417 protein-coding genes, 5 tRNA genes, 18 pseudogenes and 2 riboswitches (2 of these 442 only partly in view) are annotated in these 461,373 nt (G+C 69.0%); of the genes and pseudogenes, 240 read left to right on the top strand and 200 right to left on the bottom strand.

Annotated elements, in window-relative coordinates; translation table 11 throughout:
• The 5 genes from ATK36_RS19675 to ATK36_RS19695 all read right to left on the bottom strand — a co-directional run.
• Positions 1–734, bottom strand: the 5' portion of a protein-coding gene (locus tag ATK36_RS19675; RefSeq protein WP_098512878.1) for an ABC transporter substrate-binding protein. Its footprint begins 748 nt before the window's first position; the window shows 734 of its 1,482 coding nt (coding positions 1–734); it begins with the start codon at positions 732–734; its stop codon lies off the left edge, out of view.
• Positions 731–2,728, bottom strand: coding sequence for a hypothetical protein (locus ATK36_RS19680; protein ID WP_098512879.1), 1,998 nt, complete (start codon positions 2,726–2,728; stop codon positions 731–733). The genes ATK36_RS19675 and ATK36_RS19680 overlap by 4 nt, the downstream gene beginning before the upstream one ends.
• A gap of 145 nt (positions 2,729–2,873) precedes the next feature.
• Positions 2,874–3,368, bottom strand: coding sequence for a 2-C-methyl-D-erythritol 2,4-cyclodiphosphate synthase (gene ispF / locus ATK36_RS19685; RefSeq protein ID WP_098515019.1), 495 nt, complete (start codon positions 3,366–3,368; stop codon positions 2,874–2,876).
• A gap of 5 nt (positions 3,369–3,373) precedes the next feature.
• Positions 3,374–4,033 (bottom strand): IspD/TarI family cytidylyltransferase, encoded by a 660-nt coding sequence (locus ATK36_RS19690; protein WP_342752039.1) that lies wholly within the window; start codon positions 4,031–4,033, stop codon positions 3,374–3,376.
• A 114-nt stretch (positions 4,034–4,147) separates the two neighbouring features.
• On the bottom strand, positions 4,148–4,639 hold the full coding sequence (locus ATK36_RS19695) for a CarD family transcriptional regulator (protein WP_009084200.1): 492 nt from the start codon (positions 4,637–4,639) through the stop codon (positions 4,148–4,150).
• A gap of 284 nt (positions 4,640–4,923) precedes the next feature.
• Between ATK36_RS19695 and ATK36_RS19700 the strand changes: the two genes are divergently transcribed.
• A complete protein-coding gene (locus ATK36_RS19700; protein ID WP_098512880.1) occupies positions 4,924–5,556 on the top strand; it encodes a copper chaperone PCu(A)C domain-containing protein in 633 nt (210 codons plus the stop codon).
• A 46-nt stretch (positions 5,557–5,602) separates the two neighbouring features.
• The gene (radA, locus tag ATK36_RS19705; protein ID WP_098512881.1) at positions 5,603–6,964 is read left to right on the top strand and encodes a DNA repair protein RadA; all 1,362 of its coding nucleotides are present in this window, start codon (positions 5,603–5,605) and stop codon (positions 6,962–6,964) included.
• Between the two features lie 370 nt (positions 6,965–7,334).
• Here the strand turns inward: radA and ATK36_RS19710 are convergent, their stop codons facing one another.
• The 7 genes from ATK36_RS19710 to ATK36_RS19740 form a co-directional block, all read right to left on the bottom strand.
• Complete coding sequence (locus tag ATK36_RS19710; protein WP_098512882.1) at positions 7,335–7,868, bottom strand: hypothetical protein; 534 nt, start codon at positions 7,866–7,868, stop codon at positions 7,335–7,337.
• A 128-nt stretch (positions 7,869–7,996) separates the two neighbouring features.
• Entirely contained in the window at positions 7,997–10,531 is a 2,535-nt protein-coding gene (otsB, locus tag ATK36_RS19715; protein ID WP_170069808.1) for a trehalose-phosphatase, read from the bottom strand.
• Between the two features lie 37 nt (positions 10,532–10,568).
• A complete protein-coding gene (locus ATK36_RS19720; protein WP_098512884.1) occupies positions 10,569–12,020 on the bottom strand; it encodes an alpha,alpha-trehalose-phosphate synthase (UDP-forming) in 1,452 nt (483 codons plus the stop codon).
• A gap of 81 nt (positions 12,021–12,101) precedes the next feature.
• Positions 12,102–13,607 carry a threonine/serine exporter family protein gene (locus tag ATK36_RS19725; RefSeq protein ID WP_098512885.1) on the bottom strand — a complete coding sequence of 502 codons (1,506 nt, stop codon included), beginning with the start codon at positions 13,605–13,607 and terminating at the stop codon, positions 12,102–12,104.
• Positions 13,608–13,793: 186 nt separating this feature from the next.
• Positions 13,794–13,866, bottom strand: a tRNA-Thr gene (locus ATK36_RS19730).
• 294 nt (positions 13,867–14,160) lie between these two features.
• A complete protein-coding gene (locus ATK36_RS19735; RefSeq protein ID WP_098512886.1) occupies positions 14,161–14,754 on the bottom strand; it encodes a hypothetical protein in 594 nt (197 codons plus the stop codon).
• A 208-nt stretch (positions 14,755–14,962) separates the two neighbouring features.
• Positions 14,963–15,676 (bottom strand): sensor histidine kinase, encoded by a 714-nt coding sequence (locus ATK36_RS19740; RefSeq protein ID WP_098512887.1) that lies wholly within the window; start codon positions 15,674–15,676, stop codon positions 14,963–14,965.
• Here ATK36_RS19740 and ATK36_RS19745 point away from each other — a divergent pair.
• Complete coding sequence (locus tag ATK36_RS19745; protein ID WP_098512888.1) at positions 15,675–15,899, top strand: hypothetical protein; 225 nt, start codon at positions 15,675–15,677, stop codon at positions 15,897–15,899. The two genes, ATK36_RS19740 and ATK36_RS19745, sit on opposite strands and share 2 nt — an antisense overlap.
• A 736-nt stretch (positions 15,900–16,635) precedes the next feature.
• Here ATK36_RS19745 and ATK36_RS19750 read toward each other — a convergent pair.
• Positions 16,636–16,842 carry a hypothetical protein gene (locus ATK36_RS19750; RefSeq protein ID WP_098512889.1) on the bottom strand — a complete coding sequence of 69 codons (207 nt, stop codon included), beginning with the start codon at positions 16,840–16,842 and terminating at the stop codon, positions 16,636–16,638.
• 253 nt (positions 16,843–17,095) lie between these two features.
• Between ATK36_RS19750 and ATK36_RS19755 the strand changes: the two genes are divergently transcribed.
• Positions 17,096–17,650 carry a hypothetical protein gene (locus ATK36_RS19755; protein WP_098512890.1) on the top strand — a complete coding sequence of 185 codons (555 nt, stop codon included), beginning with the start codon at positions 17,096–17,098 and terminating at the stop codon, positions 17,648–17,650.
• A 32-nt stretch (positions 17,651–17,682) separates the two neighbouring features.
• On the opposite strand, the gene ATK36_RS19760 is transcribed toward ATK36_RS19755, so the two are convergent.
• Entirely contained in the window at positions 17,683–18,504 is an 822-nt protein-coding gene (locus tag ATK36_RS19760; protein WP_098512891.1) for an acyl-CoA thioesterase, read from the bottom strand.
• Between the two features lie 67 nt (positions 18,505–18,571).
• On the opposite strand from ATK36_RS19760, the gene ATK36_RS19765 reads away from it, so the two are divergent.
• Entirely contained in the window at positions 18,572–19,843 is a 1,272-nt protein-coding gene (locus ATK36_RS19765) for a cytochrome P450 (RefSeq protein WP_098512892.1), read from the top strand.
• Between the two features lie 121 nt (positions 19,844–19,964).
• On the opposite strand, the gene ATK36_RS19770 is transcribed toward ATK36_RS19765, so the two are convergent.
• Entirely contained in the window at positions 19,965–20,963 is a 999-nt protein-coding gene (locus ATK36_RS19770) for a small ribosomal subunit Rsm22 family protein (RefSeq protein WP_098512893.1), read from the bottom strand.
• A 135-nt stretch (positions 20,964–21,098) separates the two neighbouring features.
• On the opposite strand from ATK36_RS19770, the gene ATK36_RS19775 reads away from it, so the two are divergent.
• The 3 genes from ATK36_RS19775 to ATK36_RS19785 all read left to right on the top strand — a co-directional run bounded on the left by ATK36_RS19775 (position 21,099) and on the right by ATK36_RS19785 (position 23,401).
• Positions 21,099–21,527, top strand: coding sequence for a YciI family protein (locus tag ATK36_RS19775; RefSeq protein ID WP_098512894.1), 429 nt, complete (start codon positions 21,099–21,101; stop codon positions 21,525–21,527).
• 203 nt (positions 21,528–21,730) lie between these two features.
• Positions 21,731–22,066: a YciI family protein gene (locus ATK36_RS19780; protein WP_245914908.1), complete on the top strand. Its 336-nt coding sequence runs from the start codon at positions 21,731–21,733 to the stop codon at positions 22,064–22,066.
• A gap of 54 nt (positions 22,067–22,120) precedes the next feature.
• Positions 22,121–23,401 (top strand): RNA polymerase sigma factor, encoded by a 1,281-nt coding sequence (locus ATK36_RS19785; protein ID WP_281259074.1) that lies wholly within the window; start codon positions 22,121–22,123, stop codon positions 23,399–23,401.
• 186 nt (positions 23,402–23,587) lie between these two features.
• On the opposite strand, the gene ATK36_RS19790 is transcribed toward ATK36_RS19785, so the two are convergent.
• The gene (locus ATK36_RS19790) at positions 23,588–24,364 is read right to left on the bottom strand and encodes an IclR family transcriptional regulator (protein WP_098512895.1); all 777 of its coding nucleotides are present in this window, start codon (positions 24,362–24,364) and stop codon (positions 23,588–23,590) included.
• Between the two features lie 231 nt (positions 24,365–24,595).
• Between ATK36_RS19790 and ATK36_RS19795 the strand changes: the two genes are divergently transcribed.
• The 4 genes from ATK36_RS19795 (at position 24,596) to ATK36_RS19810 (ending at position 28,608) form a co-directional block, all read left to right on the top strand.
• A complete protein-coding gene (locus ATK36_RS19795; RefSeq protein WP_098515023.1) occupies positions 24,596–25,819 on the top strand; it encodes a MurT ligase domain-containing protein in 1,224 nt (407 codons plus the stop codon).
• On the top strand, positions 25,812–26,519 hold the full coding sequence (locus ATK36_RS19800) for a type 1 glutamine amidotransferase (protein ID WP_098512896.1): 708 nt from the start codon (positions 25,812–25,814) through the stop codon (positions 26,517–26,519). Before ATK36_RS19795 ends, ATK36_RS19800 begins: the two co-directional genes overlap by 8 nt.
• Positions 26,520–27,010: 491 nt before the next feature.
• Positions 27,011–27,937 carry a HAMP domain-containing sensor histidine kinase gene (locus ATK36_RS19805; RefSeq protein WP_245914911.1) on the top strand — a complete coding sequence of 309 codons (927 nt, stop codon included), beginning with the start codon at positions 27,011–27,013 and terminating at the stop codon, positions 27,935–27,937.
• A 2-nt stretch (positions 27,938–27,939) separates the two neighbouring features.
• Complete coding sequence (locus ATK36_RS19810; RefSeq protein ID WP_098512898.1) at positions 27,940–28,608, top strand: response regulator transcription factor; 669 nt, start codon at positions 27,940–27,942, stop codon at positions 28,606–28,608.
• Positions 28,609–28,847: 239 nt separating this feature from the next.
• Here ATK36_RS19810 and ATK36_RS19815 read toward each other — a convergent pair whose 3' ends face one another.
• The 5 genes from ATK36_RS19815 to ATK36_RS19835 all read right to left on the bottom strand — a co-directional run bounded on the left by ATK36_RS19815 (position 28,848) and on the right by ATK36_RS19835 (position 31,826).
• Complete coding sequence (locus ATK36_RS19815) at positions 28,848–29,249, bottom strand: CoA-binding protein (RefSeq protein ID WP_098512899.1); 402 nt, start codon at positions 29,247–29,249, stop codon at positions 28,848–28,850.
• Between the two features lie 35 nt (positions 29,250–29,284).
• Positions 29,285–29,851 (bottom strand): hypothetical protein, encoded by a 567-nt coding sequence (locus ATK36_RS19820; protein ID WP_098512900.1) that lies wholly within the window; start codon positions 29,849–29,851, stop codon positions 29,285–29,287.
• Between the two features lie 47 nt (positions 29,852–29,898).
• Positions 29,899–30,402 (bottom strand): VOC family protein, encoded by a 504-nt coding sequence (locus ATK36_RS19825; RefSeq protein WP_098512901.1) that lies wholly within the window; start codon positions 30,400–30,402, stop codon positions 29,899–29,901.
• Positions 30,403–30,501: 99 nt separating this feature from the next.
• Positions 30,502–31,359, bottom strand: a complete 858-nt coding sequence (locus ATK36_RS19830) for an alpha/beta fold hydrolase (protein WP_098512902.1) — start codon at positions 31,357–31,359, stop codon at positions 30,502–30,504.
• Positions 31,356–31,826: a DUF1579 family protein gene (locus ATK36_RS19835; protein WP_098512903.1), complete on the bottom strand. Its 471-nt coding sequence runs from the start codon at positions 31,824–31,826 to the stop codon at positions 31,356–31,358. The genes ATK36_RS19830 and ATK36_RS19835 overlap by 4 nt, the downstream gene beginning before the upstream one ends.
• A gap of 151 nt (positions 31,827–31,977) precedes the next feature.
• Between ATK36_RS19835 and ATK36_RS19840 the strand changes: the two genes are divergently transcribed.
• The 6 genes from ATK36_RS19840 to ATK36_RS19865 all read left to right on the top strand — a co-directional run bounded on the left by ATK36_RS19840 (position 31,978) and on the right by ATK36_RS19865 (position 38,533).
• Positions 31,978–32,403 carry a hypothetical protein gene (locus ATK36_RS19840; protein ID WP_098512904.1) on the top strand — a complete coding sequence of 142 codons (426 nt, stop codon included), beginning with the start codon at positions 31,978–31,980 and terminating at the stop codon, positions 32,401–32,403.
• 31 nt (positions 32,404–32,434) lie between these two features.
• Positions 32,435–34,072, top strand: coding sequence for a 2,3-epoxybenzoyl-CoA dihydrolase (gene boxC, locus ATK36_RS19845; RefSeq protein ID WP_098512905.1), 1,638 nt, complete (start codon positions 32,435–32,437; stop codon positions 34,070–34,072).
• Positions 34,073–34,076: 4 nt separating this feature from the next.
• Positions 34,077–35,498 (top strand): benzoyl-CoA 2,3-epoxidase subunit BoxB, encoded by a 1,422-nt coding sequence (boxB, locus tag ATK36_RS19850; RefSeq protein WP_098512906.1) that lies wholly within the window; start codon positions 34,077–34,079, stop codon positions 35,496–35,498.
• A 10-nt stretch (positions 35,499–35,508) separates the two neighbouring features.
• Positions 35,509–37,074, top strand: a complete 1,566-nt coding sequence (locus tag ATK36_RS19855) for a benzoate-CoA ligase family protein (RefSeq protein WP_098512907.1) — start codon at positions 35,509–35,511, stop codon at positions 37,072–37,074.
• Positions 37,071–37,925, top strand: a complete 855-nt coding sequence (locus tag ATK36_RS19860; protein WP_098512908.1) for an amidohydrolase family protein — start codon at positions 37,071–37,073, stop codon at positions 37,923–37,925. The genes ATK36_RS19855 and ATK36_RS19860 overlap by 4 nt, the downstream gene beginning before the upstream one ends.
• 122 nt (positions 37,926–38,047) lie before the next feature.
• The gene (locus tag ATK36_RS19865; protein ID WP_098512909.1) at positions 38,048–38,533 is read left to right on the top strand and encodes an RNA polymerase sigma factor; all 486 of its coding nucleotides are present in this window, start codon (positions 38,048–38,050) and stop codon (positions 38,531–38,533) included.
• Positions 38,534–39,062: 529 nt separating this feature from the next.
• Here the strand turns inward: ATK36_RS19865 and ATK36_RS19870 are convergent.
• Positions 39,063–39,515: a MarR family winged helix-turn-helix transcriptional regulator gene (locus tag ATK36_RS19870; protein ID WP_098512910.1), complete on the bottom strand. Its 453-nt coding sequence runs from the start codon at positions 39,513–39,515 to the stop codon at positions 39,063–39,065.
• 159 nt (positions 39,516–39,674) lie between these two features.
• Here ATK36_RS19870 and ATK36_RS19875 point away from each other — a divergent pair, with 159 nt between their 5' ends.
• Together ATK36_RS19875 and ATK36_RS19880 are read left to right on the top strand one after the other, a co-directional pair.
• The gene (locus ATK36_RS19875) at positions 39,675–40,811 is read left to right on the top strand and encodes a dipeptidase (RefSeq protein ID WP_098512911.1); all 1,137 of its coding nucleotides are present in this window, start codon (positions 39,675–39,677) and stop codon (positions 40,809–40,811) included.
• Positions 40,812–40,858: 47 nt separating this feature from the next.
• Positions 40,859–41,263: a LapA family protein gene (locus tag ATK36_RS19880; protein WP_098512912.1), complete on the top strand. Its 405-nt coding sequence runs from the start codon at positions 40,859–40,861 to the stop codon at positions 41,261–41,263.
• A gap of 54 nt (positions 41,264–41,317) precedes the next feature.
• Here ATK36_RS19880 and ATK36_RS19885 read toward each other — a convergent pair whose 3' ends face one another.
• Positions 41,318–42,079: a hypothetical protein gene (locus tag ATK36_RS19885; RefSeq protein WP_245914913.1), complete on the bottom strand. Its 762-nt coding sequence runs from the start codon at positions 42,077–42,079 to the stop codon at positions 41,318–41,320.
• A gap of 87 nt (positions 42,080–42,166) precedes the next feature.
• Between ATK36_RS19885 and ATK36_RS19890 the strand changes: the two genes are divergently transcribed.
• The 8 genes from ATK36_RS19890 (at position 42,167) to ATK36_RS19925 (ending at position 53,850) form a co-directional block, all read left to right on the top strand.
• Positions 42,167–42,958 (top strand): Abi-alpha family protein, encoded by a 792-nt coding sequence (locus ATK36_RS19890; protein WP_098512914.1) that lies wholly within the window; start codon positions 42,167–42,169, stop codon positions 42,956–42,958.
• A 5-nt stretch (positions 42,959–42,963) separates the two neighbouring features.
• Positions 42,964–44,208, top strand: a complete 1,245-nt coding sequence (locus tag ATK36_RS19895; RefSeq protein ID WP_098512915.1) for a DUF445 domain-containing protein — start codon at positions 42,964–42,966, stop codon at positions 44,206–44,208.
• A gap of 111 nt (positions 44,209–44,319) precedes the next feature.
• Positions 44,320–47,307, top strand: coding sequence for a patatin-like protein (locus tag ATK36_RS19900; RefSeq protein ID WP_098512916.1), 2,988 nt, complete (start codon positions 44,320–44,322; stop codon positions 47,305–47,307).
• A gap of 213 nt (positions 47,308–47,520) precedes the next feature.
• Positions 47,521–48,021 (top strand): diaminobutyrate acetyltransferase, encoded by a 501-nt coding sequence (gene ectA, locus ATK36_RS19905; RefSeq protein ID WP_170069809.1) that lies wholly within the window; start codon positions 47,521–47,523, stop codon positions 48,019–48,021.
• Between the two features lie 39 nt (positions 48,022–48,060).
• On the top strand, positions 48,061–49,308 hold the full coding sequence (gene ectB / locus ATK36_RS19910) for a diaminobutyrate--2-oxoglutarate transaminase (RefSeq protein ID WP_098512918.1): 1,248 nt from the start codon (positions 48,061–48,063) through the stop codon (positions 49,306–49,308).
• Between the two features lie 29 nt (positions 49,309–49,337).
• A complete protein-coding gene (locus ATK36_RS19915; RefSeq protein WP_098512919.1) occupies positions 49,338–49,733 on the top strand; it encodes an ectoine synthase in 396 nt (131 codons plus the stop codon).
• A gap of 66 nt (positions 49,734–49,799) precedes the next feature.
• Entirely contained in the window at positions 49,800–50,702 is a 903-nt protein-coding gene (gene thpD, locus ATK36_RS19920; protein ID WP_098512920.1) for an ectoine hydroxylase, read from the top strand.
• A gap of 364 nt (positions 50,703–51,066) precedes the next feature.
• On the top strand, positions 51,067–53,850 hold the full coding sequence (locus tag ATK36_RS19925; RefSeq protein WP_098512921.1) for an AfsR/SARP family transcriptional regulator: 2,784 nt from the start codon (positions 51,067–51,069) through the stop codon (positions 53,848–53,850).
• Between the two features lie 238 nt (positions 53,851–54,088).
• Here the strand turns inward: ATK36_RS19925 and ATK36_RS19930 are convergent, their stop codons facing one another.
• The 6 genes from ATK36_RS19930 to ATK36_RS19955 form a co-directional block, all read right to left on the bottom strand.
• Positions 54,089–54,631 carry a hypothetical protein gene (locus ATK36_RS19930; protein WP_098512922.1) on the bottom strand — a complete coding sequence of 181 codons (543 nt, stop codon included), beginning with the start codon at positions 54,629–54,631 and terminating at the stop codon, positions 54,089–54,091.
• 353 nt (positions 54,632–54,984) lie between these two features.
• On the bottom strand, positions 54,985–55,869 hold the full coding sequence (locus tag ATK36_RS19935) for a hypothetical protein (RefSeq protein ID WP_098512923.1): 885 nt from the start codon (positions 55,867–55,869) through the stop codon (positions 54,985–54,987).
• A complete protein-coding gene (locus tag ATK36_RS19940; protein ID WP_098512924.1) occupies positions 55,866–56,342 on the bottom strand; it encodes a DUF6932 family protein in 477 nt (158 codons plus the stop codon). Before ATK36_RS19940 ends, ATK36_RS19935 begins: the two co-directional genes overlap by 4 nt.
• A gap of 72 nt (positions 56,343–56,414) precedes the next feature.
• Positions 56,415–56,891 (bottom strand): hypothetical protein, encoded by a 477-nt coding sequence (locus ATK36_RS19945; protein WP_098512925.1) that lies wholly within the window; start codon positions 56,889–56,891, stop codon positions 56,415–56,417.
• A gap of 6 nt (positions 56,892–56,897) precedes the next feature.
• Positions 56,898–57,644, bottom strand: a complete 747-nt coding sequence (locus tag ATK36_RS19950) for an OmpA family protein (RefSeq protein WP_098512926.1) — start codon at positions 57,642–57,644, stop codon at positions 56,898–56,900.
• Between the two features lie 187 nt (positions 57,645–57,831).
• Positions 57,832–58,644, bottom strand: coding sequence for an SGNH/GDSL hydrolase family protein (locus tag ATK36_RS19955; RefSeq protein WP_098512927.1), 813 nt, complete (start codon positions 58,642–58,644; stop codon positions 57,832–57,834).
• A gap of 801 nt (positions 58,645–59,445) precedes the next feature.
• On the opposite strand from ATK36_RS19955, the gene ATK36_RS19960 reads away from it, so the two are divergent.
• Positions 59,446–60,060, top strand: coding sequence for a DUF3159 domain-containing protein (locus ATK36_RS19960; protein ID WP_098515024.1), 615 nt, complete (start codon positions 59,446–59,448; stop codon positions 60,058–60,060).
• Between the two features lie 123 nt (positions 60,061–60,183).
• Here ATK36_RS19960 and ATK36_RS19965 read toward each other — a convergent pair whose 3' ends face one another.
• Positions 60,184–61,143, bottom strand: coding sequence for an N-acetylglucosamine kinase (locus tag ATK36_RS19965; RefSeq protein ID WP_098512928.1), 960 nt, complete (start codon positions 61,141–61,143; stop codon positions 60,184–60,186).
• Positions 61,140–62,183, bottom strand: coding sequence for an SIS domain-containing protein (locus ATK36_RS19970; protein WP_170069810.1), 1,044 nt, complete (start codon positions 62,181–62,183; stop codon positions 61,140–61,142). The genes ATK36_RS19965 and ATK36_RS19970 overlap by 4 nt, the downstream gene beginning before the upstream one ends.
• Positions 62,184–62,339: 156 nt before the next feature.
• On the opposite strand from ATK36_RS19970, the gene ATK36_RS19975 reads away from it, so the two are divergent.
• Positions 62,340–63,095, top strand: coding sequence for a GntR family transcriptional regulator (locus ATK36_RS19975; protein WP_098512930.1), 756 nt, complete (start codon positions 62,340–62,342; stop codon positions 63,093–63,095).
• A 10-nt stretch (positions 63,096–63,105) separates the two neighbouring features.
• Positions 63,106–64,641: an MFS transporter gene (locus ATK36_RS19980; RefSeq protein ID WP_211291910.1), complete on the top strand. Its 1,536-nt coding sequence runs from the start codon at positions 63,106–63,108 to the stop codon at positions 64,639–64,641.
• Between the two features lie 613 nt (positions 64,642–65,254).
• Here the strand turns inward: ATK36_RS19980 and ATK36_RS19990 are convergent.
• Entirely contained in the window at positions 65,255–66,199 is a 945-nt protein-coding gene (locus ATK36_RS19990) for a threonine ammonia-lyase (RefSeq protein WP_098512933.1), read from the bottom strand.
• A gap of 154 nt (positions 66,200–66,353) precedes the next feature.
• Here ATK36_RS19990 and ATK36_RS32345 point away from each other — a divergent pair, with 154 nt between their 5' ends.
• Complete coding sequence (locus ATK36_RS32345) at positions 66,354–67,160, top strand: hypothetical protein (RefSeq protein WP_245914915.1); 807 nt, start codon at positions 66,354–66,356, stop codon at positions 67,158–67,160.
• A gap of 3 nt (positions 67,161–67,163) precedes the next feature.
• Here the strand turns inward: ATK36_RS32345 and thiE are convergent, their stop codons facing one another.
• Positions 67,164–67,829 carry a thiamine phosphate synthase gene (thiE, locus tag ATK36_RS20000; RefSeq protein WP_098512934.1) on the bottom strand — a complete coding sequence of 222 codons (666 nt, stop codon included), beginning with the start codon at positions 67,827–67,829 and terminating at the stop codon, positions 67,164–67,166.
• Between the two features lie 30 nt (positions 67,830–67,859).
• A riboswitch (TPP riboswitch) is annotated at positions 67,860–67,965 on the top strand.
• On the opposite strand from thiE, the gene thiO reads away from it, so the two are divergent.
• From thiO to thiG, 3 genes are all read left to right on the top strand, one after another.
• Positions 67,957–69,045: a glycine oxidase ThiO gene (gene thiO / locus ATK36_RS20005; protein ID WP_098515025.1), complete on the top strand. Its 1,089-nt coding sequence runs from the start codon at positions 67,957–67,959 to the stop codon at positions 69,043–69,045. (Overlaps the previous riboswitch by 9 nt.)
• A complete protein-coding gene (thiS, locus tag ATK36_RS20010) occupies positions 69,045–69,245 on the top strand; it encodes a sulfur carrier protein ThiS (protein ID WP_098512935.1) in 201 nt (66 codons plus the stop codon). The genes thiO and thiS overlap by 1 nt, the downstream gene beginning before the upstream one ends.
• A 2-nt stretch (positions 69,246–69,247) precedes the next feature.
• Positions 69,248–70,000, top strand: a complete 753-nt coding sequence (thiG, locus tag ATK36_RS20015) for a thiazole synthase (RefSeq protein ID WP_098512936.1) — start codon at positions 69,248–69,250, stop codon at positions 69,998–70,000.
• Positions 70,001–70,093: 93 nt separating this feature from the next.
• Here thiG and ATK36_RS20020 read toward each other — a convergent pair whose 3' ends face one another.
• Together ATK36_RS20020 and ATK36_RS20025 are read right to left on the bottom strand one after the other, a co-directional pair.
• The gene (locus ATK36_RS20020) at positions 70,094–71,023 is read right to left on the bottom strand and encodes an NAD(P)-dependent alcohol dehydrogenase (RefSeq protein WP_245914917.1); all 930 of its coding nucleotides are present in this window, start codon (positions 71,021–71,023) and stop codon (positions 70,094–70,096) included.
• 105 nt (positions 71,024–71,128) lie between these two features.
• Positions 71,129–71,629, bottom strand: a complete 501-nt coding sequence (locus tag ATK36_RS20025; protein WP_098512938.1) for an anthrone oxygenase family protein — start codon at positions 71,627–71,629, stop codon at positions 71,129–71,131.
• A gap of 539 nt (positions 71,630–72,168) precedes the next feature.
• Here ATK36_RS20025 and ATK36_RS20035 point away from each other — a divergent pair.
• Entirely contained in the window at positions 72,169–73,107 is a 939-nt protein-coding gene (locus ATK36_RS20035; protein WP_098512939.1) for an AraC family transcriptional regulator, read from the top strand.
• Positions 73,108–73,275: 168 nt separating this feature from the next.
• A complete protein-coding gene (locus ATK36_RS20040; RefSeq protein ID WP_098512940.1) occupies positions 73,276–73,707 on the top strand; it encodes a MarR family winged helix-turn-helix transcriptional regulator in 432 nt (143 codons plus the stop codon).
• A 1-nt stretch (position 73,708) separates the two neighbouring features.
• Here ATK36_RS20040 and thiD (ATK36_RS20045) read toward each other — a convergent pair whose 3' ends face one another.
• The 3 genes from thiD (ATK36_RS20045) to thiC all read right to left on the bottom strand — a co-directional run bounded on the left by thiD (ATK36_RS20045) (position 73,709) and on the right by thiC (position 77,087).
• On the bottom strand, positions 73,709–74,542 hold the full coding sequence (gene thiD, locus ATK36_RS20045) for a bifunctional hydroxymethylpyrimidine kinase/phosphomethylpyrimidine kinase (protein WP_098512941.1): 834 nt from the start codon (positions 74,540–74,542) through the stop codon (positions 73,709–73,711).
• Positions 74,543–74,610: 68 nt separating this feature from the next.
• On the bottom strand, positions 74,611–75,432 hold the full coding sequence (gene thiD, locus ATK36_RS20050; RefSeq protein WP_098512942.1) for a bifunctional hydroxymethylpyrimidine kinase/phosphomethylpyrimidine kinase: 822 nt from the start codon (positions 75,430–75,432) through the stop codon (positions 74,611–74,613).
• On the bottom strand, positions 75,429–77,087 hold the full coding sequence (gene thiC, locus ATK36_RS20055; RefSeq protein WP_281259076.1) for a phosphomethylpyrimidine synthase ThiC: 1,659 nt from the start codon (positions 77,085–77,087) through the stop codon (positions 75,429–75,431). The genes thiD (ATK36_RS20050) and thiC overlap by 4 nt, the downstream gene beginning before the upstream one ends.
• Before the next feature lie 289 nt (positions 77,088–77,376).
• On the opposite strand from thiC, the gene ATK36_RS20060 reads away from it, so the two are divergent.
• Entirely contained in the window at positions 77,377–79,530 is a 2,154-nt protein-coding gene (locus tag ATK36_RS20060) for a glycoside hydrolase family 15 protein (RefSeq protein ID WP_098512943.1), read from the top strand.
• 61 nt (positions 79,531–79,591) lie between these two features.
• Here the strand turns inward: ATK36_RS20060 and ATK36_RS20065 are convergent, their stop codons facing one another.
• Complete coding sequence (locus ATK36_RS20065; RefSeq protein WP_098515027.1) at positions 79,592–80,158, bottom strand: peptide deformylase; 567 nt, start codon at positions 80,156–80,158, stop codon at positions 79,592–79,594.
• A 140-nt stretch (positions 80,159–80,298) separates the two neighbouring features.
• On the opposite strand from ATK36_RS20065, the gene ATK36_RS20070 reads away from it, so the two are divergent.
• Positions 80,299–80,607 carry a DUF3263 domain-containing protein gene (locus tag ATK36_RS20070; protein WP_098515028.1) on the top strand — a complete coding sequence of 103 codons (309 nt, stop codon included), beginning with the start codon at positions 80,299–80,301 and terminating at the stop codon, positions 80,605–80,607.
• A complete protein-coding gene (locus ATK36_RS20075) occupies positions 80,604–81,245 on the top strand; it encodes a LytR C-terminal domain-containing protein (RefSeq protein ID WP_098512944.1) in 642 nt (213 codons plus the stop codon). The genes ATK36_RS20070 and ATK36_RS20075 overlap by 4 nt, the downstream gene beginning before the upstream one ends.
• Before the next feature lie 78 nt (positions 81,246–81,323).
• Here the strand turns inward: ATK36_RS20075 and ATK36_RS20080 are convergent, their stop codons facing one another.
• From ATK36_RS20080 to ATK36_RS20090, 3 genes are all read right to left on the bottom strand, one after another.
• Complete coding sequence (locus ATK36_RS20080; RefSeq protein ID WP_098512945.1) at positions 81,324–83,615, bottom strand: AAA family ATPase; 2,292 nt, start codon at positions 83,613–83,615, stop codon at positions 81,324–81,326.
• Positions 83,616–83,705: 90 nt separating this feature from the next.
• Positions 83,706–84,689 (bottom strand): CDP-diacylglycerol--serine O-phosphatidyltransferase, encoded by a 984-nt coding sequence (pssA, locus tag ATK36_RS20085; protein ID WP_098512946.1) that lies wholly within the window; start codon positions 84,687–84,689, stop codon positions 83,706–83,708.
• A gap of 2 nt (positions 84,690–84,691) precedes the next feature.
• Positions 84,692–85,405, bottom strand: coding sequence for a phosphatidylserine decarboxylase (locus ATK36_RS20090; RefSeq protein ID WP_098512947.1), 714 nt, complete (start codon positions 85,403–85,405; stop codon positions 84,692–84,694).
• A 258-nt stretch (positions 85,406–85,663) separates the two neighbouring features.
• Between ATK36_RS20090 and ATK36_RS32350 the strand changes: the two genes are divergently transcribed.
• Positions 85,664–85,840: a hypothetical protein gene (locus tag ATK36_RS32350; protein ID WP_170069811.1), complete on the top strand. Its 177-nt coding sequence runs from the start codon at positions 85,664–85,666 to the stop codon at positions 85,838–85,840.
• A 38-nt stretch (positions 85,841–85,878) separates the two neighbouring features.
• On the opposite strand, the gene ATK36_RS20095 is transcribed toward ATK36_RS32350, so the two are convergent.
• Together ATK36_RS20095 and moeA are read right to left on the bottom strand one after the other, a co-directional pair.
• Positions 85,879–86,169 carry a GlsB/YeaQ/YmgE family stress response membrane protein gene (locus tag ATK36_RS20095; RefSeq protein ID WP_098512948.1) on the bottom strand — a complete coding sequence of 97 codons (291 nt, stop codon included), beginning with the start codon at positions 86,167–86,169 and terminating at the stop codon, positions 85,879–85,881.
• Between the two features lie 375 nt (positions 86,170–86,544).
• The gene (moeA, locus tag ATK36_RS20100; protein WP_098512949.1) at positions 86,545–87,738 is read right to left on the bottom strand and encodes a molybdopterin molybdotransferase MoeA; all 1,194 of its coding nucleotides are present in this window, start codon (positions 87,736–87,738) and stop codon (positions 86,545–86,547) included.
• A 142-nt stretch (positions 87,739–87,880) separates the two neighbouring features.
• Between moeA and ATK36_RS20105 the strand changes: the two genes are divergently transcribed.
• From ATK36_RS20105 to groL, 4 genes are all read left to right on the top strand, one after another.
• Positions 87,881–88,495, top strand: coding sequence for an AIM24 family protein (locus ATK36_RS20105; RefSeq protein ID WP_098512950.1), 615 nt, complete (start codon positions 87,881–87,883; stop codon positions 88,493–88,495).
• Positions 88,496–88,602: 107 nt separating this feature from the next.
• Positions 88,603–88,809, top strand: a complete 207-nt coding sequence (locus ATK36_RS20110; RefSeq protein ID WP_098515029.1) for a cold-shock protein — start codon at positions 88,603–88,605, stop codon at positions 88,807–88,809.
• 68 nt (positions 88,810–88,877) lie between these two features.
• The gene (locus ATK36_RS20115) at positions 88,878–90,533 is read left to right on the top strand and encodes a serine/threonine-protein kinase (RefSeq protein WP_245914919.1); all 1,656 of its coding nucleotides are present in this window, start codon (positions 88,878–88,880) and stop codon (positions 90,531–90,533) included.
• A gap of 549 nt (positions 90,534–91,082) precedes the next feature.
• Complete coding sequence (gene groL, locus ATK36_RS20120) at positions 91,083–92,711, top strand: chaperonin GroEL (RefSeq protein WP_098512951.1); 1,629 nt, start codon at positions 91,083–91,085, stop codon at positions 92,709–92,711.
• Between the two features lie 934 nt (positions 92,712–93,645).
• Here groL and ATK36_RS20125 read toward each other — a convergent pair.
• Entirely contained in the window at positions 93,646–93,864 is a 219-nt protein-coding gene (locus ATK36_RS20125; RefSeq protein ID WP_098512952.1) for a PspC domain-containing protein, read from the bottom strand.
• Positions 93,865–93,976: 112 nt separating this feature from the next.
• Here ATK36_RS20125 and ATK36_RS20130 point away from each other — a divergent pair, with 112 nt between their 5' ends.
• Complete coding sequence (locus ATK36_RS20130; protein ID WP_098512953.1) at positions 93,977–94,756, top strand: transporter substrate-binding domain-containing protein; 780 nt, start codon at positions 93,977–93,979, stop codon at positions 94,754–94,756.
• A gap of 5 nt (positions 94,757–94,761) precedes the next feature.
• On the opposite strand, the gene ATK36_RS20135 is transcribed toward ATK36_RS20130, so the two are convergent.
• Positions 94,762–95,703 (bottom strand): o-succinylbenzoate synthase, encoded by a 942-nt coding sequence (locus ATK36_RS20135; protein ID WP_098512954.1) that lies wholly within the window; start codon positions 95,701–95,703, stop codon positions 94,762–94,764.
• Positions 95,704–95,760: 57 nt separating this feature from the next.
• Here ATK36_RS20135 and ATK36_RS20140 point away from each other — a divergent pair, with 57 nt between their 5' ends.
• On the top strand, positions 95,761–98,538 hold the full coding sequence (locus ATK36_RS20140) for an AfsR/SARP family transcriptional regulator (RefSeq protein WP_098512955.1): 2,778 nt from the start codon (positions 95,761–95,763) through the stop codon (positions 98,536–98,538).
• Between the two features lie 1,102 nt (positions 98,539–99,640).
• Here the strand turns inward: ATK36_RS20140 and ATK36_RS20145 are convergent.
• Positions 99,641–100,420, bottom strand: coding sequence for a DUF4253 domain-containing protein (locus ATK36_RS20145; RefSeq protein ID WP_098515031.1), 780 nt, complete (start codon positions 100,418–100,420; stop codon positions 99,641–99,643).
• A gap of 365 nt (positions 100,421–100,785) precedes the next feature.
• Positions 100,786–102,432 (bottom strand): DNA repair helicase XPB, encoded by a 1,647-nt coding sequence (locus ATK36_RS20150; RefSeq protein WP_098512956.1) that lies wholly within the window; start codon positions 102,430–102,432, stop codon positions 100,786–100,788.
• A 79-nt stretch (positions 102,433–102,511) separates the two neighbouring features.
• On the opposite strand from ATK36_RS20150, the gene ATK36_RS20155 reads away from it, so the two are divergent.
• Complete coding sequence (locus ATK36_RS20155; protein ID WP_098512957.1) at positions 102,512–103,132, top strand: LppU/SCO3897 family protein; 621 nt, start codon at positions 102,512–102,514, stop codon at positions 103,130–103,132.
• Here the strand turns inward: ATK36_RS20155 and ATK36_RS20160 are convergent, their stop codons facing one another.
• Positions 103,133–104,098 (bottom strand): ABC transporter substrate-binding protein, encoded by a 966-nt coding sequence (locus tag ATK36_RS20160; protein ID WP_098512958.1) that lies wholly within the window; start codon positions 104,096–104,098, stop codon positions 103,133–103,135.
• 195 nt (positions 104,099–104,293) lie between these two features.
• Between ATK36_RS20160 and ATK36_RS20165 the strand changes: the two genes are divergently transcribed.
• From ATK36_RS20165 to ATK36_RS20185, 5 genes are all read left to right on the top strand, one after another.
• Positions 104,294–107,113 (top strand): sensor histidine kinase, encoded by a 2,820-nt coding sequence (locus ATK36_RS20165; RefSeq protein WP_098512959.1) that lies wholly within the window; start codon positions 104,294–104,296, stop codon positions 107,111–107,113.
• A gap of 13 nt (positions 107,114–107,126) precedes the next feature.
• On the top strand, positions 107,127–107,804 hold the full coding sequence (locus ATK36_RS20170) for a copper homeostasis protein CutC (RefSeq protein WP_098512960.1): 678 nt from the start codon (positions 107,127–107,129) through the stop codon (positions 107,802–107,804).
• Positions 107,805–108,028: 224 nt separating this feature from the next.
• Positions 108,029–109,615: a benzoylformate decarboxylase gene (mdlC, locus tag ATK36_RS20175; RefSeq protein WP_098512961.1), complete on the top strand. Its 1,587-nt coding sequence runs from the start codon at positions 108,029–108,031 to the stop codon at positions 109,613–109,615.
• A gap of 45 nt (positions 109,616–109,660) precedes the next feature.
• Complete coding sequence (locus ATK36_RS20180; protein WP_098512962.1) at positions 109,661–110,878, top strand: acyl-CoA dehydrogenase family protein; 1,218 nt, start codon at positions 109,661–109,663, stop codon at positions 110,876–110,878.
• A gap of 104 nt (positions 110,879–110,982) precedes the next feature.
• Positions 110,983–111,699, top strand: a complete 717-nt coding sequence (locus ATK36_RS20185) for a hypothetical protein (RefSeq protein WP_245914921.1) — start codon at positions 110,983–110,985, stop codon at positions 111,697–111,699.
• On the opposite strand, the gene ATK36_RS20190 is transcribed toward ATK36_RS20185, so the two are convergent.
• The 4 genes from ATK36_RS20190 to ATK36_RS20205 form a co-directional block, all read right to left on the bottom strand.
• Positions 111,700–112,500 (bottom strand): ABC transporter ATP-binding protein, encoded by an 801-nt coding sequence (locus ATK36_RS20190; protein WP_098512963.1) that lies wholly within the window; start codon positions 112,498–112,500, stop codon positions 111,700–111,702.
• 74 nt (positions 112,501–112,574) lie between these two features.
• On the bottom strand, positions 112,575–113,405 hold the full coding sequence (locus ATK36_RS20195) for an ABC transporter permease (RefSeq protein ID WP_170070037.1): 831 nt from the start codon (positions 113,403–113,405) through the stop codon (positions 112,575–112,577).
• Positions 113,406–113,407: 2 nt separating this feature from the next.
• On the bottom strand, positions 113,408–114,175 hold the full coding sequence (locus ATK36_RS20200) for an ABC transporter permease (RefSeq protein WP_098512965.1): 768 nt from the start codon (positions 114,173–114,175) through the stop codon (positions 113,408–113,410).
• 1 nt (position 114,176) lies between these two features.
• Positions 114,177–115,139, bottom strand: a complete 963-nt coding sequence (locus tag ATK36_RS20205) for an ABC transporter substrate-binding protein (protein ID WP_098512966.1) — start codon at positions 115,137–115,139, stop codon at positions 114,177–114,179.
• 714 nt (positions 115,140–115,853) lie between these two features.
• Between ATK36_RS20205 and ATK36_RS20210 the strand changes: the two genes are divergently transcribed.
• From ATK36_RS20210 to ATK36_RS20235, 6 genes are all read left to right on the top strand, one after another.
• Positions 115,854–118,871 (top strand): sensor histidine kinase, encoded by a 3,018-nt coding sequence (locus tag ATK36_RS20210; RefSeq protein WP_098515033.1) that lies wholly within the window; start codon positions 115,854–115,856, stop codon positions 118,869–118,871.
• Entirely contained in the window at positions 118,868–119,344 is a 477-nt protein-coding gene (locus ATK36_RS20215) for a roadblock/LC7 domain-containing protein (protein WP_386998515.1), read from the top strand. The genes ATK36_RS20210 and ATK36_RS20215 overlap by 4 nt, the downstream gene beginning before the upstream one ends.
• A 24-nt stretch (positions 119,345–119,368) precedes the next feature.
• On the top strand, positions 119,369–120,145 hold the full coding sequence (locus ATK36_RS20220; RefSeq protein WP_098512968.1) for a DUF742 domain-containing protein: 777 nt from the start codon (positions 119,369–119,371) through the stop codon (positions 120,143–120,145).
• Positions 120,126–120,731: a GTP-binding protein gene (locus ATK36_RS20225; protein WP_098512969.1), complete on the top strand. Its 606-nt coding sequence runs from the start codon at positions 120,126–120,128 to the stop codon at positions 120,729–120,731. Before ATK36_RS20220 ends, ATK36_RS20225 begins: the two co-directional genes overlap by 20 nt.
• 390 nt (positions 120,732–121,121) lie before the next feature.
• Positions 121,122–121,562, top strand: a complete 441-nt coding sequence (locus ATK36_RS20230; protein WP_098512970.1) for a roadblock/LC7 domain-containing protein — start codon at positions 121,122–121,124, stop codon at positions 121,560–121,562.
• A complete protein-coding gene (locus tag ATK36_RS20235; protein ID WP_098512971.1) occupies positions 121,559–122,485 on the top strand; it encodes a DUF742 domain-containing protein in 927 nt (308 codons plus the stop codon). Before ATK36_RS20230 ends, ATK36_RS20235 begins: the two co-directional genes overlap by 4 nt.
• A 74-nt stretch (positions 122,486–122,559) precedes the next feature.
• Here ATK36_RS20235 and ATK36_RS20240 read toward each other — a convergent pair whose 3' ends face one another.
• Positions 122,560–122,868: a putative immunity protein gene (locus tag ATK36_RS20240; RefSeq protein WP_211291911.1), complete on the bottom strand. Its 309-nt coding sequence runs from the start codon at positions 122,866–122,868 to the stop codon at positions 122,560–122,562.
• 6 nt (positions 122,869–122,874) lie between these two features.
• Positions 122,875–125,112, bottom strand: a complete 2,238-nt coding sequence (locus ATK36_RS20245) for a helicase-associated domain-containing protein (protein ID WP_098512972.1) — start codon at positions 125,110–125,112, stop codon at positions 122,875–122,877.
• A 90-nt stretch (positions 125,113–125,202) separates the two neighbouring features.
• Between ATK36_RS20245 and ATK36_RS20250 the strand changes: the two genes are divergently transcribed.
• The 4 genes from ATK36_RS20250 (at position 125,203) to ATK36_RS20265 (ending at position 128,436) form a co-directional block, all read left to right on the top strand.
• Complete coding sequence (locus ATK36_RS20250; protein ID WP_098512973.1) at positions 125,203–125,388, top strand: hypothetical protein; 186 nt, start codon at positions 125,203–125,205, stop codon at positions 125,386–125,388.
• Between the two features lie 106 nt (positions 125,389–125,494).
• Positions 125,495–126,889: an NAD-dependent malic enzyme gene (locus ATK36_RS20255; RefSeq protein ID WP_098512974.1), complete on the top strand. Its 1,395-nt coding sequence runs from the start codon at positions 125,495–125,497 to the stop codon at positions 126,887–126,889.
• Positions 126,890–126,899: 10 nt separating this feature from the next.
• Positions 126,900–127,373 (top strand): cyclic pyranopterin monophosphate synthase MoaC, encoded by a 474-nt coding sequence (gene moaC / locus ATK36_RS20260; RefSeq protein ID WP_098512975.1) that lies wholly within the window; start codon positions 126,900–126,902, stop codon positions 127,371–127,373.
• A 142-nt stretch (positions 127,374–127,515) separates the two neighbouring features.
• Positions 127,516–128,436 carry a molybdenum cofactor biosynthesis protein MoaE gene (locus tag ATK36_RS20265; protein WP_098512976.1) on the top strand — a complete coding sequence of 307 codons (921 nt, stop codon included), beginning with the start codon at positions 127,516–127,518 and terminating at the stop codon, positions 128,434–128,436.
• Positions 128,437–128,553: 117 nt separating this feature from the next.
• Here the strand turns inward: ATK36_RS20265 and ATK36_RS20270 are convergent, their stop codons facing one another.
• From ATK36_RS20270 to moaA, 3 genes are all read right to left on the bottom strand, one after another.
• On the bottom strand, positions 128,554–129,213 hold the full coding sequence (locus ATK36_RS20270; RefSeq protein WP_098512977.1) for a transglycosylase family protein: 660 nt from the start codon (positions 129,211–129,213) through the stop codon (positions 128,554–128,556).
• A gap of 666 nt (positions 129,214–129,879) precedes the next feature.
• Positions 129,880–130,185 carry a MoaD/ThiS family protein gene (locus ATK36_RS20275; protein WP_245914923.1) on the bottom strand — a complete coding sequence of 102 codons (306 nt, stop codon included), beginning with the start codon at positions 130,183–130,185 and terminating at the stop codon, positions 129,880–129,882.
• The gene (moaA, locus tag ATK36_RS20280) at positions 130,182–131,246 is read right to left on the bottom strand and encodes a GTP 3',8-cyclase MoaA (protein ID WP_170069812.1); all 1,065 of its coding nucleotides are present in this window, start codon (positions 131,244–131,246) and stop codon (positions 130,182–130,184) included. Before moaA ends, ATK36_RS20275 begins: the two co-directional genes overlap by 4 nt.
• A gap of 215 nt (positions 131,247–131,461) precedes the next feature.
• Here moaA and ATK36_RS20285 point away from each other — a divergent pair, with 215 nt between their 5' ends.
• The 7 genes and pseudogenes from ATK36_RS20285 (at position 131,462) to ATK36_RS20310 (ending at position 136,581) form a co-directional block, all read left to right on the top strand.
• The gene (locus tag ATK36_RS20285) at positions 131,462–131,866 is read left to right on the top strand and encodes a TOBE domain-containing protein (RefSeq protein ID WP_098512980.1); all 405 of its coding nucleotides are present in this window, start codon (positions 131,462–131,464) and stop codon (positions 131,864–131,866) included.
• A gap of 338 nt (positions 131,867–132,204) precedes the next feature.
• Positions 132,205–133,005, top strand: a complete 801-nt coding sequence (modA, locus tag ATK36_RS20290) for a molybdate ABC transporter substrate-binding protein (RefSeq protein WP_170069813.1) — start codon at positions 132,205–132,207, stop codon at positions 133,003–133,005.
• Between the two features lie 55 nt (positions 133,006–133,060).
• Positions 133,061–133,828 carry an ABC transporter permease gene (locus ATK36_RS20295; protein WP_098512981.1) on the top strand — a complete coding sequence of 256 codons (768 nt, stop codon included), beginning with the start codon at positions 133,061–133,063 and terminating at the stop codon, positions 133,826–133,828.
• Positions 133,825–134,319: pseudogene (locus ATK36_RS34725) on the top strand (ATP-binding cassette domain-containing protein); the annotation flags it as partial. The gene ATK36_RS20295 and the pseudogene ATK36_RS34725, both read left to right, overlap by 4 nt.
• A 342-nt stretch (positions 134,320–134,661) precedes the next feature.
• The gene (locus tag ATK36_RS34730; protein WP_423682642.1) at positions 134,662–134,904 is read left to right on the top strand and encodes a TOBE domain-containing protein; all 243 of its coding nucleotides are present in this window, start codon (positions 134,662–134,664) and stop codon (positions 134,902–134,904) included.
• A gap of 50 nt (positions 134,905–134,954) precedes the next feature.
• Positions 134,955–135,749 carry an HAD-IIA family hydrolase gene (locus tag ATK36_RS20305; protein ID WP_098512983.1) on the top strand — a complete coding sequence of 265 codons (795 nt, stop codon included), beginning with the start codon at positions 134,955–134,957 and terminating at the stop codon, positions 135,747–135,749.
• Between the two features lie 37 nt (positions 135,750–135,786).
• Positions 135,787–136,581 carry a metallophosphoesterase gene (locus ATK36_RS20310; protein ID WP_098512984.1) on the top strand — a complete coding sequence of 265 codons (795 nt, stop codon included), beginning with the start codon at positions 135,787–135,789 and terminating at the stop codon, positions 136,579–136,581.
• A gap of 20 nt (positions 136,582–136,601) precedes the next feature.
• On the opposite strand, the gene ATK36_RS20315 is transcribed toward ATK36_RS20310, so the two are convergent.
• From ATK36_RS20315 to ATK36_RS20325, 3 genes are all read right to left on the bottom strand, one after another.
• Complete coding sequence (locus ATK36_RS20315) at positions 136,602–136,976, bottom strand: YccF domain-containing protein (protein WP_098512985.1); 375 nt, start codon at positions 136,974–136,976, stop codon at positions 136,602–136,604.
• Complete coding sequence (locus ATK36_RS20320) at positions 136,976–137,734, bottom strand: PhzF family phenazine biosynthesis protein (protein ID WP_098512986.1); 759 nt, start codon at positions 137,732–137,734, stop codon at positions 136,976–136,978. The genes ATK36_RS20315 and ATK36_RS20320 overlap by 1 nt, the downstream gene beginning before the upstream one ends.
• A 65-nt stretch (positions 137,735–137,799) precedes the next feature.
• Entirely contained in the window at positions 137,800–138,579 is a 780-nt protein-coding gene (locus ATK36_RS20325) for an ESX secretion-associated protein EspG (protein ID WP_245914924.1), read from the bottom strand.
• A 94-nt stretch (positions 138,580–138,673) separates the two neighbouring features.
• On the opposite strand from ATK36_RS20325, the gene ATK36_RS20330 reads away from it, so the two are divergent.
• From ATK36_RS20330 to ATK36_RS20340, 3 genes are all read left to right on the top strand, one after another.
• A complete protein-coding gene (locus tag ATK36_RS20330) occupies positions 138,674–138,934 on the top strand; it encodes a hypothetical protein (RefSeq protein ID WP_098512987.1) in 261 nt (86 codons plus the stop codon).
• 586 nt (positions 138,935–139,520) lie between these two features.
• Positions 139,521–140,621, top strand: coding sequence for a hypothetical protein (locus ATK36_RS20335; protein ID WP_098512988.1), 1,101 nt, complete (start codon positions 139,521–139,523; stop codon positions 140,619–140,621).
• Between the two features lie 38 nt (positions 140,622–140,659).
• Positions 140,660–142,318: an AMP-binding protein gene (locus ATK36_RS20340; protein ID WP_098512989.1), complete on the top strand. Its 1,659-nt coding sequence runs from the start codon at positions 140,660–140,662 to the stop codon at positions 142,316–142,318.
• 46 nt (positions 142,319–142,364) lie between these two features.
• On the opposite strand, the gene ATK36_RS20345 is transcribed toward ATK36_RS20340, so the two are convergent.
• Both ATK36_RS20345 and ATK36_RS20350 read right to left on the bottom strand, forming a co-directional pair.
• Positions 142,365–143,336, bottom strand: a complete 972-nt coding sequence (locus ATK36_RS20345; RefSeq protein ID WP_098512990.1) for a R2-like ligand-binding oxidase — start codon at positions 143,334–143,336, stop codon at positions 142,365–142,367.
• Complete coding sequence (locus ATK36_RS20350; RefSeq protein WP_098512991.1) at positions 143,333–143,944, bottom strand: TetR/AcrR family transcriptional regulator; 612 nt, start codon at positions 143,942–143,944, stop codon at positions 143,333–143,335. Before ATK36_RS20350 ends, ATK36_RS20345 begins: the two co-directional genes overlap by 4 nt.
• A gap of 106 nt (positions 143,945–144,050) precedes the next feature.
• On the opposite strand from ATK36_RS20350, the gene ATK36_RS20355 reads away from it, so the two are divergent.
• Positions 144,051–144,671 (top strand): HAD family hydrolase, encoded by a 621-nt coding sequence (locus ATK36_RS20355; RefSeq protein ID WP_098515036.1) that lies wholly within the window; start codon positions 144,051–144,053, stop codon positions 144,669–144,671.
• A 44-nt stretch (positions 144,672–144,715) separates the two neighbouring features.
• Here ATK36_RS20355 and ATK36_RS20360 read toward each other — a convergent pair whose 3' ends face one another.
• Entirely contained in the window at positions 144,716–144,952 is a 237-nt protein-coding gene (locus ATK36_RS20360; protein ID WP_098512992.1) for a hypothetical protein, read from the bottom strand.
• Between the two features lie 133 nt (positions 144,953–145,085).
• Between ATK36_RS20360 and ATK36_RS20365 the strand changes: the two genes are divergently transcribed.
• Complete coding sequence (locus ATK36_RS20365; RefSeq protein ID WP_098515037.1) at positions 145,086–145,472, top strand: cold-shock protein; 387 nt, start codon at positions 145,086–145,088, stop codon at positions 145,470–145,472.
• Positions 145,473–145,683: 211 nt separating this feature from the next.
• On the opposite strand, the gene ATK36_RS20370 is transcribed toward ATK36_RS20365, so the two are convergent.
• The 3 genes from ATK36_RS20370 to ATK36_RS20380 are packed head-to-tail and all read right to left on the bottom strand — an operon-like array spanning position 145,684 to position 149,101.
• Positions 145,684–146,160 (bottom strand): DUF2771 family protein, encoded by a 477-nt coding sequence (locus ATK36_RS20370; protein ID WP_211291912.1) that lies wholly within the window; start codon positions 146,158–146,160, stop codon positions 145,684–145,686.
• 10 nt (positions 146,161–146,170) lie between these two features.
• On the bottom strand, positions 146,171–148,288 hold the full coding sequence (locus ATK36_RS20375; protein WP_245914926.1) for an MFS transporter: 2,118 nt from the start codon (positions 148,286–148,288) through the stop codon (positions 146,171–146,173).
• Positions 148,289–148,327: 39 nt separating this feature from the next.
• Positions 148,328–149,101 (bottom strand): glutaminyl-peptide cyclotransferase, encoded by a 774-nt coding sequence (locus ATK36_RS20380; RefSeq protein ID WP_098512993.1) that lies wholly within the window; start codon positions 149,099–149,101, stop codon positions 148,328–148,330.
• 51 nt (positions 149,102–149,152) lie between these two features.
• Between ATK36_RS20380 and ATK36_RS33660 the strand changes: the two genes are divergently transcribed.
• Both ATK36_RS33660 and ATK36_RS20390 read left to right on the top strand, forming a co-directional pair.
• The gene (locus tag ATK36_RS33660; RefSeq protein ID WP_245914928.1) at positions 149,153–151,009 is read left to right on the top strand and encodes a DUF3027 domain-containing protein; all 1,857 of its coding nucleotides are present in this window, start codon (positions 149,153–149,155) and stop codon (positions 151,007–151,009) included.
• Positions 151,006–153,798: a sacsin N-terminal ATP-binding-like domain-containing protein gene (locus ATK36_RS20390; protein ID WP_098512994.1), complete on the top strand. Its 2,793-nt coding sequence runs from the start codon at positions 151,006–151,008 to the stop codon at positions 153,796–153,798. The genes ATK36_RS33660 and ATK36_RS20390 overlap by 4 nt, the downstream gene beginning before the upstream one ends.
• Positions 153,799–153,914: 116 nt before the next feature.
• Here ATK36_RS20390 and ATK36_RS20395 read toward each other — a convergent pair whose 3' ends face one another.
• Positions 153,915–154,142 (bottom strand): DUF2530 domain-containing protein, encoded by a 228-nt coding sequence (locus ATK36_RS20395; protein ID WP_098515040.1) that lies wholly within the window; start codon positions 154,140–154,142, stop codon positions 153,915–153,917.
• A 238-nt stretch (positions 154,143–154,380) separates the two neighbouring features.
• Between ATK36_RS20395 and ATK36_RS20400 the strand changes: the two genes are divergently transcribed.
• Both ATK36_RS20400 and ATK36_RS20405 read left to right on the top strand, forming a co-directional pair.
• A complete protein-coding gene (locus ATK36_RS20400) occupies positions 154,381–154,812 on the top strand; it encodes a MarR family winged helix-turn-helix transcriptional regulator (protein WP_098512995.1) in 432 nt (143 codons plus the stop codon).
• Between the two features lie 143 nt (positions 154,813–154,955).
• The gene (locus ATK36_RS20405) at positions 154,956–156,206 is read left to right on the top strand and encodes an MFS transporter (RefSeq protein ID WP_098512996.1); all 1,251 of its coding nucleotides are present in this window, start codon (positions 154,956–154,958) and stop codon (positions 156,204–156,206) included.
• Between the two features lie 208 nt (positions 156,207–156,414).
• Here the strand turns inward: ATK36_RS20405 and ATK36_RS20410 are convergent, their stop codons facing one another.
• The 5 genes from ATK36_RS20410 to ATK36_RS20430 form a co-directional block, all read right to left on the bottom strand.
• Positions 156,415–157,227, bottom strand: a complete 813-nt coding sequence (locus ATK36_RS20410) for an arylamine N-acetyltransferase family protein (RefSeq protein WP_098512997.1) — start codon at positions 157,225–157,227, stop codon at positions 156,415–156,417.
• A 98-nt stretch (positions 157,228–157,325) separates the two neighbouring features.
• On the bottom strand, positions 157,326–157,949 hold the full coding sequence (locus ATK36_RS20415) for a superoxide dismutase (RefSeq protein WP_098512998.1): 624 nt from the start codon (positions 157,947–157,949) through the stop codon (positions 157,326–157,328).
• Positions 157,950–158,124: 175 nt separating this feature from the next.
• Positions 158,125–158,790, bottom strand: a complete 666-nt coding sequence (locus tag ATK36_RS20420) for a biliverdin-producing heme oxygenase (protein ID WP_098512999.1) — start codon at positions 158,788–158,790, stop codon at positions 158,125–158,127.
• Between the two features lie 84 nt (positions 158,791–158,874).
• A complete protein-coding gene (locus ATK36_RS20425) occupies positions 158,875–159,480 on the bottom strand; it encodes a TetR/AcrR family transcriptional regulator (RefSeq protein WP_098515041.1) in 606 nt (201 codons plus the stop codon).
• 49 nt (positions 159,481–159,529) lie between these two features.
• Positions 159,530–161,026, bottom strand: a complete 1,497-nt coding sequence (locus ATK36_RS20430; protein ID WP_098513000.1) for a glutamate-cysteine ligase family protein — start codon at positions 161,024–161,026, stop codon at positions 159,530–159,532.
• Positions 161,027–161,241: 215 nt separating this feature from the next.
• On the opposite strand from ATK36_RS20430, the gene ATK36_RS20435 reads away from it, so the two are divergent.
• From ATK36_RS20435 to ATK36_RS20445, 3 genes are all read left to right on the top strand, one after another.
• Positions 161,242–162,048 (top strand): TrmH family RNA methyltransferase, encoded by an 807-nt coding sequence (locus tag ATK36_RS20435; RefSeq protein WP_098513001.1) that lies wholly within the window; start codon positions 161,242–161,244, stop codon positions 162,046–162,048.
• A gap of 505 nt (positions 162,049–162,553) precedes the next feature.
• A complete protein-coding gene (locus ATK36_RS20440) occupies positions 162,554–163,144 on the top strand; it encodes a DUF2537 domain-containing protein (RefSeq protein WP_098513002.1) in 591 nt (196 codons plus the stop codon).
• A 19-nt stretch (positions 163,145–163,163) separates the two neighbouring features.
• Positions 163,164–163,517: an MmcQ/YjbR family DNA-binding protein gene (locus ATK36_RS20445; RefSeq protein ID WP_098513003.1), complete on the top strand. Its 354-nt coding sequence runs from the start codon at positions 163,164–163,166 to the stop codon at positions 163,515–163,517.
• 3 nt (positions 163,518–163,520) lie between these two features.
• Here ATK36_RS20445 and sepH read toward each other — a convergent pair whose 3' ends face one another.
• Positions 163,521–164,357 (bottom strand): septation protein SepH, encoded by an 837-nt coding sequence (sepH, locus tag ATK36_RS20450; RefSeq protein WP_098513004.1) that lies wholly within the window; start codon positions 164,355–164,357, stop codon positions 163,521–163,523.
• A gap of 254 nt (positions 164,358–164,611) precedes the next feature.
• A complete protein-coding gene (gene serC, locus ATK36_RS20455; protein ID WP_098513005.1) occupies positions 164,612–165,736 on the bottom strand; it encodes a phosphoserine transaminase in 1,125 nt (374 codons plus the stop codon).
• Positions 165,737–165,802: 66 nt separating this feature from the next.
• Between serC and ATK36_RS20460 the strand changes: the two genes are divergently transcribed.
• Complete coding sequence (locus ATK36_RS20460) at positions 165,803–167,059, top strand: hypothetical protein (protein ID WP_098513006.1); 1,257 nt, start codon at positions 165,803–165,805, stop codon at positions 167,057–167,059.
• Here ATK36_RS20460 and ATK36_RS20465 read toward each other — a convergent pair.
• From ATK36_RS20465 to ATK36_RS20485, 5 genes are read right to left on the bottom strand one after another with little or no spacing between them, the layout of a single operon-like run.
• On the bottom strand, positions 167,005–168,351 hold the full coding sequence (locus ATK36_RS20465; protein WP_098513007.1) for a serine hydrolase domain-containing protein: 1,347 nt from the start codon (positions 168,349–168,351) through the stop codon (positions 167,005–167,007). The two genes, ATK36_RS20460 and ATK36_RS20465, sit on opposite strands and share 55 nt — an antisense overlap.
• Positions 168,352–168,374: 23 nt before the next feature.
• The gene (locus ATK36_RS20470; RefSeq protein ID WP_098513008.1) at positions 168,375–168,998 is read right to left on the bottom strand and encodes a response regulator; all 624 of its coding nucleotides are present in this window, start codon (positions 168,996–168,998) and stop codon (positions 168,375–168,377) included.
• A complete protein-coding gene (locus tag ATK36_RS20475) occupies positions 168,995–170,185 on the bottom strand; it encodes a sensor histidine kinase (RefSeq protein ID WP_245914932.1) in 1,191 nt (396 codons plus the stop codon). The genes ATK36_RS20470 and ATK36_RS20475 overlap by 4 nt, the downstream gene beginning before the upstream one ends.
• Positions 170,164–170,976, bottom strand: coding sequence for an ABC transporter permease (locus ATK36_RS20480; RefSeq protein WP_386998517.1), 813 nt, complete (start codon positions 170,974–170,976; stop codon positions 170,164–170,166). Before ATK36_RS20480 ends, ATK36_RS20475 begins: the two co-directional genes overlap by 22 nt.
• Positions 170,973–171,812, bottom strand: coding sequence for an ABC transporter ATP-binding protein (locus ATK36_RS20485; RefSeq protein ID WP_098513010.1), 840 nt, complete (start codon positions 171,810–171,812; stop codon positions 170,973–170,975). Before ATK36_RS20485 ends, ATK36_RS20480 begins: the two co-directional genes overlap by 4 nt.
• 242 nt (positions 171,813–172,054) lie before the next feature.
• On the opposite strand from ATK36_RS20485, the gene ATK36_RS20490 reads away from it, so the two are divergent.
• Together ATK36_RS20490 and ATK36_RS20495 are read left to right on the top strand one after the other, a co-directional pair.
• Positions 172,055–173,779, top strand: a complete 1,725-nt coding sequence (locus ATK36_RS20490; protein WP_098513011.1) for an SDR family oxidoreductase — start codon at positions 172,055–172,057, stop codon at positions 173,777–173,779.
• A gap of 14 nt (positions 173,780–173,793) precedes the next feature.
• A complete protein-coding gene (locus tag ATK36_RS20495; protein WP_098513012.1) occupies positions 173,794–174,366 on the top strand; it encodes a TetR/AcrR family transcriptional regulator in 573 nt (190 codons plus the stop codon).
• A gap of 66 nt (positions 174,367–174,432) precedes the next feature.
• Here the strand turns inward: ATK36_RS20495 and ATK36_RS20500 are convergent, their stop codons facing one another.
• Positions 174,433–175,572: a citrate synthase 2 gene (locus ATK36_RS20500; RefSeq protein ID WP_098513013.1), complete on the bottom strand. Its 1,140-nt coding sequence runs from the start codon at positions 175,570–175,572 to the stop codon at positions 174,433–174,435.
• Between the two features lie 489 nt (positions 175,573–176,061).
• Here ATK36_RS20500 and ATK36_RS20505 point away from each other — a divergent pair.
• From ATK36_RS20505 to ATK36_RS20535, 7 genes and pseudogenes are all read left to right on the top strand, one after another.
• Positions 176,062–176,193 (top strand): annotated as a pseudogene (locus tag ATK36_RS20505) (urease subunit beta); the annotation flags it as partial.
• The gene (gene ureC / locus ATK36_RS20510; protein ID WP_170069814.1) at positions 176,193–177,620 is read left to right on the top strand and encodes an urease subunit alpha; all 1,428 of its coding nucleotides are present in this window, start codon (positions 176,193–176,195) and stop codon (positions 177,618–177,620) included. The pseudogene ATK36_RS20505 and the gene ureC, both read left to right, overlap by 1 nt.
• Positions 177,617–178,319: pseudogene (locus tag ATK36_RS20515) on the top strand (urease accessory protein UreD). Before ureC ends, ATK36_RS20515 begins: the two are co-directional and overlap by 4 nt.
• 12 nt (positions 178,320–178,331) lie before the next feature.
• Positions 178,332–178,949: a TetR family transcriptional regulator gene (locus ATK36_RS20520; protein ID WP_098513014.1), complete on the top strand. Its 618-nt coding sequence runs from the start codon at positions 178,332–178,334 to the stop codon at positions 178,947–178,949.
• Between the two features lie 139 nt (positions 178,950–179,088).
• Positions 179,089–179,772, top strand: coding sequence for a pyridoxamine 5'-phosphate oxidase (pdxH, locus tag ATK36_RS20525; protein ID WP_098513015.1), 684 nt, complete (start codon positions 179,089–179,091; stop codon positions 179,770–179,772).
• A gap of 425 nt (positions 179,773–180,197) precedes the next feature.
• Complete coding sequence (locus ATK36_RS20530) at positions 180,198–181,469, top strand: MFS transporter (RefSeq protein ID WP_098513016.1); 1,272 nt, start codon at positions 180,198–180,200, stop codon at positions 181,467–181,469.
• Positions 181,470–181,526: 57 nt separating this feature from the next.
• Positions 181,527–182,075 (top strand): DUF3558 domain-containing protein, encoded by a 549-nt coding sequence (locus ATK36_RS20535; RefSeq protein ID WP_170069815.1) that lies wholly within the window; start codon positions 181,527–181,529, stop codon positions 182,073–182,075.
• Positions 182,076–182,203: 128 nt separating this feature from the next.
• Here ATK36_RS20535 and ATK36_RS20540 read toward each other — a convergent pair whose 3' ends face one another.
• Both ATK36_RS20540 and ATK36_RS20545 read right to left on the bottom strand, forming a co-directional pair.
• Complete coding sequence (locus tag ATK36_RS20540; RefSeq protein WP_098513017.1) at positions 182,204–183,049, bottom strand: MBL fold metallo-hydrolase; 846 nt, start codon at positions 183,047–183,049, stop codon at positions 182,204–182,206.
• The gene (locus ATK36_RS20545) at positions 183,049–183,276 is read right to left on the bottom strand and encodes a hypothetical protein (RefSeq protein ID WP_141544490.1); all 228 of its coding nucleotides are present in this window, start codon (positions 183,274–183,276) and stop codon (positions 183,049–183,051) included. Before ATK36_RS20545 ends, ATK36_RS20540 begins: the two co-directional genes overlap by 1 nt.
• An 82-nt stretch (positions 183,277–183,358) precedes the next feature.
• On the opposite strand from ATK36_RS20545, the gene ATK36_RS20550 reads away from it, so the two are divergent.
• From ATK36_RS20550 to ATK36_RS20560, 3 genes are read left to right on the top strand one after another with little or no spacing between them, the layout of a single operon-like run.
• Positions 183,359–184,264 carry an aldose 1-epimerase family protein gene (locus ATK36_RS20550; protein ID WP_098513019.1) on the top strand — a complete coding sequence of 302 codons (906 nt, stop codon included), beginning with the start codon at positions 183,359–183,361 and terminating at the stop codon, positions 184,262–184,264.
• Positions 184,231–184,728: a GNAT family N-acetyltransferase gene (locus ATK36_RS20555; protein ID WP_098513020.1), complete on the top strand. Its 498-nt coding sequence runs from the start codon at positions 184,231–184,233 to the stop codon at positions 184,726–184,728. Before ATK36_RS20550 ends, ATK36_RS20555 begins: the two co-directional genes overlap by 34 nt.
• Positions 184,729–184,748: 20 nt before the next feature.
• On the top strand, positions 184,749–185,969 hold the full coding sequence (locus tag ATK36_RS20560; RefSeq protein ID WP_098513021.1) for an amidohydrolase: 1,221 nt from the start codon (positions 184,749–184,751) through the stop codon (positions 185,967–185,969).
• Positions 185,970–185,972: 3 nt separating this feature from the next.
• On the opposite strand, the gene ATK36_RS20565 is transcribed toward ATK36_RS20560, so the two are convergent.
• A complete protein-coding gene (locus ATK36_RS20565; protein WP_245914934.1) occupies positions 185,973–186,581 on the bottom strand; it encodes a Uma2 family endonuclease in 609 nt (202 codons plus the stop codon).
• Between the two features lie 91 nt (positions 186,582–186,672).
• Positions 186,673–187,818 carry an acyl-CoA dehydrogenase family protein gene (locus tag ATK36_RS20570; protein WP_098513022.1) on the bottom strand — a complete coding sequence of 382 codons (1,146 nt, stop codon included), beginning with the start codon at positions 187,816–187,818 and terminating at the stop codon, positions 186,673–186,675.
• Between the two features lie 99 nt (positions 187,819–187,917).
• Here ATK36_RS20570 and ATK36_RS20575 point away from each other — a divergent pair, with 99 nt between their 5' ends.
• From ATK36_RS20575 to ATK36_RS20590, 4 genes are all read left to right on the top strand, one after another.
• Positions 187,918–188,508, top strand: coding sequence for a TetR/AcrR family transcriptional regulator (locus ATK36_RS20575; RefSeq protein ID WP_098513023.1), 591 nt, complete (start codon positions 187,918–187,920; stop codon positions 188,506–188,508).
• A 284-nt stretch (positions 188,509–188,792) separates the two neighbouring features.
• Complete coding sequence (locus ATK36_RS20580; RefSeq protein ID WP_098513024.1) at positions 188,793–189,734, top strand: carbohydrate kinase family protein; 942 nt, start codon at positions 188,793–188,795, stop codon at positions 189,732–189,734.
• Between the two features lie 192 nt (positions 189,735–189,926).
• Positions 189,927–191,243: a citrate synthase gene (locus ATK36_RS20585; protein WP_098513025.1), complete on the top strand. Its 1,317-nt coding sequence runs from the start codon at positions 189,927–189,929 to the stop codon at positions 191,241–191,243.
• A gap of 60 nt (positions 191,244–191,303) precedes the next feature.
• Positions 191,304–192,728, top strand: coding sequence for a cryptochrome/photolyase family protein (locus ATK36_RS20590; RefSeq protein WP_098513026.1), 1,425 nt, complete (start codon positions 191,304–191,306; stop codon positions 192,726–192,728).
• Between the two features lie 16 nt (positions 192,729–192,744).
• On the opposite strand, the gene ATK36_RS32355 is transcribed toward ATK36_RS20590, so the two are convergent.
• Positions 192,745–192,975: a hypothetical protein gene (locus ATK36_RS32355; protein WP_170069634.1), complete on the bottom strand. Its 231-nt coding sequence runs from the start codon at positions 192,973–192,975 to the stop codon at positions 192,745–192,747.
• Between the two features lie 45 nt (positions 192,976–193,020).
• Here ATK36_RS32355 and ATK36_RS34735 point away from each other — a divergent pair.
• A pseudogene (locus tag ATK36_RS34735) lies at positions 193,021–193,125 on the top strand (TetR/AcrR family transcriptional regulator); the annotation flags it as partial.
• A gap of 31 nt (positions 193,126–193,156) precedes the next feature.
• On the opposite strand, the pseudogene ATK36_RS32930 reads toward ATK36_RS34735, so the two are convergent.
• From ATK36_RS32930 to ATK36_RS20640, 9 genes and pseudogenes are all read right to left on the bottom strand, one after another.
• Positions 193,157–193,378 (bottom strand): annotated as a pseudogene (locus ATK36_RS32930) (FAD-dependent oxidoreductase); the annotation flags it as partial.
• Entirely contained in the window at positions 193,375–193,938 is a 564-nt protein-coding gene (locus ATK36_RS20605; protein ID WP_098515045.1) for a TetR/AcrR family transcriptional regulator, read from the bottom strand. The gene ATK36_RS20605 and the pseudogene ATK36_RS32930, both read right to left, overlap by 4 nt.
• Positions 193,939–194,111: 173 nt before the next feature.
• Positions 194,112–194,723 carry a gamma-glutamylcyclotransferase gene (locus ATK36_RS20610; protein WP_386998522.1) on the bottom strand — a complete coding sequence of 204 codons (612 nt, stop codon included), beginning with the start codon at positions 194,721–194,723 and terminating at the stop codon, positions 194,112–194,114.
• Positions 194,717–195,814: an S-(hydroxymethyl)mycothiol dehydrogenase gene (locus ATK36_RS20615; protein ID WP_098513027.1), complete on the bottom strand. Its 1,098-nt coding sequence runs from the start codon at positions 195,812–195,814 to the stop codon at positions 194,717–194,719. Before ATK36_RS20615 ends, ATK36_RS20610 begins: the two co-directional genes overlap by 7 nt.
• A gap of 73 nt (positions 195,815–195,887) precedes the next feature.
• Positions 195,888–197,096: a peptidase C39 family protein gene (locus ATK36_RS20620; RefSeq protein ID WP_245914936.1), complete on the bottom strand. Its 1,209-nt coding sequence runs from the start codon at positions 197,094–197,096 to the stop codon at positions 195,888–195,890.
• A gap of 217 nt (positions 197,097–197,313) precedes the next feature.
• Positions 197,314–197,718: a DUF4190 domain-containing protein gene (locus tag ATK36_RS20625; protein ID WP_098513029.1), complete on the bottom strand. Its 405-nt coding sequence runs from the start codon at positions 197,716–197,718 to the stop codon at positions 197,314–197,316.
• A 102-nt stretch (positions 197,719–197,820) separates the two neighbouring features.
• A complete protein-coding gene (locus tag ATK36_RS20630; protein ID WP_170069818.1) occupies positions 197,821–198,639 on the bottom strand; it encodes a carbohydrate ABC transporter permease in 819 nt (272 codons plus the stop codon).
• Positions 198,636–199,547 carry a carbohydrate ABC transporter permease gene (locus ATK36_RS20635; protein WP_098513030.1) on the bottom strand — a complete coding sequence of 304 codons (912 nt, stop codon included), beginning with the start codon at positions 199,545–199,547 and terminating at the stop codon, positions 198,636–198,638. Before ATK36_RS20635 ends, ATK36_RS20630 begins: the two co-directional genes overlap by 4 nt.
• Complete coding sequence (locus ATK36_RS20640) at positions 199,544–200,848, bottom strand: ABC transporter substrate-binding protein (RefSeq protein WP_098513031.1); 1,305 nt, start codon at positions 200,846–200,848, stop codon at positions 199,544–199,546. The genes ATK36_RS20635 and ATK36_RS20640 overlap by 4 nt, the downstream gene beginning before the upstream one ends.
• Before the next feature lie 882 nt (positions 200,849–201,730).
• Between ATK36_RS20640 and ATK36_RS20645 the strand changes: the two genes are divergently transcribed.
• Positions 201,731–202,693 carry an acyltransferase domain-containing protein gene (locus ATK36_RS20645; RefSeq protein WP_245915384.1) on the top strand — a complete coding sequence of 321 codons (963 nt, stop codon included), beginning with the start codon at positions 201,731–201,733 and terminating at the stop codon, positions 202,691–202,693.
• 487 nt (positions 202,694–203,180) lie between these two features.
• Here the strand turns inward: ATK36_RS20645 and ATK36_RS20650 are convergent, their stop codons facing one another.
• Positions 203,181–204,809, bottom strand: coding sequence for a long-chain fatty acid--CoA ligase (locus ATK36_RS20650; RefSeq protein ID WP_098513033.1), 1,629 nt, complete (start codon positions 204,807–204,809; stop codon positions 203,181–203,183).
• Positions 204,810–205,270: 461 nt separating this feature from the next.
• Here ATK36_RS20650 and mihF point away from each other — a divergent pair, with 461 nt between their 5' ends.
• Positions 205,271–205,582 (top strand): integration host factor, actinobacterial type, encoded by a 312-nt coding sequence (gene mihF, locus ATK36_RS20655; RefSeq protein ID WP_170069819.1) that lies wholly within the window; start codon positions 205,271–205,273, stop codon positions 205,580–205,582.
• A gap of 104 nt (positions 205,583–205,686) precedes the next feature.
• A complete protein-coding gene (locus ATK36_RS20660) occupies positions 205,687–206,853 on the top strand; it encodes an isochorismate synthase (RefSeq protein WP_098513035.1) in 1,167 nt (388 codons plus the stop codon).
• 219 nt (positions 206,854–207,072) lie between these two features.
• Here ATK36_RS20660 and ATK36_RS20665 read toward each other — a convergent pair whose 3' ends face one another.
• From ATK36_RS20665 to ATK36_RS20685, 5 genes are all read right to left on the bottom strand, one after another.
• Complete coding sequence (locus ATK36_RS20665) at positions 207,073–207,762, bottom strand: 4'-phosphopantetheinyl transferase family protein (RefSeq protein ID WP_098513036.1); 690 nt, start codon at positions 207,760–207,762, stop codon at positions 207,073–207,075.
• Between the two features lie 148 nt (positions 207,763–207,910).
• Entirely contained in the window at positions 207,911–208,231 is a 321-nt protein-coding gene (locus ATK36_RS20670; RefSeq protein ID WP_098513037.1) for a hypothetical protein, read from the bottom strand.
• A 46-nt stretch (positions 208,232–208,277) separates the two neighbouring features.
• Entirely contained in the window at positions 208,278–208,925 is a 648-nt protein-coding gene (locus ATK36_RS20675) for a TetR/AcrR family transcriptional regulator (RefSeq protein WP_098515048.1), read from the bottom strand.
• A complete protein-coding gene (locus ATK36_RS20680; protein WP_245914938.1) occupies positions 208,922–210,442 on the bottom strand; it encodes an ATP-dependent acyl-CoA ligase in 1,521 nt (506 codons plus the stop codon). The genes ATK36_RS20675 and ATK36_RS20680 overlap by 4 nt, the downstream gene beginning before the upstream one ends.
• Positions 210,439–211,182, bottom strand: coding sequence for an enoyl-CoA hydratase/isomerase family protein (locus ATK36_RS20685; protein WP_098513039.1), 744 nt, complete (start codon positions 211,180–211,182; stop codon positions 210,439–210,441). The genes ATK36_RS20680 and ATK36_RS20685 overlap by 4 nt, the downstream gene beginning before the upstream one ends.
• Before the next feature lie 47 nt (positions 211,183–211,229).
• On the opposite strand from ATK36_RS20685, the gene ATK36_RS20690 reads away from it, so the two are divergent.
• Positions 211,230–212,807, top strand: coding sequence for an amidohydrolase (locus ATK36_RS20690; protein WP_098513040.1), 1,578 nt, complete (start codon positions 211,230–211,232; stop codon positions 212,805–212,807).
• A 16-nt stretch (positions 212,808–212,823) separates the two neighbouring features.
• Here the strand turns inward: ATK36_RS20690 and ATK36_RS20695 are convergent, their stop codons facing one another.
• Positions 212,824–213,153, bottom strand: a complete 330-nt coding sequence (locus ATK36_RS20695; protein ID WP_098515049.1) for an MmcQ/YjbR family DNA-binding protein — start codon at positions 213,151–213,153, stop codon at positions 212,824–212,826.
• Positions 213,154–213,207: 54 nt separating this feature from the next.
• On the opposite strand from ATK36_RS20695, the gene ATK36_RS20700 reads away from it, so the two are divergent.
• From ATK36_RS20700 to ATK36_RS20720, 5 genes are all read left to right on the top strand, one after another.
• Positions 213,208–213,648: a GNAT family N-acetyltransferase gene (locus ATK36_RS20700; RefSeq protein ID WP_098513041.1), complete on the top strand. Its 441-nt coding sequence runs from the start codon at positions 213,208–213,210 to the stop codon at positions 213,646–213,648.
• Positions 213,649–213,703: 55 nt separating this feature from the next.
• A complete protein-coding gene (locus ATK36_RS20705) occupies positions 213,704–214,387 on the top strand; it encodes a metal-dependent transcriptional regulator (protein ID WP_098513042.1) in 684 nt (227 codons plus the stop codon).
• Between the two features lie 78 nt (positions 214,388–214,465).
• Positions 214,466–215,281 carry an LLM class flavin-dependent oxidoreductase gene (locus ATK36_RS20710; RefSeq protein ID WP_098515050.1) on the top strand — a complete coding sequence of 272 codons (816 nt, stop codon included), beginning with the start codon at positions 214,466–214,468 and terminating at the stop codon, positions 215,279–215,281.
• Positions 215,282–215,358: 77 nt separating this feature from the next.
• Positions 215,359–215,694 carry a transcriptional regulator gene (locus ATK36_RS20715; protein WP_098513043.1) on the top strand — a complete coding sequence of 112 codons (336 nt, stop codon included), beginning with the start codon at positions 215,359–215,361 and terminating at the stop codon, positions 215,692–215,694.
• Positions 215,695–216,265: 571 nt separating this feature from the next.
• Positions 216,266–216,907: an alpha-ketoglutarate-dependent dioxygenase AlkB family protein gene (locus ATK36_RS20720; RefSeq protein WP_098513044.1), complete on the top strand. Its 642-nt coding sequence runs from the start codon at positions 216,266–216,268 to the stop codon at positions 216,905–216,907.
• Here ATK36_RS20720 and ATK36_RS32935 read toward each other — a convergent pair.
• From ATK36_RS32935 to ATK36_RS20745, 5 genes and pseudogenes are all read right to left on the bottom strand, one after another.
• A pseudogene (locus ATK36_RS32935) lies at positions 216,876–217,748 on the bottom strand (5-oxoprolinase subunit C family protein). The gene ATK36_RS20720 and the pseudogene ATK36_RS32935 sit on opposite strands and share 32 nt — an antisense overlap.
• Positions 217,745–218,347, bottom strand: a complete 603-nt coding sequence (locus tag ATK36_RS20730) for a 5-oxoprolinase subunit B family protein (protein WP_098513045.1) — start codon at positions 218,345–218,347, stop codon at positions 217,745–217,747. The pseudogene ATK36_RS32935 and the gene ATK36_RS20730 overlap by 4 nt, the downstream one beginning before the upstream one ends.
• Positions 218,347–219,096 (bottom strand): LamB/YcsF family protein, encoded by a 750-nt coding sequence (locus ATK36_RS20735; RefSeq protein ID WP_098513046.1) that lies wholly within the window; start codon positions 219,094–219,096, stop codon positions 218,347–218,349. Before ATK36_RS20735 ends, ATK36_RS20730 begins: the two co-directional genes overlap by 1 nt.
• 7 nt (positions 219,097–219,103) lie before the next feature.
• Positions 219,104–219,366: pseudogene (locus tag ATK36_RS20740) on the bottom strand (D-glutamate cyclase family protein); the annotation flags it as partial.
• 7 nt (positions 219,367–219,373) lie between these two features.
• Positions 219,374–220,244 (bottom strand): annotated as a pseudogene (locus ATK36_RS20745) (MFS transporter); the annotation flags it as partial.
• A 126-nt stretch (positions 220,245–220,370) separates the two neighbouring features.
• On the opposite strand from ATK36_RS20745, the gene ATK36_RS20750 reads away from it, so the two are divergent.
• From ATK36_RS20750 to ATK36_RS20760, 3 genes are all read left to right on the top strand, one after another.
• On the top strand, positions 220,371–221,069 hold the full coding sequence (locus ATK36_RS20750) for a GntR family transcriptional regulator (RefSeq protein ID WP_098513047.1): 699 nt from the start codon (positions 220,371–220,373) through the stop codon (positions 221,067–221,069).
• A 623-nt stretch (positions 221,070–221,692) separates the two neighbouring features.
• Positions 221,693–221,893: a type II toxin-antitoxin system HicA family toxin gene (locus tag ATK36_RS20755; protein WP_098513048.1), complete on the top strand. Its 201-nt coding sequence runs from the start codon at positions 221,693–221,695 to the stop codon at positions 221,891–221,893.
• A complete protein-coding gene (locus tag ATK36_RS20760; protein ID WP_098513049.1) occupies positions 221,890–222,270 on the top strand; it encodes a HicB family toxin-antitoxin system in 381 nt (126 codons plus the stop codon). The genes ATK36_RS20755 and ATK36_RS20760 overlap by 4 nt, the downstream gene beginning before the upstream one ends.
• 89 nt (positions 222,271–222,359) lie before the next feature.
• Here the strand turns inward: ATK36_RS20760 and ATK36_RS20765 are convergent, their stop codons facing one another.
• Together ATK36_RS20765 and ATK36_RS20770 are read right to left on the bottom strand one after the other, a co-directional pair.
• Complete coding sequence (locus tag ATK36_RS20765) at positions 222,360–223,520, bottom strand: acyl-CoA dehydrogenase family protein (RefSeq protein ID WP_098513050.1); 1,161 nt, start codon at positions 223,518–223,520, stop codon at positions 222,360–222,362.
• Positions 223,517–225,868: a bifunctional salicylyl-CoA 5-hydroxylase/oxidoreductase gene (locus tag ATK36_RS20770; RefSeq protein ID WP_098513051.1), complete on the bottom strand. Its 2,352-nt coding sequence runs from the start codon at positions 225,866–225,868 to the stop codon at positions 223,517–223,519. Before ATK36_RS20770 ends, ATK36_RS20765 begins: the two co-directional genes overlap by 4 nt.
• A gap of 67 nt (positions 225,869–225,935) precedes the next feature.
• Here ATK36_RS20770 and ATK36_RS20775 point away from each other — a divergent pair, with 67 nt between their 5' ends.
• Positions 225,936–226,328 carry a RidA family protein gene (locus ATK36_RS20775; protein ID WP_098513052.1) on the top strand — a complete coding sequence of 131 codons (393 nt, stop codon included), beginning with the start codon at positions 225,936–225,938 and terminating at the stop codon, positions 226,326–226,328.
• On the opposite strand, the gene ATK36_RS20780 is transcribed toward ATK36_RS20775, so the two are convergent.
• Positions 226,318–227,166 carry a PaaX family transcriptional regulator gene (locus ATK36_RS20780; protein WP_098513053.1) on the bottom strand — a complete coding sequence of 283 codons (849 nt, stop codon included), beginning with the start codon at positions 227,164–227,166 and terminating at the stop codon, positions 226,318–226,320. The genes ATK36_RS20775 and ATK36_RS20780 overlap by 11 nt on opposite strands.
• Before the next feature lie 118 nt (positions 227,167–227,284).
• On the opposite strand from ATK36_RS20780, the gene ATK36_RS20785 reads away from it, so the two are divergent.
• From ATK36_RS20785 to ATK36_RS20800, 3 genes are all read left to right on the top strand, one after another.
• Positions 227,285–227,941 (top strand): GNAT family N-acetyltransferase, encoded by a 657-nt coding sequence (locus ATK36_RS20785; RefSeq protein WP_098515051.1) that lies wholly within the window; start codon positions 227,285–227,287, stop codon positions 227,939–227,941.
• A gap of 58 nt (positions 227,942–227,999) precedes the next feature.
• Positions 228,000–228,404, top strand: coding sequence for a nitroreductase family deazaflavin-dependent oxidoreductase (locus ATK36_RS20790; protein ID WP_098513054.1), 405 nt, complete (start codon positions 228,000–228,002; stop codon positions 228,402–228,404).
• 232 nt (positions 228,405–228,636) lie between these two features.
• Positions 228,637–229,602 carry a DNA polymerase domain-containing protein gene (locus ATK36_RS20800; protein ID WP_098513055.1) on the top strand — a complete coding sequence of 322 codons (966 nt, stop codon included), beginning with the start codon at positions 228,637–228,639 and terminating at the stop codon, positions 229,600–229,602.
• A gap of 5 nt (positions 229,603–229,607) precedes the next feature.
• Here ATK36_RS20800 and ATK36_RS20805 read toward each other — a convergent pair whose 3' ends face one another.
• From ATK36_RS20805 to ATK36_RS34440, 5 genes and pseudogenes are all read right to left on the bottom strand, one after another.
• On the bottom strand, positions 229,608–230,009 hold the full coding sequence (locus ATK36_RS20805; protein WP_098513056.1) for a VOC family protein: 402 nt from the start codon (positions 230,007–230,009) through the stop codon (positions 229,608–229,610).
• Positions 230,010–230,040: 31 nt separating this feature from the next.
• Entirely contained in the window at positions 230,041–230,667 is a 627-nt protein-coding gene (locus ATK36_RS20810; RefSeq protein ID WP_245914942.1) for a TetR/AcrR family transcriptional regulator, read from the bottom strand.
• Positions 230,668–230,708: 41 nt separating this feature from the next.
• Positions 230,709–232,109, bottom strand: a complete 1,401-nt coding sequence (locus tag ATK36_RS20815) for a fatty acid desaturase (RefSeq protein ID WP_098513057.1) — start codon at positions 232,107–232,109, stop codon at positions 230,709–230,711.
• A 96-nt stretch (positions 232,110–232,205) separates the two neighbouring features.
• Positions 232,206–233,072: a LysR family transcriptional regulator gene (locus tag ATK36_RS20820; RefSeq protein ID WP_098513058.1), complete on the bottom strand. Its 867-nt coding sequence runs from the start codon at positions 233,070–233,072 to the stop codon at positions 232,206–232,208.
• Positions 233,073–233,082: 10 nt separating this feature from the next.
• Positions 233,083–233,843, bottom strand: a pseudogene (locus ATK36_RS34440) (zinc-binding dehydrogenase).
• Between the two features lie 224 nt (positions 233,844–234,067).
• On the opposite strand from ATK36_RS34440, the gene ATK36_RS20830 reads away from it, so the two are divergent.
• From ATK36_RS20830 to ATK36_RS20845, 5 genes are all read left to right on the top strand, one after another.
• Entirely contained in the window at positions 234,068–235,240 is a 1,173-nt protein-coding gene (locus ATK36_RS20830; RefSeq protein ID WP_098513059.1) for an acyl-CoA dehydrogenase family protein, read from the top strand.
• A gap of 15 nt (positions 235,241–235,255) precedes the next feature.
• Positions 235,256–236,413 carry an acyl-CoA dehydrogenase family protein gene (locus ATK36_RS20835; RefSeq protein ID WP_098513060.1) on the top strand — a complete coding sequence of 386 codons (1,158 nt, stop codon included), beginning with the start codon at positions 235,256–235,258 and terminating at the stop codon, positions 236,411–236,413.
• Positions 236,414–236,620: 207 nt separating this feature from the next.
• Positions 236,621–236,968, top strand: a complete 348-nt coding sequence (locus tag ATK36_RS20840; protein ID WP_211291913.1) for a hypothetical protein — start codon at positions 236,621–236,623, stop codon at positions 236,966–236,968.
• The gene (locus ATK36_RS32940; RefSeq protein WP_211291914.1) at positions 236,965–237,105 is read left to right on the top strand and encodes a hypothetical protein; all 141 of its coding nucleotides are present in this window, start codon (positions 236,965–236,967) and stop codon (positions 237,103–237,105) included. The genes ATK36_RS20840 and ATK36_RS32940 overlap by 4 nt, the downstream gene beginning before the upstream one ends.
• 2 nt (positions 237,106–237,107) lie before the next feature.
• Complete coding sequence (locus ATK36_RS20845; protein WP_098513061.1) at positions 237,108–237,308, top strand: hypothetical protein; 201 nt, start codon at positions 237,108–237,110, stop codon at positions 237,306–237,308.
• 12 nt (positions 237,309–237,320) lie between these two features.
• Here the strand turns inward: ATK36_RS20845 and ATK36_RS20850 are convergent, their stop codons facing one another.
• On the bottom strand, positions 237,321–237,563 hold the full coding sequence (locus tag ATK36_RS20850; RefSeq protein WP_245914946.1) for a hypothetical protein: 243 nt from the start codon (positions 237,561–237,563) through the stop codon (positions 237,321–237,323).
• Positions 237,564–237,641: 78 nt separating this feature from the next.
• On the opposite strand from ATK36_RS20850, the gene ATK36_RS20855 reads away from it, so the two are divergent.
• The 3 genes and pseudogenes from ATK36_RS20855 to ATK36_RS20865 all read left to right on the top strand — a co-directional run bounded on the left by ATK36_RS20855 (position 237,642) and on the right by ATK36_RS20865 (position 239,928).
• Positions 237,642–238,241: a TetR/AcrR family transcriptional regulator gene (locus ATK36_RS20855; RefSeq protein ID WP_098513062.1), complete on the top strand. Its 600-nt coding sequence runs from the start codon at positions 237,642–237,644 to the stop codon at positions 238,239–238,241.
• A 239-nt stretch (positions 238,242–238,480) separates the two neighbouring features.
• Positions 238,481–238,819, top strand: coding sequence for a phosphopantetheine-binding protein (locus ATK36_RS20860; RefSeq protein WP_281259113.1), 339 nt, complete (start codon positions 238,481–238,483; stop codon positions 238,817–238,819).
• A 354-nt stretch (positions 238,820–239,173) separates the two neighbouring features.
• Positions 239,174–239,928 (top strand): annotated as a pseudogene (locus tag ATK36_RS20865) (chorismate-binding protein).
• A 22-nt stretch (positions 239,929–239,950) separates the two neighbouring features.
• On the opposite strand, the gene ATK36_RS20870 reads toward ATK36_RS20865, so the two are convergent.
• Entirely contained in the window at positions 239,951–241,135 is a 1,185-nt protein-coding gene (locus ATK36_RS20870; protein WP_170069821.1) for an FAD-dependent monooxygenase, read from the bottom strand.
• Between the two features lie 349 nt (positions 241,136–241,484).
• On the opposite strand from ATK36_RS20870, the gene ATK36_RS20875 reads away from it, so the two are divergent.
• Positions 241,485–243,002, top strand: coding sequence for an MFS transporter (locus ATK36_RS20875; RefSeq protein ID WP_170069822.1), 1,518 nt, complete (start codon positions 241,485–241,487; stop codon positions 243,000–243,002).
• 341 nt (positions 243,003–243,343) lie between these two features.
• Positions 243,344–244,972 (top strand): long-chain fatty acid--CoA ligase, encoded by a 1,629-nt coding sequence (locus ATK36_RS20880; RefSeq protein ID WP_098513065.1) that lies wholly within the window; start codon positions 243,344–243,346, stop codon positions 244,970–244,972.
• Positions 244,973–245,339: 367 nt separating this feature from the next.
• Here the strand turns inward: ATK36_RS20880 and ATK36_RS20885 are convergent, their stop codons facing one another.
• Complete coding sequence (locus tag ATK36_RS20885; RefSeq protein WP_098513066.1) at positions 245,340–246,080, bottom strand: SDR family NAD(P)-dependent oxidoreductase; 741 nt, start codon at positions 246,078–246,080, stop codon at positions 245,340–245,342.
• 218 nt (positions 246,081–246,298) lie between these two features.
• Between ATK36_RS20885 and ATK36_RS20890 the strand changes: the two genes are divergently transcribed.
• A complete protein-coding gene (locus ATK36_RS20890; RefSeq protein ID WP_170069823.1) occupies positions 246,299–246,937 on the top strand; it encodes a TetR/AcrR family transcriptional regulator in 639 nt (212 codons plus the stop codon).
• Positions 246,938–246,950: 13 nt separating this feature from the next.
• On the opposite strand, the gene ATK36_RS20895 is transcribed toward ATK36_RS20890, so the two are convergent.
• Together ATK36_RS20895 and ATK36_RS20900 are read right to left on the bottom strand one after the other, a co-directional pair.
• The gene (locus tag ATK36_RS20895) at positions 246,951–247,976 is read right to left on the bottom strand and encodes a phosphotransferase family protein (protein WP_098513068.1); all 1,026 of its coding nucleotides are present in this window, start codon (positions 247,974–247,976) and stop codon (positions 246,951–246,953) included.
• A complete protein-coding gene (locus ATK36_RS20900) occupies positions 247,973–249,187 on the bottom strand; it encodes an acyl-CoA dehydrogenase family protein (protein WP_098513069.1) in 1,215 nt (404 codons plus the stop codon). Before ATK36_RS20900 ends, ATK36_RS20895 begins: the two co-directional genes overlap by 4 nt.
• Positions 249,188–249,395: 208 nt before the next feature.
• Between ATK36_RS20900 and ATK36_RS20905 the strand changes: the two genes are divergently transcribed.
• Genes ATK36_RS20905 through ATK36_RS20915 form a run of 3 tightly spaced genes read left to right on the top strand, consistent with a single transcriptional unit; the run spans position 249,396 to position 252,604 of the window.
• A complete protein-coding gene (locus ATK36_RS20905; RefSeq protein WP_098513070.1) occupies positions 249,396–251,012 on the top strand; it encodes an AMP-binding protein in 1,617 nt (538 codons plus the stop codon).
• Between the two features lie 23 nt (positions 251,013–251,035).
• Positions 251,036–251,800 carry an enoyl-CoA hydratase/isomerase family protein gene (locus ATK36_RS20910; RefSeq protein ID WP_211291915.1) on the top strand — a complete coding sequence of 255 codons (765 nt, stop codon included), beginning with the start codon at positions 251,036–251,038 and terminating at the stop codon, positions 251,798–251,800.
• A 30-nt stretch (positions 251,801–251,830) separates the two neighbouring features.
• Positions 251,831–252,604: an enoyl-CoA hydratase/isomerase family protein gene (locus tag ATK36_RS20915; protein WP_098513072.1), complete on the top strand. Its 774-nt coding sequence runs from the start codon at positions 251,831–251,833 to the stop codon at positions 252,602–252,604.
• A 265-nt stretch (positions 252,605–252,869) separates the two neighbouring features.
• On the opposite strand, the gene ATK36_RS20920 is transcribed toward ATK36_RS20915, so the two are convergent.
• The gene (locus tag ATK36_RS20920) at positions 252,870–253,733 is read right to left on the bottom strand and encodes an aspartate/glutamate racemase family protein (RefSeq protein WP_098513073.1); all 864 of its coding nucleotides are present in this window, start codon (positions 253,731–253,733) and stop codon (positions 252,870–252,872) included.
• A 485-nt stretch (positions 253,734–254,218) separates the two neighbouring features.
• Positions 254,219–255,112: an NADP-dependent oxidoreductase gene (locus ATK36_RS20925; RefSeq protein WP_098513074.1), complete on the bottom strand. Its 894-nt coding sequence runs from the start codon at positions 255,110–255,112 to the stop codon at positions 254,219–254,221.
• Between the two features lie 70 nt (positions 255,113–255,182).
• Between ATK36_RS20925 and ATK36_RS20930 the strand changes: the two are divergent.
• The 3 genes and pseudogenes from ATK36_RS20930 to ATK36_RS32370 all read left to right on the top strand — a co-directional run.
• Positions 255,183–255,752 (top strand): annotated as a pseudogene (locus ATK36_RS20930) (TetR/AcrR family transcriptional regulator); the annotation flags it as partial.
• A 357-nt stretch (positions 255,753–256,109) separates the two neighbouring features.
• The gene (locus tag ATK36_RS20935) at positions 256,110–257,867 is read left to right on the top strand and encodes a CocE/NonD family hydrolase (RefSeq protein WP_098513076.1); all 1,758 of its coding nucleotides are present in this window, start codon (positions 256,110–256,112) and stop codon (positions 257,865–257,867) included.
• Between the two features lie 28 nt (positions 257,868–257,895).
• Entirely contained in the window at positions 257,896–258,249 is a 354-nt protein-coding gene (locus ATK36_RS32370; protein WP_170069824.1) for a putative quinol monooxygenase, read from the top strand.
• 639 nt (positions 258,250–258,888) lie between these two features.
• Here the strand turns inward: ATK36_RS32370 and ATK36_RS20945 are convergent.
• On the bottom strand, positions 258,889–259,743 hold the full coding sequence (locus tag ATK36_RS20945; RefSeq protein ID WP_098513078.1) for an alpha/beta hydrolase: 855 nt from the start codon (positions 259,741–259,743) through the stop codon (positions 258,889–258,891).
• A 64-nt stretch (positions 259,744–259,807) separates the two neighbouring features.
• Positions 259,808–260,707: pseudogene (locus ATK36_RS20950) on the bottom strand (alpha/beta hydrolase); the annotation flags it as partial.
• A 153-nt stretch (positions 260,708–260,860) separates the two neighbouring features.
• Between ATK36_RS20950 and ATK36_RS32945 the strand changes: the two are divergent.
• The 4 genes from ATK36_RS32945 to ATK36_RS20970 all read left to right on the top strand — a co-directional run bounded on the left by ATK36_RS32945 (position 260,861) and on the right by ATK36_RS20970 (position 269,475).
• Positions 260,861–262,006: a PucR family transcriptional regulator gene (locus ATK36_RS32945; RefSeq protein ID WP_211291916.1), complete on the top strand. Its 1,146-nt coding sequence runs from the start codon at positions 260,861–260,863 to the stop codon at positions 262,004–262,006.
• A gap of 743 nt (positions 262,007–262,749) precedes the next feature.
• A complete protein-coding gene (locus ATK36_RS20960) occupies positions 262,750–264,147 on the top strand; it encodes a hypothetical protein (RefSeq protein WP_098513079.1) in 1,398 nt (465 codons plus the stop codon).
• Between the two features lie 15 nt (positions 264,148–264,162).
• Positions 264,163–265,512, top strand: a complete 1,350-nt coding sequence (locus ATK36_RS33690) for a DUF2786 domain-containing protein (RefSeq protein WP_098513080.1) — start codon at positions 264,163–264,165, stop codon at positions 265,510–265,512.
• 639 nt (positions 265,513–266,151) lie between these two features.
• Positions 266,152–269,475 (top strand): DEAD/DEAH box helicase, encoded by a 3,324-nt coding sequence (locus ATK36_RS20970; protein WP_098513081.1) that lies wholly within the window; start codon positions 266,152–266,154, stop codon positions 269,473–269,475.
• 317 nt (positions 269,476–269,792) lie between these two features.
• On the opposite strand, the gene ATK36_RS20980 is transcribed toward ATK36_RS20970, so the two are convergent.
• From ATK36_RS20980 to ATK36_RS20990, 3 genes are all read right to left on the bottom strand, one after another.
• Entirely contained in the window at positions 269,793–269,933 is a 141-nt protein-coding gene (locus ATK36_RS20980) for a hypothetical protein (RefSeq protein ID WP_211291917.1), read from the bottom strand.
• Positions 269,934–270,235: 302 nt separating this feature from the next.
• Positions 270,236–270,308 (bottom strand) — tRNA-Arg (locus tag ATK36_RS20985).
• A 68-nt stretch (positions 270,309–270,376) separates the two neighbouring features.
• Entirely contained in the window at positions 270,377–271,531 is a 1,155-nt protein-coding gene (locus tag ATK36_RS20990) for an acyl-CoA dehydrogenase family protein (protein WP_098513082.1), read from the bottom strand.
• 266 nt (positions 271,532–271,797) lie between these two features.
• On the opposite strand from ATK36_RS20990, the gene ATK36_RS20995 reads away from it, so the two are divergent.
• From ATK36_RS20995 to ATK36_RS32375, 10 genes are all read left to right on the top strand, one after another.
• The gene (locus tag ATK36_RS20995) at positions 271,798–272,451 is read left to right on the top strand and encodes a response regulator (protein ID WP_098513083.1); all 654 of its coding nucleotides are present in this window, start codon (positions 271,798–271,800) and stop codon (positions 272,449–272,451) included.
• 112 nt (positions 272,452–272,563) lie between these two features.
• Complete coding sequence (locus ATK36_RS21000; RefSeq protein WP_098513084.1) at positions 272,564–272,968, top strand: cold-shock protein; 405 nt, start codon at positions 272,564–272,566, stop codon at positions 272,966–272,968.
• Positions 272,969–273,061: 93 nt separating this feature from the next.
• Positions 273,062–273,682 carry a trimeric intracellular cation channel family protein gene (locus ATK36_RS21005; protein ID WP_098513085.1) on the top strand — a complete coding sequence of 207 codons (621 nt, stop codon included), beginning with the start codon at positions 273,062–273,064 and terminating at the stop codon, positions 273,680–273,682.
• Between the two features lie 52 nt (positions 273,683–273,734).
• Positions 273,735–274,427: a response regulator transcription factor gene (locus ATK36_RS21010; RefSeq protein WP_098513086.1), complete on the top strand. Its 693-nt coding sequence runs from the start codon at positions 273,735–273,737 to the stop codon at positions 274,425–274,427.
• Positions 274,428–274,441: 14 nt separating this feature from the next.
• A complete protein-coding gene (locus ATK36_RS21015) occupies positions 274,442–275,845 on the top strand; it encodes a HAMP domain-containing sensor histidine kinase (RefSeq protein WP_098515056.1) in 1,404 nt (467 codons plus the stop codon).
• Between the two features lie 108 nt (positions 275,846–275,953).
• Positions 275,954–276,754, top strand: coding sequence for a DeoR/GlpR family DNA-binding transcription regulator (locus tag ATK36_RS21020; RefSeq protein ID WP_098515057.1), 801 nt, complete (start codon positions 275,954–275,956; stop codon positions 276,752–276,754).
• Positions 276,751–277,833 (top strand): galactose-1-phosphate uridylyltransferase, encoded by a 1,083-nt coding sequence (gene galT / locus ATK36_RS21025; RefSeq protein ID WP_098513087.1) that lies wholly within the window; start codon positions 276,751–276,753, stop codon positions 277,831–277,833. Before ATK36_RS21020 ends, galT begins: the two co-directional genes overlap by 4 nt.
• A 562-nt stretch (positions 277,834–278,395) precedes the next feature.
• On the top strand, positions 278,396–279,706 hold the full coding sequence (locus tag ATK36_RS21030; RefSeq protein WP_342752042.1) for a S1C family serine protease: 1,311 nt from the start codon (positions 278,396–278,398) through the stop codon (positions 279,704–279,706).
• Between the two features lie 710 nt (positions 279,707–280,416).
• The gene (locus ATK36_RS21035) at positions 280,417–280,917 is read left to right on the top strand and encodes a MogA/MoaB family molybdenum cofactor biosynthesis protein (RefSeq protein ID WP_098513089.1); all 501 of its coding nucleotides are present in this window, start codon (positions 280,417–280,419) and stop codon (positions 280,915–280,917) included.
• 64 nt (positions 280,918–280,981) lie between these two features.
• Positions 280,982–281,152, top strand: a complete 171-nt coding sequence (locus ATK36_RS32375; RefSeq protein ID WP_170069827.1) for a hypothetical protein — start codon at positions 280,982–280,984, stop codon at positions 281,150–281,152.
• A gap of 3 nt (positions 281,153–281,155) precedes the next feature.
• Here ATK36_RS32375 and mscL read toward each other — a convergent pair whose 3' ends face one another.
• Both mscL and ATK36_RS21045 read right to left on the bottom strand, forming a co-directional pair.
• Positions 281,156–281,572 (bottom strand): large-conductance mechanosensitive channel protein MscL, encoded by a 417-nt coding sequence (mscL, locus tag ATK36_RS21040; RefSeq protein ID WP_098513090.1) that lies wholly within the window; start codon positions 281,570–281,572, stop codon positions 281,156–281,158.
• Positions 281,573–281,644: 72 nt separating this feature from the next.
• Positions 281,645–282,304, bottom strand: coding sequence for an SAF domain-containing protein (locus ATK36_RS21045; protein WP_245914949.1), 660 nt, complete (start codon positions 282,302–282,304; stop codon positions 281,645–281,647).
• 149 nt (positions 282,305–282,453) lie between these two features.
• Here ATK36_RS21045 and ATK36_RS34740 point away from each other — a divergent pair, with 149 nt between their 5' ends.
• Positions 282,454–282,636, top strand: coding sequence for a hypothetical protein (locus ATK36_RS34740; protein WP_386998534.1), 183 nt, complete (start codon positions 282,454–282,456; stop codon positions 282,634–282,636).
• 14 nt (positions 282,637–282,650) lie between these two features.
• Here ATK36_RS34740 and ATK36_RS34745 read toward each other — a convergent pair.
• Both ATK36_RS34745 and ATK36_RS21055 read right to left on the bottom strand, forming a co-directional pair.
• Positions 282,651–282,806: pseudogene (locus tag ATK36_RS34745) on the bottom strand (FmdB family zinc ribbon protein); the annotation flags it as partial.
• A 79-nt stretch (positions 282,807–282,885) separates the two neighbouring features.
• A complete protein-coding gene (locus tag ATK36_RS21055; RefSeq protein ID WP_098513092.1) occupies positions 282,886–283,470 on the bottom strand; it encodes a 5-formyltetrahydrofolate cyclo-ligase in 585 nt (194 codons plus the stop codon).
• A 24-nt stretch (positions 283,471–283,494) separates the two neighbouring features.
• Here ATK36_RS21055 and ATK36_RS21060 point away from each other — a divergent pair, with 24 nt between their 5' ends.
• The 5 genes from ATK36_RS21060 to ATK36_RS21080 all read left to right on the top strand — a co-directional run bounded on the left by ATK36_RS21060 (position 283,495) and on the right by ATK36_RS21080 (position 287,594).
• The gene (locus ATK36_RS21060; protein ID WP_098513093.1) at positions 283,495–284,400 is read left to right on the top strand and encodes a UTP--glucose-1-phosphate uridylyltransferase; all 906 of its coding nucleotides are present in this window, start codon (positions 283,495–283,497) and stop codon (positions 284,398–284,400) included.
• Positions 284,397–285,752: a molybdotransferase-like divisome protein Glp gene (gene glp / locus ATK36_RS21065; protein WP_245914951.1), complete on the top strand. Its 1,356-nt coding sequence runs from the start codon at positions 284,397–284,399 to the stop codon at positions 285,750–285,752. Before ATK36_RS21060 ends, glp begins: the two co-directional genes overlap by 4 nt.
• Positions 285,753–285,764: 12 nt before the next feature.
• On the top strand, positions 285,765–286,424 hold the full coding sequence (locus tag ATK36_RS21070; RefSeq protein ID WP_098513094.1) for a GNAT family N-acetyltransferase: 660 nt from the start codon (positions 285,765–285,767) through the stop codon (positions 286,422–286,424).
• A gap of 161 nt (positions 286,425–286,585) precedes the next feature.
• Positions 286,586–287,449 carry a divisome protein SepX/GlpR gene (gene sepX, locus ATK36_RS21075; protein ID WP_098513095.1) on the top strand — a complete coding sequence of 288 codons (864 nt, stop codon included), beginning with the start codon at positions 286,586–286,588 and terminating at the stop codon, positions 287,447–287,449.
• Between the two features lie 72 nt (positions 287,450–287,521).
• A tRNA-Ala gene (locus tag ATK36_RS21080) sits at positions 287,522–287,594 on the top strand.
• A gap of 322 nt (positions 287,595–287,916) precedes the next feature.
• Here ATK36_RS21080 and ATK36_RS21085 read toward each other — a convergent pair.
• The gene (locus tag ATK36_RS21085; protein ID WP_098513096.1) at positions 287,917–289,281 is read right to left on the bottom strand and encodes a hypothetical protein; all 1,365 of its coding nucleotides are present in this window, start codon (positions 289,279–289,281) and stop codon (positions 287,917–287,919) included.
• A gap of 257 nt (positions 289,282–289,538) precedes the next feature.
• Between ATK36_RS21085 and ATK36_RS21090 the strand changes: the two genes are divergently transcribed.
• The 4 genes from ATK36_RS21090 (at position 289,539) to ATK36_RS21105 (ending at position 292,796) form a co-directional block, all read left to right on the top strand.
• A complete protein-coding gene (locus ATK36_RS21090; protein ID WP_098513097.1) occupies positions 289,539–290,339 on the top strand; it encodes a 2OG-Fe dioxygenase family protein in 801 nt (266 codons plus the stop codon).
• Positions 290,340–290,367: 28 nt separating this feature from the next.
• Positions 290,368–291,366: a diiron oxygenase gene (locus ATK36_RS21095; protein WP_098513098.1), complete on the top strand. Its 999-nt coding sequence runs from the start codon at positions 290,368–290,370 to the stop codon at positions 291,364–291,366.
• A 383-nt stretch (positions 291,367–291,749) separates the two neighbouring features.
• A complete protein-coding gene (locus ATK36_RS21100; RefSeq protein WP_170069828.1) occupies positions 291,750–292,448 on the top strand; it encodes an LmbU family transcriptional regulator in 699 nt (232 codons plus the stop codon).
• Between the two features lie 54 nt (positions 292,449–292,502).
• Positions 292,503–292,796, top strand: a complete 294-nt coding sequence (locus ATK36_RS21105) for a hypothetical protein (protein ID WP_098513099.1) — start codon at positions 292,503–292,505, stop codon at positions 292,794–292,796.
• Between the two features lie 61 nt (positions 292,797–292,857).
• On the opposite strand, the gene ATK36_RS21110 is transcribed toward ATK36_RS21105, so the two are convergent.
• Positions 292,858–293,682 carry a type 1 glutamine amidotransferase gene (locus ATK36_RS21110; RefSeq protein ID WP_098513100.1) on the bottom strand — a complete coding sequence of 275 codons (825 nt, stop codon included), beginning with the start codon at positions 293,680–293,682 and terminating at the stop codon, positions 292,858–292,860.
• Positions 293,683–293,801: 119 nt separating this feature from the next.
• Between ATK36_RS21110 and fdxA the strand changes: the two genes are divergently transcribed.
• The 5 genes from fdxA (at position 293,802) to ATK36_RS33695 (ending at position 298,648) form a co-directional block, all read left to right on the top strand.
• Complete coding sequence (gene fdxA / locus ATK36_RS21115; protein ID WP_098513101.1) at positions 293,802–294,146, top strand: ferredoxin; 345 nt, start codon at positions 293,802–293,804, stop codon at positions 294,144–294,146.
• Positions 294,143–295,594, top strand: coding sequence for an AmmeMemoRadiSam system radical SAM enzyme (gene amrS, locus ATK36_RS21120; RefSeq protein WP_098513102.1), 1,452 nt, complete (start codon positions 294,143–294,145; stop codon positions 295,592–295,594). The genes fdxA and amrS overlap by 4 nt, the downstream gene beginning before the upstream one ends.
• A gap of 1 nt (position 295,595) precedes the next feature.
• Complete coding sequence (locus ATK36_RS21125) at positions 295,596–296,015, top strand: cupin domain-containing protein (RefSeq protein ID WP_098513103.1); 420 nt, start codon at positions 295,596–295,598, stop codon at positions 296,013–296,015.
• A 71-nt stretch (positions 296,016–296,086) separates the two neighbouring features.
• The gene (locus tag ATK36_RS21130; protein ID WP_098513104.1) at positions 296,087–297,751 is read left to right on the top strand and encodes a DUF6198 family protein; all 1,665 of its coding nucleotides are present in this window, start codon (positions 296,087–296,089) and stop codon (positions 297,749–297,751) included.
• Positions 297,752–297,830: 79 nt separating this feature from the next.
• Positions 297,831–298,648, top strand: a protein-coding gene (locus ATK36_RS33695; protein ID WP_386998523.1) for an IS5 family transposase whose coding sequence is annotated in 2 segments (ribosomal slippage) — positions 297,831–298,164 and positions 298,164–298,648 — 819 coding nt in all. Because the reading frame shifts where the segments join, the coding sequence is not laid out codon by codon here.
• A 369-nt stretch (positions 298,649–299,017) separates the two neighbouring features.
• On the opposite strand, the gene ATK36_RS21145 is transcribed toward ATK36_RS33695, so the two are convergent.
• Positions 299,018–299,956 carry a diiron oxygenase gene (locus ATK36_RS21145; protein WP_170069829.1) on the bottom strand — a complete coding sequence of 313 codons (939 nt, stop codon included), beginning with the start codon at positions 299,954–299,956 and terminating at the stop codon, positions 299,018–299,020.
• A gap of 188 nt (positions 299,957–300,144) precedes the next feature.
• On the opposite strand from ATK36_RS21145, the gene ATK36_RS21150 reads away from it, so the two are divergent.
• From ATK36_RS21150 to ATK36_RS21185, 8 genes are all read left to right on the top strand, one after another.
• Positions 300,145–301,659, top strand: coding sequence for an RraA family protein (locus ATK36_RS21150; protein ID WP_098513108.1), 1,515 nt, complete (start codon positions 300,145–300,147; stop codon positions 301,657–301,659).
• Positions 301,660–301,717: 58 nt separating this feature from the next.
• A complete protein-coding gene (locus ATK36_RS34750) occupies positions 301,718–302,026 on the top strand; it encodes a 2Fe-2S iron-sulfur cluster-binding protein (RefSeq protein WP_386998525.1) in 309 nt (102 codons plus the stop codon).
• A gap of 204 nt (positions 302,027–302,230) precedes the next feature.
• Positions 302,231–302,728, top strand: coding sequence for an Nramp family divalent metal transporter (locus ATK36_RS21160; RefSeq protein WP_098513110.1), 498 nt, complete (start codon positions 302,231–302,233; stop codon positions 302,726–302,728).
• Positions 302,729–302,957: 229 nt separating this feature from the next.
• Complete coding sequence (locus tag ATK36_RS34755) at positions 302,958–303,299, top strand: divalent metal cation transporter (protein ID WP_386998527.1); 342 nt, start codon at positions 302,958–302,960, stop codon at positions 303,297–303,299.
• On the top strand, positions 303,199–304,341 hold the full coding sequence (locus tag ATK36_RS21170; protein WP_141544492.1) for a pyridoxal-phosphate-dependent aminotransferase family protein: 1,143 nt from the start codon (positions 303,199–303,201) through the stop codon (positions 304,339–304,341). Before ATK36_RS34755 ends, ATK36_RS21170 begins: the two co-directional genes overlap by 101 nt.
• Before the next feature lie 16 nt (positions 304,342–304,357).
• Positions 304,358–304,870, top strand: coding sequence for a hypothetical protein (locus ATK36_RS21175; protein ID WP_098513113.1), 513 nt, complete (start codon positions 304,358–304,360; stop codon positions 304,868–304,870).
• Complete coding sequence (locus tag ATK36_RS21180) at positions 304,870–305,838, top strand: ketopantoate reductase family protein (protein WP_098513114.1); 969 nt, start codon at positions 304,870–304,872, stop codon at positions 305,836–305,838. The genes ATK36_RS21175 and ATK36_RS21180 overlap by 1 nt, the downstream gene beginning before the upstream one ends.
• Positions 305,816–307,141, top strand: coding sequence for a hypothetical protein (locus tag ATK36_RS21185; RefSeq protein ID WP_098513115.1), 1,326 nt, complete (start codon positions 305,816–305,818; stop codon positions 307,139–307,141). The genes ATK36_RS21180 and ATK36_RS21185 overlap by 23 nt, the downstream gene beginning before the upstream one ends.
• Positions 307,142–307,145: 4 nt before the next feature.
• Here ATK36_RS21185 and argS read toward each other — a convergent pair whose 3' ends face one another.
• The 3 genes from argS to ATK36_RS32380 all read right to left on the bottom strand — a co-directional run bounded on the left by argS (position 307,146) and on the right by ATK36_RS32380 (position 311,813).
• Positions 307,146–308,885, bottom strand: coding sequence for an arginine--tRNA ligase (gene argS, locus ATK36_RS21190; RefSeq protein WP_245914958.1), 1,740 nt, complete (start codon positions 308,883–308,885; stop codon positions 307,146–307,148).
• A gap of 38 nt (positions 308,886–308,923) precedes the next feature.
• On the bottom strand, positions 308,924–311,086 hold the full coding sequence (locus ATK36_RS21195; protein WP_098513116.1) for a hypothetical protein: 2,163 nt from the start codon (positions 311,084–311,086) through the stop codon (positions 308,924–308,926).
• Positions 311,087–311,174: 88 nt separating this feature from the next.
• Positions 311,175–311,813 carry a GNAT family N-acetyltransferase gene (locus tag ATK36_RS32380; RefSeq protein ID WP_170069832.1) on the bottom strand — a complete coding sequence of 213 codons (639 nt, stop codon included), beginning with the start codon at positions 311,811–311,813 and terminating at the stop codon, positions 311,175–311,177.
• 455 nt (positions 311,814–312,268) lie between these two features.
• On the opposite strand from ATK36_RS32380, the gene ATK36_RS21205 reads away from it, so the two are divergent.
• Positions 312,269–313,690 (top strand): IS1380 family transposase, encoded by a 1,422-nt coding sequence (locus tag ATK36_RS21205; protein ID WP_211291919.1) that lies wholly within the window; start codon positions 312,269–312,271, stop codon positions 313,688–313,690.
• Positions 313,691–313,712: 22 nt separating this feature from the next.
• Positions 313,713–314,881, top strand: a protein-coding gene (locus tag ATK36_RS21210; RefSeq protein WP_098513117.1) for an IS3 family transposase whose coding sequence is annotated in 2 segments (ribosomal slippage) — positions 313,713–314,000 and positions 314,003–314,881 — 1,167 coding nt in all. Because the reading frame shifts where the segments join, the coding sequence is not laid out codon by codon here.
• Positions 314,882–315,877: 996 nt separating this feature from the next.
• On the opposite strand, the gene ATK36_RS34445 is transcribed toward ATK36_RS21210, so the two are convergent.
• Together ATK36_RS34445 and ATK36_RS21215 are read right to left on the bottom strand one after the other, a co-directional pair.
• Entirely contained in the window at positions 315,878–316,477 is a 600-nt protein-coding gene (locus ATK36_RS34445; RefSeq protein WP_342752043.1) for an HNH endonuclease, read from the bottom strand.
• Between the two features lie 122 nt (positions 316,478–316,599).
• Complete coding sequence (locus tag ATK36_RS21215) at positions 316,600–317,694, bottom strand: peptidogalycan biosysnthesis protein (RefSeq protein WP_170069833.1); 1,095 nt, start codon at positions 317,692–317,694, stop codon at positions 316,600–316,602.
• 722 nt (positions 317,695–318,416) lie between these two features.
• Between ATK36_RS21215 and ATK36_RS34760 the strand changes: the two are divergent.
• From ATK36_RS34760 to ATK36_RS34450, 4 genes and pseudogenes are all read left to right on the top strand, one after another.
• A pseudogene (locus tag ATK36_RS34760) lies at positions 318,417–318,632 on the top strand (transposase); the annotation flags it as partial.
• Positions 318,633–318,894: 262 nt separating this feature from the next.
• A tRNA-Ser gene (locus ATK36_RS21220) sits at positions 318,895–318,979 on the top strand.
• 345 nt (positions 318,980–319,324) lie between these two features.
• Positions 319,325–320,617, top strand: a complete 1,293-nt coding sequence (locus ATK36_RS21225; protein WP_170069834.1) for an MFS transporter — start codon at positions 319,325–319,327, stop codon at positions 320,615–320,617.
• Between the two features lie 379 nt (positions 320,618–320,996).
• Positions 320,997–321,203 (top strand): hypothetical protein, encoded by a 207-nt coding sequence (locus ATK36_RS34450; RefSeq protein WP_098513120.1) that lies wholly within the window; start codon positions 320,997–320,999, stop codon positions 321,201–321,203.
• Here the strand turns inward: ATK36_RS34450 and ATK36_RS21240 are convergent.
• Positions 321,200–323,014 (bottom strand): recombinase family protein, encoded by a 1,815-nt coding sequence (locus tag ATK36_RS21240; RefSeq protein WP_245914960.1) that lies wholly within the window; start codon positions 323,012–323,014, stop codon positions 321,200–321,202. The genes ATK36_RS34450 and ATK36_RS21240 overlap by 4 nt on opposite strands.
• Before the next feature lie 83 nt (positions 323,015–323,097).
• A complete protein-coding gene (locus tag ATK36_RS21245; protein WP_098513122.1) occupies positions 323,098–323,607 on the bottom strand; it encodes a recombinase family protein in 510 nt (169 codons plus the stop codon).
• A gap of 57 nt (positions 323,608–323,664) precedes the next feature.
• On the opposite strand from ATK36_RS21245, the gene ATK36_RS21250 reads away from it, so the two are divergent.
• On the top strand, positions 323,665–323,943 hold the full coding sequence (locus ATK36_RS21250) for a helix-turn-helix domain-containing protein (protein ID WP_098513123.1): 279 nt from the start codon (positions 323,665–323,667) through the stop codon (positions 323,941–323,943).
• Between the two features lie 31 nt (positions 323,944–323,974).
• On the opposite strand, the gene ATK36_RS21255 is transcribed toward ATK36_RS21250, so the two are convergent.
• Positions 323,975–324,604, bottom strand: coding sequence for a deazapurine DNA modification protein DpdA family protein (locus ATK36_RS21255; protein WP_245915385.1), 630 nt, complete (start codon positions 324,602–324,604; stop codon positions 323,975–323,977).
• On the opposite strand from ATK36_RS21255, the gene ATK36_RS32955 reads away from it, so the two are divergent.
• The 3 genes from ATK36_RS32955 (at position 324,489) to ATK36_RS31585 (ending at position 326,525) form a co-directional block, all read left to right on the top strand.
• A complete protein-coding gene (locus tag ATK36_RS32955) occupies positions 324,489–325,193 on the top strand; it encodes a phosphotransferase (protein ID WP_245914962.1) in 705 nt (234 codons plus the stop codon). The two genes, ATK36_RS21255 and ATK36_RS32955, sit on opposite strands and share 116 nt — an antisense overlap.
• A 31-nt stretch (positions 325,194–325,224) precedes the next feature.
• Entirely contained in the window at positions 325,225–325,575 is a 351-nt protein-coding gene (locus ATK36_RS21265; RefSeq protein ID WP_086784451.1) for a PadR family transcriptional regulator, read from the top strand.
• 602 nt (positions 325,576–326,177) lie between these two features.
• Positions 326,178–326,525, top strand: coding sequence for a hypothetical protein (locus tag ATK36_RS31585; RefSeq protein ID WP_141544493.1), 348 nt, complete (start codon positions 326,178–326,180; stop codon positions 326,523–326,525).
• 93 nt (positions 326,526–326,618) lie between these two features.
• On the opposite strand, the gene ATK36_RS33705 is transcribed toward ATK36_RS31585, so the two are convergent.
• On the bottom strand, positions 326,619–327,584 hold the full coding sequence (locus ATK36_RS33705; RefSeq protein WP_245914964.1) for a hypothetical protein: 966 nt from the start codon (positions 327,582–327,584) through the stop codon (positions 326,619–326,621).
• A 221-nt stretch (positions 327,585–327,805) separates the two neighbouring features.
• Here ATK36_RS33705 and ATK36_RS21275 point away from each other — a divergent pair, with 221 nt between their 5' ends.
• Entirely contained in the window at positions 327,806–328,576 is a 771-nt protein-coding gene (locus tag ATK36_RS21275) for an NYN domain-containing protein (protein ID WP_098513124.1), read from the top strand.
• 81 nt (positions 328,577–328,657) lie between these two features.
• Positions 328,658–328,981 carry a hypothetical protein gene (locus ATK36_RS32960; RefSeq protein WP_141544494.1) on the top strand — a complete coding sequence of 108 codons (324 nt, stop codon included), beginning with the start codon at positions 328,658–328,660 and terminating at the stop codon, positions 328,979–328,981.
• Between the two features lie 224 nt (positions 328,982–329,205).
• Here ATK36_RS32960 and ATK36_RS21280 read toward each other — a convergent pair whose 3' ends face one another.
• Genes ATK36_RS21280 through ATK36_RS21295 form a run of 3 tightly spaced genes read right to left on the bottom strand, consistent with a single transcriptional unit; the run spans position 329,206 to position 334,704 of the window.
• Positions 329,206–330,699: a class I SAM-dependent DNA methyltransferase gene (locus ATK36_RS21280; protein WP_098513125.1), complete on the bottom strand. Its 1,494-nt coding sequence runs from the start codon at positions 330,697–330,699 to the stop codon at positions 329,206–329,208.
• Positions 330,686–331,954: a restriction endonuclease subunit S gene (locus ATK36_RS31595; protein WP_141544495.1), complete on the bottom strand. Its 1,269-nt coding sequence runs from the start codon at positions 331,952–331,954 to the stop codon at positions 330,686–330,688. Before ATK36_RS31595 ends, ATK36_RS21280 begins: the two co-directional genes overlap by 14 nt.
• On the bottom strand, positions 331,951–334,704 hold the full coding sequence (locus ATK36_RS21295; RefSeq protein WP_211291921.1) for a type I restriction endonuclease subunit R: 2,754 nt from the start codon (positions 334,702–334,704) through the stop codon (positions 331,951–331,953). Before ATK36_RS21295 ends, ATK36_RS31595 begins: the two co-directional genes overlap by 4 nt.
• Before the next feature lie 335 nt (positions 334,705–335,039).
• On the opposite strand from ATK36_RS21295, the gene ATK36_RS21300 reads away from it, so the two are divergent.
• From ATK36_RS21300 to ATK36_RS21315, 4 genes are all read left to right on the top strand, one after another.
• A complete protein-coding gene (locus ATK36_RS21300; protein WP_141544496.1) occupies positions 335,040–336,185 on the top strand; it encodes a restriction endonuclease-related protein in 1,146 nt (381 codons plus the stop codon).
• Entirely contained in the window at positions 336,182–339,535 is a 3,354-nt protein-coding gene (locus ATK36_RS21305; RefSeq protein ID WP_098513129.1) for a pPIWI_RE_Z domain-containing protein, read from the top strand. Before ATK36_RS21300 ends, ATK36_RS21305 begins: the two co-directional genes overlap by 4 nt.
• Positions 339,536–339,539: 4 nt before the next feature.
• Entirely contained in the window at positions 339,540–342,269 is a 2,730-nt protein-coding gene (locus tag ATK36_RS21310) for an RNaseH domain-containing protein (RefSeq protein ID WP_098513130.1), read from the top strand.
• 91 nt (positions 342,270–342,360) lie between these two features.
• A complete protein-coding gene (locus tag ATK36_RS21315) occupies positions 342,361–343,455 on the top strand; it encodes a hypothetical protein (protein WP_098513131.1) in 1,095 nt (364 codons plus the stop codon).
• Positions 343,456–343,903: 448 nt separating this feature from the next.
• On the opposite strand, the gene ATK36_RS21325 is transcribed toward ATK36_RS21315, so the two are convergent.
• The 5 genes from ATK36_RS21325 to ATK36_RS21345 all read right to left on the bottom strand — a co-directional run bounded on the left by ATK36_RS21325 (position 343,904) and on the right by ATK36_RS21345 (position 348,185).
• Complete coding sequence (locus ATK36_RS21325; RefSeq protein WP_098513133.1) at positions 343,904–345,028, bottom strand: serine/threonine-protein kinase; 1,125 nt, start codon at positions 345,026–345,028, stop codon at positions 343,904–343,906.
• Positions 345,029–345,031: 3 nt separating this feature from the next.
• A complete protein-coding gene (locus tag ATK36_RS21330) occupies positions 345,032–345,481 on the bottom strand; it encodes a hypothetical protein (RefSeq protein ID WP_098513134.1) in 450 nt (149 codons plus the stop codon).
• 198 nt (positions 345,482–345,679) lie between these two features.
• Positions 345,680–345,931: a hypothetical protein gene (locus ATK36_RS33710; protein WP_245914966.1), complete on the bottom strand. Its 252-nt coding sequence runs from the start codon at positions 345,929–345,931 to the stop codon at positions 345,680–345,682.
• A 412-nt stretch (positions 345,932–346,343) separates the two neighbouring features.
• Complete coding sequence (locus ATK36_RS21340; protein WP_098513136.1) at positions 346,344–347,375, bottom strand: cyclase family protein; 1,032 nt, start codon at positions 347,373–347,375, stop codon at positions 346,344–346,346.
• A 24-nt stretch (positions 347,376–347,399) separates the two neighbouring features.
• Entirely contained in the window at positions 347,400–348,185 is a 786-nt protein-coding gene (locus tag ATK36_RS21345) for an IclR family transcriptional regulator domain-containing protein (protein ID WP_211291922.1), read from the bottom strand.
• Between the two features lie 104 nt (positions 348,186–348,289).
• Here ATK36_RS21345 and ATK36_RS21350 point away from each other — a divergent pair, with 104 nt between their 5' ends.
• From ATK36_RS21350 to ATK36_RS21375, 6 genes are read left to right on the top strand one after another with little or no spacing between them, the layout of a single operon-like run.
• A complete protein-coding gene (locus tag ATK36_RS21350) occupies positions 348,290–349,081 on the top strand; it encodes a dioxygenase family protein (RefSeq protein WP_098513137.1) in 792 nt (263 codons plus the stop codon).
• Complete coding sequence (locus ATK36_RS21355) at positions 349,074–350,213, top strand: muconate/chloromuconate family cycloisomerase (protein ID WP_098513138.1); 1,140 nt, start codon at positions 349,074–349,076, stop codon at positions 350,211–350,213. The genes ATK36_RS21350 and ATK36_RS21355 overlap by 8 nt, the downstream gene beginning before the upstream one ends.
• Positions 350,200–351,216, top strand: a complete 1,017-nt coding sequence (locus tag ATK36_RS21360) for an iron-containing alcohol dehydrogenase (protein ID WP_098513139.1) — start codon at positions 350,200–350,202, stop codon at positions 351,214–351,216. Before ATK36_RS21355 ends, ATK36_RS21360 begins: the two co-directional genes overlap by 14 nt.
• The gene (locus tag ATK36_RS21365; RefSeq protein ID WP_245914968.1) at positions 351,213–351,812 is read left to right on the top strand and encodes a flavin reductase family protein; all 600 of its coding nucleotides are present in this window, start codon (positions 351,213–351,215) and stop codon (positions 351,810–351,812) included. Before ATK36_RS21360 ends, ATK36_RS21365 begins: the two co-directional genes overlap by 4 nt.
• A gap of 33 nt (positions 351,813–351,845) precedes the next feature.
• Positions 351,846–353,132, top strand: coding sequence for an LLM class flavin-dependent oxidoreductase (locus ATK36_RS21370; RefSeq protein WP_098513140.1), 1,287 nt, complete (start codon positions 351,846–351,848; stop codon positions 353,130–353,132).
• A complete protein-coding gene (locus ATK36_RS21375) occupies positions 353,129–353,926 on the top strand; it encodes an alpha/beta fold hydrolase (RefSeq protein ID WP_098513141.1) in 798 nt (265 codons plus the stop codon). Before ATK36_RS21370 ends, ATK36_RS21375 begins: the two co-directional genes overlap by 4 nt.
• Positions 353,927–354,019: 93 nt before the next feature.
• Here the strand turns inward: ATK36_RS21375 and ATK36_RS21380 are convergent, their stop codons facing one another.
• A complete protein-coding gene (locus ATK36_RS21380; RefSeq protein ID WP_141544497.1) occupies positions 354,020–354,973 on the bottom strand; it encodes a LysR substrate-binding domain-containing protein in 954 nt (317 codons plus the stop codon).
• A 113-nt stretch (positions 354,974–355,086) separates the two neighbouring features.
• Between ATK36_RS21380 and ATK36_RS21385 the strand changes: the two genes are divergently transcribed.
• Genes ATK36_RS21385 through catC form a run of 6 tightly spaced genes read left to right on the top strand, consistent with a single transcriptional unit; the run spans position 355,087 to position 360,165 of the window.
• A complete protein-coding gene (locus ATK36_RS21385) occupies positions 355,087–355,707 on the top strand; it encodes a flavin reductase family protein (RefSeq protein WP_098513143.1) in 621 nt (206 codons plus the stop codon).
• A gap of 45 nt (positions 355,708–355,752) precedes the next feature.
• Positions 355,753–357,054, top strand: coding sequence for an LLM class flavin-dependent oxidoreductase (locus ATK36_RS21390; protein WP_098513144.1), 1,302 nt, complete (start codon positions 355,753–355,755; stop codon positions 357,052–357,054).
• The gene (locus tag ATK36_RS21395) at positions 357,054–357,869 is read left to right on the top strand and encodes an alpha/beta fold hydrolase (RefSeq protein WP_098513145.1); all 816 of its coding nucleotides are present in this window, start codon (positions 357,054–357,056) and stop codon (positions 357,867–357,869) included. The genes ATK36_RS21390 and ATK36_RS21395 overlap by 1 nt, the downstream gene beginning before the upstream one ends.
• A gap of 20 nt (positions 357,870–357,889) precedes the next feature.
• Complete coding sequence (gene catA / locus ATK36_RS21400; protein ID WP_098513146.1) at positions 357,890–358,738, top strand: catechol 1,2-dioxygenase; 849 nt, start codon at positions 357,890–357,892, stop codon at positions 358,736–358,738.
• Complete coding sequence (locus tag ATK36_RS21405; RefSeq protein WP_098513147.1) at positions 358,738–359,862, top strand: muconate/chloromuconate family cycloisomerase; 1,125 nt, start codon at positions 358,738–358,740, stop codon at positions 359,860–359,862. The genes catA and ATK36_RS21405 overlap by 1 nt, the downstream gene beginning before the upstream one ends.
• Before the next feature lie 6 nt (positions 359,863–359,868).
• Complete coding sequence (gene catC, locus ATK36_RS21410; protein WP_098513148.1) at positions 359,869–360,165, top strand: muconolactone Delta-isomerase; 297 nt, start codon at positions 359,869–359,871, stop codon at positions 360,163–360,165.
• Positions 360,166–360,751: 586 nt separating this feature from the next.
• Here the strand turns inward: catC and ATK36_RS21420 are convergent.
• The 13 genes and pseudogenes from ATK36_RS21420 to ATK36_RS21490 all read right to left on the bottom strand — a co-directional run bounded on the left by ATK36_RS21420 (position 360,752) and on the right by ATK36_RS21490 (position 374,118).
• Positions 360,752–361,909, bottom strand: a complete 1,158-nt coding sequence (locus ATK36_RS21420; RefSeq protein ID WP_141544498.1) for a hypothetical protein — start codon at positions 361,907–361,909, stop codon at positions 360,752–360,754.
• 1,163 nt (positions 361,910–363,072) lie between these two features.
• Entirely contained in the window at positions 363,073–363,399 is a 327-nt protein-coding gene (locus ATK36_RS21430; protein ID WP_211291924.1) for a helix-turn-helix domain-containing protein, read from the bottom strand.
• Positions 363,396–364,652, bottom strand: a complete 1,257-nt coding sequence (locus ATK36_RS21435; protein ID WP_245914969.1) for a tyrosine-type recombinase/integrase — start codon at positions 364,650–364,652, stop codon at positions 363,396–363,398. The genes ATK36_RS21430 and ATK36_RS21435 overlap by 4 nt, the downstream gene beginning before the upstream one ends.
• Before the next feature lie 38 nt (positions 364,653–364,690).
• Positions 364,691–365,068, bottom strand: a pseudogene (locus tag ATK36_RS21440) (hypothetical protein); the annotation flags it as partial.
• 14 nt (positions 365,069–365,082) lie between these two features.
• A complete protein-coding gene (locus ATK36_RS21445; protein WP_098513151.1) occupies positions 365,083–365,541 on the bottom strand; it encodes a helix-turn-helix domain-containing protein in 459 nt (152 codons plus the stop codon).
• Between the two features lie 488 nt (positions 365,542–366,029).
• Entirely contained in the window at positions 366,030–366,644 is a 615-nt protein-coding gene (locus tag ATK36_RS21450) for a PIN domain-containing protein (RefSeq protein WP_098513152.1), read from the bottom strand.
• Positions 366,641–367,507 carry an ImmA/IrrE family metallo-endopeptidase gene (locus tag ATK36_RS21455; protein ID WP_098513153.1) on the bottom strand — a complete coding sequence of 289 codons (867 nt, stop codon included), beginning with the start codon at positions 367,505–367,507 and terminating at the stop codon, positions 366,641–366,643. Before ATK36_RS21455 ends, ATK36_RS21450 begins: the two co-directional genes overlap by 4 nt.
• Positions 367,508–367,522: 15 nt before the next feature.
• Entirely contained in the window at positions 367,523–367,858 is a 336-nt protein-coding gene (locus ATK36_RS21460) for a helix-turn-helix domain-containing protein (RefSeq protein WP_098513154.1), read from the bottom strand.
• Positions 367,859–368,065: 207 nt separating this feature from the next.
• Entirely contained in the window at positions 368,066–370,459 is a 2,394-nt protein-coding gene (locus ATK36_RS21465) for a DEAD/DEAH box helicase (RefSeq protein ID WP_211291925.1), read from the bottom strand.
• Between the two features lie 19 nt (positions 370,460–370,478).
• The gene (locus ATK36_RS21470) at positions 370,479–371,531 is read right to left on the bottom strand and encodes a hypothetical protein (RefSeq protein ID WP_245914971.1); all 1,053 of its coding nucleotides are present in this window, start codon (positions 371,529–371,531) and stop codon (positions 370,479–370,481) included.
• Between the two features lie 110 nt (positions 371,532–371,641).
• Entirely contained in the window at positions 371,642–372,013 is a 372-nt protein-coding gene (locus ATK36_RS21475) for a hypothetical protein (RefSeq protein WP_211291926.1), read from the bottom strand.
• 631 nt (positions 372,014–372,644) lie between these two features.
• Positions 372,645–372,794 (bottom strand): annotated as a pseudogene (locus ATK36_RS34765) (winged helix-turn-helix transcriptional regulator); the annotation flags it as partial.
• A 142-nt stretch (positions 372,795–372,936) separates the two neighbouring features.
• Complete coding sequence (locus ATK36_RS21490; RefSeq protein ID WP_098513159.1) at positions 372,937–374,118, bottom strand: hypothetical protein; 1,182 nt, start codon at positions 374,116–374,118, stop codon at positions 372,937–372,939.
• Positions 374,119–374,334: 216 nt separating this feature from the next.
• Between ATK36_RS21490 and ATK36_RS21495 the strand changes: the two genes are divergently transcribed.
• The 7 genes from ATK36_RS21495 to ATK36_RS21525 all read left to right on the top strand — a co-directional run bounded on the left by ATK36_RS21495 (position 374,335) and on the right by ATK36_RS21525 (position 383,689).
• A complete protein-coding gene (locus ATK36_RS21495) occupies positions 374,335–375,789 on the top strand; it encodes a DUF3375 domain-containing protein (RefSeq protein ID WP_098513160.1) in 1,455 nt (484 codons plus the stop codon).
• 10 nt (positions 375,790–375,799) lie between these two features.
• Positions 375,800–376,405: a DUF4194 domain-containing protein gene (locus ATK36_RS21500; RefSeq protein WP_098515067.1), complete on the top strand. Its 606-nt coding sequence runs from the start codon at positions 375,800–375,802 to the stop codon at positions 376,403–376,405.
• Complete coding sequence (locus ATK36_RS21505; protein ID WP_098513161.1) at positions 376,405–379,797, top strand: ATP-binding protein; 3,393 nt, start codon at positions 376,405–376,407, stop codon at positions 379,795–379,797. Before ATK36_RS21500 ends, ATK36_RS21505 begins: the two co-directional genes overlap by 1 nt.
• 1 nt (position 379,798) lies before the next feature.
• The gene (locus ATK36_RS21510; protein ID WP_098513162.1) at positions 379,799–380,962 is read left to right on the top strand and encodes a DUF3322 domain-containing protein; all 1,164 of its coding nucleotides are present in this window, start codon (positions 379,799–379,801) and stop codon (positions 380,960–380,962) included.
• Positions 380,963–381,634: 672 nt separating this feature from the next.
• Complete coding sequence (locus ATK36_RS21520; RefSeq protein WP_098513164.1) at positions 381,635–382,867, top strand: cytochrome P450; 1,233 nt, start codon at positions 381,635–381,637, stop codon at positions 382,865–382,867.
• Complete coding sequence (locus tag ATK36_RS32390; RefSeq protein WP_170069835.1) at positions 382,864–383,100, top strand: hypothetical protein; 237 nt, start codon at positions 382,864–382,866, stop codon at positions 383,098–383,100. The genes ATK36_RS21520 and ATK36_RS32390 overlap by 4 nt, the downstream gene beginning before the upstream one ends.
• Positions 383,066–383,689 carry a cupin domain-containing protein gene (locus tag ATK36_RS21525; RefSeq protein ID WP_281259114.1) on the top strand — a complete coding sequence of 208 codons (624 nt, stop codon included), beginning with the start codon at positions 383,066–383,068 and terminating at the stop codon, positions 383,687–383,689. The genes ATK36_RS32390 and ATK36_RS21525 overlap by 35 nt, the downstream gene beginning before the upstream one ends.
• Before the next feature lie 507 nt (positions 383,690–384,196).
• Here ATK36_RS21525 and ATK36_RS21530 read toward each other — a convergent pair.
• The 9 genes from ATK36_RS21530 to ATK36_RS21570 form a co-directional block, all read right to left on the bottom strand.
• Complete coding sequence (locus ATK36_RS21530) at positions 384,197–385,408, bottom strand: hypothetical protein (protein ID WP_098513166.1); 1,212 nt, start codon at positions 385,406–385,408, stop codon at positions 384,197–384,199.
• A 374-nt stretch (positions 385,409–385,782) separates the two neighbouring features.
• Positions 385,783–386,340, bottom strand: a complete 558-nt coding sequence (locus tag ATK36_RS21535; protein ID WP_141544499.1) for a hypothetical protein — start codon at positions 386,338–386,340, stop codon at positions 385,783–385,785.
• 476 nt (positions 386,341–386,816) lie between these two features.
• Positions 386,817–387,737 (bottom strand): hydroxymethylglutaryl-CoA lyase, encoded by a 921-nt coding sequence (locus ATK36_RS21540; protein WP_098513168.1) that lies wholly within the window; start codon positions 387,735–387,737, stop codon positions 386,817–386,819.
• A gap of 9 nt (positions 387,738–387,746) precedes the next feature.
• Positions 387,747–388,946, bottom strand: a complete 1,200-nt coding sequence (locus ATK36_RS21545) for a CaiB/BaiF CoA transferase family protein (protein WP_098515068.1) — start codon at positions 388,944–388,946, stop codon at positions 387,747–387,749.
• Positions 388,947–388,984: 38 nt separating this feature from the next.
• Positions 388,985–389,842 (bottom strand): oxygen-binding di-iron domain-containing protein, encoded by an 858-nt coding sequence (locus tag ATK36_RS21550; RefSeq protein ID WP_098513169.1) that lies wholly within the window; start codon positions 389,840–389,842, stop codon positions 388,985–388,987.
• A gap of 19 nt (positions 389,843–389,861) precedes the next feature.
• Entirely contained in the window at positions 389,862–391,370 is a 1,509-nt protein-coding gene (locus ATK36_RS21555; protein ID WP_098513170.1) for an AMP-binding protein, read from the bottom strand.
• Between the two features lie 237 nt (positions 391,371–391,607).
• The gene (locus tag ATK36_RS21560) at positions 391,608–391,835 is read right to left on the bottom strand and encodes a hypothetical protein (RefSeq protein WP_098513171.1); all 228 of its coding nucleotides are present in this window, start codon (positions 391,833–391,835) and stop codon (positions 391,608–391,610) included.
• A 35-nt stretch (positions 391,836–391,870) separates the two neighbouring features.
• On the bottom strand, positions 391,871–392,413 hold the full coding sequence (locus ATK36_RS21565) for a nuclear transport factor 2 family protein (RefSeq protein ID WP_098513172.1): 543 nt from the start codon (positions 392,411–392,413) through the stop codon (positions 391,871–391,873).
• Positions 392,414–392,657: 244 nt separating this feature from the next.
• Positions 392,658–393,362 carry a GntR family transcriptional regulator gene (locus ATK36_RS21570; RefSeq protein ID WP_170069839.1) on the bottom strand — a complete coding sequence of 235 codons (705 nt, stop codon included), beginning with the start codon at positions 393,360–393,362 and terminating at the stop codon, positions 392,658–392,660.
• A gap of 327 nt (positions 393,363–393,689) precedes the next feature.
• Here ATK36_RS21570 and ATK36_RS21575 point away from each other — a divergent pair, with 327 nt between their 5' ends.
• The 4 genes from ATK36_RS21575 (at position 393,690) to ATK36_RS21590 (ending at position 396,723) form a co-directional block, all read left to right on the top strand.
• On the top strand, positions 393,690–393,950 hold the full coding sequence (locus tag ATK36_RS21575; protein ID WP_170069840.1) for a VOC family protein: 261 nt from the start codon (positions 393,690–393,692) through the stop codon (positions 393,948–393,950).
• A 2-nt stretch (positions 393,951–393,952) separates the two neighbouring features.
• Positions 393,953–394,723, top strand: coding sequence for a citryl-CoA lyase (locus ATK36_RS21580; RefSeq protein ID WP_211291927.1), 771 nt, complete (start codon positions 393,953–393,955; stop codon positions 394,721–394,723).
• A 24-nt stretch (positions 394,724–394,747) separates the two neighbouring features.
• On the top strand, positions 394,748–395,332 hold the full coding sequence (locus ATK36_RS21585; protein ID WP_098513175.1) for an MBL fold metallo-hydrolase: 585 nt from the start codon (positions 394,748–394,750) through the stop codon (positions 395,330–395,332).
• Positions 395,333–395,439: 107 nt separating this feature from the next.
• Entirely contained in the window at positions 395,440–396,723 is a 1,284-nt protein-coding gene (locus tag ATK36_RS21590; RefSeq protein WP_098513176.1) for an MFS transporter, read from the top strand.
• A gap of 248 nt (positions 396,724–396,971) precedes the next feature.
• On the opposite strand, the gene ATK36_RS21595 is transcribed toward ATK36_RS21590, so the two are convergent.
• Complete coding sequence (locus tag ATK36_RS21595; RefSeq protein ID WP_098513177.1) at positions 396,972–397,706, bottom strand: DUF2786 domain-containing protein; 735 nt, start codon at positions 397,704–397,706, stop codon at positions 396,972–396,974.
• Positions 397,707–397,842: 136 nt separating this feature from the next.
• Here ATK36_RS21595 and ATK36_RS21600 point away from each other — a divergent pair, with 136 nt between their 5' ends.
• Positions 397,843–399,273: a phytoene desaturase family protein gene (locus ATK36_RS21600; protein ID WP_098515070.1), complete on the top strand. Its 1,431-nt coding sequence runs from the start codon at positions 397,843–397,845 to the stop codon at positions 399,271–399,273.
• Between the two features lie 13 nt (positions 399,274–399,286).
• Here ATK36_RS21600 and ATK36_RS21605 read toward each other — a convergent pair whose 3' ends face one another.
• From ATK36_RS21605 to ATK36_RS21615, 3 genes are all read right to left on the bottom strand, one after another.
• Positions 399,287–399,871, bottom strand: a complete 585-nt coding sequence (locus ATK36_RS21605) for a TetR/AcrR family transcriptional regulator (protein ID WP_098513178.1) — start codon at positions 399,869–399,871, stop codon at positions 399,287–399,289.
• Positions 399,868–400,653 (bottom strand): SGNH/GDSL hydrolase family protein, encoded by a 786-nt coding sequence (locus tag ATK36_RS21610; RefSeq protein WP_098513179.1) that lies wholly within the window; start codon positions 400,651–400,653, stop codon positions 399,868–399,870. The genes ATK36_RS21605 and ATK36_RS21610 overlap by 4 nt, the downstream gene beginning before the upstream one ends.
• Positions 400,654–401,004: 351 nt before the next feature.
• The gene (locus tag ATK36_RS21615; protein ID WP_245914973.1) at positions 401,005–402,477 is read right to left on the bottom strand and encodes a helix-turn-helix domain-containing protein; all 1,473 of its coding nucleotides are present in this window, start codon (positions 402,475–402,477) and stop codon (positions 401,005–401,007) included.
• Positions 402,478–402,583: 106 nt separating this feature from the next.
• On the opposite strand from ATK36_RS21615, the gene exaC reads away from it, so the two are divergent.
• From exaC to ATK36_RS21630, 3 genes and pseudogenes are all read left to right on the top strand, one after another.
• Positions 402,584–404,107, top strand: coding sequence for an acetaldehyde dehydrogenase ExaC (gene exaC, locus ATK36_RS21620; RefSeq protein ID WP_098515072.1), 1,524 nt, complete (start codon positions 402,584–402,586; stop codon positions 404,105–404,107).
• The gene (locus ATK36_RS21625; protein WP_098513180.1) at positions 404,107–404,478 is read left to right on the top strand and encodes a DUF779 domain-containing protein; all 372 of its coding nucleotides are present in this window, start codon (positions 404,107–404,109) and stop codon (positions 404,476–404,478) included. The genes exaC and ATK36_RS21625 overlap by 1 nt, the downstream gene beginning before the upstream one ends.
• A gap of 66 nt (positions 404,479–404,544) precedes the next feature.
• A pseudogene (locus tag ATK36_RS21630) lies at positions 404,545–404,907 on the top strand (MOSC domain-containing protein); the annotation flags it as partial.
• Between the two features lie 479 nt (positions 404,908–405,386).
• Here ATK36_RS21630 and ATK36_RS21635 read toward each other — a convergent pair.
• Together ATK36_RS21635 and ATK36_RS21640 are read right to left on the bottom strand one after the other, a co-directional pair.
• Positions 405,387–406,961, bottom strand: a complete 1,575-nt coding sequence (locus tag ATK36_RS21635; RefSeq protein WP_098513181.1) for a beta-N-acetylhexosaminidase — start codon at positions 406,959–406,961, stop codon at positions 405,387–405,389.
• Positions 406,962–407,026: 65 nt separating this feature from the next.
• Positions 407,027–408,901, bottom strand: a complete 1,875-nt coding sequence (locus ATK36_RS21640; protein WP_098513182.1) for a propionyl-CoA synthetase — start codon at positions 408,899–408,901, stop codon at positions 407,027–407,029.
• A gap of 274 nt (positions 408,902–409,175) precedes the next feature.
• On the opposite strand from ATK36_RS21640, the gene ATK36_RS21645 reads away from it, so the two are divergent.
• Both ATK36_RS21645 and ATK36_RS21650 read left to right on the top strand, forming a co-directional pair.
• Positions 409,176–410,861: a serine/threonine-protein kinase gene (locus ATK36_RS21645; RefSeq protein WP_098513183.1), complete on the top strand. Its 1,686-nt coding sequence runs from the start codon at positions 409,176–409,178 to the stop codon at positions 410,859–410,861.
• 184 nt (positions 410,862–411,045) lie between these two features.
• Complete coding sequence (locus tag ATK36_RS21650; protein ID WP_098515074.1) at positions 411,046–411,810, top strand: AraC family transcriptional regulator; 765 nt, start codon at positions 411,046–411,048, stop codon at positions 411,808–411,810.
• On the opposite strand, the gene ATK36_RS21655 is transcribed toward ATK36_RS21650, so the two are convergent.
• Positions 411,761–413,329 (bottom strand): dolichyl-phosphate-mannose--protein mannosyltransferase, encoded by a 1,569-nt coding sequence (locus tag ATK36_RS21655; protein ID WP_098513184.1) that lies wholly within the window; start codon positions 413,327–413,329, stop codon positions 411,761–411,763. The genes ATK36_RS21650 and ATK36_RS21655 overlap by 50 nt on opposite strands.
• Before the next feature lie 364 nt (positions 413,330–413,693).
• On the opposite strand from ATK36_RS21655, the gene wecB reads away from it, so the two are divergent.
• The 9 genes from wecB to rsmI are packed head-to-tail and all read left to right on the top strand — an operon-like array spanning position 413,694 to position 423,174.
• Positions 413,694–414,815: a non-hydrolyzing UDP-N-acetylglucosamine 2-epimerase gene (gene wecB, locus ATK36_RS21660; protein ID WP_098513185.1), complete on the top strand. Its 1,122-nt coding sequence runs from the start codon at positions 413,694–413,696 to the stop codon at positions 414,813–414,815.
• Entirely contained in the window at positions 414,815–415,504 is a 690-nt protein-coding gene (gene rffC, locus ATK36_RS21665; RefSeq protein ID WP_098513186.1) for a dTDP-4-amino-4,6-dideoxy-D-galactose acyltransferase, read from the top strand. The genes wecB and rffC overlap by 1 nt, the downstream gene beginning before the upstream one ends.
• Entirely contained in the window at positions 415,501–416,631 is a 1,131-nt protein-coding gene (gene rffA / locus ATK36_RS21670; RefSeq protein ID WP_098513187.1) for a dTDP-4-amino-4,6-dideoxygalactose transaminase, read from the top strand. The genes rffC and rffA overlap by 4 nt, the downstream gene beginning before the upstream one ends.
• Positions 416,632–416,641: 10 nt before the next feature.
• On the top strand, positions 416,642–417,901 hold the full coding sequence (wzxE, locus tag ATK36_RS21675) for a lipid III flippase WzxE (protein ID WP_245914975.1): 1,260 nt from the start codon (positions 416,642–416,644) through the stop codon (positions 417,899–417,901).
• The gene (locus ATK36_RS21680) at positions 417,898–418,965 is read left to right on the top strand and encodes a TDP-N-acetylfucosamine:lipid II N-acetylfucosaminyltransferase family protein (RefSeq protein WP_098515076.1); all 1,068 of its coding nucleotides are present in this window, start codon (positions 417,898–417,900) and stop codon (positions 418,963–418,965) included. The genes wzxE and ATK36_RS21680 overlap by 4 nt, the downstream gene beginning before the upstream one ends.
• Positions 418,952–420,262: a WzyE family oligosaccharide polymerase gene (locus ATK36_RS21685; RefSeq protein ID WP_098513188.1), complete on the top strand. Its 1,311-nt coding sequence runs from the start codon at positions 418,952–418,954 to the stop codon at positions 420,260–420,262. The genes ATK36_RS21680 and ATK36_RS21685 overlap by 14 nt, the downstream gene beginning before the upstream one ends.
• A complete protein-coding gene (locus ATK36_RS21690; protein WP_098513189.1) occupies positions 420,259–420,987 on the top strand; it encodes a WecB/TagA/CpsF family glycosyltransferase in 729 nt (242 codons plus the stop codon). Before ATK36_RS21685 ends, ATK36_RS21690 begins: the two co-directional genes overlap by 4 nt.
• Positions 420,988–421,036: 49 nt before the next feature.
• Positions 421,037–422,296 carry a nucleotide sugar dehydrogenase gene (locus ATK36_RS21695; protein WP_098513190.1) on the top strand — a complete coding sequence of 420 codons (1,260 nt, stop codon included), beginning with the start codon at positions 421,037–421,039 and terminating at the stop codon, positions 422,294–422,296.
• A gap of 38 nt (positions 422,297–422,334) precedes the next feature.
• On the top strand, positions 422,335–423,174 hold the full coding sequence (rsmI, locus tag ATK36_RS21700; RefSeq protein WP_098513191.1) for a 16S rRNA (cytidine(1402)-2'-O)-methyltransferase: 840 nt from the start codon (positions 422,335–422,337) through the stop codon (positions 423,172–423,174).
• On the opposite strand, the gene ATK36_RS21705 is transcribed toward rsmI, so the two are convergent.
• On the bottom strand, positions 423,144–423,644 hold the full coding sequence (locus tag ATK36_RS21705; RefSeq protein ID WP_098513192.1) for a QsdR family transcriptional regulator: 501 nt from the start codon (positions 423,642–423,644) through the stop codon (positions 423,144–423,146). The two genes, rsmI and ATK36_RS21705, sit on opposite strands and share 31 nt — an antisense overlap.
• A 177-nt stretch (positions 423,645–423,821) precedes the next feature.
• Between ATK36_RS21705 and ATK36_RS21710 the strand changes: the two genes are divergently transcribed.
• Entirely contained in the window at positions 423,822–424,781 is a 960-nt protein-coding gene (locus ATK36_RS21710) for a quinone oxidoreductase family protein (RefSeq protein ID WP_098513193.1), read from the top strand.
• Positions 424,782–425,487: 706 nt separating this feature from the next.
• Here the strand turns inward: ATK36_RS21710 and ATK36_RS21715 are convergent.
• The 5 genes from ATK36_RS21715 to ATK36_RS21735 all read right to left on the bottom strand — a co-directional run bounded on the left by ATK36_RS21715 (position 425,488) and on the right by ATK36_RS21735 (position 430,005).
• Positions 425,488–426,726 carry an aminodeoxychorismate synthase component I gene (locus ATK36_RS21715; RefSeq protein WP_098513194.1) on the bottom strand — a complete coding sequence of 413 codons (1,239 nt, stop codon included), beginning with the start codon at positions 426,724–426,726 and terminating at the stop codon, positions 425,488–425,490.
• Between the two features lie 161 nt (positions 426,727–426,887).
• Entirely contained in the window at positions 426,888–427,502 is a 615-nt protein-coding gene (locus ATK36_RS21720; protein WP_098513195.1) for a glycoside hydrolase family 25 protein, read from the bottom strand.
• Positions 427,503–427,597: 95 nt separating this feature from the next.
• On the bottom strand, positions 427,598–428,362 hold the full coding sequence (locus ATK36_RS21725; protein ID WP_098513196.1) for an ABC transporter permease: 765 nt from the start codon (positions 428,360–428,362) through the stop codon (positions 427,598–427,600).
• Positions 428,352–429,350 carry an ATP-binding cassette domain-containing protein gene (locus ATK36_RS21730; RefSeq protein WP_098513197.1) on the bottom strand — a complete coding sequence of 333 codons (999 nt, stop codon included), beginning with the start codon at positions 429,348–429,350 and terminating at the stop codon, positions 428,352–428,354. Before ATK36_RS21730 ends, ATK36_RS21725 begins: the two co-directional genes overlap by 11 nt.
• Positions 429,351–429,432: 82 nt before the next feature.
• Positions 429,433–430,005 (bottom strand): PadR family transcriptional regulator, encoded by a 573-nt coding sequence (locus ATK36_RS21735; RefSeq protein WP_098513198.1) that lies wholly within the window; start codon positions 430,003–430,005, stop codon positions 429,433–429,435.
• Between the two features lie 60 nt (positions 430,006–430,065).
• Here ATK36_RS21735 and metG point away from each other — a divergent pair, with 60 nt between their 5' ends.
• From metG to rsmA, 4 genes are all read left to right on the top strand, one after another.
• The gene (metG, locus tag ATK36_RS21740; RefSeq protein ID WP_211291929.1) at positions 430,066–431,874 is read left to right on the top strand and encodes a methionine--tRNA ligase; all 1,809 of its coding nucleotides are present in this window, start codon (positions 430,066–430,068) and stop codon (positions 431,872–431,874) included.
• A gap of 104 nt (positions 431,875–431,978) precedes the next feature.
• Positions 431,979–432,806, top strand: coding sequence for a TatD family hydrolase (locus tag ATK36_RS21745; protein WP_098513200.1), 828 nt, complete (start codon positions 431,979–431,981; stop codon positions 432,804–432,806).
• A gap of 348 nt (positions 432,807–433,154) precedes the next feature.
• Positions 433,155–434,612, top strand: a complete 1,458-nt coding sequence (locus ATK36_RS21750) for a resuscitation-promoting factor (protein ID WP_387000802.1) — start codon at positions 433,155–433,157, stop codon at positions 434,610–434,612.
• 394 nt (positions 434,613–435,006) lie between these two features.
• Entirely contained in the window at positions 435,007–435,849 is an 843-nt protein-coding gene (rsmA, locus tag ATK36_RS21755; protein ID WP_098513201.1) for a 16S rRNA (adenine(1518)-N(6)/adenine(1519)-N(6))-dimethyltransferase RsmA, read from the top strand.
• A 10-nt stretch (positions 435,850–435,859) separates the two neighbouring features.
• On the opposite strand, the gene ATK36_RS21760 is transcribed toward rsmA, so the two are convergent.
• The gene (locus tag ATK36_RS21760; RefSeq protein ID WP_098513202.1) at positions 435,860–436,444 is read right to left on the bottom strand and encodes a TetR/AcrR family transcriptional regulator; all 585 of its coding nucleotides are present in this window, start codon (positions 436,442–436,444) and stop codon (positions 435,860–435,862) included.
• Positions 436,445–436,769: 325 nt separating this feature from the next.
• A riboswitch (SAM riboswitch) is annotated at positions 436,770–436,861 on the top strand.
• A gap of 213 nt (positions 436,862–437,074) precedes the next feature.
• Here ATK36_RS21760 and ATK36_RS21765 point away from each other — a divergent pair.
• Positions 437,075–438,091 carry a methionine ABC transporter ATP-binding protein gene (locus tag ATK36_RS21765; protein WP_098513203.1) on the top strand — a complete coding sequence of 339 codons (1,017 nt, stop codon included), beginning with the start codon at positions 437,075–437,077 and terminating at the stop codon, positions 438,089–438,091.
• A 253-nt stretch (positions 438,092–438,344) separates the two neighbouring features.
• Here the strand turns inward: ATK36_RS21765 and ATK36_RS21770 are convergent, their stop codons facing one another.
• Positions 438,345–438,824: a hypothetical protein gene (locus tag ATK36_RS21770; protein WP_098513204.1), complete on the bottom strand. Its 480-nt coding sequence runs from the start codon at positions 438,822–438,824 to the stop codon at positions 438,345–438,347.
• A 104-nt stretch (positions 438,825–438,928) separates the two neighbouring features.
• Between ATK36_RS21770 and ATK36_RS21775 the strand changes: the two genes are divergently transcribed.
• From ATK36_RS21775 to ATK36_RS21785, 3 genes are read left to right on the top strand one after another with little or no spacing between them, the layout of a single operon-like run.
• Positions 438,929–439,897 (top strand): 4-(cytidine 5'-diphospho)-2-C-methyl-D-erythritol kinase, encoded by a 969-nt coding sequence (locus tag ATK36_RS21775; RefSeq protein ID WP_098513205.1) that lies wholly within the window; start codon positions 438,929–438,931, stop codon positions 439,895–439,897.
• Positions 439,898–439,934: 37 nt separating this feature from the next.
• Positions 439,935–441,701 (top strand): ABC-F family ATP-binding cassette domain-containing protein, encoded by a 1,767-nt coding sequence (locus ATK36_RS21780; protein ID WP_098513206.1) that lies wholly within the window; start codon positions 439,935–439,937, stop codon positions 441,699–441,701.
• A gap of 55 nt (positions 441,702–441,756) precedes the next feature.
• Entirely contained in the window at positions 441,757–443,445 is a 1,689-nt protein-coding gene (locus tag ATK36_RS21785) for a fatty acyl-AMP ligase (RefSeq protein ID WP_098513207.1), read from the top strand.
• 64 nt (positions 443,446–443,509) lie between these two features.
• On the opposite strand, the gene ATK36_RS21790 is transcribed toward ATK36_RS21785, so the two are convergent.
• The 5 genes from ATK36_RS21790 to ATK36_RS21810 form a co-directional block, all read right to left on the bottom strand.
• Positions 443,510–444,007, bottom strand: a complete 498-nt coding sequence (locus tag ATK36_RS21790; RefSeq protein WP_211291930.1) for a GNAT family N-acetyltransferase — start codon at positions 444,005–444,007, stop codon at positions 443,510–443,512.
• Complete coding sequence (locus ATK36_RS21795) at positions 444,004–444,273, bottom strand: type II toxin-antitoxin system TacA family antitoxin (protein WP_098513208.1); 270 nt, start codon at positions 444,271–444,273, stop codon at positions 444,004–444,006. Before ATK36_RS21795 ends, ATK36_RS21790 begins: the two co-directional genes overlap by 4 nt.
• Before the next feature lie 233 nt (positions 444,274–444,506).
• Positions 444,507–444,872, bottom strand: a complete 366-nt coding sequence (locus tag ATK36_RS21800; protein WP_098513209.1) for a DivIVA domain-containing protein — start codon at positions 444,870–444,872, stop codon at positions 444,507–444,509.
• 183 nt (positions 444,873–445,055) lie between these two features.
• Positions 445,056–445,649, bottom strand: a complete 594-nt coding sequence (pth, locus tag ATK36_RS21805; RefSeq protein WP_098513210.1) for an aminoacyl-tRNA hydrolase — start codon at positions 445,647–445,649, stop codon at positions 445,056–445,058.
• A gap of 9 nt (positions 445,650–445,658) precedes the next feature.
• Positions 445,659–446,261, bottom strand: coding sequence for a 50S ribosomal protein L25/general stress protein Ctc (locus tag ATK36_RS21810; RefSeq protein ID WP_098513211.1), 603 nt, complete (start codon positions 446,259–446,261; stop codon positions 445,659–445,661).
• A 318-nt stretch (positions 446,262–446,579) separates the two neighbouring features.
• Between ATK36_RS21810 and ATK36_RS21815 the strand changes: the two genes are divergently transcribed.
• Entirely contained in the window at positions 446,580–447,704 is a 1,125-nt protein-coding gene (locus ATK36_RS21815; protein ID WP_098513212.1) for a hypothetical protein, read from the top strand.
• Between the two features lie 100 nt (positions 447,705–447,804).
• Positions 447,805–448,449, top strand: a complete 645-nt coding sequence (locus tag ATK36_RS21820; RefSeq protein WP_098513213.1) for an NAD(P)-dependent oxidoreductase — start codon at positions 447,805–447,807, stop codon at positions 448,447–448,449.
• A gap of 124 nt (positions 448,450–448,573) precedes the next feature.
• Here the strand turns inward: ATK36_RS21820 and ATK36_RS21825 are convergent, their stop codons facing one another.
• The 4 genes from ATK36_RS21825 to ATK36_RS21840 form a co-directional block, all read right to left on the bottom strand.
• Positions 448,574–449,554, bottom strand: a complete 981-nt coding sequence (locus ATK36_RS21825) for a ribose-phosphate diphosphokinase (RefSeq protein ID WP_098513214.1) — start codon at positions 449,552–449,554, stop codon at positions 448,574–448,576.
• Positions 449,551–451,041 (bottom strand): bifunctional UDP-N-acetylglucosamine diphosphorylase/glucosamine-1-phosphate N-acetyltransferase GlmU, encoded by a 1,491-nt coding sequence (gene glmU / locus ATK36_RS21830; protein ID WP_098513215.1) that lies wholly within the window; start codon positions 451,039–451,041, stop codon positions 449,551–449,553. Before glmU ends, ATK36_RS21825 begins: the two co-directional genes overlap by 4 nt.
• A gap of 45 nt (positions 451,042–451,086) precedes the next feature.
• Positions 451,087–452,766, bottom strand: a complete 1,680-nt coding sequence (locus ATK36_RS21835; protein ID WP_098513216.1) for a GGDEF domain-containing protein — start codon at positions 452,764–452,766, stop codon at positions 451,087–451,089.
• Between the two features lie 102 nt (positions 452,767–452,868).
• A tRNA-Gln gene (locus ATK36_RS21840) sits at positions 452,869–452,940 on the bottom strand.
• A 210-nt stretch (positions 452,941–453,150) separates the two neighbouring features.
• Here ATK36_RS21840 and ATK36_RS21845 point away from each other — a divergent pair.
• Entirely contained in the window at positions 453,151–454,110 is a 960-nt protein-coding gene (locus ATK36_RS21845; RefSeq protein WP_098513217.1) for an acyl-CoA desaturase, read from the top strand.
• Positions 454,111–454,206: 96 nt separating this feature from the next.
• On the top strand, positions 454,207–454,797 hold the full coding sequence (locus tag ATK36_RS21850; protein WP_141544589.1) for a TetR/AcrR family transcriptional regulator: 591 nt from the start codon (positions 454,207–454,209) through the stop codon (positions 454,795–454,797).
• Between the two features lie 6 nt (positions 454,798–454,803).
• On the opposite strand, the gene ATK36_RS21855 is transcribed toward ATK36_RS21850, so the two are convergent.
• Positions 454,804–455,220, bottom strand: a complete 417-nt coding sequence (locus tag ATK36_RS21855) for an NUDIX hydrolase (protein ID WP_098513219.1) — start codon at positions 455,218–455,220, stop codon at positions 454,804–454,806.
• Positions 455,221–455,569: 349 nt separating this feature from the next.
• Between ATK36_RS21855 and ATK36_RS33720 the strand changes: the two are divergent.
• A pseudogene (locus ATK36_RS33720) lies at positions 455,570–455,857 on the top strand (SDR family oxidoreductase); the annotation flags it as partial.
• On the opposite strand, the gene ATK36_RS21865 reads toward ATK36_RS33720, so the two are convergent.
• Positions 455,845–457,017, bottom strand: a complete 1,173-nt coding sequence (locus ATK36_RS21865) for a PQQ-dependent sugar dehydrogenase (protein WP_098513221.1) — start codon at positions 457,015–457,017, stop codon at positions 455,845–455,847. The pseudogene ATK36_RS33720 and the gene ATK36_RS21865 overlap by 13 nt on opposite strands.
• Before the next feature lie 448 nt (positions 457,018–457,465).
• On the opposite strand from ATK36_RS21865, the gene ATK36_RS21875 reads away from it, so the two are divergent.
• Together ATK36_RS21875 and mfd are read left to right on the top strand one after the other, a co-directional pair.
• A complete protein-coding gene (locus ATK36_RS21875; RefSeq protein ID WP_245914977.1) occupies positions 457,466–457,966 on the top strand; it encodes a DedA family protein in 501 nt (166 codons plus the stop codon).
• Between the two features lie 175 nt (positions 457,967–458,141).
• Positions 458,142–461,373, top strand: partial view of a transcription-repair coupling factor gene (gene mfd, locus ATK36_RS21880; protein ID WP_098515080.1) — the 5' portion only. It continues 344 nt past the right edge of the window; only the first 3,232 of its 3,576 coding nucleotides appear in the window; its start codon is at positions 458,142–458,144; the stop codon falls past the right edge of the window.

A 461,373-nucleotide genomic window follows, 5' to 3' on the forward strand; every position in this document is an offset into this window, starting at 1 on the left:
ACCAGGGTGGCCGTGCGCGCGGTCGGCTTCACGAACGCGGCCAGCGCGGTGCCGTAGGTGGAGCTGGTCGGCGACACCCGCATGAACCCGGGGATCCGGGAGAACTCCTCGGCCGCCAGATGGGAGGCGACCACCGGGATCTGATGATCGGAGAGCCGCTGTACCGCCTGCTGGGAGGTGCTCAGGCTCAGCCCGATCCCGGTCACCGCGATCACCTGATCCGGCCCGCTCCGGCCGATCAGGTCGTCCACCACCGGTTCCCACTGCTTGAGCTGGCTGCCGGGATTGGCCAGCAGCAACCGGATCTGTGGATCCTTGGCGCCCCAGGACTCCGTGGTGTTCGCCCGATGTTGCGCGATGTAGGCGCCTTCGAGCTGATGCCGGACCCACTCGCGGGACACCTGGTCCGGCTCGACCAGCGTCATCGGCAGGAGCACCGCGATGTTCACGTAAGGCTTGCCGGACCCGGTGACGGTGGTGTTCTCCTGGTGGATGCGCTGCTGCACGTCCGCGAGGTCGTCGGCGAACACGAACGAACCGTCGGTGACTCCAGTGCATTCGGAGTTGTCGCCACGTTCGCGCACGCCGTCTCCGCAGGAGTGGCTGGCGTCGCTGATCGCCGGGACGACCACGAACACCGCGACCAGCACCACCGCGAGCAGCACGATCACGCCACCGCCCCACAGCCATTTGATCCAGGACGGACGTGGCGGCCGGATCCGTTCGCTGGTCATCGGTAGTACTCCGCCCGCTCGTGCAACAGCATCGATCCTCGCCCTCTGCCCTGCGCCAGGTGGTGGAAACTGCTTTCGATGGTGGAATTCAGCGTGCCGCCCGGGTCGCCGAGCGGATCGCGGGAGAGCCACAGCGAAACGACCAGCCAGGCCAGCGTGGTCTCCTGCTCCTCCGGCCATTCGCCGACGTACTGCTGGACCTGCGCGTACGGGTCCACGTCCTGCACCAGCCGGTTCGGCGCGGCGGTGATGGTGTCCAGTTGGTCCAGCCAGGACTGCGCGGCGGACAGGTCGAACTCGGCGGGCTGGGCGCCGAGCCGGGCGCTGAGATGGGTGATCACCGCGGGTACGTTGCCCAGCGCGAGATCGTGGTAGCGGGCGTCGGCCACCCGGTCCATCCGGTCGTAGAAATCCCGGCACCGGGTGTGCACACGGTCCCAGCTCAGCGGGTGGTCCTCGGCGCGGGAGGCCAGCTTCCGCAGCAGCAGCCTGCGCAGCCACGGATGCAGCCGGTACCGCGAGTCGTCGTCCGGATCCACCCGCAGCCACAGCTGATCGGCCAGCTGCTTGAACAGCGGGCCCTCGCCCATCGGATTGCGCAGATCGAGGATTTCCTTGTGGAACAGCATTTCCGCCTCGGCCGCGGCGCTCGCGGTGACCAGTTCCTGGCGGCTGGCGGTGGAGAAGTCCTGCAGCAGGTTCTCATACATCTCGGCGAGCAGAGTGGACTCACTGCCGTCCGGGGCGAACACCTTGGTGTACAAGGTGTTCCGCAGCGAGTTCGGCCTGCCGGACTGGTAGTGGTCCGCGATCGCGGGCAGGATTTCCCGCACTGCGCCGGGATGTCCGTCGGTGAGCCGGGACAGGAACTTCGGCAGCCGGGAGGTCGGGTGCACGTCGTGCTCGGCCGCGATGTCGACCACGTCCGCGCCGGAGAGCGCGCCCAGCTCCAGCAGATACCAAGGGCGCCAACGGCTTTCCGGATGTTCGGCGGCCCAGTCGGCCTCCACGTCGGCGGGCCGCCGCGGCGGCGGCCAGATCAGGTCGCCGGTCCGGTGTTCCGGGTTGCGCGGGTGTTCGAGATCGGCGCCGTGGTGCGTGGTGGCCGGCGACCAGCTCTCGTTCCAGTCCGGATTCCAGGTGCGGCTGGTGGCGACCACCACCAGCGGGTCCGCCTCGTCCGGGAAGTGCCGGCGGGACTCGATCAGCGCGCGCAGGAAGGCCCGGCCGCCCGGCGCGTGCGCGTTGTCGAGCAGGATCAGGCAGTTCATCGTGCGCCGGGTGCCGGAAAGCCCGGAGTAGGCACGGCGGAGGTCTGCGAGGAAGGCGTCACAGATGATCGCGTCGACCGCGGCCCGGTCCTCGTCGTCGCCCTGGGCCTGCTTGGCGATCCCGAGCAGGAAGTCGTGCTGATCGCCGGGCCCGGTGGGCATCGTCTTGACCTTGCCGACCAGCCGCCGCCGGTCGTACCAGCTCAGCCCGCGCAACAGCAGGTCGGTCGCCTCTTTCCAGCCGGGCAGCTGGTTGCCCGAGGTGACCCCGCCGACCAGGTCGACGACGTCCCCGATGGCCTCCTTGTTGCGTTCCAGCGGCTGGTTCTGCGCGATCAGCTCCTTGAGCTTGCGCATCGCGGTCCGCCGGTCGCTGACCTCCACCGGGGAACCGAGCACCAGCATGCACAGCCAGAGCCGGGGAAAGGCGATCCGGCCGAATTGCGGCCAGTGCCTGCCGAGCTCGAAGGCGAGATGCCCGAGCAGTTCCCGCGGCTGGATGTGCTCCCAGTCGCGGCGTTCGAAATCGACGAGTGCGTGCGGCAGATCCGCGCAGCGCTCGCTCAGCTCGTCCAGCAGCGCGGTCTTTCCCGACCCGCGCACGCCGAGCCCCACGACCACCGGCAGCGGTCTGCTCCGTCCCTCCGGACGGGACAGCAGTTCCTCGGCCAGCCTGCCGGTGATCGGCCGTACTCCGGACAATCGATGCGCATCGGTGGGCATCGTCCCCCTTCGCCCCAGTGCGGCCCCAGAATCCGGCCGCGCGAAACCTCGCCAAATAACTATAGAGAAGCGCGCGCCACAATGCAGAATGAAACGCGGAATTCCGCGAGAAATCCTGGCCGGTGCCCGAAAAGAGTGGCGAGTGTCAGCCGGCAACCGCCGGATGGCGGAATTGCCCGTCGCGAATCAGTAACGCTGTCGCCACCGCTGCGACACCCTCGCCGCGGCCGGTCAGACCGAGCCCGTCGGTGGTCGTGCCCGCCACGCTGACCGGCCCGCCGACGGCCTCGCCGAGCACCTGCTGCGCCTCGTCGCGGCGCTTTCCGATCCGCGGCCGGTTGCCGATGACCTGCACCGTCGCGTTGGCCACCTGCCACCCTTCGGCCGCGAGCAACGCGCGGACCTCGGCCAGCATGTCCGTGCCGCGCGCGCCGTCCATCCGCGGGTCTCCGGTACCGAACACCGCGCCGAGATCGCCGAGCCCGGCCGCGGAGAGCAGCGCGTCGCACAGTGCGTGCGCGGCCACGTCGCCGTCGGAATGCCCGGCACAGCCGTCCACTCCCGGCCAGCGCAGCCCGGCGAGCCAGCATTCACGGCCGGGTTCGATCGGGTGGACGTCGACTCCGTTGCCTACGCGCAGGTCGTTCACAGTGGATCCTCCCGATCGCCGCCGGCTACCAGAGCCTCGGCCAGTGTGCGTTCGAAGGCGCTCGCGACGCGCATCGCGTCCGGATCGCCGGGGACAGTGGCCGCGCCCGCCGTGTCGGCGACGCCGGGGTTCGCCGCGCCGGCCAGCGCGGACCGGAACGCGGTGGGGGAGAACCCGATCGGCGTTTGCGCGCTCCGCAGGCCCGCACGGTCGACGGTGGCGGTGATGACACCGTCCGGATCGGTCGTCTTCACCGTGTCGGACATCGGCAGTACCGGGACGACCAGCTCGGCGCCTTCCCGCAGGGCGGCCAATACCTGCCGGAAGGTGCGCTGTGGCGCGAAGGCGCGGAGCGCGTCGTGCACCAGCACGGCGGAATCCGGGGAAAGCAGCGGTGCGATTTCCGCGAATGCGTCCCGGAGAGAAATCGCGGTGACCATTCGGCACCGGCTGGAATGCGGTAATACCGCGGAAAAAGCTTGCGCACACCGCGGGGGAACGACCACGGCCACCAGATCGATCTCCGATGTGCCGAGCAATTCCCGCACGGTGTGCGCGAGTAGAGCTTCACCCTGTACCGACGCGAGCGCGAGCTCGGGATCGGCCGGATGGTGTGCGACAGTCACGAACGCGACGCAACGCAGTGGATTCTTCATCGAGTCGCGATCGTAGGGGAACCGGTTGCCACCATGGAATACGCCACTCTGGAATACGCCGCAGTGGATCGTGCCGCCGACGGGATACCCGCCGCGAACCGGTGGAGCCCGGGGTCAGACCGTCGCGGTTTCCAGAACTTCGTCGAGCAGCGTCTCCGCTTTGCCCTCGTCGGTGCCTTCCGCCAGTGCCAGCTCGCTGACCAGAATCTGCCGCGCTTTCGCCAGCATCCGCTTCTCGCCGGCTGAGAGCCCGCGGTCCTTCTCACGCCGCCAGAGGTCGCGCACCACTTCGGCCACCTTGTTCACATCGCCGGAGGCGAGTTTCTCCAGGTTGGCCTTGTACCGACGAGACCAGTTCGTGGGCTCCTCGGTGTGCGGTGCCCGAAGCACGTCGAAAACCTTGTCCAGTCCTTCTTGCCCGACGACATCGCGCACGCCGACGATCTCGGCGTTGTCTGCGGGCACGCGAACCGTGAGATCACCCTGCGCGACCTTGAGGACGAGGTACTTCTTTTCCTCGCCCTTGATCACCCGGGTTTCAATGGCTTCGATGAGTGCGGCACCGTGGTGCGGGTAGACGACGGTCTCTCCGACCTTGAAAACCATGTGTCCTCTGCCCCTTTCGCTGAGTCCATCCTAGCACGGTCCGTCGGCGGCCACCTAGCGGCCAGGGCTGTCGCCGCAGGTCAGCGGCCTGAGTCGGGCTTGACAAACGCGTTTGCCCCGTGCTCACGCAGGTGAGGTGCGAGGCGCTGATCGGCGCCCGTAAAATCCTTTGTGGACGGTTGCGCTCGGTGTGCGGACGCCGGGCAACCCCCTCGGTTCCGCGCGCGGGAAGCCGCCCGGCTAGTCTTCGTCCGGACGAGGCCGTGAGATGGAAGGACTCCGACGTGAGGCTGCAGAATCGTCGCGTGCTCGGCGCAGGCGTGTCGGCGCTCGGCGCCGCGCTCGTGCTCGCCGGTTGCGGGGCAGGCCAGATCACCCAGACCGACACGCAGCAGCCCGCGGTCAACGGCACGTACGCCCAGGTGCAGACGCTGGTGCTGCGCAATGCCGCGGTCCAGTACCAGGCCAAGGGCGCCGGCTACGCGGCCGGCGATGCCGCGCCGCTCACACTGGCCATCGTCAACCAGGGGCAGCGTGACGACAAGCTGGTCTCGGTGACCTCGGCGGGCACCACCTCGCCCGCGACCGTCACCGGGGACACCGCGATCGTCGCCGGGCACTCGCTGGTGATCGGGCCCGCGGACGCGGTGGAGTCGACCAACGAGCAGAACGCGCCCGGCTCATCGAGTCCCGCCGTTCCGCCGTCCTCGAACCCGCCTTCGAGTTCTGCGCCGTCGTCGGCCGCCGCGGCTTCGTCCTCGGCCGCAGCGAAGCCCGGCGTCGCCACGGTGGTGCTGCAGGGCCTCAAGCAGCCGCTGTGGTCCGGGATGACCATCCCGGTCACCTTCACCTTCCAGAACGCCGGGCCGATCGTGGTCGACCTGCCGGTGGCCGCGCCGGCGCACGCGCGTTCCTGACTCGCGCCTGCGCGGTTTTGTCGGTGCTCGCCGATAGCCTCGCGGGGTGGTGAAGAAGGCCAGCACCGTCCACCGGTGCGCGGAATGCGGATACGAGACGGCGAAGTGGGTCGGGCGCTGCCCGGAATGCCAGGCGTGGGGCACGCTCGAAGAACGTGGCGCGGCCAAACCGGCGATCGCCCGGGTCGCCGCCGGCGCACCCAGTGCACCCGCTCGTCCGATCGCGGAAGTCGACATCGAGACGTCCCGGGCGAAGTGCACCGGGGTGGCCGAGCTGGACCGCGTGCTCGGCGGCGGGCTGGTACCGGGTGCGGTGGTGCTGCTCGCCGGGGAACCCGGGGTCGGCAAGTCGACTTTGCTGCTCGAAGTGGCCTATCAGTGGGCGGTCACCGCCGGGCGGTCGCTGTACGTCACCGGTGAGGAGTCGGCCGGGCAGGTCCGGCTGCGGGCCGAGCGCACCGGCAATGTGCACGGGGAGATGTTCCTCGCCGCGGAGAGCGACCTGTCCGCGATCCTCGGGCATGTGGACGCGGTCAAGCCGGGGGTGCTGATCGTCGATTCGGTGCAGACCATGGCGTCGCCGCAGGTGGAGGGCTCACCGGGTGGGGTGACGCAGGTCCGCGCGGTCACCGCGGGGCTGGTCGCGCTGGCCAAGGAGCGTGGGCTGCCGGTCGTGCTGGTGGGACATGTCACCAAGGACGGGTCGGTGGCCGGCCCACGCGTGCTGGAGCACCTGGTCGACGTGGTCCTGCAGTTCGAGGGGGACAAGCACTCCACCCTGCGCATGGTGCGCGGGATCAAGAACCGGTTCGGCGCGGCGGACGAGATCGGCTGCTTCGAGCTGACCGAGGAGGGCATCGTCGGGGTGCCCGATCCGTCCGGGCTGTTCCTCAGCCGCACCGCCGAACCGGTGCCCGGCACCGCGGTCACGGTCTCGGTGGAGGGCAAACGCCCGTTGCTCGGCGAGGTGCAGGCGCTGGTGTCGAGCAGCGGGATGCCCCAGCCCCGGCGCGCGGTGAGCGGCCTCGATTCGGCGCGGGTGGCGATGGTGCTCGCGGTGATGGAGAAGCGCGGCCGGATGAAGGTCGGCGACAAGGACGTCTACGTCGCGACTGTGGGCGGTATGAAGATCACCGAACCGGGCATCGACCTGGCGCTGGTCCTCGCCCTCACCTCCTCCCTGCACGAGGTGGCGCTGTCCCCGCGGCTGGTCGCCGTCGGTGAGGTCGGGCTCGCCGGGGAGATCCGCCGGGTCCCGAACGTCGGCAGGCGGCTGTCCGAGGCCGCCCGGCTCGGCTTCACGCACGCACTGGTCCCGCCGGACTCGGGCAAGATCCCGGACGGGATCCGGGTGCTGGAGGTCCCGGACGTGGCGAGCGCGCTGAACGCGGCCAACCACGCGCAGTAAGGCTTCCGGCCGGGAGCGGGGCAGGCCGGAGTGGTCCCGGCCGCGGGCTGAGTCCTGCCCGATCGGACGGACGGAGTGCAGTGCCTGGCCGAGGTGCATTGCCTGGCCGAAACGCGGTCGGTAGTCGCAGGGCCGGGTTGACCGATCAGCCCCCCGACCGTGCAGACGCACGACCGGAGCCCGGTCCAAGGCTGTGAAGGGGCCCTTCACAGACCCGGAGTCCGTGAAGGGCCCCTTCACGGACTTGCACGGACCTCCGCGGTCGGCGAAGGGCCCCTCACGCCGACTTTGCCGACACCCTGGACGCTGAGGCTGTGAAGGACCCCTTCACAGCTTGAAAGTGGGCGGGGTCAGAGGGGGTACGCCGTGGTCACCAGATGGGATGGTCGCTGAACTTCTCCAGGGTGCGGACCGACGGGCGGACGTACCAGAGGCCTGCGCCGTGGCCGATGGTGCCGAGGGCGAAGTTCGCTAAGGTCGCCAAGAGGTCGGTGAGGCCGAGCCGGCCGTGGTCGCCCCAGACGTCGATGAGGGCGGAGATGGTCAGGGCCAGCAGGCAGCTGATGCTCAGCGTGGCAAAACAGATGGTCAGCGCGGTGCGCGTGGTGCGGGCGCGGGCGGTCACCAGGTAGTCGCCGCGCAGGCAGCGGCGGGCGGTCAGCACGACTATCGCGGTGGCGATGACGGACAGCGCCGGCAGCGCGAGGCCCAAGGTGCCGAGCCCGGCGCGGGGCAGGCTCTGGCCGTGCAGCGGCCGGTTGACGAACGCGGTGAGGCCGAGCACCAGCAGCGTGCCGACGAGCAGCGCGACGCCGGTGACCACCGAACCAGTCCGGACCCGCACCGCGAACTGGGTGGGCAGCGGGAGGTATTCAGCGGCCGGCTGCCCGTAGTACTGCCTCACGTTACCTCCGCGCCGACCCGGTCGAGTGAACGTGCAGATGCTCGTGAAGGCCACCATAAGGGAATCGGATTCCCTCATGGTGGTCTTCACTGCCGCATTCACCGAGGTGTGCTACCGCGGTTCGCCCGTCAGGACTTCTCCGCCAGCAGGTTCGCGCAGCGGATCAGCCCGAGATGGGAGTACGCCTGCGGGTGATTGCCGAGCGAGCGTTCGGCGATCGGGTCGAACTGCTCGGGCAGCAGCCCGGTCGGACCGGCCGCGTCGACGATCTGGGTGAACAGCTCCTCGGCCTCGTCCCGGCGGCCGGTGAGCAGATAGGCCTCGATCAGCCAGGCCGCGCAGATGTGGAAGCCGCCCTCCCCGCCGGGAAGGCCGTCGTCGCGGCGGTAGCGGTACACCGTGGAACCACTGCGCAGCTCCGCCTCGATCGCGGTCACGGTCTGCTGGAAGCGCTCGTCGGCCGGGTCGATCAGGCCGGTCAGGCCGACGAACAGGGACGCCGCATCGAGATCGGTGCCGTCGTAGGCGGTGGTGAACGCCTGCACCTGGTCGTTCCAGCCGTGTTCCAGCACATCGGCCTTGATCCGGTCACGCAGCAGCGGCCAGGCAGCGGGGACGTCGCGGCCGTACTCGTGGCCGAGCTTCACCGCACGGTCGACGGTCACCCAGCACATCACCCGCGAGTACACCCGGTGGCGCGGCACATGCCGCTCCTCCCAGATGCCGTGGTCCGGCTCGTTCCAGCGCCGGGTGACCGCCTCGGTCATCGCGCGCACCATCTGCCAGTCCTCGTCGCGCAGCTCGCCGCGGACCTCGGCCAGCGTGCCGACCAGCTCCACCACCGGGCCGAATACGTCCAGCTGCACCTGGTGGTTGGCCAGGTTGCCGACCCGGACCGGTCGCGAACCGGCGTACCCGGGCAGCGATTCGATCACCGCCTCGGCGCCGATCACGCTGCCCGCCAAGGTGTAGAGCGGGTGCAGCCGTTCCGGTCCGGCCAAAGTGGACAGTACGCCGTGCAGCCAGCGCAGGTAGCCTTCGGCTTCCTCGTGCGAGCCGAGGTGCACCAGCTCCCGCACGGTCATCGCCGCGTCGCGGATCCAGCAATAGCGGTAGTCCCAGTTGCGGACGCCGCCGATCTCCTCCGGCAGCGACGAGGTCGCGGCCGCGAGCACCCCGCCCGTGTCGGTGTTGACCAGTCCGCGCAGGGTGAGTGCGGAACGGCGGACCAGCTCGGTCTGCACCGAGGGCAGCTTCAGCTTCGCTGCCCAGTCGCTCCAGTACCGGCCCGCCCGGTCCCGACGGTCCATTTCGGACAGTTCGTGGGTGCCGAGATCCGTGGTGCCGCAACGGAGTTCGAGCACCACCGGCGCTTCCTTTGCCGGTTGCACGAGGGCGGTCGCGGTGTCGTGCAACCCATCGGAGGTGATCGTCCAGTCCACGCCGGGGGCGCGCAGCACGAACGGCTCCGAGGTGCCGAGCACGCGCAGGCCGTCCGGCTCGGCGACCAGCTTCACCGGCACGCCGCCGAACTCCGGCCGCGGTGCGAAGACCACCTGGGCCGCCGCCTCGCCGGAGATCACCCGCACGATGTCGGTGCGGTGCGCCGGGCTCTCCGGCTCCAGGTAGTCCGTGACCAGCAGCCGGGACCAGCGCGTCTCCACGGTCATCGTGTTCGGCAGGTAGCGCTGGCCGAGCGGCAGCCCGTTGCGGTCCGGTTTGATCGCGAAGTTCCCGGCGCCGGGGCCGCCGAGCAGATCGGCGAACACCGCGGGGGCGTCCGGGCCGGGGTGGCACAGCCAGGTGAGCTTGGCGTCCGGGGTGAGCAGTGCCACGGACCGCTCGTTGGCCAGCATGGACAGCCGCTCGATCGGCGGCGCGGACTCGCCGTAGAGCCAGTTCCGGCGCTCCTCCAGCATGAACGCGAGCACCAGCGCGACGTCCACGGTGTCCGGCACCCGGTAGGCGGCCAGGGATTCGCCCTCGCCGACCTTCACCCCGAGGTCCGGCCCGGCGAGCCGGGCGAACGCCTTCTCGTCGGTCACGTCGTCGCCGAGGAACACCGCGGCGGTCGCGCCGACCTGGTGGCGCAGGGTGTCGAGCGCACGGCCCTTGTCCGTCTGCACGACCGCGAGCTCGACCACCTCCTTGCCGTCGGTGGTGGTCACGCCCGGCCAGGTGCACGGGCCCTGGTGCACGGCCGCCAGCACCCGGCGGCCCGCCTCGTGCTCGGCACGGCGCACGTGCACCGCGATGCTCGCGGGCTTGACCTCGAGCGACACCCCGGGCACGTCGAGCACCAGCTGCTCCAGCTCCGACTCGATGCGCCGGTGCAGTGCCCGCGCCCGCTCGTCGAGGGCGTGGATGAAGCCGATGTCGAACTCCGATCCGTGACTGCCGACGAGGTTCACCTCGGCGGGCAGCCGGGACAGCGTGGCCAGGTCGCGCAGCGCCCGGCCGGAGATCACGGCGGTGGTGGTCTCGTGCAGGCCGGCCAGCGATCTGAGCGCCCCGACGGACTCGGGCAGCGGGCGTGCCTCGTCCGGGTTCGCGGTGATCGGGGCCAATGTGCCATCGTAGTCGCAGGCGACCAGCAGGCGCGGGGTACGGGCGATCTGCACGATCGCGCGGCGTAGCTCCGCGGGCAACGCCTCGGCGGTCAACACTTCTCCTCGGGAGTCCAGCGCGGTACGGGGAGGTTCAGTCGACTGGCTCGGCACCCAGCGCCTGCAGGAACGAGCGTGCCCACCGGTCGACGTCGTGGGTGAGGACCTGGCGACGCATGGCGCGCATCCTGCGTCGGCCCTCGGCGGGGTCGAGCGTAATGGCAGCCTCCAACGCGTTCTTCACCCCGTCCAGATCATGCGGATTGACGAGAAATGCGCTGGTCAGCTCGGAGGCGGCGCCGGCGAACTCGCTCAGCACCAGCGCCCCGCCCAGGTCCGCCCTGGTCGCGACGTACTCCTTGCAGACCAGGTTCATCCCGTCGCGCAGCGGCGTCACCACCATCACGTCGGCCGCGGAGAAGAACGCGGCCAGCTCGGTCCGGTCGACCGACTGGTGCAGGTAGTGCACGACCGGATGACCGACGCGGGCGAACTCGCCGTTGATCCGGCCGACCATCTGCTCGATCTCGCCCCGCATCCGCTGGTAGTGCTCGACCCGTTCCCGGCTCGGCGTGGCCAGCTGCACGAAGGTCACGTCCTCGGGCTTGACCCGTTCCTCGTGCAGCAGCTCGTGCAGCGCCTGCAGCCGCAGGTCGATGCCCTTGGTGTAGTCGAGCCGGTCGACGCCGAGCAGCACCGCCTTCGGGTTGCCGAGGTCGGCGCGGAGCTGCTTCGCGCGCTCCACCACGCTCTTCGACCGGGCCAGCGTGTCCAGCCCGGCCGCGTCGATGGAGATCGGGAACGCGCCGACCCGCACCGTGCGGTCGCCGACCTGCACCATGCCGGGCCGGGACCGCACACCGACCGCGCCGCGCGTCGGTTCGAGACCGACCAGCTGACGGGCCAGCCACAGGAAGTTCTGCGCGCCACCGGGGCGGTGGAAGCCGATCAGGTCGGCGCCGATCAGCCCGCGTACGATCTCCGCCCGCCAGGGCAGCTGCATGAACAGCTCCACCGGCGGGAACGGGATGTGCAGGAAGAACCCGATCCGCAGGTCCGGTCGCAGCTCGCGGAGCATGGCCGGCACCAGTTGCAGCTGGTAATCCTGAATCCACACGGTGGCGCCGTGCGCGGCGACCGCGGCACTCGCCTCGGCGAAGCGGCGATTCACCCGCACGTAGCTGTCCCACCACGAGCGGTCGAACACCGGCGGGGCGACCACGTCGTGGTACAGCGGCCAGAGCGTGGCGTTGGAGAAGCCTTCGTAGTAGTCGCGGACCTCGGCCGCGGTGAGCGAAACCGGATGCAGTACAAGGCCGTCGTCGTCGAACTCCGCCACTTCGACGTCCGGCACACCGGGCCAGCCGACCCAGGCTCCCTTGCGGGAGCGCAGGAACGGCTCCAATGCGGACACCAGCCCGCCCGGGCTGGCCGTCCAGCGGCGCTCCCCGTCCACTCCGTGGTCCAGGTCGACCGGCAACCGGTTGGCCACCACCACGAAATCGGCGGACGGTGCGCTCGTGGTCCCGGCAATCGCGTCAGTCACTCAGCTGCTCCCTCGTCTCGGCGGGTCGCGGCCCCAAGGAAACCCTAGCGCGCGAACAGTGACCGGACGGTGACCAACCGGTTACTCCAAACGTCGTTCGCTCGGCTCCATCGGCCCGGCCATGCGTGGCCCGGCGAGCCTGCGCTCCAGCCTGCCCAGCCCGGTGCGGACCGGCTGCGCGAGGTATTCGCCCAGGACAACACCGGCGGCGAGGGCGAGGCCGACGGTGACCGCGGTGATCAGCGTGGAGATGTTGCCGCCGGGCTCGACCCCTAATTGGTATAGACCACGATAGGTGGAAAGGCCGGGCAACAGGGGCGTGATCCCGGACACGGCGACCACGAGCGGAGTAACCCGCAGCCGCCGGGCGAGTACGCCACCGCAGAACCCGACGAGCGTCGCCGCGATCGCGGACGAACTCACGGCGTCCAGCTGGAGCACCATCAGTCCGCCGTATACGAACGCACCGATCGAACCGGCCGCCGCGGCGACGAGCATCGCGCGCATCGTGGAGTACGACGCGATCGCGAAGCAGGCGGCCGCGCCGGTCCCGCCGATGACCACGATCGGCAGCTGCTGCAGGGTCGAGGTGGGGACTTCGGGCAGCGGCGTGCGCGGAAGTTCCAGCATCACCGCGATCTTCAGCGCGAGCACCACCCCGGTGATCAGACCGGCACTCATCATCGCCACTTCCGTGGTGCGCCCGGCGGCGGTCACGTTGTAGCCGGTGATCGCGTCCTGCACCGCGGAAACGGTGGACAACCCGGACAGCAGCACGGTCACCGCCGCGGCGACCACGAGCGTCGGCCGGTCGGTGGTGAGGATGTCGCTGCTGACCACGGCCATCGCCGAGAGCGTGGCGAACAGCCCGCCCACCACCTGCTGGAAAAAGAACGGCAGGTTGTAGCGGTTGAGCAGGCGGCCGATCCGGTCGATCAGCGCCGAGATGACGAACGCGACCAGTGCGATGTCGAGCTTTCCGCCGAGCAGCAGGGTGATGAACGCGGCCAGCCCGCCCCACGCGATGGTGGCGACCCATCGCGGGTACGGGTGCGGCGCGGACGTGATGCGGTTGAGTTCGGTGTGTGCCTCTTCGGCGCCCATGTGCCCGCGGGTGATCTTGCGGACCAGCGCCTCGGCTTCGGTGAGCCGGGTGTAGTCGAGGCTGCGCGTGCGGACCACCCGCAGCGCGGTGACCGGGGCGAGTTCGGTCCCGCGGTGACAGGTCGCGGTGATCGAGGTGAAGATCACGTCGACCTCGCAATGCGGGAGCCCGAGCGCGGCGGTGAGCGCGATGATGGTGGCGGTGACGTCGGAAGCGCCTGCGCCGCTGGCCATCTGCACTTCGCCGATGCGCAGGGCGAGGTCGAGCACGAAGTTGACCGTCGCGTCGTCCGGCGGCTTCGGGCCGAGTGCCTCACCGGTCTCCACGGCAGGTTGCTGCGCTGTCGGCGCTTCCAGGATGTGCCAGGCGCGGCGGCGCAGCAGATTCGGCCGGTAACGCTGCTGGGAACGCGGCTGCGGAGGCTCGAGGATCGGCCACTTTCTCCGCGTAGCGCCCTGGCCGGCACGTTCGTTGATCTTCACGATCGATCCCCACCTCCTCATCGGTTCCCGGGGACCATCGGCCGACCCGGCGCGGCCGTTGCAGTGGTGTGCGCCACAGCTGCCGACGATCGTGCCGCACCTCGCTCGATTGTGCCGCGCACAGCGCCTGAGCTGGGTTTTGCCCGCGATACGGGGACACCGGGAGAGGACCCGGGTGGAGAGGGGAGCCGGCAAGGGGACTCGAACCCCTGACCTACTGCTTACAAGGCAGTTGCTCTACCAACTGAGCTATGCCGGCGATGCCTGGATCAGGCGGGACCGAGTATATCGGCGGGTCCGCGGCTCCGGCGGACCCGGCCGGTCTTCCCGCGCGAACGGCCCCTCCCCGCGGTCGTGGCGGAGAGGGGCCGGAGTGAACGGGGCGGGGTCAGCCGCGGCCGCCCTTGCCGACATTGGGGTCGCCGGGGTTGCCCTTGCCCACGTTGGGGTCGCCCGGGTTGCCCTTGCTCACGTTCGGGCCGCCGGGGTTGCCCTTGCCGATGGTGTTGTCGCCGGGGCCGGAGTTGACCGCGAAGCCCGCCGCGCGGCTGGGCTAGACGCCCGGTGCACCGCTGGGGATGACGCCCGGGACGCCGCTGGGGACGACGCCGGGTGCGCCGCTGGGGATGACGCCCGGGACGCCGCTGGGGACGACGCCGGGTGCGCCGCTGGGGACGACGCCCGGGACGCCGCTGGGGACGACGCCGGGTGCGCCGCTGGGGACGACGCCCGGGACGCCGCTCGGCACAACGCCCGGGACGCCGCTCGGGGCGAAGCCCTGGGTCGGAATCGGGCGGCCGTGGTGCGGCGGGGTGGGAACGTCCGCCCGGACGGCTGCGGTGGGGGGCTGGACCCCGCCGGGCGCCGGGGGCGGCGAGACGTCGCCGGGTGCGCCGGGGGGCGGGACGTCGAGGGGCGCGGCGGACAGGTGCCCGATGATCGGCTTGGTCGGCCAGGTGGGCAGCTGGCCGAGATTGGGCTTGGTCGGGCGGGCGGGCAAGGGGTCGTGGTTGGGCTTCGTCGGGTTGTCCGAGGCCTGAACGGCCGTCGCGGGCGTGGCGGCCAGCGCGATCGACGAGGCCGCGGTCACGCCGAACGCCGCCATCGCGGCCACGGCGCACGCTTGGGCCAACCGGGTCTTCTTCATCGAAAAGCCTCCATCGGATCAGGTTGACGTGAAAGAAAAAGGTGGTGTGCTCGTGGATAGTTCCTAGAGCATTGACGAAGGCGGCGCGATGGTCCGGGACCGAACCGGACGGGGGTCTGCCTGAAATTACCGCGCAAGGAGCCAGGATTTGCTCGCAGTGCGAACGAATGTATTCACATGATGGGAATACTGGGCCACAGTGGATTGATCAGCCCGGTATACGCGCCTCGACCGCCCAGCCACCGGAATCGGTGGGGCACGCTCGCACGGTGCCGCCCAATACTGCGATGCGTTCGCGCATCGCGGTCAAACCCAGTCCGGTCCAACCACGGTCGGCCGGTGTGTGTCCGGTGGCCGCTGCCGAGTTCGTGACGACCAGATGCACTGCGTCGGCGGTGTAGCCGAGGTCGATGCGGCGGGTGGCGCCGGGTGCGTGTTTGGCCGCGTTGGCAAGCGCTTCCTGCGTCGCGCGGAGCAACGCGTGGGTCACGTCCGGGGTGGCCGGCCGAGCCTCTCCGGTACAGGTGAACGGGACAGCTTCGTTGTCCGCCAACGTTTTCAGCGCCTCGGACAGGCTTTGGCTGTCGTCTCGCAAGGCCAGCACCGCTGCACGCATCTGCGTCACGCTGTCCACCGCGATCGACCGTGTCCGCAACACGACACTGTTCGCTTCCTCGCTTCGGCCCCTGGTGGCGAGCGCGTCCGCGAGATCGAGTTGCATGGCAATGCCGGTGAGCGAGTGACCGAGAACGTCGTGCAGCTCGCGGGCGATCCGGTTGCGTTCGAGCAGAGCGGCTTCCCGCGCCTCGGACGCGGCTGCGCGCTGTGCCTCCACGGCGGCGCGTTCGGCGTTGGTCAGCGCATCACGCCGGTCCTGGCGCGACATTCCGATGTTCGTCAACGTCGGTGTGAAGTTCGGCATGAGCTTCTTGATGAACGTGGTCGCCCCGGATCACCCGCAGGCGGGCAATACGACGATGCTGACCGTGGGCGTCAGCCTGTTGCTGGAGGGCTTGGTCACCATGGCGAAGGCCTCGCGCAGCGAGTACCGCATCCCGTGGGACAAGCGCCGCGACGGAGCCGCCCGCCCCTCACTGGGGCGGCCCGACCAGCAACGCCCTGACCAGCGACGTCCCGACCAGTGACGTCCCGACCAGTGACGTCCCGACCAGTGACGTCCCGGCCAGCGACGCCCGGATCGGCAACGTCCCGTCCGGCAGCGCCGGATGGCGACCGCTCGCGCCGGAGCGCGCTGGAACACCACGGGTGCCGACGAGGCGGGCTGGCCCTCGGCACGCCGTCGCCGCCGTCGTTGCTGGTGAGACGGGAATGGGTCGGTTTCGACCGATCCCGCGGGGTGTGGCCCGGTCCTGATGGACCGGGCCTCTTCGTTTCGGCCGGTATCAGCGGTAATTGCTCAGCCAGGTCCGGTTTGTGTCGTCTCGCTCTCCAGGTCGTGGGGCGACTTTCGTTGCCCTGTCTCGCTTCCCACTGCCGGTACGACACTGCCGCGACCTCTGCAGACGCGCGGTCTCGGCGCAGTCATCCGATGCGGCAAGCGTTTTCGTGGACTCCCCTCTCCGCACGGAACGAGTGTCCGGTGGGTTTCTTCGTGGAACGAGCACCGCTTGGCGGCTGCGTTTGTCGCGTTGTCAGTAGAACGGGTGTCGCCCACAAGGTGTGTTCTCCGCGGCGCGGGCTTTGCCTGACGAACACGCTTCCCCGCGCCCCGCGCCCCGCGCCCCGCGCCCCGCGCCCCGCGCGGGCCGGTGACCGGCGCCTTTCCCAGTGTTGCCGAAGTGGCCCCAGTAATCGGGCCGGTGACCGGCCTCTTCCCCAGCGTTGCCGAAATGACCCCAGTAGTTGCCGAAGTGGTGCTGTTCAGGAGGCCAGCCGCACCCGGCGGTCCCGGGCGTAGGAGACCAGTTCGCGGACCTCGTCGGTGGTCATGATGCAGACCGCGTCGTCCTGTACCTCGGCCGTGGCCACCTGCAGTTGCCACGACCGCAGGCCCGGCGCGGGTTCGTGCCAGAACCACTGGCCCTGCGTGAGGTCCTCGGCGGCGACGGTGAGCTCGTCGATTTTCATGCCCGAAGCCTAACCTGGACCACCGACAAAAAATCGCGCTCCCGCCCAGTCCGCGGAAACTGTCCGAGGGCGGGCCGGGTTCCTTGCGTGGGAACCGGAAACCGGCTTGTTCCTCGGGTTTGTCGCAGGTCAGCGCCTTGGACGGGGACCCGGTCGGGCGAAGGCAGGTTTTGCATGCCCGTGCGGGCTGTCTTAGGCTTCGCCGATCACCGCCGCATACCCGGGGTGTCCCCGGGAGAAGAGGAACGGCGCGATGCCCCTGCTCGACCCCAAGTTCTACCGTGACGTCGACTTGCGGACGATTCTCCGGATGGAACGGCGATTGCCCTGGTACGGATGGCCGCATCTGCCGCTCGGCCTGCTCGTCTGCGTCGCCGCGATCCTTGCGGCGTATCGGGTGCCGGGGTCCGCGCACATCACCACTGCACTGGTCGCGGGCGGCGGGGTGGTCGGCGGGTTCTCCGGCTACGGCTGCGGTCTGGTCATGGTGAGCACCCCGGACCTGGTGCAGACCGGCTACCTGCACTGGCGACGTACCCGGACGTTGTGGGTGCTGGTGATCGTGCTCGGCGCACTCTCGGCCGCGTCGATGATCGTGGTCGTGGTGTGCCACATCGTCCTGCTGGCCGGGGCGTCCGGGCCGCATCCGTTCACGCTCTCCGTCCAGGCCGGGCTGTACCTGCTGCTCGTGGTGGTGAACACAGTGCTCGCCGGGCTGGAGGCATGGCAGCTGTCGAAAGTGTTGTACCGGCCGGTCACCGGCCCCGCTGCCGCGCCGTCCCGCTCGGTTCGCGCCCGGCTGGGCTGAACTGTCCTCATTGGACAGAGCACAAAGGATTGTCAGTGGTGGCGCATCAGCACTTCCTGGGTGACCGAGGCAACCAGGCGTCCGTCGGTGGTGTAGAACTCGCCGTGGGTCAGTCCGCGGTTGCTTGCGTAGCTTGGGCTCTCCATGTCGAACAGCAGCCACTCGTCGGCACGGAACGTGCGATGGAACCACACCGCGTGGTCGAGTGAGGTCAGGTGCGGCACGCCCGGCTCGTCGCGGTGCGGCAGCCAGACCGTGCCGGCCAGCCGGATGTCGGAGATGTAGGTGAGGGCGCAGACGTGTGCCAGCGGGGTGTCCGGTAGTGCGTCCTTCGCCCGCACCCACATCCGCTGCCGCGGGCCGCGGCCGTTGTCCGGCAGGCCGGTCTGCGGATCGCTGACGAAGCGCACCTCGATGGCGGAGAGCATCGTCGACGACTTTTCCTGCTCGTCGGTGACCGCCGCGTCCGGCGCCGGTGCTTCGGGCATCCGGGCCTGGTGTTCGCTGCCGTCTGCTTCGAGCTGGAACGACGCGGACAGGCTGAAGATGCTTTCGCCGTTCTGGATCGCCACGACTCGGCGAGTGGTGAACGAGCCCCCGTCGCGAGTGCGCTCGACCTCGTAGATGATCGGCATGTCGGTGCGCCCGCCGCGGATGAAGTAGCCGTGCAGCGAATGCACGTGCCGCTCCGGGGGCACGGTCGCGCCGGCCGCGGTGAGTGCCTGCGCCGCCACCTGGCCGCCGAACGCGCGTTGCGGGGAGCCCTGATGACACCAGCCGCGGTACAGGTTCAGTTCGAGTGGTTCGAGCTCGAGCAGCTGGCTGAGTACGAGATGCGTGGAGTCGAGGGTCACCGGGCCAGTCTAGGCAACCATTCGTCGCCGGTGCGGGCTCAGCGTCGTTCCGGGCTAGGGTCGGCTGGTGCCGAGTGCTGAGATCGCCGACCCGGACACCTACGTCACGGGCGTGCCCCACGAGCTGCTCGCCCGGCTGCGCCGGGAAACCCCGGTGGCTCGGATCGGTGATTTCTGGGCCGTGTTCCGGCACGCCGACGTGCGGCAGGTGCTCCGGAACCCGGCGTTGTTCTCGTCGCAGGCGGGCGGCACGCAGATCCGCGATCCGGCGACCGCGGACGATCTGCGTTACGTGCGGCGGATGATGCTCAACATGGATCCGCCGGAGCACGGGCGCCTGCGCGGCCTGCTCACGAAGGCGTTCACGCCGAGGGCGATCGCGCGCCTGACCGAACGGATCGAGGGCTGGGCGGCAGGACTGGTCGAAGCGGTGGCCGACCGCGGGGAATGCGATTTCGCCAAGGACGTGGCCGCGGATCTGCCCTTGCTCACGCTGGCCGAGGTGTTCGGCATCCCGGAACGCGACCGGCGGCTGATGTTCGACTGGAGCAACCGCGTGATCGGCTACCAGGACGCCGAGTACGCGGCGAGCGCGACAGTGCGTGCGGAGGACGTGACCGAACTGGCCAAGGCCGCGCTCGCGGTGCGCCCGGCGCCCGGACCGGGCGGCACGATGCCGGATCCGCGCACCCGCGCCGGAATGCCCGACCTGTACGCCTATGCGCACGCACTCGGCGAGCACAAACGCGCTCATCCCGGCGACGACGTGATGAGCAACCTGATGCGCCACGTCGGCGACGACGGCGGACGCGTGTCGATCGAGGAGTTCGAGAACCTGTTCTGGCTGTTTTCCGTGGCCGGCAACGAAACCCTGCGCAACGGCCTGCCCGGGGGAATGGCCGCGCTGCTCGCGCATCCCGCGCAGTACCGGAGACTGATCGAGGACCGGTCGCTGCTGCCCGGCGCGGTCGAGGAGATGCTGCGCTGGTGGACACCGGTGATGAACTTCCGCCGCACCGCGGTCCGCGGCGCTCGTCTGTCCGATGTGGACATCAATCCGGGCGACAAGGTGGTGGTGTGGTTCTCCTCGGCGAACCGCGATGAGACGGTGTTTCCCGATCCGGCCACCTTCGACGTGACGCGGGCGCCGGGCGAGCATCTGACCTTCGGTCATGGCCCGCATTTCTGCCTCGGCGCGAACCTGGCGCGGGTGCAGATGCGGGCGTTGTTCGCCGCGGTACTGGACCGGCTGGGCGAGGTTCGCCTCGCGGGCGAACCCCGTCGATTGCGGTCCAATTTCCAGAACGGGCTCAAAAGCCTGCCGATCCGCTGGGACTGACCCCGTGGCCCACGACCGCGGGCCGCGGTCGGCTGGACGTGCAGTGCCGCATTCCTTTCGCCGGGCCGGCCAAGAGTGTGCGGGCCGGGCAGCCCGGCGAGACGAGTGGTCGCGCGGTGGACTATTCAGCGGTCCACGCGTCGCCCCATTCCGCGGACCTTGCGGCGCGGTAGCGGGGCCCGTGGCGCTTGGACACGACGGTGGCCGGGGCCAGGCCATCGGTGGTGCAGAGGTCCAGGTGCACGAAGCCCTTGTGCTTGCGCGGGTGGCGGATGATCCGGGCTTCCGGGCGGTCGATCGGGGCGGTTGTGGCGGCGACGTAGGCGAACTTCTCGTCTTCGAAGCCGAGGGTGCTCGACTTGATGCGTCGGTGGAGGCTGCTGCGGGGCAGCCTCGCGGCGAAGTGGCACCAGTCCTCGCCGGGGCTGATCGGGCAGGCGCCGTCGTGCGGGCAAGGGGCGACGATCGGGCGGTCCAGCTCGCGCAGGATGTCCCGGGCGGCGCGGATGCGGGCGAAACCGGCGGGGGTGCCGGGCTCGACGAGCACGACGGTACCGGCTTCGGCAGCGAGCCAGCGGACCACCTCCGTGCGGCCGCGCTCGGGGAGTTCGCCGAGCACATAGGACAGCGTGACGAGGTCGGCGCGGGGTGCGGCGCCCGCGGGGTCGATCGAACCGCGTTGCCAGGTCGCCGAGCGGACCGCGGGTTCATCGGCTTTCGCGGCCAGTTTCCGGCCGAGGGTGAGTGCTCCGGCGACCTGCTCGACCACGGTGCACTTCTCCAGCGAAGGCCACGTTCCGGCGGCGGCCCACACTGCGGCGCCCGTCCCGCCACCGAGGTCGATCTGCGTTCGCGGGGCGAAGGTGGGTGCGGCCGCGGCGACCTCGGCCAGGGCCGCCGCGACCGCCGCGTAGGTCGCCGGCATTCGATACCCGGCATAGGCGGCGACGTCCGGCTCGGAGGCCAGAATCGGCGCGGTCGCCGAGTCGCCTTGTCGATAACGCTTGCTGAGCCGGTCGACCGTCTGGGTGAGCCGGGTTTCGGGGAACCGGCCGAGCTCGTCGTCGAGCGCGGTGCGGAGATCGTCGGGAAGGTGGGCCACGGGCACCGATTCTCCCATGTCCGATTTACCCGGCTCAGCGCTCCTGGCCTGCTAGTTTCGGGGCGGGGAAAAAATTTCGGCGGGGGTGTCGATCCGGCCCTCGCCCGTTCGACGCAAGGGTGCAGGCACACCACTAGCGAAAGGTTCAGGCTGATGCGGTTCATGGTGATCATGAAGGCCAGTGAGGAGAGCGAATCGGGCCAGCTGCCCAGCACCGAGCTGCTGACCGAGATGGGCAAGTTCAACGAGGAGCTCGTCCAGGCCGGGGTGATGCTCTCGGGGGAGGGCCTGCAGCCCAGCTCCGAGGGCGCGCGGGTGCGGTTCGGGGGCACGGCCGAGCCGACGGTGCTGGACGGTCCGTTCGCGGAGACGAAGGAACTGGTCGCCGGGTTCTGGATCCTGCAGGTCGGCTCGCTCGCGGAGGCGGTCGAGTGGGTCAAGCGGGTCCCGAACACCGACGGCGCGCACCACGAGATCGAGATCCGGCGGATCTTCGAGGCCGAGGACTTCGGCGAGAACTTCACCCCGGAGCTGCGGGAGGCCGAGGAGAAGCTGCGGAAGGAAGCCGAGAAGAACGCATGAGGTTCATGGGGCTGGTGAAGGCCGACGCGGATTCGGAGGCGGGCCAGGGTGTCGGCAAAGTCGGTGTGGAGGTCCGTGAAGGGCCCCTTCACGGACTCTGAGTCCGTGAAGGGCCCCTTCACGGACCCTAAACCGGTCCGGCGCACGCCACGAGGTGGCCGCACACGCCTCCGCATCGTCCGCCGCCGGGTACCCGACCAACTTTGCCGGAACCCTGCCCGGAGGCGGGCATTCCGCCCAGCACCGAGCTGATCGAGCAGATGGGCCGATTCAACGAGCAGCTCGCCGCCTCGGGGCATCTGGTGCAGGCCGCCGGGCTCACCCCGAGCGCGACGGGCGCCCGGCTGGTGTGGTCGGCCGGGCAGCCGGAGCCCGCCGTGGTGGACGGCCCGTTCGCCGAGACGAAGGAACTGGTCGCCGGGGTCTGGGTGCTGGAGGGCTCCTCGGTCGAGGAGATCGTCGAGCTGATGCGGCGGGCACCGAACCCGCAGCTGCGGGCGGGCACGATCGAGATCCGCCCGGTGGCGGCCTCGCTCTGACCCTGCGCCCGCCCGAGGGTTGCCTCGGGCGGGCCGGGCCTTTCTGATGGGCCCGTGAGCACGCACGGAGCGGTCGAAGCGGTCTGGCGGATCGAGTCGGCACGGGTGATCGCCGGGCTCGCGCGAATGGTGCGCGACGTCGGGCTCGCCGAGGAGCTGGCGCAGGACGCGCTGGTCGCCGCGCTCGAACAGTGGCCGGAGACCGGAGTCCCGCGCAATCCCGGCGCATGGCTGATGACCACCGCGAAGCGGCGGGCCGTCGACCTGTTCCGGCGCAACGAGACGCTGGGCCGCAAGCTCGGCGAACTCGGCCGTGCGCAGGAGCAGCTCGGCGAGGGCGTGCTGCCGGACTTCGACGCGATCCTGGACGACGAGCACATCGAGGACGACCTGCTGCGGCTCGTGTTCACCGCCTGTCACCCGGTGTTGCCGATGCAAGGCCGGGTGGCGCTCACCCTGCGCATGCTCGGCGGGCTCTCCACGGACGAGATCGCTCGCGCGTTCCTGGTGAAGGATTCCGCGGTCGCGCAGCGAATCGTCCGGGCGAAGAAGGCGCTTGCCGACGCGCAGGTGCCGTTCGAGGTCCCGGTGGGCGAGGAGCGGATGGCGCGGCTGCCCGCCGTGCTCGAAGTGATCTACCTGATCTTCAACGAAGGCTATTCCGCGACGCGCGGTGACGACTGGATGCGGCCGGCGCTGTGTGCGGATGCGCTGCGTCTGGGCCGGGTGCTGGCCGGGCTGATGCCGACCGAGCCGGAAGTGCATGGATTGGTGGCGCTGCTGGAGATCCAGGCTTCGCGGTCGGCGGCGCGCACCGGGCCGAACGGCGAGCCGGTGCTGTTGCTGGAGCAGGACCGCAGCCGGTGGGACCGGTTGCTGATCAAACGAGGGCTGGACGCGCTGACGCGGTCCGAAGAGCTTGCCGAAGGCGCGTACGGCCCGTATTCGGCGCAGGCCGCGATTGCCGCCTGTCACGCTCGGGCGCTCGCCCCGGAAGACACCGATTGGACCCGGATCGCCTTGCTGTACGAAGGTCTCGCACAGCTCACTCCGTCGCCGGTGATCGAGCTGAACCGGGCGGTCGCGGTGTCCATGGCCTCCGGGCCTGCGGCCGGCCTGGCGCTGGTGGACCGGCTCGTGGATGAATCGGCGCTGAAGAATTACCACCTGCTGCCGAGTGTGCGCGGCGATCTCCTGGAAAAGCTGGGTCGCCATGACGAGGCGCGCGCGGAGTTCGAACGTGCGGCGGAAATGACGGGGAACGCTCGGGAGCGAGCCTTGCTGCGGGACAGGGCGGCATCGTGCGCGCAGGAGGCGGCCGGGGTGCAGTCGTGACGCCGGGGCCGTCGGCCGGCTGAGCGGGGTGGCGGGGTGCGGGGTGATCGGCATGGTTTCGACAGTGCCTGAACGAACCGACAGAACCGGCTTCAGAAGGCGTTGAGGGCGCTGGTTGTGCACAACTTCGATGGGCTGTGGACAGTCCGGTCATTCGCCGCGAGTGAGGCCCGTTGATCAGGGCCATCACCGACTGCGGACGTACCCCAATCGCAGGGACAACGCCGCTGCCGTGCCGGCCACTGTGGGGCCGAGTTCCTCGACGCGCCGCAGCACGCGTGGAGCAGGTCCGGCAATGCTGATCGCCGCGATCGGCCGTCCGGAGTGATCACGGACGGCAGCTGCGACACAGCCGATGTCGGGCTCGTTCTCGATGTCATCGACCGCCCAACCACGGCGGTGGGTGCGGGCGAGATCGTCGAGAAGTCGTGCAGGGTCGCTGATGGTCTTGAGCGTGAGACTGTCCAGCCTCATCCGCCGTACGCGCGCGACGCGGTCTGGCTCGGGTAGCGCGGCGAGCCACGCCTTTCCGAGCGACGTCGTGTGCTGTGGTCGTCGCGTACCCAGACGGGACGCGAGCGTGACCGCATTGGAGCTGCGCTCAGTCGCGACATAGACCATGGCATCGTTGTCAGGCACCGCGAGGTACGTCGTTTCGCCGGATCGCTCAGCCAGCGCCGATAGGTAGCGCGATGCGCAACGGTGCAGGTCAGTCGCCGCCATAGCGCGCGCACCCAGCTCCACGAGACGGGTGCCCAGCCGTACACGTCCGGTGGCGCTGTCCGCCTCCAGGTACTCAAGCTGTTTCAGGGTGCCGACGATCCGGTATGTGGCGCTGCGCGAGAGACCGAGTTGCCGCGCGATCGCGTTCGTCGAGAGCTCTTGGTGCTGTCCGACGTGCTCCAGCACCGCGAGCCCCCGCTCGAGGGTGCCGCTCTGGTCGAGTCCGCGTGCTTCGTCCACGCCCACCTCCGCGTATGCCAGGCAACCGTACGTGGTGTCGTTAGGCGGGTTGGACGGTAACACCTCCGATGTATGTGCGAAAGATCTTGACCAACCTTCGTCGTATGTCGGCAACAGGGGGTGCAGAAATGGTCCAACCTCCGATCAGTAGGCGCGGCTGACGTACCGCAGCGGAGAGCAGGGTCACGCTCTCAGGAAATTCACAGCGCATACAGCGCACCGTTCATGTCGATGTCCATACGTCTGCGTACCCGGGCGTCAGTCGCCGCGGGGCGGCTGACTGCGTGGTTTTCGCGTACCGCCGGGCTGGGACGCGGTGGGGTGATCGGCGGGCGGGTCACCCTCCGGCTCGACCCTGCTGTCCTCCGCCGCCTCGGCCAGGAACGCACGGTCGTGCTGGTCACCGGCACGAACGGCAAAACCACCACAGCACTGATGATCACGCGCTCCCTCGAAGCCCTCGCCGAGGTCGCGCACAACGGCGACGGCGCGAACATGCCGGACGGCCTGGTGGCCGCGCTGGCAGCGAGCCCCGAAGCGCCGTACGCGGTGCTGGAGGTGGATGAGACGTACGTGCCGTGGGTAGCTATGCAAGTCCAGCCTGCGGCGCTCGTGTTGCTGAACCTCAGTCGCGACCAGCTGGACCGTGTCGGCGAGGTACGCATGCTGGAACGCGATCTGCGTACCGCCTTCGCCAATTTGCCACGCACGGTCGTGATCGCCAACTGTGACGACATCCTGGTCACGTCCGCGGCGTCGGCGGCGGCACGCGCTGTGTGGGTCGGTACCGGACGACGGTGGTCCGGAGACTCCGGGGCGTGCCCGCGTTGCGGTGGGGCCGTAGACCACGCTGATCGCAGCTGGAGCTGCGCGTGCGGTTTTGAACGCCCCAACCCGACGTGGTCGCTTGAGGGCGGCCTGGTGACGACGCCCGGTGGCCGCGCGGTGGATCTCGACCTACGGCTGCCCGGTGAGGCCAACCGTGCCAACGCTGCGCTCGCGCTCGCCGCCGCGCAATGCGTCGGCGTACCGCCGCACACGGCCGCCGCGCGGTTGCGCACCATCACCGACATCGGCGGGCGCTACCGCACAGTACGGCGTACGCGGCATTCGGTGCGGCTGATGCTCGCCAAGAATCCGGCGGGGTGGGCGGAAACGCTGCGGGTACTGGACGAGGACACCCCGGTGGTCGTCGCGGTCAATGCCCAGGAAGCCGACGGCCGGGACCTGTCCTGGCTCTGGGACGTGCATTTCGAACGGTTGCGGGGCCGCCAGGTGGTGGTCACCGGGGAACGCTCGGCGGATCTCGCGGTGCGCCTGTGCTACGCCGAAGTGGCGCACTGGTCGGCGCCGGATCCGGTGCAGGCGATCGACACGTTGCCCCCGGGTGGCGTGGAGATCGTCGCGAACTACACCGCCTTCCGCGATCTGGTCGGCCGGCTGCCCGATGCGTGATTCCACTGTCCGCATCGGACTGCTGCTGCCCGAGGTGCTCGGCACCTACGGTGATTCCGGCAACGCGCAGGTGCTCTGCAAACGCCTGCAGTGGCGTGGGCAGGACGCCGAGGTGGTACCGATCTCGCTCTCCTCGTCCGTACCCTCCACATTGGACTTGTACCTGCTCGGCGGCGGCGAGGACGGGGCGCAGGTACTGGCCGCGGAGTTCCTTCGCGAGGCGACCGGGCTGCGCCGGGCCGCGGCCGCGGGCACCCCGGTGTTCGGGGTGTGCGCGGGCCTGCAGATCCTCGGCACCCGGTTCCACGGCTCGGACGGCCTGGACCACTCCGGCCTCGGGCTGCTCGACGCGACGACGAAACCGGCGTCGCGGCGTGCGGTGTCCGAACTGGTCGCAAGCCCAGAGCTGTTCGACGCACCGCTCACGGGGTTCGAGAACCACCAAGGGGAGACGACGCGGGGGCCGGACAGCGCACCGCTGGGCCGCGTCGTTCGCGGCACCGGCAACGGTGACGGCACCGAAGGCGCGGTGACCGGCCACGTTATCGGTACCTACCTGCACGGACCGGCGCTGGCGCGGAATCCGGCATTGGCCGATCTGCTGCTGTCCTGGGTGCTCGGGCATCCGCCGAAGCCATTGGAGCTGAGCGAGGTCGAAGTCCTGCGGGCTGAGCGGCTGAGTGCGCGCCGGTCACGATGAGCGCACTGTCTCCTCGTTACGCTGCGTACGTGAGACTCGTCGCCGCCGCAGGCGTCCGGATGCGGACCACTGTCGTCGCAGTGTTTGCGCTGGCTTTGGCCATCGCAACTGCCTGTGTCGTCGTTGTGCTGCTACTAGACGAGTCGCTCGACCGCAGTGTGACCGAGAGTGCGCGCGGTACGGCGCGACAGGTCGCTATCCAGCTCGTCCGCGAAGGAGCGCGAGACCTGTCTGCGAGCGATGTCGCCAGCACAGGTGACACCGAAGCAGTGACGCAGGTGCTTGGCTCCAATACGCGTCCAATCGCCAGCGACCCGTCCATCGTCGGACATCCGCCGCTCACTGGCGCGCGCCCACTGCCTGGGCAGGAAATCGTCGAGACTCTGCCACTCGGGCTGAACGGCGACGGCGCCGAGTACAGGGTGGTGTCGCAGGGCGTACGTGGCCCTGGCGGACCGTACACGGTGATTTCCGCTCGGTCGTTGGAGCCGGTGGCTGAGGCGTCGACGCGGCTGACGCTGCTGCTGGCGTTGATCTCGCTGCCGCTGCTGGCCATCGCCGGCTTCGCGGTGTATCGCGCGGTGGGGTCGGCACTACGGCCGGTGGAACGCATGCGCCGTACGGTCGCGGAGATCTCCACCCGTGACCTCGCTTCACGCGTGCCGTTGCCGCCCGGCGGGGACGAGGTACACCGGCTGGCCGTGACGTTGAATGAGATGCTCGGCCGGCTAGCCTCCGCACAGTCCGCGCAACGCCGGTTCGTCGCCGACGCCAGCCACGAACTACGCTCGCCGCTGTCGACCATCAGCACCGCACTCGACGTGTCGAGCCAGCACCCGGAAACGACCGACGAGCTGGTCCCGGTGATCACCCGCGAAACCGTGCGGTTGCGGGAACTCGTCGACGACCTGCTGATGCTTGCGCGCACGGACGACACCACCGACCGTCCGGCGCAGACCGAGGTGGACCTCGACGACATCGTGCGCGCCGAGGCGGAACGGGTGCGGGCGGAAACGCCGGTGGAGATCGAGGTGCGGGCCAGGCCGGCGAAGGTGTGCGGCAGCGAGGCACAGCTTCGGCGGGCTGTGCGCAACCTGGTGGACAATGCGTGCGGGCACGCCCGGGAGCGGGTCCGGATCGCCAGCTCGGTGCGGGGCGGGCTCGCGCTGGTGGAGGTCAGCGACGACGGTCCCGGGGTCGCCGAGGCCGATCGGGAGCGGGTGTTCGAACGGTTCGTGCGGCTGGACGCGTCCCGGCGGCGCGGCGGGACCGGGCTCGGCCTGCCGATCGTGGCCGGGATCGCGGCCCGGCACGGGGGCCGGGCGCAGTACGTCGACCTCCCCGACCCGAGCTACCCGGGCGCGCATTTCCGCATCGAGCTGCCTCAGATCGAACTGCCCCGGATCGGACAGGAGTGACCATGCGACTGTTGATCGTCGAGGACGAAATGGAGTTCGCGGAGACCCTGCGTCGCGGACTGATCGCCGAAGGCTTCACCGTGGACGTCGCGCACACCGGCCGGGACGGGCTGTGGTCGGCGACCGAACACGACTACGACGCCGTGGTGCTGGACATCATGCTGCCCGAGCTGTCCGGCTACGAGGTGCTGAAACGCTTGCGCGCGGCGGAAAACTGGACGCCGGTGCTGATGCTCACGGCGAAGGACGGCGAGTACGACGAGGCCGACGCGTTCGACCTCGGCGCGGACGACTACCTGTCCAAGCCCTTCTCCTTCGTGGTTCTGCTCGCCCGCCTGCGCGCGTTGCTCCGCCGTGGTGCGCCGGCTCGTCCGGCGGTGCTGACCGTACGCGATCTGCAGCTCGATCCGGCGGCCCGCACTGTCCACCGTGGAGAGACGCGGATCCAGCTGACTGCGCGGGAATTCGGGTTGCTGGAATTCCTGTTGCGGCGGCAGGGCGCGGCGCTGACCAAGAACGAAATCCTCGGCCACGTCTGGGATGCGCACTATGAAGGCGACGAGAACGTGGTCGAGGTGTACGTCGGTTACCTGCGGCGGAAGATCGATGCACCCTTCGGGACCCAAACCATCGAAACGGTGCGTGGGGTGGGTTACCGCGTGATTCCGTGACCGGTAGTGAAGGGACCCTTCACAGGTGGGTGCTCACGGGGTGTCGGCAAAGTCGGTGTGAGGGGGCGCAGACTGCGGAGGTCTGTGAAGGGGCCCTTCACGGACTCTGAGTCTGTGAAGGGGCCCTTCACGGACCCGGGACAGGTCTGGCGCGTGTCGTCGATGATGACGCGGCAGCCACGGCTCTCGCTGCTGATCACGGGTCCTCGACCGACTTTGCCGGGACCCTAGGGGGATGCTCAGGTGAAGGAGATCCGTCCGATTGCGCGAACCACGGCGGTGCATCGGTTCTCGACGTACGCCAGCCCTGCCTCCTCGGCGATGCGCCGGGCTTTCTCGGACACGATCCCTTGTTGCAGCCAGAGCGCTTTCGCGCCGATGGCGACTGCCGAGCGGGCCACCTCGGGGGTTTCCACGGACGGGCGGAAGACGTCGACCAGGTCCACCGGTTCCGGAATGTCCTCCAGCTTCCGGTACACCTTCTCGCCGAGCAGCTCGGTCGCCGACGGGTGCACCGGGATGATCCGGAACCCGTGCGCCTGCAGCACGGCCGGCACGGCGTGTGCCTCCTTCGACGGGTCGCGGCTGAGGCCGACCACGGCGATCGTGCGGGCACCGGCGAGGATTTCTTCTGGCGTCATATCGCTAGAACGTTCGCGCGGCGTCGGTGATTCCGTCACAGCCGCCACAGGCGCAGGCCGCGAACCCGATAGACCGGCCACAGCACGTGCCACGGCGATCGACGGAGGAACGCAGCACTGCAAGCCAGAATGTTGCGGGCGGAGGTGATCGCCACCTCTTGGCGGTCCGGCCACGCCTCGCCGCGACCGCCGATCGACAGCCGGAAGACGGTGAGCAGCCCGCGTCCTTGCAGGTCGTAGCGCGCACCGGTGTCCCCGCTGTCCGGGTTCAACCGGGCAATCTCCGCGCCGTATGCGCGCGGTGATTCGAATCCGGCGGGTACGTCTGCCACGCTGCCAGCGATCGTCTTGCCGTGTAGTCGCTGTACGAAGCGACGCAGCAGTCGGCGCTCCCACCACGGCAGCAACCGCCGGTGTGCGAGCAACGCCGCGCATTCGGTGTGGCCTAGCGAAAACACCGTGGCCGGCTCGTCGTACTGGCTCACTGTGGCCGGCTCGGCGAGGTGTACGCGCACTTCGTAACGTACGTGTGCGACGAGTTCGTCGAGCACTTCACGCCGGTCGAGTCGTGCTTTTGCCCGTGATGCCGCCCAGTCGCCCATGGCTCTCCCTCGGGTCGGGATGTCTCCCGCGCACCGTAGCCGCAGGCTTAGCCGATTTTCGAGCCGTACATCTCACCGAGGTCGTCAGCGATCAGCTCGATGCGCGCGCCGTCCGGGTCGGCGAAGTAGATCGACGTGCCGCTCTCCTCCTGGTACTGCACGCCCGCCTGGTCCAGCCGCTCCCGCGCGCCTGCCCACGCTTCCGGAGTCAGCGACAGCGCGAGGTGATGCAGCCCGCCGAGTACCTCCGCGTACGGGCCGAGATCCAGGCCCGGCAGGTCGAAGAAGGCCACTGCGTTGCCATTGCCCACGTCGAAGAAGAAGTGGCTGGAACCCGGGTAGTCGCGGTTTTCGATCAGCTCGGTGAGTGGGAAGCCCAGCACGTCCTGGTAGAAGGTGATGGTCTGTTCGACGTTGCTGGACAGCAGTGCGGTGTGGTGGATCCCGCGCCCGACCGTCGGCTGCCGGGTCACCGCGGGGTGCAGGTGCTTGTCCCGCAGCCGGTCGCGGGCCTCGGTGAGCTGGGCGATCTCGGTCTGGGTGGGTGCCATTTCGGTCACGTCCTCTCTGGGAGCCAATACCGGGAACGGTACGCCCACAGTATCTCGCACGCAAGAGGTTTTCTGGCGAGATAATCCAAGGGGTGACGATCAGTGGCCGGCGATCCGCCGGACACCGGCGACCACCCGTGGCCACACCTGCGGCGGCAGATCGTGTCCCATCCCCGGCACCAAGTCGAGGTCGGCGCCCAGCGCCCGTGCGGTCGCCCGTCCGCCGGACACGCGCACCAGCGGGTCTTTCGTGCCGTGCACCACCAACGCCGGCAGGGAAAGGCGACGCAATCCGGCGGTGCGATCCGACGCGGAGAGGATGGCGCTGAGCTGCCGCGCCGCCCCGCTTGGGTTCACGCCCCGGTCGTAGGTGCGCTCGGCACGTGCCCGCATGCGCTCCTCGTCGAACGGATAGCCGGGCGAGCCGAGCATCCGGAACGTGTTCAGCGCCCGCGAGACGTACTCCTCGCGGGTCCGCGCTGCCGGGGCGAGCATCGCGGCCGCGGCGCGGAAACTCGGCGTCCCCACGAACCGGGCTCCGGTCGTGGACATGATGGAGGTGAGCGACCGGACCCGATCGGGACGGCGGATCGCCAGCTCCTGCGCGACCATTCCGCCCATCGAGGCGCCGACGACGTGCGCCTGTTCGATATCGAGCGCGTCGAGCAGGGCGGCCGCGTCGTCCGCGAGGTCGCCGAGTGAGTACGGCGCGGAATGAAGCAGCAGCGCCCGCGCGAGGCCGGCCCGCCCGGACACCCACGACGAGCGCCCGACGTCGCGGTTGTCGAAGCGGATCACCCGGAACCCGGCTTCGGTGAACTGCGCACAGAGCTCGTCGTCCCACCAGATCATCGGCGCGGCGAGGCCCATCACCAGCAGCAGCGGCGGGTCCGCGGGATCGCCGAACGTCTCGAAGCACAGCTTCAGACCGTTCGCTTCGATCTGCTGCTCGGTCATCGCGTGGCCGTTTTCGTGTAGCGCGCCCGCAGGAACGGGCTGAATTCGAGGTCGTCGCCGAACCGCACATCGATCTCGTGGGTCAGGACGTCGCCATCCGGGGTCAGGCGGTGCTGCGCGACCCCGCGGTCGGTGTGCTTCTCCAGGTGCAGGGTGCCCTCGTGCCAGCTGCCGCGGGCGGGTGCGGCGGGTGGGAAACCGTAGCTGTCGAAGCCGTACCAGAGCGTCTCGCCGGTGTTCGGATCGACCGTGAAAACGTTGTGCCCCAACAGTTGTGAGCCGTCTTCGCGAGTCTGGACATAGTCCTGGACGAGTGCGAAACCATCGAGCGAGCAGCGGTAGTCGCAGGTGGCGGTGGCCGTCGAGGCGGGCGCCCACGGCGCTTCGGCGAGCTCTTCGGTGCCGGTCCATTCGCCGGCGAAGGCGGTGAGAGCTTCGTGCTCCGGGCCGCGGGTGGGCAGATCCATCGGACTCCCTCCATTTCGACAGGCGCTCGACGGGCGCCTGTCCAAGGTGACATTAGCGAGTCGCTCCGGCGCCGATGGGTGTCTTGCCTGGGCCGCGTGATGCGCGGTACCGTCGCTAGAGCGATCTATCAAATCGGCAAGGGGGCCCGTGATGGATGTGCTTCGCGAAAAGGGACTCGCACCGCTGCGGGTGATCCTGGCGTTCTCGGTGCTCAGCACCGGTTTTCACTACTGGCACATGGTCGCCCGGCCGCGGGCGTACCCGTCAATCCCGGGGCTCGACGAGACCGTCGGCCAGGTCGGGGTCGGCGTGGCCTGGGTCGTCTTCACCGTCGTCGCGGTGCTCGGTTACCGCGCTTACCTGCAGGAACGCTATCGGCGGGCACTCGTACTGCTGCTCGTCTACTCGCTTTCCGGGCTGGTCACGGCGGGGCATTTCCTGATCGGATTCCCCGATTTGCCGCGAGTCTGGCTCATTCCGCTGGTCGGGGACACGGTGGCCGCCGTGGCGCTGTGGGCGTTCGTGAGCTGGGCCTGGGCGGCGCTCAACCGGGTACGAGTCTCTACACAACATTGACGCTCGTCGAGTTCGTGTAGACAATCGGAGGGTGACCACCACGACACCTGTCACCTTCGAGCGCCATCCGGACCGCTACCGGCACTGGCGGCTGACCGTCGAAGGCGAGGTTGCCTGGCTCGAGATGGACGTCGATGCCGAGGGCGGGCTGGTGCCGGGATACGAGCTGAAGCTGAACTCCTACGACCTCGGCGTCGACATCGAGTTCTACGACGCCACCCAGCGGCTGCGCTTCGAGTACCCGCAGGTGCGCGCGGTGATCGTGACCAGCGCCAAGGACAAGGTCTTCTGTGCCGGCGCGAACATCAGGATGCTGGCGGCCTCGCCGCACGAGTGGAAGGTGAACTTCTGCAAGTTCACCAACGAGACCCGCAACGGGATGGAGGACGCCACCGAGTTCTCCGGCCAGACCTACCTGGCCGCGGTGAACGGCAGCTGCGCGGGCGGTGGCTACGAGATCGCGCTGGCCTGCGAGAAGATCCTACTGGTGGACGACAATTCGGCCACGGTCGCGTTACCGGAGGTGCCTCTGCTCGGGGTGCTGCCGGGGACCGGTGGGCTGACCCGGCTGGTGGACAAACGCCGGGTCCGCCGCGACCTCGCGGACGTGTTCGCCACCCGGCCGGACGGGTTCAAGGGCCGGACCGCCCTCGACTGGCGGCTGGTGGACGAGCTGGTGCCGCGTGCAGGGTTCCGGGAAAAGGTGCTGGCCCGAGCGCGTGAACTGGCCGCCGAGTCCGGCCGGTTGCCCGCGGAGGAAGGTGTCGAGCTGGCCCCGTTGGCCCCGGCGGTGACCGAGGGGGGCATCGAGTACCGGCACGTCCAGGTCGTCTACGACCGGCCGAATTCGCTGGTCACCATCACCGTGCGCGGCCCGTCCGGCGAGCCTGGGCTTGACGGCTGGTTGCTGCGGCTGACGCGCGAACTCGACGACGCGATCCTGCGGCTGCGCACGAACGAACCGGACCTCGGCACCTGGGTGCTGCGCACGGCAGGCGATCCGGCGCAGGTGCTCGCGCACGAAGAGCCGGTGCTCATCGGGAAAGACTGGCTGAGCAACGAGATCCGGCACTATTTCAAGCGCACACTGAAACGGCTGGACGTCACCAGCCGAACCTTGGTCGCGTTGATCGAGCCGGGCAGTTGTTTCGCCGGGACGCTGCTGGAGATCGCGCTCGCCGCCGATCGTCAGTACATGTTGGACGGTCCGCCGATCGATGATGAGGGCTCCCCGGAACGTGCGTCGATCATGTTGTCCGAAGCCAACTTCGGCCTCTTCCCGATGGGAAATGGGCTGTCCCGGCTGCAATCCCGGTTCTACGGCGACGAGGACCACTTGGCGTGGCTCGCGCGGGAACGCGGCCACGTACTCGACGCCGCCGAGGCCGTGGAGCTGGGTCTGGTCACCGACGCGCCGGACGATCTCGATTGGACGGACGAGATCCGGCTCGCGCTGGAGGGCCGTGCCTCGCTGTCGCCGGACGCGCTCACCGGGATGGAGGCCAACCACCGTTTCGTCGGCCCGGAAACCCTGGAGACCAAGATCTTCGGGCGGCTCACCGCCTGGCAGAACTGGATTTTCACCCGGCCGAACGCCGCGGGCCCGGAGGGTGCGCTGCGGCGCTACGGCACCGGGCAGAAGGCGGTCTTCGACAGGAAGCGGGTCTGAACCGATGCCGGAAACAATCGACTACGACGCCAAGATCCCGAACAACGTGCACCTCGCCGACGACCGGCGGCTGCAGCGCGCGCTGGAGGGCTGGCAGCCGAAGTTCCTGAACTGGTGGGGCGAGATGGGTCCGACGCTGGCGACCGAGGGCGTGTACCTGCGCACCGCGGTCAGCGTCGGCCGCGAGGGCTGGGCGCACTTCGACCATGTGAACGTGCCGGACTACCGGTGGGGGATCTTCCTCGCCGAACGGGACCCGGGCAGGCAGATCGCGTTCGGCGAACACCAGGGCGAGCCGGTGTGGCAGCAGGTGCCCGGCGAGTACCGGGCGGATCTGCAGCGGCTGATCGTGATCCAGGGCGACACCGAGCCGGCGTCGGTGGAGCAGCAGCGGCTGCTCGGGCTGACCGCGCCTTCGTTGTATGACCTGAGAAACCTGTTCCAAGTCAATGTGGAAGAGGGCAGGCACCTGTGGGCGATGGTGTACCTGCTGCACGCCTATTTCGGCCGGGAGGGCCGGGACGAGGCCGAGGGGCTGCTGCTGCGCAACTCCGGCAGCCCGGACGCGCCGCGGATCCTCGGCGCGTTCAACGAGGAGACGGCGGACTGGCTGGCCTTCTACATGTTCACCTACTTCACCGACCGGGACGGCAAGTATCAGCTCGGCACGTTGAAGGAGAGTTCGTTCGACCCGTTGTCGCGAACGTGTGAGTTCATGCTGAAGGAGGAGGCGCACCACATGATGGTGGGCACCACCGGCGTGGACCGGGTGGTGCAGCGCAGTGCCGAGCTGATCCACGAGCACGACACGTACGACATCGCCGCGCACGGCGGAATTCCGCTCGAAATGATCCAGCGGTATCTGAACTTCCATTACACCGTTTCGCTGGATCTGTTCGGCAGCGAGACCTCCACCAACGCGGCCAACTATTACACCGCCGGGCTCAAAGGCCGCTGGCAGGAGACCCGGTGCAAGGACGATCACAAGCTCACCGACGACGCGCGAATGCTGGACCGTCCGCGCGACGACGGTACCTGGACCACCGACGAACTGCAGGCGATCCTGCTGCTCAACCTCGATCTGCGCGCGGAGTACACCGCGGACTGCCAGACCGGGGTGAACCGCTGGAACAAGATCCTCTCCGACGCGGGCATCGACTTCCGGTTCCGGCTGCCGCACCCTGGCTTCAACCGCGACGTGGGCATAAACTCCGGCCACCACGTGACTCCGGACGGCACGCTCGTCGACGAGGCCACGTGGGAGGCGGCCCGGCACCAATGGCTGCCGACGGCGGAGGACCTGACGTTCGTCCGCTCGCTCATGTACCCGGTGTACGAGCGGGGGAAGATCGCGAGCTGGGTCGCGCCGCCGCGGCAGGGCATCAACGGGAAGCCGTTCGACTACGAGTACGTGCACCTCACCTGAGGGGGACGACATGACGGTTCCCGGGGGCTTCAACGCCGCGGAGTTCCTGCTCGCCCAGGGGCGACCGGACGCGACCGCGGTGGTGTCGGTGCGGCGGACGCTGAGCTATGCCGAGCTTTCCGCGGAGGTGCACCGGGTCGCCGCGGGACTGCGGAAGCTGGGGGTGCGGCCGGAGGAACGCGTGATGTTCTGCATGGTCGACGACGTGGAGCTGCTGACCGGGATTCTCGGCGCGATGCTCGCCAGCGCGGTCGCCGTCCCGGTGTCCACTATGGTCACCGGGCTTGAGCTGGGAAAGGTGCTGGCGGATTCGCGGGCCAGGGTGCTGTGCGTGTCCGGGGAGTTCGCCGAGTCCGCGGCGGCCGCGCTCACCAGTGCGCCCGAGGTCGCCGACCTGGTACTGGACCGGGCGGACCCGGCCGCGTTCCCCTCCGGGCCGCGGGTGCACCGATGGGCCGAAGTGGCCACAGTGGACGAATCTTTCCAGGTGTCCACTTGGGACGATTCACCGGCGTTGTGGCTGTACACCTCCGGCACCACCGGACAGCCGAAGGGCGCGATGCATCGGCATGCTTCGATCCGGGCGATATGCGAGACGTACGCGCATCAGGTGCTGGACACCACGTCGTCGGACCGTTTTCTGTCGGTGCCGAAGCTTTTCTTCGCCTACGGGCTGGGGAACTCGGCGTTCTTCCCGCTCGCCGCGGGGGCCATCACCCTGCTCGAACCGGCTCGCCCGACGCCCGCGCTGTTCGCCGCGCGTGCCAAGGCGGATCGGCCGACGCTGTTCTTCGGGGTGCCGACGTTCTTCGCCGCGCTGCTGGCCAGCGACGTTCCGGATGATTCGTTTTCCTCGGTACGGTGCGCGATTTCGGCCGGTGAACCGTTGCCCGCGTCGTTGTTCAACCGGTTCCGCGCACGGTTCGGGGTGGAGATCCTGGACGGGATCGGGTCGACCGAGGCGTTGCACATCTTCCTTTCGAACCGGCCGGATCTCGTCCGGCCGGGCAGTACCGGGGTGGCGGTGCCGGGGTATCGGATCCAGCTGCGAGACGAGCGGGGAGTGTCGATCGAGGAGGCGGGGAAGCCGGGCGAGCTGTACGTGTCCGGTCCGTCGATCGCGACCGGATACTGGGCTCGGTATGCGGCCACGAAACAGGTGTTTCAAGGAGAATGGCTGCGGACCGGGGACAGTTACGTCCGCAACGCCGATGGCACCTACACTTGTCTCGGCCGGTTCGGGGACATGCTGAAGGCGGGCGGGATCTGGGTGTCACCGTCCGAAGTGGAGGAACGCTTGCTGGAGCATCCCGCGGTGGCGGAGGTCGCGGTGGTGGCCGCGCCGGACGCCGACGGGCTGGACAAGCCGGTGGCGTGCGTGGTCGCGGCGCCGTCCTCGGCGGTGCCCGCCGAGGAACTGATCGAGTTCTGCCGGTCCGGGCTCGCCGCGTTCAAGCGGCCGCGCGCCGTGGTGGAGCTGGCGGAGCTGCCGAAGACCGCGACCGGGAAGATCCGCCGCAACGTGCTCCGTCAGCTGGTCCGGGAATCGCTGCAGCAGCCGCAGCCGCAATCATGATCGACGGTCACTTCGTGGTGGACGCCCACGTGCACACGCCGCGGCTGCCTACGCTCAAACCCGCGTGGCTGGACTGGGCCCGCGATTACGCCGGGGACTACCCGTGGCGCACCGTCTATGACGAAGCCGGTTCGGTGATTCCGTCCGCAATGGACGATCTGATGGCGCGTGAAGGCGTCGACCGGGTGCTGCTCTTCTGCGACTACAGCCCGCGGGCTACCGGAATACAGTCCATTGAGGACAATCTGCCGCTGGTGGAGTACAACCCGGAGCGTTTCCGGTTGGTGGCGAACGTGAACCCACACCTGCACCACCCGCTGCGCGACGAGGTGCGACGACAACTCGCCCTCGGCGCGGTAGCATTGAAGATCCACCCGGTGCACGGCGCGTTCTCCCCGGCGGACAAGGAACTCTACCCGGTCTACGACCTGTGCGCCGACCGTGGGGTACCGGTGATCCTCCATTCCGGACTGTCGGTTTTCCCTGGCTCTCGGTCGAGTTTCGGGGATCCGCAGCTACTGTCCGATGTGGTCGAAGACTTTCCGTCGGTGAATTTCGTTTTCGCTCACGGCGGCCGTGGCTGGTGGTACGACGTGGCTGCGTTCATGGCCCAGTCAAGGCCGAACGTGTGGCTGGACTTGGCTGGGCTGCCGCCGAAGAAGCTGCCGGAGTACTACGCCCGGTTCGATCTCGTGCGGCTGGCCCGGAAATGGGTTTTCGGCACCGATTGGCCGGGCGTCCCCGGCACCGCGGCGAACGTGCGTGCCGTCGCGGATCTCGGCCTGCCGGTGGAGATCCTGAAGAACGTCCTGTCCGGCAATGCCGTGCGGCTGATGCCCGGCCTTTCCTGAGCCGCGAGCGGCCGCCTGGATACCATGATCACCTGATCTGGCGTTATGCCTGCTTTAGTGGATCCGTCCGCTCGCCCGCCCTCGTCAATGTCGGCAATGGCTTTCGACGAAGGGATCCCGGAATGCTGCATGACGACGAAGTTCGCAGATTCGGCTCACGCGTCGCCCGCGTACTCGCGACGACTCCGGGCTTCCGCACCGATGCCGAGGACGCCTGCCAGGCCGCGTGGCTGGAATTCCTGACCTGCCACAGCCAGATCCGAGACCGGGACCGCCTCGGCGCCTGGCTGACCACCGTCGCCCGCCGGCACGCGATCCGCGCCATGATCCGCCGAACGCGGGCCACCTACCTGCCCGCACCCGACGAACCGTCCCCCGAAACCACCCTGCTCGACGACGAGCGAGCTGCCGCCCTGTGGTGCGCTGTAGCCGAACTTCCCGAACGCGCTCGGCGCCTGCTGTTGCTGATCGCCCACCACCCGGAACTGAAACCCGCCGAACTGGCCGCCGAGGTGGGCATTTCCCCGGCCAGCGTGAGCAAGCTGCGCCGCCGCTACCTGGACCAGGTCCGGCGGAAACTGGAGATCCAAGGGTTTCACCATGCTTGACTTCGGGGTTTGTGGCGGGTGCTTGTGTGGGTTTTTGTGCGGCTTTGGGGCTGTTGCCGCGGGTTGTTACTCACGTCCCGGAGCTGGTTTCTGCCGTGTCAGGCTGCTTTCCGGCACTCCCGGCCCGGCCTTCCGGCGGGTCTGGCGCTGTCTCGTGCCGCGCGTGGCCCTGACCCGCGCGTGGTCCCAACTTCAGGCGTCGCGCCTTCACGGACCTGCTGCTCAGGACGTCAATCCACAACTCCAGGCGGCTGTGGATCACCGGGTCTGCAGGCCAAGAACGCGGGGGGTGGGGCGGTACGCTGGAGGAGGGACGCCCCCGGGAGGGTGGGGGTTTGTCCGGGCGGGGGAGAGCCGCGAGGCGACCAATTGTCGGCCGTGGGTGACGGCGGGTGAAGTCGGCGGGATGGCGGCTTCTGTGACCTGCGACGCGCGGCCGGTGTGGCTGGCGGCGTTGGCTGAGGACTGTGGTCGAGTCCGCCGCCGCGAGGGGCCGCAAGCCAATTACCCGATTGTGCACCCGCGGGGGTTAGCCGTTCACCGACCGCAAGGTTCGCATGGCGTTGGCCAGGGCGGCGGCATCCTCGCCGAGGGGGGTCAGGACGATGCGGCGCAGGATTTCCGCGCAGGCGGCTCTGGCTCGGGTCGCCACGTCGAGGCCGTGTTCGGTGAGGGCGGCGTAGGTGACTCGGCGGTCGTCGGGGCTGGGGATGCGGCAGAGGAGGTCGGCGGCGGCGAGGCGGTCGGCGACTTTGGTGAAACCGCCGCTGGACAGGGCTGCTTCGGTGGCGAGGCGGGTCATCGGCATGCGGTGTTCCGGTGAGCGCACCAGGCGCATCAGGATGTCGAAGGAAGCGGGGGCCAGATCGAATCGGGTGGCCAGTTCGGCCATCAGGGTGTCCTGGGTGGCCAGGTAGCCCTCGATCACGAGGCCCCACCAGGTCACGATCTCATCGTCGTCGGTGTGTGGATCGGGGGTCACCGGGCGAAGTCTACCGTATAACTCTCTCCTGAATATATCTTCTATAGAAGATGTTATCTTGGAAGCAACCCTGCGGAGGTGCTAGCGAGAACACCCCGGCTCGCGCATGACCCCGAAAGCGAGCAGGACCGCCCGGTTCTGGCTCGCTACGGTCTGATCATGACTTCCACAGACCTGGCGCGCGCGACGAACCTGCTGGACAAAGTGATCCTGGCCGACGGTCACAACGATCTGCCCTGGGCGTTGCGGTTGCAGGCCGGTCCGAATCCGGTCGACGCCGCGGCCGGGCTCGACCTGACGGCGCGGCAGCCGGGGCTGCACACCGACTTTCCCAAACTGGCGGAGGGGCGGCTCGGCCTGCAGTTCTGGTCGGTCTACGTGCCGTGCGAGTTCGAGGGCGACAGCGCGGTGACCGCCGTTCTCGAACAGATCGAAGTGGTGTACCAGCTCGCCGAGCGCTACCCGGATCGCCTGCGCCTGGTGCGCACCGCGGACGAAGCCGAAGCCGCGCACGCCGACGGGCGGATCGCGTCGATGCTCGGTGCCGAAGGTGGGCATAGCATTGCCGAATCGCTTGGTGTGCTGAGGATTCTGCGGCGCCTCGGGGTGCGGTACCTGACCCTCACGCACAACCTCAACACCACCTGGGCGGACTCCGGCACCGACGAACCGGCACACGGCGGGCTGACCGATTTCGGCCGGGATGTCGTACGCGAGATGAACCGGATCGGCATGCTCGTCGACCTTTCGCACGTCGCACCCAGCACCATGCGGGACGCACTGAAAGTCACCGACGCTCCGGTGATCTTCAGCCATTCGTCGTGTCGCGCGGTGAACGACCACCCCCGCAACATCCCCGACGACGTACTCGCGCAGCTGCCCGGTAACGGCGGCGTCGCGATGGTCACGTTCGTGCCGTCGTTCGTCTCCGCGGCGGCCACCGCCTGGGACGAGCGGCTCAAGGCCGCGATGACCGAAGCCGGACAGGACTTCCGCGACCTCGGCCGGCGCACGCGTTTCGCCGAAACCTGGGACGCGCCACCCAAGCCGAGGTCGACCGTCGAGGACGTCGTGGCGCACGTCGAGCACGCGCGTGAGGTGGCCGGGATCGACCACATCGGGCTCGGCGGCGACTACGACGGGGTCGGGGCTTTGCCGGAGGGGCTGGAGGACGTGTCCAAGTACCCGGTGTTGTTCGCCGCGTTGACGGCTCGCGGCTGGAGTGACGAGGACTGCGCGAAACTGGCCGGGCAGAACACGCTGCGCGTACTGCGGGACACCGACCTCACCCATTAGGGGGACACGAACTGGCGAAACCTCGCGCGCGGGCGGACGATCGTGGTATGTCGCACGCGCGAGGCGACGACCCTGGCTGGGTCGCGAAATCGGAGACTCCCGAGGTGCCGGGCGGCGAGGTGCCCGGCGCGCCCGGACCGGCCGGTTCCGGCCCTGGTCCGGGCTCAGCCGAGCCGCCCCCGCAGGCCAAGGCACGCAAGCTCAAGCCCACTCGAATCAGCGGCACCTGGATCGCGGTGATCGTCGCGATCGCCGTGCTGGCGCTGCTGTTGATCTTCATCCTGCAGAACCTGGACCCGGCGACCGTGAACTTCCTCGGCGCCGCCGGCAGCATGCCCCTCGCGGTGGCGATGCTCTTCGCCGCGATCGCCGGCGCCGCCTTGGTCGCCCTGGTCGGCGGGGCGCGCATTCTGCAACTACGCAAACAGGCCCGGCGACGACACCGCCGCTGACCGGCAAGGCTGTGAAGGGGCCCTTCACGGAATCAGAGTCCGTGAAGGGCCCCTTCACAGCCCTTCAGCGGGCGCCCGCCACGTGAGGAATGCGATGGCAGCGGCAGGGGAGCCGGTGGTCTGGAGACGGTCGGCGACCGTCGTCCCGGTGCAATGGCGCCAGAGCGCGTCTGCGTCGGTGGACAGGGTCGCCAGTGGCGAACGGGAAGTGGCGGCCCCCGGGGCGATAGTCCAGCCGGCAACGGTCGCCCGCGCGGTCCACTGGCCGGCATCGGTCACGCGGCAAGCCACCTGACGGCCGGGACGAGCAGTGATCTCCCGCAAAGCCGACGGCAGGCCGCGCAGCAACGTGTCCACGACCGGTGTCCGGAATTCCGGCTCATCCAGCAACGAGGCGTCCACCGCCTCGCGGATCTGCTGCTGCCGCATCCAAGACCACGAGTAGTCGCGCGCCAGGATCAGCCAGACCGGCACATCCTCCACCAGTTCGTCCGCGTCTCGGTGCTTCCACAGGTCGGTCAGCTGCGCGGTGCTGTCCACGAGCATCGAGAACAGGACTTCCGGCGACAGGCGGCTCACCGCGGGCAGCCAGTGCCCGGCGAAACCGTCTCCCGGTGGATGATCGTCGCGGACGCGGGACAAGCGGACGAGTTTCGCCCCCAGGATCCGGGCGGCCAGCTCGTGCACGGTCGCCCCGGCGGCCGGGGTGGCCCAGTCGTCGCGGCTCAGGCCGGACAGGACGGCGACCAGCGCCTGCTCCTCCCTGGCCAGCAGGGGCAGCACATCGATCGGCGGGCCCCACGGTGACGTGGTCATGCCGGACATCCAACACGGTCGCCGTTCCGGGGCGGCTCCGGCTACCCGCAGGTAGCATCAGCGCGGACTGCGAGAAGGAGCACGACCGTGGACTACCAGCGACCGAACGGCCGGGCCACGGCCGAGGACGTGGCCAATCTGGCTCGCCGGGCCGGGAAACTGGCGGGCTGGGCGGCGCGCACCGGCTTCGAGCTGACCAGGAAGCTGCCTGGCATCGACACTGCCGAGCGTGGCCTGCGCCAGGTCGAGCGCGGTCTGCTGAGCGAACTTCGCCGGCGCCTCGACGAGGTCGACGACCCGTACCACGCTGCGCTCGCCGCGGCCTCGGCGATGAACCGCTCCGACTCCACAGGCCGCGTCGTGGAGGCCTCGGTGATGCTCGTGCCTTCGCGCGCGCACACGGAACCGCTGCGTGCGGCGATGGCCGAATTGCTCAACCATTCCATCAGCTTCGGCCGCGACCGGGCTCGCGAATATCTCTACGCGATCATCCTCCGCCAGCTCACCCCGGACGAAGCACGCATCCTCGCCGCGCTGTCCGACGGTTCGCCGTTTCCCGCGGTGGACGTCGCCGAGCGCACCGGGATCGGGGGCACCGGCCGGACAGTGCTGCGCAACGCGTCCACGGTCGGCAAGGCGGCCGGGGTCGCGCTGCCGGACCAGGTGCCCGCCTACCTGACCCGGCTGATCGGGCTCGGCCTGGTCGACCTCGACGAGGAGGTGCCCGCGCTGGAGACCCAGTACGAGATCCTGCTGACCGACGAGACCGTGCGCGCGGCCGAGGAACAGGTCAAGCGCTGCAAGGTGATCCGCCGGACGGTGCACATCTCCCGGTTCGGCGCGCAGTTCTGGCACGCCTGCGACCCGAGCCTGGGCTGAGGCCGATGGGCGCGTTCCTCGCCGGCGTGCTCGACGACTTCGCCCGGCACTGGCCGCTCTATGTCTCGATCCCGGTCGTCGCCGCGCTGATCGGCTACGGCACCAAGCTGGTCGCCATCCGGATGATGTTCGCCCCGGTCGAGTTCATCGGCATCAAGCCGTTCCTCGGCTGGCAGGGCATCGTGCCCAAACGGGCCGCGCGGATGGCCAGCATCGCCTGCGACACGATGACCGAGCAGCTGATCGAACCGGCCGAGGTGATCGACCGCCTGGACGCCCGGCGGATCGCCAAGGAGATCGAAGAGCCGATGCTCGCCGCGGTCGAGGACATCGTGCGCGAGGTCGCCGGGCAGTACCAGGCGCAGCTGTGGGAATCGCTGCCGGACCAGGTGCAGCGGCTGGTGATCCAGCGGGTGCAGGCCGAGGCGCCGCGGATGATCGAGGCCGTGCTGGCCCTGATCCGGTCCGATGTGGACAGTGTGTTCGACCTCAAGGGCATGGTGGTCACCAGCCTGGTCAAGGACAAGCGGCTGCTGAACCGGATCTTCCAGGAGGCCGGTGATCAGGAATTCACGTTCATCGCACGCTCCGGGCTGGTCTTCGGCGGGCTGATCGGGGTGATCCAGATGATCGCCTGGGTGCTGTTCAAATTCCCGCCGATCATGCCGCTGTTCGGCCTGTTCACCGGCTGGTTCACCGACTGGCTCGCGCTGCGGATGATCTTCTACCCGATCGAGCCGAGGAAATACTTCGGCATCACCTGGCAGGGCCTGTTCCTCAAGCGCCGGGCCGAGGTCGCCGAGGCCTACGGTGCGCTGATCGCCAAGGAGATCATCACCCCGCACAACGTGATCGAGGCGGTGCTGCGCGGCCCGCTGTCGGACCGGGTGCTCGCGCTGATCCAGCGGCAGCTGGACATCGAGCTGGGCCGGGCGGGGACGCTGGCCAGACCGCTGCTGGTGTTCGCCATCGGCAGCCGCCACTACCAGGACATGAAACTGGCCATCTCCGAGCAGATCATGGCCCGGCTGCCGGAGACCATGAGCTATCTGGAGGACTACGCCACCGACGCGATGGACATCCGGAACGTCTTGGTGAGCAAGATGAAGGAACTGTCCCCACAGGAATTCGAGCAACTGCTGCGCCCGGCCTTCCAGCAGGACGAGTGGATCCTGATCGCGACCGGCGCGGTGCTCGGTTTCGCCGTCGGCGAGGCCCAGGTGCTCCTGCTGGAGCACCTCGCCGCCTGACTCGCGCCGCAGGGCTGTGAAGGGTCCCTTCACGGACTCAGCGTCCCTGAAGTGTCCCTTCACGGACTTGGCTCTTGTGGTGTGCCGCTGCGGCCGAGGACACTGACCGCTATGGGTGACTCGGGGGTGCCGTGGCCGCAGGAGATCCGGATCGCGATGACCATGGTCGGGGGGTCCAGCCTCGCCGTGTGGATGGGCGGAATCGCCACCGAGACGTCCGCGCTGCTGACCGCCTCCCGCACCGCGGGGCAGCGCAGCGGCTACCGGCAGGTGCTCGATCTGCTGCACGCGACGGTGCGCCTGGACGTGCTGACCGGGACGAGCGCGGGCGGGATCAACGCGGCCTGCCTCGGCCTCGCCGAGGCCTACCGCTCCAGTCCCGCGATACTGCGGGACACCTGGCTCAGCGTGGGTTCGCTGGAGAACCTCATCCGCGATCCGGGGGAGGCGCAACCACGTTCGCTGCTGGACGGCGACCGCGTCCTGCTCGGTGAACTGGAGCGGTCGCTGCACGACATCACCGGCGCCGGGGTCGTCCCCGCGGAGCCGCCGGACGTCACCGTGCTGCTCACCGGGAGCATGATCGACGGGGAGGCCACCCGCTACGACGACGCGCTCGGCAATCTGGTGCGCGACACCGAACACCGCATGCTGTACCGGTTCGACGGTCCACTGTGGAACAACCAGGTGCACGGACCGCTGGCGCTGGCCGCGCGCTCCAGCGCCTCGTTCCCCGGCGCGTTCGAGCTGTCGCGCACGCCGATCGGCGCCGAGGCGGCCGACCGGATGCACCCGGACATGACCGATTACACCGACTTGGTGCGCTCGCACTGGATCACCGACGGCGGCGTGCTGGTCAACAAGCCGCTGGGGCCGGCGCTGGAGGAGATCTTCGAACGGTCCTCCTCCTCGGACGTGCGGCGGCTGCTGCTCTACGTGGTGCCCGCGGTGGACGCGGACGCCGCGGAGGTGCCGTGCGATCCGGCCGCCCCGCCGTTGCTCGGTTCGGCGCTGGCGAAGGTCCTCTCCACCGTGCTCAGCCAGACCATCAGCACCGAACTCGACGCACTCACCCGGCACAACGAATCCGTGGTCCGGGCCCGGGACACCCGGGTGGCGCTGGCCTCGTTCGGGGTGCGCTGCGGGGAGCTGGTGGACGAGCGGGTGCTGCGTGCCTTCCGGCAGCGGCGGGTGGCCGAGGACGCCGCGGATCTGGTCCGGGCCGCGGGCCGCCGGTATGCACTGTCTGAAAAGGACAGTGGGTGGGCGACCGGGACGTCCGCCCGGCTGTTCGACATCGCCGCGGACGGGCTTCGCCACGGCATGCCCGACACGATGCCCGCGGACGCCTGCCCGGCCGTCGAGATGGCGCGCTACCGCACGACCGCGCTGGACGATTCGGTCGCCACCGGCCTGCAGCTGATCAACGCCGGGTTCCGGCTGTTCCCGGACACCGGGCAGGCCGAACAGCTCAACGCGGCACGGGCGCGGCTGCACGAGGCCCGCAAAGCCGCCGCTCGTGGCGTGCGGTTGTCCGCGTGGGTGGCCCGCCACGATCCGCCTGCCGCGGGCATCAGCCTCCCGGACTGGATCGCGCAGCTCGCCCGGGAATGGGCAGAGCTGGGCGTTTCGGACGACCTGCGCGAAGCGTGGCCGAAACTCGTCGACGCGCTGCGCTCCGCCGCCCCGGTACTGCGAACGCTGGCGGGGGAGGAAGGCCGTTCGAAGGACGCGGCGGACATCGTCGTGACGTTGCTGGACTGGTTCGAACTCGACGATCGCACGCCGTCCGACGAGGTGGTGCAGTCCCGGCTGCTCCTGCTGCACGTGGCGACCCGCGGGCTGCTCGCCGAAGCGCCTTCGGTGGACCAGCGGGTGGATCTGGTGCAGGTCAGCGCGGACACCAGGACGCTGCTGGACCTGTCCCGGACACGCTGCGAGGACAAGCTGACCGGCACGCAGGCAAGCAATTTCGGCGCGTTCTACAAATCCTCGTGGCGGGCCAGCGACTGGATGTGGGGCCGGATCGACGGCTCGGGCTGGCTGATGCAGTGCCTGCTCGACCCGGTCCGCCTGAAGATGCTGCGGGACACCCTCGGCCGGGAGCAGTTCCGCGAGCAGGTCCGCGCCACCTTCACCGCGATCGGCTGGCAGCCCCCGAGCGCGGCCGACAACCCGGTGGCGGGCGAGCTCCCCGGCCTGCTCGCGCAGCTGGGTGAGGAGCTGGCGTTCCTCGGTCTCGACGCCGCGCTGGAGCCGGTCGATTTCGGCGAGGACCTGCCGTCCTCCCTCCCCGTCACCGCGATGGTGCTGGCCCGCGCCCGGCAGGCCGAGATCGCCCGCGAGGAGCTGCCCACGGTGGCGAAGCAGGCGGGGAAAGACGCCGCGGAAGGAAATGGGAAACCGTCCGAAAGCTTCCGGAAATTAATGGCGGCGCGGCCCCTGAAAAACGATCCGGAAGAATCCGGCGTGGTCGCGAATTCGGCCGCGCAACGTGCTTTTCAGGCCTGCCGGGTATCCGCGGAACGGTTCGACGGCGAACTCGGCTCGATGCTGCTCACGAAAACACTGGTCAAGGCCGGCGCCGCCGGGCTGAACGCGGCAGCCACCGCCACCCGGGTGCCGAAGACCCTGCAACCAGCGGCGAAGTTCGCGCGGACCGGCGGGCGCGGCGCGTGGTGGGTGACGCAGGGCGCGAACGGGCTCGGCCGGCCGTGGAACCTCCTCGTCGCGGCGATCACCGTGGTCGCCGGGCTCGTGCTCAGCGGCGAAGGCGGCGCGGTCCTGCAGTGGGTCGGGCTGCCGGTGGCCGCGGGGGCGCTGGTGTTCCTGCTGGTGAGCTTGCTGACGCTGCGGCGCAGGTGGCGCATGGTGCTCACGGTGCTTGCGGTGCTCGTTGTGGCGGGCCTGCTGTTCGCCGCGTTCCTGCCGCCGCTGGCGCACCCGCTGTTCGGCTGGCTGGGCTCGGTCGTCGAAGGCTGGCGCCAGGGACAGGCACCGGTGTGGTGGCTCGTCGTAGTGCTGCTGCTCGTCCTGCCCGCGGCCTGGACCCCGCTCGCCGCGGCCGGCCGGCGCATCCGCCCAGGTCGGCGGCGGTGAAGTTGCGCCGGAGCGGAAGACAAAGCATCGTCGGAGGCGACACGGCCGCTCACTATGGGTGAGCGGCCCAGCCGCACGTCATTCCCCGGATGGCGGTAGCTCAAACGTTTTTGTGGTCCTGATCACCGGTGAATTCGCGTCCTCGCAGGTGGGCGGGGTGCGAGTGGTGTGCGTCGCTGGCAGGGTGAAAATTCTCTGTTACGTTTCCTAAGTATGTCCGGAAAGCACTTGATCGAATCGCCGACCAAGGCCGATGGCGCCGCGCTTTGGCGAATCGCGCGTGATTCGCAGAAGCTGGATCTCAACACCCCGTACGCGTACCTGTTGTGGTGCCGGGATTTTGCCGAGAGTTCCGTGGTGGCCAAGGTGGACGGCGAAGCGGTGGGATTTGTGATCGCTTACCGGAGGCCCTCGGAGCCCGCCGCGGCGCTCGTCTGGCAGGTCGCGGTCGACGCCTCGCAGCGGGGGAAGGGCCTGGCCGGGCAGCTGCTGGACGCGCTGTTCACGCGGCTGTCCGCGGACGGCGTGCGGTACCTGGAGACCACCATCACCCCGGACAACGAGGCGTCCATCCGGCTGTTCTCGTCGTTCGCGAAGCGCTGGAACGTGGCACTGGAGTCGCGCCGGCTGTTCGAGTCCGCGGATTTTCCGGACGGCGGGGGCGGGCACGAGCCCGAGGACCTCTACCGCATCGGACCGTTGCTGCGTAACTGATCCGTCAATTTCGCCGAGTAGGAGCGAAAGAACAACGTCATGAGCATCTTCGAAGAGCTCGAATCGGAAGTCCGCAGCTACAGCAGGGGGTGGCCGGTCGTGTTCGACCGGGCACAGGGCAGCTGGCTCTACCGCGAGGACGGCAAGCCCTATCTCGACTTCTTCGCCGGCGCCGGCGCACTCAACTACGGGCACAACAACCCGGCGCTCAAACAAGCCCTGATCGATTATCTGCAGCGCGACGGCGTCACCCACGCGCTGGACATGTTCACCGCGGCCAAACGGGATTTCCTGGAGATCTTCAAGGAAAAGATCCTCGGCCCGCGCGAGCTGGACTACAAGATCGTCTTCCCCGGCCCCGGCGGCGCCAACGCGGTGGAAGCCGCGCTGAAGCTGGCCCGCAAGGTGACCGGCAAGGAAGCGGTCATCAACTTCACCAACGCCTTCCACGGGATGACGCTGGGCGCGCTGTCGGTGACCGGCAACTCGATGAAGCGCGGCGGGGCCGGTGTCCCGCTGGTGCACGCCACGCCGATGCCCTACGACCAGTACTTCGACGGCGCGTACCCGGACTTCCTCTACTTCGAGAAGCTGCTGGAGGACTCCGGTAGCGGCCTGAACGAACCGGCCGCGGTGATCGTCGAAGGCGTGCAGGGCGAGGGCGGGATCAACGCCGCGCGCCTGGAATGGCTGCGCGGTCTCGACGACCTGTGCAAGCGGCACGGCATCCTGCTCATCCTCGACGACGTGCAGATGGGCTGTGGCCGCACCGGCCCGTTCTTCAGCTTCGAGGACGCGGGCATCAAGCCGGACATGATCTGCCTGTCCAAGTCCATCGGCGGGTACGGCATCCCGATGGCGCTCACGCTGATCAAACCCGAGCTGGACGTGTGGGAACCGGGCGAGCACAACGGCACCTTCCGCGGGATCAGCCCGGCGTTCGTCACCGCGGCCGAGGCGCTGCGCGTGTACTGGAGCGACGACGAGCTGGAGAAGTCCACGAAGGCCAAGGGCGAGCGCGTCGCCGAGGCTTTCGCCGGCCTGATCAAGCGCTACCCCGAAGCCAACCTGGTCGCCAAGGGCCGCGGCCTTGCCCGCGGGATGGAGTTCGCCGACGGCAAGCTGGCCGGCGCGGTGTGCAAGGAAGCCTTCGACCGCGGTCTGCTGATGGAGACCTCCGGTCCGGACGGCGAAGTGATGAAGCTGCTGCCGCCGCTTACCCTCACCGACGACGAACTCGGCACGGGCCTGTCGATCATCGACGAGTCCGTCGCCGCCGTCCTCTGATACCCCAGTTTTCCGACAAGGAGCCGATTTTGCTGGTCCGCACGCTCGACGAGATCACCGACACCGACGCCGACATCAAGACCCCCAACTGGCGGAGCAAGCGCATCATCCTCGCCAAGGAGGGTGCCGGCTTCTCGGTGCACGAGACCACGCTGTACGCGGGCACGGTCAACGATTTCTGGTACGCCAACCACATCGAGGCCGTTTTCATCACTTCGGGTGAAGGCGAGATCGAGGACAAGACGACCGGCGAGGTGCACCAGCTCAAGCCCGGTTCGCTGTACCTGCTCAACAACCACGACAAGCACCAGGTCCGGCCGCGCACCGAGATGAAGACGGTGTGCGTGTTCAACCCGCCGGTCACCGGCCGCGAGGTGCACGACGAGAACGGGGTGTACCCCCTGGTCGCCGAAGAGACCGCCTGAGAGTTACCCCGGCCGCCGCCGCTCCCGCCACCGGATCGAGGGGAACCCGCCCGAAGGAGGCATGCTGTGACGCTGATGGACACCCGGGTCGATGACGGATATCCGACCCGGATCACCGGCACGCCGGAGAGACTTCCGCGCGTGCATCCGACGGTGTGGGGCACCGAGGCCGAAGGCCCGCTCGACGCCGCGACACTGGCCGCCCACGACGCCAAGGGCTACACGGTGATCGAGGGCCTGCTGTCCCCCGGTGAGGTCCAGACCTACTGGCAGGAGCTGGTCCGGCTGTCCTCGAAAGAGGCGGCGGCCGGGGACGAACGGGTGATCACCGAGGCGCGCACCGGGGAGGTCCGGTCGGTCTTCGACGTGCACGAGACCTCCGAGCTGATCGCCGAACTGGTGCGCGACCCGCGCGTGCTCGACCGGGCCCGGCAGCTGCTCGGCTCGGAGGTCTACGTGCACCAGAGCCGGATCAACTACATGCCGGGGTTCCGGGGCACCGGCTTCTACTGGCACTCGGACTTCGAGACCTGGCACGCCGAGGACGGGATGCCGGTCCCGCGCGCGGTCAGCTGCTCGATCGCGCTCACCGACAACTACGTGTTCAACGGCGGGCTGATGGTGATGCCGGGCTCTCAGCGCACCTTCGTGCAGTGCGCGGGCGAGACCCCGGAGGACAACTACCGCAGCTCGCTCAAGGACCAGCGGGTCGGGGTGCCGGACGAAGACGACATCGTCGCGCTGGCCGCCGAGCACGGGATCGATCAGTTCACCGGCGCGGCCGGATCCGCACTCTGGTTCGACTCGAACATCATGCACGGCTCGTCGAACAACATCACCCCGTATCCACGGTCGAACATCTTCCTGGTCTTCAACAGCGTGGAGAACGCGCTGCGGGAGCCGTTCGCGGCCAGCGCGCCGCGGCCCTCGTTCATCGCGGGGCGGGACAGCACGCCGGTCACACGGTGACCAGCGCCACGGTGGCCCTGCGGTGGGTCGCCGGTAGCGGGGAATGTGCTCCCTGTTACGTTGACCGCACTCGCTCCGGTGCCGGTGGGCTCCGGAGCGGAGCAAGGTTGCCTTTCGCGGCCCGGGTTCTTCGCTCGGGGTGAGCCCACCCGTGCCACGGGGCAGCCGGAGATCGGGTGGACCGCGCCCCCTGGCGGCCCGGCCGATGTTCACCGAGCCCGGCCCCGCGCCATCAGATCGGGACTGATGACGCGGAGCCGGGCTCGTTTGTCCTCCGCGCCCGGAGAGCCGGTGCTTCCCGGCGGAGCGTGCCCGGTACCTTGATCATTCCGGCTGGGGACGAGCCTGGGAGGTGCGCGCGAGCATGGCCGATGCCGGCGCCCGGATCGAACTGCTCGGTCCGGTGCGGTTGTTCGACGGCGACCGGGTCGTCCCGATCGGCGGTCCCGGGGTCAAGGGACTGCTCGCGCTGCTCGCCCTGCGGGTGGGCAAGGTCGTTCCGCTCGAAGAGATCATCGACGCGCTGTGGGGCCACGATCCGCCCGCCACCGCCCGGACCATCGTGCAGGGCAACGTTTCGCACCTGCGGCGGATCCTGCGGCAGTTCGGCGACGGCCCGGTGACGGAGATCCGCACCAGCCCGCCCGGGTACCAGCTCGCCGCCGAACCGGAACGGATCGACGTGCACCACGCGCGGGCGTTGTTCGACCGGGCCGTGCCCGCCCCGCCCGAACGAGCCGCCACGCTGCTGGCCGAAGCACTCGCGCTGTGGCAGGGCCCGGCGTTGTCCGGAGTGCCGGATTCGGTGCGTGCGCCGGAATTGGCGGAGCTGCGGCTGGCGATCCACGGCGCCCGGGTGGACGCGGACCTGGCGCTGGGCCGGTACAGCGAACTGATCGTGGAGCTGAGCCCCATCGTGCGGGGCGACCCGCTGGCCGAACGGACCGCGGCTCAGCTGATGCGCGCGCTCTACCACGCCGGCCGCCGCGGCGAGGCCCTTGAGCTTTACCGCACGGTTTCCCGCGCCACCCTCCGCACGCTCGGCATGGAACCAGGTGCGGATCTGCGGTGGCTGCACGAACGGGTGCTCCACGACGACCTCCCGGCCCGGGAACACGCGATGCCACCGTCGGGTGCCGCGCCGTCGCAGCTGCCGCCCGCGTTGCCTGCGCTCGCCGGACGGGCGGCTGACCTGGCCTGGCTGGACGGGCTCACCGGCGGCGTGGCCGTCGTATCGGGGACGGCCGGAGTCGGCAAGAGCGCGCTGGTGCTCTGGTGGGCGCACCGGGCGGCACCGCACTTCCCGGACGGGGTGTTGTTCGCGGCCCTGCACGGCTTCGATCCGCACCACCCGCCGGCGGCACCGGGCGATCTGCTGGCCCAGTTCCTGCTCGGGCTCGGGGTGCCCGCCGACGAAGTGCCCGAGGCACTGCACGAGCGGGCCGCGCTGTACCGCTCGACGATCGCCGGCCGCCGGATGCTCGTGGTGCTCGACGACGCGCGCTCGGCCGAGCAGGTGCGGCCGCTGCTGCCGCCGGGGGCGGGCTCGCGCACGGTGGTCACCAGCCGGTCGCGGATGGAGGGGCTGGCCGTGTCCGACGCGGCGCAGTTGCGGGTGCTCGGCACGCTCGAACCGGCGGACGCGGTCCAGGTGATCGAGGAGCTGGCCGGACCGGCGGACTTCGACCTCAACCACGCGCTCGCCCGGCTGTGCGGCTATCTCCCGCTCGCCCTGCGGATCGCCGGCGCCCGGCTCGCTGCCAGTCCACAGTGGACTATCGAGGGACTGGTGGCGGAGCTGGGCAACGAACGCACCCGGCTGGCCGCGCTGGACGTGACCGGCGCCGAGGACGACGGGGTGCGCGCGGCGTTCGACGTCTCCTTCCGCAGACTGCCCTCCGAGCTTGCGCGCACGCTGGTACGGCTCGGCGCGGTCCCCGGCCGGCAATTCGGGCCGTACCTGGCCGCGGCGGTCGCGGAGATCCCGGTGACGCAGGCTCGGCGCGAGCTGCGCACGCTCACCGCGCACAGCCTGCTGACCGAGACAGCTCGTGACGTCTTCGCGCCGCACGATCTCGTCCGGCTGTACCTGCGCGAGCTGGCGGAAACGGAGCTGTCCCGCCAAGAGCGGGCCGTGGTCCTCGATCGGGCGGTGCGCTACCACCAGGCCGCTTCGGACACCGCGCGGCGGCGGATGCTGCGGATCGTCGACCCGCTCGACTTCACCGGTCTCGTACCGTCCGACGGGCTGCCTCCGCTGCGCACGTTCGACGAGGCGCAGGACTGGTTCGCCGCGGAATGGCCGACGCTGCTGGCGGTCTTGAACGCCGCGTACGCCGAAGCGCGGTACGTCGAAGTGTGGCGGCTGGCGCGAGTGGCGCACACCTACCGGGTCGTATGCCCGCTGTACGAGGACTGGCTGCAGCTGGTCGATCTCGGGCTGGCCGCCGCCGAGGCCGCGGATGAACCGCTCGGGCAGTGCTGGATGCTCATCTCGCGGTGTGCGATCGCGCTGACTTTCGAGCTGTCACAAGGCAGTCTCGCGGACGCCGAACGGGCGGTGGAGCTGGCGGGCAAGCTGCCGGAGTCGCGTTCGCTCGCCGTGGCGCGGATCCACCTCGGCAGTGTGCTGACCCTGCTCGGCCGCTACGCGGAGGCGACCGCCTGCCTGCTGGAAACGGCCGCCGAGGCCGAGCAGGCCGGTGATCTGGAGCTGCGTGGGCAGGCGCTGAACAACTGTGCCGAAACCGAGAAGCGCGCCGGCCGCCCGGTCGAGGCGATCGGCCACGAGCTGGCCTCCCTGGAGATCGACCGCGAACTCGGCGACGACAGCTACGCCGTGGTCTCCATGAACAACCTCGCCGAGCTGTACCTGGACATCGGCGAACTGGATACCGCGCAACGCTACGCGACAGAGGCGGTCTCGCTGGCCGTTACGCGGCAGTTCGAACTGCAGGAAGGCATCCTGCGCGTCACGCTGGCCCGGATCCTGCAGGCGAAACTCGCGCTCGAACCGGCCCGCGCGGAGTACGACCGCGCGATCGCGCTGTACGAGCGGATGCACCCACGTCGGCTCGAAGCGCTGAAGAAGGAGGCGGCGGAGCTGGGACAAGGCCTTCCCGAGCCTCCGCCGCCAGTACCGGAGTGAGGCTGTTTACGCAGGTCAGCCCTACTCTGGCGGGGTATCCTTAGTGAGTTCTTAGCGGCTCGCCGCCGCGCCCAAGTAGGGTCGGCGGGGTCGCCGGTGGAGCCCTCGGGGAGGGGCAGGCAGGGAAACCGGCGACGGGCCCGCGCGCGAGCGGACGGGCCCGCAGAACCGCGGGGAGCGGTTCGGTGGCGGTTGGCCGGCCGAGATGGGGGCGCGGCCGGCCGGCCGCCAGGCGGGATCAGCCGACGTTGGCCGTGCAGAGCGCGATCGTCGTCCCGCTGTTCTGGGCGATCGTCTTACCGTCGACCACGATCGCGCACCTGATCTCATTCGTCACGCCGGCGTTGGTGGTGTTCGCGGTGAGCGTGAGCGTTGGCTTGCCGCCGTCGTAGGAGGCGCGTCCGTGCCACTGGTCGGTGCTGGCCGGGGCGGTATCGGTGCGCTGAGCGTCCAGCGTGCCGTAGCGCACGATCGCCCCGCCGGCCGAGGACACCACGAAATCGACCGCGTGGGCGTCCTTGGTGACCGGCGGGATGTGCAGCTGACTGGACTGCGAAATGCCGAACGTGGACGGGTACAGCAGGATCGCGCCGTAGAGCAGCGCGGCCAGCACCGAGATGACCACCCCGATCGACGCGATACCCCGGCCGCGCATCCGGCCGGGCACGGCCAGCACCACGCCGGCGACTCCGGCCACCAGCCCGATTCCGGCCAGTAGCAAGGCGAAGTACCCCTGCTCGGGCAGGAACGCCACACCGGCCGCGGCCAGCCCACAGATCACCGAGACGCCGCCGGGCAGGTTGGCCCGGAGCCTTCCTTGCGGTGGGTTGCCGGTGCTGCCCGGTGGCGTGGCTGGGCCGTGGGATGCCGGCGGCGGGTTCCTCCGGGGTGCCGCACCCGTGCCGGGGGGCGGGTCCTCTCGACGAGGCGGCCTGGCGGGGACGTCCGGCCGGCCGTGCCGCGGTGGTCTGGACGGTCGCGGCTGCGGGGTCGTCATGCGGGCGCCTTCCGGGTCGGAGTGCGAAGACGCTAACGCAGATGCCGCCGCCCTGTCCGGAATCGTTACCGACTACTGATGTCATTACCGACCGCAAACCCGGCATCACTGGCTGATCCCGGCGGCCGGGCTGCCCCTCACTGGTCGAAAAGATTGACCTCGGGCGCGATCTCCAGCAGTTCGTGCACCGGGCGGCCACGCCGGCCGTCGATCGTCGTGGTGCGCACGACGCGGAGCCGCGCGGTCACCGGACGATCCAGATTCTCCTTGATCTGGTCGAGCAGATCCGGGGCCACCGCACCCTGGATCGTGCCGCCGGATTCGCGTTCCAGGTAGAAGATCCGCCGCCGGGTGCGCACGCCGTCGAGCCGCCCGGTCACCGTTTCGTAGCCCACTGCTTCACGCGATTCGCGCAGGCTGCTCTGCAGGATCTTGGCCTGATCGGCGGTCATGCTGCGGGTGATCAGCTCGCCGGCGGTAGGGGTGAGCGCCATGCCGATCCCGGCGTGCTTGCTGACCGCGTTGACGATGTCGCTCACCGCGTTGCGCACGGTGTCGCGCTGCAGCAGCACCGCGTCCAGCGCGCCGTCGTCGGAACCGTTGGCGGGCAGGATTTCGCAGAGTTCCTTCACCGCGCGCTCGGACAGCGTCTCGATGCCGTCGTGGATCAGCGCGTCCTCGAAGGCCGGCTCCGGGAAACCGAAGAAGATCGCGTTGCCCGCCTGTCCTTTTTGGATCAACGGCGCCTTGTCCCGGTCGGTCTGCTGGACGAAGGTGACCTCATTGGACGGATTGCGGATGATGTGCCCGACCTTCGCGGTGGCGTCCTGCAACGCGCGGCTGATGTCGGAAAAGGTGTACGCGTCCAGGTGCGACTCGCCGATCACCGACACGTGCAGCAGCGGGGAGCGCGCAGTGCGCTCGAATTTCGCGTTCGCCGCCATCGCCGAGGCCCGGGCCAGATCGTCCAGCCAGGTACCGCCGGGGATCTCGTCGGCGATCCGCCGGAACTCGTTTCTCACCAGACCATCTCCGGAATACCGCGGCCGCCGCCGGCCCACACCGATTCCCACACGTCCTCGTCGCCGGGACGGCACAGGAAGCCGTCGAGCATCCCGCCCACCGGCTGGATCTGGTCGAGGTACATCGCGGGCTGCCCGACGATCACGCCACGCAGCGTGAGCAGCCCGTACAACGCGGTCCGCCCGGCGTCGTCGAGCCGTTTGAGCGCACCCCAGTCGTCCGGGAGCAGCACCACGTCGACGCCGGGCGGCGGGTAGGCGGTGCGGGTCACGAACGCGCCGCCGAGCCAGGCCCGGCCGGAGGTGATCACCCGCTGGGCGACACCGAGGTAACTGTTGAGCGCACTGAACAGTATTTCGCGCTCGTTCTGATGCGGGGCGTCGTAGACCAGCCGCTCGTAGACGTCGGCGAGATCGGCTTCGTGGCGGCCTGGGGGCAGCAGGTGCTGGGGAGTCCAGTGCGGGAGCGCCATCGGACCTCCTGACCTAGTCCGGGCGCCGTCGGTGCCCGCTCACCGTACGTAGCCGAATCTACCAGGTGGGTGTCAGCCTCCGCGTCCAGGGCGTCGCGCGGGCTGGTCCGCCCGTGGCCGGTCCGGCGGCGGGTAGTCCCGCGCCGAGGGCCAGTTCAGCTCCCCGGACAGCCGTGGTTCCGGGTCCGGCAGCGGATATCCGCCGGAGTCCTGCGGCTGGTACGGCTCGTCCGGATCGACGTCCGGGTAGTCGTTGTAGACGCGTTCGGGCTCGTCGTCGTGGTACTCGTAATGCTCGTAATGGTGGTCTGCGCGGTGGTCGTCGTGGTGGTCGTAGTGCGCGGGTTCCGCGGCAGGCGCGAAGTGCTGGGTCCGCTCGGCCTCGACCGGCGCGGGCGGCTCCGCGGGCGGGCGCGGTGGTTCCGGCTCGGCCACGGCAGCGCGCGGCCGGCTTCTCGGGACCGCCTGGGTGAGCCCCCACATCACCGCCGCCCCCAGCAGAAACGAGATGAGCAGCCACAGCCAGATCTGCCCGAAGAGCCACAGCATTCGCCATCACCTCTGTTCCACGGCGATCTCGACGCGCCGATCGTCGTCACCTGAGCCGGAATTGCCTGGCGCACTGCTGCTGCCGATCGCGAGCAGCCGGTCGGACGGCACGTCTTCGCGGGTCAGCAGCCGCACCACGGTCAATGCGCGGTTGCGGGAAAGTTTGCGCGCGGCACTGCGCCCGCCCGGACCGTCCGCGACGCGCCCGGTGATGCGGTACCGCAAGCTGTCCGGGGCATCGCGGAGCAACGGCGCGACGTCGCGTGCGGCCTTTTCGCCTTCGTCGGTCAGCTTCGCGCTGTCCGGTTCGAAGGTGATCGGCGCGTCCGCGAGCCGCCGGTCGAGTTCGTCCTGGACGCCGGCGCGATCGGCCGGCGGCGCGGACGGCTCGGGCGATGTGCTGGACGTGCTGGGCGGCGCGCTGCTCGGCGGGACGCTGGTGCTCGGCGCGGGTGCGGAGGTGGCCGGCCCGATCCCGCCGGACGCCTGTGCCGATTGGACCCCGTCGACGCCTTGCACGATGCCGAGCGCGCGGCCGGCCTGTTCGGCCGGGAATCCGGCAAGCGTGGCCTGCCTGCCGGAGAACCGGACGTCGCCGTTGTGGATCCCCGCCGCGTCCAGCGCGGCCCGCGACCGGCTCGCCAGGTCGCCCTCGATACCGTCCGCCCGCAGCCACATGGTGAGCCCCGAGAGCAGTGCCGTGACCAGCACCGCGATCGGGATCAGGCGTAGCCATCCACGTGCACCGGACATAGCGGAACCCTATGCCGGGCAAGCTGCGTTGGCGACCTGGTGAGCGCCGCCGTTCGGGTGGCAGCCGGCGGGTTCGGCGGGTGATCTCCGTGCCGGGTGAGGGAGTGACCGGCTCCGGCTACGAAGCGTTGCCGGGCAATGGTCCAGTCCGGTGACGGTGTTCCCAGCGGCCCGCTCGCAGGGCGGGTCAGGACGCGGCGGCGTTGTCCCGCAACTCGATGGCCGCCGTCTCCATGGGCAGCAACGGGGACAGCTGCGGGCGCTTCGGAGACAGCCCGTCGCCCATCGACTCGCCGCGCAGCTGGCGGCGGATCCACGGCAGCAGGTGCAGCTTGGTCCAGGCGAGATCCGAACGGCGGGAGCTGATCCAGTTCGCCGGTTCGGCGCTCGACGGGTACGGCTCGCGCCAGTCCTCGGTCACCGGGACGCCCAGCACCTCGGCGGTGAGCAGGGCGATCCGGCGATGCGCGTCCGTGGTGAAGTGCAGGCGGTCGTCGCTCCACGCGCGGCGGTCGTGCAGCGGGGCCATCGTCCACAGGTCGACCATCTTCGCGCCGTGCCGGGCCGCGATCGCCCACAGATGCGTGTTGTAGATGGCCACCTTGCCGCGGAGCACGCTCATCACCGACAGCGCCTTGGTGTCCGGGCCGTTGAAGATCACCACCGGGATCCCCGCCTCGCGCAGCGCGGCCACGCCCGCCTCCAGCCGCGCGGCGATCGCGTCCACGTCCGCGCCGGGCACGATCACGTCGTTGCCGCCCGCGCACAGGGTGACCAGATCGGGTTTGAGCTCCAGCGCCTGCGGCAGCTGCTCGGCCATGATCTCGTCGAGCATCTTCCCGCGCAGCGCCAGGTTGGCGTACTGGAAGCCGGGCTCGCCGGCGGCCAGCATCTCGGCGAGGCGGTCGGCCCAGCCGCGGAACGTGCCGTCCGCCCGCTTGTCGTTGAGGCCTTCGGTGAAACTGTCACCGATCGCCACGTAGCTGTCGATCCCGTACACGCTGGGTCCCCTTTCCCGCCGCCACGCCCTGTCCCCGGTAGTCGTTGTACACCACAACTAACAGTGGGAAGTCCCCGTATCCTTCCTTCCGGCCACCCCTGGTTCAGTCGCAGGTCACAGTTTCTTACCCGGCAGGCCGGTTCCGCTAGTGCATTACCGCCCGTTCGAGCTGCCGGAATCACCGGAAAGCCGGACAATTCGGGCTCCGGTTGTGGCAAAGATCTCGGGTTCTGGGGACGACCACGGCGAATGCGGCAGGGTGGGAATGTGACGGACGAAACCGGCGCGCCCGGGACCGAGGCGGCCGCGAACCATGCCGACGCGGCTGGACGCGGGGCGTTTCCGGGGGCCTCCGGCCCGGGCGCGGCCCCGGATCCTTCGGACACGGACGGCTCCGTCGAGGCTTCGGAGCGTGCGAATCGAGAGGTGGAAGGCGCGCACATCGGCGACCGGGGAACCATCGGACAGGACGCCGCGACCTCCGGCGCTGTGGCCCAGAACGCCGCTACTCCGGACGCCGCCCCGGATATCCCGACCTCGGACTCCGCGACCTCGGACGCTGCCGCCCTGGAAACCGGGACCTCGGACATCGCGGCCTCGGACACCACGGTCCCCGACCTCGCCGCACCGGACGCGGCAAGGCCGGGCGCTGCAGCCCTCAACGACGCGGCCCCGGATACCGCGGCCCCGGATACCGCGACCCCGGGAACCGCAACCTCGGATACCACCTCGGGAACCACCACCTCGGGAACCGCGGACTCGGCAACCACGGCCAAGCCCGAGCGGGAGTCGCTCACGCAGATTCTCGGCGGCCGCAGAGGCGCGATCGACGCCAGCGTCCCGCCGCTGGCCTTCGTGATCGGGTGGCTGGCGACCGGACGGTCCGTCTCCTGGGGAGCGATCGTCGCGATCGGGGTCGCGGTGGTGCTCGGGGGTTACCGGGTGCTGCGGGGGGACAAGGCGCGGGCGGTGGTGGTGAGCCTCGCCGCGGTCGTGATCGCGGCGTTGATCGCCCTGCACACCGGGCGGGCGGAGGACTTCTTCCTGCTGCAGCTGCTTTCCAACGCGGCCAGCGCACTGCTGTTCGCGGCGAGCGTGGTCGTGCGATGGCCGTTGCTCGGGGTGATCGTCGGGTTGCTGCTCGGGCAGAAAACGCGGTGGCGCCGGGATCCGGCACTGCTGCGGGCCTACTCCTGGGCGAGCTGGGTGTGGGTGCTGCAGTACCTGCTGCGGGTGGTGATCTACGGGCTGCTCTGGTCCGCCGGGCAGGTGGTCGCGCTCGGGGTGGCGCGCACGGTGCTCTCCTGGCCCCTGGTCGCCGCGACGGTGGCGGTGAGTGGCTGGGTGCTGTACAAGACGTTGCCTGACGATCATCCGGGGCTACGGCCGGCCCGCGGCGAACAGCCGCGAGCCTGACCGGCCCGGAACATGAGGCGGCCCCCGGCGAGGGGGGAGGGTCCGGGGGCCGGGTCCTACGTTACCCGGCGCGGAGGGGTTGAGTCGACGGTTTCGGCCCAACCGGTCGGTTTTCGGTCGCACTCATCCGCGACGGGGCCGCGGCGCGGCTTCGCCCCAGGCCGCCACAGCGGCCAGCCAAGCTGCGCCGAGTACACCATCGGAGCTGGTCAGGACGTCGAGCCCGGCCAGTCGGGCGCGAACCTGTGCCCCTACGGGGCTGTCCTCGGACAGTACGCTGCCGACGAGCACGATCGGAGTTTTTTCTTTCGGCTCCCGCGTGGCGCGCGCCGTTTCGACCAGGTGCGTGGCGGCTTCGGCCACGATTTCACTCGCAACGGGGTCCCCCGTACGGGTGGCCGCACTCACCAGCGGGGCGAACCGGGCCAGCCGTACCGGCGCTTCGGCGTTGACTCGCGTGATCAACGTCCTCGCCACCGTGAGCCGCGCCGGACCGTCCGAAGTGGTCTGGTCCATTGCGGACGGTCCGAGTGCTTCGCCCAGCACGGCCGCCGCCAGCCCGTCCGTCGGATGCCCGCGTTCCAGCGCGGTCAGTGTGGCCCGGACCGCTTCGCGGCCGAGCCAGAAGGCGGAGCCTTCGTCGCCGAGCAGCCAGCCGTGTCCGCCGGCGGTGCCGGTCATCCGCCGGGACCGGATGCGCCCGGCGATCGAACCGGTGCCCGCGACGAGCACCGTGCCGTCCGGCGCGGAGGTCGCCGAGGCGTAGGCCACCTCGGCATCGGTGACGGTCCGGACGATTTCGCCGAGCCCGATCCGCTGCCAGGCAGCGGCGAATTCCGCGGCGACGGACGGGTCGCACAGCTTGCTCACCCCGGCCATCCCGACCACGGCGGCGGCCACGTCCCGCCGCCCGGCCAGCGCCGCGGAGATCGCCCCGGCGATGCGCGCGGCCGCCTCGGCGGGCGGGTGCGCGTGGGGATTCGCTCCACCTGCGGAGGCCGAGCCCAGTACGGCACCGGAGGCGTCGATCACGATCGCGCGGGTCGACGTGCCACCGGCGTCCACGCCAACGACGGAACTCACCGTGTTTTGGTCACCTTCAGCAAGCCCCGTGGGCTGTCCGGGTCACCGCCGCGGGCAAGGGAAAGCCCGAGCGCGATCCGCTGAATCGGCAGCACTTCCAGCACCGGCGCCAGTTCCTCGGCGCTCGGCGCGACCGGGATGCGCAGCGCGGCGGGCACATCGTGGGCCGCGGAACCGACCGCGAGCACGTCCGCGCCCCGCTCGTTGACCGCCTCCAGCACCTCGCGCATCGCTTCGCCACCACGACCCGCGCTGGTCGCCGCGAGCACCGCGGTCTCGCCGTCGACTGCTGCGACGGGGCCGTGCAACAGGTCTGCGCCGCTGTACGCGCGGGCGGCCAGATAGCTCGTCTCGGCCAGCTTGAGCGAACCTTCGAGCGCGGTCGCGTAGGAGTAGCCGCGGCCGGTGGTCAGCACCCGATCCACGAAGCGGTACCGGTCCACCGCGCGCTGCACGCCTTCGGCTGCGCCTTCGAGGGTCTGCTGCGCCAGCTCGCCGATCCGCTCGGCCTCCTCGCCCTTGCCGCCGCGGACAGCGTCGATGAACAGGTACAGCGCGAGCAGTGTCGCAGAGTACGTCTTGGTCGCGGCCACTGCCTTTTCCACGCCGGCGCCGATGTCCACGCCGAGTTCCGCGGCCGCGCGCAGCGGTGAATCCGGGGTGTTCGTGACGGACACGGTCAGCGCGCCCTGACGCCGGGCGGTCTCGGTGATCTCGATCAGATCGGGCGAACCGCCGCTCTGGCTGACCGTGACGAACAGCACATCGCGTAGGTCGGGACGAGCCCCGTAGAGCGTCGCGGTGGACGGGGAAACCAATCCCGCGGGAAGGCCGAGAAGTACCTCGATCAGGTATTTCGCGTACAACGCCGCGTGATCACTGGAACCGCGGGCGGCGAGGAGCGCGAACCGCGGCGGATTTTGTGAAATCTTTTCGGCTACGTCCGCTATTCCGGCCCGCCGCTCGACGAGTCCGGCCAATACGGCAGGCTGCTCGGAGATTTCCGCGGCCATGTGCTCGCCGGGATGGTGTCGGGTCATCACTTTCCTCTCCGTCGGGACGAGGTGTCCCGGAAGGTCTGCGCGGCGTGCGATCAGGTCTAGACCAATGTTAGCCGGGCACGGCACCCGCGGAAAAGGGTACGTTTCTTCACGGGGACGTGGCTCATTGGTGAGGCGAAACTGAGGGAGTCGGTCATGCTGGAGACATCCCCCGCGGGCGAGGCGGGGACGACGACGGGAGTGCGCGGACAGCGCGAACCCAAATACTGGGCGTTGAAGCAGCATCTGCTGGACCTGCTCGACGCGTTGCCGCCGGGTTCGCCGATCCCGACCGAGCGCGCGCTGGCCGGGGAGTTCACCGTGTCCCGCACCACCGTGCGGCAGGCGCTGGCGGACCTGACCGCGGAAGGGCGCCTGCACCGCGTGCAGGGCAAGGGCACCTTCGCCGCGGAGCCGAAACTCGCGCAGCGGCTGCAGCTGTCCTCCTACACCGAGGACATGCGCAAACAGGGCCTGAAGCCCTCGTCGAAACTGCTCGAACTGGAGGAATTGCCGGTAGAGGGCGAACTGGCGAAACTGCTCGGGATCCGCACCGGCGCGAAGATGCTCCGGCTGCGCCGGTTGCGGCTGGCCGATGCCCAGCCGATGGCGCTGGAGACCACGCACCTGCCGCTGGGCCGGTTCCGCGGGCTGCGCAAGCACATCACCGCGGGCGGTTCGCTGTACGCGGTGCTGCGGGAGCATTACGGAGTGGAGCTGGAGCGCGCGGAGGAGACCATCGAGACCTCGCTCGCCGGTCCGCCGGAGGCCGAGATGCTCGGCTCGGACGTCGGCATGCCGGTCCTGATGCTCACCCGGCATTCCTTCGCCACGGACGGGAAACCGGTCGAGTTCGCGCGCGCGGTCTACCGCGGCGACCGGTACAAGTTCACCACCACGCTGCTGCCGTGACCGCGTGCCGGTGAGCGCGCCCGGGATCCGGTGGGGCACCGGCGCCGCGCGCGGAGTACTGGCCACCACCATCCTCGGCTCGGGGATGGCGATGCTCGACGGCACCATCGTGAACGTCGCGCTGCCCCGGATCGGCGAGGAGCTGGGTGCCTCGGTGGCCGGGCTGCAGTGGATCCTGGACGGGTACCTGCTCGCGCTCGCCGCGCTGATCCTGGTGGCCGGCATGCTCGGCGATCGCTACGGCCGTCGCCGGGTGTACCTGATCGGCGTGGTCTGGTTCGGGCTCGCGTCCGGGCTGTGCGCGGTGGCGCCGTCCACCGAGCTGCTGGTGGCGTTCCGGGTCCTGCAGGGCGTCGGCGGTGCCCTGCTCACGCCGGGCTCGCTGGCGATCCTGCAGTCCTCGTTCGTGCCGGCCGACCGGGCCCGCGCGATCGGTGCGTGGTCCGGGCTCGGCGGGCTGGCCGCCGCGGTCGGTCCGCTGGTCGGCGGGCTGCTCGTGCAGGCCTGGTCGTGGCGGCTGGCGTTCCTGATCAATCTGCCGCTGGCCGTCGCCGTGGTGCTGATGGCGCAGCGGTTCGTGCCGGAGTCCCGCGATCCGGCGGCCACCGGGCAGCCGGACTACCGGGCCGCGGCGATCGGCGCGCTCGGGCTCGCCGGGCTGACCGGGGCGCTGGTCGAGGCGCCGGTCCGCGGGATCGGTGACCCGGTGGTGCTGCTGGCTCTGCTGGCCGGCGTGCTTGGGCTCGGCTTGTTCGTGCTGCTGCAGCATCGGTCGGCCGAACCACTGGTGCCGCCCATGTTGTTCCGCGACCGCACGTTCACGCTGTCCAACGCGCTGACTTTCGTGGTCTACGCGGCGCTCGGCGGCGTGATGATGTTGCTGGTGCTGCAGTTGCAGGTCTCGCTCGGGTACCCGCCGACCCTGGCCGGGCTCGCCGGGCTGCCGATCACCATCCTCATGCTGCTGCTGTCCAGCCGTTCCGGGGCGTTGGCGCAGCGGATCGGCCCGCGGGCCCAGCTGGTGGCCGGGCCGATCGTGATCGGCGCCGGGATGTTGCTGCTGACCAGGGTCGGACCGGGGTCCTCGTACGTGGGGTCGGTGCTGCCCGCGGTCGTGGTGTTCGGCCTCGGGCTGGCCACGGTGGTCGCCCCGGTGACCGCGACAGTGCTCGCCGCAGCCCCGGACCGCTACGCCGGCGTGGCCTCCGGGGTGAACAACGCGATCGCCCGATCGGGTGGGTTGCTGGCGGTGGCGGTGCTGCCCGCGGCGGCCGGGCTGACCGGGGCCGCCTACCGCGATCCGGTCGCGCTCACCGCGGGCTGGCGGACCGCGCTGGTGATCTGCGCCGTGCTCGCGGTGGCCGGCGGGCTGATCGCGCTGGGCATCCACAACGGCGTGCTCGGCCGTGCGGACCAGCCGGACGAGGCGCCGCACCCGGACGACAGCCCGCACCCGGGCGAATGCCTGCACTGCGGGGTCGAAGGCCCGCCGACGCATGTCCACCCGGGCCACTCCACGACGCCCGGCGGGTCACATGGGCGGTGAGTGGCCGGGCACCGTTCTGGGCTCGGGATGGTGGCGGTATCGGGATGGTGAGGCGGGGTGGTGACGGGTTCGGGATGGTAGGGCGGATGGCGTGGGGATGGGGATGGCGGCTCGGGATGGTGGCGGCATCGGGATGGTGAGGCGGGGTGATGAGGGGCTCGGGATCGCGGGGCGGGGTGGTGGCGGCATCGGGATGGTGAGGCGGGGTGGTGGCCGCATCGGGATGGTGAGGCGGGATGGTGACGGGTTTGGGTTGGCGGATCGGGATGGTGAGTCGGGATGGCGAGGGGCTCGCGATGGTGAGGCGGAATGGCGAGGGATGGGGATGGCGGATCGGGATGGCGAGGGCATCGGGATGGTAGGGCGGGATGGCGAGGGCATCGGGGGATCGGGATGGTGATGGGATGGGGATGGCGAGGGACGGCGATGGCGATGGCGATGGATGCGGGTACATGGTCTTGCCATCTCGATGGACCCCGTTGAAGCAGGTGCATATGGTCTGAACATCTCGATCCCGAAGATCGCTACGCAGTGCTTGAAGTACTTGAAGTGCTTGAAGCACTTGGCGTTCGGCGGGCGAGCCGGTCAGGGCCGCCCGGACCATCTCGCGGGGCTACCCGAGGAGTTCGCTCAGTAACTCCGGGTCGATGTTGCCGCCGGAGACGATCGCGACCGTCCGGCCGCCGGGCAGCTCGTCCGCGTGGTGCAGGTACGCCGCGGGCGCGGTGGCTCCGCTTGGCTCGACCACCAGCCGGGACCGGTGCGCCAGGGTCCGCACGGTCCGGCGGATCTCGTCCTCGGTCACCGTGATGATCCCGTCGAGTACGCGCTGTAAGTGGGCGAACGTGAGTTCGGACGGCTGTGCGCGTTGGCCGTCCGCGATCGTGCGCGCGAGGTCGGCCGTCGGCCACTCCACCCGCCGTCCCGCGCGGAGGCTCTCCGCGGTGTCCGCGGCTAGCTCCGGTTCCACGCCGTAGACCTTCACCCCCGGGCACCGCGCCTTGAGTGCGACGCCGACCCCCGAAGCGAAGCCGCCACCACTGACCGGCACCAGCACGGTGTCCACACCCGGCAGGTCGGCGGCGATTTCCAGGCCCGCCGTACCCTGCCCGGCGATCACCTCCGGATGGTCGAACGGCGGGATCAGCGTCAGCCCGCGTTCGCGGGCGAGCCGGTCGGCGACCACCTCGCGATCGGCGATCGGCACTTCGATCACCTCCGCGCCCCAGCCACGGGTAGCCGCGACCTTGACCCGGGGAGTCACGTCCGGCACCACGATCACCGCCGGGATCCCGAAGGTCTGCGCGCAGTACGCGACCGCTTGAGCATGGTTGCCACTGGAGTGCGCGACCACTCCGCGTGCCCGCTCGGCTTCGCTCAGCGCCGCGATCGCGTTGTAGGCGCCGCGAATCTTGAACGCGCCGATCGGTTGCAGGCTTTCCGGTTTCAGCCAGAGCTGCCCTTCGGCCCAGTGCTGGCGCAGCAACGGAGTGTGCACCGCGGTGCCGTTCACTCGTTCGGCCGCCGCCTCGATATCGGTGATCGTCACGAATCGCATGTGGTGAGTATGTCAGGAAAGTGTGAGCTATAGACAATCCACTGTGGACAGTCAACGTGGTCTCGCTCACGACCGCGCAACGAGGGGAGTCATCCAGACGACTTACTCGTTGGAACGAGCAGCATCAGGGTGGGAATCGAAACAGATCGGAATCATGGGCGAGGAGCAGAAGACAGCGCCGGAGCAGGCCGAGAAGAAGGGTCTGCGGCCGGCTTCGGTGGCCGCGGCGGCACTCGCCGCGGTCACCGCGGCATTGCTGGGTTCGAAGCTGGGTGTGGCGGGCACGGTGCTCGGTGCCGGGCTGGCGAGCGTGATCACCAGCGTCGGTGGCGAGCTGTACTTGCGCTCGCTGCACCGGACGCGCGACGCGGCGATGAAGGCACGCGACAAGCTCGCGACCGCCGGCCGCTCGCGGGACGGGCTGGACGCGGTCGGCAACCCGGCGGAAGCGCCGACCATGGTGTTGTCCACCGATCCGTCCGAGCTGCCGACGGTGCGGATCTCGCAACTGCGACCGAACGATCTGGCCGAGCCCGATGACGGCGGGGGCTTCGTCGACCGGCTCCGGAAGCTGCGCTGGCCGTTGGTGATCGGCACCAGCGCGGCCGCCTTCGTCGGGGCGCTGGTCGTGCTCTTCACCGTCGACTGGGGCACCGGTGGTGCCGCGAACACCGGCCTGTACCCGCGCCAGAACACGAGCCAGCAGGAAACCACGCACGAGAACAAGCCGACCCAGTCGCAGAACGCTCCGGCCACCAATACCCCGTCGAACACGCCGACCACGAAGCCTGCGACGCCCACCACCTCGTCGAGCACGAGTACGTCGCAGACCGAGCAACAGGGCGCGCCTTCGACCACCGATTCGTCTCCGCCGCCGACCACGCAAAAGCAGCAGCAGACCCAGACCCAGACCCAGACGCAGCAACCGAAGCAGCCGCAGCAGTCGAACCCGGGTAACTGAGCCTCAGGCGAGCCGGGCGCGCAACGTCTCGGCGGCGGCCTTCGGGTCCTCGGCTTCGGTGAGCGCGCGGACCACGACGATCCGTGACGCGCCGGCGTCGAGTACCTCGGCCAGCCGTGCCTGATCGATGCCGCCGATGGCGAACCACGGCCGGGCAGTGCCGCTCGCCGCGGTGCTGCGCACCAGGTCCAGGCCCGGTGCGTGGCGGCCCGGCTTGGTCGGCGTCGGCCAGCACGGTCCGGTGCAGAAGTAGTCCACGCCGTCCTCGGCGGCGGCCGCGGCGGCCTGTTCGGCGGAATGGGTGGACCGGCCGATGACCACGTCGTCGCCGAGCACGCGCCGGGCCAGCGGCACCGGGATGTCGTCCTGGCCCAGGTGCAGCACGTCGGCGCCGACGGCGAGCGCGACGTCCGCGCGGTCGTTCACCGACAGCAGCGCGCCGTAGCGGGCACACGCATCGGCCAGTACTTCCAGCGCGGCGATCTCCTGCTTCGCTTCCAGCGGGCCGCCACCGGTCTTGTCCCGCAGCTGCACGATGTCGACGCCGCCGGACAGCACCGCGTCGGCGAATTCGGCGAGGTCGCCACGGCCGGTGCGGGCGTCGGTGCACAGGTACAGCCGGGCGTCGCTGAGGCGGGCGCGGATCTGGTCTCCGGTCAAGGCGGGCATGGCGGTGACGGTACCCGCGCGCTACGGTGGGGTGGTCCGCACGGGAGCCCGAGGCACGGGCTGAGAGGGAGCTGCCGCTCCGACCGTGGAACCTGATCCGGGTCATGCCGGCGCAGGGAGCGTGAAGGTGAATTCCGACAGCACAATCCTGACCGTCGTCGGTGGCGGCGTGATCGGTCTTTCCGTGGCGTGGCGGGCCGCGGCGCGCGGCCGGCGGGTCACCGTGGTCGATCCGGAACCGGTGCGTGGTGGTGCTTCCTGGCTGGCCGGCGGCATGCTCGCGCCGGTGACCGAGGCGTGGCCCGGCGAGGAGGAGGTGCTCCTGCTGGGCGAGGCGTCGTTGCGGCGGTGGCCCGGCTTCGCGCGCGATCTCGCCGCCGAAGGCACCGATCCCGGGCTGGCCGGGCACGGCACGATCGTGCTCGCGTTCGACGCTGCTGATGCTGGGTATCTGGACGTTCTCGCCGGGCATCTTCAGTCGCTCGGCCGGGGTGTGGAGACGTTGACCGGCCGGGAGGCCCGTCGGCTCGCGCCTGGGATCGGCGCGGTGCGCAGTGGGTTGCACGTGCCGGGCGATCTGGCGGTGGACAACCGGAAGTTGCTCACTGCGCTGGCCGAAGCGGGTGCTCGCCGCGGGGTCGAGTTTCGCCGGGAACGGTTGTCGAGCCTGGACAACGTGACCGGTCCGGTCGTGCTCGCTGCGGGCGCGTGGACCGGGCAGCTGTGTACGCGGCTGGAGCACGCTGTACGTCCGCTCAAGGGGGAAATCCTGCGGTTGCGGCCTAGGCGTGGTTGTCTGCCGCCTCCGCCGTACACGGTGCGCGCGATCGTCGAAGGCCGCCCGATCTACCTCGTGCCGCGCGCGGACGGTGAACTCGTACTGGGTGCGACGCAGTACGAAGCAGGCTTCGACGAAGCGGTGACCGCACGCGGCGTACGTGAGCTTCTGGAGGGCGCGGAGCGGATTCTGCCGGGCATCACTGAATATGAGTTGGTGGAGACTGCTGCCGGGTTGCGTGCGGGGAGCCGGGATGCGTTGCCGTACATCGGTGAAGTCGGCGAAGGCGTGTACGCAGCGACAGGACATCACCGCAATGGGCTGCTGATGGCGCCGGTGACTGCGGACGCGGTGCTGGCGTGGCTGTCCGGTGAAGCACCGCCGGCGGAGGTCGCTGCGGCGTCGCCTGCCCGTCTGGCGGAAAGGGAGCGAGTCTGATGGAGATCAAGTTCAACGGCCAGTGGCGGGAATTTCCCGACGACAGCACCGTGATCGAGGTGCTCGACGCGGTCGGCGCGAGCCGGCAGGGCGTGGCCGTGGCGGTGAACGGCGAGGTCGTGCGCCGCGGGGACTGGGCCGCTGCCGTCGTGCCGAAGGGCGCGAACTTCGACGTGCTGACCGCGGTGCAGGGAGGCTGATCATGGACGACCTGATCATCGGGAGCCACAAGTACTCCTCGCGGCTGATCATCGGCACCGGCGGCGCGGCGAACCTCGAAGTGCTGGAACGGGCATTGGTCGCGTCCGGCACCGAACTCACCACCGTGGCGTTGCGCCGGGCGGACGCCGAGGGCGGCTCCGGGGTGCTGGAATTGTTGCGGCGCTTGGACATTCAGCTGCTGCCGAACACCGCGGGCTGCCGGACCGCGGCCGAGGCGGTGCTCACCGCGCAGCTCGCGCGCGAGGCGCTGGACACGGATCTGGTGAAGCTGGAGGTGCACGCGGACGATCGCACCCTGCTGCCCGATCCGATCGAAACGCTCGAAGCCGCCGAACGGCTCGTGGCCGACGGATTCACCGTGTTCGCCTACACCAACGACGATCCGGTGCTCGCGCTTCGCCTGGAGGAGGCGGGCTGCGCGGCGGTGATGCCGCTCGGCGCGCCGATCGGCACCGGGCTCGGTATCCGGAATCCGCACAACATCGAGCTGATCGTGGCGCGTGCGTCGGTCCCGGTGGTGCTCGACGCGGGTATCGGCACGGCCTCGGACGCCACGCTGGCCATGGAACTCGGCTGCGCCGCGGTACTTCTGTCGACCGCGGTGACGCGGGCCGCGGATCCGGAACGCATGGCCGCGGCGATGCGTGCCGCGGTCGAGGCGGGGTACCTCGCCCGCGGCGCCGGCCGGGTGCCACAACGGTTCTGGGCGCACGCGTCGAGCCCACCGCGCTGATACTGGGCAAAGGGCTGTGAAGGGGCCCTTGACGGACTCTGATTCTGTGAAGGGCCCCTTCACAGCCCTTGCAGCGGGGGGAAGGAAGCCGCGTTAGATCTTGACGACGATCTTGCCCTGGACTCCGCCGAGTTCCAGCGCGCGGTGCGCTTCGGCGATCTGCGCGAGCGGGAATACCCGGTCCACCTGCGGACGGAGTTCGCCGGTGCGGACCAGCCTGCCCAGTTCGGCGATCAACGGGCTGTGGGGATTGCCGCTGAAGAACCGGATCGGCCGGGTACGGCGCCGGGAATGCAGCAACGCGTAGCCCACCGTGGCGAGCAGCCGATCGGGGTTGAAGGCGATCTCGACCAAACGCCCGCGCGGGGTGAGCAGCCGATGGAACGCGGGCAGGTCGGTGCCGGCCGTGTCCAGGATCACGTCGAACCGGCCGAGTTCCCCCGGCGCGCGGTAGTCGATCGCCTCGTCGGCGCCGAGTTCCCGCACCAGGTCCAGGTTCTTCGCCCCGGCCAGCCCGGTCACGTGCGCTCCCAGCGTCTTGCCGAACTGCACCGCGACGAAGCCGACGCCGCCGGTCGCGCCGCGGACCAGAAGCCGTTCACCGGGCGCCAGCGCGGCCTTGTCCCGGAGCGCGGTGATCGCGGTGCTGCCTATGATCAGCGACGCCGCTTGTACCGAGTCCAGTCCGTCCGGCACGTGGTCGAGCCGGTCGGCGGAGACCGCGACGTACTCCGCTGCGCTGCCCATCCGGCGGCCGAACATGCCCCACACGTGGTCCCCGGCGGCGAACCGGCTCGCGCCCGGGTCAACGATCTCGCCGACCAGGTCGGTGCCGAGCCGCTTGGGGAACCTTCTGCCGCTGAACGGCCGCATCGCCCCGGAACGCAGGGCCAACTCCGCACTGTTGACCGAAACCGCGCGCACCCGCACCAGCACTTCCCCAGGGCCTACCGGAGGCAGCGGGCCGGTCGTCTCGTACAGCACGTCGGTCGGCCCGTAGCGGTCGAAAGCAGCGAATCGCATTGAAGTTGAGGGCATGGCTCCACTCGTAGCCGGGAAACCGGACGGGGTCATCCGTTTCGGGTCAAGCGAGAAACCCCCGGGTGCCGAACTCCTCGGTTCGCGCGGCTAGCTCACCGTGGTCCGCCCGTGCACCACCAGCGCCCAGGTCAGGCAGGTGAGGGCGGCAGTGCTGACGAGCACGCGCACGAGATTCCACATCCGCCATTTCGCCTCGTCGAACGCCACCCTGATCGCGGCGAGATCCGTGGCGCGCTCGGGCAGGCCCGCCGCCTTGATCGCGTTGTTGAGCGGCACGTTGACCACGATCGTGATTACGAAGGCGACCAGGTAGAGCGCGAGCGCGGCCGCGATCCACGGAAAGGCCGGACGGCCGAGCTGGGTGAACGTCGCGGCAAGCGTGCAGATCAGGGCACCGGCGAAACCACTGATCATGAACCACGGGTTGATGATCGCCTTGTCGATCGACTGGAACGCGCTGACGAACGTCCGGTCGTCGGTCGTGGCGAGGCCGGGCATGATCGCGTGCCAGAACACGGCGAACGCGCCGGTGATCATGCCCATCGTCAGCGTCGCCAGGATCAGCGACAGCGTCCGTACCGTGTCCATTGCGGACCTCCGATGCTGCGGGTGTGGTTGGCCTCTTGTCGCAGGTCAGGTCGCCGACCATGCGCAGGTCTTCGCGGTGGGCCTCGCCCAGGCGGTGAAGTCGCGGGGAGCCCGGCCGATCCAGGACGACGTACCGGATCGGCCGGCCGGTCGCGGTGGTCAACGCGTCGGCGACCTCGGCCAATCGCGTACTCACGCAGGAAGTCCTCGCTGAAGTTCTGCTTGAACCAGGCCGGCCGGACGATGGTCCAGTCCGTTCCGCTGGTCTTGACGGCGTGCGGCCGGGGCTGCCGACGCCGTGGCCGGACCGCAACACCACCCGGCGCAGGCCTTCGTCGGCGGCTTGCTTGACGAACCGGCCGGCCTGGGTACGCCCTGCGACGTCAGCCGTGCCGCCACGCGGCGCCCGGTCTTGCCCATGTCACCCAGGAGGAGAATCGGTGCGGTGGTCATGGGAGTAGTTCACCTCGGCTCGTCGAGATAAACCATGGCTTTCTGGCGCATTTCCATGTCTGTGCGTCTCAGCTAGCGTGCTCGCTGTGGACGTTCTCGACGACCTGCTCGCCTCCACCCGAGCCAGGGGAGGGGTAGTCAACCTGACGATCCTGGACCCGCCGTGGAGCCTGGACATCCGTGACGAAGCGCAGCTCGCCCTGGCCACCCTCGTGCGCGGCTGCGGGTGGATCATCCGCGAAGGACAGGAACCAGTCCGGCTGGGAGAGCGTGACGTCGCGGTGCTGGCCGGGCCAGAGCCGTACGTCGTGGCCGACGACCCGGGGACCGCGCCGCAGCTGCGCATCCATCCCGGCGGCGTCTGCGAGCCGTTGCCGGGCGCGCCCGTCGACTACAGCGCCCGGCTCGGCGTCCGGACCCACGGTGGCCGGCCCGAGGGCGAGGTGATGGTCGTCAGCGGCACCTACCAGCTGGACAGCGACGTCAGCCGCCGGCTGCTCGCCGCGTTGCCGCCGGTGCTGGTGGTACCGGCCGAAAACGTCGCCGGGCACGTGATGGACCTGGTGCTCGGCGAGATCCAGCGCGACGAACCGGGCCAGCAGAGCGTGCTCGACCGCTGGCTCGATCTCGCCCTCATCGTCACCCTGCGCGCGTGGTTCGCCCGGCCCGGGTCGCACCCGCCGGGGTGGTATCGCGCGCAGAGCGATCCCGTAGCGGGCCGGGCATTGCGGCTGCTGCACGAGGATCCGGCGGATCGGTGGAGCGTCGCCGCACTCGCCGATCGGACCGGCGTTTCCCGCGCTGCCCTTGCCCGCCGGTTCACCGCTCTGGTCGGCGAAGCGCCGATGACCTACCTGACCGGCTGGCGGCTCACGCTGGCGGCGGACCTGTTGCGCGAGACGAACGACACCGTGGAATCCATCGCCCACCGGGTCGGTTACGCCAACGCCTTCGCGCTGTCGGTCGCGTTCAAGCGCGTCCGTGGGCTCAGCCCGACCGCGCATCGACGCAACGCCGCCGCCTGAACCGCGGCCTTCGCTGGACCGGTGGAGCCCGGTCCGGCCGCGCGGAAAGCGTCTTCAGGTGATTCCGCCCGCGCTTGACGCGGACTGAGCATCGGCAGGCCGTATGGTTGACGGCACCTTTCCGGCACGCCTTCGCGGCGGGCCCCCATCGGCAGGAGGAGCCGAACCGTGACTCTTTCCCCGGTCCAGGACGTATCCGGCAGGCTGTACCTGGCGGTCGGGCGGCTGTCCCGATCCTTGCGGCAGGCCGGCGTACCGGGGCCCGGCCATGGCGCGATCTCCGCGCTGGCCACCCTGGTGCACTTCGGCGAGCTGCGGCTCGGCGATCTCGCGGCCAAGGAGGGGGTCGCGGCGGCGACCATGTCGCGCATCGTGGCCACGCTCGTGGAGGCGGGCTACGTCACCCGCGAATCCGATCCGGTCGACCGCCGGGCCTGGCTGGCCCGCGCCACCGAGGAGGGCGAACGGCTGGTGTCCGGCGTGCGGTCCACCCGCGTGCAGGAGCTCAACCGGCGGCTCACCCGGCTCACCCCGGAGGCGCGGGAGGCGCTGATCGCCGCGTTGCCCGCGCTGGAAGCCCTCATCTCCGACGAGACCTGAGCTACCGTTCTTCCGGCGCCAGCCGCCAGAACGCGGATACCGGGCCGACCTTCGCGCCCATCGGGTACGAGCGTTCGACCGCCTGCGAAACGAACCACTTGCCGTACCGCGCGGCTTCCACCATCGGCATGCCCTTGGCCAGCCCCGCGGTGAGCGCGGAGGCCATCGTGTCGCCGGCTCCGTGCGTGTGCGGGGTCCGGTGCCGCGGGCCGGGCAGCTCGACGAACGTGGTGCCGTCGAACAGCAGGTCCACGCACTCCGGATCGGACACCAGGTGGCCGCTCTTCACGAGCACGTACTTCGGGCCCATCCGGTGCAGCACCACGGCCGCCGTGCGCATGCCCGCGCGGTCGGTCACGGTCATCCCGGTGAGCAGCCGTACTTCGTCGAGATTCGGGGTTACCAAGGTGGCGCGCGGCAACAGCTCGTTGCGTAGTGCCGTGAGTCCGCCCTGGTCGAACAACGGGTGCCCGGTCATCGACGCGGCCACGGGGTCGACCACGAACGGCACCGCGGCGTCGCGGCCGATGCCCGCGTCGTCACAGGCCGCCGCGACCGCGTGGATGATCTCGGCGGAGGCGAGCATGCCGGTCTTCGCCGCCTGCACGCCCATGTCCGAGGCCACCGCCTCGATCTGGCCGGCCACGATGTGCGGCGGCAGGTCCGCACGGTCGTGCACGCCGAGGGTGTTCTGCACGGTCACAGCGGTGACGGCGACCAGTCCGTGCACCCCGCAGGTGAGGAAGGTGCGCAGATCGGCCTGCAGCCCGGCGGCGCCGCCGGAGTCCGAACCGGCGATGGTGAGAGCCGACGGCGGGCTCGGAGTTTCCTGCATGTGCCCACCATATGTCCGTGAAGGGGCCCTTCACGGACTCAGAGTCCGTGAAGGGCCCATTCACAGCTTTACCCGCGAAGCCGCCAGAAGGGCGACACCGGGCCGACCCCGGCGCCGAGGGGATACGCCTCGGCCACGCAGCGCTCGATGAACCGCTTCGCCGCGCTTACCGCGGCCGGCACGTCGGCGCCGTTCGCGAGGCCTGAGGTGATTGCCGACGCCATGGTGTCGCCGCCGCCGTGCGTGTTCTTCGTCGCGATGCGCGGGCCGGAAAGCTCGATCGTCTCGGCGCCGTCGGTGAGCAAGTCCACGCAATCCTCGGCGTCGTACAGGTGCCCGCCCTTGACCAGTACCCACGCCGAACCGAACTCCAGCAACGCTTCCGCTGCCCGGCGCTGACTCGCGCCGTCCGTCACCTCGACGCCGGTGAGCAGCCGTACCTCGTCGAGATTGGGCGTGATCAGCGTCGCGCGGGGGAAAAGCTCGGTGCGGATCGCCTCCAGCGCTTCTTCCCGCAGCAAGGCGTGGCCGGTCATGGACGCCGCCACCGGATCGACCACGAACGGGGTGTCCGTACCGCGTCCGATGTGGACTTCGTCGAGGGTATCGGCGACGGTGTGGATGATCTCGGCGGTGGCGAGCATGCCGGTCTTCGCCGCGTCCACACCCATGTCGGACGCGACGGCCTTGATCTGCGCGCGCACGACGTCGGCCGGGATCTCGGTGAAACCCTGCACGCCCAGGGAGTTCTGCACGGTGACCGCGGTCAGCGCGACCAGCCCGTGTACGCCGTGCGCGAAGAAGGTGCGCAGATCGGCCTGCACACCCGCACCACCGCCGGAGTCGGATCCGGCGATGGTGAGGGCGGTGTGCGGTGCGACGTTCGTCACTGCCCGACCACGGGCAGGTAGACCTTGTTGCCACGCTCGGCGAACTCGTCCGACTTCTCCGCCATTCCGGCCTCGATGGCCTCCACAGTGGACAGACCGTGCTCCTCGGCGTACTTGCGCACGTCCTGGGTGATCCGCATGGAGCAGAACTTCGGCCCGCACATGGAGCAGAAGTGCGCGGTCTTCGCCGGTTCCGCGGGCAGTGTCTCGTCGTGATAGGACCGCGCGGTGTCCGGGTCGAGCGACAGGTTGAACTGGTCGTTCCAGCGGAATTCGAAGCGGGCCTTGGACAGCTCGTCGTCCCACTCCTGCGCGTGCGGATGGCCCTTGGCCAGGTCCGCGGCGTGCGCGGCGATCTTGTAGGTGATCACCCCGGTCTTCACGTCGTCGCGGTTGGGCAGGCCGAGGTGCTCCTTCGGCGTGACGTAGCACAGCATCGCGGTGCCGTACCAGCCGATCTGCGCCGCACCGATCGCGGAGGTGATGTGGTCGTAGGCCGGCGCGATGTCCGTCGCGAGTGGACCGAGGGTGTAGAACGGCGCCTCGCCGGTGAGCTTCTCCTCCAGCTCCACGTTCTCCTTGATCTTGTGCATCGGCACGTGGCCGGGGCCCTCGATCATCACCTGCACGTCGTGTTCGCGGGCGATGTGCGTCAGCTCGCCGAGGGTTTCCAGCTCGGCGAACTGCGCGCGGTCGTTCGCGTCCGCGATCGAGCCCGGGCGGAGGCCGTCGCCCAGGGAGAACGTGACGTCGTACTCGCGCAGGATCTCGCACAGCTCGGAGAAATGCGTGTACAGGAAGGATTCCTGGTGGTGCGCCAGGCACCAGGCGGCCATGATGGACCCGCCGCGGCTGACGATGCCGGTGACCCGCCGCGCGGTGAGCGGCACGTACCGCAGCAGCACGCCGGCGTGCACGGTCATGTAGTCCACACCCTGCTCGCACTGTTCGAGCACGGTCTCCCGGTAGACCTCCCAGGACAGTTTTTCCGGGTCCCCGTTGACCTTTTCCAGCGCCTGGTACATCGGCACGGTGCCGACCGGTACCGGGGAGTTGCGCAGCAGCCACTCCCGGGTCTCGTGGATCCGCTTGCCGGTGGACAGGTCCATGATGGTGTCCGCGCCCCAGCGGGTGGCCCAGACCATCTTGTCCACCTCCTCCTCCACAGAGGACCAGACGGCCGAGTTGCCCATGTTGGCGTTGACCTTCACCAGGAATTTCTTGCCGATGATCATCGGCTCGCTCTCCGGGTGCCTGCGGTTGACCGGGATGACCGCGCGGCCGCGGGCCACCTCGTCGCGCACGAACTCCGCCGTGCACCGCTCACGGGCGGCGATGAACTCCATCTCCCGGGTGATCACCCCGGCTTTCGCCCAGCCGAGCTGGGTGTTGTGTGCCCGCCCGTCGGCCCAGCCCGCCCGCAGCGGATGAAGTCCACTGTGGACATCGATGGTGGCTTCCGGATCGGTGTACGGGCCCGACGTGTCGTACACGTCGAAGTGCTCCCCGTTCGACAGGTCGATCCGCCGGGCGGGTACCCGCAGGCCGGATTCGGTCCGGTGGTGGATCTTGCGGGAACCGGTGATCGGGCCGGTGGTCACCGAAGGCGTGATCGCCCGGTCCTCGTCCGCACTCGCGTTTTCCAGCGTCGTCAACGACGTTCACTCCCTACGCCGGCATTACCCGGTCAGGTTCCTGCGGTCGGCGGCACCGGGTGTCCACGAGACAGACACCAGCCGCCCTCTCAGCCCGCCAAGGCGCGAGCTCCCGCGTTGTGTTGAATGGGGTTGCCCTCCGACCATGCCACGCCGGATCGGGTCCGCACAAGCCTGTCGCCTTGTCGACTCGGAGTGGCTTCACCGGATCGGAGCACTGGGCGGCCGGGGTGCGCAGGGGTGAGAATCGCAGTGCGTTCCGTGACGAATCGCACTATGCGGGGTGGAAATGCGAAAGGTCCTTCTTCCGGCGCTTACCGCGCTGCTGGTGACGAGTGCGGTACCGGCGGTCGCGGCGGCGCCGGGGGAGGCACCCGGGCGCCCCGGCGCGCACCCGAGCTGGCTGCCGGCGGACAAGACCGGGTTCGGCACGGCGCGCGAACGCGGCAGCAATGTGTGGTTCACCTTGCAGGGCGCCCGGATGTCGGAGGTCTACTACCCGGACCTGTCGACGCCGAGTGTGCGCTCGCTGGATCTGGTGGTGAGCGACGGCCGGACCTTCGCGACGGTCGACTCCTCCGCGCGTGCCCAGCGAGTCCGGCGTGTGGACGGCTCCAGTCTCGGCTATGAGCAGACGATCACCGACGATCAGCACCGGTGGCGGCTGACCAAGACGTACGTGACCGATCCGGCGCGCGCCACGGTGTTGGTACAGGTCGATTTCACTTCACTCACCGGCCGTCCGTACCAGCTTTACGCGGTCGCTGATCCGAACCTGACCAATGATGGCAGTGACGATTCTGCGCAAGCCACCGGTTCCGAACTGACCGCGAATGACGGCAAGACCGCGGCCGCGTTCACCGCCTCGCCCGCGTTTTCCCGCACCAGCGTTGGCTACTCCGGCGTGTCCGACGGGATCACGCAGCTGACCACGAACCGCGCACTGATCCCGTACTCCTCCGCGAGCAAGGGAAACATTGTCCTCAGCGGACAAACCACAGTGGACGGTGTTGGGGTGCGACGGGTCACGCTTGCCCTCGGTATGGCGGCGGATCCGGCCGCCGCCAGTCGTGCTGCGAATGCGTCGCAACGGCGTGGTTTCTCTTCGGTGCAGGGGGATTACGATCGTGGCTGGTATGACTACCTGCGCACCGTGAGTGCTCCGCCGTCGCCGGCGGATCGCGATCTGTACCTCGCTTCGGTGCTTACCTTGGCGGCCAGCGAGGACAAACGGCACCCGGGTGCGTTCATCGCGTCGCCGAGCATGCCGTGGCGATTCGGGAACAACGATCCGGAATTCTCGCCGTCGGGTACTTATCATCTGGTGTGGCCGCGGGACCTCTACCAGATCGCCACCGGGCTCCTGGCGGCCGGCGATCGCGGTGCGGCGGACCGTTCCGTGGACTACCTGTTCGGCACCCAGCAAGTACCGGACGGCCATCTACCCCAGAACACCACTGTGGACGGAACGCCGTACTGGAAGTCGATCCAGCTCGACGAGACTGCGCTCCCGATCGTGCTGGCGCAGCAGCTCGGGCGGACGGATCTGTGGCCGGGCGTTCGCCGGGCGGCGGAGTTCCTGCTGAACTGGCGCGCGGACAACGGCAAGACTTCTCCGTACAGCCAGCAGGAACGGTGGGAAGAGCAGGACGGGTACTCGCCGTCGACCATCGCGGCCGTGATCGCCGGCCTGGTTTGCGCCGCGGATCTCGCACACCGCACCGGCGCCGCGGCCGACGCCGGTCGTTACCTCGCCGCGGCCGACCGGTTCAAGGCCTCGGTGCCGAAGTGGACGGTGACCATCAACGGTCCACTGTCGAAAGACCCGTACTTCGTTCGTCTCACCAAGGATGGAAACGCGAACGCGGGCACCGAGTACAACCTGGGCAATTCATCGGTGACAATGGATCAACGCGCGGTCACCGACGCGGGCTTCCTTGAGTTGGTCCGCCTTGGCATCTACGCGCCGGATGATCCGGTGATCCGCAACAGCGTGCGCGTCACCGACGCGGACATCTCGTACCGCACGCCGAACGGGCAGTTCTGGCACCGGTACACAAAGGACGGTTACGGTGAACAGGCTGACGGCGCGCCGTGGGACAACACCTTCCCGGCCGGCAGCCGCTCTACCTTCGGTCGGCTGTGGCCGTTGCTGGCGGGCGAGCGCGGTGAGTACGAACTGGCCACCGGTGACCGCGCCGCTGCTGCCGGCAGGCTCCGCGACCTCACGCGCGTGGCAAGCCCGGCGGACACCCTGCCGGAGCAGGTGTGGGACGAGAACCCGCCGTCCGGAACCGCAGGGCACGCGCCGGGCACCCCGACCGCTTCGGCGACCCCGCTCGCCTGGACGCACGCCCAGTACGTCCGGCTGGCCTGGGCTGTCCGCAGTGGCCGGGTGATCGAGCAGCCCGCAGTGGTGCGCTGCCACTTCCTAGGCTGCTGACCTGCACGGGAGCTGCTCGGAGTGATGCCGTGAAGGACCCCGTCACGGAGCATCTGCAAGGTCAGGCGTCAGCCGGAGTCTTCGGGGGTAGCCAGGTCAGCCCCGGGACACCCCACTTGTTGTGCTTGAGCATCTTCTTCGCCGCGCGGGCGTGGCGGCCGATCAGGCGATCCAGGTAGAGGTAGCCGTCCAGGTGGTCGGTCTCGTGTTGCAGGCAGCGGGCGAAATAGCCGGTGCCTTCGACCTCGATCGGGGTGCCGTCCACGTCGGCGCCGGTCACCTTGGCCCAGCTCGCCCGGCCGGTCGGGTAGGACTCGCCGGGGGCGGACAGGCAGCCCTCCCAGTCGTCGTCCGGGTCGGGCATGGTCTCCGGGATCTCCGAGGTCTCCAGCTTCGGGTTGACCACGACGCCGCGGTGCTGCACGCCCTCGTCGTCCGGGCAGTCGTAGACGAACAGGCGCAGGTCGAGGCCGACCTGGTTGGCCGCGAGGCCCACGCCCTCGGCCGCGTACATCGTTTCGAACATGTCCTCGACGAGCGTGCGCAGCTTTTCGTCGAACTCGGTGATCTCGCGAGTCGGCTGGTGCAGCACGGGTTCGCCGGCGATGCAGATGGGGAGGACGCTCACGAGCACCGAGTTTAGTCGGACCCACCTGATACACCTGGAACCGACCGTGACGCGCCGTGCCGGATACCCAAGTGGAAGGGGTGTTCCGTGGTTGAATGGCGCCCGCGGAAGCGACAGCCGACACCGATTGCGAGGACCGCATGGACGCCGCGGAGTCGATGGCTGAGGATCAGCCGTCGCGGCCGGACCCCGTAACGGGGCTGACGGAGCGTGAGCTGGACATCCTCGCGTTCGAGCGGCAATGGTGGCGGCACGCCGGCGCCAAGGAGAACGCCGTCCGCGAGCGGTTCGGGCTCTCCTCCACCCGCTACTACCAGCTGCTGAACGCGCTGCTGGCGAAGCCGGAGGCGGCGGCCGCGGACCCGATGCTGGTCAAGCGGCTGCGCAAGACCCGCGCGGCGCGGCAGCGCAAACGCGGCGCACGCCGGCTGGGGATCGAGCTGTCATGAGCTTCTTCTCCGGACTGTCCCGCCCGCTGCGGGCCGCGGGCGTCGCGCTGATCGGGGTCGCCGTGGTGTCCGCGGTGGTCGGCGGCGTGACCGTGCTCAACACCTCCAATTCGAGCCGCGAAGACAAGGCCTCCCCGGCCACGTCGAGCGCGCCCAGCGAAGGCCCGACGTCCAGCCCGGCGCCGACCTCGACGTCCTCCTCCGCGCCGCCGTCCTCGTCGTCCGTGCCGCCGTCGTCACCGCCAACCTCGTCGACCGCGGCGGAGGGCCAGCCCGGTGCGCAGCCGGGCCAATCGGGCGGACAGCCCGGTCAGGCGGGTAATGGCGAGCAGGCCTCGAACAAGTGGGTCACCCTGCGGGTCTACAACAACTCGCTGGTCAAGCACCTCGCCGAGCAGGCCGCCGCGGACTTCCGCGCCTCGGGCTGGAACGTGGCCGAGGTCGGCAACTACGCCGAGGGCACGATCCCGAAGACCACCGCCTACTTCCGCCCGGGCACCGACGAGGAGGCCGCGGCCAAGCAGCTGGGCACCGAGTTCGGCTTCGCCGTGCAGCCGCGGTTCGACGGCATCCAGGGCTCCAGCCCCGGAGTCATCGTGATCATCACCAAGGACTACCACGGCCACCAGGGCAGCTGAAAGCTGTGAAGGGGCCCTTCACGGACTCAGAGTCCGTGAAGGGCCCCTTCACAGCCCTCAACCTTGGTACCGGGATCCTCAGCGTTCCTGTTGTGCTTGCGCGTAGGCGGCCAGTTGGGCCAGCTGAGCCGGATCGAGGGACGGCCGCACGACCGTGCGGGCCTTCTCCAGATGTGCGGCGGTGACCTCGCGTGCTTCGAGTGACTCGCGCATCGCGGTGAGCGCGGCCTCCCGGATCAACGCCGCGCAGTCCGCCGCCGAGTAGCCTGCCATCTCCCCGGCCACCGCGTTCAGGTCCACATCGGATGCCAGCGGGGTGTTCTTCGCGGTCGCGGTGAGGATCGCGGCGCGAGACTCCGCGTCCGGCGGCGGCACGTAGACCCGCCGCTCCAGCCTGCCGGGGCGCAGCAGCGCCGGGTCGACCAGCTCGGGCCGGTTGGTCGCGCCGAGCACGACGACCTCGCGCATCGGCTCCACCCCGTCCAGCTCGGTGAGCAGTGCGGCGACCACCCGGTCGGCCACCCCGGAGTCCGAGGACTGGCCACGGCGCGGGGCCAGCGCGTCGATCTCGTCCAGGAAGATCAGCGAGGGCGCGGCTTCCGCGGCGCGGCGGAACAGGTCCCGCACCGCGCGCTCGGACTCGCCGACCCATTTGTCCAGCAGCTCGGCACCCTTGATCGCGAACACGTTCAGCGCGCCGGTGCCGGCGAGCGCCCGGACCAGGAACGTCTTCCCGCCGCCAGGGGGGCCGTAGAGCAGCACCCCGCGAGGCGGCTCCACCCCGAGCCGGGCGAACGAATCGGGGTAGCGCAACGGCCACAGCACCGTTTCGGTCAGCGCTTCCTTCACCGCGGTCATGTTCCCGACGTCGTCGAGGGTGAGCCCGCCGGTGGCCAGGTTGTCCGATGTGGACAGTGAGATCGGCCGGACGGTGGCGAGCGCGTCCAGCAGATCCTGCTGGGAGATCCGCGGCTCGGCGGCCTCGCGCTGGCGCAACGCGGCCCGCAAAGCCGCATCCCGGCGCAGGGCGAGCAGGTCGGCGGCGACGAAGCCGGGCGTGCGCTCGGCGAGTACGCCGAGGTCGGCGCCCGGTTCGACCGGGGCGTCGCGCAGCAGGATGCGCAACAGCTCGACGCGGGTCTTCGCGTCCGGCAGCGGCAGGCTCAGCTCGCGATCGAGCAGGTCGGCGGCGCGCAACCGCGGGTCGACCGACTCGGCACGCGCCGTCGTGGCCACCACCGCGAGGCCTTCGCGGCGCAGCGCGCCTCGCAGCTCTTCCAGCACCACCGTGGCGACCGGCGGCGGCTGAGACGCCGGCAGCAACGCGTCGATGTCGTTGATCAGCAGCACCCCGGGGCCTTCTCCCTTGGTGGCACGCTCGACCGCTTCCCGGAACCGGGTGTAGGCCGCGCCCGGTTCCAGCACGGCGATGTTCGGCGCGGTCAGCACGACCACACGCACGTCCTCGGCCTTCGCGACCGACCGCACCAGCGTGGCCTTGCCGACGCCTTCCGGCCCGGACAGCAGGACGCCCAGCTGCGCCGAAGTGCCGAGCCGCGTCAACAGCTCCGGACGGCGGAAGGCGAGGTCGAACCATTCGGCGAGCTTCCGCGCCGCGCCCTCCGCGCCCGCGAGGTCGGTGACCGGCGGGACCGGTTCGACGACCTCCTGGACCTCGGTGATCACTTCCTCGACGATCTCCGCTTCGAGGTAGTCCTCCTCCGCGGTAACCGCGGTGCTGCGCACCAGAGCGGTCGCACTCCGCGTCGACGGCCGCGATGCGCTCGCCGGCTCGCCGGTGCGTGCGCCGTCCCGCCAACTGACCACTGTGGATGGTCCGACCGCGACCGCGCCGTCCGGCTCGGTGGCCGTGACGGTCAGCAGCTCGTTGGTCCAGGTCGCCCCGATCACCCGGGACAGCTGCCCGCGCACGGCCGCGACGTCCGAACCCGGTGCGGGCACAAGATCCTGCGGCAGCAGCGAAACCGCGTCTCCCCGGGTGAGCACCTTGCCGGTGAGTGCGAGCCGCAACGTCTGCGGGGACACCGCCACCGACGCCAGCCGTGAACCGGCGACGGTGACCGTCCGCGCCGCGGCGACCTCGGCCGGGGCGACCACGACCTCACCGCCCTCGGCGATCCCGAGGTTCGACATCGTCACGTCGTCGGTCAGCACCACCCCGGGCAGCCCCGCCTTGTCGGCCGGCGCGGCCAGCGCGGCGCTACGGCGCGCCCCGATGAGGTGCACCGCGTCCCAGGCCCGCAGGCCCAGCGCGTCGAGCACCTCCGGGTGCAACCGCACGACCCCCCGCCGGGAATCGAGCGCGGACGACGTGTGCCGGACGGTCAACGTGATCTGCGGATCGCTCACGACGCCAAACTACCGTGTGTCCCGGCTAGACGAGCGAGGATCACCGTGCCTCAGAACTCCGGCCGCCGCCCGCGTAGCGGGCTCACCGGGCTAGCGGCGCCGGATGCCGATCCGCCGCCAGCTCCGCCGCCGCTGCCCAGGACCGGACGACGGGGGCGGAGTGTTGCTGTGATCGCGTTCGCGCAGGGTGCGCGTGCGGACGAGATCACCGGCCGAGAGCGGACGCCGGACCGCGCGCATCGCGGCACCGGCGACCCGGCGCGAGGCCGGCTGCAGACGCAAGCGGCGCTGACTGCGTGCCCGCCGGATCGCCCTGCGTTCACGCGGCGGCACCGCCCACGCCTCGGGATGCGCGGCGAGCCAGCGATTCCGGTACACCGCGTACGGGATGTGCAGCAGGTAGAGCACGAGCGCCGCGGCCAGCGCCACCAGCGGGAACTGGATGATCGCCGCGGCCAGCAGGCCGACCCCGACCAGCAGCGGCGCGATCGCCTTCGCGGGCACCTTGATGGTCTTGAGCGACAGCGTCGGGATGCGGCTGATCAGAAGCGCGGCGACCGCGATCGTCCAGATCAGCACCACGTACTGCTCCGACCACCAGCCCTCGCCCCATTGCAGGCTGAGGATCAGCGGCAGCATCGCGACCAGCCCACCGGCCGGCGCGGGCACACCGACGAAGAATTCCGAGGCGTACGCCGGCTTGTCGGTTTCGTCGAGCAGGGTGTTGAACCGGGCCAGCCGCAGGATCATGCACACGGCGAAGATCAGCGACGCGACCCAGCCGATCCGGTCGTCGTGCGCTTGCCACACGTAGAGCACGAGTGCCGGGGCGACGCCGAAGGAAATGCCGTCGGACAGCGAATCCAGCTCGGCACCCATTTTCGACGTGGCGTCGAGCAGCCGGGCGATCCGGCCGTCGAGGCTGTCGAGCACCGCGGCGATCCCGATCGAGGCGATCGCCATCGGGTAGTTGCCGGTGAGCGCGAACTGCACCGAGGACAGCCCGGCGCACAACGCGAGCACAGTGATGGCGTTCGGCAGCAGCCGAATGCCGGGGGTGGTCACGCGGACCATGGTCAGCCTTCTCCCAGCGGGGGCAGTTCGGCGAGCACGGTCTCCCCTCCGACCGTCCGCTGGCCCTTGGCCACCACGACCTTGCTGCCCTCGGGCAGGTACAGGTCGACCCGCGAGCCGAACCGGATGATGCCGTAGGTCTGGCCCGCGGCCACCTTCTCGCCCTCGGCCACGTCACACCGGATCCGGCGGGCGACGAGACCGGCGATCTGCACGACGACGAGCTCGTGGCCCTCGGTCGTGCGCAGCAGTACGGAGTTGCGCTCGTTGTCCTCGCTCGCCTTGTCCAGGTCCGCGGAGAGGAATTTGCCCGGCCGGTAGGCCACCTTCTCCACCACACCCGCGGACGGCGTGCGCTGGACGTGCACGTCGAATACGGACAGGAACACACTCACCCGCATCCGCGGCCGGGCGGACAGGCCCAGTTCGGGCGGCGGCACGGCCTTCTCGATCAGCGAGACGAGCCCGTCCCCCGAGGCGATCGCCACGTTCTCCCGGGGCGGCGGCACGCGCTTGGGCTCGCGGAAGAACGCCGCGGTGGCGGCGGTGGCGAGTGCGCCGGCCACGCCGAGCGGCTTCCACAGCCTCCGCAGCAGCAGCGTCGCGGCCAGACCGCCGAGTACGAACGGACGGCCCGCCGGATGCATCGGCGGGATGGTCTCGCGGGCGAGCTGGACGGCGTGCGCGAGGGGGTTGCCGGTGGGCTGGCCGCTCATAGGGTCGGTTCCCCGCAGTTCGTTTCGGTCGGTGGGATCAGACGGTGTACCCGTACGATTCGGGTGGTCTCCACGCTACCGCCCGGCGGTGGGGGGACACGCCCGCCCCTGGCCACGCGGGGTCCCGGGTGCCCCGCAGGGGTGCGCCGATTCGGGTGGTCATGCCCACAACCGGTAACGACGCGTCGAACTCCCCGATAACAACCGGTAGTCGACGCCGCTCGGGGCCGGTGCCCGGGCCGGGAGGGCGAGGAAGCGATGGTGGGAGCCGATCTGCTTGCCCGCATGTTGTGCGCCTGGCGCCGGGACATCGTTTCGGTGCCGGTGCCCCAGCTGGTGGATGCCGAGCACGGCGCACGGCTCGTGCGCGAAGCCGCCCGGGTGCATGCGTCCCCCGACGATGCACGCACCCGGGCGCGGAACGGATCAGTCTAGCCCGTCCGCGCCCGCGAGGACAGGCCGTTGGAGCAGGTTCACCGGTGGTCCCGGTGCCGGCTGCGGTCCACCACGGCGTTGACCAGCTGCACCACCAGCAGCAGCCCGATCGCGCCGAGGATGGCCACCCCGAAGCTGGGAAAGTCGAAGTCGAACTGCCGCTGCTCGCCGGTCGCGAGCCGGTAGACGAACCCGCCGACGGCCGCGCCGAGCACCCCGACGACGACACTGACCAGGCAGCCCTGCCGGCGCCGCCGTGGCCCGCCGACCACCAGGTTCGCCAGCCACCCGACCAGCGCGCCGAAGACGATCCACAGGATGATGCCCACACCCCGAGCCTACTTCCCCGCTCACCAAGGCCACGGCTGTGAAGGGCCCCTTCACGGACTGCGTCCAGGGTGTCGGCAAAGTCGGTGTGAGGGGCCCTGCGCCGACCGTGGAGGTCCGTTGAAGGTCCGTGAAGGGGCCCTTCACGGACTCTGAGTCTGTGAAGGGTCCCTTCACAGACCCGGGACAGGTCCGGCGCACAGCGCGAGGTGGTCGCACACATCTCCGCTTCGCCTGCTGCCGGGCGTGATCGACGAAGATGGCAGGTGTCGTCGATGATGACGCGGCAGCCACGGCTCTCTCTGCTGATCACGGGTCCTCGACCAACTCTGCCGGGACCCTGGACTCTGCGTCCGTGAAGGACCCCTTCACAGCTTTCAGAGGAGCAGGACGTCGACCTCGCCGCCGCGGGGTGCGGAGGTGACCTCTTCCGGCAGCACGATCAGGCAGTTGGCCTGGGTGAACGCAGCGAGCAGGTGGGATCCGGGGCCACCGCGCGGGCCGACCTCGCCGGTCACCTGGCCCTCGGCCTGGGTGTAGTAGCCGCGCCGGAACTGCCGCCGCCCCGGCGGCGAGGACAGCTCCTCGGTGAGCCGCGCCCGGACCCGGCGGCGTTCGGGATCGGGGTGCCCCATCGCGGTGAGCAGCGCCGGGCGCAGAAACGCCTCGAACGACACCAGCACGCTCACCGGGTTCCCCGGCAGCGTCACCACCGGCACGCCGTTCCACCGGCCACAGCCCTGTGGCCCGCCCGGTTGCATCGCGATCTTGCGGAACTCGACGCCCTGGGTGCTCAGCGCGTCCTTCACCACTTCGTACGCGCCGGCGGAGACCCCGCCCGAGGTGATCAGCAGATCCGCGTGGGCGAGCTTCGGTTCGACGATCTTGCGGAACTCCCCGACGTCGTCGACCACACTGCGCACCACCTCGACCCGGCAGCCGAGACCGCTGAGCGCGGCCGCGAGCATCACACTGTTGGACTCGTAGATCTGCCCGTGCCGCAACGGTTCCGGGGCAGTCACCAGTTCGGTGCCGGTGGACACGACGAGTACCGACAGCGGTTCATGCACCGGCAGCTCGGCCAAGCCGATCGCGGCCGCGAGGCCCAGCTGCGCATGCCCGAGGACGGTGCCCGCGTGCAGGGCGAGGCTGCCCTTCGTCACGTCCTCGCCGGTGCGGCGCACGTGGTCGCCCACCGCCGCGACGCGGTCGATCCGGACGTCGGTGGTGCCGCCGTCGGTGTGCTCGACCATCACCACCGCATCCGCGCCGGGCGGCAGCGGGGCGCCGGTCATGATCCGGTGCGCGGTGCCTGGCGCCAGCGGCGCGACGTCCACCCGCCCGGCCGGGATGTCGTCCGCCACCGGAAGCGTGACCGGTGTCTCCGCGACGTCGGCCGCGCGCACCGCGTAGCCGTCCATCGCCGAGTTGTCGAACGGGGGCAGGGCCACCTCCGCGGACAGGTCGGCGGCCAGCACCCGCCCGGCGGCGCGGGCCAGCGGAACAGTGGTGATCCGGGCGTGGCCGAGCAGGTCGGTCACGATCCCCCGGTATGCGTCGACGGAGATCACCGGACCATCCTGCCTCCGTTACCCGATCGTGCAACACTCTCCCGGCACAGTCGGGGAACACCGGGAGTACGAATGCAGGTCAAGGTTCGGCAGCAGCCGTCGTCCGCCATCGCCAGCGTCGCGTTGTTCCCCGCGCGCTGACATGCGGGTGCACACCAGGCACACCCCCGGGTTCGGCGTGGCGAGGGTGCTGCTGGCCTCGGGCGAAGCGGTGCAGTCGGCCACCGAAACCATGCTGGCGAGCAGTTTCGGCGTGGTCGAGTCGAGCGCTGCCCGTGGCGGCCGCAAATCCGGCCGGACGGTGTTCACCGCGCCGCAGGGCGGTGGCTGGGTCGACCTCGCTCCGGACGGTCCCGGCGACGTCTACCCGCTCGAACTGACCGGCGGCACCGGATGGTCGGTGCACCGGGACGCGGTGCTCGCCCGGCCGAGTTCGGTGCGGCACGACGCCGCCTGGGCACCGTTGCAGCAGCTCTTCGGCGCGGACTCCGGGTTCCTGGAGCACTACAGCGGGACCGGGCCGCTGGTGCTGACCTCGCCCGGTCCGGTGGATTCGTTCACGCTCTCGCCGGGCGAGCTGGTGACCGTCCGCCCGGAGTACGTGCTGGCGTATCCGGATGCGGTGCAGGCCCGGTTGCGTGCGGTCGATCCGAGTGGCCCGCAGTCGTTGCGCACCGGGGAGGGGCTGGTGCTCGACTTCGCCGGTCCGGGCACGGTGCTGGTCACCGCGCGCTGCCAAAGGGTGTCGCGCGGCTAGCTGATTCCGCTCGATTGCCCATTGCCGACGGCGCTGATTCCGGTAGCGTGAACTGCACTTCCGGCCTGCTGGAAGCGCAGCAGGTTTTCACACCGTGGGAGGGCGCCGTGGCTGTCGGCACCGTCAAGTGGTTCAACTCGGAAAAGGGCTACGGGTTCATCGAATCCCCCGAAGGGCCGGATGTGTTCGTGCACTATTCGGCGATCCAGGCGGAGGGCTTCCGCACCCTCGACGAAGGGGACCGGGTCGAGTTCGAGATCCAGTCCGGGCGGGACGGCCGCAGCCAGGCCGCCGAGGTCCGGAAGGTGTCCTGAGGCATCCTTGTTGACCGGTTGGGCGAACCGGCAGTGGCAGCGGATACCGGCGCGTTAAGCTGCGCAGCGTGACAGGCGATGTGTCGGGGGACCTCACCGGTCGGCGGCTGGGCCACTACCGCATCGACTCGGTGCTCGGCAAGGGCGGCATGAGCGTGACCTACCAGGCCACGGACGTGCGGCTGGGCCGCAAGGTGGCACTGAAGGTCATCGGTGACCACCTCGGCACGGACGCCGAGTTCCGCGAGCGGTTCGTCGACGAGGCCCGCAACACCTCCGCGATCGACCACGCCAACGTCGTGCCGCTGTACGACTTCGGCGAGCTGGACGGGATGCTCTACATCGCCATGCGGATGGTCGACGGCGGGGATCTCGCCGGCCTGATCTCCGGGGGCCCGATCGCCCCCGCCCGTGCGCTGACCCTGCTCGACCAGGTCGCCGACGCATTGGACACCCTGCACAGCCACGGCTTGGTGCACCTCGACGTGAAACCGGCCAACGTCCTGGTCACCAGCCGCGAAACCTCCCGCGAGCACGTGTATGTCGCCGATTTCGGCCTGACTCGTCGTGGCGCCACCGGCCATCGCACCCGCGGTGGCGACTTCCTCGGCTCGCCCACCTACGCCGCCCCCGAGCACCTGCGTGGCGAACCTCTCGACGGCCGCACCGACCAGTACGCCCTCACCTGCGTGCTGTTCGCCTGTCTCACCGGGAACCCGCCGTTCCGCGGCGACGTGCCGACGGTCATCAAGGGCCATCTCGCCGGGGAACCGCCGTCGGTGTCCCTCGCCGTGGCCTTGCCATCCGCGCTGGACGAGGTCGTCCGCAAGGGCATGGCCAAGGCGCCCGCCGACCGTTACCCGAGCTGTGTGGCGATGATCGAGGCGGCACGGGTGGCGCTGGGGCCGCTCGCCGCCTCCGTCACCGCGCCCGGCCAGGGCGGCCCCGGTGGCATCGGTGCGGGCGGGTTCGCCGCCGCGAACGGCTCGGGCAATCCCGGGAACCCTGCAGGGCTGGGGAACTCGGCGGTCCCCGGCGGTGGTCCCGATGCACAGGGGACTCCGGCGGGCCAGGTTTATCCCGCAGGGCAAGGAAATCCGGCGTCGGGCAATCCCGCGGACCAGAACAACCCTGTCGCGCCAGGTACTTTCGCAAGCCCGGGGAACCCGGCCGCCCAGGCGAATCCGGTCGGACCGGGGAACCCCGCCGTGGGTGGTCCCGGCACCTGGGGCGCGCCGCCCGGTCCGGGTGGTTACGGCGCCCCGGCGGCCTACGGTGCTCCCGGCGGTCTGGCTCAGCCCGGCTACTCCGGGATGCCGGGCGGCTACGGAACCGGCTACCCCGCGCAGCAGAACCCGGCCGGTCACCCCAGCTACGGCTACCCCGGTCAGCCGCAACAGTCGCCCGGTTACGGCTACCCGAACCAGGTCTACGGCGATCCGGTGCGGGTGCGCCCGCCGTCACCGGTCGCCGGGGACGAGGCGTTCCAGCCCGCAGGCAGGGGCGGCGGGCTCAAGTGGCTGTGGATCGTGCTCGGCGTCGTCGTGGCGGCCGGGCTGGTGATCGGCGCGATCCTGCTCTTCGGCGGGGACGACAGCGGCGGCAGCAGCACGCCCACTTCGACCGCGCCGAACATCCCGGTCGGACCGGGTGGGCAGGGCAGCACCGGACCGTCCTCGCTGCGCCCGCCGCCCTCGTCGATCCCGATCCAGCCGAGCCGCTGACCCCCGCTCGTGCCGGGGTGCCCGCCCCGACCGCGGGGTGATCCGCACGACTTCAGCCGGTGCCCGGCCGTGCCGCCGAGGCCTGGCCTCCGCCTCGCCGATGCGCACCGCATTCTCCCGCGCCTGAGGCACATGCCGTGAAGGGGCCCTTCACGGACTCAGAGTCCGTGAAGGACCCCTTCACGGACCTCCGCAGTCTGCGCAGGGCACCTCGCACCGACATTGCCGACACCCTGGACTCAGCGTCTGTGAAGGGTCCCTTCACAGCCCTAAGCGGGGCCTGCCGTGCAGCTGTTCGGGCGAACGACGCAGGGCACTGACCTGGGCTCCTTGCACTCGCCCGGGGAGAGTGCTAAACACGGCATTGGCACTCGACGCCGTCGAGTGCCAGGCGGCGGTCACCGATCGCCCGCCTGAAGGCCGGGACGGTGAGGCTGACCATCCGGTCGGTCGTCCGTCGCGGGCACCGAGCCTGGCCTAGGACGTGTCCTGCTGCCGCCCCTGGAAACAGTGCGGCGGTGGCGCCCAATACCGGAGGACCACACCGCAATGGCCAAACTGATCGCGTTCGACGAGGACGCCCGCCGCGGTCTTGAGCGCGGCTTGAACACCCTCGCCGAAGCCGTCAAGGTGACCCTCGGCCCGCGGGGCCGGAACGTCGTGCTCGAAAAGAAGTGGGGCGCGCCGACGATCACCAACGACGGTGTCTCCATCGCCAAGGAGATCGAGCTCGAGGACCCGTGGGAGAAGATCGGGGCCGAGCTCGTCAAGGAAGTTGCCAAGAAGACCGACGACGTCGCGGGTGACGGCACCACCACCGCCACCGTGCTGGCCCAGGCGCTCGTGCGCGAGGGCCTGCGCAACGTCGCCGCGGGTGCCGACCCGATCAGCCTCAAGCGCGGCATCGAGGCGGCCGTCGAGGCCGTCACCGAGCAGCTGCACAAGGCTGCCGTGCAGATCGAGACCAAGGAGCAGATCGCGGCCACCGCCTCGATCTCCGCCGCGGACCGCACCATCGGCGAGCTGATCGCCGAGGCGCTGGACAAGGTCGGCAAGGAAGGCGTCGTCACCGTCGAGGAGAGCAACACCTTCGGGCTCGAGCTGGAGCTCACCGAGGGCATGCGCTTCGACAAGGGCTACATCTCCGGCTACTTCGTCACCGACCCCGAGCGTCAGGAAGCCGAGCTGGAGGACCCGTACGTCCTGCTCTTCGGCTCCAAGATCGCCAACGTCAAGGACGTGCTGCCGCTGCTGGAGAAGGTCATCCAGTCCGGCAAGCCGCTGCTGATCATCGCCGAGGACGTCGAGGGCGAGGCCCTGGCGACCCTGGTGGTCAACAAGATCCGCGGCACCTTCAAGTCCGTTGCCGTCAAGGCCCCGGGCTTCGGTGACCGCCGCAAGGCCATCCTGCAGGACATCGCGATCCTGACCGGTGGCCAGGTCATCTCGGAAGAGGTCGGCCTCAGCCTGGACAAGGCGGACCTGTCGTGGCTCGGCCGCGCGCGCAAGGCCGTCATCACCAAGGACGAGACCACCATCGTCGAGGGCGCGGGCGACGCCGACCAGATCCAGGGTCGCGTCAACCAGATCCGCGCGGAGATCGAGAACTCGGACTCCGACTACGACCGTGAGAAGCTGCAGGAGCGGCTCGCGAAGCTGGCCGGCGGCGTCGCCGTCATCAAGGCCGGTGCCGCGACCGAGGTCGAGCTCAAGGAGCGCAAGCACCGCATCGAGGACGCGGTGCGCAACGCCAAGGCCGCCGTGGAAGAGGGCATCGTCGCCGGTGGTGGCGTGGCCCTGATCCAGGCCGCCGAGGCCGCGTTCGCGGGCCTGAAGCTCGAAGGCGACGAGGCCACCGGTGCCAACATCGTCAAGGTGGCCGTCGAGGCCCCGCTCAAGCAGATCGCGATCAACGCCGGTCTCGAGGGCGGCGTCGTGGCGGAGAAGGTCAAGGGCCTGCCGCAGGGCCACGGCCTCAACGCCGCCACCGGCGTGTACGAGGACCTGCTCGCGGCCGGCGTGCCGGACCCGACCAAGGTCACCCGTTCCGCGTTGCAGAACGCCGCGTCCATCGCGGCGCTGTTCCTGACCACCGAAGCGGTCGTGGCGGACAAGCCGGAGAAGGCCTCCGCGGCCCCGGCCGACCCGTCCGGCGGCATGGGCGGCATGGACTTCTGAGTTCGGCTGCACAACACCCCGGCGAAGCCCGGTCCACCTTGTTCGGTGGGCCGGGCTTCGCCCGTTTCCGGGGCCGGATCCCCGTTGCTGCGGCTGGTGGTGCCGGGCGGGCACGTCGGCGCGAGTGCGGGCTGCCGCTGCGTTTCCAGCGTTCCCTTTGCTGAGGCCGTTCGCGGGGAACGGCGCGCCAGCATCACGGTGGACGCGCCGAACGTTTCCAGGCCATTTCGCGCGATGGGGCATGCCCCGCAAACGCGGGTTGTTGCTGCGTTCCTGGGTCCGGTCCTGTGGTTCGTGGTGTGTGGCTGGCTGTGTGAGTGCGTTGGTTCCCCTGGTCCAGGCATGGGTCATGTCGTGCAAACGCGGGTTGTCGCCGCAGTTCCCGGGTCCGGTCCCGCGATCCGTGGTGTGTGGCTGGCTGTGTGAGTGCCTTGGTTCCCCTGGTCCAGGCATGGGTCATGTCGTGCAAACGCGGGTTGTCGCCGCAGTTCCCGGGTCCGGTCCCGCGATCCGTGATGTTTGGCCCGCTGTGCAAGTGCCCTGGTTCCCCCTAGCCCAGGCCACTCGCACAGCGGGCCACCCCGCATAACCGCGGCTACGACCGTCGCCGCGTTTCCCGTCCTGCGGCCCGGGAAACGCGGCTCCGGCGCGGGTGTCCTGGATTCCCCTTGCCCGGGACACCCGCGCCGCAGTCACGCCGACCCGGATCGCGGCTACCGCCCCGCCGGCGGGTCACCACCGGCGGGGCGATCCCCGTCGTCGGTGCTTCTCGCGCCGAACCCCGGCAGCACGAGGGATCAGGCAGGCAGGTCGTGCTGCCGGGCCGCGAGGACCGATTCCGGGGCCGAGGGACGCGGGCGCCCCATCCGGCACAAGGCCGGCACCCGCGTTCCGCCGGGCCCGGTCGCCCCCTCCGCGTCCGGGCCCGGCAGGCTCAGGCCGCCGGCGTCAGGAGGACGGCGGCGAGGTAGACCGGGATCATCAACCCGGCCGTGAGCGCGGTGGCGGCGACTGCGGCAATACGCACCATCGCCGGGTCCACGCCGAGGTAGTCGGCCCATCCGCCGCAGACCCCGGCGATCATCCGGTCGGTCCGGCTGCGGTGGAGCTTCTTGGTCTGCGGCTGGTCGATGGTCTCCGTCGGGTTCGTCATGCCGATAATGCTGCGGCAGCGGGCACCCCGGCACATCCGGGAACAGCCCGGAGAAGGCCCTGGCCCGCGACCCTGAGATCCCCCGGAGCGCCCCGCCGGGGAGGATGGCCGGATGAAGATCGTCGCGCTGGTGGTCGCGCTGCTCGCGGTGTTCGGGTTTGCCACGGCGTCCGCGGCCACGCGCGCCGAACCCGGTCCGGCGGACACGGTGCTCGCCCGCGGTGAGCTGCGGGTGTGCAGCACGGGCGACTACCGGCCGTTCACCTACCGCGACCCGGCGGGCCGGTGGAGCGGGATCGATTTCGACCTCGCAGGGGACCTTGCGCAGCGGCTCGGTCTCCGGCCGGCCTTGGTCCAGACCACCTGGGCACGCCTGGCTGGGGACGTCGGAAGCCGCTGCGACCTGGCGATGGGCGGGATCTCGGTGACCGCGGAGCGAGCCCGGCTGGCCACCTACAGCACGCCGTATCAGCGCGACGGCAAGACACCGATCACCCGCTGCGCGGACGTCGCGCGGTTCGGGACCTTGGCGCAGATCGACCGTCCAGGGGTTCAGGTCGTGGTGAATCCCGGTGGTACCAACGAAAAGTTCGCGCGTACGCGGCTGCGCCAGGCCACCGTGCTGGGCCATCCGGACAACAACACGATCTTCGATGAGCTGCTGGCCGGCCGGGCCGATCTGATGATCACCGATGCGTCCGAGACTCGCTGGCAGTCCCGGCAGCACCCGCAGCTCTGCGCGGTGCATCCGGACCACCCGTTCACCGACGACGAAAAGGCGTACCTGCTGCCCCACGGGTCCGGGCTGCTGCTGGGCTACGTGAACGGCTGGCTGCGGACGATCCGGGAGGACGGGACGTACGCCGCGGTCACCCGGCGCTGGCTCGGCTGAGCAGGCTACCGGCCCGCTGCCGAACGCACTCGCGCCAACCGGTTCTGCCAGGCGCGGGTCACCTCGGCGGAAGCGGCGAACGAGGCGAAAGTATCTGGTTCCGGCGGGGTCGGCAGCACCGGCAGGTAACCGTCCACAGGGGACAGCGTGGCGGTGCTGACGTCCCCCCGCAGCAACGACATCGTGCCGAGGCCGCAGGCGAAGTCCAGCTCGGGCAGCGCGCCCGCGAGCGCCAGCCCGGCGGCGAGGCCGACACTCGTCTCCACCGCCGAGGACACTACGCACGGCAGCCCGCACGCGTCGGCGACTTCGAGCGCGCGACGTACTCCGCCCAGCGGCGCGACCTTCAACACGGCGATATCGGCGGCCCCGGCGACAGCCACCTTCAGCGGGTCTTCGGCCCGCCGGATCGATTCGTCGGCGGCGATGCGCACGGACACCCGGCGCCGGACCGCGGCGAGGTCGTCGATGGTGGGGCAGGGCTGTTCAGCGTACTCCAGGCCGCCCGCCGCCCGGTCCAGTTCGCCGAGGGCGTGCACCGCGGTGTCCACGTCCCAGGCCGCGTTGGCGTCGACGCGGATCGCGCCGGCCGGACCGAGCGCGTCGCGGACCGCCTCCAAACGGGCACAGTCCTCGGCGAGGGTCGCGCGCTTGTCGGCGACCTTGACCTTCGCGGTGCGGCATCCGGAGGCGCGGACCAGCTCGTGCGCGCGTTCCGGCGGGACGATCGGGACGGTGGTGTTCACCTCGATCCGATCCCGCACCGCGGCGGGCCAGCCTTGTTCGCTCGCTTCGAGCGCGGACGTGAGCCAGGGCACACTCTCGACGTCCGAGTAGTCCGCGAACGGGCAGAACTCGCCCCACCCGGCAGGCCCGTGCAGCAGCACACCCTCACGCACGGTGATGTCCCGGAACCGGTTTTTCAAGGGCAGCGCGTAGACCCGCATGACTGCCGATCATGCCATCGCGGAACCCGGAGGCGATCCGGCCCGTCGGATCGCGCAATGGGATCGATGGACTTCCGGGTGCTCGGTCCGGCCGAGGTGCGGGCCGGGGGCGAGGTGGTGCCGCTGGGCGGCAGCCGCCCGCTGATCGTGCTCACCGGGCTGCTGCTGCGTGCCAACCGGGTCGTCTCGGTCGACCTGCTGAGCCATTGGCTGTGGACCGACGACCAGCGTCGCTCGAAGGGCGCCCTGCAGACGTACGTGCTGCGGTTGCGCCGCGCGCTCGGGGAAGCGGTGCAGATCCGCACCGAGCGCGACGGTTATCTGCTGCAGGTCGACGAGAACGCGGTGGACCTGCTGCGGTTTCGCCACCGCGCCGACCTGGGCCGGACGGCTGCCGAACGTGGCGAGCACCGGCAGGCGGCCGCGTTGTTCGAGGACGCGCTGGCCGAATGGCGGGGCCCGGCTCTGCAGAACGTGGCTTCGGACGCGCTGCACCGGGAGGAAGCCGGACAGCTCACCGAAGAGCGCACGCGGGTGCGCGAGCAGTGGGCCGAATCGCTGCTCGCGGTCGGTGAGCACGATCTGATCGTGCCCTCGCTCGAACGGCTGACCAGGGAACATCCGTTGCGGGAACGGCCGCACGAGCAGTTGATGCTCGCCTTGTTCCGGGCCGGGCGGCGGGCCGAGGCGCTGGAGGCCTACCGGCGGATCAGCGCTGTGCTGGCCGACGAGCTGGGCCTGGACCCCGGCGCCGGGTTGCAGAGCGCGCACCGGCTCGTGCTCGGCGGGGACGATTCCGCCGGGTACCGTCCGGCAGCCGAACCGCAGGTGCCGCACCAGCTGCCGCCCGATCTGCGCGCGTTCACCGGGCGGGCGCGGGCGTTGAAGGCCTTGCATGCCCTGCTTCCGGAGGCGCTCGACGACGGCACCTCCACGCCGATCGCTTCGGTGGAAGGAATGGGCGGCCAAGGGAAGACCACGCTGTCCGTGCACTTCGCACACCAGATCGCGGACCGGTTCACCGGTGGGCAGGTTTTCCAGGACCTGCGCGGGTTCGGGGCGGGCGATCCGCTGGAGCCGCTCGCCGCGCTCGAAGCGATGCTGGGCGCCCTCGGCGTGCCCGCGGACCAGATCCCGGCCGGGCTCGACGAACGAGCCGCGGCCTGGCGCACGCACACCGCGGGCCGGCGGCTGATCATGGTGCTGGACAACGCGAACAGCTCGGCGCAGGTGCGTCCGCTGATGCCGGGGCCGGGCTGTCTCGTCGTGGTCACCAGCCGGTGGCAGCTGCGTGGCCTGGCCGCCACCCACGGTGTCCGGCGGATCGGACTGTCCGAACTGGACGATGAGGAAGGAGTCCAGCTGATCGCCTCGACGGTCGGGCTCGACCGGGTGGAGGCGGATCCGGCCGCCGCGGAGCAGTTCGTGCGGTACTGCGGCGGGCTGCCGCTGGCCATCCGGATCCTCGCGGTGCGGCTGGCGCAGTTCCCGGATCAGCCGCTCGGCGAGTTCGTTGCCGGGCTGCCGGCCGGCGGCGGACGGCTCGGCACGTTCGATCTCGGCGACGGGGACGAGACGAACATCCGCGCGGTGTTCTCCTGCTCGTACCGGGCCCTGCCGGAACCCGCGGCCCGGTTGCTGCGGCTGCTCGGCCTGCCGATGGTGCCGGGGTTCGATGTGGACACCGTCGTCGCGCTGGCCGGGGGTGAGGAAGCGGAGGTGCGCGAAGCGCTGGGCGCGCTGGTCTCCGCGCACCTGCTCGACCAGCCGCGGCCGGGGCAGTACCGGTTCCACGATCTGATCCGGGCGTACGCGTTCGAACTCTCGTACCAAGTGGACAGTGCGTGGCAGCGGGATACCGCGTGCGAACGGCTGCTCGGCTGGTATCTGGTGACTGCACGGAACGCGTCCTGGGCCATGCGGCCGGACCGGTTCCAGGACAGCCTCGGGATCGAAGGCCTGCGGGGTGGCCTTGCCTTCGACGGCTATCACGAGGGGCTGGCCTGGTTCTCGCGGGAGCACGAGAATCTGGTCTCGGTCGTGAGCTGGTCGTTCCGGATCCGGTACCACGCGCACTGCTGGAAAGTGGCCTGGCTGCTGTTCACCTACCTCGCCGGGCGAACCCGGGTCGACGAATGCCGCGTCGTGCTGGAGACCGCCCTGCGTGCCACGCAGGAATCCGGCGACCGCCCGGGCGAGGCAGCGATCCGCAACGGCCTCGGCGTGCTCGACGGAGTCGTCCGGGATTACTCGTCGGCCCGGCGCAACCTGGAGAAAGCCCTTGCCGTGCAACAGGAATTGGGATCCCTGCGCGGCGAGGCGCGAGCCCGGTACAACCTCTCGCAGACCGCGCGGGAGTTCGCCGACTTCCCCGCGGCCTACCGGCACGGCGAGCGCGCCCTGGAGATCGCCCGCGACTTGCAGCTGACCGGCTTCGAAGCGAACGTCCTGCGCGCCCTCGGTGACCTCTGCGCCACCATGGGCGACCACCCGCAGGCCTTGACCCTGGCCGACGAGGCGCTGTCGCTGGTACCCGCGGATGACCCGCGAACCGGCCGGTTCTCGCTGGTCACCCGGGCACGCGCGCTGCTGGGTCTGGGCAGGCATACGGAGGGCATCGAGTGCATGTCCGAAGCCGTGGACATGTTCTTCGCGATGGACGAGGAGTACGAGGCCGCGGACGCTTTGTCCGAGCTGGGCACCGCCCACCTGAGCCAAGGCCGCCCCGCCGCCGCCCGGGACTGCTGGCTGCGCTCGATCCGGCTGCTGACCACCCTGGCTCACCCGGATGCCGCCGCCGTGCGGGCCAAACTGGCCACTTTGGTGGGTGGGTAGCCGGGCTGTCGGGTGGGGCTGGGGGTGGCCGCTCCGGGGTGGGGTTTTGGGGTGGGGCGCGGTGATGTGGGATCTTTGGTCATAGGGCCTCCGGGTAGGTGGGTCGGTTGGTGGGTGTGATCGGTTCGGCATTGCCGGATACGGGTGCGGTTGGTTGGTGTGGCAGGGGCCGGGCGTTGCTGGATGTGCGTCGTCGGCTCGGCAGGGCAGGCTGCGCGTCGGCCGGTCCCGGGGATTTCCGTGCACTGTCACGGAAGCGCCCTGCCTCGGGACGGCCCTGCCGCGGCACGGCTGTGTTTCGGTCACCGAAATGTCGAGCCGTGGGGTGGATGGCTGTGTCTCGGTTGCGGAAGCGCCCGGCTGCATGGTGGATCGCCGTGTCTTGGTCGATGGGGTGGATGGTGGATGGCCAGGCCTTGGACACGGGAGCGGTTGGCGGCGGGATGAATGGCCGTGTCTCGGTTACGGGGGCGGTCCGTCGCGGTGCTGTACGTGGTGTCGGCTGCAGGTTCCGCGGTCCGAAGTGGTCCGTCGGAGACGCGGTTCGAGATACCTCGGCAGGTGAGGTGAGGCGCTCCGGTCCGCGAGGCTTCCGGTCGACCGGGCGGGGCCCAGCGCGTGCTGGGTGCAGGTGATCTGTCTGCCGACCCCCAGCGACGACAGGCAGACCACCTGTACCGCTGCCCCAGCCAATCGGATAGCGCTCACTGTGCGCTCACTGTGTGGCGGATCGTTCCGGACAGCGGGGACAGCCAGGTGCCGGCGGTCGGTGCTGCGGCGCTGGTGAGGGCGGCGGTCTCGTCCATTGTGGATGGAATGAGGCAGGAAGCAGCAAGGGCGGGTGGTCTTGGTGCGGCGCCGGGATGTGGTGTGCGGCGGCGGTGGGCCAAGGGGGCACGGTGGGCCAAGAGGACACGGTGGGCCAAGAGGACACGGTGGCGGCCGGTGGTCTTCTCCCGGATTTTCCGTGGGGATGGTTGCGGTAAACGCGTCCGCGTGGTCGTTTTCCGGACATACGTACCAGGGGTTGGGACAGGTGTCCGAAGCATGGGGGTCTGCGTCTCATCTTTTCGGCTCTGTGGTCTGTGGCGGGCTGGGCTGGTCAGGCCCAGGAGAATCGCCAGCGGCGGGTGCGGATGAGGGTGCCGGCGTACTCGCGCAGGGTGCCGGGCTGGGCGAGGTAGGTCGGCAGGCTGAAGGCGCGGTGCTCGGCGGCGACGGTCAGCGCGCGGGCCTGCGTGCGGGGTGGGGCGGAGACGGACAGCTCCAGCGCGTCGAAGCCGAGCGTGACGAGGGTGGCGCCGAAGCGGTCTTCCCAGCTGCGGAGTACCGCGGAGAGTTCGGCGACGCGGTCGGTGGACTTGCTCATGCCGGTCCAGCCGATCAGGGCGGGCACGTCGGCCGGGCGCTCGGCCTGCACCAGCCCGAGCCGGTGCGGTGTGCGCGTGGCGTGGACGGTGCCGGTGTTGCCCGCCTCGGCGAGGGGGTCGCTGCGGCGGTGCGAACGCCGGGCGAGTCCGGGGAACCCGGTACCGAACGGCCGCAGGCAGGCACCTTCACAGCAGGAGGAGTCCCACCAGCGCGCGAGCACTTCCCCGGGGTCGGCGGAATCGATGCGGTGCCCGGCGGGCGCGAGCCTGCCGCGATCGTCGAGCCAGTCCTCGCCGCGTGCGGTGAACCGCTGGTCGGGTGGGATCAGTACCGGCCACAAGCCGGACCGGCCGAACTCCGCGACGCATTCCAGGTACCGCTGTGGCCGGGCGAGCGGTTCGGCGGACACCCAGATCCGCCCGTGCCACCGCCCCGGCGGCAACGGCGGCAGTGTCGGCAACGCCGGGACCGGCGGTGCCCCGGCCTCGGGGTGGAACGGTGCGATCGTCATGAGCTTCCCCTCGAACTGGTGTTCGGCGTCCTGTACTTCGAACAGTAGTTCGACGGCCCGACAATTTCCAGGGGTTTGGTCGATCATCCGTTCGAGTGAAGCTGCAAAACCGCAGGTCGATGGGGTTTGTGAGGTGTTTGGGGCCAAAGGGGCGACGAGGGCCGAGGGATTGGGCTGAACGAGTGATGCGGTGGAGGTGCGACGTGCGGCAGAGTGCGATCAAGGAAGGCGACGCGCGGCCGAGTCAAGGCAGCGCAACGACCGTGTGCGGTCCCCCGAAGCCCCACCGGTCGTGCTCTCCATCCGCAAGGGAATCCACAAGGGAGAGGGGACAACGGTGAGCCCTGAGCCATCGCCACAGCCGATCACAGCGGCCGGCGCAGGTCCTCCGCGTCGACGATGTGGTAGGCGTAGCCCTGCTCCGCCAGGAAACGCTGGCGGTGTGCGGCGTACTCGGTGTCCACAGTGTCCCGGGAGACGATCGAGTAGAAGTGCGCCTGCCGGCCGTCTCCCTTGGGGCGCAACAGCCGGCCGAGGCGCTGGGCCTCTTCCTGGCGGGATCCGAACGTGCCGGAGACCTGGATGGCCACCGACGCTTCCGGCAGGTCGATCGAGAAGTTCGCCACCTTCGACACCACCAGGGTGCGCAGTTCGCCACGGCGGAAGCGGTCGAACAGCTCCTCGCGTTCCTTGTTGCGGGTCGCGCCCTGGATCACCGGGGCCGCCAGTTCCGCGCCGAGCATCTCCAGCTGGTCCAGGTAGGCGCCGATGACCAGGGTCGGTTCGTCCGGATGACGGTCCACAATGGACCTGATCACCGGGAGTTTGGTCATCGCGGTGGCCGCCAGCTTGTACCGCTCGTCCGCCTCCGCGGTGGCGTAGGACAGGCGTTCCGATTCGGTCAGGGTGACCCGGACTTCGGTGCACTCGGCGGGCGCGATCCAGCCTTGCGCCTCGATGTCGCGCCACGGCACGTCGTAGCGCTTCGGGCCGATCAGGGAGAACACGTCGCCTTCGCGGCCGTCCTCGCGCACCAGCGTCGCGGTGAGACCGAGGCGGCGGCGGGACTGCAGGTCGGCGGTCATCCGGAACACCGGGGCGGGCAGCAGGTGCACCTCGTCGTACACGACCAGGCCCCAGTCCCGGGTGTCGAACAGTTCGAGGTGCTTGTACTCGCCCTTCTGCTTGCGCGTGACCACCTGGTACGTGGCGATGGTGACCGGCCGGACCTCCTTCTTCTCTCCGGAGTATTCGCCGATCTCGTCCTCGGTCAGCGAAGTCCGCGCCACCAGTTCGCGCTTCCACTGCCGCCCGGCCACGGTGTTGGTCACCAGGATCAGCGTGGTCGCCTTCGCATGTGCCATCGCGGCCGCGCCGACCAGAGTCTTGCCCGCCCCACAAGGAAGCACGACGACGCCCGAGCCACCCGCCCAGAACGCCTCGGCCGCTTTGCGCTGGTAGTCGCGCAGCTCCCAGTCGTTCTCCTCCAGCGCGATCGGGTGCGCCTCGCCGTCCACGTATCCGGCGAAGTCCTCGGCGGGCCAGCCGACCTTCAGCAGCGCCTGCTTGAGCCGTCCGCGTTCGGAAGGGTGCACGACCACGGTGTCCTGGTCGATCCGCGCGCCCAGCATCGGGCTGATCTTCTTGTGCCGGGCGACTTCTTCCAGCACCGCGCGATCGGTGGTGGCCATGACCAGGCCGTGCGCCGGGTGGTTGGCGATCTGCAACCGGCCGAACCGGCCCATCACGTCCACCACGTCGATCAGCAGCGGCTGCGGCACCGGGAACCGCGAGTACGTGGTGAGCGCGTCCACCACCTGCTCGGCATCGTGCCCGGCGGCTCGCGCGTTCCACAGTGCCAGCGGCGTGATCCGGTAGGTGTGCACATGCTCGGGTGCCCGTTCGAGTTCGGCGAACGGGGCGATCGCGATCCGCGCGTCGTCGGCGCGGGCGTGGTCGACTTCGAGTAGCACGGTCTTGTCGGACTGAACGATCAAGGGGCCATCGGTCACCTGTCCTTTATACGTTCCCTGCCGCGCCGCCCCGCGGGGATGCCAAGATGGTCACCAGGTCGAGCCCGGAGGAGCCCCAGTGACCACACCACCGTTCGGCGTGCCGCCGGCTTCGAATCCGTTCGAGCCGCCGCGAACGCCGCCCCCTGCGCCGATCCGGCCGCAGGGGGTGTCCGGCAAGGTGAAGGGCCTCATCGCGGGTGCGGTCGTGCTCGCGGTCGGGCTCGGGGTGCTGGCCGCGTTCGGCGTCGCCGGCATCGTGCGTTCGGCCGGTCCGCCGGTCGCCGGCAGCTGCCTCTACCTCAGCGACGCAGGCGCGGACACGCAGAGCTACCACGGGGCGGACTGCTCGGACAGCCGTGCTTCCTACCGGGTCGACAACGTCGTACGTGGCCGCTCCAGCTGCGAGGGTCAGGACTACGTGCGGTTCGAGATCTACGGTTCCACGCGTACGTTGCGTACGCCGCAGGAGACGTTGTGCCTGGCGCTGAACGTGTCGAATGGCGAGTGTTTGCGCGGAGTCGCCGACGAGACGTCTATCAGCAAGGTCGCGTGCAGTGACGCGAGCGCTGAAGCACGCGCCGAAGTACACGCGGGGCAACAGTCCGATAAGGCCTGTGGCCAAGACGGCACGCCTCTCGTGTACGCCGGTCCGCCCGTGCGCACCGTGTGCCTCAAGCCGGTCGGCAAGAATATTTAGCTACTGCTGGTTCGCTGCGGGCAGCATCGCTTGTACGTCGAGCCGGTTCGGGATCAGGCCGGAGCTGTGCATCAGGTCGGCCACGCGTTGCAGCCGGGTGGCCGACAGCGTGGTCGGGTAGCTGCCGAGGGAGATCAACGCCGCAGTGGTCTGGTCGATGTCGGAGAACGACGGCAGCGCGTCGCGGACCATGGCGGGATCCGCCGCGGCGAGCTGGGCCTGGGTGAGCACCCGACGGAATGCGGCGAGGGTACGCGGGTTGGCCGCGGCGAACGCGCCGGTCGACGCGTAGCCGGACGAGGGGAAGTCGAGCGTGGCCCCGCTCGAACCGTCGACCAGGATCTGCGCGCCCAGCTCCTTCTCCGCCCGGGTGATGAACGGTTCCATCATCACCGCCGCGTCCGCCTGCCCGGCCTGCAACAGCTGCGGCATCTGCGAAAAGGGGCTCGCCTGCAGGCGGATCTTCGCCGGGTCGACGCCTGCGGTCGCGAGCACCGAGCGAGCGGTCAGCGCGCAGATGTCGGTCTGGTTGTCGACCGCGATCCGCGGTGTCTTCTTCGCGGTGGGCTCCGCGTAGTCGGAGCCGGGCAGGGTGACCAGGGCGATCGTGTTGCTGCTGGAGGTGTAGGCCTCGCCCTGCATCTGGAGGGCGGTCCCGCCGGCGGCCGCGTGGAACAGCGAGACGTCGCTGGCGAAGGTCACGTCCACCTCGCCGGCGCTCAGCTTCGCCACACCGTCCGCGGTGCCCAGGTCGACCAGTTCGACGTTCAGGCCGGCTTGCCGGAACTTCCCGGCCACCGCCGCGATCCGCAACGGCGCGGTGTCGATCGGATCGGCCACCCCCACGCGCAGTGTCGCCCGTTCGGGAGCGGTTGGTCGCGGACTGTCACCGGAGTCGAACATTCCGCAACCTGCGCTCGCCAGAAGTACCGCTACCAGCGCAAACGCCGGGCCGATCAGCTTCATATCTCGCACCTGCCAGGAGAATCTCTGCCTGCTGCTGGATCGTATGGGCCGCTGCCCATACGATCCCCGACAGGGCCGCACCCCCGCCAGGGTGGTTTCCCGATCCGTGCCGGGACCCTACTCTCCAGTAGTTCGAGCTCGGAAACCCTCGATGACGTCCGTGGGTAGGGGTCCCGCGGTGAAAAGGAAGCACAGGTGACCCGTCGCGACCAGCGTCCCCGATCGGGCGACGCGACGGATCCTGCTTTCCGCGAGGTCCGCGGCCAGTGGCGCTTGCGCAACTGGCATCTGCGCACCAAGCTCTTCGCGGTCCTGCTGATCCCGGCGCTGGCTGTGGTGCTGCTGGTCGGCCAGCGGATCGACGGCGATCTGAGCGACGCGCAGCAGCTGGCCGAGTTCGCCGCGCGCAGCCGGGTGGACGCCACCGTCGCCGAAGCCGTGCACCAGCTGCAGCGCGAACGCGATGTCACGGTGCGTTTCGTGGCCGCCGACCGCAAGGGCGCCACCACCGGGCTCTCCACCCAGCGCAACCGGGTGGATCAGTCGATCGGCGCATTCGAGCAGGCCTTCGCCGACAGCCGCTCCCGGCTCGACGTCACCGCGGTGGCCAGCCTGCGGCAGAGCGAGGACCGGCTGCGCGTGCTGGGCGGCCTCCGCTATTCCTCCGAGCACTCCGCCTTCCCGGCCGACGCCGTGCTCCGGTCCTACAGCGAGCTGATCTCCGGTCTGCTCGACATCAGCGACACCGCGGCGGCGGACGTTTCGAACGGGGCGCTGGCCCGGCTGCGGCTGGCCGGCAACGCGCTGGCCCGGATCAAGGACCAGATGTCGGTGAAGCGGGCGGTGCTGGCCGAGGCGATCACCCAGGGCACGCTCAACCGCGACCGCACCCGTTCGTTGCTGGGCGCCGAGGCCGAACTGGCCGCCGCCCGCAACGACTACCGCACCTTCGCCACCGCCGACCAGCAGCGGATGTACGACGACACGGTGCTCGGCCTCGTCGTGGACATCGGCAACGACATGGTCGAATCGGCGCTGATCCGCGCGGAGAACAACCAGCCGCTGGCCGGGCTTGACGCGGACCGGTGGGACACCGCGGCGACCTACACGGTCAATCTGGCCCACCAGGTGCAGCAGGCGTTGCTCGTTCAGCTGCAGGAGCAGACCGACACGCTCGCCGCCCGCGCCCGCACGTCGACGATCTGGGACGGCGGCATCGTGCTGGCCGTGCTGCTGGTCGCCGGGGTGCTTTCGGTGATCATCGGCCGGTCGCTGCTGCGGCCGTTGCGCGTGCTGCGGCGCACCGCGCTGGAGGTGGCCGACCACCGGCTGCCCGAAGCCGTGCAGCGGCTGCTCACCGAACCCGATCCGGGGCCGGAGAACCTCCGCCACCGCGCGGCGGTCGCGCCGGTGCCGGTGTTCACCAGGGAAGAGGTGGGTCAGGTCGCGCGCGCGTTCGACGCGGTGCACGGCGAGGCGGTGCGGCTGGCCGCGGAACAGGCGATGCTGCGCGAGAACGTCAACGCGATGTTCGTGAACCTCTCGCAGCGCAGCCAGGATCTGGTGGAGCGGCAGCTGGCGGTGCTCGACCGGATGGAGGCGGGCGAGCAGGACCCGGAGACCCTGGGCGGGCTGTTCGAGCTGGACCACCTGGCCACCCGGATGCGGCGCAACAGCGAGAACCTGCTCGTGCTCTCCGGTACCGATCTCGAACGCGAGGACTCCGGACCGGTGGTCGCGGACGAGATCATCGGCGCGGCAGTGTCCGAAGTGGAGGATTACCAGCGGATCGAACTCGGCCCGGCGCCTGCCCTGGCGGTGCGCGGGGCGGCCGTCAACGACCTCGTGCACGTGGTGTCCGAACTGCTGGAGAACGCCACGCGCTACTCCGGTGCCACGACCGCGGTCACCGTGCACAGCGAGTGGGCCGGGCAAGGCGACTGGCGGATCGAGATCACCGACCGTGGCGCCGGAATGCCGCAGGCGGAGATCGACCGGACCAACGCGCGGCTGGCCGAGCCACCGGAGGTGGACGTCGAGGTTTCCCGGCGGATGGGCCTGTACGTGGTGGCGACCCTGGCCGTGCGGCACGACATTCGTGTTTCGCTGCGGCCGGGTGAGAAGTCCGGACTGACCGCGACCGTGGTGGTGCCTGCGGCGCTGATCGTCGAAGCCCCGCCGCTGCCACCCGCCGAGGAGCCGGCGGCCCCACCGGAGACGGAGTCGCTCGCCCCGCTCGTCCCGGACGAGCCCGAGGAACCCGGCCCGCTGCTGACCCCGGTACTGGAGCCCGGCCCGCCGCGGCGGGCGCCGGTGGTGGAGAGCCCGTCGTCGTGGCCAGAGCCCGGGAAAGAGGCTTCGCACCTCGAAATCGACGCACCGACCGACCGGATGCCCGCCTATCGTGACGTGCTCTCGCGCTGGTTCGGCCTTGCTGAGGCGGCGGAAGAGCCCGCGGTGCCGGAAGAGCCGCGGCCAGCGGAGCCGGCGCTTGAGCCGGACGCGGTGTTCGAGGCGTTCCGCGATCCCGGTCCGCCGGTCGAGTCCGTGGCGATGCCGGTCGAGCCGGAGGCCACGCCGGTCGCGTCCGCCGCGGTGCCGGTCGAGCCTGCGGCGCCGGTCCGGCCGGAGGCCGCGCCGGTCGAGCCGGTGCACGAGACCGCGCCGGTCGAGCCGGAGTCGGTACCCGCTGCGGAGCCGTTGCCCGTGACGAATTCCGACCCGGAGCCCGAGCCCGCGAACGTGGCGTTCCCCACGGTCGACCCGGACGCCGCGGCCGAGTCCGCCGAGCCGTCCCGGTGGCCGACGCCGGAAGAGCTGGCGCAGGCGAACCGGGCCGAGGAGACCTGGCCGTTCCTCCGGCCGGCCGGCGCGGTGGACCCCGGGCAGGTGCCCGAGCAGCGGCCGATACTCTCGCTTTCTCCCGAAGCGGTACGCGAACGGATGACGAGCCTGCAAGGCGGATTCCGGCGTGGCAGGCACGCCAGGGGGGACGACCGCCGACCCTCGGATTGAACGGGAAAGACCGATGAGCTCGACTGCTCCCCTACTGGAAGTGATCGCGCTGAGCGCCGAGGACGCGGAGCGCGCACAGGAGGGCGGCGCGGACCGGCTGGAACTGGTGGCCGACATGGCCGCCGACGGGCTGACCCCGTCCGGCGAGACCGTGCGCGCGGTGCTCGCCGCCACCGATCTGCCGGTACGGGTGATGGCGCGAGCGGAGAACTCGTTCGCCGCCGGTGCGTTCGACCGGCTGCGGGCCGGGGTCGCCGAGCTGATCGACGCGGGTGCGCAGGAGTTCGTTTTCGGCTTTCTCACTGAAGAGTCCGAAGTGGACGTCGACGCCTGCCGGTCGTTGCTAGCGGAGATCGACGGACGGCCGTGGACCTTCCACCGCGCCATCGACCGGGCGCGGGACCCGCTCGCCGCGTGCGACGTGCTGGCCGGACTCGGCTGTGACACGGTGCTGGCCGCCGGCAGCCCGCACGGGGTCGGCAGCGGTCTTTCGGTGCTGCAGCGGCTGGTTCGCCGCACGACCGGTCCGGAGCTGCTGGTCGGCGGCGGGCTGCGGGCGCAGCAGGTGCATCTGTTGCGGGCCGGTGGCGTGCGCGGATTCCACGTGGGCAGCGCGGTGCGCCGGGGTGGCTGGGACGCGCCGGTCGACCCGGCCGCTGTGCGCGCATGGGCCGAGCTGGTCAAGGGCTGAACCCAGGCTGTCGGCAAAGTCGGTGAGGGGCTCTGCGCAGCCGCGGAGGTCTGTGAAGGGGCCCTTCACGGACTCTGAGTCTGTGAAGGGCCCCTTCACCGGCTGGGGTTCGTTCAAGGGCTCCGGGCTCTCCGGCCTGATCGGTACCCGAGGGCACTTTTCCCGGCGCCGGGGAAAGTGCTCTCGTTCGTGTTCGCGGCCGCCCGCAGGGATAGCGTTGGGGCATGACTCGCACCGTCCGGGACGCCACTCGCGAACTGCTGCGTAACCTCGGTCTCACCACGGTGTTCGGCAACCCGGGCACCACCGAGATCGCGTTCCTCACCGACTGGCCCGACGACTTCGCCTACGTGCTCGGACTGCAGGAGTCGGCCGTGGTCGCGATGGCCGACGGGTACGCGCAGGCGACCCGTAGACCGGTGCTGGTGAACCTGCATTCCGCAGGTGGGGTGGGGCATTCGCTCGGCCACGTGTTCACCGCCTACCGCAACCGGACCCCGTTGATCGTGCTGGCCGGTCAGCAGACCCGTTCGCTGCTGCCGGACGAGCCCTTCCTCGGCGCGGTGGAGGCGGCGAACTTCCCGCGGCCGTACGTGAAGTGGAGCGTGGAACCGGCGCGCGCACAGGACGTGCCCGCCGCCATCGCGCGTGCCTACCACGTGGCCACGCAGGCGCCGCAGGGTCCGGTGTTCGTTTCCGTTCCGGTGGACGACTGGGACGCCGAAGCGACCATGCCGTTGCCGGGCGGGCATCGAGTGCCCGGATTCGCACCCGATCCGGCTGCGCTGGACGGGCTGGTGACTGCGTTGGACGGGGCGCGGCGGCCGGTGCTGGTGGTCGGCGCGAGCGTCGACCAGGACGGCGCGGTGCCGGACGTCGTGGCGCTGGCGGAGAAGCTCAACGCCGGGGTGTGGGCGGCCCCGATGTCCGCGCGGTGCTCGTTCCCGGAGGACCACCGGCTGTTCCTCGGTTTCCTGCAGCCGGAACGGAAAGCCGTCGCGGCCGCGCTGGGGGAGCACGACCTGGTGCTGGTGCTCGGCGCGCCCGCGTTCACCTACCACGTCCACCGTGGCGAGCCGGAACGCCCGCTACCCGCGCTGTACCTGGTCAGCGACGACGATCAGGTGCTCGCGAGGGCGAACGCCGGGGTCGGGATCCGCTCGACGCCGGGGCACGCCATCCGGGCGCTGACCGAGCGGGTCGCGGCAGGCGAGCGGTCCGCGCCCGCCCGTCCCGCGCCCGCGGCCAAACCCGCCGGGACCACCCCGATCGCGCCGGGCTTCGCGTACTCGGTGCTGGCGGAACTGTTGCCGGACAACGCGATCGTGGTCGAAGAGACGCCGAGCCATCGCAATCAGCTGCACGATCAGCTGCCGATCACCGCGACCGACACCGGATTCCTCACCGTCGCGAGCGGCACCCTCGGCTACGGCCTGCCCGCGGCGGTCGGCGCCGCGCTGGGCCGTCCGGACCGCAAGGTGGTCGCCGTACTCGGCGACGGGTCCGGCATGTACTGCGTGCAGGCGCTCTGGACCGCTGCGCGGCAGCACGTGCCGGTCACCTTCATGGTGCTGGACAACCGGCAGTACGCCGCGGTCCGCATTCTCGGCGAGACGGCGGGCGGGCGGAAGGTGCCGGGCACCGATCTCGGCGGCATCGACTTCGCCCAGCTGGCACAGAGCATGGGCTGCGCGGCACAGACCGTCGAGCAGGCCGCCGACTTGCGCCCGGCGCTGGCCGCCGCGCTCGCTTCGGACGCGCCGAGCCTGGTGCACGTGAAGGTGGATCCGAATCCGGAGACGTTGTACTGATCATCTCGCATTGACCCGATCGGAGGGGGCTGCTGAGATGACAGCGTGCAGCCACTCCTCACCTCCGGACAGCAGGAATGGGTCGACCGCGCGGGCGAGCTGGCCGAGATCTTCGCCGGTCGTGCCGCGCGGCACGACCGGGAGAACACCTTCCCGCACGAGAATTACGACGACCTGCGCGCGGCCGGTTTCCTGCGCCTGTCGGTGCCCGAGGAGCTGGGCGGGTTCGGTGCGGGCCTGCCGGAGATCCTGCCGGTGCTGGAACGGCTGGCGATGGGTGACGGCGCGACCGCGCTGGCGTTCACCATGCACCTGTCCCCGCTCGGGCAGTGGTCGAACATCTGGCGCCGGACGAAGTCGCCGCGGCTGGAGGCGATGCTGCGCAAGGCGGTCGACGGCGAGCTGATCTGGGCGTCGATCACCAGCGAAACGGGGCTGCCCAACGACCTGACCGACGCGCGGACCCGCGCGGTCCGGGTCGACGGCGGGTTCGAGCTGACCGGGCGCAAGAGCTTCGCCACCAACTCCTCGGTTGCCACGCACTGCTCCACGACCGCGCGTCACGAGGACGCCGACGGCGGTCCGCGGCTGCTGCTCTGCCAGATCGCGCTCGACCAGCCCGGCGTGACGATCCACCGCACCTGGGACACCATGGGCATGCGCGGTACCCAGAGCAACGACGTCGAGCTGGACAAGGTGTTCGTCGAGGACGCCGCGGTGGTGCACTCGCTGCCGGTACAGCATCTCGACGCGCGGGTGCTGGAAACCGTGTGGGCGTGGGCGATGCCGGCGTTCTCGGCCGTCTACACGGGAGTCGCCGCGGGAGCGCTGGACTGGACGGTGCGTTCCCTGGCCAAGCGCGGCAAGACGGCGGACCCGGTGCTGCAGGACGTGATCGGAGCGTGCCAGATCCAGCTGGAAAGCTCCCGCGCCCTGATCCACCGGCACGCCGACGAGGTGACCAGCCGCCGCTTGTTCACCGGCGACGTGCAGGAAGGCGTGGCCCGCTGCGCAATGGTGAAGTACGTCGCGGCGAACAACGCGGTCGAGGTGATGCAGCGCCTGGTCGAGGTCCTGGGCGGCATGTCCTACACCAAGGCGCTGCCCTTCGAGCGCATGTGGCGCGACATCCAGGCGAGCACGTTCATGCCGATGGGGAACCTGGCGACCCGCAAGCTGGTCGGCGCAACCGTGCTCGGCGTGCGTACCCGTCCGGAGATCGGGCCGGAGGAGACCGGGCCGGAGTCGCGCGCTCGGGAGTGAGCCGGGTTACCTCGGATGGGTGACCCGCTGCCGAACGGCTGATCATCGCGGACCTCCCGGATTACCGTGGCCGATCCGGCCACGGTGTTCAGGGGAGGGACCACATGGCGAAGCAGGAGTTTCGGCAAGGACCGAATGGCCCGTATCCGATAACGCCCAGGAAAGGCGGCGGGGCGAAGCTTTTCGTGGGCGCGGTCGCCGTGGTCGCGGTCGTCGGCGTGGGCAGCGCGGCCGGGCTCGGCGGCGCTGGGATCGAAGCCGGGACGGTCGCGGAAGCGTTACCCGGCAACGTTTCTGGTGACGTCGTGGACTCACTGCCCGGACGCAGCCTGAAAACCCGCACCTCGGAGGCCCGCAAGTCCGCGGAGCGCGGGCGCAAGCGCGAGACTTTCGGCCGGTTCAAGCTCAAACAGCTGAAGCATGCGGTACGGCACGAGGCCGAATGCCTTGCCGCCGCCACCGGCCGGGTGCGGGATTACCTGGCTCGGCACCGGTGTACGGCACTGGACCGCGCTCTCTACGCAATCGGTGACGGTCATGGCAACGCGGCCGCGATCTCCGTCGTGCGGGTGGGTTTTCCGAAGAAAAGCGACGCCACCGGGTGCGAAAAGGTGGAGGAGGTGCAGGGGAGTGGCGACCTCAGGCCGCTGGGTGCCGCCGCGCTCGGTTTGGCCGGTTTCTCCTTCTCCGGGCACCATTACGACTCCCGCATCGACAAGCGGACGCTCGTCGTTGCCGAAGCCGAGACGGTCGCCGGGCACCTCGACGCCGGTACGCTCGATGCGCTGGCCGAGGTCTCGGTGTGGTTTCCCCGGCTCTGATCAGCCCTTCGCCTGCTGCACGGGGGCCGTGCTGGCCGGGCCGTGCAGCAGCCGGGCCACTTCACCGCGCAGTGAAACGAACTCCGGTGATTCCCGGGTGGTGATCTGGTCGCGCTGCGCGGGCAGATCGACCGCGAGGTCCGCGACGATGTGTGCCGGGGACTTCGACAGCACCAGCACACGGTCGCCGAGGTACACGCTCTCGTCGATGTCGTGGGTGACCAGCAGAACCGTCGTACCCTGTTCCGCCTGCACGCGGCGGAGCAGGTCTTCGAGGTCGAATCGGGTCTGGGCGTCCACCGAGGCGAACGGTTCGTCCATCAGCAGCAGCGCCGGGCGGCTCGCCAGCGCGCGGGCGATGGACACCCGCTGCTGCATCCCGCCGGACAGCTGCCACGGGAACTTGCCCTCGACCCCGGACAGGCCGACCGCCGCGAGCGCTTCGCGGGCCTGCGCGCGCCGGGTCTGCTTGTCGATTTTGGTCCAGCGTAACGGAAATTCGACATTCTTGACCACCGAGAGCCACGGGAACAGCGAACGGCTGTAGTCCTGGAACACCACGGCGAGGTCGTCGGGCACCCCGGTCACCAGGTCGCCGTGCAGCCGCACCGTGCCCGAGGTCGGCGGGAGCAGGCCGGCGATCGCCCGCAGCAGCGTGGATTTGCCGCAGCCGGACGGGCCGACGATGCAGGCGAGCTGCCCGGCGTCCACGGAGAACGTCAGCTCGTCCACCGCCACGTGCGCGGTATCCCCGGTGCCGTAGCGATGGCTGACCCCGGAGACCTCAAGCACAGTCGACATTCGCCGCCCTTCCTAAAACGACATGAAGTCCGTGAAGGGGCCCTTCACAGACTCAGAGTCCGTGAAGGGCCCCTTCACGGCGTCCCCCGGGTGGGCTGCCACCCGAGCACCCGCCGTTCGACGGCGAGCAGGGCGGCGTTGAACCCGTATCCGAGGATGCCCAGCAGCACGATCCACGCCCACATCTGGTCGTAGTCGAAGGACCGCTGGGCGGCCAGCAGCGCGTAGCCGATGCCGTCGACCGCACCGACCAGCTCCGAGATGGCCATCAGGATCAGCGCGATGGACAGTGACAGCCGCAGCCCGGCGAAGATCTTCGGCAGTGCCGCGGGCAGCACCACCAGCCCGATCCAGTATCGCCGCGGCGTGCGGAACGCGCGCGCGGTCTCCGCCTTCACCCTGTCCACCGAGCGCACACCGTCCACTGTGTTCAGCAGCACCGGCCACAGTGCACCGAAGATGATGGTGGCGATCTGCATGCCCGGCCCGATGTGGAACAACACGATGAACACCGGCACCAGCGCGGGCGGCGGAATGGCCCGGAAGAACGCGAACAGCGGGCCGACGTAGTCCATCCCGGTGCGCGAACGGCCGAGTGCGGTCCCGAGCGCGACGCCGGCCACGACCGACAGCAGCCAGCCGCCGAGCACACGGGCGAGGCTGGGCAGGATGTGCTGGAACACCGCGTCGCCGAGGAACAGCTGCGTGCCCGGCCCGGAGAACCACAGCTTCGCCGCGGCCGCTGCGATCTTGGTGGGTGGCGGGAAGAACACGCTGTCGTTGAGCTGCGTCACCAGCTCCCACAGCAGCACCAGCACCACGAACAACAGCCATTTGCGCGCGAATCCGCCGAGCCCGCTGCGCACCCGGCCCCGCACGCCCGCGGCGGCCGGTTTGCCCAGCACGCTCACGCGGTGGCTCCTTCGTCGGTGCTGTTCCAGCGGAACAGCCTGCGCCCCAGCCGTTCCAGCCCCTCGTTGACCAGGAAGCCGAGCACCCCGGCGACCACGGTGCCGGCCAGCACCAGGTCCATCCGGTTGCTCGACGAACTCGCCTCCAGCACGAACTGCCCGATGCCGAGCTTCGCGCCGGCCAGGAATTCCGTGCTGATCACCAGGATCAGCGCGATCGCGGAGGCCATCCGGATCCCGGTGAACACGAACGGCGCGGCGTGCGGCAGCAGCACCGAGCCGAGGATCCGTGACCGCGGGGTGCCGTAACTGCGAGCGGTCTCCACCAGCAGCGGGTCGACCTCGGCCATCGCGTAGATGGTGTTGAACAGGATCGGCCACACCGAGGCGTAGACGGCCAGGGAGATCTTCGCCTCCGGGCCGCCGCCGATGACGATCAGCACCAGCGGGATCAGCGCCACCGAAGGGATCGGCCGCAGGAACTCGACGATCGCCCTGGTCGCCTCACGCAGCCGGCGCACGCTGCCCAGCATCAGCCCGGCCGGTACCGCGAGGACGATCGAAATCGCCATCGCGATCAGCCAGGCCAGTACCGAGGCCACCACGTCGCGGGTGAACCCGGTGTCCCCGAGCAGCTCCCCGATCCGCGCGAACACCACGGTGGGCGGCGGCAGATCGGTCCGCGCGACCCAGCCGAAGCGCACGATGGCTTCCCAGATCAGCAGGAAACCGAGCACTCCGGTCAGATTGCGGACGACTCGCACGTCAGGATGCGCTCGCCTGCGGGACGATCATCGTGGCCACGTCGATCTTCGCCGGGATCGACTGGAACTGCTGCAGCAGATCCGGTACCCGCTGCAGCCGCCGAGCATCCAATGTGGACTGGAAGGTGAGCAGCTTGGTCAGCGCGGCGATGTCCTGGTCCACCTTGGAGAACTTGACCAGCAGTGGCTCGATCTTCGAGCGGTCCGCGGATTCCTTGGTGGCCTTGAGCATCGCGCGCTGGAAGGCGGCCACGGTCTTCTGGCTGCCGGAGGCGAACTTGCCCAGCGAGGCGTAGCCGGCGGTGGGGAAGTCCTTGGTACCGCCGGTCGCGGCGTCGATGATCTCCACCGTGCCGTCGTCCTTGGCGGACTGGGTGATGAACGGCTCGGTGAGGAAGCCCGCGTCCACGTCGCCGCGCTTGACCGCCGCGCCGATCTGCGGGAATCCGATCGGCACCCACTTCACCCCGGAGTAGTCCACGCCGTTGTCGCGCATCACGGACTTGGTCAGGGTGTCGCAGATGGTGTCGGTCGCGGTGATCGCGATCTTCTTGCCCGCCAGGTCGTGCACGCTTTTCACCGGGCCGTTCGGCAGCGCGACCACCTCGGTGCTCTTCGGACCCGCGGAAGAGGCGTCGGCGACGAACTTGATGTCGGCGTTGCTCTTGCTCTTGGCGATGAAGAACGGGGTGTAGCTGCCGTAGGCGATGTCGACCTCGCCGGCGAGCAGCTTCTGCAGCGAAGCCCCGCCGCTGGCCGCGTTCACCGCCTCGACTTCGAGGCCCTCCTGCTGGAAGTAACCGTTCTGCACCGCGAGGTGGAACGGGGCCACGTCGATCGTCGGCATGATGGAGACCTTGATCTTCGGCTTCTCCAGCCCGGAGCCACCGCCGGTGCCGCCCGAGTCCTCCGACCCGCCGAGCAGGCCGCAGCCGCTCGCGGTCAGTGCAACGCCGCTTGCCATGGCGAGGGACAGGAACCCGCGCCTGCCATAGCTGCGCTGGTTGCCCGCGGCTGCTTCAAACAAGGTCGCTCCCAATACGGATGCAGTCACGTCTGCCGAGGACGTGCGGATGGCGGAATGTGACTTATCGTCCGGAGTCACGCGGCTACTGTAGAGAAGCAACCCGGCTATCACAATGGGTGTTCAGCGTCGGTTCGGGGGTGGCAATCATCACTCGATCAGGTGCATCGTTGATCAACATCCGGGCGCCACGCGGACAAGCTGTTGATGCCTGAATAACTTGATCCGCTGCCCGGGTGTACCCAGCGCGACATCTGGAGGGTTACAAACCGGCCAAGCGTTCGCTACCCTCTGCTCCTGCAGAGTGCGGTGCGGCCCACCGATGTAGCGAGGAAAAGCCCTGGTCGAACAGGGTGCTCCAGACAAGCCGGCGAGCAGTTCGCGGTGCACGGGTGGCCTCGGCCGAAACGGACAGACCGACCACGTGCGGGGACCGAACGTCATGCCAGAGCCGAACCGATCCCGCGCCCAGGGCGGTGGGAAATCACACCTGGAAGTCGATCGTTTCACCCGAAAGGGTGTAATGATCCGGTCAGTGGCCCGGGGCGCCAGCGGCGCGGGCCTGCTGCCGGAGGCGTGCGGGTAGTGGCCGCGGGCACGGCAGGTTTCGAAGCACAGGGTCCCGTGGACCCGGACGACGATGGTGGTGCGGCGGTGCCGAATGAAGACACCACGGGGGTGGGAGGGGCCCCTGCGCGCGAGCGCGCATCGCGCGGTGACAGCTCCTTCTTCGCACTGGGCAACTGGCGGCTTCGGTCGAAGCTCGCGCTCATCCTGATCATCCCGACCCTCACCGCGCTGGTGCTCGGTGTGCTGCGCGTGGTCGACGACGTACGGCAGGCCACGCAGCTGAGCCGGACCGCGGATCAGGTGGCCTTCGCGCAGAAGGTCACCTCCGTGGTGCACGACTTGGAAGGCGAGCGGGCGCTGGCGGTGGCCCGGATCTCCTCCCGCGACGCCCTGCGCCAGGCCGGGCTGGACGCGCAGGTGGCCAAGGTCGACCGCGGCGTGGACGACCTGCGCGACGCCGCCGTGCAGCTCAACGCCGACGACCCGGCGACCAGCGACCGCTACGCACGCGGCCTGCAGCGGCTGGACGCGCTGCGCCCGCTGCGCGCGGCGATCGGCTCCTCCTCCTATTCGGACCTGGCCGCGCTGGACACCTATTCCTCCATTCTCGACTCGCTGGTGCAGCTCGGCCGCGAGGTGACCACCGCGACCAGCGACCGTGGCCTGCTCCGGCTGGGCACCAGCACGCAGTCGATCAGCGAGGCCAAGGAGTCCATCCTCCGCGGGGACAGCGCGCTGCTGGTGGCCGCGTTCCGCGACGCCTTCCCGGGCAGCCTGCTCGACGAGACCCGCGCCGCGGAGGCCAGCGGGGACGCCTCGATCTCGGTGTTCCTGGCCAACGCCACCGACGACCAGGTCCGGCTCTACAACGACACCTACTCCGGCCCGGAGGTCGACGACCGGCGCCGGGTCGAGGCGACCGCGTTCTCCACCGCGCAGGCCAACCAGGGCCACTCGCTCAACATCGACCCCACCCGGCTGAGCCAGGACTCCACGATCGCCGCGGACAAGCTGCGCGCGGTGGAGAGCAGCCTGCTCAACCAGCTGCGCAGCCAGGCCGACAGCCTGGCCGGCTCGGCCGTGCAGTCCGCGTGGATCGGTGGCGCGATCGTGCTCGCGGCGCTGATCGCGGCACTGGTGCTGATGCTCGCGATCGCCCGGCTGATGCTGCGCCCGCTGCGCGTACTGCGGACCACCGCGCTGGACGTGGCCTACACCCGGCTGCCGGAGACCGTGCAGTCGATTTTGGACGATCCGGATCCGGTCAACGCCTCGAAGAAGGCGGTCGACCCGGTCCCGGTCACCTCTCGCGACGAGATCGGGGAAGTGGCGCGCTCGTTCGACGTGGTGCACGAGCAGGCCGTGAAGATGGCCGCGGAACAGGCGCTGCTGCGCGAGAACGTCAACGGCATCTTCGTGAACCTCTCCCGGCGTTCGCAGCGGCTGGTGGAACGCCAGCTCGGCGTGATCGACCGGCTGGAGGCCGACGAGCAGGATCCGGACCATCTCGCCAGCCTGTTCGAGCTGGACCACCTGGCCACCCGGTTGCGCCGCAACGGTGAATCACTGCTGGTGCTCTCCGGCGCCGGGCTCGCGAAGTCGGTGCCGAAGCCGATACCCGCGGCGGACGTCATCGGCGCCGCGGTGTCCGAGATCGAGCAGTACGCGCGGATCGAGGTCGGCGTGGTACCCGAGGTCGCGGTGCAGGGCCTGGCCATCCACGACCTCGTGCACGTGCTCGCCGAGCTGCTGGACAACGCGACCTACTTCTCCGAGCCGGAGACGAAGGTCACAGTGCGCGCGGTGGTCACGCGCAAGAAGGCGCTCGCCATCCAGGTCACCGACCACGGCGTCGGCATGGGCGAGGACCGGCTCGCGGAGCTGAACACCCGGCTGGCCGACCCGCCGGACCTGGACGTGTCGGTGACCCGGCGGATGGGCCTGTACGTGGTCGCCCGGCTGGCCCAGCGGCACGGCATCGAGGTGCGGCTGCGGGAGAACGAGGACATCGAGGGCGGTGTGGTCGCCCGCGTCGTGGTGCCCGCCGGCCTGCTCACCGACGTACGCGTCCCGGTGCCCGTCGCGCCGCGGCACACCCCGCCCCCGCCGAACCGCAACGAGATTTCGCACCCGAGCTTCCCGCCGGTCAACCGGGCGCCGGAAGCGGCACCGGAGGAGCCGCCGTCGGTGCCGGTCGAGTCCAACGGCGGGCTGGTCCCGCTGGATCAACCGATCAGTCTCGACGATCTGGTCGCGGGCAACCGGGCGGCCGGTCCGTTCCTGAGCCCGGAGGTGCCGGCCGAACAGGTACCCGCCTGGCCGACCGCGGACGACCTCGCCCCGCTCACCCGTGAGTCCAATGGGGACGGTGCCAGCCTTTCCGAGACCCAGTTCGCACCGCTGGTACTGCCGAAGCGCGAGCCGAAACACGTGGTGCCGGAAGAACCCGCGGCCGAGGCGCCCGAGGAAGAGGACGGCCCGTCCGCGCTCGAAGACGACGTGCCCACCCGGCGGCTTCCGATTTATCAGTCGGTGCTTTCGCGCTGGTTCAGCGAGGGCAGCGACGAGGCCGAGCCCGGTGCGTTGCCGGGTGTCGACGCGGCGGAACCGTTGCCGGCCCCCGCGGCCGCGCGGCACCAGGCACCCGAACCGGTGCAGGCAGCCGAGGACGAGCCGGCCGAAGCGACGCCGCTCTACCCCGGCCCGGAAGACGACTCGGCCGGTGAAGACTGGCACAGCGTCTCCGACGAGGGCTGGCAGGCGGCACAGTCGTTGCTCGAGTCCAAGAACGAAGAGGTGACCTCGGCCGGGTTGCCCAAGCGCGTACCGAACGCATATCTGGTCCCCGGTTCGATATCCGGCGCGCAGAAGCCGGCCGAAGCGCAGAACTCGTTCACCGACCAGACCGCCGGGCTGCCCGGAAAGGGTGCTATCACCCGCTCGGCGACAGCGGCCCGCAGCCGGATGGCAAGCTTCCAGCGTGGATACACCTCCGGAAGGCACGCGCTGAAGGATCGGCCGACGGAGGCCCGGCTCGACGACGAGGCGCGCGTGACCGGAGCCGGCTACGTGAGCGACAGCGGCAGTGAGGAGCAACAGTGACACGGGCGGGTGCAGTGCAGCCGGGAGGCGGGCCGGTGCAGCCGAACGGCAGAAGTGCCGGCGGCGCGACGGGCAGCTTCGCGTGGCTGATCACGGACTTCGTGCACCGGGTTCCCGGTGCCGCGCACGCAGTGGTCGTTTCGGCCGACGGTCTGCTTCTCGCGGCTTCGCGCGGGTTGCCGAAGGATCGCGCGGACCAGCTCGCGGCGGTCGCCTCCGGGCTGACCAGCCTCGCGCGGGGCGCGGCGAAGGTGTTCGAAGGCGGCCCGGTCGCGCAGACCGTGGTCGAGATGGCCAACGGTTTCCTCTTCCTGATGTCGGTGTCCGACGGTTCCTGCCTGGCCGTGCTGGGTTCGCCGGAAAGCGACATCGGCCTGGTGGTGTACGAGATGACGTTGCTCGTCGAACGGGTCGGGCAGCAGCTGACCCCGGAGATGCGCGCGCAACTGCAGGGCGCTGCGGTCCGCCGCTAGGCGGGCCGGGATCAGGAGTGAGCCGTGGACGACGGGCGCTTGCGGGGCGATGGCCGGCTCGGGGACGACTCCACCGGCGGGTGGGGCGAGCGGGACCGGGGACGGGAGGACTGGAAGTCCTTCCGCGAACGGGTCGACCGTGAGTGGCGGGCCCGGCACGCCCGGCTCGACGAACCGGAGCCCGGACCCGGCCCGGAGCCGGCCCGGCCGCCCGACCGGCTGACCGACTCCAACGCCGGGCAGCAGCCGGGCATCACCGCCGTGCCCGGCTACCGCGACCGGCTGCTCGGCGGCCCCGGCTCGGAGCTGTTCGGCGGCGCCAGCGGCCCGCTCTACGACTCGGCCGAGTTCGCCGCGTTCAGCACGGCGCGGGACGGTTCGCCGGGCCCGTCCTCGAACGAACTCGCCGCGGCGTTGCCCGCGCAGGCCGCGAGCGAGCCGCCGGTCGCCGAGGTGGAGACCTCCGGGCTGGTCCGGCCCTACTTCCGCACCCGCGGGCGGACCAAGCCGACCTACGATCTCGCGGTCGAGGCATTGGTCTCGACCAGTGAGCAGGGCCGGCTGCTGGACCGGGTCCGGGTGCCCGAGCACCGGTCGATCTGCGATCTGTGCCTGGACACCCGGTCGGTGGCCGAGGTCGCCGCGCTGCTGCGGCTGCCGCTGGGCGTGGTGCGGGTGCTGATCGGAGATGTGGCGGGGCTCGGCCTGGTGCTGGTGCACACCAGCACCAGCACGAGCGCGGGCGACCGCCCCAGTATCGAGTTCATGGAAAGGGTGCTCAGTGGGCTTCGGAGAATTTGACTCCGACCCGAACACACCGCAGGCAGGTCCGACCTCGTCGGCCAAGATCGTGGTCGCGGGTGGGTTCGGTTCGGGAAAGACGACTTTGGTCGGGGCGATCTCCGAGATCGATCCGCTGACCACCGAGGCCTTGATGACCGAGGCGAGTGTCGGGTACGACGACATCACGGCCACGCCCCAGAAGACGACCACCACGGTCGCGATGGACTTCGGCCGGCTCTCGCTCGACTCGGACCTGGTGCTGTACGTGTTCGGCACACCGGGCCAGCACCGGTTCTGGTTCATGTGGGACGACCTCGCGGTCGGCGCGATCGGCGCGGTGGTGCTGGTGGACACCCGGCGGCTGGCCGACGCGTTCCCGTCGATCGACTTCTTCGAGAACCGGAAGCTGCCCTACGTGGTGGCGATCAACTGTTTCGACCGCCTGCTGCACCACCAGATCGAGGACGTGCGGCACGCGCTGACGATCTCACCGTCGGTGCCGATCATGGCCTGCGACGCGCGCGAGCGGGACTCGGCCAAGCAGGTGCTGATCTCGGTCGTCCAGCACGCGATCGCGCACGACACGGCACTGCAGGCGGGCTGAGCCCGGTCCAGGTGCGATGCCGCCGTTGGAGTGAACTCCGCGCGCTTCACCCTCTTCGGGGAGCGGTGCATCCGTCTGGAGCAGGGAGCACTCCTCTCGGTTGTCCGGGCCGGTGCCGATCGTCCCCCGATCGGCTTGCCACCACGGCGGTGACCAGCTCGGATACGCTTTCCTCGGAGTTCGTCACCGGCCCTACCGAGTGACCCGCGAATGCGTGGTCGCGCATGCGTCGATGCGACGTCGGCACGGAAGTACGCGTACCGTGCCCCGTCGCACGCTCGACACGGCCGAGGAGGTGAATACGCTGGAATGGCGTCTTCACGGCGGCCGGGCGAGCAGGACCGCCCGGTGCCGGGCGGGTGTCCCAGCGTTCGACAGCTTGGAGGGCCAGTGACCTATTCCGGGACCGATTCCGGCGCACCGGCGGAGCAGGGCACGTTCGGCTGGCTGGTTTCCGATTTCGTGCGCCGGGTCCCGGGCGCCGCGCATGCGGTGCTGGTGTCCGCGGACGGCCTGCTGCTCGCCCCGTCCGAGGGGCTGCCGCAGGAGCGGGCCGAACAGCTGTCCGCGGTCGCCTCCGGGCTGATCAGCCTCACCCTGGGTGCGGCCCGCTGCTTCGAGGCGGGCGGGGTCAACCAGACCGTGGTCGAGATGGAGGGCGGGTACCTGTTCCTGATGTCGGTGTCCGACGGTTCGTCGCTGGCCGTGCTGGCCGCGCCCTCGTGCGACATCGGGACGGTGGCCTACGAGATGACCCTGCTCGTGGAGCGGGTCGGCCAGCAGATCAGCCCCGAGCTGCGGGCTCAGCTGCAGGGCGGGGTGCGTGGGTGAGGATCTCGGGTTTCGGCGAGCAGGACACGGGCGCCTGGGAGGCGCTGCACCGCGGTGACGACCGCACGGAGTTCGACTCACCCAGCCGCTTCGAGCTGAGCACGTTGAAGATGCGGCTGCCGGCTCGCCCGAACCCCGTCCGTCCCGCGCCACCGCCACCGCCACCGTTGCCACCGCCGCCGGTGCAGCGGGAGGAGCCCGTCCGGTACGACGACGGTTACCGGGAGCCGCCCGCGCCTGGGGGCGACGGACGAGCTTTCGCGCCCGGCTACTGGCCGGAGGAGCCCCCACGCGGGCAGCACGCGGCCCCCGAACCACCCCCGTCCGGCCGCCGGCACCGGGTCGAGGAGCCGCCGGACCCCTACTCGTTCGACGAATACGCCGACCGGGGCTCGCCGGGCGCACACGACCGGACGGTGCCGGAGGAGTCCGCATACCGGTACCCGGAGGAGGCCCCTCGCAGCAGGCACGCGCTGCCCCCTCCGCCGCAGGAGCAGTCGGGCGCCTCCGCGCTGGACCAGTTCTGGTCCGCGGAAGGGGAGGGCGTCGACGAAGCCGCTCCCACGGACCGATCGGCCGCCAAGCCGAAGTCGCGGGTACGCCCGTACGCCCGCACTCGCGGCCGGACGCACTCGGACTACAACCTCGCGCTCGAAGCATTGGTCTCGACCAGCGACAGCGGCCGCCGCTACCGCGGGGTGCGCTCCATCGAGCACCGGCGGATCTGCGATCTGTGCCTGGACACCCGCTCGGTCGCGGAAATCGCCGCGCACCTGAACCTGCCGCTCGGCGTGGTGAAGGTGCTGGTGGGGGACATGGCCGACATCGGCCTGGTGCTGCTGCACCAGACCGACCTGGTACTGGGCGACCGGTCCTCACGTGAGTTCATGGAGCGGGTGCTGCAGGGTTTGCGGAGCCTGTAACCCGGGCGCCCGGCCATCCCGTTCCAGGGCTGTGAAGGGGCCCTTCACGGACTCTGAGTCCGTGAAGGGCCCCTTCACGGCTTTCCCTCCCGGCGAGCGCCCGCGAAGCGGGCCGCCCCGGCGAGCGGCCGGGCCGCGCCCATCGCATGTCCGCCCAGCGCCCGCGCCCGCATCATCGGCAGTTCGCCGCCGGCCCAGGCGCGGGCGGCGGCGATGGCTTCCCGGGGGCGCGGATCGCCGGGCTGTTCGCGTTCGAAGCAATCCAGGACGTGCTCCGCGCACACCGCCGCCCACTCGGCGAGCAGCCGGTGATCCTCGTCGGTCAGCGAGCCGCCGCGGCGGATGGTCACCATGCGGGGGTCGCGCACCTTCGGCAGGATCATCGTCGGCTAGTCCTCCACCAGTGCGGCAGAAGTGATGCGGTGCAACGGATATCGCTCGTGATCCGCCCCCTCCAGCACCCCGCCGCCCACGCGCAGGGGGCGTACGACGCGCTGGCTCGCCGTGCCGCGGGAGTCGACGAAGCCGATCCACACCTCACGGTGTTCCAGCGTCGCGCGGGACAGCAGCTCCAGCGTTGCCGTGGTGTCCGCGCCGCCGCCTCGGGGCGGTTGGACCGCGGAGCCACGCCGCCGTGCCGCCGCTTGGTCTCCGGCGCGGAGGTTGGACACGATGCGGGCAGCCTGTTCGTCGGTCAGCACCGCCTGTTCGCCCGGCCGCGCCCGCACTGCCCGCGGGCGGCCGGGCACCCGGCGGCCGCTCGGGCGCAGGTCGACCACCCGGCCGTCCGGTCCCTCGGCGGCCGGGGCGAAACCCGCGCCCCGCAACGCTTCCAGCACTTCGCCGAGCGGGGCGGTGCTGATCAGCACGGTCGGCGCGATCAGCCGCAGGTCGTACCCGGTGGCGACCGGGTGCGCCAGCACCTCGGCGAGCAGCGCCTCGTCATCGCAGCGCAGGAACGATCCGGCCGCGCCGCCGCGGAGCCTGCCGTGACGGCGGGCCACGTCGTCGATCAGGTAGGTGAGGCCCTGCGGCACCGGCGTCGCCGATTTGGCGCGGAACATCGTGTGCAGCTCGTCCGCGGTACGGCCGGTGTCCAGCGCCCGGCGCACGGTGTTCTCGGTGACCCGGTAGACCGTGGCGTGCCCGGCCGATTCGACATCGGCGACCGCGGCCATGTCGGCGGCCAGCTCCGGTTCGAGCGGACCCGGCGCGACCACGGTCAGATCCGCCTGCACGAGCACGTGGTCCACCGGGTCCGGCAACGCGTCGTGCATGGCTTCGACAGCGCCGACACGGTCGTCGGCCAGTAGTAGCCGGGTGCCGGTGGTCAGTGCGCCGAGGCCGATCAGCCCGAGCGCGGTCGCCTCGGCCATCGTCCACCGCACGGTCTCGTCGCGCAGCCGCCCACCGCGCCGCGGCGCCCGCCAGGCCAGCGTGCGCACCAGCTCGTCGACGCTCTGCACGCCCGCCCCGCCGGGCAGCGCGGCCAGCGCGGTGAGCACCCGCCGACGCCCGACCGGCGCGAGTGGCCGCCGCAGGTCTTCGGACAACGGCGCGACCGGCTTGTCCTTCGCGTCTCGTCCGCCGGCGAGGCCGGGCAGCCGCGGCAATTCCAGCCACGCCTGGGCGAGCGTCATCCAGCGCTGCACCGAAGGGGACGCGAGCCAGCTGTCGGTGAGCGTGGTCGGCACCCACTCCGGTGCGGTGTTCTCGCTGTCGGCGACCAGACCGGCGCCGACGACCAGCTCGGCCAGCAGCGTCGCGCGTGTCTCGTCCACCTCCAGGTCCTTCGCCAGCTTCTTCAGCTCGCGCACGCCGAGCCCACCCGACTTCAGCACCGGCGGCGGCTGCTGCGACCACCCTCGCAGCAGGGATTCCACCTGCCGCAACAGTTCCATCGCCTCGCCGGCCGCGGTTTCGTCCACAGTGTCCGTCTGATGTGGATGGACGGGCAGCGCTGGCTCGGTCAGTGCGGCCGCCTCGAACGCGACCCCTCCCCGCAGCAGCAGGCCCAGCTCGCGGGGCAGCTCCACGGTCTGATCGTCGCGGCGCAGCAGCAGCCCGCGGGCGAGCAGCTTCTGCACCGGGGTCTCCGCGTCGGACAGCGCCAGGTCGAGCCCCGCGTCGCGGGTGCGCCCGATCGGCGGGCCGGCGGCGAGCGCGGTGAGCACCGCCCGTTCGTCCGCACCGACCTCGGCCAGCCGGGCCTCGGCGTCGGTGGCCAGCGCGGGTGCCGGGGCGCCCAGCCCGGCCGGGAACGGGCCGAGCGTGTCCCTGGCCGCGGGCGGCACGCGGAGGGCGTCGTCCCCGCCCCATGCGAGGATCCGCGCGCGAAGTCGGCAGAGCGCGTCCGTGACGTCCCGGCCGACCAGCGCGGTCACCTCGCCGATCGGTACGGCTGCCGTGTCGGCACCGGCGAGCAGCAGCGCGTCGAGCACCGCGAGCGTGAACGTGTCGAGGTCTTCGCAGGCCCGCGCGACCGACCCCGGCGTGCCGGCGCGGGTGGCGAGCACGGTGGTGTCGGACGGGGGTGGCGTGGACAGATCGCGCCGCGTGCGCAACAGCTCGGCGAGTGCCTCGTCGGGCTCCGCACGCAACCAGTCCGCCAGGGAGGTCGCGGGCATAGAGGCCCAGGATACCGGGCGGGTGCGCGGGCGCAGGCGGTGTTCGGGCAGACTGTGTACCAGTAGTCGGACGAGGGCCTGGAGGAAACAGTGGCCAACGGTGCGCAGCGCAAGAGCGGCAAGGGCGTCGACCCGACCTGGCCGGGGGAACCGGGCGAGCACCCGGTCACCGAGCTCTCCTCCGACCGGCAGGGCGCGCTGTCGCCCTTCGGCGACCTGACCTTCCCGCTGGACACGGTGCCCTACGTGCACCCGGAGACCAAGATCAACCGCTGACCTCGCGGACGTTACCGGCCAGTCACCCGGTTGGCCTCGGGTGGCGGCGATCACGGGACTAAATTCGGCACTGTCCTACCTGAACACACCAGCGGGGAGAAGTGCCATGCCGGTTCCCGGTCCCGGGTATTCCATCACCGTCCGGGTCGAGGCCCCGGCGTCGTCCAGCGCCGCCGGTGACCTCACCACCGCCGTCGGCCGGGTGGGCGGGGTGCTCACGGCGTTCGACGTGGTCGAGTCGCACGCCGACACCATCGTGATCGACATCAGTGCCAACGCGTTGTCGGAGAATCACGCGCAGGACATCACCCAGGCGCTCGACTCGCTGCCGGGCGTGCGCGTGCGGAAGGTCTCCGACCGGACCTTCCTGATCCACCTCGGCGGCAAGATCGAGGTCAGCCCCAAGGTCGCGCTCCGCAACCGGGACGACCTCTCCCGTGCCTACACCCCGGGCGTGGCCCGGGTGTGCCAGGCGATCGCGGCGAATCCCGAGGACGCGCGCCGGCTGACCATCAAGCGCAACACCGTCGCGGTGCTCACCGACGGCTCCGCCGTGCTCGGCCTCGGCAACATCGGCCCGGCCGCCGCGCTGCCGGTGATGGAGGGCAAGGCGGCGCTGTTCAAGAAGTTCGCCGACGTCGACGCGTGGCCGGTGTGCCTGGACACTCAGGACACCGAGGAGATCATCATGATCGCCAAGGCGCTCGCCCCGGTGTACGCCGGGATCAACCTGGAGGACATCGCCGCGCCGCGGTGCTTCGAGATCGAGAAGCGGCTGCGTGAGCAGCTGGACATCCCGGTGTTCCACGACGACCAGCACGGCACCGCGATCGTGGTGGTGGCCGCGCTGCGCAACGCACTGCGCGTGGTCGGCAAGAACATGGCGGACTGCAAGATCGTGGTCAGCGGGGTCGGCGCGGCCGGGTCCGCGATCATCCGGCTGCTGCTGCGCCGCGACCCGGGTGACATCGTCGCCGCGGACATCGACGGCATCGTGCATCCGGACCGCGGCAACCTGGACGAGAACCTCACCTGGATCGCGGAGCACACGAACCGGCACAAGCAGTCCGGCACGCTGCACGAGGCGCTCGTCGGCGCGGACGTGTTCATCGGCGTGTCCGCGCCGAACCTGTTCGGCGCCGAGCAGGTGGCCACGATGAACCCCGGCGCGGTGGTCTTCGCACTGGCCAACCCGGACCCGGAGGTCGACCCGCTGGAGGCGCAGAAGCACGCCGCGGTGGTGGCCACCGGGCGCAGCGACTTCCCGAACCAGATCAACAACGTGCTGGCCTTCCCCGGGGTGTTCCGCGGCCTGCTCGACGCCGCCGCGAACAACATCGACGACACCATGCTGCTGGCCGCCGCGGACGCGATCGCGAACGTGGTGGACAACGGCAAGCTCAACGCGTCGTTCATCGTGCCCAGTGTGTTCGACAACGCGGTCGCCCCGGCGGTCGCGGAAGCGGTGCGTAACGCGGTGCGGGCGGAGAAAGCACACTAACCTTTGCGGAGTGAGCGAATTCAGCCACGTCGACGAGACCGGGGCCGCCCGGATGGTCGACGTCTCGGGTAAGACCGCGACCGCGCGCACGGCGTTGGCCGGCGGCACGGTGCACACCACTGCGGAAGTGGTGGACCTGCTGTCGGCCGACGGCCTGCCGAAGGGCGACGCGCTGGCGACCGCGCGGATCGCCGGGATCATGGCGGCCAAGCGAGTGCCGGAGCTGATCCCGTTGTGCCACCAGATCGCGCTTTCCGGGGTCACCGTGGAATTCGAGCTGGCCGGTGCGGCGGTGCATATTTCCGCGACGGCCAGGACAACCGATGTCACCGGCGTCGAAATGGAGGCGTTGACCGCGGTCGCCGTCGCCGGGCTCACCCTGCACGACATGATCAAGGCCGTCGATCCGGCGGCGACCCTCGACGCGGTGCGGCTGATCCGCAAGGACGGTGGCAAGACCGGCACCTGGGAACGGCCGAAATGAGCCCCGCTTTCTCCCGCGGAGGCGGCATGAACGCTGCCGACGTACGCTTTTCCGCGGAGGCGGCGGTAAACCCCGCCGACGTGCTTTTTCCCGCGGAGGCGGCGATAAGCACCGCCGGCGGACCTATTCTCGCGGAGGCGGCATGAAAACGGCACGAGTGATCGTCGCGTCGAATCGCGCGGCCCGGGGCGTCTACGCGGACAAGACCGGTCCGGTCATGGTGGCGTGGCTGCGCGAGCGGGGGTACGAGGTGCCCGATCCGGTCGTCGTCGAGGACGGCGATCCGGTGGGCGTGGCCCTGCGGGAGGCGGTGGCCGAACCGGTCGCGGTGGTCTTGACCACTGGGGGCACCGGGATCTCCCCGACCGACCGGACCCCGGACGTGACGCGCGGGGTGCTGGACTACGAGCTGCCCGGGGTCGCGGATCTGATCCGGGCGGCCGGGCTGCCGAAGGTGCCCACGGCCGTGCTCTCGCGTGGGGTGGCCGGGGTGGCCGGTCGCACGCTGGTGGTGAACCTGCCGGGATCCAGTGGCGGGGTGAAGGACGGCCTGCGGGTGCTCGCGGACATTCTCGACCACGCCGTGGACCAGCTCGCCGGGGGCGATCATCCGCGGTCGCCGACGTCCGCCGCCGGGCCCGCGCGCGTGGTGCGCGCCGAGGTGAGCGACCAGCCGCTGGACGTGGAGGAGCATGCCCGGCTCGTGTCGGACGACGCGGCGGGCGCGGTGGTCACCTTTGCCGGGGTGGTCCGGGACCACGACGGTGGCAAAGGCGTGCGGGACCTGACCTACGAGGGACATCCCAGCGCACGGGACGTGCTCGCCGAGGTGGTCGCCGAACTGGCCGGCCGGTGGACCGGGGTCCGCGCGGTCGCGGTGAGCCATCGCGTCGGCCCGCTGACCATCGGCGACGTCGCGCTGGCGTGCGCGGTCGCCGCCGATCACCGCCGGGCCGCGTTCACCGCCTGTGCCGAACTCGTGGACGAGGTCAAGGCCCGGCTGCCGGTGTGGAAGCACCAGCACTTCACCGATGGCACGAACGAGTGGGTGAATTCGCCCTGAGTTCGCCGGTACGCCGCGAAGGGCCCCACCGCCAGGGGATTTTAGGTCGCGGTGGGGCCCTTCGCGTGAGTGGCCGCGGCTACGCCGTGGAACCGGCCTCCGCGCGGGAGGCCCGGATCACTTGGTGGCGAGCTTCTGGCCGACGGTGATCAGGTCGGCGTTCGGCACGTACTTCTCGTTCAGGTCCTGCAGCTTCTCGTAGCCGCCCTTGACGCCGAACTTCTGCGCGATCTTCGAGAGCGTGTCGCCCGCCACGACGGTGTAGTCACCGTTCGGGTTGGAGCTGCCCACCGCGGCGACCGGAGCGGCCGGGACGACCTTCTTCGGCGCGGTGCTCTTCTTGGGGGCAGGCTCGGCCGACTTGGTGCTCTGCTTGGTCGTCGACTTCTTGGTGCTCTGCTTGGTGGACTTGTGCGAGGAGGACGACGCGCTGCCGGCCTTCTTGCTGCACACCGGCCATGCGCCGGGGCCCTGCCCCTGCATGACCCGCTCGGCCACGGCGATCTGCTGGTCACGCGACGCGCCCTGCGGGCTGCCGGTGCCGCCGTATGCCTTCCAGGTGCTCTGCGTGAACTGGAGGCCACCGTAGTAGCCGTTGCCGGTGTTGGTGCTCCAGTTGCCGCCGCTCTCACACTGCGCAATAGCGTCCCAGTTCGTCGCCGACGCGGGGGTCGCGGCGATCGCGAGGGGCGCGCCGACCGCGATACCCGCGACAGCGACGCGGGCAATGGTGCGGGTGGCAGCGGACATCTTGCGGTGTTTGCCTCGGTACGACATTTCGAAACATCTCGGTTTCCTACGCCTACGAGCTGGTCGCTGCGGGTCGGGTTGGGAGCCCGTCCGCCCGTTGCCGGGCGGCAGACGCGGACGGCGCACGACGCGTCGTCTTCGTCCCCTCGTCCCTGTCCGGAAATGCTTTCGCTCGGGGTTGGGTCCGGGTATCCGCTGGACAGGGCTGGGCGCTACGGATTCCCGGTCGTGCATGGTCGGTCGGGGCCAACCGAAAAGCGACGGTACGTAACTACGGCCGTGATCGGAAATCATTCTGCATGTGACCTACGTCACAGTAACGCGTGCAACCTTCCCTCGATTCGGATATCTGTGCAGGTCAGCGGGCCGTTATCGGTCCGTTTTCTGGCCGAGATATTTCACAGATCGTGAGGCTTGGGTCACGTCGATATGGCGTCAAAGGGCCATTCGTATCGGTGAAAGGGCCAAGTACCTTAACGATTGCCGGGCCGGCGCGCCAGTGCCGCCGGAGTGGTTCTGCGCAAACCCCGAATGCGCGGTGAGCGAACTGCTTCGGAGAGTAGGGATAAGCGGAAATGGCCGCTGAGTGCTGCTGCGCCGCCGTTCGCCGCGATCCGGACCGAATGGCCGGATGATCGGGCTCGGCCGTCCTGTGTGCCACTCAGCCGGGTGAGTGGCGCTTCGCCGGACGGCTCAGCCTCCGGCGAACGGGGGGAGGATATCCAGCCGGGCCCCGTCGCCGAGGGTGCGGGACCGATCGCGGACCGCGATCTCGTTCACCAGGAAGCTCGCCGCGTCCAATACCCGGGCCAGCGGTCCGGGATGCAGGGCCCGGACGATCTCGATGGCGCCGGCCACCGTGGCACCGGTGGGTAGCTCGATCTTCTCCTCGTCCAGCCCGGCGGCGCCCCGCGCGGCGGCGAAGTACCGGACGACGACCGTCACGACCTCCGCGGAGCCGGTTTCCGGGGTGGCACGCCGAGGAGCTGACATGGTCATCCGCCGATCGCACTCATCGGCCGGATCGGCTGCGCGAAGCCGGCCTCGTTGATTTCGTGGCCCGCGAGCTTGCCCCACATGGTGGCCCGCCAGGCGTCCGCCACCTCTTCATCGCGCGCGCCCGCGCGCAAGTGGGTACGCAGGTCCGTCTCGTCGTTGGAGAACAGGCAGGAGCGGACCGCGCCGTCGGCGGTCAGCCGGGTGCGCTCGCAGGCGGCGCAGAACGGTCTGGTCACCGAGGCGATCACGCCCACGTCGCCGGGGCCGCCGTCGACCAGCCAGCGTTCCGCCGGGGCACCGCCGCGGGCGGCCGGGAACGGCGAAAGCGTGAACGCCGCACCCAGCTTTTCCAGGATCTCCGCGGCGGTGATCATGTCCGCGCGGTTCCAGCCGTGCTGCGCGTCCAGTGGCATCTGCTCGATGAACCGCAGGTGGTAGCCCTCGTCGAGACAGAAGCGCAGCAACGGCGCCGCCTCGTCCTCGTTCAGCCCGCGCATCAGCACCGCGTTGACCTTCACCGGGCTCAGCCCCGCGTCGCGGGCGGCGGCGAGCCCCGCCAGCACGTGCGGCAGCCGGTCACGGCGGGTCAGCTCGGCGAACCGCGCGCGATCGATGGTGTCGAGCGAGACGTTGATCCGGTCCAGCCCGGCCGCGGCGAGTCCGGCCGCGCGTTTGGCCAGCCCGATTCCGTTGGTGGTCATGGACACCCGCGGCCGCGGCCGCAGTGCGGTGACCCGCCCGACGATGTCCTCCAGTCCCGCCCGCAGCAGTGGTTCGCCGCCGGTGAGCCGGATGTCGGTGATGCCCAGCTGTTCGACCGCGATCCGCATCAGCCGCACCAGCTCGTCGTCGGTGAGCACCTGCTCGCCGGGCAGCCAGTCGAGCCCTTCGGCGGGCATGCAGTATGTACAGCGCAGGTTGCACCGGTCGGTGAGCGAGACCCGTAGATCGGTCGCGACACGGCCGAAGGAATCCAGCAGGCCGGGGTGCTCCGGGCGGGGCACGCCGGTCTGACCTCGTGTACCGGGGACGCGAGGAAGCCCGAGATCTACTGCGGTCATTGCGTTCAGGATAGCCCGGCCGGAGCGGAAAAGCCGAGGCAGTCCGTGGCGCAGGTCACCGGGTTGGTCTTCCACTTCGTGGAATCGGGTCGGATTCCCTTGTGTCAGGCCGGTTCCCGCCCGGTGCCGCAGGGTCGCGGGTGATAGCCGAAGCGTTACCTGGAAAATTCGCGCCCACATGGCTTTTCCGCATCTGCGGAGATAATCTTCCGGCCATGCCGCAATTTCGGTTGTCCGAGGCCGCCCGGCTGCTCGGCGTCAGTGACGACACGGTTCGCCGGTGGGTCCGGGCCGGTCAGCTGACCGCGTCCGAGGACGCCGCCGGGCGCAAAGTGGTGGACGGTGCGCAGCTGGCCGGGTTCGCCCGGGCGCAGGCCTCCGGCCCGGAGGATCCGTCGGCGGTCGGGCGCTCCGCGCGCAACCGGTTCGTGGGGCTGGTCACCGAGGTCGTCGCCGACAAGGTGATGGCCCAGGTCGAGCTCCAGTGCGGGGCACACCGAGTGGTGTCACTCATGAGCACCGAGGCCGTCCGCGAACTCGGGCTGCGCCCGGGTGTGCTCGCGGTGGCCGTGGTGAAAGCGACCACCGTCGTGGTGGAAACCCCAGAAGGAAGCAGATGAAGAAGCTCTCCCTGCGCCGTGGTTCCAGGCTGTGGCCGGGGACGCGCGAAGTCCGTGAAGGGTCCCTTCACGGACTAAGAGTCTGTGAAGGGACCCTTCACAGCTCCCCCGCCAGGGTTCCGGCAAAGTTGGTCGGGGGCCCGGCAGCGGGCGATGCTGAGGTGTGTGCGACCACCTCGCGGCGTGCGCCGGACCGATTTCAGGTCCGTGAAGGGGCCCTTCACGGACTCAGAGTCGGCGGTGAAGGGGCCCTTCACAGACCTCCACACCGACTTTGCCGACACCCTGGCGCCCCCGCGGTCACCTCGGCGCCTCCGGTACTCCCGCAGACGAGGTCGGTGAAGTTCGTCCTCGTCGCTGCCGGCACCGCGGCGCTCGCCCTGCTCGCGGGTGCGTGCAGTTCGGGCGACGAACCCAGCACCGCGACCGGTTCCGGGTCCAGCGCGGCGCCCGCTCCGGCCGGCGGCACGCTGACCGTGTTCGCCGCCGCCTCGCTGACCGAGTCGTTCACCGCGCTCGGCAAGCAGTTCGAGGCCGCGCACCCGGGCGTCAAGGTGTCCTTCGACTACGAGGGTTCCTCGGCGCTGGTGCAGAAGCTGGACAACGGTGCCAAGGCGGACGTGTTCGCCTCGGCGGACGAGACCACCATGACCAAGGCCACCCAGAGCGGGGTGATCGACGGCCGGCCGGCCGTGTTCGCCACCAACAAGCTGGCCATCGCGGTGGCCAAGGGCAATCCGAAGGGCATCAAGACCTTCGCCGATCTGGCCAGGCCCGGGCTCACCGTGGTGGTCTGCGCGAAGCAGGTGCCCTGCGGTTCGGCCACGCAGAAGGTGGAGAAGAGCACCGGCACCACGCTCAAGCCCGCCAGCGAGGAGACCGACGTCAAGCAGGTGCTGGCCAAAGTCCAGTCCGGGGACGCGGACGCCGGGCTGGTGTACGTCACCGACGCCACCTCGGCCGCGGGCAAAGTGGACAAGGTCGACTTCCCGGAGTCCTCGGGTGCGGTGAACAAGTACCCGATCGCGGTGGTCAAGGACGCGCCGCAGGCCGCGCTGGCCAAGGAGTTCACCGACTTCGTGCTCGGCGCGCAGGGCAAGGCCGAGCTGACCAAGATCGGATTTGGCCCGGCCGAGTAGGGGTGGCTCGAATGCGGTGGCCGGGGTGCGGCCACCGCATTCGCGGTTACCCCTCGTGCTCTGGTTCCCGGCCGTGCTCGCCCTCGCGCTGGTGGTGCTGCCGGTCGTCGGCCTGCTGGTGCGCACCGATCTCACCCGGTTTCCGTCGCTGCTGGTGACTTCCTCGTCACTGCGGGCGCTGAAGCTGTCCCTGACCACCGCCGCACTGTCCACTGTGGCCTGTGTACTGCTCGGCGTGCCGCTGGCCGTGGTGCTGGCCCGTTCCCGGGTCCCCGGGATCCGGCTGTTGCGCTCGGTGGTGCTGCTCCCGCTCGTGCTGCCGCCGGTGGTCGGCGGGCTGGCCCTGCTGTACCTGCTGGGCCGCAAGGGTTTTCTCGGGCAGCTGGTGAACTGGCTGACCGGCCAGCAGGTGCCGTTCACCACCGCCGCGGTGGTGATCGCGCAGACTTTCGTGGCGATGCCGTTCCTGGTGGTCGGCCTGGAGGGTGCGCTGCGTGGTTCGGGGGACCGCTACGAGCAGGTGGCGGCGACGCTCGGGGCGCGCCCGTGGACGGTGTTCCGCCGGGTCACGATGCCGTTGCTGCTGCCCGCCCTCGGCTCCGGGATGGTGCTGAGTTTCGCCCGCGCGCTCGGCGAATTCGGCGCGACCATCACCTTCGCCGGGAGCCTGGAAGGAGTGACCCGGACGTTGCCGCTGGAGGTCTATTCGCAGGCCGAAGTGGACATCGACAGCGCGGTGGCCCTCTCGTTGCTGCTCATCGTGGTGGCCATCCTGGTGATCGCGGTGGCGCGGCCGCGTTCGTGGGAAGGTGGCCTGCGGTGACGTTGTCCGCGCGGCTCGCGCTTTCCCGTGGCGCCTTCGCCCTCGACGTCGAGTTCACCGTGCCCGCCGGGACTGTGCTCGCCCTGCTGGGTCCCAACGGTTCCGGGAAGTCCACTGTGCTCGGCAGCCTGGCCGGGCTGCTGCCGGTGCGGGCCGCGGAGGTAACCGTGGCCGGGCGGCAATTGGTCGGCCACGGTGTCGATCTGCCCCCGCACGAACGCCGGATCGGCCTGCTGTCGCAGGACTCGCTGCTTTTCCCGCATCTGTCCGCTGTGGACAATGTCGCGTTCGCCCCGCGATCGAGGGGAAAGAACCGGGCGCAGGCGCGGGAAATCGCGTTGGCGTGGCTGTCCGAAGTGGGCGCGGCGGAGTTCGCGAAACGGCGGCCGGGGCAGCTTTCCGGCGGACAGCAGCAGCGAGTGGCGATCGCGCGTGCGCTGGCTTCGTCGCCGGATCTGTTGCTGCTGGACGAACCGTTCGCCGCGCTCGACGTCGACTCGGCCCCGGCGATCCGCGGGCTGTTGCGGCGGGTGCTGCGCGACGGGCCGACGACAGTGCTGGTCACCCACGATCCGCTGGACGCGCTGGCGCTGGCCGATCACGTCGCGGTGCTGTCCGAGGGCCGGATCGTGGAGCGCGGTCCGACCCGCGAAGTGCTCGGCGCGCCGCGTACCGCGTTCACCGCGCGGATCGCCGGGCTGAACCTGGTCGCCGGGGTGGCCACCGCGGACGGGCTGCGCACCGAATCCGGCGAAGTCCTCGCCGGGCTGCTCACGTCGGACGCGGTGGTCGGTGAAGCCGCGGTCGCGGTGTTCGAGCCGAGCGCGGTCTCGGTGTATCCGCACGACGGCGAGCACCACGGCAGCCCGCGCAACATCGTGAGCGCCACGGTCGCCGGGCTGGAGCCACACGGGCCGGTGATCCGGCTGCGCGTGACCGGCGGGCCGCCGTGGGCCCCCGGGCTGTCCGCCGACCTCACCCCGGCCGCGGTCGCGGACCTGGCCTTGGAGCCGGGCTCGCCGGTCACGTTGTCGATCAAGGCCGCGACCGTGGCTGTGCACCCGGCGGCCGGCTGATACGGTGCGGAAAGCCGCGCTGGCGTGATCGAGAAAGAGGGCACGCGAAGGTGACCGAACGCCGCTGGACCTATCTGAGCGACATGGACGGGGTGCTGGTGCGCGAGGAGCACCTCGTGCCCCGCGCCGACGAGTTCCTGGCCGAGTTACGCGACAACGGCATCGATTTCCTGGTGCTCACCAACAACTCGATCTACACCCCGCGAGACCTGCGGGCCCGGCTGCTGCGCACCGGTCTGGACATCCCCGAGGAGTCGATCTGGACCTCGGCGCTGGCCACCGCGAAGTTCCTTGATTCGCAGCGGCCGAACGGCACCGCGTTCGTGATCGGCGAGGCCGGGCTGACCACCGCCCTGCACGAGGTGGGTTACGTGCTCACCGAACGCGACCCGGACTACGTGGTGCTCGGCGAGACCCGCACCTACAGCTTCAGCGCGATCACCAACGCGATCCGGCTGATCGAGCGCGGGGCGAAGTTCATCGCCACCAACCCGGACGCCACCGGTCCCAGCGTCGAGGGCTCGATGCCGGCCACCGGCTCGATCGCCGCGCTGATCGAGAAGGCCACCGGGCGCTCGCCGTACTTCGTGGGCAAGCCGAACCCGCTGATGATGCGGTCCGCGCTGCGCAGGCTGGGCGCGCATTCGGAGTCCACGCTGATGATCGGCGACCGGATGGACACCGACGTGCACTCCGGTATCGAGGCCGGGCTGCAGACCATTCTCGTCCTGACCGGCATCTCCACCGCGGATTCGGTGGACCGCTACCCATACCGTCCGACCATGGTCCTCGATTCGGTGGCCGACCTGATCGGGCGAACCGCTGATCCGTTCGGCCAAGGCTGACCACCACTAGGTCGGGAATAGGGCCTATCGTCGAACGATGAGCTTGTACGTGGTGGGGGACGTCCACGGACACCGTGACGCGCTCCTCGACGCGCTGCGCGCGGAGGGGCTCGTCGACGGCGAGGGCGCGTGGACCGGCGAGCAGGACCGGCTCTGGTTCCTCGGGGACTTCACCGACCGCGGGCCGGACGGGGTCGGCGTCATCGATCTGGTCCGGGATCTGCAGCAGCAAGCCGCCGATGCGGGCGGATCAGTGGAGATGCTGCTCGGCAACCACGAGATCCTGCTGCTGGGCATGTACCACTTCGGCGACCGCCCGGTGCCGTCCGACTTCGGCCCGCGCAGCTTCGCCCGCAGCTGGGAGATCAACGGCGGGCTGCTGTCGGATCAGGACCGGCTCACCCCCGAGCACATCGCCTGGCTCACCGAACGCCCGCTGGTGGCGCTGGCCGAGGACCACCTGCTGATGCACTCCGACACGCTGGAGTACCTCGACTGGGGGACCGACCTGGCTGCGGTCAACGCCGCCGTGCAAGAGATCCTCACCGGCAGCGACCTGACCGCCTGGTGGGACGTGTGGCGCCGGATGACCACCCGCTACGCCTTCCGCGGTCCGGAAGGCGAGGACCACGCGCAGCGCCTGCTCGACGCCTTCGGCGGCTCGCAGATCGTGCACGGCCACAGCGTGATCGCCGACCAGTTGGGCATCCACCCGACCCAGATCGAGGCGCCGTATCTGTACGCCGGTGGCAAGGCGCTGGGCATCGACGGCGGCCTGTTCGTCGGCGGCCCGTGCCTGGTGGTGCAGCTGCCCTTCGTGCCGGTGGACTGATCGGCCGCGGTCCGCCGAAGTCAGCGGATGCCTACGATCTCCTTGCCCAGCGGCATCAGTGACACCGGGACCAGCTTGAAGTTCGCCACCCCGAGCGGGATCCCGATGATCGTGAGGCACAGCAGCGCGCCGGTCACGAGGTGCCCGAGGGTGAGCCACCAGCCGGCGAACACCAGCCAGATGATGTTCCCGAGCAGGGAGCCCAGCCCGGCGTCCCGCCGGTCGGCCACGGTTCGCCCGAACGGCCACAGCGCGTAGGCCGCGATCCGGAACGAGGCGAGACCGAACGGGATGGTGACGATCAGGACGCAGCAGATCACGCCGGCCACCAGGTAACCGATCGCCATCCACAACCCGGCCAGCACGAACCAGATCAGGTTCAGCAGCAACCGCATCAGACGTGCAACTCCCCGCTCACAATGGTGACCGCCTGGCCCCGCAACCGCACCCGGTCGCCGTCCACGACCGCCGCGACAACGCCGCCTCGCCGGGAGACCTGTGCGCCGACCAGTTCGGTCTTGTTCAGTTTCTTCCCCCAGTACGGCGCCAGGCAGCAGTGCGCGGAACCGGTCACCGGGTCTTCGTCCACCCCGACGCCCGGCCCGAAGAACCGGCTGACGAAATCGTGATCGCGGCCCGGGGCGGTGATGATCATTCTTCCGGTCCAGGTGTCCCGCAACGCCGCCAGGTCCGGCGCTGCCTGCTCGACCTCTTCCGCGCTGCTCAGCTCGACGAAGAGGTTCTCCTTGGCCCGCCCGGCGTACGCCGGGGTGTGCCCGGGCAGGATCCGGCTGACGTCGTCCTCGGTCCGGTGTGGTGCGTCGGCGGGAAAGTCCAGCTCGATCCAGCCGTCGTCGTGCTTGGTGCAGTGCAGCAGCCCGGAACGGGTGTCGTAGACCTGCGCACCGCCGAGCACCTGCGTGGCCGCGACGGTGGCGTGCCCGCAGAGGTCGACTTCGGTGGCCGGGGTGAACCACCGCAGCCCCGTGACACCCCCGTCGGACGGCAGCACGAACGCGGTCTCGGAGTGCTTCATCTCCGCAGCCACCTGCTGCATCCATCCGGGGTCCGCGGGCTCATCGAGGAGCACGACCCCGGCCGGGTTCCCGGCGAAGGCATCCGCGGTGAAGGCATCGACGACATAGAACTGCATACCGCGCACGGTACTGGTGAGTGATTGGCCGGACGTCAGGGATTCTCCCGGGTTTTCGCCGTCGTTCAGCGAAGGCCTTCCTCGATCGTCTCCACCAGCCACTTGCGCAGATGCGTCCCGCTGGACGGGGTGAACCGGAGCCGGAAGCCACCGTCCGGCAGCGGTTCGGAGAAGGTCAGGTAGCGCCCGCCCGCGGTGTCCACGAAGGTCGTGGTCGAGATCGCGTGCAGTGGCCCGTGGTGGCGGCGCAGGGAAAGCTCCACGGTGCCGTGCCGATGGAGGGGCCAGCGGGTGTAGCCGGCCAGCGCGTCGCGTTCCCGGCGGGCGGGGGTGCCGGTGGGGAAGTCCTCCTCCTCGGCCGAACCGCGGCGCGAGGCGGGCTGGGTCACCGCGACCGGGTCGACCGGCAGCGCGGGGTAGTCCGGGAACATGCTCATCAGCGTGTCCACCAGCCGGTCCGGCCGGACCTGCCGGAAGTGCAGGCCGTCCTCCACCTGCAGCGAGAACACGCCCAGCCCGTCCCCGACGCAGGCGCGGTAGAGCACCGTGCCGGACGGGGGTTCCGCGGCCCGCACGATGATCAGCACTTCGGGCCGGGTCCAGGCCCGCAGGGTGGCCGCGACGTCCGGGTCGAGCTTTTCGGCATCGGCGAGGCCGCGGTCGCGCAGCGCCTGCCAGGCCTGCTCGGCGAGCTGCCGATGCTCGGTCATCGTCCGCCCGGCGCTGCGGATCTCGAACGGCTGCCACGCCGCGGGCAGCCCGCTGCGCTGCACCGCGACGTCGGTCTCGGTCCAGCCAAGGGAGAACTCCTCCGGCAACGTTCCCGTCCCCTCGTATGCGAACAACCGCACCGAGGGTAGCGGAATCGGCACAGTGATCCGGGCTACTCGGGTCCGGAGCCGGATTCGGCCGGGGTCGCTGACGACCATCCGGAACACCATGAGCGTGCCCCTGTCCGGTGGCGACTCGGCCGTTGCCACCGCCGAACGTGTCACCGATCTGTTTGTATGTGACGAAAGGCTGCGCGACGTCTCCTTGCGGACCGAAGATCCGGCACATCCGGACATGGTCGTCGAGCCGGCCGGCTCCACCTCCGGAAACCCGCTGGGCGAACTGTTCCGCAGGCTGCTCTGCACCGACCCGCTGATCACGTTCGCCGAGCCGTTGCTCACGACGTTGCCGACCGGCGATCGGGCCTGATCTACGGCGCGTACGTGTACGGCACGACCGCGGAGACCCGGCACAGGGTCCCGGCAAAGTTGGTCGAAGGGCCTGTGATCAGCAGAGAGCCGTGGCGGCGGTACCTGCCCTCTTCGTGGTGTGCGCCGGACCTGTCCCGAGTCAGTGAAGGGGCCCTTCACAGACTCAGAGTCCATGAAGGGCCCCTTCACGGACCTCCGCAGGCTGTGCACCGCGTACGCCTGCCCCGACCTGGGGATTCTGCTGTCCCGCCACCTGTGGTGACGCGAACACAAGGTGCAATGTTCGCACGTCAGAGACGTGATGCATCATAGTGTCCACTTGAGCGGAGGTATCACATGGTCACGTTCACGAATGTGAAGGTCGGCCTGAAACGCCTCGCCCGGACCGAGGCGAGTCGTGGTGCCGGCCGGCCTCGGGATCAGCATCCTGCACGCGCCGGATCGGGGAGAACCGGCAGCGCAGCGACGGCGGGGTGCTGAGCCATGGGAGTCCACGCCAAGTTACCCCTGGAATTCCACGTCCACGGTTCTCCGAAAACCCCACCACGCTTGTGCTCACGACAAAATTCGGCAAAGGACTTCTCATGACACACCGAGTGCTGCATTTCTGCGGCTCGCTACCACCGGGGCTGGGCGATACCGACCTTGACGCGCTGCGTTGGTTCCACGCCCACACCAAGGGACACGCGATCACCGGCCTGCCGGTGCGCCAGGACCCCGACTGGACCCTCGACCACCTGAAGAATCGGATCGGCAAACAGCCGGAAGTGCTGCGCGTCGTGCACGCGGGCGAGTACCGCGACTACGACGACTTCCCCAGCTACGGGGTGGTCCCGGGCGCGCAGCTGCGGCCCGAGCACGTCGCGCACGGCTCCGTGGCCGAAGCACTGGCCAGCGTCGAGACGTTCCGCGCGTACCGCGCCGAGCACACCGACCTCGCCGATACCCGGATGATGCTGCCGGTGCCCGGCCCCGTCGACCTCGCGCTGTTCACTTTCGCCGGCGGAACGCTGATGCGGAACCTGCCGAACTTCGGCGAAGTCTGCCGGGCAGTGAAGTACCTGCCGGTGTTCACCGAGGCCACCGCGGAGTTCGTCGCCGGTGTCAGCGCCGAGGCCGCCGAGGACGTGGTGTTCCACCTGGAGGTGCCCTCCGTGCTGATCGGGATGTACAAAGCACGCGTGCTGCCCGGCGGTCCGCGCGCGGCGGCTCGGTTCCTCGCCGGGCAGATGGCCGGCCTGCTGGCGAAGTTCCCCCGAAACGCCCGGGTGCTCCTGCATCTGTGTTACGGGGACTACAACCACACGGAAGTGTTCCAGCCCAAGAATTTGGCGTGGGCGACGATGTTCCTCAACCACCTCGCGACCGGACTGCGACGGCGGCACGTCGGGTTTCCGCAGGTGCACATCCCGGCCGCGTTCGGCTCCACGGTCGCGTCCAAAGAGGACGCTTTCTTCGCGCCCTTGCGGCTTCTGGACGACGAGTGGCAGGTGATCGCGGGCGTGGCGTCCCACGACGACAGTCTCGCGACTGTGGCCGCGCTGCACCTGTTCGAGACCGCCGCGCGGCGGCAGGCCATCGGCGTCGCGTGCGCGTGCGGCCTCGGCCGGTTGCGCGAGGAACAGGCCAAGCCGTCCGTGGACGCGATGATCACCGGCGCCGAGTCGGCGCCGTACGCGGCCTGAGACGGCCGCGCCGACGGAAACTCACGACAGGAGTCCCGATGCCCGAAATTCCCGCCCTGCCCAGCTACGCCTCCGGGATCTCCGATGTGCCCCTGCTGGGTGACACGATCGGCGACAATCTCGATCGCACGGTGGCCGCTTTCGGCGACCGGGACGCACTGGTGGACCGGGAAGCGGGCAGCCGCTGGACTTACCGCGAATTGGCCGCCGATGTGAACACGCTGGCGCACGGCCTGGTCGCGACCGGGATCGGCAAGGGTGAGCGGGTCGGGATCTGGGCGCCGAACCGGGCGGAATGGACACTGCTGCAGTACGCGACCGCGAAGATCGGCGCGATTCTGGTCACCATCAACCCCGCCTATCGCGCGCATGAGCTGGAGTATGTGCTGAACCAGGCCGGGGTGCGGATGCTGGTCGCCGCGGAACGGTTCAAGACCTCGGATTACGCGGGCATGATCGAGCAGGTCCGGCCGAAATGCCCGGGCCTGGAACACGTGGTGCTGCTCGGTACCGATTCCTGGACCGGACTGCTGGAATCCGGCCGTGGCGGGGATCCGGCGGTGCTGGCCGGACTGCAGGCGTCGTTGTCCGCGGATGATCCGATCAACATTCAATACACCTCGGGGACCACGGGTTTCCCGAAGGGCGCCACGCTGTCGCATCACAACATTCTGAACAACGGGTTCTTCGTCGGTGAGCTGTGCAACTACACCGAGCAGGACCGGGTGTGCATTCCGGTGCCTTTTTACCACTGTTTCGGCATGGTCATGGGAAATCTGGCGTGTACGAGTCACGGCGCCTGCATGGTGATCCCGGCGCCGGGTTTCGATCCGAAAGCGACCCTGGCCGCGGTCGCCGCGGAACGGTGCACGTCGTTGTACGGGGTGCCGACGATGTTCATCGCCGAGCTGAACGATCCGGATTTCGTCACCCACGACCTGTCCTCGCTGCGAACCGGGATCATGGCGGGCTCGCCGTGTCCGGTCGAGGTGATGAAGCAGGTGATCGATCGGATGGGCATGACCGAGGTGTCCATTTGCTACGGCATGACCGAGACCTCCCCGGTGTCCACGCAGACCCGGGCGGACGATTCGGTGGCGCGGCGGGTGTCCACGGTGGGGCGGGTCGGTCCGCATCTGGAGTCCAAGGTGGTCGATCCGGAGACCGGGTTGACCGTCCCGCGGGGTACCCCGGGTGAGCTGTGCACGCGGGGTTATTCGGTGATGCTCGGGTATTGGGCGGAGCCGGAGAAGACCGCGGAGGCGATCGATGCCGCGCGCTGGATGCACACCGGCGATCTGGCGGTGATGGACGAGGGCGGCTACGTCACCATCACCGGCCGGATCAAGGACATGGTGATCCGGGGCGGGGAGAACGTGTACCCGCGGGAGATCGAGGAGTTCCTCTACACCCACCCGGACATCCTGGACGCGCAGGTGATCGGGGTGCCGGATGTCAAGTACGGCGAGGAACTCATGGCCTGGGTCCGGATGCGGGAGGGCGCCGAGCCGCTGACCGCCGAGGCGGTGCGGGAGTTCTGCCAGGGCAAGCTGGCGCACTACAAGATCCCGCGTTACGTGCACGTGGTCGAGCAGTTCCCGATGACCGTCACCGGGAAGGTGCGCAAGGTCGAGATGCGCCGGCAGTCGGTGACGTTGCTCGGACTGGAGCAGGTCGCCGAGCAGCGCCACGCCTGACCGAAGTGGACGTCCATTGAGGACGTCCACTTCGGACAGACTGGGATCAGGCGCTCGCCGCGACGGCGGCCTCGGCCAGCGCCTTCTCGTCCTCCTCGCCGAAGATGTCCTCCAGCTGCTCCGGCGAGTAGTCGAGGTCGATCTGCTCGACCGGGGTGCCGCGCGCGGATTCGATGGCGCCGAGCCTGCGCTGGGCGCGGTCGGCGGCGTAATGGATCAGCTCCTGTGGGTCGTTGTCGAAGGGGCTCTCCTCGAACTGGCCGCTCACCCACTCGATCATGCCGAGCGCGCTCGGCAGCAGCTCGCCCATCCGCTGTTGCACCGCGTCCCACAGGGTGTCGTCCGCGGCGACGTGCCGGCGGCAGGTGAAGGTGCCCCAGGCCATGTGCCGTCGCTCGTCGTCGCCGATGCGGCGCACCAGCTCCTGCATGCCGGGCAGGACCTGCTCCTGCGTGCAGATCAGCTGCCACGAGTAGTAGCCGGTGAGTGCCAGGCTGCCCTCGACCACATGGTTGTAGGTGACGCTGGCGCGGATCTGGTTGAGCGGGCTGGGGTCGTCTTCCAGCGCACGCAGCGACTGCGGCAGCTCTTCGTAGAAAAGCTTGCGGTAGTGCGGGTTCTCCGCGACGTACGGGTGCAGGTCGGTGGTCAGCCCGACCGCGTCCATCCAGCGCCGGAACACCTCGACGTGCTTGGCCTCCTCGAAGCAGAACTGGGTGAGGTACATCTCGTCGCCGAACCGGCCGGTGGCCGACATCGCCCGCAGGAACGGCAGGATGTCCTCGGTGACCGCCTCCTCGCCCGCGATGAACTGGGCGACCAGGTAGGTGGCGGAACGCTGCTGCTCCGGGGTGAGCGTCTCCCAGCCCTCGCGCTCCCGGCTGAAGTCGAGGTCCGCCGGGTTCCAGAACTTCTTGTTGCCCTTGACGAACAGGCGCAGGGGGAAGGAATCCCAGTTGAGCCCGCCCTCGCGCAGCGAGGAGAATCCGCTGCGCAGCTCGGGAAGTGTCTCGGTCATGACTGGCCCTTCGCTGTGACTCCATTGTGGACAAACAGGTCGATCGCGGGGGTGACCACGGCGACCACTGCCTCCGCCGCCTCGGCCGCGGAATGCGTGGGCAGCACGAGGTGACTCAGCGAGAGCCGCACCACCGTCTCCGTCGGCAGTGTGGCGGATTCGGCGGACAGCTGCGGCACGAGCTTCAGGTAGTGCCGGGTCTCGAGCTCGACCGCGGCGGTGAGGATCGGCTCGCCGCGGGAAGTCAGCAGCGGGAGCAGACCCTCCCCGGCCTCAGTGCCGAGCGCTGCGGCGACGAGACGGCTTTCCCGGGCAGGTTCGATTGTATAGACCACTGCGTCGCGGATACCCGCGGGCAGGCTTTCGGCGTTTTCGAACCTCAGGCGGACGCCGTCGAGGAATTCCGCCGCTGTGCGCAGCGCGACCGCCTGGGTGAGCGCGGCCTTGCTGCCGAATTCGTGGTAGACGGTCTGCCTGCTCACGCCGGCCCGCGCGGCGACGCCGGCCATCCGCAACCCCCGGTGCCCGTGGTCGGGAAGCAGTTCGGCGGCCGCGTCAAGCCGGGCCTCGCGCAGCGAAGCCTGGGTGGGCTCGGTGAAACTGGTCACGCTCCCCAATTTGACGCGGCCTGGCCGTGTGTCAAGGAGCTTTACCCAATTGACCACTGTGTACAGCGCTGCCGGGATTGCCGGTGCGGCCGGTTACCGTGGCGTGGTGGGAGTGACTGTGGGGTTCGACCTGGACATGACACTGATCGATCCGCGCCCGGGGATGGCCGCGGCGATGGACGCACTGGGCGCCGAAGCCGGCCTCCCGTTCGACGGTGCGCGGTTCGCCGCGAATCTCGGCCCGCCGCTGGATGACGCATTGCGTGGTTTCGATGCCCCCGAAGAGCGGATCCCGTGGCTGATCGACCGGTTCCGTGCGACCTACCCGGAGGTCGTCGTCCCGGTCACGATCGCGCTGCCCGGCGCGGCCGAGGCGCTGCATGCGGTACGGGAGGCAGGCGGCCGCGCGATCGTCGTCACCGGGAAGTATGCCCCGAATGCGCGGCTGCACCTCGACGCGCTGAACTTGGCGGCCGACGAGGTGATCGGCGAGCTGTGGTCCACCGCCAAGGCGGAAGCCCTGCTGAAACACCAGGCGAAGGTCTACGTCGGCGACCACGTGGGCGACATCCGTGGCGCCCGCGCGGCAGGCGCGATCGCGGTGTCGGTGGCCACCGGCCCGTGCACCCGCGCGGAACTGGTCGCGGAGGGCGCCGACGTGGTATTCGACTCGCTGGCGGAGTTCCCGGAGTGGTTCGCCGCCCGCTTCACCGGCCGGGCCGCTTGACGGCTTGCCCTACCGGGTGACGCGGCGAACCGCCGGCGACCGGGTCAGCCGGTCTCGGCGGTCTTGGCGGTGCGGGCCTCGCGGACCAGCGCGATCAGTCCGAGCAGCAGGCCGAGCGGCGTGATCACCCCGGCGGCCGCGCTCAGCCATACCGGCAGGTTCTCCATTCCGGTCGCGAACAGCACGAACACCGCCAGCACCGCGGCCATGCCGATGGCGAACAGGCCGATGCCGATCCGCATCAGGAACGGCTTGCCGGTCTGCTTCGCTGCGTTTTCCATGAGACCGAGGGTAACCGCCGTATCCGCTTCTCCCCAGAGCATGTGGCGAGATAGGCTGGGGGTGAACGCGCGCCTCGGGTACGCCCGGGGCGCGTTCGTCGTGAGCAGCACAGCAGAAGGACTGGTGAGGGAAGTGCCGACCGGCAAGGTCAAGTGGTACGACGCGGAGAAGGGGTTCGGGTTCGTCACGCAGGACGGCGGCGCGGACGTCTACATCCGCAAGGCCGCGCTGCCGCAGGGCGTCGAAGGGCTCAAGGCCGGCCAGCGGCTCGAGTTCGGCGTGGCCGACGGACGCCGGGGGCCGCAGGCACTCTCCGTCCGCTTGCTCGATCCGCCGCCGTCGGTGGCCGAGGCGCGCCGTCGTCCGGCCGAGGAGCTGCACGGGCTCGTCGAGGACATGATCAAGCTGCTGGAGCTGAAGGTGCAGCCCGACCTTCGCCGCAACCGGTACCCGGATCGCAAGCACACCAAGCAGATCGCGGAGATCATGCGCGCCGTCGCCCGCGATCTCGACCCGTGATCGACCCGGTTTCAAAGCTGTGAAGGGGCCCTTCACGGACTCTGAGTCCGTCAGGGGCACCTTCACGGACCCGAAACCGGTCCGGCGCAACGCCACGAGGTGGTCGCACACACCTCCGCATCGCCCGCTGCCGGTCCGCGACCAACTTTGCCGGAACCCTGGACTCTGAGTCCGTGAAGGGCCCTCCACGGCTCTCTGCACGGAGCCGTGCTCAGTTCGGCCGGACCTGCAGGGACCAGAGTGCGGTGGTGATCGGCTCGGCGTCGTTCGGGTCGCCGGTGCGGCTGATCACCGAGGCCTGGGCGATCTCCACCACCACGATCTGATCGTCCTTCGCGGGCGGGGCCGCGGTGTAGGCGTACCGGTCACCCGAGGTGATGATCGCTTCCTGCAGCGGCTGAGGCTGGCCCTTGCCGTTCACGTACTGCACGGTGACCTTCCACGGCGTCTCGGCGACCTCCTTGGGCACCGAGATCTGCACCGAGCGGCCCGGCCGCACCTTGAGCGTGCCCGCCGCACCCGGATTGGCCGAGCAGACGCCGGTCTTCAGGTCGCAGTTGCCGATCGGGGCGGTGCGGATGGTGTGCCCGTCGCCGTAGAACGTCACCTCGGCCGGCCCGGGCGCGGAGCAGCCGGCCACCGCCAAACCACCGGCCGCGAGCACGGCCACCACACGGGAACGTCGCATGCCCCGAAGGCTACCGGCGGCCCGGTGCGGGGAAGCTGCCGGTCGGCTCCGGCCGCAGCGGGCGGTTCCCGCCGAGACCCGGCACCAGCGAACCGCCCCGGCGCACCAGGAAGGTCTGCCCCAGCCCGACCGCCAGCAGCAGCGTGACCACCAGGAAGCCGATCCAGTAGGTGGGCGGCAGCAGCAGGCCGACCGCGCCGCCGAAGCACCAGGCCAGCTGCAGCACCGTTTCCGAACGGCCGAACGCGGACGCCCGCGACTGCTCCGGCAGGTCCTCCTGGATCACCGCGTCGAGGCTGACCTTCGCCAGCGCACTGGCCGTCGATCCGACGAGGCCGACGATCGCGGCGGTGATCAGGCTGGGCAGCAGCGTCGCGACGAGCGTGCTGAGCGTGGCGGCCGCCACACAGCCGAGGACCACTTGGTCCGGCGCCCCGAACTGCAGACGCGAGCCCAGCGCGTTGCCGATGAACCCGCCCACCCCGGCCGCGACGCCGATCACGCCGAGCAGCAGCAGCTGCACGAACGGGCTGTGCCCACTGCCTTCGGTCTGTGCCTTGACCGCGAAGGCCGCGAACATCATCAGGAATCCGGTGAGTACGCGCACCGAACCGTTGCCCCACAAGGAGACCACGATGTGCCGCCCCATCGGCTGGCGTTGCTTGCGCCGCTTCGGCTCGGGATGCGCGGACAGCGAGGTGGGCACCTCGCCCTCGGTCACCTCGACCCAGGCCGGGATCCGCATCGACAGCACGGCGGCGGCCACGCAGATCACCGCGGTGAACCACAGCGCACCCGAGGAATTGGTGAGTGCGCTCACGCCGCTGGCGATCGCGCCGAACACCCCGCCGGCGATCAACCCGAACACGGTGACCCGCGCGTTGGTCTTCGACAGCGTGATCTCCGGCGGCACCACCCGCGGGGTCATCGCGGCCTTCAGCACGGTGAAGGACTTCGACAGGACCATCATGCCGAGCGCGGCCGGGTAGAGCAGCCAGTCGTCGAAGTGCAGCGCCATCACGACGGCCATCAGGCCCTGCCCGATCGAGGCGATGCACATGGCCAGCCGCCGTCCGCGCTGGATCCGGTCCAGCGCGGGGCCGATGACCGGCGCGACGAGCGCGAACGGTGCGATCGTGATCAGCAGGTACAGCGCCACCTTGCCCTTGCTCTCCCCGCTCGCGGCGGCGAAGAACAGGGTGTTCGCCAGCGCGACGGCCATTGCCGCGTCGCTGGCGTAGTTCAGCATCACCGCGTACATCAGCGAGGTCAGCCCGGACTCGTCCGCGCCGTCGGCCTTGGTGGCCCGCTGGAACATGCCGACGGCCTTACCGCTCAGCTGACGGCTGCGCAGCGCGGCCACCCGCGTGACAGTGAGCTTCTTCGGCAGTTTCGGCACCGACCCGGCGCCCGGGATCGCCGTGGTGGGTGAGTCTTCTTCCGCGTCCGGCCCGACCCTCGGCTCTTTGGCGTAGCCACCGGTGTCGTAGTGCTCGTACTCGCCGCTGCCGGGACGGTCGTCGACCGGCCGCGGACGGGCCGGCTCGGTGCGGTAGTCACGCGGCGGATAGGGCCGGGCACCACGCGGTGGCGTCGTCCGGCGGCCCATCGGGACCTCGTCGGTGGGTGCTTCGCCGGCGGTGTTCTCGTACGGGTGGTCGTCGTAGAACGGACTGCGCGGCTCCGGTCGCACACGCTCGGTGCGGCCCCGGCTCGCCGCGGCGACCTGCGTTTCGGCGGCGAACTCCGCGGGGCTGCCGGGTGGCGGATCCGCGGGGATCCGCTCCGGCCGGGCGCGGGGCTGCTCGGCGGCGAAGTTCCCGGAGCGCGGCTGGTTCGGCTCGGCGGGTGCGCGTCCTGGCTGTCCGATCTCGGGTTCGGGGCGCTGCTCGGATCTCGGCTCGGCTCGGGGACGCTCCGGCGGCAGGTGCTCGTCCGGCCGCGCTCGCCGCGTGCGCGGGTCGACCGCCTGGTCCAGCTTGGCCGGATGGGGTGCGTCGTGCCAGGAGCGAGCCTGCGGGGAGCCGGGCTCCGGGGTCCAGCGGCGTTTGCTCTTGCGGCCACGGCCTTTGCCCGGCCGCCCACCGAGGGGGCTGCCGGCGCCGGAGCGCGAACCGAAGAGAGCCACGGGTTCAATCCTGCCTCATCCGGGTGCCGCTCCGCCCGCTCACGTGCCGGTTTGCTGATTTTCCGGGAGGAACTTCACGCGGAAAGCCGTTGGCCACAGCTTCCCGGTGAGCAGGAACTCGTCCGTGCCCGGGATGGCGGCGATACCGTTGAGCACGTCTTCGTCGGGGTTGACCGGGGTGCGCAGCCGGCTCGCGTCGATCCGCCCGGTGATCCGCCCGGTGGCGGCGTCGATGCGGAGAATGGTGCCGGTTCGCCAGACGTTCGCATACACCGTGTCACCAACGCAGTCGAGTTCGTTGAGCTGGTCTTGGCCGACCTCGACGGAGCCGGTCACCGCAAACGTTTGCGGGTCACGGAACGTCAGCTCCGCCGACCCGTTGCTCATGACCAGCCGGCCGTTGGGCTGGTGACACAGGCCCCAGCCTTCGCCCTCGTAGGAGACCCGGCGCAGCTCGGCGAGCGTCTTCGAGTCGCGTTCGATGGCCACACCGTCCTGCCAGGTCAGCTGCCACAGCGTCGGGCCGAGCACGGTGATGCCCTCGGCGAACAGCGGCGACGGCAGCGCCGCCTGTGCGACCGGCTGCCCGCCTGCCGGCCCGTAGGTCAGCGCGGAGCGGCCGGCCAGGCCGCGGCTTTCGTACAGCGTGCTGCCGGAGAATTCGAGGCCTTCGGTGAACGCGGTGGGGTCGTGCGGCAGCGTCCCGAGGACCTCGGCCGTCAGCTGTTCGGGTGGGGCGGGCGCGGCCTGCGTACCGGCACAACCGCCGAGCATCGCGATGGCCAGCAGCGGCAGGACGTTCCGGGTGCGCACGAGGAACAGCCTGGCACGGGTGCCGCGGATGCGTGCGGCACAATTGGGGGTATGACGCTGCTGTTGACCCTGGACGACGGCTCTCTCCACCGGAAGCTGGCCGAGGCCGGCGATGTCGCGCGGGCAGCCGTGCTGGCGGACGCGCCGGCTGATCAGGTCGGCGAGTACGTCGGCATGGAGCGGGAAGACGCCGTTTCGGCGAGCCACCTGTTCGAGGCCGCGGTGCCCGGGTACCACGGCTGGCGCTGGTCGGTCACGGTCGCGGTGGCCGGTCCCGGCGAACCGGTCACGGTGAGCGAGCTGTGCCTGCGCCCCGGCCCGGCGGCGCTGGTGGCGCCCCCCTGGGTGCCTTGGGACAAGCGTGTGCGGGCCGGCGACCTCGGGGTCGGCGATCTGTTCCCGACCGGCAAGGACGACCCGCGGATCGTGCCCGGGTACCTCGAGTCGGACGACCCGGCGGTGGAGGAGGCGGCACTGGACGCGGGCCTCGGCCGGGTGCACGTGCTGTCCCGGCCCGGCCGGCTGGACGCCGCCGCCCGCTGGCACGGCGGTGAGTTCGGCCCCCGCTCCGACATGGCCCGCAGCGCCCCCGCGACCTGCGGGACCTGCGGCTTCTTCGTCCCGCTCGCCGGTTCTCTGCGCGCTGCCTTCGGCGCCTGCGCGAACGACATCGCGCCCGCCGACGGCCACGTCGTGGACGTCCAGTACGGCTGCGGCGCCCATTCGGAGATCGAGGTCGAGGTCACCTCGTCGGTCCCGGTGGCCGAGCTGGTGTACGACGATTCGCTGATCGACTTCAGCCCTGCTCCGGCTCCGGCCGGGGAGTCGGTTGCGGAGCGCGGGCCGGAAGGGGCTGCCGGGGGTGCTACGGAGGCTGCCGGGGCTCCCGGGGCCACTGCGTCGGCTGTGCCTGCTGCGGGCGAAGTGCCTGGAGTTGTGGCCGGGGTTCCGGTGGGTGACATCGAAGCGCCTGCGACCGGGAAGCCGTCGGCGGCTGACGAGGCTCCGGTGGCTGAGACGCCGGTTCGTGAGCCTGAGGTACGCGTGGCTGGTGAGACATCTGTTGCCGGTGCGGAGTCCGGTGCTGGCGAGGCGTCCTCGGCTGCAGCTGAGACGTCGGCGCGCGGCGTTGAGGTGCCTGCGGTCGATGACACTGCCGAAGCGCCTGCGGCCGGTGTGCCGGGGGATGCCACTGAGGCGCCGGTGATGACTGGTGGGCGGACTGAGGTCGTTGATCAGACCCTCGAGGCTGAGTCGGTTGCGGAGCCCGGCGATGCCGAGGGTGCCGCAGTGGCGGAGACCCCCCGCGGTGCCGAGGAAACCGGGGTGGCGGCGGAGTCTGGCGGTGCCGAGGGCGCCGCGATGACAGAGACGCATCGCGGTGCCGGGGATGCTGTGGTGGTGTCTGGTGGTGCCGGGGAAGCCTTGGCGGCGGAGGCGCCCCGTCGTGCCGGGGAAGCCGCGACGGCGGAGGCGCCCCTCGGTGCCGAGGAAATCTCGGCGGCGGTGGAGTCCGGCGGTGCAGCGGAAGTTTCCGTAGCGGAGGGATCCGGTGTCGCCGAGGACGTCTCGGTGGCGGTGGAATCCAGCGGTGCTGGGGAGGCTTCAGCGGCGAAATCCGGCGAAGCGGGCGAAGTACCTGCCGAATCCGCAGCGGCCGAGGCCGGGCAAGGCGTCGGCGCGCCGGAGGGTGGCGGGCGCGGGTCGCAGGGCGGCGAGGGCACCTCCGGGCAAGGTGTGCACGCGTCTGCGGGCGCGGAGAGCGGGGGCGTATCCGAGAGCAGCGCCCCTGCGGGCAGGCCGGACAGCGGTGACGTGGCTACCGGTTCCGAGGGCGCCTCGGCGGGTGGCGGCGTGTCCGAAGTGGAGCGTGCGCCGGACGCTTCCGGTGACGACGCCGCCCGGTGAGCGGGGCTGATCCGTTCGGGACGGAGCGGTTGCGGGCGGCCGTACTGGCGGCCTGGCGGGATTCGCCGACGCGGTTCACCGAGGACGCCAATGCCGAGCGGGACCTGAGGGTCGGCGCTTACCGGGATCGGCTGTTCGTCGAGCTGGCGCAGAACGCGGCCGACGCGGCGCAGGCCGCGGGGGTGCCGGGGCGGATTCGGGTGTCCGTTGTGGACGGTGAGCTGCGGTTCGCCAACACCGGGGCGCCGCTGGACGCGCGTGGGGTCGAGTCGCTGGCCTCGTTGCGGGCGTCCGGAAAGGATCGGCTCGCGGCGGTCGGACGGTTCGGGATCGGGTTCGCTGCGGTGTGCACGGTGACCGACGAGCCGCGAGTGGTCTCGACCACTGGCGCGGTCGGGTTTTCCGCGCGCCGCACTCGGGAGGAGTCCGGCCGGGACGGGGACGTGCCGGTGCTGCGGCTTCCGTTTCCCCTCGAGGAAGAGCCGCCTGCCGGGTACGACACGGAGATCCGGCTTCCGCTGCGCGAGCCGGCACCGGCGCTGCTTGACGAACTCGCCGGAGAGATCGGCGATCTGCTGCTCGCTCTTCCGTGGCTCGCCGAGGCCGAAGTGGACGGTCGCGTGTGGACCAGATCGGGTGCGGAGACAGTACGGATCAGTGGTCCGCGCGGAGTGGAACACTGGCTGACCCACGGTCCGTGGGCGGTGCCGGTGGACGACGACGGAATCCCGCGTCCCCGCACGGAAGACGTCCTGCATGCGCCGACTCCCACGGACGAAGGGCTTTCTCTGCCTGCCCGGTTGATCGCGGCGGTGCCGCTGGAACCGTCGCGGCGCCGGGTGCTGCCCGGGCTGGAACTCGATGTAGCCCTGCGCAAGGCGGCTGGTGAGTACGTCGGTCTGGTCCGCGCGGTGGCGCCGGAGCAGCGGTTCACCTTGGTGCCTGCGGCCGGGTTCCCCAAATCCACTGTGGACGCCGAGCTTGGCGAGCTGGTCGTCGCGAAGCTTGCCGAGGAGCCCTGGCTGACCACTGTGGACGGAGAGCTGGTATCCGGCCGTCAGGCCAGGATGCTCGACGTAGACCTGCCGGGGTTGCCCGGGTTGCTTGCCGGCATGGTGCCGGGCCTGGTCGCCGCGCCGCCGTCGGTTCTCCGTTCGCTGAAACCGATTTCCGTGCAGGCGTGGGGAATCGGTGACGCGCTGGAGCTGCTGACCGGAATCAATCGTGAACCGGAGTGGTGGCGCAAGGTCTACGCGGTGCTCGCCGAGGGAGTGGAGAGTCATGCGCTCGCGCCGGCGCAGCTCGAAGGTCTGCCGGTGCCGCTGTCCGATGGGCGTACTCTTCCTGGCGTACGTGGTGCGCTGCTGGTCGAAGGCAGTGGAGAACTACTCGAACTTCTGTCCGATGTAGACGTTCCGGGGCTGCGCCTGGTGCATCCGGACGCCGCGCACCCGTTGCTGGAACGGCTGGGCGTCAAGCATGCCGACGCGAAGCAGTTTCTCGAATCGGAACAGCTGCAGTACGCGGTGGAAAACAGTGTCACCGACGTTCAGTCCGGTTTGGACGGAATGGTGCTGGCCGGCGCGGTCCTCCGGCTCATCGCCGATTCCGGTGACCAGGCGCCATCTTGGGCGGGTGCGCTCGCACTGCCCACTGAGGACGGTTGGCGCCGTGCGGACGAGGTAGTGCTGCCCGCCTCCCCGTTGCTCGACGTGTTCGACCCCGAGGTGTTCGAATCCGAGGGAGCGCTTTCCGTGCTGGACGAGGAATTCGCCGGGGACTGGCCATCCGGCACGCTCGTGGCCACGGGGGTGCTCGATTCGTTCGCCGTGGTCCGTGACGAGGAGCCGCACGAGCCGGACCACGATTTGCCGGACGAGGACCTGTGGTGGGAAGCCACCGAACCGGCCACCGTCGTCGCGGTGCGAGATCTCGACCTGGTCGCCGACGACGCTTGGCCCGCCGCGCTGCGATTGATGGCCGCACGCCCCGAGACCTGGCAGGCGCTGCACACCCCGGACGGGCACGCGGCGTGGTGGCTCGCCCGGTATGCGCTGTTGGCCGGAGAACCGCCGAGCGCCTGGCGGATGCCTTCGGCCACCGGGCTGTCCGGCCTGTACGACGTGGTCCCGGATCTCGGCCTCACCGACGATCTGCTGCTCGTCGCCGGGGTGCGGACCGGACTCGAACTGGCCACCCCCGAGGAAGTCACCGACCTGCTCGACCGCCTCGGCGACCCGGCCCGCACCCTCGCGCCCGGCCTGATCGCCCGCGCGCACGCCGCTTTGGTCGCGTCGCCGGTCGACGTGGCCGACCTCGACGCCCCGGCCCGGGTCCGGGCCGCGGACGGCACGGTGACCGAGGAAGCCGTGGTGCTCGACGCGCCGTGGTTCGCTGCCGCGCTTGAACCCGGCCGGATGGTGGTCGCCCCGCAGGATCCGGACCGGCTGGCCGAGCTGCTCGACTTGCCCCTCGCGAGTGGCCTGCCGGCCGAGGTGGCCGGCGAGGGTGAATACGTGGCGTGGGCCGACCTGCCCGCCCTCGGGCTCGTCGCCGACCTGCTCGGCCTGCCCCTGCCCGACGGCGGGCTGATCCTGCACGACCCGCTGACCGTGACCGTCGACGGCGTCCGCCACGAAGTCCCCTGGTGGTCCGACGATCGCCTGCACGCCGCGGACACCTCGGAAGGCCTGGCCAGAGCATTCGCCTCGGCGAGTGATCGATGGGCCGACCGCTACCGGATCACCGTCCTGCTGGAGGACCCGGCACCGCACACGCTGCTGAACTGAACCGGCGGTGGAGTTTCGGGCCGGGTTGAACGGAGCTGAAACCGGCCACCGCGATTCCGCAGGACGTGCGTGCTGACCGGAATGCGGGGAGCCGGACTGAGCAGAACCGGCCCGAGCTAGACGCGCTGAGCCGACTTCGAACCGCGCCGAGCCGCTGCGCGCTGCCAGAAGATGATGCCGAAGCCGATCAGCCCGAGCACCACGCCGGCGAGCGCGGTCTGTACCCACACCCCGTGTGTGACGAAGAACAGCACGATCAGCGCGCCGAGCCAGAGCGTGGTCCCTACCATCACCACCGGGGTCAGGTCGGTCAGCCGCTTGGGCAGCTCCGGCGTGTGCCGCAACGAGTCCGTAGCGTCCGGGGCGCCGGTCGGTTCATCCACAGCTGCAGCCTACCCGGCCCGGCGGTGAAGCAGGCAGGGAAACGGCGGAGGCTCGGCAGGCGCACCCGTCGAGATGGATGATCGCGGTGGCGTTCGTCGCCTGCTTCGCGGTCGGCCCGATTCCGTCCGTGTTGTCCTGACCACGGCGGATCCACTCACTCGCGGAGGATCTCCGCTGTTCGTGAGGTATGCTAACTATATGTCCGGCGATCCGCACGAGCGCTCCCTGGCGAGCCGCCTGCGCCTCGCAGTGGTCCGGCTCAACCGCCGGCTGCGGGCACAACGGGTGGGCGACGACGTCTCGCTGACGCAGATCGCCGCGCTGTCCACCCTGTACAAATGCGGTCCGCTGACCCCGGGTCAGCTGGCCGCGAAGGAAGGCGTCCAGCCGCCCTCGATGACGAGGGTGATCGCCGCGCTCGAGGCCAAGGGCTTCGTCGAGCGCCGCCCGCATCCGACCGACGGCCGGCAGGCCATCGTCGAACTCTCCGAGGGCGGGCTGGCCTACGTGCGCGAGGCCATCTCCGTGCGGGAGGCGTGGCTGGACCGGCAATTGGCCGAACTGGGTGCGGACGAGCGCGAAGTCCTCGCCCGGGCCGCGGAGATCATCGACAGGATGGCGGGGAACTAGCCCAGGTGACCACGACGGGTAGCGAAACAGGACGTCCGGCCGAAACCAACGCTACCCGGGAGGCGGCACCGCCGTCCGCGCCACCAGGCCACGCCCGGCCTGCCGAACCACCGGATCCCGCGTCCCAGACCCGCCGCCAGGGCATGTTCTCCTCGCTGCGGGTGCGCAACTACCGGCTGTTCTTCAGCGGCCAGGTCATCTCGAACATCGGCACCTGGATGCAGCGCATCGCCCAGGACTGGCTGGTGTTCACCCTCTCCGGCAACAACCCGGTGGCGCTCGGCATCGCGGTCGCCTGTCAGTTCACGCCGACGCTGCTGCTGTCGCTGTGGGCCGGGGTGCTGGCCGACCGGGTCGACAAGCGGCGCCTGCTGATGATCATTCAGTCGGCGAACTGCGTGCAGGCCGTGCTGCTCGGCGTGCTCGACCTGGCCGGGGTGGCGCAGCTGTGGCACGTGTACGTGCTGTGTGTGCTGCTCGGCATCACCTCCGCGATGGAGGTGCCGACGCGGCAGTCGTTCGTGGCCGAGATGGTCGGTCGCGACCAGGTGGCCAACGCGGTGGCGCTGAACTCCTCGATCTTCAACATGGCGCGCATCGTCGGGCCGGCGATCGCCGGGTTCGCGATCACCTGGGTGGGCACCGGCTGGCTGTTCATCGCCAACGCGGCCAGCACCGTCGCGGTGATCAGCGGGCTCGCGCTGATGAATCCGGCGAAGCTGTTCCGCGGCCCGGCCGTGCCGCGGGGGAAGGGGCAGCTGCGCGAGGGCCTGAGCTACGTGCGCCGCCGCCCGGATCTGATCACCGTGATGGTGCTGATGTTCTTCGTCAGCACGTTCGGGATCACCTACTTCACCTCGCTGCCGATCGTCGCCGCGAATGTGTTCCACACCGAGGCCGACGGCTACGGCCTGCTGTCCACGCTCGTCGCGGTCGGGACGTTCACCGGCGCGCTGGCCTCGGCCCGGCGGGGGACCAGGGGCCGTCCGCGGGTGCGGCTGCTGGTGGTGTCCGGCGCGCTGCTCGGCCTGTTCGAGGTCATCACCGCGTTCATGCCGACCTACCTCGCCTTCGGCATCGGCCTGATCCCGCTCGGCTTCGCCACGATCACCTTCCTGAACACGGCGAACACCCTGGTGCAGACGTCCGTGTCGCCGGAGATGCGTGGTCGCGTGATGGGCCTCTACGTGCTCGTGCTGATCGGCGGCAACCCGATCGGCGGCCCGATGACCGGCTGGATGGCCGAGACCTTCGGCGGCCGCTCGCCGTTCTACCTCGGCGGTGGGCTCTCGCTGATCGCCGCGGTGGTCTGTGCGCTGGTGCTGATCCGCCGCGGCGGGGTCCGGCTCCCGGTGCGTCGCTTCCGCACGGAACCTCGCATCCTCCGCCGCTGAACGGCTGTGAAGGGGCCCTTCACGGACTCTGAGTCCGTGAAGGGCCCCTTCACAGCTTTGGTCGATCACCGACTTGCGCGGGTGTATGAGGTTAGGCTAACCTCATACACGTCCGCTTCGTGGTGGGAGCGGCAGTCAGTTCGGGAACGGACGGAGCCCCGCACCTGGGAACCCAGGTGCGGGGCTCCGTTCATGCACGGGTGCCGGGTCAGGACGGGTTCATGGTCGGGTTCGGCGCCGGGGCCGTCAAGGGGTGCTCGCCGGGTGGTACCGGCAGCCGGATGAGCCGGATGCCGAAGTAGACGCGGTAGGCCAGCCGCACCGCCTGCTCGCCGGGCAGGTCCAGTTCGTGCCGCTCGCCCTCGACGGTCTCGATCAGGCGAGTGCCGGACAGGGTCACGCGGCCCTGCGCCGTCAGGCGGGAGCAGGTGAGGTTCTGCGTGAAGTGCGAATCCGGCGAGGTCGACTGCCACCAGGCCATCGGGAGGAAGTCGGACAGCCGGCGCGGGCGGCGTTCCAGCCGGTACAGGAGCTGACCGTCCTGGAGCACGTCCACGTCGCCGTGCTCGGCGTCGAGCAGCAGGTACTCGCACTCGCCGTCCGGCTGTGGTTCCACCGCGGACAGCCGCAGCGGCTGCTTGCTGAACCGGCCGAAGCCGACGTCGGCCAGCCACAGTTCGCCGTCGAGCTGGACGAGCACGCAGGCGTGGTCCAGCGGCGGCCCGGGTGTCCCGTCGGGGCCGTAGACCTGGGCCGCGTGCAGAGTCGCCTCGAACCCGAGCGCCCGCAGCAGCGCGGCGAACAGGCCGTTCAGCTCGTAGCAGAACCCGCCCCGGCGGCGGAGCACGATCTTGTCGAACAGTGCGGCCTCGGTGAGTTCGATCGTCTCGCCGAGGTGCACGCTCAGATTTTCGAAGGGGACCCGGGTCAGGTGTCGCTCCTGCAGCACGCGCAGGGCGGCCAGGTCGGCCACGGCGGGCACCGGCAGGTCCAGGCGGGCGAGGTAGGCGTCGACATCCATGGGCCCACTCTCACACCTTGAGCGCACTGGAGGTCAAGCGAAATACGAACGGGGCCCCTCCGGTGCGGAGGAACCCCGTTCGGTGAAAGTGCTGTGCTTCAGCCCAGCAGCAGGCCGTTGCCGCCGGCCACGGCGTTCTCGAACCGCTTGCTGATCTCGGCCCAGTTGAAGATGTTCCAGAGGGCCTTGACGTAGTCCGGCTTCACGTTCTTGTAGTCCAGGTAGAACGCGTGCTCCCACACGTCGACCAGCAGGATCGGCGTGGTCGGCAGGATCAGGTTGTTGTGGTGGTCGCGCAGCTGCTGGGTGATCAGCGTCTTGCCGATCGGGTCCCAGGACAGCGCACCCCAGCCGTTGCCCTGAATCGTGGTGGAGACCGCGGTGAACTGGGCCTTGAACTTGTCGAACGAGCCGAACGCCTCGTCGATCGCGGCGGCCAGCTCACCGGTCGGCTTGTCGCCGCCTTCCGGGGACAGGATCTTCCACCAGATCACGTGGTTGGCGTGCCCGGCCAGGTTGAACGCCAGCGTGGTCTCCAGGCCGACGATCGAGCCGAAGTCGTTCGCCTCGCGCGCGGCCGCGATCTTGTCCAGGGTGTCGTTCGCGCCCTTGACGTAGGTCGCGTGGTGCTTGCTGTGGTGCAGCTCGTTGATCTCGCCCGAGATGTGCGGCGCGAGGGCGCCGTAGTCGTAGTCGAGTTCGGGCAGCTCGTAGCGGGCCATTGGCCCTCCTAACTGTCTTCGACGCAAGTTCGTACAGTCGAACCTAGTAGCACACCGGTGTTCCCGGCGAACGGGGGCGACGTCGTGGGACAAGGTCGGCTTACCCGGGCGCGGGTGGTGTGAAACCGAGCCTCATACCTCCACTCGGCTCGAGGTCAACGGTCTGTGACCCGGTTCATGGACCGGTCAGCCGCAGCTCGGCGGCCAGTTCGTCGAAGACGGCGATGTTGTGTTCGAACGCCACGGTGCTCTCGCCGATCACCCGTGCGTGATCCTGCTCGCTCCACGGCGCCTGGTCCAGCTTCGCCCGGTACCGGTCGCGGAACGCGGGCGCGCTGCCGATCAGGTCGAAGTGGTAGAAGCGCACGCCCTCCTCGGCGAGGTCGAACTTCTTCTCCAGCAGCCGCCGGATGGCCTGGCCGCCGGCGATGTCGCCGAGGTAGCGGGTGTAGTGGTGGGCCACGTAGCCGCCGGCCCAGCCGGCGGCCTCGGCGATCCGCGCGGTGTAGGCCTCGGTGGCCGGCAGCGGCCGGATCGTGTCGCGCCAGTCCGGGCCGACCAGGTGGCCGAGGTCCCGTTCCAGCGAAGGCAGCCGGCGCAGCTCGTCGAACACGAACTCGCGGCCGATCGCGTCCGCGGCCATCATGTCGCTGGCGCGCTCGATCGCCCGGTAGATGAAGTAGTACTGGACGGCCAGCCGGGTGTAGCCGGCCAGTGGCAGCTCCCCGCCGAACAGGGCGCTCATGTACCGGGAATGGTTGGCCCGCTGGTGCACCGGCCAGGTGGAGGCGCGCAGGCGCTGGGAGAACGGGGATGCGTCGACGTCTGCGGTCACCTGCATGGCGGCCCCTCCGGCGGTCGATCTGACATGTTGTCAGAAAGACTGTAGGCCGGAATCCCGGCTTAGGCTAGCCTAAATCGGGGATCAGCCGGGAAATTCCACCGAGCCGATCGCCTGCCGCACGAACCGGATCGCGGTGTCGATCACCTCGGCCAGCCGGCCGGGGGGCACGTCGATCACCTGACGGCTGCCCAGCGCGGCGGTGATCATGGGGATCACCACGTCCACATCCTGGGCGGGCCAGCTGCCCGCGTCGACCCCGGCGAGCAGCACCGTCCGCAGCACTCCGGTGATCGGATCGCCGTGCGCGCTGATCCGCCGGTAGGCCGACGGGGCGAGTGCGGATTCCAGCGCGGTGCCCGGCGGCAGGTGATGCTCGGCGAGCACGCGCAACTGCAACCGGACGAACGCGGCCAGCTGCGCGACCGGGTCCGTCTCCGCTTCCACGGCCTCGCGCAGCCGCTCGACGTACCGCGCCGACTCGTCCTCGACGAACGCGACGAGCAGGCTTTCCTTGTCCGGAAAGTGGTTGTACAACGCACTCCGGCCGACGCCCGCCGCCGCGGCCACGCCGGACAGCGTGATCGCGTCGAACCCGCGCTCGTAGAGCTGAACGCGCAGCACCTCGAACACCCGCGTGCGCACCTCACGGCGGTGCGCTTCGAGCGAACCGCCGAGCACCTTGGGCATCCGGGTCACCCCCCTTCCGGAGACACTGTAGGGGAAGGGTCGCGGTGGTTCAGTCCGCGAGCGGCCAGGTGTGCACCGGCTCGCCGAGCTCCGACAGTTCCAGGTATCGGCCGAGCATCCGGTTCAGCGCGGTGTCCCGGTCGGCGCCGCGGGCTTCGGCGCGCTGGACGTACTCCCGTTGCCAGCTCGCGCCGTTGCGCCTGGCGAGGCACCGGCGTTCGATGATGCCGAGGTAACGCACGCGTGCCTCGTCGGAGACGTCGGAGCGGCGCAGCCCCTCGTGTGCCAGCGGGAGCAGCACGCGCAGGGCCAGCTCGTCCGGCGGCACCCAGCCGATGCCCGGCCAGTACAGCTGCGCGTCGAAGCCGTTGCGTGCGCCCGAGTACAGATTCTCTTCCGCGGCTTGGAAGGACATCTGCGTCCAGATCGGGCGCTCCTCCTCGGCGAGCGCGCGTTGCGCGCCGTAGAAGAACGCGGCGTTCGCGACCACGTCGGCCACCGTCGGCCCGGCGGGCAGCACGCGGTTCTCCACCCGCAGGTGCGGCAGGCCGTCGACCACGTCGTAGACCGGCCGGTTCCAGCGCCAGATCGTGCCGTTGTGCATGCGCAGCTCGGAAAGCCGGGGCGCCTGCCCGGATTCCAGGGTTTCGAGCGGATCCTCGGTGTCGGTTTCCGGCAGCAGGCCGGGGAAGTAGCGGACGTTTTCCTCGAACAGGTCGAAGATCGAGGTGATCCAGCGCTCGCCGAACCAGACCCGCGGCCGCACGCCCTGGTTCTTCAGCTCCTCGGGCCGGGTGTCGGTGGCCTGCTGGAACAACGGGATCCGGGTTTCGTGCCACAATGCCTTGCCCAGCAGGAAAGGCGAGTTCGCGGCGAGCGCGATCTGGGCGCCCGCCAGGCATTGCGCGGCGTTCCAGTGCGCGGCGAACTCCTCGGGAGCCACCTGCAGGTGCAGCTGCACCGAGGTGCAGGCGGCTTCCGGAAGAATGGATTCCGCATAGCTGCGCAGGCGTTCCGGCTGCGCGCCGGGTAGCGCGGCGCCGTCCATCACCAGCGCCATCCGCTCACCGCGGGCGGCGAAGATCTCGTCATTGAGTGTCGAGTAACGGGCCTTGTTGGTGAGCCATTTCTGGTCGAAGTGCTCCTGCCCGAGCGTGGGCAGGATGCCGATCATGGCCAGCGTGACGCCGGTGCCGCCCGCCGTGCCCGCCGCCTTGCCGAGGTAGGCGTGCAGATCATTTTCCAGCTGCAGCGCTGAATCCCCGGCCAGCGGCCGCGGCGGCACGTTCAGTTCCAGGTTGTGCTGACCGAGTTCGGTGGTGAACGAGGGATCGTCCAATGCGTCCAGTACCGCCGAGTTGCTCATCGACGGGCGCAGCCGCTGGTCCACCAGATTCAGCTCCACCTCGAGACCGATATTCTTGCGAGGGAAGGAAAAACTGCCATCGGTGAGCATGCGGGCGAGGGTGTCCAGACACCGTTGCACCTTGCGGCGGTACCGGCCGCGGTCGAGAAGGCGAGGAGTGGCCGATAGATCCGTACCCATGTGTGACGCGCTCCTAGGCTGCTGTCCGCGGATGTTCCTGGGCGGGACTGCCAGGCCGACCACGGTTGCACAGCGCGTACGCCGGGGCTAGCGGCCAAACTGGTGCTCTCTGTCACGGCGGGTTGACCGTCCGCGAAAATCCGCCGTTCGTACCACCGCGTGCGAGACATTCGGACCAGCCGGCACCGCTGTGCGCGGATGGGACACTGTCCGTTGTGGCTGAACTGATCTTCACCGACGACCGCAAGCATCCGGGGCTGGACGATTTCCGCGACCTGTCCACAGCGGACCGACGCCCGGACCGCCCCGGCGGACGGGGCCTGGTGATTGCCGAGGGCACGGTCGTGGTCGGCAGGCTGCTCGCGTCGCGCTACCCGGTGCGGGCGCTGCTCGGCGTCGAACGCCGGATCCGGGAGCTGGAAGACGATCTTGCCCCGCTGGCCGTGCCGGCGTACGTGACCTCCGCGGAGACGATGGCCGACGTGGTGGGCTTCCATCTCAACCGCGGGGTGCTCGCGGTGGCGGACCGGCCGTCGCCGCCCGGGGTGGCCGAAGTCGTGGAGCACGCGGAAGTGCTTGCTGTGCTGGAAGGTGTGGGCGATCACGAGAACCTCGGCGCGCTCTTCCGCAACGCGGCCGCGCTCGGCGTGGACGGGGTGCTGCTCGGCCCCGGCTGTTCCGATCCGCTCTACCGGCGCAGCGTGCGCGTCTCGATGGGGCACGTGCTGCGCGTGCCGTTCGCGACCTTCGACAGCTGGCCCGGCGGGCTGAAGGTACTGCGCGATCATGGTTTCCGGGTGGCCGCGCTCACCCCTCGGCCGGAGTCGGTGCCACTGCGCGGCCTGCGGTCGAAGGCGCCCGGCCCGATCGCGTTGATGCTCGGCGCGGAGGGACCGGGCCTGAGCGAGGAGGCGATCGCGGCGGCCGATCTCGCCGTGCGGGTCGAGATGGTGTCCGGGGTCGATTCGCTGAACGTGGCCACCGCGGCGGCCGTAGCCTTCCACGAGGTGACCACGGGCTGAACGGTGCTTTGCCGTGGTCGGTGCCTTCACCACCCTGGTGTTTTGGGGGCGCTGGAGTCCGTGAAGGGTCCCTTCACAGCCGCAGAGTCTGTGAAGGGCCCCTTCACGGACCTCCACACCGACTTTGCCGACACCCTGGCCCCAGAGTCCAGGGTTCCGGCAAAGTTGGTCGGGGACCCGGCAGCGGCCGATGCGGAGGTGTGTGCGACCCCCTCGTGGCGTGTGCCGGGCCGGTTTCGGGTCTGTGAAGGGGCCCTTCACAGATCTCCGCGGACCTCCACACCGGCTTTGCCGACACCCTGGCCCCAGAAGTCCGTGAAGGGCCCCTTCACGGACTCAGAGTCTGTGAAGGGCCCCTTCACAGACCGCCGCACCGCCGCACCGCCGCACCGCCGCACCGCCACACCGGCACACCGGCATTCCGACGCGACCCACCTTCCGACCTGCCTCTGTCGAGCGGCCCCACTAAGCTGTCCGGCGACGATTCCCGGCGCGGAAGGACACCATGGAGCTGCGGATCCGGGGCGATCGCGCGGTGCTCGCCGGGCCTGGCGGGGCAGACCTCCGGGAGATCGATCCGGGGCGGCTCGCGATCGGTGCCGATCTTGCGCAGGCGCTGCACGAGTGGGCGCGGGTCGCGTCCGCGGTGGCCCGGGCCGAGCCGGGGATGGACGCCGCCCGCGCGGTGGTCACCCAGCGCGGGCGTCAGCTCGCCGCGCGGCTGGCCGCGGTACTGGGCACCCCGGTGCGGTTCGCCGATCCGGTGACCGGGGCCGAGATCGTGGTCGAGCCGCCACCCCGTCCGCCGATGGTGCGCCGCCCTCCCCGTCGCCGCGAGCCGACGCCGTGGTTCACCGGGCTGACGGTCTCGTTGTTCTCCGCGGTCGTGGTCGTGGTCGGCATGCTCGCGCTCGCCGGCACGCTCGCCCGTGAGACGAACGGCTGGCTCGCCACCGTGGCCGCGCTCGTGGTGACCGCTGGTGTCGCGCCCTCGCTGTGGCTCGGCCGTCGCGTGCTGATCCTGCGCTGGGCCGTGTTCGGCGCGGCCGGCGGGCTCGTGCTGGCCTGGGCCGGGGTGCTGGCGACGGTGCTCTGAGCCAACCGATACTGGGCCGATGGCACCGTTGGACGAACTACGCGCCCTCTGCCTCGCGCTGCCCGAGGCCACCGAACGGCTCAGCCACGGCGAGCCGACCTGGTTCGTGCGGGACCGCAAGACGTTCGTGATGTTCGCCGACCGGCATCACGACGACCGGCTCGCGTTCTGGTGCCCGGCACCGCCCGGGGCGCAGGAGGAGCTGGTGCGCACCGAGCCGGACCGGTTCTTCCGCCCGCCTTATGTGGGCCACCGCGGCTGGCTCGGCGTGCGCCTCGACGTGGACGTCGACTGGACCGAGGTGGCCTCGATCGTGCGCGAGGCCTACCGCCAGGTGGCGCCGAAATCGCTGGCCGCCCTCGTGGACGGCTGACGCTCAGCCGCGCTGGGTGCGGACCCCGAGCAGCACGTCCTCCCAGGACGGCACGATCGGATGGTTCTTCTTCGGCTTGACCGGCGGCTGCTCGGCGCCGTCCTCGTCGCTTGGCACACGCGGGAGTTCGCGCGTGTCGGCTTCCCCGCCCGGCTTTTCGGGGGCCTCGATGGCCAGTACTTCCTCGGTCGAATCGAGAGTCGGCTGCACTACGGCCTCGCGAGCGGGCTCCAGCGCGCGCACGGTGCGTGGCGGCCGGTAGGAGTTGGGGTTGAGCAGGACTTCGGCGTTCTCGTCGAGCGCGTGCACGGTGCCGCCGTGCGCGCCGGGGGAAAACGACCAGTGCGCCCGGTTGTCCGACCGCCCGGCCTTCCAGCGCAGCACCACGACCCACTTGCCGTCGTCGCCGCGCCAGGCGTCCCACTGGGCCTGGTTGTAGTCGTGCCCGCGCACACCGAAGGCGTAGGCGATGACCTCGCCGAGCGTCTGCACGTCCGGGCCGTCCTCGCGGACCGGGTGCGCGCTCTGGGCCAGCTCCGCGGTACGCGAGCGCTCCAGCAGTACCGGATAGGCGAACCGCTCCACCCGCTGCACCGACACACCCGCACTGCTCGCGACCTGGTCGACGGACTCGCCGGCGCGGATTCGCGCCTGGATCTCGCGTGGCCGCATCTGGCTCTCCAACTCGATCTCGATCTGGCCCAGCCGGGCGATGTCCCCCCTTGCCGCTGCCCGTAGCCGCTCGTCCGCGGGGAGCAGGAAGCGGGTCCGGCTCGCCGGGTCTTCGAGCACGATGGACTTCCCGTCCTCGTGCAGCCCGACCACCCGCAGTGCCCGCATTTCTCGCCTCCCCGGTCTTCACCTTTGTGGGTGTCCACGGTAGAACGGCGCGTCGGCTTGACGTGCGAGGCGCGCCGAGGCGTCCGCGGTCTGCCACCGCCAAGGGTTATCTTCCAGCCGAGTCGCCATACCCCGGTCGTGACACGCCGAACACGTTCCGTCACGAAAGGCTGAAAGCTGTGAAGGGGCCCTTCACGGATTCAGAGTCCGTGAAGGGCCCCTTCACAGCCTTGATCAGCCTTGGTCAGGCCGGGTCAGGACTGCTGCTCGACGACGTATTCGATGCAGCGGGTGAGCTGGGTGATGTCGTCCGGGTCGATGGCCGGGAACAGGCCGATGCGCAGCTGGTTGCGGCCCAGCTTGCGGTACGGCTCGGTGTCCACGATCCCGTTGGCGCGCAACACCTTCGCCACCGCGGCGGCGTCCACCTCGTCGGTGAAGTCCACGGTGCCCACGACCTGCGAGCGCAGCGCCGGGTCGGTGACGAACGGGGTGGTGTAGGAGGTCTTCTCGGCCCATTCGTAGAGCCGGCCCGAGGATTCCTTGGTGCGCGCCGTGGTCCAGGCGAGCCCGCCCTGGCCGTTCATCCACTCGATCTGCTCGGCGAGCAGGAAGAGCGTGGCCACCGCCGGGGTGTTGTAGGTCTGGTCCTTGCGCGAGTTGTCCAGCGCGGTGGTGAGCGAGAGGAACTCGGGGATCCAGCGGTCCCCGCCGCCGACCTCGCCGATCCGCTCGATCGCCGCGGGCGAGGCGAGCGCGATCCACAGCCCGCCGTCGGCGGCGAACGACTTCTGCGGCGCGAAGTAGTAGACGTCGAAGTCCTCGGCCTTGACCGGCAGGCCGCCGGCACCCGAGGTGGCGTCGATCGCGACCAGCGCGCCCTCGCTGCCCGCCGGGCGGCGGACCGGCACCGCGACGCCGGTGGAGGTCTCGTTGTGCGCCCAGCCGACCAGGTCCGCCCCGGCCTGGTAGGCGATCTCCGGCGCGCTGCCCGGGTCGGCCTTGACCACGACGGAGTCCTTGAGGAACGGCGCCTTGTTCGTCACGGTCGCGAACTTCGCGGAGAATTCACCGTAGGTGAAGTGCTGCGCCTGCTCGCGCACCAGCCCGAAGGCGGCCGCGTCCCAGAACGCGGTGGTCCCGCCGTTACCGAGGATCACCTCGTATCCCTCGGGCAGCGAGAACAGTTCGGACAATCCGGTCCGCACACGGCCGACCAGTGACTTGACCGGCTTCTGCCGGTGCGAGGTGCCCAGATAGGTGGAACCGGATTCGGCAAGCCGGACGAGCTGCTCTTCGCGGACCTTCGAGGGTCCGCAGCCGAAGCGGCCGTCGGCCGGCTTGAGGTCTGCGGGAATGGTCAACTCGGCGTCGGTCATGCGGCCAGTCTCTCAGGTCGGGATCGGCCCGGTAACAGTGGCGGGTGGGTGCCAGATAGTGAGATCGTGACAGTGCCACCGCGCTCGGACGAGACCTCCCGCTACCGGCCCCGGTGGGGCTGGCTGGCGCTGTTCGGCTTGCAGGCACTGATACTGCCGTGGAATCCCGAGGCACGCATCGGTGCGCCCGTGGGGCTGGCTGTGACGCTGGTGCTGGTCTTCGTGCCGTGGCGTCCGCGGTGGCCATGGCCGCAGCTGCGGCGCTGGCTGCGGCCGGTGTCCTTTTACCTTTGCGCATTGTTCGCGGGATGCATTGTCGTGGCCTTGTTCGTCGAGCCGCCGGATGCCGGTGAGGTCGCCGACGCGATCTCCGTGACCCTGATCGCCGCTGTGCTGGTCCTTGGCTCGCTGATGTGGTGGCGGCCCTGGCGCCGTCCGGTCCGCTTCCGCGCGGGGCCGATGGCCGAAGTCCGCGCGGTTTTCGACCGGGATACCGCGCAGTGGGACCACGGGCAGGAAATCCCCCGCCTGCTGTGCCTCACCACGTACCCGCGCCGTGGCCGCAGTCGTTACCTCACGTTGCCGGACTGTCCGCCGGAGCTGGCACTCGAACTGCGCAGGACCGGCCGGCTAAGACACGACGAACCCGATGCGCGAGGCCGGGTGGTGGTGCGGATCGGTGCAGGCACGACGGCGGGGCTGTGCACTGCCGACCCGGTTGGCTTGCCCTCGCGGGGGAATTCCCTCCGGAGTCTGGGCCGGCGGGCGCGGCTGGCACTGCCGGGGATGATCCTGGCGCCGGTCATCGCGGCAGGCGGGAGCTTCGCGGCGTTCTGGTTCGAGGGCGGGTCCGCCTGGCCGGTCCTGATTCCCGCGCTCGTCGGCAGTGGGGTCGCCGTGGCCTGGTGTGCGAACACCAGGTTCGACTCGCGTGCGGTCCGGGGCCCGCTCGCCCCCCGTTGGGCCGCTGTGGTCGACGGGCACGTGTGGCCGGCCGCACCGGTGCACGGCTGGCTCGTGCTCGAACCGGGATGTCCCGCGCGCTTGCTCGTACCGCGGTGCCCGCCGGAAATCGCGGCCGAACTCCTGGCACACCGGCGGGTATGGGTGTTCGGAAACCCGGAGGCGGACACCATCGCGGTCGGGCTGCCCGGCCGCGACGTGTATGCGCGAGCCTATGTCACCCCGGCGAGGCGGCCGGAATACGAGCCCGAACCGGAGTGGGACGAGTTGCCGGAGGAGTACCTCCCGGAGGCCGACGACCAGGATCAGCGCCAGCCCGCCTCGTGCACCCCGCCCGGGATCGGGGCGGCCGGGTCGTAGGGCGTGCGGCTGAAGATGAACGTCACCAGGTTCAGGTGGGTCGCGGTGCCGGTGGCGTCGCGGCCGACGGTCAGGGTTTCGCCCGAGTAGTAACCGTTCAGTCCCCGCCAGCGGTCTTCGCCCAGCGGCGCGAAACCGAAGACCCGGCCGGAGCCGTCGACGGGGCTGAGGGTGAGCCGGCCGTCGCCGGTCAGGCGCAGCAGGTGCGGGGCCGGGCCCCAGTGCCAGAGCCCGGTCAGTGCCAGCAGGTTCGGGTCCACAGTGGACGGCTGCCATTCGGCATCCAGCGCGGGTTCGCGTTTCTCGGTGATGCCGATGAGGTCGAGGCACAGGGCGGCGATGCCGATGCCACTGGTGGTGTTGCCCATGCACAGCGCGCCGGTGCCGGTGGCCGGATCGATCAGGCTCGCGGCCAGGAAACCGGGCATCGAACCGGTGTGCCCGGCCACCTGCCTGCCCTCGTGGCGCACCAGCATCACGCCCAGTCCGAACCCGGTGGCCCAGACCTCGGCGTCGTCGACGGTGTTCATCCGGTGCATTTCGGCCAGCGTGTTCCCGGACAGCACGCCGCCGGTGTGCCCGCCGAGGAACGCCGTCCAGCGGCCGAGGTCGGTGACGGTGGACCACAGCTGCCCGGCGGGGGCCATCGCGCCGGTGTCCGGGGACGGCTCGGGCAGCAGCACGTCGGCGAACGGGTGCACGGCGAATCCGTCCGCGTGCGCGCCTTCCGGGTGTGGGGTCGTGCGGTGCATGCCCAGCGGGATGAGGATTTCGTCGCGCACGACGTCGAACCACGGGCGGCCGCGGTGCCGGGCCACCAGTTCGCCGAGCACGCCGAAGCCGACATTCGAGTAGTGGAACCGGGAACCGGGACGCAGTTTCGTCGCGTCCTCGCCGAGGCTCGCCGTGAGTGCCGCCCAGTCCGCCCCCGGGGAGCGCTCCCACCACCCGCCCGGCGATTCCGAGGTCAGCCCGGAGGTGTGCGAGAGCAGTTGCGCGATCGTCACGAACCCGAACGCGGTGCCGGGCAGGTGCCGCTCCAGCGGATCGGTCAGCGCGAGCCTGCCCTCGTCGCGCAGGCGCATCACCACGGTCGCGATCATGGTCTTGGTGATGGACCCGAGCCGGTACTGGGTGTCGTTGTCCGGCCGGGCGTCGCCGACGCGGCCGCGGGCGCCGGACCAGACGATTTCGCCGTCCCGCACCACCGCGGCGACAAGCGACGGAGCGCGGCCCGCCGACTGTTCACGGGCGAGCCGGCGGTACAGGGCGAGTTGGGTCGAGTCCAGCATGCAAGCCATTCTGCCGGGTTTGATCAGTCCAGCAGTCGCCGGGCCAGCGCAGTCGTCACGGCCGCGGTGCGATCGGACACCCCGAGCTTGGCGAACACCCGCAGCAGATGCGTTTTCACGGTCGCCTCGCCGATGTGCAGCGCCCGGCCGATGGCCGCGTTCGTCAGGCCTTTCGCCACCAGCCGCAGTACCTCGACTTCGCGCGCGGACAGCGGGGACGCGGGTTCCGGATTGCGCATCCGGTGCACCAGTTTTCCCGCGACGGACGGAGAAAGAACGGTCTCGCCGCGCGCCGCCGCGCGGATCGCTCCGGCCAGCTCGGCACGCGACGCGTCCTTCAGCAGATACCCGGCCGCGCCCGCCTCCACGGCGCGCAGGATGTCCGCATCGGTTTCGTACGTGGTGAGGACGACGATCCGCCGCGCCGGTGTGTCCGCGAGGATCGCGCGAATCGCGCCCACCCCGTCCAGCCCCGGCATCCGCAGGTCCATCAGCACCACGTCCGGCTGCTTCACGCGGTCGAGCGCCACGGCTTCGTCGCCCGAACCGGCTTCGCCGATCACGGTCAGATCCGCCTCGGCTTCGAGCATCCCGCGCAGGCCTTCGCGCACCACGGGATGGTCGTCCACGAGCATGATCGTGATCACGCGGGCACCTCCAGTTCCAGTTCGGTGCCGCCGGTCGCGCCCGGCCGCACGGCCAGCTTGCCACCCACTTGTTCGGCGCGGGAACGCATCCCGCGCAACCCGAAGCCGGAGGTGGACGCCTGTGGGGAGAAACCGCGGCCGTTGTCGGTCACCTGCAACCGTACCGATCCATCCACAGCGGACAGTCGTAGTCGGACGGTGGACGCGTTCGCGTGCTTGCGCACGTTTGCCAGCGCCTCTTGGGTCGCCCGGAGCAGCACCACTTCGACCGCGGTACGCAACGGTGGCAGCTCGTCGTCCACTTCGCACTCGACCACGATCCCGGTTTCGTCGGAGAGCCGCTTCGCCTGTCGCCGCACGGCGTCCGCCAGTGATCCGGTGGCCAACGCGGACGGGGTCAGCGCCGCGACCATCGCCCGTGCCTCGGTGAGGTTCTCGCGTGCGGTGCGCCCGGCCAGCGCCAGGTGCTTGCGTGCCGCGTCCGGATCGGTGTCCACTTCGGACTCGATCGCCTGGGTCAGCGCGACGATGCTGGTGAAGCCCTGTGCCAGGGTGTCGTGGATCTCGCGGGCCAGCCGCTCCCGTTCGACCGCGGTGCCCGCCTCCCGGGAGAGCCGTTCGACCTCGGCCTGACTCTCTTCCAGCTCGCGGATCAGCCGGGCTCGCGCGTTGCTTTCCCGCACCACGTCGCTGGTGAACTTTCCGACAAGCATGCTGAACACCACCAGAATCGCGGTCATCGGCAGCAGGATGCGCAGGCTCGGGTTGTGCCAGCCGCCGTTGAGCACCGCGGACGCCGATTCCCACAGGATCAGCACGGTGGTCGAGACCACCGCCGGGCGCAGCTCCAGCAACATGAACAACAGCGGGATGGTGAAGAACAGCACGAAGCTCGCTGTGGTGTCGGCGAGGATCGCGGCAGCGGTGCACAGGACCAGCGCGGCCGAGGCGAGCACACGGGCGGTGCCATTGCCCTCGCCGTGCACGATGCGGCGCCCGAGCACCAGGTAGCCGACCGCCATCAGCCCGATCAGGCCGTCGGCGATCGCCTTCGCCACCGGCCGGGAATCGCTGAAGAACACCAGGAAGGCGGTCGCCACGCAGGCGACCGCGAACAGCACTTCCCAGGCCCAGTAGGACTGTCCCCAGGCGTCGTCGGTGCGGTTCACCGTGCTTCGTTCGTCCACCGGAAGCTCACCCTCGCGAGCACGAGCCCGACCACGCACCAGACCCCCAGGACCAGTGCGACCGTCGGCAGTTCCCATGCTCCTGCCATCTCCTGCGTTGCGGCCTCCGGCGGCAGGAACACCGACCGGAAACCCTGGCAGATCCATTTCAGCGGGAAGAGGGACGCGATGTCGACCATGATCTTCGGCAGATGCGTGATCGGCGTGACGAACACCCCGGAAATGAACTGCAGCACCAGGTACACCAGCTGCACCACGGCCACCGTGCCGGTGGTGGTGCGGGTGAGCGAACTGACCGCGATGCCGAGCAGGGTCGAGGAGACGATCCCGAGCAGCAGCACCCACAGCAGGGTCAGCCACTTCCCCGGCGCGTCCGGCAGCTTCAGGCCGAACAGCAGGGTCGCCACCACGGCCATCAGCACCATCTGCGCCAAGCTGGTCACCGCGACCATCACCATCTTGCCGACGAAGTAGGACGCGGCGGGCATCGGCGTGCCGCGCAGCCGTTTCAGCGCGCCCAGCTCCCGGTCCGAGGCGATCCCGATGCCCACGCTGTTGAACGAGGTGGACACGATGCCGGAGCCGATCATGCCGGCCGCGAGCAGCTGCCCCGAGGACAGCCCGGCCTGCGCGGTCGGCCCGTTGAGGATGGAGCCGAGCAGCACCATCAGCACCGCGGGGAGGGCGAAGGTGAACACCATCTGCTCCCGGTTGCGGAAGAACTGCCGCAGCTCGAACGAGCCACGGGCGAGGCCGAGACTCAGCGTTCCCGGTAGGGCGATGGTGGTCACGATTCCTCCTCGATCAGGTTCAGGTAGACGTCCTCCAGACTGGGCCGGGTCACGGTCAGGCCGGCGAGCTCCCTGCCCGCGCCGGACAACTGCGTGACGAGCTTCGTCGGGAACGGGGTCCGTTCCTCGTGGCTCCCGCGTTCGTCGCGCCACCGCACGATGGCCTCGGCTCGTTCGCGCCCGCCGAGCGTCGCCGGGGTCCCCTCCGCGACGATCTTCCCGCCGGCCAGTACGGCGAGCCGGTCGGCCAGCGCCTCCACCTCGTCCAGATAGTGGGTGGTGAGCAGGATCGTGGTGCCCTCGTGGGCCAGCCCCTCGATCAGCGTCCAGAACTGCCGCCGGGCCGCCGGGTCGAAACCGGTGGTCGGCTCGTCGAGGAAGAGCAGCTCCGGCCGGCCCACGATGCCCAGCGCCACGTCCACCCGCCGGCGCTGCCCGCCGGAGAGCGACTTCACCCGGGCGCCCGCCTTCTCGGTCAGCCCGACCTGGTCGATCACCTCCTCCGGGACCCGCGGGTCCGGGTAGTACTTCGCGAAGTGCCGCACGGTTTCCAGCACGGTCAGCTCCGCGGCGTCGGTGGCCGTCTGCAACACGATGCCGATGCGGGCCCGCCACGCGCGGCCCGCCGTGCCCGGGTCCTCGCCGAGCACCTCCGCCGTACCGGCGGTGCGCCGCCGGTGCCCCTCCAGGATTTCCACGGTGGTCGTCTTGCCCGCCCCGTTCGGGCCGAGCAGGGCGAACACCTCGCCGTGCCGGATGTCCAGCTCGATCCCGGCCACGGCGACCTGGCCCGGATATTCCTTGCGCAGTCCGCGCACTCGCACTGCTGTGCTCATGGCTCTCATCCTGCGTCCGCGGCGGCGGTCCCGGGACGTCCGGGCAGTGGAATCCCGGTGTCCACCGAACGGTGGACAGCGATGCCGTGGTTTCCCGTGGAACCAGCGAAAACACTGTCATGAGCGGCAAATCGGGCGGTGTGGCGAACGCCGGCGGAAGGGCAACCGCCGTCGAGGTGAACTCGATTGACTCTGGGTTAAATTGACTAGTTGTCTAACATGACACTGTGTCTCACAAGGCGATGTCTCACAAGCAGGTGACGGCCGGCGACGGGGTCCGGCTCTCCGTCTGGGTGCGCGGGGTGCCGGAGGGACCGACCGTGGTGCTGGTGCACGGCTATCCGGACAACAGCTCGTTGTGGGACGGGGTCGTCACGGAGCTGGGCCGCCACCACCGCGTGGTGACCTACGACGTGCGCGGGGCGGGTGAGTCGGACAAGCCGCGAGGGCGCGGCGCGTACCGGCTCGATCAGCTCGCCGACGATCTGGCCGCGGTGGTGGACGAGGTGCAGCCGACCGGCAAGGTGCACCTGGTCGCGCACGACTGGGGTTCGATCCAGGCCTGGCACGCGGTCACCGGTGACCGGCTGCGCGGCCGGATCGCTTCCTACACCTCGATTTCCGGACCCAGCCTCGATCACGCCGCGGCCTGGTTCCGTGATCAGTTCGCCCGGCCGACGCCGAAACGGCTCGCGCGCGCGTTGCGGCAACTCCTGCACTCGTACTACATCCTGCTTTTCCAGCTGCCGGTGCTGCCGGAGCTGATGTGGCGCACCGGTGCGATGCGGGCGTTGATGCGCCGCCTTGAACCGGATGTGAAGGCGCCCAAGACTTCCGACGGAGTCCACGGGCTCAAGCTGTACCGCGCCAACATGGGGCCGCGGATGGCTCGGCCACAGCCACGTCCGGCGGAAGTGCCGGTGCAGGTACTCGCGCCGAGCGGCGACGCGTACGTGACCGCGCCACTTCAGGCGGAAGTGCAACGCTGGGTGCCGGATCTGCGAGTGCGGCGGATTATCGGCTCGCACTGGGTTGCCTGCGGCAAGCCGGGTGTGGTCGCCGCTGCGGCGGCGGAGCTGATCGCCTATGCGGAGAGTGGCGAGGAGAGCCGTGCGTTGAAGCGTGCGAGGGTAGGCGCGCCGGCGCGTGGCCGGTTCGCGCACCGGCTCGTCGTGATCACCGGCGCGGGCAGCGGGATCGGCCGGGAGACGGCGCTGGCGTTCGCTGCCGAGGGAGCCGACGTCGTGGTCACCGATGTGCACGAGGAAACCGCCAAGGAGACCGCGAAGATGTTGCGGGATAAGGGCTCTGCTGCTGGCGCGTACACAGTGGACTCATCCGACGGCGCGGCGATGACACGGTTCGCCGAGCAGGTGGCGCGCGAGTTCGGGGTGCCGGACATCGTGGTGAACAATGCCGGCATCGGGCTATCCGGATCCTTTGTGGACACCAGTGTCGAGGACTGGGAGAGGGTCGTGGACGTGAACCTGTGGGGAGTGATCCACGGGTGCCGCGCCTTCCTGCCGATGATGCGGGAACGGGCCGAAGGCGGGCAGATCGTGAACCTCTCCTCGGCCGCCGCCTACCTGCCGTCGACGACCCTGGGCGCTTACGGCACCACGAAAGCGGCGGTGCTGGCGTTGAGTAACAGCTTGCGGGCGGAACTGGCGGCCGATGGCATCGGGGTCACCGCGATCTGTCCGGGCCTCGTGCGTACCAACATCACCGAAACCACCCGGTTCGTCGGCGTGACCGAAGCCGAACAGCGACGGCGGCAGCAGGCTTCCACGAAGCTGTACGCACGGCGCAACTTCGGGCCGGAAAAAGTCGCGCACGACATTCTGCGCGCGGTGGAAAAGAATACCGCGGTACAACCGTCCACCCCGGAGGCGAAAGTGACCTATGTCCTTTCGCGACTTACTCCGGGATTGCTTCGGGCAGCGGCGAAACTGGACGCCACGCCGTGAGCAGGCCGCGCCGGATGACCCCGCAGGCCCGGCGCGATGATCTGATCTCCTCGGCGCTGGACCTGTTCGGCAGCAGGGCTCCGGAGCTGGTCACGGTGGACGACATCGTCGCGCACGCCGGGGTTTCACGGCCGTTGTTCTATCGCTATTTCCCCAGCCTGCGCGAGCTGCGGGAGCAGGCTCTCCGCACGGTGACCGACGGCCTCGTCGACGGGCTCGCGACGCTGGAGGAGGGGCCGCCCGCCGTCCGGGTGCGCGCCGCCGTGCGGGGATTGATCGAGGTGGTCGCGCACCACCGGGCCGGGTATGTCGCCTTGCTGCGCAGCGGTTCGGTGATCGCCACCTCGGACACGGACGCGGCGATCGACGAGGTGCGCGACCGGGCGGTGCAGCTGATCCTCGAATCGCTGGGGATCGCCGAGCCCTCGCCGCTCGTCCTGCTCACCCCGCGTTGCTGGACGGCCGTGGCCGAGGGCTCGCTGCTGTCGTGGCTGCAGGAAGGCACGGTGCCGCGAGACGACCTGGAGGGCTGGCTCTGCGACCAGCTGACCGCCATGCTCGCCGCGACGAAGGCTCACGAAGGCTGAAAGCTGTGAAGGGCCCCTTCACGGACTCAGAGTCCGTGAAGGGGCCCTTCACAGCATTTCGGTGGGTCAGGGCTTGGTGACGTTCGCCCAGCCCTCGACGTCCTCCGGCTTGCGCGGGCCGGGGCCCACGTACTTCGCCGACGGACGGACGAGGCGGCCGGTCCGCTTCTGCTCCAGGATGTGCGCCGCCCAGCCCGCGGTACGGGCCGAGGAGAACATCGAGGGCATCATCCGCGGCGGGACCTGCGCGAAGTCCAGGATCACCGCGGCCCAGAACTCCACGTTCGTTTCGATCGGGTGATCCGGGCGGCGTTCCCGCAGCTCGGTCAGCGCGGCCTGCTCCAGCGCGGCGGCCACCTCGTAGCGCTCGGCACCCAGCTCCTTGCAGGTGCGACGCAGCACCCTGGCCCGCGGGTCCTCCGCGCGGTAGACGCGGTGGCCGAAGCCCATCAGCCGTTCCTTGCGATCCAGGATGCCCTTGACCAGGCCGGTCGCGTCGCCGGTGCGCTCGACCTCCTCGATCATCGGCAGCACCCGGGCGGGCGCCCCGCCGTGCAGCGGCCCGGACATCGCGCCGATCGCGCCGGACATCGCAGCGGCCACGTCGGCCCCGGTGGAGGCGATCACGCGGGCGGTGAAGGTGGACGCGTTGAGCCCGTGCTCCGCGGCCGACACCCAGTACGCGTCGAGCGCCTTGACGTGATCCGGGTTCGGCTCGCCGCGCCAGCGGACGAGGAACCGCTCGGTGATCGACGACGCCTGGTCCACCTGCGCCTGCGGCACCGCCGGCCGGTCCAGCCCGCGCGCGGACTGGGCGACGTAGGACAGCGCCATCACCGAGGCGCGCGCCAGCTGCTCGCGGGCCTGCTCGTCGGTGATGTCGAGCAGCGGCCCGAAGTCCCAGATCGGGGCGAGCATGGCCAGCGCGGACTGCACGTCGACCCGGACGTCGCCGGTGTGCACCGGCAGCGGGAACGGCTCGGCGGGCGGCAGCCCGTGCCCGAACCGCCCGTCGACCAGCAGGCCCCAGACGTCCCCGAAGGTCACCTTGCCCGCCAGGTCCTCGATGTCCACGCCGCGGTAGCGCAGCGCCCCGCCGTCCCGATCGGGCTCGGCGATCTCGGTGTGAAACGCGACGACGCCTTCGAGCCCCGGCCGGAAACCGTCGTCGGCCTGTTCGGTCTTGCTGGTCGTAGAGGTAGTCACTCTCGCGAAACCCTTTCGGTGCGCATTTCCCCGGCTGTAGTTCTCACGCGGACGGGATACACGCTGGCTCCTGGCGCGCCTCATCGCACGGTGGACAAACCATGCTCCTTCCACCCGCCTCGGGGCAACGGAAGATGTGGTGGTTTCGGTCACGATTCCGAGAACGATTCAGTCAACCCGGCACCCGGGCGGCAAGTTCTCCGGCAATCGGGGGTGAACGGCGGGTTGCGCAGGGGCGGGCGCCCGGCTACTGCGAACGAGTCCTTTTGCCTCGGCTCGCCGCGGACACCCACGCGCTCATCGCGCCACGGTCAGGGTGTCGGCAAAGTCGGTGTGGAGGTCTGTGAAGGGTCCCTTCACGGACTCTGAGTCTGTGAAGGGCCCCTTCACAGACCCGGAACCGGTCCGGCGCACGCCACGAGGTGGTCGCACACACGTCCGCATCGCCCGCTGCCGGGTCCCCGACCAACTTTGCCGGAACCCTGGGTGGCCCGGGGTCGTCGGCTCGACGTGCCTGCCGGGACCTCGGTGCGGTTCGAGCCGGGGGTGGAGCGCGAGGTGGACCTGGTGCCGTTGGCCGGGCTCCGGCGAGTGCCGGGGCTGCGGAAGCGGGCGGGCTGATGACGGAGCTCGATCGCATCCGCTACGCCGAGCTGTTCGGGCCGACCACAGGGGACCGGATCCGGCTCGCGGACACCGATCTGCTCATCGAGGTCACCGAGGACCGGTCACGCGGGCCTGCGGGCAGTGGCGACGAGGTGCTGTTCGGCGGCGGCAAGGTGATCCGCGAGTCGATGGGGCAGAGCGTGGCCACCCGCGCCGAGGGTACCCCGGACCTGATCATCACCGGTGCGGTGATTCTCGACCACTGGGGTGTGGTGAAGGCCGACGTCGGCATCCGGGACGGCCGGATCGCCGGGATCGGCAAGGCGGGTAATCCCGACACCATGGACGGGGTGGATCCCGCGTTGGTGATCGGGCCGTCCACCGAGGTGCTCGCGGGCAACGGCCGGATCCTCACCGCCGGCGGGATCGACTGCCATGTGCACTTCATCTGCCCGCAGTTGGTGGACACCGCGCTCGCTGCGGGGCTGACCACGCTGGTCGGCGGCGGCACCGGGCCGAGTGAGGGCAGCAAAGCGACCGCGGTCACGCCGGGCGCCTGGAATCTGGGCCGGACGCTGTCCGCAATGGACGGTCATCCGGTGAACGTGCTGTTGCTGGGCAAGGGAAACACCGTACGTCGTGAAGCCTTGCGGGAACAGCTGGCGGCCGGTGCGGGCGGATTCAAGCTGCACGAGGACTGGGGGTCCACCCCGGCCGCGATCGACGCCTGTCTCACTGTGGCCGACGAATCCGGGGTACAGGTGGCGATCCATACCGACACGCTCAACGAGGCGGGCTTCCTGGAGTCCACTGTGGACGCGATTGCCGGCCGGTCGATCAACGCCTACCACACCGAGGGTGCGGGCGGTGGCCACGCGCCCGACATCATCCGGGTCGCCGGGCTGGCGAACGTCCTGCCGTCCTCGACCAATCCGACTCGCCCGCACACGGTGAACACTCTGGACGAGCACCTGGACATGCTCATGGTGTGCCACCACCTCAACCCGTCCGTGCCCGAGGATCTCGCGTTCGCGGAGAGCCGGATCCGGCCGGGCACGATCGCTGCCGAGGACGTGCTGCACGATCTCGGTGCGATCTCCATGATGAGTTCCGACGCACAGGCGATGGGCCGGATCGGCGAGGTGATCATCCGGACCTGGCAGACCGCGCATGTGATGAAGCGCCGCCGCGGGGCGTTGCCCGGCGACGGCGCGGCGGACAATCTGCGCGCCCGCCGCTACGTGGCGAAGTACACGATCAACCCGGCCATCGCGCACGGGATGGACGGCGAGATCGGTTCGGTCGAGGTCGGCAAGCTGGCCGATCTCGTGCTGTGGGAGCCGAAGTTCTTCGGCGTGCTCGCACAGTCACTTGTGGACACTCCAGACGCGCCGGCGGCCGCGGACTGGGTACGTTCGCAGCTGCCGGCGCGGCACGGGTGAGAGCGCACGCCCGGCTGGTCGCGTGCTTCGACAATGGACGGACGGTTCTGCGTGAGTTGCGCTCGATGGCGCCGCTCACGCTCTTCCCGCGGCGGCACTCCGGCGCCGAAGCCGTGGTGCACCTGGTCAATTCGGCCACGGCCCCGCTGGGCGGGGACGAGCTGCGCCTCGAAGTCCACGTCGGACCGGGCGCGTCGCTGCGGCTTTCCGGGGTCGCCGCGGCCCTCGCGTTACCCGGCCCGCGCGGCGAGCCCAGCTCGTCCACTGTGGACATCGAGGTCGCCGAGGGAGGTGCGCTGGAGTACCTGCCCGAGCCGACCGTGGTCACCGCTCGGGCGAACCATACCGCGATCCTGCGTGCCGAGCTGGCGGAAAATTCCCGTTTTCACACCCGGGAAGTGCTCGTGCTGGGACGCGCGGGGGAGCGGCCGGGCAGGCTGCGCAGCATCGTGCAGGTGCGGCGTGGCGGAGTCCCCGCATTGCGCCAGACGCAGACTGCCGGCGAACCCGGGCTGGACGGTGCGCTCTCCGTCCTCGCCGGACACCGCGTGCTCGCCACCGATCTGGATTTCGGCGGCCCGGCCCGGTCCCGCGGCATCGGGCGCCTGGTGGTCACGCACCCCGCCGGCCGCCGGCGGCACGCTCGGTACCGCGCTGGCGACGGACGTCGTTGTTGCCATGAAAAGGCTCTCCTGCTAGAAATTCTGATCCGTGGCCCGTACCTACGGTGGTATCCCGCCCGAACGAAGACGTGCCGACCGGCGGGAGCGCCTGCTGGGCGCGGCACTGGAACTATTCACCGACAATGGCTTCCGCCGGACGAGAATTACCCAGCTGTGCAGTAAGGCTGGGGTGTCCACTCGGAACTTCTACGAGGAGTTCGACAGTCTGGAAGACGTGTTGCGCACGCTCCACAACCGGATCAACTCCCTCGCCCTGCAGCACGTATCCACGGCCTTGGACGAGGTCGCCGAGGCCGGCGCGATGACCCGGATCGTGCGGTTGCTGGACGCTTTCGTGGCCGCCGTGACCGAGGATCCGCGATTCCCGCGGCTGAACTACGTCGAAGCGATTGGCGTCAGCCCGGAGCTGGAGGCACAGCATCAGGTCTGGGTCGATCGGTGGGCCGCCTTCATCGAGACCGAGGCCCGCCGCGCCGCCGCGGCGGGGGCCGCACCCGATCGCGACTACCGGCTCACCGCGATCGCGATCGTCGGCGCGGCGACCGGATTGCTGCGCGAGTGGCAGGCGCACGAGCCGCCGCTGCCGGTCGAGGAGGTGAGCGCGGAACTGCGCGCCTTGCTGCTGGCCGCGGTCACGCACCGGTGACCTGGATCGATCCGGCCGGTGCGCAGGGTGGCAGGAGTCACCATTCGGTGGGTTTCGCCCGGCATCCGGAGCCAATACCGTCGGGCGGATACCCGTGAGCCGAGACCCCCACAAGGGGTGTGACGGAGGTTTGGGCCGGATGACGCCGGAGATCCACGAGGTGACCGAGGTGCCGGACGCGGTCGTGCGCCTGCCCGGCATGCGAGTGGCCTACGACGGTGCGCCGTTCGACGAGACCGCGCTGGCGGCCACGTGGACCGAACAGCTGCAGAGCTGGCTGAGCCAGGCGGTGTCGGAAGGCCTCGCCGAGCCCAACGCGATGGTGCTCGCCACCGCGGACGCCGAGGGGCGGCCTTCCTCGCGCACGGTCCTGTGCAAAGGCCTCGACGAGCGTGGCGTCGTGTTCTACACGAACTACACCTCGGCCAAGAGTCACGACCTCACCGCGACCCGCTACGCCTCGGTCACGTTCCCCTGGTACCCGCTGCACCGTCAGGTGACCGTGCGTGGCGAGGTGGAGAAGGTCGGCGCGGAGGAGACGGCCGCCTACTGGGCGCAGCGTCCGCGCGGTTCGCAGCTCGGTGCGTGGGCCTCGCCGCAGTCGCGGGTGGTCGACGGCCGCCGTGCGCTGGACAACGCGCTGCGCACGATCGAACGCCGGTTCGACGGCGTCGAGCAGATCCCGGCACCGCCGCACTGGGGCGGCTGGCGGATCCGGCCGGACTTCGTGGAGTTCTGGCAGGGCCGCGAGGACCGGATGCACGACCGCCTCCGCTTCCACCACACCCACGACGGCTGGCACATCGAACGCCTCGCCCCCTGATGGGAGCTCTCTCCACCGTTGACAAGGTCTGTGAAGGGACCCTTCACAGACTCAGCGTCCACGGCCCCGGCAAAGTCGGTCGAGGACCCGTGATCAGCAGAGTGAGCCGTGGCGGCCGCGTCATCATCGGCGGTGCCTACGCGACCACCTCGTGGTGTGCGCCGGACCTGTCCCGAAGTCTGTGAAGGGGCCCTTCACAGACTCTGAGTCCGTGAAGGGCCCCTTCACGGACCTCCGCGGTCGGCGTAGGGCCCCTCACGCCGACTTTGCCGACAGCCTTCACAGCCTCAGCGTCCGTGAAGGGGTTCCTTCGCGGCTCTTCCACGCGCGGTGGTGGGGACGAAAATCACTTGGCTGGTGGATGGTTAGCGAAGCTAAGCTCTGTCGTCGTGAGTGCTGACCCGGGGCCACCGCCTCGTCATGGGGTGCGCAAGCTCCTCAGCCGGATCGTCGTCGATACGCGTCCGCTCAAGATCGTGGCGTTCCGGCGGCTGTGGATATCCACCGCGGTCACGGCGGTCGGTTCGCAGCTGACCGCGGTCGCGGTGCCCAAGCAGATCTTCGACCTGACCGGGTCGTCCGGATACGTCGGGCTGAGCGGCGCGGTGGCGCTCGTGCCGTTGCTCGTGTTCGGGCTGTGGGGCGGGGCGATCGCGGACGCGGTCGACCGTCGCAAGCTGCTGCTGGTCACCAACACCGGGGTCACGGTCACCTCGGCGCTGCTGTGGCTGCAGGCCTTCGCCGGGATCCACTCGGTGTGGCTCGTGCTCGGGCTGCTGGCCGCCAACCAGGCGTTCTTCGCGATCAACATGCCCACCCGCGGCGCGGTCGTGGCCCGGCTCGTACCGCCCGCGCTGCTGCCCTCGGCGAACGCGCTCAACACTACGATGAGCACCTTCGGCGCGGTGTTCGGCCCGTTGTTCGGTGGCGCGCTGATCCCGGTGATCGGGCTGTCCACGCTGTATCTGGTCGACGTCTGTGCCCTGTTGATCACGCTGATCGCGGTGTGGCGGCTGCCCGCGATTCCGCCGCTCGGCGACACCTCGCGGGGTGCCGGGCTGCGCTCGGTGCTCGACGGGTTCCGCTACCTGGCCGCGCAGAAGGTGCTGCTGGCGTCGTTCGTCGTGGACATCATCGCGATGGTCGCCGGGATGCCGCGCGCGTTGATCCCGGAGATGGCGGAGCGCACGTTCGGCGATCCGCCCGGCGGTGGTCCGGCGCTCGGCCTGCTCTACGCCGCATTGCCGGCCGGCGCGGTGCTGATCGGGCTGTTCTCCGGCTGGCTGCACCGGGTGTACCGGCACGGTGCCGCGGTGGTGCTGGCGATCTGCCTGTGGGGCGCGGCGATCGCGGCTTTCGGGCTCGCGCACTCCCTGTGGCTCGCGGTGGTGTTCATGGCACTCGCCGGCGCGGCGGACATGATCAGCGCGGTGTATCGCCAGGCGATCCTGCAGACGGCCACCACCGACGAGATGCGCGGCCGGCTCCAGGGCGTGTTCACCGTGGTCGTCGCGGGTGGCCCACGGATCGCCGACCTCACGCACGGCTGGGCAGCCGCCGCCTGGGGCACCACCGCCACGGCGACGGGTGGTGGCCTGTTGTCGATCGTGCTCGTCGTGGTCGCTGCGCTGGTGATCCCGGTGTTCTGGCGGTACCGCGCGCCGGCCGGGGAGAAGGACGCGACGGCCACCGTATGAGCGGCGGTCGCCACACCCAGCGGCGGGACTTCGCCCGAAAGGCCTAGTATGCGAAGTATGCGTGCCTTACCGATCGCGTTGCTGGTCGTTGCTGCTGCCGGGCTTGTCGGTTGTTCGTCGGGAGGTGAGCAGGCCGCCGCGCCGAAGCGGTCGGCCCCGCATTCGTCGTCCGCCGCGGCGAAGAACGTGGTGGAAACCTGCTCGCTGCTGTCGCCGAACGACGTGAGCAAGGCGATCAACACTCCCGACGTCTCCGCGAAACCGGGGCAGAGCGAGAACACCACCGGCAACGGGGGCAAGGCCACCAGCTGTGAGTACCAGGTCGCGGGCAAGCCGGCGGGTGCGCTCGCGGTGACCCGCTACGAGGGGCGTCACACCAAGCCTGCGGAGATGATCGCCGCGATCAAGAAGGCGAAGGCCGGCGCGGCCGACGTGCCGGGCTTCGCCGACGGCGCGGTGTACTACGTGGATGGGCAGAAGACCGCCACGCTCGCCGCGGCGAAGCTGTCCGGCGGGGTTCCGGTGGTGGTCAGCTACACCGGCCCGGTCAAGATGACGCAGGAGATGATGATCCCGCTGGTCCGCACCGCGGTCTCCGGAGCCTGACCGCCCCGGTGCCCGAGGCCGGCCGATGGGCGCACCCCCGGAGCGTCGATTAGACCGGGCTACCGGAGCTGGACGTGAGCGCCGGTGGTGAAGTGGCCGGGCAGGTGCTCGGCCGGCTGGGCCGGCCTTCAAAGTCCACTATGGACTGATCGGCGGCGCAATGCCTGGAACTCCACCGCACTGTGCGCGCTGAACACGGTGACCTCGTCGGCATGGTCGCGGGCGAGGGTGCGCAGCCGCGCGACGTTCGTTCGCCGGGTGCGGCCGTCCATCTGGTTGAGGTTGGCGAAAGCGCGCATGCCCGGCGGGCAATACGGCCGTACCGGGGCCACTTCGCCGTGGAAGAAGTACGCGTCTCCGGCGTGCAGGAGCCAGCCTTTGCCGGTGTCGACGGCGACGCCGGCGTGGCCGTTCGTGTGGCCGGGTAGCGGGACCAGCAGGATCTCCGGCGGCAGGCCGCGCAGCGGGCGGACCGCGTCGAAGCCGAACCAGATCTCGCCGGTCTCCTCGTAGATGCTCCACTTTGGACTGTGTGCGAAGTGGTTCGTCCGGTAACGGGTCTTCTCCGGAAGGTTTTTCGGGTGACCGGCGGCCCGGCGCTCCCGCGCGTGGACGTGCACGGTCGCGTCCGGGAAGTCGGCGAGCCCGCCGGCGTGGTCCAGGTCCAGGTGTGTCATCACGATGTGCCGCACGTCGGCCGGATCGTGGCCGAGGGCGCGGATCTGTGCCACCGCCGTCTCCTCGGCCGAAGGGCGCCCGCCCACCATCGTGAGCATCGGCGCGCCGAGCCAGCCGCGCGGATCGGTCGCGGCATGGCTGCCGAGTCCGGTGTCCACCAGTACGAGTGAATCCGCGGTCTCGATCAGCAGGCAGTGCGCCACGAGCAGGCTGCGCCGGGCGAGCCCCGGGTTCCCGTCGAACAGTCGCCCGCCCGGCGGGTGCATGGTTCCGCAGTTCAGATGGTGTACGCGCATCAGAAGTACTCCCGTTCGACGGTGGTACGCAGATGGGTGGCGACGGTCTGCGGCGGGGGCACGTCCCGCCTGATCTGCTTGCGTGGCCCGGTTTCCCGGCGCGTCTGTCGCAATGGGACAGACAATGACTCGCTTGCGGACGTCGGCCCGGTCGCGAGGTAGCCCTGCCTGCCGAACAGGCCGGTGGTCGATGGGAGCATCCGGCGACGGCTGTCGGTACGGGCCATTTCGATCACGGTACCCGCGCCATGACGACCGGTCTAATCATCCGGCGGACCCGCGTCCGGTCCGGCCGGTAGCCTCGGCGCCATGGCGAACCCCACCGGAGAGCAGTTCGAAATCACCCGCGGCACCGCCCGCGCCCTCGTCACCGAAATCGGTGCCGGGCTGCGTGCGTTCGAGGTCGGCGGGGTGCCTTACGTCGAAACGTTCGCCGAGGACGAGAAGCCGCCGAAGGGGCTCGGGCAAGTGCTGCTGCCGTGGCCGAACCGCACCAAGGGCGGCCAGTGGGCGTTCGAAGGCGAGAAGCAGCAGCTGGAGATCACCGAGGAGGCCCGCGGCAACGCCATCCACGGCCTCACCCGGCATCTGGAATGGGAGCTGCTGGAGCACGCCGAGTCGTCGATCACCCTCGCCGTCGACGTCGCGGTGCAGCCCGGCTGGCCGGTTCCGCTGCGCGCCACGGTCACCTATGACCTGCAGCCGCGCGAGCTCGTGATCACGCACGAGATCCGCAACGAGGGGGAGCAGCCGATCGGCGTCGGGGTGGGCACCCACCCGTACTTCCGGCTCGGTGACGTCCCCACCGACGAGCTGACGCTGACCCTGCCCGCCGCGCGGGTGCGGCCGTACGAGGGGGACCAGCAGATGCCCTACGCCGAGGAACAGGACGTGGCCGGCACCGAGTACGACTTCCGCGCGGGCAAGGTGCTCGCCGGGGTCGACCTGGACACCGCGTTCGGCACGCTGGTGCCGGCCTCGGACGGCACGCACCACCACGTGCTCGCCCACGGCGACCGGCAGCTGGTGGTCTGGACCGGTCCGGATTTCCGCTGGGTACAGGTGTTCACGCCGGACGAGCTGACCGGCCGCGGCCGCGCGATCGCGATCGAGCCGATGACCTGCCCGGCCGACGCGCTCAACACCGGGACCGACCTGATCGAACTGGCGCCCGCCGGGTCCTGGACGGCCAGCTGGGGAATCCGTGTCCCGTGACGCCTGAGCTGCTGCCCGAGTCCGCCGCCGGTGAGCTGCTCACCCTGCAGCGGGCCGCGTTCCTGATCGAGGCGCGGGCGCACCACGACCTCGATCTGCCGCCGCTGCTGGAGACTCTCGACCAGGTGCGGGCCGCGCTCGCCGACCCGGCGGTCACCGTATGGGGATTCCGGGACGGCGCGCGGATCGTGGCAGCGGTCCGGGTGGTGGTGCGTGGTGAGGTCGCCGAGCTGGGCAGGCTCGTGGTCGCTCCGGACCGCCAAGGCGAGGGGTTCGGCACCGCGTTGCTGCTCGCCGCCGAGGCGGCCGCACCACCGGCGGTCACCGGCTTCCGGCTGACCACCGGTGAGTTCTCGGCCGGTCCGCTGCGGCTGTATACCCGGCATGGGTATCGCGAGACGCACCGCAGCCCGGAAGGCGAGCATCAGCTGGTGCACCTGGCGAAGGTGCGCGAGGCGCGCTGATTTCGTTAGCGTGTCGAACTATGGCGTACAAAGCGATTGTCGGGGGCTACGTCGTCCCCATCGGTTCGGCCCCGATCGACGGCGGCACAGTGCTTCTGGAGGACGACCGGATCTCCCGCGTCGGCCCGGAAGCCGACGTCGAGGTGCCGGAGGAGGCGGAGCTGGTCGACGCTTCCGGCAGCTGGGTGCTGCCGGGGTTCATCGACGCGCACGCGCACCTCGGGGTGTCCGAGGAGGGCGAAGGCTGGTCCGGTTCGGACGTCAACGAAATGACCGACCCGAACGGTGCCCGGTTCCGCGCGATCGATGGCATCGACCCGTACGAGACCGGGTTCGACGACGCGCTCTCCGGCGGCGTGACGAGCGTGGTGATCAAGCCGGGCTCGGGCAACCCGATCGGCGGCCAGACCGTCGGCGTGAAGACCTGGGGCCGCAGCATTCTGGACATGACCTTCGCCGAGCAGGTCAGCGTGAAGAGCGCGCTCGGCGAGAATCCGAAGCGGGTCTACGGGGACAAGCAGACCACGCCGTCCACCAGGCTCGGGGTGGCTTCGATCCTGCGCGAGGCGTTCACCAACGCCCGCAACTACCAGGCGAAGCGCACGCACGCGCTGAGCGAGGGCAAGCCCTTCGAAACCGACCTCACCCACGAGACTCTGGCCAAGGTGCTCGACGGCGAGCTGTACTGGGATCAGCACGTGCATCGCGCGGACGACATGGTCACCGCCATCCGGCTGGCCGAGGAATTCGGCTACCGGTTGGTGATCAACCACGGCACCGAAGGTCACCTGATCGCCGATCTGCTGGCCGAACGCGAGGTCCCGGTGATCCTCGGTCCGCTGTTCACCACCCGGTCGAAGGCCGAGCTGCGCCACCGCAGCCTGCGCTCTGCGGGCATCCTGGCCAGGGCCGGGGTGAAGATCGCGATCACCACCGATCACCCGGTGGTGCCGATCAACTTCCTGGTCTACCAGGCAGCACTCGCGGTGAAGGACGGACTGGACCCGGAGACCGCGCTGAAGGCCCTGACCGTGCACCCGGCCGAGATGCTCGGCCTGGCCGAGCGGATCGGCTCGCTGACCCCGGGCTTGGACGCGGACGTGGTGGTGTGGTCGGGCGACCCGCTGGACGTGATGAACCGGGCCATGCGCGTGTTCGTCCGGGGCCGCGAGGTGTACTCCTTCGACGAGTCCACCGGCGAGGGCGTGCCGGCGGATCGGCGGTACCGGGAGACGCGCTGAACCTCAATCGAGCAGCGCGTTGAGATCGATCTTGCACGGGAACGGCTCGGTGGTCGTGAAGACGCCGGTGACCGCCGGGCCGTTCCGGTAACGGGATTCCCCGTCCCGGTGGCAGACCACGAGGGAGATCGGCTGGGTGAGATCGAGGATCCAGTAGAACGGGATTCCGGCCTCGGCGTACTCGCTGTGCTTGGTCTTGTGGTCGGTGCGCTTCGAGCCAGGGGAAACCACCTCGACGACCACGAGAACCTCGTTCGCGCGGAACATCGCCGAATCCCGGTCGACCCGCTCGTTCGCCGCGCGGTAGGTGATCATGAAATCGGGGCGACGCGAGAAACCGGCTTGGCCCGGCGGCGTCAATCCCAGGTCGACGTCCAAGTCGAGGTTGACGTCGAGTTCAGGCGGTAGCTGTGGCTCCAAGATGGTCGACAGTCGATAGGCGGCTCTGTTGTGCCGTCTGATCGGGCTTGGGGACATCACGACGCGACCCTCCACGAGTTCAGTGAAGCCGGATTCGGGTTCACCGAGGGCCGCGTATTCCTCGATCGACAGCAGGTGGTCCGGGATCTTCCAGGGGAATTCACTCTGCGTCGGCTCGGGACGTGCTGTCACAGCGTCTCCTCACGTCACCGGCATTGTCTCACGGTCTTCGGCGACCGTCAGTGACCATATCGACGCCGATGATCACGAACTGGAGGAAAGATCAGGCGTTCTTCAGCGCCCGTGCGATCACCATCCGCTGGATCTGGTTGGTGCCCTCGAAGATCTGCGGCACCTTCGCCTCGCGCAGGTAGCGCTCGACCGGGAAGTCCCTGGTGTAGCCGGCGCCGCCGAGGACCTGGACGGCGTCGGTGGTCACCTTCATCGCGCCGTCGGTGGCGATCAGTTTCGCGATGGAGGACTGACGCTGGAAGTCCATGCCGCGGTCCCGGCGGCGGGCGGCGTCCAGGTAGGTCGCGCGGGCCGACTCGACCGTCGCGGCCATGTCGGCGAGCAGGAATTCCATGCCCTGGAACTCGATGATCGGGCGGCCGAACTGGCTGCGGCCCTTCGCGTACTGCACGGCCTCGTCCAGCGCGGCCTGCGCCAGGCCGACCGCGCACGCGGCGATGCCGAGGCGGCCGGAACTCAAGGACGACAAGGCGATCTTCAGTCCCGAACCCTCCTCGCCGATCAACCGGTCGGCGGGGACCTGCGCGTCCTCGAACAGCATCTGCGCGGTCGGGGAGCCGGTGAGGCCCATCTTCCGTTCGCGAGGCGCGGCCGAAAGGCCTGGAGTCGACGAATCGACCAGGAAGCAGGAGATGCCGTGGCTGCCGTCACCGCTCGTACGCACCAGCGTGGTGTAGAAGTCCGCGACGCCCGCGTGCGTGATCCACGCCTTGGTGCCGTTGACGACGTAGTTGTCGCCGTCGCGACGGGCGCGCGTGGACAGCGCGGCGGCGTCGGAGCCCGCGTGGCCCTCCGACAGTGCGTACGCGCCCAGTAGCTCGCCCCCGAGCATGGTCGACAGCCAGCGGTTGCGCTGTTCCTCCGTGCCGTACTCGGCCAGCGCGTAACAGGACATGGTGTGCACGGACAGCCCGACGCCGACGGTCATCCACGCGGCCGCGATCTCCTCCAGTACCTGCAGGTACACCTCGTATGGCTGGCCACCGCCGTCCCACTGCTCCGGATACGGCAGGCCCAGCAGCCCGGACTTGCCCATCAGCGTGAACAGATCCCGGGGGAAGCGCTCGGCCTCCTCGTCCGCCGCGGCGCGCGGTTTCAGTTCCTCGCGCGCCATCTCCGTGGCGAGGGCGAGCAGGTCTTCCGCCTCCGAGGTGGGCAGCAGCCGTTCCGCAGGCATGGGATCCTCCAGTAGGAGTACTCAAAACAGTACTGTGGGCCGTTCTAGAGTATCGCACCGGGGCGGGGCCGCCTCCCGGAAGTAGGAGATAGTGACCAGATGTCCACACCCGAGCTCCGCCGACGGCCCACTGCGCGGCAGCGGGCGCTGCTGGCCGAGCTCGAGGCGGTGTTCCTGGCCGAGGGCTTCGCCGGATTCACCCTCGACGATCTCGCCGCCCGTCTGCGTTGCTCCAAATCCACCCTCTACGCGCTCGCGCCGAGCAAGGAACAGCTCGCGGTCAAGGTCGTCGCGCACTACTTCCGGGGTGCCGCGCAGCGCATCGAGGAGCGGATCGCGGGTATCTCCGACGCCCGCGAGCTGATCGGCGAGTACCTCGCCGGTGTGGCCGAGAACCTGAACCGGGCCTCGCCCGCGTTCATGACCGACATCGCGGAGTTCGCCCCCGCCCGCGACACCTACCAGCTCAACAGCCGGGCCGCCGCGCGCCGGATCCGCGCGTTCATCGATCACGGCGTGGCCGGCGGGGTGTTCCGCGACGTGCAGGCCCGGCTGGTCGCGGAGATGGCCGGGCTGATCGTGGAAGGCATCCAGACCGGCGTGCTGGCCCGCCGCACCGACGTGTCCGACGCCGAAGCGTTCACCGCGCTGGGCGAGCTGCTGCTGGGCGGGCTGACCAAGCAGGACTGACCCGCGCCGGCCGAGGTGGGGCCCCGGCAAAGCCGGCGTGGAGGGCACTGCGCAGACCGCGGAGGTCCGTGAAGGGTCCCTTTACGGACTCTGCGGCTGTGAAGGGACCCTTCACGGACCCGAAACCGGTCTGGCAGCGACGGCTCTCCCTGCCGGCGACGGGTCTCGGCCAACGTTGCCGGGGCCTTGGCCTCTGCGGCCGTGAAGGGTCCCTTCACGGACCCGAAACCGGTGCTGGCCCGTGGACAGGATTTGTCATCGGCCCCTCCACTAGACTCGCGGCCGTGATCGTGGTGGGTGGAGAGGCGCTGGTCGACCTCGTTCCTGGTGAACCGTTGGATTCCACTGTGGACGGTGGGCTGCGCGCGCTGCTGCCCCGGCTCGGTGGCGGACCGTACAACGTCGCGCTGGCGGCGGGCAGGCTCGGCGTGCCCGCGTCGTTCCTGTCGCGGGTGTCGACCGACCGGTTCGGCAGCGCGCTCGTGGACCGGCTGACGGCCTCCGGCGTCGACATCTCCTTGCTGCAGCGCGGCGATGAGCCGACCACACTCGCGGTGGTGGCGCTCGACGAACGCGGCAGCGCGCACTACACCTTCTACGTCGAGCGCACCGCGGACCGGCTGGTCGCCGATCCGGGACCGCTGCCCGCGGAGACCACCGCACTGTCGCTCGGCACGCTCGGCATGGTGTTGGAGCCCGGAGCCAGTGCGTACGAGGCGATGCTGCGGCGCGAGTCGGCGCGCGGGACGCTGACCGTGCTCGATCCGAACATCCGGGAAGCGCTCATCGCCGATCCGGCCGCCTATCGGGCGCGGTTCGCATCGTGGCTGCCCGATGTCCGGCTGCTGAAGATCTCCGACGACGACGCCGCGTGGCTGGCCGAGGGGGCCGATCCGATCACGGCCGCGCGTGGCTGGGTCGAGTCCGGTGTGGACGCCGTGGTGCTGACCCGCGGCGCGGACGGGCTTTCGGTGATCACGGCGGCGGGTGAGCTGGCCCACGTTGCATCCCGCACAGTGGCCGTGGTGGACACGATCGGCGCCGGCGACACCGTGCAGGGCGCGTTGCTCGCCTGGCTGCATCAGCGAGAGGTGACCAAGCCGGCCGCGCTCGAAGCGGGCGACTGGCGGGAGGCGCTCGCGTACGCGGCGAAAGCGGCCTCCATCACTGTCTCGCGAAGCGGTGCCGAGCCGCCGACTGCGGAGGACATGGCAGTCACCGTGTGAACCTGGTCCCAAAGGGGCCGTCCGGGGCAATGCATCGAGTGCGCACCTACCCACCTTTCGACTAGCGTGGTGCTGAATTCATTTCCCAGCGGGGCGGTGTGCAGCGAGGCGCGTGTTTTCCTCGCGTGAACACGTGGCTACCTGCGTACCCGCAGGCGCCGCCGGCCCGTGCCCAACGTGAGAGGGACCTGCATGTCCGACGCGACGAATGCGGGGCAGTCCGGCGGCGAATCCGCGACGCTGCGCCTGCCGAACGGTGAGCACGAATTCAAGGTCGTGCATCCGGTGGAGGGTGCGCCGGGGATCGAACTGGGCAAGCTGCTGGCCTCGACCGGGTACATCACCTACGACCCCGGGTTCGTCAACACCGGTGCCGCTTCCTCGGCCATCACCTACATCGACGGGGACGCGGGCATCCTGCGCTACCGCGGCTATCCGATCGAGCAGCTCGCCGAGAAGTCCACCTTCATCGAGGTGTCCTACCTGCTCATCTACGGTGAGCTGCCGACCGAGGCGCAACTGGCCGACTTCACCGGGCGGATCCAGCGGCACACCTTGCTGCACGAGGATCTCAAGGCGTTCTTCTCCGGCTTCCCGCGCGACGCGCACCCGATGCCGGTGCTCTCCAGCGCGGTGTCCGCACTGTCCACCTTCTACCAGGACTCGCTGAACCCGTTCGACGAGCCCAACGTGGAGCTGTCCACCATCCGCCTGCTGGCGAAGGTGCCGACGCTGGCCGCCTACGCGTACAAGAAGTCCGTGGGCCAGCCGCTGCTGTACCCGGACAACTCGCTGGGCCTGGTGGAGAACTTCCTGCGGATGACCTTCGGCTTCCCGGCCGAGCCCTACGAGGTCGACCCGGCCGTGGCCAAGGCACTGGACCTGCTGTTCATCCTGCACGCCGACCACGAGCAGAACTGCTCCACCTCGACCGTGCGGCTGGTCGGCTCGTCCGAGGCGAACCTGTTCGCGAGCATTTCCGCCGGTATCAACGCGTTGTTCGGCCCGCTGCACGGCGGTGCGAACGCGGCGGTGCTGGACATGCTGGAGGGCATCCGCGCCGACGGTGGCGACGTGGCGTCGTTCGTCAACCGGGTGAAGAACAAGGAAAAGGGTGTCAAGCTCATGGGCTTCGGGCACCGGGTCTACAAGAACTACGACCCGCGCGCGAAGATCATCAAGAACACCGCGGACGAGATCCTCGGCAAGATCTCCGGCGGCGACCAGCTGCTCGACATCGCGAAGGCGCTGGAGGAGACCGCGCTTTCCGACGAGTACTTCATCGAGCGCAAGCTGTACCCGAACGTGGACTTCTACACCGGCCTGATCTACCGGGCGCTCGGGTTCCAGACGCAGTTCTTCACCGTGCTGTTCGCGCTGGGCCGGCTGCCCGGCTGGATCGCGCACTGGCGGGAGATGATCAACGACCCGCAGACCAAGATCGGCCGCCCGCGGCAGATCTACACCGGGCACGCGGCGCGGGACTACCGGCCGCTCGCGGAGCGCTGAGTCAGCTTTCCGGTCGCCCCGTCGTGCTCCGGCACGGCGGGGCGATTATCGTTTCCGGGCATGACGAGGGAAGCTCCGGTCGTGCTGTGGTTCCGCCGCGATCTGCGGCTGGCCGACCACGCTGCCCTGCATACCGCCGCCGGGCAGGCTGTGAAGGGACCCTTCACGGACTCTGAGGCTGTGAAGGGTCCCTTCACAGCTTCGGGCCGGTCAGGGAAACGGGTGCTGGCGTTGTATGTGCTGGATGGGCGGTTGCTTAAGCCTGCTGGCGCGCCGCGGACGGCGTTCCTGCTGGATTCCCTGCGGGAACTCGATGCCGCGCTGTCGGGCAGGTTGCTCGTCCGCCGTGGTGATCCGGTTCGCGAAGTCGTCGCCGCGGCAAAGGAAATCGGCGCGTCCGCAGTGCATGTCACGGCCGATCTCGCTCCGTACGGCCGAAAGCGCGACGTGGCCGTGGCGAAAGCGTTGGCAGAGCACGGGATCGAGTGGGTGGTCACCGGATCTCCCTACGCCGTGACGCCGGGCCGGGTCACGAAACCGGATGGCGACCCGTACCGCGTGTTCACCCCGTTCCACCGCGCCTGGACCCGGCACGGCTGGCCGCGCCCGGCGGACACCTCGGTGTCCATAGTGGATTGGGTGCCCCCGGAGAAGTCTCTGGCCATACCGAAATCCCCTGCCCTGGGCGAAACGCGGCTGCCCCCGGCCGGTGAACAGGCGGCGCTCGGCGCCTGGCACGCTTTCCTCGAAGACGGCGTCGCGGACTACGCCGCCGAACGGGATCGGCCCGATCACGAAGGCACCACCCGGATGTCGGCCTACCTGCGCTGGGGTGCCATCCATCCGCGCACCATGCTCGCCGACCTCGCCGGTGTTGCGTCCGAGGGTGCGCAATCCCTGCGTGGCGAGTTGTGCTGGCGTGAGTTCCACGCCGACGTGCTGTGGCACCGCCCGGAGACCGCCCGGAAGAACTACGACCGTCGCTTCGACCGGATATCCTACGACACCGGGCCCGAGGCCGAAGAGGCGTTCGGGCACTGGTGCGCCGGGCGGACCGGATTCCCCATCGTGGACGCGGGGATGCGCCAGCTGCTCGCCGAGGGCTGGATGCACAACCGGGTGCGGATGGTCGTGGCCAGTTTCCTGGTGAAGGACCTGCACCTGCCCTGGTGGTGGGGTGCCCGGCACTTCATGCGTCACCTGGTGGACGGTGACCTGGCCTCGAACCAGCTGAACTGGCAGTGGGTCGCGGGTTCCGGCACGGACGCGGCGCCGTACTTCCGGATCTTCAACCCCACCACCCAGGGGCAGAAGTTCGATCCGCAGGGCGACTACGTCCGCCGCTATGTACCGGAACTCCGCGGGGTCGCGGGGAAATCGGTGCACGCGCTGAAGGAGCGTCCGGAGCGTTATCCGGCTCCGATGGTCGAGCACGCGCAGGAGCGCCAGGTCGCCCTCCAGCGGTACGGCTCGATCACCAGCTAGCGTCCACAGTGGACGATCAGGCGAGCAGTGCGCGGCCGTACCAGTCGTCCGGCCCGGTCACGCCCGGCAGTGCCGCGAACAGTGCGCTGCCGGTGGTGCGGGTGAACGCGTCGTGCTGCGCGAGCCGCTGCTGGACCGGGATGATGCCCGCGGCGGCCACCACCACGGCGACGCCGGCGATGATCGCGATCTTCTTCCGGGAGCGTCCGGAGGGCTTCGGTTTGGGGTTCTGTTCGGTGCTGGTCATCGGATTCTCCGGCGTGGTGAAGGGGGCCGGTTGCGCGAGGACGTCGTGGTCGCGGCGGCGGAATTACTGGACGAGACCGGCGACGAGGGTGCGGTCACGCTGCGGTCGGTGGCGCGGCGGATCGGGATCGCGGCGCCGTCGATTTACCGGCATTTCCCGGATCAGCCGAGCATCATGCCGGCCGTGATCCGCCGTGGACGAGCTTGCTCGACCAGCGAGACGTGCCGAACGCGAGGTCGTGCGCCTCCACCAGCGCCACCGACCGCCCGCGCGCGGCGGCGTCGAGCGCGATCCCGGCGCCGGTGACCCCGCCGCCGACCACCAGCACGTCGACCTGCTCGCCGCCGGCCAGCCGCGCCAGTTCGCGGTCCCGGCGCCGGGCGTTGAGCGAGCCGGTGCTCATGGCCGCAGCGCCGCGTCGACCAGGTGCCGGAACTCGGCGAGCAGGGCGGCCTCGTCGAGGTCGGCGGTGGCCGGCCGCAGGGAGAACGCGAACGACTGCACCACCAGCAGGATCGAACGGACCTGCGCGGGCAGGTCCGCCCGGCGCACCGAACCGTCCTGGTGACCCGCTTCGAGCAGGCTGCGCAGCACCTGTTCGGAGAACTTCTGCGTGCCGCCGAGCCGTTCGACGATATAGGGCAGCACCAGCTCCGGATCGACGTCGAGCAAGGTGCGAAACAGCGGGTCCGCGGACAGCGCGCTGATGCTGGCCACCGCGATGCGCACGATCCGTTCCCGGGTGTGCGGTGCCCCGTCGCCGGCCTGCCCCGCGCGCCGCAGCAGCCCGCTGAACTCGCGGGTCATCAGCGCGGCGAGCACGCTGCGCACGTCCGGGAAGCGCCGGTACACGGTCATCCGGCTGATCTGCGCGGTCCGCGCGATCTCGGCGAGCGTGGTGCGCCGCACGCCGACGGCCAGCACGCACTGGCGGGCGGCGTCGAGCAGCACGTCGTCGGCCACCCGGGCCGAGGTCTGGCGGCTGCGCGTGTCCGCGAGCCCGGAGGAGTGCTCTCCCGGCTCGACGTGACGTTTAACGTCCATGTGTCACACTGTAGTCGTCAACGACCCCGTCGGCCTCGGCTGAACGGCTGTGAAGGGACCCTTCACGGACTCTGAGGCTGTAAAGGGTCCCTTCACAGCTTTGCTGCCGACAGGCCGTGGCCCGGTGCTGGGTGGCCGGTCAGGAGGGCGGCCTCGGCTTGTAGGACGTCGGCGACTCGGACGGGGTGGCCATCGACCAGCAACGGGCAGCGGATCGGCGACGCCGCGACGTACGCGAGCACGCCGTCCAGCGGGGTGCCGTCCTCGGTACGGATGTCCGCGTGCGTCAAGCGGGCCAGGTCGTAACGGCTGCCACGGCCCTCGCACACATCCAGTACGGCCAACTGGTCCTCGGTGGCGAACCACACGAAGTGGTCCTCCACCACGTCCGGCAACGCGGCGAGCGTCGCGGGGCGCTGGCCGTCACGGGCACGCAGTCCGGACGCCCACACAGCGGACAGTCCGTGGCACCGCACCCGCACCGCCACCACTGGGCCGGTGAGGCCGAGCTCCGTACGCAGCCAGGTGATCTTTGACGGGCACGCATTGGACCCGTACGCGAGTACCGGCGTCCGCGAACGCCACCCCGGCGGCGCCGTGTCCAGTGCATGGCCGGCGCCGTCGAGGTGTACGTACGAGTGGTCCGGCCGCGCACCCGGGTACGGGTCGGCGGGGTAATCCGTGTCGGTGAAGAGGCTCAGAATTCCACCACGCTGCGCAGCACTTCGCCGTGGTGCATGCGCTCGAACGCCTGCTCCACGCCGTCCACGCCGATCCGTTCGGTGACGAACTTGTCCAGCGGCAGCCTGCCCTGCAGATACAGATCGACGAGCATCGGGAAGTCCCGCGAGGGCAGGCAATCGCCGTACCAGGACGACTTCAGCGAGCCGCCGCGCGAGAAGAAGTCGATCAGCGGCAGGTCGTCCAGCCGCATCTCCGGCGTGGGCACGCCGACGAGGACCACGGTGCCCGCCAGGTCGCGGCCGTAGAACGCCTGGCGCCAGGTCTCCGGCCGGCCGACGGCGTCGATCACCACGTCCGGGCCGAACGAACGGGTGGCGTCCTGCATCGCGGCGACCACCTCGGCCTCGCTGAGCCCACGGCTGTTGACTGTGTGCGTGGCGCCGAAGTCCTTGGCCCACTTCAGCTTCTTCTCGTCGGTGTCGATCGCGACGATGGTGGTCGCGCCGGCCAGCCGGGCGCCCGCGACGGCCGCGTCGCCGACGCCACCGCAGCCGATCACCGCCACCGAATCACCGCGCCCCACCGCGCCGGTGTTGATCGCCGCGCCCAGCCCGGCCATCACGCCGCAGCCGAGCAGCCCCGCGACGGCCGGTTCGGCGGCCTCGTCCACCTTCGTGCACTGTCCACTATGGACCAAAGTCTGCTCCAGGAACGCGCCGACGCCCAGCGCGGGCGAAAGCTTCGTGCCGTCGGCCAGCGTCATCGGCTGCTCGGCATTGAAGGTGGAGAAGCAGTACCAGGGCTTGCCCCGCTTGCACGCCCGGCAGGTCCCGCAGACCGCGCGCCAGTTGAGGATCACGTAGTCGCCCGGGGCCAGGTCGGTCACGCCCGCGCCGACCTTGTCCACCCGGCCCGCCGCCTCGTGCCCGAGCAGGAACGGGAACTCGTCGTTGATCCCGCCCTCGCGGTAGTGCAGGTCGGTGTGGCAGACCCCGCAGGCCTGCACCGAGACGACCGCCTCGCCCGGTCCAGGGTCCGGCACCAGCACGGTCTCCAGCCCGACCGGCCGGCCCTTCGCCCGTGAAACCACTCCCTGGACCTCGTACGGCATCTGCGCATCCCTTCGGCACCGTGGCGTTCAGGGGCAGCTAACCACGGCCCATGCGCATGTCGCCATACCCGGCTCAGGGCGTGATCAAATAGACCACTCCGCCGGGGCCACCGGCCACCGAACCGGTGTCGGTGTACCGCTTCGTGCGCTGCCAGATCTTCTCGAACTGGTCGCGTTTGTAGACGTTGCGCACCCGGCTGTCGGAGCTGGACGCCGGGTCGTTCACGATCACGTCGCCCGCCTGGGTGAAGCCGACGACCACCATGATGTGCCCGGACGTGCCGTAGCCCGCGCCGTCCAGCTCACTGGACAGGAACGACTGCGAGGTGATCACCGGGATCCCGCGGGCGATGTATCCCTCCAGCTCGTTCAGGTCGTGCAGCCGGGTGATGTGCCCGCGCAGGCCGAGGGAGGCGGCGTAGGCGGTGTTGAACGGCCAGTTGCCGGTGCCGTCGTAGGCGTAGTCGAAGGTGTTGCGCGCGGCGTAGACCACGGAACGGTCCGGGTAGTCCGCCGGGATCCAGTCCATGTGCGCGGCGGCCGGCTTGCGGCCCCAGTACTCGGCGACCATCTCGGTGGAGGTCGGGCTGCACCACGCCTCGCCGCCCCCGCCGTACTGCGGGAACTGTCCTTTGTGGATGTTCTGGGCGTAGGCGGGCACCTTCAGCTCGATCCCGCGGGCCTGGCCGGGCTTCGTGGCGCGTACGTCGAAGCGGTCCGGTACGTTCGAGGTCATCGCGCCGAGCGTCGACAGCGTGGGTGTCACGGCGCTGCCCACTTCCCGGTAGAGGGTCACTTTCAGCTGATAGGACCGCAGGGTGACGCCGGTCTTGGTGCTGAGCGTGTCCACGTCGACCGAGGCGTTGCCGTCGCCCTGGCCGTCCACGCTGGTGCGGTGGATGTCGGTGTCGCCGCTGGCCCAGCGGCCCATCACGTACCAGGTGGTCTCCGCGCCGGCCGAAGTGCGGCCCCTGGCCTGCACCTCCAGCCAGGTCTTCGCCGGGGTCCGCGCGTTCCACGACGCGATCAGCTGAGTCGCGTCGAACCCCTGCCGGTACTGCGGCGAGGTCCACGTGCCGTAGTCGTAGGTGCGGGTGGTGCCCAGCCCCGGTTCGGAGTGCTCGACCTGACCCGCCGGATGGACGATGCGCAGCCCGGACGGCCCGGGGCCGAGCCCGTCCAGCTTGCCGGCGTACAGCGCACCGCCGGACCATTCGTGGTAGTTGATCGCCTCGTCATTCCCCGAGGCCGCGGCGAACGGGGTCACCCCGATCGTGATCATGCCGACAGACATTAACGTGATCAACCCGCGTGCGCGCATGCCGCCTCCCGAACCCCAGTGGTAGCCAAAGATTTTCACCCTCGGGGGCGGGTAAGTAAACACCCGGCTTCGGCGCGAACGCTCGGCGCAAAGGCCGTGAAGGGACCCTTCACGGACTCTGAGGCTGTGAAGGGGCCCTTCACAGCCCAGCCGACGAGTGGTCCTGAGCTCCGGCGGGTCAGCAGTAGAAGGCGCAGGTCGTGCCCGCGGCCGCCAGGGTGGTGAAGAACAGCACCAGGAAGATCACCGCCGGGATGGCCGCGATGATGCCGCAGACCAGTCCCGCGATGGCCATTCCCTGGCCGGTCCAGCCCGGTTTGGCGGCCTGCACCATGCCGCCCCAGGACAGCCCGATCCCGGCCAGCGCCGCGACGATGTTGAAGAACGGGACCCAGAAGCTGACCAGCGCGATGATCCCGACGATCAGGCCGGCGATGGCCAGCCCGCTGGTCCGCTGTGGCGGAGCGTAGGGCACGCCGTACTGGCCGTATTGGCCGTAGGGCGCCGGCGGCTGGTTAGGCACCGGATAGGACGGCGGCTGGTAGGGATCGGGGTTGGACGGCTGCTGGTACGGATCGGTCATGAGGTGCTCCTGCCCTGAGTCGATAACGGATACTCGCACGCGGTGGCGGTCGGTGTTACGACGTTGGGATTTTCTCTCCGGATCCGGTGACCGCCGGAAAAGTCAGCCTTTCAAGCCGGACTCGGTCACGCCCTGGACCAGATAACGCTGCAGGAAGGCGAACAGCAGCACGATCGGCGCGATGGACAGCGCGGCGGCCAGGAAGAGCAGATCCAGCTGCGGGTTCTGCGCGGTGAGCAGGCCCGACAGCGCGACCTGGACGGTCCACGAGTCCGGATCCTGCGCGATGATCAGCGGCCACAGGAACGCGTTCCAGCTGCCGATCACGGTGATCACCGCGATCGCCGCGAGGAACCCGCGCGAGCAGGGCAGCACGATCCGGCGGAACACACCCCACCGGCTCAGCCCGTCGACCTGGCCGGCGTCCTCCAGCTCCTTCGGGAAGTCCAGGAAGTACTGCCGGAACAGGAACACGCTGAACGCGCTGAACAGCCCGGGGATCACCAGCCCGCGGAAGTCCGAGAGCCAGCCGAGCGTGGAGACCACCACGAAACTCGGCAGAAAGGTCACCGAAGCCGGGATCATCAGCGTCGCGAGCACCGCGTAGAACACCGGTTTCGCATAGCGGCAGGGCACCCGGGCGAGCCCGTAGCCGGCCAGTGAGCAGACCACGATCAGCCCGGTCGTCTGCAGCACCGCGACGATCGCCGAATTCAGCAGGCTGCGCGCGAACGGCACGTCCTGCCGATCGAAGAGCCGGCCGAAGTTCTCCCAGTGCAGCCGCTCCGGCCAGAACGTCCAGTCCGGTGAGGTGATCTCCGCACGCGAGGAAAGACCGTTGCGCAGCAAGAGATAGAACGGCACCAGGAACAGGACGGCGGCGATCACCAGCGCGCTCCAGCGCAGGGTCGCGCGGATCATGAAGCACTCCGATCGAAGCGGAACAGCCTGCCTTGCAGCAATGTCGCCAGCGCGATCACCATGGCCAGGATCATCGCGCCCGCGCTGCCGCGTCCGAGGTCCTGGCCGCCGGAGCCGAGCGAGGTGTAGTAGAGGTACACCAGCGGTGGCCTGCCGTACGGCGGATAGCCCCGGGAATCGCCGAGGATGTTGTAGAACTCGTCGAAGGCCTGGTAGGCGTTGATCAGGTTGAGCAGCAGCACGGCGACGGAGGTCGCGCGCAGCTGCGGCAGGGTGATGTACCGGAAGACCTGCCAGCCCGATTTCGCCCCGTCCAGCCAGGCCGCCTCGTACAGATGCCGCGGGATCCGTTGCAGCGCGGCGAGGAAGAGGATCACGTAGAAGCCCAGCTGCAGCCAGAGACGCGCGGTCACCAGCACGATCCAGTACAACGGCGGGTGCACCGTGCCGGTCCAGGCCACCGGGTCCACGCCGAAGAGGCCGAGCACCGAGTTGGCGAGGCCGTAACGGACGCCGGAGAACAGCGAGGTCTTCCAGATCAGCGAGGCGACCACGTAGGAACAGGCGAACGGCAGGAAGAACACCGACCGGAAGAACGCCCGCGCGAACTTCAGCTGGTGCACCCCGAGGGCCAGCGCGAGCGACAGCACGAAGGTGAGCGGCACGATGAACGCCGCGAACACACTGAACGTGCCGAGACTGGCCAGGAACGGCCCGTCGCTCAGCATCCGCACGTAGTTGTCCAGCCCGACGAACACGCTCGGGGTCACCGTGTTGCGTGCATCGAAGAACGACAGGTAGAGGCTCCACCCGATCGGCAGGTAGCCGAACACCACGAGCCCGATCAGGAACGGGCCGACGAACCCCCAGAACGCCAGGGTGTCCCGGGCCTTGCGGGACAGCGTCATCCGAAGAGGCGCTTCAGCTCGGCCTGTGCGACGGTGACCGCGGCCTTGGTCTGCGCGACCGGGTCCGCGCCTTCCTTGGCGATCTTGGCCACCGCGTCCGACAGCGCGGTGTTCGCCATCTGTGTCCACACTGGACCGCCGATGAGGTGGCTGTGGTCCTTCAGCAGGCCCACCACGTCCGCGGCCGGGCCGGTGTGCAAGATGTCCGCCCTGTCGATCAGGCTTTGCCGGGCGGGCACGTGGAAGCCGAAGCGGGTGGCGAATTCCAGCTGGTCATTGGTCTGGTCGATCCAGAGCCACTTCACGAAAGCCTTGGCTTCCTTCACGTGGGCGCTCTTCGCATTGACCATCGCGCCGTACGCGCCGACCGGCACCGACGGCGCACCGCTGTTGTCCAGCTTCGGGAAGGGAAGCACACCGAAGTCGTCGTTGAACGCGTCGCGGACCTTCGGGATGTTCCACAGCCCGGTCCACTGCATGGCGCACAGCCCGTCGATGAACGCACTCGGATCAGACCAGTCCGCTGGGGCGCCGAGCAGCAGGGAACTGTTGGCGTTCAACGTATGCAGCTTGCTGAACGCGGCGGCCGCACGTGGATCTTCGAAGCCGACTTCACGGTTGCCGGTCTTGAGGTAATCCAGCCCCGCCGACCACAGCAGCGGGCCGGTGAGCGTGCCGACCCCGCCGTCGTTACCCGCGAAGAGGCCCTTGACCCCGTCCTTGGTCAGCTTGCCCGCGGCGTCGATCAGCTCGTCCACGGTCTGTGGTGGCTGTACGCCCGCGGCCTGCAGCAGGCTCTTGCGGTAGAAGAGCACCTGCGTGTCGGCGGCCTGCGGGATGCCGTAAACCTTGCCTTCCACGGTCTGCGCGGCGAGCACCGCGGGGCTGAAGTCGTTCTTCACCGGCGCGATGAGGTCGTCCAGCGGGACCACCTGGTTCTGCCGGACCCAGTCGATCTTCACCTGCGCCTCGAATACGTCCGGTACCGCGCTGTTCTGCAGCGCGGTGACGATCTTCGAGTCGTAGTCTCCAGGATTCCACTGGACCTCGACCTCGGCCGCCGGGTAGGAACCGGCGTAGCCCCGCACTGCTTCGCGCACGCCGTCCTCGCCGTAGGCGTGGTACCACTGCTGCAGGGCGACCCGAGGCGCAGCCGCCGAGGACGACGCACCCGCCGACATCGCCGTGGACGGCGGCGGATCACCCGGCCGGCCGGTGTTCGACCCGCACGCCGCCGCCACCGCGCCGACCGCGGCCGTACCGGCCAGCGAGAGAAACGCCCGCCTGTTGCGCTGCTGCATCCCCGTTCTCCTCCACCCTGCCCGAAGTGCCGGGGCACAGCCTCCCCTACCGGCACCGTCCCCGCCGCGCGGCTCGCCGGACGATCAGGCCCGAGAACCCGGCGACGGCCGCCGCGCCCCGGCGGCGGTGTTCCGCCGCGGTGAAGGAAGTGCCGGAAACGGCCGGGCGGCAACGGCATTCTGCGCCTGGTCGGTCCTCGGCAGGTGTTGCTCGCAGGTCTTGAGGAGTGGGTCGTCGGAGGGTGCTTGGCTGTTCTGGCTGGGGTGGTTTGGGTGGGGTGCGTGCCGGGCTGGGGTGAGTTTGTGGTGCTTGTGGGTGATGTGCGGGCTGCCTGGTGCCGCCGTGGTCGGGGTACGGAGGCGGCTTTGCGGCCTGACCCGGTGCTGGTGCGGGCTGCGGTGTTCGTGGGGGCGGTGCGCAGGTCGCGCGGTGCTGTTGTGGGTTGGTGTCTGTGGGGTGGCGTGTGGCTTGCCCGGTGCTGTGTGGGTGTGGTGTTCGCGGGGTGGGGTGTAGTTCGCGCGGTGCTGTTGTGGGTTGGTTGTTCGTCGGGTGGCGCGGTGCTGTTGCGGGGCGTGGTGTTCAGGGGCGGCGTGCGGCCCGGCCGGTCAGCGGTGCTTGTGGTGTGCGGCGCGCCTGGTGCGGTTGTGGGTTGTGGTGTCCATGGGAGGTTGTGCAGCTCGCCCGCTGCCGTCGTGGGTTGTGGTGGTCCTGGGACGGCATCTCGCCTGGCGTCGTTTCCCGGCGGCCGCACCGGCTTCGTCCCATACCGGCGCGCGGTCGTTGAGCACTGTTCGAGTGCCGTTCCATCCGGGTCGGCGATTGTCGTTCCTTGTCCGTGGCCATGGGGGTCCGCGGGCCGAGGCGGGAGGAACGCCGTGACGATGCAACCACCGGTCGCCCTGTTACTGCCGGGGGTCGGCGCGCACTATCCGCGGATGGCGGCCGGGCTGTACCGGTGGGAGCCGGTGTTCACCACGGCCGCGGATGAGGTCTTCGCTCTGCTCGGCCCGGCCGGGCAGGGCGTGCGCGCGGACTGGCTCAGCGACGACCCGGTGGTGCCGATGGAACACGCCACCCGCTCGCATGTGCTGGTATTCGTGGTCGGCTACGCGCTCAGCAGGCAGGTGATGAGCTGGGTCGGCCCACCCGCCGCGGTGCTCGGGCACGGTGCGGGCGAACTGGCCGCCGCGACCGTGTGCGGGGTGTTCGGCTTGGCCGACGCGGTCGAGCTGCTCTGGGCGCAGGCACGTGGCCTGGCCTCCGCCCCACCCGGCGGACTGCTCGCCGTGGACACGACCCCCGCCAGGATCACGCGGTACCTCGGCGAGGACGTGGTACTCGGCGCCCTGAACGGCCCGGCCCAGCTCATGCTGTCCGGCTCACGCGCTGCACTGGCTCGGCTCACACCCCGCCTGACCGCGGACGGCTTCGCCTGCCGCCCGGTACCCGCAACGATCGGCTACCACAGCCCGGCGCTGGTGCCCTTCGCCGAGGAAACCGTGCGGCTGGTGGACAAGATCGGCCCCGCCTCCCCGGGTATCGCGCTGTACTCAGGCCGCACGACCCGCCGGGTGACCGCGGCCGAAGCGGGCGACCCCTGGTTCTGGGCAAGCCAGTCGACCGCTCCGGCCCGCTTCTGGCCGACGCTGAAGACGTTGCTGTCCGACGGCGATTTCCGCCTCGTGGAAGCAGGCCCCGGCCGGATCCTGACCTCGATCGCCCACCGCCACCCCGCCGTGGCGAGGGGCTGCAGCCAGGCGCACGCCGCTTCTCCCGCCCGCCCGTTAGGGGAACGTGCGGAGCGGGTCGCGTTGCGGAAGTTGGCTCGGGCGCTGGGCAAGTGACGGTCCACCTTCGTTGGGATCCCGCCGACGCTGACGGCCTTGCTGCTGGACGGCGGGTTCTGTTTCGGAAGTGGGGGGGCGGTGCTGACTTCGATTGCCCGCTGCTGCCCCGTTGTGGCGAAGGGGCTGCAGCGGGCGCACGTGCCTCCAGCCGCTCGGGGAGCGGTGGTACTGAGGAGGCGCTTGGTCCCTGGGCAAGTGACGGTCCGCCGCTGTCGGGATTCTGGCCGAGGCTGGCGGCCTTGCTGCCGGACGGCGGGTTCCATGTCGGAAGCGGGGGCCAGCCAGGTGCTGACTTCGATTGCCCACTGCCGCCGCTGTAGCGAGGGGCCAGGCGCATGCCCCGCCACCCGCTCGGGGAGCGTGCGGAGCGGGAAGCTGGGTGACGGTCCGTCTGCCACTGGTTGCCGAGGTGCCTAGGGTGTGCTCCTCCCTCCGTTCGTCCGGGAATGGGCAGTGGCGCGGATCGGCGTGCGCGCTGGGGCGGTCAGAAGTGCGAGATGTCCAGCTGCCCCTCCGAGTACGAAGCGCGCAGCCGCTTCTTGTCGAACTTGCCCACGCTGGTCTTCGGCACTTCCTTGACGAAGGTCCAGTTCTCCGGCAGCTGCCACTTCGCGACCTTGTCGCCGAGGTAGTCGCGCAGCTGCTCGGCGGTCACCGTCTCGCCCTCCTTGACCACGACGGCGACCAGCGGGCGTTCGTCCCACTTCTCGTCCGGGATGCCGACCACCGCGGCCTCGGCCACGGCCGGGTGGCCCATCACCTGGTTCTCCAGATCGACCGAGGAGATCCATTCACCACCGGATTTGATCACGTCCTTGGCGCGGTCGGTGAGGGTGAGGAAGCCGTCCGGGCTGATCTTGCCGACGTCGCCGGTGCGCAGCCAGCCCTCGTGGAACTTCTCCGGGTCGACCTCGCTTCCGCCGTGGTAGGCGCCGGCGATCCACGGGCCGGAGACCTCCAGTTCGCCCACCGCCTCGTTGTCCCAGGGCAGGACCTGGCCCTCGTCGCCGATCAGCCGGGCGGTCACCGAGGCGGGGAACCGGCCCTGGGTGTAGCGATACGCCCAGCGCCGTTCCCCGGTCGCGCTCCCCGGCGGGCGCGCCACGCTGCCCAGCGGCGACGTCTCGGTCATCCCCCAGGCGTGCAGGATCGGCACGTCGTAGCGCTCCTCGAAGGCGTGCATCAGCGACGGCGGCGCCGCCGAGCCGCCGACCACGACCTCGCGGATGTGGCTGATGTCCTGCGGATTCGCGTCCAGGTGCGCGAGCAGGCCCTGCCAGATCGTGGGCACCGCGGCGGCGAAGGTCGGTTTCTCCGCGGCCAGCAGGGCGGCCAGCGGGGCCGGCTGCAGGAACCGGTCCGGCATCAGCAGCGAGGCGCCCACCATCAGCGCCGCGTACGGCAGGCCCCAGGACATCGCGTGGAACATCGGCACGATCGCCAGCGCGGTGTCCTCCTGCGCCAGCCGCATGCTGTCGGTCATGCACACCTGCATCGAGTGCAGCCAGATCGAGCGGTGCGAGTAGACCACGCCCTTCGGGTCACCCGTGGTGCCCGAGGTGTAACACATCGCGGCCGCGGAGCGTTCGTCGATCTCCGGCCAGTCGAACTCGTCCGGCTGCGCTGCCAGCAGCTCGTCGTAGGCGTGCACGGTGACGCCTTCGGGGGCGGCCAGCGCGGCGGCCTCGCCGTTGGCCACGATCACGTGCTTGACCGTCTTCATCGCGGGCAGGTTCTTCGCCAGCAGCGGCACCAGCGTGCCGTCGACGATCACCACCTGGTCCTCGGCGTGGTTCGCGACGAAGGTGAGCTGCTCGGGGAACAGCCGGATGTTGAGCGTGTGCAGCACCGCGCCCATCGCCGGTACCGCGAGGTAGGCGGCCAGGTGCTCGGCGTTGTTCCACATGAACGTGGCGACCCGCTGGTCCCCGGTCACCCCGAGCCCGCGCAGCGCCCCGGCCAGCCGGGCGGCGTGCCTGCCGAGGTCCGCGAAGGTCTCGCGGCGGGATTCTGAACCGGTCCAGGTGATGACTTCGCTCGCCGCGTGCACCTTCGTGCCGTGCCGCAGCAGCTTCGCCAGCGACAGCTGCCCGTCCTGCATCGTGCTCAACATGGGTGACTCCCGTGCTCGTTCGCCGGTGAACTGGGGTGTTGCCGACTGTAATCCGGATGGGCCGCGGCAGGCACCGTCAAGTTCCGATCACGCCGCGGCGGCCGCCACCCCCGTATCGGGTGGCGCGACTCGCGCCTCATGATCAACTTTATCCAAGATTTCCGTTGTGAGACAAGAAAATGCGTTGTCGTAACCGTCTTGAAATATGCTCCCGTTCGAGTGGTCCAATTGCGGCGGAAAACGACCGTTCGCGACCGTTTGCACAGGTGGTGAGGGGTCCCATCACTGCTTCCCCAGCAGGCTGGCCGAGGGTGATAAGTGCGTGTCGGTTGCGCACTCCGCGGGCACGTGGCGTTTACTGGGGCCGTGGTAAGAGACGGCTGGCCAGCGCTTGCTCTTGCAAGCACACGGTGGAAGCCGTCGGCCGCGGAAGCGGACACGTGAGAGGAAAGGACATTACGTTGGCTCTGCCCACGTTGACTCCCGAGCAGCGCGCCGAGGCCCTCGCCAAGGCGGCAGAGGCGCGTAAGGCGCGTTCGGAGCTGCTCGCTTCGATCAAGGCCGGCAAAGAGACCATTGAATCGGTGCTCAAGCAGGCCAAGGAGAACAAGACCATCGGCAAGACGAAGGTCACCCAGCTCCTCAAGGCCGTCCCGGGCCTCGGCGCGGTCAAGGTCGCGGCGCTGCTCGAGCAGGCGGGCATCGACCCCGACCGGCGTGCCGCCGGCCTGGGTGAACGGCAGCGCGAGGCGCTGATCGACGCGCTCAAGTAGCGCTGTGCCCGCGTCCGGGCACCAGGGTCGCGGGGAAGTGTGCCGGAGGTGTTCTTCCGGCAACACTTTCCCCGCGGGCTCCTGGATCCTGGGACGCTGGAAGGGTGCCGACCAGAACCGCACCGGCGAGCCCGGTCGAGACCACCCTCCGCTACCGGCGGGGCGACTTCCTGTTCGCCACGGCTCGTCGTGCCCTGCTCGCGCAGGGTGCCGCCGCCACCCTCGCCGATCTCGACCCGCGCAGGCTGGCCCGGACGGTGGCCGCGGAGCTGGACCGCTCCGGGGTGCCGCTGGCGGTCGGCGCGCTGCCGTTCGACACCGGCCCGGACACCACCGTGCCCGGGCGCTTGGTGCTGCCGCGCACCGTCCACCGGGCGCAGGCCGAGGCCCAGACCCCGGACCTGCCGCCGATCGAACTGCTGCCCGCGCCGGTGGCCACGCGGCGCCTGCCCTCGGCCGAAGGGCACCGGGCCAACGTCCGTGCCGCGGTCGCCGCCCTCGGCGAGCGTGGCCTTCGCAAGGCTGTGCTGGCCCGTGCGCTCGACCTCGAATTCGACGCACCGATCCCGGTCGAGCGGATCGTGCGCAATCTGGCCTGTGGCAATCCGCGGCACCACACCTACGCCGCCGAGCTGCCCGGCGGAGCCACCCTCGTCGGCGCGACACCGGAGCTGCTGCTCTCCCGCGCCGGTGACTCCGTGTTCACCACCCCGCACGCCGGGTCGATGCCGCGCGCGGCCGATCCGGCGGCCGACCGGGCGAACGGCGAGCGGCTCCGGTCCTCGGCCAAAGACCTGGAAGAACACGCCGTGGTCGTCGAGTACGTGGTCGAGACGCTGCGGCCGTTCTGCCGCAAGCTGGACGTCCCGAGCGGCCCCGAGCTGGTCTCCACCCCGGCGATCTGGCACCTGCGCACGGCGATCACCGGCGAACTCCTGGACCGCTCGGTGACCGCCCTGGACCTCGCTGCCGCGCTCCATCCGACCCCGGCCACCTGCGGCACCCCCACGGCCGGGGCGCGGGCACTGGAGAAGGAGCTGGAGCCGTTCGACCGCGGTTACTACGCGGGCACCGTCGGCTGGGTCGACGCGGCCGGGGACGGTGAATGGGCGGTGGCGGTCCGCTGTGCGGAAGTCACGCAGCAGTCCCTGCGCCTTTACGCCGGTGGCGGCATCGTGCCCGCTTCCGACCCGGAGGTGGAGTACCAGGAGACCGTCGCCAAGTTCGGCACGCTGCTGGCCGCGATGGGTCTAGACGACCGCTCGGCGTAGGTGGCGTAAGTGCTGTGAAGGGGCCCTTCACGGACGCAGAGTCCGTGGCCTCGGCATAGTTGGCTGGGGGCCCGTGATCAGCAGAGAGAGAGCCGTGGCTGCCCGACCGGTTTCGGGTCCGTGAAGGTGCCCCTGACGGACTCAGAGTCCGTGAAGGGGCCCTTCGCAGCCCTCCGCAGCTGCGCAGGGCCCTTCACGCCGGCTTTGCCGACGCCGGGCTCAGGGGAGCCAGTGCTCCTCGGTGACGGTCAGCGCCTCGGTCGTAAGTGCGGCGACGGCGGCGCGGTGGCCCTCGGCGGCCTTCAGGTCGGCCAGCCGGGTGCGGGCCGGGTCCAACGCGGGATCGCCGGAGGCGACGAGTTCGGCCGGGGCGTCGTAGCGCGAGAACGTGATGCTCTGCAGCGGGATCTTCAGGCCCTTGCCGGTCGCCTTCATCACGGCTTCCTTGCGCGTCCAGTACACGAAGAAGGCCGCCGCCCGCTCCTCGTCCGGCAGCCCGGCCACGGCCTGCTGCTCGGCCGGGCTCAGCGCGTACTCGACCAGTGACGCTTCCGCTTTGCGGTTCGAGGTTTCCACGTCGAGGCCCACCGGTACGCCGTCGGTGGCGGCGAGGCCGATCAGCTCGCCCGAATGCGAGATCGACAGCATCAGGTTCGCACCGGGCACCCGGGGGCGGCCGTGCGGTTTGCCGCAGTCCTCACAGGTCGAATCGAAGCGTACGGATTCCGGCTCGCCGCCGAGCCGCTGCGCGGTGAGCGTCTTCGCGAGCACCCGGCCGGTCAGGAACCGCCGCCGGTCGATCTCCTGCCGGTAAGCCTCGAACCGGCCGCGCTCGATGTCGTCGAGCAACCGCAGGTGACGCTCCGCCACCGGGAGCGGAGCCGACCAGCGGACCACGATCTCTGTCACGTGACACCCTCCTCGTCTGTCTCCGATCTTCCCGGTGCCCGCCGGAGTTGTCACGGAAACGGCGCGGAAACCGGGGTCGGACGGCCGGGAATGCGACGGAGGCCCGCTCGGTGTCCGAGCGGGCCTCCGCAGCGAAAGGCAGGGGATGCTACCGGCTGTTGCGCAGCGCGATCGGGACGCCGGCGAGGTCCTCTTCGTTGCAGAGCACCTTCACGTCGTAATAGGGCGAACCCTGGCGTTCGTCGTAGTCCAGATGGATCGCGAGCACGTCGAGCGGTTCCCCGAGCCACTCCTGCGCCTGACGTAGCCACCCGGCACAGCGTTCCAGCGCGGCGGGCAGATCGTCGTCGCGGAATTCGACCGGGCGATACGGCACGTCCTGGACCTGATCACGGGAGTGGGAGGGAGCAGGCAGGCCAGGTGCGAGACCCGAGTCGTCCAGTTCGAGTTGGATCGTTTCCTCGTTCACCCTTCGAGCGTCCCCCACGTTCGCCGCCGGGGCAAGGCGTACCTCACTAATTGCCCGCCCGAACAGGGATGTCCCACACCCGGGCGACCACTTCCCGGCACCGCCGCACCTCGTCCGTGTCCACCGCGGCGGGGTTGCCCAGCGCCCGCAACGCCAGTTCCGCGTAATGCGTGGCCAGCTCTTCCAGCCGCAACGGCCCGCGTGGCGAATACCAGCGGGCCACTCCGCTGCACATTTCCAGCAATGCCCGCCGGGTCACCGCGGGACGTTCGGTGTGGAATGCGCCGCAGCCGACCCCGTCTTCGATGATCCGTGCCCACAACTGCTCGTACTCGTCCCGCAACGCGACCACGCGGCCCCGCGCGTCGGCCGAAAGCGCGTCGACTTCGTTGTCCACCACGCGGGTTTCGCCGGGCGACACGGCGTGCGCGAGCACGTGCAAGGCGACCAGCGCACGCAGCCGGGCCACCGGATCCCCGGCTTCCGTGGTGACCTGCTCCGCCGCGTCGAGCAACCGTTGTAACGCCGTTGTCATGATCTCGACGAGCAGGTCTTCCTTGGTGCCCATGTAGTGGTAGAGCGTGGCCGACGAAAGCTCCGCCCGCTGTGCGAGATCGCGGATACCCGTGCCATGGAAACCTTTGGTGGCAAAGAGTTCCACCGCTGCCGCACGGACTCGTCCGGCGCTGTTCACCGCCACTGCCCGGTACTGCGGTCCCAGGCGCCGGCGCGGAGATCGGCGGCCTTGCGCAGCTCGCCTTTCGCCACGCGTTCGGACGGCGTCAGCGGAAGGTCTTCGGCAAAGGTCCAGAACCGTGGCACCTTGAAGTAGGCCAGCTGCCCGGCGCAGAACTCCGCCAGCTCCGACGGCGGCGGGTGCTCGCCTTCGCACACCACGTAGGCCTTCACCTCCTCGCCGCGTAGCTCGTCGGGCACGGCGAGCACAGCCGCGAGCCGGACCGCCGGGTGCAGCAGCAGCGCGCGTTCCACCTCGTCGGCGGAGATGTTCTCGCCGCTTCGCCGGATCATGTCCTTGGTGCGGCCGACGTAGTAGACGCGCCCCTCGGCGTCCATTCGCGCGAGATCGCCGGTGTGGAGCCAACCGCCGGTGAACGCGCGTGCGGTGGCTTCAGGATCGTCGTGGTAGCCCTGCATCAGGCCGAGCCCGCGGATCAGCAGCTCGCCGGTTTCCCCGCGGGGCAGCGGCTTCCCGTCCTCCCCGGCGATGATCACTTCGCGGTCGCGGGTCGGCCGTCCAATGCAGCCAGTACCGACTGCGACGTCGTGGTCGGCCTCGGAGACCCGGAGATCGCTGCCGCTCTCGGTCATGCCGAAAGCCTCGTACCACGGCACACCCCAGCGTTGCTCCAGCTCGGCATGCAGCTCCGGTGGGATCGACGCCGAGATCGCCCGCACCTTGTGCGCACGGTCGGCCGGGCTCGGTGGCTGGCGCAGCAGCAGCGTGGGCATCAGGCCGAGGCAATAGAACCAGGTCACGCCGTGTTCCCGCACCTTGTCCCAGAACGACGACGGATGGAACCGGTCCAGCACCACGAGCGTGGCACCGCTCGCCAGCCCGAGCGCGACGTTCCACTGTGGATCGATGTAGTGGAACGGCTGGGCGGTGAGCAGGACGTCGCCGGTGCCGATCGAGGGAAAGCCGGTGGTCAGCCCGAGTGCGAGGGTGGTCCAGTAGCGGTGCGGCAGCACGCAGCCCTTCGGCGCGCCGGTGGTACCCGAGGTGTACTGGATGTTCATCGGTTGTTCGGCGACGACCGGATCGGCTTCCCGGACGGTGTCCGAACGCAGCGCGTCCGGCGTGAGCACCCGCTCGACGGCGGTGTCCGGTGCGATCTTCGCCAGCAGCTCCACGAATTCCCCGGCGGCCACGGCGAAGCGGGCGCCGGAGTGACGAAGCACGTGTGCGCCGTCGAACTCGCGGTAATTGATGTTCACCGGGACCACTACCGCGCCGAGCTTCGCGAGCGCGAGCCACAGCAACGGGAACTCGGGTTGATTGCGCAGCATCACCGCCACCCGGTCACCGGTTCGCACGCCCAGTTCGTGCAACCCCGCGGCGAACCGGCCGCTGTGCTCGTCCACCTCGGCGAACGTGTAGCGAGCGCCGGTGGCGTCGAAGTGCCACGCGGTGCGCTCCGGCCACTGCCGCGCGGCCTGCGTAACCAGCGCGACGAGGGTGTCGGCGTTCACGATCGGCTCCGGAAAGCTTCTGTGGACTCCCGGACCGCGGCCGAGTGCTCGGTGATCAGTGCGTGGCTGACCTCAAGCTCCAATGCCGATTCGAGGGCGTGGTCGATGCCGGTATCGAGCGCCCGCTTGGCCATCGTGGCCGCCTCGGGCGGGTGGTGGGCGATCTTCTCCGCCCAGCCCAGCGCGAGCGGCATCAGTTCCTCCGCGGGCACGGCCGCGTTGACCAGGCCCAGTTCGTGTGCGCGGCGGCCGTTGAAGCGCTCGCCGAGCAGCAGCAGTTCCTTCGCCTTGACCGGCCCGACGAGCAGGGGCAGCAATCGCGACGCGGCGCCGGTCACGCTCAATCCGAGCGATACCTCGGGGAACCCGAACACCGCGTCCTCGGCGGCCAGGATCAGGTCGCAGCCCAGTGCGAATTCCGCGCCCGCGCCCAGCGCGTAACCGTGCACCGCGGCGAGCACCGGCTGCGGCAGCGCGCGCAGCCGCCGGGTGATGTCCTGGAGCCGGTCCAGCCGGGTGCGGGAATCGCCTTCGGGCGTGGGTTCCCTGAGGTCGTGCCCGGCGCAGAAGGCGCGCCCGTTTCCCGACAGCAGCACCACCCTGGCGGAGCTGCGGGCGGCGCCGTCGAGCGCGGCGAGGAAGTCGTCCACCAGTACCGGGGCGACCGCGTTCAGCCGCTCGGGACGGTTCAGCCGGATCTGCGCGATGCCGCCTTCGACGGCCAGGTCCACGGTGCTCATGAAGCCGAGCCTAGACGTTCGTTCGATCGATCGATAGGGTCAGTCGCATGCGGGTCGACGCGGTGTACGAGAACGCCCGGCTGGTGACCGGGGGGAGTGCGCTCGCCGTGCTGCACGGCCGGATCGTGGCCGTGGGCGAGGATGTGGAAGGGCTGTCGGCGCGGCGGCGGGTGGACCTCGGCGGCTCGTTCGTCGCGCCTGGTTTCCACGACGCGCACAACCACATGGCCTGGTTCGGCATGGCGCTGGACGACGTGCCGCTGAGCGAGTGTCGCAGCACGGAAGAGATTTACGACGCGATCGCCCGCCGTGCGGCCGGGTTGCCCGCGGGGAGCTGGGTCGTCGGCAGTGGTTACGACCAGAACAAGCTGGCCGGCGGGCAGCATCCGGACCGCCGTGGACTGGACCGCGCGGCCCCAGGCCTGCTCGTGCGGCTGATGCACACCTCGGGGCACATGACGGTGGTCAACTCCGCCGTGCTCGATCAGCTGGACCTGGCGAACGTGCCGGTCGGCGGCGACGTGGTGTGCGACGCCGAAGGCTCGCCCACCGGGCTGCTGCGGGAACAGGCCCAGCTGCTGCTCCGGCCGCTGACCTATCCGGTGCCGATCGAGTCCGTGGTCCGTGGTCTGGACCGGGCCAGTACGCAGTACCTGTCCGAGGGCATCACGAGCGTGCAGGAAGCGGGAATCGGCGGCGGGCTGGTCGGGCAGACGCCCGCCGAGCTGGCCGCGTACCAGCTGGCGCGCGAACGCGGGGTGCTTCGGGTGCGCAGCACGGTGATGGTGTCCGCCAGCGTGCTGCACGAGCTGCCGGACGGGGCAGGGTTCGGTCTGGACCTCGGTCTGCGCACCGGTCTGGGCGACGAGTGGCTGCGCGTCGGGCCGATGAAGCTGTTCGCGGACGGTTCACTGGTGGGCCGTACGTGTGCGATGCACGAGCCGTTCGACGGTGAGCCGGACAACCGTGGCTACTTCCAGGTGCCGGAAGACGAACTGGCCAGGACTATTCGCCTCGCCCACGACGCGGGCTGGCAGATCGCGACGCACGCGATCGGCGACCGCGCGATCACGGTGGTGCTCGACGCCTACGAAGCAGCGCTGGCCGCGACGCCGCGACCGGACCACCGGCACCGGATCGAGCACTGCGCGGTCCTCCAGCCCGCCGAGCTGGCCCGGCTCGCCCGGCTGGGCCTGATTCCGTCTCCGCAAGGCCGGTTCGTGAACGAGCTGGGCGACGGTATGCGTGCCGCGCTCGGCGAGGCCCGGGTGCCGTGGTGCTACCGCCTGCGCAGCCTGCTCGACGCCGGATGCGTCTTGCCCGCCAGCTCCGATCGCCCGGTGGTGGACGGTGCGCCGCTGCTCGGGCTGGCCGACATGGTGGCACGCCGGACTTCGACGGGTGCGCCGTTCGCTCCCGGCGAGGCGCTGACGCCCGCGGAAGCCCTGCGCGCCTACACCTACGGCTCGGCTTACGCCACCTTCGCGGAGTCCTGCCTCGGCACCCTGGAGCCGGGGAAGCTGGCCGATTTCGTCGTGCTGTCCGCGAATCCTCTGTCCACAGTGGAACAACCGGAGGTGCTGGCGACGGCGGTGGCGGGCGAACTGCGGTACGAGGCGGGGTGAGCCGCGTGGCCCGACGCTATCGTTTCCGCGCCCCGGCGACGAACTCCATCGCCTCCCCGGCCAGCTTCGCCCAGCTCAGCGGCGACTCCGGCGCCACCGCGAGCCACTCCTTCATCGGCGTCCCCTTGTTGGCGTCGAACCGCACGCCGTGCCCGTCTTCGACCAGCGCGTCCACCCTGGACTTCGGCAGCTTCACCACCAGCCTGCCCCGCACGTGCATGGCGAAGATCCGGTTGTGCACCCGCAGCGCGTGCGAGCCGAACCCCCGGCTGGCGCCCGGCGGGGTCACCTCCGGCAGCCGCTGGAACTCGTCGACGAGGTCCTCGAACCGTTCGTCCTCGGTCATACCGGCGACGGTACCGACCGGCACCGACAGAAACCGTACAGAAAGGGGCACCCGATGCCCGTGCGCGACGCCGTCTCCGAGGACATCGAGGAGATCTGCACGCTGATCGAGGAGCACGCGGTCTACGAGGACAAGCACGACCTCAAACTGGACCGCGCGCAGATGAGCGGGCACCTGTTCGGCCCGGAACCCAAGGCGTGGGTGCTGATCGCCACCCCGCCCGGGCGTCCGGACGAGGTCGCCGGATTCGCCTTCTGCAGCTGGAACTTCTCCACCTGGGAGGGCCGGCCGGGGATCTGGCTGGACGATCTGTTCGTCCGCCCGCAGCATCGCCGGCACGGACTCGGCCAGGAACTGCTGGACGCGCTGCGGGACCGCACCACCGGCCGGGTGGAATGGGACATGCAGGCGGGCAACGAGAAGGGCGAGGCGTTCTACGCGCAGCTCGGCGCGGAGCCGGTCCCGGGCTGGATCCGCTACCGCTGGCGGCGCTGAGCACACCCCCGCACCTTCGCGGATCGTGACGGGAGTAGCCCGTATCGTAGGCGGCATGGAAGATGGTTCCGCCCGGAAGTCGTCCTCGGTCGAGGACTACGTGCGGGTGATCTACGGCCTCGTCGAACGGGGCGAGGCGGTCACCAACGCGTCGCTGGCCGGGCGGCTCGAGGTCAGCCCGTCCTCGGCGTCCGGAATGGTCACCAAGCTGGCGCAGCTCGGGCTGGTCGAGCACGTGCCCTACCACGGCATCGAGCTGACCGGCGAGGGCAGGCAGCTGGCCCGTTCGGTGCTGCGCAGGCACCGGCTGATCGAGACCTACCTGGTCTCCGAGCTGGGCTACACCTGGGACGAGGTGCACGCCGAGGCGGACGCGCTGGAACACGCGGTGTCCGATCTGCTGATCAAGCGGATCGCGGCGAAGCTGGGCGACCCGGCCCGTGATCCGCACGGCGACCCCATCCCGGCCGCGGACGGCAGCGTCGAGGAGCTGCCGATGCGCATCCTGGACGATCTGCCGCCGGGCGCGGTCGGCGAGATCGTGCGGGTCTGGGACACCGATCCGGACCTGCTGCGGTATCTCACCGAGCACGCGATCTCCCTCGGCGAGCGGATCGAAGTGGTGGAGCGCCAGCCGTTCGGCGGTCCGATGGTGGTCAAGGTGGGCCAGCCGCCGCACGACGCCACGCACGCCATCGGCAAGGAGATCGCGCAGGCGCTGTCGGTCGCGCTGCGCTGAGCTGCGTCCGCGGGCGTACGCGCGGGTGTCGCCGCCGGGCGGATGTGCCGTCCCGCGCCGTCGCCGACCATGGTCGGCATGACCACCGAACAGTTCCGCTTTGGCATCGTCGCCGGGTACGCCCCGGATCTGGCGTCCTGGACCGCGCAGGCCCGCCGGATCGAGGAACTCGGCCTGGACACGATGCTCGCGACCGATCCGGTCGGCGGGCTCGACCCGTTGACGCTCGTCCCGGCCGCCGCGGCGGTGACCAGCAGGCTGACCGTCGGCACGTTCGTCCTCGCCGATCCCTTCCGCGACGCCCGTCAGCTCGCCTGGCAGGTCGATTCACTGCATCGGGCCACCGGTGGGCGGTTCGAGCTGGGGCTCGGCGTCGGGCATCCGGGTGCCGGCGCGCAGGCGGCCGCGCTCGGCCGTGAGTTCGCCGCTCCGGCCGAACGCGTCGCCCGGCTCGCCGACACTCTCGATCTGCTCCGTGAGTCGCCTTCCCGGCCTCGGCTGCTGCTCGCCGCCGCCGGGCGCAGGATGCTCCGGCTCGCCGCGCGGACCGCGGACACAGTCACCTTCGCCTGGTCCCCGCGGACCACCGAGGAGCAAGCAGATTCCATTGTGGACACTCTGCGGGCGGAGGCGGGCGGCCGGGACCTCGAACTGGCGGTGAACCTGGTCGCGATCGGCGCCGTTCCGTCCCCGCAGCTGGCGAAGTTCACCGGGATCGACGTGCCGCAGCTGATCGAGGAGAAGGCGGTCACGGTGCTGCCTTCGGATCCCTCGGCCGCCGCGGACACCCTTGCCCGCTGGCGGCAGCGGTGGGGAATTTCCTATGTGACGGTCAATTCCGGTTACGCCGCAACGCTTGCGGAGATCGCGGCGGGGCTGCCCGCGCGTGGGTGAGGGCTCTTCCGATCAAGCTGCCCGCGGGCCTACCCTCTCTGGGATTTCCCGCAGATGGTTGGTTCGGAGCGTGCGCGATGACCGGTCGGCGAGCGGTCGGGCAAGAGCACCCGACGGTGCCGGAACTCGAGCGGCTGCTCGAAAGCGGGCCGTTCGCGGAGGCATTGAGAACGGCGATCCGGGTCCGCGGGCTCGGCCTGGAACGGATCAGGTACCGCCTGCGCAGCCGGGGCACGCCGATCAGCCTCGCCACGCTGAGTCACTGGCAGTCCGCGCGCTGCCGCCCCGAGCGTCCGGAATCCTTGCGGGCGTTGAGGAGTCTCGAAGACATCCTCGGCGTGCCGGACGGCGCGCTGATTCGGTTGCTCGGCCCGCCACGTCCGCGCGGGGGCCATCCGCCCCCAGGTCTGTGAAGGGGCCCTTCACAGACTCTGCGGACAGGGTCCCGGCAAAGTTGGTCGAGGACCCGTGATCAGCAGGGAGAGCGGTGGCTGCCGCGTCATCATCGACGGCGCCTGCCATCTCGATCGATTACGCCCGGCAGCAAGCGAAGCTATCGATTGCGTCCGGCAGCAGGCGAAGCGGAGGTGTTCGAGACGCGCGACCACCTCGTGGTGTGTGCGCCGGACCTGTCCCGGGTCTGTGAAGGGGCCCTTGACGGACTCTGAGTCTGTGAAGGGCCCCTTCACGGACCTTCACGGACCTCCGCAGTCTGCGCCCCCTCACACCGACTTTGCCGGAACCCTGGACTCTGCGGCTGTGAAGGGCCCCTTCACGGACTCTGCGGCTGTGAAGGTTCCCTTCACGGACGTCCTGGCGCGCGACGGCGGGCGATCTTGTTTCCGAGTTGTAGCTGATCGGGGCTGGTGCGGGCGGCGGGGGTGTGGAAGTCTGCGGTCGTGGCGGCAAGTGGCGAGGGGAACCCGCCGCAGGAGCGCCCGCACGGGTGGCTCCTGCGGCCGTCCGCCCGGCACAATCGGCCCGGTGGACCCATCGGATGCGCTGCTGCCGCGACCGCGTAGGGAGATCGTGCCGGGGGCGGTACACGTCCCGGACTGGCTCGATCCCGCGCAGCAGCGCGCGCTCGTCGAGGCGTGCCGTGGCTGGCGCGGATACCGCGCGACCCGGCTGCCCGGTGGCGGCGTGATGTCCGTACGCACAGTGTGTCTCGGCTGGCAGTGGCTGCCCTACCGCTACTCGCGTACGCGCGAGGACGGTTCGCCGGTGCAGCCGTTCCCCGGCTGGCTCGCCGACCTCGGCCGTCGCGCGCTGGCCGATGCCTATGGTCGTCCGGCCGCGGATTACCACCCGGATGTCGCCCTGGTGAACTACTACGACGATGCCGCGAAAATGGGCATGCACCAGGACAAGGACGAGCGGTCCCCGGACCCGGTGGTCTCGCTCAGCCTCGGCGACACGTGCGTGTTCCGCTTCGGCAACACCGAGCACCGTAACCGTCCGTATACCGACATCGAGCTGCGGTCCGGCGACTTGTTCGTGTTCGGCGGCGCGGCCCGGCTGGCCTTTCACGGGGTGCCGAAGACGTTGCCCGGTACCGCGGATCCGGAGCTCGGCCTGACCGGGCGGCTCAATCTCACGCTGCGAGTGTCCGGCCTCGCAGCGTGAACCGCACCCGTTGCCCCGGCCGCAGCTGCGCGGCGAGGTCCAGATCGGGCTCGGGGACGACCGCGGCCACGGGATAACCGTCGGTCACCGGGTGATCGGCGAGGAACAGGATCGGCATTCCGGACGGCGGCACCTGCAGCGCGCCCGGCACGGCCGCCTCGGGAGCTGGCTCGCCATGGCGCACGCGGGTGAGCGCGGGTCCGGAAAGCCGCACGCCGACCCGGTCGAGATCACTGGTCACGGTATAGTCAGTACCGACCACAGTGGACAGTGTGGAGCCGGTGAACCAGTCCACCCGTGGGCCAGTTCCAGGCGCAGCAACGGTTATTCGGCCCACGGCGGGCGAGGCGCGAAGTCGGCCGCAGGCCAGCCGTGGACGAGACGGCCGATCGGCAGGCTCATTCCGGCGGTGAGTGGCGGTGGCCTAGTCCGCCCAGCGTGTCGGTGGCGCATGCGCCGAGTACCGGTGGCAGGTCGAAGCCGCCGCGTACCGCGACGTAGCTGCGCAGTCCTCGCTCGGCTGTGCCCAGCCGGAGTTCTTCGCCGGGACGCAGCATGATCGGTGCGTACGTCGCCGCCGCGTGGCCCCCGGCCTGAACCGGTACCTCTGCGCCGATGACTGCGACGGTCGAGTGTTCCGACACCCGCATCCGTAGTCCGCCGAGCGTCACTTCGGGTGCAGCGTGTGTCTTGGGGTTGCCCACGAGCCGGTTCGCGAGTTCAGCGCGCCACGGTCGGCCGCGCCGGACCGTCCGACGCCCACCGTCGCGTACCCCGTGCGCCCGAGGCCCTGGACGGTGGCGAATGGCCCGGGATCGAGGATCTCGGCTTTGCCGGTCAATCGAGCACCTCGAACCGCACCTGAGTGCCCGGCGACAGCAGGTTCGGCTGCGGCCGCTCGATGTCCCAGACCGGGGCGTCGGTGTGCCCGAGCAGATGCCAGCCGCCTGGTGACGGATGCGGGTAGACAGCCGTGTACTCGCCTGCGATGGCAACCGCGCCGGCTGGCACGCGCGTCCGTGGCGTACTGCGGCGAGGTAAGTGCAGCTGTGGGTCGAGCCCGGTCAGGTACGCGAATCCCGGTGCGAAGCCGCAGAACGCTGCGACGTACGTTCCCACGGAATGTCGTCGTACGACCTCCTCGACCGAATAGCCGGTGGCGTCGGCGACCTCGGCCAGGTCTGCGCCGTCGTAGCGCACTGACAGCGTGACAGTGTCCGCTTCGCGGGTCGGCTGTTCCACTATGGACAGTTCGGATAGTGCACGGCTGATCGTGGCTGCGTCGGTGCGTGTCGGGTCGAACTGCACTAATAACGTGCGTGCTGCCGGGACCAGCTCCACGACGCCTTCTGGAGGATCGGCCTGGCACGCGGCTTGAAGGCCCAGTACGTCGTCTACCTCTACCAACACTGCCGAGTCGCCGTACCGCAAGATCCGCATCACACGAACGACCTCAGCGGTACACCGGCTTCGGTGAGCGAAGCGCGGATTCGGCGGGCCAACTCGACCGCGCCCGGTGTATCCCCGTGTACGCACAGAGAGTCAGCGCGAAGCGTCAGCTGCCCGCCTTCGATGTCGGTGATGTCCCCGGTGGTCGCCATGGTGAGCGCGCGCGTCGCGACGGTCGACGCGTCGTGAAGAACAGCTCCGGGCTTCTTTCGCGACACCAGCCGGCCTTCAGGCGTGTACGCACGGTCCGCGAACGCTTCTGCGTACGTCAGGACGCCGGCTGCCCTCGCAGCGTGGAGCATCTCCGAATCCGGAGGACACAGCAGCGCCAGATCCTCGTGGTATCGCCGTACGCCTTCGACGAGTGCAGCAGCCTGCTCCTGGTCAACGGCCGCGGTGTTGTACAGCGCGCCGTGCGCCTTGACGTAGCGCACGCGACTGCCCGCGGCGCGCGCGAAGCCGTCGAGCGCACCGATTTGGTAGAGCACTTCGTCGGCGAGGTCTTCCGGAGCGATGTCGAGCGCGCGCCGGCCGAACCCGGCCAGGTCGCGATAGCCGACGTGCGCTCCGATGGCGACTCCGCGCTCTGCCGCGCGGTCGCACACGCGACGCATCACCCGCGCTTCCCCGGCGTGGAAGCCGCACGCGACGTTCGCGCTGGTCACGATGTCGAGCATGGCTTCGTCGTCGCCCATTTTCCAGGCGCCGAAGCCTTCGCCGAGGTCGCTGTTGAGATCCATGTCGGTCCACCCGGTAGTCGCGGTCTCGCTGGTCGGTCAAGAACATGTACCCCGGTGCGTGCGTGATGGCGAACGGGGGCCGGGACGCGATCAGCACGGCCTGCGGTGTGACCCCGCACGCCCAGAACACCGGCACGTCGCCCGGCTCGGCCACACCACCGGATCACCGAAGTCCGGCCGGTCCAGGTCGGCGATGCCCAGCTCCGCCGGATCACCGACATGCACCGGCGCTCCGTGTATCGCGGGCATCGCGCCGCTGATACGTACGGCGTCCGTTGAGGTACCCGCCGCAGATGTAGCCGATGAACGCGCCCGGAATCAGCAGCGCGAAGTACCCGCCAGTGTTGACCACGGACAAGCCGCGGCTCACCTTGAGGTAGTTCGGCATCCATGTGAACAGTGTGTAGTAGCCGCCCTGTACGCCGGTCGCGAGGAAAGCCGCTGCGTAACAAGCCAGGCTGAAAGATGGCGACGAGCGAACCACGGCTCTTCGTCGCCGTACGGCGCGCCGTGACCTCCGGAGCATCCTCGACGCTGCGTCGTACCCACAGCACGAGCAACGCGGGGAGCACACCGATCCAGAACAGCGCGCGCCACGCGATGTCGGCATCGAGCACGCTGAACAGCACGGTGTACATGATCACCAGCAGGCCCCAGCCCACTGCCCACGCGCTCTGTACGAAGGCGACAGTGCGGCCGCGGTAGCGCGTAGCGCAGTACTCGGCCACCAGCGCCGCGCCGACCGCCCACTCACCACCGAACCCAAGACCCTGAAGGCCGCGGAAGATCAGCAGTGTCTCGAAATTGGGCGCGAAGCCGCACAGCACCGTGAAGACGGTGTACATCGCGATGGTCAGCTGCAGCGTGCGTACGCGGCCGATGCGGTCGGCCAGCACCCCTGCACCGACCCCACCGATCGCGGACACCACCAGCGTCGTGGTGCTCAGCAGGCCGGCTTCTTCGGAGCTGATGCCGAAGTACGCGGTGATCGCGGCCAGTCCGAACGGCAGGGTCTGGTAGTCGAATGAATCGAGGCCGTATCCGCCGAACGCCCCGAGGAAAGCGCGTCGGCCCTTGTGGCCGAGGGAGCGGTACCAGGCGAACGGGCGGACCGCGTCCGTGGTGCCTTCGGTGACAGGGACGTTCATGGGTCAGCACCTCACAGGGGACGACTCAGAGTGGCACAGGTCACAAAGGGGTACCGTATGGATTGTTGAACAATCCCACAAGGCTCTCAGTGGATCGTCCCTCATTTGTTGGCTAGGCTCGGTCCGGTGGGCACCGAGGACACCCCGCCGGGGCTGGCAGCCGATCGCGGACTGCTGGGCCGGACGAGTACCGCCGAGCGCGTGGCCGGCGTGCTGCGCACCCGGATCGCGGAGGGCTTCTTCCCGCCCGGCAGCCGGCTTTCCGAACAGGACATCGGCAGCGCGCTGGGCGTTTCCCGCAATACTCTGCGTGAGTCGTTCCGGCTGCTGACCCACGAACGGCTGCTGGTGCACGAGCTGAACCGCGGCGTGTTCGTGCGGATGCCGAGCGTCGAGGACGTCCGCGACATCTACCGGGTGCGCAAGATCGTGGAATGCGCGGCAGTCCGCGGGGTCACCGGGAAACCGGGCAGCTACCGGCGGATCGCGGGCACCGTGGCGGACGGGGACCGGGCCGCTCGCGAGGCCCGCTGGCAGGACCTCGGCACCGCGAACATCCGGTTTCACACCGAACTAGTGGCGCTCATGGACAGTGCTCGTGTAGCCGAGCTGATGCAGGGGCTCACCGCGGAACTGCGCCTGGTCTTCCACGTGATGGCCGACCCGCGTCGATTCCATGAGCGGTACCTGCCGCGCAATCACGAAATCTTGACTGTCCTCGAAGCGGGGGACGGTGTCCGTAGCGCCGACCTGCTCGCCACCTATCTCGACGACGCCGAAGCCCAGCTGGTGGAGGCGTACGCGGAGCGCATTCCCGGAAAATGACTCAACCGCAAGGTTTCCGGCGCGGACGGGCGGGGATGGTGCCCGTTGGGGCGGACTCTTCGCGCGGTGCCTGACGTGCGTGGTGGCCGCGGCTAGCGTCGCGGGCAGTCGCGTGCGAATCCACCCGGCAACCCCGGGACCCCCAGCCGGGGCGTGCCAGGTGGAGCCGGACCGGCTAGGGCCGCCCCCTGAACCGGTCCGGCCGCACGTGGCGTGGGAGATGGTGAAACGCGGTGGGCCGTGGTCCCCGGGGGGAGATGACGGCCCATCGCCACCTGCCGGGCTTGCCCCGTTCTCCGGTCCAGCACGATCCGTGCACAGTGGACTGTCCGTAACCAGCGCATCCGCGGTATTCGGCCATGCTCGCTGGTCCGGGTGGGCTGGCCGTCGGATGCGGTGCCCACCTGGGTGCGGAACCGAGTCTCGTGCCGGTGGTCGTCGCCGCGGCCGCGTGCGCTGTGCCGCTTGCGGTCTGCCTTGTGCGCGCTGATCGCACGGCCTTGGCCGGCGGGCGCCAGCTCGGGGCGGCCGTGGGTGGAGCACACTCGTCGTGGCGCCGCACGCGTCCCTTCCGCGTCTAGGCCGCCTTGACTTGATTTGTCTAGGCTGACTTGACTAGCCTCATGGTTGGCGACCAGCCCACCCGCAAGATGGTGAAAGCCCTCCGGGCCACCGGATTCCAGCCTGTCCGCACCGTTGGCAGTCACACGATGGGGAAGTCCGAGGACGGCAAAGTCCAGATCGCCGTGCCCGACGGACACCGCACCATCTCGGCCGGGGTGGCCCGCAAGATCCTGAAGGCAATCGAGGAGGCCGAGCAGTGAAGACCTACCAGGTAACCGTTACCCGCGAAGGGAACTGGTGGATGGTGCACATTCCCGAGATCGACGGGCTCACCCAGGCCCGTCGCCTCGGCGAGGCACCCCTCATGGCCCGCGAGTACATCGCTGCCAGCGTCGGCGCCGACCTCGAGGACGTGGAAGTCGACCTCCGGATCGACGCTGTCGGCGAGGTCACCGGCATCGCCGGACGGCTCAAGGCGATCGAGGAGCAACGCGCCCGCGCGAAAGAGCTGGTCGACCGTGCTGCGGCCGAGGCATCCAGCCTCGCGAAGGAACTCGCCGAGGAGATCCCGTTGCGCGACGTCGGCGCCGTACTTGGGGTGTCCTATCAGCGAGTGCACCAGCTGGTGCACTCGTAGCGGAGCGGGCGCAGCTCACGCCTGGGGTGAACAGGATGTGGGCCACGCTGGCTCGATCGGAAGCCCCGCCGCGCGGTGCCGGCTGCGCGTCAGGCAGACGTGGTCCCGTGGCTGTCTCGTAGCGATCGGGCGATGATGGTGCGCTGGATTTCCGACGCCCCTTCGTAAATCCGGGGCGCACGGACCTCGCGATAGAGGTGTTCGAGCAAATGGCCACGACGGAGCGCGCGGGCGCCATGCAGTTGCACGGCCGAATCGACGACGTACTGCGCTGCTTCGGTGGCGAAGAGCTTGGCCATCGCTGCGCGTCCGGCGAGATTCGGTTCACCCGCGTCGTACGCCGAAGCTGCGGTGTACACGAGAAGCCGCGCGGCTTCGGTGCGGGTGGCCATCTCCGCGAGCGTGTGCGCGACAGTTTGCTGCTTGACCAACGGTCCGCCGAAGGCTTCGCGCTCGGCGGTGTATTCCACGGCCGCGTCCAGCGCGGCTTGCGCCATCCCGACGGCGAACGCTCCGACGCTCGGGCGGAACAAGTCCAGCGTCCGCATGGCGACGGCGAAACCGCGGTTCTCCTCGCCCAGCAGTTCGTCACGGTCCACGCGAACGCCGTCGAACACCAGCGTGCCGATCGGATGCGGGCTCACCAGGTCGAGATGCTCCCCGCCGAGCCCGGACCGGTCGCCGGGCACCACGAACGCACTCACGCCCCGGGCGCCCGCACCCGGGGTCGTCCGGGCGAAAACCGTGTAGAAATCGGCTTCCGGCGCGTTGGAGATCCACATCTTCTCGCCGGTCAGCCGCCAGCCGTCGCCGTCGGGCTCGGCGGCCAGCCGCAACGCGGCGGCGTCCGAACCGGCCTCGGGCTCGGTGAGCGCGAACGCGGCAACCGCGTCACCGGAAGCGACTGCGGGCAGCCAGCGGGACACCTGTTCGTCCACACCGGACTGGAGAATCGGATAGCTGCCAAGCCCTTGCAACGCAAGCGCGGTCTCCGCTTCGGTGCACTGCCCGGCGAGTGCCTCCCGAAGCAGGCAGAGATCCATCGCAGCCGCCTGCCGGGTCGGCTGTCCACTTTCGACTCCGGGGAACAGGCGCGCGAGCAGGCCGTCCGCGCCCATCGCCTTGAGGAGCGGCCGGTTCACCGCACCTTCGGCGCCCGCTGCGGCCAGCGGGCGGAGCCGGTCGGCGGCGATCTGACGGACCGAAGCGGTCAGTGCTCGTTGCTCCGGCGTCAGGGCGAACGCGTTCATCGGGCGCTCTCCGGTCGCCAGCGGGCATGTGCGGTCTGGTGCCCGCCGGTGCGGACGAGGTCCAGCCGTGGCTGTGGTCCGTCCGTGCGGCCGGTCTGCGGCTTTCGCTTCCCGGCCGCCCACGGCAGGGGCCAGGCGACGGGGTAGTCCTGCTCGGCCGCCGCGTGCAAAGTCCACTGTGGATCGTAGAGGTGGCTGCGCCCGATCGCGCACAGATCCGCGCGGCCGGCCAGGATCAGCGAGTTCACGTCGTCGTAGGAGGAGATCGCGCCGACCGCGATCACCGCCGTGCCGTAGCGCCTGCCGACCTCGTTACGGATGCGGTCGGCGTACGGGGTCTGGTAGCTGCGCCCGAATTCGGGCCGCTCCTCGCTGACCACCTGCCCGGTCGACACGTCGATCGCCGCTGCGCCGTGCTCGGCGAATGCCTGCGCGATCGCCACCGCTTCGTCGGCGTCGTTGCCGCCGGGGAACCAGTCCGTGGCCGAGATCCGGACGGTCATCGGCCGCTGCGCCGGCCACGCCGCGCGCATCGCGTCGAACACCTCCAGCGGGAACCGCTGCCGGTTCTCCGGTGAGCCGCCGTACTCGTCAGTGCGGTGATTGGTGAGCGGGGACAGGAAGGAGGACAGCAGATATCCGTGCGCGCAATGCAGTTCCAGCAGATCGAATCCGGCACGGGCCGCGGCGCGCGTGGCCGAGGCGAACTGTTCGCGGATCTCCGAAAGCTCCACAATGGACAGCTCACGCGGGGTCTGATTCTTCGGCGAGTACGGCAGCGGCGACGGACCGCAGACCTCCCACCCGCCTTCCGGCAGCGGGTCGTCCATGCCTTCCCACATCAGTTTCGTGGCGCCCTTGCGGCCGGAATGTCCCAGCTGCAGGCCGATCTTCGCGGGCGTCTCCCGATGCACGAAATCGACGATCCGCTGCCACGCCCGTTCCTGCTCGGCGGTGTAGAGTCCGGGGCAGCCCGGCGTGATCCGGCCCTGCCCGGACACGCAGATCATCTCGGTCATCACCAGCCCGGCGCCGCCGAGTGCCTTGCCTCCGAGGTGCACCAGGTGAAATTCGCCCGGCACACCGTCCACAGCGGAGTACATGTCCATAGGGGACACTACGACGCGATTGGCCAGCTCCAGCGGGCCGATCCGCACCGGCTGGAACATCGGCGGGGCCACGGTCGTGCCCAGTGAACCGGCGAACCACTCGTCCAGCTCGGCGGTGAACTCGCGGTCGCGCAGCTTGAGGTTGTCGTAGGTGACGCGGCGGCTGCGGGTGAGCAGGTTGAACGCGAACTGCGCCGACTCCTGATGCGTGTACTGCGCGAGGTTTTCAAACCATTCGAGACTCGCCTGCGCGGCCCGCTGAGTGGAGGCGACCACCGGCCGGCGCTCTTCCTCATACGCAGCAAGGGCTTCCGGCACGTTCGGCTGTTCGTGCAGGCAGGCGGCAAGCGCAAGAGCGTCTTCCATGGCGAGCTTCGTGCCGGAGCCGATGGAGAAGTGCGCGGTGTGCGCGGCATCGCCGAGCAGTACGACGTTGCCGTGCACCCAGCGTTCACAACGCACCGTGCCGAAGGTGCCCCACTTGGAGTTGTTGGCCAGTATCCGGTGCCCTTCGAGCACATCGGCGCACAGCTCGCGGATCAGCTCGATCGACTTCTCGTCGCTTTCCCCCGGCCCCAGCCCGCTCGCGGCGATCGGCGCGAACGCCCGCTGCCACACTTGCTCGTGCAGCTCCACGATGAACGTGCTGCCGTCGCGTCCGTAGGGGTAGCCGTGGATCTGCATGATCCCATGCGGGGTTTCGAGGACGTGGAACTTGAACGCGTCGAAAACGAGATCGGTGCCCAGCCAGAGGTAACGGCACTGCCGGGTTTCCACCGACGGCCCGAATGCCCCGGCGAACCTGGTCCGCGCCGCCGAATTCACCCCGTCCGCGGCGACCACGAGATCGTATTCCGCGGCGAGTCCGGCGGCATCCGGGGCGGGGGTGGAGAAGCGCACGTCCACGTCGAGATCGCGGCAGCGCTGCTGAAGGATCGCCAGCAGCCGATTGCGGCTCATCGCCGCGAAACCGTGCCCGCCCGAGGTGGTCACGGTGCCGCGGTAGTGCACGTCGATGTCGTCCCAGCGAGCGAATTCGCGGCTCATCGCCTCGTGCACCACGGCGTCGGCATGTTCGATCCCGCCGAGGGTCTCGTCGGAGAACACCACGCCGAAGCCGAACGTGTCGTCGGGCGCGTTGCGCTCCCAGACGGTGATCTCGTGCGCCGGGTTCAGCTGCTTCGCAAGCACGGCGAAGTACAGCCCGGCCGGACCGCCGCCTAGCACCGAAATTCGCACGAGGCTCAGGATATGTCGCACTACGTACGACCGTCAAGAATACGAGAGATGAGCTACGCTGGCCGCTATGGAACGGATCAACCCGCCCGAGCTGGCGCGTCCGTCGGGCTTTTCGCACGTGGTGACCGCGGAGGGCCGGTTCGTGTTCCTCGCCGGGCAGACCGCGCTGGACGTGGACAACCGGATCGTCGGCGAGGACGTGGTGGCGCAGTTCGAACGCGCGCTCGGCAACCTGCTCACGGCGTTGCGCGCGGCGGGGGGTGAACCGTCGGACCTGTGCAGTCTCACCGTGTACATCGTCGATATGGACGACTATCGCGCCCACGCGCGTGAGATCGGCCGGGTGTGGAAGAGGCTCGTCGGCACGGAGTACCCGGCGATGGCCGGGATCGGAGTGAGCCGGCTGTGGGACGTCGAAGCGCTGGTGGAGGTCCAGGGTTTCGCGGTGATCAGCCGCTGAGCGCCTGCCGGAGATACTGCTGTGCCGAGGACTCCAGGCGGTCGTGCAGGGTGAAGAACACTTCCGCGGCACGGATTCCGGACCAGCCAGGCGGCAGCAGCTCGGCCGGCAGACCCGGGTCCAGGTACGGCATCCGCCGCCAGCCGGTGAGCACGCGCAGGTAGTCGGCGAACGCTTCGTCGAGCGGGGTCGTCCGGCGCCGCTGCCAGCGCCGCAGCGTCGGCTCGTGCTCTTCGAGGAACGCGGTGTACAGCTCGTCGAGCTGGCCGAGATCCCACCACTCGCGTACCTTCTCGCGGGCGTCGCCGAACGCGAGATGCTCAGCGTGGAAGAGATCGGCGTACCCGTCCAGGCCGAGCCGGACGAGCGTCGCCGCGGTGACCTCGTGCAGATGCGCCGGCGCGATCCAGACGCCCGAGGACGCGGTGCCGAAGCCGAGGCGGGACAGCTGGGTACGCAGCACGTGCCGCTTGTGCCGCTCCGCCTCGGGCACGGAGAACACCGCCAGTAGCCAGCCCGCGCCGAGAGCGGCCCGCTCGCGACGGAAGATGCGTTCGTCGCCTTCGCGGAGGATGTCCAGCGCGGTGGCCGACAGCTCGTACCCGGCCATGCCGTCGTGGCGGACCGCCTGCAGGATGCCGCGGCGCTTGAGCCGGGAGATCGAGGAGCGCACCGCCGGTTCGTCCACGCCGGCCTCGGCGAGCAGGCCGATCAGCGTGGCCACGGACAGCCATCCGCCGCCGGTCCGGTGGTGCAGACCGTAGACCGACACGATGAGCTGCCGGGGCTGCGCCGCGCGGCCGGTTTCGGCGTCGGTTGTCTCCGGTACGACCGTCACCCGGTGACCATACCCGGGGCCAAGGGTCCGTGAAGGGCCCCTTCACGGAATCAGAGTCCGTGAAGGACCCCTTCACGGCTGTGCGTCGGCGAGTAGCATTTCCGCCGCAATGGTCGACATGTCCGCCCAACCCCTGCTGAGCCGGTTGACCCGGCGCGGCAGGCTGATGGCCAAGCGCAGCTGCGACCGCCGGGGCCATGCGTTCACCCTCGGCCGGTTCCTCTTCCGGACGCCGACGGCCTGGGAGTACGCCGCCGCGGTGGCGGGCGGCAGTGACCCGGCGGCGCAGCGGTGGCTCGGCTGGCTGCCCGGCTCCGTGGTCGCCGAGCCGATGCGCGCCGAGGCGATGCGGGTGGTCCCCGGCACCGGGCCGGAGTGGCCGGCACCGGATCCGCATTCGGTCGACGTGGTCGCGATCGACCTCGCCGCCGGCCGCTGCGCCGGGCTGGTGAGTGTGCACGCGGGTGAGGACGGCGGCCCGGAGACCGGTGGTTACCTCGCCCCCGGCTACCGCGGGCGCGGGTTCGGCCGCGAGCTGTTCGCCGCCGGGCTGGTACTCGCGCACGGGCACCTCGGGCTGACCAGGGTGCGCGCGGGCGCCGAGGTCGGCAACGTGGCCAGCGGCCGTTCGCTGACGGCGGCCGGGCTGCGCCAGGTGCCCGGCCCGCCGCGGTACACGCTGCCGGACGGCCGGGTCTGCCAGGCGTGGTGGTTTCAGCACGACGTGCCGTGGCCCGATCGGTGCGACGGTCCGCAGGCGAGCTGGCTTGGCTGAGCGCGGAACAGTCGGGCGGCGTTCACTGTTGGCATCGGCACGAGCTGAGGAGACCGGAATGGCGGACTGGAACCAGAGAATCATCGAGGAATTCCGTGCGAACGGGGGCAAAGTGGGCGGCCCGTTCGAAGGCGGGAAGCTGTTGCTGCTCACCCACATCGGTGCAAAGACCGGCCAGAAGCGCGTCTCCCCGCTGGCCTACACCACCGACGGCGACCGGCTGGTGATCATCGCGTCGAAACAGGGCGCTGACACGAATCCGGACTGGTACCACAACCTGCGCGCCCACCCGAGAACGACGGTCGAGGTCGGTACCGAAGAATTCCCGGTGACCGCGAAGATCGTCGAAGACCGCACCGAGCGCGACCGGCTGTTCGCCGCGATGACCGCGGAGATGCCCGGTTTCGCCGATTACCAGGAGAAGACCAGCCGGGTCATTCCGGTCATCGTGCTGGAGCGCTGAGCCCGCCCGAAGTCCGTGAAGGGGCCCTTCACGGACTCTGATTCCGTGAAGGGCCCCTTCACAGCCCCGCCGGGCTGCACCGGCTCCCGCTGCGTCCGTCGTTGCGTGGACAGCTCGCTCTGGCCTGGCGGGCCGCCGGGCCGTCCGGGCCGGCCGCGCGGGCGTTGATCGAGTTCGCCCGCGAAGCGCTCGGTGGTTGACCGGAATGCACCCCGTCGGCAAGGCTGGCGGGATGAGCGCGTCCGACGAGGAACGGCACGGCGTCCGGCTTACCCATCTCGACCAGGAGCTGTTCTCCGGGGCGGGGGTGTCCAAACGCGACCTCGTGGACTACCTGGACGCGGTGGCCGACCGGGTGCTGCCCGCGCTGGCCGATCGGCCGCTCTCGGTGATGCGGGTGCTGCGGGGGCAGGAAGCGTTCATGCAGAAGAACCTGCCGAAGTACACCCCGGAATGGGTGCCGCGCACGCGGATGTGGGCGGAAAGCTCGCGCCGCACGGTCACGTACGGGCTGTGCAACGATCGGCGCACCCTGTTGTGGTTCGGGAACCAGCGGGCGGTGGAACTGCATCCAGCGCTCACCCGGGTGGGGCAGGACGGTCCGGCCGAGCTGATCATGGATCTCGATCCGCCGGAGGGCGCGCCGTTCGGCGTCGCGGTGGCGGCCGCCAGGCTGGTCCGCCGGGCATTGGCCGACGTGGGGCTGTCCGGTGCGCTGAAAACCAGCGGTGCCAAGGGTGTACACGTGTTCGTGCCGCTGGACGCGGGTCAGTCCTTTGCGGACGTCGCCGCGGCCACCCGGGCGGTCGGGGTTCGTGCGGAGCGGCTCGATCCGGATCTGGCGACCACGGCGTTCATCCGGGAAGATCGGCACGGCAAGGTGTTCCTGGACTCGACCAGGGCGGGCGGCGCCACCGTGGCCGCGGTGTACAGCCCCCGGATCCGGCCCGGCGCACCGGTTTCGTTCCCGGTTCGCTGGGCCGACGCGGACGCCGTGATGCCCACGGACTTCACCGTGCGCACAGCGCCCGGGCTCCTTGGCGGCACCGACCCGTGGGCGGAGGAACTTCCTGCTCCGCAACAGCTTCCGGCTGATCTGGTGGCCGAGGGGTACACCATTCCGGTGGCCAGGGTGGCGGCCATGCACGAGGGCAAGCGCCGGGCGAAGGCCCGGCGGGAGTCCTCGGCGGAGGAGTAGCTCGCTCAGTTCGGGGTCGGCGCGCTCAGCTGCCAGGACACTCCCCAGCGGTCGTTCACCCAGCCGAACGGCCCGAATCCGTAGTCGTCCAGCGGCATCAGCGCCCCGCCGCCGTCGGAGAGGGCTGCGAAGACCCGTTCGAGGTCTTCCTTGCTGTCCAGGGTGACGAACAGGGAGGCGGACGGGGTGAAGTCGAACTGGTGCCGGACGAAGCTGTCGCTGCAGCGCACGCGCTGACCGGCCACAGTGAACTCCGCCATCACGATCGTGCCCTCCGGGCCGGGGCCGTCCGCGCCGTAGCGCTGGTCGGACAGCACCGTGTCACCGGGCAGCAGCGAGGTGTAGAACTCCATCGCTTCGGCGGCGTCGCGCTTCTGGAACATCAGGAACGGTACGAGGTCGGCCATGGCTCGAACCTCGCATTGACAACTCTATTTGTCAAGCGCCGGCGTCCAGCAGCCGTGCGGCCAGCCAGGCCAGCGTGTCCGCCGTGCGGGCGGGGGTGTCCGACGGCTGCATCACGTGACTGAGCACGGTCCGGATCACCACGTCGATCACCGCGGTGAGCTGCTCGCCGGTCAGCGGCGGCGCGTAGCCGCGGACGCGTTCGGTCAGCACGGTTTTCGCCTCGGTGAGCAGGGTGCCGGCGCGGGTGGTCAGCAGGGGCAGGAACTCGGTGTCCGTGCCGTGCGTGGCCGAGGCGATCGCCCGGAGCAGGACGTTGTCGTCGGCCAGTTCGAGGACGGCGCGGACGGCTTCGCGGATCGCGGCCACGAGATCGTCCGGGTACCGGTCGAAGGCGGCGCCGACGACGGCGAGGAACCGGCCCAGCTCGTGCGCGATCATCGCCTCGGCCAGCGCGGGTTTCGAGCCGATCTCGTTGTACACCGTCTGCCTGCTGACCCCGGCCAGCTCGGCCAGCCGAGCCATGGTCACCGCCGACCAGCCCGAACGAGCGGTCAGCTCGATCGCCGCGGTGATGATCGGCTGCCGGTGCTGGCCGCCCTCGGCCGACGGCACCGGGAGCACCTTGGCTGCCACGGAGTCCGTGAAGGGGCCCTTCACGGACTCAGAGTCCGTGAAGGGCCCCTTCACAGCGGTGGGTTTCACGTACGCATCCTGCCTGGAGCCACGAAGTCTACTTTTTCCCTTACCCCGCAGTCGGGACAGCACCACGAGTCCGGGATCGCCGACCACGCAGTGCCCGCCGGGAAACCCTCGCGTGGGTCGCCGCGGTGCTCGTCGTAGACGTAGCCGCATCCGGGGCACATCCCGCCTTCGGCCGCGTCACCGTGCACATCGGACAGCTCGGCGGCCGGTCTGGACGCGGAGACTCCTTGTCGGGCAAGGATCTTGTCGCGCTTGCTCGGTTGGATGTTGGCCCGGCTGAGGTCGCCGTCGAAGTGCGCGCGGACCCTCGGGTCCATCACGCGGCGCCACAGCGGGGGAATGAGCGCGAGCACGATCATCCCGGCGTAACCGGTGGGCAGCACCGGGGATTCGGCGAAATCACGCAAGGTCTGGTAACGCCGGGTCGGATTGGCGTGGTGATCGCTGTGCCGCTGCAGGTGGTACAGCAGCACGTTCGTGGCGATATTGTTCGAATTCCAGCTGTGGCTGGGATTCACCCGCTCGTACCGGCGCCGTCCCGCTTGTCCGACCCGCTGCCGGAGCATCCCGTAGTGCTCCATGTAGTTCACGACTTCCAGCAGGGAAAACCCGACCACTGCCTGGATCAGCAGGTACGGCAGGACACCGATGCCCAGCCAGGCGAGCATAGCCGCCCACAGTACCGCCGACATCAGCCACGCGTTGAGCACGTCATTGCCGATCCGGTACGGATGCCGGCTGCGCCGCGCGTAACGCTTGCGCTCCAGCCGCCACGACGACTTCAGCGAGCCGAAGACGGTGCGTGGCCAGAACCGGTAGAAGCTCTCGCCGACGCGGCTGCTGGCCGGATCCTCCGGGGTGGCCACACGAACGTGGTGGCCGCGGTTGTGTTCGATGTAGAAGTGCCCGTAGAAACTCTGCGCCAGCGCGATCTTGGACAGCCAGCGCTCGTGGCTTTCCTTCTTGTGCCCCAGTTCGTGTGCGGTATTGATGCCGATCCCGCCGATGCAGCCGATCGACACCGCCAGCCCGATCTTGTCCACAACGGACAGTCCGCCGTGGACGATCAGCCAGCAGGCGAAGCCGAACCCGAGGTACTGGATGGGCAGGAACAGGTAGGTGATCCACCGGTAGTAGCGATCCTGCTCCAAAGCCTCGATGACGTCGTCCGGCGGGTTGCTCCGGTCCAGCCCGGCGATCAGGTCGATCGCGGGCACCACGACCAGGATCACGATCGGCCCGATCCAGAACCACACGCCCCAGCCGGTGGCCGCGTGCAGGCCGAGGGCGAGGAACGCCAGCGACGGCACGACGAGCCCAATCAGCCACAGGTACCGCTTGCGGTCGGTCCACCGTTCGGTCGAGCCGAGGGGCACCGTGCCGGTCAGCTCGCGCATCGCGCCCTCCTCCGTCGGCTGGGCTTTACAGAACGGTAAGCGATGTACAGCCATATTGACAAGAGAGAGCAAGATGTAAAGACCCGATCGGGGTCGTCAGCGGGCGTGGCGGAGGACCTCCACCACCGGGTCCATCGCGGTTTGCGCGGTGCGGCGGAGCAGGAACGTGGTCAGCGTCGCGGCGAGGTCCTCGACCGGCAGCACCGTGCATTCGGCCGGATCGAGCGCGAGCGCGGTGTTCGATTCGAGCGGTGCCAGTGCGAAGCTCTTCGTGCTGCGCAGGAAGATCTGCAGGCCGCTGAGATCGGAGAACTGCGCGTCCGGGTCGACCTGCACGCCACGGGCGGCCAACTGCTCGGCCCGCCGCTCGCCGAGGTCCCAGTGCCGCGGTCCCTGCAGGTACTGGAAGCCACGCAGGTCGGCGAGGGTCAGCGAGGTCCGGCCGGGGAACAGGGAGGTGTCCACCACGGCGCCGAGCGGCTCGCGGTAGAGCACGATGGTGGACAGCCGGTCGTCGGTGGTGCCCAGGTGCGAGATCGCCAGGTCGAGGGAGTTGGCCAGCAGCGCGGATTCCATGTTCAGCGACGGCATCTGGCGCAGGCTGAACCGGTAGCCCTCCTGCATGGACCGAAGCGAATCGCTGAGCCGGCGGCGGTGCAGGGGGTTGAGCACGTCGGGCACCGCCAGCCGCACGTCCGTGCGCCGGTCCCGGGACTGGATGCGCTCGGGAATGGCGTCGAACCCGGAAACGACCGACTCGGCGAGCGGCAGCAGCGCCTCACCGGCCGCGGAGAGCCGGGTGTGGTGCGTGGATCGGTCGAACAGCGGCTCGCCCAGCTCTCGTTCGAGGTCCCGGATGCGCTGGCTGAGCGGCGGCACGGACATGTGCAACGACCGTGCCGCGCGGGTGAAGTTCAGCTCGCGCGCGACCGCGAGGAAGTACCGAAGATGGTGGATCTCCACTTCATCCAGCCTATAGCGGCTTCGCGCCGGATGGTGCTGGGCCGAACGTGTAAGGCGCCGCGCCGGTCACCAGGACGAGCTTCGCGCGTACGCGGCCTTCTTCGCTGACGCGGTGCGCTTCGGCGACTTCAGTGAGGGGGAAGGCCTGCGCTGCCGGGGGTGCGAAGCGTCCGGACTCGACCAGTTGGCCGATCTCGTCGAGCGCGTGGGAGTGCACGGCCTGAGCCCTACCGCGGGACCTCCCCGGATCAAGTCCGTGAAGGGGCCCTTACCGGACTCTGAGTCCGTGAAGGGCCCCTTCACAGCCCTTACCGGCAGCAAATCGAGCCCGGGGCTGCCGATACTGCCCGAAGCGCCGTTGATGAGCACCGTGCTGCCCGCGGTGACGCCTAGCTGGTCCAGCGCGCGTACGGCCGTCTCGATGGGGGCGGGCAACGACGCGGCTGTGGGGAAGCCGAGCGAAGGCGGAATCGGTGCGTAGCAGGCCAGTACGGCCAGCTCGGCTCGCGCTGTGCCGTCCGCGGAGAAGCCGAACACCCGGTCGCCGACAACCACGTCGTGGACGCCTTCGCCGAGTTCGTCGACGACCGCGGCTTCGTGACCCATCGTCTGCGGGAGCATCAGGCCCTTGCGCTTCTTCCAGTCGCTGAGGTTGACCCCGGGCGCGCGTACGGCGATCCGGATCTGCCCAGGCTCGGGGTGTGGGTCCGGAAGCTCGACGATCTCCAGGACTTCCGGTCCGCCGAACCGGCTGAAGCGAACTGCTTTCACGAGGTGCTCCGATCTCGCAGAGTGCCGAGCCCACGCAGGAGCGGCGATCAAGGTAATACGATCACGGCGTGGTGTTATCACTGTGGTCATACCGCTCTGAGGGACTCGGTCATTCCCCTGCTCCGGCCTGCTGAATAGCGTTCGAGGCGAAGCCTCGATCGGCACGAGATCCCGGGGCGGGCACCCGGCGCCGCCGGCCGACGACCGGAAGGGAACCTGAACAGATGGACCTGGAGCTTTCCCCCGCGGATCGCGAGTTCCGCGACGGGCTGCGCGAGGTGTTCCTCGGCAAGATCCCGGAGGACGTCCGCCGGCGCAGCACGCTGGGCCGGACCACCCGCGAGGACATCGTCACCAGCCAGCGCGTGCTCAACCAGCACGGGCTCGCCGTGCCGCACTGGCCGCGGGAATGGGGCGGCCGCGGCTGGACGCCGACCCAATCGCACCTGTACTCCGCGGAACTGCAGCGGGCGGGCATCCCGCAACCGCTGGCGTTCAACGTGAGCATGGTCGGCCCGATCATCGCCGAGTTCGGCAGCGCCGAGCAGAAGCGCAAGTTCCTGCCCGCCACCGCGAATCTGGACATCTGGTGGTCGCAGGGCTTCTCCGAGCCGGAGGCCGGTTCCGACCTCGCCGGGCTGCGCACCACCGCGCGCCGCGACGGCGACCACTACGTGCTCAACGGCCAGAAGACCTGGACCACGCTCGGTCAGTACGGCGACTGGATGTTCGTGCTCGCGCGGACCGATCCGGACGCCCCGCGCAAGCAGCAGGGCCTGTCCTTCCTGCTGCTCGACCTGAACACCCCGGGCGTCGAACGCCGGCCGATCCGGCTGATCGACGGCAGCGCCGAGGTCAACGAGTTCTTCTTCGACGACGTCCGGCTGCCGGTGGAGAACCTGGTCGGCGAGGAGAACAAGGGCTGGAGCTACGCGAAGTTCCTGCTCGGCAACGAGCGCAACGGTATCGCGCAGATCGGTGCCTCCCAGCGGATCTACGCCGACCTCGCGGCGGCTGCCACCCGGCGGCCGACCGAGGACGGCCCGCTCGCCGGGGATCCGCAGTTCCGCGCCGCGCTGCACCGGGTCAAGACCACCCTGCTCGCGCTGGAGGCCACCCAGCTGCGGGTGACCGCCGCGTCCGAGAACGGCAAGGCCAGCCCGGTGTCCTCGCTGCTGAAGCTGGAGGGCACGCAGGCGTTGCAGGAGCTGAGCCTGCTCCGGATGCGTGCCGCCGGTTCGGACGGCATGCTGCTGGACACGGAGGCACCGCTGCCGTCCGGTGAGGCCGCCGCGGTCTCCGCGGCGCAGTACCTCAACCTGCGCAAGCTGTCGATTTTCGGCGGCTCCAACGAAATCCAGCGCGGCGTCATCGCCAAGACGATCCTCGGTCTGTAAGGAGCCCCGGAGACCATGAACCTCGAATTCACCGACGACCAGCGGCTCCTGTTCGAGACCGTGGATCAGGCGGTCGGCCGCGGTTACCCGGCCGGGGGCCGCGCCGCCGCCACCGGCAGCGAGCTGGGCTGGTCCGACCAGGTCTGGCAGACCCTCGGCGAACTGGGCTTGACCGGGCTGACCGTGTCCGCCGACCACGACGGCGCGGGCGCCGGACCGGTCGAGGTCTACACGAGCCTGGCCGCGATGGGCAAGCACGCGGCCGCCGAGCCGCTGCTGGACGGCGTCTACCTGCCGTCCTGGCTGATCGCCGAGCTGGGCACGGCGGAGCAGGCCGGGCAGCTGTTGCCGCAGCTCGCCGCGGGCAGTACGACGATAGCCGTCGCGCACGCCGAACCCGGCCGTCCGTGGGGCCTCGCCCCGGCGACGACGGCCGCCGCGGATGGTTCCCTCACCGGGGTGAAATCCCCGGTGCGTAACGCAGATCAGGCCGATCGGTTCCTCGTGACCGCAGTCGACGAGACCGGCCGCACCGGGGTGTACCTGGTCGAGGCGACCGCGGGCGGGATCACCCGCGCGGACGGCCGCGCCGCGGACTGGGGCCACACCTCGCAGGTCGAATTCGCCGGTACGCCTGCTGCCCGGCTCGGCGACGGGGCTGCGGACGCCGCTCTGCGCATGGCTTTTTCGCGGGCACGGGTCGCGATCACGGCCGAGGCGATCGGCCTGATGGAGGCCGGTCTCGCGATGACCGTGGAGTACCTCAAGACGCGCAAGCAGTTCGGCGTTCCGCTGGCCACCTTCCAAGCACTCGTGCACCGCGCGGTGGACGTCTACTCGCGGGTCGAGCTGGCCCGGTCGATGGCGTTGTGGGCGACCGCCGTGATCGAGGCGCACGACAACGGCGGGGCGGTGGATCTGCCGGGCACCGCGGACGACGCGTTCGTCTTCGTGGCCGACGTGGCGACCGCCGTGGCCGAGGAGATCGTCCAGCTGCACGGCGGAATCGGCATGACCTACGAGTCCGACGTCGCCCACCACGCGGCCCGGCTGATCGCCATCACGGAGAGCTTCGGCGGCGTGAGCTCGGCTCGCCGCCGGGCGATCGCGTCGGAGGCGCTGCTGGTCGCGCCGAGTGCGTTGCTCGGCAACGCGACGTCGGCGGCGCCGTGAAGGGTCTGTGAAGGGGCCCTTCACGGACTCTGGGGCTGTGAAGGGTCCCTTCACAGCCTGGGGGAAGAGCACGGCCGATGTGTTCGCCCGGGGGCTGATCACCACGGAAAACAGCTGACGTATCAGGACTTCCTGTACTGGAGCGACCGCGAGGGCTGCCGGGTTTCGCGGGTCCGCCCGGCCGGTACGGGCCTGGCCGATCTGATCGTGAACGAACCGGATGACACCGGGACTCAGGGCGTCGGCGTCGCGGTCGACCCGGCACACCTGTACTGGACGCAGAAAGGCCCGGCTAAGGGCGGCCTCGGCCGGATCTTCCGTGCCGGGCTGGAAATTCCGCCGGGCGAGACCGCCGCCTTCCGCACCGACGTGGAAACCCTGTGGGCGCACCTGCCCGAACCGGTCGATCTGGAACTGCGCGGTGGCTACCGCTACTGGACCGACCGCACCGATCGATCTGGCACTGCGCGATGGCTACCGTTTACTGGACCGACCGCGGCGCCGAACCCCGTGGCAACACCCTCAACCGCGCCCCGATCCCGCTCCCCGGTGTGAACGGCGCCGAACCGGGGATCCTGGCCGGCGGCTTCGCCGAGCCCATCGGACTTGCCCTGGATCTCCAGGCGCTGAGTCAGGGCGAAGGCCTCCTCGGGCGCGAAGGCCTCGTTGACCGGCCGGGGCGAATGCGCTGACCGTGGTCCGGGGCAAGGAAGCCACCTCCGCCCGCGCCTGGCCGGCCTCCACCTTGTGGGCGTGCGCGCCGACCATGCGCGACGGGGTATTGCCGGTGGCCAACGCCGCGGGGTTGCCCAGTGATCCGCACATCGGGCCGCGGGTGCTGCAGCAGGACATCCAGCAGGTGCTCGAATGGTCCACCGGCTCGACCACTACCTGAACCGTTTTTCGGTTAGGTGCCGGATCGCCGGCGCAGCACCGGCGGGTCTCCGGGCGCGGGGGTTTCCGGCTGCCGCTCGGCCTCGATCTGGATCTCGATGTTCGTCTTGTGCGCGATCGGATCCCAGATTTCCTCGATCGGCGCCAGCAGGGATTGGCCACTGCCGGTGCGGCGAGCGCGGACCGCGTACCACGCGAACCCGGCCAGGAAGAGCGGCAGGCTGAGAAACGTGAGCACGGGCGGCAGGAACTCCATGCTCCCGACGGTACAGTAACGTAGCGTTTCCAGAAACACTCTGTTACTCAACAGGGCGATGTTACGCAAAGGGGAACGATGACCCGGCTGACCCGAGCCGAGCAGCAGCAACGCACCCACGAACATCTCCTGGCCGCCGGGCGGCAGGTGTTCCAGCGTCGCGGCTTCCTCGCCGCAACGGTCGAGGAGATCGCCGCCGATGCCGGCTATACCCGCGGCGCCGTCTACAAACACTTCGGCGGCAAGGAAGGGCTGTGGCTGGCCATCGTCGAAGCCGACGCGGAAGCCCACCTCGGGGGACTGCGAACAGCCCTCGCTCAGACCACCACTCGCGACGAGCTGATCGCGGCCCTGACCCCCTACGACGAGACGAACAAAGACGCGGCGAAGTGGACTGCGATAACCGCGGAAGTGCTTGCCGCAACGGCACAACAGCCCGAAACCGCCGCCCGCGTCGCCGCCATCCAGCAACACCACGACGATGCCGTCGTCGCCCTGCTTGCCGAACACTCCCGCCGTCTGCGTCTGGAGCCGGCGTTACCGCTGCGCGAGGTGGTCGTCATGATCGGCGCCCTAGGCATCGGCCTCGCCCTGCGGCAGACGGTCGCCCCGGCGGTCGATCCCGCGGGCATTCTCGCGCACGTACTGGGCGCGGTGTTTCCGTCGGTAGATCGGTGACCACGCGGAACTTCTGAGCAACCGGAGGGCGATCGGGCTGATGCTCACGGCTGTTCCACAGCCGTGAATTCGCTGTTTCCGGCCATGATTCGCGCTTGGCGACTTGCTGCCTGGTCCTCGAAGAGGCGGCCGTTCGGTCGGTTTGCGAGGTATCGCACCTTCTTGTGCCATGAGCCACAAACGGTTCGCGACCGGCCTGCCTGCCTGTTTAAGCTGCTTCATCTTGAGGGGCAGTCATCCTGCACGAACGGGTAGCCGCGGCACTGGGGATGGACGCGGGTGAGCTCGCGGAAGAGGCCGATCTGGTGGAACTGGGCCTCGACTCGTTGCGCTTGATGGCGGTGGTGGGGGATCTGCGTCGCGACGGCATAGGTGTCACCTTCGCGGATTTCGCCGCCGACCCCACCATTCGCGCGTGGCAGCGTCTGGTCGCGCAAGCCGGTACGGCGACCGCGGCGACCGCGCCACCAGCGTCCACCGATGCCTTGGCCGAGCCCTTCGACCTGAGCCTGCTGCAGCAGAACTCCGTCGTGGAGCTGTACGCCGACCGCGCGGTACTCGTCACCGGTGACCGGTGACCGGCGCCGCGAACGTCCCGTCACCACGCACCCTCTCGCTGCCGCAGGGGCCGCGCTGGCCGATGTCGTTTCGTCGGGAGACCGGACCTACGGCTGGGTCACCTTTGAACTCGCAGGCCACGCCGACTGGGCCGGAACCGCGATACTCGCCCGGTTCTTCTTTCCACGCAAGGAGATCAGATTCACCCCCGGCGCCGCACTGCTTCGTGCCGCAACCCCGGACGAGGTCGGCGAGCTCGAAGCCGCAGTGGCCGAAGCGATCATTTCCCACACCGCGTACCTGAGAACGACCCGCACCCTCTCGACCTGTTCGAGCACGACGCCGAGCGATACCAGGCGGCGGTTGCCTCGGCCGTGCAGGATATTCGCGATGGCAAGCTGGACAAGGTGATCCTCTCCAGATCCGTCCCGGCCCCCGGGGACGTCGATCTGCCCGGGACCTACCTCGCGGGCCCACGCGGGAACGATCCCGCCAGGTCTTTCCTGATGAGATCGGGGGACTGGGAGATGGCGGGCTTCAGTCCCGAGATCGTCGCCAGGGTCGGCACCGACGGCGTGGTCGCGACGCAACCGTTGGCCGGCACCAGAGCCTTGGACGACGATCTGGCTCTGAACGCCGCCCGTCGCGAGGAGTTGTACCGCGACGCCAAGGAAGTCTTCGAGCACGCCATCTCGCCGCCGCCGAACTCGCCCAGGTGTGCACCCCCGGCACTGTGCGGATCGGGTCTTTCATGTCGATCAAGGAGCGCGGCAGCGTCCAGCACCTGGCATCGGAACTCGCGGGCGAACTGCGGCCGGACGCGAGCTGCTGGAATGCCTTGGCCACCTTGTTCTCCGCTGTGACGGCCTCAGGCATTCCCAAGGCCCAGGCGTGCGAGCTGATTCGCACCCTCGACCCGTCCCGCGGCCTCTACAGCGGCGCGGACGGAACCCTGGACGCGGCGCTGGTACTACGCAGTGTCTACCGCCAGGGACCCCGAACCTGGCTGCGCGCCGGCGCGGGCATCGTGGCGCAATCGACACCGGAGCGCGAACTCGAGGAAACCCGCGAAAAGCTCACCAGCGTCGCGCGTTTCCTCGTCCCCGCGCCATCTCGGGCGACGATGTGACTTGTTCTGTCCCCGGCGGCTCTCAAGGCTGACGGACCACACTGGCCAGCACGATCGGCGGATCCTCCGGGGTGACGCCCGCCGTGAGAAAGTCCCGGCTCCAGGCCCGGCCGACGTCCACAAGGGACTGCACCGAATCGAGCCGCTCACTGTTGTACGCGTCGAAAACCGAGCCGACGTCGCTGCTCGCACAGGCCCGCAGCGCCGTCCCGAGCGCGAGCGCGTCTTTGAGGGCCGCGGCGGAGCCGGCGCCGGTGATCGGACTGGTGGCGTGCCCGGAGTCCCCGACGAGCGCGATCCGCCCGTGCGCGATCCTTGACGGCCGGAAGGTGTAAATCGCCGAACCCATCAGGGTTCCGTGGCGAAGTCCCCAGAGCAGCGCGTGCCGGATCGTCACGTCCCAGTTCTCATCCAGGTGGCCGGTCAGGGCCTCGGCCGCGCCCGGTCGCCAGGTACCGGCCGGGACCGTGTTGCGTAACGTCCCGTCGGTGGACCTGAACGCCGTTTCGACAAGTTCCTGAGTCAACGGCAGGTACATGCCGGCGTTCGCGGTTCGCCGTCCTGGCTCGGCCACGCCGCCGGCGCCAGGGGTGGTGTACATCAATCCGTAGGCCCCGGGACGGTTGTGCAGATGCATCGTGTCGTCGAAGAAGGCGGCGTGGAACTCCGGAGGGCAGGCGCTTTCCGGCATGACCGACCGGAGCAGGATGAGACCTTCGTAGTGCGGAGGCTCGGCCAGCGGGTCCACGAGCGAACGGAGTCTCGAACCGTACCCGTCCGCGAGGATCATCCCGTCGGCCGAATCCGTGGTGCCATCGGAGAGCCGAACCTCGACGTGGTCGCCCGCGTCGGACACCCCGGCGATCGCCACGCCCGAGGTGACGGGTGCGGACTGACTCCGCGTCAGATGCTGGTGCAGGCTGTTCCACGTGGTCGAGCCGAACGTCGCGGGGTAGTCCTGACGCGAGATCGCGCCGGACTCGGTTTCCACCGTCACCCGCCTGCCGGTCACCTTCATCGCGCCGAGCGCACTGGGCGGGCGGCCGGTCACGTCGGCGATCAGGTTCTCGTGGACGACGAGCCCGGCACCGCGATCCTCCAGCCGGCTCGCCAAACGTTCGTAGACGTGCACTTCATGGCCGGCGGCGCCGAGTACGCAGCTGGCGGCCATGCCGCTGATGGAGGCACCGGCAATGATGATCTTCACCCGTATCGCCCTCCCGGGGCTGTGCGCGCCAGGCCGCTGCATTCGGCCAGGAAGCCGCCATCGATTTCAAACCGACCGGTCAATCGTGTTCCGGCAGAGTAGGTCATGCGCCGCGGACCACGCAACGAGCCGATGGCCCGAAACTCGCCGACCCGGGAGCCCGTACGCCACCACCGGCCCCGCCGATCCGTTCGGCGGAGTCCGCGCGACCCGTTGCGCTTCAGCCGGGGCGGTGGCTACAGTCACGATGCTTATCCTACCGGTTGGTCATATTACGGTCGCAGAGGACTATCCCACCATCCATCCGCAACGGCCGCCCAAGCCCTTGCTGCGTGACGGAGGACATCGCATGACGGAGCTTTCCGCAAAGGCGGGGGAAGCATCGCTTACTGCTCGGGGTGACAGCGTCGAACGACGCCTGAACGCGGTGCCGGTCCCGGCCGCGCTCGTGATCGGTTTCATCGGCTCGTTGCTGGTGATTTCCGCCGACACCGAGACACTGACCGTCGTTCCACTGCTCGGGTCCCTCAACGAGACGTTCCACATGTCGGCGGCGCAGGGAGCGTGGTCGCTGTCGGCCACCGGTATCGCGGGCGCCGCGGCCGTGCCGCTTCTCGCGCGTCTGGGCGACATCTTCGGTATCCGGCGACTGCTGCTGATCAGCCTGTTGCTGGTGGTCGTCGGCAACGTCATGTGCGCGGTCGCGACCGGCCCGGCGATGTTCATCACCGGCCGTGCGGTGCTGGGTATGAGCGCCGCGTATCCCCTTTTCTATGCCGTGCTCCGGTTGCGCGTGACGACCGCGGGCGGCGTGGACCGGGCCAGTGGGCTGATGACCGCCGCGATGGGTGCGGGCATCTCGATCTCCTTCCTGCTCGGCGGCTTCATCCTCCAGCAGGGCGGCACTGTCCGGCTCGTGTTGTGGATCATGACGGCCCTCTCCGCGCTCGTTCTCGTGCTGTCGTGGGCGTTCGTCCCGGACAGTCGCACCCGCACGCAGCCGAGAGTCGACTACCTGGGTGCGGTCCTGGTCGCCGGCGCGCTGTCGTCGCTGGTCATCGGAATCGGGCTGGGGAACAAGTGGGGCTGGACGTCCCTGGGCACGCTGGGCCTCATCGTCGCCGCGATCGTGCTTCTGGGCGCCTGGGTGCTCTGGGAACTGCACTGCGACAACCCGCTCATGGACCTGCGGATCATGCGCCGGCGTCAGGTCTGGCCGGCCTACCTGGCGGCCGGGTTGTCGGCGACCCTCGGCATCAACAGTTGCCTGGCCGTCAGCAACTACGTCCAGACTCCGGCGAAGGCCGGATATGGCTTCGGTGGCACGGTTCTCACCGCGGGCCTCTACCTTCTCCCGGTCGGCTTGATCATCGCGTTCGGCGGTTCGCTGATGGCTCCGGTCATCCGCGTGATCGGACCGCGAGCGTCCTCTGTGGCGGGTGGCGTGCTGTCCGCGGCCGTCTTCTTCTGGTTCGCCGGGAATCACACCCACACCTGGCAGTACATCGTGGAGATGGCCCTGTTCGGGGTTTCCTACGCGCTGACCTACACCGCTGCCGTCACGAATTACCTGCGTGCCGCACGTCCGGGCGAGGGCGGCATGGTGACCGGCGGAGCGAGGGTGGCGAACACCGCCATCGCCTCTCTGGGCCCGGCGGTCGTGACGGCCTTGCTCACCGCATCGGTCGTCCCCGGCACGAAGATCCCGCAACCCGGCAATTACGACCGTGTCTGGATCTTCTTCGCCGTGTGCGGACTGGTGATCGCCGGTTTGGCGATGCTGATCAAGAACTCGTCCGTCGACCAGTCACTTCCCACCGACACCCGGATCATCGCCAAACCGGGCACGGCCGAAGCCGGGAAGTGATCGTGCCTCACCGCGGCCGGATCGCCGCGGCGGCCGACGCAGGTTCCCGGCAAAGTTGGGTCGTGGCCCCGTGATCAGCAGAGTGAGCCGTGGCTGCCGCGTCATCATCGACGGCGCTTGCCCTCTTCGTCGATCACGCCCGGCAGCGGGCGAAGCGGAGGCGTTCGAGATGCGCGACCACCTCGCGCTGTGCGCCGGACCTGTCTCGGGTCTGTGAAGGGCCCCTTCACAGACCTTTCACGGACCTCCGCGGTCGGCGCAGGGGCCCTCACACCGACTTTGCCGACACCCTGGCGGCTGACGGATCACCGCTGGTATTCGCATCTGGAGAGGAGTCGTCCATGATCGGACTGATGCAGGACCGTCCCCTGAGCCTGCCGCACGTCTTCCACCGGGCCGAGATGTTGTTCGCCGACAAGGAGATCGTGACCGCGACCGCGTCGGGTGAGCGTCGCTCCGCCTATGGCGAGTGTTTCGAGCGCGTCCGCGGGCTCGCGGCCGCGCTCGACCGCCTGGGCGTGCCGGCCGAGGCTCGGGTCGGCACTTTCTGCTCGAATACCCAGACGCACCTGGAGCTGTACTTCGCGGTGCCGTGCTCGGGGCGCGTGCTGCATACGATCAACATCCGGCTGTTCCCGGACCAGCTCGCGTTCGTCGTGGCCGACGCGCAGGACGACGTCGTGTTCGTCGACCGCGCACTCCTGCCCACTTTGTGGCAGGTGGCCGACCGCATGCCGTCGGTACACCACATCGTGGTGATCGACGACGGCTCGAACGAGGCGGTGCCCGACGACCCCCGTGTCGTGGACTACGAGACGTTGCTCGCCGGCGGACCCCCGCACTCGGGCCGGTTCGTGATCGACGACGAGAATTCGGCGGCGGCGCTGTGCTACACCTCGGGGACGACCGGTGACCCGAAGGGAGTGCTCTACTCACACCGCTCGATGATGCTCCACTCGCTGACCAGTCTCGCCGCCGACGTGCTGGCCATCGGCGAACGCGACCGCGTGCAACCCGTGGTACCGATGTTTCATGTCAACGCCTGGGGGCTGCCCTACACGTCGGTCCTTGCCGGGGCGAACCTGGTCCTGCCCGGCACCCAGACCGCTCCCGGCGAATTGCTGGCGCAGATCGAACGTCACCGGGTGACGATCAGCGCCGGCGTCCCGACGATCTGGATGGGTGCGCTGCCGCTGCTGCACGAGCACGATCTCAGCAGCCTGCGCATGGTGCTCTGCGGCGGCGCCGCGGTACCGCAGAGCCTGTCCGAGGGCTGGCGCGCGGCGATCGGGCTGCCGATCACCCAGGCCTGGGGGATGACCGAGACCAGTCCGATCTGCACGGTGGGCGTGTTGCGCGGTGCGGACAACGAGCTGGACGACGAGGAGCGCGCCCGGCTGCGTGCGACGCAGGGACGGCCCGTGCCCTTGTTCGACCTGCGCCTGGTCAACCCCGAGACGGGCGCGGAGCAACCATGGGACGGGGTCTCGGCGGGCGAGCTGCAGGCGGCAGGGCCGTGGATCGCGTCGGGATACCTCAATGGGTCCGGCGCGGACGGTTTCACCGAGGACGGCTGGTTGCGAACCGGTGACATCGCGACCGTCGATCCCGGCGGCTACCTGAACCTCGTCGACCGCACGAAGGACCTCGTGAAGTCCGGGGGCGAGTGGATCTCCTCGGTCACCCTCGAGAACCACATCATGGGACACCCCGCCGTGGCCGAGGCGGCCGTGGTCGCGAAGCCCGACCCGCGCTGGTCCGAACGCCCGGTGGCCTTCGTCGTCCCCCGTGACGGTGCTCGGCTCACGATGGACGAGGTGCTGGCGCACCTGCGGCCACTGGTGCCGAAGTGGTGGCTGCCGGACGACGTGCACTTCGTCGACGCCCTGCCCAAGACCGGGACCGGGAAGTTCGCCAAACGCGTCCTGCGCGCGCGGCTCGACGCGATCGTGCCCGAGGAGAGCACCTGATGACCGACCCGCACCACGTCTTCGCCCGGGTCCCGGCAAAGTTGGTCGAGGACCCGTGATCAGCAGAGTGCCGTGGCTGCCGCGTCATCCATCGACGGCGCCTGCCCTCTCGATCGATTGCGCCCGGCTGCGGGCGAAGCGGAGGTGTTCGAGATGCCCGATCACCTCGTGGTGTGCGCCGGACCTGTCTCGGGTCTGTGAAGGGGCCCTTCACGGACTCTGAGTCTGTGAAGGGCCCCTTCACAGACCTTCACGGACCTCCGCAGTCTGCGCAGGGTCCCTCACGCCGACTTTGCCGACACCCTGACGTCTTCGTGACCGGTCAAGCCCGTCCGGCGAGGTGAAGGTCGTGCCGACCAACCGGCAGTCAGGGTGCGATCCGCAGCGCTCCGTCGAGTCGGATGACCTCCCCGTTGAGCATGGGGTTGGCCGCGATGTGCAGCGCGAGCGCGGCGAACTCGGCGGGACGGCCGAGGCGGTGCGGATGCGGGACCTGATCCGTGACCCGTCGCGACGACTCCGGGTGCACCTGAGACAGGATGGGCGTGTCGAAGATACCCGGTGCGATACTGACTACCCTGATGCGCCGGGAGGCCAGGTCGCGGGCGGCGTGCAGGGTCAGGCTGGCCACACCGCCTTTGGACGTCGCGTAGGCGACGTGCCCCGCCGGCGCCTCGAAGGCTTCCGCGGATGCGGTGGTGACGACGACCCCACGCTCTTCGTTGACGATCGGGTTGTGCTGCATCCGTTCGGCTGCGAGCCGCAGGACGTTGAAGGTACCGACCAAGTTGACTTCGACGATCGACCGGAACCGGTCCAGGGACAGCGGTGAGCCCGACAGGTCGATGAGGCGCCCGGGGCTCCCCACGACCCCGGCGCAATGGACCACGAGCCGAAGTGGCGCGAAGCCTTCCGCCGCGTCCAAGGCGGTACGCACATCCCGATCGTCGAGCACATCGCAGGCCAGGGCCGTCACGCCCGCGACGGGCTTGGGGCTGAGATCCGCGGCCACCACGTGAAAGCCGTTCGCGGCGAGCAGTTCCGCGGTGGCGCGGCCAAGGCCCGAAGCGCCTCCGGTGACGAGTGCCGACCGTGGGACGGATGCCATCTCGATCTCCTCCCCACCCGGGTGGGACCTGGCTCAGGCGCTTCAATGCCGGGATCATCAGACCACAGGCGCGTGCCACCTCGTCCTCGCCGGTGTTCACGATCCGGTGTCGGCCGGGGTGGTGACCGCGCCGATGCCCGACCTGAGATCTGGCCGACTGGTCGGTAGTTGCTAGGGTGTGGAAGATGTCCAGCGGCACGGGGACGAGCGGGGGTCGGATGCCGGCACGACGATCGACCGGAGCCCGGTCGGCCAAGCGTCAGCGGCAGATCAGTGACGCCGCGGCCAAGTTGTTCAAGGCGAACGGGTACGTCAACACCTCGATGCAGGACCTCGCCGACGAAGTCGGCATTCTCAAGCCGAGCCTGTACTACCACATTCGCTCCAAAGAGGACCTGCTGTACGAGATCTTCGCCGAGATCCACGAGGACGTCCAGCGGATCATGGCCGAGATCGACGAGCAGGATGATCTCGACGCCTCGGCGAAGCTGCGGCTGTGGGCGCGGCTCCATGTTCAGCACGCGATCACCCATCGGGAGAAGATCGCCGTCTTCTTTCAGGAGGTCGGCTCGCTGAGTCCGGAGCGCATGGCGCCGATCATGGTCATGCGCCAGGCGTATGAGCGGTTCGTCCTCTCGCTGATCCAGGGCGAGCAGCTCAGCGGCAAGATCGATCAGTCCCTTGACGCCAAGCAGCTGTCGTTGCTGGCGTTCGGCGTCCTCAACTGGATGCACACGTGGTACCAGCCCCGTGGTGGCGCGGCCGGCGACGACAAGCTCGCGGACCTGTGTGCCGACTTCATTCTCGGCGGGCTGCACAGCGTCGCGTCGCCCGGCGGGAAACTGTCGCCGCGGTAGCGCCTGCCGGTAGTCAGCCCGTCGTCGAAGCACGCATCAGCGCGTGGCCCAGGTGGATGAGCTTTTCGGCCTTCCTGCCCAGCCGCCCGGCAGCGGCGCTCGCGGACCGCGGGTCGACCAGCCACCTCTGGTGCACGCCTTGGATGATGATGGCCAGGCGCCAGTAGGCGAGCACCCTGAAGTACCCGAGGCTGGCCAGGTCCCGTCCCGACTGCGCCGCGTACGCCTCCACGATGTCAGCTTGGCCGGCGAAGCCTGGTTCAAGCGTGAGGTCGTCGTCGGTGGCCGGATGTACGCCCGGCTCGTCGGGCCAGTAGGCGAGCAGGGTGCCGAGGTCGGCGAGCGGGTCTCCCAGGGTGCACAGTTCCCAGTCCAGCACACCCGATACAGACCCCGTTGGATCGAGAAGCACGTTGCCCAGGCTGTAGTCACCGTGGACGATCTGATGCTCGGCCTGTGGTGGCATGCGCAGCTTCAGGTATCGCGTGATCTCGTCGACCTCCCGGTCGGTGGCGTTGCCGATCGCGGTCCACTTCGGGGCCCACCGGTTGATCTGGCGTTCGGCGTAGCTCGTACGCGGGCCGATGTGGTCGAGTCCGCACTGTTGCGGATCGAGAGCGTGAATCCCCGCCAGGCGCTCCGCCAGCGAGGGTCCGACCCGGGCGCGGACGTCGAGGGGCAACAGGCGCGCGTCGTCGATGGAGTCCATGACGGCCCCGGCGAGATGCGCCATCACGAGGAACGGCGCACCCGCCACCGACGCGTCGGTACACAGCGCCACCGGGGATGGCACCGGTACGTCGGTCGCGGCGAGTCCCGTCAGGATGTCGAACTCGCGCTTCACATAGCGCGCGGAGCCGTCGTCCGAGCGTGGTGGATGCCGCAGCACGAGATCGGGAAGCGAGCCCTCGGTGGTGAGCAGGTAGGTCAGGTTCGAGTTGCCCTCGCCCAGCCTGCGTGAGCTGACCCGGTGTCCCAGCGCGATCCCTTGTTCGCCAAGCCAGCGCTGCGCCGCATCGAGGTCGAACACCGCCGTCATGCGTCCTGCTTCGACCGGGACCGGATCTCATGGCGCGCGATCGCCATCCGATGCACCTCATCGGGACCGTCGACGATCCGCATCGTCCGCAGATGTGCCCAAAGTTCGGCCAGGATCGTGTCGTCGGACACTCCGGCGCCCCCGTGGATCTGGATGGCCTGGTCGACGACGCGCAGTGCGACCTCAGGCGCCGCCACCTTGATCGCGGCGACCTTGGACGCCGCTTGCTTGTATCCCACCGTGTCCATCAGCCAGGCCGCTTCCAACGTCAGCAGGCGGACCATGTCGATGTCGATCCGCGCCTGGGCGATCCAGTCTCCTACGTTCGCCCGCTCCGCGAGCGCGGCACCGAAGGTGGACCGCGCCACCGCTCGATCGATCATCATCTCCAGGGCTCGTTCGGCCGCGCCGATCGTGCGCATGCAGTGGTGGATCCGGCCCGGTCCGAGACGACCCTGGGCGATGGCGAATCCGTCGCCTTCGCCGCCGATCAGGTTCGATGCCGGCACCCGGACGTCGCGGAACTCGATCTCGCCGTGGCCCTCCCGGTGCCGGTAGCCGAACACGGGGAGGTTGCGCAGCACGGTGAGGCCTTCGGTGCCCATGGGGACGATGATCTGGCTCTGCTGCCGGTGACGCGGGCCGTCATCACTCGTGCGGCCCATCACGATCAGGAACGCGCAGCGAGGATCCAGCGCTCCGGAGGTCCACCACTTCCGGCCGTTGAGAACGTACTCGTCCCCGTCGCGCACGAACCTCATCGCGATGTTCGTGGCGTCGGAGCTGGCCCGGTCGGGCTCGGTCATCGCGAAGGCCGACCTGATCGTTCCGTCGAGCAGTGGCTCCAGCCACTGCTTCTTCTGCTCGGGGCTGCCGTACTTCGCGAGCAGTTCCATGTTGCCCGAGTCGGGCGGTGAACAGTTGCAGGCCTCCGAGGCGAGCACGCTCCGTCCCATGATCTCGGCCAGCGGTGCGTACTCATGCACCGTCAGTGCGGCCCCATGCTCGGAATCCGGGAGAAAGAGGTTCCATAGACCGCGAGCGCGGGCTTCGCGCTTGAGCTCCTCCAGGACCGCCGCCACGTGATGCGGATCGCCGGCCTCCGCCATCTGTGCGGCGTAGGTGGCCTCGCTCGGATAGACGCACTCGTCCATGAAGGTGAGCAGGCGGTGCTGCGCATCGGCCACTCGTGTGCTGAACGAAAAATCCATGTCCTGCTTCCTGTTCTCCGTGGCGATGGCGTGGTCGGCCGACCTCTGTCCCGACTACTCGGAAGTCTGAATATCGAGGCGGCCGGACGGTGTCGAGCGGGGCTCGGTGTCCTCGCGCCGGCTCCCGGCTTGCCGGAGCGATGGAGTCTGGCGCCCGCTTCGAGAGTACCGTATTCTAACCGTCGGGTAGGTTGGAAATGGAGGACAGGTGAGGGGAACTCGGTACCCTGAGCCGTGGGTCGGCGACGGTTATCGCCGGAGCGGGGCGTGGGCGGATCTTGTCCTTGTCGGCGCGCTGGACGAGGCCGCGCGGAAGTGGCCGGACAGATTCGCCGCCGTGGATGCTCAAGGTCCAGTGACGTTCGCCGAGTTGCACGCGGCCGCGGCGCGGCTGGCTCGCGCGATGGCCGATGCGGGTGCGGTCGCGGGCGATGTCGTCTCGGTGCAGTTGCCCAACGGCCGCGAGGCGCTCGCCTACGTGTGGGCCGCGCTCTCGCTCGGCGCCGTGGTCAACCCGATCGTGCCGATCTATCGCGGTCACGAGCTCTCGCAGATTCTCGACGAAGCCGTCCCCAGGTTCGTGGTGGCGCCGGTGACGCATCGTGGCCGCGACTACCGGGAGGTCTACGCGGACCTGCCGGTGCCGGCCCGCACCGAGATCCGGCACGTCGAACTGGGCGCACCACTGGACACGGCCCCCGCGACGATGCCGAAGGCAGGGAGGATCGACGCCGACGACATCGCGCTGCTGCTCTACACCTCCGGGACGACCGCGTCGCCCAAGGGAGTTCTGCACAGCCACAACACGTTGCGGTACGAGGTCTTCTCACAGGCGGCCATCTACGAGCTGACCGAGGACGATGTCGTCTTCATGCCCTCGCCCGTCACGCACATCACGGGCTTCCTGTGGGGTTGCCTCGCGCCGGTGCTGCTGGGACTTCGTGTGGTCTTTCAGGACCAGTGGAGCGCGGAGACTGCGTGGCGGTTGATCCGAGAGCAGAAGGCGACCTTCACGATGGTCTCGGCCCCGTTCATCAGGGACCTCACCGAATCGGCTTCGGCCCCGGCCAGTCCGCTCAGCCATGTACGCGTCGTCGCCTGCGGGGGTGCCGACATGAGCGCCGAGCTGATCGCCTCGGCAGAAGCATCGATCGGGCCGACCTACCGTCTGTACGGAGCGTCGGAGTGCCCCTCGGCCGTAGCCCAATGGCCGAGCAGTCTTGCGGGGAAACGCGCGGTCAGCGATGGATACCCGTTCGGGTCGACCACGGTCAAAGTGATCGATGAGGAGGAGGTCGCGCTCACGCCCGGGAGGCAAGGGCAGGTCGTGTGGCGAGGCCCGGACATGTTCCTCGGCTACCTCGATGCCGAACAGAACACCGGGGCGTTCACTTCGGACGGGTTCGGTCGAAGTGGCGACCTGGGAGTGCTGGCCGAGGACGGATCACTGCGAATCTCCGGCCGGGTAAAGGACATCATCAACCGTTCCGGCGAAAAATTCAGCGCGCGCGACATCGAGGAAGCGCTGGGGACGCACCCGCGGATCGCCGAGGTCGCGGTCGTCGCCTCGCCGGACCCGCGGACCGGCGAGCTGGTGTGCGCCTACCTCATTCCGCTGGGCAACGGACCGACCTTGGCCGACGTGCGCGAACACCTGCTCGCTCAAGGACTGGCCACGCAAAAGATCCCCGAACGCCTGGTCGTCGTGAGCGATCTCCCGCGCACGCCCAGCGGAAAGGTGCAGAAGAACGTTCTGCGGCAGTGGGAGTGGGCGCCGGGCGATCGGATCGGGCATCTCCGGAGAAGCGAGGAAAGGAAGAGATGAGCTCATCGTATGACTATCTGAAGGTGGATGTGGTTGCCTCGGGGGTGGCGGTGGTGACCCTGAATCGCGGCGCGGTCAACGCGATCAGCGAGGACATGTTCGACGAGATTCGGGCGTTCTTCGAGAACGTGGGACACGACGACGGGCTCGACGCCGTGGTGGTCACCGGTGCCGGCGACCGTGCCTTCTCGGCGGGAAACGATCTCCATGAGTTCCTCGAACTCAACCCCGACAACGGCGACAAGCGGATGGCGCGCGTGTGGCGTTCCCTCAAGGCCGTCTATGAGGCGAGCATTCCGGTCATCGCGGCGGTCAACGGCCCCGCGCTCGGCTCGGGATTCGCGATCGTGTCGTGCGCCGACCTGGTCGTGGCGAGCGATCGATCGACATACTGCCTTCCCGAGCTCAAGGTGGGAGTCCTCGGTGGTGCCAAGTTCGCCGCGCGGATGATTCCCGAGCAGGCCATGCGGCGGATGCTGTTCACGGCCGATCCGGTGACAGCCGAAGACATGGTTCGCTGGGGCGCGCCGTTCGAGGTGGTTTCCCACGATCGTCTGCTGCCCCGGGCGATCGAGCTGGCGACCCATGTCGCCGGCAAGGGCAAGAACGCTGTTCGGCTCGCCAAGAGCGCCATGAACGGGTGTGAGGCGATGAGCCTGTTCGACGGGTATTCGCTTGAGCAGACCTACACCGTCCGTATGTCGGGATATCCCGAGGCCAGGATCGCCACTCAGGCGACGGTCGACCGGCTGGCCGCCAACCGGCCCCAGCCGGTCGAGAGCCGGTAGCCGGGACGGCCGAGATCGAGGAGGCTCAGCATGCTGGTGACGCGCCTTGCGGAATACGCACCGAAGTACCACCACGTCAAACTCGAACGCGACGACTTGGGCATCCTTGTCGCCCGGATGCACACCGATGGTCAGGACTTGGTGTGGGGACACGATCCCGAGGAGGAGCTGGCGTCGTTGTGGGAGGACATCGCGCGCGATCCGGAGAATCGCGTCGTCATCCTGACCGGTTCGGGTGAGACCTTCATCGACAAAGAAGGTTTCGGCGGCATGTCCGTCACACCGGAGATGTGGCATCGGATCCATTTCACCGGTCGGCGCCTCGTCCTGAGCCACCTCGACATCGAGGTCCCGATGATCGCGGCGATCAACGGCCCCGCGACGATTCATTCGGAGATCGCGCTGTTGTGCGACATCACGCTCGCAGCGGAAACGGCGGTGTTCGCCGATCGTCCGCACTTCTCGAACGGCCTGGTGCCGGGCGATGGCATTCAGGTGATCTACCCGTTGCTGATGGGGTTCAACCGAGGCCGGTACATGCTCCTCACCGGACAGCACATTCCTGCCGGCGAGGCGTTGAGCCTCGGACTGGTCAACGAGGTACTCCCGTCCGGAGACCTCATGGCCCGCGCCATGGAACTTGCACGCGGACTCGCCGTCAAGCCGGACCTCACCTTGCGTTCGACCCGCAACCTGTTCACCCAGCTGATCCGCCGGGCCTTCCAGGACAACGTGGGTTACGGCCTCATGGCCGAAGGCCTGGCGGCCATGAACTACTGGCCGAGTGACGATCTGGGCGACTGATCGACCTCACTCGGAGCGCGGTGCCGCGCTCCGAGTCTGTTCCTCCGTCTCGGTGGCGCTGACAATCGAGCAGCTGCCACCGCAGGGTCCCGGCAAAGTTGGTCGAGGACCCGTGATCAGCAGAGTGCCGTGGCTGCCGCGCATCGTTGACGGTGCCTGCCCTCTCGATCGATTGCGCCCGGCAGCGGGCGATGCGGAGGTGTTCGAGACGCGCGACCACCTCGCGCTGTGCGCCGGACCTGTCTCGGGTCTGTGAAGGGGCCCTTCACAGACCTCCGCGGTGCCGCGTTCCGAGCGTCTCGGTGGCGCTGACAATCGAGCAGCTGTCACCGCAGGAGTCAGCGGTCAACTTGAGCTCCGCGGCCAGGTGCGCCGTTTCCCGGATCATGTGCCGAAGGTAGTCGAGGCCGACCGGCGGTACCCACGGCCGTGCCGGACGCAGATCGAGCGATACCAGCGATTCCGCCAGCTTGTGTCCCGCAGTGATCGAGTCGACCACGGGCACGGGGAGACGGTCGGCGAGGTCTCGATGAATCGGGCTCATGCATCCGCATCCGAGGACGATCGCTTCCGCGCCCTGACTCACCAGGCGTGCCCCTTCGAGCGCGATCCGCTCGGTCACTTCCTCGCGGCCCGCGTGCATCCTGGCCACCAGGCCGTCCTCCGAGATCACCCCGGACAGTTCGGCGTCCTCGGTGACATGACGAACCGCCATGCAACGGTCGCGCAGGCCGTAGTCGGACAGCAGCCGCTCGTAGAGCGACCGGGTGGCGGGCGGCCACACCGTGAGGATCGCGAAACGCGCGCCAAGCCCGGCCGCGAGCTGCATCGCCGCCTGGCCCGCTCCGATCACCGGAATCTCGGCCGACTCCCGCAAAAGGTGCAGCCCGTAATCCGCGACCGAGTTGACGAACATGGCGTCGAAGCCGGCTTCCTGAGCACGCATACCGGCTTCGAGGTAGGCGAGATCCATCAACCTGCGGTCGGTTTCGGTCAGGAAAACGGTGGGCACCAAGGGCGCGACGACCTCGGAGGAGAATCCGTTCCCGATGATGGAGCCGGGAACCTCGTAGTACCGGTGCCCTTCGGCGCCGATGGGGTGCAGGTTGGCGATACGCTTCGTGGACATGTCACTCCAATCCCACCGGACCTCCGGTGGCCCGGTTCGGTCCGTTCGCGGCAAGCGTGTTCGGTTGAGGCCCGAGGACAGGGTGTCGGCAAAGTCGGTGTGAGGGGCCCTGCGCAGCTGCGGAGGGCTGTGAAGGTCCGTGAAGGGGCCCTTCACGGACTCTGAGTCCGTGAAGGGCCCCTTCACAGACCCGGGACAGGTCCGGCGCACACCACGAGGTGGTCGCGCATCTCGAATAGCTCCGCTTCGCCTGCTGCCGGGCGCATTCGACGAAGAGGGCAGCTGTCGTCGATGATGACGTGGCAGCCACGGCTCTCTCTGCTGATCACGGGTCCTCCACCAACTTTGCCGGGACCCCGAGGACGTCGGCGTCCGCCCGCTCGTGGCTGCTTTCACGCCGTGATCCCGGCGACGGTAAGGGTGGTGCTCGTGCCGCCACCCCGCATGCCGATCGGCGGCGCGTCGGGTCGTGCACTCGGTACGACTCAGATGACGATGACCCGGCGTCCGCGCGTGTGGCCGGCCTGGCTGTCGATTTGCGCGGTCGCGGCGTCAGCGAGGGGGTAGGTCCGCTCCACCGGGATACGCAGCTTGCCCGCGGCGACAAGGTCGACGATCTCGTCGAGAGCGTCCTGCACACTGCCTGCCGTCCCGGAGAACCGCACACCGTGCTCTGGTGCGCTGAGATCGGCCATGGAGATGACCTTATGCGGGTCTCCGGTCAGCTCCACCAGTTCGGGAACCACCCCGGAACCGGCGACGTCGAGCGCCGCGTCGACCTTGCCGAGTTGCCGCACTCGCTCGACCCAGCCGGGACCGTAGGTGGTGGCGAGGGCACCCAGACTGCGAACATAGTCCTGACTGTCCGGCCCGGCGACGCCGATGACGGCGATGCCGCGCTCGCGGGCGACCGGCAGCACCACCGATCCGACTCCACCAGAGGCACCGCTGACGAGCAGCGTCTGTCCGGGCTGCACGCCGACCTGGCGCAGGACACGCAGCGAGGACTCGGCGATGGAGGCATAGCCGGCCGTCTCTTCGAAGGTCAGGCCCTCGGGTATCGGAACCCACGCCGACAGCACCGCGAACTCCGCGTAGGTCTGCGAGCCTTCGCCGAACACGCGGTCGCCGATCTCGACCCCGGTGACGCCCTCGCCGATCTCGTCCACCACGCCCGACGCGTCGAGTCCCACCCCGGAGGGCAGCTCGATCGGGTGTGAGTCCCGGAACTGGCCTTCGCGAACCCGCCAGTCGTGGGCATTCACACCAGTGGCCCGCACGGCGATGCGCACCTCGCCGGGGCCTGCGTGCGGCTCCTCGGCATCGACGAGCTGCAAGACGTCCGGCCCACCGTACTCGGCGAAGATCACCTTTTTCATAGCCTGAAGTTAGCACTATCTGTTATGGTTTCACAACAGATATTGTTTCGTACCTGATAGGTTCTAGCTCATGACCGATGTGCCGCTGGGACGTCGCGAGCGCAAGAAGGCCGCGACCCGTCAGAAGATCGCCGACACCGCACTGCGGCTCTTTCTCGAACGTGGGTATGACGCGGTGGGGATCCGCGAGGTGGCCGCCGCCGCCGATGTGGCGGTGACCACGGTCTTCTCTCACTTCGCCTCGAAAGAGTCGCTGGTGTTCGAGCGGGACGACGACTTCGAACAGCGCCTCATGCGGGCGGTCACGCACCGCTCCGCCGACGAGCCGCTGATGGCGGCACTGCGCCGCGAGATCCAGGGACTGATCCGACACTGCACCGCCGAGGGCACCGCCCCGTACTGGCAGATGATCGACGAGTCGCCCGCGCTGCGGGACTTCGAGAAGTCGATGAGATTACGCCACGCGGAGTCGCTGGCCACCGCCATCGCGGCCGACCGCGACCTGCCGGAGGGCGCCATAGCCTGCCGGACCATCGCGCGATTCGTGATCGACGCCTTCTCGATCGGCCGCGAAGCCGCCGATCCGGAGGCCGCCGTGAACGAGATCTTCCGGATGATCGAGGCGGCCTGGGAGGTCGCGGGCGGTGCGCGGTCCCTGCGCGGGACTGCTCGCTCAGGCGCGGTGACGAGCCGGCGCCCTCCCGCACGTTCGTCGTCGCCCATTGCGCCGACGGCCGGCAATGGCTAGCCTCGCAGAACCTGATATACCGGTCGGTTTGAATTCACCCCCTCCTATGGTCTGGAGACGAACGTGGTCGGTGGAGTCTGGACGCGCCTGCCGGCCAGAACGCCACCGCACGCCGCCCTGCCTATGGCTCCCCAGCGCATAGGTCTGCCGCGCGGCCGGCTTCCGCACAAGCACAGACCGGCACTGCCCGCGCAGCGCTGTTGCCTGGGTCTAGCCCCTTTGTGGTGCTGACAGCAAGAGGAGCACGAGATGTACAAGCCGCGTATCGACGCCGATATGCATATGACGACCCGTGATGGCGTCACTCTTGCCGGCGACCTTTACCGTCCGGCCGACGACGGTCACTGGCCGGTGTTGTTGCACCGAACGCCCTACGACCGCACGGATCCCTTCCGCGTGTCGGGGATCGTCGCCGACCCGTTGTGGCTCGCCCGCCAGGGCTTCGCCGTGCTCGTCCAGGATGTTCGCGGCCGGTTCGGGTCCGGCGGCGAGTTCGACTTCATCACCCAGGAGTACAACGACTCCTACGATGCCATCGACTGGGCCGCGGCACAGCCCTGGAGCGACGGAAACGTCGGGATCTACGGCTCGTCCTATCTCGGCATGACCGTGCTGCAGGCCGTTGCCTCGCGCAACCCGCACCTCAAAGCGGCGGTCGCCATGATCGGCACGGTCGACATGCGCCACACCGCCCGTCCGGGCGGCGCTTTCGAACTCGGGTTCCTGACGACCTACGGCCTCGGCCTGGCTCTCGCCGGCCTCGATCACAGTTCTCTGGACGCCGCCGAACGGGAGCGTGCGCGCAAGCTGCTCACCGAGGTCCTCGCCGACCGGTACAGCACCGCGAGCCGGCTACCGCTGACCGATATCGCTCCGCTCGACGACAGGCGGATCGCGCCGTTCTGGACCGACTGGCTTCGTTCGCCGCACGACCCGTTCTGGGACACGCCGAACCTGCTCACCGAACCTGAACGAGTCACCATCCCGTTTCTGCAGATCAGCGGATATCGAGACTTCTGCGCTCCCACCCAGTTCCGGCTCGCCAACCGGCTGGCCGGCAACGAGAACGCCGGCCTGATCGCCGGGCCGTGGACCCATATGAGCACCTACACCGCGTTCAGCCAGGTCGGCGCACGCGTTCTCGACAACGCCGCGGCCGGAGTGCCGACGTGGGGCCCGGTGCTCGCCGCGTACTTCGACCGTCACCTGCGCGGCGGCGACGGTTCGGGCTATCCCATCGCCGCGCCGTACCTGTCCGGGCCCGGACAGGTCACCTACTTCGTCGGCGGGTCGAACACCTGGGCACACGCTCCCTCGTGGCCCCCGGCGTCGACGGCTCAAGAGTGGTTCCTGGTCTCCGATGGCGACGCGCGGACCGCGAGTGGTGACGGCCGATTGACCGCCACGGCCGGCGACCACACGGGCGCCGCTTCCGACACTTTCACCGCCGATCCGCACAACCCGTTCCCCTCACACGGTGGGGCGGCCATGTTCGACGCCGGCGGCGGCGCGGCGCTACCGGAGGGTATCCAGGATCAGCGCGTGGTCGACGGACGTGAGGATGTGCTGGTCTATACCAGTGCGCCGTTGGTCGAGGATCTGACCATCGCCGGGCAGGCCGAGCTGGTCGCGTTCGTCACCAGCACTGCACCGGACGCGGATGTGTGCGTCACTTTGGTGGACGTCGAACCCGACGGTTTCGCCGTCAACGTCGCCGATGGCGTGCAGCGAGCGCGCTACCGCAACGGCACGGACGATGCGTGGCTCGACCCTGACCAGCCCAGCACCGTCACCGTCACACTGTCCGACGTCGCACACCAGTTCAGCCGCGGCCATCGCATCCGTGTCCAGGTCGCCGGATTCAGCTTCCCGCGATACAGCCGCAACCTCCACACGCGCTCCATCCCGGAGTTCGCGACCCTCGACGAAGCAGCCGTCGCGCAGCACACCCTGCATCACGCCGCGGCGGCTCCCTCGACGCTGCGGCTGCCCGTCCGCGAGTCCTGAACAACCACTACGAGTAAAGGAGTCCACAGTGTCCCAAGTTTCAGAACTTGTTGTCATAGCCCACTTGCAGGCGAAGCCGGGCCAAGGTCCCGAGCTGCTGTCCCTGCTGTCCGACCTGGCCGCCGAGGTGCTGCGCACCGAACCCGGCACCTTGCGCTACGCGTTTCTCGTCGAACCGGGCACCGACCCGCTGCGAGTGACGGTGATCGAGGGCTATGCCTCGCGCGCCGCCGCGGACGCACACAACACCGGGGTGCTGACCAACTACCTCCCTCGGCTGCTCGAACTGCTCGACGTGGCTCCTGTGACAGTCGAGCTGCAACCGGCGGAGATGAAGGTATCCACCGACGACGAGGCCGCCGCCGCCCGGCTGAGCGTCTAGCTGCCTCGTCCAGAAACGTTGACGCTGTCATGGTGTCGCGTGGGCATCCAGGCCGGTGGTCGTGCGGCTGGCTGTGGAGGTGCGGTTGCCGCGGTCCGGGATCCTGCCGGCGCATCGCCACCGGCAAACCCGCGATTGCCGGTTACCTCCACGGGCGCAACCGCTACCGCCACCCCGGACGCCACTTCGCCGTCAACTCCAAGATCCGCCGACCCCGATTGCGAACCCAACGCAATCGACACCGGAGCGCGAACTTGAGGAAACCCGCGTATAGCTCACCAGCTTCGCGCGTTCCCGATCCCCGCGACGTCTCGGGCGACGATGTGACTTGTTCTGTTGGCAGCCTCACGGCAACCCCAGCAGGGCGTGTGCGGAAACGTCCAGCGCGCTCGCGAACCCCTGGTCACCTTCGTGGCCAGGGGTTCTGTGCCCGGCAGGACTACAACCCATTCGACGACCCAACATCTTCAGCGACGCCAACCGGGTCGCGCCCCGTCATCGAGAGCGGCAACGTGGTCAAGGATCACCGTTGCGCCTGACCGCCCGGCACCCGTTGGACATCCCACCGGTCGCCCGCGCGGTCCTCACCCCGCAGCGGTTCTGGTCGCGCGCGACCGGCCGGGCTCCCGCCGGCTCTGATCACACCTCCGGCCCGCTCGTGTGTCGCCGCACGAAATCCGCGGCGAGCGTGGCCACGTCCTCCCACCCGGAGTCGAAGACCAGTGAGTGGCCACGGCCGGGTACTTCCTGGATCTCGGTGATGTCGGTGTTGCGGGATTGTTTGCGGTAGGAGGCGTTCGCGATCGCCCACGGCACGATGTTGTCCTGCTCGCCGGACAGCAGTTTCATCGGTCCGCGGTCGGGTCCTTTCGTGATCACCTTGGTTTCGCTGCGCGGGTTGAGATTCGCGAACGCCGCCTGGAACAACGGAATACCCGAGCCCGGCACCGGAAACGTGTCATACAACGCGCGCGCCTCCCGCTCGGACACGGCGTTGGCGAACCCGAACCGAAACTGCTCGAAGGTCAGCATGACCGACCGCCGACGGTTGGCGGGGTTGCCGATCACCGGCCAGGCCGCCTTGAGTGAGGAGAACGGCAACGGCAGCACACCGCGGAACGGCCCCGGGTCGATCGGCACCGAGCACACGGCCAGCCCGCGCCCGGCCAGGCGCTGGGTGATCAGCCCGCCGAAGGAGTGTCCGACAATGGCAGGCTTGCGGTGCAGCCTGCCGATCGCTTCGGCGTAGTGATCGGTCACGGCGCCGACGGACTTGCCGGCGAACACCTCCGGGTGGGCGCGGCCCTCGGCCAAGCCGGCCGGGTCGTCCGGCCAGCCTGGCGCGACGGTCGCGAACCCGGCCGCGTCGAACAGGCGCCGCCAGGGATCCCAACTGCTGGCCAGCAGCCATAGTCCGTGCACGAACACCACCGGCTGCCGTCCGGACGCGTTCGCATCGTCGATCTCGGACAGTTCGCGGGGGGTGAGGGTCATGATCGAGTCTCCGTCTGCCATCAGGCGGTCGTTTCGGCGGGATGTGCGGGATGTGTGCTGGATGCAGTGCCGCGCGCAACACTGTGGTGGCCGGTGCGATGGCCGCGGTCGCCGGCCTGGGCGCGTTGAACATCACGAAGTCGTGGATGATCCCGCTGTAGTGCACCGCCGTGGCCGGCATTCCCGCGGCGCGCAGCGTGGCCGCGCAGTCATCGCCCGCGGCGCGCAGTACGTCGCGTCGGCGGTGATCACCAACGCCGGCGGCGGTCTCGCCAACTGCTCCGTGCTGGCCCGCAACGGGGACGCGGTGATCTGGGGCCGGTCTTGCTCGCTGATGGTGTACTGGTCCCAGAACCACCGCATGTCCGCGCGGGTGAGGAAGTAGCCCTCGGCGAAGCGGCGGTAGGAATCGATGTTGAAGGCGGCGTCGGTGACCGGATAGAACAGCACCTGCTGGACGAAGCCGACATTGCGACGTCGCTTGGTCAGCAGGGTCACGACGATGGCCATATTGCCGCCCACCGAGCCGCTCGCGACCGCGATACGCGTCGGGTCGAGCATGTTCGCCGCACTATCCCGGCCCGCGACGGCGTAGCACTGTTCGATCGCGGTCGGGTAGCGCGCCTCCGGCGAGCGGTCGTACTCCGGGAACACGACCGCGGCGTTCGCGCCGAGGTTGCGGAAAAGGCGGTCGTGGGCGTGCGCGTCGCCGAACACCCAGTCGGTGCCGTGCACGTAGACGATCACCGGCAGCGTGCCCTCCGCGCGGGCGGATCACGCCGCCCTTGATCGTGATCCACTTGTCGTGGACCTCGGGCTTGGCGATCTCGCTGCGCTGTGCGTCGTCCACGGCCGTGCGGTCTTCGGCTGAGGGCAGTTGGCAGCGGACCGGCGGGTTCGCGGTGGCCTCGGCGAATGCCTGGGCGGCGGGCTCGCGTGACAGGTGGTGCGGGTTGGCGGGCATGGCGACTCCTCTGGGCCGACGTCGTGTGGCCCGTGCGGGTTGGAGTCTTGTCATGCCTGGTGAGTTGGGCAATGGAGTGATCACCAGCCGGTCGCGCCCGCAGATGTGCGTTGCTCCATATCGATGTGGAGCGCAGCGGCTACAGTCCCGGACATGGTGGCGGATCGGGCGGTGTGGGCGGAGCTGATCGGCACCGTTCGGGCCGAAATCGACGAGGCGATCGAAAACACGCTACGCGGCACGCGCACGTTGCCCACCTACGAGGGCGTCAGCGACGACGCCAAGCGCGCGCTGGTGGCGCACAGCTACACCACGGTACTGACCGGCATGCAAGATCGGCGCCGGCCCGACGGCAGCGAGGACGGCGAGTTCTTCCAGCAGGCCGGCGAGACCCGGGGACGGCAAGGCGTCACCATCCGGGACATGCTGGCGCTGTGGCGCATCGGACTGGAGAACCTGCACGCCCTGGCCCGACGCGTCGCCGCACCCTGCCCCGATCGCGACGCCCTGCTGTTGGAGTTCCTCGAACTCGCCCTGGCCTGGGACGACTTCGCGATGATGCACGTCGCCGAGGGCAACCGCCGCGGTGAGCTCAGCGTCGCCCGCGAAATCCAGCACTCACAGACCAACTGCGTGCGCCGTGTCCTGTCCGGCACCGCCTCGGCCGCCGAGATCCGCGCGGCCATCCGACCGCTGGGCCTGGATCCGCACGGCAGCTACCACGCGGTCCGGACCCGGCCCATGCCTGGTTTCGAGATGGAGGCGATCGAACGCTTCCTGGACGCCGACGGCCGCCAACGCGCCGGCAACGGACTCCTCGCGCTCATCGACGGAGACGCCTGCGGGTTCATCGCCACCCTGCCGCGCACCGGGCCGCCGTGCGCGGTCGGTGTAGCCCCGCCCGCACCCCTGGTCGCCATGCCCAGCGCCTTCCGTCAAGCCACCCGCGCGCTGGACACCGCGCTCACCCTGGGTTTCAAGGGCCTGTTCGAGATCGGCGACCTCGGCGTGCACCCGGCCCTGGTCACCGACGGCGAAGTCGGCGACGTCCTGCTCCGGCGCTACCTCGAACCCGTCCTCGCCCTCCCCGGCGGCGCGGCGATCGTCAAAACGGTGGAGCGCTACCTGGTCAACGACCGCAGCGTCGACATCACCGCCCGAGAACTCGCCATCCACCCCAACACCGTCCGACAACGGCTGGGCCGCTTCGAGACCACCACGCAACGATCCCTCCGCGACACCGAGGCCGTCGTCGAACTGTGGTGGGCACTGCAACGCCGCCACCTCACCATGCCGTGACCAGCCGAGAGCCACACACCTTGTCGGCTGAGCAACTCCGACGTCGCCACGCCGGCGCGCGGTTTCTCCTGGGGGCCATCCGGTCTGCGTGGCGACGTAGGTGAAGTCCGCGACCCACGCCAGGTTCGGGGCATCGGCGGTGAAGTCCCGGTTGAGCCGGTCCTCAGGCCGCACGTCGTCTTTGGCGCGGATCATGGTTCGCGGTGGACGACCCCGGGTCACTTCCCGCAGCCCCGGCTTGCGCATGATGCGATCGACGGTAAGACCCGGGCAGCTTGCCGTGGCAGGGGCCTACCTGTGTCCGACGTTCGGTACCTTGGCACCTGCCGTGGCCGTTCCCTCGCTCGATCATGTTCGGCTTCACCGCGCGTGGACCGCGCGGCGGCGCTGGCCTGAGCCGGCGGTGAGGTCGAGGAGGAGCACTGGTTTCGCGCCGACATCCCACGCGGGGTTTCGCCGCCGGCCTTGCGTAGTGAGGGCGAGGTCCAAGCCCGATCGTGGGCGGCGCGGTGAAGATGATCCTGCCGAGCAACTCCTCGATGGCACGCGTCCTGCTCCAGGCTTGGGCGGAGGCGGGACTCTGATGCCTTCCGGCGCGCTGGCGGGGCGTCTCCGTTGTGGCGTATCTGGTTCGTTACCCTGCCCGGGTGGTAGGAGAGCGAGGGAGACAACGGGTAGCGCGAGCGTTCGAAGCCTGGGCCGCGATACGCGGTTTTCTGCCTGCGGATTCCGAAGGGCGCCAGGTGTGGCGGGACCGGATCGAGATCATCCTGCAGGGCCGCGGAGAATATCTGGGGCGGCCGGATGCCACGCTGTGGCGAAGTGGTGACGTGCACCGGGTGTTGATGGACCATCTGGTGCCCCGGCAGAACGACGCGTGGGGTCTGGCCGAGCATGGCGTCGAGACCCTCCGGCGGTTCCTGGAGTTCTTGGACGACACCGAACGGCTGCACCCGCGCTCCACGAAAGTGACAACGCTGCTGAAGGAGCTGGACCGGGCGGCGCCCGGGTTCCCCGCGGCGATGGCCGATACCTCCCGCTACCGGCTGGCCAAGCGGGTGTGGACGGCGATGCGTGCCGACGGGCTGAGCGATGACTCCGACCCGGCCGAGATCGACCGGTGGGCCGAGCGATTCAGCACGCTGGACGCCGACGGCCGGCGTCCGGTGCTCGGCGAGCTGCTCGACGAGAACCCGGAGTACGCGTTCGCGCGGCTGCTTGTGCACGGCGGCGAGGTAGCGCTGCTCAAGCCGGGAATGCCGGCGGACAAGCGGCTGATATGGCCGGACGCCGGTGAGTGCGACTGCGGCTGTGCGGATCGCGAAACGCCCGTCCCGGAGGGTCTTCCGACGGAACGGGAACTGGGTGCGGCCGTCGCTGGAAGCACGCTGCTGCAACGGTTGTCCGCACTCGGTGCCTGGGCAAGTGCACAGGGCCGTCCGGTGGACCGCCGCGGTGAACCGTTGCGCAAGGAGCTCGCATCTGTCGCGTCCGCGGTCGGGATGGCCGGTGCGGGCCGCGCGGCTCGGTGTCTGGCGGACGTGCCGGCACTGGCAGTGCTCTGGGAACTGGCTCTGGAGCTCGATGTGCTCAGCCTGCGCCGGAACCGGGTCTGCGCCGGAGACCGGATGGCCGGCATCCGGTCCGCGCTCGGTGGCGAAACGTCGCCCGACGCCGCACTGGACGTCTGGGACGACGTCCACGACGTCGTGCTCGTCTCGGTCGCCGCGGTGATCGGGCCCGAGCTCGGACATCTTTCCGGCTTCGGCGAGCAGCTGATCCCGCATCTGCTCGGAAACCTGTACACCCAGTGTCCTCAGGGGGAGTTCGCCGACGTCCGGTCGCTCATCGACGAAGTGGTCTCCGAGACCACGGAGGACCTCCCCGCTGCGGCCGCGGACATCGCCGGGATGCTCGCGATACCGGTTCTCGGGCACGGCCTGGCCGCGCTGGCCGAGCACGGCGCCGTCCAGGTCGACGGAGCCGGGGCCGCTTCGAGTGCGTCCTGGGCGGCGCTCGAAGCCGGGACTCCGGCATGGGCAGCAGATGTGCCCGACGGACTGCGGGTGCGTCTGACTGACCTGGGTCGGCGACTGGTGTACATGCGCCTCACCGGCGTCTCCCGTTTGGTCCCGGCGTAGCGAAAGGGGTTGAGGATGGGTAAGCGAAATCGCGAAAAGCGGGCGGCGAAGAAGCGCGCCCGGGGCGGGCAAGGCCCCACCCCACCCCGGCACGGTGGCTTTTCCAGCGCCGCTGCCGAGGACTTCTGGACCCCGCCGCCCCCGATGGTGTCGCCTGAGCTGGTGGCGAACGAGCTGACACATGCGGCGCACGCCCACGCCTCGGGCCATCCTTCCGCGGCGGAGGACTTCGCGACCACCTTCACCCGCGGCCGTTTCGCCGCCGCGACCCGGACCGTGGCCATGGGTGCCGGAATCGCGCTGGCCTCGGTGCTCGGCCGGCTCTGGGAAGCAGGCTGGACGCCCGCCGATGTCTGCGAGTACGCCCGCCGTAACGTCGGTGACGAGGCGACCGGCCTGCTGGTGGACGGCATCGCCGCGGACACTGCGAAGCACGCGTCGGCCACGGTGGACGAGCGCTGGGTGGCGCAGGTGCAGGGGATCGGTGCCGACGTCTGGTGGTCGCACGACCGGCCGCATTTCCTGCAGTGGGCCGAACGCGCCGGCGTCGTGATGGCCCAGGCGCTCCTGACGGTGACCGGGTTGCTTGCCGAGCTGATGACGCTTCCGGAACTGCCGGTCATCGTGCCGCCGCCGGGCTCGCGGGTCGCCAGAGCGACCCGGTCGGCACGCGGAGTCGACCAGAAGGTCCTCGGCCGGGTCCGGGGGTTGCTGGCCAAAGCGGAGTCGACCCAGTTCCCGGAGGAGGCCGAGGCTTTGTCGGCCAAGGCACAAGAACTGATGAACCGCTATGCCTTCGAGCGAGCCCTGCTCGATGCCGACGCGCACCGCAAGCAGACCGCGAGTTCAACGCGGATGTGGCTGGACGCCCCCTACGTCGAAGCCAAGTCACACCTGGTCGCCGCGATCGCCCAGGCCAACCGGTGCCGGTCGGTGTTCTACGCGAAGCTGGGCTTCGTGGCATTGGTCGGCGAGGAGATGGACCTGGAGATCACTGAGCTGCTGACCACGTCGCTGCTGGTCCAGGCCACCCACGCGATGGTCGCCGAGGGCCGCCACATCACACGCACCGGAAGTTCGCGTACCCGTTCGTTCCGGCGGTCGTTCCTGGTCTCCTACGCGGTCCGCATCGGTGAACGCCTCGCCGAGGCCGGTTCGCGCGCGCACGACCCGGTCGAGGACGCGCGGCTGCTGCCGGTGCTGACCGACCGCTCCCGCGTGGTCGAGGAGACCTTCGAGGCGATGTTCAGCGGTGCTCTCGTCCAGCGGTCGGCGCCGGTCAGCAACGGGGCGGGCTGGCAGGCCGGCCGAGCTGCCGCCGACCACGCCGACCTGACGATCGAGCGCGAAGCCGTCGACGCCTGAACCGGCTCAGCGATCGCAAGTCCCTTGTGTCAACTGCCTGGACCGCGCACCAACAAGGCAGTATACGAGCCTGAACCCACTGGGCAGCGGCTTACGGTGTCCGTGAAACCACCTAACGCAAAGATCCAGTGCCAGGGATACCGTCGCACCCTCAAGGCTCATGACGGAGGGTCGCACCCGCTGCTCATGACGAAGGTGTGAACCTTCCGTTGTCCGAACATGGTTCCCGGGACGGCCCCGCACAAGAGCGGGCGGCCTTTCAATCGGGCCGAGGCGGCTCCCGTGATCGGGATCCTGCGCCACACCGGAGCCGCGTCGAAGAACAGCTCGAACTCACGCAGGGGTGGCTGCGCTGATACCCGGCCCCATCGGCGAGATGGTGCCCCGTTGCAGATCGGTCCCCCAAGATCGACTGCGAGCGCGGGATTCCCGCCGACGCCGTGCCGCGCTTCGCTACAGTGTGCGACCTCCCACAACCCAGGGCCCTTGGCGAGGCACGTTGGTCACATATCGCCAGGCTTGTTCTGAGAATCCGATCACGCGTACACCTTGCGACCCATCGGCCTCAGTCGTCCCAGAATCCTGGGTGCCCGGGGATGTCGTTCGAATCGTGTCGGTGGCGACCGCTACCTTGACCGCATGCAGCTGGTCACCCTGTCGGACGTTGATGAGGTCGAGCTCGAACGCGCGGTGGGAAGCGCTGCCCACGCACGGGGGCGCCGGTACGCACAGCGGCGCGCGGTACTCGCGATGCGCTGGGATTCCTCGGAGAACGCACTGCATGGAAGTGTGGAGGGAACCGACGTCTACGAAACGACGGCGTATTTCTCATCCAATGGAGGCTTCGCCCACGGCACATGCGACTGTCCTGTCGGGTTCAACTGCAAGCATGTCGTGGCACTCGTGCTCACCGCGACGGATCCCGCACGGGCACGGACTCGATCGGTTCGGTCCCCGCGCACCGGCGTGAGCGCGGCACCGCGAACGCCGGCCTGGGAGACGTCTCTGGGTTCACTCGTGCGGTCCCCGCAGGGGGCCACGACGAACCGGCCGAGCGGGACACCGCTGGCCATTGAATTGACGCTGGCAACCTCCGCGCGTCCCGCGCTGGTGGCCCGTCTGGTGAAGCCGGGCAAGAACACCTGGGTCGGCAGCGGTCTGAGCTGGACCAAACTGGGCTCACTGCGGTACTACGGTGACTACGTCGCCGCGCACGTCAGTCTGCTCCAGGAGATGTACGCCCTCTACCAGTCACGGGTCGATGCTTCGCGTCAGTACTCCTACGGCGAGGTGAAATCCCTCGACCTGGCCGCGTTCGAGAGCCGTCGGCTCTGGCCGCTGCTGGACGAGGCTGACGCGGTCGGCGTACGGCTGGTGCACGGCAAGAAGTACCTCGGCGAGCTGGAGCGGTACGACTCCGCCGAGCTCTGCCTGGACGTCACTCAGGGCGAGCGGTCCCGGTCGCTTGAGGTCACCCCGGCGATCGGCGTCGATGGCGTCCGCCTGGACGCGCTGCCGATCCGGTTCATCGGCGGCGAAGGCCACGGCCTCGTCTACGTCGACCGCGCCGACGCCGAGCGGACACGCGACCCGGGTGACTGGCACCTCCGGCTGGCGAGGCTTACCACAGCCGCGCCGCCGCAATTGCAGCAGTTGACCCTGGAAAACCAGCGTCTGTCAATTCCCGGCACCCAGGTATCGCGCTTCCGCAACGAGTACTACCCGCGGCTGCGCCATCTGGCCACCGTGATCTCGTCCGATGGAGCCTTCACGCCACCGGAGATTCCGGATCCCACCCTGGTCCTGCGCGCGTCGTACGGGCCTGGTCACGACCTCGACGTGAATTGGGAATGGGCGTACGACATCGGCGACTCCCGGCTCCGCACGCCCCTGCACCCGGACCCGGCCGACGCCGGCTACCGGGACCTCGAGCGAGAACGCACCATCCTGGCCGATCTTGGGTTCCCGTTCGAGCAGCCCAACCCGAGCGGCACGGACGCCGAGCCGACCGCTCAGCCGGCCACCGGTTTGCCGACATTGACGGCCGCGCGCGCCACGCTCGGCGGCATCGACACGATGAGGTTCACGACGGAGGTACTGCCGCAGCTGGCCGACCGACCCACCGTTACCGTGGAGATCGACGGCGAGCAGGCCGACTACCGGGAGGCCGGCGACTCGCTGACCATCGGTGTATCGGCCGACGAGGTCGAGGGGGACCCCGACTGGTTCGGCCTCGGGGTCACGATCTCCGTGGAAGGTCAGCACGTCCCGTTCACCGAGGTCTTCCTCGCCCTGGCCAGGAACGATTCGCACATGCTGCTCCCCAGCGGTGCCTACTTCTCGCTGGAGAAGCCTGAGCTGCAGGCGCTCCGGAAGCTGATGGAGGAGGCCCGGGCACTCCAAGACTCCCCCGGGGGCCCGCTCAAGATCAGCCGATTCCAGGTCGGGTTGTGGGACGAACTGGCCGCGCTCGGCGTGGTCGAGCGTCAGGCGAAAGCATGGCAGCAGCAACTCGCGGAGCTACGGTCGATCGACACACTCGACTCGACGGAGCCACCGGACGCGATCGAGGCGCGCTTGCGTCCCTATCAACTTGAGGGGTTCCGCTGGCTGACGTTTCTGTGGAAGTTCCAGCTGGGCGGCATCCTCGCCGACGACATGGGGCTGGGCAAGACACTGCAGACCCTGGCGCTGATCTGTCATGCCAAGCACGACGATCCCACCATCGCACCGTTCCTCATCGTCGCGCCGACCAGCGTCGTGTCGAACTGGGCAGCCGAAGCCGCACGTTTCACTCCGGGGCTGAAAGTGGTGGCGATCTCGGAAACCCAGCGGCGGCGCGGCCATACCCTCGGCGAAGTCATCGCGGGCGCCGACGTCGTGGTGACCTCTTACACGCTGTTCCGGCTCGAGGTCGACGCGTATTCCGAACGGCCGTGGTCAGGACTGGTTCTCGACGAAGCCCAGTTCGTCAAGAACCACCAGTCGAAGATCTACCAGTGCACACGGACCCTGTCGGCGCCGTTCAAGCTTGCGATCACCGGAACACCGATGGAAAACAACCTGATGGAGCTGTGGTCGCTCCTGTCGATCACAGCACCGGGCCTGTTCCCGAATCCGACCCGCTTCGAACACTACTATGCCCGCCCGATCGAAAAGCGCGGCGAGACTGAGCTGCTCGCGCAATTCCGCCGGCGGATCAAGCCATTGGTCAAGCGGCGCAGCAAAGAACAGGTAGCCGCCGACTTGCCCGCCAAGCAAGAGCAGACGCTCGAAGTGGAGCTGCATCCGCGGCACCGGAAAATCTACGAGACTCATTTGCAGCGGGAGCGGCAGAAGATCCTCGGCCTGGTCGACGATCTCAACAAGAACCGCTTCACCATCTTCCGATCGCTGACCCTGCTGCGCCAGCTAAGCCTGCATGCGGCACTCATCGACGAGAAACACCAGAAAATCCCTTGTGCCAAAGTTGAAGCGCTGCGCGAACACCTTCAGGACGTGATCGACGGCGGGCATCGGGCTCTGATCTTCAGCCAGTTCACCGGCTTTCTCGACATCGTGCGCAAGCACCTGGACGCGGCGGGTGTCGAATACTGCTACCTCGACGGCAAAACGCGGAATCGGGCCACCGTGCTGAAGCAGTTCAAGAACGGCTCGGTTCCGGTGTTCCTGATCAGTCTCAAGGCGGGCGGGTTCGGCCTGAACCTGACCGAGGCGGACTACTGCTTCCTACTGGACCCATGGTGGAACCCCGCTACCGAAGCACAGGCGATCGACCGGACCCATCGCATCGGGCAGACCAGGAACGTCATGGTGTACCGCCTCATCGCCAAGGACACCATCGAGGAGAAAGTGATGGCTCTGAAGGCCAAGAAGGCAGAACTGTTCTCCAGCGTCATGGACGACGGCAATACGTTCGGCACCGCACTGGACGCCGACGACATCCGCGGCCTGTTCAGCTGACCTCGATCATTTCGCGCTGGTGACGGTGATCACCGCCCGCGAGTCGCGCTGATAACCGAGCACCTGCCGATGCGCAGGACTCCGATGCCGGACGTGACCGGGGCGCCTGCTTCAGCCGCCGGTCCCGCCGGCGCCGCGTCGCGCGGTGGGCGAGCACGTCGCGGATGCGCTGCCTGCCCGTGATGGCTCGGAGATCCGCGAAAGCGACCGGCTTCAGGTCCCCAGGCCGGGCGCCGTCCCGTTCGATCTCCCATGCGTCCAGGTCGTCGATGAGCCGACCCAGGCGTGGATCGGGTGGATTCCCGTCGACTGATTGATCACGGGCGAGCCTGGGCGTGCAGCAACTCCTGCAGCTCAGTGACGACCGCGGTGGCGGTGCACGGCAGCGGGTCGCGGTAGCCCGTGCCGTCTCGGTCGTACACCGCGGCGGTGGTGAACGGCGAAACCTCTTGCTGCACACCGAAACGGGCCAGGCCGCTGACCTACTGGAACTCTCCGATCGGCGGCGCGAGCCGCGCCGGGGAAGTCCGGCTGATCGGAAGTTCATCGCGACGCTCGCTCACGCCGCTGACCACGCACCGGGAGGCGGGTATTCGAGTTGGTGTCCCGCGGGTCTTGGCCGAAGGCCGCGCCCGCACCGGGATCAAGCTCACAAGAACCGCGGCAGTGACTGTACGTAAGGTTCACACACCGGCTCGACCCCTCTTACCGCAGAAACCAAACGTTTCCGCAGGCCAGAGCACATGTCGATCGTAGTCTGTGCCCCCGGCAAGATTCGAACTTGCGACACCCGCTTTAGGAGAGCGGTGCTCTATCCCCTGAGCTACGAGGGCATGTACTGCCGAGGTGAAGCCTACTGGCTCCTCGCCCGGTGGCAAGCAGCAGGTCGTGGGTCGTCGGATCAGCTCGGCCGGCGTTGCGCTGCGCGGACCAGGCCGCCGCCGATGATCAGGCGTTGGATCTCGCTGGTTCCTTCGTACAGACGCAGCAGGCGGACGTCGCGGTAGATGCGTTCGACGGGCATTTCGCGCAGGTATCCGCTGCCGCCGTGGATCTGGACTGCCAGGTCGGCGGTGCGGCCGGCCATTTCGGTGCAGAAAAGCTTCGTGGCGGACGGGGCGATGCGGCGGTCTTCGCCGGTGACGTAGCGCCGGGCGGTGTCCCGGACCAGTGCCCGGCCGGCCAGTACGCCGGTCTGCTGGTCCGCGAGCATGGCCTGGACCAGCTGGAACTCGCCGATCGTGGTGCCGCCCTGGGTGGCGTTCGCGGCGTGTGTGACGGATTCGTCCAGTGCGCGCTGGGCGGTGCCGACGGCCAGGCCGGCGATGTGCACCCTGCCGCGGGTCAGCGAGGTCATGGCGGCTCGGTAGCCGTCGCCCTGCACGAGGGCTTCCGGGCCGACCTGGACCTGGTCGAAGGTGACGTCGGCGGTGCGCGAGCCCTCCTGGCCCATCTTCGCGTCCTTGACGCCGACGCCCACTCCGGGAGTGTCGGCAGGCACGAGGAATACGGCGATGCCGATGTCCGGGATGCGGGCGAAGGTCACGAACAGGTCGGCCTCGGTGGCGTTGGTGATGAACCGCTTGTTCCCGTTGATGACCCAGCCGTCAGCGGCGGGTTCGGCGGTGGTGCGCAGCCCGGCCGGATCGGAGCCGGCGCCCGGTTCGGTGAGTGCGAACGAGGCCACTACCTCTCCGGACGCCAGTTTCGGCAGCCAGGCGGCCTGCTGCTCCGCGGTGCCGAAGCCGACCAGCACCTGCCCGGCAATGCCGTTGTTGGTGCCGAACATCGAGCGCAATGCCAGTGAGGTGTAGCCGAGGGTCATGGCGACCTCGACATCCTGTACCAGATCGAGGCCGAGGCCGCCCCACTCCTGGGGGATCGCGTAACCGAACAGGCCCATGTCCTTGGCCTGCGCCCTGAGATCGGCGGGGATGTCGTCGGTCGCCATGATCTCGCGTTCCCGTGGCACGACCCGGGCGCGGACGAAGTCGTCGATCTGGGAGAGGACGTCGGCGAAGACGTCGTCCGGAACGTCCGGGTTTCCGGTGTACACAGTCCGACCACCTGTTCTCGCGGGAATTTCGGCCAGGGTACGGCGGCGAGCGGCCGCCTCGGAGCCGGTGCGGCGGGCCGATGACCACGATCCGATATCACTCTTGTGGGTTACCCTAGAAGTGTCTGACCAGCAGTTCATCTGCTTCCAGTGGACCAGTAACATCACCTGTTCGTGTCTGGTTTCCAAACCGTGGGCAACAGTAGGTAATCTTCCGTAACGGGTGCGGGGAGCCGGCTCCGACCCAGGGCTGCCGGAGGGCTTCGTTGATCAAGCTCATGTTCGCCGACGACGAGGAACTGGTTCGGTCGGGACTGCGCGCCATGATGTCGGGCGCCGCCGATATCGAGATCGTCGGCGAGGCGAGCGACGGCAGGACCGCGGTCGAGGTCGCGCGGCGTTATCACCCCGACGTCGTCCTGCTCGACATCAAGATGCGGGCCCCGGACGACGGTATCCGCGCGCTGCGGGCCATCCTCGCGCTGCCGGATCCGCCCAGCGTCGCGATGCTGACCACGTTCGACATCGACGAGTACGTCAGCCTCGCGCTGCGGCTCGGCGCGAATGGCTTCCTCCTCAAGGACATCGACCCGTCCGCGCTCCTGCGGGCCATCCGGGATCTCGCCGGCGGTGGCGCGGTGCTCGACCCGGGCGTGGCCGCGCGCATGGTGCAGACCCACCGGGACGAGCAGCGTGCCGCGCAGCCGGCGCGCAAGCTGCTGGCCTCGCTGTCCGAACGGGAACGCGAGGTGGTCGCGTTGATCGGTCAGGGGCTGTCCAACGCCGAGATCGGCGCCAGACTGCACCTGTCCGAGGCGACGGTGAAGGGGTACGTGTCGGCGGTGCTCTCGAAGATCGGCGCTGCCAACCGGGTGCAGGCTGCCCTGCTGGCCTATCGGGGTGGCCTGCTCGACCAGTAGGTAACCGGGCCAGCACCGAAGGGGCGGCGACGGGCTGCTACTCTCCGCCTCGCGCGGCGCTTGTCTGGGTCGCGCCGAACAGTGTGGTGCGAATGCTTGTGGGGTTGTGGTCATGGTGGCAACGGGCAAAGTAAGCCGATTCGACGATGTGCGCGGTTATGGGTTCATCTCCCTGGACAGTGGTGGCGAGGACGCGTTCCTCCACGTGAACGATCTGACTTTCGACAAGCGGCTGGTGGTACCGGGCGCCCGGGTGGAGTTCCTGCTCGAGGAAGGCGACCGCGGGCTGAAGGCGTCCCAGGTCCGGCTGGCCGAGCAGCCGGCGGCGCCGGTCGGCTCGTTCGCGGGATCGCACGAGCAGGACGAGCTTTGCGACCTGCTCTCGACCTCGCAGCTGACCGCGGAGCTGACCGAGCGGCTGCTCTTCGCGGTGCCGACGCTCACCGGCGAGCAAATCGTGGCGGTCCGGAAGGCCGTCGTCGGGGTCGCGCAGGTGCACCGTTGGATCGACGACTGAGCTTCTGCGGGCCCGGCGTGTCGAGCCGGAGCATCGGGTGTCGGAGGCCGGCCGGGCTACCCCGGTGACCGGCTCGGCCGGTAGGACCGGTCCATGGTCCTGACTGTGCTCGAATTCCTCGGGCTGGTCGCCTTCGCGGCGTCCGGCGCGCTCGCCGCCGTGCGGGCACGGCTGGACGTGTTCGGCGTGATCGTCCTCGGGCTCACCACCGCCCTCGGCGGCGGCATCCTACGCGACGTGCTGCTGGGCATCCATCCGCCGACGTCCTTGCGTAACTGGCCTTATCTGGCGGTCTGCGCGGCCACCGCGCTGATCGTGTTCGCCTTCCACCCGCAGGTCGCCCGGCTCCGGCGCGCGGTGCTGGTCGCGGACGCCCTCGGGCTCGGCGTGTTCGCCACGGCCGGGACCACGCTGGCGCTGAACGCGGGCGCGACCGTGTATGCGGCCTGTCTCATCGGCATGACCAGCGGAATCGGCGGTGGCGCGGTCCGCGATCTGCTGCTGCGCGAGATCCCGCTGGTGCTGCGTAAGGAAATCTACGCGGTGGCCGCGCTTACCGGGTCGGTGTGCGTCGGCGTCGGGCACGCGCTGCGGCTTCCCGCCGGTCCGGTCACGGTGGTGGCCGCGGCGGTGGTGGTGACTATCCGGATGCTCTCGCTCTGGCGGCATTGGAACGCGCCGGTCGCGCGGCCGGCCGACGAAGGTCCTTCGTGAGTTCTGCGTGTGTTCTTAGGCGGGTCTCAGCACTCTGCGTAAGACTGGCCGCATGCGCATCCTTGTAGTGGACGACGATCGTGCCGTCCGTGAGTCACTCAGACGGTCTCTGGAGTTCAACGGCTACACCGTGGAGCTGGCCAGCGATGGTGCGCAGGCGCTGGAGACGATTCTCGCCAACCGGCCCGACGCGTTGGTGCTCGACGTGATGATGCCGCGGCTGGACGGGCTCGAGGTGGCCCGGAGGCTGCGCAGCACTGGGGACGACCTGCCCATCCTCGTGCTGACCGCGCGGGACACCGTCTCCGACCGGGTCTCCGGTCTCGACGCCGGAGCCGACGACTATCTGCCCAAGCCGTTCGCGCTGGAGGAACTGCTCGCCCGGCTGCGCGCGTTGCTGCGCCGTGCGGTGCCGGACAACCAGCATGGCGACGTGAGCGAAGTGCTGTCCTTCGCCGATCTCACCCTGGAACCGGGCACTCGCGAGGTCCGCCGCGGCGGCCGCGAGATCAGCCTCACCCGAACCGAATTCGCGCTGCTCGAGCTGTTTCTTTCGTACCCCAAGCACGTGCTGACCCGCGGAAGGATCCTGGAGGAAGTATGGGGTTACGACTTCCCGACGTCGGGCAACGCGCTGGAGGTCTACGTCGGTTATTTGCGCCGCAAAACAGAGGCCGACGGGGAGCCGAGGCTGATCCACACGGTACGGGGAGTGGGGTACGTGCTGCGCGAAACTCCACCGTGACCGACGAGCCCACGGTGTCGACCGTCGATGTCAGCGATCCTCGTGGACAGCGGTGGGGCACTCGCCGATTCTCGTTGCGCGGCCGGGTCACGCTGCTCGCCGCGGCCTGTGTCGCCGGTGCGGTGGCGCTCGTCTCGCTGTGCGCTTACCTGATCGTGCAGAGCAATCTCTACCAGCAGCTCGACGACAACCTGCTGGCCCGCGCCAACGCGGCGGTGAACTCCCCGCAGGTGCAGACGCAGCTCCAGCAGGTGCCGGGGGCCTTCCTCGCCAGCGCCGACCTGAAGATCGGCCAGCTCAACGGCTGGACCGAGGCACTCGCCTATCCGCAGGCAGGCTCGCCGCCACCGGTGAGCCAGTCCGAATTGGACGTTGCCACCGGGCGCTCGGCGCAGTCGCTGCGGACCGACCAGAAGACCGACACCCGCGTGATCGCGCTTCCGATGGGACACGGCGAGGCGATGGTGCTGGCGCTGTCGATGGCACCCACCCAGCGCACGCTCAACGAGCTGGCCGTGGTGCTGTTCCTCGTCGGCGGTGCCGGGATCGTGGTCGCCGCCGGCGCGGGCACCGCGGTGGCCAGGGCCGGGCTGCGGCCGGTGGACCGGCTCACCTCGGCCGCCGAACGGGTCGCCGCGACCGGCGATCTGCGGCCGATCCCGGTGAGCGGGGACGACGAGCTCGCCCGGCTCACGCACAGCTTCAACACGATGCTCGGCACGGTCGCGGATTCGCAGGAACGCCAGCGCCGGCTCGTCGCCGACGCGGGACACGAGCTGCGGACTCCGCTGACCTCGTTGCGGACCAACCTGGAGCTGCTGCTCTCGGCCGACCGGCCGGGCGCGCCCTCGCTGCCCGCGGAGGACCGCGCGGAGATCGAGACCGACATCCGCGGCCAGCTCGACGAGCTGACCCAGCTCATCGGCGACCTGGTGGAGCTGGCCCGCCAGGACGAACCGCGCGAGCAGAACGAACGCGTCGAGCTGGTCGAGGTGGTGGAACGGGCGCTGGACCGGGCTCGCCGCCGGGCCGGCGAGATCGAGTTCGACGTGACGTTACAGCCGTGGGTGCTCACCGGGGACAACAGCGCGCTGGAGCGCGCGGTCCTGAACCTGCTCGACAACGCGGTCAAGTTCTCCCCGCCAGGCTCGCGCGTGCGCGTGGTGCTGCGGCCGCTTGGCGACGGCACTGCGGTGGTAGAGGTCGCCGACGCCGGGCCGGGAATCGCCGAAGAAGACCTGCCCAAGGTGTTCGACCGCTTCTACCGTTCTGCGGAAGCCCGCACGCTGCCGGGCTCCGGGCTGGGGCTGGCCATCGTGCAGAACGCCGCGGAACGGCACGGCGGCGCGGTGTACGCGAACCGCGCGCCTGAAGGCGGCGCGTTGCTGACCATCCGGCTGCCCGGCGAGCCTGGCTGATCACCGGCTCGTCCAGCCGGGGGACACTGAACTGCACGTCCCACGCCAGGCATGTTTGATCGTGTAGGATTTTGTGTGGTTCAGAAGTTCGTGCGTGGGGAGTGGGCGGTGCTCGCGCGGCAGAGACAGGCAGTGATTCTCGAGGAGGCCCGGCGGTCCGGCGCGGTCCGGGTCAGCGACCTCGTGGCGCGGCTCGGCGTGTCCGATATGACGGTGCGCCGGGACCTTGACGTGCTCGCGGGCCGCGGCCTGGTGGAGAAGGTCTACGGCGGTGCCACGTCGGTCGTCGGCAAGAGCACCGACGAGCCGGGGTTCGAGGCCAAGTCGGTGCGCCAGCTCGCGCAAAAGGAGGCCATCGCCGGGCTGGCCGCCTCACTGGTGAAGCCGGGTACCGCGATCGGCCTGTCCGCGGGCACCACCACCTGGACGCTCGCCCACGCCCTAGCCGGCGTCCCCGGCCTGACGGTCGTGACCAACTCGATCCAGGTCGCCGACGTGCTGCGGGCCTCCACCCAGCCGGACCGCACGGTGGTGCTCACCGGCGGGGTGCGCACCCCGTCCGACGCGCTGGTAGGCCCGGTCGCCGTGCACAGCCTCCGGTCACTGCACCTGGATCTGGTCTTCCTCGGCGTGCACGGAATGGCCGAGGGGCCGGGGTTCACCACCCCGAATCTCACCGAAAGCGAAACCGACCGGGCGCTGGTGGAGGCGGGCCGACGGCTCGTCGTGCTGGCCGACCACACGAAGTGGGGCACGGTCGGGATTTCCACCATCGCGGACCTCGACGAGGCGCACGCGGTGGTGACCGACGACGGCCTTTCCGTTCCGGCGCGGGAAATCCTCGCCGACCGGGTGGGAGAACTCCTGATCGCCGAGACGGCGGAGAATCTCGAGGCGGAAGAAGCGTGAAGCGCACTGTGCGGCACCTGGCCGATGGCCGGGAAATCATCTACTTCGACCACGCCGGCGCGCCGGAACGGTGTGCCGGGGACACCCGGGACCTGGCTCCGGTCGCGGCCGCCTCGGAGATCCGCCGTGATCCGCTGACCGGCGAGTGGGTGGCGATGGCCGCACACCGGCAGACCCGCACCTACAAACCGCCCGCCGATCTGTGCCCCCTGTGCCCGACCCGTCCGGGCAAGCCGAGCGAGATCCCGGAGGCGGGCTACGACGTGGTCGTCTTCGAGAACCGGTTCCCGTCGTTCTCCCAGCACGTGATCGGTGCACTGTCCACTGTGGATGATCTCGGCCTGGTGCCGGTCGCGCCGGGCCGCGCGCGGTGCGAGGTGATGTGTTTCACCAGTGACCACGATGGCGCGTTTTCCCGGCTGAGCCCGGAACAGGTGCGGCTGGTCGTGGACGCCTGGGCGGACCGCACCGCCGGGCTCGCGCAGGCCCCCGGGGTGGAGCAGGTCTTCCCCTTCGAGAACCGTGGTGAGGAGATCGGGGTCACGCTTTCCCACCCGCACGGCCAGATCTACGGTTACCCGTTCGTGACACCGAAGACGGAGCGGATGCTCGAGGTCGCCCGTGCCTACGCCGCCGAGCACGGTCGTCCGGTGCTGGGCGATGTCCTGGCCGCCGAACGGAAATCCGGCGCCAGGGTGATTGCCGAGGGGGAGCACTGGACCGCGTTCGTGCCACCTGCCGCGCGCTGGCCGGTGCACGTTCAGGTGGTGCCGCACCGGCAGGTACCGGACCTTCCGTCGCTGACCGACGCCGAGCGCGATGACTTCGCCGAGGTGTATCTCGACGTGCTGCGCCGGTGTGACGCGTTTTACGACCGCCCGTTGCCCTACATCGCCGGCTGGCATCAGGCGCCGGTGCACCGCGATCGCGACCTGTCCTGGCTGCACCTGGAATTGTTCTCGGTGCTGCGTTCGAAGGACAAGCTGAAGTACCTGGCGGGCTCCGAATCCGGAATGTCGGTGTGGATCAACGATGCCACCCCGGAACAGATCGCGGAGCGCCTTCGCGCAGCGGAGTGAGCGGTGCGCGCGGCATACTCATCTGCGAAACACAGGTTCGACTCAGGAACTTCTCAGGCCTAGCCGCTTAGGTGAGAACATGACCGAGAACGACCCCGACGCGCCCGATTCCGCGACGGGTCGCCAGGATCCGGGGGCCCAGCCGGGCGCCCCGGGCCAGGCGGCCTGGAACCAGCAGCAACCTGCTTCCGGCGAACCGGTCAGCCAGCCACCTGCCGGACAGCCCGGCCCGGCATACCGAACCACCGGTGGCGCGCCCAGCCCGTGGTCGGCGCAGGGCGCCGCAGCCGCGCACGGCAGCGCGGCTTCCGGCGGCCAAGGCAGCACGCCGGACGCCACCGCCGGGAGCCCGGCGGCAGGTTCGGCTTACGGTGGAACGGCTTCTGGTGACTCGGTTTCGGGGTCCTCAGCGGAAACTTCGTCGACCGGTTCCACATCAGGCGCAGCATCGAGTGGCTCGGCGTCCAACGCGTCGCCGGGCGGTGCGGCGTATGGAGCCTCGGCTGGTGAGGGCACAGCGCCGAGTAACCCCGCGCACGGCACGTCGGCCGGTGCGAGTGCGGTGCAGGGCGGCTCCGAGTACGGCACGCCAGCCGGTGGGACCGCGGCCTCCTCGCCGTATGGCGTTCCTGTCGGCTCGGCGCAGGGCGCGGCACCGGGCTCGGCGTATCCGGGCGGCCCGGGGCAGGGCTACGGCCAGCACCAGTCGTATCCGCCGGGTGGGCCGCAGACCAATCCGTATGGCACGCCGGACACTTCGGCGTATGGCGTCCCGTCTCAGCCGGCGAAGAAGCCCGGCCCGGGCAAGCTCTTGGCCGGTGTCGCAGCGATCGCACTCGTCATCGGCGGGGTGGCCGGTGGCACCGTCGGGTACCTGACCGGCGGATCGTCCGGGCCGTCGGTGAACGCGCTCGACCAGCCGAAGCCCGCGCAGCAAACCGGGAACGCCCCCACCGGGTCGATCGAGTCGGTCGCGCAGAAGCTCTCGCCGAGCGTGGTCGAGCTGAAGGTTTCCGGTCGTACCTCGTCCGGCGAGGGCTCCGGGTTCGTCCTGAGCAGCGACGGATACATCCTGACCAACAACCACGTGGTCCAGGCCGGCGCGAACGGCGGGCAGATCCAGGCGGCGTTCCCGGACGGCAGGAAGGCCACCGCGTCGGTGGTCGGCCGCGATCCGACGACCGACATCGCGGTGGTCAAGGTCTCCGGGGTCGCCAACCTCACTCCGGTGCAGCTGGGCCGTTCCGACGATCTGCGGGTCGGCCAGCCGGTGGTCGCCATCGGTTCGCCGTTCGCGCTGGCCGGCACGGTCACCTCGGGCATCGTCAGCTCCTTGCACCGTCCGGTGAAGGCGGGTGGCGAGCAGCAGAGCGACCAGAACACCGTGATGGACGCGATTCAGACCGACGCGGCGATCAACCCAGGCAATTCGGGCGGCCCGCTGGCGAACGCGAGCGGCCAGGTCATCGGCATCAACTCGGCCATCTACAGCCCCAACTCCGGCCAGAGCAGCGGCGGGCAGGGCGGCAACGTCGGCATCGGCTTCGCCATCCCGATCGACCAGGCACGCCGCACCGCCGACGACATCATCAAGACCGGGCACGCGAACCAGACCTTCATCGGGGCCAAGGTGGCCGACGCGCCGCAGGGCGGCGCCCAGCTCGGTGACATCACGCCGGGCAGCCCCGCGGACAAAGCCGGCCTCAAGTCCGGTGATGTGGTGACCAAGATCGACGACCGCGTCATCGACAGCGCGGACACGCTCGTCGCCGCGATCCGCACCCGCGCTCCGGACGAGAAGGCCACCTTCACCCTGGCCGGCGGACGCACCGTCGAGGTCACCCTGGGCGGCCAGCCGGTGCCGGTGAACTAACCGAAACGCTCGGCCGCCGTGTCGCGGCCGAGACCAACCACGGCTCGACCCCCTGGACAGGGCCGGACCCATGAAGGCCACGCGCGACCGGGCGGAATCCGCCGGTCGCGCGTGGCTCTTCCGGCGATCCAGGCGGCGCGAGACCTGCGCTGAGACACAAACATGCGGAAAGGCTCTCCGTGCCGCCTCCGACTCGGCACGGAGAGCCTCTCCGTGGCGGTGAACTGCCCCGCCGCTCGAGGTCTCAAACACCGGATCCGCGGAAAAATTCCCGATCCGGCCGAAACGCTCTGGCCGACCATTCGGGCTTCGCCCGGGGTTTTGGCGGCATGTCTCGGTACAGGCATGTCTCGGTACATCAGCCGCAAGGCCGTGCCGATGTCGTTCCCGCCATGCCGGAGCGGCATGGCCTGTCAATGGTGCCGCCCGCGCACCACACCGGCTCGTCTCACTCAGGTGCCTGCTGGCTATTCCTGGGCCAGTTTCGTTGCGAGGTAAGGGCCAATGGCCAGCTCAGCGTGGACCGGCATCGCCCGCATCCCGACTCGAATCGTCCGGCGTCCACATCGGACTGCCGGGGTGCCGTGCTGTCGGCAGGCCACGTGGCCGAGGGCATCAGACGTCGCCGAGCGACGGCCCGGCCGCCGCCCTCCGCCGAATGGCCGGGCCCGCAGGGGCGGAGCAGGCCCGAAACCGGATACGGTGTCTATATGGAACGGAGCGCACAGCGGCTGGGCCGGGCACTCGTGGTGATTGTGGACGACCGGGTCGCGCATGGCGAGCACGAGGACACGACCGGACCGCTCGTCACCGAGCTGCTCGAAGAAGCCGGGTTCATCGTCGATGGCGTAGTAGTGGTCGAGGCCGAGACCGCGGGCATCCGCAACGCGCTCAACACCGCGGTGATCGGTGGTGCCGACCTGGTGATCACCGTCGGCGGTACCGGGGTGTCCCCGCGCGACCGCACCCCTGATGCCACGGCCGGCGTGCTCGACCGGCCGATCCCGGGTATCGGCGAGGCGCTGCGCGCGTCCGGGCTCGCTGCTGGGGCGGTGGACGCCGGCATCTCACGTGGCCTCGCCGGTGTCTCCGGCAGCACCCTGGTGGTCAACCTGGCCGGCTCGCGTGCCGCGGTGCGCGATGGCATGGCCACGCTGTCCTCGCTGGTGCCGCACGTGATCGACGAGCTTTCCGGGCTCGAAGAGGTCTGACCGGCGGCAGGCCGGGTGCGCAGTCACTCTGTAGTTGTCAAACAGCTGGTGAGACCATGGAGACATGCCGCACGAGGAACGACGCCCGCAGGTGAGCGAGGTGCAACGCCGCAGGCGGCTGGACGAGGTCTTCGGGGACGTCCTTCCAGAGACCACCTCCGACGAGCGCGGCCGGGACCGGGACACCCCGGACTCCTGGTATCTCGAGAACCGGCCGCCGCACCATGATTGGTGACCTTCAGCCGCCGGAGCGGGTGGAGCCGTTGGCCTGCGCGTGCAGCAGGTCACGGATCTCGGTGAGCAGCTCGACGTCCGTCGGCTCCGCCGGCCCGGCCTCCTGGCCGCGCTTGCGCCGCTCCTGCAGGTGCTTCACCGGCAACACGATCGCGAAGTAGACCACCGCCGCGACGATCACGAAGTTGATCGCCGCGTTGATCACGCCACCGAAGTCCATGAAGGTGGAGCCGTTGGCGTCGAGGATCCGGAAGCCGAGGCCTTGCGCCGCTTCCGAACCACCGATGGCGTTGATCAGCGGCTTGATCAGGCCGTTGGTGAACGCTGTGACGATCGTGGTGAACGCGGCGCCGATGACGACCGCGACCGCGAGGTCGACGACGTTGCCGCGCATCAGGAAGTCCTTGAAGCCTTTCAGCACTGCCACTCCAGGGGTATTCGGGACGGGTCCGGACCGACTTCGGCAGCCATCGCCCGTCGGAACAGGGAAGGGTTAGCGGAGAGTAACTGCTACCGGCTGCTCCAACGAAGAGGCTGCAACCTGCGTGGCGATCCGTTCCGGCAACGCGAGCAGCACCAGCGGACCCTGTTCCGGCGGCCCGAGGGCGCGGCTCCCGGCTTCGCCGGACCGGTGCACGGTGACCACAGTGGCCCCGCTGGCCAGCACAGACGTCGGGTTTCCGGCGCTGCCGCGGGTGACTACGTCGACATGTTGCCCAGGCCGGAGCAGCTCCGCGACGCCTGCGTCGGCCAGTCGGACGGCCACGGTGACCGCGCCCGGTTCACCCGTGGTGGGGAGGCCGGTGCCGAGCAACCGGGCGTCTGTAATCGGTTCTCCGGCCCGCGCCGCACCGGACAGCAGCCGGCCGACGGCGGCTTCCGGAGCTGTCAGCGCGCCAGTGGGGCGGACGTCGTCAGGCATCGCCAGGAGTCGAACGTCGGCGGAGCGCAGGACCGCGCCGGCCGGAAGATCTCGCGCGGACACCACCGTGGTGGTTGCCGGCGCGCCGCGGGCAACCGGCGGCAGAACCATCAGGACCAGACCGGCCAGCAGTAACGCCAGGGCCCCGAATCGGCGGATCAGCCGGCCCCGTGGGCCGCGCAACCAGCGCAGGCCGGGCAACGCGGGAAAGTGGCTGAGCAAGGTGTCCACGGTCGTCCCCTCATCGGTTCACGTGCGGCGGGGTGCCGCACGAATCCGACGTTAGGCACGGTCCCGGGCCGGTGGAAAGGGCCGGATCACGCGCCTGTGGACAACTGCCCACTTGTGGACAACTCGGGGCTCAGGAGGCCACGGAGGAGGTGCTGCTCGTGCTCGAGGAGGAAGATGAAGTCGAGGCCGGAGAGGACGAACCGGGCGAATCCGAAGACGAGGAGGAAGAGCTGGATGCAGGCGAATCAGACTTGCTGGTCTCGCTCTTCGTGGAGTTCGAAGAGTTCGAGGTGGTGGTGGACTTGCCCGAATCACGCGAGTCCGTGCGATAGAAGCCGCTGCCCTTGAAAACCACACCGACCGAACTGAAGACCTTGCGCAGCACGCCGGAGCACTGCGGGCAGACCGTCAGGCTGGCGTCGGAGAAGGACTGCACAGCCTCGAAGCGGTGGTCGCATTCCTTGCAGGCGTACTGGTACGTGGGCACAGACAGCTCCTTCATGCACTGGCACTCGACCTACCAGAGTGCTAACCCAATTGTGCTGGATGGCATTCCCCAGCGCAATTACCCCTTGCTCACATCACGGGGCGGGCAGCCGGACCAGGCCGTCCGGGGTCAGCGCCGCGGCCATCGGCACGTCGTGGGGTTCCCCGGGCAGGTGGTCCACCAGCTCCTCGGTCCGCACGACCGCCAGGAGATCCGCGGTGGCGGTGCCCAGGGAGCGATCGTAGTGGCCCGCGCCGCGGCCGAGCCGCACTCCCCGCCGATCGACCGCGAGCGCCGGTACGAGGATCACCTCCGCAGTGGCGATGACGTCCGATCCCAGCCGCGGTCCGGCCGGTTCGAGGATGCCGCGCAGCGGACCGGGCGCGAGGTCGTCCGGCCCGGCGTAGACGGCCCAATCGAGCGGTTCGGGCATGGGGCGGATGACCGGCAGCAGCACCCGTGCACCGGTCCCGGAGAGCGCTTCGACCAGGGACAGCAGACCGGGTTCGGTGCCGAAGGGCAGGTACGCGCACACCGTTTCGGCGCGGATCGCCGCGGCCGTGGCGGCCAGCGCGGCGGCTTCCCGGGCGTGCTGCTCGGCGGGCACTGCGGCGCGGGCACGGAGAACCCGGGCTCGCCACTCCGCCTTGCTCAGGTGCTCATTGCCCCGCTCGTGCATGGGACCAGGTTAGGCTTTGCGCCCATGACGGGCGCCGAATCCACTCAGACGTTCAGAACCGCCATCGTGCCGGCCGCCGGCCTCGGCACGCGCTTCCTGCCGGCCACGAAGGCGGTGCCGAAAGAGCTGCTGCCGGTGGTCGACACACCCGGGATCGAGATCGTCGCCACCGAGGCGGCGAGCGCCGGGGCGAAACGGCTGGTGATCGTGACCTCGCCCGGAAAGGAAGCGGTCGTCCGCTACTTCGAGGCGCAGCCCGAGCTGGAGCGGACCCTCGAGGACAAGGGCAAGACCGAACTGCTGAAGAAGGTGCGGCGCGGGCCAGGGCTGCTGGACGTCGAGATCGCCATCCAGGAGCAGGCGCTCGGGCTCGGGCACGCGGTGGCGCAGGCCGAGCCGAACCTGACCGACGAGGACGCCGCGGTCGCGGTGCTGCTACCGGACGATCTGGTCCTGCCGGCCGGCGTGCTCGAGCGGATGGCGGCTGTGCGGGCCAGGTATGGCGGCAGCGTGCTCTGTGCGTTCGACATCCCGAAAGCGGAGATCTCGCCGTACGGCGTCTTCGACGTCTCCGAGACCGACGATCCGGACGTCAAACAGGTGCACGGCATGGTCGAGAAGCCGAAGCCGGAGGACGCTCCGTCGACCTTCGCCGCGGCCGGCCGCTACCTGCTCGACCGGGCGATCTTCGACGCGCTCCGGCGGATCGAACCTGGTGCCGGCGGTGAACTGCAGCTGACCGACGCCGTCGCACTGCTGATCCGGGAAGGTCATCCGGTGCACGTGGTGGTGCATCACGGGGGCAGGCACGACCTCGGGAATCCTGGCGGCTTCCTGCGTGCAGCCGTCGATTTCGCGCTCGAGGACCCGACCTACGGACCGGCGCTGCGCACCTGGCTGACCGACCGGATCGGGAACGAACGCTCATGACGGAAACGCCCGAGACCACCGCGGCTGACGTCACTCCGCCCGAAGCTGCCTCGCCGAACGTGACCCCGCCGAACGTGACTCCGTTGACGGTGGCGCCGACCGACGAGGCCGACGAATCGAACGCGGAGTTCCGTTCTGTCGATGCGCAGATCGCGCTGACCCTGGAGGCGGCGGTACGACCTCAGCCGGTTCGGGTGGCTATCTCCGAAGCGCAAGGTCTGCTGTGTGCGGAGGAAGTCGTTGCCGAGCACGCGCTGCCCGGGTTCGATCAGGCCGCTGTGGACGGGTATGCGGTAAGAAGCGTCGATGTGCGCGCCGCCGGTGATGAGCCTGTGCAGTTGCCGGTGGTCGGCGAGATCCCGGCCGGCTCGCGGCAGCCGCGGCGGTTGCAGCCGGGGCAGGCGGTGCGCGTGGACACCGGTGCGCCGCTGCCGACGCTCGCCGACGCGGTGATCCCCACCGCCTACACCGACGGGCACCAAGCCAAGGTGACCGTGCACCGCTCGGTGCCGTCGGCGGGCTACGTGCGCCGTGCCGGCGAGGATGTCCAGATCGGCGACGTCGCCGTGCGTAAGGGGGACACGATCGGGTCCGCCCAGGTGGGCCTGCTCGCCGCCGTCGGCCGGGCGAAGGTGCTGGTCTATCCGCGCCCGAGGGTGTCGATCGTGTCCGTCGGCGACGAGTTGGTGGACGTCGATCGCACCCCGTCCGTCGGCCAGGTCTACGACGTCAACTCCTACGCGCTGGCCGCTGCCGCGCGGGACGCCGGCGCCGAGGTGAGCCGGGTCGGCATCGTGCCGGGGGACCCGAAGCGGCTGCGCGAGGTCGTCGAGGGCAGGCTGCTGATGTCCGAGATCGTGGTGGTCGCGGGCGGGGCGGGCGGTACGTCTGGGGACGAGGTGCACGCGGCGCTGTCCGACCTCGGGCACATCGATCTGACCCGGGTCGCCATGCACCCCGGTTCTGTGCAGGGATTCGGCCGTCTCGGCCCGGATTCGGTGCCGACCTTCCTGATCCCGGGCAACCCGATGAGCGCGCTCGTGGTGTTCGAGGTGCTCGTGCGGCCGCTGATCAGGGCCGCTCGCGGGACGCGCAACCCGCACCGTCGCGTCGTCGGCGCGCGCCTGCTGTCGCCGGTCACCTCGACCAAGGGACGGCGGGGCTACCTGCGCGGGCAACTGCTGCGCGACGAGGCCAACGGCGAGTACCTGGTGCAGCCGCTCGGCACGTCCGGGGCGCACCTGCTCGCCTCGCTCGCCGAGGCGAACTGCCTGATCACCGTGGACGAGGACCTCACCGAAGTCGCCGCGGGCGAACAAGTGAAGGTCACTTTCCTCGCGCAGCGCGCGTAACAGGCTCGGTTCGTGGCCGTACTCGCCTACGCGGTGGAAAGCCGCCATCCCGGCTGGCCCGCACGGCTCGGCCCGTTGCGCGTTCCCGCCGGGGTCGTCGTGGTGCGGCCGGTGCGACTGCGTGACGCGGCGGACTGGAGCCGCGTTCGGCTGCGCGATCGGGGACACCTGGAGCAGTGGGAGCCGACCGGTATCGGACAGTGGTCGGACCGCAATGCGTTCTGGTCGTGGCCTTCGCAATGGGCCGCGCTGCGCGGGCTGGCCAGACGCGGGCAGTGCCTTCCGTTCACGATCACGGTCGACGGAAAATTCGCCGGGCAGATCACCGTGGGTAACGTCATTCGTGCGGCATTACGCTCGGCCTGGATCGGGTACTGGGTTTCTTCGGAGATCGTGCGCGGCGGGGTGGCGACCGCCGCGGTGGCACTCGTGACGGATCACGCCTTCGATTCGGCCGGGCTGCACCGGCTGGAGGCGACCGTGCGCCCGGAGAACAACGCCAGCCTGCGGGTACTGACCAAGTCCGGCTACCGGCAGGAAGGCTTGTTCGAGCGCTATCTGGATGTGGCTGGCGACTGGCGGGACCACCTGTGCTTCGCCGTGACGAAAGAGGAGACGGGGGATGGCCTGGTCTCGCGGCTGCTCACCACAGGGCGTGCCGAACGGGCCTGATGGTGACTCCGAGTTGACCTCCGAACACGCGTTACCACATCATGTGAGATTCACCTAATGCGGTGATGCATTTTCGTGATCGAACCCGGCGAGTCTGCGGCCCCTGTGTGACTGTTGTGGCTAGCGTGACTACAGCAGAGGATCGGGGGAGGTGACGGGAGATGCCCAGTTCGCTGATCATCGTTGCACTGGCCGCGGCGTGGCTCGTGGTTCTCGTGCCCATGGTGGCCCGCAAGCGCCAGCAGGTCGCAAGGACGCCTTCCTCGGCACTGGCCGCACGGGTAGTGCGCAGCGGGAGCGCTCGCAGCGAAGGACAGGAGGAGCACGCCGTGTCCGACAGTGTGCAGCCGTCGGTCGAAGACGATCTCGCGGAACTCGAGTCGGAACTCGATGCCGACCTTGACGAGCGGCCGGCACCCGAGGCGGAACCGTTGCCGCAGCCCGCGCGCGCGGAACGGGCCGAGTCCACGCGCGAACCGCGCAGCTACCGGCCCGGCCGCGGCGGCTTCGATCCGGAAGCAGCCGAGATTGCCGCCCGCGCGAAGTACGCCTTCCGTCAGCGGGTGGTCGTGATCCTGCTGATCCTGGCCGTCCTCACGGCCGTGATCGCCGGATTCGTGTTCTCTCTGGCCTGGTGGGCACACGGCGCGGTCGACCTCGCCCTGATCGGCTACCTGATCTACCTGCGCCGCCAGGTCCGCATCGAGGGCGAGATCCGCGAACGCCGGATGGCCCGCTACGCGACCACCGGCCCGGCGCGGCGCCCCGACTCGGCCAAGCCGTCCGCTGCCCGCTCGACCGCCAGGCCGGTCGCCAAACCCGCCGCCGAGGACCGGGACGAGGCCGAAGACGACGTGGAGGTCGTCGCCCCGCCCCCGAGCGAGATCGTCGAACGCAAGCCCTCGCCGATGTCCCGCGTCCGCCGCCAGGCCGTGGTGGTCGACCCGGACGACGAGGACCCGGCGTTCGAGGAGCTCGACGAACCTGGCATGGGCGGCCCGTACCGCCGAGCCGTCGGAGAGTGACCCCCGTGTTCGGTGCTTCCATGGGCCACTGATACGCTCTACGAGCACTGAACACGGGGCCTCGTGCTCCTAGGGGCTGTAGCGCAGTTGGTAGCGCGTCTCGTTCGCATCGAGAAGGTCAGGGGTTCGATTCCCCTCAGCTCCACAGACGTATTTTGGACATGCAATGTCGGATTGAGTCGATTTCGTTATGCAAACCGGCTCGATCGGTGCCCGATTTGGGATGTTGCCCCGCCGGTGTGTCATCCAGACGCCAAGGTCAGCGCCAGTCCTCTGGTGCCAGCCTTGGCGGCCTCCGTGTGCGCGGGGAGCAGCGCCTCGTCGACCACGCCACACCACTCGGCTCAAGATCACCCGAGATCATCGGTGGCCCGGGGCTAGGTAAGCGCAGTCAAGTCCCCGCTTTGGTCAGGTGGTCCCGGCGCGGTCCGCCGGGGGACGCCAGCTCACGTCCGCCGGAGTGCGATTCAGCGGGTCACGGCCACCGTGTCGGAGGCCGCGTGGCCGCAGACGCTGATGATCCCGGCGGCGCCGTCGGCGAAGAACCGCGCGTAGACCCCGCCCGGCCTGCGGCCGAAGAGGAACGGGCTGAGCACCGGCGCCACTTTGGCCACCTCGGGTCCGGCCATCGCGTCACCGAGCACGGGCAGGTGGCAGTGCTGGGCGGGCACGAACCGCTGCACCACGCTGTCGCCCGCCGCCGCGGCCTTCTCCACCGCCTCGCGCCACGTGGTGGGATCGGTCTCCACGCCGATGAGGACCTGGAGCCCGTTGCTGCCGATGCCGCGTTTGAGCACGAGGCGCTCCTGCTCAGCGAGGACGTGCGGCAGCAGCTCTACCGACCGGCCGTCAGCTATGGTCCTGCGGTCACCGAGCACACGCGTCCACGGCAGGTACCGCCCGACCACGGCGTGCTCGGCCGCGGTCATCCACGGCCTACCCTCCGATACCAGGCCCATCGCCTTCTTGTTGCCGAGGAAGCCGGAGGTCTGTGTCGCCAGCAGCAGGCAGCTATTGTCCAGCGCTCGGCGCACCGGGTCGAGGCGCTGGCCGAGGCGGGCCAGCTCGGCGGTGTTGAAGTGGCGCAGCCCGAGCGGGTAGCGATCGGCGGGGGCGGCGTCCCACAGCCGGTCGGCGTCCTCGACCTCCACGTACTCGGCCGCGAACCCGCGCCCCGCGAGATAGTCGGTCTCCACGTCGAAGTACCGGGTCTCGGTGGTCGGGGTGACCGACTCGGCTAACGTCCCGACCCACGCCACCCGGCGCGGCAGGTCGAGGTCGGCGCACACCTCCTCGAACAGGTCCGCCCGCGCGGCGAATGGGTCGTGGTAGCGGTAGGGCAGGCGGCCGGCGCCATCGCCGTAGAGCACGCGGTACGCGAGGTAGCGGCACCAGCTCTCCACGACCCCCGCGAACCCGCCGCTAATATTGAACTCCAGGAACTTCGGCCCGTCGGGACCGACCACCACGTCGGGTCGCACCATGCACGAGGCATAACGCTCCTCGATCAACTGCCACGCTGGGTCGAGGAACAGCGGGTAGTCCTGCTCGTCGGCGCCGTACGCGGCGAGCCTGCCCGCGTTGTCCGCGCCGATCTCCAGCGCGGTCCGGTGCAGCAGGCCGACCAGCACGTCGGTGGCGTGGAACAACTCGGCGTAGGACGAGCTCGGCAGCAGGAACGGAGCCGCGGGCAGGAACTCCTGGTGCGGATAGCCGATGCCGCGAATCGAGTGCCGCACCACCGCGCGGATCTCGTCGGGATTGGCGTCCGGCGCGGGCAAGTGCTCGCCAAACCAGCGCTGCGCTCCTGGGAAACTCTGGGACAGGGACATGGCTGACCTCCCGGACTGCGGGCGGCGGACGCGGGCCCCGCTCCCGGGCTGATCCTCGGATATCGTGACGATCCCAGTCAAGTCCCGGGGAAACGCGCGGATTCGCCCGGTTGTCCCGCCGGCGGGACAACCGTCAATTCCCACTCCGGGAATCATCACCGCAGCTCGACACCGGTGCCCGCGCTGTGCCAGCATCGGAGCCGAGTAAAGGCGGAATTCCGCCGAATTCCTTTGTCCGCCCTGCGTCTGGAGCGCGTATGAGCGCACCGAATGGCGAAATCACCGCGCCGCTGCCGGTCATTGCCCGCCTACGCGGGCAGGGTTTCGTCCGCTACCGGCCGCCCTTCGCCACCACCTGTCCCGAGCGCGACTACGTCCAGTTGCGCGCAGCGTTCGACGACATGCCCGCCGATCCGTACGCCTTGGGCAGCAACCGGTTCCGTCGGTACTCGCGGCTGGTGTACCTGCCGTGGCGCGACGAGCTGAGCTGGATCCCCGACGTGCCCGACCCGGTGTTCGGCGCAGTCGCCGAGTACTGGCAGGACGGCCACAACCCCGACTTCGTCGGCAGGCGCCGCTGGTTCCCCGCCCTGTGCACGGCGTTGCGCGAGAACGCACTGCTGCTGCGGCTGGTGCGCGCAAACATCGAGCAAGTCCTGTGGCACGAGGAGATGGAGCGGTCCCCGATCTACGTCGGCGTCCACCTGATCAAGCTGTCAGTGGCGGACCCGACCGCGCTGGCCGTGTCGTCACCGAACTGCCTGCACCAGGACGGCGGTGCCACCATGTTCACCTTCGCCCACCTCGTCGCCGCGGAGAACTTCGTCGGCGGCGAGAACGTGATCGCGACTCCTGGGTGCGTCGGTCGCACCCCGGAGGAGGTGCCGCCGGGTCAGGTGCTCGCGCGCTTCCGGCTCACCGAGCCGCTGGACAGCTACGCCGTGCATGACTCGCACGTGAGCCACTACGTGAGCCCTGTGCGGATGGGTGGCGGTGCAGCGGTCGGCAGCCGGTCCGTGGTGATCATGGGTATCGCCCCCATGGGTCCCCAGCTCTGAGCCGTCCGAACCTACCTGGGAGTGCGCTATGCCTGCGGAATTGACGATCTTCGACCCCTGGCACAACAGGGCCGGGGTGCGCAAAGACCCGAGACTGGTCGTCGACAAGGACGAGATCGCCACCAAGAAGTTCTTCCCCGACCACGTGGTGCCGCACCTGTGCCACCCGCTGGTGGTGGCGAGGCCACCGGAGGAACGCCGCTACCTCGCCGCCCAACACCTCTACCAGTGGCTGCGGTTCACCGAGCGGTTCGAGGTCGAGGTGGTGCTGCGCACGGTGCAGGGAATCGCCGACGGAGTCAGCGGAGTCGAGCTTACGAAGAAGATGCGCCGCGACGCCATGAAGATCTGCGTCGACGAGCAGTTCCACGCGCTCTACAGCATTGACGTCGCCGACCAGATCGAGGAACTGTCCGGCATCCCGGCGGTGCCGTTCGACTTCGGCCCGCACCTGCGCCACATCGACGGCGTCGCCGAAGCCAACCCCACGTACGCCAAGCTGGTCAAGCTGTTGCAGGTCATCGTGTTCGAGACGCTGATCACCTCGCTGCTCCAGGACGTCCCGCGCGACGACGACCTGATCGGAGTCGTCCGCGAGACCGTGCGCGACCACGCCGCCGACGAGGTGTACCACCACGCCTATTTCGCGCACGTTTTCAAGGAGTTGTGGGCCCAGCTCGACCAGCCGGACAAGCGCGCGGTCGGGACCTTCCTGCCGGACGTGATCGTGCGCTCCCTCAAGCCCGCCACACTGTCGGCGCGGCTCGCGCTCGCCGAGGTGGGCTTCACCCCAGACCAGGTGCGCGCGATCGTCGCGGAGTCCTACGCCCCCGACCCTGTGATGGCGGGCATCCGCTTCGCCGCGCGGCGCACCATCGGGATGTTCCGCAAGTGCGGGGTGTTCGAAGTGGCAGGCTCCCGGGAGGCGTTCGTCGCGGCCGGGTTCACCGACCCCGGGGTGGGCAGGGTGGCCGCGCTCGACACCGTTGACGACATCCGGGCGGCGATCCAGGGTAATGCGGGCTAATTCTGGGAAGGGGGCTTCTTAGGGGTGGCGCGTTGGGCCTGGCAACACGCCATTGGTTGGGTGTCATCTCTATTTGCGAGTGGCGGTGAGCGAAGGCTCACGGTGCCGTTTGCCGGAACGTGGGAGGACTGGCCAGGCCAGCGACCGTGTGATGACCACCCGAATGGGCGACACCGGTCCGTCCCGCTGGTCCCTAAGATCTAATCTAGAGAACGGCCCTCTAAATTTTGGGGTGTGCGCATGTCGCGTATTTCACCCTCATTTAGGCCACTGGGCTAGGCGCATAATAATCGAAACGTCCGAGCGGGCACCACTTGCTCGGGCGTCGTGCTGTGCGCTGATCGATACAAACGGGGAGACGAGAATCGGGGGGTGAAGCGCGAATGAACGCCGATCTGGAGCGGGTGCCCCTTGCCCGCTCGCTGCGCACGGCAGCTGGTGCTGGTGGTATCCCGGTGCAACCTGGCGGCAACGGCGGGAGCTGGTCGACCGTGCTGGTGTCCGACTTGGAGGCCTTCGACGGCCTGCGGGTCCGTGCCAACGGCCTGGTACTGCCCGGCGGCATGGACTTCGAGGTTTGGCGCCGGGTGGGCAGGCACGTCCTGCAGGCCGCGGAGTCCGTGTCGTGGTGGGTGGGCGACTGGTTAGTCTATGGACAGCACACCTACGGCGACCGCTACCAGAAAGCGATAGCGCAGACGTCGCTGGACTACCAGACGCTGCGCAACTACGCCTGGGTGGCGAACAAGTTCCCGCTGTCCCGCCGGCGGGACAAGCTCAGCCTCGGCCACCACAGCGAAGTGGCCGCTCTCATTGAGGTGGAGCAGGACACGTGGCTTGCCAGGGCCGAGCGACTCGGCTGGTCCCGCAACGAACTGCGCCGCAGGCTGCGAGCTGCGCGGCTGGCGGGCAGGAGGGAATCTCGGCCGAGTCCTCCCGCGCTCCAGTCGGTGAGGCTGGAGGTGAGCCGCCAGCAGCACCACCGGTGGCAGGCTGCTGCTGCGCAGCGCGACCGCGCCGTCGACGACTGGATCGTCGAGACCCTTGACCAGGCCGCATCCGGAACCGCCATCGACGACTGACGCCTGAAACCTGGTTCCCGCGAAACCCTGTCTCCGCGAAACCCGAGGTACATCGTGACCCAGCAGCTCAACACCAGCCCCGCCATCGAGGCTCCGTGGGTGGCGGCGATGGTCCGCTACGTCAGCCGGTGTGGTCCCACTCGCGCGGCGGGCCTCACGTGTCAGATCGTCGACCTGACCCGTGCCATCGAATCCACTCCCGACGCGCGTGCCCGCGCCGCCTGCCGCCTGCGCCGGGCCGACTGCTGGGAAGCCCTCGCCGCGGCGACCGACAAGAGCGACCCTTGCGGCGAGCTGACCGCCCTGGCCTGCCGCTGCGCCGCCGCCCTGGACCGCGACGGCACATGAATTCCACGCCTGAACAAAATTCGCCCGGCTGCCATTCCGGCAGCCGGGCGGATCTATTCGTTCAGTCGGCTTTCGCCAACTGTCGGCGCCTGCAGGGGCAGGGCAACTTCGGCTGCCGCGCCACCAGCCCGATCCACCCCGCGAACACCCGCGTGGCCAGCCGCAGCATCCGCACCTCCGCTTGCCGCAGCTCCGCCCGCAACTCGTCGGGCCCACCCACCCCCATCGCCGCGACCACCTCGGCGTGGCAACTTGGCACTGACAGCCACTCCTCCAACAGCGCCGACGAGACTTCCAGGTGGAACTGCACTCCATAAGCCACCCGCCCCACCCGCACCGCCTGGTGGTGCACGTCGTCGCCGGTGGCGAGCAGCACAGCCCCGGTGGGCAGGTCGAAGGTCTCCCCGTGCCACTGAAACACCGGCACCTGCCGCGGAATCCCTCCGAACAGCGGGTCGTCGAACGACGCCGGTGCCATCCGTACGGCGCCCATCCCGAACTCGGGCCGCGGCCCCCGGTATATGCGCGCGCCCAGGGCGGCTGCCAACAACTGCGCGCCGAGGCAGGCACCGTAGAATGGCACGCCTGCCCGCACCGCCGAGGTCACCAGCACTTTCTCTGCGACCATCCAGGGCAGCTCGTCGTTGGCGCTCATTGGGCCGCCCATCGCAACGATTCCGTCGAACCGGGTCCAGTCGGGTAGTGCTGAGCCCTGCTCTGGCCGATGGGTCACCACCTGCCACCCAGCCCTGTGTAGTTGTTCGCCATAAACGCCGGCCACTTCCCAGTCGGCGTGCTGGAGAACAAGAATTCTCCGGTTGAGCTGAATGGGTGCGGAGTCAATGTTGTTGTCGCCGCAACCGCGGCACGGCTTGCGAGGTGTCATAGCGGGAAAAGTAGCAGTCGTGTTGCCTCAGGCTCCTTGCTCTCTGTGCGATTGCGCTACCATGATGAAGTCATCGTGTTCTCCAGCGATTTATCCCAGCCGATCAGATCGGATTTTGGATGACCTACATCATCGCTGAGCCATGTCTTGACATCAAAGACAAGGCTTGTGTCGACGTGTGCCCCGTTGATTGCATCTACGAGGGCGATAGGTTTCTCTACATCAATCCAGATGAATGCGTCGACTGCGCGGCATGCGAGCCAGTGTGCCCGGTCGAAGCGATCTACCCACTCGATCAGCTACCCGAGGAGTATGAATTCTACGACGCGGTCAACGCGGAGTTTTTCACCGAGGTCACCGACCTCGGCACTACCCCTGGCGGCGCCGCCGCCGTCGGGGCGGTGGCGGCTGACCACCCGGTCGTGGCCGCTAAGCCGCGCCAGACTGTCGGAGAGCTGTCATGACCCAGACTGCGCCGTTGAAGAAGTGGCAGGAGAAGGGCTACCCGGCGCGCCTGCAGGAAGATCTCGGCGACGGGATTGTGCGCTGCCACCTCAGCCCCCGAAACTGCCGCATCCGCCCTGGCCAGCACGGCTTCTGCATGGTCAGGGCCAACCGCGACGGAAAGCTGGTCAGCCTCAACTACGGCCGGTCGGTGCACGCCACCGAGGAGACCATAGAGACCGAGGCCGTGTTCCACTATGAGCCCGGCGCGCGCATCCTGTCGATGGGCAACATCGGCTGCATGCTCAACTGCGACTACTGCCACAACTGGAAGACATCGCAGGCGCGGTTCGTCGAGGACAAGGACGTCTTCTACTACACGCCTGAAGAAGTCGTCGATATCGCGAAACGGCACGGGATCAAAGTCATCTCCTGGACCTACAACGACCCGGTGGTGTGGCACGAATTCGTCGTCGAGTCGGCGAAGTTGGCCCAGGAAGCCGGAATCGTCAACTTGTACAAGTCGGCGTTCTTCATCTCGCCCGAGGCGATCGAGGAACTGATCCCAGTCATCGACATCTTCTCGATCTCCATCAAGTCGATGGACCCGAAGTACTACCGTAAGATCACCAAGGGCTGGATCGAACCGGTGCTCGACGGCGCCGAGCTGGTCTACCGCGCGGGTAGGCACGTCGAAGTGTCGACCTTGATGGTGACCGACCTCAGCGACGACGAGAAGACCGCGCGCGCTATGGCGAGTTTCGTCGGCGAGCGCCTGGGCGCCGAGGTACCTACGCACTTCGTGCGGTTCCACCCGGACTACAAGATGACCAACACCATCCGCACCCCCGTCGAGCGGCTGGAGAAGGCGCGGCGCATCGCCCTGGAGATGGGCCTGCAGAACGTCTACCTCGGCAACGTCTACGATACCGACTCCACCAACACATACTGCCACGGCTGCGGCGACCTGCTGGTCACCCGCTACGGCCTGAACGCGAACGTGCTGGGCGTCAGCGCCGACGGCCACTGCGTCAAGTGCAGCGCTGACGCCAATATGCGCCGCATTGCGGACGTGCCGAAGGCGTCGGTCGTCGACGCGCTGCCCGCCGGTGCCGACCTCGACATCGCCACCTTCGACTGGTACGGCGACATCCGCGCCCTGCACGTCCAGGTGCGTAACGACTCCAGCCAGCTGGACCGGGTCTACCACCGCCGTAACCGCCCCGGGACGCGGGGCGGCAGCTGGGGCGTGATCAACTTGCGGCCGGGTGAGAGCTACCGGTTCATCGCGGCGAAGTCGACCCTCGACGAGGTCGGTGTGGCCGTCGCGGTGCCGCGCACTTGCACCTCGAGCCTGCACCAGGTCTTCGACCGGGCGCACTTCCCGACCCTGGAGGTGGACGCGGGCACGCTCAATGCCGACGTGACGCCGCTGCCGCTCTACGTCAACCCGCGAGCAAAGGACTGAGATGATCCTGGACTACAACAGCGGTTCCGGCGCCGCGCCAGACTTCGACGCGTTCGACCCGACCCGGTACCCGGACGTCGTGATCGTGAAGGCCGAGCAGGTCAAGGGCCGCGAAGCCTTCCCGAACCTGCACCGGCGGGTGCTCGCGTTCAACGACAAGCTGATGATCGTCGAGCACGTCATGGAGCAGGGCTCGGTGTTCCCACGCCACAGCCACCACCAGGAGCAGCTGGCCTACCTGATCTCCGGACACATTCGCGTCCAGATCGAGGACGAGGAGCCCTTCGAGGCCCGCGGGGGCGACAGCTTCGTCGTGCGCGGCGGCGTCGACCACCAGGTCGTCGCGATCGAGCGCTCGGTGGCGCTCGACGTGTTCACCCCCGTCCGGAACGACTTCATCGAGTGGGTCGACCGGGTCTGACGCGTGAGCGTGCCTCGGGCGAGGTGCTCATTCCTCGGCCCGGCAACGGCTGTCCGAAGGGGGTTCCCGTGATGGCAGAACGGTTCCGGGCGGTGCGGCTGGGTGCGCCGGGCGGTCCGCTCGGCGTCGAACTGGTCGACCGCCCCGCCGCCGAGGGCGTGCCGGTGCGCATGGCGTTCGCCGGGGTGAACCCCGTCGGTGGCTACGTGCGCGACGGCACTGTCGGTGATCCGACGTGCCTACCGAGGACGTTGGGCGTCGAAGGTGTCGGAGAGGCCGACGGCCAGTGGTACACCGTGTACGGCGGCGGCCTCGGCGTGGCCCGCGACGGCACGTGGGCCGAGTGGGTGCTGGCGCCGCCGGAAGCGCTGGTGGCGGTGCCGGACGGACTGAATCCGACCACGGCTGCGCGCGCTGGCGTGGTCGGGTCGACGGCCGTGCGGGTCGTGTACGACCTCGGCCGCATCGGCCCCGAGGATCAGGTGCTCGTGCTCGGCGCCGCCGGCGGCACCGGCACGGCCGTCACGAGCGTCGCCGCAGCGCGCGGTGCGGCGGTGTGGGGCCAAGTCGGCACGCCCGCCAAGGGCGACGTCGTCGCCGACGCCGGTGCAGAACCGCTGGTCGCGGCAACTGCGGAGGAACTGCGTGCGCTCGTCGCCGACCTCGGGATCACCGTGGCCTTCGACGCGCTCGGCGCCGACTACACCGGCGTCCTCGTCGACACGCTCACCCCGTATGGGCGGCTTGTCAGCTACGGCGTCGCCGCCGGCGATCGGGCCACGCTGCCGATGCGAGCGCTCTACCGCAAGAACCTCACCCTGGCCGGGTATGGCGGTGCGGCGGAACCGGTCGACCGGGTCCGCGCCGCGGTCGGCCAGGCCTCCTGGCGCACCTCGCCGCCGGGCCATGCACGTCCCCGTCGACCAGGTGTTCCCGCTGGCCGACGGGGACGACGCCCTCGCCGCGTTGGCGAGCCGCCGCGTGCGCGGAAAGGTCCTGCTCGACGCGCGCTCCTGATGCGACGAAACATCACGGATAGGAATCCCATGAGCACGGTTAAGAGCCAGCCCACCGACCGGCTGGACGCCGTGGCGCGGCGGGCCCGCGTGATCGGCAAGTACCTCGTCGGGTGCGCCTTCTTCTCCGTCGGCGCCTACCTGTTCATCCACTCCGAACTCGGCACGGACCCGTTGGACACCTTCGCCCTCGGCGTACTGCGGCACTTACCGCTCACGGTCGGCGTCGTGCAACTCGTTGTCGCGGTGGTGTGCGTCGGGATCGTCGCGGTGTGGACGCGCAAGCGCCCGCTCGTGGCGCCGCTGTTCACCTTCTTCTTCTGCGGCTCTCTGATCGACCTGCAGTTGCGGGTGGACTGGCTGCGCGGGAGCGCGGTGCCGCCGGTGGTGATCCTCGCAGCCGGCACGGTGGCGTGCTCCTACGGGTCGGCGCTGATCATCATGAGCGGCTTCGGCATCCGGTCGATCGACCTGCTCGCCATCACCATCGTGCGTAACTGGCGGTGGCCGTTCTGGGCGGGCAAAGGGCTCATCGAGTTCACCCTGCTCAGCACCGGCTACCTGCTCGGCGGCCCGGCGGGCCTCGGCACGGTGTTCTTCCTCGTCGGGGTCGACCTGCTCATCCAGCCGCTTGTGTGGGTCAACGACCGGTTGCTGGGGCTGATCAACCACGGCCTGCCGCGAGTGCCAGAGCTGACACCCGGGGCGTCAGCGGCTTAGAACTGCTAATGGATCTTGGAATAGGTTGATCACCGAGGTTGTTGCTCAGGGCGTGAGGAAGGGGCAACAGCCGCCGTGGATCGTGTCGGATGATCTGTGGGCTCGGATCGAGCCGCTGTTGCCCGTGGTGCCTCGTCGCGCGGATCATCCCGGTCGCAAGCGGTTGGATGACCGCAAAGCCCTGTGCGGCATCCTGTTCGTGCTGTACACCGCCATCCCCTGGGAGTTCCTGCCCCAAGAACTCGGCTTCGGCTCGGGGATGACCTGCTGGCGTCGGTTGAGGGACTGGAACGATGCCGGGGTCTGGCAACGACTGCACGAGTCCCTGCTGGCCGAGTTGAGCGCCGCTGGCGCGCTGGATTGTTCCAAGGCGGTGGTGGATGGCTCCCACGTGCGGGCGCTCAAGGGCGGCCCAAAACCGGTCCGAGCCTCGTCGACCGCGCCCGACCAGGCTCGAAACACCATCTGATCACCGAAGCCCACGGTATCCCGCTGGCGGTGACGCTGACCGGCGGCAACTGCAACGACGTCACCCAGCTGATGTCGTTGATCGAGGCGATCCCGCCGGTACGTGGCCGGCGCGGACGGCCCCGCCAGCGACCGGACACGATCTACGCCGACCGCGCCTATGACCACGACAAGTACCGCAGGCTGGTGCGAGGCAAGAACATCACGCCCGTCTTCGCCCGGCGGGGCGTCGAGCACGGTTCCGGCCTGGGCGTGCATCGATGGGTCGTGGAGCAAACTTTCGCCCTCCTGCAGTTGCACCGAAAGTGCCTTCCGTCGTGGGATGTTTCAGGGCGTCGACACCCCAGATTCTCCCTGCACAGAAGGCACTTTCCCTCTCGGCACACCGAGCGACCAGCTACTCAATCGACGGATCCAGGCTTAGCCTGAATCCGTGGACGGGCTTGAATGTTGATCTTCTTCCTTGTTTGTTGATCATCGATCACCTGGATGCGTGGGCTGGGCAGGGCTGGTCTCCTGGTGTGCCCAGCCCTTCCACGTGGTGGTCTCCGGTCGGCCCTGGCGGGGTGATGGTCAGGTCAGGCCGACGCGCTGGTCGGCCGGTGGTGAACACCGCGTCCCACATCGCGTTCCAGGGTTGTGGCCAGGGCCAGTGCGCGGGCAGGTGCAGCACCCGGCGCCCGGCGGGGTGGGCCAGCCGGGCGGGCACCAGCATCGGGCTCGGTAAGGCCATTACCAGCGAAGACGCACATTCATCACGAAAGTGCGGCTGGAGTAGAGGTGCGGCTGCTAGTTGATCTAGCTCACCAGGCCGTGCGCGGCGAAGCTGTCGTACGTGCGAGTGTCGGCCATTACGCCGTTGCGCTCGAACAACCGCAGCGTCGCCGCCGCGGCATGGCGGACCGCCGCCGCCGCCGGACCGCCGAGGTCCTCCACCACCCCGCGCACGTCGCCGGCGGGCACCCCCGCGATGCGCAGCAGGTGGGCGTCGGCGGCCGGGTCCTGGCCCAGGAACGCGGTCACGAACACCGGCAGCATCGGCCCGATCGCGGCGCGCTGGCGCGAGCCGAGCTGGAACCACGCGTGCTGGAAGAACTGGGCGAAATAGGCGTGGTGGCGCCGCTCGTCCTCGGCGTGGTCGGCCACCATCTCCCGTACGGAGGTGATGATCCGGTCGTCGCGGGGGATGTCGGACAGGATCGCCGAGATGAGCGTTTCGGAGACGAGGGTGAAGAAGACCCTTGTCAGGCCCCGGGTTTGGCTGTCCTCGCCGGCCTCCAGGCGATCCAGTTCGGACAAAAACTGTGGTCGCGGCCCGACCGGGCGTTCGCCGGTAGCCACGACGATCTGCTGCTGGAGGTCGTCGGAGAACAGGGCGTGCCACGACTCGTCGGTGCAGATCATGTACGCGTCGCGCAGCATCCGGCGCGGCAGCTCGAAACCGAGCCTGCTGCGGCTGATCAGCTGAGTGACCGGGTTGACCACCAGCTGTTCGAGGTCCTCGGTGAAATCGAGGTAGAGGTGCAGGCGGTGCAGCAGCACCCGACGGGTGGTGTCCTCGTCGGCGACCGCCAGCGCGGCCGGGTGGTTGAGCGGTCCGACCAGCTCCGGCGGGAAGAACAGCTTTCCGTCGAGCTGCTCGTCGAGGATGCGCCGCGGTTTGGACCGCACGCTCGCTCGGTCCTCCCAGTTGGCGAATCCGGAACGGTAGTCGCCCTGTTCGAGTTTGTTGGTCAAGGGGTTCCTTCCCGCGCGCTTCCACAGCGACAGCCGATGGGGAATGGCGACAGCCCCGGGTCGATCAATCGTGGGTTGACTGCGACGAACCGGTCAAGAATTTCGCCTGCAAATTATGGCACGAAATCTGTTGTCAGGTCGAACGGGCGGTTGTGCCTTGACATCCGGTGCCGAATTAGCCACGATCCATGCGGGGGGAGACGTCGATCGCCGACTCGGCGTCGAATTCTCGTGGACAGCTTTTCGTGATTAACCACCACTGCAGAAATGGGTACAGCTCTATGGTCATCACCGTTCACGACCACATCGTCGAAGCGCTGAAGAGTGTTTACACCGGCGCGCTCACCGATATTCTCGACGGGCTGGGACTGGTCACTCAGAGCCTGTCCCACGAATTTCTGCCGATAGGGCGCGGAATGCGCTTCGTCGGTCCTGCCTACCCGGTCGAGGTGCGGCCCAACCCGCTTGCGGTCTCACACGGCAAGAGCGCCCGCGGGCTGTTCGAGATGCTCGGCTCCGTGCCCGGCGGCCACGTCGTCGTCGTGCAGATGAACGGCATCGAGGCGTCAATCTTCGGCGACCTGTCCATGACGGCGCTCAAGGCGCAAGGTGCCGTCGGCGCCGTCATCGACGGCGGCGCCCGCGACATCCACCTGGCCAAGGAGATCGGCTTCCCGATGGTGCCGCGTTTTATCCGCCCGCAGGGCTTCATCCAGCGCGGCGACTGGGTGAGCTGGGGCCGTGACCCGATCCACGTCGAGGGCATCCGGATCGCGCCGGGCGATTACGTCGTCGCCGACGACTCCGGTGTGGTCATCGTGCCCGCCGAGGTCGCCGACCAGGTCGCGGAAGCCGTGACCAAGTTGACCGACAAGGAAACCATCCTGCGCGCCGAGATCGCCATGGGCATGAACCCGGCCGAGGCGTTCGACCGCTACTACGTCAACGAGGAGGTCCCCGCGGATTACCGCCCGCCCACCACCACGTCCGCGTCCGCCGCACTAGCACCATCAGCCCCCGAGCCCGCCGCGGCCACACCGTCGGCCGGGTACCGCGGCCCGGTCCAGCCGGGCGACCTGACTCGGCGTGCGGGCATCGAGCAGTTGGAGGCGCGGGGCCTGGACGTTGTGGCGTTGCGCGAGAAGCTTATCGACAACGCCGCCGCCGAATTCACGACCTACTACTACTACACGATCCTGCGGAACTTCCTCGCGGGCAAGGAGGACTACAAGGCGATCACAGAGGACGCGCGCCTGGAGGACCGCTCGCACTTCGAGCTCATCTTCCCCCGCATCTACGAGCTCGGCGGAACTCTGCCGTTCGACATCCGCGACCTCGCTGACCGCGCGGGCTGCGCCGACGCGTACCTGCCTAACACCAACGACGGTAAGCTCACCTGGGGCTTGTCGACCGGCGAGTCGTTCAGCCCAGCCAACGCCACGGAGATCCTCACCGTACTGCTGGAGGCCGAGCGCTGCGCGGTGCGGTCGTGGTGGGAGATCTGCGACATGACCTTCGGCAAGGACCCGCGCACCTACGAGCTGGCGATGCGCATCCTCAACGAGGAGATCGAGCATGAGGCGTGGTTCATCGAGCTGCTGAGCATGGAGCGCGACGGCGTCGCCCGCCCGTCCGGGCACTTCAAACGCGGCGGCGTCGGCGACGCACCGTGGAGTCGCAACCGCCCCTTCGGCGACGGTTGACGTGAGCACCCCTTCGCCGCCGTCTCACTCGGTCGAGCTCGAAGTCGGCGGCCGGGTGGTGCGCTTCCTCGCCTACCCTGGCGAGTCCATCTTGGACGCCGCGTTGCGCAACGGTGTGCGCATGAGCAGCCTGTGCAGGCAAGGCTGGTGCACGCGGTGCGCGATGCGGCTGGTGGCGGGCGAGGTCGACCAGTCCGCGGCCCGGCGATACTACCCCGCCGACCGGGCTGCCGGGTTCGCGTTGGCCTGCACCGCTCGCCCGCCACCGCCGTGCGCGTGGGGCCGACCAGCACGACGCCATCCGGGCGCACCGCCTCGCGGCGGGGCTGCCCGTTCCCCGCGGCTGACCCTGGAGCACCCATGCTGAAGGAACGTGTCAACGCCCTGCGGGCCAAGAGGGGCCTGGTCCTATTCGGACCGGGGTTCGTCGCAGCCGTCGCCTACATCGACCCCGGCTACTTCATAGCCGATTTCCAGGCCGGGGCCGCGTTCAGCTACGGCCTGCTGCGGGTGGTGGTCACCGCCAACCTCATCGACGTGTTCGTGCAATACCTCGCCCTGAAGACGGGCGGTGGCCACGGGCAAGGACCTACCGACGCTGTGCGGCGTGTGTTACCGCAGGCCCGTGGTCTGGCTGCTGTGGGCGGAGGTGATGGCGATGGCCACCGACCTGGCCGGGTTCATCGGCGCCGCCGTCGGGCTGAACCTGCTGTTCGGCGTGCACCTGGTGCCCGTCGCGCGGCTGAACGCCGTGTTGAGCCTGGGCGTGCTGTTATTGCAGCAGCGCGGCTACCGGCCATTCGAGCTCGCGATCATCGCGATGGTCAGGCTGGTGGCTCTTGGCTTCGCATACGACCTGCTCGCTCTGAGCGACCGCATGCCCAGCGTTACGCTGGCGGGGCTGGTGCCGTCATTCGGCGATGGTGCTCGCCGTTGGCGTCCAGGGCGCGACCGTGATGCCGCGTGGTGTACCTGCACGGCGCGCTCGTCGTGGCTCGTGGGCGGGAGCCGGGGCGCAACAGGGTGCAGTGGCTGCGGGCGCTCAAGTGTGACCGCGTGTTCGGCATGAGCCTGCCAGGCTGGTCAACGCCGTGGCGGCCGCGGGTTCGACGGCACGCTCGCTGGGGCGCACGCGCAGCTCGGCGCAACCGTGAGCGCATCGCGGCGCCGGCTTTCGCCGTCGCGCTGCTCAGCTCCGGGATCTGGGCGACCAGCTTCGGCACCTACGCCGAGCAGGTGATCATGGCGGGATCCTCGGCCTGCAGGTGCCGCTGTTCGCCTGCCGCCTGATCACCAGGATGCTCACGCCGCTCGTGATCGCGCTCAGCGTAAGCCCCGACGCGGCGCTGGTTGCCTCCCAGGTTGTGCTCTCGTTCGGCATCCCGTTCGCCTTCGTGCCTTTGGTGCTGATCACCCGCGACTGCGCGGTCATGGGCAAACTGATCAACCGGCGCCACGACGTGGATCGGCGCCGCCATCGCAGGACTGATCATCGCGCTCAACGCCTACCTGCTCGTCCAGCTCTAGGAAGGAAATCCTGTGACCCAACTCGTCGACCAACAAGCCGCCCGCGGCACCACGCCGCTGCCCATGGTCGTGGGGCCCACCAGGATGGCGCCCAGCGTGCGCCAGCGGCTTAGCGCGCCGGCGCCGCCGCTGACCGACGCCGGGTTCATCAGCGAGTTCGGCGACTGTCTCGCCCGCCTCGGCGAGGTCGTCGGCTCCGACACCGCCGAACTCCTCGTCACCCCTGGTAGCGGCACTATCGGCATGGAGGCCATCGCCGCGAGCCTGCTGCGACCCGGCGCGCCGGTACTCGTGGCCTCCACCGGGGTGTGGGCCGACAGGTGGCGCGAGATCTGCCTGCGCCAGCAGGTGCCCGTGCACGCGCCGAGGTTCGCCGTGGGTTGCCCGCCGGAGCTGGAGCTGCTCGAAGAACTGTTGTCTCGCACGCAATTTCAAGCCGTCCTGGTCACTCAGGTCGACTCCAGCAGCGGCGTGCGCGCCGACATTGCAGAGATCGCCGCGATCGCCACGCAATACGATGCACTGTCCCTCGTGGACGGTGTGTCCGCACTCGGTGCCGAGCACGTCGAGGTCGACGAGTGGGGCGTGGACGTGTACCTCGCTGGGCCGTCGAAAGCGCTCGGGGCCTCCGCCGGCCTGGCGATCTACGCGCTTAGCGACCGCGCGGTGAGCCGGCTGCGCGACCGGTCGTGGGGCATGGGCACCTTCGCCCTCGACCTCGCCCCGTGGCTGCCGGTCATGGCCGCCACGCGCCGCGGCGAGTTCGGCTACTACCAATCGCCCGCGAGCAACCTGGTCCTCGCGCTCTCCGAGGCGCTGCGGCTGGTGCTGGTCGAGGGCCGCGACGTCCGCGTCGCCCGGCACGAAGCGCTGCGCGACACCCTGTACGCCGGTCTGGCCGCCCTCGGCATCGGGCTGTTCGTCCCCGACGAGGCCGCCCGCGCCAACGGCGTCACCGTCTGTCGCGTCCCCCCGGGTGTCGACGAAGCCGCCCTACTGCGGGAGATCGCCGCCGAGGGCGTTGTCCTGCAAGCTGGAACTCTGCCCGCCGTCGGCGGGAGCACCTTCCGCATCGGCCACATGGGGAATGTGACCGAGACCGACATCGCCACCACGCTGCGCGCCATCGAAGCGGGCCTCGCGGCCTGCCGCTGACGAAAGGAGCCCAACCGTGCGGATCTACCTCGCCGAGCGCCTCGCGGTCACAGTGGAGGAACTCGACTTCCTTAACCCCAACAAGCCCGAGGACGGCCGCGAGCGCGGCGTCCGACTGGAGGTGCGGCTGGTCGAGGAGGACACCCGACCCGCGTCCATCTATGCCAACTGCGGCCTGACCATCAGCCGCGGCCTGTGCCGATTCGACCTGCTGGAATCCGCGCCCGGCGCACAGGATCGGATGCACTGGCACCCCGAGATGCCCAACGGCGAGGGCCGCAAGCGGCTCGTCGACGAGCAGCTAAGCGCCGATCCGATCGGCTGGGTGCACAACCGCCTACTCGACGTCGTCGGCACCCTGGAGCTGTCGCTGCTGGAAGACCCGGCCAGCTACCGGCCGGACGCCAAGGCGCTGGCCCGCGTCGCCGACGCCATCGTCGCCGACACCGCCGCGACGCTGGGGCGGATGCGCGAGCCGTGGCCGCCGGTCGAGGAGCGCGACGAGCGTGGCATGGCGGTCGTGCGCTGATGAAGATCCTCGTGGTCGGCGCGGGCGCGACCGGGGGCTGCTTCGGCGCGCGGCTGGCCGCCGCCGGGCGGGACGTGACCTTCCTGGTCCGTCCTGCCCGGGCCACCGCGCTGCGCGCGGGCGGCTTGGTCGTGCGTGGGCCCCTCGGCGACCTAGTCCTGCGGCCCCACTTGGTCACCTCGGCGGCCCGGCCGTACGACCTGGTGCTGCTCGCGGTCAAGGCAGTAACTCTCGACCGCACGGTGGTCGACCTGACCCCGGCGATCGGCGCGGACACCGTGATCCTGCCCATGCTCAACGGCATGCGCCACCTCGACACCCTCGCCGAGCGCTTCGGCGCGGACCGAGTGCTGGGCGGGGTCTGCCAGGTCACCACCACCCTCACCCCGGACGGCGAGATCCTCCAGCTCAACACCCGCCAGGAGTTGGCTTACGGTCCCGCGTTCCAGCCCGGCCCGAACCGGTTGGCCGCCGTCGACGCCGCGCTGCGCGGCGCCGGGTTCACCGCGCGAACCTCCCCGGACATCCGCCAGGAGATGTGGGACAAGTGGTTCCACGTCAGCGCGCTCGGTGCCATCACTTGCCTGATGCGCGGCGTGGTCGGCGAGGTCGTCGCCGCAGGCGGTGCCGAGGTGGCCGAGCGGATCGTGCTCGAAGCGGCGGCCACCGCCGCGGCCGCCGGGTACCCGGTCTCGGCCTCGGTGTTCGACCGGACCTTGGCCACCCTCACCGAACCGGGCTCTCGGACCGCGTCGTCCCTCTACCGTGATCTAACCAAAGGGCTGCCGACCGAGGCTGACCACCTCATTGGCGACCTGATCGCACATGCCGCGCGGCACGGCGTCGACACGACGCTGCTGCGGCTGGCGCACACCCACCTGTCCGTCCACGAGCATCGCCTGAGCGACCCCATTGCCGCGGCAACGACAGACCGGAGACTCCCCGATGGCCCACCCCTGGTTCGGTGAACATCGGTTCATCCCCGCGGGCTCGGTCGGGCGGATACGCGACATCCTGCGCAGCGAGACCCGGGATACCGGTTGGCCCTACCAGGAGTACCTGCCCGGTGCCCCATTCGCGTTGCCCCGCTCGTCCTACGCTGAGCTGTTCCGCGTAGGCACCGCCTTACTGGACCTGCTGCGCCGCACCGTTCTCGCCGTAGCGCCGACCGCGGACGCCCGGCTCGCGGCGCTGGGCGCCGACCGCCGCGACCACCCGCTGTTCCTCGACAACGCCGTGCTCGAAGAGCGTTACGCCGACTGCTTCGCCCGCCCCGACGTCGTGGTCGGGCCAAAGGGGCCGATCTTCCTCGGCTTCAACGTCGGCGGCGGGTTCGGCGGTGTGGTCGAGGCGCACTGCAGGTACCGGGCGTGGCGTAGGCTCTACGGCCGGTCTGGCGGCAGCCTGCCATTCCATTACCACGACCCGTTCGTCGCCCGCGCCGACGTGTTCGCCGACATCTGCGAAGAACTCGCACTGCCGTTCAGGCTGGCCTGGGTCGGCAGCCTGCGCGAGCACATGGAGTATCCAGACAGCAGCCGGTACTTCGACCTAGAGACCGCATTCCTGAGCAAGCGCGGCTTCGAGGCGCGCTACTTCGAGCCGGAAGACCTCGACGAGGTCTGGGACTGCGCCCCCGCGCACCGCTACCCGCTGGGCCTGCGCCACCTCAACGTGCCCGACCTCGAGATCCTTGGCATCAGCGTCGAGCCGGTCCGCCGCGCGTTGAAGAACGGCTGCCTCCTGCTGTCCACTCAGACCGCGGCCCTGTTCGGCAACAAGGTCACCCTGGGCTTGCTGTCGGAGGGCCGTCCGTGGCTCAGCACGGCGGAGCGCGCGGTGGTCAACCACTACGTGCCGTGGACCAGGGTGCTTGCCGACCGCCGCACCCACCGCGACGGCCAAGACGTCGACCTACTGCCGTTCGTCCTGCGCAGGCAGCACGCCCTCGTGCTCAAGCGCGGCACCGGCAGCGGCGTCGTGCACGGGCAGAGCGTCACGGCGGACGGCTGGCACGAGGCCGTCGCCGCCGCCGTCGGCGAGGGCGGGTGGGTCGTGCAGGACCTCGTGTCCGCGCAGCCCTACCCGCTGCCGATGATCAGCGACGACGGCAACGGGCCGAGCATGGCCAAGGTGGTGCCGGTGTTCGGGCCGTTCCTGTTCGGGCGCCGGCCGGGCGGGATGCTGGTGCGATTCTTCGCGACCGGTGAGGCGGGCATCGCCCGCGTCACCGGCCGCATCCCGTTCCACAACGTGGTGGTGACGGTCTGAACTCCTACATCTGCTCCGGCGCGTCGATCCCGATCAGCGACAGGCCGAGCACCAGCACCTCGGACGTCAGGTGGGCCAGCACGAGGCGCGACTGGCGGACCTCGGCGGGCACACCGTCCTTGAGCACCGGGCAGTTGTCGTAGAACATGGTGAACGTCGCCGCGGTCTCATAGAGGTACGTGCACACCTTGTGCGGCGCGAAGTCCTCCAGCGCGGCCTCGATCGCGGCGGGCAGCTGCAACAGCTTCAGCGCGAGCGCGCGCTCGGCTGAGTGCTCCAGCAGCACCTTCGTTCCGGCAGGCGGCACGTAACCGGCTTTACGCAGGATCGACCGCACCCTGGCGTTGGCGTACTGGAGGTACACCGACGTGTTGCCTTCCGTGGCCAGCATCTTCTTCCAGGTGAAGACGTAGTCCTTCTCGCGGTCGCTGGAGAGGTCCGCGTACTTCACCGCGCCGATGCCGACCGCGCGCGCCAACTCGGCCTGCTCCTGCGGCGACAGCGACGACCGCTCCTTGACCACCTCGGTGGCGTGGCTGACGGCCTCGTTGAGCAGTTCGACTAGCTTGACCGAGCCGCCCGCCCTGGTCCGGATGGTCTTGCCGTCCTCGCCGAGGATGGTGCCGAAGTTGACGTGCGTCGCGGTGTTGTCGTCGCTGAGGTAGCCCGCCATCCGGCACGCCGCGATGACCATCTGGAAGTGCTGGGCCTGCGGGGTGCCGACGACGTAGAGCAGGTCGGTAGCCCGTCGCTCACCCACCCAGTAGCGCACGGTGGCCAGGTCAGTGATGTGGTATCCGTAGCCACCGTCGCGTTTGCGCAGGATCAGCGGCAGCGGCTCGCCCTCCCGGTTAGTGAACCCGGGTGGAAAGATACACACCGCGCCGTCGCTGATCTCGGTCAGCCCCCGGCGCTCCAGGTCGTCGACGGTGCCGGCGAGCATCGGGTTGTAAAAGCTCTCGCCATAGATGTCGGCGGCGGTGAGCTGGATGCCGAGCGTCGCGTACACCTCTTCGAAGTGCCGCGTAGACTCGTCAACCAGCTCCTGCCAGAGCTTCATGGTCCGCTCGTCGCCGCTCTGGAGCGCGACCACCCGCCGCCGGGACCGGTCGGCGAATTTGGGGTCGGCGTCGAACTTCTGGCGGGCTTCCTGGTAGAAGCCGTTCAGGTCGTTGATGCTGTGATCGCCCGCCGTGTCCCAGTCCAGGTCAATTAGGTGCTCGATGAGCATCCCGAATGGGGTGCCCCAGTCGCCGAGGTGGTTGTGTGGCAGCACCTCGTGGCCGGCGAACCGCAGCAGCCGCAGCAGCGCGTCGCCGATGATCGAGGACCGCAGGTGCCCGACGTGCATCTCCTTGGCCACGTTCGGGCTGCTGTAGTCCAGCGCGTACCGGCGCGGCTCGGTGACCGGGGCCACGCCGAGCCGCTCGTCGCCCGCGATCGCGCCGACCGCGCCTGCCAGCCACTCGGACCGCAACACCAGGTTGATGAAGCCGGGACCCGCCACCTCGGGGGCCTCGAACAGGTCCTCGGACTCCAGCGCGGCCACGATCGCCTCGGCCACCGCGCGCGGCGGCTTGCCGACCCGCTTGGCCAGGCCCATCGCGATGTTGCACTGGTAGTCGACGCCGGGTCGGGCCGAGGGCCGCAGCATCGTCTCGGCTCGGCTCACCTCGATGTCGAGGGCCGCGCGCAGTGCCCCGACCAGCCGATCACGAATAACAGCCCCGATATCGCCCGCCACTGAGCCGATCTCCTTCGCCGGTCCGGCACCCGCACCGATCACGGGTGGTAGTCACCAAAGTGTCGCAGGTCGCCCACCGGTCGGAGCACCTGGTCTCGCCGGACTGCGGTCCAGATTGTGCGCTGCGCCACCGTGAGGGCGAGTTCGCTACTCCAATATCCCCGCAGGAACTCCGCGTCGGTCGGAATTTCCGCGGTGGTGGCCAGGGTGAACAGCGCCGTCCTGGCCTCGCCCGGCTCCAGCACCACCCGCTGCGGCGGCTGCTCCACCCGGTAACCGAATTGCTTGGCCCGCCGAACGGTCAACCCGGCCCAGCCGCGCATGGTCCGGTCGAGCCCGTTGCGCAGTTCTAGGCCGACCGGGGTCGGCTCGGTGGGGTGTAGCACCGGGTCGAGGGTCAGCAGGGGAGCGGGCACGGTCTCGGGCCGGTCCCAGATGGTGCCGCACGTACGGCAGATGCCGACCTCCCTGCGCACCTCTGGCACCAGGTCGGAGCGCACGAGCCTGCTCATCATTGCGTCACCGCAGTAAGGGCACGCGCCGCCGTCGCCGTGTCTGACCACACTGAACGTGCCGTCCTCGAACAGGCACTGCTCGTGGAATGTGAACGCCTTCGCCGACGCGGTCCGGTCGAGGTAGTGCTGGCAGAGCACCCGGTCGGCGTTGTGGATCTGCTCGGCGGTGGTCGCCGCGCGCTTGTCGGCGTCCGCGCCCGCGCGCACGTCGAACCGGGCCTTCGCTCCCTGGCGCAAGAGGTGGGTAGCGGTCGAGCGCCACTCGGGCTCCAGGCTCTTGAGCTTCGCGTGGTATCCGCGCAGCAGCCTCCCGTAGGCGGACAGGTGGGTTACCGCAGCGACCACCGCGCCCGCGTCGGCGCCGCCGGGTGGGCGGGTGTCGACGGTCACCGCGAGGTCGACGCCGTCCAGCCTGCCGGTGCCGAACAGGTAGGCGGTCGCGCCGGCATCGGGCCGAGGCACCACGGCGTAGTACAGCTCCTGCCTCCCGTCGACCCGCACGCGCAGCGCAGGGTCGAACCGGGGCAGGTCGACGGTCAAGAACTCCGCGCTGACGTCGGTGAACTCCACCCGGTCACCGACGCGACGGACTTCGGCGCGGTTCGGCGGCGGGTCGAACAGCACCCGGTCGCCCTCGCCGAGCACCTGGTAGCTGGGGGAGTCGGGACCGAGGAACGGCATTGCGGCGTTGAGCAGCCGCACGGCCTCGCCCACCGCGAGCCCGCCGCGCAGCAGGCGGTAGAGGAAGAGGTACTCCGCCAGTGACCCGATCACGACGCCTGACGCGGTCACCACCGCGCTCGACCCGCCCTCCTGCGCGCTGAACGCGAGCGAGAACTCGGGGGCGAACAACCCAGTCTCGCCGAGCCGCAGCACGTTGCAGCCGCCCATCACTACGGTCGGCACCCCGATCCGGTTGATCGGCAGCGCCTCGCCCGGCTTCACGCACGTCCCCGCCGTCACGCACGTCGGCACCAGCGCGCCCACCCGGGTATCGGCGGACTCGAACGACTTGCCGCATAGGCAGTCCGAGCCGAGGTTGAACAGGTCCTCGCGGCTGTGCCCCCACATCATCAGCAGGTTCGGCCGGTCGGCGGCGGCCACCGCGGCCGCCGACAGTGCGTTCCCCTCCAGGCAGGTCAGCGCGTCGTCGTCGCCGACGCCGGTCATCCGCTCGGGGAACAGGCCCAGCGCTCGCTCGACCCGCCGGTCCCGGTACTGGGCGTGCGCCACGACCACCCGGGTGAGCACCGGCAGCGTACGGGCGGTCAGGAAGCTCACCGCGTGCGCCGGGAAGTCGACTTCGGCGACCTCGGCGTGGGGCAGCCGGAACGACGTGGCCGCCGTGATCGCGTCCTGCACGGCGCGGGTCAGCAATTCGGGCGGCGCGCAGACTGTGAGCGGGTCGCGCCCCGCCCCCGCGGCCGCGACCAGCGCGTCGGCGCCGTCGAACCACTCGAACCCGCGCCGGTCCAGCCAGGCGTGCAGCCGCGCCGCGGCGGCCCACTCCTCGTTGCCGAACCCGACCACCCGGCCCGCGGCGGGCTCCTGCGCCCGCCGCACGACCCCCTCGGGCGACGGCAGCGCCGACTGGTGCAGCACAGGCACGGCGGTCGCGGTGCCCCGCAGGACCGCCGCGACCGCCTTTGTGTACTCTTCCGTCGAATCGACCATGGTGATCCGCACGATTGGCCTCCCGCGTCGTGAACTCACAAACACGGTAGGGCAGTGATCATCACCGGTGCTCGCGTGCGAAGGATTTCGCGCGGCTGGATCAGTCGATGACGGTGGCGCCCAAGGCTTCGAGCCCGCGCGTCTCGCCTAGTGCTTGCAGCGCGGTGGCCCGGTGCAGCAGCTCGCCGCCCTCCGCGGTGAACCGCAGCTGCCCGTAAAGCGGCAGCATCGCGCAGCCGCGGGCCCGCTTCGCCTCGTAGGTGGAGGTGCCGAAGTAGATCCGGCGGATGCCGTGGTCGGCCGCCCACGCCGGGATCTCCTGGTATACCAAGGCGAAGTAGAGTCCGGGTGCGTCGTGGTCGAAGCCGCTCGAGCGCGCGTAGAGCTCGTTGCGATCCTTGTCGTACAGGCACAGCGTGAACCCGACGACCTCCCCGTCGCGCTCCGCGGACACGACGACGACCGAGTCGCCCACGGTGTCGCGGATGTCGAAGAACTCCTTGCGCACCTGCTCCAGGTCACCGGACATGCCGTGCTTGGCCCGCAACTGCGCCTGGAGCACCACCAGGTCGTCGGTGACCGCATTGCGGCCGCTGCGGACCACGGTGCGCAGGCCCTGCTCGACGTACTGCGCCTTCTCCTTGCGCAGCCGCGTCTTGCGGCGGCTTGGCAGCGCGGCGAAGTACTCCTCGTGGCTCGCGACGACCGGGACGTCGAGCGCAGTGTCCGCGCCGAGCAACGACCCGGCTGTACCGGAGCGCGGCCGCCTGCTCGCGCATCGCGGTGTCGTCGTCGAGGTGCAGGATGGCGTAGCTCGCGCAGCCCAGCTCCGAGGCCACCCGCTCCACCAAGCCCCGCAACGCGGCGCGCACCTCGGCCCGCGACACGGGCGACTTCGGCGCCATCGCGAGGCCTTCGGTCGCGCCGCGCGTGGTAAGCGACACGGCTGGGTAGTGCGCGGCCCGCACGTCCTGGAGCCGGGCTCGCAGCGCGTCGTACTCGGCGCGCTCGGCGTCGGTGAGCCTGCTCTGGTCACCGAACGCGACCTCGTCCCCGACGATCGCGGGCGCCTTAGCCTGGATCCGTGGATTGAGTAGCTGGTCGCTCGGTGTGCCGAGAGGGAAAGTGCCTTCTGTGCAGGGAGAATCTGGGGTGTCGACGCCCTGAAACATCCCACGACGGAAGGCACTTTCGGTGCAACTATCTCACGTCTGGCCGCAGGATGCCCTGCGGTTCGACGAGGACAACCTCGTGTCGAGTGCCGGCCTGGTGCCGGTGATGGCATTGGCCGAGCAGACAGGCCTGGTGAACCTGGTCGTCGGCAAGGTCGCGTTCGCCGACACCATGGTGCCTTCGGCCGGGACGAACCCGGCGGGCAAACTCACCGCGATCGTGGCCGGGATGGCCGCCGGCGCGGACTGCATCGACGGCTTGGGCGTGATCCGCTCCGGCGGGATGCCGCGGCTGTTCGACCAGGTCTATGCCCCGGCCACGCTGGGTCAGTTCCTGCGCGAGTTCACCCATGGCCACAGCCTGCAGGTCGCTTCCGCCGCGCGGGCGCATCTGGTCAGCCTCGTCGCTGCGACCGGACTGTTGCCCGGCATTGGGCAGCAGGCGTATGTGGATATCGATTCACTGCTGCGTCCGGTGTTCGGGCACGCCAAACAAGGCGCCAGCTTCGGTCACACCAAGATTGCCGGCAAGCAGGTGCTGCGCCGCGGCCTGTCGCCACTGGTCACCACCATCTCCACCGACCACGGTGCGCCGGTGGTGGCCGGGATCCGGCTGCGCGCGGGCAAGACCGGCTCCGGCAAGAACGCCGCCTCCATGGTAGCCGCGGCGATCCGCACCGCCCGTGCCGCCGGAGCCACGGGCGAGATCCTGGTCCGTGGGGATTCGGCCTACGGCACCAGCGCGGTGGTCAACGCCTGCATCAAAACGGGAGCCCGGTTCTCGTTCGTGCTCACCCAGAACCGGGCTGTGCAGCGGGCGATCGCCTCGATCGACGACCGTGCCTGGACACCGGTGCACTACCCCGGCGCGGTCACCGACCCCGATACCGGCGCACTGATCTCCGACGCCGAAGTCGAGTTCACCGCGTTCGCTTCCACCCAGCATCCGGTCACCGCCCGGCTGATCGTGCGCCGCGTGCGTGACCGCGCCAAGACCGACGAACTGTTCCCGGTCTGGCGCTACCACCCCTCCTTCACCAACAACGACGAATCCACCGTCGAGGCGGACCTCACCCACCGCCGGCACGCGATCATCGAGACCGTGTTCGCCGATCTGATCGACGGACCGCTGGCGCACCTGCCGTCGGGCCGGTTCGCCGCCAACAGCGTCTGGGCGATCTGCGCGATGATCACCCACAACCTGCTACGCGCCGCCGGAACCCTGGCCGGCCCCCGGTATGCCACCGCCCGTGGAGCCACCCTGCGCCACCAGCTGATCACCGTGCCGGCCCGGCTGGCCCGCCCAGCTCGCCGCCCGGTGCTGCACCTGCCCGCGCACTGGCCCTGGGCCCAGCCATGGAACGCATTGTGGGACGCGGTACTCGCCATCCGCTCACCGACAGCCTGGGGTCTGCCCAGGGTCTGGTTGACACCTGATGTGTGAGGTTTCGGCCTCGCCTGGAAGGATGTCGTCGTGCCCAAGCCCTACCCCCCGCGAGTTCCGTGACGACGTCGTTGCCGTGGCCCGTCGCGGCGAGACGCCGTTGAAGCAGGTTGCGAAGGATTTCGGGATCTCCGAGTCGTGCCTGGCCAACTGGCTGCGCGCCGCTGATGTCGAGGACGGCGCCCGGTCCGGAGTGACCCGCGAGGAGTCCGCCGAGCTGCGCGAGTTGCGTAAGCGCAACCGGCTGCTGGAGCAGGAGAACGAGGTCCTGCGCAAGGCCGCGGCCTACCTGGCGCAGGGCAATCTGCCGGGAAAATAGCGTTCCCGCTCGTCCGTGACCTGGCCGCGGCCGGCGCCCCTGTGCGGGTGCCGGTCGCGGTGACGTGCCGGGTGCTGGGGATCTCCCGGCAGGCCTACTACCAGTGGTGTTCGGCCCCGTTCTGCCAGCGGGACTGGGATGACGCGCATCTGATCAACGCCGCGCTCGAGATCCACGCCGACGACCCGGGCGATGGGTACCGGTTCATCGCCGACGAACTCGCCCGGCAGGGCTTCAGCGCCTCGGAGAACCGGGTGTGGCGGATCTGCTCGATGCAGCAGATCTTCTCGCTGCACGCCAGGAAGAAAGGCCGTAACGCGAAGGCGGAGCCGCCGGTGCATGACGACCTGGTTCGCCGGAACTTCACCGCGACGGCACCGAACGCGACGTGGCTGACCGACATCACCGAGCATCCCACCGGCGAGGGCAAGCTCTACCTGTGTGCGGTCAAGGACTGCTACTCCAACAAGATCGTCGGATACTCGATCGCCTCGCACATGCGGGCTTCGCTCGCCGTTGCTGCGTTGCGTAACGCGATCGCGCTGCGAGACCCGCGCGGCACCGTCGTCCACTCCGACCGCGGAGCCCAATTCCGATCCGGCGCCTACCGGCGCCTGCTGCGCGTTCACGGGCTGACCGGGTCGATGGGGCGGGTCGGCGCCTGTGGTGACAACGCCGCGATGGAATCGTTCTTCTCGTTGCTGCAAAAGAACGTTCTCGACACCCGCCGGTGGCACACCCGCGAGGAACTCCGGCTGGCGATCGTGTCCTGGATCGAGACGAAATACCACCGCAAACGCCGTCAACGGGGGCTGGGCAAGCTCACCCCGGTCGAGTTTGAGACCATCTACACGGCCGCAGCTGCGGCCTGAAACAGTCAGCCCTCGGTGTCAACCGAAGTCTGGGCAGACCCCTGACCTGACCACCGCCCCAACAGGCCCGACCGGAGACCAACGTGGACATGCTGGGCAGACCAGCAAAACAATCCTGCCCAGCCCACCCACCAACACAACCAACGATCAACAACCCAGAAAGAAGATCAACCCACAAACCCACTCCACGGATCCAGGCTAAGAACCTCCCTCCGAGTTCATCCCAGCTGAGCTGGGGATACAACGAAGCGCCTCACGGCGCACACCGAACGTGCCGTGAAGTAGGCCGCCGGCGAGGTGCCCCGTGGGTCCTTTTCCGACGACCCCTTCCCAAACTGCTCGTGCGACTTTCACCGCAAGCAGCTTTCCAGTGTCAAACCCAACCGGCTGCGGCTGGTTGGCCATTGGGGCAGCCCGGCGTTTCGCATCTCGCGGACCATGACTGTCCTAAACGGACCTTGACACCTGTGCGACTTCGCCCTGTGTCCGGCTCTCCCGAACTCCCCGGCCGGTCGTGACTCCGGCGACTACTATTCGCACTCCGTGACCATGGGGTTCGCACCCTGTAGGCCATCCCGAATTCCCCCATGCGCCAGACGTATCGAGTGTGACGTAGGCGGCCCCGGCCGTCTCCTTGAGCGAGCTCGTTGCTCGCCGCCCACCGACCGGAAGGGTTGAGACGGGAAAACGGGAACCGTCCGATGCCGGTGGCTGCGACCTCAGGCGTCGTGTCGCAGGATGTGCCCTTCATCGCTGAAGACTGGGCTTGAAGCAGTATGGCTTTCGCCGTATCACACGGGCCTTGCACGGCAGCGCCTTCGACGCCTTCTCGACCTCCGTACTTTCCCGCCATGCTCTTGTCCCATCGCGGTTTCCCGTCCAGGTAAGGCGGGTGGCCCCGAGGTCACCTCCTTCCGAACCTCGGCCCCCTGTGGGGGCGATCTGGCGCCGAGTTAGACGGCGCACCGCTTTCCGGGCATCTCGGCTCTCCAGTGATCACGCCGTGAACGTGCTGGCCGATCTGATCCCGTGGATGTGGTCGTGGCAGTCGGCGCAGACCACCAGGGTCTTGCGGCGCCGTCTGACCATGACCGTCGCCCATGGGGGTGGAGCGGACGCGTCGAGCTCGGCGAGTGTCCGGACGTGGTGAACCTGCATTTCGCCGGTTCGCTCGCAGAGTTCGCACCTTGCCGTGGAGAGCCGGCCGATCAGCTCTCTGCGGGGGTAGGTGATGCGTTGGGGCAGTTGGTCGTTGATGACTGCCTTTTTCTGCCGTATGAGTGGAATGCCACCAAACCGTGCGACCAGTGGTTTGCTCTGGCGGGGCGCACACGGTGAGCGGCCCGCGTCCGCCCGCCGCAGCGGTGACGAGCGCTCCGACGCCGGCAAACCAGCCGAACTCACGGCCGTTGAGCCAGGCATGCAACCGGGCAGGGTGTGCCCACTCCGTGGGGCCGAAGCCGAGTACTTGGCCCGGCTCGGATCCGGCTGGCCCCGCGGGATCGTCGCCTTCCAGCGGGGGCAGCGCCGACGTGAATGGGCGCAGCACCGGTAGCTCGTCACCGCCGTCCAGAACCTCGGCGACGGCATCGCCATACTCCTCGACGGTTCCGACGGTGATGGTCCGCACCGGTAACCCTTCCGTGTCGTCGACTCACCTCACAGTAGGACAGCGAGCATCCACAGTGCTGCCATGCGTCCGGAATCGCGTACGTGATTCACCGAATGACCTTGGCGCCCAACGCTTCCAGCCTGCGTGCTTCACCGAGCGACTGCAGCTGGGTGGCGCGGTGTAGTAGGTGGCCATCCGGTCCGTCGAAGCGTAGGTGGCCATAGAGGGACAGCAGCGTGGCGCCGCGGGCCCGCTTCGCCTCGTAGGTCGACATGCCGAAGAAGATCCGCCGCACCCCATGGTCCGCAGCCCACGCCGGGACATCGTGGAACATCAGCGCAAAGTAGCAGCCTCCGTCCAGCGCATCGTAGTCGAACCCGGCCGACCGCGCGAACAGCTCGTCGCGGTCCTTGTCGTAGAGGCAGAGCGTGTACCCGAGCAGCTGGCCTTCGCGCACGGCGCTCAGCACGATTACGGCGTCGCCCACCGTCTCGCGGATGCGGTAGAACTCCTCGCGAACCGGTCCGACCTCGCCGGACATGCCGTGCTTGGCGCGCTGCCTGGCTTGCAATAGGATCAGGTCCTCGGTCATGGACGACGGCCCGGTGCGCACCTCCGTGTGCAGCCCCTGTTCAACGCACTGTCGCTTCTCCGCGCGCAGGCGGTACCGGCGGCGGCGGGGCAACGCGGCGAAGTACTCCTCCTGCCCGGAGACCACCGGGATGTCCATCGCGGTCTCGGCGCCGAGCACGACTCGGGTGTGGCCAAGTTCCGCCGCCGGCTCCCGCAGCGTGCCGTCGTCCTCGAGGTGCAGGATCGCGTGGCTGCGGCAGCCCAACTCGGCCGCGGCGTCGGCCACGAGGCCGGGCAACGCGGCATGCACCTCCGCCCGAGATACTGGTGACTCCAGCGCCATCGCGACGCCGTCACTTGCTCCGCGCACGGTCAGCGAGATTGTTGGGTATTGGGCGGCCCGCGCGCCGGCAAGCCGCGACCGCAGTGCGTCGTACTCGGCGTGTTCGGACTCGGTCAACCGCCACTCGTCGCCAAAGGCCACCTCGTCCCCGGCGATCGCGGGCGCCTTCGCAAAAAATGCCCCCCGGTCGGCGGTGCCGTACAGCAGTGGCGCGGTCGCGCACAGCGTGCCCGCGGAATCCGCAATGAGCAGGTAACGCAGATCCGGGCCGTGTGTCCGCGCCATGAAATGCGACCACGGCGGGTCACCCCACCACCGGTCTGCCTTTGTCCGGATAGTCGGAACCTCCGCGTGGGACACGACACGGTAGGTAAGTGAATTGATCTGTCCCATCCCCTGTTACCTTTTCATAGTTACCGATCAGGAAGCTATGTCACCAGGTCCGGCCTGGCTTACGCCCGAGTCACGCGGCACTGTGCGCCATCGCCGATCTCTAGCCGGGCCACGCGAACTAACGCCAGGGACGCCTTCATCATTGCTGGCGCCGCAATGCTTCCCGCAATACACGCTGCGACCGTTCGACCTTGGTGACAAGGCGCTCGCCGAATCGGGGTGTTAGTCGGGTTCGACGACCTAGCCGGCGAGGCAAGCTCATCAGCAACTGCATCCGCAGCCTCACCGCCACCCACCTCGCCTCGAGTGGCCGTCGGACCGAAGTCAGCCACCCAGCCGTGCCGGAGATCCTGGTCCGCCGCAGCGGATTAGCCGTAATCTTCACAGCGGACCACAAACCCACCGCGATCGCCAAAACCCACACATCTCGCGTGGGCGACAAAACTGGTCGAAGCGACCATGGCCCCCCGGCGACCAAACCATCCCAGATGCCGCAGCCGCTAACACCGTCCTGCCGAGGTCAGCCGAAAGCCTCAAACCGTTCTCCAGCAACACTAACATCGCCAGCCAATCACGCGGGGATGCTCGATGCGCACCCTCTCAATGGATCCTGAACCTCCACGCCCGGCATCGAAGTTAGGACCGTCACCCACGTTCTCCTCGAGATTGGTGACTCCTCGAAAATTCGCCAGTTTCGGACATCTGGCTGCCTACGCTGACACAGCACCTGTCACTCGTAGTTCCGGCACCGGCATCAAGGGCGAGCACCCGACCGGACCAGCAACTCAAACGCGCGTTCTTCCTCGCGGCCTTCGCCGCCCTGTCCGACTCTGAAGGCAGCACCTACCACGCCAGCAGAGGGCTGAGAGAAGACCTACAACACAGCCCCCTTTGCCTCGTCCGACGCTGCTGCGACGTTCCTCTAGACCAAGCACAAACCGCACTCACCATCGCCCCGTTACCCCCGAACTCGCGCATGTTCCCCCTGCGGCTTGACAACCACGTACGAGCACCTCTCCCTTAGCGCCAGGGTACGCCAACGTAGTCATGGAGCATTGTGTGCTGGAACACATCACCGTTAGGATGACACTCGCCGGGGTGGCGGAATTGGAAGACGCACCCGCAAACTAGGCGGGCGGACCACGGTCCACTGGGGGTTCGAATCCCTCACCCGGCGCTGCTCCGACCAGCTGGTCCCCACCTCGATGCGGCGGGACAACTTGCGCCGCCCGAGCAGCGTGCCGCGACCGGACTCCCCGGGGCAGCTCACCGGGCCGCTGACTGTCCATCGCCGGCGTCACCGAGCTCTCGCCAGTTCCGTCGTCGTGCGCGGCTCGGCGACCAGCAGCAGGAGCTGACCCTCGTCGAGGGCGAGCGGTTGCCGCGACGCCCAGCCGGCGGGTGTCAACGGTCAAGTGGATCTACATGCTTGGCAGTCTGAGGAGAACCCGGTATGGTCCCGCCCATGTCCATTCCAGGGGGAGGACGGACGGGATTCTTGCGGGGCACCGTCACGTCTGCGTTGACCGAAATCCGCGGGACCATAAACGCGAAAGACAAGGCCACCCGAGTCCTCACGTGGGCCACGGCGACCACGAGTCTGGGCACTGGCCTGTTCTACGCGGTGAGCGCAATCTTCTTTTCCGAGGTAATCGGCCTGTCCGCGGTGGAAATCGGCATCGGCCTGGCTTTCGCCGGAATAGCGGGCGTTCTGGGCGCCCTGGCCGGCGGGTATGCCGCCGCCCACGCCGGCAGTAGGCGGACCCTGACAGTCGCGCAGGTCTTCCTGGGGGTCTTGGTCGCCTGCTCCACCCTCGTGACGAGCTTCGTCACCTTCGCCGCCCTGGCGACGGCCATCTCGTTCGTACGGTACATCTGCACGACAGCTCGAGCTGCACTGATCGCCGATGCCTACACCGGTCCCGACCGGGTGAGCATCCGCGCCCGCCTGCGGGTAGTCACGAACGCGACGACGGGCATCGGCGCTCTCCTGGGCGGCGTCGCGCTGGCCGTCGGCACCCCAGTGTCCTTCACTGCAGCCGTGGTGAGCGTGGGTGCTATCACCATCGTCAGCGGCCTATCCCTGACGTCCGCACAAGCCCGCGCCAAACTGACCGACCCCATACGCGTCGCGGCCGCCGACATCGAGCACACCCACACCACACCGCCACCGAGGAAGCCACGCTCCCCATTCACCGACCCGCGGTACCTCGCGGTGGCATTCTTGGTCGGCGTCAACGCGACGTACTTCGCACTACTGGAGATGGGCGTGCCGCTTTGGATCACAGGCCATACCACCGCCCCCGGCGTCACCGTGTCCTTGGTCCTCGTCATCAACACGATCGTCGTCATCCTCACCCAGGTAGCCGCCTCCCGCGGCACCCACGACGTCCGCCTGGCCGGCTGGGCCGCCTTGCGCGGCACCACACTGATCGCCATCTCATGCGTGGCCTTCGCAGTCGCAGGCCTGGCTGGGACCGTGATCGCCACCAGCGTGCTACTCATGGCCGCGCTGGTCATGTCGACGGGCGAGTCGTACGGCGAAGCGGGCGCCTGGGGCCTGACCTTCGAACTGGCCGACCCGCACAACCAGGCCCGCTACCAGGGTGTCGCCGAGATGGCCTACGCTGCGGGCAACACCCTCGGCCCGTTGCTGATCTCCGCCACCGCACTGGCCCACGGCACGTGGGGCTGGCTCCTCCTTGCCGCGATCTTCGTCCTCTCCGGCATTGGTCTCCGTGCACTCGCCAGCCGCGGCCCATGCCGGCAGACCGAGCCGCCCCTGGAACTCTCGGCGGCCACCAATAAGTCGTGACTACCGCGGCCCCGGTCGTCATGGCTGTAGTGGCTGATCAGGCCGGTGACGATCCAGCAGATCAGTGTGTGCGCGGGCTGTTTCGTTCGGCCCGGCGACGGTTCCATGCCGGTAGGTCCAGCCGATCCTCGTGCGCGCGGCGATACTCGCGGATGCCCTAATAGCTGCACGCCGTCTCATCGAACACTACCTGCTTCGACGCGCGGGCGCCCGTGAGTGTCTCGCGTGGGGATGCCGCGTTCTCGTAGCTTGTTGAGCACGGTGGTGTGGTTGACGCCCAGGTGGTCGCCGACTCGGGCCAGGGACCAGCCGAGGTTGTAGAGGTGGTGGCATCGTCGATCTGCTCAGGCGACAGGCCGCGGCGGCGTATCGGCACGCCGTGGCGGTGGAGGATGGTGCTGACCGTTCGTCGTTCGATGCCGAACCGGTCACCGAGTTCGTATACCGTCGCGCCGGACTGATAGCCGGCGATCAGCTGCTGGACTTGCTCGTCGCTGAGTTGCCGGGCTCGTCGGGGGCAGTCCCGCTTGGTCGGCGCCGGTTCGGGTCGATCGAGGCCGGGGAGCTTCTCGCGGAGCTTTTCTAGGGCCCTGACCTGGTCTTTCGGGTTGTAATAAGCTCCCCAAGGTCCACCCTAGGGTTGTTATTGGAACCCTTGCCCGCGTCAACGCCCCTGAGCAAGAGGGCAACGCCGGAAGTTGAAGGGCCATCCGCTGAGCGGGTGGCCTTTTTGCTGCTTCCACGCGGCGAGCGAGTAGTCGTCGCGAGCCTAGGCCCAGGGACGTGTTCGCGCTGAAGGGCGTGAAGCTGTCCGAAGGGGTCGTGGAGGTCCTGGTCGGTGACCTGGTCGTCCTCGATGTAGAGGCCGTGGAAGATCGCTTGGTTGAGTAGGCGCCGTTGTTGGTCGTTGCAGCGTCGGTAGAGCTCTTCGGGGGCTTCCAGGAACTTGAGGGCGGCCTGGATGAGCCGAGCGCTGTCGGTGAGGTCGGCACGGGCGGTGTCGAGCCGCTGGGTGAGGCGTCGTCGTTCTGCGCCGATATCGCGTAGTTTGGCTTTGACCTTGGTTTGCGGCAGTGTGCCGTCGGCGGCGAGGTCGATCAAGTTCTCCTCCTTGGTGTCGAGTTCCCGCAGTTGGCTGGCAATCTGCTTGTGCAGCAGGCGTGCAGCGACCTCCTGTTCGTTGATGACGGTGTCGATGTGCGCGCCGACATCCGCGATGAACTCAGGACGGAATCGGATGTTGGCGTAGTGGCGTTCGATGGCCTCTTCGACTTGGTAGACGTGGACGTGCGGGCCTGGGCAGATTCCGTCGCGTTTGTTGCGACAGAAGAAGTACAGGTACTCGTAGCCGTGGCGGTTGACCGTCCGTTGGATCGCCAGCCGCTGCGTCTTGCCGGCACGTCGGCAGTAGCCGCAGTACACCGAGCCCTTGAGGTAGTGGTGGTGAACGCGGCGGCGTTCCTTCGCAGTGAGCCTGGATTCGAGGACTTCCTGAACTTGGTCGAAGAGCTCCTCGTCGTCGATCAGGACCTCGTGTCGCCCGCGGATCTCTTCGCCCTTGTAGTCGACGTAGCCGAGGTAGTAGCGATCGCGCAGCATCTGCGAGAGCTTGTTGATCGACACCTTTTTCGCCGGATGCCTATTGGTGGCACGGGTGCGGAGTCCGCGGTCGTAAAGTTCATCGGCCAACTCGTCTAATGAATAGTCGCCCGTGGCGTAGAGCTCGAAGGCGAGCTTGACCATCGGTGCCCGCTCGGGATCGACGATGATCGTGCGAATTACTCGGCCATCGGAGTGGTCGATGTAGTTGAGGTAGCCGAGTTTCGCGCGGCCGAGAGTGCCGCCGCTGCGGGCTTTTTGACCCATCTTGTAAGCAATGTTGGCACCGGACTGGCGGGATTGGTACTCGTTGAACGTGGCCAGGATGCCGTGCATCAGCTGACCGACCGGGGTGTCGTCGATGGCCTCGGTGGCCGACACCAGGGTGACACCGCGCTTGCGCAGATCTGCCATGACGACCGCGTCGTCGTAGCGATTCCGCGCCATACGCGAGAGCTGGTAGATGATGATGACGTCAACGTCGCCCTGGCTGCGTACCCGCGCGAGCATGCGCTGGAACGCCTCCCTCTTGGTCATCTCCGTTCCCGAGCGTCCGGGCTCGACGTACTCGTCGATGACCGTGACGCCCAGTTCCCTCGCCTTGCGCAGACATGACTCACGCTGTGCCGGGATGGAGATGCCCTCGTCGTTGTAATCGGTCTTGACCTGTCCGGACGAGGACACACGCAGGTAGATCACCGCGCGTGTACCGGGTTCGAGATCACTGGACGGTCGCTGGACGCAGAGCGCGACGTCTGCCTGCAGTTCGTCGTCCGAACCGAAATAGGCGCTGTTCACAAACACCTCGTTGTGAGTCGTTCTGGATGGGGACGGCGTTGGTCGCCGCATTGGCCCGGCACATCTGCCGGTTGCGTTGCGGACTAACCCGCAAGTGGCGACTCGTCGCCGGACTCCTGCTCGTGGCGAAGGCGATCGCGCCGATCTGCGCGCGCGCCCGTGTACTCGATCTCGGCGACGGCAGTCACCACGCGTACGAGGAAGAGGCCGAACGGGGTCTCGGTGTCGAGACCGGGGTCAGCGACCGAGACAACCCGCACACCGCGCGACGTCAGCTCGTCGAGCAGGAAGGCGAGGTGCTGAGTTATTCGGGACAGGTTGTACATGTGGCGGACGACGAGCACGTCGATGGCGCCGGACCGGGCCGCGGCCAGCACTCGTTGCAGCCCAGAACGCTTCAACGTGGCACCTGATCCGTAGTCGCTCCTGCGAAGAGCGATGCGCCAATCAGGCTGGGAGTCGACGTAGGACTGCAGGAAGTCGCTTTCGCCTGCAGTCGGCCATCGCTGGTAGACGCCGACGCGCACGACGTGTCGAGCCCGCGGCTCTGCGGACAGGTGACCACTGCGGGGGTCGCAATTGGCAGGCGGCATCGTGTTGAACCTTCCTTTCGGGTAGCGGCGAGCGAGGGAGCATGGGCGGGGCAGCGGGTGCAGATCGAGTGGCGGCTGCGGAAGGTCATGGCCTCCCGCAACGTCTGGAACGCGACCGAACTGCGCGAGCTCCTCGTCCAGCGTGCCGGGTTCGAACTGTCTCTCCAGTCGGTTGACGTGCTGATCAAGAAGCCGCCGGTCCAGGTCAAGGTGGCGACCTTGCAGGCCCTGTGCACGACGTTGCGGTGCACGCCGAACGAGCTGTTCGGGATCGACGCGCCACGTGACGTCTCGCTCGTCGAACCGGACAGCACTGAGGTACGCGGCGAGCAGTGAGCTCGCAGCGCAAGCGGCGCGGCGACGGCCCTCACGCGACCCTCGCCAACGGGGCGGGGTGAACGCCTTCCCCTGTCAGTCCTGCCGAACCGAGCGTGGTTTGGATCTGTCGATACCAGCTCAGCGCGAAGCGCAGGCAGTTCGACTCGGTGCGGTGGCTCGGACCGCATCCGGGGACGTAGCGGCCACGCCTGCTCCATGACATCGAGTCCGAACTACGGAGAGCTTCGGCGTACTGATTGAGGCCGGTGATCTTGATGCCGAAGCCGTGCAGGTTCAGGTTGCGCGTGGCGAAGGCGCGCATGATGCGCTCGACGTCGGCGCTGCTCTGGCGCCGGCACACCGTCCCGATTCCGACGAGTGGCTCGGCTGCCAGGTCGATCCCGGCCCGGTCGTAGAGGTCAGCGCACCTTGCATAGTCCGACAGGGTCCAGCCTTGAAGTGTCGGCAGCCATCGGAGCTCGGGCGCGAGGTCCCGGAGGCGGACGAGGTTGCGCACGGTGCGCCGTTGATGCTCGCGGATCGTGAGACCGGTGCGCTTGAGGATGTGCGGCTCACACATCCAGTCCTGCTCAACGGCGTTGTGGCACGACCCGCATCCCGAACTGCCCGCCGTCGGCTTGAGGTTCGTACCTGGACGGCCCGTCACCGCGCTGGACAGGCCGAGCACCGCTCTCCCCGCGATGGTCACCGCCCTCGACCAGATCCGCCAGGTTCCGCTCGGACCGTTCGCCAGCCTGGGCCGGCTGGACTCGGTGAGCGACTTCATCCGGCGCATCACCATGTGGCCCGAGCAACTCCGCCAGTACCCCGACGAACCACTCAGCCGCGACATGGCCGCGCTGATCGGGATCTGGCACGACCGCGGCGACGCCGCCGTGCTCGCCGAACCGGCCCCACGTGTGCTCTCCCACGGCGACGGCAACCTCGACAACTGGCACTGGCACGACTTCATCAGCACCATCTATGCGCTGGACTGGGAGTTCGCAGGACACTCCGACGCCGCCTACGACGCAGCGGAACTCATCGAGCATCCCAGCGCACGTGCGATCGACGACGACCTGTGGCTCGCGCTCCTTCCCGAGCTCGGGGTCAACGACGGCCAGGCGCGCCGCCGTTTCGTCGCCGCGCGCTGCGCCGCCGCCCTGCGCTGGTTGGCCGTCCGCTGGAAACGACGCGACACCAACGCGTCCGCCTTCGAGCAGCAGCTACACCGCACCCGAAGCCTGATTACAGGCGATCACGGATAACCGCCATTCCAGCCCACGCAGAGGTGCCCCGATGACGAAGAAAACTCGAGCCGTCTTGAGCGCCCTCCTTGCCGAGCCGGACAAAGGACTGTACGGCCTGGAGATCTACGAACGAACCGGGCTAATGCCCGGAACGACCTACCCGGTTCTCCTTCGATTGCAGACCGCAGGGTTGGTGTGCTCCCGCTGGGAAGACGCTGACCCAGCCAACCCCTGTCGGCCACGTCGCCGCTACTACCAGCTCACCGACCAAGGGTTCGCTGCTGCACCAGCGAAGCTGGCCGAGGTGACCGGCCTGATTGGACTCCTACGCCGCTGGCTCAGGTGGATGCCACAGCCCGCAGCGCAGGTCGCCACCTCGGTCACGTCCGCGAGGAACTAGACGTCGGGATGGCGGTCGCGTGGATTGCGGGTGGCTGCGCATTCGGTTCACTGCTCACAGCGCTGCTGGCGTTCCTGGCAGTCGCGCAAGCACGAGCATGGCGCGCCAACCGACAAGTCTACTTTCGACCACCGACCCTTTCGCCCGCACAAGTCCGATGGGCGAACGAAAAGCGGCTCAGCGACGATCCCGAAGCGACCCTGATCATCCCCGCCGATCATCCGGACTGCATCAGACCCGTTGACTGGCAAGCGCTACGTGCACGACACAGGACCTGACCGTTTCGCATCGGGCCAGGTCGTCTCGTTCATTGGCACTCGGACATGTCCACCGGCGCCGCCAACCCGCGCGTAGGTCCACCTACAACTGGGAAAATCCGCAGGTCACTGCGCTCGCCGCCGCATCGGCGCCTCATGCCCGCCGCATCAGCGCTCTGGAAGCTCACGCGCCTGAACGATTCACCGCGTTGACAGCACGGTTGATCTGACACGACGGACAGTAAGGGCGACGACGCCCGGAGAGCGTTGCCGCAACCATGATTGCTTCCAACGACGACACACGTCTTCACCCGCTTAGATGGGTGAGGCGTCGGCGATGACCGCGTGGCCGCCGATGCCGCACATGGCGCGCGTGTTCGCCGCTACGCCGACACCGGAGAACCGCTCATCCGCGACCCTCCGGATGAGTACGTCGGGCAGCATCGGTTCGTTCCTGGCGATGACAACCCAACCATGCCACCAGAATTCTTGTCCCCGCCGGAGGGTGACTTATACGACGCGGTCACCGCGTACCTGCCGCGTGTCGGGAGGCTCGACGACGAGCCACCAGCCGAGACCAGTGACGCCGATTTCGCGAACGAGAGAGCCGCAGCGACGCGGGCGATACGGCAGAGCACCGCGTCGAATCTCGGCTTCCTCCAGCGAGTTTTGGATGGTTTGCGACGGCTGTGAGTCCGCGGCCGGCCGTCCTCACCGGGTTCGTTCAGCGATCTCAAGACAAGGTCAATCGCCAGAAGGCGTGCCGGCCGGCGAACAGAGGGACAGCTATCGGCGGAAGCCACGATGACGGTCGCGCGGCGGAACATTGCCGAACTCCTCGAACCAACGCTCGGCCTCGTCCCGTTCGAGCGGGATGCGGTAGCTGAGCAGCCCTTCGTAGTCCTTGTCCTGGAACAGAACGTCCTGCAGGGTGTCCCAGTTGTAGTCAGATCGCGAGGCCGGTAGCTCGGTCTCCAAATCCGCGACGAGTTCGTCTTCGTCGTCGTAGAGCCGCTCGGCATCTTGGATCGCCAGGTCGAGCGCGATCTCCTCGGCGGTGCAGGTCGGTGTGGGAAACCGGCCGATCTGGAGATCCGAGCTGAGGTCGTCGAAGGCACGGGCGTAGCGGCGAAGGAACCATTCGTCCTGGTCGGCAACACAGGGGACCACCGCGCCCAGCGGGCCGGGCGTTCCGTCGCGGCACATTCCAGTCCGGTAGATGTAGTCGTACGCCTCGTCGGCGAGGATGGCCAGTGCATGGCCGAGCACCGCGGCCGTGCGCGGCGTCAGCGTCACCGGGAGGCAGACCTCGCACCCGCCGTCGGCGCACTCCGAGCAGCCGACGCAATCGTCACGACACGTCCCGCAGACCTCGCACCGGCCAGGGCAGTTGGTCGTCGGGAACAGCAAAAAGCCATCGTCTCCGACAGTCGGGAGCTGCCGGGCCACTCGCAGGGCCGCCGGATCATCGGCGGTGGCCGTGGCCAGGACAGGCAGCAGCGCGGAGACCGCCTTCCGCACCGGATCGGGCGCACCGTCCAGCACCGCTTCCAGACGCCGCTCGGCGGTGACCTGGTGCAGCAGGAAGCCGTTGAGTGCGGCGGCCAGCATGGTGGCCGACGGGGCATCGGAAAAGCTGACCAGCGTCTCGGCCTCGGGTCCATCACCACGATCGATCATGGCCAGCACGCTGTGCGTGGTGGGCGCGTGCTGGGGCACGAACGCCAGGTACGACGTGCTGCTGGCGGACATGGAACTCCTCTGTGCGGTCTCGGGAGAGACCGTATGACCAGGCGTTTGTCGCGTGCGCATTCGCGGTGCGCGTGTCACGGTAACGAGTGACATGCGGGCTGGTCAGCGGGGTGGCTCATCCGAGCGAACCACCCGGCCGTGGATGATCCAACGGGGTCGGTGGCGCAGGGCTGGCGCCTTGCCACCGCAGGGGTCGACGACTACAAGGGGGTGCATGATCCATGGCCGGCGAGAACGCAGCCAGGCTCGCGGTGCTGATCGACGCGGACAACGCGCGGCCGTCGATCACCGAAGGCTTGCTGGCCGAGGTCGCCAAATACGGCACAGCGCATGTCAAACGCGCGTACGGCGACTGGACCGGCACGAGTCTCAAGGGGTGGAAGGACCAGCTGCTGGCCCAGTCGATCCAGCCCATTCAGCAGTTCGCCTACACGACCGGGAAGAACGCCACCGACGCGGCGATGGTCATCGACGCGATGGACCTGTTGTACTCGGGTCGCTTCGACGGATTCTGCATCGTCTCCAGTGACAGCGACTTCACCCGACTCGCCGCGCGACTGCGCGAGTCCGGCCTCACCGTGTACGGATTCGGCGAGCGCAAGACGCCACAGCCCTTCGTCGCGGCCTGCGACAAGTTCCTCTACACCGAGAACCTCACCTACGCCCACGGCCCAACCGCACTGCCGGAAGCCGTACCCAAGCCGAAGACCGCCATGGCCGCCGCGCAACTCAAGGCAGACACCGCGCTGGTGAACCAGCTGCGCAATGCCGTCGAGGCAGCCTCTGACGACGATGGCTGGGCTCCGCTCGCATCCGTAGGCAACATCATCACCAAGCAACGCCCGGATTTCGACTCCCGCAACTACGGCTATGCCAAGCTCAGCGACCTGATCACCGCGACCACGCTGTTTGAGCTGGACCGCCGGAGCCCCGGCGATGGCAAGTCGGCAGTCATCTACACCCGCGACAAGCGACGCCAGCCTGACGAGTAGGCCACACTACCTGCCGACCACACCCCGGCCCTGATTCGAGGTCGTAGCTCCAGGAAAGGCGAAATGACTAACCGCGGACCATTGGACGCCGACACGCTGCTCAGCGGCGACGAGACCGAAGCGCTCCTCGCCCTTCTCTCTGACATCTCTCAAGGCCACGGTGGCGACCCTGGAGTTCGCGACGCGGCGAGTGCAGCGTGGTCGCTGCTGGGCAACCGCTCGGCGGCCCAAGGCGGATACGCGCAAGCTCGCGACGACGGCTACTACACGCAACTCCTGGGAAGAATGCAGAACCGGGACGGCCCTGGCGCACCGCACGATAACGGCCATCGCCGGATCCGGCTTCTGAGCAGGATCCGGCCGTTCGCCCCGTCATCGCGGTCGGGCTGCGCTGGCGGTCAGTGATGCGTGACGCCCACTGCGCGCCGGTCGGGGTTTCCACGTTCGGACCGACCGGGCCGACGCGGCTGACGCCGACGAAAAGAACGGATACTGCCGGGCCGCTATGCCGACGGACGACGACGCGGCCAGGTAGCCCACCCGCTCAAGATTGGGGCCATCCGTGGGTGTCGCGGGTCGGCACGCCGTCCTCCAGCAGTTCTTGGTCAAGACGGTGGTGTGGTCGATGTTCAGGCGGGCGTTCCGTCAGATGCCGGTTCGAGCGCCGCGGCGACGGCTTCGAGTTCGACCAGCGCCGCCGTGAGGTCCTCGATGATTTCGCGCGCGATGAGGTGAGGTGCTGGAAGATTGTCGGTGTCCTCGAGCGACTCATCCCGGAGCCACGTGACGTCGAAGTTGACCTTGTCTCGCGCAATCAGTTCGGCGTAGGTGAATGACCGGAATCGCTCAGACTCAGTTCGCTCTGAACGGGCCTTTTCGGGTGCGTAGCACTCAACGAAGTCGTCCAGATGCTGGCGACGAAGTGGGTTTTGCTTGAGAGTGAAGTGTTGGTTGGTGCGCAGATCATAGATCCAGAGCCTGTCGGTCCAGGGACGTTCGGCTGCGGGTTTCTTATCGAAGAAGAGTACGTTCGCCTTGACACCCTGTGCGTAGAAGATGCCGGTCGGCAAGCGCAGCATGGTGTGCAGATCGAAGTCACGTAGCAGCTTGCGTCGCAGAGTCTCGCCGGCACCGCCTTCGAACAGCACGTTGTCCGGGAGTACGACGGCAGCACGGCCGTTGATATCCAGGATCGTTGCGATGTGTTGAAGGAAGTTGAACTGTTTGTTCGATGTGGTGACGACAAAGTCCTGCCGCTCGATCGCGCGGTCCTCACGGGCTTCGAGTCCGTCGGCCCCAACCATCGCCAACGAGGATTTGCGACCGAACGGAGGGTTGGACAGGACAACCGACCAACGTTGGCCGGGATCGCTGATCAGTGCGTCACGAACTTCGATCAACGAGTCACCGGCGGGGTTGCCAATGCCGTGCAGAAGCATGTTCATGGCGGCAAGGCGGGCCGTCCCGTCGACAAGCTCATAGCCGTAGGCGAAGTCGTGCTGGAGGTGGTTCTTCTCGGTTCGGGTCATCGACTCCGAACCGCGTGACGCGTACTCGTGTGCGGCGAGGAGGAACCCAGCCGTCCCGGCTGCAGGGTCGACCACCGTGTCCTTCACGGTCGGCTGGACGCAGTCGACAATTGCCTGGATTACCGCACGTGGCGTGAAGTACTGCCCAGCGCCGGACTTGATGTCTTCGGCACCCCTGGAGAGGAGCGCTTCGTAGGCGTCGCCCTTGATGTCGGTGCCGGTGGCTGACCAATTTTCCTTGTCGATGAGATCGACGATGAGCCGCTTCAGCTTCGCGGGGTCTTGGATGCGATTCTGGGCCTTGCGGAAGATCGTGCCTAGCACACCCGGTCGTTTCCCGAGCTCTTCCAGGATATGCCGGTACTGCGTCTCTAGTGCGTCACCCTTGGCGTCTAGGAGTGTTTGCCAAGAGTATTCCGACGGGACGATCTGCTGTGGGTTTAGCTCACGTTGGGCGCGCTCATGTGCCATCTTGAGAAAGAGTAGATAGGTGAGCTGTTCGGTGTACTCGATCGTGCCAACGCCGTCGTCACGCAACACGTTGCAGTAGGACCACAGCTTGTCGACCAATCGACGCGCGTCAGACACCAGCATGCTCCTCGATCTTATCGTTCAACGCCCCCGAGTATGCGGCATTCAACACGGCCCGGCGGAGCGCCTCTACGCGTAGAGTTCCAGATTTCGCAGCTCGCTCGATACGTTTGAGCTCCGAGTCGCGCTCTGCATATGCTTTTGCGAGCCAGCGCTGGGCATCTGGTTCAACTCTCGGCAACCGAATGCCCATCAGCAACTTTTGCGAGATGTTCCGCATCGAGTCTTTGGTGCCCGTGGCTGCCGCCGAGATTTGACGCCTCGCGCTTGGCGCTTGAAGTGCTCTCCAGAGCCACTCGGGATCAACATCATTCCTCGGCATAAGCCGCAGGCTTTTGTCGCTGAGGAGGAGACGGCGGCGCGTCTCGCCTACAAGGACCGGCGCCCCCACATACTCACTCGTGTTGGCGCGGCTGACGAGCAGATCACCAGGCATGATCTCGAAGTTCGGGTTCACCAGCGACTCAGGGATAGCCTTGTTCTCCTGTGGGCGGAACTCGCCCCACGTCATAGCGCTAACCTTGACAATTCCCCACTCGTTCTCAACGGCAGGTGGGGCAGAACCGCCCACAGACCGCCCGGCTTGAATTCCCACCAGAAGATCGCCGAGCGCGATGGAGTCGTCGTCGCTCAGACCGAACTTCGCATTAAGTTCCGCCTGTCGTAGTCGGGCAAGGCGTAGGGTTGTGACAGAGCAGGTGGCCAGTACCGAATCGAGCCGGGAGAGATGGTCCTCAAGTAGATTTAGCAGCCGTTTTTGTTCCACCACAGGTGGGATTGGCACTGGGAGCTGCTTGATCATCGACAGACTTATTGACGCCAGATTCGTCGTTTGCTTGCCGTGCTTCTCAAACCAGCCCTTTGCGCACTCGTTGGTAAACCAGGCGAGCAGCTTTGGGTGCAGTATCTTGTTGCGGATTCGCGCCCGAAACACGTGGTTCTGATGGATGCAGTTCGGGATCTGCCCCTCCCACACCCATCCTCGCCCCAACTTGTCCCGGTCACCGCCTTCGTTCAGCAAGACGTCGCCCGGCTGAAGTTGAAGCCGTCTGACTGTGGCTTCCGGTACGCGGATTTCAGCCACCGATGTGACGTCGATACGGCCGCGTTGGACATTGGCGACACGCAAGTACGGCACGAGGGGGAGTTTCGGATCCGACTGCTTCTTCGTGTCCTTGGTTACCCCTCCAACGACATCAGCGATCTCACCGAGCGGTGCCCATGTCCAACCATCCGGGATAGGCGGCAGCGGCGTCATGCGGGCAGTTCCTTGTTCAGTTCGTCCAGTAGTTCGGCCGCGCGGGCCCTGCCAAGGTCACGAAGAGCGCCGTCGGTACCCCCGCGATCGGTGAAGGGAGCACGGTCAAGGTCCTCGGGGGTGATGCCGGCTGAAGATGCCACTACCTCGACCATGCGGTCGAGCCACCACCTCTCGGTCTCGCTAAACTTCGCTCCAGCCTGTTCTTGCTGGGTGAGCCACGCAGCGTAGCGCTCGCGAACTCGGTCGGCGTAAGGGACCAGCTCTTCGTCTTCGCCGATGGTGAAGCGCATGAGGGACACCAGGTCAGTGAGAGTATGCCGGGTGCTACGCCGGACCCGGCCAGCCTCGATTGCTTCGTAGGCGGCCCAGATCACATCGGGAGTCCAGTTGTAAGGGGGGCGGCTGATCCGGTCGGCAAGTTCCTGGATATCGTCGAAGGAGACGCGGCGTTCACGCGCCTCCGTCATCAGTTGGATCGCGGTGATCTCGTCGCGGTGCTCGGCGAGGTACTGCGCCCAGGATTCGACGAGGGACCGGGCACGCCCAGTGTCGACAACGCCGTGCGCGTCAAGAAGCACGTCCACGCTGACTTCGTCGATGATCTGGTCGTGAGCGCGGCGTAGTTCGAGGATCCGATTACGCAGCTCTGGGTTGGCCGCCAGTGGCTCGATCGCGTGATCGAGGAGCTGCTGTACGGCGGCGGCCGGGTCGGCGGCCCCCTGGACGGCGTGGGCCTGCCTGTCCGGGTCGACCGCGTCTACGAGACCGCGGATGATCGCCTGGACGGAGGTTCCAGCGACTTGGTCAAGCTCGCCGCGTTCGGCCGGTGTGAGCTGCAACTCCAAGGCCGTCAGGCGCGACGCGAGGGTAGCCGTCTCGTCCTCGGTGAGGGTGAGCGTGGCTGCCTTGTCCAGCAGTTTCTTCAGGCTGATGCCCTTTTGCCTGTTCAGGGGCGGGTCCACGAAGTCGTGTTCGGTGACACCGACGGCGTCGACGATGACGAACCGGGTCTTCTCGGTGGCGTCCGGGGTGACCGCGCGGAAGTCGGCCGAAGCGATCGTCCGTGCTCCCCGGCCCTTCATCTGCTCGAAGTACTGTGCCGAGCGGACGTCACGCAGGAAGAACACGCACTCCAGCGCCTTGACGTCGGTGCCTGTGGCGATCATGTCCACGGTGACCGCGATCCGCAGAACCGTCGAAGTGCGAAATGCCTGGAGTTGGCCTTTGGGATCCTTCGCGTTGTAGGTGATCTTGGCGGCGAAGTCGTTGCCCTTGCCGAACACCTCCCGGATGGTGGTGACGACCTCCTCGGCGTGGTTGTCGTCCTTGCAAAAGATCAGTGTCTTGGGCACGGTCGACCGGCCAGGAAAGATCTCGGGCAGCTTGTCGCGGAAGGTCTCCAACACCAGCCGAATTTGGCTGGTTGAGGTTACCGCGCGGTCCAACTGCCTGCTTGTGTAGACGAGGTCCTCGTCGAGCGCCTCCAGGCGTTGGACGCGGGTGCGGCGATCCACCATGGGCACGACCGTGCCGGCCTCGATCGAGGAGCCGTCGGCGGTGATCTGAGTCTTGATCCGGTACAGGTCGAAGTCGACGTTGACCAGGTCGGCCACCGACTCGGGATAGGTGTATTCGGACACGAGATTCTGGCGGAAGAACCCGAACGTCTGCTTGCCGGGGGTGGCGGTCAGGCCAACGACGTGGGCGTCGAAATACTCCAACACCCCTCGCCAGACCCCATAGATGGAGCGGTGCGCCTCGTCGACGATGACGAGGTCGAAGGTCTCCGGCGGCAACAGCGGGTTGTACGTGACGGTGACCGGCGCCTCGGGGACGTAGCCGTCCAGGCCGGGGTCGTCGCCCTCGGTGGTCTCTTCGTTCTTGAGCGCCTTGAACACCCGCTGGATCGTGGAGATCACCACGTGGCTGGAGCCGAGCATTCCCGCGCTGCTGAGCTTGTCGACGTTGTAGATCTCCGTGAAGCGGCGTCCGTCGTCGGGCGTACGGTAGTTCTGGAACTCGGCCAGCGTCTGATCGGCCAAGTTGTTGCGGTCGACTAGGAACAGCACCCGGTTGAAGCCGCCGTTCTTGAGCAGTCGGTAGGACTCGGCGACAGCCGTGTAGGTCTTCCCGGCGCCGGTGGCCATCTGTACCAGCGAACGGTCGAACCGCTGCTCGGCCAGCGACCTCTCGATTCCACGAATCGCGGTGACCTGGGCCTTGCGCATTGGTCGCTCGTCCAATGCGGGCAGGGTCCGGACCTTGGCCCGCCAGGTCGGCCGGCCGGGGTCACGTTCTGCGTCCCTCATGATGCGGGCGAGCGTCTCGGGCTTGGGGACGCTGAACAGCCGCCGGGCCCGCGGCTGGGGGTCATAGCCGTTCGTGAAGTGGGTCTCCGTGCCGCTGGCCTCGAACACGAACGGTAAGCGCCCGTCCACAGTCAGCGCCTTAAGTCGAACTTCAGGCGGCAGCCCTTCAGCGTACATGGCGGACTGCCACTCGACGCCGGACAGGGTGGTCCCTACCGGCTTGGCCTCGATGACCCCCACCACCCGCTTGTCGACGTAGAGCAGGTAGTCCACGCGGCCGTGCCCCTTGGCCATGATCATCTCGCGGACTGCGACCCCCGGGCCGGCGAACAAGTTGATGTTCTTCCGATCCTGGACCAACCATCCGGCCTCGACCAACTGCTGGTCGATGAGTGCCCGCGCCCGCTGCTCAGCGGCCAGCCTGGGATCGTCCGCCACCTCGCCGTATCCCCCTACGTCCTCGTGTTGACCACCAGAAGCATCTTGCACCATGTGCACGACAGCGCAAGGCACCAGAGACCTGCGTCGGCCAGCAAGGTGCTGATGCTGTTGCCATGAAGGTCGTCCGAAGAAGGCCGCAGGTTACGAGCAAGCGATCGGTGACGTCACACCCGTCAGTCCTGCCGCTATTGGGTGTGCACGACCAACACGGCAGACAACTTTGGCACTGAGAGTTATCGACTAGTCCGATTGGGCTACTTGGCTGCCTCGTTCGTGGTCGTGGGCTGCAAGCGGCCCCGTTTTTGTCGGTGGTGAGGTCTAGGTTGCCGCGCATGGTGCGACAGACGTCCCTGGCTGGCGGTGCAGCGAGTTCGGCAGTGCATACGCGGCCGTGGCCGGCCGAGTGGGACACCGTGGTCATCAGCTTGGCAGCCAGCGGGCTGGTCGAGCTGTCACAGAGCTTGGAGCGTCAGGGCGCGTTTCCCGTGCCGTACCCGGCCGCGCTGCAGCGCGCGCTGGATCGGTTGACCGCGATGGGCGTGATTGCCGGTGCCGAAGTGCCGCACAGCGTCATGGACTTGGCAGCCTGGGCTCATCGTCCGTTCGTGCAGTGGCCGTTCCGCCCGGCGGTGGAGGGGTTGAACGACGACGAGTCGCTCCTGATGGACGGCAAGCCCACCAAGGCGTGCTTGGAATGGGCGGTCGTGAGCGGGGACGTCGAAGGCGAGATTCGCGAACGTCTCCTTATCCACGGGGTGCTGGACGTGTGCAAAGCGAACGACGATGCCGCTGCTTACGTTCGTTTCCGGCGTCTGTTGGTGGAGAAGCCCGCCATGTCGGAGCGAGACCTACTCGTGACGATGGCTCAGCCCGGATTCGCGTTACTCGCTCAGCATCTGCGGGGCGCTTACCGCGCGGCTCCGGCGGAAGCCTTGGCCACAGGAGAGGCAGTTGTGTGCGGAGGCTGCGGTCACCTGTGGACCGTGCAGGCTGATGGTGTCCGTCGATGCAGTGAGTGGGACTGTCCTGCGCCCACGACGATCAAGAAACACCTGCTCGCCTCGGAGGGCGTTGTTTGGCTAAGCCGTGAGCTGCGAATGTTCGTGTCTGGTCCTGGCCGGGCGGAGCTTCGAATCGCCAAGGCGCTGGCGCGGGCGGGGGTGACCGCGCAGTTGTGGCCGGACTTCGACGCCTGCGATGTCCTGCCGGTCGAGGTGCCGTGGGCAGCAGATGTGAAGTCGTGGACGAATCCAGTCCGCCTGGCCTGGCGGTTGACCGAGCGGCCGTTCGTGCTGCCACGTGGAGCCGAACGAGGCTTCATCGTGATCGCGAAAGAGCAGACGACGGGTCGTCCCGAGTACCTGCGGGCGTTGCGCAACCACTGCACCTGGTTGAAGGGCCAGTCCAGGATCGAGGCGGTGTCAGAGAAGACGTTCATCGACCGGGTGGTCCGCGAGTTTCGGAAGGCGCAGGCGTGAGAGACAGCAACACGTGGAAGAAGGACCCCGCAAAGCTCCTGCGGCGCGAGCACGAGACGCTCGAAAGTCGCACGGCGTTGCGGCTGGTCGATATCGAGCTGGTCTTGCACCTCGTCGAGCAGGTTGCTCCAGACCAGTCGGTTCTGGACGCCTGGGCACTGTTGGGTGGCTATCCGTTCCTGACTGCCGGCCGCAGACCGGTTGCCCCAGAACACGAGTCCATGATCGGAGTAGCACGCCACCTGGTCCTGTGGTTCAAGGACCGCGAGGACTGGCGCGCTGCACTGGAAGAGTACGCGGAGTTGCCCGAGACCATTCGAGGCTATGAAGTCGACCTCGACTCGGGAACAACCTCACGACGTGTTCCCACCGTGCTGACCGACCGCTTCGACTATTACGAAGACGTCCTGTCCAATCCGCCACCAGACCTCACGAGCAAGATCACGGTCGCCGAGGCAGGGCGCTACTTCAACCAGGCCGACATGGGAACCAGCGTCACGATCCCTGACTGGTTTCCGATCCACCCCGGTGGTCGCGGTCACGACGTACTGGCGCGCTGTGATCGCGACGCGATCGAGCTGGAGTGGTCGGAGCTGGTTACCGCGGCACGTTGGGGTGATGACCGCGAGGCTGAGCTGGGTTGGCCCGAACGTTTGCGGTCGAACTGGGTCGACAGGTTGAAGCGAGTAACGCTCGAAGTCCGCCAGGGCGACAACAGCTTCTCCAAGTCCGAGAAACTGACGATCGCCGGCATCATGCACATGATTGGCATGGTCGGGGCTGGCAAAAGCACCCTGGTCGAGGTGCTCCTCCTCTGGTGCCACCTCAATAACAAACGCGTCTGTGTAGTCGCCGACAACGTTACGTCGGTACTGCGTAAGACAGTGCACCTCCAAGCGCTCGGCGTCCGCGCTGCCCCCGTGCTCGGTCAGTCGAACCGCGTCCAGCACCTAACCCGCCTGCACCGGTTGACCAACCCGCGTAACGGTCGCATCGCGCCCGCAGGGGACAGGATGTTCGATCTCACCAGCACCTCTTGCTCATTGGACGGGTTGCGCGACCACTCGGCGACGCCTTGGGAGCTACGGCATTCGCCCTGCGCGGGTCTCATCCCCGAGGAAACCGACGATAAGCCGAAGGCCCACACGTGCCCGGCGTGGCACACGTGTCAACGACATGAGCCCTCGCGCGAACTGGTCGACGCAACCGTATGGGTGGCGACCACGGCCAGCCTTATCCACACCCCGATACCCAAGCAGCTCAACGAGGAGCGACTGCGCTACCTCGAGCTCGCCTGGCGCCGTAGCGACCTGATCATCGTCGACGAGGCGGACCAGGTTCAGGCGCAGTTGGACTCGGTGTTCAGCCCCGAACAGCAGCTCATCGGCGAGGACTACGACGCCTGGCTCGACGAGGTCATCGACCGTACCAAAAGGACGATCCGTCAAGCCGGGCGTGAGCCTATGCACGAGCCACTGGTGCGGCATTGGATGGTCAATCTCGACAACGCCAACATCGCGGTGGACATCATGTACTCGGCGCTGTCCCGCGACGGCGCCCGGCCGCAACCGGCGTTGTCACGCCGGTGGTTGGACAAGGCGTACTTCACCGAATGGACTCTGTCCCAGCAGCTTGCCCAGTCCTGGGCTGGCTTTGGGCCGAGCAAGGCCAACACCCACCGCCCGGTGGACGGGTGGGAGGACGATCCGGTCTACCGTCGGTTGCGACGTGCGTTCGACGGATTGATCGACGATCCCCTTGGCGCGAAGGACACCGACGACGAACTCACCCAGCGGATGGTCACGCTCACAGCGCAAATCCTTCGAGACGCCAACGAGTCCGTCCGCCTTCGCCGGGTCGGCGAGTGGCTGGAATCCACGGCCAAGGAACTCGCCGAGCAAGGCTTGACTCTGACCATCGACGACCCGGAGCGACAGGCCGTCCGGCTCGAGTTCACCTTGGCGGTCGCTGTACTGGCAAAGTCGCTCGATCACGCGATGGACATGTTCCGAGCCGTGGAGATGGAACTCGGTCTTGAGGGCACCAGTTCCGCGCTGTTCCACCGCGCCCCTGCCGATTACCAGCCGGTCGTCCCAGACTCACCGATGGGCAATGTGCTGGGCTTCCAGTATCTCGACGACGATCACGATCAGCGCAGGGGACGCTCCAAGATGGGGCGGCTGCGTTTCTTCCGCTGTAGCGGCATCGGCCGCTGGGTACTGCTGCACCTCCACGAGCTGTTCCTCACGGACTCCGACCGAGGCCCCAACGTGTTACTGCTGTCGGGGACCAGTTGGGCAGGCACGTCGGCTCGCTACCACATCGACATCCCAGTGACGGCGATCCTGACACCACCGAAGAAGGAACTGGCCGCCGTGCGGGCCAGCCGCTTCGAGTTCTTCCCGCTCTTCGCGGGAGACAATACGGCTCCCATCAAGGTCTCGGGCAAGTTCGGCGAACAACGCGAACTGGCCTTGAGGCAGATGATCGCCGAGCTGGCCAACCCGGGTGCCGGCAAGAGCATCCTGGAACAACACCGCGACTCGTTGCCGCCGAGCAGGCAACGACTGCTTCTGCTGGTCGGCAGCTACGCCGAAGCCCGCATGGTGGCTCAACACCTTGTGTCCCTGCGTAGTAGCTGGCAAGACCAGGTGCTGCACTTGGTCGCCGATGATGAAGAGTTCACCGACTCCTGGGACGGCGCCAACGGCTTGCGCCGCGGGGACGTGCACACCCTCGCACGGACACCCGCCTGGATCCTGGTCGCTCCGTTGCTGGCAGTCGAGCGTGGACACAACATCCTCAACGACGACAGCCAAGCCGCGATCGGGGCGGCCTACTTCCTCATCCGCCCCCACCCGCGCCCCGACGACCTGAGCTATGTCATCCAGCGCGTCAACCGCTGGGCGACCCACCAGATCCGCAGCAAGTTCCCGGTCGTCGAAGACACCGACCGTACGGCGCTGGGACGGTGCGCCACCGCGTTCCGTTCCGCGGGCCACCGCCAATGGAGGTGGTTGCTCAACCTCAAACTCGCCTACAGCAACTTGCCGGTGAGGGAACGCGAAGCCTTGGCGTGGACCCAATTAGTCACCATTTGGCAGGTGATCGGCCGGCTGGTCCGGGGCGGAGTTCCAGCCGAGGTCTACTTCTGCGATGCGGCTTTCGCGCCGAACGCGGCCCGCCGCTCGGAGAACAGCAGCGACGACGCGTCGCTGAGCCTGCTCATCGGCTTGCGCGAGGTCCTGGCGCCTTACTTCGCCGACGACTGTGCTGACCCCGACACCTACCTCGTTGAAACTCTCTACGGCTGCCTGTACGAGGCGCTCGCCCAGCTCGAAGGACTGTGACCCCATGCCAGCCAAGCCCAAGTACGAAGACCTCAAGCTCGCCGCATTCCAGCTGCGGACCGACGTCCCGTGGGAGCGCCGCCTGTACCTGTTGCGTTTCCCTGAGCCCTGGAAGAAGCCGTTGACCACCCTCGCCAAGGCACGTCGGAACGGCGAGGAAATCCGCTCGGTCCCGATCACGCTGCTCAACGACGTGATCGCGGCCCTGGTACCCGACGTCATCACAGTCGCTACGCGCGCGACGATCGGTGAGAACGCGCCGTGGATCTACAGCGATGTCGAGGTGAACACCGAGTCGCTGTTCGCCATCATCGCGACCTGGATCCGCGCTACGGCAGCCGACCCGGCCAAGGCCGAAGCGATCCTGGGCAGGCTGCACCAATCCGATCTTGTCTGGACTCCGTTAGATGTCGACTTCACCACGTTGACCTCCGACAGCGCCGACGAGGTCCAGTCCGACGAACTCTACCGCCTCCTGCCGCACGTCATCGCTGCAGAACTGAGCGCACCGGGACTCCAGCATGTGCACCTGATGCCGAAGAATCCCGATGCGGACCCTGCGGACGCCGAACCGGCTGACGTCGAGCAGGTGATCTCGCAGTTCCACCGGACACCCGCCGAGCAGGGCGCGTGCGTGATGAACTGGCCACCGCACCGTATGCCCCACCGGCCCTTGTCCTACATGATCAATATTACGGCTCAAAGCCGGGCGTTCAACTCGCAGCCGCTGGTACACATCTCCGTGGGGACGCGCAGGTGGGCGCATAAAGAAGCCAAGCTGAGCTTCAACCAGGGGCACAGCGTTTACATGCTGCCTTCCCTGCCGTGGCTGCCGGGACTGAACCAATCACGCAGCTTCCTCGTGGCATCGATCGAGTCTTGGAAGAAGGACGCGCCGAACACCGATCAGGGCTTTGAGTACTCAGCTCGCTGGTCAGGTGGAAAGATCGGGAAGATCCTCCGGGAACTCGGACTTTCCGAGAAGCTTCCCGACCCCGAGGTGCTCAAGAGCAAACCCACCACGTACCTGGCAGCGCCCAACGCCGCGGCGCTCGTCTTCCGCAACGGCATGTACTCCTTCGACCACCCCGTCGCCCCAGGGACGTCCCTCGCGGACAAGGTCCCGATCGTCGAATGGGTCACCAACACCCTCGCCGATCGACTGGTTCCCGTCGAGAACCTGCGCAAGGGCTCCCAAGTGTTCCTGGACGCCAAGAAGCTCAAGGAGTCCAAATTCGCCGCCTCGGAGGCAGCCCAACTGCGCAAGGCCATCGCGGACACCATCGGCGAGACCCTGGGCGTCGATATCTTCTACGACACCACTCACACCAAGAACTACGCCCGTGCCACCCTGTCCAGGCTGCTCGGCATCGAAGTACCCGAGGACACAGACCGCCTCACCGGAAAACCCGAAACCATCGTCACCGACGAACTCACCATCCTCACTACCGTGCGCCCCGTCGGCGCATGGGGCGGCGGGCTAGCCGGCGACGACACGACGATCACCAACAAGGACCGCTTCCAAGCGGCCGTCAACAGTCGTATCGATAAGATCGGCGATGAGCTTGGAAACGCCGAGGTGCCAACCATCTCGCTCGTCGAGATCAAGGGCAAGAAGTCGTACGCCGGCAAACAACGAACCTCCGACCCAAAGTTCGCGATCAAGGTCGGCCTGTCCCGGACCGGACGGCTGTCCCAATGCGTCACCGAAGCCCCAGAACCGGTCCCGGCCGAAGGTGATCAAGGAGCAACCGCATCTGACTCGAGCCTGGAGAAGATGCGTTTCAGTTGGTATGACCTACTGCGCCAACTGGGAGTCCGTACCACCGACCTTCCAGTCCAACCGGAAGGAACAAGCGTCCGCGAGGCACCCGCTTACCTCGCGTTCTGGCTGGTCCGCCAGAACCAGCGCAGTCGTTGGGAAGGCATCACGCGTCAGGTTCCCGTTGCGGTCCTCATCGACCCGACCGGACGGCATGTTCAGGCTTGCGCGCCCAACGTCCGGTGGACCCCGCTGCACCGCGCACAGCACGAGATCAGTCGGCATCACATGCTCACGGACCAGAAGCGGACCCCCGAAGAGATCACCCGCTTCTTCGAGCAGGTCCTTCGCAGTGTTGCCCGCCAGTACCCGTCGCTGCTGTTGCTCACCAGCGCCCAGAATCTCAGGTGGGGTTGGCCGCACCTCAACAACCCCGACATGGCAATCGATACCATCAAGTTCGGCCAACAACCCCAAGACATCAGCCGCTACCCCGGCCTCCGGCATGTCCGTCTGCGCACGACCGAACGCCACGAGGTACCCGACACGTGGGCTGCCAACACCAAGGAAGAAGGCCACTCCGCCGGCTACTGGATCGCTGAGGATCGCATCTACTTCAGCACTGGCGAAAAGCCCCGCACGGCCAGCAGCGCAGTCAAGAGCGCATCGAAGGTCGTACCCCGATGGCGAAAGGGGGAACTGGTTAACCCATCAACCAAATCGATGGTGTGGAACGCTCGCGCACTCGAGTTCACCGTCGCAGCAATCCAGCCCGGCGACGTCCCAGAAGACTGGGCTGCACTCACGCACGATCTCCGCTGGGCCACCCCGCACTACGACTATTCCATCGCCCTACCGTGGCCACTCGCGGTCGCCAAGCAAATCGCTCAGTACATCATGCCCCTAGACCTTCTCGACGACGTGGACGAAATCGAGGCAGACAGCTCATCACCTGTCGATGACGGGAACTAGGCGCCGCCCGTGTTGGCGGAGCCGTACACGCCGATCTCCGCCAACTCGACGTTCATCAACCTGAATTGGCGGCGGACACCAAGGAGCCTCCTTGCCCACCTGCCCCTTCTGTGGCTTCACCGGCAAGCTGACCGCCGAGCATGTCTTTGGGAACTGGCTGTCGCGGATCGGCCTGGACCTGGAACCAATGGCGCACGGCGCCGGGCCGTTGAACCGCGTAGGACAGGACCTGGGTGTGCGTCCGCCGTTCCGTCAGACGGTGCGCGTCTGTGGCGGCTGTAACAACGGCTGGATGAGTCGCCTCGAGGCGGTCGCCGCCCGGGTCCTGACACCCTTCATCCTGGGTGAAGCGGGGCAGATCGCGGCCGAGGACGCGGGAGCCGTCGCGGCGTGGGTCCAGAAGACAGCCCTCACGGCCATGCTCGTATCGTCCGAGACCCAGCGCAGCGCAGGCTATGGGCTCCCGCAGTCGGAATACCGTGGGCTGTCGAACGCCAGAGACGAGATGCAACCGCTTCCTGCCAGTCAGTTCTGGGTCGGGGGGTACACGGGAGAGAGCCGGCTCGCCTCGACGTGGGTCACGCCGTTGACGGTGACGGCCAGTGAGTTGTCGGAGCCTGACCGGCCGCAGGGTTACGCGATGACCATCGTGCTGGGGCAACTGTTGCTGCACGGCGTGCGGTTCACGACGCCAAGCCTGCAGGTCGAGGTGACCACCAGGCAGGAGTTGCCACAGTTGTGGCCACCGGCGGAACAAGTCGCGTGGTCCAGCGGAATGCCCGTGGACGATGCGGCCTACCTCGGCTTCGCCGCAGGCAAAGACCTTCGTTCGATGGAGCGGCATATCGAGGTACGGCCGTGGAAGCCCGCGACGGAACTTCCTGAAAGCAGGACTGTCGGCAGCATGGTGGAGCTGCCGACTGCCTGCGGCAAGCACGTCGTGTACTACCCCGCCGGCCTGGTCGACGAGGCGCTGCGCGGCAGGTTCTATGCATTCGGGACAGCGTGTGAGTGTGGCACGGCGTACCTAGTCCAGACCGAGCCTGACGGCGCTCACTGCAAGGCGGTGAACTCGGTGGATGTCATCTCCGAGTTGTACGAGAGCCTGCCTGGAAGGGAAGTTGTGCTTGAGGACCAGCACGGCATGTTTCCCTGCAAGCGACTACCGGAAGCATCAGAGCGCTGATGCAAGTTCTCCTGGTCCATCAACCTAGCGTCGCCCACACGTTTCCTGCCAATCTCTCGCGCATAGTCGGGGGTCAGCGCTACCGTGACGGTGTGAGCAAGGACGGTCTGACGCGGTTGGTCGTGTCGCTTATGGTGTCCGGCGGGGTGACCGCCGTGGATGCCGCGCATCCTGCCGATGCTCATGCTGCTGTGCTCCGCGCGGTCCGTCTGCCAGGTGGCGAGATGCTCTCACGTGCCTTCGACACGGAGGTGCGTACAGTGCCGGACCCCAGCGTCGGGCTGCGCGTCCTCGGCCTGACCCAGGCCCTATGGAGGGCGGTCGGCCGAGGTTGGCTTGAGCCGCGCGACGGAGGCGGGCAAGCGCTACTCGTGCTGTCGGACGCCGCTGCAAAGGACCTCGCCGCGGACCTCAGCCAACTCGACCGATCCCAGGGCTCCGCAGTGCGTCAGGCCGGTGACGCCTGGGCAAGGGACTCCACCTGCCTGAAGAACTCGGTCAGCGCCTTCGCGTCTCCCGCGTCCGTGTAGCTGGTTAGCCGGCGGATGCTTCGCCAAGGGCTGCCCGGCCTCTGCCACTCGGCGGTTACTTGTACCCGTCCGGCGTGACGTCCACGCGCCACTTCGATCGCTTGGACGCGGTAGTGTCGGCGCCTCGCGGGGATTTTGGTGGGTGGCCAGGTGCCAACCCACTCGCCGAGCAGGTCTGCCCCTGATACACGTCGCCAGTCAACGTATTGCAGCCCGTTGAGCTTGCGGAGCGCGGAGCGTGCTGTGTCTGGCCTCCTTGCAGGTTCCACCCGCACCAGTGAACTGACAAACTTCCTCACGTTGGGCGGCACGTGCGGCGGGAACGTATACCACCGGTCGGTCATTGCGCGCTTCCCCGCGGCAAGGCGGGTGTCAACCTCGGAAAACTGGATCTGCTCGTACGGGAACCTGCCAGCGAGCATCTCGACTGTTGTGACTCCGAGCGAGTACAGATCCGATCTGAGGGTCACATGCCCAGTGGACTTGGCCTCGGGTGCGAGGTACAAAGGCGTGCCCCCGTAGTCCGGCGCTGTGCCAGTACGCGGGTCGATTTTGCCGGCGGAGCCTAGGTCAGCGAGGACTGCGTTCTCCCGCGACTGGTCGAGAAGGATGTTGTCGGGCTTGACGTCCCTGTGCACGTACGCGCGATCCTGATGCAGGTACTCCAGGGCGTCCAGCACCTGGCCGCAGATCCTCATCGCGTCGGCCAAGCCGAATCCGTGCCCGTCCATGAGCGCGTCGTAGACGCTCCCTCCTGGGTAGTAGTCGCAGATGAAGGTCACGGCGTCCAGACCACGGAACTGGGGGTCGGGTTCCCATTGGGCGTCCCACACCTCGATCAGATGCTTGTGCCGGGCCTCCTTCAACAGGTGCGGCTCGCGGGCCACCCCGTCGGGCACGCTGAGGAGGGAGATCGTTTTCTGTACGACGTCGCGATCGAAGATGTCGTGCCTCGCAAGCCGGCAGACGCCGACGTTGCCCTCCCCGATTGTTTGGAGGATCTCGTAGGTGGGCCGTTGAAGGAGGTCTCCGACGATGGGCATATCTCACTCTCCGACGATCTCTGCGCGTGCCGCCACCGCGGCGAGATCTCGCTTCTTCGTCCAGTATTTCCCTACCGGGGTATCGAAGACGCTGGCCACGTGGTCAGCGACCGCGCCTTTGCGGGGTAGGCCCAACCGAGAGCGGAGCGTCGCGCGGGCGAGCCGGACGCATGTCACCTGGGCGTCTACTGCGCAAGATGCCAGCAGCGCCTCGGCGGTAAACCGAGTCCGCATGTCCGCGACCTTCGGTACCCGCCCACCCGGTTCCATGTCTAGGATCACGACCCGATTGGGTGACAGTGCCGTCAGTGCGTGCACGCACTCGTCTCGGAACGCCACGATGGCGTACCCGGCCTGGGGGCCGTCGCGCAACTCAAGGCAATTCGGCTCGGTCTCTAACACACCGTTGTCGTCGACCAGGCAGAGCCACAGCTTGCCGCCCGCCGCGTTCACGCCGAGAACTCTCAAATCTGGTTACTCACCCCTCGTCAGTGCCGGATCCGCAGGGCACCAGAGTAAGCGCCCAGGCCGCCGCGACCTTGACGACCTCATCCTTCAGCTCCGCGTAGGCAATATCGCGGGCTGTCGTCGACCTCACCGACCCAGTGGATCGGGACCTGGTCGCCGCTGATCGGACAGTCAGTGCTCGGCTCACGATCGTGGCCGTCCGTGGGTGTCGCGGGTGGGGACGCCGCGTTCGCGGAGTTTGGTCAGCACGGTGGTGTGGTCGACGCCCAGGTGTGTGCCGACTCGCGCGAGGGACCAGCCGAGGTTGTAGAGGTGGATGGCGTCGTCGACCTGCTCGGGGGCAAGTCCGCGGCGACGCATCGGCACGTCGTGTCGTTTGAGGATGTTGCTGACCGTCCGCCGTTCGATGCCGAATCGGGTACCCAGCTCGTACACGGTTGCTCCGGCTTGGTATCCAGCGATGAGGTCCTTGACCTGGACGGCATCGAGTTGCCGTGCCCGACCCGGTCTTGGCCGGTCGACGGGCGGCGGAGCGGGCGCGGACGGGTCGGGGAGCTTCCCTAGCAGTGTCTCCAGGGCTTCTACCTGGGGTTTTGTGTTGTAGTAAGTTCCCCCAAGGTCCACAGGGACCGGAGCATCGGTAGCCCCTACACTACCTCTGACCTGCGGTTTTACGGGGTCGAGGGGCTACCGATCGGGCGCTGTCGATTTTTACCTCAACTAGAACTCCGCCTTCGACGAGCGGAGGCGGTCTTGTCTCACCGTCGTAGCAGGATTTAGGCGGGTTCGCGGCCCAGGTGATTAGGTGACCAAGGGCGTCGCGTCGCTGATCCTGCGTTCTTCTGGATCATCGCATGGCGATGGCGTTGGCCGGGGAGCCAACGCCGCCGACGATCGTCAGTGGTGCCACGGTGAGCAGGAATGACCACTGGTTGTCGTTGGCGCAGGCGGCGGCGAGTGCGTCGAGGTTCCAGAGTTCGCCAATGGGCATGCCGAGGAGACCGATAAGGGCGCGGTGCATGATGCCCGAATGTGGGTCACGCTCGCCGGTTTCTCGCTCGGCGCGGATGAAGAACGGGCTGTCGGGTGCGGCGGGCCAGCATTCGAGGGCGAAGTTGTCCGCGGCGACGAGGCTGACGCGGTGGTCCCATAGCCAGGCGAGGATGTCGTGCGACTGGGCGAGCCCGGGGTGAATCTGGCTGCTGTGCAAGCTTTTCTTGATGTGCGGATCGGCTTGGGTGAGGTACCAGTGCATCCACCCGAAACGGATGAGGACGATGTCGCCGGGGTGGACGTCGGTGCCTTGCGCGGCGCGGGTGTCCTCCAGTTCTTGCGCGGTGATCGCGCGGCTGGAGTGGGGGTCGATCGGTTTGCCGCGGAGGCGGAGGTGACGGTCGACGTCGAGCAGGACAGCGCGGCCTGCGATGGGCAGGGTGGCGAGGTGGTGGATGCTGAGCGTCTCGTCGCCGGGGACGAAGCGGCCGGCGTCGGCGCCGTTGTAGAAGCCGTGTTCGGGGTGGCCGATGTGGCGGAGCCCGTCGAGTTGGCTGCCGTACTGGGTGTAGAACCCGTCGAGCCATTCGTCGCGGTGGAACGGGGTGCGCTGGAAGATGTGGTGCTCGATCGGTTTGCGGGTCGGCGCGAGTGAGGTGCTGATCGCGGTCGAGGGCAGGTCGAGGGAGTACGCGGTTCCGGTGCGGATTTCGCCTGCTGCGGCGTGCAAGTCGTTGAGGGACAGGAAGTTCAGGGTGCCGAGCTGGTCGTCTGGGCCGAACAGGCCCCAGCTGGAGCCGGCCGGCGCGTCGGTGCGGGCGAGCAGGGCGGTGTAGTCGGGCAGATCGGCTAGGGGCCGGGCGGCGGGGGCGTCGAGTTCGGACATGGTCGTTCCGTTCGTTGTGGGGCTTCAGCTGGTGCGGGCCCCGGCGCCGAGGGCTTCGCTGATCGTGTGGGCGGTGTCGCGCAGCGGCGGGAGGTACTCCTCGGTGAGGCGTTGCATCGTGCAGGCGAGGGTGCCGCAAGACAGGGAGAGGGCGGCGATCGCGCGGCCGTCGCTGTCGAAGACCGGGGCCGCGGCGGAGCGTCGTCCGAGTTCGAGTTCCTGGTCGACGGCGTCCCAGCCGCGTTCACGGACCACGGCGAGCCGTTCGCGCAGCGCGGCCGGGTCGGTCAGGGTCGATTCGGTCAAGGCCTCCAGTGGGCCGTCGCCGAGGACGGCGTCGACGTCGGTTTGCGCGGCGAATGCGAGCAACACATGGCCCATGGACGTGGCGTGTGCCGGTAGCCGGGTGCCGACGGCGAGGTTGACGCTGGTGATGCGGCCGCGCTGGACGCGGTCGACGTAGACGACATCCGATCCGTCGAGTGCGGCGAGCGAGGTGCCGACGCCGAGCTTGTCGGTGAGCTCCTCCATCAGCGGACGGGCCACGTCGGTCAGCCGCACCGAGGACAGGTAGGCGTACCCGAGGGCCAGCACTTTCGGGGTCAGGCCGAAGCGACCATCGCTCGTCCGGGCGTAACCGAGGCGTTCCAGGGTCAGCATGATCCGCCGAACGATCGGTTTGGACAGTCCCGTCGCGGACGCGAGTTCGCTCAGTCCGAGCAGAGGACCTCGCCCGGAGAAGGCTGCGATCACCTGCAATCCGCGTTCCAGCGTCTGCAGGTGGTCTCGCCGTTCGTGCTCGTCGGTCAATGCGTCCTCCTTGACATCACCGTGTCTCTGCGCTCATTCTGACATGCGTTCGCAATGCGGCTCAAGTGTACGCAATGCGACCGCCTTAGGGAAGGGGCAGTTCGATGACGAACGACCGGGTCCTCACCGTCGTGGAGGATCTTGAGCGCACGCTCGTGGAGTTCATCCGCAAACACGGCATCACCCACGCCGAATACCGGGCCGCGACCGATCTGATCATCGCCGAGGTTGAGGCGGGCGAGGCCAGCCTGCTATTCGATGTGTTCCTCGAAGCCGCGGCCACCGACATGGACAACCACGGCCGAACCGGCAGCATCGAGGCGATCGAAGGACCCTTCTACCTGCCCGGCGCGCCGTGGCTGGAGGGCCCGCCGTATGTGATGCCGCAGCGCCCGGACGAAGCCGGCGTGCCGCTGATCTTCCACGGGCGGGTCACCTCCGAGACCGGCCGGCCGCTCGCGGAGGTGGAATTCGATCTCTGGCACGCCGACGCGGCCGGCCAGTACTCGCAGATCCACCCGAACATTCCGGACTGGAACCTGCGTGGCCGGTTCCGCAGCGACGCCAACGGCGTCTTCTCGGTGCGCACCATCGCACCGCCGCCCTACGAGATCCCGAAGAACGGCCCCACCGGCACCGTGCTCGACGCGTTGGGCCGGCACTTCTTCCGTCCCGCGCACCTGCACGTCAAGCTGCGCCACGAGTACTTCGGCGAGCGCACCTCGCAGCTGTACTTCCCCGGCGGCGAATACCTCGACAGCGATGTCGCCAACGCTGTGCGCGACGAGCTGGTCCTGGACGTGACATTCGTCGAGGGCGCCGCAGCGGCCGACGGAAAGTCCTCTGTGGACGCCCGGTACGACTTCGCCTTCGCACCGGCGGTGTCGGATGCCTGAGGCGACCGTCCCCGCTGCAGTGCTGCGGGTCGCGGCCTTGGAGACGCGGCTGCTCGATATCCCGCTCGTGCGCCCGCACCGCTTCTCGGTCGCGACGATGCACACCCAGGGCGTGCTGCTGATCCGGCTCGTCACCGAGGACGGCGTCGTCGGCTGGGGCGAAGGCGTGGTCCCGGGCGGGCCGTGGTGGGGCGGTGAGTCGGTCGAGGGCATGGCCGCGCTCGTGGAGCACCACTTGGCCCCGCTGGTCCTCGGACAGGACGTCCTGCGGCCCGAAGCGCTGGCCCGGCACTTGGAGAAGCACGCCGCTGGCGCGCCTTTCGCCCGCGCCGGGGTCGAGATGGCCGTCTGGGACGCTGCCGGGCGCGCGCTGAACGTGCCGGTCTCCCAACTGTTGGGCGGAGCCCGGCAGGAGCGGCTGCCCGTGACGTGGGCGCTGGGCACCGAACCGGCGGAAATCGTCATCGACGAGGCCCGCGAGCTGCTCGCTCAGGGCCGGCACCACTCGTTCAAACTCAAGATGGGCACCCTGCCCGCCGACGAAGACGTCACCCGCGTCAGCGCGGTCACCCACGCCCTCGACGGCGCCGCTCCCGTGGCGGTGGACCTCAACGGAGCGTGGGACGAACACACTGCCCGCCGGTGGCTGCCCGCCCTGGCCGAGGCCGGCGTCCACCTCGCAGAACAGCCCCTGCCCGCCGCCAACGTCGCGGGCCTGGCCCGGCTGCGGCACCAGACCACTATCGCGATCATGGCCGACGAGTCGCTGTGGACCCCGGCCGACGCGCTGCACCTGGCCACCGCGCACGCCGCGGACGTCCTGGCGCTCAAGATCGGCAAAAGCGGCGGCCTGTCCGCGACCCGCCGGATCGCCGCCGTCGCCGACGCGGCCGGGCTCGGCTGCTACGGCGGCACCACGATTGAAACCTCCCTCGGCACGTCGGCCTCGGCGCATCTGTTCGCCGCCACCACCGTCGGCGTGGGCACCGAACTGTTCGGCCCGCTGTTGCTGGCCGACGACATCGCGACCGAACCGGTCACCTACGAGGCGGGCGAGCTGCTGCTGACCGACGGGCTCGGGTTCGGCATCACCATCGACGAAGAGAAGGTGGCGAAATATGCACGCCGTTGACACCCAGCGTGCCGCCTACACGCTGACCCTGCGCGGACCCCGCGTGCGCTACGGCCCGGGCACCGCCCGCACCGACCTCACCGCCGAACTCGACCGGCTGCACGCCCGCCGAGTCCTGCTCGTGGCCACCACGCGAGCCCGCACTGCCCACCAGGACGTGCTCGCCCCGGTCGACGGCCGGATCGCCGGTCACGTGCCCACCGTGCGCCGGCACGTCCCGGCCGAGGACGCCCGCGCCGCGGCCAGCCTGGCCCGCGACATCGAGGCCGACCTGCTGCTCAGTCTCGGCGGCGGCTCCGCGACCGGCACGGCCAAGGCCGTCGCCGTCGAGACCGGCCTGCCGATCGTCGCACTCCCGACCACCTACGCGGGCTCGGAGATGACCCCGATCTACGGGATCACCGAGGACGGCGTGAAACGCACCGCGCGCTCGGACCGGGCGCTGCCCACCACTGTGGTCCTCGATCCGGAGCTGACCGCCGACCTGCCGCCGGAGCTCGCCCGGACCAGCGCGGTCAACGCGCTCGCCCACGCCACCAGCGGGGTGTTCGCCGCCGGGCACAGCCCGCTGACCGACCTGCTCGCCGCCGGCGCGACCCGCTTGCTCGCCGACGGGCTGCAGCGCACGGCCCGCGCCGACCTCACCCAGGGCGCGCAGCTGGCCGGAACGGTGCTCGCGCACGCCGGCTCCAGCGCTCACCACACGGCCTGCCACATTCTCGGCGGGGCGTTCGACCTGCCCCACGCCGAAACCCACGCGGCCCTGCTCCCGCACACGCTGGCGTTCCTGCAGCAGGACCGCCCCGACCGCGCCGCAGCGCTCGGCGTGCCGGACGTCGCGGCGATGGTGTCGACGCTGCTCGACGACGTCGGCGCCTCCGTACGGCTGCGGGAGATCGGCCTCGACCAGGCTCGGCTCGGGCTCGCGGCGGAACTGCTCGCTTCCGGCGTGCCGGACCTGGACCAGGCACGAGCGGCCGCGCTGGTGAAGGAGGCGTGGTGAACGCGGCAGCGGCCAAGAGGCCGCTGGATGCCCGCAGCCTGCGTGGCTGCCTGGGGCAGTTCGCCACCGGCGTCGCCGTCGTCACCTACGACACCGACGACGGCCCGCGCGGCGCCACGATCAACTCCTTCACCTCGGTGTCGATGGACCCACCGTTGGTACTGGTGTCCTTCGCCCGCCACACCACCGCGGCCCGCCTGCTCGGCGACCGCCCGTTCGTGGTCAACGTCCTCGCCGCCAACCAGCTCGACGTCGCGCTGCAGTTTGCGGGCCGGCCCCAAGAGGGCCTGGAAGTGCCGTGGTCGCCGACTGCCGAAGTGCCGCGGCTGCGCGGCACCGTCGCGTGGCTGCAATGCACCCCATGGGCCACCCAGGACGGCGGGGACCATCTGCTGTTCCTCGGCGAAGTCGTGCACCACGACTCCTGCCGCGGCGATCCACTGCTGTTCCACAAAGGACAGTTCCGGATGGCCGGCGTCGCGGTATACGACCTGCCCCGCGTCGTCCAGCTCGACGGCCGGCCCCTCGCACCCTGGGTCGGCCACGCCCACCGGCTCCACGAGATCACCGAACCCGGCTACCTCGACGAGCCCTGAACCACCCGAACCTCAAGGAGGAGGTCACTCATCATGAAGGTCACGTACTTCCAGCAGGTCCCTTACCGGGATCTGCCTGACGACTTCGCAAAGCGCTACGCCGAATCGGTCATCACCACGCCCTACTTCGAGGTCACCAGCCCGGACAAGGTCCACAGTGCGTTCCGCGAGGCGCTCGACGAGATCATGCACGCCGCCCGCGCCGGGTTCGACGCCATCGCCATCACCGAACACGGCCAGAGCTCCTACGACATGGCGCCCAACCCCAACATCCTGGAAGCCGCGGCCGCCTACGCCACCGAAGCGGAGGGGATCGCCACCGGCATCTACCCGCTCGGCCGGTCCCTAGGAAAGAGCCGCGAACCCTTGCGCGCGGCGGAAGAACTGGCAATGCTCGACGCGATCAGCGGCGGGCGGCTCATCGCAGGATTCCCCGTCGGGCTCGCCTACGACGCCAACGTCAACAACGGCGTCCCGCCCGCCGAAACGAGGCTGCGGTTCGACGAAAACATCGAATTGGTCCTCAAAGCCTGGACCGAGCACGAGGTGTTCCCCTGGAACGGACGTTTCCACCAGCACCCCGCGGTCAACATCTGGCCCCGCCCCCTCCAGCAGAATCCGCACCCACCAGTGTTCGTCACCGGCATCGGCAACCCCCGCACCATGGAGTTCTGCCTCAACCGCGGCTTCGGGTTCAACTACTTCGGCTGGTTCGGTGCCAAGGTCACCGGACGGCGCATCTTCGACCGGTTCTGGGACGCCGCGAACCGGCTCGGTAAGGACAACAACCCTTACCAGATGGGGTTCATGCAGACCATCTGTGTCGCCGACACCGACGCCCAGGCCGAAAAGCTGTTCGCCCGCCACGCGGAGTACTTCTTCCAGAAGGCGATCGGGTCGATCCCGATGGAACGCCTCGCCCTGCCCGGCGGCATCGACATCAAGGGGCTGGAGTTCATCTTCCGCGATCCCGGCGACTTCGGTATCTACGCCAAGATGCGCCAGGCCAGCTTCAAGGAGCTCGTCGAAGCCGGCTCGGTCATCTGCGGCAGCCCCGCCACCGTGCGGGCCCAGATCAGTGAGTTCGCCCGCGAATTCCGCATCGGCAACCTGCACGCCATGCTCCAGTTCGGCTCCATGCCGCACGAACTGGCCAAGGACAACATCAGCCTGTTCGGCGAACAGGTCCTGCCCCACATCCAGCAGATCTGGACCGACGAAGGCTGGAACCACCACTGGTGGCCCCAAGTCCTCGGCGGCGTCCCCCATCCCGCCGGCCGGCAGGCCAGCACCGAAAACGAGGCGGTGACCGCGCGATGAGCACCACCCTGACCGACCGCACCGTGTCCACCTGGAACGACCGCGTCACCATCCGGGTCCGCGTCGGCGGCGACGGCCCACCGCTGGTGTACCTGCACCCCTCCGGCGGCCTGGCCTGGGACCCGTTCCTCGACCGCCTCGCCGAGCACTACACGATCTACGCGCCCGAGTTCCCCGGCACCACCCCCGGCGATCCGTACGCCATCCACCAGATCGACGACCTGTGGGACACCGTCCTGATCTACGAGCAGACACTGCGCGGTCTCGGGCTGTCCGCCGTGCCGGTTGTCGGGCAGTCCTTCGGCGGGATGCTCGGCGCCGAACTCGCCGCCGCCTACCCGGACCTGGTGTCGCGGCTGGTGTTGCTCGACCCGATCGGGCTCTGGCGGGACGACGCTCCGGTCGCCAACTGGATCGCCGCCCCGCCGACCGAACTGCCCGGCCTGCTGTTCGCCGATCCCACCGGCGACGCCGCCCAGGCCATGTTCGCCATGCCCGAGGATCCCGACGCTCTCGCCAGCGCGCAGGCGGCCATGGTCTGGAATCTGGGCGCCACCGGCAAACTCTGCTGGCCTATTCCCGACCGCGGCCTCGGCAAGCGACTGCACCGCATCACCGCACCCACCCTCGTCGTCTGGGGCGAACAAGACGCCCTCATCTCTCCCGCGTACGCCGAGGAGTTTCGCAACCGCATCGCCGACAGCCGGGTCGAGATCATTCCCAAGTCCGGCCACATCCCCCAGGTCGAACAGACCGAGACCACCTACACGGCGGTCTCCGCGTTCCTCGGCTGACAGACGTAGTCAGGGCAAGCGACCTGGCCGAGTCCCGCCTCGGCTCGGCCAGGGTCGCTGGTTCCCGTGGTGCCGCCGACCGGCTGCGCCGGATCAGAACTCGATGCCGTAATGCTCGTCGCCGTTGGGTGGCGGCGGAGTCGGTGTCTCGACGGCGGTGCGGCTGCGCACCACGGTACGTGCGGTGTCGATGAAGCGGCGCACGAGCGGGCTGACGTCGGTTTCTTGGTAGGCCAGGGCCAGACCGGTGGTGAGGGCGGGCGTGGCGAGGGGTCGGAAGGTGGCGCCGTTGATGTGGAGGTGGCGCAGGGACGCGGGGACCAGCGCGACGCCCATGTCGGCGGCGACGAGCGCGACCAGTGCGGCGCTGTCGGCCACCGTCTGCCGGATGCGCGGAGTGAACCCGGCGGTTTCGCACGCCGACCGCATGACCGAGTACATCGTGGACGGTGGGTCGCTGGGGTAGGAGATGAACCATTCGTCGCGTAAGTCGGCCAGGTCGAGGCTGCGGTGCACGGTCGCGGGGTGGCGGCTGGCCAGGATGGCGACGACGGGTTCGTGGCGGATCGTTTCGACGGCGAGGCCGGGGACGGTCACCGGCGGGCGGAGCACGCCGACCGACAGCCGTCCGTCGAGCAGTTGCTCGGTCTGGCGCGGGGTGACCATGTCGCTGTGGACTTCGAGGGTGACGTCGGGGTAGCGGTCGGCGTAGGCGCGCACGAGGGTCGGCAGCAGTTCGTAGGTGGCGGAGCCGGTGAACCCGACGCTGAGTGAGCCGAGTTGGCCGGCTGCGGCCTTGCGCGCATCGTCGGCGGCGGTCTCGGCGTCGGTGAGCAGGGCGCGGGCGCGTTGCAGGAACACCTCGCCGGCGTAGGTGAGCGCGACCGAGCGGGTGGTGCGGGTGAACAGCTCGACGCCAAGGTCGCGTTCGAGCTGGCGGATCTGCTGCGACAGCGGCGACTGGGCGATGGTCAGCCGCTCTGCCGCGCGGGTGAAGTTGCGTTCCTCGGCCACGGCCAGGAAGTACCGCAGGTGCCGAAGTTCCACGATCACCTCCCAATTCAGATGTAGTAGGTCTCAACAGAGCTGGATCTAGTCTTTCACAAACTGGCACCCGGCGTGCGACGGTGACAGTTACCACAGCCCGAGGAGGTGCTGAAATGCCCACCGCCACCAGTCCCGTCCACACCCCGCAGACAGACGGACCGACGTCGGCGGTCGACCCGCGGGCACTGCGCCGGTGCTTCGGCCGGTTCACCACCGGTGTCACCGTGATCAGCTACCACGTGGGTGACCAGATCCGGGGCGCGACGGTCAACTCGTTCACCTCGGTGTCGCTGGACCCGCCCTTGGTGCTGGTCTCGCTGGCCCGCTCGACGCAGGCCTGCGGCGCGGTGGCGGATCTGCCGTTCGCGATCAATGTGCTGCGTGCCGACCAGCCCGACGTCGCGATGCAGTTCGCCGGCCGGACCCGGCCGGGCCTGCGGATCGCCTGGGACCTCCCCGCGGGCGAGGATGAGCCGCCGACGCTGGCGGACGCGGTCGCGGTGTTCCGCTGCCGTCCGTGGCGTCGCTACGACGGCGGCGATCACGTGCTGCAGCTCGGTGAGATCACCGGGTTCGAGGATCGCGCGGGCGAGCCGCTGGTGTTCGGCGACGGCCGGTTCGTCTCGACCGGGCTGCCGCTGCTGGACGGCCCGATGGTGTTCAGCCTCGACGGCCCGCCGAGCCCCGGCTGGGTCGGCGCCGCCCAGCGCTTCCACGCGATGCCCGAGCACTGACCGCCCTCTCGCCGCTGCGCATTGACCACAAACACCGGAGGATCAATGAAGATCACCTTGTTCGAGCAGGCCCCGTACCGGTACCTGCCCGATGATTTCGAGCAGCACCACCAGTCGGTGTGCACCACGCCGTACTCGGTGACCAACCGCGACGGCGTCTATTCGTCGATCCGCGACTTCATGGACGAGCTGATGCTCGGCGCCCGCACCGGCTTCGACGGCATCGCCGTCACCGAGCACGGCCAGTCCAGCTACGACATGGTGCCCAACCCGGACCTGGTGGCCAGCGCACTCGCGTACCAGACCGAAGCCGAAGGCCTGGACGTCGCGATCTTCCCGATGGGCCGGTCGCTGGGCAAGGCCCGCGAACCCGTGCGGGTCGCGGAGGAGTACGCCTTCATCGACGTCCTCTCCGGCGGCCGCCTGGTAGCCGGTTTCCCGATCGGCCTGCACTACGACGCGAGCGTCAACAACGGCGTCCCGCCGATCGAGATCCGCCCGCGGTTCGACGAGAACCTCGAACTCCTGCTGCGGGCCTGGAGGGATCAGGAGCCGTTCGTCCACAACGGACGGTTCAGCCAGTACCCGTCGGTGAACATCTGGCCGCGCCCGCTGCAGCCGACGCCACCGGTGTGGATCACCGGTATCGGCAACCCACGCACGATGCAGATGTGCCTGGAACGCAACTTCGGCTTCAACTACCTGTCGTGGTTCGGGGCCAAGCTGACCGGTAAGCGGATCTTCGACCGGTTCTGGGAGATCGCCGACCAGGTCGGCGTCCCCCGCAATCCCTATCGGCTCGGGTTCCTGCAGACCATCGCAGTGTCCGAAACGGACGAACGCGCCGAGCAGGAATACGCCGCGCACCTGGAATACGGGTTCCGCAAGGGCCTCGGCTCCATCCCACCCGAGATGCTCGGCCTGCCCGGCGGCATCGACATCCGCGGCGTGCAGGCACTGGTGAAGGATCCTGGCGACTTCGGTCTGTACTACCAGATGAAGAGCGCGTCCTTCCGCGAGCTGGTCGACGCGGGCGTGGTGATCTGCGGCAGCCCGGCCACCGTGCGCGAGCAGCTGCGCGAATACTGCAGCCAGTACGGCATCGGCACCCTGCACGCCATGCTCGGCTTCGGCTCACTGCCACGGGACCTGGCGATGAAGAACATCCAGCTCTTCGCCGAAGAGGTCGCCCCGCACCTGCGGGACCTGTGGTCCGACAGCGAGCACCGCCACCACTGGTGGCCCGAACGCCTCGGCGGCGACCCGACACCGGTCACTCCCGGCGCGACCGCGACCGAAGGCGCACCCACTCGCACCACGACGCAGAAGACGGCGGTGACGGTCTGATGACGACCATCGAAACGACCAACCCGGTCATCACCGAAGAGACCGTGCCGGTGTGGAACGGCAAGCTCTCGATCAAGGTGAAGATCGCCGGCGCCGGCGCTCCGCTGCTCTACCTGCACCCGGCCGCCGGGCTCGCGTGGGATCCGTTCCTGTCCGAGCTCGCCCAGACCCACACCGTCTACGCCCCCGAATTCCCCGGCACCAGCGCTGGCGATCCCTACGCCATCCACGCCGTGGACCACCTCTCCGACATCGTGCTGATCTACGAAGAGGTCGTGCGCACCCTCGGGCTGCACAAACCGGTGGTGATCGGCCAGTCCTTCGGCGGGATGCTCGCCGCGGAACTCACCGCGGCCTACCCGCAGCTCGCGTCGAAGGTGGTGCTGCTCGACCCGATCGGGCTGTGGCGCGACGACCTCCCGATCGCCAACTGGATCGCGACGCCGCCTGCCGAACTCCCGGCGCTGCTGTTCCGCGACCCGAGCGGGCCGGGTGCGCAGTCGATGCTCGCCATGCCCGACGATCCCGACATCGCCGCCGCCGCGACCGCGGCGATGGTCTGGGCCTTTGGTAGCACCGGCAAGTTCGTGTGGCCCGTGCCCGATCGAGGGCTGCGCTCCCGCCTGCACCGGCTCACCGTGCCGGTCCTGCTGGTCTGGGGCCGCGACGACCGGGTCGCTCCGGTCGGCTATGTCGCCGAGTGGCAGCACGAGCTCGCCGACAGCCAGGCCGTCGTGATCGACGACTGCGGCCACATCCCGCAGGTCGAACGGCTCGACCAGACCGTCACCGCCGTCGAGAAGTTTCTTTCCTGACACCGAAGTTGGAGCACCCTGTGACCGCCACACCCGCACCGACCGCGGCCGGTTCCGGCGCGAACGCCACCGCCGCCTTCCGCGCCGGCACCACCCGTCGCGGACCCGCTGACGTCGACCAGCAGCGCGTGAGCACCGTCGCCCACGCCCTCCTCGACGCCGTGCACGGCGTCATCCGCGACCACGAGATCACCTACCCGGAATTTCAAGCCGCGAAGCAGTGGCTGATCGACGTCGGCGAAGGCGGCGAATGGCCGCTGTTCCTCGACGTGTTCGTCGAGCATGAGGTCGAGCAGGTCGCCGAGCGCACGCAGCACGGGACCAAGGGCACCATCGAAGGCCCGTATTACCTGCCTGGCCAGAAAACCCTGCCGGCGGTGACGGCTCTGCCGCAGCGCGCGGACGAGAAAGGCGACGTTCTCGTGTTCACCGGGCAGGTTCGCGCGCTCGACGGCACCCCGCTCGGCGGCGCCGAGGTCGACATCTGGCACGCCGACGCCGACGGCTACTACTCCGGCTTCGCCCCGCACATCCCCGACGGCAACCTGCGTGGCGTGATCACCACTGACGACCAGGGCCGCTTCGAGATCACCACCGTTCAACCCGCACCGTACCAGATCCCCACCGACGGCCCCACCGGCAAACTCATCACCGCGGCCGGCTGGCATCCGTGGCGCCCCGCGCACCTGCACCTGATGGTGCGCGCACCGGGGTACCGGCAGATCACCACACAGCTGTACTTCCACGGCGGCGAGTGGCTCGACTCCGACGTTGCGAGCGCGACCAAGGACGAACTCGTCCTCACGCCCGAGACGCGGCCCGACGGCCGCCGGCAGGCGACCTACGACTTCGACCTCGAACCCGCCTGATGAACCAGGATCTACACATCGACCGGGTCGAGACAGTGATCGTCGATATCCCGTTGCGCCGCCCGCACCGCTTCGCCCGCGCCACAATGGACGCACAGCCGGTGTTGTACGTGTTCATCCGCACCGCCGGTGGCGTCACCGGCACTGGCGAAGGAGTCGTCCCCGGCGGGCCGTGGTGGGGCGGCGAATCCGTCGAAACCATGCGGCTGATCGTCGAACGCTACCTCGTTCCTGTCCTCATCGGACGGACCGTCGACGACATCCACGGCCTGATGCGGGATATGACCGACGTCGTCGCCGCGAACCTCTTCGCCAAGGCCGCGGTCGAGGTCGCGCTGCACGACGCGTGGGCGCGCAGCCTCGGCGTGCCGGTGCACACCCTGCTCGGCGGCCGCGCCCGCACCTCGATCCCGGTCACCTGGGCGCTGGGCACCGAACCCGCGCCGGTGGTCGTCGAAGAAGCCCTCGCCAAACTCGACACCGGGCTGCACACCACCTTCAAGCTCAAGATGGGCGCGTTGGAACCCGCCGACGACGTCGCCCGGATCACGACCGTCGCCGAAAAACTCCGCGGCATCGCCGGAGTCCGCGTCGACCTCAACGCCCGCTGGGACCGGGTCACCGCACTGCGCCACCTCCCCGCGCTCGTCGGCGCCGGCGTCGAACTCGTCGAGCAACCTGTGCCCGGGCCCGATCTCGACGCGATGACCGAGATCGCCGCCGCACTGCCGATCCCGGTGATGGCCGACGAAAGCCTGCGCACACCCGCCGACGCGACCCGGATCGCACGCCACCGCGCCGCCGGTGTACTGGCGGTGAAGACCACCAAGTGCGCAGGACTGCGCGCCAGCATGGACATCGCCGCCATCGGCGCCGCCGCCGGCATCCCGACCCACGCCGCTACGTCGATCGAGTCCCCGATCGGCACCGCGGCCTCACTGCAGTTCGCCTGCGCCGCACCGGGCGTGACCTGGGGCAGCGAACTGTTCGGCCCCCTGCTCATGGCCGAGGACATGCTCACCGAACCTCTCCGCTACGCCGATGGTCATCTGCACCTGCCCGCCGGACCCGGTCTCGGAGTCGAACTCGACCCCGGCCAGGTCCGCGCCTTCCGAAGGGACTGAACGACCGTGCTCTTCCACGTACGCATGGATGTCGCGATCCCGCACGATCTCGAACCGAACCACCGCGAAGACCTCGTTGCCACCGAGCGGAAACGCGCACTCGAACTCCAGCACACCGGAGTCTGGCGGCACCTCTGGCGCGTCGTCGGCTGCTACAGCAACATCAGCATCTTCGACGTCGACACCAACGACGGACTGCACGCCATCCTCGAATCACTGCCGCTCTACCCCTACATGACCATCGAGGTCACGCCGCTCGCCCAGCACCCTTCCGACGTCTCCGTGGCAGTCGGACCGCGGTAGCAGACAACCCCCGGCCTCCGCGTCGTCTCAAAGCAGCCACCGGTCGCGTTCATGCCACCTATCCGTAGCTGCAAGGAATGTCTGGACGGTGCCGCTGATCCATTCGCCGCGGTCCCAGGTGGGCTAGCGGGCTCCTCCCGAGTTCGAGTCGGGCGTCGATCAGGCAGTAAGCGTCGCACTGGAACGCATGTCGTCCAAGGTGAGCGCTTCATCCGTGGCCCGCACGCGGCTCTCGGAACGCACAAGAGCAACCAGTTGCCGCGCCCGCATAGCCCCTATCCCGAGTTTCCGGCGCAGGGTATCGGCGGATATCGGCCGCTGATGGACGGACCTGTGAGCCGCGTCTTCCTGCCTCGCTCGTTCAAGCAGATCGCCATCAACCAACCTCGACGTTGGCCGCTTGCACTGCTCACCCACGCCGTGGGGCTTCGCGTTTCCGGTCGGCTCCGCCGCTTGCCCGATACCGTACGGTTCGTCGGAACCCGCTGCCTGCACCGGCTTCACCTCGCCAGGCGTTACTTCAGCCGGTTGACTTGCGGTAGCGAGTTCCCTCAACAGATCCGGGCCGACTACTGGTGGAGGGCACCTATTCGAAGTGTGCGCTATTCGTCGTCAGGTCAGTGGCGTTGCCGGTGGTCGCGCGGGCTTCCAGGTAGGCCGACCAGTCACGTTGAAGGGTCTTGGTCCAGGTGACGGCCGTGCCGATGTGCAGTCCGAGGAGCTCGGCGAGGACTGGTGCTGGGAGGTCGGCGGCGAACTCGGTGAGCGCGGCGTTGCGGGCGGGCCGGGCCTGAATTCCGTGGAGGGCCAGTCGTTTCCGGAACGGTTCCGTGCTGATCGGATGGCTTGCCGGGCGGCCGGGGAACAGCAGACATTGGGCTGGCGGGTTAGCCGAAGGGCGGGCGGCCAGTCGTTGATCGCGTAGCTCCATCACCAGCGCGGCGAGCGGCTCGGGCAGCGAGACCGGACTGCGGTCCAAAATCAGCGTGACCGCATGATCGTTGTCGGCAATGCAGTCGGTGGTGAGGCGAACGATTCGGCTGAGGTGCTGCCCGAACAGGAGAACCAGACTGCCGCCGACGCGAACGTCCAGCGGGATGGTGCTGTCGTGCCAGAGCCGGTTGAGCAGGCTCCAGCGTTCGTCGGCTTCGATGGCCCGATAGCCGTTGGCACTCTTTGGGCGGACGGGGACCTCCACCTTCGACACCAACCGGCGTTCGGTTGCCCAGCAAAGGAAGTGGCGGGCTTCGTAACGCAAACTGCTGCCGGTGGTCACCCACCGATCGATGGCGTTCTGGTCAACAATGCCGAGGGTGAGTTCTTGGTCATCGAGCCAAGCCAGAAATGCGATGGCGACGTTGATCCGCATGCGAGCCCATCCGGCGGTGGCCTCGCTGACAAGCTTGTGGTCCGCTCGCTGCCGAGCCCGGCGCAGGACCGTCCAGGTCGCGTAAGGCCGCACGATCCGAGCGTGCGCCTCGGGAAGGTCGGCGAGTCGCTGCTCGACCCAGCCTGCGAGCAGCTCAAGGTTGTCGTCGCGTGCCGGGAGAACTCCCGCATCGACGAGTCGGCGGCGCAGGAAGTTCCTCCGAGGCCCCGCGGGCAGCTCGTCAAGGATCTCGTGACTGAGCGGACCGGGCCGCCTGGCAAGACCGGCGATGGCGTCGGCCGCGTGGTGACGGCCGACGAACAACCAATTCCAAACCGCTCTGGGCCGTTCCGCATCGGCGAGAGCGTCGATCAAGGGGCGTAAGTGTTGCGCGGCAACACCATTGCCGTCAACGAGGGCCGCGGCGAGCCGCTGGCGCAGAGCGCATCTCACGCAGTAGCCGCCGTGCGCGAACGGATGACTGGATTGTTGACAGCCGGGGCAGGTGTAAACACGGGCGTCTCCGACACATGGTCCGCAGACCAGTTCGCCGTCACGGCGGCCGAGCAGTGGATATCGCTCGCCGCATGTTGGGCAAGGTCTGGGGTTGTCGAGGATGCTGACGTAGCAGGTTCGGCAGATCCATCCTCGTGGCCAGTGCGCTTCAGCGGCCCGGTCCCGCCCGCAGGAATCGCAGCGTCGGATGGGTTGCGAGATCAGGCGACGGTGACCGGCCGACACCATCTGGCCGGTCGCATCGGCGGCTGGTGCGGTGTCGTGGTCGCAGGGACCGATGCTGGAGCAGGTCAGACAGAGTGAGACCGGAGTGCGGTAGCAGCGCGAGCACAAAGCCAGACCATCGGATCCTTCTGTGACTTTGGCTGGCCGGTGTCGGCCGCAGACGCTGCATTCTCGTTCGGGCCTGCGGTAGCACCGCCGGCAGATGACCTTGTCACCGGCCAACGTCGCGGCGACACCGAGCTGGCCGCAGCTGCTGCAGGTGCGCCGCAGCCGTGGAACGCATCCCTCGCATAGTCCAGTCCCATCGTCGAGTCGGCGAGACACCGTCCGCCGCCGTCCGCAGTGCGCGCAGGGATGCTGCTTCGCAGGGTCTTTGCGGTAGCACGGAAGACACAGGGGTCCGTCGGCTGCGCGCATGGCCATTCGGGAGGTTCGGCCGCACCGGCAGCACACTTCGATCATCTCGCGGCGGTGGCAGGTGTTGCATACCCGTCCACCATCCACAATGGTCGGCAGAGGTCTGGGCAGTCCGCAGCGCAGGCAGCACGGTCGGCGGATTCCGCCGATACCGGCGCCGACGAGCAGCGTCGTCAGGCGCACCAGCGGTGGAGGCGCATCCGAGGAACCCGAGGTGAGCGCGTCCGGGTGGTCGGTGAGGTGCGCGGCAAGCCGACGCAGCGACGCGGTGCTCCCAGCCGCCTGCCGCACGAGATCGGCGGCGTGATCGCGCTGCAGCGCAGGGCATTGGGCGGTCACATGATCAATCACCAGCTGCCGCTCCGGGCCCCAGCTGGGTTTCATGGGTTCTCCGGTCGGCGCACCACCGTCCGCTTCGGTGCACTCGCCGTGCTTTTCCCCGTTGTGGAGCCGGTTTTGCGGACCTCGACGGGCTCGGCGGTGACCTCGATGAGATCGCCGACACCGCAGTCGAGGATGTCGCATAACGCGGCCAGGATGTCGAGGGAGAGGCGCTGTGGCCGCTGGGTCACCAGCCGGTAGACCTGCTCGCGGGACAAGTGGATGCCCCGTTCGGCCAGCAACGGGACCAGATCGCTGGTCTGGAACAAGCCACGGGCGGCCATCAACTGCCGCAGGTGCCACCGATACGACATCGTCTTCGTCACCGCGGTGTCCCTTCCTTGATCTGCCGCTGCAAGGACTGCTCCAGCAACCTGTTCCGGAACTCGTCACCGACGGAGGAGTAGATTGCCGTGGTCGAGGCGTAAGAGTGACCGACCTGTTGCTGGACAAACAGTTCCGGGTAGCCGAACTCCAGCAGATGGGTAACGTAGGAATGGCGCAGACAATGCAAGTCCAGCTCCGCCGGCAACCCGGCCAGAGACCGGATCTCCGCGAACGCCTCATCGAGCGTGCGGACCGCGATCCGCCCGCGCCGTTCGGTCATCCACATCGCGCCGTGGCCACCAGGCTCGAACTGGGCTCGCACCTCACCGACCCAGTGCTGGAGAACCTCGACGATCCAGTCCATCTCCGGGACCGTCAACACCGTGCGCCGCCGGGGCGGTGCGCCCTTGACAGCCTTGCCGTAACGGACTTGCACGGCACCGAAGCGGCCGTAGTCTCCGGCGCGCGGGTTGCGCCGCCAGTCGGCCACATCCAACATCGACGCCTCACGACGACGCAACCCGAACGCGTAGACCGTCTTCACCAGTGCAGCATCCCGCAACGCGGGCAACGATCCCTTCCTGCCCCGCCCACGAATCTGCGCCACCCGGTCATCCGCGGCATCGAACAACGTCTGCAGCTCGTCGTAGGTCAACGCCCGCCGAGCTGGTTGCCCCTCGAACTCCGCCGAGTGCGTCACGGTGTTCCACTCGTGGCAGATCTGCGAAGGAACCATCCCGAACCGTGTCTGACACTCCGCGGGCCAGCCGTAGCGGGGATCGGTGACGAACTCGACGAACAACCGCAGCGTCGTCTGATACCCACGCACCGTGGAAAACGCGACCGGTTTCGAACCCGATCTCAACTCGGAGATGAACGCTTCCACCTCGGACGGCACCCATTGCCACGGGTACTGACCGGTGAACTCGGCGAATCGGCGGACGAGCCGAACACACTCGCCGATCGTCGTCTCCCGCAACATCCGGCTGTGCTGCTGACGCGTCCAGCCCTCCAGCATCGCCTCGAACACAGCCGGTTCCGGATCCAGATAGCGCACACCGACCGGCAACACAGCCTGAACGCTTCCGGTCAGATCGGCGCCCTGAGCCATCACCACCTCCGTTGCAAACGATGCAACATCGTGGCTCCTGGTGACGCTTGCGGCAACACAGCTGCAGGTCAACGACGCAACAACAACCCCATCGAGCGAACCACTGCCGCGTCGACCAGGCAGGTCGAGCGCAGCGCCCACCGTGTCGAATGATGCATCCGATGCAATTCCGCCGCCTTCTCAGCCCATCCGATCAGCAGCAACGGGCCCACCGCGTCGAACGCGGCCTTGCCAAGGTGACCCGCTACCAGCGGGTCAGCCACGTTCATCGCCAGAGTCGCCATGCTCGCGAAGAGCAGTAGGCGGCGGGCCGGCCGCAACTGCGTCGACGGCACCCCCGCGAGGGCCAGGTGCCGACTGCCGAGGAGGAGCCCGAGGATCGAGAGGTCGACCGCGGGTGCGACGAGCGGAGCGACCCAGACGGGCACGCCGAGCCGCAGTGCGAGGTTGAGGACGTTGCCGAAGCCGAAGAGAAAGGTGAGGCCGACTATGACGCCCATGATCACGGTGACGGCCTGCGCGACACCTGCCCCGGCCGAAGCTGATCGAGTCGACATAGCTGCGCGCGGTGTCATCGCGCATCACCTGCTTCGGCTCGTGGGCGCCCGTGGGTGTCCAGGGTGGAGATGCCGCGTTCGCGCAGTTTGGTGAGCACGGTGGTGTGGTTGACGCCAAGGTGGTCGCCGACTCGCGCGAGAGACCAGCCGAGTTTGTAGAGGTGGACGGCGTCGTCGACCTGGTCCGGAGAGAGACCGCGGCGGCGCATTTGCACGCCGTGCCGGTGGAGGATGTTGCTGACCGTTCGCCGTTCGATGCCGAACTGGTCCCCGAGTTCGTACACCGTCGCGCCGGACCGGTAGTCGGCGATCAGCTGCTCGACCTGCTCGGAGCCGAGTTGCCGGGCCCGGCCGGGGCGGTCGCGCCTGATCGACGGCGGCTCCGGCGTATCGATGCTGGGAAGCTTCTCGCGGAGCTCTTCCAGTGCTCTGACCTGGTCTTTTGTGTTCGAGTAAGGTCCCCTAACCTCCACATATGAAGTTGCAGATGAACCCCCTGAGTGCTTGGAAATCCCAGGTCAGGCGCTCGCAGGGGGTTCATGTGTGTCGGGGGTCTGGTCGCGGCACGTTGGGTCGCTTACTAGAACTTTGGTAGGGCCGCCTGGGTCGTGATCCAGGTCGCCATCCAGGCTTCTTGCGAACTCAACGAGGACCTTGGCGATCTTGTGCGTGTCTGGTGGATCGTGCCGCACACCGTGAATCCGGATCTTCGACACGTGGGTTCGGGGCTTGTGTTGCCGCTTCTTTGGTTTGGCCATGAGAAGTCACCACCCTGTCGCGACGGTTCGTTGGTCACGCGGACGGGGACGAGGATCTTGCTGTTCGCCAGCAAGGCTGCTGACGCTGATCTGGATCTCTCGCTGAGGATAATCCGGCAGCATCCGGATGTCTTCTCCAGCGAAGAGGACGCTGCGGGTGGACTGCTTCCGGTTCAGCGGACAAGGGCGAGGGTCGCCCAGGTCTAGGGCCAGCAAGCAGCTGACAGTAGGTTGGTGTTCTGGATCGGCGGTAGGCCGTCATCGAGACCGCGCAGCCGGTCGTAGATGCTACGCATCGTGGCCTTGTCTGGAATGTGCTGCCCGCCTGCTGCGCGCTCCAGAATGGTCAGTGTGCTCACTAGCATGATCGACCCCACAGCGCGACCGCTGGTCCGGAGCCGTCTGAGCCGGTTGATTTCCGAGGTGGCGATCCGTGCTCCTGACCCGTCGTCGATGAGCACGGTTACTGTCTCGCCGGATTCGGCGGCGACGACCGCGTGCGCGATGACCATTGTCTCGCCCAGATCTTTCGGGTGTTTCAGCCGTTCTTCCATGGGTAGCTGGGTGATCCGGTGGACGACCGCTGCAAGTTCGGGTGTCTGGTCATCGGAGAGTATCTGCACCCATTTGGGCGTCAGCTTTTGCCAGACCGCTGCAGCGGAGCGGAAACGCCCATCCTGCCGGGCCTTGCGGAGCACTTCGTCTTGCACGGTCTCCGGGGTGCTGAGCGGTCCCAGGATCTCGATGAGGAGGCGCTCTTTGTTGATCGAGAGGAAATTCAGGCCGGGGCCGGCGTCGATGATCGGCCGGTGACTCATCCTGAGTTTCTCTCTGTCGCCGTAACCTGGCCGTTGTCATCTGGCGCGTTGAGATCCTCTTCTAGAGCCGCCAGATCTACGTGCACGTCGGGTAGTTCGGCGGGAGCGGCCCACGCGATCTCCTGCTCGGTGGGCACGACGCCTGCCTCACGCAGGTCCGCCTCGGCGGCCTCCAGTGTGATGCCGCGCAAGGTGGCGATGGCTTGCGCAGGCACCACCGCCTCCGCGTAGCCCCTGATCGCGCGGGCGAGCAACTGTTGCGGTGCCCTCCGCTGATCGGAGTCGGCCCGCAATGCGCGGTACTGATCGCTCCACCCGAACCGGGACGCCAATTGTGGCGCTGTCAGAGCCATCCACTCCTGTTTGGTGTCGTCATCGATGTAATTGGCTTGGTGCAGCGCGATGGCGGCAATCTGGGGTGATACCAGGTATCGCTGGACGACCGCAGAGAGGGTGGCTTGGGTCACGAACTCTCGATCTCCAAGGAACTCACGCAAGCCCTCGACCGGTACGAGCAGGTGCCGCGCGAAGGCGTCGGCTCGAATCTCCGCGGGGCTGCGTTCGCTCAAGTTGCCCGTGCCGTTGTGCGCCCAGTCCTCGAACAGCACGTGGCCAAGTTCGTGGGCAAGCGTGCTGCGTTGTCGCATCGGGTTCGGGGTGCGCGCGACGCCGATGAACACGGCGTCGCGCGCAGGGTCTCGCATCGTCAGGCCGTGTTCATCCGGGCCGACATCGAGTACGGCCACGTCGATCTTGGTTGCCTGCTCGATGACTGCCACAAGGTCACCCAACGGCTGCACGCCCAGGTGGTGCTCTTGGCGGAACCGCGCGGCGGCGGTACGCCCTTCAGTCTCAGCGCTCAAGATTGTCTATCCACATCAGACCGTGGCGGGGATGGCCTGGTCGTCCAAGTAGTTGTCCAGTTCCAGGAAGTGCAACAGCGCTTCACGCATGCGGTCCATGTCGGAGTCGTTGGTGGCGCGGGCGGCGCACTGCACTCGGTCGGCCACCGTCCCAGCTTCGGTGAGTTGGGCGACCGTATGTCCAGTTGCCCACGCGATCGCGACCACCTCAGGCATCTTCGCCGCTCTGTCCCCGGAGATGATCCGCGACAAGGTGGGCTGCGAGATGCCAGCAGCGTCCGCAAGGGCGCGCTGACTGAGGCCCGAAGCAATGCGGGCACGCTCAATGAGCACACCGGCACCCGTTGTCATCGCAGTCACCCTTCATGGACTGAATCATGATCGGTCGATGTGATTCAGTGTAGCTGAGTGCGGCACGTGACGCTAGGAGCCATGACTGGACTACTGCGCGAGCGGGACGCCCAGTCGATCGTGTGTATCCCCGTGGACGGTGTGGGTTGTCGACTGGTCACATTGACAAGCAACCCGGTGCGTCTGCTCGTCGACAGCCACTCCTGCTCAACGTGTTGCTGGTCGGCGGGGGTCGGGGAAGCCGAGGCTGACGTACCCTGGTGCGCGTTTGGCCAGGGAAGAGGCCAGGACGCCGGTGTTGATGTCGTGGTAGTCGTGAACTTCGGCGGTGGCCTTGCCGGCGTGTGCGCGGAGGATCCGACCCGCGTATTGGACGAGGCGTCCCTTGAACGCGATCGGTGCGGCGAGGAACAGGGTGTCCAGTGCGGGGCAGTCGAATCCTTCACCGACGAATGGCCCGGTCGCGACGACCAGCAGTGGTACTCCGTCCGCAGGTTGGAGGCGGGCCAGAGCATCGCGGCGGGCGGTCGCTCTCATGCCGCCGCGCAGCACGATCGGGTCGAGCGAGCGTCGCCGGAGCTCGTCGGCGAACCGTTCGACATGGGTGGTCCATTGGGTGAGCAGCAGGCAGTGTCGACCTCGTTTCAGCGCTGCAGTCACGTCGTCGGCGATCTGGGTGAGGCGGGTGTCGTCGGCCACAAGATCGCGGTAGATGGCCGCCATCCCGCCGGGCTTCGTCGGGTCGGCGTCACCGGTGTAGCGGTAGGCGGTGTCGTGCACATGGAGCACCGGCTTCGGACGCTGCGCAGTCGTGTCCAATTCGAGTTGGGGTGCGCTGTCCTCGCCGGGGCGGCTTGATGGGGCGATGGTATGCCGGATCGGGCCCAGCTGGAGGGCTATCAGGTCGTCGAGCTTGTCGCGTCGGTACGGGGTGGCGGTGAGTCCGAGCCAGCGGCGAGCCGGGATCTGCTTGACGGCGTGCTCGAACGCCGCGGCCGGGATGTGGTGGCACTCATCGACGACGACCAGCCCGTAGCCGCTGGCGAGCTCCTCGATGTCGGTCTTGCGGGCCAGCGTTTGCAGCATGACGACATCAACCACGCCATGGGTTTTGCGGCGACCACCGCCGAGTTGGCCGGCTTTGACGCCCAGCAGTTCACTGATCCGGGTGCGCCATTGGTCGGCTAGGGTCTTGCGGTCGACCAGCACGAGCGTGGAGATCGCGTGGGTGGCGATGACCGCGCAGGCCATCACGGTCTTGCCCGCACCCGGTGGCGCGACCAGCACACCAAGATCATGGTCGCGCAGATCGTCTACGGCGTCTTGCTGCTGCCGGGTCAGCGTAGCGGCGAAGGTGAACTCCTGCGTCTCGCCGGCCTGCCGCCCGTCGATCGCCTCAAGGCGGCTGCCCGCCTGCTCGACCAGTGAGGCCACCGTGTCGTGCAGCCCCCGAGGCAGGATGAGCCCGCCGTCGAGAGTCTCGTCGTAGCTGCTCAGGAACCGCGGTGTGTCCCACGTGGACATTCGGAGTCGCTGGCGCTCGTAGAACACCGGATTCGTCATCGACGCCGCGTGCTTCAGCGTCGCGTGCAACGCCGGGGTCAGCTCCTCTGATTCCAGGCGGATTCCCGAGCTGAGCCGGGCGTGCACGATGGGGGGTGCGGCGGTACGGATCCGGGTCGAGACCGCAGCGCCGATCTTGTCGATGCTGGCGCCGACTGTGACTCCACCGGCGCGACGCGCGACCCGATTGACCTCGGCAGGGCTCATGCGGCCGAGAGAGGACAGGTACGCCCACTGGTCATCGTGTGGTTCCATCGTCGCCAGATCGAGGAACGCCGTCGCGCCGTCCTGGCGGGCCTTGCCCTGCAAAGGTGCAGCGATCAGATTCCCCACGTCGCCCGAGGGCAGCACGTCCTGTGACGGGAAGAGCCGGTCGTAGCTGGCCAGGTCCATACGGCCACGCACTGCCATCGCTTCCCGCAAGAGGGCGGTGCCAAGTCGGCGAGCCGTCTCCGCGGGCACGGGTGCGGTGAAGAATACCCATGCATGTGCGCCGACGCCCGAGCGCGAGACCTCAAGCGCGGCTGGCACCGACCACGCCCTGGCGGCCTTCAGGTAGGCTAGGGCGTCCAGCATCGCCATCGGGGCGTCGAAGTCGGCCGCCAGCCACCAGCACAGGTCGCCGTCTAACAGCGGATACAGCCCGACATGCACATCGCCGACCAGGTGCGTCCGCAGCACGTCCTTGCTCAGTGGCAGGTAGTCGCGGTCCTCGTGCCGGGCGCCTTTGCGCCACCCGCCGCGCACCGCCGGCAGCCAACCAGCTTTGCCAGTACGTGCGTTCTCCCATCGCGTGGCGTAGATGTCGATGCGGGCGGCGAAGAAATCGACCTTCACCTCCGGGGCCGATCGCCGGTCGACCAGGCCGGGGTGCGCTTCGAAGAAGCCGGTCTGAATCGGGCCGGGCGGAGCCGCCTGTTTCGGAGTCAGCTCCAGCAGCCGCAACAACCGCGCGTTCTCCGTACGCAACTGCGTTGTCAACTCACGGAGCTCCGTGAGTTCCTCCGCAAGCTCCGCTGGCTGGAGATCGTCTTTCACAGAGCCCACCGTAGATGGGTCAGATGCGTGCCTGGTTGAGGCGCTCGATGAGGCTGGGTTTGCGTGCATGCGTTTGCCGCAACGCGATGGTGCGCAAGGTGAACGTGTCATAGTGGCCGTCGCGTTCGGCCAGCGCCTGCAGATCGCTGAGCAGGGTGACGGCGGCGTCGTACTCGGCGGGCTTCCTGGTGGCGATCATCGCCTCGACGCGCGACCACGCGGCGTCTTCTTCGTCGGCCAGTTTGTCGAGTCTTCGTTCACGAGCCTGCAGGCGGGCCTGTTCCCGGCGTACCTCGTCTTCGGCGCGCTCGGCGGCCAGCCGACGCTCGCGGTCGGCTCGTCGCCGAGCCGCGTCGTCGAGCAGATCGGCCACGGTCCGACGGACAGGGGACGGGATGCTCGGAGCGGTATCGCCGCGGAAACGACGCAGCAACTCCATCTGCACCCGCGCCGCCTCACCCTGCATTACCCGCGCCAGGAGCCGGTCCTTCTCGGTGACCGGCAAGCGAGCTGCCCAAACGGTGAGGTCATCAGGGCTATCGGCTGTCTCGCCCAGCGGTGGAGAAGCCTGAGCCGCGATCGCGATCAGATCGTCGTCGAGGCGCAGGAAGTCGGCCAGCGCCCGCTGCGCGGCAGTGAGAGTGCCCAGCCCAGGCGGAACAGATGGTTCGAGATCGTCGTCAGCATCACGATCGAAAACGTCTTCATCGCGCTCCCAGGCACCATAGGCCGCCAGCCAGGCGAGATAGAGCGGCCGGAGATCACCGGCGGCGAGTTCGGCGCGAACTCCGACGATCGCCGACAGCAGATTCTCGGGGTCGTAGTCGAAGTCGAACTCACCGGCGTGGTCCTCGCTGCTGATGTCGAGCACGATGAACTCGTCCATGACCCAGGCGCTCACCTCGTCACCGATGCAGTAGTCCTCGACGACATCGGGATCGAGTAGATCGCACGGCAGACGAAGCATCACCCGGTGGGTACCCCAGTTGGCGACGTACAGGTGCGCGTCGTAGTAGCGCTCCATCAGACGGCGCGGGTCGCCCTTGAAGTCGCCCCAGTGGTACTCGTTCACGAAGCTGGTCGAAGAGATCCGCGCCCGGGCGGACAGCGACCGGACCGCAGCTTGTTCACCGTCGTCCAGTGGCCGGTCGATCGCCAGGAACTCGTAGTACTGGTATTCGCTCACGGCTCATCCAGTCCGTCAGCGCCGGTGAACGGCTTCGCCCGGAAACTCGAGTCGTCGCCCAAGTGGAAGAACAGATGGCCCTCGATCGTGTCGTCGTCGACCAGGACTGCCCAGCCGCGTCCGCTGACCTGATCGCCCTCGTCGGAACCTTCCCAGGTGAACTCCACGCCGGGCCGGCCGTCCCGCTCGACCGGGCGGCAGTCCAGCCAGCCGTTGACGGCGATGAAACCGAACTGGCCGGTCCCGTTCCGGGCGAACTCGACGTAACCCGGCTCGACCAGGTCGATCGCGTCGCGGTCCCAACCACTCATCGCCACGATCCGCCATCGACCGGACATCCGGGCGCTGAACTTCGGAGCCCTTGCCATGGGTATCAGCGTAGTGAACTCGGTGAGATCGATTCGACGTACCACCGTCTGACGGTGCACCGGAGAATCCCCAGTACATCAAGACCGAGGTCGTCCGTGTGCGTCGCGAGTGCGGACGCCACGTCTCCGAAGGCAGTTCAGGACGGTGGTCGGATCGACGCCCAAGTGTTCGCCGACTCGTGCGAGTGACCAGCCGAGGGCGTAAAGGTGGATGGCAGTGTCGACCTGATCGATGGAGAGGCTGCGGCGACGCATCGGCACGCCGTGCCGACGGAGGACGGCGCTCACCGTCCGCCGTTCGATGCCGAACTGGGCACCCAGCTCGTACACCGTCGCTCCAGCCTGGTAACCGGCGATGAGTTCCTGAACATGGTCGGTGTCGAGTCGGCGTGCCCGCCGTGGCTTGGAGCGGTCGACGGGCAGTGGAGTCGGTTTGGTGGGCAGTTGCTCTCGATCGCGTGGGAGTGTGCGAAGGACTCCCGGAGACCGTGGCCAACGGCATGGCCTTGATCTTCTCCGGCCACCAATGGTGGAGTCGGCCGCCAGTTCGATGAGGTTCCCTTCGCGAGTGCTCGCGGCGGCGTTCTCCTGCTGTGGAGCTGGATTCGAGGAAAGCGCGATGCTCGTGACACCAGTCGAAAAGTCGTGTGACGACTTCCAGCAGCGATTCTCCCGAGGCGGTCAGCGTGTACTCGGCCCTGTGCGGTACCACGGCGAATGCCTCCCGGGTGAGGAAGCCGTCTCGCTCCAGGCCGCAGAAACCTTCAGAACGCCACAGCACCCGTATACGATCTCTCTGCTCGCTTCCTTGCCCGGCGGGTGGAGGCGCTTGTCTCAGTGCCGGCTCCGGTTACCCGGGGCTCCGCGTCCGGGCCACCGCGTTGTGCAGTTCCGCTGCACTCGCCGACGATGGGTCGGACGCTTCAGAGTCCTGCCAGCCTGAAGCGCTCCATGAGCGCGGGTTTGCGTGCGTGCGTTTGCCGTAACGCGTTGGCGCGTAAGGTGAATGTCTCATGCCGACCCTCGCGTTCGGCAAGCGACCGCAGATCGGTGAGCAGGGCGACGGCGGCGTCGTACTCGGGCGGTTTCTTGGTGTTGATCATCGCCTCGACGCGCGACCATGCGGTGTCTTCCGCACCGGCCAGGCTGTCGAGTCGTCGTTTATGGGCCTGCTGGCGCGCCAGCTCCTGGCGTGCTTCCTCTTGGGCGCGCTCGGCGGCCAGCCGGCGTTCGTGGTCGGCTCGTCGCCGCGCTGTGTCGTCGAGCAGTTCGGCGACGGTGCGGCGGACTGTGACGGGGACGCTCGGCACGGTGTCGCCGTGGCGTTGTCGGTCTCGGAAGTCACGCCGCAACTCCATGTGCACCCGCGCCGCCTCACCCCGTGCTACTCGCGTCAGGAACCAGTCCTTTTCGGCGACCGGCAGGCAAGCCACCCAAGCAGCGAGGTCAGCGGGATCGCCGGCCGTCTCGTTCAGCGGCGGAGAAGCTGCGGCTGCGCTCGCGATGATGTGGTCGTCGAGACGCAGGAAGTCGGCCAATGCCTGCTGAGCCGCGGTGAGTGTGTCCAGGCCGGGCGGCACCGGCGGTTCGAGATCGTCGTCAGCGTCTCGATCGAAGGCGTCCTCATCGCGTTCCCACCTGCCGTAGGCGACCAGCCAGGCGAGGTAGAGCGGGCGGAGATCACCGGCGGCGAGTTCGGCGCGAACTCCGACGATCGCCGACAGCAATGTCGACGCCTCGTAATCGAACTCGAATTCGCCGGCTTCGTCGTCGCTGGCGAATTCGAGCACGATGTCGTCGCCGGTAGTCCAGGCTCTCACCTCGTAATCGATGCAGTAGTCCTCGACGACATCGGGATCGAGCAGATCGCACGGCAGACGGAACATCACCCGGTGGGTGCCCCAATTGGCGACGTAAAGGTGCGCGTCGTAGTAGCGCTCCATCAACTGGTTCGGATCGCCCTTGAAATCGCCCCAGTGGTACTCGTTCACGAAGCTGGTGGCGGTGATCTGTGCCCGCGTGGACAGCGACCGGACCTCGGCCTGCTGGTCCTGGTCCAGCGGCCGATCGATCGCCACGAACTCGTAGTACTGGTACTCGCTCACGGCCCGTCCTGCTGGTTGGTGGCTCGGTCCCGGCCGCTCATCGCCACGATCCGCGATCGCCCGATCATCCGGCCGAGGGACTTCGGAATCTTTCCTCTCGGCGTCAGCGTACTGAACTCGGCGGGCTCGATGCGAAGCGCGCCGTCGGTGCCGGCCGAGGTGCTCCGATATGGTTTCCGCTGACGATGCCGACGAACCCGGTAGTTACTCAGAGTGATGGATTTCGACGAACTTGACTTCCTCCGCCGCAATGACCCGGCGTGGCGGCTGCTGCGTGCCGACAACGCGCCGCTGGTGCTCGGGTTTCTCGGGAAGGTCTTCGTCGACGACAACGTCCGGTCGATTTCGGCGACCGAGCTGATCAGCCGGCTGGATGACGAGCTGTACGCGCTCAACGAACGGCTCGGTGCGGGCGCGTTCCCCAAACCGGCCAAGGCCTACCTCGATGATTGGGCGGCGCCGGCGAACAGCTGGTTGCGCAAGTACTACCCGGCCGGATCCGACGAGGTGCACTTCGACGCGACTCCCGCCGTGGAGAAGGCGCTGACCTGGGTCGACTCGCTCCGCGCACGGTCGTTCGTCGGGACCGAGTCCCGCCTGAACACGATCTTCGAGCTGTTGCGCCAGATGGCCTATGGCGCCGAGACCGATCCGGATGTCCGGCTGGCGGAACTGCATCGGCGCCGGTCCGAACTCGACGTCGAGATCGACCGGGTCGCCGGGGGTGACTTCGCCGTCCTCGATGCGTCGGGACAGCGTGATCGCTATCAGCAGTTCGCCGCGACCGCGCGTGAGTTGCTCGCCGACTTCCGCGAGGTCGAGGCCAACTTCCGCGTGCTCGACCGGGAGCTGCGTGCCCGTATCGCGGGCTGGGAGGGCAGCAAGGGCCAGCTGCTCGACGAGGTGGTCGGCAACCGCGCCGGCATCGCCGACTCGGATCAGGGACGCAGTTTCCAGGCCTTCTATGACTTCCTCCTTTCCCACGAGCGGCAGATCGAGCTGTCCGACCTGCTGGCGAAGGTGCAGTCGCTGGACGTCGTCGGTGAGCCCGACCCGCGCATGCGCCACATCCACCATGACTGGCTGGACGCTGCCGAACGCACCCAAGCCACCGTGCGGCTGCTGTCAGAACAGCTGCGGCGGTTCCTCGACGACCAGGTGTGGCTGGAGAACCGCCGCGTGATGGACATCCTGCACAGCATCGAATCGTCCGCGCTCAGGCTCCGTGAACACCCGGCCCCTGATCTCACCGCCGAACTCGACGGCACCGCGCCGGTGATCGCGCTGCCGATGGAACGTCCGCTCTACACCCCGAAGGAGAAGGTCCCGCTGGACAGCGGAGGGATCGCCGCGGCAGACGAGGAGATCGACGCGTCGGTCCTGTACGAGCAGGTCTACGTGGACCGCGAACGGTTGTCCGGCATCGTGCGCGGTGAGCTGCGCGAGCGTGCCCAGGTCGGGCTGACCGAGGTGCTCGGGCGCCGGCCGCTGGAGCAGGGGATGGCCGAGCTGGTCGCCTACCTTTCCTTGGGAGATCCCGCGTTTCAGGTGGTTTTCGACGAGGGAACTCGGGAACAGGTGCGATGGCGCGACGACACCGGTGTGGAGCGGGTAGCGACCATTCCGCGGGTGACGTTCACGCGTGCCGGTTCTGTCGGTGGGTCCATTTAGCATGGGCAGCATGTCCACGCCGTTGCGCCGAGACGAGCTCGACCTGCCGTTGGTCGTCACGCACCTGATGAAGGGGGTGGTCTACGCCGACAGCCACGAGAAGGCCTGGCGTCATCTCCTGCCGCTGCAGGCGCAGGTGCGTGACTACGTCGGGGTCATGGGCCTGACCGTCGTCGTCGACGAGGCCGAGGGTTATGCCTTCCTGCGGTCGAAGCCGGACGACGAGGAGGAGGACGGGAAGCTGCCCCGGCTGATCCCACGGCGTGCCCTGTCCTTCCACGTGAGCCTGCTGCTGGCCCTGCTGCGGAAGAAACTGGCGGAGTTCGACGCTTCCGGCGCGGAGACCCGGCTGATCCTCACCAGGGACCAGCTCGTCGAGATGGTGCGGATGTTCCTGCCCGAGAGCAGCAACGAAGCCCGGTTGGTCGACCAGATCGACACCCAGCTGGCGAAGATCGCCGACCTCGGGTTCCTGCGGCGGATCACCGGGCAGGAGGCGGCCTACGAGGTGCGGCGCATTCTCAAAGCGTTCGTCGACGGTCAGTGGCTCGCCGAATTCGACCAGCGACTCGGCGAGTACGCGGCGCAGCTGGGCGGCGGAAAGGACACGGACTGATGAACGGGCTGTTCGGCTCGGCCGCGCTCGACACCGAGCGGGCCGGACTCGCCGGCTACCGGCTGCAGCGCCTGGAGGTCTACAACTGGGGAACCTTCGACAGTCGGGTGTGGACGTTTCGCCCCGAGGGCCGCAACAGTCTCCTGACCGGCGACATCGGCTCCGGGAAATCGACCATCGTCGACGCGATCACGACGCTGCTCCTGCCTGCCCATCGGATCTCCTACAACAAGGCCGCGGGTGCCGAGGCGAAGGAGCGGCACCTCCGTTCCTACGTGCTGGGCTACTACAAGTCCGAACGCAACGAAGCGACCGGAGCCTCCCGGCCGGTCGGGTTGCGGGATCGGCGGTCCTTCTCAGTCGTCCTCGGTTGCTTCACCAACCCCGGGTACGACTCGACCGTGACGCTTGCCCAGGTGTTCTGGTTTCGGGACGCGTCGGCCGGCCAGCCGGACCGGTTCTACCTGACCGCGGACCGGGGCTTGACGATCGCGGGGGACTTCACCGAGTTCGGCGGGGACGTCGCGACGCTCAAACGCAGGCTGCGCAAGCAGGACGTGCGCATCCACGAGCATTTTCCCGCTTACGGGAAGGATTTCTGCCGTCGCCTGGGCATCGAGTCGGAGCAGGCGATGGAGTTGTTCCATCAGACCGTTTCGATGAAGTCGGTCGGCAACCTGAACGACTTCGTCCGTTCGCACATGCTGGAACCGTTCGACGCCGCCGATTGGACCAGCAGGCTGGTCGGCCATTTCGAGGATCTGACCAAGGCACACGAAGCGGTACTGAAGGCACGCACGCAGCTCACGCTGCTGGAACCACTGCTCGCCGAATGCGACACCTATGACGAACTGGACGCCCGGATCAGGACGGGCAAAGCCGCGCGCGATGCCCTGCGATTCTATTGTGCGGATCGCAAGGCGACACTGCTGACCGATCGCCTGAGCGTGCTCGCCGGCCGGATCGGGGCGCGGCAGGCGAGCCTGGTGCAGGCGAAGGCCGAGCTGGAAGGGCTGCGCCGCAAGGAACGGGCCCTCGAGATCCAACGCGCGGGTTGTGGCGGCGATCGGATCGGCCAGCTTGAAGCCGAGATCGGGGCCGAGGAGAAAGTACGCGAGCGGCGGAAGGCGCAGCACGACCGGTACCAAGCGCACCTGGAGTCGGCCGGCCTGCCCGCCGTCGTGGATCCGGCGCAGTTCACCGCCCGGCAGCGGGAAATCGCGGAAAAGCAGGGTTCGCTCGACCAGGAGCAGGCCGATCTGCAGAACCAGCTCACGGATCTCACCGTCGAGCGGCGCGAACTCGATGCCGAAGCCGCCGAACTCAACACCGAGTTGTCAAGCCTGCGGGAGCGGCGCAGCAACATTCCCACTCGCAGCCTTGACGTGCGGGAAGCCCTGTGCGCCGCGCTGCGGGTCGACTCTGCCGAGCTGCCTTTCGTCGGCGAGCTCATCCAGGTACGTGCGGACTGCGCCGCGTGGGAAGGCGCCGCCGAGCGGCTCCTGCACAGCTTCGGTTTGTCGATGCTGGTCTCGAGCGAGCACTACGACGCCGTCTCCGAGTGGATCAACGAACGGCACCTCGGTATCAAGCTCGTCTATTACCGCGTGCCCGAACGGCTGAGCCGGATGCCGTCCTCGCCGCTGCCCGAGCGATCCCTGTTCGCCAAGCTGGAGATCAAGGACTCGCCGTTCTCGGCCTGGCTGGATCGCGAGCTGGCCCACCGCGCCGACTACGAGTGCGTGGACACCATGGTCGAGTTCCGGCGGGCCGCCAAGGCCGTGACCCGGGCCGGGCAGATCAAAGGGACCCGCGGCAGGCACGAGAAGGACGACGCCCGCCGGATCGGCGACCGCCGGCATTACGTGCTGGGCTGGGACAACCAAGCCAAGATCGACACGCTGCTCGACCAGGCGAGCCGGCTTCAGCTTCAGCTGGGTGGGTTGCATGAGCGGACCGAAAATTGCAAAGCCGCGCTGAGCGCCAAGGGCAGGCTCGTCACCACGTTGACCTTGCTGGCGCAGTTCAGCGAGTTCGCCGAACTCGACTGGCAGGCCTCGGTGAACCGCATTGCCGAACTGGGTGACGAGAAGCGGCGCCTGGAACAGCAGTCGGACGAGCTGAAACGACTGACCGTGGAGCTCGATGCCGTCGGTGCCCGGATCGAGGCGGCGGAGGACGTCAAGGACGAGGCGCAGGCGGAACTCGGAAAGCTCAGGAGCCAGAGCGAAGAAGCGGAGAAACAGCTGCGCGTCGCGAAGGCCATCCTGGACGAGCCGTCGGCCGAACCCGCGAGGGCGTCGTTTCCTCTCGTGCACGAGCGCGTCGGATCGAGGAGTTTCGCGACCCCGGAGGACTGCGACACTTGCCGGAGCGAGGTGAATGACGAGATCACCGTGGAGATCGATCGGCATACCGTCAGGCAGAACAAGGTGGCGGCGCGGGTGGTCGGGAAGATGGGCGACTTCCGCAAGGGCTACCCGTTGGAGACCGCGGAGTTCGACGACTCGGTGCAGTCCGCGGGGGAGTATCGCGCGCTGCACGAGCGGATCGCGTCCGACGACCTGCCCCGGTTCGAGTCCGAGTTCAAGACCTATCTCAATACGAACACCATTCGCGACATCGCCGGGTTTCATTCCCAGCTGACCAAGCAGGCGGAGCTGATCAAGCAGCGGATCGAGACCATCAACGACTCGCTGATCGACATCGATTACAACCCTGGCCGGTTCATCCGGCTCGAGCCGCATCCCACCGTGAACGTCGAGATCCGCGATTTCCGCAAAGAACTCCGGGACTGCACCAGTGGATCGCTCAGCGGTGACGACTCGGATCAGTACTCCGAACAGAAGTTCCTCCAGGTCAAGGCGCTTGTCGAACGGTTCAGGGGCCGGGAGGGGCACACCGAACCGGATCGGCAGTGGACCCGCCGGGTCACCGACGTGCGCAACTGGTTCACCTTCGCCGCTTCCGAGCGGTGGCGCACCGATGACACCGAGCACGAGAACTACACCGACTCGGGTGGCAAATCCGGTGGCCAGAAGGAAAAACTCGCGTACACGATCCTCGCGGCCTCGCTGGCCTACCAGTTCAAGCTCGACTGGGGTGCGAGCAAGTCGAAGACTTTCCGGTTCGTGGTGATCGACGAGGCATTCGGTCGCGGCTCCGACGAGTCGACCAGGTTCGCGCTCGGCCTGTTCCGGAGGCTGGGCCTGCAACTGCTGATCGTGACACCACTGCAGAAAATCCACGTCATCGAGCCGTACGTCGCGGCGGTCGGGTTCGTGGACAACAAGACCGGTAACAGCTCGCGGCTGCAGACGCTGACCATCGAGGAATACCAGCGACGCCAGCTCGCGCATGCCCTCGGCACCGCGTCTGAGCAGAACGGCTGAGATGGCACCGACCGGCTGGACCGTCCCCGGTGACGTACTCGGCAAGCTGCGACGCCGGTGGGACCGCGGCGAGTTCCTGGCGCAGCTCGCTGGGGGAGCGTCGTGGGAGCCGCTGGTGATGGGGCTGCGGGGGCCGAGCCCCCGGGACACCTCGGCGCGCCTGGACGAGGCCCGCGCCTGGGTTGAGCAATGGCACCGTGTCCGGCATCTCCGGGTCGAGGTGAGAACGGTCGGCGGCCGAGTCGCCGGCACGAATGAGATCCCGGGCCGGGTCTGGATCGACTCCTATGAACAGCTGTGGTCCGCCCTCGGCGTCCAGCAGGACGTGCGGACCTTCATGGCCTTGCTGGCAGCGACCCGGCTCCGGGCGCCCGCCATCGCCGGCTGGATGTGCGCCAAGCCGATGGAAGTGCTCAGACATCAGGGCGAATGGGCCAGGCTGGTCGACACCGCCCTGTGGATCGACGCGCACGCGCGATCCGACATGTACCTCCGGCAGGTCGACGTACCCGGTGTCGACACCAAATTCATCGAACGTTTCCGGACCATCCTGGCCGCGCTGCTGGACCGGCAGCTCCCCGAGGAGCGCGTCGATCGCGGCAGGCCGCCATCGGATTTCGCCGGACGGTATCTTTTTCGCCAGAAGCCGTCTTACGTCCGATACCGTCGCTTGCCGGATGGCCCCGGATTCAGTGAACTGACCGTCCGGGTGGCCGAGCTGGCCGAAATGCCGCCGACCGAGCGCACAGTATTCGTCGTCGAGAACGAGATCACTTATCTGGCCTTTCCGTCGATCGAGGACGCCGTCGTGATCTACGGCGAGGGTTACGCGGCGGCCCGGCTGCGCCCATTGACCTGGCTGGCTCAGAAAAACCTCGTCTATTGGGGTGACATCGACACCCACGGATTCGCGATCCTCAACACGGTGCGCGGCTTGTTCGAAGGCACCCGATCAATGCTCATGGACCGTGCGACACTCCTCGCCCATGAGGCTCACTGGGTCAGTGAGCCCGACCCCACCAGTGAACATCTCGAGTTGCTCCGCCCGGAGGAGGCGCGCCTTTATGCCGATCTGGTGGAGGGGGTACTGGGCCGGTCCGTGCGGCTGGAGCAAGAACGCATTTCCTACGCGGCAATCGAGCAAGCCACCTGGACTTGCCGCTGACGCTTTTCCAGCACGTTGGCGTGTGCAGGCGCGGACGAAAGCTGTGAAGGGGCCCTTCGCGGACTCAGAGTCCGTGAAGGGCCCCTTCACAGCTCTGGGGTGGGGCGATCACCTTGCCCGGGTTGAGCACCGGCGCCCGCAGCAGCACGCCTGCCAGGGGCAGCGGCGCGCCGATCGCCGACGGTTTCACGCCCTCGGCGAGGTCTCGGCACAGCCGGACCCACCAGCCCGATCCGAACGGATCCGGATCGTGGTGTACGGCGCCGACCGTGACCGGGGTGATGGCGCGTGCCTCCGGATCGACGGTGCCGAGCCGGTAGTCGTCGTAAAGTGCCGGCCTCCCGCTGCGCTCCCTGTGCCTGGGCGTCCGGGGTCGTGGACCGAGGTGGCCACCCGGGTGACGTCGGTACCGAGCCCGTGGATCTTGGTGTACAGCTCGTAGCATGCGCGATCCCGTTGCCACTGATCCCGTTGCCACAGCGGCAGATTCGCGACCGTCGGCGCGTGGTGGGTGTGCATCGATCGGTTGCTTTTCCCGGTCGGGCCGCGTTGATCCATGTATCGAGATACGGAAAAGTAGATATACGATCGGCCGGGCCCGCCCACCGCCGGTCCGTCGATGGCCTGACCTTATCCGGACAGCTGTCAACGCACTCAGCGAAGTAGGTCGATGTGGACATTCTGACCGAGCCGATTGCCCGCGGGTTCGACATTTTCGACGTGCCCCCCGGTTATCTCGATGATCCCTATCCGTGGCTGCGGCAGTTGCGGGACGACGATCCGATTCACCCGAATGCTGACGGTTCCGTGCTGCTTACGCGCTATGCGGACGTGCGCGCGGTGTGGCGCGAACCCGGCACGTCGGTCGACAAGGCCGAGATGTTCCGCGAGCGGTTCGGCGAAGGCCCGCTGCTGGCCCAGCACACCACCGGGATGCTGTTCCGCGATCCGCCGGATCACGACCGATTGCGCCGGATCGTGCACCCGTTCTTCACCCGCGCCACCATGGCACGCTTCCGGGCGTTCCTGGAGGCCACGGTCGACCAGCTCATCGACGATGTCGCCGAGCGCGGGAGGTTCGACCTGGTCACGGAGTTCGCCGAGCACATTCCGGCCGCGATGATCAACCGGGTCCTCGGCGTGCCTGCGGAGGACGCGCAGCTGCTGCGTCGGCTCGGCCTCCAAGTGCTGTTCCCGCTCAATCCTCGCGTCCCGCAGGAGGCCATCGACGCGGGTCATGCCGCAGCCGGCGAGTTCGTCGACTATCTCGGTGAACACCTTGCCGAAGTTCGCAGACGCGGCGTCGACGGTCCGCCGGGCAGCGTGCTCGAAGCCCTCGTCGCCGCCGAGGCCGACGGTGCGGCGATCACGCCGGACGAAAGCGTGCACATGTGCCTGCTGGTGTTCAATGGCGGCCACGAGACGACGACCAACCTGATCTCCGTTGGTACGTATGGATTACTGCAGCACCCCGAGGAGTTCGCCCGGTTGGCCGAGCTTGACGACCGCGCGGTGAACGTCGCGGTCGAGGAGATCAACCGTTATGTGTCGCCGCTGCAGCTGCAGGGTAGGCGCACCACGGCCGGCATGGACCTCCCGTCCGGTTCCTTGCCGGCCGGGACCGAGGTCGTGCTCTGCCAGGCCTCGGCGAATCGCGACGAGCGGGAGTTCGCCGACCCGGACCGGCTGGACCTGAGCCGCAAACCCAACGCCCATCTCGCGTTCGGGCTCGGCGTGCACACCTGTATCGGCAATCAGCTGGCCCGGCTGGAGGCCCGGGTCGTCTTCCCGCGGCTGGCCCGCCGTCTGCGGGGCCTGGCACTCGACGGCGACCCGATTGTCAACCCCAATATCCGTTTTCGAGGCTTGTCCAGCCTCCCGGTCCGGATCGGAGCCGTGACGTGACCGCACAGCTCGAGAGCCGTTACGAACGCCTCGCCGATCGGCATTCGGGTGCGTTGTGGCGGATGACCGGTGCGCTGACCAAGGCGCCGGCAACCACGATGGTGCCGCATCTGTGGCGCTACACCGAGGCCGGCCAGCTGGTCATACCGGAGCTCTGCGACCGGCGCGTCATCGCGTTCGACAACCCCGGTACCCAGCCTGGTCGGCTCACCCGCACGACCGACACGCTGTGAGCGCCGCTGCAATTGGTGCTACCCCGCGAGTTCGCCCCGGCACACGCCGGCCGCGCTGTGCTTCGTGATCGAAGGCGGCGGCTGGACCGATGTCGACGGCACGCGCTACCCGATGTCGCCCGGCGACGTGATCCGTACGCCGAACTGGGCCTGGCACGGGCAGGCGGCCACCGCGACGACGTCGATGATCTGGCTGGACGGCCTTGACCCGCCGATGATTCACGATCTGCCAGCCGGATTCGCCGAGAGCGAGCAGCCGCCGGAATCGCCGGCACCACCCGGCATCCGGCCACACGCGTTCCCGTTCGCCGCCATGCAAGCCGAACTTGAGGCCGGCCGGTCCGATGCCGGAGACCCGTTCGACGACCTCATCGTCGAGTACCGCGACCCGGTCACCGGCGGCCCGATCATGCCGCCCTTTCGCGGCCATGCAGCTATTGCGCCCTGGCACGCAAACTGCCGCGCTTCGGCACTCGCACAGTGTTGTCTACCACGTGGTCTCCGGCTCTGGTATGTCCACAGTGGATTGACGTCGGCTGGAACGGGCCAGGGGCGACACCTTCACCGTGCCAGTGTGGGCGGCGCATGAGCAGCAACCTCACTTCGGACGACGCTTTGGTGGTCTCGTTCTCCGACGCCCCGATCATCGATGCGCTCGGCTTCGCGCTTGAGGAACCCGTTACTGATCAAAGTTCGCTTGTAAGGTGGGATCGTTGCGACGGAGTGGCGGTATCGGTAGGTCCAACGCTGGACTGATGGAAGCAGGAACGAGTCATCAGTTCCTCCAGGCCGACAAGACTCCATGAAGACTATTTTCGATCACATCGAAAAGACGGAGTAACAGGAATAGTTTTCCAGCCCAGTGGCCAGTGCGGTGACCGCATCACGATCGCGGCTGTGAGTCACGGTGTACAATGAAACGCCCGCGATGCCGGCGAAACTATTCTGGCAAGGGCAGGTAACGAGGAGAAATAACGGGTCTGGCGGAATTTGATCCGTTCGCCATGGCCGAGGTTCCCTTGGTTATCGGCTTTCCGGACATTCGGCAGTGACTTCCCCGGCGGCTCGCCCAAGACCGGCCTGGGCGAGCACGCCTTTACGCCACTCCCACCTTGACCGGAAGGTCAAGGTGGTACGGCCGATCCGCATGTACCTTCAGCGTCACATTAGCCCTCGCCTCGCGCAGTACACAGGGAAGGGCTTGACACAGCCCGCTCAAATCCTCGCGTGCGTCCAATATGTAGCCGACTTCGACGACTGCGGGCTTATCTTTCGCGATCGTCACAGACTTGGTCAGATCGCCACAATCTACCCACAAAGATGTATGCCTGAAGGCTGCCTTGCAGGTGGCGGAGATAGCCTTTCCGTTCTGCCAAACAACCAGCGAAGCATCACCAATCACCGGCCTCGGGTCTCCAGCTAGCCCAGGAGCTGGACCCTGACATGCGTCGAGGAACCGGCATTCGTAACGCATTTCAAAGAAGTCGTTCTTTCCCGCTTTTATCGTGTACTTTACGGGCGTCTTTCCGGTGTTGACCTTCGTCCATTTTGAATCCAGGAGCAGTGTTTGCGTGGCGACTGGGTGGTTGTGTGAGAATATCAAGTTCGCTGGTTCGCCGTTCAGTTTCCGGGAGGCCAGTTGAATATCGGCGCCTTGTGCGACAAGTTCTTCCAGGGTGCCGGGTGGTGTTTCTGCCCAGTCTCGTGCGCGGCCGCGGAAGAAGTTCCACAGTGCCTTGCCCACGGTATAGATCGCCAGGCCGACTGCGATCACTGCGCCGACCGGGGGAGCGGCCAGGCCGATCGCGAACGCTGCCACGCCGGTCACCGCGACTACGCCCTGTTCGATATCGCCGGTGGATATCGCGTCCGCCAGCGAAAAGAGATCACCGAGGGGCGGCGTGAACGTGGCAGCCAGGTACACTGCAGTTTTGACCCACTGCCCCGAGGTCTCCTCGGTCAATGGAGGCAGTGACGCGGATGTGACGGCACGGTTCGCCCAGTCGGCAAAGTTGCCGGCCTTGTTCGACAGTTTCCGCACTACCGGGTTCCCGCTTGCCGCGAGCACCTTCCCCAAGAGAGCGGGGCTGGCGAGGGCGCGGGCCTGCCCGGACGTCGCGGCGGACTTGGCGGCTTCCTTCTTGGCGAGCACTTCCAGTTCGTCGACCAGCTTGCGCTCGTCACCGCTGACCTTTGCCAGCTTGGCGGGCGTCATCGTGCAGAGGCGACGATCCAGCTGCCCTTTGGCACACCCCACTTCCTCGGCCATGTTGATCTCTTTGTCCGAGGCCGGCTGCATCTGTTCCACCACGTGATCCGTCGGTGGCAACGGGGGTGGTGACCCGTCCGGTGCGGCATCCATGCCCGTACCGACGGCCGCTGCCGGTAAGGCGGGGGCAGCCACTGCTGTCCCGCCCACCGCCACGGATAGTCCCACCACTGTTGCCAGCACAATCGCGCTTCGCCGCCATCGCCGAACCATCGAAAGCCCCCTCCAAACAGATGCGAATTCACTGTCGCCGAGCGAACGAACCCCTTTGGACCGCATGCCAGCATATGCCAATCGGGCATACTCCGGAGTCCCCCAAGTCGGTACACCGGGCTTGCCGGGCTTTGCCCGAGTCCGTCTGCCGGGGTGGTGGTGATCTCAGCCGGGCAGGCCGGCCCTCGTTTCCGGTGAGTTCAAGGCAACGGGCTCTCGCCGGGTTCTGCCGTGGAATCGGGAGCGGTGACGAGGTGGCTTCCGATTCCGGACGTGTCGCAGAGGCCGCCGAGAACGAACGCCGCCACCAAGGGTACATACAGTGCCCGGAAGGTTTCCCGGACATCCGCACGGCGGATCTCCGCGGCGGCGACTGCGGCAAGCATCGCCTGAGTCGTCGTGGCCAGTTCCGATGGAGCCGCTTTCGTGGTCACCAATGCGGCAAGTTCGCGCGCGTGGGCTAGGGCGGTCTCACAGCCGGTCGGCGATTCGGAGTTCGTGGCTCGTTCGAGAAGGCTGACTGTGGCGCGCCGCCAGCTCGTGATCCCGCCGGTCGCTTCGGGTGCGACTTTGCCGCCTGTGAGAAGGGAGACGACCGCGTCTGCGTAGGGCATCGACGAAACCATCACATCGATCACCTCTGCGCAGCTCGAATTTAGCGTCGACAGAAACATTCGATTTTCTGGACGCGGCGGAAGGCGCAGTCCGTCGACATCGGCTAATTGTTCCCAGGCGTCATAGCGACCGGTGCCGAACATCCAGGCCACTACGCCGCGCGGCACCCGGACGGCATCCGGACCAGCTCCAAGATCACCAGCGGGAACGACTCGAAGGCCGCCGTGAACGCCTGCCACGAGATGGCGGCGGCAGCCACCCGAGGCTCTGCTCACCCCCGGCCGCCGGCAACGATGACCGTCTTGGCGACTGGATCGACCAGGTTTGAGCCGAGGATCTACCTCACCTGCACGCGGCCCTCACCAAACATTCCACAATGCACGAATGGAAGGAGCGAACGCCAGAACCACGATGATCAAGTGGTAGACGATGGTCCGCGGCCTTCCCCGCTTGCGTCACCGCATACTGCTCGGCTGACGCTATGCAGCTTCCACCACGTTCGGGACCGACCCTGCGGCGGAGATCGTGCCCGACCGCGAATTTCCCGCCGACCTGGTCGTGCCGATCTTGTCCGGCGAATCCTTGCACGACTGGACAAACCGGCTTGTCGTCGTGGCGCTCAAGAACTCTTTCTGCCGTCCGCCCGCAGCAGTGAACTCGTGAGTTCGTGACCCACCGCGTGTTGGGCGACCGACGCGGCGGACAGGACGCGGGAGAGTTCCAGGCCAGTGTCCACACCGGACTCTTCAAGCCAGTAAACGAGTTCCTCGGTGGCGATGTTCCCGCTGGCACCGGGGGCGAACGGGCACCCGCCGAGGCCGCCGACGGAGGCGTCGAGCTGGCGGACGCCGGCGAGGACGGCGGCGAGGGCGTTCGCCTGGCCGGTGCCGCGGGTGTCGTGGAGGTGGATGCCGACCTCGACGTCCGGGCAGGCGGTGCGGACCGCGTCGAGCAGGGCGAGCATCCGGATCGGCGTGGTGGTGCCGATGGTGTCGCCGAGGCAGAGCCGGTCCGCGCCCTGGCGTACCGCCGAAGTGACGATATCGAGCACGCGCCGCGGTGGAGTGCGGCCGTCGAAGGGACAGTCCCAGGCGACGCCGACGATGACTTCCAGCTCGCCGCCGGCGAGGTGGGCTTCGTCGGCGATGTCGCCGATCACGGCCGTGGCTTCGGCTGTGGTGCGCCCGGCGTTGGCTTTGCTGTGGGAGTCGGAGGCGGAGATCACGTACTCCAGGTGCGCGACCCCCGCGTCGATGGCTCTGACCGCGCCGCGGACATTCGCGACGAGTGCGGAGAACCGGATGCCCGGCCAGCGGGTCAGCTCGGCGGCCACAGCGTCCGCATCGGCGAGCGCCGGGACCGCGCGTGGCGAGACGAACGACGTGGCTTCGACCCGGCGTACGCCCGAGGCGACGATCGCTTCGAGCAGACGCAGCTTGGCGGCGGTGGGTATGGGCTTTTCGAGCTGAAGCCCGTCACGCATGCCGACCTCGCGGATGTCCACGGACGGCGGCAGCACGAGGCTGGGATGGTGAGTCATGGCCGGCGCTCAGATCGTGGCCGAGTCACGGAGCGCGGCGATCTCGGCCTCGCTGCGGCCGAGTCCGGTCAGGATCTCCTCCGTGTGTTCACCCAGCTCCGGGCCGGACCAGCGGACCGCACCGGGCGTCGCGGACAGCCGTGGGGCCACGTTCTGCATCGCGAATTCGTGCCCGAGGGCGTTGCCGACGCGCACGATGGCCGAACGAGCGGTGAAATGGTCGTCGGCGAACATGTCCTCGGCGCGGTAGACCTTGCCCGCCGGAACACCGGCGTCGTGCAGCAGAGCCAAGAGATCCCCGGCATCGATTTTGCCGCTCCAGTCCGCGATGAGCCCGTCAAGCTCCGCTTGACGGGCGCCGCGTGCCTGATGCGTCGCGTAACGAGGATCTTCGGCCAGCTCCGGACGGCCCATGGCCTCGGCGAGCCGGCGGAACACCGTGTCCTGGTTGGCCGCGATGAGCACGTCACCACCGGTCGCCGTGGGATAGACGTTGCTTGGCGCGACGCCCGGCAGGATCGCGCCGGTGCGCTCGCGCTGGTGGCCGATCGCGTCCCACTCGGTCACCTCGGCCTCGGTCATCGCGAGAACCGCTTCGTAGATCGCGGAATCGACGACCTGGCCCCGGCCGGTCGACTGCCGGGAATGGAGTGCGGCGAGCGCCCCGAGCGCGGCGAACGTCCCGGCGAGGGAGTCGCCGATGCTGATCCCGGCGCGTGACGGCGGACGGTCGGCCTCGCCGATGAGGTAGCGCAAGCCGCCCATCGCCTCGCCGATCGAGCCGTAGCCCGCGCGCCCCGCGTACGGGCCGGTCTGGCCGAATCCGCTGATCCGGACCACGATCAGGCCGGGGTTCTCCGCGTGCAGGCGCTCGGGTCCCAGCGACCAGCGTTCGAGCGTGCCCGGGCGGAAGTTCTCGATCAGCACGTCGGCGGTCCGCAGTAGCTCGCGGGCCACCTCCTGGCCCGGTTCCCGGCGGAGATCGAGCGTGAGGGACTTCTTGTTCCGGGCGATCACCGGCCAGGTCAGGGAGGCGCCCTCGGCGGTGGTCCGGCCCCAGCGGCGCATCGGGTCGCCGCTGCCCGGCGGTTCGATCTTGATCACCTCGGCGCCCAGGTCGCCGAGCAGCTGTCCGCAGAACGGGCCGGCGATCAGCTGCCCCATCTCCACGACGGTGATTCCGGCGAGCGGGCCGGGACGTTCGGGCACGATGCGGCCCTTTCTCTGCGAAGGCGAACGGAGCGCGGTCACTGTCCGCCCATGGTGTGCAGCATCAGTTCGAGCACCTGCTGGTCCGGGCACGGGGGCGGGGTGGTGTCGGCCAGGCGGCCGATCATGTCGAACGCCTCGGCGACGCGATCTTCACCGATCACGGGGCTGTGCCCGGAGATGATGGACTTGATGCGATGGCCCTGGACGTTCCGGACCGTCTTCGCATAGCGTCCGCGGTCCACCAGGCTGAGCCACGGCGCGAGCGCGTGCACACCGAACATGACCATGCCGTCCCACCAGGCCTGGGGGTTCAGCTCGGCCACGTCGGCGGCCGGAGCCGTGCCGGGGCCGCCCGGAACCGGCGTGGCGAACGCGTCCGCGGCCCAGTACACGCCGGTCGAGGTGTCCAGCAGGCCACGGGTGGCCGGCGAGTCGTAGACCGGGGGCCGCAGCGCGACCAGGGTGCGATCGCCGGCCTGGACCGAATCGCCGTCGTTGACCCACCGGCATCGTCGAAGCGGGAAGTCATAGGCGTTGCCGAACCGTTCGACCAGTGCCCAGCTGCAGAGCAGGGTCGCGTTCGGGCACATTTCCATCACTTCGGCGAGATTGCCGGTGTGGTCGGAATCGTCGTGGGAGAGGAACACCCACCGGACGTCCGCCGGCTCGACCAAGGAGAACACGTCCTCGATGAAGTGGTGGCGGTTTCGCGCCGATCCGGTGTCGACGATGATCGGCTCGGCGCCCTGGATGACGGCGGAGTTCAGGTGTACCGAGAGCGGCGCGCCGAGGCCCTGTTGCGCCGCTTGGACGATATAGGTGCCGACGGCGACCTTCTGCGGCGGCAGGTGCAGCGGATGGAGCTGTCCGGCGGCCGGTTCTGGCAACGACATCGGTGTCACCTCGGGAGGGTCAGGCGCCGCTACGGAGGTCGAAATCGACCTCGTTCGCGGTGCGCGTGGTCGGCAGCAAGCGCTTGGCGATCTTGTGCGTCTCGGTGAGCGGCCAGCTCTCGACGAATTCGAGGTAGCGTGGCCGCTTGTACGGCGGAAGCCGCTTGGCTGCCCACGCCGCGAGTTCCCCGGCGCCGACCTCGGTGTCCGGCTTGCGCAGCACGAACGCCTTGACGTCCTCTTCGGACAGTGGGGACGGCACGCCGATCACCGCGCTGGACGAAACCGCCGGGTGGGCGTCGAGGACCACTTCCACGTCGGCGGGGGAGAGGTTCTCGCCCCGGCGCCGGATGATTTCCTTGAGCCGGCCTGCGAAATAGAGGTTTCCCGCTGCGTCGGCGTAAGCCAGATCGCCGGTGTGCAGCCAGCCGTCGCTGCGCAGAGCGCGAGTTTCGTCGGGCAGGCCGAAGTAGCCGGGGCTGAGTGCCGGGTTCCGCAGCTGCAGCTCGCCGGTCTGCCCGGCCGGGACCTCGGCTCCGTCGGGGCCGATGATCCGGGCTTCGTTGACGCGCCCGAACCGTGGGTGCTGGCGGGGACGTCCCATGGAACCGTAAGCCGGTGGTTCGTCGAGCGGGACGATGAGCCCGTACGGGGTTTCCGAAAGCGCGTATCCGATTGCCAGACGTAAACCGAAGCGTTCCTCGATCTCTTTGTGGCGGGCTTCGACGGGTGCGGGTGCGGAGTATGCATAACGCAGTTTGTGTCCGCGTTCGGCGCTTGAGGGCTCCCGTTCCATCAGGATTTCGATCATCGCGCCGATCGCGTTGAACACCGTGACACCGTAACGGTGGACGGTCTCCCAGAACGTGCTCGCGGAGAACTTCGGCAGCAACACCAGTTCGGCGCCGTTGCCCCACGTTCCGAGTGTCGAATACGCCTGTGCGTTGAGATGGGAAAGGGGGAGTGTGGTGAGACAGACGTCGTCCTCGGTGAGGCCCAGCCAGTACGGGTAGCCTTCGGCGGCCATCGTGTACATGCCGTGCGTCTCGATGATGAACTTCGGCCTGCCGGTGCTACCCGAACTCTGAATGTAGGTGGCCGGTGATTCCGGCGCGCAGACAACGGGGTCCGCGGGTTCTGCGGCCTTCAGTTCCGCCACTGTCGTGACCGGGACGCCGCCGAGGTCTCCGGCCGTGAAGTCCGCGGGCACGACGACCAGCTTCGCGCCGGTGTCCTTGACGACCGCGGGGAGTTCGCTGGTCGCTTGGGGATTGACTGCGATACTGACCGCTCCGCAGAGTCCGGCCGCGAACCAGGCACGCAGAAAGTCCTGCCCGTTGGGCAACACGATCACCACGTGGTCTCCCGGCTCGACGCCCAGACCGCGAAGCCCACCAAGGCAGCGGAGGGCATCCGCGTAGAGCGCCGCGCGGGTGGTGGTGCCTTCCGGAGTGTGCAGCCACGGCTTGTCCGGCCACTTCTGCACGCCTTCGCGGAGAAACTCCGGCAGGGTCAGTATCTCAGCCATCGCCCATCTTCTCGCTCGTTGGTCGGAACTGCGGTCAGGCTGCGAAAACCTTGCTGGCATCGACGACGATGCGTTGATCATGGCACAGCCCGGCGTCGTTGATCACGAAGAACCCGGTCCCGCGCACATTCACGGTGGTGAGGTCCTTGCAGCCTCCCGAGCACCACGTTGCGGTACTCCGGCGCGGCCTCTCCGTAGACACGCATGCCGACAGGGTCCTCGGTGGGCCGATTGTGCTCACCCTGCTGAAATAGCCGAGGCGGCAGTACGCCGCGTCGAGCAGGTGACCGGCCATGTCGCGGACCTCTCTCCCAGGTCGCACTGGGTCTGGCTCTGCCATTCCTGTTCGCTGGCTTCGACCATCATCTCCAGGCAGGTGGCGAACTCATGGCGGATCGACCGCACGAAGGTGTCCTTACCGCCGGCCTGGGTGACGTCCACTCGCGGGGTCACGGCTGCGGTCATCGTGCACAAGCTCCTTTGCCTGGTTGGCAAGGCTTTCAGTGGGCCGGGATGCCGATCTGGTGCAGCCAGTCATCCCGGTCGAAGAGCGTCCGAACCGAGGTGACGGCGTCGTTTCCGGTGTGGAGGATGACCACACCGGAAACGTCGAAGGGCTGTCGCTCGCCTTCGTAGCGGCGATCGCGCACCGTCAGGAAGCCCGTGAAGTGCCCGGCGAATCGCACTTCTCCGAATACCACCCCCATAGCGGTGATTCCTATCGGGCCCAGCAAGGGCATCGACAGGTCGGAAAACGCCTGGAGCGTCTTCTTGAAGTGCTCGACCGCGCGTTCGCGCCCGCGCACCGGAGCCGGCCGGAACAACGACCTGACCGTGACGTTCTCGGCGAGGACCGCCGCGAGCGCCACGAGGTCGGCGGACTCATGAGCCTGGTACCACCGGTCGAACGCCGCCGCTGCCCGGCTTTCGGTTTCGCCGTGCCCGCTTCGCGGTGTTTCGCGGTGTGCACCGTCCGTGCCCGCTCTGGTCATGCGACCCTCCGTGGATATGCCGGTCGTCATCTCCGCTCCGTAGTGGACCATGCGGCGCGCAGACGCGACTCGAGGCTCCAGGCCCTGCCAAGTTGTATCCAATACGGTGACACGTCGTCCGCTGAAGGTAAGTCACCGCCAGTATTCAGAGGTGCTACGGCAGAAGCGTCAGTAAGTTGTATACGAGAGAAGGTAGCGCTTGGGTGGTGAACCCGTCAACCTCAACCCGGTGCCGTGGCCGGCCTGCCGTGGTGGGGAGCCGCGAATCCCTTGGCGGAGGGGGAAATCCGTGCGCTCAGGCGGTGGCGCGGTCGCTGCCCGGCTCGTCGGGCGAGGCTGGTGGCTCGCCGGGCGGGCGGGTCCACTCCATCCTCGTCAGGGAGTGCCGTCCGGCGCGCAGATGCGCACGCATGATGCCCTCCGCCCAATCCGCGTCACCGAGGCGGATCGCTTCGAGGATCTCCCGATGCTGGGCGAAGGCGCGGCTGAGGTCGGCATGGGTGTGGTGGTGGAACGCTTCCCGCACGAACGGCGGGTCGAGGGTCGCGGGAAGCATCGCGACCAGCTGCCGGTTTCCCATGCCGCGGTAGAGCGTCAGGTGGAAATCGATGCAGAGCTGACCCAGCTGCCCGGCCTGCGGCCCATCGTTGGCCAGCAGCGTGTCGCACTCGTCGCAGATCGCCAGCAGGGCGTCCTCGTCGAGCAGTGCCTTCCGCTCCGTCGTCTGCCGGATGCCGAAACATTCGAGCAGTACCCGCAGGTCGTAGATGTTGTCGAGATCGGAGGCCGTCCAGCCGATCACCACCGCGCCGCGGTGCCGTTCGATGCTCACCAGGCCCTGTGCGCTGAGCCGCTGAATCGCTTCGCGCACCGGGGTTCGGCTCACCCCGGCCGCGACGGCGATGTCTTCCTCCCGCAGCCAGCTTCCGGCCGGATACTCGCCGTTGGCGATGCCTCGCTGGAGGTGTTCATAGGCGATATCCCTCGCGGACCGGCCCATCGAGACTCCTCTCCGCGCACCGCAACGGCACACAGCGTGCCTGTCACCAGCATCCCATGCCGCACCCGGCTGGCGCACGAGCCGCCGCACGTCACGATATTGGATACAATAGTGCGGCCAGGTTGCCCGTGGGTGGGGACCGCAAAGTGCCCTCGTGCTGCGGCTCGGTAGGACGCAAACCCAGGCTGCACCAGTTATTGCGAAAACCTTCGAGGCGCCGGAGAAGTCGTAGACACTTGAGCGGACAAGCTTTACGTGCATACAATCTCCCCGTTCAACGACGCAGGTCACCTGTCCGTCGCCACCCGGGACTAGGAGATGCAGTTCATGAGCAAGATCAACTACGCGGGTCTGAAGAACCTGGCGCTCGACAGGGACGCCACCGCCCGGTTCTACCGCGAGGCACTGGGTATCCCGCTGGTCGGCACGACCGGAAACCGCGACGAGAACTACCCGCACCGGCACTACTACTTCCCGAGCCCGGGCCGGGGCGGCTCGATCGCGTTCTCCCGCTCCGCCCGTGGTCTGGATCTCGAACCGTGGTTCGACGACGCGGACCCGGTGCCCGCCGCGCGTGAGCAGGTCTGAGAGTGGTCGGCCTGACGACCTCGATCGGGTTCACCACCGAAGACGAGATCCGGGTACAGGGCTATCGGCTGGCCGATGAACTGATGGGGACCGTCGACTTCGGCAGCATGTTCTACCTGCTGGTCACCGGACGGCTCCCCGGCCACGGTGAAGCGGTGCTGTTCAACGCGGTGCTGGTGGCGCTCGCGGATCACGGCCTGACGCCGTCCGCATTGGCCGCGCGGCTGACCTACACCGGTGCTCCGGAAGCGGTTCAGGGCGCGGTCGCCGCCGGCGTGCTGGGGGCGGGCAGTGTTTTCCTCGGGGTTTTCGAGGACACCGGCCGCATGTTGCGGGCCTCGGGGCAGGAGGCGGCGCACGACGAGACCGAGGTGCGGCGCCGCGCCAAGCGGATCGTGGACGAGTATCGCGCGGCGGGAAAGCGGCTGCCGGGCATCGGACATCCGATCCACAAGAACGGCGACCCGCGCACGGCGCGGTTGCTGGAGCTGGCCCGCGAACACGGCACGGTCGGCCCGTACATCCGGCTGATGCTGGCGGTGCAGGAAGAAGCCGCGGCGTCGGCATCGGTGCCGTTGCCGCTGAACGCGGGCGGGATGTGCGGTGCGGTGCTGTGCGACCTCGGCATCGACACGTCGGTATTGCGCGGCGTGGCCGTGGTTTCCCGTGCGGCGGGCGTCGTCGGGCATCTGGCCGAAGAAGCTCGGGCGCCCATCGGAAGGTCACTGTGGACACTCGCCGAGGACGTCGTCGAGTACCGCCCTCTTCGCTGAATCCGAACACAAAGGACGCAGACCATGTCCACCGGATACACCGGTGACGTGCCGGTGCACGGGCCGGCCACCGGAGACCAGCTGCTGATCGATGCCGCCGACGAAGCGGATGTCCTCCTTGGACTCGCGGGGTCTGCCGGATTGACCAAAGTGGTCACGACCCACGGCCATGACGATCACTGGCAGGCGCTGGCGGAAGTGGCTGGAAAGACCGGCGCGCAGCCCGCCGACGCGCCGCACATTCCGGTCGCCACCGACTGCCCGGTCCGGGACGGCGACCGCATCCGGTTCGGCGACGTCGAACTCACCGTCACGCACCTGGCCGGCCATACCGCGGGTTCGATCGCCTTGAGTTACGAGGAGCCGGAAGGTATCGTCCACGGATTCACCGGCGACGTGCTTTTTCCGGGCGGTGTAGGCAAAACCACGACGAACCGTTCGCCCTGCTGCTGGCGGGTGTCACGCGCAAGCTCTTCGACCCCTATCCGGACAGCACCTGGATCTACCCCGGTCACGGCCCCGTCACCACACTCGGTGCCGAACGGCCGAAACTGGCGGAATGGCGCCGTCGCTGCTGGTAAGCGGCGGATTTCCGCGTTATGTACATAGTGGACTATTCGGCGGGTGGAACGCGTGATCCGCGTGCCGACCGCCACCGCATTGCTCTCCCGCCCCACCGGCGTGTTCGCGCTGGTACTGCACAAAGGTGTGCCACCATGCCCAGTTCACCGACGAACCGGCGTTCCGCCGTGGTCGTGGCCCTCTGCTTCGCGGTACTGATCTTCGACGGGTACGACCTCATCATCTACGGCGCCACCGTCCCCGACCTGCTCGCCTACCAGCCGTGGCACCTCACCACGGCGTCGACCGGCCTGCTCGGCAGCCTGGCCCTGTTCGGCATCGTCGTGGGCGCGCTCGGCGCCTCGACGCTCGCGGCGAAGTTCACCCGGCGCAAGGCCATCCTGATTTCGCTCATCTGGTTCTCCTGCGCCATGGCGTTGACCGCTGCCGCCCCTTCGCCATGGCTGTTCGGGGTGGGCCGGGTTCTCGCCGGCCTCGGGCTGGGGGCCGCGATCCCGAGCTGCATCACGGTCACCGCGGATTTCTCGCGTGGTGGCCGGAAAAACCTGAACAACGCCATCATGTTCTCCGGTTACGCGGTCGGTGGCATTTTCTCCTCGCTGCTGGCGCTGGCGCTGCTGCCCCACGTCGGATTCCGGGTGATGTTCGCGTTCGGCGCGGCGCCGCTGCTGCTGGTGCCGGTCCTGCTCAAGTGGCTGCCCGAATCGCCCGCCGACCTCATCCGCCGTGGCAGGACAGCGGAAGCGGCGGCCGTGGCCGAGCGGTACGGCCTCACCGCGGTCACCACCTCAGATGAGCCGGTGGCGGCTCCCTCGATCTGGCGTGGCCGGACCGGTGTGGCCACCGTGTTCTTCTGCCTCGCCGGGGTGTTCGGCCAGCTTCTGATCTACGGCATGAACACTTGGCTGCCGCAGATCATGCGGCTGGCCGGCTATTCCCTGACCTCGTCGCTCGCCTTCCTCGTGGCCATCAACACCGGCGCCATCGTCGGTTCGGTCGGGTCGGCGCCGCTGGCGGATCGGTTCGGTGCCAGGCCCGTTGCCGCCGGGTCCTTCGCCGCCGCCATGATCGCGCTCGTCGTCCTGGGCGTCGGCGGGGCACCCACGCCGGTGCTGCTGGTACTGGTCGCGGTCGTCGGTTTCGGCTCGATCGGATCGCTGACGCTGCTCTACGGTTTCATCGGCATCTACTACCCGGCCGCCTCCCGTGCGGCCGCGATGAGCGCCACGTTCGGGATCGCCCGGATCGGCGCCGTGGTGGCCACGCTGGGCGGTGGCGGCTTCCTCGCCCTGAATCTGCCGACGACGTGGAACTTCCTGGTGTGGGTGCTGCCCGCGCTGCTCGGCGCGGTCGCGGTGCTGACCGTGCCGGCCGTGACCGCCGACCGGGCCGCCGTGCTGAGTCGCGAACGCGGTTGACCTCCCCAGCCGTTGCCGGCCTTCCGGAGTTCGCGTTTGCGGATCTTTTCGATGGCGTTCTTGGGCAATTCGCCGACGAAGTGCACCGAGCGGGGCTTCTTGAACGAAGCCATGCGGGCTTTGCAGTGCTCGATGAGGTCGGCTTTCCCGACTCCGGTGGCCGAGATTTAGTCCACTGTGGACTATGGTGTGGCGCCCGGCCTGCCGGCCGGGCGCCACAGGACCGGTACGCAGTCACCCGTCGCCGGTCACCGGACCGGCAGTGCCGGGCGTTGCCGGGACAGGGCGGCCGGATCCAGCGTGGCCCGGGTGCCTGCGCGATGGCCTTCGCGGTAGCCCGTGCCGGAGAGGCGGCGGGGGGAGGCGGTGCGGAGGTCTCCGTATTCGCGGTCGAAAGCCTGTTGCACCACTGTGGTGCGGTCGTGGATCACCAGCTCCGCCGACGGCTGGCCGGGGGCGGTCGGGCGGTGGTCACGGGCCGCCTTCGCCTCGGCGCGCTGCAGGCGCTCGTGTACGGCGCGGGCGAAGCCGTTCAGCCAGGTGCGGCGGTAGGCGGCCAGCGACTCGTGGAACATGCGCTGCTCGGGACGTACCCGGTTCAGCTGGGTGCTCGCCTGCAGCAGCAGACTGGTGAACAGCAGTTCGACCCGCCCGAGATCGGAGCGGAAGCCGAACACGGTGACGGACTCGACGCTCTGCCCCGCGCGGTGCAGCAGGGTCCGGCAGCGCAGTGGGTAGGCGATGCTGGTGAGCAGGCTCGCCTTGTCGCGGCTGTACGGATTCTCGATCGGGAGCGTCAGCACGGTGATCTCGTCGCTGCCGTGGCCTGCCGCGGCCAGCACCGCGTCGTCGATGCCGTGGCGGGCGATCAGCTCCGCGGCCTTCGTGTTGTACAGCTCCGCTTCTTCCGCGGTGACTGCCGGGTCCTCGGCTTTCGCCAGCAGTTTGCGTACGCGCTCCAGCTGCGAGTCGTAGGCGGGCATGATCCCCCTCTCTCTGCCGGTGCGGCCCGGGTGGGCCGACGTGGAGCCACGGTAGACGTGGGGTACGACAATATTCGATCAAGTGTTCGGCAGAGTCACCGGGCACCCTCTGTATCCGAAGGCCTACGCTCGCAGTATGCCGTCGCCTCGCACGCTGGACGTCGCGGTAGTCGGTTCGGGACCGAACGGCCTGGCTGCCGCGGTCCTGTTCGCGCGCGCTGGACGGTCCGTGGCGGTGTACGAGGCCGCTGCCGAGCCAGGCGGCGGCGCGCGGTCTGCGCGGCTGTTCGACGCCGGCGTGGTGCACGACCTGTGCTCGGCGGTCCATCCGATGGCGGTCGCGTCGCCGTTCTTTCGCCTGTTCGATCTTGAAGCGCACGGTGTGCAGCTGTGCCGCTCCGAAGCCGAGTACGCGCACCCGATCGACGAGCGTCGTGCGGCAATCGCGTACGCGGACCTCGAACGCACCTGTGCCGGCCTGGGGGTCGACGGTGCGCGTTGGCGGCGTTTCATGACGCCGCTCATCGAGCGGACCGAAGAAGTCGTCGAAACCATCTTCGGTGACTTCAGGCGGCCGCCTCGCCCCGGCGTCGCCGCGTTGCTGGCTTCACGGCTTGTTGGGATCAGGGCCTTTCGCGGTACCGAAGCACGGGCGCTGCTCGCTGGCGTTGCCGCGCACGCGATGGGACGGTTGCCGTCGTTGGTGGGTGATGGGATCGGCGTGTTGCTCGGGCATCTGGCGCACACCAGCGGCTGGCCGGTCCCGCGCGGAGGCACGGAAAAGATCACCGAAGCCCTCGTAGCCGACCTATGCGCACACGGCGGCGACGTACACACCGACGCTCGCGTCGCCGACCTTCGGCAGCTTTCGCACGCGCGCGTCGTGATGCTGGATCTTGCGCCTCAGGGCGTCCTCGACATTGCCGGGCCGCTGCTGCCCGAAGGGTATCGGCGGGCGCTGCAACGAGTCCGGTACGGCCCGTCCGCCGCCAAGGTGGATTTCCTTGTTTCAGAACCGATCCCTTGGAGGAATCCTGCGTTGGCGCAGGCCGGAACGCTGCACCTCGGAGGGACGCGAGAAGCCGTGTACGCGGCCGAGAACGCTGTGGCCGCCGGGAGGCGCGCGGAGGAGCCATTCGTGCTCCTCGCGCAGCCAATGGCCGCGGACCCGTCTCGTGGGCTCCCGGGCAAACAGCCAATCTGGGCGTACGCCCATGTGCCGCACGGTGATCCACTCGATGCCACAGATGTGATCCGCCGTCGCATCGAGCGATACGCGCCCGGCTTCAGCGACATGGTGCTCGCTTCGCGGGCGGTATCGGCGAGTGAGCTGGAGGCGTACAACCCGAATTACGTGGGCGGCGATATCGCCACTTCGGCCGTGACAGTGCGGCAAGTGCTGGCTCGCCCCGTCGTACGGTGGAATCCGCACCGAACCCCGCTACGCGGTGTCTACCTCTGTTCCGCAGCCACCGCGCCCGGCCCCGGTGTACACGGCATGTGTGGCTACTACGCCGCGAAGGCTGCGTTGCGCCGGGAGTTCGGGCAGACCGAGCCGGTCTTCTGACGCGGGCGTTGCGTCACAACCCCAGGTACGCGTCGAGGGACACGGCGAGCGCTGCTTCGGGAGACGGCGCGAAGCTCGCCCCCGCCAGCCCGCCCCAGAGCCACAGTTGCGCGAGGCCGTGCAGCGCCGCCCACAGCGACGCGGCGAGCAGCCGCGGGTCGGTCCCGGTGCGTACGCGGCTTTCGGGTGCTTCGGCGACGTAGAGACGGACAAGTTCGGCGAAGTAGTCGAAGACCGCGCTGCTGGCCGCGACGAGCTGTGGTTCTTCGGTGTCGATCAGATCGCGCCGGAACATCAGCTCGAACATCGCCGGGTTCGTCAACGCGAAGTCGACGTACGCATGGCAGGCGGCCGTCACGCGCTCTCGCGGCGGCCCGGCGGGTAGCTGCGTGCCGCGGTCGAGTAGCTGGGTGAAGCCGAGCGTCGCGACACCGGAAAGCAATTCGGCACGGCCGGAAAAGTGCCGTAGCGGTGCGCCGTGTGACACCCCTGCCGCCTTCGCGATTCCGCGCAGCGTCACCGCGTCTACGCCGGAATCGGCGAGCAGCTCCGAGGCGGTGCGGATCAGTCGTTGCCGCGCGGGCGACGCCGTGCTCACAGCTGCGCTTCGGAAAACGCCATCGGCAGCAACTCGGGGCGCTTCGGCAGGAATCCGTCGCCCGGCGACCGGCCGGTGAGCCGGTTGCGTAGCCGGGTGATCCCCACCGGCAGCACCTCCTGCCACATCCAGCGCAGGTCGGCGAGCCGGTTCGCCGGCGTGGGCCGCCCCGGTAACGGGCGCAGCCAGCCCTCCTCGTGCGGCACGCCGAGCTTGCCCAGCACGTGTCCGGCCACGCGCAGGTGCCCGGCCTCCGACAGGTGCAGCCGGTCCGGCCCGAAGTAGCGGGAATCGTGTGCGGCCTGGTCGGGCCACAGGTCCACCAGCTTCGCGCCGTAGCTGACCGATGCCTCGCGGATGGCGTCGTTGAGCGCGCTGACCCGCGGCCGCATCCGATGGCCGAAGGGCATGCGGTGCGCGATGTCGCTCAACGTGAACGTGACCACGGACGGCGCGATCTGAGTGCACTGCCGGATCGCGGCATCCACCCGGCGGGCGACCGTGCGCGCGTCCCAGCCGCGGCTCATCACGTCGTTGCCGCCGCCGAACAGGGCGATCAGATCGGGCTCATGCCGCCCGGCGGCGGGCAGCTGCTCGGCGATGATCTGGTCCAGCCGCCGCCCGCGCACCGCGAGGTTCGCGTAGCGGAACCCGGGCTCGTCCTCGGCGAGGCGCCCGGCGACGAAATCGGCCCAGCCGCGGTACTGGCTCCGGTCGGGGTACGGATCGTCCAGCCCCTCGGCACAGCTGTCGCCCACGGCGACGAACGTGCGATAACCCATGGCGAACTCCTCGTAACCCCTGATTCATCTTCCCGACACTGTTTATCAAACCGAAGTAGACGCTGTCTACCTAGGGGTCGCGGGCGTCGATGTCCTCTGGGATCGCAGCCCAGCCGTTCTGGCTGCGCTGGACAAAGCACCAAACACGTGTCCGTCTGGGAGGCGCACCCGACCACCTGACGATGGGCTGTGAAGGACCCCTTCACAGACCCGAGACAGGTCCGGCGCACACCGCGAGGTGGTCGCGCATCTCGAACACCTCCGCTGATCACGGGTCCTCGACCGGCTGTGAAGGGACCCTTCACAGCCCAAAAGTCCGTGAAGGGTCCCTTGACAGCCGAGCCGAGGACCCTAAAGCAGCCGAGCCCGGTGCGCCCGAGCCGCAGCCAGCCGCGGGTCCGTGCGGCCCAGGACGGCGCACAGCGCGTCGAGCACTTCGAGATCGTCCGTGCCGCAAGAGGTTTCCCAGAACGACCAGAGCGTGTCCGGGTCGGCGCTGTTCAATGCCAGCTGACGGACCTGCACGGTGAGCGATTCGCGTTCCTGCAGGATCGCGGGTGCCTCCGAATCGGCCAGCAGCGGCCCGTGGAAGTTGCGGGTGGCGGCGTGGGCGTTCGCCTGCCGTATCGCGGCCTGTACGCGTAGGAAGTCGGCGTCGATGTCGGCGGCCAGCCGGTACGGGCGGGTTTGCACGACGCCGGTGCCCAGCTGCGTACGCAGGCGATGGATCTCCGCGCGCACGGTGACCGGGTTGCCGGCCTCGCCGTAGAGCTGCAGGGCCAGCTGCTCGGCCGAGAGTCCCCGCGGGTGCAGGGCCAGCAAAGTGAGCAATTCCGCGTGGCGCAAGGTGAACGGGATGTCCCGGCTGTCCACAGTGGTCGATCCGGCACCGTCGGTGAGGTACTCGAGGGTGAGCTTGCGCCGTGGCGCCGAACCCGCCGTGGCCACCCGCAGCAGGTATCCCTCGTCCAGCGGGTCGACGGTGGCGATCCGGCCGTCCGGCAGGGTCACCGTGCCGCCGCCCCGTCGAACCTCCACTGTGGACGGAAGCAGGCAGGACTCGGTGGCCAGCACCCGTCCGCCCGCCGACAGCAGCGCGCCGGGGCGGCCGCGCAGCGCGGTCAGGTGCCGCATGTTGGCCCGGCGCATCTTCTCGTCGCGCACCGCCAGCTGCGCTCGCAGCCTGCCCTCGGCCAGCTGCGCGGTGGCCGTGACCAGCGCGAGCATGGCCGGATGGACGGTGCGCAACGGGCCGCTGACGTCGATCGAGCCGACCAGCGCCCCGGTGTCCGGATCGCGCACCGGGGCGGCCGCGCAGGTCCAGGTGTGGTAGCGGCGCACGAGGTGCTCGGCGGAGTAGATCTGCACCGGGTGGCCGGTGGCCAGCGAGGTGCCCATGGCGTTCGTGCCGATGGCTTCTTCACTCCAGCGGGTGCCCTCGGCGAGCGCGACGCGGTCCGCGCGCAGCAGCACCCCGGTCGCGCCCTCGCGCCACAGGATCAGGCCGTCCGCGTCGGTCACGATCATCATGTGCTCGGCGTCGTCGGCGATGCTCACCAGTGTCTCGCGCAGCAGCGGGAGCACTGCCGCCAGCGGATGCTCGGTACGCAGGTCGTTCAGCTCGGCCTGCTCGACGACCAGCGGGGCCTCGCCCTCGTCCGGATCCACCTGCGCGGCAAGCGAACGCGCCCAGGATGCGGAGATCACCGACCGGGGTGAACGCGGTGCGGGCAGACCGGTCAGTACCGCTTCGTGGACGCGTTCGAGTAGCCGCGCGTACGACTCCGGATCGCGCAGCAGGTCGGACTCGATCGGTACAGGCACTCGACCCAGCGTAGAGACCCAGCTCACAGTTTCGCAACGTCCGTGCAACCTTGCCCGGCCTACGGTCGCGGCGACCGGCACCAGACCAGCAACGAGGCAGGGGATGATGGCCGTTTACGCCGCACCGAACACCGAAGGCTCCGTGGTCGGCTACGAGAGCCGCTACGACCACTACATCGGCGGTGAGTACGTCGCCCCGGCGGGCGGGCAGTACTTCGAGAACCCGACGCCGGTGACCGGCAAGACCTTCACCGAGATCGCCCGCGGTACCTCGGCCGACATCGAGAAAGCGCTCGATGCGGCCGAAGGGGCCGCGCCGGCCTGGGGCCGAACCTCGATCGAGGAGCGCTCCGGCATCCTGCTCAAGATCGCCGACCGGATGGAGCAGCACCTCGAAAAGATCGCGGTCGCCGAGGCCTGGGAGAACGGCAAGCCGGTCCGGGAGACCCTCGCCGCGGACATCCCGCTCGCGATCGATCATTTCCGCTACTTCGCCGGCGCGCTGCGGGCTCAGGAGGGCGGAATCTCGCAGATCGACGAGCACACCGTCGCCTACCACTTCCACGAGCCGCTCGGCGTGGTCGGGCAGATCATCCCGTGGAACTTCCCGCTGCTGATGGCGGTGTGGAAGCTGGCTCCGGCGCTGGCCGCGGGCAACGCGATCGTGCTCAAGCCCGCCGAGCAGACCCCGGCCTCCATCCACCTGCTGATGTCGCTCATCGGCGACCTCATTCCGCCGGGCGTGGTGAACATCGTCAACGGCTTCGGCGTCGAAGCGGGCAAGCCGCTGGCCTCCAGCAACCGGGTGCGCAAGGTCGCGTTCACCGGGGAGACCACCACCGGGCGGCTGATCCTGCAGTACGCCAGCGAGAACATCATCCCGGTCACCGTGGAACTCGGCGGCAAGAGCCCGAACATCTTCTTCGACGACGTCGCCGCGCACAACGACGCGTTCTACGACAAGGCGCAGGAGGGCTTCGCGCTCTTCGCGCTGAACCAGGGCGAGGTCTGCACCTGCCCGTCGCGCGCGTTGATCCAGGCGGGCATCTACGACCAGTTCCTCGGCGACGGCGTCGAGCGCGTGAAGCGGATCAAGCAGGGCAACCCGCTCGACACCGAGACCCAGGTCGGTGCGCAGGCCTCCAACGACCAGCTGGAGAAGATCCTGTCCTACATCGACATCGGCAAGCAGGAGGGCGCGAAGGTGCTCACCGGCGGTGCGCAGGCCGACCTCGGCGGCGACCTGTCCGGCGGCTACTACGTGCAGCCGACGGTGTTCGAGGGCGACAACAAGATGCGCATCTTCCAGGAGGAGATCTTCGGCCCGGTGGTGTCCGTGGCGAAGTTCGACGACTACGCGGACGCGCTCAAGATCGCCAACGACACGCTGTACGGCCTCGGCGCGGGTGTCTGGTCGCGTGACGGCAACACCGCCTACCGCGCCGGCCGCGACATCCAGGCGGGGCGGGTGTGGGTGAACAACTACCACGCCTACCCCGCGCACGCGGCCTTCGGCGGCTACAAGGCTTCCGGGATCGGCCGGGAGAACCACAAGATGATGCTGGACCACTACCAGCAGACGAAGAACATGCTGGTCTCCTACTCCGATCAGGCGCTGGGCTTCTTCTGATGGGTGAGCGGGTCGACCTGACGCCGGCCGCCGCGGACCTGCTGCGGCGGCTGGTACCCGCGCACGGGCCGGTGATGTTCCACCAGTCCGGCGGATGCTGCGACGGCAGCGCCCCGATGTGTTACCCGGTAGGCGAATTCAAGGTCGGCGTGCGCGACGTGCATCTCGGCGACCTGCTCGTGGACGGGATCGAGGACGTGCCGGTGTGGATGTCCGGCCCGCAGTTCGAGTACTGGAAGCACACCCATCTCACCATCGACGTGGTGCCGGGCCGGGGCAGCGGATTCTCCCTGGAGGCCCCGGAAGGGGTGCGCTTCCTGATCCGCTCCCGGCTGCTCACCGACGAGGAATCGGCGCGGCTGAACGGCTGACCGTCCTGCCGCTCACCGGTTTCGTAGTGCCGGTGACCGGCAGGACGGCCGTGCTGGTTTCCCGGCATGGTGTCACTGGAGAGCGTCTACGTCGGACGGCCGGCGTTGCTCGGCCACCGGCGCGGCCTGCCGGTGCTGAGCGCGATCGGCAAAACCAGGGTCGAGCAGCCGGAGCTGGCCCTGTCCGAGCTGAACCTGGACGGGGACGAGCAGGCCGACTTGACCGTGCACGGCGGGGTCGACAAAGCGGTTTACGCCTATCCGGCCGAGCATTACCGGGACTGGCAGGCCGATGGGGACTTCGGCGAGAACCTGTCGCTGTCCGGCGTGGCAGAGGACGAGATGCGGATCGGGGACGTGTGGGCCTGGGGCGAGGCGCGGGTACAGGTCTCGCAGCCGCGAAGCCCGTGCTTCAAGCGGGCCATGCGCAGGGTGTCGGCAAAGTCGGCGTGGAGGGCCCTGCGCAGCTGCGGAGGGCTGTGAAGGGCCCCTTCACGGACTCAGAGTCCGTGAAGGGGCCCTTCACGGACCCGAAACCGGTCGGGCAGCCGTGGCTGCCGCGTCATCATCGACGGCGCCTGCCCTCTTCGTCGATCACGCCAGGCAACGGACGATGCGGCGGTCTTCAAGACGCCCGGCAGCCTCGTGGTGTGCGCCAGACCTGTCTCGAATCCGTGAAGGGGTCCTTCACAGACTCAGAGTCCGTGAAGGGCCCCTTCACGGACCTCCGCAGTCTGCGCAGGCCCTTCACGCCGACTTTGCCGACACCCTGCCCGCGGAGCGGGTCAGGCCCGCTGGAGCTGGCCGGGCGGATCCTCTCCGCACCCGCGCTGGCCGAATCCTATGCCGGCGGTCCTCTGTCCACAGTGGACCGCCGGCGCGTATCGCCGGCTGACGGTGCCGGGGATTCAGGGCCAGTCGATTTGGGCGGAGCGGTAGAAGTCGATGCCCTGCTGTTGCCAGCGCGGAGCCTGTTTCGCCAGCCTGGCCCGGTAGTCGTCCCAGTTCCGGGCGGACTGCGGGGACCAGCCGATCTCCGCGATTCCCGGCAGCCGGGGAAATGCCATGTATTCCAGGTTGTCACTGGTCTTGAGGGTTTCGGTCCACAGTGGAGCTTCGACTCCGGCCACTGATTGTTCGCCGACGCCGGGTACCAGGTTCGCCGGGTCCCATTCGTAGGCGTCGCGCACCTCGACCAGCCCGGCCCAGGACTGGCCGAGTGGCGTCGAAGCGTTGTACTTCATGTCCAGGTAAGCATGATTGGCCGGGGACATCAGGATCTTGTTGCCCCGCGCCGCAGCGGCTGCCAGGTCGGCGTTTTCGCCGCCCTGGTCCCAGTATTGCGGCACCGCCGAGGCGGGCGGCACGGTCTTGGCGATCTCGTGCCAGCCGGTGATCTGCTTGCCGTACTTGGCGACCAGCGGGCTGACCTTCGCGTAGAACGCGCGGTAGTCCGCGTCCGAAGTGGAGTGTGCCTCGTCGCCACCGATGTTCAGGTACTTGCCGGGAGTGAGCGCGGCGAGTTCGCGGATCACGTCTTCGGCGAACCGGTAGGTCGTCGGCGAGTTGATGCACAGCGAGCTGTAGCCCACCTCGGTGTCCGTGCGCGGCGGCACTGCGACGCCGTTGCAGTTGAGTTCCGCGTAGGTGGCTTGCGCTGCGTTCGTGTGTCCGGGCATGTCGATCTCTGGTACGACGGTGATGTGCCGGGACGCCGCGTACGCAACGAGTTCGCGGTAGTCGTCCTGGGTGTAGTAGCCGCCGGGATCGCCGCCCACTGCGGTCTTGCCGCCCTCGGTGGCCAGCCGCGGCCAGCTCTTGATCTCGATTCGCCAGCCCTGGTCGTCGGACAGGTGCAGGTGGAGAGTGTTGATCTTGTACTGGGTGATCTGGTCGATGTACCGCTTGACTTGTTCGAGCTTGAAGAAGTGCCGGGCAACGTCGAGCATCGCGCCGCGGTAGCCGAAGCGCGGGTAGTCGAGCACAGTCCCGCCCGAGACTGTCCAGGTCTGCTGCTGCACCGTCTGCGCTTCGATCGCGGACGGCAACAACTGACGCAGCGACTGGACGCCCTCGAATAGCCCGGTCGCCGTAGTGGCCTGGAGCCGGACGCCGGACTTCGTGACCGCCAGCTGGTACCCCTCGTCACCGACGCGTGGATCGGCATTGCCCAGCTCAAGCGAGATCGCGGGAGCTTGTGTGCCTGCCGGTACGACGGGAAGTTCGTAGCCGGTCGCGGGCTTCAGCAGCCCGCGTAGATACGTGGCGACGTCCCCGGTGCCCGGCCCGGCTTCGACCACGGTGTCCGCGGTGAGTGCGAAGCTCGCCTCCGGATCGGCCTTCGCCGCCACCGGTGCCGGTACGAGGTCGGTGACCTGCCGCTCCGGCCCGGCCGGCACCGCCGACGCTGCCGAAGGCACGCCGAGCGCTGCCAATCCCACCACCGCCACTCCGAGCACGATCGTTGACCACGACTTCCGCACGGCGCACCTCCGAGGGTCCCTAAGAGGTATAGACCACCGAGGGGCTCCGGGGCAACCGCCGGTGCTCAGGGCCGCAGAACGGCGCGCAAGGCGTCCAGCACGCCCGGGTCCTCGATGGTCGAAGGGACCGGCTCGTCGCGGCCGTCGGCGATGCCGCGCATGGTCTTGCGCAGGATCTTCCCCGAACGCGTTTTCGGCAGAGCGGCGACCACGGACACGTCGCGGAAGGCCGCCACCGGGCCGATGTCGCGGCGCACCAAGGCCACAAGTTCCTCTCGCAATTGCTCCTCGGCCACGTCCACGCCCGCCTTCACCACCACGAACCCGCGCGGCACCTGGCCCTTGAGCTGATCGGCCACGCCGATCACCGCGCATTCCGCCACTGCCGGGTGCCCGGCCAGCACAGCTTCCATCGACCCGGTGGACAGCCGATGCCCGGCCACGTTGATCACGTCGTCGGTGCGGCCCATGACGAACAGGTAGCCGTCCTCGTCGAAGTAGCCGGAGTCGCCGGTGAGGTAGTAGCCCGGATACCGCGACAGATACGCCTCGCGGTAACGCTCGTCGTCGCCCCACAGCGTGGGCAGCGACCCGGGCGGCAGCGGCAGCTTCAGTGAGATCGCACCCTCCTGACCCGCCGGCAGCTCCTCTCCCGCCTGCCCGAGCACGCGCACGTCCCAGCCGGGGACCGGTTTCGTCGCCGAACCGGGTTTCGTCGGCAGCGGCTCCAGCCCGCGGCAGTTCGCCGCGATCGGCCAGCCGGTCTCGGTCTGCCACCAGTGGTCGACCACCGGGGTGCCGAGAATGTCGTGTGCCCAGCGATATGTCTCCGGATCGAGCCGCTCCCCGGCCAGGAACAACGTGCGAAACGCGCCCAGGTCGTACTTCGCCAGTTCCGCCGCCTCCGGGTCGACCCGCTTCACCGCACGCAACGCGGTCGGCGCGGTGAACAACGCCTGCACGCGGTGCTCGGAGATGACCCGCCAGAACGCGCCCGCGTCCGGGGTGCCGACGGGTTTTCCTTCGTACAGCACGGTTGTCGCGCCCACCAGCAGCGGCGCGTACACGATGTAGGAGTGCCCGACAACCCAGCCGACGTCGGAGGCGGTCCACCAGACGTCGCCGGCGCGGATGTCGTAGATCGCGCCCATCGACCAGGCCAGCGCGACCGCGTGGCCGCCCGCGTCGCGCACCACGCCCTTCGGCTTCCCGGTGGTGCCCGAGGTGTAGAGGATGTACAGCGGATCGGTCGCCCGCACCGGCACCGGATCCACCGGCTCGGCAGTCTGCACCAGATCGACCCAGTCGAGATCGGTACCGGACAGCTCGGCGGCCGCGGCCTCGCGCTGGTACACCACCACGTGCTGCGGCTGGTGCCCGGTCATCGCGAGCGCGGCGTCGATGATCGGCTTGTACTCGACGATCCGGGTCGGCTCGATCCCGCACGACGCGGCGAGGATCAGCTTCGGCCGCGCGTCCTCGATCCGCGCGGCCAGCTCCTTCGGCGCGAATCCGCCGAACACCACGGAGTGCACCGCGCCGATCCGTGCGCAGGCGAGCATCGCGATGACAGCCTCGGGAATCATCGGCAGATACAGGATGACGCGGTCGCCCCGGACGACCCCGAGCGAAGCGAGCGCACCGGCGAAGGTCGCCACCTCGTCGCGCAGCTCCCGATAGGAGTAGCGGCGCTGCTGGCCGGTCACCGGTGAGTCCCAGATCAGCGCGGCCTGCTCACCGCGGCCACTGTCGGCGTGCCGGTCCAGCGCGTTGTACGCGGTGTTCAGCTCACCGTCGGGAAACCACCGGTGGAAGGGAGCACGCGAGGAATCCAGCGCACGGGTGGGCGGCTTCGTCCAGTCGATCGCCCTCGCTGCTTCGAGCCAGAACTGCTCCGGGTCGTCCAGACTGCGCCGGTAAGTCTCCGCGTACGCGCCCACGAGGTCTCCTTCGACGTCGATGGCCAGTATCCGTCCCCATCATGGCGCTGGGACCGGCGCCACCGTTAGCGGCTCCTCCGCCGACGTGGGGCCGCCGGACCCAGCATGATCGAGATCGCCTCCGGCGAGGATTTCGTGCAATGCCCGTGACCTGCGGATACTGCCGCCCTGCCCCGGCAACCCCGCCGAACCCCGATGCGTCCTAAGCTTGACCGGGTGATTCGGGCCGCACTGCGGCACCGGGAGCGGTACCGAGAACGAGGGGACACCAGTAGTGACGGGTTTGGCGAGCGCGCTGCTCTCGCTTGCGCACGCCTTGTTCGGGCCGGGCTTCTGCCCCGGTGATTGGGTGTGGGCGACGACTACGGCGGGTGCGCTCGTCGCGCTCATCCCGGCGCTGGGTGCGCTGATCGTCGCGGTGGTCCGCAAGGGCACCGGCAATCGCTACGACGCCACTACGCTCAGCGTGTTCGGCCTCATCGGTGTCGTCAGCGTGCTGCTGCTGCCGTGGCTGCTGTCCTCCGGCGTCTCCCAGCTGTTCCAGGGTGCGGTGAGGGGCGCGGTAACCTGGCTTTCGGCGTCCGAGACGCAGACGCTGAACCAGGAATTCTGCACGTTCGTCGGGGTGCAGAAGACCTACCTCGGCGGCGGCCCGAATGTTTTCGAGACGCTGTTCTATCCCGGTGGCCTCAAGCTCTCCTACGCGCTGTACCTGCTGGCCTTGACGGTGCTGCCCGCGGGCTCGCTGCTGTTCGTCATGCTGCAGGCGCGCACCGCGTTCCGCCGCGGCCCGAAGTGGCCCGCGCGGTTCTTCTGGATCCCCTTCGTGGTGCTGGTGCTGGCAAGTGTCGGGATGACGGCCAACGTCGCGGTGCACTTCTGGCTCGGGTTCCTGCCCTTCAGCGTGCTCGGGCTGATCCCGGTCGCCATGGTCGGGCCACCGCCCTGGTCGGTGATCAACCGTCCGGAGCCGCGCCGGGAGGAGCCGCCCCCGCGCCGGGAGCCGCCGCCGGTGAGCAAGCCCTACCCGGCCACCGCGCTCTCTGCTCCGCTGGAGCCGCCGGGCCAGCTCGCCGCCATGCCGGGGCCGGTTCCGCCGCCACCCGGGTCCCGCGGGGCCGGCGGCAGCCGCTACCGGCGTACCCGGCGGCTCGGCCAAGGTGGCTTCGGCACTGTCTGGCAAGCCGTCGACACTCAGCTGAACCGGACGGTCGCGCTGAAGATCGCGCACGCGCCCGACCACGACACCGCGGAGCGCATGCAGCGCGAGGCGCGGGCACTGGCCGTGGTCAACCACCCGAACTGCGTGCGGGTCTACGACCTCGTCGAGGAGCCGGACGGGCTCGCGCTGGTCATGGAGTACCTGGAGGGCCGCCCGCTCGCCGACGTGGTCGACGGCCAGGGCCCGATCGACGACGTGGCCGCCGGGCGGTTGTGGGCCACCATGGCCGGTGCGCTCGCCGCCGCGCACGAGAAGGGCGTGCTGCACCGCGACCTCAAGCCGTCCAACGTGATCCTCGATCCGGCCGGCATGGCGCACCTGATCGACTTCGGTATCGCGCGTAGCCAGGGCGACGCGAAGATGACGGCCACCGGCATGATGATCGGCACCCCGGATTTCGTGGCGCCGGAGCAGGCGATGGGCGCCCCGGCGAGCCCGGCGTCGGACGCTTGGCAGCTCGCCGCCACGGTCAGCTACGCCCTCGCCGGGCAGCCGCCGCGTGGTACCCGCGAGACGCCGATGGCAGCACTGATGGCCGCCGCGCGCGCCGACCCTGTGTCGCACCTGCCGCGCCGGTCCGCGCACGCCCGCATCCTCGCCGCTTCGCTCGACCCGGAGCCACGCCACCGTCCGACGCTCCACGCCGTGCGCCGTGAGGTGGAAGGCTGGCTCAGCCGGGCCGGAAAGTCGACCGATGGGCCGGTCACCCAGATCGTGCCGCGCCACACACCCCGCTGAGCCCCCTGCTCCAACGCAAAGGCTGTGAAGGGACCCTTCACAGCCTCAGAGTCCGTGAAGGGTCCCTTCACAGCCTTGGTCCGGGGCGGCCGCCGCCGGCCTATTCCCGACGTTAGGCGGCCGCGGTGGTGACCGGAAGTCGATAGGCTGCCACTTCATGTTCGATTACGGTCACGCCGGGGCGATGCTGATCGGCGAGTTCCCGCTGCCCGCCGGCGCCTGGTTCCCGTGGCACGAGCATCCGGTGCACCAGCTCGTCTGGTCCGCGTGCGGGGTCGCCGCGGTGACCGTGCAAGACGCGCACTGGGTGCTCCCGCCGACCCGCGCGCTGTGGCTGCCCGCCGGCGTGTGGCACCGCACCGGCACGATCGGGCAGGCCGAGCTGCGCGGCATCTACGCCGCTCCAGACCGTTGCCCGGTCGGCTGGCCCGAGCCGCGGCTGGTGACCGTGCGCCCGCTGCTTCGGGAGCTGCTGGAGTACCTGTCCGACAGCGGGCTGGCCGCCCAGCCACGCGAGCGGGCCGAAGCCGTCGCCTTCGACCTGCTGGAACCACTCGAAGTCACCACGATCACGGTGCCGATGCCGGTCGATCCGCGGGCCCGGGACGTGGCGGCCGAGGTGCTCGCCGATCCGGCGGACCACCGCGGGCTGGCCGAACTGGGCCGGGTCGTCGGGGCAGGCGAGCGGACGCTGGCGCGGGCGTTCGTGCGGGACTGCCGGATGACCTTCGGGACCTGGCGGACCCAGGTGCGGTTGCGTGCCGCGCTGCCGCTGCTGGCCGCGGGACTGCCGATGGCCACGGTCGCGCACCGGGTGGGCTACGCGACGGCGAGCGCGTTCGTGGCCGCGTTCCACCGGGCGGTCGGTGTGCCGCCGGGTGCCTACTTCAGTGCCACGGTCAGCGCCAGGAAGGCAGCCACATCTCCGCCTGCCAATGGCCGTCGGTGATCGGGATGCCGTTGAGGATCGGCCACAGCCAGGCGAAGTTGGCCACCACCAGCCCGGTGTAGAGGGCGACCACGAGCAGACCGGTGCCCCGGCGTTCGACCCCGCGTCTGGCACTGCCCAGGATCTGCCCGAGCACCAGCACCAGCCCGAGCACCAGGAACGGGGCCAGCGGAGTGGCGTAGAAGAAGTACATCTGCCGGTCGATGTTGGTGAACCAGGGCAGGTAGCCCGCGAAGTACCCGGCGAGCACCGCGGCGTAGCGCCAGTCGGTGCGGAAGATCGAGCGCCACAGCCCCCAGCCGAGCACCGGCCCGGCCAGCCACCACATCGCGGGCGTGCCGATCAGCATGGTCGCGCCGATGCAGCGGGACTCACCGCAGCCGGTCACCGAGCCGTCGTAGTAATAGAGCATCGGACGCAGGCCCATCGGCCAGGTCCACGGCTTGGACTCCCAGGGATGCGGTTTGTCCTTGGGCGTCAGCAGGGTTTCGTGGAAATGCAGGACGTTGGCGGTGTAGTCGCCGAGCGAGCGCAGCGCGGGCGGGAGCCAGCCGAACATCCCGGAGGCGACGTTCTTGATCTCGGTGTAGTGCCGGTCGGTGGCCGTCTCGCTGGCGAACCAGGCCCAATACGAGGCCAGGTACATCAGCAGCGGCACCACCACGATCGCCCACAGCGCAGGCAGCACGTCGCGCCGGATGGTGCCCAGCCACGGCCGTTGCACCCCGGCCGCACGCCGGGCCGCCACGTCGAAGAACACGGTCAGCAGGCCGTACCCGGCGATGTAGTAGAGCGCGGACCACTTGACCCCGAAGGTCAGCCCGATCATCAGCCCGGTGCCGAACCGCCACCAGCGGAAGCCGAGCTTCGGGCCCCACTGCGATTCGCCGATCCAGCCCCCGCGCACCGCCACCGCGAGCCGTTGCCGTACCTGATCGCGGTCGGCGAGCACACAGGCGAACGCGGCGAGCACGAACAGCGCGATGAAGATGTCCAGCATGCCCATGCGGGATTGCAGGTGCAGCACGCCGTCGCAGATCACCAGCACGCCGGCGATCCCGCCGAGCAGCGTCGAGCGGGTCAGCCGCCGGGCGATCCGCACGGTCAGCGCCACGATGATCGTGCCCGCGACCGCGGCCATGATCCGCCAGCCCCATGCGTTGTAGCCGAACAGCCATTCGCCGAATGCGATGAAGTCCTTCGCCAGCGGCGGGTGGACGATCAGCTCGTACCCGGCGTTGTCCTCGTACCCGCCGTTACGCAGCATCTGTGCGGCCTGCGGTACGTAGTGCTTCTCGTCGAAGACCGGCGTGCCCTTGTCCGTGGCCAGCCCGAGGTTCTGCAGCCGGACGACCGCGCCGATCGCGGTGAGCACGAGGGTGACGATCCAGCCGCGCAGCCGGTCGGTGGGCATCCCGCGGCCGAGCAGCGCGGCCTCGCGGTCGGTCGGCGGCTGCAGCGTGCCGACCGATCCCGACCGCGCGCTTTCGTCGTCGGCACGGGTCAACAGCGCGGTCACGAGGCCCGATACTACGTGCCGAAGCGTGCCCGGACCCTGCCGGGCGGTTCGCGGCCGCCGGGACAACCGCCCGTCCCCTGAAGAGGGGGACTCGCCGGACAACCGGGCCGTTGATCCATTCGGGTCAACCTTTCGAGTGACACTGGTCACCGGACAATGAATGGTGCCCGGTTCCGGGTGGGAGAAGTCTGCGCCGGCGCAGGGGTTTTGCCCGTTCTTACCAATTTTTGGTACTTTTTCCCTATCTGGTGACGTTGTAGGTTACTGATCGTCCGAATCGGCCGTCCGAAGCTGGAGCTATCCGCGAAATCACCTATCGGCGAATTATCCAGGCTTGCTCGGTTATTGCGGAGGAAACGAATTAATGGCGCCCACGGTCCTGCACGTGGTCAGCGCGCGTCCCAATTTCGTCAAGGTGGCCCCGATTCACCGGGCCATTACCCGGCGGGGGCGGCTGCGGCAACTGATCGTCCACACCGGACAGCACTACGACGCGGACATGAGCGACGTGTTCTTCCGCGAGCTGGGCCTGCCCGCGCCCGACGTCCGCCTGCGCGTGGGTGCCGGTAGTCACGCGGAGCAGACCGGACAGGTCGTGCTCGGTCTGGCCGAGACGCTGCGTACCCACCGTCCCTCGCTCGTGTCTGTGGTGGGTGACACCAACGGGGCGCTGTCGGCCGCGTTGTCCGCGGCCAAGTCCGGAATTCCGGTCGCCCACGTGGAAGCCGGGCTGCGCAGCTACGACCGGGCGATGCCCGAGGAGCTCAACCGGGTGCTCATCGATCACCTCGCGGATGTTCTGCTCATTCCCTCCGAAGACGCGCTCGGCAATCTGCGGCGCGAAGGGATCGGCGAGGACCGGGTGCACCACGTGGGCAATGTCATGATCGACACGCTCCTGCGGTTCGTGGCGCGGGCGAAACAGCTGCCGGTACCGGCTGGGTTGGTGCCCGGCGAGTATGCCCTGTGCACCCTGCACCGTCCATCCAATGTGGACAACGAAGAGCAGTTGCTTGCGCTGCTCGGCGCGATTATCGACCTGTCCGCACGGATTCCGGTGGTTTTTCCCAGCCACCCGCGTACCAGGGCGATGCTGGACAGGCCACGGCTCAAGGCCGTGTGGGAACGCGCACCGCGGTTGCTGCTGGTGCCGCCGGCCGGCTATCTGGAATTCCTCGCGCTGACCATGCGGGCCCGCCTCGTGCTGACCGATTCGGGGGGTCTGCAGGAGGAGACAACGGCGCTGGGTGTCCCGTGCCTGACCCTGCGGGAGAACACCGAGCGCCCGATCACTGTCGAGCAGGGGACCAACACCCTGGTCGGCACGGACCCCGCGGCGATCAGGGCGGTCGCGTTCGCGGTACTGGACGGGGGCGGCAAGCCCGGGCGGGTGCCCGAGCGCTGGGACGGCCGGACGGCGGACCGCATCGCGGAGGTCTACGAACGCGTGCTCGCGGTGCCGGAATCCGGCGTGGTGCGCCTCTGATGGGGGTGCACGCCGAGGTGGTCCGGCTGGACTGGGCGAGCGAGTTCTTCGCCATGCGTTGTGCCCGCCTGGTCTTTTCCGTGGGGGCCGGTCCGCTGGCGCTGCCCGCGGTGCGGCGGTTCGACGTCGTGGAGGCGAAGATCGGCGCCGATCGGCCGGGGACCGCCGCCGCGCTGAAAGCGCTGGGTTTCCGGGACGTCGAGGGCGCGGTGGATTTCGTGCTGCCGGTTCCGGGGAAAACCGGCAGCGCCCACGTGCCCGCCGGGGAGGCCGACATTCCCCGGCTGCGGGAGATCGTCCCCGGAGTGTTCCGGACCAGTCGCTTCCGCCCGCCCTGGTACACCGAGGCGCAGCGGGACGATTTCTACCGGCAATGGCTGGAAAACGCCGTGCACGGCAGCTACGACGACGAATGCCTGCTGGTGCGCGAGGGCGGGGACATCGCGGGGTACGTGACGGTACGCCGAACTGGCGAGGATTCGGCGCGGGTGGGCCTGCTGGCAGCGGCGCCGGGGTGGACCGGGCGCGGTATCGGCGGGCGCCTGGTGGCCGCTGCCCAGCACTGGTGTGCGGCGCGTGGCGTGCGCAGGCTCACCATCGTCACCCAGCCGGGCAACCTGGCCGCAATCCGTTCCTACCAGGCACACGGCGGTGTCGTGTCCGCGAAGGCCCGCTGGATGTATCGATGATCCCGTTCAACAGCCCGCCGGTCGTCGGAACCGAAATGGACTACGTGCGCAGGGCCGTCCACAGTGGAGGGCTCTCCGGCGGTGGCAGCGTCACCGCTGCGTGTGAGTCGTGGCTGGAGCGCGAGCTCTCCGCGCACCGGGCATTCCTCACCCCGTCGTGCACGGCGGCGCTGGAGATGACCGCCCTCCTGCTGGGGATCGGACCGGGCGACGAGGTCATCATGCCCAGCTATACCTTCGTTTCCACGGCCAACGCCTTCGTGCTGCGCGGCGCGAGGATCGTTTTCGTCGATGTCCGGCCGGACACGATGAACCTCGACGAGCGGAAGATCGAGGCGGCGATCACCGAGCGCACCCGCGTGATCGTGCCGGTGCACTACGCGGGGGTGGCCTGCGACATGGACACGATCATGGCCATTGCGCAGAAGTACCGGCTGTGGGTGGTCGAGGACGCGGCACAGGCCATGCTCGCGACCCATCGCGACCGGGCGCTGGGCACCATCGGCCATTTCGGTTGTTTCAGCTTCCACGAAACGAAGGGCTACACGGCGGGTGGCGAAGGCGGCGCGTTGCTGGTCAACGACGCGGAATTCGTGGCGCGTACGGAAATCCTGCGGGAGAAGGGCACCAACCGCATCGAGTTCTGGCGTGGGGACGTGGACAAGTACACCTGGCGGGATCTCGGTTCCAGCTACCTCATGTCCGAGCTGCAGGCCGCGTACCTGCTGGCCCAGCTGGAATCCGCGAACCGGATCGACCGCAGACGCGGTGAGCTTTGGGACGGCTACGCCGCCGCGTTCGGGCACCTGGCGGCCAACGGCACTGTGCAGGTCCAGCGGATTCCCGCCGGGGTACGGCACAACGCACACATGTTCTACCTGAAACTGCGGGACGCAGGCCATCGCGACGACTTCATCGACGCCATGAAGAGCCGCGGTGTCCTGGCTGTTTTCCATTACGTCCCGCTGCACAGCAGCCCGGCGGGCCTGCGGTTCGGCCGCTTCCACGGCGAAGACGTCTGCACCACTACGGAAAGTGAACGGCTGGTCCGGCTGCCGCTGTTCTACAACCTGACCGACGAGCAGCACCGCGCCGTGATCGACGCCGTGCTCGGCTACTTTGGCTGACCCTGCCGCCGTGCGGGCCAAGTCCCTGACCGGGGTGGCGGCCTGGACGGCGGTGTCCACCGCCCTCAAGCTGGCCGCGAGCCTGCTGGTGATGAAGCTGCTCGCGGTGTCCTATGGGCCGGTCGGCGTCGGGCTCGCGGGGAACCTGCTCACCTTCGTCACCGTGCTCACGACGTTCGCCGGCGGTGGCATATACAACGGTGTCACCAAGTATGTCGCCGCATTGCCCGAGGACGGCAGGCGCCGGGTGCTGGGCACGTCGGCGACCGTGGTGCTTGGCTGCTCGCTGCTGGTCGGTGTGGCACTGCTCGTGCTGGCGGACCCGATCGGCCGGTTGCTCTTCGGAAGGGATGGCTTCGCCGGGCCGGTACGCGCGCTGGCGGTGGTCCAATTCGGACTGGCATACGCGAGCTTGTACCAGTCGATCCTGAAAGGGCGGCGTGATGCCACCGGCACCGCGTTGTCGGTCATCGGTGGCAGCGTGCTCGGTGCGAGCGCGTACTGGATTTGCGGGGTTCTCGGCGGATATACCGGAGCGCTGATCGGGCTCGGCCTGCTTCCCGCGCTGGCCGTGGTGCCCTCGTACCTGGTCCTTCGCCGCCGCGATCGGGACTCGCTGCGGATGCTGCGGCCGTCGTGGGATACCGAGACAGCCCGTCGGCTCGGGAAATTCGCGATCATGGTCGCGGTCACCGCGGCGCTGCTGCCCTCCGTCCATATTTTCCTGCGGCACCTGCTGGCCGACGCACATGGCCTGGGGGAAGCCGGCATCTGGCAGGGCATGAGCAAGATTTCCGACTCTTACCTGCAATTGCTCACCGCGCCGTTGTCGTTGTACCTGCTGCCGTCGCTGTCCAGGCTCAGTCACGCCGGGGAGATTTCGCGCGAGGTGGGCCGCGCGCTGCGGTTCGTGCTCGTCGCGGCCGGCGTGGTCGCGCTCGGGCTGTGGCTCACCCGTGACCTGGTGATCGAGATGCTGTACTCCGGCGAGTTCACCGCCATGCGGGAATTGTTCGCCTGGCAGCTGTGCGGAGACGTGCTGAAAGTGGGCGCCTACGTATTCGGGTACTTCGTACTGGCTCGTGCTTCACTGCGGTTCTACGTCTTGGCCGAGGTCAGTCAGTTCGTCCTGCTCTGCACAATTTCCCTGATCCTGATACCCGCGCACGGCGCGGTGGGCGCGACCCAGGCCTACCTCGTGACCTACGTTGTCCACTTCACGCTGTGCTGTGCGGTTTTCTTGCTGTGGCGGCGGAAGGCACGCCGATGATGATCCACGTACTCGGTTCGGACATCCCGCACCACAACACGACCGTTCTGCGGTTTTTCAACGATGTGCTGGCCGCCGAGCTGCCCGGCCGGCCGGTGTTCTGGGTCGTTTCCGCCGAGTCGCCCGGCGAGTACCCGAATCTGGACCTGATCCGGTACCCCGATCGCCGGCAGCTGGCCACCGCGGCGCGCCGATCGGCGCGCCGTGACCGCACCATCACCTTCTTCCTGCACGGCCAGTTTTCCCCGCGGATCTGGCTGGCTCTGCTGACCGGCGCGATCCGGCCGCACCAGGCGCATTGGCACATCTGGGGCGCGGACCTTTACGAGGCCGCGGCCGGCCCGCGGGCCGCGCTGTTCTACCGGCTCCGGCGGATCGCGCAAGGGCGGGTCGGCCGGGTCCTCGGCACGGCCGGCGATCTCGGCCACTACCGGCGCCGGCATCCGCGCACCCGGAGCACCGTCCTCTATTTCCCAAGCCGGACGCAGGGGCCGGACGCCAAGCTCGCCCGGCTCCGGCCCGGATCCTCGCTGACCGTGCTGATCGGCAATTCCGGCGACGCGAGCAACCGTCACGTCACCGCGTTGCGGGCAGTGCGGGAACGGTTTGGCGCGCAGACCCGGGTCGTCCTCCCCTGCGGCTATCCCGCCGGGAACGAAACCTATCTCTGCGCGATCCGGGCCGAGGCGCACCGGCTGTTCCCGCCGGGCAACGTCCGGTTGCTCACCGATCTGCTGGATTACCGGCAGTACGCGGACCTACTGGCGGAATGCGATCTCGGTTACCTGATTTTCCGGCGGCAGCAGGGCATCGGGACGCTGTCCATGCTGATCCGCGCGCAGGTGCCGTTCGTGCTCAGCCAGGACAATCCGTTCCTGCGAGATCTGACCGGGCAGCACGTGCCGGTGCTGGTGCACGAGGACCGGATCACTCCGGCGGAGGTCGAGCGAAGCCGGCGGCAGCTCGCCGCGCTGGATTGGGCGCAACTGTCCTTCACACCCGAGAACTGCGTGCCCGGCTGGCTGCGCGCGCTGAGGGAGGGAGCATCCGATGCCGATCGGTGAGCTGGTTCTGCTTGCCGCGTTGTGGACGCTGTGCGTCGCCACGCTCGGTCTGGTGATCTGCCGCAGGTTCCGTGCGGAACGATTCAGCTTCGACTTGTGCTTCTCGGTCGCTTTCCTGATCACCTGCTATCTGGGGTTCCCGCTTTCCGTCGCGCTTGTCGTCGGTTTCGGCGAACGGATCATGTCCACGTCGTCGCTGGCCGGCGCACTGCTGCTGCCGATGGTGTGCTACGGCGTCTACCACCTCGCCCGCTCGATGCGCAGGTCCGCTTCCGCGCCGCCCCGCCCCGCCCGGTGGTTTGCCGCGAACCAGGGGGTGGCCGGGCTGACCGCGGTGCTGCTGGCGGCGGTCGCGGCCGGCACTCTCGTGGTGTTCATCGCGCAAAACGGGCTTCTTCTGTTCAAGGTGGACACCTACAGCCAGGCGTTCGCGAAGGATGTGTCCGGGCAGGCGCTCAAACGGTTCTCCTACTTCTTCATCCCCGCCGCGCTGATCTGGTACTTTCTGCGCCCGAGTGTGCGGCGCTGGTGGATGTTCCTGGCGGCCACCGCCGGGTTCGGCCTGCTCAGCTACGTTGCCGTGGGCGGCACGCGAGCCAACCTGGCGCTGGCGTTCGCCCTGTTCCTCTTCATCGGCCTGGCCGACCGGTATCTCAAGCCGAAGCTGCTCATCCCGCTGGGTTTCCTCGGCGTGGCCGGGATGTTCCTGCTTGCGCTGGCCCGCTACGGCCTGCATGCCTCCGGGATGAGACAGCTCTACTACTTCCTGTACCTGACCCGCGATTCGCTTTCCCCCTGGGAGAATCTGGCGCTCGTCCTCGAACGGCGTTCGAACATAGAATTCCAGGGCTTGGCGCCGATCGCCCGCGATTTCTCCGTCTACGTCCCGCGCTCGATCTGGCCGGACCGTCCGGAGGTGGTGCTCAACACCGCCAACTACTTCTCCCGCGCCGTGCTTGGCCGCGGTCCCGGTCTGACCATCTCACCCACGATGATCGGCTCGTCATACCTGATGGGCGGGCTGCTCGCGGTGCCGCTCACCGGTGCCGCGGCTGGCCTGATCATTCGCGGGCTGGACCGGGTGCACCGGGGCGCCGGGGCGGACGGGTCCGGCGGTGCGGTGGCCAAGGCGTTCTGTTTCGGCACGTTGTTCACCCTCGTCGTGCTGGTCCGCGAGGGGCTGGACTCGTTCTGTTCCCGATTCGTCGTCTACCTGGCCGTTTTCGGCCTGTGTTTCCTCGCGGCGAAGGCCGTGTTCAAGATCCGCCAGTTCCAGAAACCGGAGGTCCGTGCATGAGCAGCGTTCCCGGCTACCCGATTCGCGGGGTGCGGATATTGGGGTACCCGGACGAGTCCGCGTTCCTCGACGAGCTTTTCGGCCCGCACGGAGTACGGACCGGCATGCTGGCGGCGGTCAACGCGGAGAAGATCGTCGCCGCCGAGCGCGACCCCGTCCTGCGCGCGGTCCTGGACCAGGCCGATTACCCCTACGCGGACGGGATCAGCGTGGTCCGTTCGATCCGCCGGAAGTACGGCGTCGACCTTGACCGCATCGCCGGGGTGGACCTGTGGCAGAGCATGATGGTGCGGGCCGGCCGGGAGCAGGTCAAAGTCTTTCTCGTCGGGGCGAAACCGCGGGTACTGCAGGCGGTGCGCGAGAAGATCACCGACGAGTGGGAGGTCGAGGTCGTCGGCAGTCAGGACGGCTACTTCGGTGACGCCGACCGGCCGGACCTCTTCCGGCGGATCCGAGACAGTGAAGCGGCCATCGTGACCATTGCGATGGGCTCACCGCGGCAGGAGATTTTTGCCGCGCAATGCCGCGAAATTCATCCGGAAGCGCTCTACATGGGCGTGGGCGGCACTTTCGACGTGGTGAGCGGGCAGGTGCGGCGGGCGCCGCTGATGTGGCGCCGCGCCGGGCTGGAATGGCTTTACCGAATCATTTCCCAGCCGACCCGGATCGGCAGGCTGCGCCGGGTCGCCGCGTACGCCGGCTATCACTTCTTGAACCGCCTCTAGTGTCGCGCCGGTTACTGAATACGCTCGCACTCGAAAGGGAAGAAACGCCGTGGACTTGGCGATCATCGGACTCGGCTACGTCGGGCTGCCCCTGGCCGTCGCGGCGTGCCGGGTGGGACTGACGGTGGCGGGCCTGGACAGCGACCCGTCGGTGGTCGAAGGCCTGCGCGCCGGAACGTCGCATGTGGACGACATTTCCGGCGGCGAGGTCCGCGAAATACTCGGCGCCGGTTTCCGGCCGACCACCGATCCCAGGGTGCTGGCCCGAGCGGGCACTGTGGTGATCTGCGTGCCCAGCCCGCTGACCAGAGACGGGGAGCCGGACCTGGGTGCCATCCGCGCCGCCGCCGAGGCGGTGGCCGCGAACCTGCGTCCGGGTGTGCTGGTGGTGCTGGAATCGACGACCTTTCCCGGTACCACCGACGAGATCGTGCGTCCGATCCTGGAACGGTCCGGCCTCCTCGCGGGCCGGGACTTCCACCTGGCGTTCTCGCCCGAACGTATCGACCCGGGCAATACCGCGCACCCGGTGCAGAAGATCCCGAAGGTGGTCGGTGGGCACACCGGCGCCTGCGGAGCCGCCGCGGCCGCGTTCTACGGCAAGTTCGTCTCGTCTGTGCACCAGGCCAAGGGAACCCGGGAGGCCGAGCTGGCGAAGCTGCTGGAGAACACCTACCGCCAGGTGAACATCGCGCTGGTCAACGAAATGGCGATGTTCAGCAGGGAACTGGACATCGACCTGTGGGACGCGATCGACTGCGCGAGCACGAAACCGTTCGGGTTCCAGACCTTCCATCCGGGACCCGGGGTCGGTGGCCACTGCATTCCGGTCGATCCGGTGCTGTTGACGCACCGGGTGCGGTCGCTGGGCCACTCGTTCCGCATCGCCGAGCTGGCGCAGCAGATCAACGCGCAGATGCCGGACTACGTCGCCGGACGTGCGCGGAAGCTGCTGGCCCGGCACGGTCACGCGCTGCCGGACGCGTCCGTGCTGCTGTGCGGCATCACGTACAAGGCCGATATCGCAGATCTGCGCGAGACTCCGGCGAAACCGATCGCCGAACAACTGCACCGCCTGGGTGCCGAGGTGCGGTTCCATGACCCGTATGTCGGCACCTGGCAGGTCGGCGGCCGGACTGTGCGCTGCGAACCCCGGCTGGAGGAAGCACTCGAAACCGCTGATCTGACCTTGGTGGTGACCCCGCACCGCGAGTACGACCCGGCGACGCTCATCGGGCGTGCTCGGCTGCTGCTGGACACCCGTGGCCGGCTGCGGGCACACACCGGGGACACAGTCGAAGTCCTCTGACCGATACGTCGGACAGGAGCGGTCGGTAGGCTGGCTGCATGATCTCTGCGCCCGGACGGCTCGTGCTCGCCGCTACCCCGCTGGGCGATCCCGGGGACGCTTCGGCCCGCCTGGTCGAGGCACTGGGCTCGGCGGAGGTGATCGCAGCCGAGGACACCCGGCGGTTGCGCACGCTGGCCTCGGCCCTCGGCGTGTCGCCGTCCGGCCGGGTGGTCAGCTTCTACGAGGACGTCGAGACCGCGCGGCTGCCGAAGCTGCTCGAATCCTTGCGCAGCGGGGAAAACGTCCTGCTCGTCACCGATGCCGGAATGCCCAGCGTGTCCGATCCGGGGTTCCGGCTGGTGGCCGCGTGCGTGGCCGAGGACCTGCCGGTCACCTGCCTGCCCGGCCCGTCCGCGGTGACCACCGCGCTGGCGTTGTCCGGCCTGCCGTGCGACCGGTTCTGTTTCGAGGGCTTCGCCCCGCGAAAGCCGGGGGAGCGCGCGAAGTGGCTGGCGGAGCTGGCCACCGAACGCCGGACCGCGGTGTTCTTCGAGTCGCCGCACCGGCTGGCCTCCACCCTCGCCGACGCCGCCACGGCACTCGGTGGCGAGCGCCGGGCCGCGGTATGCCGGGAACTGACCAAGACTTACGAAGAGGTCAAACGCGGCACGGTGGCCTCGCTGGCCGAATGGGCGGCGGATGGGGTACGCGGCGAGATCACCGTGGTTCTGGAAGGCGCGGCGCGCGTCGAGACGCGCGTGGAGGATCTCGTGGGCGAGGTCAGCGCCCGCGTCGCCGAGGGGGAACGCCTGAAGATCGCGGCCGCGGCGGTGGCCGAGGCGGCCGGAGTGTCCAAAAAGGAGCTTTACGACGCGGTTGTCGCGTCGCGGAAGTGATCCTCCAGCAGCATCCGGGCCGCGGTGCGCGCCTTGGCCGCGTCGGGCTCGTCGCCGGTGATCACGTCGGTGTAGATGAACGATTCGCCGACCCGGACCAGCAGATAGGCCAGGTCCGCGACGGGCAGTGGGCTGCGCAGCCGCCCGGCGGCGATCTCGCCGGCCAGTAGTGCGCGCAGTTTGTCGATCGTGCGGGATTGCACCAGGCTGGCCTTCGTGGTGAGCAGCCGCAGTGCCCGCTCCGGTTCACTGCGCAGGAAGGTCCGGAACGGGGCCGAGATGTTCACCGTGTGCACGAAGGTGCCGATCGCTTCGGCCAGGCCTTCGCCGCCGCGGCCGGTGAACGACACGTTGTCCAGCACGGCCGCGGCCTCCGCCCACAGGATCTCGCCGAGCAGGTGGTCTCGGCTGCCGACCCAGCGGTGCAGCGTGGCCCGGCTGATGCCCAGCTCGGCGGCCAGTTCCCGCATGTCGATCCGGCGGCAGGCGAGGAAGCGGCTGCGCGCGAGCCGGAACGCCGCGACGGCGTCGGGGCGGGAGGTGCGGGAAACAAGCGGCGTGTCGATGGTGAGACGTTAGCACAGAGTGTTTCTTCAGTGAGACATCTGGCAGAATGTCTCAAGACGAGCTGTGAAGGAGGCCGCTGGATGCGTGCTGTGCAGGTGACCGAGTTCGGTGGGCCGGAGGTGCTGACCCCGGCCGAGGTACCCGATCCCGAACCCGGTCCGGGCGAGGTGCTGATCGAGGTCGACCGGATCGGGGTGAACTATGCCGACACGCACCAGGCGGAGAACAGCTATCTCGCGCCGAGCACGCTGCCGCTCGTGCCGGGTGGCGAGGTCGTCGGCCGCACCGCCGACGGCAAGCGGGTCGTCTCGCTCCTGAAGAGCGGCGGCGGGTACGCCGAACGAGCGGCCGGCCCGGTCGCCGCGACCTTCGAGGTGCCGGACGGGGTGGACGACCTCAACGCGCTGGCCATGCTCGTGCAGGGCGCGACCGCCTGGGTGCTGCTGCGCAAGAACACGCACCTGGAGCCGGGGGAGTCGGTCGTCGTGCACGCGGCGGCGGGCGGCGTCGGCACGATCGCGGTGCAGCTGGCCAAGGCGTGGGGCGCGGGCCGGGTGATCGCCACCGCCAGCAGCGAGCAGAAGCGGAACCTGGCGCTCGAACTGGGCGCCGACGTCGCTGTGGACTCCCGCGCGGAGAACCTGACCGAAACCCTGCGTGAGGCCAACGGCGGCAAGTCGGTGGACATCGTGCTGGACATGGTCGGCGGCCGCACGACCGACCAGAGCATGGCCGCGCTCGCACCGTTCGGCAGGCTCGCGTTCTACGGCATGGCCGGGCGGGAGGCGCCGGAACCGGTGAAGCCGAGCAGCCTGCTCCGGCACAGCACTGCGATCTCCGGCATGTGGCTGCCGCACGTGTTCCGGTTGCCGGGCAACGTGTTCGGCACCGCGCTGACCGAGCTGTTCGCTCTGGTTCGGGGCGGCGGTTTGCGGGCTGTCGCGGGCGGTGAGTATCCGCTTGCCGAGGCTCGTGCCGCTCATGAGGCGTTGCGTTCTCGTGGCACGGTAGGCAAGTTGCTGCTCGATCCGCGTAAGTAGGCCAGACTGCGGAAGTCTGTGAAGGTCTGTGAAGGGGCCCTTCACGGACTCTGAGTCTGTGAAGGGACCCTTCACAGACCTGAGACAGGTCCGGCGCACAGCGCGAGGTGGTCGTGCGTCTCGAACGCCTCCGCATCGTCCGTTGCCGGGCGTGATCGACGAAGAGGGCAGGTGTCGTCGATGATGACGCGGCCGCCACGGCTCTCTCTGCGCATGAGGCGTTGCGTTCTCGTGGCACGGTGGGCAAGTTGCTGCTCGATCCGTGTAAGTAGTCCAGACGGCGGAGGTCCGTGAAGGGTCCCTTCACGGACTCTGAGTCTGTGAAGGGACCCTTCACAGACCCGAGACAGGTCCCCGGCGCACACCACGAGGTGGTCGCGTCTCGAACACCGCCGCATCGTCCGTTGCCGGGCGTGATCGACGAAGAGGGCAGGCGCCGTCGATGATGACGCGGCCGCCACGGCTCTCTCTGCTGATCACGGGTCCTCGACCGACTTTGCCGGGACTCCGGGACTCCGTGACACGGTGGGTGAGTTGGTGCTCGATCCGCGCAGGCAGGTCGCCACGGCGGAGTGGCGAGGAGTCGTTTGATCCGGTTCGGGGCGGCGTGCCGTTGTGGGTGGCGAGTACCCGCCCGCGAAGCCCACGAAGCGCTGCGTTCCCGCCACACGGTCGGCAAACCGGTGCTCGCCCCCCCACCGGTAGGTCACTCCGGCGGAGTGGCCAGGAGTTGTTCGAGCGGGTCAGCCTTGTCCAGGCACTCCTGCCATTCCGCCGCACCGGCCGAATCGGCCGTGATCCCGCCGCCCACGCCGAGTTCGATGGTGCCGTCGTGGATCTCGAAGGTCCGGATGGCCACGTTCAGTTCCAGCCCGGCGGACGGCGAGATCACCCCCACCGCACCGGTGTAGACGCCTCTAGCCCGCGGTTCCAGTTCGGCGATCAGGTCGAGCGCGCGGATCTTCGGCGCCCCGGTCACCGAACCCGGCGGAAAGGCCGCCGCCAGCAGCCCGGCGTCGGTCACCCCGTCCGCCAGCTCACCCTCCACTGTGGACGCCAGATGCCACACCCCGGGCGCGGGATGCACCGCGAGCAGCTCCGGCACCACCACGCTGCCCACCCGGCAGACCCGGCCGAGGTCGTTGCGCACCAGATCGGTGATCATCACGTTCTCCGCGACGTCCTTCGCCGACTGGCGCAGCAGGTCCGCGTTCCGGTCGTGCTCGGGACCTCGCCGCGGCAGCGTGCCCTTGATCGGCGACGAGCGCACCCGGCGGCCGTGCCGGGCCAGGAACAGCTCCGGCGACAGGGACACCACCGCACCCCAGTCGCCGGCGAGGTAGGCCGCTCGCCGCGGCGCGAGCCGCCGGACGCCCTCGGCGAACAAGGCGGCGGGCTCCCCGTCGAAGCCGCCGGCGAACCGCGCGCACACGTTCGCCTGGAACAGCTCACCCGCTTCGATCTCGTGCACGCACGCCTTCACCGCCTGTTCGTGCCCGGACGGGCGGCGCAGCGGGCTCGCCGACCAGGTGAGCGGCGCCGGAACCGCCAGCGCACGCTCCACAGTGGACCAAAGGACGTCCGGATCACGCCCGCTGTCGAGGACCTCGAACCAGCACGTGCCGGATGCGTCCCAGCGCAGCAGGTGATCGGCCCAGCCCCAGGCGGACGCGGGCAGCAGACCGGATCGGCTGGACGGATCGGCCAAGTCGTAACCGAGAAACCCGAACCAGCCCCCACCGACGCCCGCTCCCGATACCTCCGCGACCGGGTCCGGAAACGGCCGGGCGCGGACATCGAGGAACGGCGCCACTACCGCCCGTGAACCGAACCACTCGCCGCACACCGCGGCGGGCTGCGCCAAGCCGTGCTCGCGCGCGTACGCGGCAAGCCGAAGCACGACCTGTTCCGGTGCCAGGTCGATGCGCAGGGGACGGGAGAGCATCGCGCCATTGTGCCGTGCCGGCCCTGGAGAATTGCCGGAAAAGTGACCCGATCCTGTCGCTTTCGCGGTCGGTAACGGCTGTGAAGGGGCCCTTCACGGACTCTGAGTCCGTGAAGGGCCCCTTCACAGCTTTGGCCGGGCGGTGCCGGCGCGGTGAGTGATCAGAGCAGCAGGTCGGAGAGGGCAAACGGGTACACCACCGCGTCCTGCGCGACCGGCCCGCCCACCCCGGGCAGGTCCGCGGAGTAGGCGTGCTGATGCAGCCCGAGCCGCGCGTGGAACCATCCGGGCCTGCCGGGGATCCCGTTGTGCCGCACCAGCCAGAGCACCACGTCGGGATCCGCCCAGCGGTCCGGGTTCAGCCGCCGCGACCAGCAGTCGTGTCCGGCGTAGACGAGCACCCGGCGGATCCGCGCGGCGTGCCGCACGTGCTTGATCCACGCCTTGACGAACCGGTCGTCCACGCTTTGGGCGTCCACCTCCAGCGCGGGTGCGAGTGAGCCGGGGGCGAACGCGCCGAGCCTGCTGGCCGTGCGCACGAAGTGCTCGGCCTGGTCGTGTACCGCGCCGGGCCGTGCGTAGTGCCGGGCGCCGGTGTGCAGGCCCGCCTCCTGCGCGCCGGTCACCATCCGCTCGGCGCCAGTGGCACGCCAGTTCACGTTCTCACTGACGGTCACGGAGGCGAACCGCATCTCGGCGGCTCGTACCGCTGACCAATCGAGCACCTGCTCACGATGTGTGAGCGTGAGCCCGCGTTCGCTCTCCGGTCCGGTCATTCGCACCCCTGACAAGCCCCACGACGGGTGAAAGGCCACCCTACGTGCCGCGCCGGCGCGCGAGGTGACCTTTCCCGGCGTGTCGGTGTGCGTGATCAGGCGTTTTCCCGCTGGAACGTGCGTGTTCCCCACCACACCGCGAGCACGGCCATCACCAGCACCACCACGCTCCCGGTGAACAGCGCGTCCATCGAGAAGTCACCGCGGAAGCTGTTGCGCTCCACGTCGACCACGTGCCGGAACGGGTTGATCTGCGAGATCGTGTACAGCCACTTGGGCGCCAGCCCGGCGGTGATCGGGATCAGGATCCCGGACAGCAGCAGCAACGGCATGAGTACCGCGTTCAGCAGTGCCGGGAACGACTCCTCGCTCTTGAGCGTGAGCGCCAGCGCGTACGAGCAGGACGCCAGCGTGAGCGCCAGCAGGAACACGATCAGCAGGCTCAGCAGCACCCCGGCGACCGGTGCGTTCAGATCGAACACCAGGTAGGCGAGCACGATGATCAGTACCGACTGCACCACTGCCTGCAGCGCGTTCGCCAGCACCTTCCCCAGCAGCAGCGCGGCCCGGCTGACCGGGGTGACCCGCATCCGCTCGACCACTCCGGAGCGGAAGTCGGCCAGCAGGCCGAAGCCCACGAACGAACTGCCGAACAGGGCCAGCTGCGCGATCAACGCCGGGGTGAGCACCATCCAGCCGTCCACATCGGACAACCCCTGCGCGCTCAGCGCGCGGACCAGCAGCGGCCCGAAGAAGAACAGATACAGCAGCGGCTGCATGATGCCGATCAGCAGCCACGCCGGGTTCCGCAGCGCGGCGGTGAGGTCCCGGCGGAAGATCAGCCAGATGTCAGACAGCATGGGACACCTCCGGCTCCCCGGCGGGCCGCTCCTCGGCGTCGCGCAGAGAGCGGCCGGTGAGAGTCAGGAACACGTCGTCCAGGGTCGGACGGGTCACCTGCATGGCGGTCAGCGGGATGCGCTGCCCGTCGAGCGCGCGCAGCAGCTCGGGCAGCGCGGTGTCCCCGCGCGGTACCCGGAACCGCACCGTGCCGCCGTCCACTTCGAGGTCGTGCGCGCCGCTGAGCCGTCCGGCCAGCTCGGCGGCGGCCGCGCTGGTCTCGATGGGCACCTCGATCGCCACGCCGTCGCCGGAGACCCGGGCCTTCAGCGAATCCGGCGTGCCCTCGGCGACGATCCGGCCGTCGTCGATCACGATCAGCCGGTCGGCCAGCGCGTCCGCCTCGTCGAGATAGTGCGTGGTGAGGAAGATCGTCACGCCCTGGTCCGTGCGCAGCCGGCGGATGTGTTCCCACAGGTTGGCCCGGCTCTGCGGGTCGAGCCCGGTGGAGGGCTCGTCGAGGAAGACCAGCGCGGGCGAGTGGATCAGGCCCATCGCGATGTCCAGCCGGCGCCGCTGCCCGCCGGACAGCGTCTTGGTGAGCCGCTGGTCGAGCCCGATCAGGTCGAGCTGCTCGGCCAGCTCCCGGCCGCGGGTCTGCGCGTCGGCCTTCGTCATCCGGTACAGCCTGCCCTGCAGTTCCAGCTCCTCGCCGACCCGTACTTCGGGCGCGGTGCCGCCGCCTTGGGCGACGTAGCCGATGTTGCGGCGCACCCCGACCGGATCGGTGAGCAGGTCGTGCCCGCTGACCGTGGCCGTGCCCGCGGTCGGTTTCAGCAGGGTGGTCAGCATCCGCAGGGTGGTGGTCTTGCCCGCGCCGTTCGGCCCGAGGAAGCCGACCAGCTCGCCGGGCTCGACGTCGAGATCGACCCCGCGTACCGCGTGCACCTCGCCCCCGGCCCGGCCCTTGCGCCGGAATCTTCGTTCCAGTCCGCGTGCGGTGATCATGAGAACCCCTCTCCTCCCAGAGCTCGACTCATCAAGCTCGACCAGCCGAGGATGACACCCTGCACTGACAAAACTGGAATAGTCAAATTTGATTACCGGGAGCAGGATCGCCGGCCATCACGTATTCGCCCGCTTCCAGCCGGTCGATCAACGCGGTGACCCACTCACGGCCGGCACCGGCGATCCCGGCCCACAGCCGGAACAGCTCCGCGACGTGCGGCCGGCCCCCATCGTTCGCGGTGAGCTGCAATGTCGACCGTCGTTCTTCGGTCTCGAACTGCACGAGCCGCCGGCGAAGCAGCCTGATCGCGTGCGCGCGAGGCAGCGCGGGCAGCAAACCGACGGCGGCACACAGCTGCGGGTACCCGCTGTCCGGCTCGGAGAGACTCCGCGCCATCAGCACCTGGAACTCCTGCTCGCCGTCCTCGGTGAGCTGATAGGCGACCCGGTCCGGACCGGCATCGCCCGGCTCCGCCTTGACCTTTTCCAGCAGCGCTTCGGTGGTCATCTTCTTCAGCGCGTGGTAGATCGAGCCAGGCTGGACGTTGGCCCACTTGTCGGCCGACCACGACAGCAGCTCACGGCGCACCTGATAGCCGTGCGCCCGGCCGAACATGCGCACCACTCCGAGCACCAGCAGACGTGTCGCGGACACCGATCTCCCTTCTCTGGCCAGTGCACCACCGCGCAGGCCGCATCCGTAGGCTAAACAGGTATGAGCACCCCTGTGTTGACCGCGGTGGCCTGGCCCTATGCCAACGGCCCCCGCCACATCGGCCACGTGTCCGGATTCGGCGTCCCGTCCGACGTCTTCTCCCGTTATCAGCGAATGGCCGGCAACCGGGTGCTCATGGTGTCCGGGACCGACGAGCACGGCACCCCGATCACCGTCCAGGCGGACAAGGAGGGGATGACCCCGCAGCAGACCGCGGACAAGTACACCCGCCAGATCGACGAGGACCTGCGCGGGCTGGGCCTGTCCTACGACCTGTTCACCCGCACCTCCACCGGTAACCACGCCGAGGTGACCCAGCAGATCTTCCTCGCCCTGCACCGCAACGGCTACGTGGTCCCGAAGACCACCCGCGGCGCGATCAGCCCGTCCACCGGCCGGACCCTGCCCGACCGCTACATCGAGGGCACCTGCCCGATCTGCGGGTACGACGGCGCGCGCGGCGACCAGTGCGACAACTGCGGCAACCAGCTCGACGCCGCGGAGCTGATCAACCCGAAGTCCCGGATCAACGGCGAGACGCCGAAGTTCGTCGAGACCGAGCACTTCTTCCTCGACCTGCCCGCCTTCACCAAGACCCTCGGCGACTGGCTGACCACCAAGACCGACTGGCGGCCGAACGTCCTCAACTTCACTCGCAACCTGATCGACGACATGCGGCCCCGGCCAATCACCCGTGACCTCGACTGGGGCGTGAAGATCCCGCTCGACGGCTGGCGCGAACAGCCGCTCAAGCGGTTCTACGTGTGGTTCGACGCGGTGATCGGCTACTTCTCCGCGAGCGTAGAATGGGCTCGCCGCAACGGCACGCCGGACGCCTGGCAGGAGTGGTGGGCCAACGACGCCGCGCGCGCCTACTACTTCATGGGCAAGGACAACATCACCTTCCACGCGCAGATCTGGCCCGCGTTGCTGCTCGGCCAGAACGGCGCGGGCGACCGCGGCGGCGAACCGGGGCGGTACGGGCCGCTGCGGCTGCCGGACGAGATCGTCTCCAGCGAGTTCCTCACCATGAGCGGCTCGAAGTTCTCCACCTCCCGCGGCACGGTCATCTACGTGCACGACTTCCTGCGCGAATTCGGCCCGGACGCGCTGCGCTACTTCATCTCGGTGGCCGGCCCGGAGACCCAGGACACCGACTTCACCTGGGACGAGTTCGTCCGCCGGACCAACTTCGAGCTGGCCAACGAGTGGGGCAACCTGGTCAACCGGTCGATCTCGATGGCGCACAAGAACAACGGAGCGGTCCCCGCGCCGGCCAAGCCCGCTCCCGCGGACGAGGAGCTGAAGGCCTTGTCCCGGCAGGCGTTCGACACGGCCGGCGCGCACCTCGGCCGTTCCCGGTTCAAGCTGGCCGCGGCGGAGGCGATGCGCGTGGTCACCGCGGCCAACCGGTACCTGTCTGATCAGGAACCGTGGAAGCTCAAGGACGACAGCCCGGAAAACGCTGCCCGGCGCGACAGTATTCTCCACACCGCGCTGCAGGTCGTGAGTGACGCCAACACGCTGCTGACGCCGTTCCTGCCGCACTCGGCGCAGAAGGTCCACGAGGCACTCGGCGGCACCGGCGTCTGGGCCGCGCAGCCGGAGCTGCAGGAGGTCGAGGACCTGGACGTGCCCGGGCGGATCAACCCGATCCTCACCGGCGACTATGCGAGCGAACAGGCCTGCTGGGCGTCGAAGCCCGTCGAGATCGGCCGTCCGCTGGCCAAGCCGACTCCCCTCTTCACCAAGCTGGACCCGAAGCTGGGCGAAACCGGCCCGGACTGGGCCCCGATCGTCACCGACTGAAAGCTGTGAAGGGCCCCTTCACGGACTCAGAGTCCGTGAAGGGGCCCTTCACGGACCTTGGGCGCGAGTGAGGCCGCCCGGAGCGGGTGGCTAGGTTCGTGGGTATGGGTGAAGACAAGCGCGCACTACCTCCGATTCCGGACCGGCTCCCCGTCACGGTGGTCGACGCACACACCCACCTCGACGCCTGCGGTGCGGTCGACGCGGCCGACGTGACCGCGATGCTCGACCGCGCCGAGCGGGCCGGGGTGGCCCGGGTGGTCACCGTCGCGGACGATCTCACCGCTGCGCGCTGGGCCGTCGAAGCGTCCACCTGGGACCCACGTGTGTACGCCGCGGTGGCGCTCCATCCCACGCGTACCAAGGACTTCGGCGAGCCGGAGCGGTCCGAAGTGGAACGACTGGCCCGTGGTGAGCGAGTCGTCGCGATCGGCGAGACCGGCCTCGACTACTACTGGGACTACGCGCCCCGCGAAGCCCAGCAGGAAGCGTTCCGCTGGCACATCGACCTCGCGAAGCGGCTCGGCAAGACGCTGATGATCCACGACCGCGAAGCGCACGAAGACGTGCTTCGCATCCTCGATGAAGAAGGCGCGCCGGAGACCGTCGTGTTCCACTGCTTTTCCGGCGACGAGCAGATGACCCGCAAGTGTCTCGACAACGGCTACGTACTGTCTTTTGCCGGCACGGTTACCTTCAAGAACGCCCGCGGGCTGCACGAAGCGGCCCGGATCGCGCCCCGTGGCCAATTCCTCGTCGAGACCGATGCGCCGTTCCTGACGCCCCACCCGTTCCGTGGGCGGCCCAATGAGCCGTACTGCACCGCCTACACGGTCCGTCAGCTCGCGGCGCTGCGAGGCGAGGCTGTGCACGAAGTGGCGAACGCTGTTCGATCCGCTGCCGAGCGGGTGTACGGCCTCCCCGTGACGTGAACTCGTTGTGTCACTTCGGGTTGCACGGATTGCGACGTTTGGGTCTGCCCGTTCGCCCACCTGATGAGTGACTCAAGTCACGACACTCCGGGGGGTGTTTGCGCAACCTCGCGAGACCCGTTACTGTCCCGTGATCGTGCCGGTCGGTACCGCGCAGCGGATGCCGGCTGATACGCCCACCAGTCACGTCAGTGCACGTCGGGGAAGCGGAACCGGGGCAGGTACGGCCCGGAACCGTGACGATGGCGCTGGCTGGGGGTGTCGGACTTGAGAGGCGCATCCCCGGATGCGTCGCGACCGAAAGACGACTGCGGTCACGCACGTCGTCTTGGGAAAGGGAACGACCCGGTGACTGGTAGCAGGCAGGGTGGCGCACGCCCCGAGGCGGAGCCCGACTACTTCTCCTCCGCGGGTTCGGTGGCGGTCCTCGACCGCGAGCTTGAAGACACCGCGTACGGGCAGCTGGACTTCTCCGACGAGCTGCATGTGACCCAGCAGGACGTGCTCACCGCACTCGGCCCGGACGCCGACACGCTGATGGCGGAGATCGACGTCGACGTCGACGAGCTGATCCGGCTGATCAACGCCGAGACCACCATGCTCCCGCCGCTGTACCTGCCCGACGAGCTGGCCGAGGACTCGACCGCCACGCCGCAGGCCAAGCAGGCCGCCGCGGAGGAGGGCCTGCGCGAGGCCACCCGCACCTGGAAGCGCCGCTTCCTCAAGGGCGCCGTGCTCGCGGTCATGGTCACCGTCGGCGGCGGCGGTGCCGCGGCGCTGGCGATGAACAAGAGCATCACCGTCGACGTGGACGGCCAGCAGCGCACCGTGCACAGCTACGGCGGCACCGTGGGCGAGGTGCTCGAGGAGGCCGGTCTCTCGGTCGGCGAGCACGACTCGCTCTCGCCCTCCCCGCAGGCCGCGGTCGGCGACGGCGGCGTCATCAAGCTTGAGCGCGGCCGCAAGCTGGACCTGGTCGTGGACGGCGTGCAGCGGCCCTCGTGGGTGCGCGCCACCACCCTCGGCGACGCGCTGACGCAGCTCGGCATGAGCGACCTCGTCGCGCAGGGCGCCTGGACCTCGCTGCCCTCCTCCGGCGAGCTGCCCCTCGCGGGCTCCACCGTGCAGGTCAAGACCAAGAAGCAGATCACGCTCTACGACGGCACCAACGCGCCGCGCCAGGTGACCACCACCGCGGTCACCACGAAGGAGTTCGCCTCCGACCTCAAACTCAACCTCGGCCCGGACGACGCGATCGACGGCGGTCTCGACGTCTCGCTCAAGGACGGCGCCGAGGTGCACGTCTCGCGGATGGGCGTCTCGATGGTCGAGCAGGAGGAGACCATCGACCCGGAGGTGCAGAAGGTCGACGACCCGACGCAGCTCAAGGGCGAGCAGAGCGTCGCGGACCCGGGCACCCCGGGCAAGAAGGTGGTCACCTACAAGGTCACCAAGAAGAACGGCGCAGAGGTCTCTCGCGAGAATGTCTCGGAGAAGGTCGTCACCGCGCCCAAGCCGAAGATCATCAAGGTCGGCACCAAGCAGGCGCCGCAGCCCGCCATCGGCGACACCGGGGCGTGGGACCGCATCGCGCAGTGCGAGTCGACCGGCAACTGGCACATCAACACCGGCAACGGCTACTACGGCGGCCTCCAGTTCGACAAGCAGACCTGGAACGCCTACGGCGGCGGCCAGTACGCCCCCACCGCCGACAAGGCCACCCGTGAGCAGCAGATCGCGGTGGCCGAGAAGGTGCGCGACGCCCGCGGCGGCTACAGCGCCTGGGGCTGCGGCTACAAGGCCTGAGCACGTTCGGTTTCCCGGTAGACGGCCGTGAGCTTCGCGCTCACGGCCGCCTGCTCAGGGTCCCGGCAAAGTTGGTCGAGGCCCCGTGATCAGCAGAGTGAGCCGTGGCTGCCGCGTCATCATCGACGGCGCCTGCCCTCTTCGTCGATCACGCCCGGCAGCGGGCGATGCGGAGCTATTCGAGGCGCGACCACCTCGTGGTGTGCGCCGGACCTGTCTCGGGTCTGTGAAGGGGCCCTTCACAGACTCAGAGTCCGTGAAGGGCCCCTTCACAGACCTTCACGGACTTCCGCGGTCTGCGCAGGCCCCTCACTCCGACTTTGCCGACACCCTGGCCGCCTGCTTTTGTGCGCCGCGTTGCCGAGGCGCAGGTGGTGCTGGGTAGGCTCGTCCGGTGGTGGAACTGCTGGGGCCTGCCGAAATCCGTGGGCTGGCCGACGAACTCGACGTCCGGCCCACGAAGAAACTCGGGCAGAACTTCGTGCACGACCCCAACACCGTCCGCCGCATCGTCGAACTCGGCGGTGTGCGGCCGGGGGACGTCGTGCTGGAGGTCGGGCCCGGGCTCGGGTCGCTGACGCTCGGTCTGCTCTCGGCCGGCGCTCGGGTCGTCGCGGTGGAGATAGACCCGGTGCTCGCCGCACGGCTGCCGCGCACGGCGGCTGAGCGCGCGCCCGAAGCGGCGGAACGGCTATCCGTGGTCGGTGCCGACGCGTTGCGCGTGCGGGCCGCGGATCTGCCCGCGGAACCGGTGTCGCTCGTGGCGAACCTTCCGTACAACGTCGCCGTCCCGGTCGTGCTGCACCTGCTCGCCGAGCTGCCGTCGCTGCGGCGCGGGCTGGTGATGGTCCAGACCGAGGTGGCCGACCGGATGGCCGCCGGGCCGGGCAGCCGCACTTACGGCGTGCCCAGCGTGAAACTCGCCTGGTACGGACCGGCACGCAAGGTCGCCCCGGTGCCGCGGAACGTGTTCTGGCCGGTGCCGAACGTGGATTCCGCACTGGTGTCCTTCGAACGCACCGATCCGGTCACCGCGGTCGACCGGGCTCGGCTCTTCGCCGTCGTGGACGCCGCGTTTTCCCAGCGCCGCAAGACTTTGCGGGCCGCGCTGGCCGGCTGGGCGGGCTCGGCGGAACGCGCCGGGGAGCTGCTCGCCGCGGCCGGGATCGACCCGCGCAGCCGCGGCGAACAGCTCGACGTGCACGCGTTCGCCCGGATCGCCGCCGCCGGCGTCTGACCCGCGGCGGTCAGCCTCCGGCCGGGCCGAAGATCCGGTCCAAGTGGTAGTCGAGCGTGGCCAGTACGGCGGTCGTCCGCCGTCGGCCGTGCAGGATGTGGAAGCCGAGGCCGGTGATCCCGGACACCAGCAGGTCCGCCTCGTGTTGCGGCCGGATGCCCGGCATCGGCTCGCCTTGTTCCAGTAGTCGCGTGACCAGGTCTTCCAACGCGGTGTCCCGGTCCGGGAATACTCCCGGCTCCCGATACGAGCGGCTGAAGTAGGCGAGGCGCACGCGCAGTGCGAACTCGCTTTCGGTGTCCAACGGCAGCAGCCCGGTAAGCACGCCCCGCAGCACGCCGCGTGCGCTCTGGCCGGCTTGCGCTTCGATGCGTTCCCGCGCTCGGCGTTCGGTGTCCTCGCGGAGATAACGCAATGCCAGTACGAGCAGATTGTGCTTGGTCTCGAAGTAGTACTGAACCAGCCGCAATGACACGCCCGCTTCTGCGGCCACATCGCGCATGCGCACGGAATCCAGCCCACGATCCGCGGCGATCCGCCAGACCGCTCCGGCGATCGCGCGGCGGCGCTGGTCGTGGTCCACCCGCTGAGGCACCGGTCGTTCTCCGTTCCCGAGGTGGTACGAGCGTATCTGATACAGCGGTACCAAGAAGACCGGATTTGCTCACCTTTGTGAACTATCCCGGGGCAGGCTCATCCGGTCGCTGTGCGTGATCCCCGGCGGGAAAAAGCCGGTGCGAGGCGGTTGTCAAGTGTCCACAAGGGATTCTCGGGGGTGAGCGCGGGCTGCCGGACCGTTCGGTGGCGGAACTTCCGGTCCCCGCAGGCCGGGTGCGGATTTCACCACCGGCCCGCGACCACTCGTGTGATCTGCACCAACGTGCTTGCGTTCAGTCCGTGGGATCGGCTTTACTCGAAGACGTCCATCCCGAGCGACTGAGAGACCTGGCTCGCCGAAGTCGCAGCAACCACCCGCAAAGTGGGCAGGTGCTACCGCCAGGACCGATGGAGGCCGTTTCCGATGCAGATGCTCGCCCGCCCGCTCCTGCTGACCCGGCGCCGCGTAGTCGACGAAGGTCGCCGCACGGTAAGCGCGTGTCGACGCTCCATGGCCATCGCCTGATCCGCTTTTCCGCGATTCGCCACACCGTCCTTTGAGGACGGTCATTCGAGGACGCCTGGCGCGCCCGGAACCGGTGCTGCGCCCCTTGCCTGGAGCTCATTCGTGATCACTGTCGAAAACGTGTCAAAATCCTTTCCCTTCAACGGAAATCGAGTCGCCGCCCTGCGCGACGTGAGTGTCGAGGTGCAGGCCGGCTCGTTGTTCGGCGTGGTGGGACCGGCCGATTCCGGCAAGTCCACCCTCGCCCGGTGCATTGCCCTGCAGGAGCGCCCGGACCGCGGCGTGGTGCGGCTCGACGGGCTCAACACCGCCACCCTGGACGGCCGCCGGCTGCGGGAGATCCGCCGTCGGCTCGGCGCCGTCGGCGCCAAGTCCGAGCTGCTCGCCGAGCGCACCATCGCCGGGAACGTCGCCGCTCCGCTGGAGCAGCTCGGCGTGGACGGCCCGCAGCGGCGCAGCCGGGTCGGCTCGCTGCTGGACCTGGTCGGGCTCACCGCCCGTGCCGGGCAGAAGCCGGGCGAGCTGACCGACGGGCAGCGCCGCCGGGTCGCCGTGGCCAGAGCGTTGGCCGCCGGACCGGCCGTGCTCGTCGCAGACGACCCGACCGCCGGGGTCGCCCCGGAGGACGCCGGCGCGGTGCTCGCCGTGCTGGACCGGGCCCGTGCGGAGCTGGGTGTCACGGTCGTGGTGACCACCCAGGAGGCGGGCGTGGTCCGCCGGGTGTGCGACGACGTCGCGGTGCTCGACAACGGCGTCGTGGTAGAGCGGGGTTCGCTGCTGGACCTGATCTCCTCGCCGGCGAGCTGGACCGCGCAGGCGGTGCTGCCCTCGATCGAGACGAGCCGGGCGCAGGCGGCCAAGTACGACCGCTCGGCCGACGTGGTGCTGATCGGCTTCGCCACGGTTGGTGCCTTGCTTCCGGAGGCGGCCACCCGCTTCGACGTGGAGCTGTCCACCATCGGCGGCGGCCTGACCCGCATCGGGGACACTCCGGTCGCCCGCTTCCGCGTGGGCGTCCGCGGCGAGCGCGCCGACGCCGCGTTGGCTTGGATCGCCGACCGTGGTGCGTATGTGGCCCAGCCCCAGGCCGTCCGCGGCCCGCAGAGCGTGGCTGCCTGAGTTGTCGAACCAGCGAGGAGGGCCCGGCCGGCCCTCCTCGCTGCGTGTTGTCCGGACGCGCCCAAGGTCTGTGAAGGGGCCCTTCACGGACTCAGAGTCCGTGAAGGGCCCCTTCACAGACCTCCACGGACCTCCACACCGACTTTGCCGACACCCTGGACTCAGCGTCTGTGAAGGGTCCCTTCACAGACGAACCGGCTTGCCCATTCGCGGCCGGTCACCGGTGGTGCCACTTCGCCGCCGCGCTTGGGGCTCACGGCTGCCCGGGCGGCGGAACTTCGCCGAAGTCCTCGCCGGGCCGCCCGAGGATGGCGGCGAGTTCGGGATCCGCGTGGATCTCCGCGGTCCGCTTCCACTCCGCGACCAGGATGGCGACCGGCGCCGGGTTGCCGAGGGACTCGGCGCGCTCCAGCGTCTCGACCAGTTCCGCCACGAAGGTCTGCACATCTTCCTTGGGCAGGTACCGGACCCAGGGAAAGGCGGCCGGCAGTACTTCGGTGGCGAGAGTGACCGCCTGATCGCTGCGGCGCATCAGCTCCACGAAGATCTTCGTGGTCGCCGACGCCGCGGCGACCACCTGTTCCGCTCGCTCGGCGGTGATCAGCAGCAGGTCCTGCTGATCCTTCTCCCGGCGGCGAATCCGCACCGACCGGTCCGCCGACTGCTCGAGCTGGGCCACGACCCGGCGCGGATGCAGGGACAGCTCGGAGATGTTGACTTCCCTCACGGTCATACTTCAAAACTACTTCCCAAGTACCGCCGGTCCACTCCGGAGTCGTCTCCGGCACGTTTTCTCCTGGTGAGGAGGCCGCCGGCCCGGCCACGTAGGCTGGGCGGGTGCTCGCCGTAGTTCCACCACCAGTCACCGTCCGGGTCCCGGCCAAGGTCAACCTGCACCTGGCCGTCGGAGATCCGCGGGCGGACGGGTTCCACGAGCTGGTCACCGTGTTCCAGGCGCTGTCGCTGACCGACGAGGTCACCGTCGCGATCACCGAAGAGCCGGGCCTGGAGGTCTATGGCGAGGGGGAGCGCGTGGTGCCCACCGACGCGAGCAACCTCGCCTGGCGCGCGGCCCGCGAGCTGGCCGCCTACGTCGGCCGTCCCGATGCCGGGGATCCGAAGGTGCGGATCGTGCTGCGCAAGGGCATTCCCGTCGCCGGTGGCATGGCGGGCGGCAGTGCGGACGCGGCCGCGGCGCTGGTCGGGCTGGCCTCGCTGTGGAAGCTCGACGTGACCCGCGACGAGCTGGCGGTACTCGCCGGGCGGCTCGGCAGCGACGTGCCCTTCGCGCTCTACGGCGGGACCGCGCTGGGCACGGGGCGGGGCGAGCGGCTCGTGCCGGTGCTCTCGCGGCACACCTTCCACTGGGTGCTGGCCTTCGACGAGAAGGGCCTGTCCACGCCGAAGGTGTTCGGTGAGCTGGACCGGTTGCGGGCCGAGGGGAAACCGCCGCGGATCGGTGCGCATACGCCGGTGGTCGAGGCGCTGGCCTCCGGCGACCCGCGGCAGCTGGCCCTGCTGCTCGGCAACGATCTGCAGGCCGCCGCCGTGTCCCTGCGGCCGGGGCTGCGCCGTACGCTGCGTGCCGGGGTGAACGCGGGCGCGCTTGCCGGGTGCGTGTCCGGCTCGGGGCCGACCTGCGCGTTCCTCTGTGCGGACGCGGAGACGGCGGTGGAGGTTGCCGCCGAGCTGTCCGGCGCCGGGGTGTGCCGCACGGTGCGGGTCGCGCACGGCCCGGTGCCCGGTGCCCGGGTGGTCGGCGGGGACGACTCGCCGCGCAACGCGCCCCCGCGCGTGCACGCCTGAGTAATCTGTCCACTGTGGAAAGGAACGGGCCAAGCGGATGGCCAATCTGGTCAACCTGGAGTCGGTGAGCAAGTCCTACGGGGTGAAACCGCTGCTGGACAAAGTTTCCCTCGGCGTCGCCGAAGGGCAGCGGATCGGCGTGGTCGGGCTCAACGGTGGTGGCAAGACCACCCTGCTGGAAGTCCTTTCCGGACTGAGCGAGCCGGATTCCGGCCGGGTGAGCCAGGTCCGGGACTTGCGGATGGCGGTGGTCACCCAGCGCACCGAACTGCGACCGGGCAGCACCGTGGCCGATGTCGTGCTGCAGCGCTACGGCGCCGAGCACGAATGGGCCGCCGACCCGCGGGTCAGGTCCATTGTGGACGGTCTGGAGATCACCGCGATCGGGCTGGACACGGCCACCGCCAACCTCTCCGGTGGGGAGCGCCGCCGGGTCGCGCTGGCCGCCGCGCTCACCGGTGAGCTGGACCTGGTGGTGCTGGACGAGCCGACCAACCACCTCGACGTGGAGGGCGTGCGCTGGCTCGCCGACCACCTGCTCGGCCGCCGGATCGCCGTGGTGGTGGTGACGCACGACCGGTGGTTCCTGGACACCGTCGCGAGTGTCACCTGGGAAGTCGCGAACGGCCGCGTCGAGCAGTACGAAGGTGGTTACGCGGACTGGATCTTCGCCCGCGCCGAGCGCGCCCGGCTCGCCGCGACCGCGGAGGAGAAGCGGCAGAACCTGGCCCGCAAGGAGCTGGCATGGCTGCGCCGCGGCCCGCAAGCCCGTTCGTCCAAACCGCGCTACCGCGTCGAGGCCGCCGAAGCGCTGATCGCGGATGTGCCGCCGCCGCGGGATTCGGTGGAATTGCAGGCTTTTGCGAAGCGGCGGCTCGGCAAGACCGTGCTGGAGCTGGAGGACGCCTCGATCTCGGTGGGCGAGCGGACCCTGCTCGACCACGTGACCTGGCGGATCGGCCCCGGCGACCGGATCGGCCTGGTCGGGGTGAACGGCTCCGGCAAGACCACCGTGCTCAAGCTGCTCGGCGGTGACCTCGCCACCGAGACCGGGCGGCGGATCGAGGGCAAGACGGTCGCGCTCGCGCACCTGCGCCAGGAACTCGACGATCTGCCCGGCGACCTGCGGGTGCTGCAGGCGATCGAGCAGGTCGCCGGCCGGGTGGTATTCGGCAAGCAGGAGATGACCGCCTCGCAGCTCGGCGAGAAGCTGGGCTTCCCCGCGGCCCGGCAGTGGACGCCGGTCGGCGATCTTTCCGGTGGTGAGCGTCGCCGGCTGCAGCTGTGCCGGCTGCTGATGGCCGAGCCCAACGTGCTGCTGCTCGACGAGCCCACGAACGATCTGGACATCGATACCCTGCAGCAGCTGGAAGACCTGCTCGACGGCTGGCCGGGCACGATGGTCGTGGTCTCGCACGACCGGTACCTGGTCGAGCGGGTCTGCGACGCGACGTACGCGTTGTTCGGCGACGGACGGGTCACCCACCTGCCGGGCGGGATCGAGGAATACCTCCAGCGCCGCGCGAGCGTCCGGGAGACCCCGCGCCGGGTGGCCGCCGCACCGGAGAAGGCCGAGGCCAAGCGCAGCGCCGCGGAGATCCGGGCCGCGCAGAAGGAACTCGGCAGGCTGGAGCGCAAGCTCGATCAGCTGTCCGCGCGCGAGGAGAAGCTGCACGCGGCGCTGGCCGAGGCGGCCACCGACCCGGCGCGGCTGATCGAGCTGAACACCGAGCTGAAGGCCGTGCTGGTGGAGCAGGACGAGGTCGAGGCCCGCTGGCTGGAGACCTCGGAAACGCTGGAATGACGCCGTGCCCGCCACTGCGGACGGGCGTTGACAACCAGACAGTAATCTTGCGCCCATGAGTCGGTTCGTGGACACCCTCGTCGCAACGGCGGCGGGGCGGGGTCAGCAGCGAGGCATGGTCACCGGGGAGCCGAAGGAACCGGTGCGCCGGACCTGGGCGCAGGTGCACGAGCAGGCCCGTGAGTTCGCCGGCGGCCTGGTCTCCGGGGGTCTCGAACCGGGCAGCGCGGTGGCGGTGCTGGCCGCCGCGCCGGTGCTCATCGCCCCGGCCGTGCAGGCGGTCTGGCTGACCGGAGGCAGCGTGACCATGCTGCACCAGCCGACCGCGCGCACCGATCTCGCCGAATGGGCCGAGGACACGCTGACCGTGCTCGGCATGATCGGCGCCGGGCTGGTGCTGCTCGGCGAGCCGTTCGACCAGCTCGCCCCGGTGCTGGCGGAGAAGGGCATCCGGTACCGGCTGATCAGCGAGCTGACCGGGAGCGAGCCGCTGGCCGACCCGGTGCCCACGACGGAGGAGGACACCGCGCTGCTGCAGCTGACCAGCGGCTCCACCGCCGAACCGAAGGCGGTGCGGATCACCTACGGCAACCTCCACGGCAACATCAAGGCCATGATCGAGGGCGCGCAGTTCGATCTCGACCACGACGTGATGGTGTCCTGGCTGCCGACCTTCCACGACATGGGCATGGTCGGCTTCCTGACCCTGCCGATGACCCACGGCATCGAGCTGGTCAAGATCACCCCGGTCGAATTCCTCACCGGACCGCTGATCTGGCCGGAGCTGATCAGCAAGTACGGCGGCACGGCCACTGCCGCACCGAACTTCGCCTACGCCATCGTCGGGCGGCGCATGGCCCGGGTGGACGAGGACGACGCGTACGACCTGTCCACGCTGCGCATCGCGCTCAACGGCGCCGAGCCGGTCGACGAGGCGGCGGTGCAGACCTTCGTCGAAGCGGGCCGGCGCTTCAAGATGCGGCCCGAATGTGTGTTCCCCGCCTACGGCATGGCCGAGGCGACCCTCGCGGTCTCGTTCGCGCCGTTGCTGACCGGGCTCACCCTCGACGTCGTGGAAGCCGAAGCGCTCGAAGGGGACAACCGCGCGGTGCCGGTGCCCGAGGGCGATCCGCGCCGCGGTACGGAGGCGGTCCGGTCGTTCGCGGTGCTGGGCCGTCCGCTGGACGGGCTGGAAGCGGACGTGGTCGACGAGAAGGGCACCGTGCTCGGGGAACGCGAGGTCGGCGAGATCCGGCTGCGCGGCGAGGCGGTGACGCCGGGATACCTGACCGTGCACGGGCCACTGGCCACTCAGGACGCCGAGGGCTGGCTGCTGACCGGCGACCTCGGTTACCTGGTGGACGGCCAGATCGTGGTCTGCGGCCGGCGCAAGGACGTGATCATCATGGGCGGCCGCAACCTGTACCCCACCGACATCGAACGGGCCGCGGGCGCGGTGGACGGGGTCCGCGCGGGCAACGCGGTCGCGGTCCGGCTCGACGCGGGCAGCCGGCGCGAACGGTTCGCGGTGGTCGTGGAGTCCAAACTGGCCGGGGACGCCGAGACCGAACGCCGGCTGGCCAAGGAGGTCGTGGCCCGGGTGCGGGCCGCCGTGGACATGCGCCCGTTCTCGGTGGTGGTCCTGCCGGCGGGCAGCCTGCCCAAGACGCCGTCCGGCAAGGTCCGGCGGGCCGCCACCGCGCAGCAGTACGCCGAGCGGATCGCGAAGAACGCGGATTCCTGACCCGGCCGTGACCGCTGCGACCCGGTCGTGACAAAACCGGGAACCGAAGCCTGCGGGTCTGCGTTTACCGCAGAGCTTTACGTAGTGTTGCGATTTTCATGGCAAGCCGTCGCGGATTGTCTTTGACTGGCCGGAAGTCGTATTTCTGATAGAACTTTGCGGCATGGTCATCAATAGCGTCGACCACGACAAGCCGACCGCCTGCGCGGTCTGCTGCATCCAGGATTGTCGTGAGTGCATCGTGAAGTAGCTCGCCGCCGAGACCGAATCCCTGTATCTGCTGGTCAAGAGCCAGTCGGGCGAGCAGATAGCAGGGTATGGTCGTGGCTCCACCGGCTAGTGAGCTGCTCAGTTCTGCCCGGCTCACTGCATGGGGAGTTATCGAGTAATACGCGACGACTCTGTCATTTTCCGGTGTGACCCAGACTTGAGCTCTCGCCGTCCCTTGGTGCATTGCTCGGACGCTCTGCTCGTTCAGCCAGTCGTTGAGTGATTTCACGCCGCAATCGAAGCTGCTCAGCTCGTGGCCGGCGTTCAGGGCGACCGAGGTATGGTCCGTCACTGACGAAGGTACTTCCGCTCGTGCCGAGCCAAGTTCTGCAGGTTCGGCGCTTCGTCAGCCAGGTCCAGTGCGGCGTAGAGCCTGTCGAACTGCTCTGCCGGCATCATCGTGACGTCCGCGCGCGCCAGGACGTGATCCGCTGCTGCTGCGGCGGCGTGCACGACGAAGCCGCTGGTGGACTCGTGGGTAAGCTTGGCTGCCCGCTCGATTCGGGCCTTGACCTCGGGATCGAGCCGGAAGTCAAAGCGGGCTTCCTTGGTTGTCATGCACCCAATGTACGGCGTTTGTACGGAGTCTGACAAGTGTTACTTGTGGTGACGATTCGAGCGCTGGAAGATCCTTGAGGGCCGCTGAAAGCTTGGGCGGCATGACCGGCAACCCCCGCCGCGGAAACTGACGGCCGACCGAAGCCGGACCCGGCCCAAGCCGCCCCGCGACGGCTGGCACCGGCGCGTCGAGATGCCGGTGCCGCCGCGGTGACCGGGGGCCGCCCGGTGGTTCAGTGGCCGGGCACCTGCTCCGCCGGGGTGTCCGAGGCCGACCGGGCAGCGCGTTCCGCGGTGGCCTCGGCTTCCGCCCGGGCGCCGGGGACGAGCGGCGCGTGCTTGCCGGACCGGGTGGCCAGCTGCTCCTCCACCGCGTCGAGGAACTCGTCGACCTCGCGTTCGTCGTAGCCGCGCTTGCCGATCAGCGGCTTGCCGAACAGCACGTGGTGCACCTCCGCGGCGGTGAGATCGTCCTGGTCGGCGATCGTTTTCGCGATACGGCGGACGAAGTCGTCGACCTCGTGCTTGGCGTAGCCGCGGCGGCCGATCGGGGCGTTACCGAAGGCGACCTCGGCGAGGTCCTCGGCGGTGAACGTCATGGATCATTCTCCGATTCCGGGTCGGGATGGGACGAACTCCTTGATCCGTCCTAACCCCTCAGCCGGGCACCCGGAAGCCTGCAGGGCAGCGGACGACTCGATCAGGGAGCGGAAAACCGTCCATCGAGTGAGAACAAAATCACGGAACGCAACGGCCCATCACTCAGAGGGAGCAGTACATGCTCAACCCGCGTGGAACTCGTTCTGGGCCGCCGCGAGCCCCTGCGTGACCAGCGCTTCGGTGGCGTCCGCGCACCGGCTCACCTCGAACGGGAGCTCCTTGCGCTGGACGGCGGAGAAGTCCTTGAGCACGAAATCGGCCGGATCCTGGCGGCCGGGTGGGCGGCCGATGCCGAACCGCACCCGGTAGTACTCCCGGGTGCCGAGCGATTTCGTGATCGACCGCAGTCCGTTGTGCCCGTTGTCGCCGCCGCCGAGCTTCAGCTTCAGCGCGCCGAACTCCACGTCCAGCTCGTCGTGCACCACGACGATCCCGGACGGCGCCACCTTGAAGAACCGGGCCGCGCCGGCCACCGGGCCACCGGAGAGATTCATGAACGAGCGCGGCTTCACCAGCACCACGCGGCTGCCGGCCAGCCTGCCCTCGCAGACCTCGGCGCCGCTGCGGTGCGCCTTGAACTTCCCGCCGATCCGGCCGGCCAGCTCGTCGAGCACCATGAACCCGACGTTGTGCCGGTTGCCCGCGTACTGCGGCCCGGGATTACCGAGGCCGGCGAGCAGAATCAGCTCGCCGGCCCCGGGCAGGTCTTGACTCACGCGGTGAGGTTATTCGGCGGCTGCGGCCGCGGCCTCTTCGGCTTCGCCGGCCTCGTCGTCCGCGGAACCGCGCGGGGCCTCGTTGACGGCGACCACCAGCGCTTCGCCGTCGGTGACCAGCACGGCGCCGGGGGTCAGGGTGACCTGGGCGGCGGTGATCTGGGTGCCGGCGTCCAGGCCGTCCACGGAGACCTCGAACTGGTCCGGGATGTGCAGTGCCTCGACCTCGACCTGGAGCGTGTCCAGGTCCTGCGCGACCAGGGTGCCCGGGGTCGCGGAGCCGGTGACGACGACCGGCACGTCCACGGTGACCTTCTCGCCGCGCTTGACGACCAGCAGGTCTACGTGCTCGATGTAGTTCTTCAGCGGGTGCACCACGATGGTCTTGGTCAGCGCCAGCTCGCTGGCCCCTTCGAGGTCGAGGGTGATCACGGCGTTGCTGCCGTTCTCGCGCACGACGCGGGCGAACTCGATGGCCGGCAGCGCGAAGTGCCGCGGGTCCGAGCCGTGCCCGTAGAGCACCGCGGGGATTTTGCCGGCGCGACGGGTGCGGCGGGCGGCACCCTTGCCGAACTCGGTGCGCGGTTCGACGGAAAGACGTACCTCGGACACGGTCTAGCACTCCTTCAGCAACAAAGACGTACGGCAGGCGGCGGGGATCGTCGATCTCTGCCCGGGGGCGGTTGTGCACGGCGGCGAGTTCGCGGGCGTGAGCGGACCACGGGGCTTCTCGAGCCGCCGCGTCGATCACGCCGGGCACTGCGAAAGTGCGCCCGCCTCGCCGAGACAACTCGCCCAGTGTAGACCAGCGCGGGTCCGGCGAAACGCGGTGGGTGGGCGAGCGGTCGCCAACGGGTCGGTGACGACACGATTCCGATCCGGACGGGAGTGCGTCCGGGGTGGCATGATGCCCGCGGAAAGAGGGGCGTGATGCGTGCTCGATGGACTGCGGCAGCGGCGGTACTGCTGGGCGGGCTGCTGTCGGGCTGCCAGGTTTCGGTGACGGGTGCCGCCGGGCTGTCCGCGGCCGACCGGCAGCTCGCGCAGCAGCGTGCGGAGCAGCAGTCCGCCGTGGACGCCGCGTTGCAGGAGCTGGCGCAGGCACCGGCGCTGCACTACGACACGACCGTCAAGGATGCTTCGGGCAAGCCCGCCGAACTCGGCTTCCGCGTCACTCGCGGTGGCGACGGCCTGGGCGCGTTGCCGTTCGAGGGGCACCAGGTGCATCTCGTCGAGCCGAACGGACAGCTGTACCTCTCGGCGGCCGCGGAGTACTGGAAGTCGCACGGCCTTGAGGAGAACAGCACACAGTTCGGCACCGGCTGGGTACAGACAGTGGGCACGGAGCTGCCGATGGACCCGGCGGCGCGGCTGTCTCCGCCGAAGCTGGCCGATGCGTTGCGCAACGCGCTCCCCACGCTGTACCGCGCCGGTCCGCCGCAGCGGCAGAAGCTGGCCGACGGCACCGAGGTCTACGAGCTGGGCAGCCTCGGCGCGCTTCAGGTGAGCACCGCGCAACCGCACCGAGTGGTCTCCTTCTCACCCGCGCTGCTGGATCCGCGCAGCGGGCCGAAGCTCGGTACCGCGTTCCGGGTGCGGCCGCTCGCCGGGGCCGAGCTGAAGCAGTTCCACACCGATTTCGACGCCGCGGTCGACGGGCTCGGGCAGCCGTTCGACGGGCTCGCCCAGGCGAGTGTCACGGTGCTGAGCGACAAGCTGAACTGTCAGGACTTCGTGGGTTCTTGCAAGACCACTGTGGACGTGGCGAACAACGTCGTGGGCGGCAAGCCGGGCAGCAAGCCGACGGTGCACCTCACGCTTTCCGTGGAGATCAGCGCGGAGACGCTCGGTGTGGAGACCTGCACCACGCAGACCGACGCCGCGGCCGGCTCGACCGTCAGCATGTCCTGCTCGGTCAAGTTCGTCCTGCCGAATCGCACCGCGAGCTACCAGGTGCAGGCGAAGCCGGCCGCGGCCGGCGAAGTCCGCGTACCGGTCGACCCGAACGGGCTCAAGGCGAAGCTGGCCACCACCTTCGCCGCGCTCGGCGGCTGACCTGCACGCTCACCCGCAGGTGCGTCAGTTTCGTTGAAGTAGCCGAAGATCCGTCTCTACCATCGCCGCCGAAAGCGGATATTCGGTACTGGAGGCGGAAATGAGCAAGCTGGTGGTGTTCGGCGCGACAGGTTACGCCGGTGGCCTGATCACCGAGGAAGCGTTGCGGCGCGGGCATTCCGTGGTCGGGGTGGCACGCAAGGCAGCGGGGCTGCCGGAAAGCGTCGACGCGCGTTCGGGGTCGATTCACGACGCCACGTTCGTCGCCGAAGTGACCAGGGGCGCGGACGTGCTCGTCGTGGCGACCCACGGTGCCGCGGACGAACAGGGACACGGGCTGCTGGACGCGTTGCCCTCTCTCGTGGAGGCAGCCCGTGCCGCGAACGCGCGCTTGTCGTTCGTCGGCGGCGCCGGTTCGTTGCGGGTCAGCGAAAACGGCCCGCGGTTGATCGACACGCCGGACTTCCCGGCCGAGTACAAGGGCGAGGCGGGCAGCCACGCGGAGGTCTTGGAGGCGTTGCGCGCGCTGCCCGAGGGCGTGGACTGGTTCTACGTGAGCCCGGCAGCCGAGTTCGGCGCCTGGATCCCCGGCGAACGCACCGGCACATTCCGCGTGGGCGGCGATGTCCTGCTGACCGCCGCGGACGGGCACTCCCGGATCAGCGGTGCGGATTTCGCGATCGCCTACCTGGACGAGATCGAGCAGCCGAAGCACCCGCGTGCCCGGTTCTCCGTCGCATATTGAGCAGTCGGCCTTGGCAGCGGCCGGCACTGCCAAGGCCGCTGCGGGGCGATCAGCTGAAAGCTGTGAAGGGGCCCTTCACGGACTCAGAGTCCGTGAAAGGCCCCTTCACAGCGAGAGATAGGTCTCAGGCGGCGCCGTCGAACAGCGAGGTGACCGAGCCGTCCTCGAAGACCTGCTGGATCGCTTCGGCCAGCATCGGCGCGATGGACAACACGGTGAGCCCGGGGAACCGCTTCTCCGGCGGGATCGGCAGCGAGTTCGTCACGATGACCTCGCGCGCCTTGCACTCCGAGAGCCGCGCGGTGGCCGGATCGGACAGGATGCCGTGCGTGCACGCGATCACCACGTCCGCGGCGCCCTGCTCCAGCAACGCCTCGGTGGCCTTCACGATCGTGCCGCCGGTGTCGATCATGTCGTCGATCAGCACACAGAGCTTGCCCTCGACCTTGCCGACCACCCGGTTGGCCACGGCCTGGTTCGGCTTGTCCGGATCGCGCGTCTTGTGGATGAACGCGATCGGCCGGTCACCCAGCTGCTGCGCCCACTTCTCGGCCAGCCGCACCCGGCCGGAGTCCGGTGAGACGACCGTGATGTCGGCGTTGCCGTAGGTCCCGCGGATGTGGTCGGCGAGCACCGACTGCGCCATCAGATGGTCCACCGGGCCGTCGAAGAAGCCCTGGATCTGCGCGGTGTGCAGGTCCACGGTCATGATCCGGTCCGCGCCCGCGGTCTTGAACAGGTCCGCGATCAGCCGCGCGGAGATCGGCTCGCGGCCCTTGTGCTTCTTGTCCTGGCGCGCGTACGGGTAGAACGGCATGACCACGGTGATCCGCTTGGCGCTGGCGCGCTTGAGCGCGTCCACCATGATCAGCTGCTCCATCACGTACTCGTTGATGGGCGTGGTGTGCGCCTGGATGACGAACGCGTCGGTCCCGCGGACCGATTCCTCGAACCGCACGAAAAGCTCGCCGTTGGCGAAGGTGTGCGCGGTCTGCGGCGTGATCGTCACGTTCAGGTGCTGGGCGACCTCTTCCGCGAGCTCGTGGTGCGCACGGCCGGAGAAGAGCATCAGATTCTTCTTCGGCGTCCCTGACTTCGGACTCATGCTGGTGACTCCCGGTCGGTTCCTGCTGCTGACTCGGACACAACGGTGTCCTGCGCGGCGAGTGCGGCCTCGGCCGCCTTCGCCGCGGGCGTGCCCGGCCTGCGCCGGACCGCCCAGCCTTCGATGGTGCGCTGCGGGCCTGCCGACACCGCCAGGGAACCCGGCGGTACGTCGTCGCGGATCACCGCGCCGGCTCCACTGTAAGCGCCGTCTCCGATCTGGACTGGCGCGACCAGCGTGTTGTCCGCGCCGATGCGCACGTGCGAGCCGACCACGGTCTGGTACTTCTTGACCCCGTCGTAGTTCACGAACACGCTTGAGCAACCGATGTTGCTGTGCTCGCCGACGGTCGCGTCGCCGACGTACGTCAGGTGCGGCACCTTCGAGCCGGTGCCGATGTCCGCGTTCTTCGTCTCCACGAACGCGCCCAGCTTGCCCTTCGCGCCGAGCTTCGTGCCCGGCCGCAGGTAGGTGAACGGGCCGACGTTCACGCCGTCGCCCAGCTCCGCACCGGAGCCGTGTACGCGGACCACCGAAGCGCCTTCGCCGATCTTCACGTCGGTCAGAGTGGTGTCCGGGCCGACCACGGAGCCTTCGCCGACCGAAGTGGCGCCCTTGAGCTGAGTATTCGGCTCGATCAGTACGTCACGGGAGAGCGTGACGCCCGCTTCGATCCAGGTGGTGTTCGGGTCGATGACGGTGACGCCCGCGCGCTGCCAGCGCTGCACGATGCGGCGGTTGTACTCCGCGCCGAGTACTGAGAGCTGTACGCGGTCGTTGACGCCTTCGGTGACCCACGGGTCGTCGACGACGAGCGCGCCGACGCCCTTGCCGTCTTCGCGCGCGATGCCGAGTACGTCGGTGAGGTACAGCTCACCCTGCGCGTTGTCCGTGGACAGCCGCGACAGGCCTTCGGTGAGCATCGCCGCGTCGAACGCGTACACGCCGGAGTTGATCTCGGTGATCTCCAGCTGGTCCGGCGTCGAGTCCTTGTGCTCCACAATGGCCGTGACCGCGCCTTCGCCGTCTCGCACGATGCGGCCGTAACCGGTCGGGTCGGCCACGACGGCAGTGAGCACAGTCACCGCGTTGCCCGAGCCGTTGTGCTCGGCCAGCAGCGCGCCCAGCGTCTCGGTGTCCAGCAGCGGCACGTCGCCGTAGCTGACCAGCACCGTGCCGGTGAGCCCTTCGGGCAGCTCGTGCAGTGCGCAGGACACTGCGTGCCCGGTGCCCTTCTGCTCCTCCTGCACGGCGGTGGTGACCTCGCGGCCCAGCGCCGTGCCGACGCGGGAGAGTTCGGCCCCGACCGCGTCCCGCCCGTGGCCGATAACCACGACCAGATGCTGAGGCTGCAGCCCGGCCGCGGCGCGGACGGCGTGCTCCACCAAGGGCCGCCCGGCGATCGGGTGCAGCACCTTCGGGGTGGACGAGCGCATGCGGGTGCCCTCACCCGCGGCGAGGATCAACGTGCTCAGCGGGGTGGTCACAAGGCTCCCAACGATTCACCGGACGGCTGACGTCAGGCAAGAATCCTACGTGGGGTCCTCGGCGGCCCACGCGGGGTCGGCCGCGAAGCTCTCCGCGGAGTGTCCGGCGACCCCGTCCCCGGCCATCGAGTTGGCCGACGCGACCTGGTTCCCGCCGCCCCGTTTCGCCTGGTACATCGCCGCATCCGCGCGCGCGAGGACCTGCTCGGCCCGCTCCTGCGGGCGCAGGGAGACCAGTCCGATGGAGAGGGTGACGCCGTGCGAAAGGTGGTGCGGCAGCGACGCGACGGAGCTCGCTGCCCGGCCGAGCGCCATCTTCGCCGCGGACGCCGGCGTCCCAGGCAGCAGCGCGATGAACTCGTCGCCGCCGTAGCGGGCGACCACGTCGTCTCCGCGCAGGGTGTCGCGGAGCGTGCTCGCGACGACACGCAGCACGTTGTCGCCCTCCGCGTGCGACTGCTTGTCGTTGACGCCCTTGAAGCCGTCGAGGTCCACGAGCGCGACGGCGAGCGGCTGGGCGTCGGCCGAGGAGGACAGCGCGCGCAACCGCTCGTCGAGCGCGCGGCGATTCGGCAGACCGGTGAGCGGATCCTGCAGCGCCTGCTGGGTGATCGCCCCGTGTTCGGCCGAAAGCCGTTCGTGCTCGCGGCGCGCGTTGAGTGTGGCGATCTGGGATTCGCGCAGCGACCACATCTCCATCTCCAGCGCGGTGGCGTAGTCGATCAGGGACTGGTTCGCCGCTTCCGGATCGAGCCGGGCCAGCTCGCGCGTGATGGTGAGCCGCATCGAGGGCTGGGAAGGCGTTTCGGAGATCTCCCGGTGCGCCTCCCGCATCAAGCTCAGCGCTTCCGTGCGCCGCCCGGCTTCGTCCAGGCAGCGCCCGAGCGCGACCAGGACCAGCTCCTGCTCGTGCGGAAAGTGGTGTCCGTCATACAGCCGCTGCAGCCGCTCGACGTGTTCGGCGGCCGGGTGGTGCAGCGCGAGCGCGGCGGCCAGCATGCCCACCTGGTCCACCGCGGCGACGCCGGCCTTGCGCGGGAAGAGCGATTCGGCGAACGGCCCCTCCGCGGCGACCGCCATCGACGAGGCGGTGCGGAACTTCTCGGCCGCCTCGTCGTAGCGCTCGACGCGTTCCAGGCGCAGGCCCCAGCCGAGCAGCATCTTGACCCGGTTCATCAGCTGGAGGGTGATCTCGTGCGGGCTCGCGCTCTCCCGGATCGCCTGGTGCGCGCGCCCGATCACCTCCTCCGCCGCCTCGTACACGCCGAGCTGGTTGAGCACGATCCAGCAGTCGATCAGCGCGTTGGACTGCATCCGGTTCCAGTTGCGCACACTGACCTGGCGGTCCGGGATGGTCGAGTCGTCCAGGATCGCCAGCGCCCGGGCGATCTCGGTGAGCGCGGCGTCCTCCTGCGCGGCGAGCACCAGCCGCCGCCCGCGCAGCGCGTGCGCGTCCGCGCGCAGCAGCGACAGCCCGTGCCGCCGCGTGTGCGCGAGCATTTCGTCGAGCCGTGGTTCGGCCTCCGCGGCGAGGCCGCGGGTGACCAGCCGGGAGAACGCGGAGGCCCGCAGGAGCTGGGCGACGAGCGTGGGTTCCCCGCGGCGCAGGGTCTCCTCCAGCAGCTCGTCCATGATCGCGACGATTTCGAGCTGGCTTTCGTGGGCCTGGCGCTGCACGGCCGCGATCAGTTCCCGTGCGCGACCGACCAGCCACGCATCGGACATCTCGGCCAGGGTCGGGCGCCGAGCGCTCGTGGCGCCGCTCGCTTCCTCGCTCAGCCGCCCACTCCCATCGCCCGCGCCCGTCGTGCACCCTTGCCAGGACAGCTCCGCCGCCAGGATTCGAACCTGAACTGTCAGAACCAAAATCTGAAGTGCTGCCGATTACACTACGGCGGATCGAACCTGGTCAGAATAGCGATGATCGGTGACCGTGGTGGCAGGAGGGTGATCCAACCCGCGCCCGGCGCCGCGCCGGAACCGTCCGGATCGGGCGCGGAGCCGGACATTCCGGGCCTCCCCAGCGCGGGAAACCTCCTGTACCGTAACTTACGACACCGTAGGTAAGGGCACCCTTTCCAGGACCATACTGCAGGAAGAAGTGAACGTATGACGGCCACCCTCGACCGTTCCCAGCCCGCCGGAAAGCCGCCGAACGGCGCCAAGCCGATCATCGACGGGCATCGCTCGATGGGTCTGCAGATCACCGTCTACCTCGGCGTGCTGCTGCCGATCGTGGCGCTGCTCGTCGCCGTCCCGTTCGCCTGGGGCTGGGGGCTGAGCTGGCTGGACGTCGCGCTGTTCGTGGCCTTCTACGGCATCAGTGGGCTCGGTATCACGGTGGCCTACCACCGGCATTTCACGCACGGTTCGTTCAAGGCCAAGCCGTGGCTGCGCGTGGTGATGGCGATCTCGGGCAGCCTCGCGCTGCAGGGCCCGGTGATCACCTGGGTGGCCGATCACCGGCGGCACCACGCGTTCTCCGACCGCGACGGCGATCCGCACTCCCCGTGGGCCTACGGCACCTCGCCGGCGGCCATCGCGAAGGGCTTCTGGCACGCGCACATGGGCTGGCTGTTCGAGCGGGACCAGAGCAACCAGAGCCGGTTCGCCCCGGATCTGGTCAAGGACCCGGCGATCCGCAAGGTGGACGACCTGTTCTGGCTGTGGTCGCTGCTGTCGCTGACGCTGCCGGCCCTGCTCGGCGGGCTGCTGTCTTGGTCGCTGTGGGGTGCGGTCACCGCGTTGTTCTGGGCCGGGCTGGTGCGCATCTGCGTGCTGCACCACGTGACCTGGTCGGTCAACTCGATCTGCCACATGATCGGCGAGCGCCCGTTCGCCGCGCGCGACCGCTCGGCGAACTTCTGGCCGCTGGCGATCTTCTCCTTCGGCGAGTCCTGGCACAACCTGCACCACGCCGACCCGACCTCGGCCCGGCACGGGGTCAAGCGCGGGCAGATCGACATGTCCGCCCGGCTGATCTGGCTGTTCGAGAAGTTCGGCTGGGCGCACGACGTGCGCTGGCCGACCCCGCAGCGGCTGGCCCGCATCGCCGCCGAGGCGAAGTAGCCCGGCAACTACCCTGCTGGAATGGCGGGGAGACGACGGGCCAAACGTGAGGCCCTCACCGGGGCGCGACCGGCCGTTCCGGTGACCAGGGTGCGGATGACCGGCAGCGAGCGCAGGCAGCAGCTGCTGGACGTGGCGCGGGCGCTGTTCGCGGAAAAGGGCTTCGACGGCACGTCGATAGAAGAGATCGCGGCACACGCGAACGTGTCGAAGCCGGTGGTGTACGAGCATTTCGGCGGCAAGGAAGGCATCTACGCGGTCGTCGTGGACCGCGAGACCCAGCTGCTGCTCGACCGGATGGTCTCGGCCCTGCACGGCGGGCATCCGCGGGCGATGCTGGAGCAGGCCGCGACCGCGTTGCTCGGCTACGTCGAGGATTCCCACGACGGCTTCCGCATCCTGGTCCGCGATTCCCCGGTGGCCAGTTCCACCGGCACGTTCTCCACGGTGCTCAACGACATCGCCAGCCAGGTGGAGTACATCCTGGCCCAGCAGTTCGCCGCGCGCGGGTACGAGGAGAAGCTCTCCGCGCTCTACGCGCAGGCGCTGGTCGGCATGGTCGCGCTCACCGGGCAGTGGTGGCTGGACGCGCGCAAACCGAAGCGGGACGAGGTCGCCGCGCATCTGGTGAACCTGGCCTGGAACGGATTGTCGCACCTGGAGAACAAGCCGCGGCTGCTCGGCTGATCCTGCTCACCTGGGTGGGAGATCTGCGGCCAGTTCGCCTCGCGCGAACAGGTCGTCGAGGATCAGCGCGACGGCGGGGGAGACCTGCGCGCGGTCGGCGAGTGTGAGCCAGCCGAACGAAGCGATCTCGCTGCTCGCGGTCAGTTCGCCGGTGTATTCCGCGGTGTAGCAGGTCATTCGCACGAGCACGCCGTCCGCGCGGCCATGTGCCTGGGTTTCCCACACCCCGGCCGGCCGGGCCGTCACCGGGTCGAGCGTGACCGACAGCTCCTCGGCGATCTCCCGTATCAGGGTGGCCACGTCCGATTCCCCGGGTTCGCGCTTGCCGCCGGGCAGGTACCAGGTGTCCTTGCCCGCCGAACGCGCGGCGAGCACCCGGCCGTCGACCACGTGCAGCCAGGCCACTTTGTCGATCGCGGTCATGCCGGCGAGCCTAACCCGGTTCGCGCGGACCCCTCCGCCGGTACCGCAGGGTCCCGGCAAAGTCGGTCGAGGACCCGTGATCAGCAGAGTGCCGTGGCTGCCGCGTCATCATCGATGGCGGTTGCCCTCTCGATCGATTGCGCCCGGCAGCGGGCGAAGCGGAGGTGTTCGAGGTGCGCGACCACCTCGTGGTGTGCGCCGGGCCTGTCTCGGGTCTGTGAAGGGTCCCTTCACGGACTCAGAGTCTGTGAAGGGCCCCTTCACGGACTCAGAGTCTGTGAAGGGCCCCTTCACAGACCTCCGCGGTCGGCGAAGGGTCCCTCACGCCGACTTTGCCGACACCCTGGCCGGTTGGGCCAAGGCCGCGCTGGAGGCGTGGAACACCGATCTCGCCCGCTACCTCGGCCCGCGCCGGATCACCGCGAACATCGTTGCGCCCGGCCTGGTCGTGGACACCGGGTTCTTCCACGGCAAGCTCACCGGCGAACGCCGGGAACAGCTGATCGGCGCCACGATGACCGGCCAGGCCGGGCGCCCCGAGGACGTCGCCGCGGTGGTGCGGTTCCTGGCCGCGCCGGAGGCCGGGCACATCACCGGTCAGGTGGTGCACGTGAACGGCGGTGCCTACTCCGGCTGAGGCGGCGCCGGGGTCACCCGCAGTACTTTGTCGTTGTCGCCGTTCGAAGTCGTCACGTACAGCGAGCCGTCCGGGGCGCTGCGCACGGCTCGCAACCGGCCGAACCGGTCGTCGAACTCCGGCGGCAGCGTGACGCTGGTGACCTTCGCGTCGGCATCCAGGTGCAGCAGCAGGAGTTTCTGCCCCTTCAGCGCGACCACGGCCAGCGCGCCCTCGTCGGTACCCCATTGCGGCCCGGTGAGGAAGGCGTCCCCGCTGATCGCCTCGGTGGTCGACCCGGAGGTCCACAGTGGACGAACGGCGTCCGGGAACCGGTCGGTGTCGGTCATCGGCACGGTCTCGTCGTACTGGTCGTCGGTGCCGCCTTTCGACGGGTCCCAGCCGTAGTTTCCGCCCGGGCGCACCAGGTTGACCTCGTCGTCGAAGCTCGGCCCGTGCTCGGCCGTGACGATCTGCCCGGTGCCCGGCCGGATCGCCACGCCCTGCACGTTGCGGTGGCCGTAGCTGAGAAGGCGCCGCTCAGCCGGGTCCGCCGAGGACGGGAAAGGGTTGCCGGGCAACGGTTCCCCGGTCTTCGCGTCGATGCGCAGCACCTTGCCGCCGAGGCTGTGCCGATCCTGGGCGACGGAGGCTTTCGCGGCGTCCCCGGTGCCGACGAGCAGGGCGCCGTCCGGGCCGAGCGTGGGGCGGCAGCCGGAATGCCGTCCGCTCGGGTTCACCGGGAGGCCGGACAGCAGGACCCGCACCTTCTCGGCACTCGCGCCGTCCGCGGCGAGCCGCCAGGTGACCAGCCGGACGTCCACCGCCCGGCCGTTTTCCTGGTGTGTCTGGCAGGTGGTGAACTCGCGCGAGGTCGCGAAGTCCGCGGCCGGTACCAGGCCGAGCAGGCCGCCTTCGCCCGCGACGAGGACGTCCGAGAAGTCCGCTCGCACGTCGAGGACCCGGCCTTCGCGCACCAGCGCGAGTTTGCCCGGCCGCTGCGGCACGAGCAGCGCGCCGTCCGGGAGGAAGCCGACGTCCCAGCCGTGCGTCAGCCCGTGCGCGATCTCCTCCACTCGGAACCCGCGGCTGGGCGTGTCCGGCGCTGGTGAGCCGGTCGCGCCCGAGCAGGCGGTGAGCACCATCGAGGAGGCGAGCAGGGCAGCCAGGCAGCGGCGCATGTGCTCATCATGCCCCACGAATCGGGCGAGTACCGCGCAACGGCCGGGTCGGATCAATACGGACTCATCGGCGAACGACCACTGCGCGTATCCGCGCCGCACTCGACGTCGAGGTGTTAGTGCGCCGTAGGCGGCACAGACACGAACGTTCGGCCACTTTTGCTTGTATAGGCCAAAAGTACTACTGCGAGCCTGCTGTCTCCGCAGGCCTGTTTCACGACGTTCGCGCACGTGCACGCAGCATGGACGACGCCGGCTCGCCGATTCGCTCGTCTGCTGCGAAGCCGCAGTTGTCGAGCGCACCCGCGTCGTGTGGCAGAACATGCCACCTGCGTACGTCGATCGCGCGGCCCTGTTGGCAAAGTCGGTGTGAGGGGTCCTGCGCAGACGGCGGAGGTCCGTGAAGGTCTGTGAAGGGGCCCGAGACAGGCCCGGCGCACACCACGAGGTGGTCGCGCACCTCGAACACCTCCGCATCGCCCGCTACCGGACGCAACCGACGAAGATGGCAGGCACGGCCGATGATGACGCAGCAGCCACTACTCTCCCTGCTGATCACGGGCAGTCGACCAACTTTGCCGAGGCCATGGGGATGCTGGTGCAGCGCGGGACTCTCACTTGGTTGCTGGCGCGTCCAGTCGCCGTTGTCGCGGCCGTTGCGGGCGATCAACTCGGCTATCTGGAAGGCCGCATGTGGGGACCGAAGCTGCGTACGTCCCGCGTCGCTCGTCGAGTAGGCACCGAACGCTGGAACAAGGCCGAAGCAACTGTGGCGTGCTATGGCATACCGGCAGTGATCATTGGTCGTTGCCTGGCGGGCATTCGCACGGTCGTGCCCCGCATCGCCGGTTCCAGCGGGTTGCCGTACCGCCGCTTTCTGGCCGGTAGTTGTCTTTGGGCCGGAGTGGAACTGTCTGCGGGACAGTTCACCGGTTGGGTTGCCCTGTGAGGCCCGTCTGATTCTTTGCCCCGCTCGCGTTCACCCGCAGGTCGTGGACGGCTCCCGGGCGTCCGGCCGCCCGGCGGCCATCGCTTCCGGATCACCCACCCGGTCGGCCCGTTCGCGGCGTCAGCGAAATTGGGTCGGTCCCGGGACGTAGGCTGGTGCAGTGACCGACGCTCCACTGTCCGGACTCCTCCAATCCATCCTTCCCGACCCGGCCCTGCGCGGCGTTGTCGAGCGCGCCGGCGCACCGCTGCTTGAGCTGCAGGGGGCCGTCGCGGTCCGCCAGCTCGTCGCGGCCGCGCTGGCCGAAGATCCCGGCCGCGGCGGGGCCGGGCGGCCGGTGCTCGCCGTGACCGCCACCGGGCGCGAGGCCGACGAGCTGACCCTCGCGCTCACCGATCTGCTCGGCCGCGGCCGGGTGGCCGGCTTCCCGTCCTGGGAGACGCTGCCGCACGAACGGCTCTCGCCGCGGGCGGATACCGTCGGGCGGCGGCTGGAAGTGCTGCACCGCCTGCACGTGGGCGACGACGAGCTGCGCGTGGTCGTGTCCACCGTGCGCAGCCTGATCCAGCCGATGGCCCCCGGCCTCGGCTCACTCGCGCCGATCGACCTGGTGGTCGGCGAGGAGCAGAGCTTCGAGGCGCTGCTGGAGCGGCTCGTCGAACTCGCCTATACCCGCGTCGACATGGTCGAGAAGCGCGGGGAGTTCGCCGTCCGCGGCGGCATCCTCGACCTGTTCGGGCCGACCGCGCAGCATCCGGTCCGGATCGAGTTCTGGGGCGACGAGGTCAGCGAGATCCGCGCGTTCGCGGTGTCGGATCAGCGGTCGCTGCCCGGCGAGATCCCGCGGGTCACCGCGCCGCCGTGCCGGGAGCTGCTGCTCACCGCCGAGGTCAAGGCCCGCGCCGCCGATCTGGCCACCACCTACGAGGCCGATGCGCACCTGGCCGAGATGCTCACCAAGCTCTCCGGCGGCATCCCGGTGGAAGGCATGGAAGCGCTGATCCCGGTGCTCTGCCCGGGCGAGCTGGAGCTGCTCACCGACGCGCTGCCGGAGGGCAGCCACGTGCTGCTCGCCGATCCGGAGAAGATCCGCGCCCGGGCCGGCGACCTGGTGCGCACCGGGCAGGAGTTCCTCGAAGCCTCCTGGACCACCGCCGCCGCGGGCGGGCAGGCGCCGATCGACCTCGGCGCGTCGGCCTACCGAGGGCTGGCCGAGATCGCCCGGCACGCGCAGGACACCCGGCGGTGCTGGTGGACGCTGACCCAGCTGACCAGCGAGGATCCCGACATCCTGCGGATCGGCATCGAACCCGCGCCCGCTTATCGCGGCGAGCTGGACCGCGCGATGACCGATCTGCGCGCGCATCTCGCGAGCGGCGGCACCGGCGTGCTCGTGGTCGCCGGGCAGGGCACCGCGAGCCGGGCCGTGGAGCAGCTGCTGTCCGCGGACGTCCCGGCGAAGCAGGAGAGCGCGCTCACCGAAGCACCGGCGTCCGGTGTCGTCACGGTCACCTGCGGTGGGCTCGCCGACGGGTTCGTGGCCCCGGCGCGGGCGCTGGTGGTGCTGTCCGAGGCCGACCTCACCGGCCGCGGCGCCACCGCCGGATCGTCCACAAAGGACCTCAACACCAAGATGCCCTCGCGCCGCCGCGGCGCGGTCGACCCGCTCGCGCTCAAGGCGGGCGACTACGTGGTGCACGACCAGCACGGCATCGGCCGGTTCGTGGAAATGGTGCAGCGGACCCTGAAGGACTCCGGCGGAGCCTCGGTGACCAGGGAGTATCTGCTGCTGGAGTACGCGTCGTCCAAGCGCGGCCAGCCCGGCGACCGGCTGTTCGTGCCCACCGACCAGCTCGACGAGGTGTCCCGCTACGTCGGCGGGGAGCTGCCCACGCTGAACAAGCTGGGCGGTTCGGACTGGAAGAACACCAAGGCGCGTGCGAAGAAGGCGGTCAAGGAGATCGCCGCCGAGCTGGTGCAGCTCTACGCCGCGCGCCAGGCCGCGCCCGGTCATCCGTTCGGCCAGGACACCCCGTGGCAGCACGAGCTCGAGGACGCCTTCCCGTTCACCGAGACCAACGACCAGCTCGCGGCCATCGACGAGGTCAAGGCCGATATGGAGCGCGGCGTCCCGATGGACCGGGTGATCTGCGGCGACGTGGGCTACGGCAAGACCGAGATCGCGGTGCGCGCGGCGTTCAAGGCGGTGCAGGACGGCAAGCAGGTCGCCGTGCTGGTGCCCACCACCCTGCTCGCCCAGCAGCACCTCAACACCTTCGGCGAACGCATGCGGTCCTTCCCGGTCACCGTCAAGGGCCTGTCCCGGTTCACCAACAAGTCCGAGGCGGACGTGATCCTGGAACAGCTCTCGGCCGGCGAGGTGGATGTCGTGATCGGCACACACCGGCTGCTGCAGACCGGAATCCGGTATAAGGACCTCGGCCTCGTGATCGTCGACGAGGAGCAGCGGTTCGGCGTCGAGCACAAGGAGCACATCAAGGCCCTGCGCACACACGTCGACGTGCTCACCATGTCCGCCACGCCGATCCCGCGCACCCTGGAGATGTCGCTCGCGGGCATCCGGGAGATGTCCACCATCCTGACCCCGCCGGAGGACCGGCACCCGATCCTCACCTACGTCGGCGCCTACGACGACAAGCAGGTGGGCGCGGCCATCCGGCGGGAGCTGCTGCGCGACGGCCAGGTCTTCTACGTGCACAACCGGGTCTCCTCGATCGAGAAGGCCGCGCGCCGGATCCGGGAGATGGTGCCGGAGGCGCGCGTGGTCACCGCGCACGGGCAGATGAACGAGGAGAAACTCGAGAAGATCATCCAGGGGTTCTGGGAGAACGAGTACGACGTACTGGTCTGTACCACGATCGTCGAGACGGGCCTGGACATCTCCAACGCCAACACGCTGATCGTGGAACGCGGCGACATGCTCGGCCTGGCGCAGCTGCACCAGTTGCGCGGACGCGTCGGCCGCGGCCGGGAGCGCGGGTACGCCTACTTCCTCTATCCGCCCGAGGCGCCGCTCACCGAGACCGCGCACGACCGGCTCGCCACCATCGCGCAGAACACCGAACTCGGCGCCGGGATGGCGGTCGCGATGAAGGACCTGGAGATCCGCGGCGCGGGCAACATCCTCGGCGCGGAGCAGTCCGGGCACATCGCCGGAGTCGGCTTCGACCTGTACGTCCGGCTCGTCGGCGAGGCCGTGGAAGCCTTCCGCAGGCACGCCGGCGCCGAGACCAGCGAAGACGAGGAGCTCGCCGAGGTCCGCGTCGATCTGCCGGTGGACGCGCACCTCCCGCACGACTACGTCCCCGGCGAGCGGCTCCGGCTGGAGGCCTACCGCAAGATCGCCGCGGCCCCGGATCCGGCGGCGCTGGACGCGGTCCGCGAGG

The organism is Amycolatopsis sulphurea (assembly GCF_002564045.1).
Lineage (GTDB): Bacteria > Actinomycetota > Actinomycetes > Mycobacteriales > Pseudonocardiaceae > Amycolatopsis > Amycolatopsis sulphurea.

Coding starts and splice junctions, on each gene's coding strand:
- ATK36_RS19680 (WP_098512879.1), bottom strand. CDS start 2,728: ATGCCCACCGATGCGCATCGATTGTCCGGAGTACGGCCGATCACCGGC.
- ATK36_RS19690 (WP_342752039.1), bottom strand. CDS start 4,033: ATGAAGAATCCACTGCGTTGCGTCGCGTTCGTGACTGTCGCACACCAT.
- ATK36_RS19695 (WP_009084200.1), bottom strand. CDS start 4,639: ATGGTTTTCAAGGTCGGAGAGACCGTCGTCTACCCGCACCACGGTGCC.
- ATK36_RS19735 (WP_098512886.1), bottom strand. CDS start 14,754: ATGAAGAAGACCCGGTTGGCCCAAGCGTGCGCCGTGGCCGCGATGGCG.
- ATK36_RS19745 (WP_098512888.1), top strand. CDS start 15,675: ATGAGCTTCTTGATGAACGTGGTCGCCCCGGATCACCCGCAGGCGGGC.
- ATK36_RS19740 (WP_098512887.1), bottom strand. CDS start 15,676: ATGCCGAACTTCACACCGACGTTGACGAACATCGGAATGTCGCGCCAG.
- ATK36_RS19750 (WP_098512889.1), bottom strand. CDS start 16,842: ATGAAAATCGACGAGCTCACCGTCGCCGCCGAGGACCTCACGCAGGGC.
- ATK36_RS19755 (WP_098512890.1), top strand. CDS start 17,096: ATGCCCCTGCTCGACCCCAAGTTCTACCGTGACGTCGACTTGCGGACG.
- ATK36_RS19770 (WP_098512893.1), bottom strand. CDS start 20,963: ATGGGAGAATCGGTGCCCGTGGCCCACCTTCCCGACGATCTCCGCACC.
- ATK36_RS19775 (WP_098512894.1), top strand. CDS start 21,099: ATGCGGTTCATGGTGATCATGAAGGCCAGTGAGGAGAGCGAATCGGGC.
- ATK36_RS19795 (WP_098515023.1), top strand. CDS start 24,596: ATGTCCATACGTCTGCGTACCCGGGCGTCAGTCGCCGCGGGGCGGCTG.
- ATK36_RS19800 (WP_098512896.1), top strand. CDS start 25,812: ATGCGTGATTCCACTGTCCGCATCGGACTGCTGCTGCCCGAGGTGCTC.
- ATK36_RS19810 (WP_098512898.1), top strand. CDS start 27,940: ATGCGACTGTTGATCGTCGAGGACGAAATGGAGTTCGCGGAGACCCTG.
- ATK36_RS19815 (WP_098512899.1), bottom strand. CDS start 29,249: ATGACGCCAGAAGAAATCCTCGCCGGTGCCCGCACGATCGCCGTGGTC.
- ATK36_RS19820 (WP_098512900.1), bottom strand. CDS start 29,851: ATGGGCGACTGGGCGGCATCACGGGCAAAAGCACGACTCGACCGGCGT.
- ATK36_RS19825 (WP_098512901.1), bottom strand. CDS start 30,402: ATGGCACCCACCCAGACCGAGATCGCCCAGCTCACCGAGGCCCGCGAC.
- ATK36_RS19830 (WP_098512902.1), bottom strand. CDS start 31,359: ATGACCGAGCAGCAGATCGAAGCGAACGGTCTGAAGCTGTGCTTCGAG.
- ATK36_RS19835 (WP_098512903.1), bottom strand. CDS start 31,826: ATGGATCTGCCCACCCGCGGCCCGGAGCACGAAGCTCTCACCGCCTTC.
- ATK36_RS19840 (WP_098512904.1), top strand. CDS start 31,978: ATGGATGTGCTTCGCGAAAAGGGACTCGCACCGCTGCGGGTGATCCTG.
- boxB (WP_098512906.1), top strand. CDS start 34,077: ATGCCGGAAACAATCGACTACGACGCCAAGATCCCGAACAACGTGCAC.
- ATK36_RS19855 (WP_098512907.1), top strand. CDS start 35,509: ATGACGGTTCCCGGGGGCTTCAACGCCGCGGAGTTCCTGCTCGCCCAG.
- ATK36_RS19860 (WP_098512908.1), top strand. CDS start 37,071: ATGATCGACGGTCACTTCGTGGTGGACGCCCACGTGCACACGCCGCGG.
- ATK36_RS19865 (WP_098512909.1), top strand. CDS start 38,048: ATGCTGCATGACGACGAAGTTCGCAGATTCGGCTCACGCGTCGCCCGC.
- ATK36_RS19875 (WP_098512911.1), top strand. CDS start 39,675: ATGACTTCCACAGACCTGGCGCGCGCGACGAACCTGCTGGACAAAGTG.
- ATK36_RS19880 (WP_098512912.1), top strand. CDS start 40,859: ATGTCGCACGCGCGAGGCGACGACCCTGGCTGGGTCGCGAAATCGGAG.
- ATK36_RS19885 (WP_245914913.1), bottom strand. CDS start 42,079: ATGACCACGTCACCGTGGGGCCCGCCGATCGATGTGCTGCCCCTGCTG.
- ATK36_RS19895 (WP_098512915.1), top strand. CDS start 42,964: ATGGGCGCGTTCCTCGCCGGCGTGCTCGACGACTTCGCCCGGCACTGG.
- ATK36_RS19900 (WP_098512916.1), top strand. CDS start 44,320: ATGGGTGACTCGGGGGTGCCGTGGCCGCAGGAGATCCGGATCGCGATG.
- ectA (WP_170069809.1), top strand. CDS start 47,521: ATGTCCGGAAAGCACTTGATCGAATCGCCGACCAAGGCCGATGGCGCC.
- ectB (WP_098512918.1), top strand. CDS start 48,061: ATGAGCATCTTCGAAGAGCTCGAATCGGAAGTCCGCAGCTACAGCAGG.
- ATK36_RS19925 (WP_098512921.1), top strand. CDS start 51,067: ATGGCCGATGCCGGCGCCCGGATCGAACTGCTCGGTCCGGTGCGGTTG.
- ATK36_RS19940 (WP_098512924.1), bottom strand. CDS start 56,342: ATGGCGCTCCCGCACTGGACTCCCCAGCACCTGCTGCCCCCAGGCCGC.
- ATK36_RS19945 (WP_098512925.1), bottom strand. CDS start 56,891: ATGCTGTGGCTCTTCGGGCAGATCTGGCTGTGGCTGCTCATCTCGTTT.
- ATK36_RS19950 (WP_098512926.1), bottom strand. CDS start 57,644: ATGTCCGGTGCACGTGGATGGCTACGCCTGATCCCGATCGCGGTGCTG.
- ATK36_RS19970 (WP_170069810.1), bottom strand. CDS start 62,183: ATGACCCGACACCATCCCGGCGAGCACATGGCCGCGGAAATCTCCGAG.
- ATK36_RS19975 (WP_098512930.1), top strand. CDS start 62,340: ATGCTGGAGACATCCCCCGCGGGCGAGGCGGGGACGACGACGGGAGTG.
- ATK36_RS19990 (WP_098512933.1), bottom strand. CDS start 66,199: ATGCGATTCGTGACGATCACCGATATCGAGGCGGCGGCCGAACGAGTG.
- ATK36_RS32345 (WP_245914915.1), top strand. CDS start 66,354: ATGGGCGAGGAGCAGAAGACAGCGCCGGAGCAGGCCGAGAAGAAGGGT.
- thiE (WP_098512934.1), bottom strand. CDS start 67,829: ATGCCCGCCTTGACCGGAGACCAGATCCGCGCCCGCCTCAGCGACGCC.
- thiS (WP_098512935.1), top strand. CDS start 69,045: ATGGAGATCAAGTTCAACGGCCAGTGGCGGGAATTTCCCGACGACAGC.
- thiG (WP_098512936.1), top strand. CDS start 69,248: ATGGACGACCTGATCATCGGGAGCCACAAGTACTCCTCGCGGCTGATC.
- ATK36_RS20020 (WP_245914917.1), bottom strand. CDS start 71,023: ATGCGATTCGCTGCTTTCGACCGCTACGGGCCGACCGACGTGCTGTAC.
- ATK36_RS20025 (WP_098512938.1), bottom strand. CDS start 71,629: ATGGACACGGTACGGACGCTGTCGCTGATCCTGGCGACGCTGACGATG.
- thiD (WP_098512941.1), bottom strand. CDS start 74,542: ATGCAGGAAACTCCGAGCCCGCCGTCGGCTCTCACCATCGCCGGTTCG.
- ATK36_RS20060 (WP_098512943.1), top strand. CDS start 77,377: ATGCGAAAGGTCCTTCTTCCGGCGCTTACCGCGCTGCTGGTGACGAGT.
- ATK36_RS20070 (WP_098515028.1), top strand. CDS start 80,299: ATGGACGCCGCGGAGTCGATGGCTGAGGATCAGCCGTCGCGGCCGGAC.
- ATK36_RS20075 (WP_098512944.1), top strand. CDS start 80,604: ATGAGCTTCTTCTCCGGACTGTCCCGCCCGCTGCGGGCCGCGGGCGTC.
- pssA (WP_098512946.1), bottom strand. CDS start 84,689: ATGGTCCGCGTGACCACCCCCGGCATTCGGCTGCTGCCGAACGCCATC.
- ATK36_RS20090 (WP_098512947.1), bottom strand. CDS start 85,405: ATGAGCGGCCAGCCCACCGGCAACCCCCTCGCGCACGCCGTCCAGCTC.
- ATK36_RS32350 (WP_170069811.1), top strand. CDS start 85,664: ATGGTGGGAGCCGATCTGCTTGCCCGCATGTTGTGCGCCTGGCGCCGG.
- ATK36_RS20105 (WP_098512950.1), top strand. CDS start 87,881: ATGCGGGTGCACACCAGGCACACCCCCGGGTTCGGCGTGGCGAGGGTG.
- groL (WP_098512951.1), top strand. CDS start 91,083: ATGGCCAAACTGATCGCGTTCGACGAGGACGCCCGCCGCGGTCTTGAG.
- ATK36_RS20125 (WP_098512952.1), bottom strand. CDS start 93,864: ATGACGAACCCGACGGAGACCATCGACCAGCCGCAGACCAAGAAGCTC.
- ATK36_RS20130 (WP_098512953.1), top strand. CDS start 93,977: ATGAAGATCGTCGCGCTGGTGGTCGCGCTGCTCGCGGTGTTCGGGTTT.
- ATK36_RS20135 (WP_098512954.1), bottom strand. CDS start 95,703: ATGCGGGTCTACGCGCTGCCCTTGAAAAACCGGTTCCGGGACATCACC.
- ATK36_RS20140 (WP_098512955.1), top strand. CDS start 95,761: ATGGGATCGATGGACTTCCGGGTGCTCGGTCCGGCCGAGGTGCGGGCC.
- ATK36_RS20145 (WP_098515031.1), bottom strand. CDS start 100,420: ATGACGATCGCACCGTTCCACCCCGAGGCCGGGGCACCGCCGGTCCCG.
- ATK36_RS20160 (WP_098512958.1), bottom strand. CDS start 104,098: ATGAAGCTGATCGGCCCGGCGTTTGCGCTGGTAGCGGTACTTCTGGCG.
- ATK36_RS20170 (WP_098512960.1), top strand. CDS start 107,127: ATGAGCTCGACTGCTCCCCTACTGGAAGTGATCGCGCTGAGCGCCGAG.
- mdlC (WP_098512961.1), top strand. CDS start 108,029: ATGACTCGCACCGTCCGGGACGCCACTCGCGAACTGCTGCGTAACCTC.
- ATK36_RS20185 (WP_245914921.1), top strand. CDS start 110,983: ATGGCGAAGCAGGAGTTTCGGCAAGGACCGAATGGCCCGTATCCGATA.
- ATK36_RS20190 (WP_098512963.1), bottom strand. CDS start 112,500: ATGTCGACTGTGCTTGAGGTCTCCGGGGTCAGCCATCGCTACGGCACC.
- ATK36_RS20205 (WP_098512966.1), bottom strand. CDS start 115,139: ATGGCAAGCGGCGTTGCACTGACCGCGAGCGGCTGCGGCCTGCTCGGC.
- ATK36_RS20240 (WP_211291911.1), bottom strand. CDS start 122,868: ATGATCCTGCCGAAGGTGCGCGACCCCCGCATGGTGACCATCCGCCGC.
- ATK36_RS20245 (WP_098512972.1), bottom strand. CDS start 125,112: ATGCCCGCGACCTCCCTGGCGGACTGGTTGCGTGCGGAGCCCGACGAG.
- ATK36_RS20255 (WP_098512974.1), top strand. CDS start 125,495: ATGCCGGTTCCCGGTCCCGGGTATTCCATCACCGTCCGGGTCGAGGCC.
- ATK36_RS20265 (WP_098512976.1), top strand. CDS start 127,516: ATGAAAACGGCACGAGTGATCGTCGCGTCGAATCGCGCGGCCCGGGGC.
- ATK36_RS20270 (WP_098512977.1), bottom strand. CDS start 129,213: ATGTCGTACCGAGGCAAACACCGCAAGATGTCCGCTGCCACCCGCACC.
- ATK36_RS20275 (WP_245914923.1), bottom strand. CDS start 130,185: ATGACCATGTCAGCTCCTCGGCGTGCCACCCCGGAAACCGGCTCCGCG.
- moaA (WP_170069812.1), bottom strand. CDS start 131,246: ATGACCGCAGTAGATCTCGGGCTTCCTCGCGTCCCCGGTACACGAGGT.
- ATK36_RS20285 (WP_098512980.1), top strand. CDS start 131,462: ATGCCGCAATTTCGGTTGTCCGAGGCCGCCCGGCTGCTCGGCGTCAGT.
- ATK36_RS20310 (WP_098512984.1), top strand. CDS start 135,787: ATGAGCTTGTACGTGGTGGGGGACGTCCACGGACACCGTGACGCGCTC.
- ATK36_RS20315 (WP_098512985.1), bottom strand. CDS start 136,976: ATGCGGTTGCTGCTGAACCTGATCTGGTTCGTGCTGGCCGGGTTGTGG.
- ATK36_RS20320 (WP_098512986.1), bottom strand. CDS start 137,734: ATGCAGTTCTATGTCGTCGATGCCTTCACCGCGGATGCCTTCGCCGGG.
- ATK36_RS20330 (WP_098512987.1), top strand. CDS start 138,674: ATGAGCGTGCCCCTGTCCGGTGGCGACTCGGCCGTTGCCACCGCCGAA.
- ATK36_RS20335 (WP_098512988.1), top strand. CDS start 139,521: ATGACACACCGAGTGCTGCATTTCTGCGGCTCGCTACCACCGGGGCTG.
- ATK36_RS20340 (WP_098512989.1), top strand. CDS start 140,660: ATGCCCGAAATTCCCGCCCTGCCCAGCTACGCCTCCGGGATCTCCGAT.
- ATK36_RS20345 (WP_098512990.1), bottom strand. CDS start 143,336: ATGACCGAGACACTTCCCGAGCTGCGCAGCGGATTCTCCTCGCTGCGC.
- ATK36_RS20360 (WP_098512992.1), bottom strand. CDS start 144,952: ATGGAAAACGCAGCGAAGCAGACCGGCAAGCCGTTCCTGATGCGGATC.
- ATK36_RS20370 (WP_211291912.1), bottom strand. CDS start 146,160: ATGCGACGTTCCCGTGTGGTGGCCGTGCTCGCGGCCGGTGGTTTGGCG.
- ATK36_RS33660 (WP_245914928.1), top strand. CDS start 149,153: ATGACGCTGCTGTTGACCCTGGACGACGGCTCTCTCCACCGGAAGCTG.
- ATK36_RS20400 (WP_098512995.1), top strand. CDS start 154,381: ATGTCCGGCGATCCGCACGAGCGCTCCCTGGCGAGCCGCCTGCGCCTC.
- ATK36_RS20405 (WP_098512996.1), top strand. CDS start 154,956: ATGTTCTCCTCGCTGCGGGTGCGCAACTACCGGCTGTTCTTCAGCGGC.
- ATK36_RS20410 (WP_098512997.1), bottom strand. CDS start 157,227: ATGGATGTCGACGCCTACCTCGCCCGCCTGGACCTGCCGGTGCCCGCC.
- ATK36_RS20415 (WP_098512998.1), bottom strand. CDS start 157,949: ATGGCCCGCTACGAGCTGCCCGAACTCGACTACGACTACGGCGCCCTC.
- ATK36_RS20420 (WP_098512999.1), bottom strand. CDS start 158,790: ATGCAGGTGACCGCAGACGTCGACGCATCCCCGTTCTCCCAGCGCCTG.
- ATK36_RS20425 (WP_098515041.1), bottom strand. CDS start 159,480: ATGCCCAAGGTGCTCGGCGGTTCGCTCGAAGCGCACCGCCGTGAGGTG.
- ATK36_RS20430 (WP_098513000.1), bottom strand. CDS start 161,026: ATGGGTACGGATCTATCGGCCACTCCTCGCCTTCTCGACCGCGGCCGG.
- ATK36_RS20440 (WP_098513002.1), top strand. CDS start 162,554: ATGGAGCTGCGGATCCGGGGCGATCGCGCGGTGCTCGCCGGGCCTGGC.
- ATK36_RS20445 (WP_098513003.1), top strand. CDS start 163,164: ATGGCACCGTTGGACGAACTACGCGCCCTCTGCCTCGCGCTGCCCGAG.
- sepH (WP_098513004.1), bottom strand. CDS start 164,357: ATGCGGGCACTGCGGGTGGTCGGGCTGCACGAGGACGGGAAGTCCATC.
- serC (WP_098513005.1), bottom strand. CDS start 165,736: ATGACCGACGCCGAGTTGACCATTCCCGCAGACCTCAAGCCGGCCGAC.
- ATK36_RS20465 (WP_098513007.1), bottom strand. CDS start 168,351: ATGCTGGACTCGACCCAACTCGCCCTGTACCGCCGGCTCGCCCGTGAA.
- ATK36_RS20485 (WP_098513010.1), bottom strand. CDS start 171,812: ATGAGCACAGCAGTGCGAGTGCGCGGACTGCGCAAGGAATATCCGGGC.
- ATK36_RS20490 (WP_098513011.1), top strand. CDS start 172,055: ATGTCTCACAAGCAGGTGACGGCCGGCGACGGGGTCCGGCTCTCCGTC.
- ATK36_RS20495 (WP_098513012.1), top strand. CDS start 173,794: ATGACCCCGCAGGCCCGGCGCGATGATCTGATCTCCTCGGCGCTGGAC.
- ureC (WP_170069814.1), top strand. CDS start 176,193: ATGACGGAGCTCGATCGCATCCGCTACGCCGAGCTGTTCGGGCCGACC.
- pdxH (WP_098513015.1), top strand. CDS start 179,089: ATGACGCCGGAGATCCACGAGGTGACCGAGGTGCCGGACGCGGTCGTG.
- ATK36_RS20535 (WP_170069815.1), top strand. CDS start 181,527: ATGCGTGCCTTACCGATCGCGTTGCTGGTCGTTGCTGCTGCCGGGCTT.
- ATK36_RS20540 (WP_098513017.1), bottom strand. CDS start 183,049: ATGCGCGTACACCATCTGAACTGCGGAACCATGCACCCGCCGGGCGGG.
- ATK36_RS20545 (WP_141544490.1), bottom strand. CDS start 183,276: ATGGCCCGTACCGACAGCCGTCGCCGGATGCTCCCATCGACCACCGGC.
- ATK36_RS20550 (WP_098513019.1), top strand. CDS start 183,359: ATGGCGAACCCCACCGGAGAGCAGTTCGAAATCACCCGCGGCACCGCC.
- ATK36_RS20560 (WP_098513021.1), top strand. CDS start 184,749: ATGGCGTACAAAGCGATTGTCGGGGGCTACGTCGTCCCCATCGGTTCG.
- ATK36_RS20570 (WP_098513022.1), bottom strand. CDS start 187,818: ATGCCTGCGGAACGGCTGCTGCCCACCTCGGAGGCGGAAGACCTGCTC.
- ATK36_RS20575 (WP_098513023.1), top strand. CDS start 187,918: ATGTCCACACCCGAGCTCCGCCGACGGCCCACTGCGCGGCAGCGGGCG.
- ATK36_RS20585 (WP_098513025.1), top strand. CDS start 189,927: ATGTCCGACGCGACGAATGCGGGGCAGTCCGGCGGCGAATCCGCGACG.
- ATK36_RS20590 (WP_098513026.1), top strand. CDS start 191,304: ATGACGAGGGAAGCTCCGGTCGTGCTGTGGTTCCGCCGCGATCTGCGG.
- ATK36_RS32355 (WP_170069634.1), bottom strand. CDS start 192,975: ATGACCAGCACCGAACAGAACCCCAAACCGAAGCCCTCCGGACGCTCC.
- ATK36_RS20615 (WP_098513027.1), bottom strand. CDS start 195,814: ATGCCGTACGAGGTCCAGGGAGTGGTTTCACGGGCGAAGGGCCGGCCG.
- ATK36_RS20620 (WP_245914936.1), bottom strand. CDS start 197,096: ATGATCACGATCGGGGTGACCCCGTTCGCCGCGGCCTCGGGGAATGAC.
- ATK36_RS20625 (WP_098513029.1), bottom strand. CDS start 197,718: ATGACCGATCCGTACCAGCAGCCGTCCAACCCCGATCCCTACCAGCCG.
- ATK36_RS20630 (WP_170069818.1), bottom strand. CDS start 198,639: ATGATCCGCGCGACCCTGCGCTGGAGCGCGCTGGTGATCGCCGCCGTC.
- ATK36_RS20635 (WP_098513030.1), bottom strand. CDS start 199,547: ATGACGCTGTCCCGCAAGGCCCGGGACACCCTGGCGTTCTGGGGGTTC.
- ATK36_RS20640 (WP_098513031.1), bottom strand. CDS start 200,848: ATGCAGCAGCGCAACAGGCGGGCGTTTCTCTCGCTGGCCGGTACGGCC.
- ATK36_RS20645 (WP_245915384.1), top strand. CDS start 201,731: ATGCAACCACCGGTCGCCCTGTTACTGCCGGGGGTCGGCGCGCACTAT.
- ATK36_RS20650 (WP_098513033.1), bottom strand. CDS start 204,809: ATGTTGAGCACGATGCAGGACGGGCAGCTGTCGCTGGCGAAGCTGCTG.
- ATK36_RS20685 (WP_098513039.1), bottom strand. CDS start 211,182: ATGAGCACCGTGGACCTGGCCGTCGAAGGCGGCATCGCGCAGATCCGG.
- ATK36_RS20690 (WP_098513040.1), top strand. CDS start 211,230: ATGCGGGTCGACGCGGTGTACGAGAACGCCCGGCTGGTGACCGGGGGG.
- ATK36_RS20695 (WP_098515049.1), bottom strand. CDS start 213,153: ATGACCGAGGACGAACGGTTCGAGGACCTCGTCGACGAGTTCCAGCGG.
- ATK36_RS20700 (WP_098513041.1), top strand. CDS start 213,208: ATGCCCGTGCGCGACGCCGTCTCCGAGGACATCGAGGAGATCTGCACG.
- ATK36_RS20705 (WP_098513042.1), top strand. CDS start 213,704: ATGGAAGATGGTTCCGCCCGGAAGTCGTCCTCGGTCGAGGACTACGTG.
- ATK36_RS20710 (WP_098515050.1), top strand. CDS start 214,466: ATGACCACCGAACAGTTCCGCTTTGGCATCGTCGCCGGGTACGCCCCG.
- ATK36_RS20715 (WP_098513043.1), top strand. CDS start 215,359: ATGACCGGTCGGCGAGCGGTCGGGCAAGAGCACCCGACGGTGCCGGAA.
- ATK36_RS20730 (WP_098513045.1), bottom strand. CDS start 218,347: ATGCGGATCTTGCGGTACGGCGACTCGGCAGTGTTGGTAGAGGTAGAC.
- ATK36_RS20735 (WP_098513046.1), bottom strand. CDS start 219,096: ATGGATCTCAACAGCGACCTCGGCGAAGGCTTCGGCGCCTGGAAAATG.
- ATK36_RS20755 (WP_098513048.1), top strand. CDS start 221,693: ATGGTTGGCGACCAGCCCACCCGCAAGATGGTGAAAGCCCTCCGGGCC.
- ATK36_RS20765 (WP_098513050.1), bottom strand. CDS start 223,520: ATGAACGCGTTCGCCCTGACGCCGGAGCAACGAGCACTGACCGCTTCG.
- ATK36_RS20775 (WP_098513052.1), top strand. CDS start 225,936: ATGGAACGGATCAACCCGCCCGAGCTGGCGCGTCCGTCGGGCTTTTCG.
- ATK36_RS20785 (WP_098515051.1), top strand. CDS start 227,285: ATGTCCGCCCAACCCCTGCTGAGCCGGTTGACCCGGCGCGGCAGGCTG.
- ATK36_RS20790 (WP_098513054.1), top strand. CDS start 228,000: ATGGCGGACTGGAACCAGAGAATCATCGAGGAATTCCGTGCGAACGGG.
- ATK36_RS20800 (WP_098513055.1), top strand. CDS start 228,637: ATGAGCGCGTCCGACGAGGAACGGCACGGCGTCCGGCTTACCCATCTC.
- ATK36_RS20805 (WP_098513056.1), bottom strand. CDS start 230,009: ATGGCCGACCTCGTACCGTTCCTGATGTTCCAGAAGCGCGACGCCGCC.
- ATK36_RS20815 (WP_098513057.1), bottom strand. CDS start 232,109: ATGCGCGAGCTGACCGGCACGGTGCCCCTCGGCTCGACCGAACGGTGG.
- ATK36_RS20830 (WP_098513059.1), top strand. CDS start 234,068: ATGGACCTGGAGCTTTCCCCCGCGGATCGCGAGTTCCGCGACGGGCTG.
- ATK36_RS20835 (WP_098513060.1), top strand. CDS start 235,256: ATGAACCTCGAATTCACCGACGACCAGCGGCTCCTGTTCGAGACCGTG.
- ATK36_RS20850 (WP_245914946.1), bottom strand. CDS start 237,563: ATGGAGTTCCTGCCGCCCGTGCTCACGTTTCTCAGCCTGCCGCTCTTC.
- ATK36_RS20855 (WP_098513062.1), top strand. CDS start 237,642: ATGACCCGGCTGACCCGAGCCGAGCAGCAGCAACGCACCCACGAACAT.
- ATK36_RS20875 (WP_170069822.1), top strand. CDS start 241,485: ATGACGGAGCTTTCCGCAAAGGCGGGGGAAGCATCGCTTACTGCTCGG.
- ATK36_RS20880 (WP_098513065.1), top strand. CDS start 243,344: ATGATCGGACTGATGCAGGACCGTCCCCTGAGCCTGCCGCACGTCTTC.
- ATK36_RS20885 (WP_098513066.1), bottom strand. CDS start 246,080: ATGGCATCCGTCCCACGGTCGGCACTCGTCACCGGAGGCGCTTCGGGC.
- ATK36_RS20890 (WP_170069823.1), top strand. CDS start 246,299: ATGCCGGCACGACGATCGACCGGAGCCCGGTCGGCCAAGCGTCAGCGG.
- ATK36_RS20895 (WP_098513068.1), bottom strand. CDS start 247,976: ATGACGGCGGTGTTCGACCTCGATGCGGCGCAGCGCTGGCTTGGCGAA.
- ATK36_RS20900 (WP_098513069.1), bottom strand. CDS start 249,187: ATGGATTTTTCGTTCAGCACACGAGTGGCCGATGCGCAGCACCGCCTG.
- ATK36_RS20915 (WP_098513072.1), top strand. CDS start 251,831: ATGCTGGTGACGCGCCTTGCGGAATACGCACCGAAGTACCACCACGTC.
- ATK36_RS20920 (WP_098513073.1), bottom strand. CDS start 253,733: ATGTCCACGAAGCGTATCGCCAACCTGCACCCCATCGGCGCCGAAGGG.
- ATK36_RS20925 (WP_098513074.1), bottom strand. CDS start 255,112: ATGAAAAAGGTGATCTTCGCCGAGTACGGTGGGCCGGACGTCTTGCAG.
- ATK36_RS20935 (WP_098513076.1), top strand. CDS start 256,110: ATGTACAAGCCGCGTATCGACGCCGATATGCATATGACGACCCGTGAT.
- ATK36_RS20945 (WP_098513078.1), bottom strand. CDS start 259,743: ATGACCCTCACCCCCCGCGAACTGTCCGAGATCGACGATGCGAACGCG.
- ATK36_RS32945 (WP_211291916.1), top strand. CDS start 260,861: ATGGTGGCGGATCGGGCGGTGTGGGCGGAGCTGATCGGCACCGTTCGG.
- ATK36_RS33690 (WP_098513080.1), top strand. CDS start 264,163: ATGGGTAAGCGAAATCGCGAAAAGCGGGCGGCGAAGAAGCGCGCCCGG.
- ATK36_RS20970 (WP_098513081.1), top strand. CDS start 266,152: ATGCAGCTGGTCACCCTGTCGGACGTTGATGAGGTCGAGCTCGAACGC.
- ATK36_RS21000 (WP_098513084.1), top strand. CDS start 272,564: ATGGTGGCAACGGGCAAAGTAAGCCGATTCGACGATGTGCGCGGTTAT.
- ATK36_RS21005 (WP_098513085.1), top strand. CDS start 273,062: ATGGTCCTGACTGTGCTCGAATTCCTCGGGCTGGTCGCCTTCGCGGCG.
- ATK36_RS21010 (WP_098513086.1), top strand. CDS start 273,735: ATGCGCATCCTTGTAGTGGACGACGATCGTGCCGTCCGTGAGTCACTC.
- ATK36_RS21035 (WP_098513089.1), top strand. CDS start 280,417: ATGGAACGGAGCGCACAGCGGCTGGGCCGGGCACTCGTGGTGATTGTG.
- ATK36_RS32375 (WP_170069827.1), top strand. CDS start 280,982: ATGCCGCACGAGGAACGACGCCCGCAGGTGAGCGAGGTGCAACGCCGC.
- ATK36_RS21055 (WP_098513092.1), bottom strand. CDS start 283,470: ATGCACGAGCGGGGCAATGAGCACCTGAGCAAGGCGGAGTGGCGAGCC.
- ATK36_RS21060 (WP_098513093.1), top strand. CDS start 283,495: ATGACGGGCGCCGAATCCACTCAGACGTTCAGAACCGCCATCGTGCCG.
- glp (WP_245914951.1), top strand. CDS start 284,397: ATGACGGAAACGCCCGAGACCACCGCGGCTGACGTCACTCCGCCCGAA.
- sepX (WP_098513095.1), top strand. CDS start 286,586: ATGCCCAGTTCGCTGATCATCGTTGCACTGGCCGCGGCGTGGCTCGTG.
- ATK36_RS21085 (WP_098513096.1), bottom strand. CDS start 289,281: ATGTCCCTGTCCCAGAGTTTCCCAGGAGCGCAGCGCTGGTTTGGCGAG.
- ATK36_RS21090 (WP_098513097.1), top strand. CDS start 289,539: ATGAGCGCACCGAATGGCGAAATCACCGCGCCGCTGCCGGTCATTGCC.
- ATK36_RS21095 (WP_098513098.1), top strand. CDS start 290,368: ATGCCTGCGGAATTGACGATCTTCGACCCCTGGCACAACAGGGCCGGG.
- ATK36_RS21100 (WP_170069828.1), top strand. CDS start 291,750: ATGAACGCCGATCTGGAGCGGGTGCCCCTTGCCCGCTCGCTGCGCACG.
- ATK36_RS21110 (WP_098513100.1), bottom strand. CDS start 293,682: ATGACACCTCGCAAGCCGTGCCGCGGTTGCGGCGACAACAACATTGAC.
- fdxA (WP_098513101.1), top strand. CDS start 293,802: ATGACCTACATCATCGCTGAGCCATGTCTTGACATCAAAGACAAGGCT.
- amrS (WP_098513102.1), top strand. CDS start 294,143: ATGACCCAGACTGCGCCGTTGAAGAAGTGGCAGGAGAAGGGCTACCCG.
- ATK36_RS21125 (WP_098513103.1), top strand. CDS start 295,596: ATGATCCTGGACTACAACAGCGGTTCCGGCGCCGCGCCAGACTTCGAC.
- ATK36_RS21130 (WP_098513104.1), top strand. CDS start 296,087: ATGGCAGAACGGTTCCGGGCGGTGCGGCTGGGTGCGCCGGGCGGTCCG.
- ATK36_RS21150 (WP_098513108.1), top strand. CDS start 300,145: ATGCGGGGGGAGACGTCGATCGCCGACTCGGCGTCGAATTCTCGTGGA.
- ATK36_RS34755 (WP_386998527.1), top strand. CDS start 302,958: ATGCTCACGCCGCTCGTGATCGCGCTCAGCGTAAGCCCCGACGCGGCG.
- ATK36_RS21180 (WP_098513114.1), top strand. CDS start 304,870: ATGAAGATCCTCGTGGTCGGCGCGGGCGCGACCGGGGGCTGCTTCGGC.
- ATK36_RS21185 (WP_098513115.1), top strand. CDS start 305,816: ATGGCCCACCCCTGGTTCGGTGAACATCGGTTCATCCCCGCGGGCTCG.
- ATK36_RS34445 (WP_342752043.1), bottom strand. CDS start 316,477: ATGGCGATGCCGTCGCCGAGGTTCTGGACGGCGGTGACGAGCTACCGG.
- ATK36_RS21215 (WP_170069833.1), bottom strand. CDS start 317,694: ATGGCGCGGACACACGGCCCGGATCTGCGTTACCTGCTCATTGCGGAT.
- ATK36_RS21245 (WP_098513122.1), bottom strand. CDS start 323,607: ATGCCGCCTGCCAATTGCGACCCCCGCAGTGGTCACCTGTCCGCAGAG.
- ATK36_RS32955 (WP_245914962.1), top strand. CDS start 324,489: ATGTGCGGCTCACACATCCAGTCCTGCTCAACGGCGTTGTGGCACGAC.
- ATK36_RS21265 (WP_086784451.1), top strand. CDS start 325,225: ATGACGAAGAAAACTCGAGCCGTCTTGAGCGCCCTCCTTGCCGAGCCG.
- ATK36_RS33705 (WP_245914964.1), bottom strand. CDS start 327,584: ATGTCCGCCAGCAGCACGTCGTACCTGGCGTTCGTGCCCCAGCACGCG.
- ATK36_RS21275 (WP_098513124.1), top strand. CDS start 327,806: ATGGCCGGCGAGAACGCAGCCAGGCTCGCGGTGCTGATCGACGCGGAC.
- ATK36_RS21280 (WP_098513125.1), bottom strand. CDS start 330,699: ATGCTGGTGTCTGACGCGCGTCGATTGGTCGACAAGCTGTGGTCCTAC.
- ATK36_RS31595 (WP_141544495.1), bottom strand. CDS start 331,954: ATGACGCCGCTGCCGCCTATCCCGGATGGTTGGACATGGGCACCGCTC.
- ATK36_RS21300 (WP_141544496.1), top strand. CDS start 335,040: ATGGTGCGACAGACGTCCCTGGCTGGCGGTGCAGCGAGTTCGGCAGTG.
- ATK36_RS21310 (WP_098513130.1), top strand. CDS start 339,540: ATGCCAGCCAAGCCCAAGTACGAAGACCTCAAGCTCGCCGCATTCCAG.
- ATK36_RS21325 (WP_098513133.1), bottom strand. CDS start 345,028: ATGCCCATCGTCGGAGACCTCCTTCAACGGCCCACCTACGAGATCCTC.
- ATK36_RS21340 (WP_098513136.1), bottom strand. CDS start 347,375: ATGTCCGAACTCGACGCCCCCGCCGCCCGGCCCCTAGCCGATCTGCCC.
- ATK36_RS21350 (WP_098513137.1), top strand. CDS start 348,290: ATGACGAACGACCGGGTCCTCACCGTCGTGGAGGATCTTGAGCGCACG.
- ATK36_RS21355 (WP_098513138.1), top strand. CDS start 349,074: ATGCCTGAGGCGACCGTCCCCGCTGCAGTGCTGCGGGTCGCGGCCTTG.
- ATK36_RS21360 (WP_098513139.1), top strand. CDS start 350,200: ATGCACGCCGTTGACACCCAGCGTGCCGCCTACACGCTGACCCTGCGC.
- ATK36_RS21370 (WP_098513140.1), top strand. CDS start 351,846: ATGAAGGTCACGTACTTCCAGCAGGTCCCTTACCGGGATCTGCCTGAC.
- ATK36_RS21375 (WP_098513141.1), top strand. CDS start 353,129: ATGAGCACCACCCTGACCGACCGCACCGTGTCCACCTGGAACGACCGC.
- ATK36_RS21385 (WP_098513143.1), top strand. CDS start 355,087: ATGCCCACCGCCACCAGTCCCGTCCACACCCCGCAGACAGACGGACCG.
- ATK36_RS21390 (WP_098513144.1), top strand. CDS start 355,753: ATGAAGATCACCTTGTTCGAGCAGGCCCCGTACCGGTACCTGCCCGAT.
- ATK36_RS21395 (WP_098513145.1), top strand. CDS start 357,054: ATGACGACCATCGAAACGACCAACCCGGTCATCACCGAAGAGACCGTG.
- ATK36_RS21405 (WP_098513147.1), top strand. CDS start 358,738: ATGAACCAGGATCTACACATCGACCGGGTCGAGACAGTGATCGTCGAT.
- ATK36_RS21450 (WP_098513152.1), bottom strand. CDS start 366,644: ATGAGTCACCGGCCGATCATCGACGCCGGCCCCGGCCTGAATTTCCTC.
- ATK36_RS21460 (WP_098513154.1), bottom strand. CDS start 367,858: ATGACAACGGGTGCCGGTGTGCTCATTGAGCGTGCCCGCATTGCTTCG.
- ATK36_RS21475 (WP_211291926.1), bottom strand. CDS start 372,013: ATGGCAAGGGCTCCGAAGTTCAGCGCCCGGATGTCCGGTCGATGGCGG.
- ATK36_RS21495 (WP_098513160.1), top strand. CDS start 374,335: ATGGATTTCGACGAACTTGACTTCCTCCGCCGCAATGACCCGGCGTGG.
- ATK36_RS21500 (WP_098515067.1), top strand. CDS start 375,800: ATGTCCACGCCGTTGCGCCGAGACGAGCTCGACCTGCCGTTGGTCGTC.
- ATK36_RS21505 (WP_098513161.1), top strand. CDS start 376,405: ATGAACGGGCTGTTCGGCTCGGCCGCGCTCGACACCGAGCGGGCCGGA.
- ATK36_RS21510 (WP_098513162.1), top strand. CDS start 379,799: ATGGCACCGACCGGCTGGACCGTCCCCGGTGACGTACTCGGCAAGCTG.
- ATK36_RS21535 (WP_141544499.1), bottom strand. CDS start 386,340: ATGTTCGGCACCGGTCGCTATGACGCCTGGGAACAATTAGCCGATGTC.
- ATK36_RS21540 (WP_098513168.1), bottom strand. CDS start 387,737: ATGACTCACCATCCCAGCCTCGTGCTGCCGCCGTCCGTGGACATCCGC.
- ATK36_RS21550 (WP_098513169.1), bottom strand. CDS start 389,842: ATGTCGTTGCCAGAACCGGCCGCCGGACAGCTCCATCCGCTGCACCTG.
- ATK36_RS21555 (WP_098513170.1), bottom strand. CDS start 391,370: ATGGCTGAGATACTGACCCTGCCGGAGTTTCTCCGCGAAGGCGTGCAG.
- ATK36_RS21560 (WP_098513171.1), bottom strand. CDS start 391,835: ATGACCGCAGCCGTGACCCCGCGAGTGGACGTCACCCAGGCCGGCGGT.
- ATK36_RS21565 (WP_098513172.1), bottom strand. CDS start 392,413: ATGGTCCACTACGGAGCGGAGATGACGACCGGCATATCCACGGAGGGT.
- ATK36_RS21570 (WP_170069839.1), bottom strand. CDS start 393,362: ATGGGCCGGTCCGCGAGGGATATCGCCTATGAACACCTCCAGCGAGGC.
- ATK36_RS21575 (WP_170069840.1), top strand. CDS start 393,690: ATGAGCAAGATCAACTACGCGGGTCTGAAGAACCTGGCGCTCGACAGG.
- ATK36_RS21585 (WP_098513175.1), top strand. CDS start 394,748: ATGTCCACCGGATACACCGGTGACGTGCCGGTGCACGGGCCGGCCACC.
- ATK36_RS21590 (WP_098513176.1), top strand. CDS start 395,440: ATGCCCAGTTCACCGACGAACCGGCGTTCCGCCGTGGTCGTGGCCCTC.
- ATK36_RS21595 (WP_098513177.1), bottom strand. CDS start 397,706: ATGCCCGCCTACGACTCGCAGCTGGAGCGCGTACGCAAACTGCTGGCG.
- ATK36_RS21600 (WP_098515070.1), top strand. CDS start 397,843: ATGCCGTCGCCTCGCACGCTGGACGTCGCGGTAGTCGGTTCGGGACCG.
- ATK36_RS21610 (WP_098513179.1), bottom strand. CDS start 400,653: ATGGGTTATCGCACGTTCGTCGCCGTGGGCGACAGCTGTGCCGAGGGG.
- exaC (WP_098515072.1), top strand. CDS start 402,584: ATGGCCGTTTACGCCGCACCGAACACCGAAGGCTCCGTGGTCGGCTAC.
- ATK36_RS21625 (WP_098513180.1), top strand. CDS start 404,107: ATGGGTGAGCGGGTCGACCTGACGCCGGCCGCCGCGGACCTGCTGCGG.
- ATK36_RS21650 (WP_098515074.1), top strand. CDS start 411,046: ATGCTGATCGGCGAGTTCCCGCTGCCCGCCGGCGCCTGGTTCCCGTGG.
- wecB (WP_098513185.1), top strand. CDS start 413,694: ATGGCGCCCACGGTCCTGCACGTGGTCAGCGCGCGTCCCAATTTCGTC.
- rffC (WP_098513186.1), top strand. CDS start 414,815: ATGGGGGTGCACGCCGAGGTGGTCCGGCTGGACTGGGCGAGCGAGTTC.
- rffA (WP_098513187.1), top strand. CDS start 415,501: ATGATCCCGTTCAACAGCCCGCCGGTCGTCGGAACCGAAATGGACTAC.
- ATK36_RS21680 (WP_098515076.1), top strand. CDS start 417,898: ATGATGATCCACGTACTCGGTTCGGACATCCCGCACCACAACACGACC.
- ATK36_RS21685 (WP_098513188.1), top strand. CDS start 418,952: ATGCCGATCGGTGAGCTGGTTCTGCTTGCCGCGTTGTGGACGCTGTGC.
- ATK36_RS21690 (WP_098513189.1), top strand. CDS start 420,259: ATGAGCAGCGTTCCCGGCTACCCGATTCGCGGGGTGCGGATATTGGGG.
- rsmI (WP_098513191.1), top strand. CDS start 422,335: ATGATCTCTGCGCCCGGACGGCTCGTGCTCGCCGCTACCCCGCTGGGC.
- ATK36_RS21705 (WP_098513192.1), bottom strand. CDS start 423,644: ATGCGGGAACTGGCCGCCGAGCTGGGCATCAGCCGGGCCACGCTGCAC.
- ATK36_RS21710 (WP_098513193.1), top strand. CDS start 423,822: ATGCGTGCTGTGCAGGTGACCGAGTTCGGTGGGCCGGAGGTGCTGACC.
- ATK36_RS21715 (WP_098513194.1), bottom strand. CDS start 426,726: ATGCTCTCCCGTCCCCTGCGCATCGACCTGGCACCGGAACAGGTCGTG.
- ATK36_RS21720 (WP_098513195.1), bottom strand. CDS start 427,502: ATGACCGGACCGGAGAGCGAACGCGGGCTCACGCTCACACATCGTGAG.
- ATK36_RS21725 (WP_098513196.1), bottom strand. CDS start 428,362: ATGCTGTCTGACATCTGGCTGATCTTCCGCCGGGACCTCACCGCCGCG.
- ATK36_RS21730 (WP_098513197.1), bottom strand. CDS start 429,350: ATGATCACCGCACGCGGACTGGAACGAAGATTCCGGCGCAAGGGCCGG.
- metG (WP_211291929.1), top strand. CDS start 430,066: ATGAGCACCCCTGTGTTGACCGCGGTGGCCTGGCCCTATGCCAACGGC.
- ATK36_RS21745 (WP_098513200.1), top strand. CDS start 431,979: ATGGGTGAAGACAAGCGCGCACTACCTCCGATTCCGGACCGGCTCCCC.
- ATK36_RS21770 (WP_098513204.1), bottom strand. CDS start 438,824: ATGACCGTGAGGGAAGTCAACATCTCCGAGCTGTCCCTGCATCCGCGC.
- ATK36_RS21780 (WP_098513206.1), top strand. CDS start 439,935: ATGGCCAATCTGGTCAACCTGGAGTCGGTGAGCAAGTCCTACGGGGTG.
- ATK36_RS21785 (WP_098513207.1), top strand. CDS start 441,757: ATGAGTCGGTTCGTGGACACCCTCGTCGCAACGGCGGCGGGGCGGGGT.
- ATK36_RS21795 (WP_098513208.1), bottom strand. CDS start 444,273: ATGACAACCAAGGAAGCCCGCTTTGACTTCCGGCTCGATCCCGAGGTC.
- ATK36_RS21800 (WP_098513209.1), bottom strand. CDS start 444,872: ATGACGTTCACCGCCGAGGACCTCGCCGAGGTCGCCTTCGGTAACGCC.
- ATK36_RS21815 (WP_098513212.1), top strand. CDS start 446,580: ATGCGTGCTCGATGGACTGCGGCAGCGGCGGTACTGCTGGGCGGGCTG.
- ATK36_RS21820 (WP_098513213.1), top strand. CDS start 447,805: ATGAGCAAGCTGGTGGTGTTCGGCGCGACAGGTTACGCCGGTGGCCTG.
- ATK36_RS21825 (WP_098513214.1), bottom strand. CDS start 449,554: ATGAGTCCGAAGTCAGGGACGCCGAAGAAGAATCTGATGCTCTTCTCC.
- ATK36_RS21835 (WP_098513216.1), bottom strand. CDS start 452,766: ATGTCCGATGCGTGGCTGGTCGGTCGCGCACGGGAACTGATCGCGGCC.
- ATK36_RS21845 (WP_098513217.1), top strand. CDS start 453,151: ATGACGGCCACCCTCGACCGTTCCCAGCCCGCCGGAAAGCCGCCGAAC.
- ATK36_RS21850 (WP_141544589.1), top strand. CDS start 454,207: ATGACCGGCAGCGAGCGCAGGCAGCAGCTGCTGGACGTGGCGCGGGCG.
- ATK36_RS21855 (WP_098513219.1), bottom strand. CDS start 455,220: ATGACCGCGATCGACAAAGTGGCCTGGCTGCACGTGGTCGACGGCCGG.
- ATK36_RS21865 (WP_098513221.1), bottom strand. CDS start 457,017: ATGCGCCGCTGCCTGGCTGCCCTGCTCGCCTCCTCGATGGTGCTCACC.